General features: G+C 72.3%; 343 protein-coding genes, 7 tRNA genes and 8 pseudogenes. 187 read left to right on the plus strand and 171 right to left on the minus strand.

Annotated elements, in window-relative coordinates:
• Window positions 1-74 precede the first annotated feature (74 nt).
• From ACZ7JZ_RS09745 to ACZ7JZ_RS09785, 9 genes are all read right to left on the minus strand, one after another.
• Window positions 75-2,183 (minus strand): ArnT family glycosyltransferase, encoded by a 2,109-nt coding sequence (locus tag ACZ7JZ_RS09745; RefSeq protein WP_470935447.1) that lies wholly within the window; start codon window positions 2,181-2,183, stop codon window positions 75-77.
• Complete coding sequence (locus ACZ7JZ_RS09750) at window positions 2,180-3,469, minus strand: bifunctional glycosyltransferase family 2/GtrA family protein (protein ID WP_470935450.1); 1,290 nt, start codon at window positions 3,467-3,469, stop codon at window positions 2,180-2,182. Before ACZ7JZ_RS09750 ends, ACZ7JZ_RS09745 begins: the two co-directional genes overlap by 4 nt.
• A 25-nt stretch (window positions 3,470-3,494) precedes the next feature.
• Window positions 3,495-5,066 carry a HAMP domain-containing sensor histidine kinase gene (locus tag ACZ7JZ_RS09755; protein WP_470935453.1) on the minus strand — a complete coding sequence of 524 codons (1,572 nt, stop codon included), beginning with the start codon at window positions 5,064-5,066 and terminating at the stop codon, window positions 3,495-3,497.
• Window positions 5,067-5,834, minus strand: a complete 768-nt coding sequence (locus tag ACZ7JZ_RS09760; protein WP_470935456.1) for a response regulator transcription factor — start codon at window positions 5,832-5,834, stop codon at window positions 5,067-5,069.
• Window positions 5,835-5,929: 95 nt separating this feature from the next.
• Complete coding sequence (locus ACZ7JZ_RS09765) at window positions 5,930-6,823, minus strand: amidohydrolase family protein (protein WP_470936379.1); 894 nt, start codon at window positions 6,821-6,823, stop codon at window positions 5,930-5,932.
• Window positions 6,801-7,139 (minus strand): antibiotic biosynthesis monooxygenase family protein, encoded by a 339-nt coding sequence (locus tag ACZ7JZ_RS09770; protein WP_470935459.1) that lies wholly within the window; start codon window positions 7,137-7,139, stop codon window positions 6,801-6,803. The genes ACZ7JZ_RS09765 and ACZ7JZ_RS09770 overlap by 23 nt, the downstream gene beginning before the upstream one ends.
• A 103-nt stretch (window positions 7,140-7,242) precedes the next feature.
• Complete coding sequence (locus tag ACZ7JZ_RS09775; protein ID WP_470935462.1) at window positions 7,243-8,118, minus strand: DUF2797 domain-containing protein; 876 nt, start codon at window positions 8,116-8,118, stop codon at window positions 7,243-7,245.
• A 60-nt stretch (window positions 8,119-8,178) separates the two neighbouring features.
• A tRNA-Arg gene (locus tag ACZ7JZ_RS09780) sits at window positions 8,179-8,251 on the minus strand.
• A gap of 255 nt (window positions 8,252-8,506) precedes the next feature.
• Window positions 8,507-8,597: transfer RNA gene (locus ACZ7JZ_RS09785), tRNA-Ser, on the minus strand.
• Between the two features lie 212 nt (window positions 8,598-8,809).
• On the opposite strand from ACZ7JZ_RS09785, the gene ACZ7JZ_RS09790 reads away from it, so the two are divergent.
• From ACZ7JZ_RS09790 to ACZ7JZ_RS09800, 3 genes are all read left to right on the plus strand, one after another.
• On the plus strand, window positions 8,810-9,241 hold the full coding sequence (locus ACZ7JZ_RS09790; RefSeq protein ID WP_470935465.1) for an SSI family serine proteinase inhibitor: 432 nt from the start codon (window positions 8,810-8,812) through the stop codon (window positions 9,239-9,241).
• 103 nt (window positions 9,242-9,344) lie between these two features.
• Window positions 9,345-13,184, plus strand: coding sequence for a response regulator (locus ACZ7JZ_RS09795; protein ID WP_470935467.1), 3,840 nt, complete (start codon window positions 9,345-9,347; stop codon window positions 13,182-13,184).
• 13 nt (window positions 13,185-13,197) lie between these two features.
• Window positions 13,198-13,773, plus strand: coding sequence for an antibiotic biosynthesis monooxygenase (locus ACZ7JZ_RS09800; protein ID WP_470935470.1), 576 nt, complete (start codon window positions 13,198-13,200; stop codon window positions 13,771-13,773).
• Here the strand turns inward: ACZ7JZ_RS09800 and ACZ7JZ_RS09805 are convergent.
• From ACZ7JZ_RS09805 to ACZ7JZ_RS09875, 15 genes are all read right to left on the minus strand, one after another.
• Window positions 13,760-15,463: a long-chain fatty acid--CoA ligase gene (locus ACZ7JZ_RS09805; RefSeq protein WP_470935473.1), complete on the minus strand. Its 1,704-nt coding sequence runs from the start codon at window positions 15,461-15,463 to the stop codon at window positions 13,760-13,762. The genes ACZ7JZ_RS09800 and ACZ7JZ_RS09805 overlap by 14 nt on opposite strands.
• Before the next feature lie 102 nt (window positions 15,464-15,565).
• On the minus strand, window positions 15,566-16,108 hold the full coding sequence (locus ACZ7JZ_RS09810; protein ID WP_470935476.1) for a SigE family RNA polymerase sigma factor: 543 nt from the start codon (window positions 16,106-16,108) through the stop codon (window positions 15,566-15,568).
• A 118-nt stretch (window positions 16,109-16,226) separates the two neighbouring features.
• Window positions 16,227-17,396: a lipid-transfer protein gene (locus ACZ7JZ_RS09815; RefSeq protein ID WP_470935479.1), complete on the minus strand. Its 1,170-nt coding sequence runs from the start codon at window positions 17,394-17,396 to the stop codon at window positions 16,227-16,229.
• A complete protein-coding gene (locus ACZ7JZ_RS09820) occupies window positions 17,393-17,830 on the minus strand; it encodes a MaoC family dehydratase (protein WP_470935482.1) in 438 nt (145 codons plus the stop codon). Before ACZ7JZ_RS09820 ends, ACZ7JZ_RS09815 begins: the two co-directional genes overlap by 4 nt.
• Window positions 17,827-19,002: an acyl-CoA dehydrogenase family protein gene (locus ACZ7JZ_RS09825; RefSeq protein WP_470935484.1), complete on the minus strand. Its 1,176-nt coding sequence runs from the start codon at window positions 19,000-19,002 to the stop codon at window positions 17,827-17,829. Before ACZ7JZ_RS09825 ends, ACZ7JZ_RS09820 begins: the two co-directional genes overlap by 4 nt.
• Before the next feature lies 1 nt (window position 19,003).
• The gene (locus ACZ7JZ_RS09830; RefSeq protein ID WP_470936382.1) at window positions 19,004-19,960 is read right to left on the minus strand and encodes a bifunctional MaoC family dehydratase N-terminal/OB-fold nucleic acid binding domain-containing protein; all 957 of its coding nucleotides are present in this window, start codon (window positions 19,958-19,960) and stop codon (window positions 19,004-19,006) included.
• Between the two features lie 35 nt (window positions 19,961-19,995).
• Window positions 19,996-21,219, minus strand: coding sequence for an acyl-CoA dehydrogenase family protein (locus ACZ7JZ_RS09835; RefSeq protein ID WP_470935487.1), 1,224 nt, complete (start codon window positions 21,217-21,219; stop codon window positions 19,996-19,998).
• Between the two features lie 254 nt (window positions 21,220-21,473).
• Window positions 21,474-21,791: a hypothetical protein gene (locus ACZ7JZ_RS09840; RefSeq protein ID WP_470935490.1), complete on the minus strand. Its 318-nt coding sequence runs from the start codon at window positions 21,789-21,791 to the stop codon at window positions 21,474-21,476.
• A gap of 434 nt (window positions 21,792-22,225) precedes the next feature.
• A complete protein-coding gene (locus ACZ7JZ_RS09845) occupies window positions 22,226-22,654 on the minus strand; it encodes a DUF6344 domain-containing protein (RefSeq protein WP_470935493.1) in 429 nt (142 codons plus the stop codon).
• A 348-nt stretch (window positions 22,655-23,002) separates the two neighbouring features.
• Window positions 23,003-23,089, minus strand: a tRNA-Ser gene (locus ACZ7JZ_RS09850).
• 74 nt (window positions 23,090-23,163) lie between these two features.
• On the minus strand, window positions 23,164-24,135 hold the full coding sequence (locus ACZ7JZ_RS09855) for a trypsin-like serine peptidase (RefSeq protein WP_470935496.1): 972 nt from the start codon (window positions 24,133-24,135) through the stop codon (window positions 23,164-23,166).
• A gap of 195 nt (window positions 24,136-24,330) precedes the next feature.
• Window positions 24,331-25,395, minus strand: a complete 1,065-nt coding sequence (locus ACZ7JZ_RS09860) for a YeiH family protein (RefSeq protein WP_470935499.1) — start codon at window positions 25,393-25,395, stop codon at window positions 24,331-24,333.
• Entirely contained in the window at window positions 25,395-26,003 is a 609-nt protein-coding gene (locus ACZ7JZ_RS09865; protein ID WP_470935501.1) for a cysteine dioxygenase family protein, read from the minus strand. The genes ACZ7JZ_RS09860 and ACZ7JZ_RS09865 overlap by 1 nt, the downstream gene beginning before the upstream one ends.
• A gap of 89 nt (window positions 26,004-26,092) precedes the next feature.
• Window positions 26,093-26,998 carry a LysR family transcriptional regulator gene (locus ACZ7JZ_RS09870; protein WP_470935504.1) on the minus strand — a complete coding sequence of 302 codons (906 nt, stop codon included), beginning with the start codon at window positions 26,996-26,998 and terminating at the stop codon, window positions 26,093-26,095.
• Window positions 26,999-27,085: 87 nt separating this feature from the next.
• The gene (locus ACZ7JZ_RS09875) at window positions 27,086-28,762 is read right to left on the minus strand and encodes a S1C family serine protease (protein WP_470935507.1); all 1,677 of its coding nucleotides are present in this window, start codon (window positions 28,760-28,762) and stop codon (window positions 27,086-27,088) included.
• A 220-nt stretch (window positions 28,763-28,982) separates the two neighbouring features.
• Between ACZ7JZ_RS09875 and ACZ7JZ_RS09880 the strand changes: the two genes are divergently transcribed.
• The 3 genes and pseudogenes from ACZ7JZ_RS09880 (at window position 28,983) to ACZ7JZ_RS09890 (ending at window position 31,637) form a co-directional block, all read left to right on the plus strand.
• On the plus strand, window positions 28,983-29,831 hold the full coding sequence (locus ACZ7JZ_RS09880; RefSeq protein ID WP_470935510.1) for a glycerophosphodiester phosphodiesterase: 849 nt from the start codon (window positions 28,983-28,985) through the stop codon (window positions 29,829-29,831).
• A gap of 74 nt (window positions 29,832-29,905) precedes the next feature.
• Window positions 29,906-30,540 (plus strand): annotated as a pseudogene (locus ACZ7JZ_RS09885) (ATP-binding protein).
• 107 nt (window positions 30,541-30,647) lie between these two features.
• Window positions 30,648-31,637 (plus strand): DUF5926 family protein, encoded by a 990-nt coding sequence (locus ACZ7JZ_RS09890; RefSeq protein ID WP_470935513.1) that lies wholly within the window; start codon window positions 30,648-30,650, stop codon window positions 31,635-31,637.
• 251 nt (window positions 31,638-31,888) lie between these two features.
• On the opposite strand, the gene ACZ7JZ_RS09895 is transcribed toward ACZ7JZ_RS09890, so the two are convergent.
• Window positions 31,889-32,617 carry a hypothetical protein gene (locus ACZ7JZ_RS09895; RefSeq protein WP_470935516.1) on the minus strand — a complete coding sequence of 243 codons (729 nt, stop codon included), beginning with the start codon at window positions 32,615-32,617 and terminating at the stop codon, window positions 31,889-31,891.
• A gap of 121 nt (window positions 32,618-32,738) precedes the next feature.
• The gene (locus tag ACZ7JZ_RS09900) at window positions 32,739-33,449 is read right to left on the minus strand and encodes a bifunctional DNA primase/polymerase (protein WP_470935519.1); all 711 of its coding nucleotides are present in this window, start codon (window positions 33,447-33,449) and stop codon (window positions 32,739-32,741) included.
• 545 nt (window positions 33,450-33,994) lie between these two features.
• Between ACZ7JZ_RS09900 and ACZ7JZ_RS09905 the strand changes: the two genes are divergently transcribed.
• Together ACZ7JZ_RS09905 and ACZ7JZ_RS09910 are read left to right on the plus strand one after the other, a co-directional pair.
• Window positions 33,995-35,437 carry a PP2C family protein-serine/threonine phosphatase gene (locus ACZ7JZ_RS09905; protein WP_470935522.1) on the plus strand — a complete coding sequence of 481 codons (1,443 nt, stop codon included), beginning with the start codon at window positions 33,995-33,997 and terminating at the stop codon, window positions 35,435-35,437.
• 129 nt (window positions 35,438-35,566) lie between these two features.
• Window positions 35,567-37,063, plus strand: a complete 1,497-nt coding sequence (locus tag ACZ7JZ_RS09910; protein ID WP_470935525.1) for an aminopeptidase P family protein — start codon at window positions 35,567-35,569, stop codon at window positions 37,061-37,063.
• 74 nt (window positions 37,064-37,137) lie between these two features.
• Here ACZ7JZ_RS09910 and ACZ7JZ_RS09915 read toward each other — a convergent pair whose 3' ends face one another.
• Complete coding sequence (locus ACZ7JZ_RS09915; RefSeq protein WP_470935528.1) at window positions 37,138-37,581, minus strand: ATP-binding protein; 444 nt, start codon at window positions 37,579-37,581, stop codon at window positions 37,138-37,140.
• A 220-nt stretch (window positions 37,582-37,801) separates the two neighbouring features.
• On the opposite strand from ACZ7JZ_RS09915, the gene ACZ7JZ_RS09920 reads away from it, so the two are divergent.
• The 9 genes from ACZ7JZ_RS09920 (at window position 37,802) to ACZ7JZ_RS09960 (ending at window position 47,683) form a co-directional block, all read left to right on the plus strand.
• Window positions 37,802-38,584 carry a hypothetical protein gene (locus ACZ7JZ_RS09920; RefSeq protein ID WP_470935531.1) on the plus strand — a complete coding sequence of 261 codons (783 nt, stop codon included), beginning with the start codon at window positions 37,802-37,804 and terminating at the stop codon, window positions 38,582-38,584.
• Window positions 38,585-38,741: 157 nt separating this feature from the next.
• Window positions 38,742-39,506, plus strand: a complete 765-nt coding sequence (locus ACZ7JZ_RS09925; protein WP_470935534.1) for a YcnI family copper-binding membrane protein — start codon at window positions 38,742-38,744, stop codon at window positions 39,504-39,506.
• Between the two features lie 46 nt (window positions 39,507-39,552).
• Entirely contained in the window at window positions 39,553-40,206 is a 654-nt protein-coding gene (locus ACZ7JZ_RS09930) for an SCO family protein (protein WP_470935537.1), read from the plus strand.
• On the plus strand, window positions 40,203-40,673 hold the full coding sequence (locus ACZ7JZ_RS09935; RefSeq protein ID WP_470935540.1) for a copper chaperone PCu(A)C: 471 nt from the start codon (window positions 40,203-40,205) through the stop codon (window positions 40,671-40,673). The genes ACZ7JZ_RS09930 and ACZ7JZ_RS09935 overlap by 4 nt, the downstream gene beginning before the upstream one ends.
• Window positions 40,674-40,696: 23 nt before the next feature.
• Entirely contained in the window at window positions 40,697-42,787 is a 2,091-nt protein-coding gene (locus ACZ7JZ_RS09940) for a copper resistance CopC/CopD family protein (protein ID WP_470935543.1), read from the plus strand.
• Complete coding sequence (efeB, locus tag ACZ7JZ_RS09945; RefSeq protein ID WP_470935546.1) at window positions 42,712-44,091, plus strand: iron uptake transporter deferrochelatase/peroxidase subunit; 1,380 nt, start codon at window positions 42,712-42,714, stop codon at window positions 44,089-44,091. The genes ACZ7JZ_RS09940 and efeB overlap by 76 nt, the downstream gene beginning before the upstream one ends.
• 42 nt (window positions 44,092-44,133) lie before the next feature.
• Window positions 44,134-45,069 (plus strand): prephenate dehydratase, encoded by a 936-nt coding sequence (gene pheA / locus ACZ7JZ_RS09950; protein WP_470935550.1) that lies wholly within the window; start codon window positions 44,134-44,136, stop codon window positions 45,067-45,069.
• Between the two features lie 536 nt (window positions 45,070-45,605).
• Window positions 45,606-46,883, plus strand: a complete 1,278-nt coding sequence (serS, locus tag ACZ7JZ_RS09955) for a serine--tRNA ligase (protein ID WP_470935553.1) — start codon at window positions 45,606-45,608, stop codon at window positions 46,881-46,883.
• A complete protein-coding gene (locus ACZ7JZ_RS09960) occupies window positions 46,880-47,683 on the plus strand; it encodes an HAD family hydrolase (RefSeq protein WP_470935556.1) in 804 nt (267 codons plus the stop codon). Before serS ends, ACZ7JZ_RS09960 begins: the two co-directional genes overlap by 4 nt.
• Window positions 47,684-47,885: 202 nt before the next feature.
• Here the strand turns inward: ACZ7JZ_RS09960 and ACZ7JZ_RS09965 are convergent, their stop codons facing one another.
• The 5 genes from ACZ7JZ_RS09965 to ACZ7JZ_RS09985 all read right to left on the minus strand — a co-directional run bounded on the left by ACZ7JZ_RS09965 (window position 47,886) and on the right by ACZ7JZ_RS09985 (window position 52,181).
• Window positions 47,886-48,581 carry a rhomboid-like protein gene (locus tag ACZ7JZ_RS09965; RefSeq protein ID WP_470935559.1) on the minus strand — a complete coding sequence of 232 codons (696 nt, stop codon included), beginning with the start codon at window positions 48,579-48,581 and terminating at the stop codon, window positions 47,886-47,888.
• A 97-nt stretch (window positions 48,582-48,678) separates the two neighbouring features.
• Window positions 48,679-49,398: an ABC transporter permease subunit gene (locus tag ACZ7JZ_RS09970; RefSeq protein ID WP_470935562.1), complete on the minus strand. Its 720-nt coding sequence runs from the start codon at window positions 49,396-49,398 to the stop codon at window positions 48,679-48,681.
• 14 nt (window positions 49,399-49,412) lie between these two features.
• Entirely contained in the window at window positions 49,413-50,324 is a 912-nt protein-coding gene (locus ACZ7JZ_RS09975) for an ABC transporter ATP-binding protein (protein WP_470935564.1), read from the minus strand.
• Complete coding sequence (locus ACZ7JZ_RS09980) at window positions 50,321-51,208, minus strand: ABC transporter permease (protein WP_470935567.1); 888 nt, start codon at window positions 51,206-51,208, stop codon at window positions 50,321-50,323. Before ACZ7JZ_RS09980 ends, ACZ7JZ_RS09975 begins: the two co-directional genes overlap by 4 nt.
• Window positions 51,198-52,181, minus strand: a complete 984-nt coding sequence (locus tag ACZ7JZ_RS09985; protein WP_470935570.1) for an ABC transporter ATP-binding protein — start codon at window positions 52,179-52,181, stop codon at window positions 51,198-51,200. The genes ACZ7JZ_RS09980 and ACZ7JZ_RS09985 overlap by 11 nt, the downstream gene beginning before the upstream one ends.
• Window positions 52,182-52,438: 257 nt before the next feature.
• On the opposite strand from ACZ7JZ_RS09985, the gene ACZ7JZ_RS09990 reads away from it, so the two are divergent.
• From ACZ7JZ_RS09990 to ACZ7JZ_RS10000, 3 genes are all read left to right on the plus strand, one after another.
• Window positions 52,439-53,287: a M24 family metallopeptidase gene (locus ACZ7JZ_RS09990; RefSeq protein ID WP_470935573.1), complete on the plus strand. Its 849-nt coding sequence runs from the start codon at window positions 52,439-52,441 to the stop codon at window positions 53,285-53,287.
• 2 nt (window positions 53,288-53,289) lie between these two features.
• Window positions 53,290-55,110 (plus strand): SDR family oxidoreductase, encoded by a 1,821-nt coding sequence (locus ACZ7JZ_RS09995; RefSeq protein ID WP_470936385.1) that lies wholly within the window; start codon window positions 53,290-53,292, stop codon window positions 55,108-55,110.
• A 94-nt stretch (window positions 55,111-55,204) separates the two neighbouring features.
• Window positions 55,205-56,149 carry a MerR family transcriptional regulator gene (locus ACZ7JZ_RS10000; RefSeq protein WP_470935576.1) on the plus strand — a complete coding sequence of 315 codons (945 nt, stop codon included), beginning with the start codon at window positions 55,205-55,207 and terminating at the stop codon, window positions 56,147-56,149.
• A 217-nt stretch (window positions 56,150-56,366) separates the two neighbouring features.
• On the opposite strand, the gene ACZ7JZ_RS10005 is transcribed toward ACZ7JZ_RS10000, so the two are convergent.
• Complete coding sequence (locus tag ACZ7JZ_RS10005; RefSeq protein WP_470935579.1) at window positions 56,367-57,104, minus strand: aquaporin; 738 nt, start codon at window positions 57,102-57,104, stop codon at window positions 56,367-56,369.
• A gap of 213 nt (window positions 57,105-57,317) precedes the next feature.
• Between ACZ7JZ_RS10005 and ACZ7JZ_RS10010 the strand changes: the two genes are divergently transcribed.
• Window positions 57,318-57,857, plus strand: a complete 540-nt coding sequence (locus ACZ7JZ_RS10010; RefSeq protein WP_470935582.1) for an RNA 2'-phosphotransferase — start codon at window positions 57,318-57,320, stop codon at window positions 57,855-57,857.
• 15 nt (window positions 57,858-57,872) lie between these two features.
• On the opposite strand, the gene ACZ7JZ_RS10015 is transcribed toward ACZ7JZ_RS10010, so the two are convergent.
• Window positions 57,873-58,802 carry a class I SAM-dependent methyltransferase gene (locus ACZ7JZ_RS10015; protein ID WP_470935585.1) on the minus strand — a complete coding sequence of 310 codons (930 nt, stop codon included), beginning with the start codon at window positions 58,800-58,802 and terminating at the stop codon, window positions 57,873-57,875.
• A gap of 193 nt (window positions 58,803-58,995) precedes the next feature.
• Between ACZ7JZ_RS10015 and ACZ7JZ_RS10020 the strand changes: the two genes are divergently transcribed.
• Both ACZ7JZ_RS10020 and ACZ7JZ_RS10025 read left to right on the plus strand, forming a co-directional pair.
• Entirely contained in the window at window positions 58,996-59,907 is a 912-nt protein-coding gene (locus tag ACZ7JZ_RS10020; protein ID WP_470935588.1) for an LLM class flavin-dependent oxidoreductase, read from the plus strand.
• Between the two features lie 71 nt (window positions 59,908-59,978).
• Window positions 59,979-60,839 carry a Cof-type HAD-IIB family hydrolase gene (locus ACZ7JZ_RS10025; protein WP_470935592.1) on the plus strand — a complete coding sequence of 287 codons (861 nt, stop codon included), beginning with the start codon at window positions 59,979-59,981 and terminating at the stop codon, window positions 60,837-60,839.
• A 79-nt stretch (window positions 60,840-60,918) separates the two neighbouring features.
• Here ACZ7JZ_RS10025 and ACZ7JZ_RS10030 read toward each other — a convergent pair whose 3' ends face one another.
• The 4 genes from ACZ7JZ_RS10030 to ACZ7JZ_RS10045 form a co-directional block, all read right to left on the minus strand.
• Window positions 60,919-62,706, minus strand: a complete 1,788-nt coding sequence (locus tag ACZ7JZ_RS10030; protein ID WP_470935595.1) for a sensor histidine kinase — start codon at window positions 62,704-62,706, stop codon at window positions 60,919-60,921.
• Window positions 62,707-62,784: 78 nt separating this feature from the next.
• Complete coding sequence (gene cydD / locus ACZ7JZ_RS10035; RefSeq protein ID WP_470935598.1) at window positions 62,785-66,348, minus strand: thiol reductant ABC exporter subunit CydD; 3,564 nt, start codon at window positions 66,346-66,348, stop codon at window positions 62,785-62,787.
• Between the two features lie 57 nt (window positions 66,349-66,405).
• On the minus strand, window positions 66,406-67,407 hold the full coding sequence (gene cydB, locus ACZ7JZ_RS10040; RefSeq protein ID WP_470935602.1) for a cytochrome d ubiquinol oxidase subunit II: 1,002 nt from the start codon (window positions 67,405-67,407) through the stop codon (window positions 66,406-66,408).
• An 18-nt stretch (window positions 67,408-67,425) separates the two neighbouring features.
• Window positions 67,426-68,931: a cytochrome ubiquinol oxidase subunit I gene (locus tag ACZ7JZ_RS10045; RefSeq protein ID WP_470935605.1), complete on the minus strand. Its 1,506-nt coding sequence runs from the start codon at window positions 68,929-68,931 to the stop codon at window positions 67,426-67,428.
• Window positions 68,932-69,165: 234 nt separating this feature from the next.
• Between ACZ7JZ_RS10045 and ACZ7JZ_RS10050 the strand changes: the two genes are divergently transcribed.
• Window positions 69,166-69,534 (plus strand): cyclophilin-like fold protein, encoded by a 369-nt coding sequence (locus tag ACZ7JZ_RS10050; RefSeq protein ID WP_470935608.1) that lies wholly within the window; start codon window positions 69,166-69,168, stop codon window positions 69,532-69,534.
• Window positions 69,535-69,574: 40 nt separating this feature from the next.
• On the opposite strand, the gene hisC is transcribed toward ACZ7JZ_RS10050, so the two are convergent.
• Window positions 69,575-70,654, minus strand: coding sequence for a histidinol-phosphate transaminase (gene hisC, locus ACZ7JZ_RS10055; RefSeq protein WP_470935611.1), 1,080 nt, complete (start codon window positions 70,652-70,654; stop codon window positions 69,575-69,577).
• A 351-nt stretch (window positions 70,655-71,005) separates the two neighbouring features.
• Here hisC and ACZ7JZ_RS10060 point away from each other — a divergent pair, with 351 nt between their 5' ends.
• The 3 genes from ACZ7JZ_RS10060 to ACZ7JZ_RS10070 all read left to right on the plus strand — a co-directional run bounded on the left by ACZ7JZ_RS10060 (window position 71,006) and on the right by ACZ7JZ_RS10070 (window position 74,415).
• Window positions 71,006-72,127, plus strand: coding sequence for a LacI family DNA-binding transcriptional regulator (locus ACZ7JZ_RS10060; protein ID WP_470935614.1), 1,122 nt, complete (start codon window positions 71,006-71,008; stop codon window positions 72,125-72,127).
• Window positions 72,128-72,278: 151 nt separating this feature from the next.
• Window positions 72,279-73,400, plus strand: a complete 1,122-nt coding sequence (locus ACZ7JZ_RS10065; protein WP_470935617.1) for a metallophosphoesterase — start codon at window positions 72,279-72,281, stop codon at window positions 73,398-73,400.
• A gap of 148 nt (window positions 73,401-73,548) precedes the next feature.
• The gene (locus ACZ7JZ_RS10070; RefSeq protein ID WP_470935619.1) at window positions 73,549-74,415 is read left to right on the plus strand and encodes a hypothetical protein; all 867 of its coding nucleotides are present in this window, start codon (window positions 73,549-73,551) and stop codon (window positions 74,413-74,415) included.
• Window positions 74,416-74,519: 104 nt separating this feature from the next.
• On the opposite strand, the gene thiC is transcribed toward ACZ7JZ_RS10070, so the two are convergent.
• The gene (gene thiC, locus ACZ7JZ_RS10075) at window positions 74,520-76,307 is read right to left on the minus strand and encodes a phosphomethylpyrimidine synthase ThiC (RefSeq protein ID WP_470935621.1); all 1,788 of its coding nucleotides are present in this window, start codon (window positions 76,305-76,307) and stop codon (window positions 74,520-74,522) included.
• Window positions 76,308-76,486: 179 nt separating this feature from the next.
• Here thiC and ACZ7JZ_RS10080 point away from each other — a divergent pair, with 179 nt between their 5' ends.
• Window positions 76,487-77,932 carry a YibE/F family protein gene (locus ACZ7JZ_RS10080; protein WP_470935623.1) on the plus strand — a complete coding sequence of 482 codons (1,446 nt, stop codon included), beginning with the start codon at window positions 76,487-76,489 and terminating at the stop codon, window positions 77,930-77,932.
• Window positions 77,933-77,983: 51 nt separating this feature from the next.
• Here the strand turns inward: ACZ7JZ_RS10080 and ACZ7JZ_RS10085 are convergent, their stop codons facing one another.
• The 4 genes from ACZ7JZ_RS10085 to ACZ7JZ_RS10100 form a co-directional block, all read right to left on the minus strand.
• Entirely contained in the window at window positions 77,984-78,433 is a 450-nt protein-coding gene (locus ACZ7JZ_RS10085; RefSeq protein ID WP_470935626.1) for an SsgA family sporulation/cell division regulator, read from the minus strand.
• Window positions 78,434-78,530: 97 nt separating this feature from the next.
• Window positions 78,531-79,277, minus strand: a complete 747-nt coding sequence (locus ACZ7JZ_RS10090) for an IclR family transcriptional regulator (protein ID WP_470935629.1) — start codon at window positions 79,275-79,277, stop codon at window positions 78,531-78,533.
• A gap of 305 nt (window positions 79,278-79,582) precedes the next feature.
• A complete protein-coding gene (locus ACZ7JZ_RS10095; RefSeq protein ID WP_470935632.1) occupies window positions 79,583-79,810 on the minus strand; it encodes a DUF5326 family protein in 228 nt (75 codons plus the stop codon).
• 143 nt (window positions 79,811-79,953) lie between these two features.
• Window positions 79,954-80,274, minus strand: a complete 321-nt coding sequence (locus tag ACZ7JZ_RS10100; protein ID WP_470935635.1) for a cupin domain-containing protein — start codon at window positions 80,272-80,274, stop codon at window positions 79,954-79,956.
• An 89-nt stretch (window positions 80,275-80,363) separates the two neighbouring features.
• Between ACZ7JZ_RS10100 and ACZ7JZ_RS10105 the strand changes: the two genes are divergently transcribed.
• The 5 genes from ACZ7JZ_RS10105 to ACZ7JZ_RS10125 all read left to right on the plus strand — a co-directional run bounded on the left by ACZ7JZ_RS10105 (window position 80,364) and on the right by ACZ7JZ_RS10125 (window position 84,058).
• Window positions 80,364-80,741, plus strand: coding sequence for a phage holin family protein (locus ACZ7JZ_RS10105; protein WP_470935638.1), 378 nt, complete (start codon window positions 80,364-80,366; stop codon window positions 80,739-80,741).
• Between the two features lie 10 nt (window positions 80,742-80,751).
• A complete protein-coding gene (locus ACZ7JZ_RS10110) occupies window positions 80,752-81,237 on the plus strand; it encodes a low molecular weight protein-tyrosine-phosphatase (RefSeq protein ID WP_470935641.1) in 486 nt (161 codons plus the stop codon).
• Window positions 81,234-82,397 carry a cystathionine gamma-lyase gene (locus tag ACZ7JZ_RS10115; protein WP_470935644.1) on the plus strand — a complete coding sequence of 388 codons (1,164 nt, stop codon included), beginning with the start codon at window positions 81,234-81,236 and terminating at the stop codon, window positions 82,395-82,397. The genes ACZ7JZ_RS10110 and ACZ7JZ_RS10115 overlap by 4 nt, the downstream gene beginning before the upstream one ends.
• Window positions 82,398-82,621: 224 nt before the next feature.
• Window positions 82,622-83,524, plus strand: a complete 903-nt coding sequence (locus ACZ7JZ_RS10120; RefSeq protein WP_470935647.1) for a LysR family transcriptional regulator — start codon at window positions 82,622-82,624, stop codon at window positions 83,522-83,524.
• Window positions 83,525-83,578: 54 nt separating this feature from the next.
• Window positions 83,579-84,058: an NUDIX domain-containing protein gene (locus tag ACZ7JZ_RS10125; RefSeq protein ID WP_470935649.1), complete on the plus strand. Its 480-nt coding sequence runs from the start codon at window positions 83,579-83,581 to the stop codon at window positions 84,056-84,058.
• Between the two features lie 28 nt (window positions 84,059-84,086).
• Here the strand turns inward: ACZ7JZ_RS10125 and ACZ7JZ_RS10130 are convergent, their stop codons facing one another.
• Window positions 84,087-85,583 (minus strand): globin domain-containing protein, encoded by a 1,497-nt coding sequence (locus ACZ7JZ_RS10130; protein WP_470935652.1) that lies wholly within the window; start codon window positions 85,581-85,583, stop codon window positions 84,087-84,089.
• A 194-nt stretch (window positions 85,584-85,777) separates the two neighbouring features.
• Complete coding sequence (locus tag ACZ7JZ_RS10135) at window positions 85,778-86,428, minus strand: HAD family hydrolase (RefSeq protein WP_470935655.1); 651 nt, start codon at window positions 86,426-86,428, stop codon at window positions 85,778-85,780.
• Between the two features lie 156 nt (window positions 86,429-86,584).
• Here ACZ7JZ_RS10135 and ACZ7JZ_RS10140 point away from each other — a divergent pair, with 156 nt between their 5' ends.
• Both ACZ7JZ_RS10140 and ACZ7JZ_RS10145 read left to right on the plus strand, forming a co-directional pair.
• Entirely contained in the window at window positions 86,585-87,460 is an 876-nt protein-coding gene (locus ACZ7JZ_RS10140; protein ID WP_470935658.1) for a GNAT family N-acetyltransferase, read from the plus strand.
• Between the two features lie 52 nt (window positions 87,461-87,512).
• Window positions 87,513-87,863: pseudogene (locus ACZ7JZ_RS10145) on the plus strand (DNA glycosylase AlkZ-like family protein); the annotation flags it as partial.
• A 4-nt stretch (window positions 87,864-87,867) separates the two neighbouring features.
• On the opposite strand, the gene ACZ7JZ_RS10150 reads toward ACZ7JZ_RS10145, so the two are convergent.
• Window positions 87,868-89,241, minus strand: a complete 1,374-nt coding sequence (locus ACZ7JZ_RS10150; RefSeq protein WP_470935661.1) for a serine hydrolase domain-containing protein — start codon at window positions 89,239-89,241, stop codon at window positions 87,868-87,870.
• A 30-nt stretch (window positions 89,242-89,271) separates the two neighbouring features.
• A complete protein-coding gene (gene dnaB / locus ACZ7JZ_RS10155) occupies window positions 89,272-90,750 on the minus strand; it encodes a replicative DNA helicase (RefSeq protein WP_470936388.1) in 1,479 nt (492 codons plus the stop codon).
• Window positions 90,751-91,192: 442 nt separating this feature from the next.
• Between dnaB and ACZ7JZ_RS10160 the strand changes: the two genes are divergently transcribed.
• On the plus strand, window positions 91,193-92,530 hold the full coding sequence (locus tag ACZ7JZ_RS10160; protein WP_470935664.1) for an MATE family efflux transporter: 1,338 nt from the start codon (window positions 91,193-91,195) through the stop codon (window positions 92,528-92,530).
• A 157-nt stretch (window positions 92,531-92,687) separates the two neighbouring features.
• Here the strand turns inward: ACZ7JZ_RS10160 and rplI are convergent, their stop codons facing one another.
• From rplI to rpsF, 4 genes are all read right to left on the minus strand, one after another.
• The gene (rplI, locus tag ACZ7JZ_RS10165) at window positions 92,688-93,134 is read right to left on the minus strand and encodes a 50S ribosomal protein L9 (protein WP_470935667.1); all 447 of its coding nucleotides are present in this window, start codon (window positions 93,132-93,134) and stop codon (window positions 92,688-92,690) included.
• Between the two features lie 18 nt (window positions 93,135-93,152).
• Entirely contained in the window at window positions 93,153-93,389 is a 237-nt protein-coding gene (gene rpsR, locus ACZ7JZ_RS10170) for a 30S ribosomal protein S18 (protein ID WP_005315025.1), read from the minus strand.
• Window positions 93,390-93,431: 42 nt separating this feature from the next.
• The gene (locus ACZ7JZ_RS10175; RefSeq protein ID WP_470935670.1) at window positions 93,432-94,025 is read right to left on the minus strand and encodes a single-stranded DNA-binding protein; all 594 of its coding nucleotides are present in this window, start codon (window positions 94,023-94,025) and stop codon (window positions 93,432-93,434) included.
• Between the two features lie 72 nt (window positions 94,026-94,097).
• Entirely contained in the window at window positions 94,098-94,388 is a 291-nt protein-coding gene (rpsF, locus tag ACZ7JZ_RS10180; RefSeq protein ID WP_004950685.1) for a 30S ribosomal protein S6, read from the minus strand.
• A gap of 266 nt (window positions 94,389-94,654) precedes the next feature.
• Between rpsF and ACZ7JZ_RS10185 the strand changes: the two genes are divergently transcribed.
• From ACZ7JZ_RS10185 to ACZ7JZ_RS10195, 3 genes are all read left to right on the plus strand, one after another.
• Entirely contained in the window at window positions 94,655-94,969 is a 315-nt protein-coding gene (locus tag ACZ7JZ_RS10185; RefSeq protein WP_470935673.1) for a hypothetical protein, read from the plus strand.
• 118 nt (window positions 94,970-95,087) lie between these two features.
• On the plus strand, window positions 95,088-96,206 hold the full coding sequence (locus ACZ7JZ_RS10190; RefSeq protein WP_470935676.1) for a lipid II:glycine glycyltransferase FemX: 1,119 nt from the start codon (window positions 95,088-95,090) through the stop codon (window positions 96,204-96,206).
• 61 nt (window positions 96,207-96,267) lie between these two features.
• Complete coding sequence (locus ACZ7JZ_RS10195) at window positions 96,268-97,299, plus strand: alanine racemase (protein ID WP_470935679.1); 1,032 nt, start codon at window positions 96,268-96,270, stop codon at window positions 97,297-97,299.
• 24 nt (window positions 97,300-97,323) lie between these two features.
• Here the strand turns inward: ACZ7JZ_RS10195 and ACZ7JZ_RS10200 are convergent, their stop codons facing one another.
• Window positions 97,324-98,820 (minus strand): glycosyltransferase family 87 protein, encoded by a 1,497-nt coding sequence (locus ACZ7JZ_RS10200; protein WP_470935682.1) that lies wholly within the window; start codon window positions 98,818-98,820, stop codon window positions 97,324-97,326.
• Between the two features lie 112 nt (window positions 98,821-98,932).
• Window positions 98,933-101,632: a transglycosylase domain-containing protein gene (locus ACZ7JZ_RS10205; protein WP_470935685.1), complete on the minus strand. Its 2,700-nt coding sequence runs from the start codon at window positions 101,630-101,632 to the stop codon at window positions 98,933-98,935.
• Window positions 101,633-101,905: 273 nt separating this feature from the next.
• Between ACZ7JZ_RS10205 and ACZ7JZ_RS10210 the strand changes: the two genes are divergently transcribed.
• From ACZ7JZ_RS10210 to ACZ7JZ_RS10220, 3 genes are all read left to right on the plus strand, one after another.
• On the plus strand, window positions 101,906-102,508 hold the full coding sequence (locus ACZ7JZ_RS10210) for a PadR family transcriptional regulator (protein ID WP_470935688.1): 603 nt from the start codon (window positions 101,906-101,908) through the stop codon (window positions 102,506-102,508).
• A gap of 58 nt (window positions 102,509-102,566) precedes the next feature.
• Window positions 102,567-103,649, plus strand: coding sequence for an inositol-3-phosphate synthase (locus ACZ7JZ_RS10215; RefSeq protein WP_470935691.1), 1,083 nt, complete (start codon window positions 102,567-102,569; stop codon window positions 103,647-103,649).
• Window positions 103,650-103,751: 102 nt separating this feature from the next.
• Complete coding sequence (locus ACZ7JZ_RS10220; RefSeq protein ID WP_470935694.1) at window positions 103,752-105,008, plus strand: MFS transporter; 1,257 nt, start codon at window positions 103,752-103,754, stop codon at window positions 105,006-105,008.
• 106 nt (window positions 105,009-105,114) lie between these two features.
• On the opposite strand, the gene ACZ7JZ_RS10225 is transcribed toward ACZ7JZ_RS10220, so the two are convergent.
• The gene (locus ACZ7JZ_RS10225) at window positions 105,115-106,581 is read right to left on the minus strand and encodes a CCA tRNA nucleotidyltransferase (protein WP_470935697.1); all 1,467 of its coding nucleotides are present in this window, start codon (window positions 106,579-106,581) and stop codon (window positions 105,115-105,117) included.
• A 186-nt stretch (window positions 106,582-106,767) separates the two neighbouring features.
• Between ACZ7JZ_RS10225 and ACZ7JZ_RS10230 the strand changes: the two genes are divergently transcribed.
• From ACZ7JZ_RS10230 to trxA, 7 genes are all read left to right on the plus strand, one after another.
• Window positions 106,768-109,053 carry a DUF6049 family protein gene (locus tag ACZ7JZ_RS10230; RefSeq protein ID WP_470935700.1) on the plus strand — a complete coding sequence of 762 codons (2,286 nt, stop codon included), beginning with the start codon at window positions 106,768-106,770 and terminating at the stop codon, window positions 109,051-109,053.
• Window positions 109,054-109,100: 47 nt separating this feature from the next.
• Window positions 109,101-111,398: a murein biosynthesis integral membrane protein MurJ gene (gene murJ, locus ACZ7JZ_RS10235; protein WP_470935703.1), complete on the plus strand. Its 2,298-nt coding sequence runs from the start codon at window positions 109,101-109,103 to the stop codon at window positions 111,396-111,398.
• Between the two features lie 117 nt (window positions 111,399-111,515).
• Window positions 111,516-113,237, plus strand: a complete 1,722-nt coding sequence (locus ACZ7JZ_RS10240; protein WP_470935706.1) for a protein kinase family protein — start codon at window positions 111,516-111,518, stop codon at window positions 113,235-113,237.
• 43 nt (window positions 113,238-113,280) lie between these two features.
• Complete coding sequence (gene sigM, locus ACZ7JZ_RS10245) at window positions 113,281-113,973, plus strand: RNA polymerase sigma factor SigM (protein ID WP_470935709.1); 693 nt, start codon at window positions 113,281-113,283, stop codon at window positions 113,971-113,973.
• Entirely contained in the window at window positions 113,970-114,905 is a 936-nt protein-coding gene (locus tag ACZ7JZ_RS10250; RefSeq protein WP_470935712.1) for a hypothetical protein, read from the plus strand. The genes sigM and ACZ7JZ_RS10250 overlap by 4 nt, the downstream gene beginning before the upstream one ends.
• A 125-nt stretch (window positions 114,906-115,030) precedes the next feature.
• Window positions 115,031-115,990 (plus strand): thioredoxin-disulfide reductase, encoded by a 960-nt coding sequence (gene trxB / locus ACZ7JZ_RS10255; RefSeq protein ID WP_470935715.1) that lies wholly within the window; start codon window positions 115,031-115,033, stop codon window positions 115,988-115,990.
• Window positions 115,991-116,037: 47 nt separating this feature from the next.
• Window positions 116,038-116,376: a thioredoxin gene (trxA, locus tag ACZ7JZ_RS10260; protein ID WP_470935718.1), complete on the plus strand. Its 339-nt coding sequence runs from the start codon at window positions 116,038-116,040 to the stop codon at window positions 116,374-116,376.
• A 64-nt stretch (window positions 116,377-116,440) separates the two neighbouring features.
• Here the strand turns inward: trxA and ACZ7JZ_RS10265 are convergent, their stop codons facing one another.
• The 9 genes from ACZ7JZ_RS10265 to rpmH form a co-directional block, all read right to left on the minus strand.
• Entirely contained in the window at window positions 116,441-117,058 is a 618-nt protein-coding gene (locus ACZ7JZ_RS10265; protein WP_470935721.1) for a GNAT family N-acetyltransferase, read from the minus strand.
• 152 nt (window positions 117,059-117,210) lie between these two features.
• Entirely contained in the window at window positions 117,211-118,287 is a 1,077-nt protein-coding gene (locus ACZ7JZ_RS10270) for a ParB/RepB/Spo0J family partition protein (RefSeq protein ID WP_470935725.1), read from the minus strand.
• Window positions 118,284-119,384 (minus strand): ParA family protein, encoded by a 1,101-nt coding sequence (locus ACZ7JZ_RS10275; RefSeq protein ID WP_470935728.1) that lies wholly within the window; start codon window positions 119,382-119,384, stop codon window positions 118,284-118,286. The genes ACZ7JZ_RS10270 and ACZ7JZ_RS10275 overlap by 4 nt, the downstream gene beginning before the upstream one ends.
• A gap of 245 nt (window positions 119,385-119,629) precedes the next feature.
• Complete coding sequence (rsmG, locus tag ACZ7JZ_RS10280; RefSeq protein ID WP_470935731.1) at window positions 119,630-120,370, minus strand: 16S rRNA (guanine(527)-N(7))-methyltransferase RsmG; 741 nt, start codon at window positions 120,368-120,370, stop codon at window positions 119,630-119,632.
• A gap of 134 nt (window positions 120,371-120,504) precedes the next feature.
• Complete coding sequence (locus tag ACZ7JZ_RS10285) at window positions 120,505-121,020, minus strand: Jag family protein (protein ID WP_470935733.1); 516 nt, start codon at window positions 121,018-121,020, stop codon at window positions 120,505-120,507.
• Between the two features lie 15 nt (window positions 121,021-121,035).
• Window positions 121,036-122,139 (minus strand): membrane protein insertase YidC, encoded by a 1,104-nt coding sequence (gene yidC / locus ACZ7JZ_RS10290; RefSeq protein WP_470935735.1) that lies wholly within the window; start codon window positions 122,137-122,139, stop codon window positions 121,036-121,038.
• A 3-nt stretch (window positions 122,140-122,142) separates the two neighbouring features.
• Window positions 122,143-122,424 (minus strand): membrane protein insertion efficiency factor YidD, encoded by a 282-nt coding sequence (gene yidD, locus ACZ7JZ_RS10295; protein ID WP_150208749.1) that lies wholly within the window; start codon window positions 122,422-122,424, stop codon window positions 122,143-122,145.
• On the minus strand, window positions 122,421-122,795 hold the full coding sequence (gene rnpA / locus ACZ7JZ_RS10300; protein ID WP_470935737.1) for a ribonuclease P protein component: 375 nt from the start codon (window positions 122,793-122,795) through the stop codon (window positions 122,421-122,423). The genes yidD and rnpA overlap by 4 nt, the downstream gene beginning before the upstream one ends.
• Window positions 122,796-122,816: 21 nt before the next feature.
• Complete coding sequence (gene rpmH / locus ACZ7JZ_RS10305) at window positions 122,817-122,954, minus strand: 50S ribosomal protein L34 (protein WP_030457638.1); 138 nt, start codon at window positions 122,952-122,954, stop codon at window positions 122,817-122,819.
• Between the two features lie 356 nt (window positions 122,955-123,310).
• Between rpmH and dnaA the strand changes: the two genes are divergently transcribed.
• From dnaA to ACZ7JZ_RS10360, 11 genes are all read left to right on the plus strand, one after another.
• Entirely contained in the window at window positions 123,311-125,065 is a 1,755-nt protein-coding gene (gene dnaA / locus ACZ7JZ_RS10310) for a chromosomal replication initiator protein DnaA (RefSeq protein WP_470935740.1), read from the plus strand.
• Window positions 125,066-125,915: 850 nt separating this feature from the next.
• Complete coding sequence (gene dnaN, locus ACZ7JZ_RS10315) at window positions 125,916-127,046, plus strand: DNA polymerase III subunit beta (protein ID WP_470935742.1); 1,131 nt, start codon at window positions 125,916-125,918, stop codon at window positions 127,044-127,046.
• A 107-nt stretch (window positions 127,047-127,153) separates the two neighbouring features.
• Window positions 127,154-128,029, plus strand: a complete 876-nt coding sequence (gene gnd, locus ACZ7JZ_RS10320; protein ID WP_470935744.1) for a phosphogluconate dehydrogenase (NAD(+)-dependent, decarboxylating) — start codon at window positions 127,154-127,156, stop codon at window positions 128,027-128,029.
• A gap of 31 nt (window positions 128,030-128,060) precedes the next feature.
• On the plus strand, window positions 128,061-129,218 hold the full coding sequence (gene recF, locus ACZ7JZ_RS10325; RefSeq protein WP_470935745.1) for a DNA replication/repair protein RecF: 1,158 nt from the start codon (window positions 128,061-128,063) through the stop codon (window positions 129,216-129,218).
• Window positions 129,215-129,769 (plus strand): DciA family protein, encoded by a 555-nt coding sequence (locus ACZ7JZ_RS10330; RefSeq protein WP_470935747.1) that lies wholly within the window; start codon window positions 129,215-129,217, stop codon window positions 129,767-129,769. The genes recF and ACZ7JZ_RS10330 overlap by 4 nt, the downstream gene beginning before the upstream one ends.
• A gap of 330 nt (window positions 129,770-130,099) precedes the next feature.
• Entirely contained in the window at window positions 130,100-132,124 is a 2,025-nt protein-coding gene (gene gyrB, locus ACZ7JZ_RS10335) for a DNA topoisomerase (ATP-hydrolyzing) subunit B (RefSeq protein ID WP_470935749.1), read from the plus strand.
• 42 nt (window positions 132,125-132,166) lie between these two features.
• Window positions 132,167-134,761 (plus strand): DNA gyrase subunit A, encoded by a 2,595-nt coding sequence (gene gyrA / locus ACZ7JZ_RS10340; protein ID WP_470935751.1) that lies wholly within the window; start codon window positions 132,167-132,169, stop codon window positions 134,759-134,761.
• Window positions 134,762-134,764: 3 nt separating this feature from the next.
• Window positions 134,765-135,373, plus strand: a complete 609-nt coding sequence (locus ACZ7JZ_RS10345; RefSeq protein WP_470935753.1) for a DUF3566 domain-containing protein — start codon at window positions 134,765-134,767, stop codon at window positions 135,371-135,373.
• Window positions 135,374-135,477: 104 nt separating this feature from the next.
• Window positions 135,478-135,551: transfer RNA gene (locus ACZ7JZ_RS10350), tRNA-Ile, on the plus strand.
• Window positions 135,552-135,739: 188 nt separating this feature from the next.
• Complete coding sequence (locus ACZ7JZ_RS10355; RefSeq protein ID WP_208809277.1) at window positions 135,740-135,874, plus strand: DLW-39 family protein; 135 nt, start codon at window positions 135,740-135,742, stop codon at window positions 135,872-135,874.
• Window positions 135,875-135,976: 102 nt separating this feature from the next.
• Window positions 135,977-137,272, plus strand: a complete 1,296-nt coding sequence (locus ACZ7JZ_RS10360) for a hypothetical protein (RefSeq protein WP_470935755.1) — start codon at window positions 135,977-135,979, stop codon at window positions 137,270-137,272.
• Here ACZ7JZ_RS10360 and ACZ7JZ_RS10365 read toward each other — a convergent pair.
• A complete protein-coding gene (locus ACZ7JZ_RS10365; RefSeq protein WP_470935757.1) occupies window positions 137,259-138,557 on the minus strand; it encodes a serine/threonine-protein kinase in 1,299 nt (432 codons plus the stop codon). The genes ACZ7JZ_RS10360 and ACZ7JZ_RS10365 overlap by 14 nt on opposite strands.
• Before the next feature lie 26 nt (window positions 138,558-138,583).
• Window positions 138,584-139,132: a helix-turn-helix domain-containing protein gene (locus ACZ7JZ_RS10370; protein ID WP_470935759.1), complete on the minus strand. Its 549-nt coding sequence runs from the start codon at window positions 139,130-139,132 to the stop codon at window positions 138,584-138,586.
• A 159-nt stretch (window positions 139,133-139,291) separates the two neighbouring features.
• On the opposite strand from ACZ7JZ_RS10370, the gene ACZ7JZ_RS10375 reads away from it, so the two are divergent.
• Window positions 139,292-139,364: transfer RNA gene (locus ACZ7JZ_RS10375), tRNA-Ala, on the plus strand.
• A gap of 116 nt (window positions 139,365-139,480) precedes the next feature.
• On the opposite strand, the gene ACZ7JZ_RS10380 is transcribed toward ACZ7JZ_RS10375, so the two are convergent.
• Entirely contained in the window at window positions 139,481-141,205 is a 1,725-nt protein-coding gene (locus ACZ7JZ_RS10380) for a proline--tRNA ligase (protein WP_470935761.1), read from the minus strand.
• Window positions 141,206-141,364: 159 nt separating this feature from the next.
• On the opposite strand from ACZ7JZ_RS10380, the gene ACZ7JZ_RS10385 reads away from it, so the two are divergent.
• Window positions 141,365-141,646 carry a hypothetical protein gene (locus ACZ7JZ_RS10385; RefSeq protein ID WP_470935762.1) on the plus strand — a complete coding sequence of 94 codons (282 nt, stop codon included), beginning with the start codon at window positions 141,365-141,367 and terminating at the stop codon, window positions 141,644-141,646.
• Window positions 141,647-141,772: 126 nt separating this feature from the next.
• Here the strand turns inward: ACZ7JZ_RS10385 and ACZ7JZ_RS10390 are convergent, their stop codons facing one another.
• Entirely contained in the window at window positions 141,773-142,507 is a 735-nt protein-coding gene (locus ACZ7JZ_RS10390) for a DUF5324 family protein (protein WP_470935765.1), read from the minus strand.
• Between the two features lie 220 nt (window positions 142,508-142,727).
• Here ACZ7JZ_RS10390 and ACZ7JZ_RS10395 point away from each other — a divergent pair, with 220 nt between their 5' ends.
• Together ACZ7JZ_RS10395 and ACZ7JZ_RS10400 are read left to right on the plus strand one after the other, a co-directional pair.
• On the plus strand, window positions 142,728-143,255 hold the full coding sequence (locus tag ACZ7JZ_RS10395; protein WP_470935768.1) for a peptidylprolyl isomerase: 528 nt from the start codon (window positions 142,728-142,730) through the stop codon (window positions 143,253-143,255).
• A 14-nt stretch (window positions 143,256-143,269) separates the two neighbouring features.
• The gene (locus tag ACZ7JZ_RS10400) at window positions 143,270-144,133 is read left to right on the plus strand and encodes a rhomboid family intramembrane serine protease (protein WP_470935771.1); all 864 of its coding nucleotides are present in this window, start codon (window positions 143,270-143,272) and stop codon (window positions 144,131-144,133) included.
• A 186-nt stretch (window positions 144,134-144,319) separates the two neighbouring features.
• Here the strand turns inward: ACZ7JZ_RS10400 and crgA are convergent, their stop codons facing one another.
• The gene (gene crgA / locus ACZ7JZ_RS10405) at window positions 144,320-144,580 is read right to left on the minus strand and encodes a cell division protein CrgA (RefSeq protein ID WP_470935773.1); all 261 of its coding nucleotides are present in this window, start codon (window positions 144,578-144,580) and stop codon (window positions 144,320-144,322) included.
• Between the two features lie 93 nt (window positions 144,581-144,673).
• On the opposite strand from crgA, the gene ACZ7JZ_RS10410 reads away from it, so the two are divergent.
• The 6 genes from ACZ7JZ_RS10410 to ACZ7JZ_RS10435 all read left to right on the plus strand — a co-directional run bounded on the left by ACZ7JZ_RS10410 (window position 144,674) and on the right by ACZ7JZ_RS10435 (window position 148,552).
• Window positions 144,674-145,429, plus strand: a complete 756-nt coding sequence (locus ACZ7JZ_RS10410; protein WP_470935776.1) for a DUF881 domain-containing protein — start codon at window positions 144,674-144,676, stop codon at window positions 145,427-145,429.
• On the plus strand, window positions 145,401-146,135 hold the full coding sequence (locus tag ACZ7JZ_RS10415) for a class E sortase (RefSeq protein WP_470935779.1): 735 nt from the start codon (window positions 145,401-145,403) through the stop codon (window positions 146,133-146,135). Before ACZ7JZ_RS10410 ends, ACZ7JZ_RS10415 begins: the two co-directional genes overlap by 29 nt.
• Before the next feature lie 64 nt (window positions 146,136-146,199).
• Window positions 146,200-146,376, plus strand: coding sequence for a hypothetical protein (locus ACZ7JZ_RS10420; RefSeq protein ID WP_226731531.1), 177 nt, complete (start codon window positions 146,200-146,202; stop codon window positions 146,374-146,376).
• Window positions 146,373-147,011 carry an aminodeoxychorismate/anthranilate synthase component II gene (locus ACZ7JZ_RS10425; protein WP_470935782.1) on the plus strand — a complete coding sequence of 213 codons (639 nt, stop codon included), beginning with the start codon at window positions 146,373-146,375 and terminating at the stop codon, window positions 147,009-147,011. The genes ACZ7JZ_RS10420 and ACZ7JZ_RS10425 overlap by 4 nt, the downstream gene beginning before the upstream one ends.
• Window positions 147,008-147,790 (plus strand): class E sortase, encoded by a 783-nt coding sequence (locus tag ACZ7JZ_RS10430; RefSeq protein ID WP_470935785.1) that lies wholly within the window; start codon window positions 147,008-147,010, stop codon window positions 147,788-147,790. The genes ACZ7JZ_RS10425 and ACZ7JZ_RS10430 overlap by 4 nt, the downstream gene beginning before the upstream one ends.
• Window positions 147,791-147,811: 21 nt before the next feature.
• Window positions 147,812-148,552 carry a class E sortase gene (locus ACZ7JZ_RS10435; RefSeq protein ID WP_470935788.1) on the plus strand — a complete coding sequence of 247 codons (741 nt, stop codon included), beginning with the start codon at window positions 147,812-147,814 and terminating at the stop codon, window positions 148,550-148,552.
• A 102-nt stretch (window positions 148,553-148,654) separates the two neighbouring features.
• Here ACZ7JZ_RS10435 and pknB read toward each other — a convergent pair whose 3' ends face one another.
• The 6 genes from pknB to ACZ7JZ_RS10465 form a co-directional block, all read right to left on the minus strand.
• Window positions 148,655-150,691 carry a Stk1 family PASTA domain-containing Ser/Thr kinase gene (pknB, locus tag ACZ7JZ_RS10440; protein ID WP_470935791.1) on the minus strand — a complete coding sequence of 679 codons (2,037 nt, stop codon included), beginning with the start codon at window positions 150,689-150,691 and terminating at the stop codon, window positions 148,655-148,657.
• A gap of 176 nt (window positions 150,692-150,867) precedes the next feature.
• Window positions 150,868-152,337: a peptidoglycan D,D-transpeptidase FtsI family protein gene (locus ACZ7JZ_RS10445; RefSeq protein ID WP_470935794.1), complete on the minus strand. Its 1,470-nt coding sequence runs from the start codon at window positions 152,335-152,337 to the stop codon at window positions 150,868-150,870.
• The gene (locus ACZ7JZ_RS10450) at window positions 152,334-153,758 is read right to left on the minus strand and encodes an FtsW/RodA/SpoVE family cell cycle protein (RefSeq protein WP_470935797.1); all 1,425 of its coding nucleotides are present in this window, start codon (window positions 153,756-153,758) and stop codon (window positions 152,334-152,336) included. Before ACZ7JZ_RS10450 ends, ACZ7JZ_RS10445 begins: the two co-directional genes overlap by 4 nt.
• 40 nt (window positions 153,759-153,798) lie before the next feature.
• Window positions 153,799-155,304, minus strand: coding sequence for a PP2C family protein-serine/threonine phosphatase (locus ACZ7JZ_RS10455; RefSeq protein WP_470935800.1), 1,506 nt, complete (start codon window positions 155,302-155,304; stop codon window positions 153,799-153,801).
• 84 nt (window positions 155,305-155,388) lie between these two features.
• Window positions 155,389-155,895: an FHA domain-containing protein FhaB/FipA gene (locus tag ACZ7JZ_RS10460; RefSeq protein ID WP_470935803.1), complete on the minus strand. Its 507-nt coding sequence runs from the start codon at window positions 155,893-155,895 to the stop codon at window positions 155,389-155,391.
• Window positions 155,896-155,905: 10 nt separating this feature from the next.
• Entirely contained in the window at window positions 155,906-156,742 is an 837-nt protein-coding gene (locus tag ACZ7JZ_RS10465) for an FhaA domain-containing protein (RefSeq protein ID WP_470935806.1), read from the minus strand.
• Window positions 156,743-157,070: 328 nt separating this feature from the next.
• Between ACZ7JZ_RS10465 and ACZ7JZ_RS10470 the strand changes: the two genes are divergently transcribed.
• The 7 genes from ACZ7JZ_RS10470 to ACZ7JZ_RS10500 all read left to right on the plus strand — a co-directional run bounded on the left by ACZ7JZ_RS10470 (window position 157,071) and on the right by ACZ7JZ_RS10500 (window position 163,325).
• Window positions 157,071-157,153 (plus strand) — tRNA-Leu (locus tag ACZ7JZ_RS10470).
• Window positions 157,154-157,281: 128 nt separating this feature from the next.
• Window positions 157,282-158,988 carry a histidine kinase gene (locus ACZ7JZ_RS10475; protein ID WP_470935809.1) on the plus strand — a complete coding sequence of 569 codons (1,707 nt, stop codon included), beginning with the start codon at window positions 157,282-157,284 and terminating at the stop codon, window positions 158,986-158,988.
• A gap of 32 nt (window positions 158,989-159,020) precedes the next feature.
• Entirely contained in the window at window positions 159,021-159,665 is a 645-nt protein-coding gene (locus ACZ7JZ_RS10480; RefSeq protein WP_470935812.1) for a response regulator, read from the plus strand.
• A gap of 158 nt (window positions 159,666-159,823) precedes the next feature.
• Entirely contained in the window at window positions 159,824-161,212 is a 1,389-nt protein-coding gene (locus ACZ7JZ_RS10485) for a DUF2252 domain-containing protein (RefSeq protein WP_470935815.1), read from the plus strand.
• A gap of 65 nt (window positions 161,213-161,277) precedes the next feature.
• Complete coding sequence (locus ACZ7JZ_RS10490; RefSeq protein WP_470935818.1) at window positions 161,278-162,096, plus strand: hypothetical protein; 819 nt, start codon at window positions 161,278-161,280, stop codon at window positions 162,094-162,096.
• 136 nt (window positions 162,097-162,232) lie between these two features.
• Window positions 162,233-162,580 (plus strand): rhodanese-like domain-containing protein, encoded by a 348-nt coding sequence (locus ACZ7JZ_RS10495; RefSeq protein ID WP_470935820.1) that lies wholly within the window; start codon window positions 162,233-162,235, stop codon window positions 162,578-162,580.
• Window positions 162,581-162,602: 22 nt separating this feature from the next.
• Window positions 162,603-163,325 (plus strand): helix-turn-helix domain-containing protein, encoded by a 723-nt coding sequence (locus ACZ7JZ_RS10500; protein WP_470935823.1) that lies wholly within the window; start codon window positions 162,603-162,605, stop codon window positions 163,323-163,325.
• Here the strand turns inward: ACZ7JZ_RS10500 and ACZ7JZ_RS10505 are convergent.
• From ACZ7JZ_RS10505 to paaA, 7 genes are all read right to left on the minus strand, one after another.
• Window positions 163,262-163,657, minus strand: a complete 396-nt coding sequence (locus ACZ7JZ_RS10505) for a VOC family protein (protein WP_470935826.1) — start codon at window positions 163,655-163,657, stop codon at window positions 163,262-163,264. The genes ACZ7JZ_RS10500 and ACZ7JZ_RS10505 overlap by 64 nt on opposite strands.
• Window positions 163,658-163,727: 70 nt before the next feature.
• Window positions 163,728-164,915 carry an acyl-CoA dehydrogenase family protein gene (locus ACZ7JZ_RS10510; protein WP_470935829.1) on the minus strand — a complete coding sequence of 396 codons (1,188 nt, stop codon included), beginning with the start codon at window positions 164,913-164,915 and terminating at the stop codon, window positions 163,728-163,730.
• A gap of 152 nt (window positions 164,916-165,067) precedes the next feature.
• Window positions 165,068-166,165, minus strand: coding sequence for a 1,2-phenylacetyl-CoA epoxidase subunit PaaE (gene paaE, locus ACZ7JZ_RS10515; RefSeq protein WP_470935832.1), 1,098 nt, complete (start codon window positions 166,163-166,165; stop codon window positions 165,068-165,070).
• Window positions 166,166-166,660, minus strand: coding sequence for a 1,2-phenylacetyl-CoA epoxidase subunit PaaD (paaD, locus tag ACZ7JZ_RS10520; protein WP_470935835.1), 495 nt, complete (start codon window positions 166,658-166,660; stop codon window positions 166,166-166,168).
• Complete coding sequence (paaC, locus tag ACZ7JZ_RS10525) at window positions 166,654-167,415, minus strand: 1,2-phenylacetyl-CoA epoxidase subunit PaaC (RefSeq protein WP_470935838.1); 762 nt, start codon at window positions 167,413-167,415, stop codon at window positions 166,654-166,656. Before paaC ends, paaD begins: the two co-directional genes overlap by 7 nt.
• A complete protein-coding gene (paaB, locus tag ACZ7JZ_RS10530; protein ID WP_470935841.1) occupies window positions 167,412-167,699 on the minus strand; it encodes a 1,2-phenylacetyl-CoA epoxidase subunit PaaB in 288 nt (95 codons plus the stop codon). The genes paaC and paaB overlap by 4 nt, the downstream gene beginning before the upstream one ends.
• Complete coding sequence (paaA, locus tag ACZ7JZ_RS10535; protein WP_470935844.1) at window positions 167,696-168,685, minus strand: 1,2-phenylacetyl-CoA epoxidase subunit PaaA; 990 nt, start codon at window positions 168,683-168,685, stop codon at window positions 167,696-167,698. Before paaA ends, paaB begins: the two co-directional genes overlap by 4 nt.
• 200 nt (window positions 168,686-168,885) lie before the next feature.
• On the opposite strand from paaA, the gene ACZ7JZ_RS10540 reads away from it, so the two are divergent.
• Both ACZ7JZ_RS10540 and ACZ7JZ_RS10545 read left to right on the plus strand, forming a co-directional pair.
• The gene (locus ACZ7JZ_RS10540; protein ID WP_470935847.1) at window positions 168,886-169,614 is read left to right on the plus strand and encodes a DUF5819 family protein; all 729 of its coding nucleotides are present in this window, start codon (window positions 168,886-168,888) and stop codon (window positions 169,612-169,614) included.
• Complete coding sequence (locus ACZ7JZ_RS10545; protein ID WP_470935850.1) at window positions 169,611-170,873, plus strand: HTTM domain-containing protein; 1,263 nt, start codon at window positions 169,611-169,613, stop codon at window positions 170,871-170,873. The genes ACZ7JZ_RS10540 and ACZ7JZ_RS10545 overlap by 4 nt, the downstream gene beginning before the upstream one ends.
• 60 nt (window positions 170,874-170,933) lie before the next feature.
• Here ACZ7JZ_RS10545 and ACZ7JZ_RS10550 read toward each other — a convergent pair whose 3' ends face one another.
• From ACZ7JZ_RS10550 to dhaK, 3 genes and pseudogenes are all read right to left on the minus strand, one after another.
• Window positions 170,934-171,494, minus strand: a complete 561-nt coding sequence (locus ACZ7JZ_RS10550) for a PTS-dependent dihydroxyacetone kinase phosphotransferase subunit DhaM (protein ID WP_470936391.1) — start codon at window positions 171,492-171,494, stop codon at window positions 170,934-170,936.
• Window positions 171,474-172,142: pseudogene (dhaL, locus tag ACZ7JZ_RS10555) on the minus strand (dihydroxyacetone kinase subunit DhaL); the annotation flags it as partial. The gene ACZ7JZ_RS10550 and the pseudogene dhaL, both read right to left, overlap by 21 nt.
• Before the next feature lie 166 nt (window positions 172,143-172,308).
• Window positions 172,309-173,328: a dihydroxyacetone kinase subunit DhaK gene (gene dhaK / locus ACZ7JZ_RS10560; RefSeq protein WP_470935853.1), complete on the minus strand. Its 1,020-nt coding sequence runs from the start codon at window positions 173,326-173,328 to the stop codon at window positions 172,309-172,311.
• A 321-nt stretch (window positions 173,329-173,649) separates the two neighbouring features.
• Here dhaK and ACZ7JZ_RS10565 point away from each other — a divergent pair, with 321 nt between their 5' ends.
• Both ACZ7JZ_RS10565 and ACZ7JZ_RS10570 read left to right on the plus strand, forming a co-directional pair.
• Window positions 173,650-174,765, plus strand: coding sequence for a glycerol dehydrogenase (locus tag ACZ7JZ_RS10565; protein ID WP_470935856.1), 1,116 nt, complete (start codon window positions 173,650-173,652; stop codon window positions 174,763-174,765).
• Window positions 174,766-174,803: 38 nt separating this feature from the next.
• Complete coding sequence (locus ACZ7JZ_RS10570) at window positions 174,804-175,670, plus strand: TrmH family RNA methyltransferase (protein WP_470935859.1); 867 nt, start codon at window positions 174,804-174,806, stop codon at window positions 175,668-175,670.
• A 13-nt stretch (window positions 175,671-175,683) separates the two neighbouring features.
• Here the strand turns inward: ACZ7JZ_RS10570 and paaN are convergent, their stop codons facing one another.
• Window positions 175,684-177,366: a phenylacetic acid degradation protein PaaN gene (paaN, locus tag ACZ7JZ_RS10575; protein ID WP_470935862.1), complete on the minus strand. Its 1,683-nt coding sequence runs from the start codon at window positions 177,364-177,366 to the stop codon at window positions 175,684-175,686.
• A gap of 236 nt (window positions 177,367-177,602) precedes the next feature.
• On the opposite strand from paaN, the gene ACZ7JZ_RS10580 reads away from it, so the two are divergent.
• A complete protein-coding gene (locus ACZ7JZ_RS10580) occupies window positions 177,603-179,141 on the plus strand; it encodes a 3-hydroxyacyl-CoA dehydrogenase (RefSeq protein WP_470935865.1) in 1,539 nt (512 codons plus the stop codon).
• Window positions 179,138-179,734: a TetR/AcrR family transcriptional regulator gene (locus tag ACZ7JZ_RS10585; protein ID WP_470935868.1), complete on the plus strand. Its 597-nt coding sequence runs from the start codon at window positions 179,138-179,140 to the stop codon at window positions 179,732-179,734. Before ACZ7JZ_RS10580 ends, ACZ7JZ_RS10585 begins: the two co-directional genes overlap by 4 nt.
• 69 nt (window positions 179,735-179,803) lie before the next feature.
• On the opposite strand, the gene ACZ7JZ_RS10590 is transcribed toward ACZ7JZ_RS10585, so the two are convergent.
• A complete protein-coding gene (locus ACZ7JZ_RS10590; RefSeq protein WP_470935871.1) occupies window positions 179,804-180,406 on the minus strand; it encodes an RICIN domain-containing protein in 603 nt (200 codons plus the stop codon).
• Between the two features lie 118 nt (window positions 180,407-180,524).
• Between ACZ7JZ_RS10590 and ACZ7JZ_RS10595 the strand changes: the two genes are divergently transcribed.
• Together ACZ7JZ_RS10595 and ACZ7JZ_RS10600 are read left to right on the plus strand one after the other, a co-directional pair.
• Window positions 180,525-181,760: an ATP-binding protein gene (locus ACZ7JZ_RS10595; protein WP_470935874.1), complete on the plus strand. Its 1,236-nt coding sequence runs from the start codon at window positions 180,525-180,527 to the stop codon at window positions 181,758-181,760.
• Window positions 181,757-182,395 (plus strand): response regulator, encoded by a 639-nt coding sequence (locus tag ACZ7JZ_RS10600; RefSeq protein WP_470935877.1) that lies wholly within the window; start codon window positions 181,757-181,759, stop codon window positions 182,393-182,395. The genes ACZ7JZ_RS10595 and ACZ7JZ_RS10600 overlap by 4 nt, the downstream gene beginning before the upstream one ends.
• Before the next feature lie 69 nt (window positions 182,396-182,464).
• Here ACZ7JZ_RS10600 and ACZ7JZ_RS10605 read toward each other — a convergent pair whose 3' ends face one another.
• Complete coding sequence (locus tag ACZ7JZ_RS10605) at window positions 182,465-183,010, minus strand: Lrp/AsnC family transcriptional regulator (RefSeq protein ID WP_470935880.1); 546 nt, start codon at window positions 183,008-183,010, stop codon at window positions 182,465-182,467.
• Window positions 183,011-183,187: 177 nt separating this feature from the next.
• Between ACZ7JZ_RS10605 and pdhA (ACZ7JZ_RS10610) the strand changes: the two genes are divergently transcribed.
• Genes pdhA (ACZ7JZ_RS10610) through ACZ7JZ_RS10620 form a run of 3 tightly spaced genes read left to right on the plus strand, consistent with a single transcriptional unit; the run spans window position 183,188 to window position 186,647 of the window.
• Window positions 183,188-184,321, plus strand: coding sequence for a pyruvate dehydrogenase (acetyl-transferring) E1 component subunit alpha (pdhA, locus tag ACZ7JZ_RS10610; RefSeq protein WP_470936394.1), 1,134 nt, complete (start codon window positions 183,188-183,190; stop codon window positions 184,319-184,321).
• On the plus strand, window positions 184,321-185,322 hold the full coding sequence (locus ACZ7JZ_RS10615; protein ID WP_470935883.1) for an alpha-ketoacid dehydrogenase subunit beta: 1,002 nt from the start codon (window positions 184,321-184,323) through the stop codon (window positions 185,320-185,322). Before pdhA (ACZ7JZ_RS10610) ends, ACZ7JZ_RS10615 begins: the two co-directional genes overlap by 1 nt.
• A complete protein-coding gene (locus ACZ7JZ_RS10620; RefSeq protein WP_470935886.1) occupies window positions 185,322-186,647 on the plus strand; it encodes a dihydrolipoamide acetyltransferase family protein in 1,326 nt (441 codons plus the stop codon). The genes ACZ7JZ_RS10615 and ACZ7JZ_RS10620 overlap by 1 nt, the downstream gene beginning before the upstream one ends.
• Before the next feature lie 183 nt (window positions 186,648-186,830).
• Here the strand turns inward: ACZ7JZ_RS10620 and ACZ7JZ_RS10625 are convergent, their stop codons facing one another.
• The 10 genes from ACZ7JZ_RS10625 to ACZ7JZ_RS10670 form a co-directional block, all read right to left on the minus strand.
• On the minus strand, window positions 186,831-187,808 hold the full coding sequence (locus tag ACZ7JZ_RS10625; protein ID WP_470935889.1) for an NAD(P)H-quinone oxidoreductase: 978 nt from the start codon (window positions 187,806-187,808) through the stop codon (window positions 186,831-186,833).
• 28 nt (window positions 187,809-187,836) lie between these two features.
• A complete protein-coding gene (locus ACZ7JZ_RS10630) occupies window positions 187,837-188,931 on the minus strand; it encodes a potassium channel family protein (protein WP_470935892.1) in 1,095 nt (364 codons plus the stop codon).
• A complete protein-coding gene (locus tag ACZ7JZ_RS10635; RefSeq protein ID WP_470935895.1) occupies window positions 188,919-190,316 on the minus strand; it encodes a molybdopterin molybdotransferase MoeA in 1,398 nt (465 codons plus the stop codon). Before ACZ7JZ_RS10635 ends, ACZ7JZ_RS10630 begins: the two co-directional genes overlap by 13 nt.
• A complete protein-coding gene (locus ACZ7JZ_RS10640; protein ID WP_470935898.1) occupies window positions 190,313-191,221 on the minus strand; it encodes a DUF6457 domain-containing protein in 909 nt (302 codons plus the stop codon). The genes ACZ7JZ_RS10635 and ACZ7JZ_RS10640 overlap by 4 nt, the downstream gene beginning before the upstream one ends.
• A 219-nt stretch (window positions 191,222-191,440) precedes the next feature.
• Complete coding sequence (locus tag ACZ7JZ_RS10645; protein ID WP_470935901.1) at window positions 191,441-191,977, minus strand: bacterial proteasome activator family protein; 537 nt, start codon at window positions 191,975-191,977, stop codon at window positions 191,441-191,443.
• 129 nt (window positions 191,978-192,106) lie between these two features.
• On the minus strand, window positions 192,107-194,974 hold the full coding sequence (locus tag ACZ7JZ_RS10650; protein ID WP_470936397.1) for an FtsX-like permease family protein: 2,868 nt from the start codon (window positions 194,972-194,974) through the stop codon (window positions 192,107-192,109).
• A 2-nt stretch (window positions 194,975-194,976) separates the two neighbouring features.
• Window positions 194,977-195,714: an ABC transporter ATP-binding protein gene (locus ACZ7JZ_RS10655; protein WP_470935904.1), complete on the minus strand. Its 738-nt coding sequence runs from the start codon at window positions 195,712-195,714 to the stop codon at window positions 194,977-194,979.
• Between the two features lie 22 nt (window positions 195,715-195,736).
• Window positions 195,737-196,393 (minus strand): PadR family transcriptional regulator, encoded by a 657-nt coding sequence (locus tag ACZ7JZ_RS10660; protein WP_470935907.1) that lies wholly within the window; start codon window positions 196,391-196,393, stop codon window positions 195,737-195,739.
• A 109-nt stretch (window positions 196,394-196,502) separates the two neighbouring features.
• The gene (locus ACZ7JZ_RS10665; protein WP_470935910.1) at window positions 196,503-196,952 is read right to left on the minus strand and encodes a hypothetical protein; all 450 of its coding nucleotides are present in this window, start codon (window positions 196,950-196,952) and stop codon (window positions 196,503-196,505) included.
• 365 nt (window positions 196,953-197,317) lie between these two features.
• Window positions 197,318-198,994 (minus strand): Stk1 family PASTA domain-containing Ser/Thr kinase, encoded by a 1,677-nt coding sequence (locus tag ACZ7JZ_RS10670; protein WP_470935913.1) that lies wholly within the window; start codon window positions 198,992-198,994, stop codon window positions 197,318-197,320.
• 298 nt (window positions 198,995-199,292) lie between these two features.
• On the opposite strand from ACZ7JZ_RS10670, the gene ACZ7JZ_RS10675 reads away from it, so the two are divergent.
• Window positions 199,293-200,924 (plus strand): protein kinase domain-containing protein, encoded by a 1,632-nt coding sequence (locus ACZ7JZ_RS10675; protein ID WP_470935916.1) that lies wholly within the window; start codon window positions 199,293-199,295, stop codon window positions 200,922-200,924.
• A 68-nt stretch (window positions 200,925-200,992) separates the two neighbouring features.
• Here ACZ7JZ_RS10675 and ACZ7JZ_RS10680 read toward each other — a convergent pair whose 3' ends face one another.
• Both ACZ7JZ_RS10680 and ACZ7JZ_RS10685 read right to left on the minus strand, forming a co-directional pair.
• Window positions 200,993-201,409, minus strand: coding sequence for a pyridoxamine 5'-phosphate oxidase family protein (locus ACZ7JZ_RS10680; protein ID WP_470935919.1), 417 nt, complete (start codon window positions 201,407-201,409; stop codon window positions 200,993-200,995).
• Between the two features lie 129 nt (window positions 201,410-201,538).
• Entirely contained in the window at window positions 201,539-202,198 is a 660-nt protein-coding gene (locus tag ACZ7JZ_RS10685) for a response regulator (RefSeq protein ID WP_470935922.1), read from the minus strand.
• A gap of 321 nt (window positions 202,199-202,519) precedes the next feature.
• Between ACZ7JZ_RS10685 and pdhA (ACZ7JZ_RS10690) the strand changes: the two genes are divergently transcribed.
• The 4 genes from pdhA (ACZ7JZ_RS10690) to ACZ7JZ_RS10705 all read left to right on the plus strand — a co-directional run bounded on the left by pdhA (ACZ7JZ_RS10690) (window position 202,520) and on the right by ACZ7JZ_RS10705 (window position 206,667).
• On the plus strand, window positions 202,520-203,707 hold the full coding sequence (gene pdhA, locus ACZ7JZ_RS10690; protein ID WP_470935925.1) for a pyruvate dehydrogenase (acetyl-transferring) E1 component subunit alpha: 1,188 nt from the start codon (window positions 202,520-202,522) through the stop codon (window positions 203,705-203,707).
• Between the two features lie 2 nt (window positions 203,708-203,709).
• Window positions 203,710-204,690, plus strand: a complete 981-nt coding sequence (locus tag ACZ7JZ_RS10695; RefSeq protein ID WP_470935928.1) for an alpha-ketoacid dehydrogenase subunit beta — start codon at window positions 203,710-203,712, stop codon at window positions 204,688-204,690.
• Window positions 204,691-204,701: 11 nt separating this feature from the next.
• Window positions 204,702-206,159: a dihydrolipoamide acetyltransferase family protein gene (locus ACZ7JZ_RS10700; protein ID WP_470935931.1), complete on the plus strand. Its 1,458-nt coding sequence runs from the start codon at window positions 204,702-204,704 to the stop codon at window positions 206,157-206,159.
• 166 nt (window positions 206,160-206,325) lie between these two features.
• Entirely contained in the window at window positions 206,326-206,667 is a 342-nt protein-coding gene (locus tag ACZ7JZ_RS10705) for a hypothetical protein (RefSeq protein ID WP_470935934.1), read from the plus strand.
• Window positions 206,668-206,756: 89 nt separating this feature from the next.
• Here ACZ7JZ_RS10705 and ACZ7JZ_RS10710 read toward each other — a convergent pair whose 3' ends face one another.
• Window positions 206,757-207,674: a D-alanyl-D-alanine carboxypeptidase family protein gene (locus ACZ7JZ_RS10710; RefSeq protein ID WP_470935937.1), complete on the minus strand. Its 918-nt coding sequence runs from the start codon at window positions 207,672-207,674 to the stop codon at window positions 206,757-206,759.
• A 170-nt stretch (window positions 207,675-207,844) separates the two neighbouring features.
• Window positions 207,845-209,104, minus strand: a complete 1,260-nt coding sequence (locus ACZ7JZ_RS10715) for a DUF418 domain-containing protein (RefSeq protein WP_470935940.1) — start codon at window positions 209,102-209,104, stop codon at window positions 207,845-207,847.
• Between the two features lie 175 nt (window positions 209,105-209,279).
• On the opposite strand from ACZ7JZ_RS10715, the gene ACZ7JZ_RS10720 reads away from it, so the two are divergent.
• The gene (locus tag ACZ7JZ_RS10720; protein WP_470935943.1) at window positions 209,280-209,945 is read left to right on the plus strand and encodes a GntR family transcriptional regulator; all 666 of its coding nucleotides are present in this window, start codon (window positions 209,280-209,282) and stop codon (window positions 209,943-209,945) included.
• The gene (locus tag ACZ7JZ_RS10725) at window positions 209,942-211,303 is read left to right on the plus strand and encodes an MFS transporter (protein WP_470935945.1); all 1,362 of its coding nucleotides are present in this window, start codon (window positions 209,942-209,944) and stop codon (window positions 211,301-211,303) included. The genes ACZ7JZ_RS10720 and ACZ7JZ_RS10725 overlap by 4 nt, the downstream gene beginning before the upstream one ends.
• Here ACZ7JZ_RS10725 and ACZ7JZ_RS10730 read toward each other — a convergent pair.
• A complete protein-coding gene (locus ACZ7JZ_RS10730; protein WP_470935948.1) occupies window positions 211,293-212,120 on the minus strand; it encodes a maleylpyruvate isomerase family mycothiol-dependent enzyme in 828 nt (275 codons plus the stop codon). The genes ACZ7JZ_RS10725 and ACZ7JZ_RS10730 overlap by 11 nt on opposite strands.
• 156 nt (window positions 212,121-212,276) lie before the next feature.
• Between ACZ7JZ_RS10730 and ACZ7JZ_RS10735 the strand changes: the two genes are divergently transcribed.
• Entirely contained in the window at window positions 212,277-213,092 is an 816-nt protein-coding gene (locus ACZ7JZ_RS10735; RefSeq protein ID WP_470935951.1) for a carbon-nitrogen family hydrolase, read from the plus strand.
• Between the two features lie 33 nt (window positions 213,093-213,125).
• Here the strand turns inward: ACZ7JZ_RS10735 and ACZ7JZ_RS10740 are convergent, their stop codons facing one another.
• The gene (locus ACZ7JZ_RS10740; protein WP_470935954.1) at window positions 213,126-213,617 is read right to left on the minus strand and encodes an LURP-one-related/scramblase family protein; all 492 of its coding nucleotides are present in this window, start codon (window positions 213,615-213,617) and stop codon (window positions 213,126-213,128) included.
• 32 nt (window positions 213,618-213,649) lie between these two features.
• Between ACZ7JZ_RS10740 and ACZ7JZ_RS10745 the strand changes: the two genes are divergently transcribed.
• The 3 genes from ACZ7JZ_RS10745 to ACZ7JZ_RS10755 all read left to right on the plus strand — a co-directional run bounded on the left by ACZ7JZ_RS10745 (window position 213,650) and on the right by ACZ7JZ_RS10755 (window position 218,410).
• Complete coding sequence (locus tag ACZ7JZ_RS10745; RefSeq protein WP_470935957.1) at window positions 213,650-214,465, plus strand: ATP-grasp domain-containing protein; 816 nt, start codon at window positions 213,650-213,652, stop codon at window positions 214,463-214,465.
• Window positions 214,466-214,652: 187 nt separating this feature from the next.
• Window positions 214,653-216,218 carry a recombinase family protein gene (locus tag ACZ7JZ_RS10750; protein WP_470935960.1) on the plus strand — a complete coding sequence of 522 codons (1,566 nt, stop codon included), beginning with the start codon at window positions 214,653-214,655 and terminating at the stop codon, window positions 216,216-216,218.
• A 335-nt stretch (window positions 216,219-216,553) separates the two neighbouring features.
• Window positions 216,554-218,410: an NHL domain-containing thioredoxin family protein gene (locus ACZ7JZ_RS10755; RefSeq protein WP_470935963.1), complete on the plus strand. Its 1,857-nt coding sequence runs from the start codon at window positions 216,554-216,556 to the stop codon at window positions 218,408-218,410.
• A 47-nt stretch (window positions 218,411-218,457) separates the two neighbouring features.
• Here the strand turns inward: ACZ7JZ_RS10755 and ACZ7JZ_RS10760 are convergent, their stop codons facing one another.
• The 3 genes from ACZ7JZ_RS10760 to ACZ7JZ_RS10770 all read right to left on the minus strand — a co-directional run bounded on the left by ACZ7JZ_RS10760 (window position 218,458) and on the right by ACZ7JZ_RS10770 (window position 222,779).
• The gene (locus tag ACZ7JZ_RS10760) at window positions 218,458-219,753 is read right to left on the minus strand and encodes a M18 family aminopeptidase (RefSeq protein WP_470935966.1); all 1,296 of its coding nucleotides are present in this window, start codon (window positions 219,751-219,753) and stop codon (window positions 218,458-218,460) included.
• Window positions 219,754-219,844: 91 nt separating this feature from the next.
• Complete coding sequence (locus tag ACZ7JZ_RS10765; RefSeq protein WP_470935969.1) at window positions 219,845-220,645, minus strand: hypothetical protein; 801 nt, start codon at window positions 220,643-220,645, stop codon at window positions 219,845-219,847.
• Window positions 220,646-220,952: 307 nt separating this feature from the next.
• A complete protein-coding gene (locus tag ACZ7JZ_RS10770; protein WP_470935971.1) occupies window positions 220,953-222,779 on the minus strand; it encodes an acyl-CoA dehydrogenase in 1,827 nt (608 codons plus the stop codon).
• A gap of 172 nt (window positions 222,780-222,951) precedes the next feature.
• Between ACZ7JZ_RS10770 and ACZ7JZ_RS10775 the strand changes: the two genes are divergently transcribed.
• From ACZ7JZ_RS10775 to ACZ7JZ_RS10785, 3 genes are all read left to right on the plus strand, one after another.
• On the plus strand, window positions 222,952-223,416 hold the full coding sequence (locus tag ACZ7JZ_RS10775; protein ID WP_470935974.1) for an SseB family protein: 465 nt from the start codon (window positions 222,952-222,954) through the stop codon (window positions 223,414-223,416).
• 71 nt (window positions 223,417-223,487) lie between these two features.
• Window positions 223,488-224,447 carry an ArsR/SmtB family transcription factor gene (locus ACZ7JZ_RS10780; protein WP_470935977.1) on the plus strand — a complete coding sequence of 320 codons (960 nt, stop codon included), beginning with the start codon at window positions 223,488-223,490 and terminating at the stop codon, window positions 224,445-224,447.
• Window positions 224,448-224,887: 440 nt separating this feature from the next.
• On the plus strand, window positions 224,888-225,889 hold the full coding sequence (locus ACZ7JZ_RS10785) for a pirin family protein (protein WP_470935980.1): 1,002 nt from the start codon (window positions 224,888-224,890) through the stop codon (window positions 225,887-225,889).
• A gap of 111 nt (window positions 225,890-226,000) precedes the next feature.
• Here the strand turns inward: ACZ7JZ_RS10785 and ACZ7JZ_RS10790 are convergent, their stop codons facing one another.
• Together ACZ7JZ_RS10790 and ACZ7JZ_RS10795 are read right to left on the minus strand one after the other, a co-directional pair.
• Window positions 226,001-227,104, minus strand: coding sequence for an AI-2E family transporter (locus ACZ7JZ_RS10790; RefSeq protein ID WP_470935983.1), 1,104 nt, complete (start codon window positions 227,102-227,104; stop codon window positions 226,001-226,003).
• A 56-nt stretch (window positions 227,105-227,160) separates the two neighbouring features.
• On the minus strand, window positions 227,161-229,401 hold the full coding sequence (locus tag ACZ7JZ_RS10795) for a SpoIIE family protein phosphatase (protein WP_470935987.1): 2,241 nt from the start codon (window positions 229,399-229,401) through the stop codon (window positions 227,161-227,163).
• 132 nt (window positions 229,402-229,533) lie between these two features.
• On the opposite strand from ACZ7JZ_RS10795, the gene aspS reads away from it, so the two are divergent.
• Complete coding sequence (aspS, locus tag ACZ7JZ_RS10800) at window positions 229,534-231,354, plus strand: aspartate--tRNA ligase (RefSeq protein WP_470935989.1); 1,821 nt, start codon at window positions 229,534-229,536, stop codon at window positions 231,352-231,354.
• Between the two features lie 513 nt (window positions 231,355-231,867).
• Here aspS and ACZ7JZ_RS10805 read toward each other — a convergent pair.
• The 3 genes from ACZ7JZ_RS10805 to ACZ7JZ_RS10815 all read right to left on the minus strand — a co-directional run bounded on the left by ACZ7JZ_RS10805 (window position 231,868) and on the right by ACZ7JZ_RS10815 (window position 238,315).
• Window positions 231,868-235,011 (minus strand): FG-GAP-like repeat-containing protein, encoded by a 3,144-nt coding sequence (locus tag ACZ7JZ_RS10805; RefSeq protein ID WP_470935992.1) that lies wholly within the window; start codon window positions 235,009-235,011, stop codon window positions 231,868-231,870.
• 147 nt (window positions 235,012-235,158) lie between these two features.
• Window positions 235,159-236,766: a methionine--tRNA ligase gene (gene metG, locus ACZ7JZ_RS10810; protein ID WP_470935996.1), complete on the minus strand. Its 1,608-nt coding sequence runs from the start codon at window positions 236,764-236,766 to the stop codon at window positions 235,159-235,161.
• Window positions 236,767-236,884: 118 nt separating this feature from the next.
• Window positions 236,885-238,315, minus strand: a complete 1,431-nt coding sequence (locus ACZ7JZ_RS10815) for a VWA domain-containing protein (protein ID WP_470935998.1) — start codon at window positions 238,313-238,315, stop codon at window positions 236,885-236,887.
• A 307-nt stretch (window positions 238,316-238,622) separates the two neighbouring features.
• Between ACZ7JZ_RS10815 and ACZ7JZ_RS10820 the strand changes: the two genes are divergently transcribed.
• Window positions 238,623-240,719: a PhoX family protein gene (locus ACZ7JZ_RS10820; protein WP_470936001.1), complete on the plus strand. Its 2,097-nt coding sequence runs from the start codon at window positions 238,623-238,625 to the stop codon at window positions 240,717-240,719.
• Window positions 240,720-240,741: 22 nt separating this feature from the next.
• On the opposite strand, the gene ACZ7JZ_RS10825 is transcribed toward ACZ7JZ_RS10820, so the two are convergent.
• The 4 genes from ACZ7JZ_RS10825 to ACZ7JZ_RS10840 form a co-directional block, all read right to left on the minus strand.
• Complete coding sequence (locus ACZ7JZ_RS10825; RefSeq protein WP_470936003.1) at window positions 240,742-242,037, minus strand: sensor histidine kinase; 1,296 nt, start codon at window positions 242,035-242,037, stop codon at window positions 240,742-240,744.
• 12 nt (window positions 242,038-242,049) lie between these two features.
• Window positions 242,050-242,856 carry a hypothetical protein gene (locus tag ACZ7JZ_RS10830; RefSeq protein ID WP_470936005.1) on the minus strand — a complete coding sequence of 269 codons (807 nt, stop codon included), beginning with the start codon at window positions 242,854-242,856 and terminating at the stop codon, window positions 242,050-242,052.
• Between the two features lie 132 nt (window positions 242,857-242,988).
• Window positions 242,989-245,091, minus strand: coding sequence for an FUSC family protein (locus tag ACZ7JZ_RS10835; protein ID WP_470936007.1), 2,103 nt, complete (start codon window positions 245,089-245,091; stop codon window positions 242,989-242,991).
• 83 nt (window positions 245,092-245,174) lie between these two features.
• The gene (locus ACZ7JZ_RS10840) at window positions 245,175-246,188 is read right to left on the minus strand and encodes a hypothetical protein (protein ID WP_470936010.1); all 1,014 of its coding nucleotides are present in this window, start codon (window positions 246,186-246,188) and stop codon (window positions 245,175-245,177) included.
• 226 nt (window positions 246,189-246,414) lie between these two features.
• Here ACZ7JZ_RS10840 and ACZ7JZ_RS10845 point away from each other — a divergent pair, with 226 nt between their 5' ends.
• The gene (locus tag ACZ7JZ_RS10845; RefSeq protein WP_470936013.1) at window positions 246,415-246,813 is read left to right on the plus strand and encodes a hypothetical protein; all 399 of its coding nucleotides are present in this window, start codon (window positions 246,415-246,417) and stop codon (window positions 246,811-246,813) included.
• Between the two features lie 212 nt (window positions 246,814-247,025).
• Here ACZ7JZ_RS10845 and ACZ7JZ_RS10850 read toward each other — a convergent pair whose 3' ends face one another.
• From ACZ7JZ_RS10850 to ACZ7JZ_RS10870, 5 genes are all read right to left on the minus strand, one after another.
• Window positions 247,026-247,205, minus strand: coding sequence for a hypothetical protein (locus ACZ7JZ_RS10850; RefSeq protein ID WP_470936016.1), 180 nt, complete (start codon window positions 247,203-247,205; stop codon window positions 247,026-247,028).
• A gap of 55 nt (window positions 247,206-247,260) precedes the next feature.
• The gene (locus tag ACZ7JZ_RS10855) at window positions 247,261-247,653 is read right to left on the minus strand and encodes a hypothetical protein (protein WP_470936019.1); all 393 of its coding nucleotides are present in this window, start codon (window positions 247,651-247,653) and stop codon (window positions 247,261-247,263) included.
• Between the two features lie 189 nt (window positions 247,654-247,842).
• A complete protein-coding gene (locus ACZ7JZ_RS10860; protein WP_470936022.1) occupies window positions 247,843-248,136 on the minus strand; it encodes a hypothetical protein in 294 nt (97 codons plus the stop codon).
• An 83-nt stretch (window positions 248,137-248,219) separates the two neighbouring features.
• Window positions 248,220-249,002, minus strand: a complete 783-nt coding sequence (locus tag ACZ7JZ_RS10865; protein WP_470936025.1) for a CbtA family protein — start codon at window positions 249,000-249,002, stop codon at window positions 248,220-248,222.
• Window positions 249,003-249,021: 19 nt separating this feature from the next.
• Window positions 249,022-249,240, minus strand: coding sequence for a CbtB domain-containing protein (locus ACZ7JZ_RS10870; protein ID WP_470936028.1), 219 nt, complete (start codon window positions 249,238-249,240; stop codon window positions 249,022-249,024).
• Window positions 249,241-249,468: 228 nt separating this feature from the next.
• Between ACZ7JZ_RS10870 and ACZ7JZ_RS10875 the strand changes: the two genes are divergently transcribed.
• Window positions 249,469-250,050, plus strand: coding sequence for a histidine phosphatase family protein (locus ACZ7JZ_RS10875; protein ID WP_470936031.1), 582 nt, complete (start codon window positions 249,469-249,471; stop codon window positions 250,048-250,050).
• A 23-nt stretch (window positions 250,051-250,073) separates the two neighbouring features.
• On the opposite strand, the gene pucL is transcribed toward ACZ7JZ_RS10875, so the two are convergent.
• Both pucL and ACZ7JZ_RS10885 read right to left on the minus strand, forming a co-directional pair.
• Window positions 250,074-250,991, minus strand: coding sequence for a factor-independent urate hydroxylase (gene pucL, locus ACZ7JZ_RS10880; protein ID WP_470936033.1), 918 nt, complete (start codon window positions 250,989-250,991; stop codon window positions 250,074-250,076).
• A 292-nt stretch (window positions 250,992-251,283) separates the two neighbouring features.
• Window positions 251,284-251,739, minus strand: coding sequence for a MarR family winged helix-turn-helix transcriptional regulator (locus tag ACZ7JZ_RS10885; protein WP_470936036.1), 456 nt, complete (start codon window positions 251,737-251,739; stop codon window positions 251,284-251,286).
• A 94-nt stretch (window positions 251,740-251,833) separates the two neighbouring features.
• Here ACZ7JZ_RS10885 and ACZ7JZ_RS10890 point away from each other — a divergent pair, with 94 nt between their 5' ends.
• Both ACZ7JZ_RS10890 and ACZ7JZ_RS10895 read left to right on the plus strand, forming a co-directional pair.
• The gene (locus ACZ7JZ_RS10890) at window positions 251,834-253,135 is read left to right on the plus strand and encodes a multidrug effflux MFS transporter (protein WP_470936039.1); all 1,302 of its coding nucleotides are present in this window, start codon (window positions 251,834-251,836) and stop codon (window positions 253,133-253,135) included.
• A gap of 108 nt (window positions 253,136-253,243) precedes the next feature.
• Window positions 253,244-253,543, plus strand: coding sequence for a hypothetical protein (locus tag ACZ7JZ_RS10895; protein WP_470936042.1), 300 nt, complete (start codon window positions 253,244-253,246; stop codon window positions 253,541-253,543).
• Between the two features lie 16 nt (window positions 253,544-253,559).
• Here ACZ7JZ_RS10895 and ACZ7JZ_RS10900 read toward each other — a convergent pair whose 3' ends face one another.
• Window positions 253,560-254,936, minus strand: a complete 1,377-nt coding sequence (locus ACZ7JZ_RS10900; protein ID WP_470936044.1) for a chloride channel protein — start codon at window positions 254,934-254,936, stop codon at window positions 253,560-253,562.
• Between the two features lie 101 nt (window positions 254,937-255,037).
• Window positions 255,038-255,520, minus strand: coding sequence for a GNAT family N-acetyltransferase (locus ACZ7JZ_RS10905; protein WP_470936047.1), 483 nt, complete (start codon window positions 255,518-255,520; stop codon window positions 255,038-255,040).
• A 121-nt stretch (window positions 255,521-255,641) separates the two neighbouring features.
• Here ACZ7JZ_RS10905 and ACZ7JZ_RS10910 point away from each other — a divergent pair, with 121 nt between their 5' ends.
• From ACZ7JZ_RS10910 to ACZ7JZ_RS10935, 6 genes are all read left to right on the plus strand, one after another.
• Complete coding sequence (locus ACZ7JZ_RS10910) at window positions 255,642-255,950, plus strand: hypothetical protein (protein WP_470936050.1); 309 nt, start codon at window positions 255,642-255,644, stop codon at window positions 255,948-255,950.
• 33 nt (window positions 255,951-255,983) lie between these two features.
• The gene (locus tag ACZ7JZ_RS10915; RefSeq protein ID WP_470936052.1) at window positions 255,984-256,697 is read left to right on the plus strand and encodes a hypothetical protein; all 714 of its coding nucleotides are present in this window, start codon (window positions 255,984-255,986) and stop codon (window positions 256,695-256,697) included.
• On the plus strand, window positions 256,697-257,425 hold the full coding sequence (locus ACZ7JZ_RS10920) for a hypothetical protein (RefSeq protein ID WP_470936055.1): 729 nt from the start codon (window positions 256,697-256,699) through the stop codon (window positions 257,423-257,425). Before ACZ7JZ_RS10915 ends, ACZ7JZ_RS10920 begins: the two co-directional genes overlap by 1 nt.
• 5 nt (window positions 257,426-257,430) lie before the next feature.
• Window positions 257,431-259,386, plus strand: a complete 1,956-nt coding sequence (locus tag ACZ7JZ_RS10925) for a carbamoyltransferase C-terminal domain-containing protein (RefSeq protein WP_470936058.1) — start codon at window positions 257,431-257,433, stop codon at window positions 259,384-259,386.
• Window positions 259,383-260,801: an MFS transporter gene (locus ACZ7JZ_RS10930; protein ID WP_470936061.1), complete on the plus strand. Its 1,419-nt coding sequence runs from the start codon at window positions 259,383-259,385 to the stop codon at window positions 260,799-260,801. Before ACZ7JZ_RS10925 ends, ACZ7JZ_RS10930 begins: the two co-directional genes overlap by 4 nt.
• Before the next feature lie 176 nt (window positions 260,802-260,977).
• Window positions 260,978-263,134, plus strand: a complete 2,157-nt coding sequence (locus ACZ7JZ_RS10935; RefSeq protein ID WP_470936064.1) for a tetratricopeptide repeat protein — start codon at window positions 260,978-260,980, stop codon at window positions 263,132-263,134.
• Between the two features lie 30 nt (window positions 263,135-263,164).
• Here the strand turns inward: ACZ7JZ_RS10935 and ACZ7JZ_RS10940 are convergent, their stop codons facing one another.
• Window positions 263,165-264,952, minus strand: coding sequence for a hypothetical protein (locus ACZ7JZ_RS10940; protein WP_470936067.1), 1,788 nt, complete (start codon window positions 264,950-264,952; stop codon window positions 263,165-263,167).
• Window positions 264,953-265,187: 235 nt separating this feature from the next.
• On the opposite strand from ACZ7JZ_RS10940, the gene ACZ7JZ_RS10945 reads away from it, so the two are divergent.
• The 10 genes from ACZ7JZ_RS10945 to ACZ7JZ_RS10990 all read left to right on the plus strand — a co-directional run bounded on the left by ACZ7JZ_RS10945 (window position 265,188) and on the right by ACZ7JZ_RS10990 (window position 275,327).
• Window positions 265,188-265,640 carry an SCO4225 family membrane protein gene (locus tag ACZ7JZ_RS10945; protein WP_470936070.1) on the plus strand — a complete coding sequence of 151 codons (453 nt, stop codon included), beginning with the start codon at window positions 265,188-265,190 and terminating at the stop codon, window positions 265,638-265,640.
• Between the two features lie 299 nt (window positions 265,641-265,939).
• Complete coding sequence (locus ACZ7JZ_RS10950) at window positions 265,940-266,599, plus strand: Crp/Fnr family transcriptional regulator (RefSeq protein ID WP_470936073.1); 660 nt, start codon at window positions 265,940-265,942, stop codon at window positions 266,597-266,599.
• 155 nt (window positions 266,600-266,754) lie between these two features.
• Complete coding sequence (locus tag ACZ7JZ_RS10955; protein ID WP_470936075.1) at window positions 266,755-267,720, plus strand: hypothetical protein; 966 nt, start codon at window positions 266,755-266,757, stop codon at window positions 267,718-267,720.
• Complete coding sequence (locus ACZ7JZ_RS10960; RefSeq protein ID WP_470936078.1) at window positions 267,717-269,843, plus strand: hypothetical protein; 2,127 nt, start codon at window positions 267,717-267,719, stop codon at window positions 269,841-269,843. The genes ACZ7JZ_RS10955 and ACZ7JZ_RS10960 overlap by 4 nt, the downstream gene beginning before the upstream one ends.
• A complete protein-coding gene (locus ACZ7JZ_RS10965) occupies window positions 269,840-270,724 on the plus strand; it encodes a hypothetical protein (protein WP_470936081.1) in 885 nt (294 codons plus the stop codon). The genes ACZ7JZ_RS10960 and ACZ7JZ_RS10965 overlap by 4 nt, the downstream gene beginning before the upstream one ends.
• 229 nt (window positions 270,725-270,953) lie before the next feature.
• A complete protein-coding gene (locus tag ACZ7JZ_RS10970) occupies window positions 270,954-271,193 on the plus strand; it encodes an S-type pyocin domain-containing protein (protein WP_470936084.1) in 240 nt (79 codons plus the stop codon).
• Window positions 271,180-273,204 (plus strand): hypothetical protein, encoded by a 2,025-nt coding sequence (locus ACZ7JZ_RS10975; protein WP_470936087.1) that lies wholly within the window; start codon window positions 271,180-271,182, stop codon window positions 273,202-273,204. The genes ACZ7JZ_RS10970 and ACZ7JZ_RS10975 overlap by 14 nt, the downstream gene beginning before the upstream one ends.
• Before the next feature lie 14 nt (window positions 273,205-273,218).
• Window positions 273,219-273,941 (plus strand): hypothetical protein, encoded by a 723-nt coding sequence (locus ACZ7JZ_RS10980; RefSeq protein WP_470936090.1) that lies wholly within the window; start codon window positions 273,219-273,221, stop codon window positions 273,939-273,941.
• Window positions 273,938-274,210 carry a DNA-binding protein gene (locus tag ACZ7JZ_RS10985; protein ID WP_360113630.1) on the plus strand — a complete coding sequence of 91 codons (273 nt, stop codon included), beginning with the start codon at window positions 273,938-273,940 and terminating at the stop codon, window positions 274,208-274,210. The genes ACZ7JZ_RS10980 and ACZ7JZ_RS10985 overlap by 4 nt, the downstream gene beginning before the upstream one ends.
• 76 nt (window positions 274,211-274,286) lie before the next feature.
• Window positions 274,287-275,327: a hypothetical protein gene (locus ACZ7JZ_RS10990; RefSeq protein WP_470936093.1), complete on the plus strand. Its 1,041-nt coding sequence runs from the start codon at window positions 274,287-274,289 to the stop codon at window positions 275,325-275,327.
• A gap of 281 nt (window positions 275,328-275,608) precedes the next feature.
• Here ACZ7JZ_RS10990 and ACZ7JZ_RS10995 read toward each other — a convergent pair.
• Window positions 275,609-275,987 (minus strand): annotated as a pseudogene (locus tag ACZ7JZ_RS10995) (PP2C family protein-serine/threonine phosphatase); the annotation flags it as partial.
• Between the two features lie 47 nt (window positions 275,988-276,034).
• Between ACZ7JZ_RS10995 and ACZ7JZ_RS11000 the strand changes: the two are divergent.
• On the plus strand, window positions 276,035-276,391 hold the full coding sequence (locus ACZ7JZ_RS11000) for a hypothetical protein (protein ID WP_470936400.1): 357 nt from the start codon (window positions 276,035-276,037) through the stop codon (window positions 276,389-276,391).
• On the opposite strand, the gene ACZ7JZ_RS11005 is transcribed toward ACZ7JZ_RS11000, so the two are convergent.
• From ACZ7JZ_RS11005 to ACZ7JZ_RS11020, 4 genes are all read right to left on the minus strand, one after another.
• The gene (locus tag ACZ7JZ_RS11005; protein WP_470936096.1) at window positions 276,297-276,518 is read right to left on the minus strand and encodes a hypothetical protein; all 222 of its coding nucleotides are present in this window, start codon (window positions 276,516-276,518) and stop codon (window positions 276,297-276,299) included. The two genes, ACZ7JZ_RS11000 and ACZ7JZ_RS11005, sit on opposite strands and share 95 nt — an antisense overlap.
• Before the next feature lie 38 nt (window positions 276,519-276,556).
• Entirely contained in the window at window positions 276,557-278,074 is a 1,518-nt protein-coding gene (locus ACZ7JZ_RS11010) for a DEAD/DEAH box helicase (RefSeq protein ID WP_470936099.1), read from the minus strand.
• A gap of 309 nt (window positions 278,075-278,383) precedes the next feature.
• Window positions 278,384-278,587 (minus strand): cold-shock protein, encoded by a 204-nt coding sequence (locus ACZ7JZ_RS11015; protein ID WP_150208878.1) that lies wholly within the window; start codon window positions 278,585-278,587, stop codon window positions 278,384-278,386.
• Window positions 278,588-278,961: 374 nt separating this feature from the next.
• Complete coding sequence (locus tag ACZ7JZ_RS11020; RefSeq protein WP_470936102.1) at window positions 278,962-279,303, minus strand: MerR family transcriptional regulator; 342 nt, start codon at window positions 279,301-279,303, stop codon at window positions 278,962-278,964.
• A 1,013-nt stretch (window positions 279,304-280,316) separates the two neighbouring features.
• On the opposite strand from ACZ7JZ_RS11020, the gene ACZ7JZ_RS11025 reads away from it, so the two are divergent.
• Complete coding sequence (locus ACZ7JZ_RS11025; RefSeq protein WP_470936105.1) at window positions 280,317-280,658, plus strand: hypothetical protein; 342 nt, start codon at window positions 280,317-280,319, stop codon at window positions 280,656-280,658.
• Window positions 280,659-280,684: 26 nt separating this feature from the next.
• The gene (locus tag ACZ7JZ_RS11030; protein WP_470936403.1) at window positions 280,685-280,993 is read left to right on the plus strand and encodes a type II toxin-antitoxin system PemK/MazF family toxin; all 309 of its coding nucleotides are present in this window, start codon (window positions 280,685-280,687) and stop codon (window positions 280,991-280,993) included.
• Window positions 280,994-281,598: 605 nt separating this feature from the next.
• Here the strand turns inward: ACZ7JZ_RS11030 and ACZ7JZ_RS11035 are convergent.
• The 3 genes and pseudogenes from ACZ7JZ_RS11035 to ACZ7JZ_RS11045 all read right to left on the minus strand — a co-directional run bounded on the left by ACZ7JZ_RS11035 (window position 281,599) and on the right by ACZ7JZ_RS11045 (window position 283,963).
• The gene (locus tag ACZ7JZ_RS11035; RefSeq protein WP_470936108.1) at window positions 281,599-282,159 is read right to left on the minus strand and encodes a DUF5994 family protein; all 561 of its coding nucleotides are present in this window, start codon (window positions 282,157-282,159) and stop codon (window positions 281,599-281,601) included.
• Window positions 282,160-282,347: 188 nt separating this feature from the next.
• A pseudogene (locus ACZ7JZ_RS11040) lies at window positions 282,348-283,556 on the minus strand (PP2C family protein-serine/threonine phosphatase).
• 134 nt (window positions 283,557-283,690) lie between these two features.
• Window positions 283,691-283,963, minus strand: coding sequence for a hypothetical protein (locus ACZ7JZ_RS11045; RefSeq protein WP_470936111.1), 273 nt, complete (start codon window positions 283,961-283,963; stop codon window positions 283,691-283,693).
• A gap of 243 nt (window positions 283,964-284,206) precedes the next feature.
• On the opposite strand from ACZ7JZ_RS11045, the gene ACZ7JZ_RS11050 reads away from it, so the two are divergent.
• Window positions 284,207-284,731 (plus strand): DUF5994 family protein, encoded by a 525-nt coding sequence (locus tag ACZ7JZ_RS11050; RefSeq protein WP_470936114.1) that lies wholly within the window; start codon window positions 284,207-284,209, stop codon window positions 284,729-284,731.
• A 60-nt stretch (window positions 284,732-284,791) separates the two neighbouring features.
• Here the strand turns inward: ACZ7JZ_RS11050 and ACZ7JZ_RS11055 are convergent, their stop codons facing one another.
• The 4 genes from ACZ7JZ_RS11055 to ACZ7JZ_RS11070 all read right to left on the minus strand — a co-directional run bounded on the left by ACZ7JZ_RS11055 (window position 284,792) and on the right by ACZ7JZ_RS11070 (window position 287,312).
• Window positions 284,792-285,991 carry a PP2C family protein-serine/threonine phosphatase gene (locus ACZ7JZ_RS11055; RefSeq protein WP_470936117.1) on the minus strand — a complete coding sequence of 400 codons (1,200 nt, stop codon included), beginning with the start codon at window positions 285,989-285,991 and terminating at the stop codon, window positions 284,792-284,794.
• 190 nt (window positions 285,992-286,181) lie between these two features.
• The gene (locus ACZ7JZ_RS11060; RefSeq protein WP_470936120.1) at window positions 286,182-286,448 is read right to left on the minus strand and encodes a hypothetical protein; all 267 of its coding nucleotides are present in this window, start codon (window positions 286,446-286,448) and stop codon (window positions 286,182-286,184) included.
• 95 nt (window positions 286,449-286,543) lie between these two features.
• Window positions 286,544-286,708: a hypothetical protein gene (locus ACZ7JZ_RS11065; RefSeq protein ID WP_470936123.1), complete on the minus strand. Its 165-nt coding sequence runs from the start codon at window positions 286,706-286,708 to the stop codon at window positions 286,544-286,546.
• A 28-nt stretch (window positions 286,709-286,736) separates the two neighbouring features.
• The gene (locus ACZ7JZ_RS11070) at window positions 286,737-287,312 is read right to left on the minus strand and encodes a DUF5994 family protein (RefSeq protein ID WP_470936126.1); all 576 of its coding nucleotides are present in this window, start codon (window positions 287,310-287,312) and stop codon (window positions 286,737-286,739) included.
• 303 nt (window positions 287,313-287,615) lie between these two features.
• Here ACZ7JZ_RS11070 and ACZ7JZ_RS11075 point away from each other — a divergent pair, with 303 nt between their 5' ends.
• The 3 genes and pseudogenes from ACZ7JZ_RS11075 to ACZ7JZ_RS11085 all read left to right on the plus strand — a co-directional run bounded on the left by ACZ7JZ_RS11075 (window position 287,616) and on the right by ACZ7JZ_RS11085 (window position 289,288).
• Complete coding sequence (locus tag ACZ7JZ_RS11075) at window positions 287,616-288,125, plus strand: DUF5994 family protein (protein ID WP_470936129.1); 510 nt, start codon at window positions 287,616-287,618, stop codon at window positions 288,123-288,125.
• A gap of 226 nt (window positions 288,126-288,351) precedes the next feature.
• Window positions 288,352-288,582 (plus strand): annotated as a pseudogene (locus tag ACZ7JZ_RS11080) (helix-turn-helix domain-containing protein); the annotation flags it as partial.
• Window positions 288,582-289,288, plus strand: a pseudogene (locus ACZ7JZ_RS11085) (cation efflux transmembrane domain-containing protein). The pseudogenes ACZ7JZ_RS11080 and ACZ7JZ_RS11085, both read left to right, overlap by 1 nt.
• 463 nt (window positions 289,289-289,751) lie before the next feature.
• On the opposite strand, the gene ACZ7JZ_RS11090 reads toward ACZ7JZ_RS11085, so the two are convergent.
• The 14 genes from ACZ7JZ_RS11090 to ACZ7JZ_RS11155 all read right to left on the minus strand — a co-directional run bounded on the left by ACZ7JZ_RS11090 (window position 289,752) and on the right by ACZ7JZ_RS11155 (window position 305,138).
• On the minus strand, window positions 289,752-290,072 hold the full coding sequence (locus ACZ7JZ_RS11090; protein WP_470936132.1) for a hypothetical protein: 321 nt from the start codon (window positions 290,070-290,072) through the stop codon (window positions 289,752-289,754).
• Window positions 290,069-290,410, minus strand: a complete 342-nt coding sequence (locus tag ACZ7JZ_RS11095) for a hypothetical protein (RefSeq protein ID WP_037920733.1) — start codon at window positions 290,408-290,410, stop codon at window positions 290,069-290,071. The genes ACZ7JZ_RS11090 and ACZ7JZ_RS11095 overlap by 4 nt, the downstream gene beginning before the upstream one ends.
• Complete coding sequence (locus ACZ7JZ_RS11100) at window positions 290,407-290,676, minus strand: hypothetical protein (RefSeq protein WP_037920736.1); 270 nt, start codon at window positions 290,674-290,676, stop codon at window positions 290,407-290,409. Before ACZ7JZ_RS11100 ends, ACZ7JZ_RS11095 begins: the two co-directional genes overlap by 4 nt.
• Before the next feature lie 1,052 nt (window positions 290,677-291,728).
• Window positions 291,729-292,454, minus strand: coding sequence for a M48 family metallopeptidase (locus ACZ7JZ_RS11105; protein WP_470936137.1), 726 nt, complete (start codon window positions 292,452-292,454; stop codon window positions 291,729-291,731).
• Complete coding sequence (locus tag ACZ7JZ_RS11110; protein WP_470936140.1) at window positions 292,438-295,557, minus strand: type I restriction endonuclease subunit R; 3,120 nt, start codon at window positions 295,555-295,557, stop codon at window positions 292,438-292,440. The genes ACZ7JZ_RS11105 and ACZ7JZ_RS11110 overlap by 17 nt, the downstream gene beginning before the upstream one ends.
• The gene (locus ACZ7JZ_RS11115; protein ID WP_470936406.1) at window positions 295,554-296,546 is read right to left on the minus strand and encodes a restriction endonuclease subunit S; all 993 of its coding nucleotides are present in this window, start codon (window positions 296,544-296,546) and stop codon (window positions 295,554-295,556) included. Before ACZ7JZ_RS11115 ends, ACZ7JZ_RS11110 begins: the two co-directional genes overlap by 4 nt.
• A 221-nt stretch (window positions 296,547-296,767) precedes the next feature.
• Window positions 296,768-299,215 carry a type I restriction-modification system subunit M gene (locus ACZ7JZ_RS11120; protein WP_470936143.1) on the minus strand — a complete coding sequence of 816 codons (2,448 nt, stop codon included), beginning with the start codon at window positions 299,213-299,215 and terminating at the stop codon, window positions 296,768-296,770.
• A gap of 648 nt (window positions 299,216-299,863) precedes the next feature.
• Complete coding sequence (locus ACZ7JZ_RS11125; RefSeq protein ID WP_470936146.1) at window positions 299,864-300,385, minus strand: ATP-binding protein; 522 nt, start codon at window positions 300,383-300,385, stop codon at window positions 299,864-299,866.
• A gap of 113 nt (window positions 300,386-300,498) precedes the next feature.
• A complete protein-coding gene (locus ACZ7JZ_RS11130) occupies window positions 300,499-301,236 on the minus strand; it encodes a class I SAM-dependent methyltransferase (RefSeq protein WP_470936149.1) in 738 nt (245 codons plus the stop codon).
• Between the two features lie 60 nt (window positions 301,237-301,296).
• Window positions 301,297-302,691 carry a hypothetical protein gene (locus ACZ7JZ_RS11135; protein WP_470936409.1) on the minus strand — a complete coding sequence of 465 codons (1,395 nt, stop codon included), beginning with the start codon at window positions 302,689-302,691 and terminating at the stop codon, window positions 301,297-301,299.
• Window positions 302,692-302,693: 2 nt separating this feature from the next.
• Window positions 302,694-303,458, minus strand: coding sequence for a hypothetical protein (locus tag ACZ7JZ_RS11140; protein WP_470936152.1), 765 nt, complete (start codon window positions 303,456-303,458; stop codon window positions 302,694-302,696).
• Between the two features lie 40 nt (window positions 303,459-303,498).
• On the minus strand, window positions 303,499-304,083 hold the full coding sequence (locus ACZ7JZ_RS11145; protein ID WP_470936154.1) for a CYTH domain-containing protein: 585 nt from the start codon (window positions 304,081-304,083) through the stop codon (window positions 303,499-303,501).
• 165 nt (window positions 304,084-304,248) lie between these two features.
• Entirely contained in the window at window positions 304,249-304,548 is a 300-nt protein-coding gene (locus ACZ7JZ_RS11150; protein ID WP_470936157.1) for a hypothetical protein, read from the minus strand.
• A gap of 80 nt (window positions 304,549-304,628) precedes the next feature.
• A complete protein-coding gene (locus ACZ7JZ_RS11155; protein WP_374775016.1) occupies window positions 304,629-305,138 on the minus strand; it encodes a nucleoside-diphosphate kinase in 510 nt (169 codons plus the stop codon).
• A gap of 408 nt (window positions 305,139-305,546) precedes the next feature.
• On the opposite strand from ACZ7JZ_RS11155, the gene ACZ7JZ_RS11160 reads away from it, so the two are divergent.
• The 3 genes from ACZ7JZ_RS11160 to ACZ7JZ_RS11170 all read left to right on the plus strand — a co-directional run bounded on the left by ACZ7JZ_RS11160 (window position 305,547) and on the right by ACZ7JZ_RS11170 (window position 307,130).
• On the plus strand, window positions 305,547-306,206 hold the full coding sequence (locus tag ACZ7JZ_RS11160; RefSeq protein ID WP_399816292.1) for an NUDIX hydrolase: 660 nt from the start codon (window positions 305,547-305,549) through the stop codon (window positions 306,204-306,206).
• Window positions 306,206-306,616, plus strand: a complete 411-nt coding sequence (locus ACZ7JZ_RS11165) for an NUDIX hydrolase (protein ID WP_399816585.1) — start codon at window positions 306,206-306,208, stop codon at window positions 306,614-306,616. Before ACZ7JZ_RS11160 ends, ACZ7JZ_RS11165 begins: the two co-directional genes overlap by 1 nt.
• A 79-nt stretch (window positions 306,617-306,695) precedes the next feature.
• Window positions 306,696-307,130 carry an NUDIX hydrolase gene (locus ACZ7JZ_RS11170; RefSeq protein ID WP_470936161.1) on the plus strand — a complete coding sequence of 145 codons (435 nt, stop codon included), beginning with the start codon at window positions 306,696-306,698 and terminating at the stop codon, window positions 307,128-307,130.
• Between the two features lie 444 nt (window positions 307,131-307,574).
• On the opposite strand, the gene ACZ7JZ_RS11175 is transcribed toward ACZ7JZ_RS11170, so the two are convergent.
• Window positions 307,575-308,390, minus strand: a complete 816-nt coding sequence (locus ACZ7JZ_RS11175; RefSeq protein WP_470936164.1) for a DUF2637 domain-containing protein — start codon at window positions 308,388-308,390, stop codon at window positions 307,575-307,577.
• A gap of 328 nt (window positions 308,391-308,718) precedes the next feature.
• Complete coding sequence (locus tag ACZ7JZ_RS11180) at window positions 308,719-309,981, minus strand: DUF3631 domain-containing protein (protein ID WP_470936167.1); 1,263 nt, start codon at window positions 309,979-309,981, stop codon at window positions 308,719-308,721.
• A 271-nt stretch (window positions 309,982-310,252) separates the two neighbouring features.
• Here ACZ7JZ_RS11180 and ACZ7JZ_RS11185 point away from each other — a divergent pair, with 271 nt between their 5' ends.
• The 3 genes from ACZ7JZ_RS11185 to ACZ7JZ_RS11195 all read left to right on the plus strand — a co-directional run bounded on the left by ACZ7JZ_RS11185 (window position 310,253) and on the right by ACZ7JZ_RS11195 (window position 312,181).
• Window positions 310,253-310,537, plus strand: a complete 285-nt coding sequence (locus ACZ7JZ_RS11185) for a helix-turn-helix domain-containing protein (RefSeq protein WP_470936170.1) — start codon at window positions 310,253-310,255, stop codon at window positions 310,535-310,537.
• Window positions 310,538-310,753: 216 nt separating this feature from the next.
• Window positions 310,754-310,972 carry an excisionase family DNA-binding protein gene (locus tag ACZ7JZ_RS11190; RefSeq protein WP_470936412.1) on the plus strand — a complete coding sequence of 73 codons (219 nt, stop codon included), beginning with the start codon at window positions 310,754-310,756 and terminating at the stop codon, window positions 310,970-310,972.
• A complete protein-coding gene (locus ACZ7JZ_RS11195) occupies window positions 310,973-312,181 on the plus strand; it encodes a tyrosine-type recombinase/integrase (protein ID WP_470936173.1) in 1,209 nt (402 codons plus the stop codon).
• A 126-nt stretch (window positions 312,182-312,307) separates the two neighbouring features.
• On the opposite strand, the gene ACZ7JZ_RS11200 is transcribed toward ACZ7JZ_RS11195, so the two are convergent.
• A tRNA-Gly gene (locus ACZ7JZ_RS11200) sits at window positions 312,308-312,381 on the minus strand.
• 495 nt (window positions 312,382-312,876) lie between these two features.
• On the opposite strand from ACZ7JZ_RS11200, the gene dcd reads away from it, so the two are divergent.
• The 3 genes from dcd to ACZ7JZ_RS11215 all read left to right on the plus strand — a co-directional run bounded on the left by dcd (window position 312,877) and on the right by ACZ7JZ_RS11215 (window position 315,229).
• Window positions 312,877-313,467, plus strand: a complete 591-nt coding sequence (gene dcd / locus ACZ7JZ_RS11205) for a dCTP deaminase (protein ID WP_470936176.1) — start codon at window positions 312,877-312,879, stop codon at window positions 313,465-313,467.
• Between the two features lie 65 nt (window positions 313,468-313,532).
• Complete coding sequence (locus ACZ7JZ_RS11210; RefSeq protein ID WP_470936179.1) at window positions 313,533-314,030, plus strand: phosphoribosyltransferase; 498 nt, start codon at window positions 313,533-313,535, stop codon at window positions 314,028-314,030.
• 362 nt (window positions 314,031-314,392) lie between these two features.
• Window positions 314,393-315,229, plus strand: coding sequence for an SAM-dependent methyltransferase (locus tag ACZ7JZ_RS11215; RefSeq protein ID WP_470936182.1), 837 nt, complete (start codon window positions 314,393-314,395; stop codon window positions 315,227-315,229).
• Between the two features lie 74 nt (window positions 315,230-315,303).
• Here ACZ7JZ_RS11215 and ACZ7JZ_RS11220 read toward each other — a convergent pair whose 3' ends face one another.
• Entirely contained in the window at window positions 315,304-316,308 is a 1,005-nt protein-coding gene (locus ACZ7JZ_RS11220) for a Yip1 family protein (protein WP_470936185.1), read from the minus strand.
• A 272-nt stretch (window positions 316,309-316,580) separates the two neighbouring features.
• On the opposite strand from ACZ7JZ_RS11220, the gene ACZ7JZ_RS11225 reads away from it, so the two are divergent.
• Window positions 316,581-317,552 (plus strand): hypothetical protein, encoded by a 972-nt coding sequence (locus tag ACZ7JZ_RS11225; RefSeq protein ID WP_470936188.1) that lies wholly within the window; start codon window positions 316,581-316,583, stop codon window positions 317,550-317,552.
• 132 nt (window positions 317,553-317,684) lie between these two features.
• Here the strand turns inward: ACZ7JZ_RS11225 and ACZ7JZ_RS11230 are convergent, their stop codons facing one another.
• Together ACZ7JZ_RS11230 and ACZ7JZ_RS11235 are read right to left on the minus strand one after the other, a co-directional pair.
• Window positions 317,685-319,946 carry a heterodisulfide reductase-related iron-sulfur binding cluster gene (locus tag ACZ7JZ_RS11230; RefSeq protein ID WP_470936191.1) on the minus strand — a complete coding sequence of 754 codons (2,262 nt, stop codon included), beginning with the start codon at window positions 319,944-319,946 and terminating at the stop codon, window positions 317,685-317,687.
• Window positions 319,947-320,075: 129 nt separating this feature from the next.
• A complete protein-coding gene (locus ACZ7JZ_RS11235) occupies window positions 320,076-320,825 on the minus strand; it encodes a sugar transferase (RefSeq protein WP_470936194.1) in 750 nt (249 codons plus the stop codon).
• A 499-nt stretch (window positions 320,826-321,324) separates the two neighbouring features.
• Between ACZ7JZ_RS11235 and dnaK the strand changes: the two genes are divergently transcribed.
• The 4 genes from dnaK (at window position 321,325) to ACZ7JZ_RS11255 (ending at window position 325,516) form a co-directional block, all read left to right on the plus strand.
• Entirely contained in the window at window positions 321,325-323,178 is a 1,854-nt protein-coding gene (dnaK, locus tag ACZ7JZ_RS11240; RefSeq protein ID WP_470936197.1) for a molecular chaperone DnaK, read from the plus strand.
• A complete protein-coding gene (gene grpE, locus ACZ7JZ_RS11245; protein ID WP_470936200.1) occupies window positions 323,175-323,804 on the plus strand; it encodes a nucleotide exchange factor GrpE in 630 nt (209 codons plus the stop codon). The genes dnaK and grpE overlap by 4 nt, the downstream gene beginning before the upstream one ends.
• 62 nt (window positions 323,805-323,866) lie before the next feature.
• Complete coding sequence (dnaJ, locus tag ACZ7JZ_RS11250; RefSeq protein ID WP_470936203.1) at window positions 323,867-325,042, plus strand: molecular chaperone DnaJ; 1,176 nt, start codon at window positions 323,867-323,869, stop codon at window positions 325,040-325,042.
• A 27-nt stretch (window positions 325,043-325,069) separates the two neighbouring features.
• The gene (locus tag ACZ7JZ_RS11255) at window positions 325,070-325,516 is read left to right on the plus strand and encodes a heat shock protein transcriptional repressor HspR (protein ID WP_470936415.1); all 447 of its coding nucleotides are present in this window, start codon (window positions 325,070-325,072) and stop codon (window positions 325,514-325,516) included.
• 58 nt (window positions 325,517-325,574) lie between these two features.
• Here ACZ7JZ_RS11255 and ACZ7JZ_RS11260 read toward each other — a convergent pair whose 3' ends face one another.
• A complete protein-coding gene (locus ACZ7JZ_RS11260; RefSeq protein WP_470936206.1) occupies window positions 325,575-326,600 on the minus strand; it encodes a helix-turn-helix transcriptional regulator in 1,026 nt (341 codons plus the stop codon).
• Window positions 326,601-326,957: 357 nt separating this feature from the next.
• Between ACZ7JZ_RS11260 and ACZ7JZ_RS11265 the strand changes: the two genes are divergently transcribed.
• Window positions 326,958-327,272 (plus strand): (2Fe-2S)-binding protein, encoded by a 315-nt coding sequence (locus tag ACZ7JZ_RS11265; RefSeq protein WP_470936209.1) that lies wholly within the window; start codon window positions 326,958-326,960, stop codon window positions 327,270-327,272.
• A gap of 191 nt (window positions 327,273-327,463) precedes the next feature.
• Here ACZ7JZ_RS11265 and ACZ7JZ_RS11270 read toward each other — a convergent pair whose 3' ends face one another.
• Window positions 327,464-327,874 carry a pyridoxamine 5'-phosphate oxidase family protein gene (locus ACZ7JZ_RS11270; protein WP_470936212.1) on the minus strand — a complete coding sequence of 137 codons (411 nt, stop codon included), beginning with the start codon at window positions 327,872-327,874 and terminating at the stop codon, window positions 327,464-327,466.
• A 140-nt stretch (window positions 327,875-328,014) separates the two neighbouring features.
• Here ACZ7JZ_RS11270 and clpB point away from each other — a divergent pair, with 140 nt between their 5' ends.
• Window positions 328,015-330,600 carry an ATP-dependent chaperone ClpB gene (clpB, locus tag ACZ7JZ_RS11275; protein ID WP_470936215.1) on the plus strand — a complete coding sequence of 862 codons (2,586 nt, stop codon included), beginning with the start codon at window positions 328,015-328,017 and terminating at the stop codon, window positions 330,598-330,600.
• A 120-nt stretch (window positions 330,601-330,720) separates the two neighbouring features.
• Window positions 330,721-331,308: a type III secretion system chaperone family protein gene (locus ACZ7JZ_RS11280; RefSeq protein ID WP_470936218.1), complete on the plus strand. Its 588-nt coding sequence runs from the start codon at window positions 330,721-330,723 to the stop codon at window positions 331,306-331,308.
• Between the two features lie 106 nt (window positions 331,309-331,414).
• Here the strand turns inward: ACZ7JZ_RS11280 and ACZ7JZ_RS11285 are convergent, their stop codons facing one another.
• The gene (locus ACZ7JZ_RS11285) at window positions 331,415-332,596 is read right to left on the minus strand and encodes a pyridoxal phosphate-dependent aminotransferase (RefSeq protein WP_470936221.1); all 1,182 of its coding nucleotides are present in this window, start codon (window positions 332,594-332,596) and stop codon (window positions 331,415-331,417) included.
• Between the two features lie 664 nt (window positions 332,597-333,260).
• Between ACZ7JZ_RS11285 and ACZ7JZ_RS11290 the strand changes: the two genes are divergently transcribed.
• The 10 genes from ACZ7JZ_RS11290 (at window position 333,261) to ACZ7JZ_RS11335 (ending at window position 343,589) form a co-directional block, all read left to right on the plus strand.
• Entirely contained in the window at window positions 333,261-333,779 is a 519-nt protein-coding gene (locus tag ACZ7JZ_RS11290; RefSeq protein ID WP_470936224.1) for a DUF2617 family protein, read from the plus strand.
• 124 nt (window positions 333,780-333,903) lie between these two features.
• Window positions 333,904-335,688, plus strand: a complete 1,785-nt coding sequence (locus ACZ7JZ_RS11295) for a polyamine aminopropyltransferase (RefSeq protein WP_470936227.1) — start codon at window positions 333,904-333,906, stop codon at window positions 335,686-335,688.
• Between the two features lie 46 nt (window positions 335,689-335,734).
• Window positions 335,735-336,784, plus strand: a complete 1,050-nt coding sequence (locus ACZ7JZ_RS11300) for an SRPBCC domain-containing protein (RefSeq protein WP_470936230.1) — start codon at window positions 335,735-335,737, stop codon at window positions 336,782-336,784.
• Between the two features lie 30 nt (window positions 336,785-336,814).
• Window positions 336,815-337,615 (plus strand): aldose epimerase family protein, encoded by an 801-nt coding sequence (locus ACZ7JZ_RS11305; protein ID WP_470936233.1) that lies wholly within the window; start codon window positions 336,815-336,817, stop codon window positions 337,613-337,615.
• Window positions 337,616-337,638: 23 nt separating this feature from the next.
• On the plus strand, window positions 337,639-338,178 hold the full coding sequence (pyrE, locus tag ACZ7JZ_RS11310) for an orotate phosphoribosyltransferase (RefSeq protein ID WP_470936236.1): 540 nt from the start codon (window positions 337,639-337,641) through the stop codon (window positions 338,176-338,178).
• 266 nt (window positions 338,179-338,444) lie between these two features.
• The gene (gene fbaA / locus ACZ7JZ_RS11315) at window positions 338,445-339,467 is read left to right on the plus strand and encodes a class II fructose-bisphosphate aldolase (protein WP_470936240.1); all 1,023 of its coding nucleotides are present in this window, start codon (window positions 338,445-338,447) and stop codon (window positions 339,465-339,467) included.
• A gap of 326 nt (window positions 339,468-339,793) precedes the next feature.
• Window positions 339,794-340,207, plus strand: coding sequence for a DUF3151 domain-containing protein (locus tag ACZ7JZ_RS11320; RefSeq protein WP_470936243.1), 414 nt, complete (start codon window positions 339,794-339,796; stop codon window positions 340,205-340,207).
• A 233-nt stretch (window positions 340,208-340,440) separates the two neighbouring features.
• On the plus strand, window positions 340,441-341,286 hold the full coding sequence (locus ACZ7JZ_RS11325) for a tryptophan 2,3-dioxygenase family protein (protein WP_470936246.1): 846 nt from the start codon (window positions 340,441-340,443) through the stop codon (window positions 341,284-341,286).
• 55 nt (window positions 341,287-341,341) lie between these two features.
• A complete protein-coding gene (gene kynU, locus ACZ7JZ_RS11330; protein WP_470936249.1) occupies window positions 341,342-342,544 on the plus strand; it encodes a kynureninase in 1,203 nt (400 codons plus the stop codon).
• A 163-nt stretch (window positions 342,545-342,707) separates the two neighbouring features.
• Entirely contained in the window at window positions 342,708-343,589 is an 882-nt protein-coding gene (locus ACZ7JZ_RS11335; protein ID WP_470936252.1) for an alpha/beta hydrolase family protein, read from the plus strand.
• 100 nt (window positions 343,590-343,689) lie between these two features.
• Here the strand turns inward: ACZ7JZ_RS11335 and ACZ7JZ_RS11340 are convergent, their stop codons facing one another.
• Window positions 343,690-344,973, minus strand: coding sequence for an adenylosuccinate synthase (locus ACZ7JZ_RS11340; RefSeq protein WP_470936255.1), 1,284 nt, complete (start codon window positions 344,971-344,973; stop codon window positions 343,690-343,692).
• Window positions 344,974-345,136: 163 nt separating this feature from the next.
• Here ACZ7JZ_RS11340 and ACZ7JZ_RS11345 point away from each other — a divergent pair, with 163 nt between their 5' ends.
• Together ACZ7JZ_RS11345 and ACZ7JZ_RS11350 are read left to right on the plus strand one after the other, a co-directional pair.
• Complete coding sequence (locus ACZ7JZ_RS11345; protein ID WP_470936258.1) at window positions 345,137-346,018, plus strand: diacylglycerol kinase family protein; 882 nt, start codon at window positions 345,137-345,139, stop codon at window positions 346,016-346,018.
• 33 nt (window positions 346,019-346,051) lie between these two features.
• Entirely contained in the window at window positions 346,052-346,489 is a 438-nt protein-coding gene (locus tag ACZ7JZ_RS11350) for a hypothetical protein (RefSeq protein ID WP_470936261.1), read from the plus strand.
• Window positions 346,490-346,516: 27 nt separating this feature from the next.
• Here the strand turns inward: ACZ7JZ_RS11350 and ACZ7JZ_RS11355 are convergent, their stop codons facing one another.
• The 3 genes from ACZ7JZ_RS11355 to ACZ7JZ_RS11365 form a co-directional block, all read right to left on the minus strand.
• A complete protein-coding gene (locus ACZ7JZ_RS11355) occupies window positions 346,517-347,746 on the minus strand; it encodes a cytochrome P450 (RefSeq protein WP_470936264.1) in 1,230 nt (409 codons plus the stop codon).
• 69 nt (window positions 347,747-347,815) lie between these two features.
• Window positions 347,816-348,475 carry a response regulator gene (locus tag ACZ7JZ_RS11360; RefSeq protein WP_470936267.1) on the minus strand — a complete coding sequence of 220 codons (660 nt, stop codon included), beginning with the start codon at window positions 348,473-348,475 and terminating at the stop codon, window positions 347,816-347,818.
• Window positions 348,472-349,857, minus strand: coding sequence for a sensor histidine kinase (locus ACZ7JZ_RS11365; RefSeq protein WP_470936270.1), 1,386 nt, complete (start codon window positions 349,855-349,857; stop codon window positions 348,472-348,474). The genes ACZ7JZ_RS11360 and ACZ7JZ_RS11365 overlap by 4 nt, the downstream gene beginning before the upstream one ends.
• Before the next feature lie 136 nt (window positions 349,858-349,993).
• Here ACZ7JZ_RS11365 and ACZ7JZ_RS11370 point away from each other — a divergent pair, with 136 nt between their 5' ends.
• On the plus strand, window positions 349,994-350,533 hold the full coding sequence (locus ACZ7JZ_RS11370) for a GNAT family N-acetyltransferase (protein ID WP_470936273.1): 540 nt from the start codon (window positions 349,994-349,996) through the stop codon (window positions 350,531-350,533).
• Here ACZ7JZ_RS11370 and ACZ7JZ_RS11375 read toward each other — a convergent pair.
• The 3 genes from ACZ7JZ_RS11375 to ACZ7JZ_RS11385 all read right to left on the minus strand — a co-directional run bounded on the left by ACZ7JZ_RS11375 (window position 350,518) and on the right by ACZ7JZ_RS11385 (window position 354,155).
• Window positions 350,518-352,425, minus strand: coding sequence for a serine/threonine-protein kinase (locus ACZ7JZ_RS11375; RefSeq protein WP_470936276.1), 1,908 nt, complete (start codon window positions 352,423-352,425; stop codon window positions 350,518-350,520). The two genes, ACZ7JZ_RS11370 and ACZ7JZ_RS11375, sit on opposite strands and share 16 nt — an antisense overlap.
• A gap of 508 nt (window positions 352,426-352,933) precedes the next feature.
• Window positions 352,934-353,464 carry a MarR family winged helix-turn-helix transcriptional regulator gene (locus ACZ7JZ_RS11380; protein ID WP_470936279.1) on the minus strand — a complete coding sequence of 177 codons (531 nt, stop codon included), beginning with the start codon at window positions 353,462-353,464 and terminating at the stop codon, window positions 352,934-352,936.
• 19 nt (window positions 353,465-353,483) lie between these two features.
• Window positions 353,484-354,155, minus strand: coding sequence for a DJ-1/PfpI family protein (locus ACZ7JZ_RS11385; protein WP_470936281.1), 672 nt, complete (start codon window positions 354,153-354,155; stop codon window positions 353,484-353,486).
• Between the two features lie 297 nt (window positions 354,156-354,452).
• Between ACZ7JZ_RS11385 and ACZ7JZ_RS11390 the strand changes: the two genes are divergently transcribed.
• From ACZ7JZ_RS11390 to ACZ7JZ_RS11410, 5 genes are all read left to right on the plus strand, one after another.
• Window positions 354,453-355,343 carry a hypothetical protein gene (locus ACZ7JZ_RS11390; RefSeq protein WP_470936284.1) on the plus strand — a complete coding sequence of 297 codons (891 nt, stop codon included), beginning with the start codon at window positions 354,453-354,455 and terminating at the stop codon, window positions 355,341-355,343.
• Between the two features lie 121 nt (window positions 355,344-355,464).
• Entirely contained in the window at window positions 355,465-356,823 is a 1,359-nt protein-coding gene (locus ACZ7JZ_RS11395) for an aminotransferase class III-fold pyridoxal phosphate-dependent enzyme (RefSeq protein ID WP_470936287.1), read from the plus strand.
• A gap of 135 nt (window positions 356,824-356,958) precedes the next feature.
• Window positions 356,959-357,699, plus strand: coding sequence for a GntR family transcriptional regulator (locus ACZ7JZ_RS11400; RefSeq protein ID WP_470936290.1), 741 nt, complete (start codon window positions 356,959-356,961; stop codon window positions 357,697-357,699).
• Window positions 357,696-360,212: a dolichyl-phosphate beta-glucosyltransferase gene (locus ACZ7JZ_RS11405; RefSeq protein WP_470936293.1), complete on the plus strand. Its 2,517-nt coding sequence runs from the start codon at window positions 357,696-357,698 to the stop codon at window positions 360,210-360,212. Before ACZ7JZ_RS11400 ends, ACZ7JZ_RS11405 begins: the two co-directional genes overlap by 4 nt.
• Window positions 360,213-360,346: 134 nt before the next feature.
• Entirely contained in the window at window positions 360,347-361,000 is a 654-nt protein-coding gene (locus ACZ7JZ_RS11410) for a hypothetical protein (RefSeq protein ID WP_470936296.1), read from the plus strand.
• A gap of 405 nt (window positions 361,001-361,405) precedes the next feature.
• Here the strand turns inward: ACZ7JZ_RS11410 and ACZ7JZ_RS11415 are convergent, their stop codons facing one another.
• Entirely contained in the window at window positions 361,406-362,185 is a 780-nt protein-coding gene (locus tag ACZ7JZ_RS11415) for an SLATT domain-containing protein (protein ID WP_470936299.1), read from the minus strand.
• Window positions 362,186-362,456: 271 nt separating this feature from the next.
• Here ACZ7JZ_RS11415 and ACZ7JZ_RS11420 point away from each other — a divergent pair, with 271 nt between their 5' ends.
• The 3 genes from ACZ7JZ_RS11420 to ACZ7JZ_RS11430 all read left to right on the plus strand — a co-directional run bounded on the left by ACZ7JZ_RS11420 (window position 362,457) and on the right by ACZ7JZ_RS11430 (window position 364,126).
• Window positions 362,457-362,801 carry a YbaB/EbfC family nucleoid-associated protein gene (locus ACZ7JZ_RS11420; protein WP_470936418.1) on the plus strand — a complete coding sequence of 115 codons (345 nt, stop codon included), beginning with the start codon at window positions 362,457-362,459 and terminating at the stop codon, window positions 362,799-362,801.
• 67 nt (window positions 362,802-362,868) lie between these two features.
• On the plus strand, window positions 362,869-363,468 hold the full coding sequence (gene recR, locus ACZ7JZ_RS11425; protein ID WP_470936302.1) for a recombination mediator RecR: 600 nt from the start codon (window positions 362,869-362,871) through the stop codon (window positions 363,466-363,468).
• Complete coding sequence (locus ACZ7JZ_RS11430; protein ID WP_470936305.1) at window positions 363,461-364,126, plus strand: DUF5063 domain-containing protein; 666 nt, start codon at window positions 363,461-363,463, stop codon at window positions 364,124-364,126. The genes recR and ACZ7JZ_RS11430 overlap by 8 nt, the downstream gene beginning before the upstream one ends.
• Here ACZ7JZ_RS11430 and ACZ7JZ_RS11435 read toward each other — a convergent pair.
• Entirely contained in the window at window positions 364,071-364,574 is a 504-nt protein-coding gene (locus ACZ7JZ_RS11435; protein ID WP_470936308.1) for a hypothetical protein, read from the minus strand. The genes ACZ7JZ_RS11430 and ACZ7JZ_RS11435 overlap by 56 nt on opposite strands.
• A gap of 83 nt (window positions 364,575-364,657) precedes the next feature.
• On the opposite strand from ACZ7JZ_RS11435, the gene ACZ7JZ_RS11440 reads away from it, so the two are divergent.
• The 9 genes from ACZ7JZ_RS11440 (at window position 364,658) to ACZ7JZ_RS11480 (ending at window position 373,096) form a co-directional block, all read left to right on the plus strand.
• Complete coding sequence (locus tag ACZ7JZ_RS11440; RefSeq protein ID WP_470936311.1) at window positions 364,658-365,476, plus strand: helix-turn-helix domain-containing protein; 819 nt, start codon at window positions 364,658-364,660, stop codon at window positions 365,474-365,476.
• The gene (locus ACZ7JZ_RS11445; RefSeq protein ID WP_470936314.1) at window positions 365,473-365,694 is read left to right on the plus strand and encodes a DUF397 domain-containing protein; all 222 of its coding nucleotides are present in this window, start codon (window positions 365,473-365,475) and stop codon (window positions 365,692-365,694) included. Before ACZ7JZ_RS11440 ends, ACZ7JZ_RS11445 begins: the two co-directional genes overlap by 4 nt.
• Before the next feature lie 269 nt (window positions 365,695-365,963).
• Window positions 365,964-366,875, plus strand: coding sequence for a hypothetical protein (locus ACZ7JZ_RS11450; RefSeq protein WP_470936317.1), 912 nt, complete (start codon window positions 365,964-365,966; stop codon window positions 366,873-366,875).
• A gap of 50 nt (window positions 366,876-366,925) precedes the next feature.
• Window positions 366,926-367,501: a Uma2 family endonuclease gene (locus ACZ7JZ_RS11455; RefSeq protein ID WP_470936320.1), complete on the plus strand. Its 576-nt coding sequence runs from the start codon at window positions 366,926-366,928 to the stop codon at window positions 367,499-367,501.
• A 177-nt stretch (window positions 367,502-367,678) separates the two neighbouring features.
• Complete coding sequence (locus ACZ7JZ_RS11460; RefSeq protein ID WP_470936323.1) at window positions 367,679-368,953, plus strand: aspartate kinase; 1,275 nt, start codon at window positions 367,679-367,681, stop codon at window positions 368,951-368,953.
• The gene (locus ACZ7JZ_RS11465) at window positions 368,950-370,050 is read left to right on the plus strand and encodes an aspartate-semialdehyde dehydrogenase (protein ID WP_470936326.1); all 1,101 of its coding nucleotides are present in this window, start codon (window positions 368,950-368,952) and stop codon (window positions 370,048-370,050) included. The genes ACZ7JZ_RS11460 and ACZ7JZ_RS11465 overlap by 4 nt, the downstream gene beginning before the upstream one ends.
• A gap of 276 nt (window positions 370,051-370,326) precedes the next feature.
• Entirely contained in the window at window positions 370,327-370,929 is a 603-nt protein-coding gene (locus ACZ7JZ_RS11470; protein WP_470936329.1) for a SigE family RNA polymerase sigma factor, read from the plus strand.
• An 83-nt stretch (window positions 370,930-371,012) separates the two neighbouring features.
• Window positions 371,013-372,146, plus strand: coding sequence for a hypothetical protein (locus ACZ7JZ_RS11475; RefSeq protein WP_470936332.1), 1,134 nt, complete (start codon window positions 371,013-371,015; stop codon window positions 372,144-372,146).
• A gap of 71 nt (window positions 372,147-372,217) precedes the next feature.
• The gene (locus tag ACZ7JZ_RS11480) at window positions 372,218-373,096 is read left to right on the plus strand and encodes an SURF1 family protein (RefSeq protein ID WP_470936335.1); all 879 of its coding nucleotides are present in this window, start codon (window positions 372,218-372,220) and stop codon (window positions 373,094-373,096) included.
• On the opposite strand, the gene ACZ7JZ_RS11485 is transcribed toward ACZ7JZ_RS11480, so the two are convergent.
• Window positions 373,093-374,940 (minus strand): S9 family peptidase, encoded by a 1,848-nt coding sequence (locus tag ACZ7JZ_RS11485; protein WP_470936338.1) that lies wholly within the window; start codon window positions 374,938-374,940, stop codon window positions 373,093-373,095. The genes ACZ7JZ_RS11480 and ACZ7JZ_RS11485 overlap by 4 nt on opposite strands.
• Before the next feature lie 175 nt (window positions 374,941-375,115).
• On the opposite strand from ACZ7JZ_RS11485, the gene codA reads away from it, so the two are divergent.
• The 9 genes and pseudogenes from codA to ACZ7JZ_RS11530 all read left to right on the plus strand — a co-directional run.
• Window positions 375,116-376,456 (plus strand): cytosine deaminase, encoded by a 1,341-nt coding sequence (codA, locus tag ACZ7JZ_RS11490; RefSeq protein WP_470936341.1) that lies wholly within the window; start codon window positions 375,116-375,118, stop codon window positions 376,454-376,456.
• A gap of 99 nt (window positions 376,457-376,555) precedes the next feature.
• Window positions 376,556-377,293 carry a flavodoxin family protein gene (locus ACZ7JZ_RS11495; protein ID WP_470936344.1) on the plus strand — a complete coding sequence of 246 codons (738 nt, stop codon included), beginning with the start codon at window positions 376,556-376,558 and terminating at the stop codon, window positions 377,291-377,293.
• A gap of 76 nt (window positions 377,294-377,369) precedes the next feature.
• Window positions 377,370-378,452, plus strand: coding sequence for a magnesium and cobalt transport protein CorA (locus tag ACZ7JZ_RS11500; protein WP_470936421.1), 1,083 nt, complete (start codon window positions 377,370-377,372; stop codon window positions 378,450-378,452).
• A gap of 232 nt (window positions 378,453-378,684) precedes the next feature.
• On the plus strand, window positions 378,685-378,774 hold the full coding sequence (gene kdpF / locus ACZ7JZ_RS11505) for a K(+)-transporting ATPase subunit F (RefSeq protein WP_470936347.1): 90 nt from the start codon (window positions 378,685-378,687) through the stop codon (window positions 378,772-378,774).
• 6 nt (window positions 378,775-378,780) lie between these two features.
• The gene (gene kdpA, locus ACZ7JZ_RS11510) at window positions 378,781-380,445 is read left to right on the plus strand and encodes a potassium-transporting ATPase subunit KdpA (RefSeq protein ID WP_470936350.1); all 1,665 of its coding nucleotides are present in this window, start codon (window positions 378,781-378,783) and stop codon (window positions 380,443-380,445) included.
• The gene (kdpB, locus tag ACZ7JZ_RS11515; protein ID WP_470936353.1) at window positions 380,442-382,490 is read left to right on the plus strand and encodes a potassium-transporting ATPase subunit KdpB; all 2,049 of its coding nucleotides are present in this window, start codon (window positions 380,442-380,444) and stop codon (window positions 382,488-382,490) included. The genes kdpA and kdpB overlap by 4 nt, the downstream gene beginning before the upstream one ends.
• A gap of 7 nt (window positions 382,491-382,497) precedes the next feature.
• Window positions 382,498-383,190 carry a potassium-transporting ATPase subunit C gene (locus ACZ7JZ_RS11520; RefSeq protein WP_470936356.1) on the plus strand — a complete coding sequence of 231 codons (693 nt, stop codon included), beginning with the start codon at window positions 382,498-382,500 and terminating at the stop codon, window positions 383,188-383,190.
• On the plus strand, window positions 383,187-383,873 hold the full coding sequence (locus ACZ7JZ_RS11525; RefSeq protein WP_470936359.1) for a response regulator: 687 nt from the start codon (window positions 383,187-383,189) through the stop codon (window positions 383,871-383,873). Before ACZ7JZ_RS11520 ends, ACZ7JZ_RS11525 begins: the two co-directional genes overlap by 4 nt.
• A gap of 2 nt (window positions 383,874-383,875) precedes the next feature.
• Window positions 383,876-384,078 (plus strand): annotated as a pseudogene (locus ACZ7JZ_RS11530) (hypothetical protein); the annotation flags it as partial.

Below are 384,078 nucleotides of genomic sequence, written 5' to 3' on the forward strand. Positions count from 1 at the left end.
CGGCGGGCGGGCGGCCCGGAATGCCCGGTCCGCCCTTCTTGATGCTAGAGGGTGCCTCAGATGTTGGGGCGGGTTCAGGACTTCGGGGCCGTCAGGTCGTACAGCGTGGTACCCCCGACGATCCTGGCCGTGAAGTTCTCGGCCACCCAGGCGGCGATGGCGGAGGAACTGCCCTCGCCCCGGCCGCCGGGCATCCCGCCGCCGCCCCCGATGTAGTAGTGGATGCGGCCGTCCGCCACGTACCGGCGGAACTGCTCCAGGGTCGGGGACGGGTCGCTGCCGTTGAACCCGCCGACCGGCATCACCGGACGTCCGGTGGCCAGCTGGTAGCTCGCGGCGTTCTGGGCCCCGGTGGCGGCCGCGGCCCAGGTGTACGCATCGGCGTCCGCCGTGAGCAGCCGCCGGACCTCCGCACCGACCTCGGCGCCGTTGAGCAGCCCGCCGAGCCCGCCGCCGCGGCCCTGCTCCCCGGGCTGACCGGCCCGGCCTCCCGGGCCCTGTGCCTGGCCCTGGCCCGGCTGCTGACCCTGGCGCCCGCCCTGGGGGAAGCCCTGGGGGAATCCGCCCGGGGGAGTCCCGCCCGGAGCGGTACCGCCCTGCGGGGCGCCGCCGCCGCGGCCGGGGAAGCCGGTGCCGTCCGGGGCGCCGCCCGGCAGTTCGCCGCCCGGCAGCATCCTCAGGCCCCGGCCTCCGCCGGGACCGCCGCCGCCCGCCACCGCGGGGCCGGCCGTCACGATGGATCCGGCGTGGCCCTCGCCGACCGTGGTGAGGGTGTAGGCCAGCGGACCCGCCAGGGAGACGGCCAGGCCCAGCCCGGCCGCCCACAGGGCCGCGCGCCGGACCAGCAGTCCGGCGGCCGCCGCCAGGCCGCCCGCCAGGACCGCCCAGCGCAGCCAGGGCAGGTAGCCCTCGGCGCGGCCCAGCAGCACGTACGACCACACGGCGGTCAGGACGAGGGTCCCGGCGAGGGTCAGCGCGGCGGCCCGGGTGCCGCGCTCCTCCCAGAGCACGGCGAGTCCCATGCCCACCAGGGCGGCGGCGTAGGGGGCGAGGGCGACGGTGTAGTACTCGTGGAAGATGCCCTGCATGAAGCTGAACACCACCGCGGTGACCAGCAGGCAGCCGCCCCAGGCGAGGAAGGCGGCGCGGGCAGCGGACTCCAGGGTGCCGGCCGCACGGCCGGCCCGCCGGGTCACCACCAGGCCCGCGAGCAGCAGGACCAGGGCGGCCGGGAGCAGCCAGGCGATCTGGCCGCCGATGTTCCCGGCGAAGAGCCGGTCGATCCCGGTCTCCCCCCAGCCGCCTCCGCCCCGGCCGGCGCCTCCGCCGACGCTGCCGGTCTCGTTGCCGTTGATCCGGCCCAGGCCGTTGTAGCCGAAGGTCAGCTCCAGGAAGGAGTTGGTCTGGGAGCCGCCGATGTACGGGCGGGAGGACGCCGGCCAGAGTTCGACCACGGCCACCCACCAGCCGCCCGCGAGCACCGCTGCCAGTCCCGAGAGCAGCAGCTGGCCGAGCCTGCGGCGCAGCGGGGCCGGGGCGCAGACGGCGTACAGGAGGGCGAGCGGCGGCAGGATCAGGAAGGCCTGGAGGGTCTTGGCGAGGAAGGCGAGGCCGACGGCTGCCCCGGCCCAGACCAGCCACTTCGTCCGGGCCCCCTCCAGTGCCCGCAGGACGCAGTACACCGTCACCGTCAGCAGCAGGGCGAGCAGGGCGTCGGGGTTGTTGAAGCGGAACATCAGCGCGGCCACCGGGGTGAGCGCGAAGGCGGTGCCCGCGAGCAGTCCGGCCGCCGGACCGAACTGCCGCTTGACGGAGGCGAAGAGGACCGCGGCGGTGCCCACCCCCATCAGTGCCTGGGGGGCGAGCAGCTGCCAGGAGCCGAGGCCGAAGAGCCGGACGGACAGGGCCATCGGCCACAGGGCGGCCGGGGGCTTGTCCACGGTGATCGAGTTGCCCGCGTCGGAGGAGCCGAAGAAGAAGGCCTTCCAGCTCTCGGCCCCGGCCTGGGCAGCGGCCGAGTAGAAGGAGTTCGCGTAGCCGGAGGCGCTGAGGTTCCAGAGGTAGAGGAGAGCGGTGCCCAGCAGCAGGGCGGCGAGTGCGGGCCGCTCCCAGCGGGGCCGGGCCTCCGCGGCCCCGGCACGGGTGGCGGGGGCGCGGGTGAGGACGGGGGCGGCCGTGGTCATCGGGGGTCCTCCGGAGCGGTCGGGCGCGGGGTGCGGCGCTCGGGGAAGACCCAGGAGCGCAGGAGCAGGAAGCGGAGCACCGTCGCGGCGAGGTTCGCGGTGATCAGCACGGCGAGTTCGGTGCCGTGTCCGGGGCTGTCGGTGGCGGCGTCCAGGGCGGCCAGGGAGCCGCTGGTCAGGGCGAGTCCGATGGCGAAGACCACGAGGCCCTGGGCCTGGTGTCGCAGGGCCCGGTCCCGGCCGCGGACCCCGAAGGTCAGCCGGCGGTTCGCCGCGGTGTTGGCGAGGGCGGAGAGCAGCAGGGCGGCCGCGTTGGCGGTCTGGGCACCGGCGCCGAGCCGGAAGAGGGTGTAGAGGCCGAGGTAGCCGAGGGTGGAGAGCACCCCGACCGCGCAGAACCCGAGGAGCTGGCGGGCCAGGCCCCCGGGGACCCCGGTCAGGGCGCGGTCGCGGGGATCGTCCCCGAAGGGGCGGGCGAGCCGGTCCAGGGGCAGGGCTCCGACGGCGAGGGCCCGGCCCACCCGCCAGACCCCCTTCAGGTCGGCGGTGGCGGTCTGCACCAGGTGCACGGTGGAGTCGGGGTCGTCCACCCAGTCCACGGGGACCTCGTGGATGCGCAGCCCGGCCCGTTCGGCGAGGACGAGCATCTCGGTGTCGAAGAACCACCCGGTGTCCTCGACCAGCGGCAGCAGCCGTTCGGCCACCTCGCGCCGGATGGCCTTGAACCCGCACTGGGCGTCGCTGAACCCGGCGGCGAGGGAGGAGCGCAGGATCAGGTTGTAGGCGCGGGAGACGAACTCCCGCTTGGGCCCGCGCACCACCCGTGAGGAGCGGGCGAGCCGGGTGCCGATGGCCAGGTCGGAATGGCCCGAGATGAGCGGGGCCACCAGCGGCAGCAGCGCGTTGAGGTCCGTGGACAGGTCCACGTCCATATAGGCGAGGACGGGGGCTTCGGAGCCGGACCAGACGGTGCGCAGGGCGCGACCGCGGCCCTTGAGCTCCAGTCGGTGGACGCGGACCCGGTCCAGCGAACCCTCGAGTTCCGCGGCCACCTCGGCCGTCCGGTCGGTGCTGGCGTTGTCCGCGACGGTGATCCGGAAGGGGTAGGGGAAGGTCCGGCTCAGGTGCTCGTGGAGCCTGCGGACACAGGGGCCGAGGTCCTCCTCCTCGTTGTACACGGGGATGACCACGTCCAGTACGGGGGTGCCGGGCGCGGGGGCGCCGGGCACGGGGGCCGCGAGGGCCGCTCGGGCCGGAAGGGTCCCGGAAGGGGTGTCGAGGGGCATGCACCGACCCTCGGGTCCCGTGCTGTCACGCCTGTGTGGTGTGCCTGTGCCGGGGCTGTGAGGACCCGCCGACCGGGACTCCGCCCTCTTCGTCCGGCTCCGCGGGGAGCCTGACGGAGAACACGGTGCGGCCCGGAGCGCTGCTGACCCCGACGCGGCCGCCGTGGGCGCCCACCACGGCCTGGACGATGGCGAGTCCGAGACCGGTGGAGCCCGCCTGGCGGGAACGGGAGGCGTCACCGCGGGCGAAGCGCTCGAAGATACGGGGCAGCAACTCGGCCGGGATTCCCGGGCCGTTGTCCTCGACCTCGATCAGCAGGGTGGATGTTTCACGTGAAACACGCTGTGTTTCACGTGAAACACGAGCGGTGACCGTGGTGTTGGGCGGGGTGTGGGTGCGGGCGTTGGCCAGGAGGTTGACCAGGACCTGTTGCAGCCGGGCCGGATCCGCACGCACCACGGCAGGGGAGTCGGGGAGTTGGAGCCGCCAGCGGTGCCCCGGCCCGGCGGCGCGGGCGTCGCTGACGGCGTCGACGACCAGGGGCACCAGGTCGGTGCTCTCCGCGGACAGGGGCCGCCCCGCGTCGAGCCGGGCGAGTAGCAGCAGGTCCTCCACCAGCCCGGTCATCCGGGCCGCCTCGGATTCGATGCGGCCCAGGGCGTGCCGGGTGTCGGGGCCGGCCTCCTCGCGGCCCCGCCGGGTCAGCTCGGCGTACCCGCGGATGGAGGCCAGCGGGGTGCGCAGTTCGTGGCTGGCGTCCGCGACGAACTGCCGTACGCGCGTCTCGCTCTCCTGGCGGGCCGCCAGCGCCGAACCCACGTGCCCCAGCATCCGGTTGAGGGCGGCGCCCACCTGGCCCACCTCGGTCCGGGGGTCGGCCTCGGCCTCGGGCACCCGCTCGTGCAGGGCCACCTCCCCGCTGTGCAGCGGGAGTTCGGAGACCCGGGTGGCCGTGGCCGCGACCCGGCGCAACGGGCGCAGGGCCACCCCGACCAGCGCCTGTCCGGCGAGCCCGGCCGCGATCAGCCCGGCCGCGGTGACGCACACCTCGACCAGGACCAGGGTGTTCACCGTGGAGTTCACTCCGGCCAGCGGAAAGCCCAGGGCGTAGCTGCCGTCCGGTCCGGACCGGACGAGGTAGCTGCCCAGTCCCGGCATCTCCACCTCGACGGCACCGTCCGCGGCCCGCGGGACGGCTGCGGCCAGGGCCTGCTGCTGGGCCGCGGTCAGCGGGACCCGGTAGCCGGGGTCCGCGCCGTCGGACCGGGTGCTGCGGGCCCCCTCCGCCGCCTCCCCGCCGGGTCCCATCAGCACTCCGACGGCGCCCAGCGGAGAGCCCGGTGCGGCGACGAAGCGGAGGTCCGTGGGGCCGCTGCCCGGGTCCAGGCGGCTGCCGGGGGCCCGGTCGGCCATCTCCACCGAGGTGCCCAGCTGCTTGTCCACCTGGTTCACCAGGTACGAGCGCAGGGCGAGCGTGGTGACCGCGCCGATGGCCGTCCCCACGACGGCGATCAGCAGCACTGCGGAGAAGACCAGGCGGGTCCGCAGCGACCAGGGCCGCCGCGCGAACCGCCGGGGGCGGGACCCCTTCGGCACCTACTCCCCCGGTTTGATCAGGTAGCCGGCGCCGCGCCGGGTGTGGATCATCGGGCTGCGGCCGGGGCCGCTCTCCAGTTTGCGCCGCAGGTAGGAGATGTAGAGCTCGACCACGTTGGCCTGCCCGCCGAAGTCGTACGACCAGACCCGGTCGAGGATCTGCGCCTTGCTGAGCACACGGCGCGGATTGCGCATGAGGTAGCGCAGCAGCTCGAACTCGGTGGCGGTCAGGTGGATCTCCTGCCCGCCCCGGGTGACCTCGTGGCTGTCCTCGTCCAGGGTGAGGTCGCCGACCACGAGGACGGAGTCACCGCGGGCGGCCGCGGCCGCCCCGGAGCGCCGGATCAGCCCGCGCAGCCGGGCCACGACCTCCTCCAGGCTGAAGGGCTTGGTGACGTAGTCGTCGCCCCCGGCCGTGAGGCCCGCGATCCGGTCCTCCACCGAGTCCTTCGCCGTCAGGAAGAGCACCGGCACCTGGGGGAGCTCCCGGCGGAGCCGGCCCAGCACGGCCAGCCCGTCCATATCGGGCAGCATGATGTCGAGGACCACCGCGTCGGGCCGGAAGGCACGGGCGGCCCGGATCGCGCCCGCCCCGTCCCCGGCGCTGCGCACCTCGCAGCCCTCGTAGCGCAGGGCCATCGACAGCAGTTCGGAGAGCGCGGTCTCGTCGTCCACGACGAGCACCCGGCAGGGCCCGCCGTCGGGCCTCACCAGGGCGGTGGGCGTGCAGGTCGCGGTCGTGTGCGTGGAAGCAGTCGTCGCGGTCATGCTCCCAGCCTGGGGAGGGCCGCTGAGAGGGCTCTTGTCCTTTTCTGTGAATCTCCTGAGAAAAGGGACCGCCGCTGCCGGGCGGTCCGGACGGCTCAGGCGGGTGCGGGCAGTCCGAAGAGCCGCGCCCCGTTGTCGTGGCAGACCGCCCGCAGCCAGTCCCGCCCCAGGCCGAGCCGCTCCAGGGCGTGCAACTGGTGCTCGTACGGGTAGGGGATGTTCGGGAAGTCGCTGCCGAGCAGGATGCGGTCCCCGAGGTCGGCCAGCCGGGGCAGCTCGGCGGGCGGGAAGGGGCTGAGCCGCTCGGCGAAGTCCGTGAAGGCCATCGTGGTGTCCAGCCGGACCTCCGGGTACCGCTCGGCGAGCGCGAGGAACTCCCCGTACTCGGGCATCCCCATGTGGGCGAAGACCAGCGGCAGCCGCGGATGGCGGGCCAGCACCCGGGCCACCGGCTCCGGCCCGGTGTGCTTGCCGGGGGCGGGGCCGGAGCCGCAGTGGATGACGGTGGGGACCCCCGCCTCGGCGAGCAGCCCCCAGACCCCGTCGAGCAGCTCGTCCGCCGGGTCGTACCCGCCGACCTGCACGTGCGCCTTGAAGACCCGGGCCCCGGACTCCAGGGCCTGCCGCACGTACCGTCCGGCCCCCTCCTCCGGGAAGAAGGTGGCCGTGTGCAGGCAGTCCGGGGTCCGGGCCGCGAAGTCGGCGGCCCAGGAGTTCAGCCAGCCGGCCATGGCGGGCTTGTGCGGGTAGAGCATGGCCGTGAAGGCCCGCACCCCGAACCCGCGCAGCAGCGCGACGCGCTCGTCCTCCTCGTGCCGGTAGGTGATCGGCCAGGCAGTGCCGGTCAGCGGCCCGGCGGAGTCGAAGTACCGCCAGACCTTGTCGAGCACCTGCTTCGGCATGAAGTGCGTGTGCACGTCGACCAGGGCGGGCGCCCCGGTCCGCCGGAGGAACCCCCGTACGGCCTCAGCTGTTGCGGACAAAGGAATGGCTCCGCTCGACGGTGCCGACGTGGAGGCTGTAGCTCTCGTACCAGTCGGTGCGCCCGCGCCGCATCGCCGCCTGGTGCTCCATGTCGGTGCGCCAGCCGGCCAGGGACTCCTGGTCGCGGAAGTACGCGACCGTGATCGCGAGGCCCCCGGGGGTGTGGGCGCTCTCGTGTCCGAGGTAGCCGGGGACGGCCGTGCCGAGCTCGGTCATACGCCGGGAGGTCTCCTCGTAGCCCTCTTCCTCGGGGGTGCGCACGGAGGTGAACACGGCCATCAGATAGGGCGGTTCGAATGCCGGGACGGGCTGGATGCTCATGCCCCCACCCTCCGCAGCCGACCCCCGGCGTGTCCACCGCGAACAGCCCCGCGGGAGCAAAGGGATCCAAGATTTGACCTTCACCCGGACGGCTCCCCGGCACTCAGAACAGGCCGGGCTGTTCTCCCTGCGCCGCGCGCACCGGCTGCACGGGCGCCGCGGTGGCCGCCCCGGGGTCCGCCGCCGACAGCACCCAGCCCGCGAGCAGCCGCGCATCGGCCACCAGCCCGTCCGCGAAGTGCAGATCGGGCCCCGCCGCACCCACCGGAACCCCGCTGACCACGGCCCCCGCGACCGGAGCGGCCAGCACGGCCGCAGGCCGCGGCAGCGCGTCCAGGCGGAACGCCGACCCGTGGTCCGCCACTTCGCAGGGCAGCGGCTCCAGGGCCTCCGCCCAGCCCGCCAGGGCGCGCGCCCGCCCGTGCACCGCGGCCACCTCGGCCCGCCGCTCCCCGGCCGGCGGCAGCTGCGCCCGCACCTCCCGCTTGCGCGCGTACGGGATCCGGTCCGGCACCCCCAGGGCGGCCCGCAGCAGCTCCTCCGTGCGCCGGGCGGCCATCAGGGGCCCCCGCCCCAGCCAGCTCCACGCCACGGCCCCCTGCTCCAGCAGCCGCACGGCGCCCCGCTCCTCGGCCGTGATCCCGACCTTGAGCAGCCCCGGGCCGAACCAGGCCAGGTAGACCCGGTACGGGCGGGGGTCGTCCGCGATGGTGTCCGCGGCCACCGAGTACGAACGGTCCAGCCGCGCGCAGTCGGGGCACTGGGGGGAGCGCCCCGCCGCGCCGACGCCGGCGCCCGTCGGACAGGGGTGCCGGCTGCCGCCGCGCCGGACGCCGAGGCAGCGCCGCTCCCCCTCGAACCGGAAGGCCAGCGCCCGGCCCACCGCCAGCAGGCTGGAGCGCTCGCCGCGCTCCTGCGCGTACCAGCCGAGGGCGGGGCCCTCCCCCGTCCAGCGCAGCCCGGTGCACCACCAGTCCACGAAGTCCTCCCGACAACGCGAGAGCCCCTCAGGATTTCTCCTGAGGGGCTCTCGTTTCTGTGCACTCGGCAGGATTCGAACCTGCAACCTTCTGATCCGTAGTCAGATGCTCTATCCGTTAAGCTACGAGTGCTTGTGCTTCCCGGGGTTTTTCGCCCCGTTGGCCTTGCGAGAACAACAATACATGGACCTCGCCGGGACGCGAAATCCATTAGCCAGACCCGCCTTGACCTGCGAAAACGCCCCGATGGCCATGATCATCCAACCGTCCTGGGCGATCTTGCGGCGGATCCCCCGGGGCGGCGCGGGCCGCGCAGGAGCACACACGGGAACGCAGGAACGACCGAAGCCCCGGTCTTTGCGGACCGGGGCTTCGGTGATCACAGCGCGGAGGCGGAGGGATTTGAACCCTCGATGGGCTTTAAGACCCAAACCGCATTAGCAGTGCGGCGCCATAGACCGGACTAGGCGACGCCTCCAGCACACCCCCGCGTACGTGGGGTGCGTGCAGATGATGACACAGCCATGCGGCCCGTCACCAATCCACCCCCACGGTACTAGCCACCCGGCCGCCCGGGCAAAGCCTTAATGGCCGGAAGTGCACCCGGGGGCAGGTGGGGCGCCCGGGGCGCATGGGACGGCGGCCGCGGTCGGGGGTGACCCGGGCCCGGGCCCGCTCGTTGGGCAGGCCATGCTCCGCCGACTCGCCCTCGCCTCCGCCGTCACGGCCGCGATCGCCTCCGGCCCCCTCCCGCCGCTGCCCTTCGGGCTGCTCGGGGAGGCCGAGCAGCGCCCCGACCGGCTCACTGTGACCGTCTCCGAGACCGGGAACCCGCACGCCGACGGCTCGTACGAGCTGACGTGCCGTCCGGCCGGCGGGACCCACCCCCAGGCCAAGCGCGCCTGCGACCGCCTCGACCGCTTCGCCGCGGACGGCACCGACCCCTTCGCGCCCGTGTCCACCCGCAGCATGTGCACCCAGCAGCACGGGGGCGGGGCCAGGGCCAAGGTCACCGGGACCTGGCGCGGGGAGCGGGTCGACGCAGCGTTCGACAGGGAGAACGGGTGCGAGATCAGCCGGTGGAAGGATTTGGAACCCGTGCTTCCGAGTGTGCGCTCCTGACCAGCGAGGATGTGAGAGGACCCGCACATCCGCCGCCGGGCCGCGGGACCGTGCCCTTAGACTCCTCCCGTGACATGCCGGTAGTCAGGGAGGAAGCGTCGTCGTGAGCAGCAGGCCATCCCGAGGCGCTGCTCGCCTCGCAGCAATACTCGACGCACTCCCCGACGCGCTCCTGCTCGTCAACGCCAACGGCACCGTGGTCAACGCGAACTCCATCGCGCTGGAGACCTTCGAGTCCCCCGGTACCGGACTGGTCGGGCGCGGGCTGCTGTCCCTCCTCCCCGACTTCGACTCCAAGCTGATCCCCGGCTCCATGCGCAGGCCCGGCGACGAGCCCGAGGGCCGCACCAGGCCGAAGCGGATGACGGCCCACCGCACCGACGGCAGCGAGTTCCCCGCCGAGGTGACCAGCGCCTCCCTGGAGGACGGCCGCGAGGCCTACGCCGACGCCCACCGCTACACCGGCGACGAACTGCTCATGCTCGTCGTGCGCGACCTCTCCGGCACCGTCGACACCGAGGCCGAGCTCGCCCGCTCGCAGCGGCAGACCGAGATGATCCTGCGCGCCGCCGCCGAGGGCGTGGTCGGCACCGACACCGACGGCCGGATCGTCCTGGTCAACCCGGCCGCCGCCCAGATCCTCGGCTACCGCGCCACCGAGCTCGGCAACCGCGAACTGCACTCCCTGGTCGTGCACTCCCGCGCCGACGGCTCCCCCTTCCCCTTCGACGAGTCCCCGCTCGCCGACACCCTGCGCTCCGGGCGCAAGCACCGGGTGCGCGGCCAGGTGCTGTGGAACAAGGCCGGCAAACCGGTCTCCGTCGACCTCACCACCTCCCCCGTCCGGGACGGGGAGCAGCTCGTCGGCGCGGTGATGACCTTCACCGACCGCCGCCCGTACGACGCCCTGGCCGCCCGGCACGCGCAGCTGACCGCCCTCGCCGACGAGGCCCTGCGCGGCCCGCTGGAGGAGCTGCGCGGGGAGCTCGCCACGCTGGCCGCGGACGACGCCGGACAGCTGTGGCCCGAGGCCAACCAGCTGCTGCACCACCTGGCCGCCGGGTACTCCCGGATGACCGTGCTCCTCGACAACGTGCTCGGCTTCCAGCGGCTCGACGCCGGCCGGGAGAAGCTCGCCAAGGAGAAGGTGCTCCTCGACGGAGTGGTCGCCGCCGGCGTGGAGGGCGCCGTGGAACTGATCGGACCGGGGCGGGCCCAGTTCGCCGTCCACGCGCCGACCATCGAAGCGGAAGTCGATCCGGCACGCCTGGCCACGGCCCTGGCGCACCTGATCGCCGACGTGGCCGGCGTCGACGCCACCGGCAAGGCCCCGGTGGCCTCCGTCGGCGGGTACATGGACTCCACGATCGTGGTGGCCGCGGCCCAGCGCGGCGACGTCGTACGGATCGAGGTCCGCGGCCCGTACTCCGGCGGCAATCCGGTCCACGAGCCGATCGTGCGGGGGATCGTGGCCGCGCACGGGGGCGTGCTCCAGACCCACGAGGTGCCGGGCAGCACCGGCAGCGCGTACGTGCTGGAAGTACCGCTCGGGGCGGGCGCGGGCACCGTGACCCGGCCCGAACCGGAACCCGAAGCGGAGCCCGCCGCCGAGAACGCGGCCGGAGCTGCGCCCGCAGCGGGCGCCGGGCCGGGCGCCCGGCCCGCCCCGGCCGGCCGGCGCGCCCGCCGGGGTGTGGACGCCTTCCTCGACGAGGAGGCCCCCGGCCGTCCCGGCGGCGAGGACGGGGGCGGCGCCCTCGCCCTGCCCTCGGGCCGCCGCCGCGCCCCCGGCTCCGACCTCGCCTCCGCACCGGTGAACCCGGCCGGACTCTCCCCCGTACCGGCCGGACCCGGCGGGCCCGGGCTGCCTGCGCGGCCCGGTGCGCCCGCCGCACTCGGACCGGCCGCCGCCGCACTGCCGGGCGCCCCCGGGCTGTCCGCGCCGCCCGGTGCGCAGGGCGCCGCAGCTCCCGCCGCCACCCCGGCGGGCCCCGCCAACCCCACCGGACCCGCCGGACCCTCTGGACCCGCCAACCCCGCTGGCCCCGCAGCAGCCGTGCCCGCCGACGGGACCGGGCGCCGCCGCGGGCGGCCGCAGGAGGAGAACCCCGCCGGACCGCAGCCCGTACCCCCGCAGGGCCTGCCCGCCCTGCCGCCCGCCGCCTCCGGGGGCGGCCCGGAGCAGGTCGGTCCCGGGCGGCGCCGGGCGCTGGGACCGGCCGGGGCCGAGGGCTCCGCGGGCGGCCCCGCGGGTCCCGTACCGCCGGGGGGTCCCGTACCCGCCGGGGGCCGCGGTCCGAACGGCGGCCCCGTGCCCGCCGCGGGCCCGGTACCGCCCGGTGCGCCCGTGCCGCCCGGCGGTGCCGTGCCCCCGGTGCCCTCCGTACCGCCCGTCGTACCTCCCGCCCCCCAGGCGCCCCCGGTGCCCACGCTTCCGCCCGTGGCGCCCTCCGCGGCCGCTGGGGCCGAGTCCGCGCCCGGCGGCGGACGGCGGCGCGCTCTCGGCACGCCCGCCGTACCCGGTGCGCGGGCCGGGTCCGCGCCCGCCGACCCGTACGTGACCGATGCCCCCGCCCCTGTGCCCGCGGGGCCCGCCGCCCCCGGCGGGGAGCCGGGCCCGGAGGCCCAGGGGCGCCGCGCCCGCCGGGTGCTCGGCAGTCCCGCGGCGCCGCCAGCGGGCGGGGAGCACGGGCCCGCCGCGGAGCGCGAGGACCACACGCCCCCGCAGCCCCACCCGCTGCCCGGGGCCCCCACCGGCCAGGACGCGGCCCCCACCGGGCGCCGCCGCGCCCTCCAGCCCGCCCAGGCCTGGCCCGTACCCGCCGCCCGTACCGCTCCCGAAGACGGCACGGCCGGCAGCGGACCGGCTGCCGGGCCGGTCGCGCTGCCCGGGGCCCGGCAGGCCCAGGACGGTCCCGCCGGACCCATCTCCGTACGCGCCCTCGGCACCCTGGGCCAGGGTGCCGCCCTGGTCCCGCCCGCCCCGGTCCGGCCCCCGGGCAGCGCGACCGGACCGGCGCCCGTCCCGGGTGCGGGGGAGCAGACCGACGGGTCGGGCCGGCGCCGCCGGCTCGCCGATCCCGGCGAGGAGACCGGGCGGGCCTTCGCCATAGGGGCGCCCGCCGCCGGTTCCGCCGAGGGCCCCGAGCCGCTCGACGGGCCGGGGGGAGCCGTGGAGGTCGTCGACCGGCCCGTACCGCCGCCCGTGGACGACGAGCTGCCGCCGGAGCCGCTGGACAACCCGCGCCGGCTGCTGGTCTGGCCCGCGCCCGACGTGCAGACCCAGCAGGCGCTGAGCGAGCGCGGCTACCGGCCCGTGATCGTGCACTCCCGCGAGGAGGTGGACGCGCAGATCGCCGCGTACCCCGCCGCGCTCTTCGTCGACCCGCTGACCGGGCCGATCACCCGCACCGCCCTGCAGTCCCTGCGCCAGGCCGCCGTGGCCGCCGAGGTCCCGGTGCTGGTCACCGCCGGTCTGGGGCAGGCCACCCGGGAGGCGGCGTACGGGGCGGACCCGGCCGTGCTCCTCAAGGCCCTGGCCCCGCGCGACAGCGAGCAGCACCCCTCACGGGTCCTGCTGATCGAGCAGCACGACGAGATCGCGCAGGCCCTCACGGCCGCCCTGGAGCGCCGCGGGATGCAGGTGGCGCGCGCCGACGCGGACACCGGTGCCGTGGAGCTCGCCACCCGGATGCGGCCCAACCTGGTCGTCATGGACCTGATGCAGGTGCGCAGGCGGCGGGCCGGGATCGTGGACTGGCTGCGCGCGAACGGGCAGCTGAACCGCACCCCGCTGGTCGTCTACACGTCCGTGGACATCGACAAGTCCGACCTGACCGGCCTGGGCTCGGGCGAGAGCGTGCTCTTCCTCGCCGAACGGGCCACGACCGGTGAGGTGCAGGGCCGCATCGTGGACCTGCTGGCGAAGATCGGGACGCATTAGCCACCCTGTGCGGATGGCGATCACCGACACCACTGAGAAGAGCGTGCCCGCGGACGACGGGGAGGTGACCCTCCTCATCGCCCGTCAGGTGGAGCCGGGCTACGAGGAGTCCTTCGAGTCCTGGGCCCGCGGCATCCTGGAGACCGCCGCGGGCTTCTCCGGGCACCTCGGCTACGGGCTGTTCCGGCCCGCGGCCGAGGGCGCGCCCTGGTTCCTCGTCCACCGCTTCGAGGACAACACGGCCTTCCGGGCCTGGCAGGACTCGCCGGAGCGGGCCTCGTGGTTCGCGAACTGCGAGGGCCACCACCACACCGAGATAGCCCGGCGGGAACTGACCGGCATGGAGACCTGGTTCGCCAAGCCGGGTACGACCCGGCCCGCACCGCCCCGCTGGAAGATGGCGGTCAGCTCGGGGCTGGCCATCTTCCCGATCTCGCTGCTGGGGAACGCGCTGCTCGGGCCGTACCTGGTGGACCTGCCGCTCGTCCTGCGCACGGCGGCCTTCTCCGCGGTGTTCAGCACCCTGATGACCTACGTGGCGATGCCGGTGGTCAGCAGGGTGCTGCGGGGCTGGCTCAGCCGCTCGTGACCTCCGGCCCGCCCTCGGCGCCGGCTGCGCCCTGGACCCCCGGGTCGAGTCGCGTCACGTCGAGCTCGCCGTCCGCGTACTGCCTGCGGATCACCTTCTTGTCGAACTTGCCCACGCTGGTCTTCGGGACGGCCTCGACCAGGGCCCAGCGCTCCGGCAGCTGCCAGCGGGCGATGGACCGGCCGAGGAACGCGTGCAGCTCCCCGTACCCCGCCGCGGAGCCCTCCTTGAGGACCACGGTGGCCAGCGGGCGCTCGCCCCACTTCTCGTCCGGTACGGCGACCACGGCGGCCTCGGCCACGTCCGGGTGCGCCATCAGCGCGTTCTCCAGCTCCACGCTGGAGATCCACTCGCCGCCGGACTTGATGACGTCCTTGGCCCGGTCGGTCAGGGTCAGGTACCCGTCGGAGCTGATCACGCCCACGTCACCGGTCTTGAGCCAGCCGTCCTCGGCGAACTTGTCATCGGGGCGGAAGGGCTCGCCGGCCGCACCCCCGTAGTAGGCGGCGGCGATCCAGTTGCCGCGCACCTCCAGCTCGCCCGCCGAGGCCCCGTCCCACGGCAGTACGTCGCCGCCGGGGCCGACGAGCCGGGCCTCGACCCCGGCCGGGAAGCGGCCCTGGGTGAGCCGGTAGGGCCAGGCCTCCTCCTCGCCGAGGGCGGCCGGCGGGTGCGCCATCGTGCCCAGCGGGGAGGTCTCGGTCATACCCCAGGCGTGCACGACCCGGACGCCGAGCTTGTCGTACGCCTCCATCAGGGCGGGCGGACAGGCGGAGCCGCCGATCGTCACGTGCTTCATGGCGGAGATGTCGCGCGGGCGCGCGGCCAGCTCGGCGAGCAGGCCCTGCCAGATCGTCGGCACCGCGGCGGCGTACGAGGGCTTCTCGGCCTCGATCATCTCGGCGAGCGGGCCCGGCTGGAGGAAGCGGTCCGGCATGAGCATGCTGATGCCGGTCATGAACACCGCGTGCGGCAGGCCCCAGGCGTTCACGTGGAACTGCGGTACGACGATCAGAGCGGTGTCCGCGTCCGTCAGGCCCATCGACTCGGCCATGTTGACCTGCATGGAGTGCAGGTAGATCGAGCGGTGGGAGTAGACCACGCCCTTGGGGTCGCCGGTGGTCCCGGAGGTGTAGCACATGGCCGCGGCCTGCCGCTCGTCCAGCTCGGGCCAGTCGTACCCGGCCTCGCGGCCCGCGAGGAGCTCCTCGTAGTCGTGGACGCGCACGCCCAGCCCGTCGAGGGCGGAGCGGTCGCCGATGCCCGCGACCACCACGTGCTCCACGGTCGGCATGTGGGGCAGGAGGGGGGCCAGCAGCGGCAGCAGGGTGCCGTTGGCGATCACGACCTTGTCGGCGGCGTGGTTGACGATGAACGCCAGCTGCTCCGGGGGGAGGCGCAGGTTCAGCGTGTGGAGGACCGCGCCCATGCACGGGATCGCGAAGTAGGCCTCGACGTGCTCGGAGTTGTTCCACATGAGCGTGGCCACGCGGTCGTCCGGGCGGACTCCCAGCTCGTCGCGCAGGGCGTGGGCGAGCCGGCCGGCGCGGGCGCCGATCTCGGCGAAGCTGCGGCGGTGCGGCTCGGGCTCCCCGGTCCAGGTGGTGACCGTGGACCGGCCGTGGACCGTCATCCCGTGCTGGAGGATGCGGGTCACGGTCAGCGGTACGTCCTGCATGGTGCTCAGCAAAGCGTCCTCCCGGTGGGCGCTGCGCGGCGGCAAAGGTTGCAGCGATTCTGCGCAGGGCGGGGAGGCCCTGTCACTACCCGGGAGTAGATCTGGGGATAACCCTCAGCGGACCGGCGTCAGCTCCGGGTCCTCGCGGAGCTTGCCCAGGGCCCGGGAGACCGCGCTTTTGACCGTGCCGACGGACACCCCGAGGAGTTCCGCCGTCTGGGCCTCGCTGAGGTCCTCGTAGTACCGCAGGACGACCATGGCGCGCTGGCGGTCGGGCAGCCGGGTGACCGCGCGCCACATGGCGTCGCGCAGGACCTGCGCGTCGGCCGGGTCCGCGTACGGCAGGCCCTCGGGCTCGGGGAGCTCCTCGCAGGCGAACTCGTCGACCTTGCGCTTGCGCCACTGCGAGGTGCGGGTGTTGACCAGCGCCCGGCGCACGTACCCGTCGAGCGCCCGGTGGTCCTCGATCCGGTCCCAGGCCACGTACGTCTTGGCGAGGGCGGTCTGGAGCAGGTCCTCGGCGTCGCAGGGGTTCGCCGTCAGGGACCGCGCGGTGCGCATCAGCGAGGAGCCACGGGTCCGGACGTACGCGGAGAACGACGGGTAGGCCGCCGGGTACTTCGGGCGCGACGGGTACGTGCAGACAGGCGTGGTCATGGCTCCACGCTAGAAGCGGGCACGGCCCCTGGGGATCGGCCCCAGGTGCCGAAGGCGCATCCGTCTCAGGTTGTAGGGGCGGGGCCCGCCGGACCTCCTGAAGAAGGAGGGCGGGCGGTCACGCTCCGTCGGCGGCGAGGATCAGACCCGAGGTGGGGACGCCCGTACCGGCGGTCACCAGGGTGTGCGCGGCGCCCGCGACCTGGTTGACCGAGCTTCCGCGCAGCTGGCGGACCGCCTCGGCGATGCCGTTCATACCGTGGAGGTACGCCTCCCCGAGCTGGCCGCCGTGGGTGTTGAGCGGAAGGGCGTCCGCCGCGGTGAAATCGGCGGCCTCACCCGGCTTGCAGAAACCGAACTCCTCCAACTGCATCAGGACAAAGGGGGTGAAATGGTCGTACAGGATGCCCACGTCGATATCGGAGGGGCGCAGTCCGCTGGTCCGCCACAGCTGCTCGGCGACCACCCCCATCTCCGGGAGCGCGGCGAGCCCGTCCCGGTAGAAGCTGGTCATGGCCTCCTGCCGGCGGCCCGCGCCCTGGGCGGCCGCGGCGATCACGGCGGGCGGCCGGCGCAGGTCGCGGGCGCGCTCGGCGCTGGTGACCACGAGGGCCTGGCCGCCGTCGGTCTCCTGGCAGCAGTCCAGCAGCCGCAGGGGTTCGACGATCCAGCGCGAGGCGGCATGGTCGGCGAGGGTGATGGGCTTGCCGTGGAACCAGGCGGCCGGGTTGTTCGCGGCGTGGCGGCGGCCGGTGACGGCCACGTGCCCGAAGGCCTCGGGGGTCAGCCCGTACGCGTGCAGGTAGCGCTGGGCGGCCATCGCCACCCAGGAGGCCGGGGTCAGCAGCCCCCACGGGAGGGACCAGCCGAGGGCGGCGCCCTCCGCCGAGGCCTCCCGGTGCTGCACCCCGGAGCCGAAGCGGCGGCCCGAGCGCTCGTTGAAGGCGCGGTAGCAGACCACGACCTCGGCCACGCCGGTGGCGACGGCGAGCGCGGCCTGCTGCACGGTGGCGCAGGCCGCCCCGCCGCCGTAGTGGATGCGGGAGAAGAAGGACAGCTCCCCGATCCCGGCGGCCTGGGCCACGGTGATCTCGGGGCTGGTGTCCATCGTGAAGGTGACCATGCCGTCCACGTCGGAGGGGCTGAGCCCGGCGTCGTCCAGGGCCGCCCGGACGGCCTCGACGGCGAGTTTCAGCTCGCTGCGGCCCGAGTCCTTCGAGAACTCGGTGGCCCCGATGCCGACGATGGCGGCGCGGCCGCCCAGGGAGTCGCGGGTGCGCAGGCTCATGCCCCCGCCTCCCCGCGGGCGGTGTCCGGAGCGGCGGCTTCCGGGGGGAGGGTCAGGGTGACCGTACCCGTGACGTGGTTGCCGAGGGAGTTGCGGCCGGTCACGCGGACCACGGCGGTGGGGCCCTCGCGGTCCGTGACGGTGCCGGTGAGCACCATCGTGTCCCCGGGGTAGTTGGGGGCGCCGAGGCGGATGGCGACCTTCCGGAGGACGGCTGCGGGGCCGAAGTGGTCGGTCACGTACCGGCCGACCAGGCCGTTGGTGGTCAGGATGTTCATGAACACGTCGGGGGAGCCCTTCTCGCGGGCGAGTTCCGCGTCGTGGTGGACGTCCTGGTAGTCGCGGGAGGCGATGGCTCCGGCGACGATCAGGGTGCGGGTCACCGGGATCTCCAGGGGCGGGAGCGCGTCGCCGGGGGCCGGGGTGTCGGTCACTGGGGGTCCTCCCCTGCTGCTTCTGCTGCTTCTGCTGTTTCTGCTGTTTCTGCGTGCGGGTCGAGGGCGAGGGCCGCGCCCAGTTCGGCGAGCAGTTCGGCGCCGGAGCCCAGGTGGGCGGCCAGCTGGCGGCCCCACAGGAAGTGCCGGTGGACCGGGTGGTCCACGTCGGCGCCCAGGCCCCCGTGCAGGTGCTGGCCCGCGTGGACCACCCGCGTGCCCGCCTCGGCGGCCCACCAGGCCGCCGTCAGCGCGTGCGTCCCGGCGGGCAGCCCCTGGTCGGCGCGCCAGGCCGCCTCGTACGCGGTGACCCGGATCGCCTCGGTGTCCATGTGGGCGTCCGCGGCGCGGAGCATCACGCCCTGGTTGGTCGAGAGCGGGCGCCCGAACTGCTCCCTGGTGGAGGTGTGCGCCACCGCGCGCGCGAGGGAGCCCGCGCAGACCCCCGCCTGGAGCCCGGCGAAGGCGGTACGGGCGGTGGCGAGCACGCTGTCGTACGCCGCGCCCTGCGCACCGGGGTCCTGCGGTGCGCCCGGGGCGTCCGGCGTGTCCCGCGCGTCCGCCGCCGCGCCCCCGAGGCGTTCCGCGCGGGCCCCGGCCAGGACCAGCCGGCCCGCGGCCCAGGGGGCGGTGGTCTCGACGGGCTCGGCCGCGACCCCCTCCCCGGAGGTCGGTACGAGCCACAGGACCCGGTCGGTGTCGGGCACCAGCACGTGCGTGGCGTCGCGCAGCCAGGGGACCAGCGGGAGGGTGCCGGTGAGGCGGGCCGTGGTCCCGGCCGGGCCGGGGCCGGGGTCCGGGGCGGAGCGGATGCGTCCGCGCTCCGGGAAGGCGCCCGTCGCCACCGCCGTGCCCGCGTGCAGCGCCGGAAGGAGCCGTTCCCGCTGCTCCGCGGTGCCGTGCGCGGCCACGGCGAGGATGCCGTACACGCAGGTGGCGGCGTAGGGGACCTGCGCGGTGGTGCGGCCCTGCTCCTCCAGGAGGAGGACCAGGCCGAGCAGGCCCACCTCCTCGACGGCGGCGGTGAGCCCCGCGGTGGTGAGCGCCTTCCAGAGCTCGGCGTCCGTGCCGGTGCCGGCGGCGGCCAGGCGCTCGTGGGTGGCGAGGTCGGCGAACACCTCGGCGGCGAGCCCGGCCGCAGCGGCCTGCTCCGCGGTGGGTCGGAAGTCCATGTCAGGCCTCCAGGGCCCGGAAGACGGGCAGGACGAGCTCCTCGTCCGCCTGCAGGAACTCCAGCCGTACGGGCATCCCGATGCGCACCTCGCCGTACGGGACCCCGGTGATGTTGCTGATCATCCGGACCCCTTCGGCGAGTTCGACGAGGGCGACTGCGTAGGGCGGGTCGAAGGCGGGGAAGGGCGGGTGGTGCATGACCACGTACGAGTAGACGGTGCCCTCGCCCGAGGCCTCGACGGTGTCCCACTCCTGGCTGCCGCAGTCGTTGCAGCCGGGCAGCCAGGGGAAGCGCAGGGCGGTGCAGCCGGTGCAGCGCTGGACGAGCAGGCGGCGCTCGGCCACCCCGTCCCAGAAGCCGCGGTTGTCGCGGTTGACCACGGGGCGGGGGCGGCGCGGGGCCGGTACCGGGGCCTGGGCCTGGGCCTGGGCCTGCTGGTGCTCGCGGGGCTCGGCGGAACGTTTCGCGGGCGCGTACTTGAGGATCCGGAAGCGGTGCGTCCCGGCGAGCTCGCCGTTCGCGTGCACATCGGTCCGGGTGGTCACGAAGTACCCGGTGCCCAGCCGGGTGGTCTTCCGCGGGGAGACCGACTCGATGACCGCGTCGAAGGTGATGCGGTCGCCGGGGCGCAGCGGTACGAGGTACTCCTGCTCGCAGTCGGTGGCCACGACGGAGGTGCAGCCGGCCCCGTCGAGCAGGGCGAACAGCTCGTCGTAGGCCTCGGAGCGGCCGCTTCCGGCGGGGTGGCCGGACAGGCCGCCCATGGTCCACGCCTGGAGCATGGTGGGCGGGGCCACGGCCTCCGGTCCCGCGTAGGCGGGGTTGGCATCGCCCATCGCCTCGCACCAGTGCCGGATCATGGGCTCGTTGACCGGGTCCCTGCCCGCCGCGGCGGTCGCGGCGGCGCGGCCTTCGAACTCCTTCAGCTGCTGGTAGAGCCGCTCGTCCTCCGGCAGGACGTGCCCGCCCTCACCGCTGCTCCGGGGCTCGCTCACCGCTTCCTCCCCTTCATGCCGAGCCGCATCATGGCGACGATCTCGCGCTGGACCTCGCTGACCCCGCCGCCGAAGGTGTTGATCTGCGCGGCGCGGTTGAGCCGTTCCAGCTCCCCGCTGCCGAAGGTCCCCGGTCCGCCGCCGGCCCGGACGAACGCGCCCTCGCCCGCGACCTCCTGGCAGATCCGGTAGACCTCGACGGCCGATTCGGTGCCGAGGAACTTGACCCCGCTGGCGTCCCCGGGGGCCAGCGTGCCCGCGCCCACGTCCTGGACGAGGCGCCAGTTGAGCAGGCGTACGGCGGCCAGGCGCGCGTGCGCCTCGGCGAGCCGGGAACGGACCCAGGGCAGGTCGGCGGGGCGGCGGCCGGTGCCGGGGTCGGGGGTCCGGGCGTGCGCGAGCGCCTGTGCGTAGAAGTCCTCCGCCTGCATCCCGATGGCGGCGAGGGCGACGCGCTCGTGGTTGAGCTGGTTGGTGATCAGCCCCCAGCCGCCGTGTTCGGGGCCGACCAGGTTCCCGGCGGGGACGCGGACCGCGTCGTAGTACGTGGCGGTGGTCGTGAGCCCGCCGACGGTCTCGATCGGGGTCCAGGAGAAGCCGGGGTCGGCGGTGGGCACCAGGATGATCGAGATGCCCTTGTGCTTGGGGGCTTCGGGGTCGGTGCGGCAGGCCAGCCAGATCCAGTCGGCGTTCTGCGCGTTCGAGGTGAAGACCTTCTGGCCGTCGATCAGCCAGTGGCCTTCGGGGGAGCCGGATGCGGCTGCCGGGCCGGTCCCGGCCGGCGCGCCTCCCGCCGCCGGCCCGGCTTCGCGGACGGCGCGGGTGCGCAGTGAGGCCAGGTCGGTGCCCGCGCCGGGCTCGGAGTAGCCGATGGCGAAGACCAGTTCGCCGCTGAGGATCCGGGGCAGGAAGTAGGTCTTCTGCTCCGGGGTGCCGTACTTCATCAGGGTGGGGCCGACGGTGTTGAGGGTGACCATCGAGACCGGCGCTCCGGCGCGGTACGCCTCGTCGAAGAACACGAACTGCTCGTCGGGGCCGCGGCCCTGGCCCCCGTACTCCTGCGGCCAGCCGAGGCCGAGCAGGCCGTCGGCGCCGATCCGGCGGAGCAGGGCGCGCTGGGCGGCGGGGTCCTCGGGCACCCCGTCGGGCATCAGCTCACGGAAGTACGCGCGCAGTTCGGCGCGCAGCCGCAGCTGCGGCTCGGTCGGGGCGAGGTGCACGGCGGACGGCCTCCCGGGGCGGCAACGGCGCAGCTGCGGCGGTGAACGGGGCGGCTGCGGCACGCGGATACCAAGGTTTCTGACTGTCCGTCAGATCGACTGCGGGTGTCAAGGCCGCGGGCGGCACTGCCGCACGGACGGCACGGGCCCGCGCGGGCCCGCCGGCCGGAAACGGCGGAGCGCCCGCCCGACCGGACCCCAGCCGGTCCGGTCGTGCGGGCGCTCGCGAGTGCCGGGGGGCCGCCCGGGACGGCTCACCACCAGGGGTGGAAGTTCACCGCCACGTTGGAGTTGGACTGGTCGATGGCGGTGAAGGCCGAGCCGTTGACCTGGGCGGTGTTGTTCTGGTTGGACGCGCCGGAGCCGGTCGCGACCTGCTGCGAGGTGGACGAGTTGCCGGAGTTGCTGCCACCCACGCCGCTGCCGATGATGCTGGCGACGCTCGCGTTCGATCCGTTGTCCGCGAAGGATCCCCAGCTGTTGTCCGCCTGAGCGACCCCGCCGAAGAGGGAGGCGGCGAGGGGGAGCGAGGCTACGGCGGCGATGACGCGGGCGGTGCGGACGAATGCCATGTCTTGATCCTCCAGATGTGAACTACGGCGGTTTACAGGGAAGTTGGCCGACCACCCTGCGGTTTTGCTCCTGCTCTCGACGTCGCGAGACCAGAGTTGCCCACCGAATCCCCGGCGAACCACCCCGCAGTCGCCGATTCCCTCGCAAGCATGAGCAACACCGGATAAACCCCGGTCACGCCCCCAAAACGGAATTCCAGCCCCCCGGAAACGCCGAAAAACGGTCCGCCACAAGGGCTGAACCGTTACGCCAAATCCACCCGCACCCGCCATGCCGGGATACCGCTCGGCAGTCCCGGCCGTCCTGCCGTCCCCCTCACCCCCGTGGAGCGCCCACCCGTCGCCCCAAGACCTGCGCCCCCTGCGCGCCCCCGGCGCTCGCCGGGGCGTTCGTACGGAATGCGGACCGGACCGCGCGGGAGACCCCGCGCGCCCTACGCCGCCAGCCCGAGCTCCGCGTCCCCGCGCCCCTCGTCCCCGAGCCCGGAGCCCGAGCGGCTGGCGAGGTCGGCGGCGGTGGTGGCGCGGCGGCGGACGGAGGGGGCGGAGCCGTGGGACTCGGCGCGGATGCGCTGGGCGATGGTGGGCGGCAGGGAACCGCCGCGCATGGACTCGCGCCAGGTCCGCCGGGCCCGCCGGGCCCGGGTAGCGGCTGCCGAAAGCCCCGATGAGAGTGCGGAGGAGGAGCCCGGCGCGGAAGCCGGAACAGCGGCACCGGCCGCACCGGAGGCACCCGCACCGGCGGTACCGGCAGCGGCCGGCGCGACCGCCTTGGCGGCCCGCAGGATGCCGAAGGCGGCGAGCAGGGCGACCAGTGCGGCCATGACCGCGGTCCAGATCGACGTGGTGCGGATGGTGCTCATGACGGCTCCTCGTTCCTCGTTCCAAGATGGTCCGACGGGCGGATCGACATACAGCCGATCTGCATACATTCGTCATGATGCGGACGGGAGCGGGCCATGTCCCGCCGCCGCTCCCGCGCCACCCGGATCTTCCGATAAACACCACCCGTCCGGCCCACCCGCCCTGACGGCACCCCCTCCGACCTGCACGGATCCCCCGCGCCCCGATCGCCACCCCACCGAACCGCCCTACGCCGAAAGGGCATTCACCCTGCTGGGAGCCACCGCCGCGCCCCCGCTCCCGGGAACGCCGAAGGGGCGCCCCTGTCCGGGACGCCCCTTCTGATCAGCATGTCGTCTGACGTACTGCGGTGGGTGTGGGATTTGAACCCACGGTGACATCGCTGCCACGACGGTTTTCAAGACCGTTCCCTTAGGCCGCTCGGGCAACCCACCCCGCTCCGCGGCCTGAGCTGCGGAGCGGGCTACAGCCTAACGGGTCCGGGGGCGGTCGTGGCGGTCGTGGGGTGTCAGGCGATCTGGGCCTTGTCGTAGACCGCCTTGGCCTCGTTGCCGAAGTACGGGCCGAACATCCGGTTCGGCAGGAAGTTGTAGCCGAAGCTGTTCACCGAGACCTGGAGGCCCGTGCCCGTGGTCTCGTTGAAGTCCTGGAACCAGGGACCGCCGCTGGATCCGCCGGTCATGTTGCAGCCGAGGCTGTGGTCCTTCGACAGCAGGAAGTCCTTGCCGCTGTTGCCGCTGCAGTAGATCAGCTTCGAGCCGTCGTACGGCGAGGCGGCCGGGAAGCCGAAGGCGTACATCCGCTTGTTGTAGCCGCCGTTGAAGAGCAGGCCCTGGGCGCCGACCGCCTGGCTGAGCTTCTGGCCGTTCAGCGGGGCCACGACCGCGAGGCCCACGTCGAAGTTGATGTCCTCGCTGGCCGCCCACTGGTCGGTGGCGAAGGTCTTGGTGGCGGTCCACTGGCCGTACGGCGCGCTGCCGTTGTCGTACGCGGGGACGAAGACCCAGTTGGTGTGCCAGGCGCCCTGGTACTTCACGCAGTGCCCGGCGGTGAGGACCGTGCTCCCGTTCTGGCTGGTGACCGAGTCGCCGGAGCAGGAGGCGGTACGGCCCTGGAAGGTGAAGAACACCCGGCCGGAGGTGCGCACCACCGCGCCGCCGCCCGTCCACGGGCCGCCGGCCTGCGGGAACGCCGTGGGGGCCAGGGCGGCCGGGGCCGGGGCCGCGGTGGCGGCCGTGGGCGGCACGGCGGTCGGCGCGGACTCCGACACCGGGGGCCGGAGCTTCACGCCGGGGGCCAGGAGCAGGTCCAGCGGGGTCGCCGCGCGCATCCGCTCCGCGGTCCAGAAGCCCTTGGTCTGCTGGGGCGTGAAGGACGTGGGGGCGGGGGCCGCGGCCGAGGGGGCGGCGGCGGTCAGGGCTCCGGCGAGGAGGCTGCCGGCGGCGAGCAGGACCGCGGCTGCCTTGCGGGGACGATTCACGCATGACTCCTTCTGCCGTCCCGGGGCCGGCGGGGCCGGGCCCGGGCAGGGTGGGGGTGAAGAGCTGCCGGTGCGGATCGACGTGCGGGGGCAGCGTGCCACGGAGCCGCGTGATTGTCAGGTACTCGTCAGAACGTTCGGTCGGTTCCGGCCACGGATTGGCCTGCTTCGGGCAGATGGCGCAGGCGCGGGCGCTCAGACCGTCAGGAGCACACCGGCGTACGAGACCCCGGCCACCACCACCCATGCGCCCAGCCCCAGCGCCGCGGCCCGGCCCCCGGTCTTCGCCAGCGTCGGCAGGTGCACCGCGCTCCCCAGCCCGAACAGCGCGGCGGCGAGCAGCCCTTCCTGGGCGGTACGGGCCCAGTCCAGGACCTCCACGGGCAGCACCCCGGTGGCCCGGACGCCTGCCGCGAGCAGGAAGCCGGCCACGAAGAGCGGCACGGGAGCGGGTCGACCCCCGGAGGCGGTACGCGCCCCGGCCCGCCGGGCCCGCAGGGCGAAGGCCACGGCCGCCACCAGCGGGGCGAGCATGGCCACCCGCATCAGCTTGACGACCACGGCCTCGCCGAGCGCCGCCGGCCCCGCCGTCTGCGCCGTGGCCACGACCTGCCCCACATCGTGCACGCTCGCCCCGACCCAGCGGCCGAAGCCGATATCACCCAGGCCCAGGGGCTGCTGGAGCAGCGGGAGCACCCCGATCGCGAGGGTTCCGCACAGGGTCACCAGGGCCACCGAGGCCGCGACGTCCTCTTCGTCGCTGCCCGAGACCTGGCTGACCGCCCCGATCGCGGAGGCCCCGCAGATCGAGTAGCCGGTGGCGATCAGCAGCGGCTGGTCTCCGGGCAGCCCGAGCTTGCGGCCCAGCCACACGGTGCCGAAGAAGGTGGCTGCGACCACCGCGCACACCATGGCGACGGTCCCCCAGCCCAGCCGCACCACCTGGTCCAGTCCCAGCCCGAGCCCGAGGAGCACGATCCCGATCCGCATCAGCCGCCGGCCGGCGAGGGAGAGCCCCGGCCGGCCGGTACCGCGTACGAAGGTCCGCAGCCGGGGCAGGTGGCCGACCGCGATACCCAGGACCACGGAGGCCGTGAGCATCGGTACGGCGGGCAGGAGGAGATGGACGCACCAGGCCAGCCCGGCCCCCGCGACGGCCGCCAACAGGCCCGGCCAGGTGCGTGTTTCACGTGAAACATTGCGGAGGGGAGGGCGGGACGCGGAACGCGGGCCCAGATGCGGGCGGTTGAGGAGGGCCATCACTCGGCCGGGAGGGTGTAGACCCGGCGGACGCTGGTCCCCAGCCGGGAGATATCGGCCCCGTAGACGTGCACGGAAATCGCCGTCGTACGACAGGAGTTGCGGACGCGGTGGATATCTCCGGGCGGGGCGAACCCGCAGACGTCACCGGTGCCGTTGACCACGTCCTCCGTGGCCACGAGCCGGGCCCGCCCCACCTCGGCGCCCGTACCCGTACTCGTACCGCCTACGGACCCGGCTCCCGCCCCCGGCACCAGCCGGTAGCGCCGCTCGCTCTCCTCCCCCTGGTGCACCCCCGCCACGCACCAGGCCACGTGGTCGTGGATGGAGGTCTGCTGGCCCGGCAGCCAGACCAGCGCGACCACGGAGAACCCGCCGTCGGACTCGGCGTGCACGACGTGCTGCCGGTAGCGCCGCGGATCGCTCTCCTGCTGTGCGGCGGTCAGCAGGTCCTGTGCACCCAGGTGCGGACCGAGCCGCTCGCCCACGAGGTAGGCGGTCAGGTCGGGGGGCAGGCCGCGGTCCACGACCGCGCGTATCTCGTCTATGAGCCGGGTCATCCGCGCCGTCACGGCCGGCGCTGCGAGCGCGTTCGTCGTCGTGGTCATACAGGCAGCGTCGGACCGCCAGACCATCACGTCCAACGACAGTTCTCACCTGAAAACCAAAGCGCAACTTATGGAATACGGAGGCGTGCTCAGCAGCCCACGCGGTTCGCGGCTACCCGCCGCAACTCGTCCAGCACCGCCACCGTCGCCGGGATCCGCAGGTGGTCCCGGTAGAGGTACGCGGAGATGTGGCGGCGGGCCGCGGGGGCGAGGGCCCGCCCGCAGACCTTGCTGAGGGAGAGCGAGGGCAGCAGCAGCGCGGGCACCATGGCCACGCCCAGGCCCTGGGCGACCAGGCTCTGCACCACGAGGTTGTCGTCGGTGGCGAAGACGATGTCCGGCACGAAGCCCAGTTCGGCGCAGTCGTGCAGCAGATTCGCCCGGCAGCGCGGACAACCCGCTATCCAGCGCTCCTCCTTGAGGTCCGCCAGGTGCACCGAGCGGCGCCGGGCCAGCGGATGACCGCTGGGCAGCAGGACCGTCAACTGGTCCTCCAGGAGCCTGACTTCCGTGACCTCGTCCGGTATCTCCTCGTGCAGGCCGGGATAGGTGAAGGCCAGGGTGATATCGCACTCCCCGCGCTGCAGCCGGTGCAGCGAGTCCGGCGGCTCCCCTTCGAGGAGCTCCACCTGCACCCCGGGGTGCTCCTTGGCCAGGGCACTGAGCGCCTCCGGGACCAGGGTGGCGTTGGCGCTGGGGAACCCGCACAGCCTGACCCGGCCGGTGCGCAGCCGCGCGTACGCCTTCATCTGCTGCTGCGCGGCGTCGAGGTCGCCCAGTATCGTCTCGGCGTGCCGGGCCAGGGAGCGGCCGGCCTCGGTGAGCTGCATCCGGCGCCCGACCCGGGTGAACAACGGCGTGCCGACGGCCCGTTCGAGGGCCTTCATCTGCTGCGTGATGGCAGGCTGGGTGTACCCGAGCACCCGGGCCGCCGCCGAGTAGGACCCGGAGTTGACCACCTCGTGGAAGGTCCTGATGTGCCGGGAGTCGAACACGCCTGAAGCATAAGCGGACGTTGGGAGGGGCCGAAGGCGGATTCCCGCCTCCGGCCCCTCCGGTTCACGTCATGCGCAGGCTGCGCCCTAGCGGTCGTCTCCGACGCGCGAGCCCAGCGTGAGGTCCACGGTGGTGGGCTTGCCGCCCCGCAGGTACGTCACCTTGACCGTGTCGCCCGGCTTGTACGTCCAGATCTCGCTGATCAGGGTCGGGCCGCTGTCGATCGGCTTGCCGCCGAACTGGGTGATCACGTCACCGGGCTTGAGACCCGCCTTGCCCGCGGGCCCGGCCGGGTCCACCAGCTTGTCGGCGGCCGCGCCCTGATCGGAGACCTTGGCCCCCTCGCCGCGGGCCTGGAGGTCCACGGAGACCCCGATCACCGGGTAGACGGGCTTGCCGGTCTTGATCAGCTGCTCGGCCACGTTCTTGGCCTGGTTGATCGGGATGGCGAAGCCGAGGCCGATGGAGCCCGCCTGACCGCCGAGCCCGCCGCCACCCGCGGACTGGATGGCCGAGTTGATGCCGATCACGGCGCCGCGGCCGTCGAGCAGCGGACCGCCCGAGTTGCCCGGGTTGATGGAGGCGTCGGTCTGCAGGGCGCTCATGTACGAGTTCTTGGCGGTGCTGCCGTCGCCGGAGGCCACGGGGCGGTTCTTGGCGCTGACGATGCCGGTGGTGACGGTGTTCGACAGGCCGAAGGGGGCGCCGATCGCGATGGTCGAGTCGCCGACCGCGACCTTGTCGGAGTCGCCCAGCGGCAGCGGGGCCAGACCGGCGGGCGGGTTCTTCAGCTTCAGCACGGCCACGTCGTAGCCCTGCGCCCGGCCGATCACCTGGGCCTCGTACCGCTTGCCGTTGGAGAAGGTCGCAGAGACCTTTCCTCCGTCGGCTGCGGAGGCGACCACGTGGTTGTTCGTGAGGATGTGGCCCTGCTGGTCGTAGACGAAGCCGGTGCCCGTACCGCCCTCGCCGTCGCCGGCCTGCGCCTCGATGGTCACCACGCTGGGCAGGGCCTTGGCCGCGAGGCCCGCGACGGAGTCCGGGGCCCGCTTGAGGTCCGCGGGGGTGTTGTTGCCCGCGGAGACGGTGGTGGACCCCGTCGCCCCGTCCGTGCGCTGGGCGGCCCAGTAGCCGACGCCGCCGCCGATGCCGCCCGCGAGCAGCGCCGCCGCGAGCACGGCGGCGACCAGGCCGCCGCGGCCCTTGGGCTTCGGGGCCGGCTCCTGCCCGTAGGGCGTGCCCCAGACCGGTCCGCCGGGACCGGCGGGGTCGGCGTACCCGGGGGCGGCCGGCGGCGGGGGCGGCCAGCCGCCCGCCGCCGCGGGGGCCGGCGGCGGGTACGCGGCGGAGTGGTCCTGGTGGGCGGCCGGGGGAGCGGCCGGCGGGACCGGCGGCGCGGCCGGGGCCGGGTGGGCCGCCGGGACGGCGGGGGGCTGCTCGGCGTGGGCGACCGGGGCGGTCGGCAGCTGCTGGGTGACCGGGGCCTGCGCCTGCGCGGCCGGCAGCTGCTGCGTGGCGCCGGAAGTGGTCGGCAGCTGCTGCGTGGGCGGCTCGGCCGGGGGCAGCGGCTGGGTCCGGGGGTCCTGGGCGGCGCCGTGGCCGGGGGCCGGAGCGGCGTCCGGGCCGGAGGCCGACGGGGCGTCCTCCGCGGTCCGGTCCGCCGGGGCTGCCGAGCCGGTGCTGGGAGCAGTCACCGGCGCCGGCGGTGCGGACGGGGCCGCGGGGGGTGCGGGGACCGCGGTGCCCTCGTTCTCGGTGCTCACAGCTCTCTCTCCTCGTTCACACACGTCTGCGTGGTTGGCGGTCCGGGCCGAACGTCCGACCGACTGCGTACGTTCCCGGGGGAACAGCCTTTCCCAAGAACCGTCAGAGCACTGTAAGCCGGACCTGTGTGTATGCCCTGCCATCCTTTATACCGGGCATTTCCGGCATAGCTCCGTACAGCGTGCCCACACCGGGCGCCCCGGATGACACCATGGCGCGGTGACCCACGCACGGCAGCCCTCCGGCCTCCACGTCCCGCGGCCCATCCAGGTCGTAGCCCACCGCGGCGCCTCGGAGGACGCCCCCGAGCACACCCTCGCCGCGTACCGCAAGGCGATCGAGGACGGGGCCGACGCCCTGGAGTGCGATGTGCGCCTGACGGCCGACGGGCACCTCGTCCTCGTGCACGACCGCCGGGTCAACCGGACCTCCAACGGGCGCGGCGCCGTCTCCGCCCTGGAGCTGGCCGAACTCGCCGCCCTGGACTTCGGCTCCTGGAAGGACCGCGAGGAGTCCCCGGACTGGGACGCCGACGGGACCGGCGAGCCGGATCCGGAGCGGACCTCCGTCCTCACCCTGGAGCGGCTGCTCGAACTCGTCGCGGACGCCGGCCGCCCGGTGGACCTGGCCATCGAGACGAAGCACCCCACCCGCTGGGCCGGACAGGTCGAGGAGCGGCTCCTCTTCCTCCTCAAGCGCTTCGGGCTCGACTCCCCGCCCGCCGCACCCGCCGAGGGGCGCATCCCGGTCCGCATCATGAGCTTCTCCGCCCGCTCGCTGCACCGGGTCCGGGCGGCGGCGCCGACGATCCCGACCGTCTACCTGATGCAGTTCATCTCGCCGCGGATGCGCGACGGCCGGCTGCCGGCCGGGGTGCGGATCGCCGGGCCCGGGATGCGGATCGTGCGCAATCACCCCGGTTTCATCCGGAAGCTCCAGAAAGCCGGCCATTCCGTTCACGTATGGACCGTGAACGAACCCGAAGACGTTCAGCTCTGCGCTGATCTGGGTGTAGAAGCGATCATCACCAATCGGCCACGACAGGTTCTGTCCCAACTCGGGCGCTAATCACACCAGTTGCACCCACCCCCGCCGTTACAGGGTGTGCACCGGCGCATCCGGTCCGCGAGCAACCGTCGCGAATGCGTCATCGGGCTCCGCCACATCGGTTTCCGGTCCAGGCCAGGGGGGCATTCAGACCATGCGTGGGGCTAAGGAGGTTCCGGGGGTGGCGTTGGTGGTGGCACAGGAAGTGCCCGCGTCTTCGAGCATGGCCGTACCCCATGGTCCTGCGGGCGTGGGCCAGGCGAGGCACCGTATGCGCGAGCAGTTGCGCATCAGCGGCGTGTCCGAAACGGTCGTGGACGATGCCGTACTGATCCTTTCCGAACTGCTCAGCAATGCCTGCCGACACGGCAGGCCGCTGGGCTCCCAACAGGTCGGCGACGGGGACATCCGGGCCGCGTGGCGGGTCGACAAGGCCGGCCGCCTGACCGTCGAGGTGACGGACGGGGGCGGGCCCACCCGCCCCGTTCCCGCCACGCCCTCGGTCACGGCGCACGGCGGCCGGGGGCTGAACATCATCAGCGCGCTCGCCCAGGACTGGGGCGTGCGGGACGGCGAAGAGGGTGAGGTCACGGTGTGGGTCATCGTCGCCTCAGGACACCGCCTCGACGATTTCGCTACGCGCGTTGCACCGCCCCTCATCGACTTCATGACCGCCTTCGACGATCTGGAGTCCTGTCCCCTGGGCCCGGACCGCCGGCCCGGCCGCTGAACCGCCCCCCGGTGCCCGCCGTCGGCGCGCGCCGGGGACCCGGTGCCTCCGTACGCAGCGGATAGGCTCGCGCCGTCAGCACGAGCCTCACCCGGGAGACACCCACGATGGCCAAGAAGCGTCCGCAGCCCAAGGGACACCAGACCAAGGCCGCGGAGCCGCAGCTCACCGACGGCGAGATCCCGGTCGTGGGAGCCCGCGAACCCTGCCCGTGCGGATCCGGCCGCCGCTACAAGGCCTGCCACGGGCGCACCGCCGCGCAGGCCGCAAGCACGCTGGTCCAGCGCCCGTTCGAGGGCCTGCCCGGCGAGTGCGACTGGGTCGCCCTGCGCGAGCTGGTCCCCGCCGCCACCGTGGAGCTCACCCTGGCGGGCGGGCTGCCCGAGGGCGTGCCGTCCGTGACCCTGGCCACCGTCCTCCCGATGGCCTGGCCCGCGCTGCGCCGCGAGGACGGCTCGGTCCTGCTCGGCCTGCAGAACGACACCGCCAGCGGCGACCTCGGCCGCGACCTCGCCGACACCCTCCAGCGCGCACTGGTTGCTGAACCGGGCACCCCCGTGCCCCCGCAGAAGGTGGACCCCGAGGGCCCGCGGCTCCAGGAGCTGCTCGCCGCCGACAGCGTTTTCGCGCCTGTTGTGCACAGCGGATTCGAATTCTGGATTCCGGAAGCGGAGAACACCGCGAACGCCTCTCCGGAGATCGCCGCTTCGCTGGAGCGCGCCAACGCCGCCGCCATCCCCACCGTGAAACTCGCCGGTGTGGACGCCGCCTACTGGTGCGAGACCCCCGACAAGAACCACCTGCGCTGGGTCATGCCGCACCCCGAGGAGAAGCTGCTCGACGCCCTGGCCCGGCTGCACGCCGCGGGCGAGTCCTCCCTCGGCGAGAACACCCGCCTCGTGGGCTCGTTCCGCGCCCACGGACTGGTCGTCCCCGTCTGGGACCTGCCCTCGGGGGTCACCGCGGACGAGGTCGAGAAGCCCGCCGCGGCCTTCGCCGAGCGCCTCGCACAGGCCCTGGCCTCGGACGCTCCGCTGACGGCCGACGAGCGCCGGGCCCGCGGCGGTCTCACCAACCGCCAGGTGACGCTGAGCTGATCGGGTCCCCGATCGGCCCCGCACGGCCTCAAACGGTCTCGAAGAACGCCGGAAGTCGACCCGAGAAACCGGAAGGAATCATTCAACTCGCTCGCGAGACAGGGTGACTCGGGTCACAACTCCCGCTAATCGCCAGCAAATCGGTGTCCGAATATCCGAGATCGAATTTGCGAACACGCGATCTCTTGTTACCGTTCTTGTAGCCCGGTCGCTGGTGCATCCCCCGTCGCCAGCGACCGGGCCCTTCCATTTCAACGGTCAACCGGATCCCCGGAGTTGCTCCCCGCACGGAGCAGAAGCGGTCCACCCTCATCCGGTACGGCGTATTCCGCAACGGCAGCCCACGCACCGGGCCCGCTTCCGGACCCCGCGCCCTGCACTCCGGCGGCCGCCCCGGCCGGCTCGACCGCCCCGCCCACAGGCTCCTTGGGCGTCTCGCACACCCCCGGCTCATCCCCCGCGGGCACCACGCAGTGGATCTGTACGGTCCTCCCCTGCGGCCCCATCAGCGACAGCACCGCACCCAGCCGGCGCCCGCTCGTATTGCGGTAGTAGCTCCGCGCCCAGGTGCCGGCCTCGCCCCGCAGCACACAGGTCTGCGCCTCCAGCCCTTCGGGCGAGGACAGTTCGGGCCCGCACCGGGCGGCGCCCGTACCGGCATCGCCGGGCGGGCCCCCCGCGGAGTCCCCCGGGGGTCGGTTTCCGGCCCCGGAACCGCCGCGCGCATCCGGATCCGCCGCGGCGCCCGTACGGGATCCCGTACCCGCGCCCGTACCCGGTGCGGCGGATGCGGAGCGGTCCGGGGCCGAACGGCCGTCCGCCGCGTCGCCGTTGCGCGCCCCGGAGTCCGCGAGCCCCAGGGGGCCCAGCAGTCCGCCGTCCGGGCGGAGCCCGCCCGCCGGTCCGGCGAGGGCACCCGCGAGCGGGAACGAGAGCACGATCAGCACACCGGCGCAGATCCCGGCCATGCGGAGGTTCATCCGCCGAAGATAGCGAGGCGGGGGCGGCGCGCGTCCGGCTGCGCGCCCAAATCCCCGGGATCCCCAGGCCCGTCACACCCGTTCGAGTGAAGAGGGCCTGGAGACGGGTGTGGAGCCGCCGTCAGAACGCCAGCCGGCTGCCGCCGCCGGACGCCCCGGTGCTCGCCTCGACCAGCGCGTCGACGACCGCCTCGACATCGGGCAGCCACGGCCGGGCCGAGCCCGCGAGCGGCGCCCGCTCCCAGCGGACCTGCCCGCCGCCCGTGGGCGACGGCGGCAGGGCGAGGTAGCCGCCCTCGCCGTGGAAGCGCAGCGAGGAGGGCACGCAGTCCTTGGCGTAGAGCAGCTCGCCCAACTGCTCCAGCGAATAGGGAGCCACGAGGATCGCCATCCGCGTCGGCGTGGCGAGCACGGGCCCGAGCCTCATGCCCATCGCGTCGAGCCGCGCCAGGGCCTGGGCCCCCGCCTCGGCGGGCAGGCTCACGGCGCAGGGCGCGCGGCCGCCGGTCGCGAGGATCAGCGGGGCGTCGGGGCGGCGGGTCCACCACCAGCGGACCATCCGCTCGTCGGTCGTGGCGGCGAGCAGGCCGGGTTCCAGGGGGTGCGCGCCGGGCACCACGCACTCGGGGTCGGGGCACGCGCACCGCAGGGCGGCCGCGGGCCCGCCGGGGGCTGCGGGGGCGAGCCCCGCTCCGGGGAGCACGGGCCACTGCCATGCGGAGGCGCAGGTCAGGGCCGCGTCGAGGAGCGCGGGCGGGCCCTCGCTCCGGGAGGACCGCAGGCGCCGGGAGCGCCGAAACAGCTGGAGACGCCTTCCGAGGATCTCGCGCATGAGCGCTCGTTCCTTTCCGTTGAACGCCGAGGGCCACTTCACGCCATGTAGGCGGTGTATCACCACACGTACACGTTTCGCGTCACTGTCCGCTGTACTGGGGTTTCACGCGGTTCGTGCGGTTCGTGCAGTTCTTGCCGGTTCCATGAAACGCCTGGCGGGGTCGGCGCGCGACTGGCGCCGGGGGCACGGCCTTCACCGGCAGGGACGAGCCGTCCCACCGGGCGGTTCCCGCCTGGATCCGGGGGTGGGGGCCAACTGACCCTGGCCAACACCGTTTACGTACCCATCACGCACGATATGACGCTCCGCCGGACTTCCTCAGTCGACCGCAAAAGAGGGCCACTCCCGGCATTTTTCGGCCAAGTTCGAGCCTTGACCGTACAGGGAGTTGCCGCCCCACGGACACCAGGATTCCCACCTGGGCAATGCTGGACATCGATCCACATCTGCGTGTAGATGTGGACCCATTGATGGCAGCGCAGATTGATCTGGGGGTTTGCGATGCTTGATGGCGAATCGCACCAGGTGGAAGGGCGGATGCCATGAGCGCCCCGCATCTCCCGAAAGTGGCTGGAATCGATCCGGCCGTTCCCGCTTCCCCGCACACTGCCGAGCCCGCACGCGCCCGCAAGGCCGCCGCAAGCCCGGCCGCAGCCCCGCACCCCGCGCCCGGCACGGTCATCCAGGACCGCCTCGCGGGCTGGGTCTCCGACCTCACCACCCTGCACGAACTCACCGAGCGCCTCGCCCGCGCCTCCGGCATCGACGACTCCCTGCGGGAGCTCCTGCGCGCCGGGGCCACCCTGGTCGGGGCCCGCCGCGGGCTCGCCGTACTCGAACCGGCCGACGGCCTCGGACCCACCAGCACCGTCGGCCTCGGCCTCGGCCACGCCGACCTCGGCCACATCGAGACCGTCCCCCGCACCGCCACCTCGTACGGCCGCATCCTCGACGGGCTCCCCGGCGCCCACGGCGGCAGCGAGCAGCTCCCCGAACCCGGCACGGTCCCCGGCCCCGGCAGCGCCCGCGGCACCGACGGGTACGCCGCGCCCGCCGACCCCCGCCACCGCGAGGTCGCCGCCCGCCTCGGCTACGCCGCCAGCTACTCCCTCCCCCTCGCCGCCGAGGGCGCCGGCCGCCTCGGCGCCGCCGTCTGGCTCTACGACGAGCACGCCGAGCCCACCGAGCGCCAGCGCCACCTCGCCGGCCTCTACTGCCGGTACGCCTCCGAGCACCTGGCCCGCGCCCTGGAGGTCGACCGGGCCCGCACCCGCCTCGCCACCATCGCCGAGGAGCTGCTGCCCAGCCGGCTGCCCCGGGTCTCCGGCGTGCGCCTCGCCGCCCGCCACCGCTCCGGACCCCTGGGCGGCGGCGACTGGTACGACGCCCTGCCCCTGCCCGAGGGCGCCCTCGGGCTGGCCGTCGGCTCCGTCACCGGCTCCGGCCCGAGCGCCGTCGCCGCCATGGGCCGGCTGCGGGCCTCGCTGCGCGCGTACGCCGTCATGGAGGGCGAGGACCCGGTCGCCGTCCTGTCCGACCTGGAGCTGCTGCTGCGGCTGACCGAGCCGGCCCGCTCGGCCACCGCCCTCTTCGCGTACTGCGAGCCCGCCCTGCGGAAGATCGTCCTGGCCGGGGCCGGGCACACCCCGCCCCTGCTCATCGGCGAGCACCGCACCGAGTACGTCGAGACCTCGCTGTCCGCCCCGCTCGGGATGCTCTCCTGCTGGGAGGCCCCGAGCGTGGAGCTGGAGCCCGCCCCGGGCGAAACGGTGCTGCTGTACACCGACGGCCTGCTCCAGCGCACCGGCGACCCCATGGACCGCGCCTTCGCCCGGCTGCACGCGGCCGCCGCGAGCGTCCCCAAGGCCCTGCGCGAAGACCCGGCCGCGATCTGCGACCACGTCCTGCGCACGGTCCTGCCGGACGGCCGGGACGCGGTGGACTCGGACGAGGACGTGGTCCTGCTGGCGGCGCGCTTCGACTGAGCGCCCCCGGCGAGCTGCGGGAAGACCGCTCGAGGGCGATCTTGGTAATGGGCCTTCCGGCCCTGTGCCCCCTTCCGTACGACCGTACGATGGAGACGGTTCAGCGTCGTACCAAGAGGAGACGGACCCGTGGCCGAAGAGCTCAACCCGGAGACCCCGGACACCCAGGCAGACCCGGACACCCCGGAGACGGCCGAAGGCCAGCCGAAGAAGAAGCACAAGCAGCGCAAGAACGGGCTCTACCCCGCCGTGAGCGAGGAGCTGTCCGCCAGCATGCGCTCCGGCTGGGCCGACACCGAACTGCACGGGCTGGAGCCCATCGAGCAGGCCGCCCACACCGCCGCCCGCCGCGCCGCGCTGTCCGCCCGCTTCCCGGGCGACCGCCTCGTCATCCCCGCCGGCCGCCTGAAGACGCGCTCGAACGACACCGAGTACCCCTTCCGCGCCTCCACCGAGTACGCGTACCTGACCGGCGACCAGACCGAGAACGGCGTCCTGGTCCTGGAGCCCGGCACCGACGGGCACACCGCGACGATCTACCTGCTGCCCCGCTCCAACCGCGAGAACGGCGAGTTCTGGCTGTCCGGCAGCGGCGAGCTGTGGGTCGGCCGCCGCCACTCGCTGGCCGAGGCGCAGCAGCTGCTCGGCCTGCCCGCCCAGGACGTGCGCGAGCTGCCGGAGGCCCTCAAGGGGGAGACCGGCCCGGTCCGCGTCGTCCGCGGCCACGACTCCGTCATCGAGGCGGCCCTGACCGACAAGGTCACCGCCGAGACCGACGAGGAGCTGCGCGTCTACCTGTCCGAGGCCCGCCTCGTGAAGGACGCCTTCGAGGTCGGCGAGCTGCAGAAGGCCGTCGACTCCACCGTCCGCGGCTTCGAGGACGTCGTGAAGGTGCTCGACAAGGCCGAGGCCACCAGCGAGCGCTACATCGAGGGCACGTTCTTCCTGCGCGCCCGGGTCGAGGGCAACGACATCGGCTACGGCTCCATCTGCGCCGCCGGCCCCCACGCCTGCACCCTGCACTGGGTGCGCAACGACGGACCCGTCCGCTCCGGCGAGCTGCTGCTCCTGGACGCCGGAGTGGAGACCCACTCCCTCTACACGGCCGACGTCACGCGCACCCTGCCGATCAGCGGCACCTACACCGACATCCAGCGCAAGATCTACGACGCGGTGTACGAGTCCCAGGAGGCCGGCATCGCGGCCGTCCGCCCCGGGGCGAAGTTCCGCGACTTCCACGACGCCTCGCAGCACGTACTCGCCGAGAAGCTCGTCGAGTGGGGCCTGGTCGAGGGCCCCGTCGAGCGCGTCCTGGAGCTGGGCCTCCAGCGCCGCTGGACCCTGCACGGCACCGGCCACATGCTCGGCATGGACGTGCACGACTGCGCGGTCGCCCGGACCGAGACCTACGTCGAGGGCACCCTGGAGCCGGGCATGTGCCTGACCGTGGAGCCCGGCCTCTACTTCCAGGCCGACGACCTGACCGTGCCCGAGGAGTACCGCGGCATCGGCGTCCGCATCGAGGACGACATCCTCGTCACGGAGGACGGCAACCGGAACCTGTCCGCGGGCCTGCCGCGGAAGTCCGACGAGGTCGAGGCCTGGATGGCCCGCCTCAAGGGCTGACCTCCTCCCCGGTCCGCCGGCGGGCGCTGGGTTCCGTACGGGATTCCGTACGAGACCCCGCGCCCGCCGGCGTGTCAGGAGACCTTCAGCAGCGCTCCCTCGCGCCACTTCAGCACCTTGTCGAAGCTGACGACCGCGCCCCGCCCGGGCCGGTTGCGGAACCGCACGTGGTCGGCGAGCTGCTCGATCAGGCACAGGCCGCGGCCGCTCTCGGCCATCGGCGGCCGGTGCCGGGCGACCGTCTGCGGCGGGAATCCGGGGCCCGAGTCCGCCACCTCGATGCGGCAGCAGTCCCCGTCCAGGTACGCCGTGACGCAGTACTCGCCGTCGGGATCCGGGGCCCCGTCCGGACCGCCGTGCTCCACGGCGTTGGCACAGGCCTCGCTGAGGGCGACGGAGAGGTCGAAGCAGATGTCCGGGTCCACCCCCGCGGTCTCCATCGTCCCGAGCAGCAGCCGCCTGGCGAACGGGACGCTCGCGGCCTCGCGCCGCAACTGGAGAGACCACCAGATGCTCATACCGGTACCTATTGCCGCCCGCGACCGCCCGTAAGCCCCCGCAGCGCACCGGAACCCCCGAATGGCCGATGTACGCCCCTCGGGCCGCGGTGTATGCCGCCCGGGCGCCCTTTCGTCGGGGGAGCCGTGAGCCGGGTGAGGGAAGCGGCCAACGGGACGCATGGGACCTTACGGACCTGCCGCATGGGCGCCGTGAGCGCAGTGCGATGATGACCCGGCCATGCCTGACGCCCGCCTGATGCGCACCGGAGCCGGACCGCGGCTCCTGAGGGCCGCGGTCTTCACCGCGGTCTGCGTCGCGCTGTCCGCGGCGGGCCACGCGCTGGCCTCCTGCGAGGGGATCCCGTTCCGGGCCCTGGCGGCCGGCTTCCTCGCCGTGTTCGCGGTCTCGGCCGCCCTGGCCGGACGGCGGCGCAGCCTGCCCGCCGTCACCGCGACGCTGGCCGGCGGGCAACTGGCCCTGCACTCCCTCTTCGGACTGGGCCAGCACGGGGCATCCGCGGCAGCGGGCGCCAGCGGTCCCGAAGCCACCCTGGCGGCCCTCGCGGCCCGGCTGATCTGCGGCGGGAACACCGTCCCCCTCAGCCCCGCACGGGCCAGGGAGGTCCTCGACGCCGCGGGCATCGACCCCGTGGCCGCAGCCGCCCGGGCCCACGCGGACCATGCGGCTGCGGCCGCGTCGGAGCCGGCCACCGCACTGCTCTCCCCGCCCATGCTCCTGGGCCACCTGCTGGCCGCCCTGGCCGCGGGCTGGCTCCTCCACCGCGGGGACGCCGCGCTCGGCAGGCTGCTCCGGCTCTCCGGCGAGGGCTCCCTCGTCCGTCCGCTGCGTGCGGCCCTGGCGTACGTACACATCCTGCGCGCGGGACTTCCGGGTGCGCCGCCGCGTCTGCCGGGGCGGCAGCGCTACGACCGCTCCCCGCCCGGATCACCCGGCCGGGAGGCGCTCCAGCACGCGGTGATCAGGCGCGGTCCCCCCGCGGACCTCGCCCTCGCAGCCTGACGCGGCACCCCTCGACCGAATCCGCCCGAACCGACCGAGCCCACCGGACACCTCCGGCGGACCGGCGGCTCCGGCACGGAAGCGGCGGTGCCGCGGGCCCGTGCGCACCCGCGCACGGCCTGCCCCCGACCACCGCTTCCCGTGGAGTCCTCCTGCCATGAAGAACCTTCGTGTCCCCCTCGCGGCCGCCGCTGCGGCCGGTACCGTCCTCCTCCTCGCCGGGCCCGCGGCGGCGCACGTCAGCGTGCAGCCGTCCGGCGCGGCCGAGAAGGGCGGCTACGCCACGATCAACTTCAAGGTCCCCAACGAGCGCGACAACGCCTCGACGAGCAAGCTGGAGATCAGCTTCCCGGCCGACCACCCGCTCGCCTCGGTCATGCCCCAGGACGTGCCCGGCTGGAAGGTCGAGGTCACCAAGACCACGCTCGACAAGCCGCTCACCCTGCACGGCCGCCAGATCAAGGAGGCCGTCACCAAGGTCACCTGGACCGGCGGCAAGATCGGCCCCGGCAAGTTCCAGCAGTTCCCGCTCTCCGTCGGCCAGCTCCCCGAGAACGCCGACAAGCTGGTCTTCAAGGCGGTCCAGACGTACGACAACAACGAGGTCGTGCGCTGGATCGAGGAGCCCCAGGCCGGGGCGGAGGAGCCGCAGAACCCGGCTCCGGTCCTCACCCTGACCGAGCCCTCCGGCGACGGCCACCACGGCGCAGCGACCGGCAAGGACGGCGCGGAGCAGCCCGCCAAGGACCACCACGACGAGAAGGACGGCGGCAAGGACGCGGGCAAGGACGGCGAGCGCACCGACGCGGCCGCCTCCTCTTCCTCCTCCGACACGACCGCGCGCGCCCTCGGCATCACCGGCATCGTCGTCGGCATCGCCGGCGTGGCCTTCGGGGCCACCGCGCGCCGCCGCTCCTCCTGACGCCCGTACGCCACCCGTACACCCTTCACCACAGGGACGACTTCCCATGCGCACCACACGTATGACGGCCGCCGCCCTCGCGGCGGCCGCCGCGCTCACCCTGTCCGCCTGCGGCGGCGGCGAGAGCGCGAAGAACGACTCGGTCGCGGAGGTGAGCACTCCGTCCAAGACGAAGGCCGCCACCGTGCTCGACCGGCCCTTCACCAAGCCCGACCTGGTGCTCACCGACACCTCGGGCAAGCCCTTCGACCTGCGCGAGCAGACCAAGGGCAAGCCGACGCTCCTCTACTTCGGCTACACGCACTGCCCCGACGTGTGCCCGCTGACGATGGGCAACCTGGCCGTGGCCAGGAAGGCCCTGCCCAAGGCGGACCAGGACAACCTCCGGATCATCATGGTCACCACCGACCCGGAGCGGGACACCCCCGCGTCGCTCGGCTCCTGGCTCAAGGCCCAGGACCCGTCCTTCATCGGTCTGACCGGCGACTTCAAGACCATCCAGGCCGGCGCCCGCACCCTCGGGATCGGTATCGAGCCCTCGAAGACGGAGAAGAACGGCGACGTCGTCTCCATGCACGGGGCCCAGGTCATCGCGTTCTCCCCGAAGTCCGACGAGGGGTACGTCCTCTACGGCGAGGACACGACCCCCGAGGACTACACCAAGGACCTGCCGAAGATCGTCAAGGGAGAGAACCCGTGAACCGCCGCACCACCACCCTCGTGACCGCCCTCTCCCTGGCCGCCGCGCTGGCCGTATCGGGCTGCTCCTCGGACACCGGCTCCGGCTCGGACTCCAAGCCGGAGATCTCCGTCAGCGGCGCCTTCATGCCCGAGCCCGTGAACGCCGAGATGGCCGGCGGGTTCATGGTCGTCAAGAACGGCTCCGGCACCGCGGACAAGCTGACCTCGGTGACCAGCCCGCTCTCGGACGACGTGCAGATCCACGAGACCAAGAACCAGAAGATGCAGCAGGTCACGTCCCTCGACGTGCCGGCGAACGGCGAGCTGAAGCTGGAGCGCGGCGGCAGCCACGTCATGTTCATGGGGCTGAAGAACAAGCCGAAGATCGGCGAAAAGGTCGTCGTCGAACTGCATTTCGAGAAGGCTGACCCCGTGAAGGTCCAGCTCGACGTGAAGGAACGGACCCACAACCCGAAGACCCACTGACGGAACGAGGGACTGACTACGCCATGACGGCCACCGCCCCCGCCCACGCACCGGCGGCAGCGCTCCTGCGCCTGCTGCTGGTCCTCGCCGCCCTGTTCGGCGCAGTGCTCGCCACGGCCGCACCGGCTTCGGCGCACGCCGCGCTGACCGCGAGCGATCCCAAGGACGGGGCGGTGGTCGCCACGGCCCCCGCCCAGGTCACCCTGACCTTCTCGGAGCAGGTCGCCATGGGAGAGGACTCGATCCGCGTCCTCGACCCGAGCGGGAAGCGCGCCGACACCGGCGAACTGCGCGACCTGTGCGAGGGCTCCATCGTCAAGCACGGGGTGATGCTGCTCCCCGGCCTGCCGAACGGCACGTACACGGTGGCCTGGCAGGCCGTGTCGGCCGACAGCCACCCCATCGCGGGCGCCTTCACCTTCTCCATCGGCGCCCCCTCCAAGACCTCCGTCGCCCTGCCCGACCAGCAGGTCGGCAGCGGGCCCGTGGCCCAGGCCTACGGGATCGCGCGCTTCACCGCCTACGCCGGCTTCACCGTGCTCGTGGGCGGCGCCGCGTTCGTCCTGCTGTGCTGGCGGGGCGGGGCGGGCATCCGGGCGGTGCAGCGCCTGGTGACCTACGGGTGGGCCACCCTGACCGCGGCCACCCTCGCCATGCTGATGCTGCGGACCCCGTACACCGGCTCGGGGGAGTTCGCCGACGCGTTCGACCTCTCCGGGCTGAAGGACGTACTGGAGACCAAGACCGGCGCCGCACTGGTCTCCCGGCTGCTGCTGCTCGGCGCGGCGGCCCTGTTCCTCGCAGTGCTCTTCGGCGTCTACGCCAAGCGGCGGGCCCAGCAGGCCGCTGCGGAGGGCGGCACGGAAGCCGACGCGGAAGACCGCACACGGAGCGACGCGAAGGACAGCGCCAAGGACGATGCCGACCTGGTCTTCGGGCTGGGGATCGGCGGCGGCGTGGTCGCCGCCGGGATCGCCGCGACCTGGGCCCTGTCCGAGCACGCCTCCACCGGTATCCAGACCGGTATCGCCATGCCGGTGGACATCCTCCACCTCCTCGCCGTCGCCACCTGGCTCGGCGGCCTGGTCACCCTGCTGGTGGCGCTCTACCGCGTCCCCGGTCTGGAGCGGGCGGCCGTACGGCGGTTCTCCCGGGTGGCCTTCGCCAGCGTGCTGGTCCTCGTGGCCACCGGGATCTACCAGTCCTGGCGGCAGGTGGGCACCTGGAGCGCGCTGACCGGCACCGACTACGGGCGGATCCTGATCGTCAAGGTCGGGCTGGTGGCGGTGCTCGTGGGTGCCGCCTACATCTCCCGCTCGTGGACGGCGCGACTCGGCGAGGGCTCGGCGGCCACGGTCGAGCTCGCCGCCCAGCGTGTTTCACGTGAAACATCGCCCGAGCCGGCGAGCGTGACGGCCGATGCGGCGGCTACGGGAGGCGGCGGCGCCACCGCCGGATCCGTGTCCGCTGCCGAGGCTGCCGCCGAGGACGCCGAGGGCACAGGGGACCCTGCCGGTCCGGACCCGGACGGGGACGCGGACCCCGAGCGCGCCGCCCAGCTCGCCCGGCAGCAGGCCGCCCAGGCCTCTGCCCGGAAGAAGAAGATCCGCGACGCCGACCCCGACCGGGCCGGCCTGCGGCGCTCGGTGCTCGCCGAGGCCTGTGTCGCCGTCGTGCTGCTCGCCGTCACCACCTCACTGACCAGCACGGAGCCCGGCCGGGCCGCCGAACAGGAGGTCTCCGCGACCGCCCCGGCCCCCGCCGTCCCGAACCGGCCGATCAAGGTCTCCCTGCCCTTCGACACCGGCGGCGAGGACGGCAAGGGCACCGCCCGACTCGAACTCGACCCCGGCCGGACCGGCATGAACACCCTGCACCTGTGGCTGGACCGGCCGAACGGCAAGCCCCTGGACGCACCCGAGGTGAAGGTCTCCTTCACCCTCCCGGCCAAGGACATCGGCCCCCTGCCCCTGGTCCCGGACTACGCCGGGACCGGCCACTGGACCGCGTCCGGGGTGCAGCTCCCGCTGGCCGGGGAATGGCGGATCGACGTGACCGTCCGCACCTCCGACATCGACCAGACCACCGTCAAGAAGAACGTGAAGATCGGCTGAACAGCGTGACCGAGACCGAAACCGACATCGAGATCTCCCGGCGGCGGCTGCTCGGCACCGTCGGCGCCGCGGGAGCCGCCGGGCTGGCGCTCGGCGCCACCGGCGGCGCCCTGGTGCAGTCCGCCGTGTCCGGGGACTCCGCCGGGAAGACCGCAGGCGGCATCCCGTCCTCCGGCGCACTCACCTCGCTCGGTGCCACCGAGGTCCCGTTCCACGGCGAGCACCAGGCGGGCATCACCACCCCCCTCCAGGTCAAGGGCCACGTGCTGGCCTTCGACCTGGCAGCCGGTGCCGGCCGCAAGGAGGCCGCCGCCCTGCTCCGCCGCTGGTCCGAGACGGCCCGCACGCTGATGGCCGGGAAGCCCGCGCAGGGCGGCCCGGGCGGCGCCGATACCGGGGTCGCCCTGGACGCCGGCCCCTGCTCCCTCACCGCGACCTTCGGCTTCGGCCGCAGCTTCTTCGACCGCACCGGCCTGGCGGCCCGCCGCCCGGCCGCCCTCGACCCGCTGCCCCAGTTCTCCTCCGACCGGATCGACCCCCGCCGCAGCGAGGGCGACCTGTGGGTCCAGATCGGGGCGAACGACTCCCTGGTCGCCTTCCACGCCCTGCGGGCGCTCCAGAAGGACGCCGGGGACACCGCCCGGGTGCGCTGGCAGATGAACGGCTTCAACCGCTCGCCGGGCGCCACCGCCCAGCCCATGACGGCGCGCAACCTGATGGGCCAGATCGACGGCACCGGGAACCCCCGGCCCGAGGAGCCCGACTACGACCGGCGGATCTTCGTACCCGTCGGCGGCCCCGGACCCGCGGAGCACGCCTGGATGGCCGGCGGCTCGTACGCCGTGGTCCGCCGGATCCGGATGCTGCTCGACGACTGGGAGGGGCTCGACCTCGCCCAGCAGGAGAAGGTCATCGGGCGGCGGAAGTCCGACGGTGCGCCCCTGACGGGCGGCACCGAGCGGACCGAGCCCGATCTCGACAAGTTCGGGGCGGACGGCAGGCCGGTCATCGCGGCGAACGCGCACGCGCGGATCTCCGCACCGGAGCAGAACGGCGGGGCGGCGATGCTGCGGCGGCCGTTCTCGTACCACGACGGGGTGGGCCCGGACGGCACCCCGGACGCCGGGCTGCTCTTCATCTGCTGGCAGGCCGATCCGCTCAAGGGGTTCGTACCGGTGCAGCGCAAGCTCGACCGGGGCGACGCGCTGTCCCCCTTCATCCGGCACGAGACCAGCGGGCTGTACGCCGTACCGGGCGGGCCCCGGCCCGGCGAGTACGTGGGGCAGCGGCTTCTCGAAGGGTGAGAGCGCGCCCGGCGGCCGTGCGCACCGCACTACGCTGATCGCATGTCCGCCACGCGCTTCACCTATCTCGGCCCCGAGGGCACCTTCACCGAGGCCGCCCTGCGCACGCTGCCCGAGGCCGCCACCCGCGAACTCGTGCCCATGGTGTCGGTGCCCGCCGCTCTCGACGCGGTCCGCAGCGGCGAGGCCGCGGCGGCGCTGGTGCCGATCGAGAACTCGGTGGAGGGCGGGGTCACGGCGACCCTGGACGAGCTGGCCTCCGGCGAACCGCTGATGATCTACCGCGAGGTGCGGCTGCAGATCGCGTTCGCCCTGCTCGTACGGCCCGGGACGAAGCTGTCGGACATCAAGACGGTGACGGGCCACCCGGTGGCGCAGCCCCAGGTGCGCAACTGGCTGCGGGCGCACCTTCCCGATGCGCTGTGGGAGTCGGCGGCGTCCAACGCCGACGGGGCCCGGCTGGTGCAGGAGGGCCGGTTCGACGCGGCGTTCGCCGGGGAGTTCGCGGCGGCGACCTACGGGCTGGAGGCCCTGGTCACCGAGATCCACGACGCGGAGAACGCGGAGACCCGGTTCGTCCTGGTGGGGCGGCCGGCCCGGCCCGCGGCCCCCACGGGTGCCGACAAGACCTCGGTGGTCATCTGGCTGGGGGACGACCACCCCGGTGCCCTGCTGGAGCTGCTCCAGGAGTTCGCGGTGCGCGGGGTCAACCTGATGCTGATCCAGTCCCGGCCGACGGGGGCCGGCATCGGCAACTACTGCTTCGCCATCGACGCTGAGGGCCACATCGCGGACCGGCGGGTGGGCGAGGCCCTGACGGGCCTCAAGCGGACCTGCCCGAACGTCCGCTTCCTGGGCTCGTACCCGCGGGCCGGGGTCACCCCCGCGGAGGTCCGAAGTCCCCGGCCGGGGACTTCGGACGGTGACTTCTCGGCCGCGGCGGACTGGCTGACTCGCTGCCTCGACGGCCGGGGTTGATCGTCCACAGGTTTATCCACAGCCCCTCTTCTCGACCTGGGGACAAGTCGACAAGACCCTGTGGGGCCGCGGACGGGTCGTGGGGGCGTCCCGGTGAACCTCCGGAGGCAGGTGGGCGAACGGCGTCACCCGAACGACAATGATCAACTCTTTGGGGCGAGCCATTCCCACCCGATTGAGTGTCCGACCTGGGTTTGAACGGGCAATCCCGTTCCCCGCTCCAAATAGGACTGATCAATTCCGGTGTCCACAGCGACAGCTCACAGCCTGTGGATAAGTGACCTCCGGAGCGGGATTCCTGTGGACAACACAGGTTCTCCACACCGCTCCACACAAGGGCTCCGCAGGTTCGGACGTCCACCCGGCCTTCCCGTCCTGCCCCTTTTCAGGGAATGAGAGGGGTTTTATTGACTTTCTCCCGAGGGTGTCGTTCCGGCCATGCGCCGCCAGTTTTCCATTCGCGGCAATTGGGACATAGCGACACGCAGCGTGATATCGGTGTGAGCGCCCGAACCCCAGGCCGGTAGCCTGGTGGGGTGATTGACCTCCGGCTGCTCCGTGAAGACCCCGACCGTGTTCGCGCCTCCCAGCGCGCCCGTGGAGAGGACGTCGAGCTCGTCGACGCACTGCTCTCCGCCGACGAGCGCCGCAGGTCTTCCGGCGTGCGCTTCGACGAACTGCGCAACGAGCAGAAGTCGCTCGGCAAGCTGATCCCCAAGGCCTCCCCCGAGGAGCGCGCCGAGCTGCTGAAGCGCGCCGAGCAGCTGAAGCAGGACGTGAAGTCCGCCGAGGCCGAGCAGAACGAGGCCGACGAGGCCGCCCGCAGCCTGCTCCTCCAGCTCGGGAACATCGTCCACGCGGACGTCCCGGTCGGCGGCGAGGAGGACTTCGCGGTCCTGGAGACGCACGGCACGATCCGCGACTTCGCCGCCGAGGGCTTCGAGCCCCGGGACCACCTGGAGCTCGGCGAGGCGCTCGGCGCCATCGACGTGGAGCGCGGTGCGAAGGTCTCCGGCTCCCGCTTCTACTACCTGACCGGCGTCGGCGCCCTGCTGGAGCTGGCCCTGGTCAACGCGGCGATCGCCCAGGCCACCGAGGCCGGCTTCATCCCGATGCTGACCCCCGCGCTGGTCCGCCCGCGCGCCATGGAGGGCACCGGCTTCCTCGGCCAGGCCGCGGAGAACGTGTACCACCTGGAGAAGGACGACTACTACCTGGTCGGCACCTCCGAGGTCCCGCTCGCCGCGTACCACATGGACGAGATCATCGAGGCCGACAAGCTGCCCCTGCGGTACGCCGGCTTCTCCCCCTGCTTCCGCCGCGAGGCGGGCACGTACGGCAAGGACACCCGCGGCATCTTCCGCGTCCACCAGTTCGACAAGGTGGAGATGTTCTCCTACGTGAACCCGGAGGACGCCGAGGCGGAGCACGCCCGGCTGCTCGCCTGGGAGAAGCAGTGGCTGAACTCCCTCGAACTGCCCTTCCAGGTGATCGACGTGGCCACCGGCGACCTCGGCTCCTCGGCCTCCCGCAAGTTCGACTGCGAGGCGTGGATCCCCACCCAGGGCAAGTACCGCGAGCTCACCTCCGCCTCGAACTGCGACGGCTTCCAGGCCCGCCGCCTGTCCGTACGCATGCGCGAGGGCAAGAAGGTGCAGCCGCTGGCCACGCTGAACGGCACCCTGTGCGCCGTTCCCCGCACCATCGTGGCGATCCTGGAGAACCACCAGCAGGCCGACGGTTCGGTCCGGGTGCCCGAGGTGCTGCGCCCGTACCTGGGCGGCCGGGAGCTGCTGGAGCCGATCTCCAAGTGAGCTTCCCGTACCGGCTGGTCGCCACGGATCTCGACGGCACGCTGCTGCGCGGCGACGAGAGCATCTCGGAGCGCACGCGCGAGGCGCTCGTCGCCGCTACGGCGGCGGGGGCCGCGCACATCGTCGTCACCGGCCGGGCCGTGCCCTGGACCCGTCACATCCTCGACGACCTCGGCTACCGGGGGCTCGCGGTGTGCGGGCAGGGCGCCCAGCTGTACGACGCGGGGGCCCACAAGCTCCTGACCTCGGTGACGCTGGACCGGCAGCTCGCCGGTCTGGCGCTCTCCAAGATCGAGGCCGAGATCGGCCCCGTGGGGATCGCCGCCAGCCGCGACGGGGTGGACGGCGAGGTCCTGGTCGGCCCCGGCTACCAGGTGCAGGAGGGCCCGCTGCCGTACGTGTTCCTGAAGGACACGACGGAGGTGTGGACCGCCCCGCTGAACAAGCTCTACATCCAGCACCCCGACCTGGACGACGACGCCCTCGCCGGAGTCGCGCGCGCCGCGGTCGGCAGCCTGGTGGACATCGTGATGGCGGGCCCGGGTGTGGTGGAGATCCTGCCCCTGGGGCTGAGCAAGGCCACCGGCCTCTCGCTGGCCGCCCGGCGGCTGAAGGTGAAGGCGGCCGAGACCATCGCGTTCGGCGATATGCCGAACGACATCCCGATGTTCGCCTGGGCCGGCCACGGCGTCGCCATGGCCAATGCCCACCGGGAGCTGAAGGCCGTCGCCGATGAGACCACCACCTCGAACGAGGAGGACGGGATCGCGGTGGTGCTGGAGCGCCTGCTCGGCGCCTGAGCCCGGAACCCGGGCCGTCGGCTCTGCGAAGGAGCCCGGCCCGTCGAAGGACCCGGAGGGACCGGGGCAGCCCGCGCCTGTGGCGCGCTCGAAGCGGCTGCCCCGGTCCTTTTGCTCTCCCCGTTGGTCTCCACTCTGCCGGGGCCTCCCGCGGCGTTCCAGCGAATTTCCCCGGGCCCGCAGGGCTCCCGGGATCCGGGCGTCAGGGTCCGGTGGCGGTGCCCGGGCCGGATGCCGGTCCTGCCGGGGGGCCGGCTGTTTCACGTGAAACATCGCGGGGGTGGCGGGTCAGCGGCCAGGCGAGCAGTCCGATCGCCAGCGCGATGGCGTGGCCGAGGTCGGTGAAGCTGGCCCCGGTCAGCAGCGGTACGGCGAAGAAGGCCACGGCGCCGCAGAGGTAGAACCAGCGCCAGGGCCGGGGCAGCCGGTAGGTGAGCACCCCGACGGAGGCGGCGAGCCCGTAGCTGACCCCGATGTCGACCACGTGCACCATGCTGCGCGGGGCGCGGCCGTCCTCGATGGCCGCCAGGACCACCCGCTGGCTGATCAGCGTGGCCACCACATGGGCGGTACCCGCGATCCCCATCCAGCGCAGGGTGCCGAGCCAGCGCTCCACGGGGGCGTGGAACACCTCGAAGAGGACCGCGTACAGGGGCAGGGAGGCCGGGTTCTCGATCCAGAAGGCGCTGGCCACCAGAGCCCGTACGGGGTGGTTGACGAGCTCGTGGAGGTTGCTGCTGTTGCGGTGCATCAGCACGTGGTCCAGCCGGTCCGGGGCGAGGGCCACGATGATGCTGGTGAAGGCGATGATCAGCAGCCACACGTGCGTCCCCGGCGAGGACCGCACCCAGGAGCGCAGCGGCCGGGACGGCTCGGGGGCGGTGTGCTGCTGCGTCATTCCACGATCATGACGCGCAAAGCCGTGCCCCGCCCGGTATCGAGCACCGGGCGGGGCACGGGTGGCAGCGCCTGCGGGAGGGGCTGGAGCGTCGCTCCTACTCCTCGCCGGCCAGGGTGAGCCGGCGCAGCTTCTGTCCGGCGAAGGCGGTCGCACCGGCCGTGACGACGGCGAGGAGGACGACCGCGGTGGGCAGGCCGACCGCGGACTCGATGGCCCCCTGGCCGCTGATCTTCTCGGCCAGGGCCAGCGACCACTGCTGGACGCTGAGGGTCTTGGCCCCGGGCACCAGGCTGCCGAAGAGGGACTCCCAGACCAGGGCGTAGACCAGGCCGAAGACCACGGCGTGCCGGCTGACGGTGCCCAGCAGCAGGAAGAGCGCGCTGTAGGCGATGGAGGCCACGAGGGCGGCGATCGTGTAGGCGACCGCGATCTGCTGGCCGTTGCCGTTGAGGATGAAGCCGGCGACGAGAGTCGGGATCGCGGAGAAGGCCATGGTGACGGCGATGGCGACGATCAGCTTGGTCATGATGATCGTCGGCCGCTTCACCGGCTTGGACAGCAGGTAGACGATGGAGCCGTCGTCGATCTCGGGGCCGATGGCACCCGTTCCGGCGATGACCCCGATGAGGGGGACCATCGTGGCGAGGGCGAAGCCGCCGAGCAGCCCGGAGGCCACCCGGTCGTCCACGCCGGTGAGGACCCGTACCGCGAGGGCGATCAGGATGAGGAGGGCCGGCAGCGCGAAGAGGATCAGCGCGCGGCGGCGGCCGAGCAGGGCCCGGTAGGTGAGCCGGGCGACCGTGGGGTTGTACATCGATGCCAGCTCCTTCAGGCCGCTACGAGGTAGGAGAAGACCGATTCGAGGGACTCGTCGGAGGGCGAGACCGTCAGGAGCCGGATGCCGTGGTCGCGGGCGACCCGCGGCAGGAGCTCGGTGAACCGGCCGAAGTCGACGGCCTGGATGCGCAGGGCGCCTTCGGTGTGGTCCACCTCGATGCCGGCCGTGGACGGGTCCGCGATCAGGGCGGCGGCCAGGGCGCGGTCGTCGGAGGAGCGGACCAGGTAGCGGTGCGGGCGGTCCGTCATCAGGCGGCGGATCTTGCGGAAGTCGCCGGAGGCGGCGTGCCGGCCGGCCACGATCACCTCGATGTGGGAGGCCAGCTGCTCGACCTCCTCCAGGATGTGGGAGGAGAAGAGCACCGTGCGGCCCTCGTCGCCCATCCGCCGCAGCAGGTCCATAAGCTGCATGCGCTGGCGGGGGTCCATGCCGTTGAAGGGCTCGTCGAGCAGGAGCACGGAAGGCTCGTGGACCAGGGCGGAGGCCATCTTCACGCGCTGGCGCATGCCCTTGGAGTACGTGGCGATCTTGCGGTCCTGGGCGTACTCCATCTCGACGGTGGCGAGGGCCCGCTGGGCGGCCCGCTCGTCGAGTCCGTGCAGTTCGGCGTTGGCCACGACGAACTCGCGCCCGGTGAGGAAGTCGTACATCGACTCGCGCTCGGGCACGACGCCGATGTGCTTGTAGACCTGCTCGTTGCGCCAGATCGGGGCGCCGTCGAGGGTGACGGTGCCCGTGGAGGGGGCGAGGAAGCCGCCCATCATGTTGATGAGCGTGGACTTCCCGGCGCCGTTGGGGCCGAGGAGCCCGGTCACCCCGGGGCCGATCCGCATGGTGACGTCGTTGACGGCGACGACGTTGCCGAACCAGCGGGAGGCGTGGTCGATGTCGATGAGGGTCACAGCCCCGCCTTCCGGTAACGGGCCATCAGGGCGAAGTAGCAGCCGGTGATGAGGGCGAACACGGCCAGCAGGTAGACGGCGCCGACACCCGCGGAGGGGCCCTCGCCGCCGGGGAAGGCCGAGGTGGCCCCGAGGAACGCGGTCTGCACCCCGTCGATGAGGGTGATCGGCGAGAAGAGGCCCATCCACTCGATGGCGCCGGCGTTGCCGGTCTCGTAGGCGACTCCCTGGACGGCCGAGACGGCGCCGTAGGGGATCACCAGGAGGGCGATGACGGCCGCGACGCCGAATCCGCGCCGGGGGGTCAGTGCGGCCACGACCAGGCCGATTCCGCCGAAGAGGAGGGAGAGCAGGAGCACGGACACCAGTCCCTGCGCGAACCCCTTGGTCTGGTCCGCGAAGTCGAATTTGGCGAGCAGCGCACCGATGTAGAGGACGAGCAGGGGCGCCGCGGTGAGGATGAACAGCGCCGAGGACATGGCCGCGTACTTGGCGACCACGTAGTCGACCCGCTCGATGGGGCGCGAGAAGTACAGCGGGACGGTCTTGAAGCGCAGGTCCCGGGAGACCGACTGCGGGGCCTGCGAGGCGAGGTACAGGCCGATGACCATCTGGAGGTAAAGGGCGTACGACGTGTACTTGACCGGCAGGTCCTTGGAGCCGGGCACCGCGATGGCCACTGCGACCATGATCGCCGCGGGCAGGCACATCACCGCGAAGAGCAGCATGGGCAACACCTTGGACCTGGCCGAGCGGCCCAGTCCGTAGGCCCCGCGCAGGGACTGGGAGTACAGGGAGAGTCGGGCGTAGCCGCGGCCGAGGCGGGGGCCGTCGTAGGAGCGGTAGCCGATGTTGTGGATCTGGGTGGAGGCCTCAGGCGCCATGGGAACCGGCTCCCTTCTGCGCGGGCTGCTGCTGGTCGTGGTCGCGGAAGACCTCCGCGATGTGGTGGCGGCGCTGTTCCATGCGGACCAGTCCGAGGCCGAGGCGGGCGACGGTGTCGCGCACGGTGTCGTACGTCTGCTCGCCCTCGGCCTCCAGGAGGAGGATGTGCCCGGCTCCGGGGAGCCCCTGCTCCTGGCCCGAGTGGAGGGTGACGCCGAGGGCGGTGAGGGCCTCGCGGAGGGCCTTGGTGCCGTCGGGGTGCTCGTCGGAGTCGGTGACCTCGACGGCGAGGGTGGTGGTGGTCTGCGTGAAGTCGCTGGTGGAGCTGGAGCGCAGGAGCTTGCCGCCGTCGACGACCACGACGTGGTCGCAGGTGCGCTCCAGTTCGCCGAGCAGGTGCGAGGTGACCAGGACGGAGATGCCGAACTCGGTGTAGATCCGGCGGATCAGACCGAGCATCTCGTCGCGGCCGACCGGGTCGAGGCCGTTGGTGGGCTCGTCGAGCAGGACCAGCTGGGGGTCGTGCACGAGGGCCTGGGCCAGCTTGACGCGCTGCTTCATGCCGGTGGAGTAGCCGCCGATGGGGCGGTAGCGCTCCTCGTAGAGGCCCACGTGGCGCAGGGTGTCCGCGGTGCGCTCGCGGGCGGCGGTCGGGGGGAGCCCCGACATCCGCGCCATGTGCACGACGAACTCGGTGGCCGAGACGTCGGGCGGCAGGCAGTCGTGTTCGGGCATGTAGCCGACGCGTTCGCGGATGGCGCTGCCATGGGTGGCGACGTCCAGTCCGAGCACGGCGGCACGGCCCTCGGTGGCGGGGGACAGTCCCAGCAGGATCTTGATCAGCGTGGACTTGCCGGCTCCGTTTGCGCCCACCAGGCCGGTCACGCCGGGTCCGATGTCGAGGGAGAGCCGGTCGAGGGCGGTCACCTTGGTGTACCGCTTGCTCAGGCTTTCGGTCGCGATGACAGTCACGGTCCGAAGGTAGTGGCGCGAACCGGCCCCCTGCGTCAGACCTGGAGCTTGATCCCGCCTACGCCTTGAGGCGTACACACCCGTACGGGAGAACTACGCGGAGGCGGCCGGGAGGGTTTTTCCACAGGCCGGTGCACGGGCCTTGACGTGAACTCCAGGCATTGTCACATTCATCAGTGTCAAGTTACGGACGCGTAGGGCTACGCGGCCGGGAGGCAGCTTCCGGCTGCGCGGCGACAGGTCTGGGGGCGGGTGGCATGGCAGCAGTGGCCGGCAGGGAACTCTCCGCGGAGCTCAGGGGCTTCAGGGAGGTGCAGCGCCTCGCCTACGCCTGTGCGGAGGACGTGGCGGCGCGCCTGAAGCCGGGGGTGACCGAGCGCGAGGCGGCGCGGATGCAGCGCGAGTGGCTGTCCGAGCGCGGTGTGCGGGACTGGTTCCACCTCCCCTTCGCCTGGTTCGGCGACCGCACGGCCTTCGTGGACTTCCGGATACCGCTCCAGTTCTTCCCGACGAACCGGCGGCTGGAGCCGGGGATGCCGTTCATCCTCGACATGGCCCCGGTGCACGGGGGGTACGCGGCGGACGTCGGGTACTCCGGCAGCCTCGGCCTCAACCCGGTCCAGGACCGGCTCATGGACGACTTGCGGGCGCACCGCGAGCTGATCCTCGACGGGGTCCGGGAGCGCCGGACGCTCCGGGAGATATACGAGGACGTGGAGCAGCTCATGACCGTGCAGGGGTATGCGAACCGGCACCGGGCCTATCCCTTCGGGGTGATCGCCCACAAGGTGGACCGGGTCCGGGAGCGCCGCTGGTCCCCGCGCCTGTTCGGCTTCGGCACGCAGTCCCTCAAGGGGCTGGCGGGCGATGCCCTGCGGGGGCACCGCGAGGGCTGGTCCCCGCTGTGGAGCCCGTACAGGTTCTCCGACCACCCGCCCCGGCCCGGGCTCTGGGCGGTGGAGCCCCACCTCGGCTTCCGGGGTACGGGCGCGAAGTTCGAGGAGCTCTTGGTGGTCACGGATTCCCGGGACCCCGCGGAGAGCGCATTCTGGCTGGACGACGACCTGCCGCACGTGCGGCGCTGGACAGAGGGAGAGGCCGCGTGAGCATGACGACCCTGAAGGACGCCCGCGAGCGCTGGGTTCGCACGGGGGGCGTCGAGCTGTGCGTCGCGGAGCTCGGCGATCCGCAGCGGCCCACCGTCCTGCTGGTCCACGGCTACCCGGACAGCAAGGAGGTCTGGTCCGGGGTGGCGGCCCGGCTCGCCGACCGGTTCCACGTGGTCCTGTACGACGTCCGCGGGCACGGCAGGTCCACGGCCCCGCGGCCGCTGCGCGGCGGGTTCACCCTCGAGAAGCTGACGGACGACTTCCTGGCCGTCGCGGACGCGGTCAGCCCGGACCGCCCGGTGCACCTGGTGGGGCACGACTGGGGATCAGTCCAGGCCTGGGAGTTCGCCACGGTCAAGCGGACCGAGGGGAGGATCGCCTCCTTCACCTCGATGTCCGGGCCCTCCCTCGACCACTTCGGGCACTGGATCAAGAAGCGGATGTCCCGGCCCACCCCGCGCGCGGCGGCGCAGCTCGCCGGCCAGGGCGCCAAGTCCTGGTACGTGTACATGCTGCACACGCCGGTGCTGCCGGAGCTGGCCTGGAGGGGGCCCCTGGGCAGGCAGTGGCCGAAGATCCTCCAGCGTGCCGAGCGGCTCCCCGCCGACGGGTACCCGACCGCCTCGCTGCCCTCGGACGCGGCGCACGGGGCCTGGCTCTACCGGGACAACGTGCGCAGCCGCCTGCGCCGCCCCCGCGAGGACGCGTACGCGCACATCCCCGTACAGCTGATCACCCCGACCGGGGACGCCTTCCTCTCCGAGCGGCTCTACGACGACCTGGAGCAGTGGGCGCCGAACCTGCTGCGCCGGACCCTGCCCGCCAAGCATTGGGTGCCGCGGACCCGGCCCGAGCGGCTGGCCGACTGGATCGGCGAGTTCGCCGAGGCGCAGGAGGGCGCCACTTCCGGGGTCTCGGGGGCGGCCGTGGCCCTCGCCGGCCCGGCCCGCACCCGGGGGGCCGCGCGGGCCCGCGGCGGGGCGGGGGCCCGGTACGCGGAGCGCTTCGGCGGGCAGTTGGTGCTGGTCACGGGCGCCGCGAGCGGGATCGGGCGGGCCACGGCCTTCGCCTTCGCCGAGGCGGGTGCCCGGGTGGTGGCCGTGGACCGGGACGCCGAGGGCGCGGTGCGCACGGCGGAGATGGCCCGGCTGATCGGGGCCCCGCAGGCCTGGGGGGAGGTCGCCGACGTCAGCGACGAGCAGGACATGGAGAAGCTCGCGGAGAAGGTCTCCGCCGAGTACGGCACCGTCGACGTCCTGGTCAACAACGCGGGCATCGGGCTGTCGGGCTCCTTCCTGGACACCACCCCGGAGGACTGGAAGCGGGTCCTGGACGTCAACTTGTGGGGGGTCATCCACGGCTGCCGGATATTCGGCCGGCAGATGGCCGAGCGGGGCGAGGGCGGGCACATCGTGAACACCGCCTCCGCTGCCGCCTACCTGCCCTCGCGCAGCCTGCCCGCGTACAGCACCTCGAAGGCGGCGGTGCTGATGCTCAGCGAGTGCCTGCGGGCGGAGTTCGCGGACAAGTCGATCGGGGTCTCCGCGATCTGCCCGGGGGTGGTGAACACGAACATCACGGCCACCACGCGGTTCGCCGGGGTGGACGCGGCGGAGGAGAAGCGGCGCCAGGAGCGCTCCTCGCGGCTCTACGGGCTGCGGAACTTCCCGCCGGAGAAGGTGGCGGACGCGGTCCTGGAGGCGGTGGTGCGCAACCAGGCCGTGGTGCCCGTGACTCCCGAGTCCCGCGGTGCGCTCTGGATGTCCCGGTTCGCCCCGGGGGCCCTGCGGGCCGTCGCGCGGTGGGAGCCCCGGCTGTGAGCGGGCGCGGCACGGCCATACCCGGCTCCGCCCGGCAGTCGTACCATCCCACGCAGGAGCGCCTTCTCCGGGCGCCCGGGTAGGGAGTGTGGGCTTGTCCGAGCAGGCAGTGGCCGAGTACCGGATCGAGGATCTGGCGCACCACAGCGGAGCCACCGTGCGCACGATCCGCGCGTACCAGGACCGGGGCCTGCTGCCCAGGCCGGAGCGGCGCGGCCGGTCCAACGTGTACGGGGACACGCACCTGGCCCGGCTGCGCCAGATCGCCGACCTGCTGGACCGGGGCTACACCCTGGCCTCCATCAAGGAGCTCCTGGAGGCCTGGGACGCGGGCCGCGGGCTGGGCGGGGTCCTGGGCCTGGTGGCGGAGGTGCACGGGCCGTGGACGGACGAGGAGGCGGCCCGCATCACCCGGGACGAGCTGGACGCCCGCTTCGGCGGGCTGCCCGACGACCGGGCGGTGCACGAGGCGGTGGAGCTGGGCGTGCTGGAGCGGATCCCGGGCCGGGTGGACGAGTTCCTCGTACCGAGCCCCCAGGAGCTCGCCGTGGCCGCCGAGCTGTACGCGGCGGGGGTGCCCCTGCAGGCCATCACCGGGCACCTGCGGGAGCTGCGCGGCCAGGTGGAGAACATCGCCTCGCGGTTCCTGGAGTTCACGACGGAGCACGTGTTCGCCCGGTACCTGGGGCTGCACGATCCGGAGGTCTGCGCCGGGGAGCCGGGGCTGACGGATGCGGCGGCCACCGAGGCGGCGGCGATGGTGCGCCGGCTGCGGCCCCTGGCCCAGCAGACGGTGGACGCCGAGCTGGCGCGGGCCATGCGGCTGTTCGCGACCCGGCACCTCCAGCGGCACCTGGGGGCTGCTGGGCAGCCTGCGGCCCCGCAGGGCCCGGCCCCGGTGGCCCTGCCGGCCGATACGGTGCGGGCGGTACAGGAGCTGGTCGGGCCGGAGCACGTGGCGGCCTTCGTACGGGCCGCGACCGAGCGGGAACTCCAGGCCCGGACCATGAACGCCCTGGCGAGCCGCCACGGGGGCTGAGGGGCAGACGGCTCGGGGGGGCTCGACGGGCGGCTCGGGCGGCTCGGGCTGCTCGACCGGCTGAGCGACTTACCCACAGGCGTCCCCTCAGGGGGTGACTCAATCGCCTACAATCCCCGGCAAATCGGCTGTGGATGACGGGGTCAGGCTGTGGATGAACCGGGCCTGCGGGCGGGCCGCGGCCGGCCCGAGCCGGACTGGACAGCGGGTCGATCCCTCAACTCACGGCCTTGTAGCCGCCGTTGACCGGGGCCATCTCCACGGTGGGGATCCGCTCGCGGCCGTAGAGGGCCCGGGAGAGCACGAGGCCGAGGACCCCGCCGGCGGACTGGGCGGCGACGAACCCGGGCAGGTTGCCCGGGGCGATCCCCGTGAAGGAGTCGGTGAAGGCCCGCCCGAGGGTGCCGGCCGGGTTGGCGAAGGAGCCGGAGGAGGTGAACCAGATCGCGGCCCCGATGTAGACGGCGACGGCCGCGGGGACCAGGCGCGTGCGCCCGGTCCGGCCCAGACCCTGGATCACGAGGACGAGCCCCGCGGTGGCGACGACCTCGCCGATGAGCAGGTGCCCGCCGTCGCGCGCCTGGGTGGCGAGCACCCCGGGGGTGCGGCCGAACATGGCCTCGGCCAGCAGGGCGCCGCCGACGGCGCCCGCGGCCTGCGCAGCGGAGTAGACGAGCGCCTCGCGACCGGTCGGGCCCGCACCGCCGGTACGCCGGGCCCACCAGGCGGCGAGGGTGACCACGGGGTTGAGGTGCGCGCCGGAGAGCGGGCCGAACAGGATGATGATCAGACCGAGGCCGACGGCGGAGGCGGCGGAGTTGGCGAGCAGCGCGACGGCGTCGTCCCGGGTGAGCGCGGCGGCCTGGATCCCGGATCCGACCACGATCAGGAGCAGGGCGGCCGTACCGGTGAACTCGGCGGCGGCTCGGCGGCGCAAGGAGACGGGAGCGGGCATGGGTTCCCCCTTCGGGCAGGACGGGAGTGCGGGGTGCGCGGGTGCGGCGGGGCGGGCGGCGGCAGCGGTCGTAAGCCGCCGGCCCGAGCGGCCAATGGAAAATATATTTCGCATCTCGGAAGAGCGATAGAGGGGGTCCACCGCCGGCTCCCCCCGCCCGGCGCCCCGGAAAAGGCGTGGTCAAGCACGCGTGCGGACGGGCACGCTGAGCCCATGGACGAACGCCGCACCGTCAAGGTGTCGAAATATGTCTCGAAGCACCTGCGGCACCAGCCGGAACGGATCGGACTGGTGCTCGACCCCGCGGGCTGGGTGGAGGTCGACGACCTGCTCGCGGCCGCCGCGGCCCACGGATTCCCCCTCACCCGCGCCGAGCTGGACCACGTCGTCGCGCACAACGACAAGAAGCGGTTCGCGGTGGAGGGCACCCGCATCCGCGCCAGCCAGGGGCACACCGTCCCCGTGGACCTGGAGCTGCCGGCCGCCGAACCGCCCGCGTACCTCTACCACGGCACGGTGCCCGGCGCCCTGGACTCGATCCGCGCCGAGGGCCTGCGGCCCATGCGGCGCCACCACGTCCACCTCTCGCCCGACCGCGAGACCGCAACCCGCGTCGGGGCCCGGCGCGGCCGCCCCGTGGTCCTCAGCGTGGACTCCGGGGCCATGCACCGCGCCGGCCACGTCTTCCGCGTCAGCGCCAACGGCGTCTGGCTGGTGGACGCCGTACCGCCCGCGTTCCTCCGGCTGCCCTGACCCGCGGGCGCCGGGTCAGCCCGCGCGCAGGAAGGCGCTGGTGGCCACCCGGCCTACCAGCTTCAGCCGGGTGCGGCCCTCCAGATGGGCGTCCGCGGCCTCCTGCACCCCCGGCCAGCGGCCGTCGCCGTAGTCGTCGAGTACGACGATCGCCCCCGTGGCCGCGATCTCCTCGGCCCACTCCAGGTCCCGGGCCACACCCTCGCGCGAGTGGTCTCCGTCGATCACGATCACCCCGTACCGGCGGTCCGAGACCGCCTCGCGCACCGCGGAGTCCTGCGAGAACCCTCGCTGGATCCGCAGCCGCTCCGGCTCTACCCCCGCGTAGTGCAGGTTGGCCCGCACGATCTCCTCCGAGATCGGCGTACCCGAGGGGTCCCTGCTGATCTCCACCCCCGGCTGCAGCTGCACCGGGGCGATCGGATCCACGATCGTCAGCCGGTACGGCAGCCCCCGGCGCAGGATCTGGCGGGCCATCCCGCCCGCGAACAGCCCGTACAGGGTGCCGATCTCCAGGATCTCCCCGTTCGGCGGGCCCAGCAGCGGAGTGGTGGTGAGCTTCCCCAGGATGTTCGCGGTGGACCCGGCGATCCGGCCCACCCCCCGGGATTCCAGCTCCACCAGGGTCCGGTAGGCCTGCGCGGTCTCCGTCCAGGCCCCCGGCCGCCCCGCCACGGCCGCGATCTCGTCCGAGAGCCTCTTGAACGCCTCGCGGCTCGGCATCCGGTCGTTGAGCCGCCCGTCCTTGCCGTACAGCAGGTCGTACGAGAACGGCCGGACGTGCTGCTGCGACAGCTGCTCGCGGGTCCGGCGCAGTTCCTGGCGCAGACTCTCGATCTGCCGGTCCGCCGAGCGCAGCCGGCGGTCGATCCGCCGGTCGATCCGCTCGACCACCGGCTGGAGCAGGCGGCGGGCGGGGTGGGCACGGAGAGGCACATCGGTCATGGAGTACTCCTGGATGCGGACCGTTTCACGTGAAACGAAGCTAGTGAGTCCCCGCAGCCGTCCCAAGGTCCACGCGAGGAAGTTCGTGCACCGGCACCTTCCCCACCCCCGCCCGTCCCCACCGCGTTCACCCGCCCGCCACCCACCCCGGCGGAAGCCCCGCCACCGCGCCCCGGACGTAGGCTCTGGTCACATGAGCACCTCCCTGCGCCTGAGCACCGTGATCCTCCCCGTCAACCGCTGGCACGAGGGCGGCCGCGCCCAGTGGCAGCGGGCGGAGGAGCTCGGCTTCCACGCCGCGTACACGTACGACCACCTGTCCTGGCGGAGCTTCCGGGAGGGCCCGTGGTTCGGCGCCCTGCCCACCCTGACCGCCGCCGCAATAGCCACCTCCCGGCTCCGCCTCGGCACCCTGGTCACCTCGCCGAACTTCCGCCACCCGGTGACCCTGGCCAAGGAGCTGATCACCCTCGACGACGTGTCGGGCGGCCGCATCACCCTGGGCATCGGCGCAGGCGGCAACGGCTTCGACGCCACCGCCCTCGGCCAGGAGGCCTGGACCCCGCGGCAGCGCGCCGACCGGTTCGGCGAGTTCGTCCCGCTGCTGGACCGGCTGCTGACCGAGGGGGCGGTGACCCAGCACGGCGAGTTCTACTCGGCCGAGGAGGCCCGCAACCTGCCCGGCTGCGTCCAGCGCCCCCGCCTGCCCTTCGCCGTGGCGGCCACCGGCCCGCGCGGGCTCAAGCTCGCCGCCCGGCACGGCCAGGCCTGGGTCACCACCGGAGACCCCAAGCTGTACGAGGAGGGCACCCCGGAGCAGTCGGTGGAGGCCGTCCGCGGCCAGATCGAGAAGCTCGGCAAGGCCTGCGCCGAGATCGGCAGGGACGCCGCCGCACTGGACCGGATCATGCTGACCGGGTTCACCCCCGACCGGGGGCGCCCCCTGGAGTCGGTCGGCGCCTTCGTCGACTTCGCCGGCCGCTACGCGGAGCTGGGGATCACGGAACTGGTGGTCCACTGGCCGATCCCGGACTCGGACTTCGCCGCCGACCAGCAGGTGTTCGAGCGGATCGCGACGGAGGGCCTGGCGCAGCTCGGCCACTGAGCAAGCGCTTTGCGCCGGAAGGGGCCGGGTGGGGACCCGATGTGTACGCGCAGGTCCCGCCCGGCTGAACCATGGGTGAAGATGGATCCGTGACAGCAGCTCCCCATGACCGCCCCGCCCCCCGGCTGATCGCCACCGATCTCGACGGAACGCTGCTGCGTGACGACAAGTCGGTCTCCGAACGCACCGTGGCGGCCCTCGCCGCCGCCGAGCGGGCCGGGATCGAGGTCTTCTTCGTGACTGGCCGCCCCGCCCGCTGGATGGACGTGGTCAGCGAGCACGTGCACGGGCACGGACTGGCGATCTGCGCGAACGGCGCCGCTGTCGTCGACCTGCACGCCGGCCGGAAGATCGTGGAAGTACGCGCCCTGGATCGCCCGGCCGCCCTGTCGGTCGTCACCGCCCTCCGGGAGGCGGCCCCCGGCACCTCGTTCGCGGTCGAGCTGACCAGCGGGATCAACTACGAACCCCTGTACCCGCCCTTCTACCTCGACCCCGGGGCCACCGTCGCCACCGCCGAGAAACTGCTGCACGAGGAGGCGCCCGGCACCGGGGCACCCGTGCTGAAGCTCCTCGCGCACCACCCCGAGCTGACCCCCGACGCCTTCCTCGACCTGGCCCGCGCCACGGTCGGCGACCGGGCCGAGATCACCCGCTCCAGCCCCACCGCCCTCCTGGAGATCAGCGGTGCCGGGGTCTCCAAGGCGAGCACCCTCGCGCTGTGCTGCGCGGAGCGCGGGATCTCCCCGGCGGAGGTCGTCGCCTTCGGCGATATGCCGAACGACGTGGAGATGCTGACCTGGGCGGGCACCTCGTACGCCATGGGCAACGCCCACCCGGCCGTCCTCGCGGCCGCCACGGGCCGTACGGTCGCCAACAACGAGGACGGCGTCGCCGTCGTCATCGAGCGCATCCTCGCCGAACGGGCCTGATGCCGGACGCCGGCACCCCGGGCCGGCCCCGGCGCCGCCAGCGCTACCGGCCCGACCAGACCCCCGGGATCCGGATCGCCTAGAGCGGGGCCTCCCACACCAGGGTGGTCCCGCCGCCGTCCTCGCCGAGCCCCGGCCCGTACCAGCTGGACCCGCCCAGCGACTCGGCCCGCCGCCGCAGGTTCCGCAGCCCGCTGCGGCGCCCGCCCTCCGGGATGCCCACCCCGTCGTCCGCGACCTCCAGCCGCACCGCGGGCCGCCCGTCCTCCAGTGCGGCCGTCGCATCGAGGACCACCTCGATCCGCGAGGCCTCGGCATGCCGGAAGGCGTTGGACAGGGCCTCGCGCAGGGCGGCGATCAGGTTCTTCCCGACCAGCTCGCCGACCACCGTGTCCACAGCCCCCAGGAACCGGTGCGCTGGCTTGAAGCCCAGCGGTACGGCCGCCATGTTGATCTCCCGGAGCACCCGGGTCCGCAGCCCCGAAGGGGCCTCCGCCGGCCCCTGCTGCAGGGCGAAGATGGCCGTCCGGATCTCCTGGATGGTCACGTCCAGCTCGTCCACGGCCTTCCCGACCCCGTCCCGGACCTCCGGCACGATGGACCGGCGCTGCGCCCCCTCCAGCATCATCCCGGTGGCGAACAGCCGCTGGATCACCAGATCGTGCAGGTCGCGGGCGATCCGGTCGCGGTCCTCGTACACCGCGAGCCGCTCCCGGTCCCGCTGGGCCTCGGCCATCATTAGCGCCAGCGCCGCCTGCGAGGCGAACTGCGTGGCCAGGGTCCGCTCGGACTCGCTGAAGGGCCGCCGCCCGCGGGCCCGCGGGGTCACCAGGGCCCCCAGCACCCGGCCCCCGCTGTGCAGCGGCAGCATCATGCAGGGCCCGTACTGGCTGGTCAGCCTGCTGATCATGCGCGGGTCCACGGAGGCGTCGTCCACGAACACCGGCTCGCCGCCCATCAGCTTCCCCACCACGGGGCTCTCCGCCGGCACCACCACCCCCAGCGAGGTGGCCGGGTTGTCGGAGGAGACGGCGACGATCTCCATCCCGCCGTCCTCCGTCGGCAGCATCACGATGCCCGCCGCGGAATCCGCCAGCCGCCGGGCCTGCTCGGCCACCACCGCCAGCGCGTCGTCGGCATCGCCCCCGGACAGCAGCGCGGTGGTCACCGCCACCGAGCCGTCGATCCACCGCTCCCTCTGGGTGGCGGCCTCGTACAGGCGCGCATTGCCGATCGCGATCCCGGCCTCGGTGGCCAGGACCCGGACCATGTGCAGGTCGTAGTCGTTGAACTCCTCCCCGCCCCGCTTCTCCGCCAGGTAGAGGTTTCCGAAGATCTCCCCCTGTACCCGGATCGGGACCCCGAGGAAGGTCTTCATCGGCGGGTGGTGCTCGGGGAAGCCCGCCGAGCGCGGATCGGCGGTCAGGTCCGCGAGCCGCACCGGCTCGGGATCGCGGATCAGCGCCCCGAGCAGCCCGCGCTGCCCGTCGGGCCGCTGCCCGATCCGGCGCGCCTGCTCCGCGCCGATCCCGTACGTGACGAAGTCCGAGAGCCCCCGGCCGCCGGAGTCCACCACCCCGATGGCCGCGTACCGGGCGTCCGCCAGCTCGGCGGCGGTCTCGCAGATCCGGTCGAGGGTGGAGTGCAGCTCCAGGCCGGTGCCGACCGAGCGCATCGCCTCCAGCAGCTGCGGCACCCGGGCGGTGAGTTCGGTGGACAGCCCCTGCAGGCTGCGCGTCGCCTGCGCGGCGGCGTCCGGCTGGTCCGGGTGGCCCGGCGGATCCTGCTGGCCCAACGGGTCCTGGTGATCTTGAAGGCCCGGGTGATCCTGAGGGTCCGGGGACTCCTGCGACTCCTGCACTGACATGCCCTTGAGCCTAGTTAGTCCCATTTAACGGGGAAAGTCGGAGCCCGGCCGCCCCGCACCCCTCACCGCCCCTCGACCTCACCGCCCCGCGCCGGCCACTGCCGGGGCCGCGAACTCCTCCACGGCCCGCTCCCGCCCGTGCATCTCCCGCAGCGGCCCCGGTACGGCGAGCAGCTCCGCGAACCCGCCGCGCTGGACCACCTCCCCGCCGTCCAGGACGAGGACCTCGTCCACCGCCTCCAGCCCGGCCAGCCGGTGCGTGATCAGCACGGTGGTCCGGCCCTCCGTGGCCGCCAGCAGATCGGCGGTGAGCGCGTCCGCCGTCTCCAGGTCCAGGTGCTCGGCCGGCTCGTCCAGGACCAGCACGGGGAAGTCCGCCAGCAGCGCCCGCGCCAGGGCCAGCCGCTGCCGCTGGCCCCCGGAGATCCGCTCCCCGTGTTCGCCGACCAGCGTGTCCAGCCCCTCGGGCAGCCCCTCCGCCCAGTCGAGCAGCCGGGCCGCGGCCAGGGCCCCGCGCAGCTGGGCGTCCGTGGCGCCGGGCCGGGCCAGCCGCAGGTTCTCCCGTACCGAGCTGTCGAAGATGTGGGCGTCCTGCGCGCACAGGCCCACGAGGCGGCGTACGTCGTCCCCGCCGGCGGCCCGCGCGTCCACGCCCCCGATCCGGTACTCCCCGGCCGCCGGGTCCAGGAACCTCAGCAGGACCTGGGCCAGGGTGGTCTTGCCGGATCCGGAGGGGCCGACCACGGCGATCCGGCGGCCCGGCTCCAGGGTGAGCCCGAACCCGGCCAGCGCCGGGCGCTCCCGCCCCGGGTACCGGGCCGTGATCCCCCGCAGCTCCAGCGGGAAGGGGCTCGCGGGCGGGGCCGCGGGCAGCTCCGGTTCGGTCACGGGCAGCGGGGCGTCGAGCACCTCGTACACCCGCTCCGCACTGCGCTTGATGCGCTGGCGGTACTGGACGGCGAGCGGCAGCCCGGCCACCGCCTCGAAGGCGGCGAGCGGGATGAGGACCACCACCGCGAGGGCGACCCCGGAGAGCCTGCCCGCCGCCACGGCGGCCACCCCGGCCACGGCCGCCGCCACCACGGTCAGCCCGCACACCAGGGCCGAGAGCCCGCTGCCCAGCCCGGTGGCGGCGGCCCCGCGGGAGGCGATCCGGGTCAGCTCCCGGTCGCTGCCGGCCACCCCCGCGAGCCGCCCGGGCAGGGCCCCGGCGACGGTGAGCTCCGCGGTTCCGGACAGCAGGTCGGCCGTACGGGTGGACAGCTCGCCCCGCGCGGGGGCGAGCCGGCGCTCCGCCCGCCGGGCGACCGCCCCGGTGAGCGCGGGCACCGCGACACCGCCCAGGAGCAGTCCGGCGGCGAGCACCGCGCCCGCCTCCGGCAGCAGCCAGGCCGTGAACCCCACCGAGCCGGCGGCCACGAGCAGGCCCGTGCCCACCGGCAGCAGCCAGCGCAGCCAGTAGTCCTGGAGGGCGTCGACATCGGCGACGAGCCGGGCCAGCAGGTCGCCGCGCCGGGTGTGGCGCAGCCCCGCCGGGGCGATCCGCTCCAGCCGCCGGTACACGGAAACCCGAAGGTCGGCCAGCATCCGCAGGACGGCGTCGTGCGAGACGAGCCGCTCGGCGTACCGGAAGACGGCCCTGCCGATGCCGAAGGCGCGGGTGGCCGTGACGGCGACCATCAGGTGGAGTACGGGCGGCTGCTCGGAGGCCCGGGAGATCAGCCATCCGGACACGGCCATGAGGCCGACGCTGCACCCGACCGCGAGCGTGCCGAGGAGCAGCCCGAGCGCGAACCGGCCCTGCCGGGCCGCGGCGGCCGCCCGGACCCGCGCGAGGGTCCCCCGGCCCGCCGGGCTCCCCGCCGCATAGTCCCGCCCGGCTTCCGCGGGGGCGGGCGCGGAACCGTCGGGCAGCAGCCCTCCGCCCGCGCCCCCCGCCTCGGCCGCCGTCACCGTCACCGCAGCCGCCGTCACCGCCCCCGCCGGTGCCGCCTCCGGCGCCTCGGCCGGTGCCAGCCGCACCACCCGGTCCGCGACCGCGAGCAGCGCCGGCCGGTGCACGACCAGCAGGACCGTGCGGCCGGCGGCGAGCCGCCGGACCGCGGCCACGATCCCCGCCTCCGTCTCCCCGTCCAGCGCGGCGGTGGGCTCGTCGAGCAGCAGCACGGGCCGGTCGGCCAGGAAGGCGCGGGCGAGCGCGAGCCGCTGGCGCTGACCCGCCGACAGCCCGAGCCCGCCCTCCCCGAGCAGGGTCTGCGGGCCCCGGGGGAGCGCCGCGGTGAACTCCTCGGCGCCCGCGTCCCGCAGGGCCGCCGCGAGCTCCGCGTCGGTGGCCTCCGGCCGCGCCAGCCGGACGTTCTCGGCGATGGTCCCCGCGAACAGGTGCGGGCGCTGCGGCACCCAGGCGATCCGCTCCCGCCAGTCGGCGGGGGAGAGCCGGGCCAGGTCGGTGCCGCCCACCAGGATTCGTCCGCCGTCCGCGGGTACGAAGCCCAGCAGGGCGTTCAGCAGGGTGGACTTCCCGGATCCGCTCGGCCCGGTCAGGGCCACGCACTCCCCCGGGCCGACCGTCAGCGACACCGGGGCGAGGGCCTCTCGGTCCTGCCCCGGGTACCGGACCGAGAGGCCCTCGACGGCCAGCGATACGGGCCCGTCCGGCACCGGACGCGAACCCGGCTCGGCGGCCGGTGCGGTCTGGAGCACCTCGAAGATCTCCTCCGCGGCCGCCAGCCCCTCGGCGGCCGCGTGGTACTGCGCACCGACCTGGCGCAGCGGCAGGTAGGCCTCCGGGGCCAGGATCAGGATCACCAGGCCGGTGTAGAGGTCGAGGTCCCCGTGGACCAGGCGCATGCCGATGGTGACGGCGACCAGGGCCACCGAGAGGGTGGCCAGCAGCTCCAGGGCGAAGGAGGACAGGAAGGCGATGCGCAGCGTGCGCACGGTGGCCCGCCGGTACTCGGTGGTGATCGTGCGGATCGACTCCGCCTGGGCCTTGGCCCGGCCGAAGACCTTGAGGGTGGGCAACCCGGCCACCACGTCGAGGAAGTGCCCCGACAGCCGCGAGAGCATCCGCCACTGGCGGTCCATCCGGGACTGGGTGGCCCAGCCGATGAGCACCATGAACAGCGGGATCAGCGGAAGGGTGCCGACGATGATCGCGGCGGACACCCAGTCCTCGGTGACGATCCGGGCGAGGACTGCCACCGGGACCACCACGGCCAGCCCCAACTGGGGCAGGTAGCGCGAGAAGTAGTCGTCCAGGGCGTCCACGCCCCGGGTGGCCAGCGCCACCAGCGAGCCGGTGCGCTGCCCGCCGAGCCAGGCGGGGCCCAGCCCGGCGGCGTGCTCCAGCAGCCGGCCGCGCAGTTCCGATTTCACCGCCGCACTGGCCCTGTGCGCAGCGCGTTCCGTCAGCCAGGCGACCAGGGCCCGGCCCGCGGCCACCGCCACGAGGAGCAGCAGCGGGGTCCGCAGGGCTGCGGCGTCCAGGCCCTGTTGGAAGGAGCCGACCACGATCTCGGCGATGAGCATCGCCTGTCCGACGACCAGCCCCGCCCCGGCGAGGCCGAGGGCCACCACCGCGGCCAGGAAGGGACGGGTGGAGCGGGCGTACCGCAGCAGCCGCGGGTCGATCGGTTTCACGTGAAACATTGCTCCTCGGGTCAGAGCCGGCTCGGTGCGCCTCGGGTCAGAGCGGGTTCAGTGCGCCTCGGCGATGTGCTGGGTGCCGATCCGCTTGCGGAACACCCAGTAGGTCCAGCCCTGGTAGAGCAGGACGACGGGCGTGGCGATGGCCGCGCACCAGGTCATGATCTTCAGCGTGTAGGGGCTGGAGGAGGAGTTGGTGACCGTCAGGTTCCAGGCCTCGTTCAGCGAGGAGGGCATCACGTTCGGGAAGAGCGTGAGGAAGAGCATCGCCACCGCCGCGGCGATGGTGACCCCGGAGAGCCCGAAGGCCCAGCCCTCGCGTCCCCGGACGGTGGACCCGAGGGCCGCCAGCAGGGCGATCACCGCCACGAGCAGCGCACCGAGGCTCTTGCCGTCCCCGTTCGAGACCTGGGTCCAGCCCAGGAAGACCACGGCGAGCACGGCGGTGGCGACCCCCAGCCGGAGGGCCAGGGCCCGGGCGCGGTCCCGGATGTCGCCCACCGTCTTGAGGGCGGTGAACACCGCACCGTGGAAGGTGAACAGGGTCAGGGTGACCAGTCCGCCGAGGATCGAGTACACGTTCAGCAGGTCCCAGACCGTGCCGACGTACTCCATCTGCGCGTCGATCTTCACCCCGCGGACGATGTTGGCGAAGGCCACGCCCCACAGGAAGGCCGGGATCAGCGAGGTCCAGAAGATCGCGTGCTCCCAGTTGGTCTGCCAGCGCTCCTCGGGCCGCTTGGCGCGGTACTCGAAGGCCACGCCCCGGATGATCAGGCAGACCAGGATGAGCAGCAGCGGCAGGTAGAACCCGGAGAAGAGGGTGGCGTACCAGTCCGGGAAGGCGGCGAAGGTCGCGCCGCCCGCGGTGAGCAGCCAGACCTCGTTGCCGTCCCAGACGGGTCCGATGGTGTTGATGAGGACCCGCTTCTCCTTGCGGTCCCGGGCCAGCAGCCTGGTCAGTACGCCGACCCCGAAGTCGAAGCCCTCGAGGAAGAAGTAGCCGGTCCACAGGACGGCGATCAGCACGAACCAGACGTCGTGGAGTTCCATGTCTCGCTCTCCTCAGCCTCAGTACGAGAAGGCCATCGGGCGGTCGGCGTCCTTGTCGTCTCCGCCGATGCGGGTGGGCGGGTTCAGATCGGACTCCGTCAGTTCGGGCGGGCCGGCCTTGATGTACTTGACGAGCAGCCTGACCTCGATCACGGCGAGCACGGCGTACAGCAGGGTGAAGCCGATCATCGAGGTGAGCACCTCGGCCTGGGAGACCCCGGGGGAGACCGCGTCGCGGGTGCGCAGGACCCCGTAGACCACCCAGGGCTGACGCCCCATCTCGGTGAAGATCCAGCCCCAGGAGCTGGCGATCAGCGGGAAGCCGATGGTCCACAGGGAGACGAGCCAGTACCACCGGGTGAGCCTGGGGCTCAGCGCCTTCTTGAAGAGGACCAGGTGCGGCACCTCGTCCTCACCGGTCCGCAGCCCCGGCGGGAGCATGAACTTCCTGCGGGTGAGCCACAGGCCCAGGATGCCGAGGGAGAACGAGGCCATGCCGAAGCCGATCATCCACCGGAAGCCCCAGTAGGCGACGGGAATGTTGGGCCGGTAGTCGCCGGGCCCGAACTTCTCCTGCTCGGACTTGTTGACGTCGTTGATGCCGGGGACGAAGGAGTCGAAGTCGTCGTTGGCCAGGAAGGACAGCAGCCCGGGGATCTCTATGGCGACCTTGTTGTGGCCCTCGTCGACATCCCCGTAGGCGAAGACCGAGAAGGGGGCCGAGGTCTCGCCGTCCCACAGGGCCTCGGCGGCGGCCATCTTCATCGGCTGCTGCTTGAACATGACCTTGCCGAGCACGTCGCCGCTGATGGCCGTCAGCAGGCCGGCGATGACGAGGGTGACCAGGCCGAGCCGCAGCGAGGTCCGCATCACCGGCACGTGCTTGCGGCGGGCCAGGTGGAAGGCCGAGATCCCGACCAGGAAGGCGCCGCCGACCAGGAAGGCCGCGCTGATGGTGTGGAAGAACTGGCTCGTCGCCGTGTTCTGGGTCAGGACCAGCCAGAAGTCGGTGAGTTCGGCGCGGCCGCGCTCCGCGTTGATCCGGTAGCCGACCGGGTGCTGCATCCAGGAGTTGGCGGCCAGGATGAAGTACGCGGAGAGGATGGTGCCGATGGAGACCATCCAGATGCAGGCCAGGTGGATCTTCTTCGGCAGCTTGTCCCAGCCGAAGATCCACAGCCCGATGAACGTGGACTCGAAGAAGAAGGCGATCAGGGCCTCGAAGGCGAGGGGCGCCCCGAAGATGTCGCCGACGAACCGCGAGTAGTCGGACCAGTTCATGCCGAACTGGAACTCCTGCACGATGCCCGTCACCACGCCCATGGCGATGTTGATCAGGAACAGCTTGCCCCAGAACTTCGTGGCCTTGAGGTACTTCTCGTTCTCGGTGCGCACCCAGGCGGTCTGCAGGCCGGCGGTGAGCGCGGCCAGGGAGATCGTGAGGGGCACGAAGAGGAAGTGGTAGACGGTGGTGATGCCGAACTGCCATCGCGCCAGCGTCTCAGGCGCCAAAGCTAGGTCCACGTCGTCTTCTCCTTAACCGTCGCCGTGGTCACATCGGCAGTTTGCCTGCTCAATACCCCCCCATACGGGAGGAAGCAGGACACGCTTGTGAACGCGTTCACATTCACAAGCATTATGTCGTACCGGTCTCCAGAGCTTCGAAGCGGGGGGCCCTTAAGGCCGCGCACCCCCGAATCGCAGGCGGGGGCCGCGGGGGGCCTAGCCAAGAAATTCAACATCTTGTTGAATTCGGCCATGCAGATACGACTCTCCTGGCCCGCGGGCCAGCTCACCGCCACCCTCGACGAGACCCCCACCGCCAAGGAGCTCGCCGCGGCGCTGCCGATCGTCTCCACCGCCCACACGTGGGGCGAGGAGGTCTACTTCGACACCGGGGTCTCCGTGGCCCTGGAGCCCGACGCCCGGCAGGTGGTCGAGCCCGGCACCGTGGCCTTCTGGACTGACGGCGACGCCCTCGCCCTCCCGTACGGCCCGACCCCGATATCGCGGGGAGGCGAGAGCCGCCTGGCGAGCCCGTGCAACCTGCTGGGCTCGGTGGACGGCGACCCCCGCCTCCTGGCCACCGTCCGCGACGGCGACCCGATCCGCGTCGAAGCGCTCTGACCCCGGTCTCCGGGGCCCGGCGCCCGCACCGACTCCTGCCCTACTGCTCCTTCAGGAACGTCTCCGCCGTGTGCAGGAAGAGGTCGTTGGCCTCGGTTTCACCGATCGTGACCCGCAGGCCCTCCCCCGGGAACGGCCGGACCACCACACCGGCCTTCTCGCAGGCCGCCGCGAACGCGGCGGTCCGCTCCCCGAGCCGCATCCACACGAAGTTCGCCTGGGTCTCGGGCACCTCCCAGCCCTGGCGGACCAGCGTCTCGTACACCCGCGCGCGCTCCCCGACCAGCGAGCCCACGCGGCCCAGCAGTTCGTCCTCGGCACGCAGCGAGGCCACGGCCGCGTCCTGCGCGAGCTGGCTCACGCCGAAGGGCACCGCCGTCTTGCGCAGCGCCGCCGCCACCGGCTCGTGCGCCACCGCGAAGCCGACCCGCAGGCCGGCCAGCCCGTACGCCTTGGAGAAGGTGCGCAGCACGGCCACGTTCGGACGGGTGCGGTAGAGCTCGATGCCGTCCGGCACCTCCTCGTCGCGGATGAACTCGCGGTACGCCTCGTCCAGGACCACCAGCACGTCCGAGGGCACGCGGTCGAGGAAGCGCTCCAGCTCCGCCCGGCGCACGACGGTGCCCGTCGGGTTGTTGGGGTTGCAGACGAAGATCAGCCGGGTCCGGTCCGTGATCGCCGCGGCCATCGCGTCCAGGTCGTGCACGTCGCCCGCGGTCAGCGGGACCTGCACCGGGGTGGCCCCCGCGATCTGCGTGATGATCGGGTACGCCTCGAAGGAGCGCCAGGCGTACATGACCTCGTCGCCCGGACCGGCCGTCGACTGGATCAGCGACTGGGCCACGCCCACCGAGCCGGTGCCCGTGGCCACGTGCTCGACCGGGACGCCGAAGCGGTCCGCGAGCTCGTTCACGAGCCCGGTGCAGGCCATGTCGGGGTAGCGGTTGAAGTTCCCGGCCGCGGCCACGGCACTCTCCAGCACGCCCGGCAGCGGCGGGTACGGGTTCTCGTTGGAGGACAGCTTGTACGCCACCGGGCCCCCCGCCGCGGCGGGCTTCCCCGGCTTGTACGTGGGGATGCCGTCCAGCGCAGCACGCAGCTTCGGGGTCTTCTCGCTCACCGCAGGTCCTCCTCGACCGTCCCGTACAACTCAATACTGCTCACCATATGAGGATTCCGCCGTCCCGAGAACGGTGGGAGTGAGGAATCACGGGGGGCGCATGCATATATGCACGCGCCGGTGGCTCGCGCCGTGGCGCGCATCACCCGTGAAGGTGAGTTGAAGCCACTCCGGTAGAGGGCCACCTTGGCATGCCCGTACCGATCGACAAGCGGCATCCAGGGCCATACACCCATATCAACCTTCATTTGCAAGGTCATTGGGGGTGGCGAACCGTGCAGAAACGTGCCTGTCAACGACTGCATATGCATACGGACCACACCGCCTCGCGAGCCCTACTATCGGCTCGCCATGACAGCAGCAGGGAAGCATCAGGTGAGCCGGACGGAGACTCCCCGGCGGGCCGGCCGGCAAGGACGGGCCGGCATCAGAGACGTGGCCGCGGCGGCCGGCGTCTCCATCACGACCGTGTCGGACGCGCTCAATGGCAAGGGCAGGCTGCCCGACGCCACCCGACGGCACGTGCGCGAAGTGGCCGACCGGCTCGGTTACCGCCCCTCCGCCGCAGCCAGGACCCTCCGTACCGGCAAATCGGGCCTCATCGGCCTGACCGTCACGACGTATGGGGATGAACCTTTCACCTTCACCGAGTTCGCGTACTTCGCCGAGATGGCCCGGGCCGCCACCTCCGCCGCGCTGGCCCGCGGCTACGCCCTGGTCATCCTCCCCGCCACCTCCCGCCGCAGCCCGGCCGACGTCTGGTCCAACGTCGCCCTGGACGGCACCGTCGTCATCGACCCCTCCGACCACGACCCCGTCGTCACCGAACTGGTCCGCCAGGGACTCCCGGTCGTCTCCGACGGCCGCCCGGCCGGCTCCCTCCCCGTCACCGCCTGGGTCGACAACGACCACGAGGCAGCCGTACTCGACCTGCTCGACCACCTCGCCGCCGCCGGCGCCCGCCGGATCGGCCTCCTCACGGGCACCACCACCGACACCTACACCCGGCTCTCCACCACCGCGTACCTCAACTGGTGCAAGCGCGTGGGCCAGGACCCCGTCTACGAGTCCTACCCCGCCCACGACCCCTGCGCCGGAGCGGTCGCCGCCGACCGCCTGCTCGCCCGCCCCGACCGCCCCGACGCCGTGTACGGGCTCTTCGACCCCAACGGCACCGACCTCCTCGCCGCCGCCCGCCGCTACGGGCTGCGCGTCCCCGACGACCTGCTGCTGGTCTGCTGCAGCGAGTCCACCGTCTACGCCAGCACCGAACCCCCGATCACCACGCTCTCGCTCAAGCCACGCCGCATCGGAACCGCCGTGGTCCAGCTCCTCATCGACGCCATCGAGGGAGTGGACACCGGGCGCCCGGTCGAGCAGGTGATACCGACCGAACTGATCGTCCGCACCTCCTCCCAGCGCCGCACACCGCGCACCACGGTCAGCCCGCCGCGCTCCCCGTCCCAGGACTGAATCCGATCATTTCGGGAGAAAACCAGGAGAACAGCCCAGCCCGAAACGGTTCCGTCCAGGATTCACCACCCCTGGTGCGTCACAGAGCGCGAGCCGCATTCCTATGATGGGCGCACGACATCACGGACCCTCCGGCCAGGAGGGTCCGCGGATGTGCGGCAGCGCGACGGTGGTGGAGGGGTCGATGACTCAGGGGGCCGGTCAGGGACCCGCGGAGCGGACGGAGACGCTGCGGGACTTCCGCGTTCCCGAGGCCGCGGCGTACACCGAAGCCGCTCCCTACGCCCCACCCGTCACGGGCCGGTTCGGCGAGCCCGACCACCCCGGCCCGTACGGGGACCCCGAGGCGGAGCCCGACGGCTACACCCCCACCCGCCGCGACCTCCCCGTCATAGGGGCACGCGCCGGCGACACCGTCCAGGTGCAGTACGTCCCCGGCGACCGCCCCGGCAGCGGCCCCCTCTACGTGGTCGGCGACGTCCACGGCTACCTCGACGAACTCCTCGCCGAACTGCGCGCCCAGGCCCTCATCGACGCCGACGGCCACTGGTCCGCGGGCAACGCCCGGCTCTGGTTCCTCGGCGACTTCACCGACCGCGGCCCCGACGGCATCGGCGTCATCGACCTCGTCATGCGCCTGTCCGCCGAGGCAGCCGCCTCCGGGGGCTACTGCAAGGCCCTCATGGGCAACCACGAACTGCTCCTCATCGGCGCCAAGCGCTTCGGCGACACCCCCGTCTCCTCCGGCGCCGGCACCGCCACCTTCCAGGCCGCCTGGCTGCTCAACGGCGGCCAGCGCACCGACATGGAGCGCCTGGAGGACGTGCACCTCCAGTGGATGTCCCGACTGGACGCGGCCGCCCTGGAGGACGGGCACCTGCTCCTGCACTCCGACACCACGGCCTACCTGGACTACGGCGACTCCATCGAAGGCGTCAACGACAAGGTCCACGAGCTGCTGAACCAGCACGACGCGAACACCACCTGGGACCTCTTCCGCAAGTTCACCAAGCGCTTCGCCTTCCGCGACGAGGAGTCCGGCCCGGCGGCCGCCCGCGAACTGCTCGACACCTACGGCGGCGGCCGCATCGTCCACGGCCACAGCCCCATCCCGTACCTGCTCGGCGAGGTGGGCGCCGAGGACGGCGACGGCGAGGAGGGCCCGGCCGTCGAGGGCCCGCACGTGTACGCCGACGGACTCGTGGTCGCCATGGACGGCGGCGTGACGATGGCCGGAAAACTCCTGGTCCAACAACTGCCGCTGAGCGACTGAGCGTTCACGGTCCGGGGTATTTCCGGAAAGGCCCTGTCACCGTACGGCCCCGTCGCTCTACCATCGCACTATCCGTAGCAGGCTCTCCTCCGTTTCCGCCGCTTGTCCGGATCTACGCGGGCACAACGGCCCGACGGAGCATCGGGGGATGCACATGACCAGCGCTCCGCACCTGCTGAACGAGGACCGGCCGGAGTTCGGGCGCCTCCTCGACGAGGCATTGCGCACGGCTCACGACCGGCCGGAACTCTCCGCGGTCGGCGAGCGGCTCAATGCCGAACAGCTGCGCACCATGGCACTGAACGCCACCGTGCTGCTGGCCGCCGCCGCGGCCGCCGAGTACGAGCATTATGTGAAGGTACGAGAAGAAGTACGCGACGAGATCGCGTCCACGCCCACCACGCGCGCCCTCGGCGAGGACGAGGACGGCGGCGCGGGCGCCGGGGCGGTCGTGGCCGTCCTCGCGCCCTTCCTGGCCGGTACGGCCATGCTGATCTTCCTGCTGGTCGGCTACTTCCTGAAGATGCTCGACCCGGAACCCGTCATCGCGGACACCATGCTGAAGGTGGGCTGGCTCTTCGGGGCGCTGACCGCCGCCGCGATCCTCTTCGCCGCCGTAGGACTGCTCGTGACGGCCGTGCGCAACGGCTCCACGGAGGTCGCCGCGGACGAGACCGAGGCCGTGCCCGACGAGGTCTCGCGCGCCCGCGAGGCGTGGCGCCACGCCCTGCTGGAGCGGGGCATCCTGCCCTTCCTGCGCGAGGCCCTCGCCGATCCGAGCGCGGACCCGGCGGCGAGCACCCCGCGCCGGCCGGTGGGCCGGATCCCCCAGCTGGGGTACGGACGGCCGGACTTCACCAGCCCGGGCGGGTCCCCGGAGGGCCCGCGGCCCGGATTCAGCAGCCCGGACTTCACCAGCCCCGACTTCGGCGGCCCGGAGGACCGGCCGGACCTCCCGGGCCCCGGCCGGACGGCCGGCGAAGGCGAAGGCACCGACACCGGCGGCCGCGGCTAGGCCGTCTCTTCCGGATCGTGGCGGGTCCGCACCCCCGTCCGCCCGACCCGCGGCTCCCCCCTCAGGGTCGCGGGTCGGGCAGGTCGGTGCCCGCTCGGCCGGGGCTACTCGGCGAGCGGGAGGTACACGCGGTTGCCGGAGGCCGCGAACTCCGCCGACTTCTCCGCCATCCCGGCCTGGATCTCCTCCGCCTTCAGGTCCCCGCCGTGCTCGCGGCGGATGTCCTGGGAGATCTTCATCGAGCAGAACTTGGGACCGCACATGGAGCAGAAGTGCGCGGTCTTGGCGGGCTCGGCCGGCAGGGTCTCGTCGTGGAACTCGCGGGCCGTGTCCGGATCGAGTGCCAGGTTGAACTGGTCCTCCCAGCGGAACTCGAACCGCGCGTCCGACAGCGCGTCGTCCCACTCCTGCGCGCCCGGGTGGCCCTTGGCCAGGTCGGCCGCGTGCGCCGCGATCTTGTACGTGATGACGCCGGTCTTCACGTCGTCGCGGTTGGGCAGGCCCAGGTGCTCCTTGGGCGTGACGTAGCAGAGCATCGCCGTACCCCACCAGGCGATCATCGCGGCGCCGATGCCCGAGGTGATGTGGTCGTACGCCGGGGCGACGTCCGTGGTCAGCGGGCCGAGGGTGTAGAACGGCGCCTCCTCGCAGATCTCCTGCTGGAGGTCGATGTTCTCCTTGATCTTGTGCATCGGGACGTGGCCCGGGCCCTCGATCATGGTCTGCACGTGGTGCCGCTTGGCGATGGTGTTGAGCTCGCCCAGGGTCTTCAGCTCGGCGAACTGCGCGGCGTCGTTGGCGTCCGCGATGGAGCCGGGGCGCAGGCCGTCGCCGAGCGAGTACGTGACGTCGTACGCCGCGAGGATCTCGCAGAGCTCCTCGAAGTTCGTGTAGAGGAAGTTCTCCTTGTGGTGCGCGAGGCACCAGGCGGCCATGATCGAACCGCCGCGGGAGACGATGCCGGTCTTGCGGCGTGCGGTCAGCGGGACGTACGGCAGGAGCACGCCGGCGTGGACGGTCATGTAGTCCACGCCCTGCTCGGCCTGCTCGATGACCGTGTCCTTGTAGATCTCCCAGGTCAGGTCCTCGGCTCGGCCGTCGACCTTCTCCAGGGCCTGGTACAGCGGCACGGTGCCGATCGGGACCGGGGAGTTGCGCAGCACCCACTCGCGGGTGGTGTGGATGTTGCGGCCGGTGGAGAGGTCCATGACCGTGTCGGCGCCCCACTGGGTCGCCCAGGTCATCTTGTCGACCTCCTCCTCGATGGAGGAGGTGACGGCGGAGTTGCCGATGTTGGCGTTGACCTTCACCAGGAACTTCTTGCCGATGATCATCGGCTCGATCTCCGGGTGGTTCACGTTCGCCGGGAGCACCGCGCGGCCGGCGGCGATCTCCTCGCGGACGACCTCCGGGGAGACGTTCTCGCGGATCGCGACGTACTCCATCTCCGGGGTGATCTCGCCGCGCCGGGCGTACGCGAGCTGGGTGACGGCCTGGCCGCCGCGGCCGCGGCGGGGCAGCCGCGGGCGGCCCGGGAAGACCGCGTCCAGGTTCTTGAGGCCGCCGCGCGGGGAGGTGTGCTTGATGCCGTCGTCCTCGGGGCGGACGGGGCGGCCCGCGTACTCCTCGGTGTCCCCGCGGCCGATGATCCAGTTCTCGCGCAGCGGCGGCAGGCCGCGGCGCACGTCGGTCTCGATCTGGGGGTCGGTGTACGGACCGGACGTGTCGTAGAGCGTCACGTCCTTGCCGTTGGTGAGGTGGACCTGGCGGACCGGCACGCGGATGTCGGGGCGGGTGCCCGCGACGTACCCCTTGTGCCAGCCCGGCTTGCGCTCTTCCCCGCCGTCGCTGTTCTGGCTGACGGCAGGCGTGCGTGCGTCCTGAATGGTCATGAGACCTATCTCCCTACGCCGGCATTACCCGGTAACAGGTTCGGCGGTCGGCGCAGCCTCCTCCCGTACCCGTCTCTCGACGCGCGTACGGTGATCAGCGCCCTCTCAGCCCGGTGCTCCGAGCTCCCGCGTTGTGCAAAGGTGCCACCACGCTAGCGGCATGTGTGGCGTGCTGAACAGTGGGGTCCCTCATCTCTTGCGATGATCAGGTGGTGACCACCTCGCCACAGCCTCCCCCAGAGCACTCCGACCACTCCGGTCAGCCCGAAAACTCTGTGCACTCCGCCCACGGCGGTCATGGCAGTCATGGCGGCCACGGGGGTCACGGCAGTCACGGAGGGCACGGCCACTCGCACAGCCACGGCCCGGCCGCCCCGGTCTCCCTGCACCTGCGCAAGGTCATCGCCGCGGTGCTCATCCCCTTCGCCACCGCCGTGCTCGTCGGACTCGTGGTGCTCTGGCCGGACAGCGGTACGGCGCACGAGCGCACCGGCGTCGGCTTCGACCGCCAGACCCAGCAGGGCGCGGTCACCGCGCTGGTGAAGGTGGACTGCAAGGACGTGAACGCGGCCCAGGTGCCCGTCACCGGGGACCCGGCCACGCCGGAGGGGCGCGAGGCGGCCCGGCAGCAGCAGGGGCAGTGCGGGAAGGCCACCATCGAGGTGACCACGGGCCCCGACTCCGGCCGGACCTTCACCGAGATCGTGCAGCCGGGCGCACCGCGGCAGTTGGAGCAGGGGCAGGAGGTGGTCGTGGCGTACGCGCCCGACGCCCCGCGCGATCTGCAGTACTCCGTGATCGACCTGAACCGGAAGCTCCCGCTGGCGCTGCTGGCGGGCATCTTCGCGGTGGCGGTGGTGCTGGTGGGGCGGCTGCGCGGGCTGACGGCGCTGATCGCGCTGGCCGTGAGCTTCGGGGTGCTGACGCTCTTCGTGCTGCCCGCGATCCTGGAGGGCTCGAACCCGCTGGTGGTGGCGGTGGTCGGGGCCAGCGCCATCATGCTGATCGCGCTCTACATGTGCCACGGGCTCTCGGCGCGCACCTCGGTCGCCGTGCTGGGCACCCTGGTGTCGCTGCTGCTGATCGGGGTGCTCGGCTCCCTGTTCATCGACTGGGCGTTCCTGAGCGGGAACACCGACGACAACACGGGCCTGATCCACGGCCTGTACCCCGAGATCGACATGAGCGGCCTGCTGCTCGCAGGTGTGATCATCGGATCCCTGGGCGTACTCGACGACGTGACGGTCACCCAGACCTCGGCGGTCTGGGAACTCCACCAGGCCGACCCCTCGATGGGCCCGCGGGCCCTGTACCGGGCGGGCATCCGGATCGGCCGGGACCATATCGCCTCGGTGGTGAACACCCTGGTGCTGGCCTACGCGGGTGCGGCGCTCCCGCTGCTGCTGCTGTTCTCGATCGCGCAGAGCAGCGTGGGCACGGTCGCCAACAGCGAGCTGGTCGCGGAGGAGATCGTACGGACGCTCGTGGGGTCGATCGGGCTCGTGGCCTCGGTGCCCGTGACCACCGCGCTCGCCGCGCTCGTGGTCTCGGCGGACCGGCCCGCGGCCCCGGGGGCGGCACCGGCGGGGCCGGTCCGCGGCCGGGGCCGCCGCCGCAAGCGCTGAGACACGGGTGCCGGGTCGCGGGCCGTCGGGGCGGGCCCGGAACCGGAAGCCTCATCCGGCGTTCTGCTCGTTGTGCCGGCTGCCCGCCAGGATCTTGTCCAGCGCCTCTTCGAGGTTCTGCTCGAAATCGCCGAGGTTGCGCTCCTGACCGAGCGGGACCAGCCGGTCCGTCCGGTCGAGGAAGGCGACCAGGGGCGCGGCGCTCGCCCGGAACAACGCCCGGTCCCCGCCGACCTGGAGGCGGATGTGGACGTCCGACAGCTCCTCGGGATCGGTGGGGGCGATGTGCACATCGCCGTCACCACACGGCTTGTTGATGCCGTCGAGGAGCAACTCCCGCCCGAACGCCCAGGTCACGGGCGCATCTCCGGGGAGGTGGAAGGTCAGGCGGACCGCATAAGGGTCGCGCGCCTCGTACCGGAGCTCCACCGGGATACGGAACGACAGCTCCTCGGAGACGAGGAAACTCATCATCACTTCTGCCTGTACGGACTCGCGCATGCCTACCCCGCTGTCAGTGGAAGTGGCCAGGAATGAACCCCCAGGGCCCTCTTGACAATCGTGGTGGAAGCGCTAACAGATCACAAGGAGTGAGTTTTCAGATACTGATAGAGAAGGAGAGGGTGCTCAACAGCGCGCCTACTTCACTCCGTAGTCGATCGACTGCATAGAGCAACCGGTCCTGTTGGTGCAGGGGGAGGGAAATGGCCATGGTCGCCGCCGCGTCGCCGGCGGTGATCGGGATGGCCGCGCAGACCGTTCCGAGCGCGTACTCCTGCCGCTCGACGACCGGTTGCATCCGCTCCACCGAGGCGATGCGCTGTTCGAGGGCCCTCAAGTCGCGGACGGTGTACGGGGTGATGCCCCCGACGGGGTGGCGGTCGTAGTGGTCCCGCCGGGCCCTCTCGTCGAGTTGGCTGAGCAGGCACTGCCCGATGGCGTGGGCGTGGCCGGTCGCGCGGAAGTCGGCCCACTCCGCGACCGCGGGGGCCTGGGGGCTGTCCGAGACGCCCACGACCTCGATCTCCCCCTCGCGGTAGACCGCGAAGTAGACGGGCGCGCCGACCACGTCCCGGAAGTGGGACAGGGATTCGATGATCATGCTGCGACGTTTCTGCTGGAGCCCGCCCCCTGCGAGCCGCTCAGCCGCCTCCCCGAGGACGAACACCCCGCTCTCCCGCCGCAGATAGCCCTCGTGGGTGAGGGTCCGCAGCAGGTGGTAGGCGGTGGGGAGGGGCATTCCGGCCTCGCGCGCCAGCTGTTTCGCCGGGGCTCCCCCGCTGTGCGCACCGGCGGCTTCGAGCAGCCGCAGGGCCCGCTGCACCGAACCGATCAGCGTCGGCACGGCGGCGTTGTCAACCGACGGCAAGGCTCACCCCCAGGCGTGGCGGCGGGCCATCGGGGGGACCCGCCCGCGGGGCCGCCCCCGCACCGGACCGCACCGCCCGGGGGCGCGGTGGTTCCCGCACTCCGAGGGTGCGGGCCGTACGCCGGTGACAGCGCCCAGGGGGCGACACAGATTGCCACTGTATCTGCCGATTACCCCGGCAAGGGGGGTTTGGTACGCCCTGGTCCCCCGCCCGGGTTAACCGGCGAAGGGGCGGCCCGGCCGGTGCCGGGGCCGACGGCCCCGGCCGTTGCCCGGGGCTCCTACCAGTCGTTCTGCGAGGCCTTGGCCTTCCCGCCGCCGCACAGCTTCACCAGGTACACCAGACCGCCGACGAGCGCCGCGAACAGCAGGACGTTGAAGGCGAAGCCGATGAGCGAGCTGAGGAGGGAGGTGATCACCCCGCCGAAGACGAAAAGCGCGATCAGCGGGATGCCGACCCACTTCACCCACCAGGGCATACCTGCGATTGTCTCCCGGATGCCGTCCATTTCCGCTACCTCTGCCTCTTCCGGTTCTCTTTCTTCCTGCCTTCGAGGCTAGGAGGGCGAAGGGCGGCGCGGGGCTTCCGAAGCCCCCGGACTCCCCTGAACCGGCCCCTAGGGGAATAGGGCGCACGGACGGCTCCCGACCCTTAGGAGCCCTCCGGCGGAGAGAACACCACGAGGACCTTCAGGTCCTCCGAAATGTGGTGGAACCTGTGCGGCACCCCGGCCGGCACGTAGACCACGCTGCCGCGCGCCACGGTGGTCGTCTCCTCCCCGACCGTGATGGCCGCACGCCCGCTGACCACGAAGTACACCTCGTCCTGCCGGTGCGGCTGCTGGGGATCGCTCTGCCCGGCATCCAGGGCGTACAGCCCCACCGACATGTTCCGCTCCTTCAGGAACTGGAGGTACGCCCCTTCGTTCGCGGCGCGCTCCGCCTCCAGTTCGTCCAGCCGGAATGCCTTCATCGCTGCTGCTGCCCCTTGCGCTCTCTCGTGCCTGACATCCGCTCTGCAGCCGATGCCGCACCTGGATCTTCTCTGCCACGATCAGACACATGACGAATTTCGTAGTCAAGACGCTCGCGAATGCCGTGGCACTCGCCGCCACCCTGCTCCTACCCAAGATCACTCTCGGCGAGGACGGGGGGTTCGGCCGCCAGGCCCTCAGCCTCATTCTCGTGGCCCTGGTCTTCGGCGTGGTGAACTTCCTCGTCAAGCCCGTGGTGAAGCTGCTCTCCCTGCCGCTGTTCATCCTGACCCTGGGCCTCTTCACCCTGGTGGTCAACGCCCTGATGCTGCTGCTGACCTCGTGGATCTCGGACAAGCTCGACCTGACCTTCCACGTGGAGGGCTTCTGGACCGCCGTGGTGGGCGGCCTCATCATCAGCATCGTCTCCTGGGCCCTCAACCTGGTCCTCCCGGACAAGAGCTGAGCGGCGGCCCATGTACCGCGTCTGCTTCGTCTGCACGGGCAACATATGCCGCTCCCCGATGGCCGAGGCCGTCTTCCGCGCCCAGGTCGCGGAGGCGGGCCTCGCCCCGGAGGTGGAGGTCGACAGCGCCGGCACCGGCGGCTGGCACGAAGGGGACGGCGCCGATCCGCGCACCGTCTCCGTACTGGAAGGGGCCGGGTACGCACAGGACCACCGGGCCCGGCAGTTCCGCAGCTCCTGGTTCGGGGACCTGGACCTGGTGATCGCCCTGGACGCCGGGCACCTGGAGGAGCTGCGCGCCCTCGCCCCGACCCCCGGGGACGCGGCGAAGGTCCGGCTGCTGCGCTCGTACGACCCGGCGGCCGACGGGGACGACGTACCCGACCCGTACTACGGAGGGCGGGACGGGTTCGAGGAGTGCCTGGAGATGGTGGAGGCGGCCGGTCCGGGCCTGCTCGCCGCCGTCCGGGCCGCACTGGCGGAGGAGCGCGTATGACCGGCTACCGCGGGACCGAAGAAGAGCGGCTCGGCGAGGGCACCCGGGCGGTGCGCGCCGGACTGCCCGAGCCCGTCAAGAACGAACCGCCCCTGCCCGGCCCCGTCTTCGCCGCCCACTACCACCTGCCCGGGGAGGTGGCGGGCCCGTACACCTACGGGCGCGACACCAACCCGACCTGGACCCGCCTGGAGCAGGCCATCGGCGAGCTGGAGGCCCCCGGGCACCCGGACGCCGAGACCGTGGTCTTCGCCTCCGGCATGGCCGCGGTCTCCGCCGTGCTCCTCTCGCAGGCGCGCTCCGGGGACACCGTCGTCCTCCCCGACGACGGCTACCAGGCCCTGCCGCTGGTCCGCGAGCAGCTGGAGGCCTACGGGATCCGCGTACGCACCGCCCCGACCGCCGGGGACGCCCAGCTGGCCGCCCTCGACGGGGCCCGGCTGCTGTGGCTCGAAACCCCCTCCAATCCGGGGCTCGACGTCTGCGACATCCGGCGGCTGGCCGGTGCCGCCCGCGCCGGCGGCACCCTCGTCGCCGTGGACAACACCCTCGCCACCCCGCTCGGCCAGCGGCCGCTGGAGCTCGGCGCCGATTTCGCCGTGGCCAGCGGCACCAAGGCGCTGACCGGCCACGGCGACGTCCTGCTCGGGTACGTCGTGTGCCGCACCCCCGAACTCGCCGCCGGGGTCCGGCGCTGGCGCAAGATCGTCGGGGCCATCCCCGGCCCCATGGAGGCCTGGCTCGCGCACCGCTCCCTGGCCACCATCGAGCTGCGCACCCGGCGCCAGTGCGCCAACGCCCTCGCCGTCGCCCGGGCCCTGGCCGGCCGGGACGAGGTCTCCGGGCTGCGCTACCCGGGGCTGCCGGAGGACCCCTCCCACGCCGTCGCGGTCCGCCAGATGCGGGCGTTCGGCGGGGTGGTCTCGTTCACGCTGCCCGACCGCGGGCACGCCGAACGGTTCCTGGGGGCGCTGCGGCTCGTCGAGGACGCCACCAGTTTCGGCGGGGTCCGGTCCACTGCGGAGCGGCGCGGCCGGTGGGGCGGGGACGCCGTACCGGAGGGCTTCATCCGCTTCTCGGCGGGCGCGGAGGACACCGGGGACCTGGTCGCCGACCTGCTCCAGGCCCTGGTCAGAGCCTCGGAACCGATGGCGGACTAGGAGTGCGTGGCCCTGTGGCGTAGGGCCGCTACGCGCAACGGACGGTCCGAGCCTCCCCCCTCATGGCTCGGACCGTCCCGGGTTCTGCGCGCGAAGAACCACGCGGTCAAGGCTAGTTGACTCTGCGTCAGAGTCCAATCACAGGAACGACAGCGACCTATCGACATATTTATAGTGGGACCCCGGTCACGACCCGATCACCCACAGTGCAGAGAGGGGCAGCCGTGGACCTGGCCCTGCTGCGCACCTTCGTCGCCGTCCACCGCGCGGGTTCCTTCACCCGCGCCGCCGCCCTGCTCGGGCTCTCCCAGCCCGCCGTCACCTCCCAGATCCGCACGCTCGAACGGCAGCTGGGACGGCCCCTGTTCCTGCGCCGGGCCCGCGGGGTGACCCCCACCCCCGTCGGGGACGAACTGGCCCACCAGGCCGCCCCCCACCTCGACGCCCTCCAGGAGATAGCCGAGCGCGGCCGGGAGAGCGGACCGGGCTTACGCACCCTGCACCTGGCCGGACCCCCCGAGTTCCTCAGCCTGCGCGTGCTGCCCGCCCTCACCCCGCTCATCGGCCAGGGCCACATGCTGCGCACCTCCCTGCCCGCCGACCCCGGCGAGGCCCTGGAGGGCCTCGCGGCCGGCCACCACGACCTGGTGGTCACCACGGCCCGGCCGCGCGGGGAGCTGTTCTCCGCCACCACCCTGTGCGACGAGGAGCACGTGCTCGTCGCCGCCCCGTACTGGGCCGCCCTCGTCGGCTCCCGCAGCCTCGGCGAGCACGGACCGGCCGCCCTGCACGGCGTACCGGTGGTCGAGGCCCACGAATCGCTGCCGCTCGTCTCCCGCTACTGGACCGAGGTCTTCGGCGCCCCGCCCGCGCCCTCGGTGACCGCCTCGGCCGTCCTGCCGGACCTGCGGGCCGTCGCCGAATGCGTCGCGGCGGGCGGCGGGCTGGCCGTCCTGCCCCGGTACCTGTGCGGAGACCTGCTGCGGCAGGGCCGGATCGTGGCCCTGCTCGACCCGCCCGTACCGCCCCTGCGGACGTACGTCCTGGCCGTCCGCACCGGCACCCTCGCCCTGCCCCACCTGGCCCGGGCGCACGACCTGCTGCTCCGGGCCGCCGCCGCGTGGTGAGGACTGTCCCGGCCGGCGCGTTTCAGAAGGCCGGTGCCGGGCCACTCTTCTCCCATGACCGAACGTCCCGTGGTCAAACGCACCGCCCGCGCCATCCTGCTCGACGGTGACGACCTCATCCTCATCAAACGGACCAAGCCCGGCGTCGATCCGTACTGGCTCACCCCCGGCGGGGGAGTGGAGCCGGAGGACGCCACGGTCGTCGACGCCCTGCACCGCGAGGTGCACGAGGAGCTCGGCGCCAAGATCACCGACGTGGTGCCCTGCTTCGTCGACACGGTCGAGCACATCGCCGAGCGCGGGGTGACGGGCGTGAAGGTGCAGCACTTCTTCGTCTGCCGGCTCGCCTCGATGAACCCCGACCTGCGGCACGGCCCCGAGATCGACGAGCCCACCGGCGAGTACGAGATCGTCCGCGTGCCCTTCAGCCGGGTCGGGATCGCCGCCGTCCACCTCGTGCCGCTGTCCCTGCGGCACTACCTGGACGGGAACATCGAGGGCGTGCGCGCCATGCACGCCCACGACCTGGGCTGAGCCCGGAGGCGGCCCTGCACGGCCGGGGTCAGACCGCGATCCCGGCCAGTTCCTCCAGGGCGTCGTGGCGGATCCGCTCGCCGGGGATCCCGATGCGCTTCAGCGCGTCCACACCGCTGCGGATCAGCCCGGGCGGGCCCGAGATGAAGGCGTCGTACGAGTTCCACGGCCCGTGCTCGCCGACGGCCTGCGGGAGCTGCCCGGTCAGCCCCTCGGAGACCACCGGCCGCACCGACAGCCAGGAGTGGGACTTCTCCAGGCCCAGCAGGGTGTCGATGTCGTAGAGGTCCCCGTCGGTGCGCGCCCCGTAGAAGACCTCGACGGGACGGCGCTCGCCGTGCTCCGCGACGTCCTCGACCAGGGCCTTGATCGGGGCGATGCCGGTACCGCCGCCCAGGCAGAGCATCCCGTTCTCGGTGCTGTGGTCCACGACCATCGACCCGGCCGGGGGTCCCAGGCGCAGCACGTCGCCCGGCCGCGCGTGGCGGACCAGCGCGTGCGAGACCCAGCCCGCCGGCACGGCCTTGACGTGGAAGGAGAGCAGTCCGTCGGCCCGCGGGGCGGAGGCGAAGGAGTAGTGCCGCCAGATCCGCGGCCACCAGGGGGTCTCCAGGCTCGTGTACTGGCCCGCGAGGAAGGGGTACGGCTTGTCGGGCCGTACGGTGACCACCGCGATGTCCGGGGTGCGCAGATCGTGGGAGACCACCTCCGCCTGCCACCAGGGCGGCGAGTGCGGCTCCTGCTCGGCTGCCGCGTCGATCATGATCTGCGAGATGGCGGTGTAGGCCCGCACCCACGCGGCCTCCGTCTCGGGGCCCCAGGAGCCGGTCGCGTACCGCGCCAGGGCGCCGACCAGTGCCTCCCCGACGGCGGGGTAGTGCTCGGGGCGGGTGCCGTACTTGCGGTGCCCCGTGCCCAGCCGGCGCAGGTAGGGGGCCAGCACCGCGGGGTCGTCGATGTGCTCGGCGGCGGTGAGCAGGGCCTTGAGCAGCCGGTCCCGCTGGACGTCCATGGCGGCGGGGAACATCTCCCGCAGATCGGGGTGCCCGGTGAAGACCAGCGCGTAGAAGTACGAGGTGACCTTGTCCGCGATGGGCGCGATCTCGGTCAGCGTGCGCCGGATCAGCACGGCGTCGGGCGAGGCCTCGCGGGTCGCGGTCGCGGTCGCGGCGGCGGGCAGGGCCCCGGCTGCCGAAGCGTCACTGCTGGCGGGGGCCGGGCCGTCGGCAGGGGTCTCGGCGACGGCCGGAGCGGAGCCCACGGCCGGAGCGGAGCCCCCGGCCGGGGTGGGGCCCGCAGCCGGGGTAGGGCCCGCGGCCGGCGTGGGGCCGTGCTCGGGGGCGGGCTCGCGGGCCGCGGGCTCCTCGGGGGCCGGGACGGCCTCCGCAGCCGCTTCGAGGGCGGCGTCGAGGGCGGATCCCGGGGCCGCCCCGGGCAGGGGGAGGGGAACGGGTACGGGGACAAGGACCGGTGTCCGGACCGGCAGCGGAGCCGCGGCGACGGGCCTGCCGGCTGCGGAACCCACCGGACGTATCGGCGTCGGCCGTCTGGCCGGTGTGGTGGGCGGAGCGTCCATACGGTGCCTCGCTTCGAGCATCTCGGTAGGTCAGCGCCCGCCACGGCCTTCGAATCCGTGGTTCCGGGTCATCGCAGGATGGCACCCGGGGCCAGGACTTCAGGCAAATAGCGGGAAGTCCGCGTTTCCCACCGGCTCTCCCGTTAGGATCTCCCGCCGCGCTGCCGGGGGGTCCGGCCCAGTGCGTAGGCCTCCCGCAGGTCACGCCCCTCGTAGACGTGGGTCGCCGTTGCAGCCAGGGCGGGCCGCGCATTGACCGCGACCGAGACGGGGAGCGACGCGAAGAGCACGGCGTCGGTAGCCGAGTCCCCGTAGGCCACGCACTCCTGGCGGGTCACCCCGAAGCGGGCGCACAGCCGGTCCGCCACCTCCAGCTTCCCCTCCGGGGTGAGGATGCCCGCCACGTCGAGGGGCAGCCGGAAGGGCACCGGGGGGAAGAGGGACCCGTGCGCCGCGTGGGCTCCCCAGTCCAGGAGCCGTTCCACGAAGAAGGAGGGCGACAGGGAGATCACGGCACAGTAGTCTCCGCGCTCGCGGATCTCCTGCCAGACCTCCCGGATGCCCGCCAGCCACGGCGCCCCCTCGAAGGCCGCGTGGACGTGGTCCTCCGTCAGGCCCTCCCACAGGGAGTGCAGGCGCAGGGCGAACTCGGGAGGGCCGATCCTCCGGGCGCTGAACTCCCCTTCCAGCTCGGCGATCTCTGCTTCCAGCCCCAGCTGACGGGAGATCTCGGCCGGTGCGGCCGTTCCGTGCATCAGGGTGCCGTCGAGATCGAAGAGGTGCAGCGCAGTCATGACAGGGAGGCTAGTGCGTCGACCGGACGTTTCACGTGAAACATCGGCTCGCGTGAACCCTCCACGAACTCGTGTTTCACGTGAAACATCGCCCCGCTACCGGCCGTACGGAGAAATCAGGTGGACTTCCTCCGGTCGGTGAACAAGGCTGGTCCGGTGCCTACCTCACACCTCGCCACGCTGACCATCCGCCGCCTGACGAATGAGGACCTGCCGCTCTGCTCCGACCTTTCCGAGGACCGCGGCTGGCCGCGCGAGGAGCACAAGTGGGAGCTCCTCCTCAATGCGGGCAGGGGATACGGCATCGATGCCCCCGACGGGCAGGGCCTGGCCGCCGCCTGCGTCGTGACCTCGTACGGCACCTCACCGGAGAACCCCGACCTGGCCGCGATCGGCATGGTCCTGGTCGCCGAGCGCTATGCCCGCCAGGGCCTCGGGCGGCGGCTGATGCAGTACGTCTGCGAGTCCCTCGCTCCCACCCCGCTGACCCTGCACGCCACCCCGAACGGGCAGCCCCTCTACGAGGAGCTCGGCTTCGAGGCCATCGGGCGCTCCGAGATGCTCGTCGGGCAGTTCACCCCGCAGCCCGGCGACACCACAGGCTCCGTCCGCCCTGCCGCAGCCGAGGACCTGCCGGAGATCGTCCGCCTGGACCAGGAGGTCTTCGGAGAGGACCGCACCCACGTCCTGACCCGCCTGCCCGCCTTCGCCGACCATCTGCTCGTAAGCCACGACGCCGAGGGCAGGCTGAACGGGTACGCGGCCGCCTGGCCGAATATGCACACCCATGTCGTCGGCCCGCTGATCGCCGCGGACACCGACACCGCCCGGGCCCTGGTCGCCGGCCTCGCCGCCCGGACCGAACGCCCGCTGCGCACGGACATCGAGCTCCGTCACGAGGACCTGCGGTCCTGGCTCAAGGAGCGCGGGCTCGCCTCGGTCTTCTTCAACGCGGTGATGACCCGCGGCATCCCGGACCTGCCCGGGGACCTCGCCCGCCGCTTCGCCCCGCTGACCGTGGCCGCCGGCTGAGACCGGCAGCTCAGCCGCGGACCCTGTCGTCGCCTGCACGCCACCGATGCCGCCAGGGTCTTCCTGTCGGCCCGCGCCCGAGCCCTGGACCGCCCTCCTGCCCGGACTGGACCCCAGAGCCATGGGCTGGGCCGACCGCCCCTTCCACCTGGCCCCCGGGCACCGCGCCGAGCTCTCCGACCGGGCCGGCTACATCGGCCCGACGGTGTGGTGGAACGGCGAGGTGATCGGCGGCTGGGCCCAGCGCGCGGACGGCACGGTCGTCTGGCGGCTGCTCGCCGACCGGGGAGCGGAGGCCGCCGCGGCCGTGGAGGCCGAGGCGGCGCGGCTCGCCGACTGGCTGGGCGGGACGCGCGTGACCCCGCGCTTCCGCACCCCGCTGGAGCGCGGGCTCGTCGCCTGAGGGCTCAGCCGAGCCCGCGCCAGCCCAGCGGGTCCACCCCGCCGGGCACGGCGGCCCGGGCGTCGTACGGCTCCCGGGTGAATACGAAGGACCCCAGGTCAAGATGGTCCGCGGAGCCGTCCGCCCGCCGCACCACCCGCAGGGACTCCCCGGCGTAGTAGCCCGACACCCCGCGCCAGCCGCCGGCCCCGTCCGGCCGGAACAGGGCCGAGCGGCCCGGGGCCCCGACGGGCCCGAGCCGGAACTCCCCGCCCGGCAGCAGCCGCAGGACGAAGGGGGCCGTGCCCCAGTACCAGGGACCGGTGAGCGCGACGGCCTCCGGATCCGCCTCAGCGGCCCGCACCGGGCGCCAGGGCCCGGGGATCCGCGGCTCGGCACCGGCGACCAGGCCCAGCAGTTCGGTGGCCACCGTGGTGGCGGGCAGTCCGGAGGTGCAGTTCGCCAGGACGACCGCCGCGAGGTCCTCCTCCTCGCACAGCCAGAGCCCCGCCACGAACCCCGGCAGCGAGCCGCCGTGCCCAGCGAGCCGGCGCCCGCCCGCCTCCAGCAGCTGGAGCCCCAGCCCGTAGCCGGACTCCGCGAGGCCGGGCTCCGGCGGGGAGACGGCCGTCCGCATCTCCCGTACGCTCGCGGCGCTCAGCACCCGGTCGTCCCCGCGGACCAGGAACTCCGCGAAGCGCGCCAGGTCCCCGGTGGTGGACCAGAGCGCGCCCGCCGGGGCCATCAGCCCCAGGTCCTCCAGGGGTTCGGGCATCACCACGTCCGCCCAGGGGTGCACCGCCCAGCCCTCCGCGGCCGGCTCCTGCGGCAGCCCGCTCGTACGGCGCAGCCCGAGCGGCTCCAGCACCTCGGCCCGCAGCACCTCCTCCCAGGGGCGCCCCCGGACCGCCGCCACCAGTGAACCCAGCAGCGTGTAGCCGGGGTTGGAGTAGTGGTGCCGCCGGCCCGGCGGATGCAGGAAGGGCTCCGCGCCCAAGACCTCCGCCAGCCCGGGGCGCAGTGTGCCGGGGCTCCGCTCCCACCAGGGGCCGGGGGTCTCGGCCGCCAGGCCCGAGCTGTGGCAGAGGAGCTGGGCGATGGTCGCGCCGCCCGCGGCCGTGCCCGGCAGGTGCTTGTCCAGCGGGTCGTCGAGGCCGAGCAGCCCCTCGTCCCGCAACCGCATCACCAGGACGGCCGTGAAGGTCTTCGTGATGGACCCGATCCGGTACTGCACCCCGGTGGCGGCCGCGTCCCCGCGGGCCCCCTCCCACACCGTGCGCCCGCCGCGCACCACCGCCGCGACCACCGAGGGCGCCCGGCCCTCCGCCTGCGCCACGGCGATCCGGTGGTCCAGCGCCCGCCGGGTGGCGGGCAACAGCTCATCAGCCACAGAAGTCATGCCCGCAGCTTCGCATCCGGCGGCTGCGGGTCAGGTGTTGGCCATGTCCACGAAGCGGGAGTAGTGGCCCTGGAAGGCCACCGTGATGGTCGCCGTGGGGCCGTTTCGGTGCTTGGCGACGATCAGGTCGGCCTCGCCCGCGCGGGGGGACTCCTTCTCGTACGCGTCCTCGCGGTGCAGCAGGATCACCATGTCGGCGTCCTGCTCGATGGATCCCGACTCGCGCAGGTCGGAGACCATCGGCTTCTTGTCCGTCCGCTGCTCGGGGCCACGGTTCAGCTGCGACAGCGCGATGACCGGGACCTCCAGCTCCTTGGCGAGGAGCTTGAGGTTACGGGACATGTCCGAGACCTCCTGCTGACGGCTCTCGGGGCGCCGGGAGCCGCCGGACTGCATGAGCTGCAGGTAGTCGATGACCACGAGCTGGAGGTTGCTGCGCTGCTTGAGGCGCCGGCACTTGGCGCGGATCTCCATCATCGACAGGTTGGGCGAGTCGTCGATGTAGAGCGGGGCCGCCGAGACGTCGGGCATCCGGCGGGCGAGCCGGGTCCAGTCGTCGTCGGTCATCGTGCCGGAGCGCATGTGGTGCAGGGCCACCCGGGCCTCCGCCGACAGCAGGCGCATGGCGATCTCGTTGCGCCCCATTTCGAGGGAGAAGATCACGCTCGGCAGATTGCTCTTGATGGAGCAGGCGCGGGCGAAGTCGAGGGCCAGGGTGGACTTGCCCATCGCGGGACGGGCGGCGATGACGATCATCTGGCCGGGGTGCAGGCCGTTGGTCAGCGAGTCCAGGTCCGTGAAGCCCGTCGGCACTCCGGACATCTGGCCGCTGCGCGAGCCGATGGCCTCGATCTCGTCGAGCGCGCCCTCCATGATGTCCCCGAGCGGCAGGTAGTCCTCGGAGGTCCGCTGCTCGGTGACCGCGTAGATCTCGGCCTGGGCGCTGTTGACGATCTCGTCGACGTCTCCGTCGCCCGCGTACCCCATCTGCGTGATCTTGGTGCCCGCGGCCACCAGCCGGCGCAGCACGGCCCGCTCGTGGACGATCTCCGCGTAGTACTCGGCGTTGGCCGCCGTGGGCACCGACTGGACCAGCGTGTGCAGGTACGCGGCGCCGCCGACCTTGGTGATCTCGCCGCGCTTGGTCAGCTCCGCCGCGACCGTGATCGGGTCGGCGGGCTCGCCCTTGGCGTAGAGGTCGAGGACGGCCTGGTAGATGGTCTCGTGGGAGGGCCGGTAGAAGTCATGGCCCTTGAGGACCTCTACCACGTCGGCGATGGCGTCCTTGGAGAGCAGCATGCCGCCGAGGACGGACTGCTCGGCGTCGATGTCCTGCGGGGGGACCCGCTCGAAGCCGCCCCCGTCCCAGGAGCGGCCGCCGTCGGAGCCGTCCCCGTCGCCCTGGTCGCCCCTCCGGCCGTCGCCGCGGCGCCCGCCGCCCTCACCCCGGCGGCCGCGGGACACGGGGAGACGGTCACCGGGACCGCTGTCGGCCCAGGGGTCGTCCATGGGCTCGAGAATGCTCACCGGGCCGCCTCCTCCCGTCCGCTGCGCGGACCTCGCCGTGTCACTCTTTCTACGACACGGCTCTGACATTTGGGGCGCCCGAATCCACACTCGGCGCGTCGGGGCGCCGGTCCACGGTAGGCCTGCGGATGCCTTCAGCCAATCTGGTTATCCACAGGCTGTGTGGACGAAGGCCCGAATGCTGTGGGTAACCCCCAGCTACCTGTGTACGGACCGGGGGACGGCACTGTGGACAAAATCTCATGCCACCCCCTTCCACCGGACCTGAACTGGCCTTTCTCCGTCCACGACCTGTGGGGGAGAAAAACTTTCGCCCTGTTCTCAAGATCGTTGGCAACTGCGCCCGAACGGGCTGGCGAGACCCCTTCAAGTAATGGTCCAAAGATAGTTGCGACCATTACCTGTGGAAGATTAGATTGAAGGCATGCCGCCAACCTCCACCCTCCCGAAGCAAGGCCCGCGACGGCACGACCGCGAGATCGTCGCACTCGCCGTACCGGCCTTCGGCGCGCTCGTCGCCGAGCCGCTGTTCGTGATGGTGGACAGCGCCATCGTGGGTCACCTGGGCACCCCCCAGCTCGCCGGCCTCGGCGTGGCCGCGGCCCTGCTCACCACCGCCGTCAGCGTGTTCGTCTTCCTCGCCTACGCCACCACGGCCGGCGTCGCCCGGCGGGTGGGTGCGGGCGACCTGCCCGCGGCCATCCGCCAGGGCATGGACGGGATCTGGCTCGCCCTGCTCCTCGGCGCCGCCGTGGTCGCGGTGGTCCTGCCCGCCGCACCCTGGCTCGTGTCCCTGTTCGGGACCTCCGAGACCGCGGCCCCCTACGCCGTCACGTACCTGAGGATCTCCGCCCTCGGAATCCCGGCCATGCTGGTGGTCCTTGCGGCCACGGGCGTGCTCCGTGGGCTCCAGGACACCCGTACCCCGCTCTACGTGGCCGCGGGCGGCTTCACCGCCAACGGGGCCCTGAACCTCGCCCTCGTCTACGGAGCCGGCTTCGGCATCGCCGGATCCGCCTGGGGCACGGTCATCGCCCAGTGCGCCATGGCGGCCGTCTACCTGGTGGTGGTGGTCCGAGGGGCCCGCCGCCACGGCGCCTCCCTGCGGCCCGACCCCGCCGGAATCCGGGCCGCGGCCCAGGCGGGCGCCCCGCTGCTGGTGCGCACCCTGTCCCTGCGGGCCGTCCTGATGATCGCCACCGCCGTCGCCGCCGGGCTGGGGGACGCCGAGATCGCGGCCCACCAGATCCTGCTGTCGCTGTGGAGCCTGATGGCCTTCGCCCTCGATGCGATCGCCATCGCCGGGCAGGCCATCATCGGCCGGTACCTGGGCGCGGGCGACGCGGAGGGTGCCAGGGCCGTCTGCCGCCGCATGGTGCAGTGGGGCATCGCCTCGGGGGTGGTCCTCGGACTGCTGCTCGCCCTCGCCCGCCCGCTGCTGATCCCGCTGTTCACCGGCGACCCCGCCGTGCACCACGCGATCCTCCCCGCCCTGCTGGTCGTGGCGCTCACCCAGCCCGTCGCGGGGGTGGTCTTCATCCTGGACGGCGTGCTGACGGGTGCGGGGGACGGTCCGTACCTCGCCAAGGCCATGCTCGTGACCCTGGTGGTGTTCGCCCCCGCAGCGCTGCTCGTCCCCGTGCTGGACGGCGGGCTGACCGCCCTGTGGTGGGCGATGGGCCTGATGATGCTGACCCGGCTCGTCACCCTGCAGCTCAGGGCCGGCTCCGGCCGCTGGGTGGTCACCGGCGCCACCCGCTGACCCGGGGCCGCGGGGATGTTTCACGTGAAACACAGACGCCGGTGTTTCACGTGAAACATCCCCACAAAAACACCCGGCCTCCCCGAGCAGCCCGCGGGCACACCCGGATACGACAAAGGGCCGCACCCCGGAGGGTGCGGCCCTTCATGCGCAGCCCTTAGGCGGCGACGACCTCGACGCCCACGTTCGCAGCGACCTCTTCGTGCAGACGCACGGAGACCTGGTACGAACCGAGGGTCTTGATCGGGCCGGCCAGCTCGACGCGGCGCTTGTCGACCTTCGGGCCACCGGAAGCCTCGATCGCCGAAGCGATGTCGGCCGGGGTGACGGAGCCGAAGAGGCGGCCGGTGTCACCCGAGCGGGTGGCCAGACGCACCTTCACGCCCTCGAGCTTGGCCTTGACCTCGTTGGCCTGCTCGATGGTCGCGATCTCGTGGATCTTGCGGGCGCGGCGGATCTGCGCCACGTCCTTCTCGCCGCCCTTGGTCCAGCGGATGGCGAAGCCACGCGGGACCAGGTAGTTGCGGGCGTATCCGTCCTTGACGTCGACGACATCGCCGGCGCCACCGAGGCCAGAGACCTCCTGGGTCAGGATGATCTTCATTATTCGGTCACCCTTCCCTTATCGCGCGGTGGACGTGTAGGGCAGCAGCGCCATCTCACGGCTGTTCTTGACGGCCGTGGCGACGTCACGCTGGTGCTGCGTGCAGTTGCCGGTCACGCGGCGGGCACGGATCTTGCCGCGGTCGGAAATGAACTTCCGCAGCATGTTCGTGTCCTTGTAGTCCACGTACGCGGTCTTGTCCTTGCAGAACGCGCAGACCTTCTTCTTAGGCTTGCGCACAGGCGGCTTCGCCATGGTGTTTCTCCTGTGTGATCAAGAAGTGGGGAACGGGCTGCCCTAGAAGGGCGGCTCGTCCGAGTAGCCGCCGCCGGAACCGCCGGAGCCGCCGGAGCTTCCGCCCCAGCCGCCCCCGCCGCCCTGCTGCCCGCCGGTAGGCGCGCTGGAGGCCCAGGGGTCGTCGGAGGGTGCTCCGCCGCCCTGGGGACCGCCGCTGGGGGCTCCGCCCCAGTTGCCGCCGCCCTGCTGGCCGCCGCCACCGCCGCCGTAACCACCCTGGCCGCCCCGGCCCGCGGTCTTGGTGACCTTGGCCGTGGCGTTGCGGAGGCTGGGGCCGACTTCCTCGACGTCCAGCTCGAAGACCGTGCGCTTGACCCCTTCGCGGTCCTCGTACGAGCGCTGGCGGAGCCGGCCCTGGACGACGACGCGCATACCGCGCTGAAGCGACTCGGCGACGTTCTCGGCCGCCTGGCGCCACACCGAGCAGGTCAGGAACAGGCTCTCGCCGTCCTTCCACTCATTGGTCTGGCGGTCGAAGGTGCGGGGGGTGGACGCGACACGGAACTTCGCGACCGCCGCACCCGAGGGGGTGAAGCGCAGCTCGGGGTCGTCGACGAGATTGCCGACGACCGTGATGACGGTCTCGCCTGCCATGGATGAACCTCTCGGCGGGGATTGCTGCTGGCTTGTGCTACTCGAACCCGATTACCTCTGAACCGAAGGGGTTCAGTGGGTCTCGGGACGGAGGACCTTGGTCCGGAGGACCGACTCGTTCAGGTTCATCTGGCGGTCGAGCTCCTTGACGACCGCAGGCTCGGCCTGCAGGTCGATGACCGAGTAGATGCCCTCGGGCTTCTTCTTGATCTCGTAAGCGAGACGACGACGGCCCCAGGTGTCGACCTTCTCCACCTTTCCGTTGCCCTCACGGACGACGGAGAGGAAGTTCTCGATCAGCGGGGAGACAGCGCGCTCCTCGAGATCGGGGTCGAGGATGACCATCACCTCGTAGTGACGCATGTGGAACCCACCTCCTTTGGACTCAGCGGCCACGGTCGTTCCGTGGCAGGAGGGTCGTGATGCGTGCCGCGCGGGGTTCCCGGGACCGAATGGCCCCAGAGCAGACACCGCGCAGACCGTACAGCGTACCCCGTCACCTCCTTCCGGTTGAAATCCGGCAGGAGAGGGCCACAATCTGTACACATCGGGTGTGCGCGGTGCTATGCCCGGACCTCCGGGCCCGGCAGCCCCGCGGCACGTCTCTCCACTGCCGGGAGGTGCCCCCCATGGCACAGGCAATGCGGCCCCAGCCGTCGATTTCTCTGCTGTCCACCGATGGAAAGCCGCACCCCCTCCAGGACACCCTGCTCGCGGTGACCCTGGTGCTGGGCGCGGTGTCCTTCATCACTGCCTTCTTCCACCACCTGCACCTGCTCACCTCGTGGACCGGCCTGGTCGGCATCGTGACCGGGCTCTACGGCCAGTTCATCTCCGAGACGACACGCGAGCGCTTCGCGCTGATCATCGGGCTCGGCGCCTCGGCCGTGGGCTTCCTCCTCGGCATGGCGCACGGCGGGCTCTTCGGCGGCTGGCTCGGCTGACGGGCCGCGGCGGGACGGGCTGCGGCGGCGACCGCGGCCCGTCCCCCAGATGGGTGGCGCCCTTGTCGCAGTAGGCTTCGCGCCATACCCAGCGAAGCCGCCGGAGGAGACGCCCCGCATGAGCCTGTCCCTGAGGACCATCAGCCGAGAGCAGCATCTGGCCTATATCCAGAGCCTGCCCTCGGCTAGCCACTGCCAGGTCCCGGCGTGGGCCGACGTGAAGAACGAGTGGCGTTCCGAGAACCTCGGATGGTTCGACAAGTCCGGCGAACTCGTCGGTGCCGCCCTGGTGTTGTACCGCCAACTGCCCAAGGTGAAGCGGTACCTCGCCTACCTTCCCGAGGGCCCCGTCATCAACTGGTACGCCCCCAATCTGGACGAGTGGCTGCAGCCGATGCTCGCCCACCTGAAGCAGCAGGGCGCGTTCACCGTCAAGATGGGTCCGCCGGTGGTCATCCGCCGTTGGAACGCCGCCGCCATCAAGTCCGGTATCCAGGACCCCGAGGTCAAGCGCCTGCGCGACGTCGAGCCCTCGCACATCGAGCCCCGCGCCTTCGAGGTGTCGGACAAGCTGCGCCGGATGGGCTGGCAGCAGGGCGAGGACGGCGGCGCCGGCTTCGGCGACGTCCAGCCCCGCTACGTCTTCCAGGTGCCGCTGGCCAACCGCTCGCTGGACGACGTCCTCAAGGGCTTCAACCAGCTGTGGCGCCGCAACATCAAGAAGGCCGAGAAGGCCGGCGTCGAGGTGGTCCAGGGCGGGTACGACGACCTGCCGACCTGGCAGCACCTGTACGAGATCACCGCCGAGCGCGACAAGTTCCGCCCGCGCCCCCTTGTGTACTTCCAGCGCCAGTGGCAGGCCCTCAACGCCGAGGACCCGAACCGGATGCGCCTGTACATCGCCCACCACGAGGGCGAACCCCTGGCGGCGGCCACCATGCTGACGGTCGGCCAGCACGTCTGGTACTCGTACGGCGCCTCCGCGAACCACAAGCGCGAGGTCCGCCCCTCCAACGCCATGCAGTGGCGGATGCTGCGCGACGCGTACGCGCTCGGTGCCTCGGTCTACGACCTGCGCGGCATCAGTGACACCCTGGACGAGAACGACCACCTGTTCGGCCTGATCCAGTTCAAGGTCGGCACGGGCGGCGAGGCCGTCGAGTACGTCGGCGAGTGGGACTTCCCGCTCAACAAGCTGCTGCACAAGGCGCTCGACATCTACATGTCGCGCCGCTGACGCCGGCCTCCTCCCACCCACACCCTCCCCCGCTGTTCCAGAGAAAGGATCCGTACGGGTCATGGCGCTCACGCTCTACGTCGACACCGCCCGCTGGCGTGCGCACCAGAAGCAGGTGCAGGACCAGTTCCCGGGGCTGATCCCGGTCTGCAAGGGCAACGGCTACGGCTTCGGCCACGACCGGCTGGCCGACGAGGCCACCCTGCTCGGTGCGGACATCCTGGCGGTGGGCACCACGTACGAGGCCGCCCGGATCAAGGACATGTTCAGCGGCGACCTGCTGGTCCTCACCCCGTTCCGGCGGGGCGAGGAGCCGGTGCCGCTGCCGGACCGGGTGATCCGCTCGGTGTCCTCCGTGGACGGGGTCCGCGCCCTGGTCGGCGCCCGGGTCGTCATCGAGTGCATGAGCTCGATGAAGCGGCACGGCGTCTCCGAGCAGGACCTCGGCCTGCTGGCCGGTGCGATCGAGGACGTCCGGCTGGAGGGCTTCGCCCTGCACCTGCCGCTCGACCGCCCGGACGGCTCCGACGCCGTCGAGGAGGTCATCGGCTGGATGGACCGCCTGCGGGCGGCCCGGCTGCCGCTGCACACCATGTTCGTCAGCCACCTGCGGGCCGAGGAGCTGGTCCGGCTCCAGCAGCAGTTCCCGCAGACCCGCTTCCGGGCCCGGATCGGCACCCGGCTGTGGCTGGGGGACCACGAGGCGACCGAGTACCGCGGTGCCGTGCTCGACGTCACGCGCGTCTCCAAGGGGGACCGTTTCGGCTACCGGCAGCAGAAGGCCGCCTCGGACGGCTGGCTGGTCGTCGTGGCAGGCGGCACCTCGCACGGCGTGGGCCTGGAGGCCCCGAAGGCCCTGCACGGCGTGATGCCGCGCGCCAAGGGCGTGGCGCGGGCCGGGCTGGCCACGGTCAACCGCAACCTGTCGCCGTTCGTGTGGGCGGGCAAGCAGCGCTGGTTCGCCGAGCCCCCGCACATGCAGGTGTCGATCCTCTTCGTGCCCTCGGACGCCACCGAGCCGAAGGTCGGCGACGAACTGGTGGCCCACCTGCGGCACACCACCACCCAGTTCGACCGGGCTGTCGACCGCTAGGGCAGTCCCCTCGGACCCGGCGGATCAGGACCCGTCCCGGTAGCGGGGCGGGCCGCCCCAGTCGACGAGCTGTCCCTGCGGGGGCGCCGCATCCCGCGGCGCCCCTGCGGCGTCTCCGACGGTGAACACGTCGGGCGCGCCGTCCAGCACCCCGCCGGAGGGGTCGTCCGAGCCGTCCCGGCGGACCGGGTCGCGGTCGGGCCGCAGGATGTCCCGTACCACCACCGCGCAGAGGTAGAGGGTCGCGAGCAGGTGGGCGGCGATGGCCAGCTGGTAGCCCTCCACGGGCAGGCCCTGGTGCTTGTCCCCGCTGGTCGTGTAGGCGAGGTACATCCAGATCCCGAGGAAGTACGCCACCTCGGCGGCCTGCCAGATCAGGAAGTCGCGCCAGCGGGGCCGGGCCAGGGCGGCCAGCGGGATCAGCCAGAGCACGTACTGCGGGGAGTAGACCTTGTTCGTCAGGACGAACACGGCGACGACGAGGAAGGCCAGCTGCACCAGGCGGGGGCGGCGCGGGGCGCTCAGGGCGAGCAGCCCGATGCCCGCGCACAGCAGCAGCATCAGCACCGTCGCGTAGGTGTTGGCGTCCTCCAGCGGATTGCCCGAACGCTGCGAGATCAGCAGCCAGACGGAGCCGAAGTCGACCGGGCGCTCCTGGCTGAAGGTGTAGAACTTCTTCCAGCCCTCCGGGGCCAGGAGCATGACCGGCACGTTGACGACCAGCCAGGCGGCCGCCGCGCCGGCCCCTGCAAGGGCGAACTCGCGCCACTTCCCGGCCCGCCAGCACAGCACGAGCAGCGGCCCCATGATCAGCACCGGGTACAGCTTCGCGGCCGTGGCCAGGCCGATCAGGATGCCGAAGGCCAGGGCCCGGCCGCGGGACCACATCAGCAGGGCCGCGGCGGTGAGGGCCACGGCCAGCAGGTCCCAGTTGATGGTGGCGGTGAGCGCGAAGGCCGGGGCGAGGGCCACGAGCAGGGCGTCCCAGGGGCGCCGGCGGTGGGTGCGGGCCACGCAGACCGCGATGACCGCGGCGCAGGCCATGAGCATGCCCGCGTTGACCATCCAGTAGATCTGCTGGCGCTCCTGCATGGCCCCGCCGTGCGGGGTCAGCCAGGAGGCGACCTCCATGAACAGCCCGGTCAGCACGGGGTACTCGAGGTACTGCATATCGCCGGGGATCCGGTCGAAGTACGGCACGAGGTCGGCTGCGAAGCCGCGCCCCACGTACAGGTGGGGGATGTCGGAGTAGCAGGCGTGCGTGTACTGCGATCCGGCGCCGCGGAACCAGGCCCAGTCGTAGCAGGGCAGCTTCTGGACCATGCCGAGCGCGAAGAGGCCGAGGGCGACGAGGACGACCACGCGCACGGGCGTCAGCCAGTGGCCGCCCAGCCGTGCGCGCAGGCCCATGGGGCCGCCGAGCAGCTCGCTGCCCGCGGCCGCGACCTCGTCCTGCCGGGTGGGCAGGACGGGGTCTTCCGCGTCGTGCGCGCGGGGCTGGTCGCCGTACACCTTCGTCATGCGCTCATCCTGCCGTACGGGGTCCGGTACGGGGCGAGGGCCGCCGCACCGGGTCGGTGCGGCGGCCCTCGCGGGGCTGTTGCGGGCCGGCATCCGGCCGGTGCCCCGCGGGTCAGCCGCCGGCGCCCTCGCTGTCTCCGCCGCCGAGCAGGCCGCTGTTGGTGTTGCCGCCGCGGCTGCCCGGCCTGCCGGTGGGCGAGGTCGTGGGCGTCGGGGTGGTGCCGCCGGTCACGCCGCCGTCCGTGGTGCCACCGTTGTCGGTGCCGGTGCTGGTACCGCCGTCGGTGGTGCCGCCGTCCTCGTTGCAGTCCCACTGCCAGGGCTTGCAGGAGGGCTTGCCGCCCTTGGAGGGCGTGGGGGTGGGCGTCGGGGTCGGGGTGGTCGGCTCCTCGGTGGGCTCCTCCGTCTTCTCGACGGTGGGGCTCGGCTTCGGGGTCGGCGCGCCGGCCGCGTCGGCCTTCACGCCGATGTCCTCGGCCTCGGGGAAGTCCTTGACCGGGGTCCCCTTGACCGCCTCGCGCATGTAGTCGACCCAGATCTCGGCCGGGATGTCACCACCATGGATGGACGGGACGTCGCCCGTGCCGTTCATGGAGAGGAGCTCCTTGGTCTTCGAGTTCGGGTCGGTGCGGAAGAGGGCCACCGCGGTGGACAGCTGCGGGGTGTACCCGACGAACCAGGCCGACTTGTTCTTGTCGGTGGTGCCGGTCTTGCCGGCGGCCGGGCGGCCCAGCTTCTTCACCTTGGTGCCGGTGCCGTTCTTGACCACGTTCTGGAGCACCTTGGTGATGTTGTCCGCGACGGAGTTGTCCATCGCCTTCTCCGACTTCGGAGCGTCGAAGCCGGGCAGCTCCTTGCCGTCCTTCTCGACCCTGGTCACCGAGTAGGGCTCGTAGTGCGTGCCCGAGGCGGCGAAGGTGGCGTACGAGTCGGCCATGCGGATGGCACTGGGGGTGGACGTGCCCAGGGCGAACGAGGCGTCGTTGTTCTGGTTCATCGAGTCCTCGAGGATGCCCGTGGCCAGGGCCACGTCGCGCACCTTCCGGTGGCCCACGTCGAAGACGAGCTGGGCGAACGGCGTGTTGATGGACTTCTCCATCGCCTCGTTGAGGGTCACGTAGCCGTAGCGCGTGGGGCTCTCGTTCTTCTGCCGGAAGGGCTTGCCGTTGGCGTACCGCAGGGGGTCGCCGTCCCGGTTGCGGATGACGGTGAGGTCGTTGCCGTTGTACTTGCTGTCGACGGAGATGCCGACGCCGTCGGAGTTGTGGGTGCCGTACTGCATCGCGGCGGCCAGGACGTACGGCTTCCAGGTCGAGCCGACCGGGACGCCGGTGGTGTTGGCGTTGTTCGAGAAGTGCTGCTTGTCGAAGCCCGCGCCGCCGTACAGGGCGACGATCTGCCCGTTGGCCGGGTCCACGGAGGCGGCGCCGAACTGGACGAACTTGTCCGTCGCCGGCCGCGCCTTCTCGTCCAGGAACTCCTGGCGGGTCTTGTCCACCGCCTTGGCCAGCGCGTCCACCTTCGGCTTCTGGAAGGTGGTGTAGATCTGGTACCCGCCGCGGTCGAGCTCCTCCGGGGTCAGGTTCAGCTTCTTCATCACGTACTGCTTGGCCGTCTCGACCAGGTAGCCGGTCTGGCCGGCGAGGGAGAGGGCCTGTGCGGAGGGCTGGAGCTTGGGGAAGGTCTTGTACTTGGCCCGCTCTGCCGGGTCCATCCGGCCGACCTCGACCATCCGGTTCAGCACCCAGGCCCAGCGGCGCTCGGCACGCTCGGTATTGGCCTTGGGCGTGGCCGCGGAGCCGACGCCCCCGTCCGGGTTGTAGAGGTTCGGGCCCTTGAGCAGCTGGGCCAGGAAGGCGCTCTCGGAGGGGTCGAGCGTCTCGCAGTCCTTCTTGAAGTACGCCTGGGAGGCCGCCTGGCAGCCGTAGGCGTTGCGGCCGAAGTACGCGGTGTTGAGGTACCCCTGCATGACCTTGGTCTTCTTCTCGGTCGCACCGACCTTTATCGAGATGAAGAGCTCGACGACCTTGCGCTTGAGGGTCTGGTCCGAGTCCAGGTACGTGTTCTTGACGTACTGCTGGGTGATCGTCGAACCGCCCTGGGTCTCCCCGCCGGTCAGCATGTTGAAGGCGGCGCGTCCGATGCCCATCGGGTCGACGCCCTTGTCGGTCTCGAAGGACGCGTTCTCCGCCGCGATCACGGCGTCCTGCAGCGACTTGGGGATCTTCTCGATCGGCACGAGCTGCCGGTTGCGCTCGCCGCCGACCGCGGCCATCTGCCCGTCGTCGCCGGCCCAGTAGTAGACGTTGTTCTGGGCCTTGGCGGCCTTGTTCTCGTCCGGGGTGCCCACCATGGCCAGGGCGATGCCGGTGCCGCCGATCAGCACGGCGAAGAAGCCGAGCGAGGTCCCGCCGACCAGCTTCCAGCTGGGGACGAACCGCTTCCAGCCGTCCTTGTCCGAGCGCGGGTAGTTGATGAACCGCTTGTCCGGCGCGGCGCCGCGCCGGCGGCCTCCCTGGGCGGCGCGGCGGGCCTCGGCGCGCCCGCCCTGGGCGGCGTCCCGGCCGTGCGCCTGCTGCCCGTGGGGCTGGCCGTAGGCATCGCGGCCGTACGGGTCCTGCCCGTAGGACGGGCCCGCGTACTGGCCGCCCTGGGCCTGGCCGTACGACTGCCCGTACGGGGCCTGCGGCGTACCGGGGGGTACGGCGCCTCCGCCGGCGCCCCGGCGACCGGGGCCCTGCTGGGCGGCACGGCGGGCTGCAGCGCGTCCGCCGCCCTGCGACTGCGGCGGTTTACGACGGTGCTCGCTCATCGAACGACTACTCCTCGGGCAGGCGAGTGCGCCTGAAGCGGCAGTTGAATTCCGGTTCCCCCCGGGTCCTGGCGCACAGACTACGCAGGGTCAAAACCCTCGCCGCGCAGAAGTTCACCCCAAATCAGGCAACTTGCATCCTACGAATTGGTGATGTGACGCCGGTCACCATGTCTGGCCTTGTCGCCGGATCAAGGCCGTTCTATCGTCTGGATGTATCGAGTCGATACATCAGCTCGGCATACGGATCCAGGGACGGGGGAGGAGGCGGCAGTGAGCAGACGCTCCGGCATCCTCGAATTCGCCGTCCTCGGCCTCCTCCGCGAATCCCCCATGCACGGCTACGAGCTGCGGAAACGGCTCAACACCTCGCTGGGGGTGTTCCGGGCGTTCAGCTACGGAACCCTCTATCCCTGCCTCAAGACGCTGGTGGCCCACGGCTGGTTGATCGAGGAGCCGGGCAATGCGCCGGAGGACGCCCTGGCGGCTTCACTCGCGGGGCGCCGGGCCAAGATCGTCTACCGGTTGACGGGGGAGGGGAAGGAGCACTTCGAAGAGCTCCTCTCCCACACCGGACCCGATACCTGGGAGGACGAGTCCTTCGCCGCCCGGTTCGCCTTCTTCGGCCAGACCGAGCGCGAAGTGCGCATGCGGGTGCTGGAAGGCCGCCGGAGCCGGCTCGAGGAGCGCCTGGAGAAGATGCGGGCCTCACTGGCCCGCACCCGGGAGCGCCTCGACGATTACACGCTTGAGCTGCAGCGGCACGGAATGGAGTCCGTGGAGCGCGAAGTGCGCTGGCTGAACGAGCTCATCGAGAGCGAGCGGGCGGGACGGGATCGGCGACGACCCGGGCCGTCCGACGACACTGCAAAGTGAGGCCCTGCGGATGCGGGGACTCAACCGGAACACTGAAAACTGACAGGGAGCAACCGGAATGGGTTCGGTTCGCGTAGCCATCGTCGGCGTGGGCAACTGTGCCGCGTCGCTGGTGCAGGGTGTCGAGTACTACAAGGACGCCGACCCGGCCACCAAGGTCCCGGGCCTGATGCACGTCCAGTTCGGCGACTACCACGTCGGTGACGTCGAGTTCGTCGCCGCCTTCGACGTCGACGCGAAGAAGGTCGGCCTCGACCTTTCGGACGCCATCGGTGCCAGCGAGAACAACACCATCAAGATCTGCGACGTCCCGAACTCGGGCGTCACCGTCCAGCGCGGCCACACGCTCGACGGTCTGGGCAAGTACTACCGCCTGACCATCGAGGAGTCCGCCGAGGCGCCGGTCGACGTGGTCCAGGTCCTCAAGGACCGCGAGGTCGACGTCCTCGTCTGCTACCTCCCCGTCGGTTCCGAGGAAGCTGCGAAGTTCTACGCGCAGTGCGCCATCGACGCCAAGGTCGCCTTCGTCAACGCCCTCCCGGTGTTCATCGCCGGCACCAAGGAGTGGGCCGACAAGTTCACCGAGGCCGGTGTCCCGATCGTCGGTGACGACATCAAGTCCCAGGTCGGCGCGACCATCACGCACCGCGTGATGGCCAAGCTGTTCGAGGACCGCGGTGTCCGCCTCGAGCGCACCATGCAGCTGAACGTCGGCGGCAACATGGACTTCAAGAACATGCTCGAGCGCGACCGCCTCGAGTCGAAGAAGATCTCGAAGACCCAGGCCGTCACCTCGCAGATCCCCGACCGCGAGCTCGGCGAGAAGAACGTCCACATCGGCCCGTCCGACTACGTCGCCTGGCTCGACGACCGCAAGTGGGCCTACGTCCGCCTCGAGGGCCGCGCCTTCGGCGACGTCCCGCTGAACCTCGAGTACAAGCTCGAGGTGTGGGACTCCCCGAACTCGGCCGGTGTCATCATCGACGCCCTGCGCGCCGCGAAGATCGCCAAGGACCGGGGCGTCGGCGGCCCGATCCTCTCCGCGTCCTCGTACTTCATGAAGTCCCCGCCGGTCCAGTACTTCGACGACGAGGCCCTCGCCAACGTCGAGAAGTTCATCAAGGGCGAGGTCGAGCGCTAAGAGCGCCCGGCAGGCGGGACCACCGGGTCTTCAGCCGCTCTTCCCCGGAGGGTCCTCGGACAATGTGTCCGAGGACCCTCCGCGTGTGTGACCCTTGCCCACATGCCTGTCGTACGTGATCTGCGCGTACTCCTGCGCCTCGGGGACTTCCGCCGCCTGCTCGCCGTACGACTGCTCTCCCAGTCGGCAGACGGCGTCTACCAGGTGGCCCTGGCCACCTACGTGGTCTTCTCCCCGGAGAAGCAGACCTCGCCCGCGGCGATCGCCTCCGCCATGGCCGTCCTGCTGCTTCCCTACTCCGTGGTCGGCCCCTTCGCCGGGGTGCTCCTGGACCGCTGGCGGCGCCGCCAGGTCTTCCTCTACGGCAACCTGCTGCGTGCCGGCCTGGCCTGCGGCACCGCCGTGCTGATCGTCAGCGGGGTCCCGGACTGGCTCTTCTACGCCTCCGCCCTGTCGGTCACCGCCGTCAACCGCTTCGTCCTGGCCGGCCTCTCCGCCGCCCTGCCCCGGGTCGTGGACACGGAACGCCTGGTCACCGCCAACGCCCTCTCACCCACGGCCGGCACCCTCGCCGCCACGGCGGGCGGGGGGCTCGCCTTCCTGGTCCGGGTCGTGGCGGCCGATTCCGACGCGGCGGTCGTCCTGCTCGGCGCGGTGCTCTACCTCTGCGCCGCCCTCGCCTCCCTCCGGCTGGCCGTCGGTCTGCTCGGCCCCGACCACGGCCCGGAGCACCGGCGCCCGGCCCTGGGCGAGGCCCTCGGCATCACCGCCCGCGGGATGGCCGAAGGCCTGCGGCACCTCGCGCAGCGCCGGGAGGCAGCGCGGGCGCTGACCGCCATGACGCTGATGCGCTTCTGCTACGGCGCGCTGACCGTCATGCTCCTGATGCTCTGCCGCTACGCCTGGTCGGACTCGGAGTCCCAGGGGCTCGCCCTGCTGGGCCTGGCGATCGGGGTGTCCGGGGCCGGGTTCTTCACCGCGGCGGTGGTGACCCCGGGGGCAGTGGGCCGGTTCGGGACCAAGGGCTGGATCACCCTCGGGGCGGGGGCCGCGGCCGTGCTCGTGCCGGCCCTCGGGCTGTCCTTCCACTACGTGCCCATGCTGGTGGCGGCCTTCGTCCTGGGGCTCGTCACCCAGAGCGCCAAGATCTGTACCGACTCCGAGGTGCAGTTCCGGGTGGACGACGAGTTCCGCGGCCGGGTCTTCGCCGTCTACGACGTGCTCTTCAACGTGGCCTTCGTGTCCGCCGCCGGAGTGGCGGCCCTGATGCTGCCCGCCGACGGCAGGTCCGTGCCCCTGCTCCTGAGCGTGGCCGTGCTCTACGGGGCCGTGGCCCTGGGGCTCAAGCGAACGGGGTGATGTTTCACGTGAAACATCACCCCGCTCCGGGCCCGCCGGTGCGTACCGATCCCAGGTACGCGCCCCCTCTGCGCGATGTTTCACGTGAAACATCGCGCAGAGGGGCTCAGCTCTGAGAGGCCCACCATTCCTTGAGGGCCGCGGCAGCAGCCTCCTGGCCGATGGGGCCGTTCTCCAGGCGCAGCTCCAGCAGGAACTTGTACGCCTGCCCGATCACCGGGCCGGGGCCGACCTCCAGGACCTGCATGATCTCGTTGCCGTCCAGGTCGGGGCGGATCGAGTCCAGCTCCTCCTGCTCCTGCAGCTGCGCGATCCGCTCCTCCAGGCCGTCGTAGGCCCGGGAGAGGGCCGAGGCCTTGCGCTTATTGCGCGTGGTGCAGTCGGAGCGGGTCAGCTTGTGGAGCCGGTCGAGCAGCGGGCCTGCGTCGCGGACGTAGCGCCGTACCGCCGAGTCGGTCCAGTCCCCGGTGCCGTAGCCGTGGAAGCGCAGGTGCAGCTCCACGAGCCGGGAGACGTCCTTGACCATGTCGTTCGAGTACTTCAGCGCCGTCATACGCTTCTTGGTCATCTTGGCGCCGACCACCTCGTGGTGGTGGAAGGAGACCCGGCCGTCGTCCTCGAAGCGGCGGGTGCGCGGCTTGCCGATGTCGTGCAGCAGCGCGGCCAGGCGCAGCACCAGGTCCGGACCGTCCTGCTCCAGGTCGATCGCCTGCTCCAGCACGATCAGCGAGTGGTCGTAGACGTCCTTGTGCCGGTGGTGCTCGTCGCTCTCCAGCCGCAGGGCCGGGAGCTCGGGCAGGACGTGCTCGGCGAGGCCGGTGTCCACGAGCAGGCCGAGCCCCTTGCGGGGGTGCGAGGACAGCAGCAGCTTGTTGAGTTCGTCGCGCACCCGCTCCGCGGAGACGATCTCGATGCGGTCGGCCATCTCCGTCATCGCGGTGACGACCTCGGGGGCCACCTCGAAGTCCAGCTGCGCGGCGAAACGGGCCGCGCGCATCATCCGCAGCGGATCGTCGGAGAAGGACTCCTCGGGGGTGCCGGGGGTGCGCAGCACCCGGGCCTCCAGGTCCTCCAGGCCGCCGTAGGGGTCCACGAACTCCTTCTGCGGGAGTGCGACGGCCATGGCGTTCACCGTGAAGTCGCGGCGGACCAGGTCCTGCTCGATGGAGTCGCCGTAGGACACCTCGGGCTTGCGGGAGGTGCGGTCGTAGGCCTCGGAGCGGTACGTGGTGATCTCGATCTGGAAGCGCTGCACCGCGTCCCCGACCTTGGCGTCCTTCTGCGCACCGACGGTGCCGAAGGCGATGCCCACGTCCCAGACCGAGTCGGCCCAGCCCCGGACGAGCTTGAGCACGTCCTCGGGGCGGGCGTCCGTGGTGAAGTCGAGGTCGTTGCCGAGCCGGCCCAGCAGCGCGTCCCGGACTGAGCCGCCGACCAGGGCCAGGCTGAAGCCCGCCTCCTGGAAGCGTCGGGCGAGATCGTCTGCGACCGGGGAGACCCGCAGCAGCTCGCTGACTGCACGGCTCTGCCCCTGGGTGAGGGCGCTGGGGGTGTCTTCATTCGGGTTCGGCACAACAGAAGAGGGTACGTGGCCCGCCCGGCCCGGGCTCCCCCGTTTTGGCTCCGGGGGCAGCTGCGGACCCCCGCCGGGCGTAGCCGATCATGTGGAGCAGTCCGCGGCACTCGCGCACAGCGGCCCTCGTTACCATGCGTGGACGCACAACCGACGACCACTGACACGACGAGGGACGGGGCGCGCGTGGCCGAGGCGGCAGACATCCAGGGGGCAACCCCCGCTCCCGCCCGCCGCCGCTGGCTGCGGCGGGCGGTCGTGCTGCTGGCCGGCACCCCGGTCCTGGCAGGGCTCGTCTACGTCCAGGACGGCACGTCCGCACAGGCCGCGAGCACCGCCCCGCGCTCCGGATCGGCCCCGGTCGAGGTCTCCCTCCAGTCCCTCACCCCGGCCGCCCCCGTCAAGGGCGACACGCTCACGATCTCCGGGACCGTGGTCAACAAGGGCTCCGAGACGATCACGGACGCCCGCGTCGGCCTGCGGGTCGGCCCCGCCCTCAGCGAGCGCAGCACGATCGACGAGGTGGACGAGCGCACCGACTACGTCCCCGGCGTCGACCCCGCCGAGGTCGACGACGCGTACGCCGTGAAGGTGCCGGAGCTGCCGGCGAAGAACTCCCAGCCCTTCACCATCAAGATCCCGGTCAGCAAGCTCGGCCTGGGCGAGGACGGGGTGTACCAGCTGGGCGTCTCGCTGGCCGGCGAGACCAGGAGCAGGCCCTGGGAGCAGGTCTTCGGGATCCAGCGGACCTTCCTGCCCTGGCAGCCCGAGGCCGCCGACAAGCGCGCCCAGATCAGCTACGTCTGGCCGCTGGTCTCCACGACCCACCTCACGGCGGAGACCGGCTCGGACGACACCCAGACCCCGGTCTTCCAGAACGACGACCTGGCCGCCGAGCTGGAGACCGGCGGCCGGCTGGGCCAGCTGGTCTCCCTCGGCGCCGGCCTCCCCGTCAGCTGGGTGATCGACCCGGACCTGCTCGCCAGCGTGGACGCCATGCGCGGCGAGTACCGGGTGCGGACCGCGGACGGCCGTACGGTCCCCGGCCAGCACCAGGACCTCGCCGAGCGCTGGCTGAACGAGCTGGAGAAGGCGGTCCAGGGCAAGAAGGTGGTCGCCCTGCCCTTCGCCGACCCCGACCTGGCCTCCCTGGCCCACCGCGGCAAGAACGTCTCCGGCTCGCTGAGCCACCTGCGGCCCGCCACCGTGAAGGCCAAAGAAGCGATCGAGACGATCCTGCACGTCACCCCGTCCACGGACTTCTCCTGGCCGGTGGACGGCGCCGTGGACCCGTCGATCATCAGCGTCGCCACCTCGGCCGGCGCCCACCACGTGCTCACCCGCAGCGACAGCTTCCGGGAGACGGGCAACCTGGGCTACACCCCCTCCGCGCCCCGGCCCATCGGGGCCGGGCGCACCGCGGTGGTCGCCGACGCCCGGCTCTCCACGGCCTTCTCGGGGGACATGCTGAGGGCGGGCAGCTCCACCCTGGCCGTGCAGCGGTTCCTCGCCCAGAGCCTGGCCCTCAACCTCCAGGACACCGACGCCGCGCGCAGCTTCGTCGTCGCCCCTCAGCGGATGCCCACGCTCAGCCAGACGCAGAGCATGGCCACGGCCCTGCGGACCCTGCAGTCGGGGCGCTGGAGCCAGGCCGCCGACCTGGAGTCCGTCGCGAGGTCCAAGCCGGACCCGGACGCGACCACCCAGGTGCCCGGCGCCGGACGGTACCCGCGGGCCCTGCGCACGCAGGAGCTGCCCCAGACGGCCTTCGAGAAGATCCGCACCACGCAGAACACCCTCGACAACTTCAAGGTGATCCTCTCCATGCCGGAGCGGGTCGAGCACCCCTTCGGGAACACCTTCAACCGGGAGATGTCCACCTCCTGGCGCGGCCGCGCCCAGGAGGGGCGGGTCTACCGCAACGAGGTACAGGACTACCTGATCACCCTCACCGGTCGGGTCGAACTGATCCAGAAGTCGGACGTCACCCTCTCCGGGCACAGCGCGACCATCCCGGTCACCGTGCAGAACAGCCTGGTGCAGGACGTGCAGGGGCTGGTCCTGCGGCTGAAGTCCGGCAACGCCGCCCGCCTGATGTTCGACGGCTCGGGCGAGGCCCAGCAGGACGTGGCAGTCCAGGGCGGACACAGCCAGTCCGTGAAGTTCACGGCGAACGCCACGGCCAGCGGCCCCGTCGAGGTCACGGCCCAGCTCTTCACCAAGGACGGCGTGCCCTACGGCGACAAGCGCGTGTTCACGGTGGACGCCACGGAGATCACCCCGACGGTGATGCTCGTCATCGCGGGCGGCATGCTCCTGCTGGTCCTCGCAGGCATCAAGATGTACGCCAGCCGCAAGCGTGCGGCCGCCCGCACGGCTGCGGAGCAGACCGGGCAGCCGAGTGACCCGACGCCGGACACCGGACCCGAAAGCGATGGCCCGTCCGGCCGGAGTGAGACAGTGGACCGTTGAGCGATGCCGTGGCCGGCCGGGCCCGGGGACGATGAGGTGGGGTTTCGATGAACGCGCCGTACGACGGTGACCGCGCGCAGGGTGCAGGCGGCGCTGTGCCCTCCCCCGATCCGGGCCGGGCCGCGCCGGTACCCGGGCAGGCGGTGCCCCCTGCACCGCCGCAGCCGGACCCCTACGTGCAGGACGCCTACGCCCACGACCCCTACCGCGCCCAGGACCTCTCGGCCCAGGACCCGGTGACCGAGGCGCTGTACGACCGCGCCGCGCACCCGCCGCCCCCGCCCGGCACCTTCCAGGAGCCGGGCCCCCTCTACGAGCGCCCGGCCGCGCCCGTGCACTCCCCCGACCCCCGGGTCTGGGCGCAGACCCCGCCGCCGGAGCCGGACGGCCCCTCCCGCCACCTGCCGTACGGGGACCAGGCCGCGACCACGCAGTTCGTGGGCGTGGACTCGCTGGTGACCCGGGCGGCCGAGGAGCAGCCCGAACCGGACGCGTTCGCGCACCTGTACCGCGACCAGCAGGCCCCCGGGTACGCCCCGGTGCAGGCCCCCGGCCACCCGTACCCCGCGCCCCCGGCCCCCGGCCCCCAGCCCCCCGTGCCGCCGGCCGCCGCAGGCTTCCAGGCCCCCGTACCGCAGGCGCCGGCGCCGCGGACCCCGGTGCCCGACGAGGAAGCGCCCGTGGCCGCCCCGGCCCCGAGCAAGCCCGCCGGCCGGGCAGCGAGCCTGTTGAAGTCCTCCGCACTCATGGCCGCGGGCACGATCGTCTCCCGCATCACCGGCTTCCTGCGGACCCTCGTCATCGCGGCCGCGATCGGCGTCGGTACCCTCAACGACACCTACCAGGTCGCCAACACCCTCCCGACGATGATCTACGTCCTCGTCGGCGGCGGCGCCCTGAACGCCGTGTTCATCCCGCAGCTCGTCCGCGCCATGAAGAACGACGATGACGGCGGAGAGGCCTACGCCAACCGCCTCCTGACCCTCGTCGTGGTCCTCCTGGCCGGTGTCACCACCGTCTGCGTCCTCGCGGCGCCGCTGTTCATCCGCATGATGTCCACGAAGATCGCCTCGGACCCCGAGCAGATGGAAGTGGCCGTCGCCTTCGCCCGCTACTGCCTGCCGACGATGTTCTTCATGGGCATCCACGTGGTGCTCGGGCAGATCCTCAACGCCCGCGGCCGCTTCGGCGCCATGATGTGGACCCCGGTCCTCAACAACATCGTCGTGATCGCCACCTTCGGCGCCTTCATCTGGGCCTTCGGCGGGTTCACCACCTCGCAGGTCGACGCCGGCAACGTCACCGCCGAGGGCGTCCGCCTGCTGGGCCTGGGCACCATGCTCGGCCTGACCGTGCAGGCGCTGGCGATGCTCCCGTACCTGCGCGACGCCGGCTTCAGGCCCCGCCTGCGGTTCGACTGGAAGGGCCACGGCCTCGGCAAGGCCGCCCGCCTCGCCAAGTGGACCTTCCTCTTCGTCCTCGCCAACCAGGTCGGCCTGGTCGTCGTCACCCAGCTCGCCACCTGGGCCGGAGCCGTGGCCGAGAAGCAGGGCTCCCCGGGCACCGGTATCACCGCGTACAACTACGCGCTCCTGCTGTGGCAGATGCCGCAGGCCATCATCACGGTCTCCGTGATGACCGCGGTGCTCCCCCGGATCTCCCGCTCGGCGCACGACGGGGACGCCGCCGCGGTCCGCGACGACATCTCGTACGGCCTGCGGACCTCCGCCGTCGCGATCGTGCCCTGCGCCTTCGCCTTCCTCGCCCTGGGCGTGCCGATGGCCACCCTGCTGTACGCCGGCTCCGGCGGCGGCGCCCGGAACATCGGCTACGTGCTCATGGCCTTCGGCCTCGGCCTCATCCCGTACTCGGTGCAGTACGTGGTCCTGCGCGGCTTCTACGCCTACGAGGACACCCGCACCCCCTTCTACAACACCGTCATCGTCGCCTCGGTCAACGCGCTCGTCTCCGTGGCCGCCTTCCTGGTGCTCCCGGCCCGCTGGGCCGTGGTCGGCATGGCCGTGGCCTACGGCCTCGGCTACACCGTCGGCGTGGGCGTCGCCTGGCGCCGGCTGCGCACCCGCCTCGGCGGCGACCTCGACGGCGCCCACGTCATGCGCACATACGCCCGACTGGCCGGAGCGTGCGTCCCCGCGGCCGCCCTCGCCGGCGCCACCGCCTTCGGCGTCACCCGGATGCTCGGCAGCGGAGTCGGCGGTTCCCTCGTGGCCCTGCTCACCGGCGGCATCGTCCTGATGGGCGTGTTCCTCGCCGCCGCCAAGCGGATGCGGATCGAGGAGCTGAACGCGATGGTCGGCATGGTGCGCGGGCGGCTCGGGCGCTGATGCGCACAACCTTCGCTCCCCGTCGCGTGTCGTGCATAGCGCCGGACTGTGGGCACAATTGGCATGGCTTTGCAGACTGGCCGACAGCGCGCAACGGATGGGGAGGCAGGAACGACGGTGGCGGAACGTAGCACGGCTGCCGTCGACGTGGCTGACAACAGCGGCGACGAGCCGCTGACCGCCAAGGCGGAGGAAGCCACGGCCGACGGGGCGGCGGAAGCCCAGCAGGCCCGGACAGCCCAGCAGCAGACGGACAAGACCACACCCGACACGGACACCGACCGCAAGGGCGCGAACCCCACCCCCGCGCCCGAACTGCACAGCGGGCACAAGCTCGCCAGACGCTACCGCCTCGAAGAGTGCGTCACCCGTCTGGACGGCTTCAGCAGTTGGCGCGCCATGGACGAGAAACTGCGTCGTGCCGTGGGCGTCCACCTGCTCCCCGCGGACCACCCGCGGGCCCGCTCCGTCCTCGCCGCCGCCCGCTCCTCGGCCCTGCTCGGGGACCCCCGGTTCGTCCAGGTCCTCGACGCCGTCGAGGAGAACGACCTCGTCTACGTGGTCCACGAGTGGCTCCCCGACGCCACCGAGCTGACCGCCATCCTCGCCGCGGGTCCCCTGGAGGCCCACGAGGCCTATCAGCTCGTCAGCCAGGTCTCCCAGGCCATGGCCGCCGCCCACCGCGAGGGCCTGGCCCACCTGAGGCTGACCCCGAGCGCCATACTGCGCACCTCCTCGGGCCAGTACCGGATCCGCGGCCTGGCCGTGAACGCCGCCCTGCGCGGCATCACCAGCAAGCACCCCCAGCGCAGCGACACCGAGGCGATCGGCGCCCTGCTCTACGCCGCCCTCACCCAGCGCTGGCCGTACGAGGACGACGCGCACGGCCTCAGCGGGCTGCCCAAGGGCGTCGGCCTGATCCCGCCGGACCAGGTACGCGCCGGGGTCCACCGCGGGCTCGGTGAACTCGCCATGCGCGCGCTCGCCAACGACGGGGCCACCGCCTCCCGGCAGGAGTCCCCCTGCACGACCCCGGAGGGGCTCGCCAAGGCCGTTGCGGCCATGCCGCGCATCCGGCCCCCGGAGCCGACGTTCGCCGCTCCGCCCGAGTACCAGCACACCACTTACCAGCAGGGCAGCTACGGCCGCCCCCAGCCGATCGCGAGCGCCCCCCAGCCGATCGTCCCGCCGCCGCCCCCGCTGCAGAGCCGCACCGGCAAGGCCCTCAAGTGGGGTGTCGCCGCGCTGCTCATCGCCGCGCTCGGACTCGGCAGCTGGCAGCTCGCCGACCGCCTCCTGGACCTCAGGACGCCCGGCGGCACCAGCCAGACCCAGCCGTCCGACGGCGACGACACCCCGCCCAAGAAGAAGGACCCGGGCAAGCCCCTGGCCCTCAGCGGGGTCTCCGTCTTCGCACCCGGCGGCGACGCGATAAACGAGAAGTACAGCGCCAAGTCCTTCGACGGGGACCCCTCTTCGGCCTGGGTCACCCCCCGCTACGAGGGCTATCCGAACTTCGGCAACCTGCCCAACCGCCGGGACGGCAGCGGGCTCGTGGTCGACCTCGGCAGTGTGAAGGACGTGTCCGGCCTGGACATCGACCTGTACTCCGGGCAGAAGGCCGAGGTGCTCGCCGCCGCGCCGGACGCCTCTTCGCCCTCCTCGCTCTCCGACTTCACCCAGCGCCTGACGAAGCTGGAGACCGTCGGCAAGAAGCTCGAAACCACCCTCGAAAAGCCGGTGCGCACCCGGTACGTTCTGATCCACATCACCGAGCTGCCGGCGGACGGCACCGGCGGCTACCGGGGCGGCATCTCCGAGATCCACGTTCTGGGCTGATCCGACCGAAGCACCAGGGCCGAGAAGAGTGCGGGGGAGCCACGTGAGTCCGGGCCCAGCCAGCCAGGGAGTACCCGACGAGGAACTCCTGGCCCGCCATGTCTCCGGCGACCCCGAAGCCTTCGGCGAGCTCGTACGGCGCCACCGCGACCGGCTGTGGGCGGTGGCGCTGCGCACCCTCGGCGACCGCGAGGAGGCCGCGGACGCCGTCCAAGACGCCCTCGTTTCCGCCTACCGCGCCGCCCACACCTTCCGGGGCCAGTCGGCCGTCACGACCTGGCTGCACAGGATCACGGTCAACGCCTGCCTCGACCGGGCCCGCAAGGCCGCCGTCCGCCGGACCTCCCCCCTCGACGACACGGAGCGACTGGAGAAGCTCCTGGAGCCCCACGAGTCGGCCGAGGCGCCCGCCGAGCGCCAGGACCTCCACCGGGAGCTGCTGGCCGCCCTGAGCACCCTTCCCGCCGAGCAGCGGGCCGCCCTGGTCCTCGTGGACATGCAGGGATACCCCGTGGCCGAGGCGGCACGCATCCTCGAAGTCCCCACCGGCACCATCAAGAGCCGGTGCGCCCGCGGCCGGGCCAGACTGCTGCCGATGCTCACTCATCTGCGCACCGGACCAGGGGATAACCCGGGCTCCGACCGGGGAAGGAACCGGACGCAGGGGACACCCGTCCCACCAGCAGCAGAACCCAGAGACCCAGATGCTGTGAAGGGCGGAGGTGGGCGAGCGTGAATTCCACGACCGGAGCGATCCGGCACCCGGACGTCTCGGAGATCTCCGACCTGACCGAAGGGATCCTCTCCCCGGACCGGACCGTCGAGATCCGCGGCCACCTGACCGGCTGCGCCCTGTGCGCCGACGTGCGCACCTCCCTGGAGGAGATCCGCGGGCTGCTCGGCACCCTGCCCGGCCCCCAGCGGATGCCCGCCGACATCGCCGGCCGTATCGACGCCGCCCTGGCGGCCGAGGCCCTCCTCGACGCGACCTCCCCCAAGGAAGCCGATTCCGCGGTGGAGTCCGGGGCCCCGGCCGACCGGACCGCTCCCGATGTTTCACGTGAAACATTGCCGCAGCGCCCCGAGCGCCGTCCCGCGGCCAAGCCGGGCGACGACCGCCCCGCGGGTCGTCCGCGCGCCGGCACCGGCCCGGGCCGCACCCGCTCCCGCCGCCGGGTGGCCCTCGTCGGCACCGCCCTGGCCGGTACGGCCGTGGTCTTCCTCGGCCTGTTCTTCGCCCGCGGGCTGCCGAGCGGCAGCTTCGACGGGGCGGAGAAGGGCGCCACAACCCAGTCCGTGCAGGCCGCGCCCGCCTTCAGCTCCGACAACCTCGAAGAGAAGATCCAGCAGTTGCTCGGCGAACCGCTGATCGTCCCCAAGAGCGGCACGTCCCCGCAGGCCGAGTCCTTCGGCTCCGACACCGCCGACGCCCGCGCCGTGCTTCCCGGCAGTCTTCCGGCCTGCGTCCAGGCGGGCACCGGCCGCGAAGGGGCACCCCTGGCGGTGGAGCGGGGCGTGTACCAGGGCAAGGACGCCTTCCTGCTGCTCTATCCGCACCCCGGGGACGGCACCCGGACCGACGCCTTCGTCGTGGACGCCTCCTGCGAGGGCACAGCGCCCGGCGGACGCGGCAAGGTCCTGCTCGACGGTACGTACGCCCGCCCCTGAGCCGGACTACCGCCGACACGGAGCGTCCCGGGAATGTACGCGCCGTAGGATCCGTTGGGTGGGGTGAGACCCAGCACCGGCCCCCCGGTAGTCAGCAGGCAGTCCGCAGAGACGAGGAAGTACCCGTGAGCGACGTCCGTAACGTGATCATCATCGGTTCCGGGCCGGCCGGTTACACGGCCGCCCTTTACACCGCACGCGCTTCGCTCAAGCCGCTCGTCTTCGAGGGTGCCGTCACCGCCGGCGGTGCGCTGATGAACACCACCGAGGTCGAGAACTTCCCCGGCTTCCGCGACGGCATCATGGGCCCGGACCTGATGGACAACATGCGCGCGCAGGCCGAGCGCTTCGGTGCCGAGCTCGTCCCGGACGACGTGGTCTCCGTGGACCTCACCGGCGAGATCAAGACCGTCACCGACACCGCGGGCACGGTGCACCGCGCGAAGGCCGTGATCGTCACCACCGGTTCGCAGCACCGCAAGCTGGGCCTGCCCAACGAGGACGCCCTGTCCGGCCGCGGCGTCTCCTGGTGCGCCACCTGCGACGGGTTCTTCTTCAAGGACCAGGACATCGCCGTGGTCGGCGGCGGCGACACCGCGATGGAGGAGGCCACGTTCCTCTCCCGCTTCGCCAAGTCCGTCACCATCGTCCACCGCCGGGACAGCCTGCGCGCTTCCAAGGCCATGCAGGACCGCGCCTTCGCCGACCCGAAGATCAAGTTCGCTTGGGACAGCGAGGTCTCCGGGATCCACGGCGAGCAGAAGCTCACCGGTCTGACCCTGCGCAACACCAAGACCGGCGAGACCTCCGAGCTCCCCGTGACGGGCCTGTTCATCGCCGTGGGCCACGACCCCCGCACTGAGCTCTTCAAGGGCCAGCTGGAGCTGGACGACGAGGGCTACCTCAAGGTCGCCGCTCCCTCCACGCGCACCAACCAGACCGGTGTCTTCGGTGCGGGCGACGTCGTCGACCACACCTACCGCCAGGCCATCACCGCTGCCGGCACGGGCTGCTCCGCCGCCCTCGACGCCGAGCGCTTCCTCGCGGCCCTCTCGGACTCCGAGACCGCTGCCGCGACCGTCTGACCCGAGTTCTCCCACACCCCACCGCAGCAAAGAAGAAGGAGGCCGCAGTGGCCGGCACCTTGAAGAACGTGACCGACGCTTCGTTCGAGGCCGACGTACTCAAGAGCGACAAGCCCGTCCTGGTGGACTTCTGGGCCGCCTGGTGCGGACCGTGCCGCCAGATCGCCCCGTCGCTGGAGGCCATCGCCGCCGAGTACGGCGACCAGATCGAGATCGTCAAGCTCAACATCGACGAGAACCCGGCCACGGCTGCCAAGTACGGGGTCATGTCGATCCCGACCCTGAACGTCTACCAGGGCGGCGAGGTCGCCAAGACCATCGTCGGCGCCAAGCCGAAGGCCGCGATCCTGCGCGACCTCGACGGCTTCGTCGAGCTGAAGGCCTGACGCCCCGGCGTTTCACGTGAAACAGGGCCGCTCCCTCCCGGAGCGGCCCTGTTCCGTTTCCTGCTTACAAGGGGCGCAGCGCCGGCTCCTTCTGCACCGCTCCCAGCAAGCGGTCCAGGGCGAGCTCCACGTCCTCTTTCCAGGACAGCGTGGAGCGCAGGTCCAGCCGGAGCCGGGGGTGCACCGGATGCGGCCGGACGGTCTTGAAGCCGACGGACAGCAGGTGGTCAGCCGGAAGCAGGCAGGCCGGGCCCTCCCAGCGGGCGTCCCCGAAGGCCTCGATCGCCTTGAACCCCCGCCGCAGCAGGTCCTTGGCCACCGTCTGGACCATCACCCGGCCCAGCCCCTGCCCCTGGTAGCCCGGCAGGATCCGCGAGGTCATCAGCAGGACGGAGTCCGGGGAGACGGGACTGGTGGGAAAGGCCAGGGCCCGGGGCACATAGGCGGGGGGAGCGTAGAGCACGAAGCCGACGGGGACCTCGTCCACGTAGACCACCCGGCCGCAGGAGCCCCACTCCAGCAGGACACCGGAGATCCAGGCCTCCTTCTCCACGTCCGGAGTGCCCGCCTTGACGGCAGCCTCCCCCGTGACGGGGTCCAGCTCCCAGAAGACGCAGGACCGGCACCGCTGCGGCAAGTCCTTCAGATTGTCCAGCGTGAGCGGTACCAGCCGACGGCCCATGTCCGAGAAACCTCCGACGGCTCCCAGTCTCTTGAGGGAGAATCCCTACCTCAACGCATCGTATCCACCCAGAGATTGGGACGAAACCGGGAAAAAGCAAAGGAGCGGACCGAAGCCCGCCCCTGTGCCGTACTTCCCGCTGCTCCGCGGGCTCAGCCCTCGGAGCCGCCCTGGTCCAGTACCCGGCCCTCGCCCGGCGCGAGCGTGGTCAGAATCCGCTCCAGATCCTCCATCGAGGCGAACTCGACGGTGATCTTGCCCTTCTTCTGGCCCAGGTCGACCTTCACCCGCGTCTCGAACCGGTCCGAGAGCCGCGAGGCAAGGTCCGTGAGCGCCGGGGAGACCCGGGCGCCGGCCCGCGGACCCTTCGGCTTCACGGAACTCTGCGGGCTGGAGCCCATCAGGGTCACGATCTCTTCGACCGCGCGCACCGACAGGCCCTCGGCCACGATCCGGTGGGCCAGCCGGTCCTGCTCGTCCGAGTCCTCCACCGAGAGCAGCGCCCGCGCGTGCCCCGCGGAGATGACCCCGGCCGCCACCCGCCGCTGCACCGGCGGCGAGAGCCGCAGCAGCCGGAGGGTGTTCGACACCTGGGGGCGCGAGCGGCCGATGCGGTCGGCCAGCTGGTCGTGGGTGCAGTTGAAGTCCTGGAGAAGCTGGTCGTAGGCCGCCGCCTCCTCCAGGGGGTTCAGCTGCGCCCGGTGCAGGTTCTCCAGGAGGGCGTCGAGGAGGAGCTTCTCGTCCTCCGTGTCCCGGATGATCGCCGGGATCCGCTCCAGACCCGCCTCACGGCAGGCCCGCCAGCGGCGCTCACCCATGATCAGTTCGAAGCGCTCGGGCCCCAGCTGCCGCACCACCACCGGCTGGAGCAGGCCCACCTCCTGGATGGAGGTGACCAGCTCGGCCAGCGCATCCTCGTCGAAGACCTCGCGCGGCTGCCTCGGGTTCGGGGTGATCGCGTCCAGCGGGAGCTCCGCGAAGGTCGCGCCCGCCACCTTCGCGGTCTCGGGCTCGGCCGGGACCTCTTCCGAAGCCGGTGTTTCACGTGAAACAGCGCTCTGCGGCAGGCTCGCCACCTTCGCCGCGGCCACCCCCCGCTCTGCCGTCAGTACGGGCACCGCCGAGGGGGAGGTGGAACCCGCTCCCACCGCCGGACCGGCCTTCTCCTGAGGTGCAGCGGGAATCAGCGCGCCGAGCCCCCGCCCCAGACCTCTACGTCGCTCACTCACTGGATCCCCTCCGCCATGCTCTGCGTGCTGTTCGGTACTCCGCCCATATGGGCGTGCCGGCCGTCGTACGCCATCCCCACACCCCGCAGCGCGATCTCCCGCGCCGCCTCCAGGTACGACAGTGACCCGCTCGACCCCGGGTCGTAGGTCAGAACGGTCTGGCCGTAGCTCGGGGCCTCCGAGATACGGACGGACCGGGGGATGCTGGTCCGCAGGACCTCGTTCCCGAAGTGGCTGCGCACCTCGTCGGCCACCTGGGAGGCCAGCCGGGTCCGGCCGTCGTACATCGTGAGCAGGATGGTCGAGACGTGCAGCTCCGGGTTCAGGTGGGCCCGGACCAGGTCCACATTCCTCAGCAACTGGCCCAGGCCCTCCAGTGCGTAGTACTCGCACTGGATCGGGATCAGCACCTCGGCACCCGCCACCAGCGCATTCACCGTGAGCAGACCCAGCGAGGGCGGGCAGTCGATCAGGATGTAGTCCAGCGGCTGCTGGTAGGCCTGGATGGCGCGCTGGAGCCGGCTCTCGCGGGCCACCAGGGAGACCAGCTCGATCTCCGCACCCGCCAGGTCGATGGTCGCCGGGGCGCAGAAGAGGCCCTCGACGTCCGGAACCGGCTGGACTACCTCGAGGAGGGGGCGGCTCTCCACCAGTACGTCGTAGATCGAGGGAACGTCCGCGTGGTGGTCGATACCCAGGGCGGTCGAGGCATTGCCCTGCGGGTCGAGGTCGATCACCAGCACCCGCGCCCCGTGCAGGGCGAGGGAGGCGGCCAAGTTCACGGTCGTGGTGGTCTTGCCCACCCCGCCCTTCTGGTTGGCGATCACCATCACCCGGGTCTGCGGAGGGCGGGGAAGCCCTTCACCCGCACGGCCCAGGGCCGCTACCGCCATCTGGGCGGCACGGCCGATGGGGGCGTCGGCATCCACCGGGGACGACGGCGGCAGCGATGTTTCACGTGAAACATCGTCGCCCGACGACTCGGTGCGGGGGGCGGGGACCGGGTCGGCCATCGGCCCCGCGAGGTTGGCGTCGGAGCGCACTGGTTCACTCTCCTCGACTTCAGGCTCAGGCTCGCGATGAACAGAGCCTGCCATGCCTCCGGGGGTGCGAACCAGCGGGCCCCTTACTCCTGTGGATGAATCCACCGATGTGGACAACTCTGTGCCCCCCGCCGCCTTACGGCCACGGGGGGACGCAGCCGCACGGCCGCGGCTGATGATTCCGTGCAGCAGAGAGCGAGGTTTCACGTGAAACACGATGCACGGACGGCCCCACCAGCCTGCTACGACACTCCGAAATCCCTACCTGTAGGGCGCAATAGGACAGTCGGGGCCCCAGCTCAGCGGCGCCGCCTGACCCGTCCGGCCCGCGCGGCCTTCGCCCGCTTCGCCGCGAACCGCACCCCGCCCGGGCTTTCGCCAACCTCGACGCGCACCACCGTGGTGAGGGGGTCCACCACCCCTTCACCCACGTGCAGGACCGAGGTCTTCACCACACCCAGCTTGGTCAGGGCGGACTTCGCGGCCAGCAGCTCCTCGTCCGCGGTGTCCCCCTTCAGGGCCAGCATCTCGCCGTAGGGCCGCAGCAGGGGAACGCCCCAGCCTGCCAGCCGGTCCAGCGGGGCCACCGCACGGGCGGTCACCACGTGCACCGGCTGGAGCTTTCCGAGCATCTCCTCAGCGCGTCCGCGTACCACGGTGACATGGTCCAGGCCCAGCAGCTCCACGACCTCCTGAAGGAAGGTCGTCCGACGCAGCAGCGGCTCCAACAGGGTGATCTTCAGGTCCGGCCGGACCAGCGCCAGCGGGATACCGGGCAGGCCTGCGCCCGAGCCCACATCGCACACGGTGACCCCGGAGGGCACCGCCTCGGAGAGCACGGCGCAGTTCAGCAGGTGGCGCTCCCACAGCCGCGGCACCTCGCGCGGGCCGATGAGGCCGCGCTTGACCCCCGCGTCCGCCAGCAGCTCCGCGTACCGGACAGCTGCCGGGAAATACTCACCGAACACCGCCCGGGCCTCTTCCGGAGCCGGGGGAAGCTCAGCTGCCTCCGTCACGGGGACCGTCCTTCCGTACCGCACTGTGGTGACTGAACACTGTGTTGCCTTGCGTGCCCGGCCCGAGGGCCAGGCGGACTGCCGGCCCGACTGCCAGGCTGACAAAGATCGGCCCCGCCTGCGATACAGACGGGGCCGACCTCTGGAATCTCTCCGGATCAGGCCGGGAGCACAACGACGAAGCGCTGCGGCTCTTCGCCCTCGGACTCGCTGCGCAGACCCGCGGCGGCGACCGCGTCGTGGACGACCTTCCGCTCGAACGGGGTCATCGGGTCCAGCTTCACGGCCTGGCCGCTGCTCTTCGCCTCGTCCGCGGCCTTGGCACCCAGGGCAGCGAGCTCCTCGCGCTTGTTGGCGCGGAACCCGGCGATGTCCAGCATCAGCCGGCTCCGGTCACCGGTCTCGCGGTGCACGGCCAGGCGCGTCAGCTCCTGGAGGGCTTCCAGGACCTCGCCGTCGTGACCGACCAGCTTCTGCAGCTCGCGGCCGCCGGCGTCGCTGATGATCGAGACCGAGGCCCGGTCGGCCTCGACGTCCATGTCGATATCGCCGTCGAGGTCGGCGATGTCGAGCAGGCCCTCGAGGTAGTCGGCCGCGATCTCACCCTCCTGCTCCAGGCGGGTAAGGGTGTCGCCACCCTCGGCGGCGGCGGAGGAGGTGGTGCCTTCCGTCACGGGATGGGCTCCTTCTTACTTCTTGGGCGAGGTCTTGGGGGGGTTCTGGCGCTGCGACTTCGACTGCCGCTTGGGCTGCTGCCGCTTCGCGGCGCCACCGCTCGCGGCGTCCGCGTCCGCCGTGGTTTCGGTGCTCTTGATGACGCTGCCGTCGGTCTGGGCGGCCAGACCCTGCTTGGACAGCGCGGTGACGAAGCGGCGCTCGTTGTCGTTGCGGTCCGGGCCCTTGGCGACGATCGCCGACACGACGCTCTTGCGGCGGCGGCCCTTGACCTCGCCGTGCGAGCTGACGTGCTTCAGCAGGCGCTGCAGGTACTGGTCCTGGGCCTTGCTGCCCGGCGTCGGGTTCTGGTTGATCACGTACATCTGCTGGCCCATGGTCCACACGTTGGTGGTCAGCCAGTAGACGAGGACACCGACGGGGAAGTTGATGCCCATCACGGCGAAGATCACCGGGAAGATGTACATCAGCATCTTCTGCTGCTGCATGAACGGGGTCTTGACCGTGAGGTCCACGTTCTTCTGCATCAGCTGGCGCTGCGTGTAGAACTGCGACAGCGACATCAGGACGATCATGACCGCGGTGACGATGCGGACGTCCAGCAGGGTGGCCCCGAGGGCCTCGACCTTCTCCGGGCTGTCCATGAACTTGGCGGCGATGGGCGCGCCGAAGATCTTGGCCTCACGGGCACTCTCGACCAGCTGCGGGGTCATCGCGCCGATCTTCTTGCCGTCGGCGATGTTCGCGAGCACGTGGTAGAGCGCGAAGAAGAACGGGGACTGCGCCAGGATGGGAAGGCACGAGGAGAGCGGGTTGGTACCCGTCTCCTTGTACAGCTTCATCATCTCTTCGGACTGACGCTGCTTGTCGTTCTTGTAGCGCTCCTGGATCGCCTTCATCTTCGGCTGGAGCGCCTGCATGCCCCGCGTCGCCTTGATCTGCTTCACGAAGAGCGGGATCAGGCAGATACGGATCAGTACCACCAGGGACACGATGGACAGGCCCCAGGCCCACCCACTGTCCGCCCCGAAGATCGCGCCGTACAGCTTGTGGAACTGCACGATGATCCACGAAACGGGCGTGGTGATAAAGCTGAACAGACTGGCAATCGTGTCCACTAATCAGGCTCCTTGAGCATTGCGAGGTCTACGCAACGCACTGCGCAGCTGTTCGTGCCAACGCGGGCGTTTACGAGGTGGGACGTGATCGACTCCGCCCGGGGACCACGGATTGCACCGCAGGATCCGCCAGGCGGTCAGAGCCGTCCCCTTCACCGCACCATGCCGGTCGATGGCCGTGTACCCGTAGTGCGAGCACGAGGGGTAGTAGCGGCACACCGGCCCGAGCAGCGGACTGATCGTCCACTGGTACAGCTTGATCAAAGCGAGCAGCGGGTACTTCATCGAGCCGCGCCTCCCAGCAGCCGCTCGAGGGCGGCATCCAGGTCCTGGGCAAGCTGTTCGTGGCCGGCGTCACCCGATCCGGGCAGCGCACGTACCACCACCAGGCTACCGGGGGGCAGCACGGCGAGCCGATCCCGCACCAGGTGCCGCAGAAGCCGCTTCACCCGGGTGCGGACGACCGCGCCACCCACTGCCTTGCTGACGACGAAACCCGCACGCGTCGGGGAAGCAGAGTCCCCCGGCTCGTGCGGGTCCGTTGCACCGCTGGTACGTAGATGGACGACGAGGAGCGGGCGGCCTGCCCGGCGGCCCCGTCGAACCGCGGTCGCGAAGTCCTCGCGCCGCCTCAGCCGATTTTCGGTAGGCAGCACGACGTCATGACCTGTGCGCGATTACGCGGACAGGGCGCTGCGACCCTTGGCACGACGGTTCGCGAGGATCGCGCGGCCGGCACGGGTACGCATACGCAGACGGAAACCGTGGGTCTTGGCACGACGACGGTTGTTCGGCTGGAAGGTGCGCTTGCTCACTCGGGGGCTCCAGAAATGAATCGTTGGTGGCGGGACATCGCCTGGCTGTCACCGTGCGCCCACGAGGAATTACTCGCGCGTCGCCCGAGTGGCACCGCTATAACGATCACACTTGGTGATCTTCGCCCATCGGTAGGCAGGCGGCAGCAGCCATCGACAACTCGACCTCGCTACGGTACGCGGGGCTACGCCATCCGGTCAAACCAAGGCGCACCCGGCCCCCGCTGTGCACAGCCTGTGGACAACAACTTGAACCGCAGCGGTCGGCCTGACTACCGTGGCTCGACCCCGCATTTTTTTGTCCCGACCGTCCCAAAGAACCACACATTCGTGGGACCTGTGAGAGAGCGTGCCCTGTGGCTGACGTACCTGCCGATCTTGCCGCAGTGTGGCCACGGGTCCTCGAATACCTCCTCGGGGAGGGGAACCAGGCAGTCGAGCCGAAGGACCGGCAGTGGGTCGAGCGCTGCCAGCCGCTCGCCCTGGTCGCGGACACCGCCCTGCTCGCCGTGCCCAACGAGTACGGCAAGCAGGTGCTCGAAGGCCGGCTCGCGCCGCTGATCAGCGAGACGCTCAGCCGCGAGTGCGGCCGGCCCATCCGCATCGCCATCACGGTCGACGACTCCGTCGGCGAGCCGGTCCAGCCGCCGGCCCCCGCCGCGCCCCAGCCGCGCTACGAGGACCAGGACCGCCGCGAGTCCTACGAGCCCTACGGCAAGCGCCCCGGCGACGAGCCCCTGCCGACGGCCCGCCCGGCCTATCCGGACTACCAGCAGCCCGGCGCCTGGCCCCGCCCCCCGCAGCAGGACGACTACGGCTGGCAGCAGCCCCGCCCCGGCGGCTACCCCGAGCGCGACCCGTACGCCGCCCCGCAGCAGCCGCAGCACGGCTACCACCCGCCGGCCGACTCCGGCGGCTACGAGCAGCAGCCCTACGAGCCCTACCCGTACGAGCCCAAGCCGTACGAGCAGCAGCGCCCGGACCGCTCCGAGCAGCAGGCCCCGCCGGGCCGCCCGGTCGGCGGATCGGCCGCCCCGCCCCCGGCCCCGTCCGGCTCCTCGTCCGGCCCGGTCGAGCCGACGGCGCGGCTGAACCCCAAGTACCTCTTCGACACCTTCGTCATCGGGGCGTCGAACCGCTTCGCGCACGCCGCCGCGGTGGCCGTCGCCGAAGCACCGGCCAAGGCCTACAACCCCCTCTTCATCTACGGGGAGTCCGGGCTCGGCAAGACCCACCTGCTGCACGCCATCGGGCACTACGCGCGCAGCCTCTACCCGGGCACCCGGGTGCGGTACGTGAGCTCGGAGGAGTTCACGAACGAGTTCATCAACTCCATCCGCGACGGCAAGGGCGACGCCTTCCGCAAGCGGTACCGCGAGATGGACATCCTGCTCGTCGACGACATCCAGTTCCTCGCGAGCAAGGAGTCGACGCAGGAGGAGTTCTTCCACACCTTCAACACCCTGCACAACGCGAACAAGCAGATCGTCCTGTCGTCGGACCGGCCGCCCAAGCAGCTGGTGACCCTGGAGGACCGGCTGCGCAACCGCTTCGAGTGGGGCCTGATCACGGACGTCCAGCCGCCCGAGCTGGAGACCCGGATCGCGATCCTCCGCAAGAAGGCGGTGCAGGAGCAGCTGAACGCCCCGCCGGAGGTACTGGAGTTCATCGCCTCCCGGATCTCGCGCAACATCCGCGAGCTGGAGGGCGCACTGATCCGCGTGACGGCCTTCGCGAGCCTCAACCGGCAGCCGGTGGACCTCGGGCTCACCGAGGACGTCCTCAAGAACCTCATCCCGGGGGGCGAGGACTCCGCGCCGGAGATCACCGCCGGCGCCATCATGGCGGCCACCGCCGACTACTTCGGGCTGACGGTGGACGACCTGTGCGGCTCCTCGCGCAGCCGGGTGCTGGTCACGGCGCGGCAGATCGCCATGTACCTGTGCCGGGAGCTCACGGACCTCTCGCTGCCGAAGATCGGGGCCCAGTTCGGCGGCCGCGACCATACGACCGTCATGCACGCGGACCGCAAGATCCGCGCCCTGATGGCCGAGCGCCGCTCCATCTACAACCAGGTCACCGAGCTCACGAACCGCATCAAGAACGGCTGAGGGCGAGCGGATCCACGTCCTGAGGGCGCCCCGGAGAGACCTTCCGGGGCGCCCTTCGGCGTCCTCCGGGGACCGCAGGAGTGCTGAACAGATGAACAGTCTGTTCGATTAGTGAGGTGGTTACGCAAGTTGCCCACAGATCATGGGAGTTTCTGCCGTCCACACCCTGGGGACCCCGCCCGCCACCCACAATCCGTCCACAGGCAGCCCTGTTGATTGCCCATCAGGCCAGGTCAGAGGGCTGTGAATTTGTGGGAGAAAGAAGTCCACAGCCTGTGGACAGAAATCTTGTCCACAGGCCCGCCCACAGCGTTGTCCACCGGCCGCCCACAGGATCCGGCATCTTGTGCACAGCAGGAGCCGTCTTACCCACACCGTTGTCCACTGTTCGGCAACGAACCGCCCCCTCTCACGCCCCGGAGTGAAAGGCGTCACACCAAGGTGGACGATTGGCCTGTGGGCAAGCCGGGTAAAGCTGGGGACGGATCTGTGGAGTACCGGCCCCTGTCTGGGGACGGGGTGTGCAGAACTTTCCGTTCTCCACAAGGAACCCGTGTTGTCCACCGGCTCCACCCACAAGGGGTGGGGACAAAAAACTGGTGTTGACCTGGGAAAACGGGGTTATCCACGGTATCCACAACACCTACTACTACCCCCATAGAGAGTTAGCTCGGTTTCCGTTTTCAAGCAGGGCCTGTGCACAACTCGCCTCCCGGCTCTCCCGCCGACTCGGGCCCGACTTGACGGGCGGCAGCACCGACTGTCGGCGCCGTACGTCAAACTGGTCTCCGGCACTCAGCCGACGACGAAGGCCAGCAGGGCGAGCCAGCAACAGCAGGAGGCGGTTCCGGTGAAGATCCGGGTGGAGCGCGACGTACTCGCGGAGGCGGTGGCGTGGGCGGCCCGTAGCCTCCCGGCCCGGCCCCCGGTCCCCGTTCTCGCGGGCCTTCTCCTCAAGGCCGAGGAGGGCTCCCTGAGCCTCTCCGGCTTCGACTACGAGGTCTCGGCCCGGGTCTCCGTCGACGCCGACGTGGAGGAGGACGGCACCGTCCTCGTCTCCGGCCGGCTGCTCGCCGACATCTGCCGCGCCCTCCCCAACCGCCCGGTGGAGATTTCCACAGACGGTGTACGGGCGACCGTGGTCTGCGGATCCTCCCGCTTCACCCTCCACACCCTGCCGGTGGAGGAGTACCCGGCGCTGCCCCAGATGCCCACGGCCACCGGCACCGTCCCGGGCGAGGTCTTCGCCTCCGCCGCCGCCCAGGTCGCCATCGCCGCCGGCCGCGACGACACCCTGCCCGTTCTCACCGGCGTGCGCATCGAGATCGAGGGCGACCGTGTCACCCTGGCGTCCACCGACCGCTACCGCTTCGCGGTCCGCGAGTTCCTGTGGAAGCCGGAGAACCCGGAGGCCTCCGCCGTCGCCCTGGTGCCCGCCAAGACCCTGCTGGACACCGCCAAGTCCCTGACCAGCGGTGACACGGTCACGCTGGCGCTGTCGGGCTCCGGCGCGGGCGAGGGCCTGATCGGTTTCGAGGGCGCCGGCCGCCGTACGACGACCCGCCTCCTCGAGGGCGACCTGCCGAAGTACCGCACGCTGTTCCCGACCGAGTTCAACTCCGTCGCCGTGATCGAGACCGCCCCCTTCGTCGAGGCCGTCAAGCGCGTGGCCCTCGTCGCCGAGCGGAACACCCCGGTCCGGCTGAGCTTCGAGCAGGGCGTGCTGATCCTGGAGGCCGGTTCCTCCGACGATGCACAGGCTGTGGAGCGCGTCGACGCCAAGCTCGAGGGCGACGACATCTCGATCGCCTTCAACCCGACCTTCCTGCTCGACGGCCTGAGCGCCATCGACTCCCCGGTCGCCCAGCTCTCCTTCACCACCTCGACCAAGCCCGCGCTGCTCAGCGGCCGCCCGGCGCTCGACGCCGAGGCGGACGAGGCGTACAAGTACCTGATCATGCCGGTGCGGCTGAGCGGCTGACCCCGGCCTGCCGCGTCCCCCGGCCGCGGCCGGGGGAAGGTGTGCCCCCGCGTCCGGGCGTAGGCTCGGACGCGGGAACGAAACTGCACACACTTAAGGAATCACTGATGGAGCTCGGTCTCGTCGGTCTCGGCAAGATGGGCGGCAACATGCGCGAGCGCATCCGCCGCGCAGGCCACACCGTCATCGGATACGACCGCAATCCCGACCTCGCGGACGTCCACAGCCTCGAGGAGCTTGTGGGCAAGCTCAAGGGCCCGCGCGTCGTGTGGGTGATGGTCCCGGCCGGTGCGGCCACCCAGTCCACGATCGACGAGCTGGCCGCCCTGCTGTCGCCCGGCGACATCGTGGTCGACGGCGGGAACTCCCGCTGGACGGACGACGAGAAGCACGCCGCCGAGCTGGCCGAGAAGGGCATCGGCTTCGTGGACTGCGGAGTCTCCGGCGGCGTCTGGGGCCTGGAGAACGGCTACGCGCTGATGTACGGCGGCGCCGAGGAGCACGTGGCGCGCGTCCAGCCGGTCTTCGACGCCCTGAAGCCCGCGGGCGACTTCGGCTCGGTGCACGCCGGCAAGGTCGGCGCCGGCCACTTCGCCAAGATGGTCCACAACGGCATCGAGTACGCCATGATGCAGGCCTACGCCGAGGGCTGGGAGCTGCTGGAGAAGGTGGACTCGGTCACCGACGTCCGCGAGGTCTTCCGCTCCTGGCAGGAGGGCACGGTCATCCGTTCCTGGCTGCTGGACCTGGCCGTGAACGCGCTGGACGAGGACGAGCACCTGGAGCAGCTCAAGGGCTTCGCGCAGGACTCGGGCGAGGGCCGCTGGACCGTGGAGGCGGCGATCGACAACGCCGTCCCGCTGCCCGCGATCACCGCCTCGCTGTTCGCGCGGTTCGCCTCCCGCCAGGACGACTCCCCGCAGATGAAGATGATCGCCGCGCTGCGCAACCAGTTCGGCGGCCACGCGGTCGAGAAGAAGTAACGACACAGCAGCCGGGGGAGGTCGGCGCACCATGCACGTATCGCATCTGTCGCTGGCCGACTTCCGCTCGTACGCCCGGGCCGAGGTTCCGCTCGACCCGGGCGTCACGGCTTTCGTCGGGCCGAACGGCCAGGGGAAGACCAACCTGGTCGAGGCCGTCGGGTACCTCGCCACCCTGGGCAGCCACCGGGTGGCCTCGGACGCCCCGCTCGTGCGCATGGGCGCCGACCGGGCCGTGGTCCGGGCCGCCGTGGTGCAGGGGGAACGCCAGCAGCTCGTGGAGCTGGAGCTCAACCCCGGCCGGGCGAACCGGGCCCGTATCAACAGGTCCTCGCAGGTGAGGCCCCGCGACGTACTGGGGATCGTACGGACGGTGCTGTTCGCGCCCGAGGACCTGGCCCTGGTCAAGGGCGATCCCGGGGAGCGCCGGCGCTTCCTGGACGAGCTGGTCACCGCCCGCTCCCCGCGGATGGCGGCCGTCCGCTCGGACTACGAGCGGGTGCTCAAGCAGCGCAACACGCTCCTGAAGTCCGCGGCGATGGCCCGCCGGCACGGCGGCCGCTCGATGGACATGTCCACGCTGGACGTCTGGGACCAGCACCTGGCGCGGGCCGGAGCCGAGCTGCTGGCGCAGCGGCTGGACCTGGTCGCCGTCCTGCAGCCGCTGGCCGACAAGGCGTACGAGCAGCTGGCCCCGGGCGGGGGCCCGCTGGCCCTCGCGTACCGCAGTTCGGCCGCGGGCGAGGGCGGGGAGCACGGCCGGGCGGGCGACGGCGCTGTCCACAGCTCCCGGGAGGAGCTGTGCACGGCGCTGCTGGAGGCGCTGGGCGCGGCCCGCAAGCAGGAGATCGAACGGGGAGTGACCCTGGTCGGCCCGCACCGCGACGACCTGCTGCTGCGGCTGGGCGACCTGCCGGCCAAGGGGTACGCGAGCCACGGGGAGTCCTGGTCGTACGCGCTGGCCCTGCGGCTGGCCTCGTACGAGCTGCTCCGCACGGAGGGTGCGGAGCCGGTGCTGGTGCTGGACGACGTGTTCGCGGAGCTGGACGCGCGGCGCCGGGTCCGGCTGGCGGAGCTGGTGGCTCCGGGTGAGCAGGTGCTGGTGACGGCGGCTGTGGACGACGACGTGCCGGACGTCCTGGTGGGTGCCCGGTACGCGGTTTCGGGTGGTGAGGTGACCCGGCTGTGAGCGGAGCGGAACCGAACGCCGAGCAGGACGGGCCGCGCAGGGTCCCCGAGCTCTCGGGGGTGGACCTGGCCCGGCAGGCGTTGGCGGCGGCCAAGGAGGCCGCGCGGGCGCGCGGGGCCGCGGTGGGGGACGCGAAGCGGGCGCGGCAGGGCGGACTGCGGTCGGGGGCCCGGGCCGACGGGCGGGACCCGATGCGGCTGGGCGCTGCGCTGGAGCGGATGCGCACCGAGCACGGCTGGGAGCAGCCGATGGCGGTGGCCGGCGTGATGCAGCGCTGGGACGAGATCGTGGGCCCGGACGTGGCGGCGCACTGCCGTCCGGAGGCCTACGACGCCGATCCGGAGAAGCGGGAGCTGGTGGTCCGCTGCGATTCCTCGGCGTGGATGGTGCAGCTGCGGCATCTGACCCCGGAGCTGGTGGCCCGGCTGAACGCGCAGCTGGGGCAGGGGACGGTGCGGTTCATCAAGGTGCTGCCGCCGGGCGGGGGCGGCCGCCGGTTCGGTCCCCTGCGTGCTCCGGGGAGCACGGGACCCGGTGATACGTACGGGTGAACGGGGGCTGCCGGGGTGTGCGGGCGGTGTGGTGTCGCACACGGTGTCCGGTGGTTGACAGGCGGAAGCGCTGGAGGCCGGTGTGAGCCTCCTGGGGCCCCTTCCCGGATATGGGGAGTCGGACGACCCTGGTTCAGAGCGGCACATGCGGACTCAGGTACCGGCAAACCCCCATTCGTGTCAGTGGTACCGGTAGACTGGGGGAGAATCCCGCTCTTCGAGCGGGATCCGCGCGATACCGCAGAAGAACACCGCTGACAATCCAACGCTGACAACGCAGATCGACGCAGCCGCTCCTGCTTGCATGCCTGCTGGCCCGGAGTCCGGCCTGTGCTGTGCCAGAAAGGGCGCTTCGTGGCCGATTCCGGCAACCCCAACGAGAACAATCAGTACACCGCCAGCAACATCCAGGTCCTGGAGGGCCTGGACGCGGTCCGCAAGCGGCCTGGCATGTACATCGGATCGACGGGCGAGCGCGGCCTGCACCACCTGGTGCAGGAGGTCGTGGACAACTCGGTCGACGAGGCCATGGCCGGTCACGCGGACACGATCGACGTCACGATCCTCGCCGACGGCGGCGTGCGCGTCGTCGACAACGGCCGCGGCATCCCGGTCGACATCGTGCCCTCCGAGGGCAAGCCGGCGCTCGAGGTCGTGCTGACGGTCCTCCACGCGGGCGGCAAGTTCGGCGGCGGCGGCTACGCCGTCTCCGGCGGTCTGCACGGTGTCGGCGTGTCCGTGGTGAACGCCCTGTCGACGAAGGTCTCGGTCGAGGTCAAGCGCGACGGGCACCGGTTCTCCCAGGACTACAAGATGGGCGTCCCGACCGCCCCGCTGTCGAAGAACGAGCCGACCGACGAGCACGGCACGTCGGTGACCTTCTGGGCCGACCCGGAGATCTTCGAGACCACCGAGTACTCCTTCGAGACGCTGTCGCGGCGCTTCCAGGAGATGGCGTTCCTGAACAAGGGCCTGACCATCAGCCTGACCGACGAGCGCGAGTCGGCGAAGGCGACGGTGGGCGCGGACTCCGCGGAGGAGGCCGACGACGACCAGGCGCGGACGGTGAAGTACTACTACGAGGGCGGCATCGTCGACTTCGTGAAGTACCTCAACGCGCGCAAGGGCGAGCTGATCCACCCGACGGTGATCGACATCGAGTCGGAGGACAAGGAGCGCCTCCTCTCCGTCGAGATCGCGATGCAGTGGAACTCGCAGTACTCCGAGGGCGTGTACTCCTTCGCGAACACGATCCACACGCACGAGGGCGGCACCCACGAGGAGGGCTTCCGCGCTGCGCTCACCACGCTGGTGAACAAGTACGCGCGCGACAAGAAGCTGCTCCGCGAGAAGGACGACAACCTCACGGGCGACGACATCCGCGAGGGCCTGACGGCGATCATCTCGGTCAAGCTGGGCGAGCCGCAGTTCGAGGGCCAGACCAAGACCAAGCTGGGCAACACCGAGGCGAAGACCTTCGTCCAGAAGGTGACGCACGAGCACCTCACGGACTGGTTCGACCGGAACCCGAACGAGGCCGCGGACATCATCCGCAAGTCCATCGCCGCGGCGACGGCCCGCGTGGCCGCCCGCAAGGCGCGCGACCTGACCCGCCGCAAGGGCCTGCTGGAGAGCGCCTCGCTGCCGGGCAAGCTCTCGGACTGCCAGTCGAACGACCCGACGAAGTGCGAGATCTTCATCGTCGAGGGCGACTCCGCCGGCGGTTCGGCCAAGTCCGGCCGCAACCCGATGTACCAGGCCATCCTGCCCATCCGCGGCAAGATCCTGAACGTCGAGAAGGCGCGCATCGACAAGATCCTGCAGAACACCGAGATCCAGGCGCTCATCTCCGCCTTCGGCACCGGTGTGCACGAGGACTTCGACATCGAGAAGCTCCGCTATCACAAGATCATCCTGATGGCGGACGCTGACGTCGACGGCCAGCACATCAACACCCTCCTGCTGACCTTCCTGTTCCGCTTCATGCGGCCGCTGGTCGAGTCGGGGCACGTGTACCTGTCCCGTCCGCCGCTGTACAAGATCAAGTGGGGACGCGACGACTTCGAGTACGCGTACTCGGACCGCGAGCGGGACGCCCTGGTCGAGCTCGGCAAGCAGAACGGCAAGCGGATCAAGGACGACTCGATCCAGCGGTTCAAGGGCCTCGGCGAGATGAACGCCGAGGAGCTGCGCGTCACGACGATGGACGTGGACCTCCGGGTGCTCGGCCAGGTCACGCTGGACGACGCGGCGCAGGCCGACGACCTGTTCTCGGTGCTCATGGGCGAGGACGTCGAGGCCCGGCGCTCCTTCATCCAGCGCAACGCCAAGGACGTCCGCTTCCTCGACATCTGAGTCGGTCTCAGCTGACCGCCTGAAAGGACCCGAAGACCAGCAATGGCCGACGAAACCACTCCCACCAGCACCGAGGTCCCCGAAGAGGAGCCGCAGATGCGGATCGAGCCCGTCGGGCTCGAGACGGAGATGCAGCGCTCCTACCTCGACTACGCGATGTCCGTCATCGTCTCCCGCGCACTGCCCGACGTCCGCGACGGCCTCAAGCCCGTCCACCGGCGCGTGCTGTACGCGATGTACGACGGCGGCTACCGGCCCGAGAAGGGCTTCTACAAGTGCGCCCGCGTCGTCGGCGACGTCATGGGCACGTACCACCCGCACGGCGACTCCTCCATCTACGACGCCCTCGTGCGCCTGGCCCAGCCCTGGTCCATGCGGATGCCGCTCGTGGACTCGAACGGCAACTTCGGCTCCCCGGGCAACGACCCGGCGGCCGCCATGCGCTACACCGAGTGCAAGATGGCGCCGCTGTCGATGGAGATGGTCCGCGACATCGACGAGGAGACCGTCGACTTCACGGACAACTACGACGGCCGCAACCAGGAGCCGACGGTCCTGCCGGCGCGCTTCCCGAACCTCCTGGTGAACGGCTCCGCCGGTATCGCCGTCGGCATGGCCACCAACATCCCGCCGCACAACCTCCGCGAGGTCGCGGAGGGCGCGCAGTGGTACCTCGCCCACCCCGAGGCCTCGCACGAGGAGCTGCTGGACGCCCTCGTCGAGCGCATCAAGGGCCCGGACTTCCCGACCGGCGCGCTCGTTGTCGGCCGCAAGGGCATCGAGGAGGCGTACCGCACCGGCCGCGGCTCCATCACGATGCGCGCGGTGGTCGAGGTCGAGGAGATCCAGAACCGCCAGTGCCTGGTGGTCACGGAGCTCCCGTACCAGGTGAACCCGGACAACCTCGCGCAGAAGATCGCCGACCTGGTGAAGGACGCGCGGATCGGCGGCATCGCCGACGTCCGCGACGAGACCTCCTCGCGCACCGGCCAGCGCCTCGTGATCGTGCTCAAGCGCGACGCGGTCGCCAAGGTCGTCCTGAACAACCTGTACAAGCACACCGACCTGCAGACGAACTTCGGCGCGAACATGCTCGCGCTGGTGGACGGCGTCCCGCGGACCCTGTCCCTGGACGCGTTCATCCGCCACTGGGTGCACCACCAGATCGAGGTCATCGTCCGGCGGACGAAGTTCCGCCTGCGCAAGGCCGAGGAGCGGGCCCACATCCTGCGCGGCCTGCTCAAGGCGCTCGACGCGATCGACGAGGTCATCGCGCTCATCCGCCGCAGCCAGACGGTCGAGATCGCCCGCGAGGGCCTGATGGGCCTGCTGCAGATCGACGAGATCCAGGCCAACGCGATCCTGGAGATGCAGCTGCGCCGGCTGGCGGCTCTGGAGCGGCAGAAGATCGTCGCCGAGCACGACGAGCTCCAGGCGAAGATCGACGAGTACAACGCGATCCTGGCCTCCCCGGAGAAGCAGCGCGCCATCGTCAGCGAGGAGCTGACGGCCATCGTCGAGAAGTTCGGCGACGACCGGCGCAGCAAGCTGGTGCCCTTCGACGGCGACATGTCCATGGAGGACCTGATCGCCGAAGAGGACATCGTCGTCACGATCACCAACGGCGGCTACGTCAAGCGCACCAAGACCGAGGACTACCGCTCGCAGAAGCGCGGCGGCAAGGGCGTGCGCGGCACGAAGCTGAAGCAGGACGACATCGTCGACCACTTCTTCGTGTCCACCACGCACCACTGGCTGCTGTTCTTCACGAACAAGGGCCGGGTCTACCGGGCCAAGGCGTACGAGCTGCCGGACGCCGGCCGCGACGCCCGCGGCCAGCACGTGGCCAACCTGCTCGCCTTCCAGCCGGACGAGCAGATCGCGCAGATCCTCGCGATCCGCGACTACGAGGCCGCCCCGTACCTGATCCTGGCCACCAAGGCCGGCCTGGTGAAGAAGACGGCGCTCAAGGACTACGACTCGCCCCGCTCCGGCGGAGTCATCGCCATCAACCTGCGCGAGCAGGAGAACGGCGACGACGACGAGCTGATCGGCGCCGAGCTGGTGTCCGCGGACGACGACCTGCTGCTCATCAGCAAGAAGGCGCAGTCGATCCGCTTCACGGCCACGGACGAGTCGCTGCGGCCCATGGGCCGTGCCACCTCGGGCGTGAAGGGCATGAGCTTCCGCGAGGGCGACGAACTGCTCTCCATGAGCGTGGTGCGTCCGGGTACCTTCGTCTTCACCGCGACCGACGGGGGCTACGCGAAGCGGACCCCGGTGGACGAGTACCGTGTCCAGGGCCGTGGCGGACTGGGCATCAAGGCCGCGAAGATCGTGGAGGACCGGGGCTCCCTCGTGGGCGCGCTGGTGGTCGACGAGGGCGACGAGATCCTGGCCATCACCCTCGGCGGTGGTGTGATTCGTACGCGCGTCAGTGAAGTCAGGGAGACCGGCCGTGACACCATGGGCGTCCAGCTGATCAACCTGGGGAAGCGCGATGCCGTCGTCGGCATCGCTCGTAACGCCGAGGCCGGTCAGGAGGCTGACGAGGTCGACGAGACCGAGGCAGTCGAGGGACAGGCCGCCGAGGCCGCCGAGGGCACGGACGCCCCGGCCGGGGAGCACGAGGAGTAGAGCGTGAGTGGAGCCACGGGCGCCGGATCGGCCACGAGTGGAGCCAACGGTGCCCGTGGCCCCGCCGCGGACTCCAAAGGGGGAACTGTGACCGACCCGCGAGCGCCGCAGCCCCAGCCGCAGGCGCCGGCTGCACAGCCGTACCACCCGCCGCAGGCCTACGCGGCCCCGGGCGCAGGCCCGGGTACCCCGCGCGGCGGCGAGCGGGTGCCGCGCACGGGCACGGCCCGCACCACCCCGCGGACGCGCAAGGCGCGGCTGCGGGTGGCGAAGGCCGACCCGTGGTCCGTGATGAAGGTCAGCTTCCTGCTGTCGATCGCGCTGGGCATCTGCACCATCGTGGCCGCGGTGGTGCTGTGGATGGTCATGGACGCCATGGGCGTCTTCTCGACCGTCGGCGGGACCATCAGCGAGGCCACGGGCTCGAACGAGAGCAACGGGTTCGACCTCCAGTCGTTCCTGTCGCTGCCGCGGGTGCTCATCTTCACCTCGGTCATCGCGGTCATCGACGTGGTGCTGATGACGGCGCTGGCCACCCTCGGCGCCTTCATCTACAACCTGTCCGCAGGCTTCGTGGGCGGCGTCGAGCTGACCCTCGCCGAGGACGAGTAGTCCCCCGCTGGTCGCGGGGTGTGCCGGCCGCACCCCCCGTGACCAGCGATTTGGGAACTCCCGGGTCTGTGCGCTAATCTTCAGGAGTCAGCGCGCAGCGCGGAGGGGCTATAGCTCAGTTGGTTAGAGCGCATCCCTGATAAGGATGAGGCCACAGGTTCAAATCCTGTTAGCCCCACAGTTAGGCAACGGCCCGGCGGAGATTATCCGCCGGGCCGTTGTCGTTGTCGTCCGATTACCGTTGCGGCCCTCGACGCCGTTGCCGGAGTGGGGCCGAGGTCGTTCCCAGATAACCAATCGATATCGGTCGGTGTGTATAGTCGGGCGCCAGAAGTCCCCAACGTCAACGAAAGACGAGGTCGCGCGGTGAAGAAGCTTCTCCTGGTCGCACTGGCCGCCATCGGCGGGCTCCTCGTGTACCGCCAGATCCAGGCGGACCGCGCCGAGCAGGACCTGTGGACGGAGGCGACCGACTCCGTGCCGTCCGGTTCCGGTGTGTGAGACCCAAGGCTGAGTTCATGAAGCCCCGGCTGCCGCTGCGGCCGGGGCTTCGTGCTGCTCGCTGACGGCGCGTTCCGTTTCTCGGCTTCTCAGGGGTGGGGCATGAAGGTTCGGGCCCGGGGCGCGGCGGCCGCGCTCACGGTGGTGTGCGTCCTCGCGGTGTCCCCGGCAGCGGCTGCGGCCGCCGGGGACCCGTACGCGACGGCGCACGGGAGCAGGGGGGTCCGCGGGGGCGACAGCTCCGCGACGGCCCCCACGCTGGAGGCGGGCGGGGTCTACGAGGACACACTCGCCCCCGGTGAGCGCTTCTACCAGCTCTCCCTGGACGACCGGTCGAGCGTGTACGTCTCGGCGGTGGCCCGGCCCCCCGCGGCGGCCGAGGTGGCCTACGGGGACGGCGTGGACGTGGTGCTGATGACCACGGGCGGCGACGAGTGCGGCACCGGTGACCGCGGGATCTTCGGCTCGTACCAGCCGCGCCCCGTCACGGACGTGGCCGTGCGCCGCCTCCAGGAGGACGGGGACTGCCAGGAGCCGGGCACGTACTACGTGAAGCTCGTCCGGACCTCCGGCAAGGACTCCTCCCAGGAGGCCTGGCCCGTGGAGCTCAAGGTGATGCGGGAGCCGGGCCTGAGCACCGGCAGCGCCCCCGGGGAGCCGCCCGCCGTCTGGCCCTCCCAGTCCCCCGTCCCGCCCTCGGACGCGGGCGTCCCCCGCCGGGGCGGCACGGGCTTCAACGACGCCCGGGCCCTGGAGACGGGTGCCTGGCGGGACGCGCTGCATCCCGGGGAGACCCGCTTCTACCGGATCCCCGTGGCCTGGGGGCGGCAGCTCAGCGTCAGCGCCGAGCTGGCCAAGGCCCCCAGGATGACCAAGCCCTTCGGTTCGGCGGGCTCCGGGCTGGCCGTGGCGCTCTACAACCCGGCGCGCAGCCTGATGGCCGGTCACGGGGCCCCCTACGACGGCAAGCAGGCGATGGCGGGCTTCGGGAAGACGGCGCCCATCGCCTACGACAACCGCTACTCCGACGACGCCTGGGTCCGCCAGGCCCGGTTCGCGGGCTGGTACTACCTGGCCGTGACCGTGGACCGGAAGGTCGGCGGGTTCGTGGCGGACGCCGAGCCGATCCCGCTCACCCTGCGGGTCAAGGTGGAGGGCTCGGAGGCGGCGGCGCCCCCGTACCGCGAGGACGCGGTCGCGGCCGGCTTCGGGGTCTCGGGCGAGGACGTGGCGGCGGCCGGGGAGGGGCTCACCGAGGTCGAGGCCAGGTCGGCTGCCGAGCGCCGTTCCACCATGCGGGTGCTCGCCGCGGGCGGCATCGGCACGGGGACGGTGCTGGTGCTGGGCCTGGGGCTGTGGGCCCTGCTGGCGCGGCGGGGCGGTCTCAGGACTGCGTGAGGGCCCAGATGCCCACCGCGAAGCAGACCAGGGCCAGGAGGAGGACGGGTACGGCCACCTTGGCGGGCGGGCCGGAAGGGGCGCGGCGGGGTCGGGTGGTCGGCCCTGGACCTTCTCCTGCCGCTGTCCCCGTTCCTGCCCCGGTGCCGGGGCCGGTGTGCGTGCCGAGGTGCTGGGGGGCGGTGTAGGGGCGGGTGGGCTCGGCCGAGGGCGGGGCCAGGTGGAAGCTGCCGGTCTCCGAGGCCGATGTTTCACGTGAAACATCGCTCCCGGATGCGGTCCCGTACGCGTACGGGATGCTCGGTGGCGTCAGAGCCGGGGCCGGAGGAGCCGGAGTCGGAGGGGCCGGAGCCGCTGTCGGGAGGGGTGCCGGAGTGTGCTCGGGTGCTGCCGGCGCTGCGGGGCCCTCGGGGCCGAATCCCGCGGGGAGGGGGCCCAGTTGGTCGAACACCTCGACCGCATCGGCGGCCTCCTCGTCGGCGGGGGCGGACGGCAGCAGGGCGACGGCCTCGGCAAGGGCCTTGCGGGCCCCTGTGGCGGTGCGGAAGCGGACCCGGGGGTCCGGCTGCAGGAGGTTCGCGATCACCTGCCAGAGCGGCCCCGGGACGCCCTGTGGGGCCGAAGGGGTGCCGTGGGTGAGGAAGTGCTCCACCAGGGCCTGGGAATCGGGTTTCTGACCCTCCAGCAGGTACAGGGCGACCAGTCCCACGGCGAAGAGGTCGGCGGGGAAGTCGGGTTCGGCGCCGAGCAGTTGCTCCGGGGCGAAGTAGCCGGGGGTGCCGACCACGTGGTGGGTCTCGGTGAGCCGGGGCTCGCCCTTGCGCATCGAGATCCCGAAGTCGGACAGCCGCAGATGCGGCCGCCCGGTTCCGGTGGCCTCCAGCAGGATGTTGGCCGGCTTGATGTCGCGGTGGACCACGCCCTCCGCATGGACGGCAGCCAGGCCGGAGAGCAGCTGGTCCAGGAGGGTGCAGACGAACGCGGGCGGCAGGGGGCCGTAGTCGCCGATCAGGTGGGCGAGGGAGCCGCCGGCCACCAGGTCCATGGTGAACAGCACCTGGTCGTCGTCGGCCGCCCAGCTGGCCGGGGCCAGCACATGGGGGTGGTCGATACGCAGCGCCTGCTCGCGCACGAAGCGCAGCAGGGTGTGGGCGTCGCTCTGCTGGAGGACCTTGGCGGCCACGTACCGGCGCCGGCGGTGGTCCCAGGAGCGCCAGACGGCTCCGGCTCCACCCCGGCCGATCGGATCGACCAGTTCGTACCGCCCGGCGAAGACCTCACCCATCGCGCTGCGTCCGCCCCCGTCCGCCGTCAGCCCTGGTGCGCCTCGTAGTGGGACACCGCGTCAGCGGTGCGTCCGGCGCCGTACACCCGGAGGAACTCTGCCAGTTCGGGGTGGGTGGGGGCGAGGGTGTCCGCCGCATCGATGATGTCGCCGGCCGCCGCGACGGAGCGCAGCAGCGACTGGATCTCGCGGACCACGCGCTTGACGGTGGGGGCGCCCGAACTGGTCGTGGTCTGACCGGTGTTGCTGAGCACCGAGCCGCCCTGGGTCTTCTTGATCTCGTCCATCCGGTCGGTGGCCTCCGCCGCGCTCACGCTGCCGTCGGCGACCTGGCCCGCCAGCTCCTGCAGGGCCTGGACCCGCTGGACCACGGCGGGGTTACCGATTTTGGCGCGCTGCCCGCTCATGAGCTGGGACAGCATGGGTGCCGACAGTCCGAGGACGGCAGCGAGGCGCGCCTGGTTCAGGCCGAGATCGTCTATGAGCCGTCGGAAGAGCGCCCCGAGCGGCTCCCCGTACCAGCTCCGCTGCAGTTCTCTGGCTCTCGCCGTGGCCTCTTGCTGCACTGCGTCCACTCTTACTCCCCTTCGCTGGTGCGAACCTCGCGAGCATCTTACGGAGCGTGGTCGCGGGGCGGGAGTCCTATTCATTTTGCGGGATCCAGGGGGTAACCCGGTACTCTGGTCTGCGGACGTGGCCGACCGCCCTTCAGCGGGTGGCCCGCCCGTGTGTACGGGGCCTTAGCTCAGTTGGTAGAGCGCTGTCTTTGCATGGCAGATGTCAGGGGTTCGACTCCCCTAGGCTCCACCCCTACACCCCCTCCGACCTGCGGAAACCAGGTCCGAGGGGGTGTTTTTGTGTCCCCGGCGGTGCTGCGGACCGTGGTGTACGGGGCCGCGGAAGGGCGCGTGGAAGGGGCGGGGTCAGGCGGGCTGGGAGGTCAGGCGGGATACGGCCTCGGTGGCGGGGAGTTCCTCGCGGGCGCCGGTGCGGCGGTCCTTCAGTTCGACGACGCCCTCGGCCGTGCGGCGGCCCGCGACGAGGATCTGCGGGACGCCGATCAGCTCGGCGTCGGTGAACTTGACGCCCGGTGAGACCCCGGCGCGGTCGTCGACCAGGACGCGGACGCCCGCGGCGGCCAGCCGGTCGGCGAGTTCGAGGGCCAGCTCGGTCTGGGCGGCCTTGCCCGCGGCCACGATGTGGACGTCGGCGGGGGCCACCGCGGCCGGCCAGCACAGCCCCTTCCCGTCGGCGGTCTGCTCGGCCAGGGCCGCGACCACGCGGGAGACCCCGATCCCGTACGAGCCCATGGTGACCCGGACGGGCTTGCCCTCGGGTCCGAGTACGTCGAGCTGGAAGGTGTCGGCGTACTTGCGGCCCAGCTGGAAGATGTGGCCGACCTCGATCGCCCGGTCCAGGACCAGCCCCGCCCCGCAGGCCGGGCAGGGGTCGCCGCTCTCCACGACGACCACGTCGAGGTAGCGGTCCGGCTCGAAGTCGCGGCCGCAGACCACGTTCCGGGTGTGCGTGCCGGGCCGGTTGGCGCCGGTGACCCAGGCGGTGCCGGGCGCGATCCGCGGGTCCGCGAGGTAGGGGACCCCCGCGAGGCCCTGCGGGCCCACGTACCCGCGCACCAGGTCGGTGCGGGCCGCGAAGTCCTCCTCGGCGACCAGCTCGACGGCGGCGGGCGCCAGGTGCTCGGCGAGCTTGCCGAGGTCCACCTCGCGGTCCCCGGGCACGCCGACCGCCGTGATCTCCCCGTCCACCTTCACCAGCAGGTTCTTCAGGGTGGCCGAGGCGGGGATCCCCAGGCGGGCCGCGAGGGACTCGATGGTGGGGGTGTCCGGGGTGTCCACGTCCTGCGGCGCGGGGTGGTCGGCGGCCGCGGGGACCAGCGGGAAGGTCACGGCCTCGGTGTTCGCCGCGTACGCGCAGGACGGGCAGTCGGCGAAGGTGTCCTCGCCCGCCGCGGCGGGCGCCAGGAACTCCTCCGAGGCGGAGCCGCCCATGGCGCCGGAGACGGCCGAGCAGATGCGGTGGTCGAGACCGAGCCGGGTGAAGATCCGCCGGTAGGCCTCCCGGTGCAGGGCGTAGGACTCCGCCAGGCCCTCGTCCGTGGTGTCAAAGGAGTACGCGTCCTTCATCTGGAACTCGCGGCCGCGCAGCACCCCGGAGCGGGGGCGGGCCTCGTCCCGGTACTTGGTCTGGATCTGGTAGAGGATGACCGGCAGGTCCTTGTACGAGGTGCACTGGTCCTTCACCAGCAGGGTGAAGACCTCCTCGTGGGTGGGGCCGAGCAGGTAGTCGGCGCCCTTGCGGTCCCGCAGGCGGAAGAGCAGGTCCCCGTACTCCGACCAGCGGCCGCTGGCCTCGTACGGCTCGCGGGGCAGCAGGGCGGGCAGCAGGACCTCCTGGCCGCCGATCGCGTCCATCTCCTCGCGGACCACGCGCGAGACGTTCTCCAGCACCCTGCGGCCCAGCGGCAGCCAGCTCCACACCCCGGCCGAGCTGCGGCGGACGTAGCCGGCGCGGACGAGCAGCCGGTGGCTGAGCGTCTCGGCGTCGGCCGGGTCCTCGCGGAGCGTCTTCGCCATCAGTCGGGACATGCGCTGCACCCGGGCGGCCGGGGCGGAGTGCGTGGCGGACATGGGAACTCCTGCGGGATCGGGCGGACGGCCATGCAATCCTCCGGCCGGTGCCCGGGGCAAACGAATTCGGCGTCGCCCGTACGGCGGATGCGGTGGGCGCTGCGCCGGAGTGTGGACCACAGTGGTGACAGGGGGAACGCACCCGCCGGAGGCACGACCATGGGATTCTTCGACTTCCTGAAGCACGACAAGGGCGAGACCACGGGGAAGCGGGACGGCCCGGGGGCCGGCGCGGCCCCGAAGGCGGCCCCGCCCGTACGCACCCCCCTGGACCCGGGCATGGAGCTCAGCCACACCCCGCCCGAGGCCGCGAAGCGCTCCGCCCCGCCGATCCACTCGGCCGTACCGCGGACCGACGGCAGCGGGGGCGGGCCGGGGACGGCTCCGCACGAGGCGCCGCCGGGGACGGCCAAGCGCTCCGCTCCCCCGCCGCACCGCTAGGAACGCCGCACCGCGGGCAACGACGGACCGTGGGGAACGACGGAGGCGGGCCCGGATCACCAGGATCCGGCCCCGCCTCCGTCCGTACGCCGTACAGCGGCAGCGGCGGCCGCCGCGGCAGCCGGCTCAGCGGCCGTTGTCCTCCGCCTTGGCGTCGGAGCCGTCACCGGCTCCCTCGGCCCCGTCGGCCTCCGCCTCGGAACCCGCCTCGTCGAAGCGGGACGCGCTGCCGTCGACCGAGCTCAGCGGAGCCCGCTCGCCGACCTCCGTGGCCGCCGGCGGCTCGACCAGCCAGTCCGGGTTCGACTGCTGGTCCCACCAGCGCCACAGCAGGAAGGCCCCGCCGGCCACCAGGCCCACGACGGCCGCGCCCTTGAAGAAGTGGCCCGCCCGCTCGCGCCGCCGGTGCTTCCTGGCCAGCTTCCTGATCTCGTCCGGGGTCACCTGGCCGCGCAGCGCCGCGACCGCGGCCACGGACCGGGCGGCCGCCTCCTCGGCCACCGGCTGCGCCGCCGCGACCGCGTCCTCGATGCGCGGCTGCGCGTAGTCGACGGCCTGCCGGGCCGCCTTGCGCGTGCCGTGCACCATCCGCGTGGCCGCGTGGTCGACCTGCGGCGGCAGCGCGTCGCGGGCCTGCACCAGCAGCGGTGCCACGTGGGTGCCGTACTGGGTACGGCATTGGCGCGCGGCCCCGTGGGCCGCGCTCGAAACCTTCGGCGCCAGTACCACTCGCGCCTCGTGCGCGTAGTGCGCCGCTGCGTCCTTGGCGGTTCCTGCGTACGGCGCCACCACTTCCGCTGCGTGCCTGAAGCTGTCCTTCGCCGCTTCCGTCGCGGCGTGCACGCTGTCTCTGCGGGTCACGTGATCCTCCTCCTCGGTGGCGGACAGAGTTCACCTTTCCACCCTTTGCCGGATCTTGCCTGTCAAACCGCCCACAGGCGCAAAGGGCACGGCATCCGGGTGTCCCCCTTTGCGGGGTGCCGTCCGTGCGAGGATCACGAGGAGGTTCACACGACGTCACCAGGACCGGCGTCGTCCGGGACCGACGTCACCGAGGATCCAGGACGAGGAAGGCATTTCCGTGGCCCAGAAGCTGTACGCCACCCTGAAGACCAGCCAGGGGGACATCGAGATCGAGCTCCTGCCCTTCCACGCGCCGAAGACGGTCCGCAACTTCGTCGAGCTCGCCGGCGGCGAGCGGGAGTGGACGAACCCGGAGACCGGCGCGAAGTCGACCGAGCGCCTCTACGACGGCACGGTCTTCCACCGGGTGATCAGCGGGTTCATGATCCAGGGCGGCGACCCGCTCGGGAACGGCACGGGCGGCCCCGGCTACCAGTTCGCCGACGAGTTCCACCCCGAGCTGGCCTTCACCAAGCCGTACCTGCTGGCCATGGCCAACGCGGGGCCGGGCACCAACGGCTCGCAGTTCTTCATCACGGTGGCCCCGACCGCCTGGCTCACCCGCAAGCACACGATCTTCGGCGAGGTCGCGGACGCGGCGAGCCGCGCCGTGGTCGACGCCATCGCGGGGGCGGCGACCAACCCGCGCACCGAGCGTCCCCTGGAGGACGTGGTCATCCACAGCGTCGTCATCGAGAAGCGCTGAGCCGGGAGGGGGCCATGGACGAGACCGCACGCCTTCCGCACTGCTACCGCCACCCGGAGCGCGAGACGGGCATCCGCTGCACCCGCTGCGAGCGCCCGATCTGCCCCGAGTGCATGATCGACGCCTCCGTGGGCTTCCAGTGCCCGGACTGCGTCCGCACCGGCTCGGGGACCGGCCACACGGCCTCCGCCACCACGCCCCGCACGGTGGCGGGCGGCGCCGTGGCCGCCGACACCACCCTCGTCACCAAACTGCTCATCGGCCTGAACCTGGCCGTGTTCCTGGGGGCGCTGGCCGACGAGCGGACGTTCGTCGAGAACTTCGCGCTGGTCGGCCGCTGGTTCGACATCGACGGCACGATGCAAGGGGTCGCCGGCGGCGAGTGGTACCGCCTGGTTACCTCGATGTTCCTGCACATCGAGTTCTGGCACATCGGCTTCAACATGCTCAGCCTGTGGTTCCTCGGGCCCCCGCTGGAGGCCGCCCTCGGGCGGATCCGCTACCTGGCCCTGTACCTCGGCTCGGGGCTGGCCGGCAGCGCCCTCGTCTACCTGCTGGAGCCGCCCTTCAGCGCCACCTTCGGGGCCTCGGGCGCGATCTTCGGGCTCTTCGGGGCCACGGCGGTGCTGATGCGCCGGCTGCGGTACGACATGAGGCCGATCATCGCGCTGCTGGTGATCAACCTCATCCTGACCTTCGGCTGGTCGGGGATCTCCTGGCAGGCGCACATCGGCGGCCTGGTGGGCGGGGCCGTGATCGGCTTCGGGATGGTCCACGCCCCGCGCGAGCGCCGTGCGCTGTGGCAGTGGGGGACCTGTGCACTGATCCTGGCGGCGGTGGTCGCGACCGTCCTCCTGAGGACCGCGGCGCTCACCTGAGCGCAGGTTGTCCACAGTCCGTGGTGGATCTTGTGCACGATGTGGAGTGCCTGCTGGACGACAAGGACCCAGGTGGACGGGGGTGTCAATCACACCGGCGTCAACCTGGGTCCAAGTTATCCACAGATCTTCTGTCTTTTCCTCAGCTGTGGATAGCGCTGTGGATAAGTATGGGGAGAGCTTGACTTACTTCCACTGGGTGGATACGCCGAAGCCCGCCGCGATGAAGCCGAAACCGACCACGATGTTCCAGTTGCCCAGCGCCTCGACGGGCAGCCGGGTGTCGGTCACGTAGAACATCACGATCCACGCCAGGCCGATCAGGAACAGCGCCAGCATCACCGGGGCGACCCAGCTGCGGTTGGTCAGCTTGATGGCCTGGGCCTCGCGGTTGTTCGCGGGCGGCGGCGTGTAGTCGGTCTTCTTGCGGATCCGTGACTTCGGCACGAGGGTCTCTCCTGTCGATGCGCTGGGGACTCTTCCTCCCCCGTGGCGTCCGTTAGCGTAGTGGTTCTTGCGGCGTTGAAGGAGAAGGGTACGTTGAGCAATTCCGAGCACTCCCACCGGAGGCCGGTCCGGCTCCTGACCCTCGCCGTCTTCGCCCTCGCCGGCCTCATCTTCGTGACCAGCTTCAACACCTCCAAGGGTACGAACATCCGGACGGACGACTCGCTCCTGAAGCTGTCCGACCTCATCCACGACCGCAGCCAGGCCAACGCCGGGCTGGAGGACGCCACCGGGGCCGTGCGCCGCGAGGTCGACGCCCTCGCCGAGCGGGACGACGGCAGCACCCGGGCCGAGGACGCCAGGCTCAAGGCCCTCCAGAAGGCCGCCGGCACCGAGCCCCTCACCGGCCGGGCCGTCACCGTCACCCTCAACGACGCCCCGCCCGGCGCCAAGGCCCGCATCCCCAACGTCCCCGAGCCGCAGCCCAACGACCTGGTGATCCACCAGCAGGACCTCCAGGCCGTGGTCAACGCCCTCTGGCAGGGCGGGGCCCGCGGGATCCGCGTCATGGACCAGCGGCTGATCTCGACGAGCGCCGTGCGCTGCGTCGGCAACACCCTGATCCTCCAGGGCCGGGTCTACTCCCCGCCGTACAAGGTGACCGCGGTCGGCGACCCCGGCAGCCTCCAGAAGGCCCTGGCCGACTCCCCGGCGATCCAGAACTACCAGCTGTACGTGAACGCCTACGGGCTCGGCTGGAAAGTGGAGGACCACGGGGCGGTGACTCTGCCGGGGTACTCCGGCACAGTGGACCTCCACTATGCGAAGCCTGTGGAGACTGCCTCCTGAGGAGCGTCCCGGGGCCCTGATCCGCTGGGCCGTGCGGACCTTCAGCGAGCTCTGCCTGACCGCGGGCACGGTCATCGTGCTCTTCGTCGTCTACGTGGTCCTGTGGACCGGCGTGAAGGCCGACCGGGCCATGGCCGGCGAGCTGGCCGGGCTCACGGACCGCTGGTCCGCCCGCCCCGCCGCGGGCGCCCCGGCCGCCCCCGGGGACCCGGCCGCCCCGCCGGCCCCGGCGCCCGCCCCCGCCGCGTACCCGCCCGGCCGGGCCTTCGCCGTGATGTACGTCCCCCGCTTCGGCGCGGACTGGCGCAAGCCCGTACTGGAGGGCACCGGCGCCGGGGTGCTGAAGAAGGGGCTCGGCCACTACCCGGCCACCGCCCCCCTCGGCGGCACCGGGAACTTCGCGGTCGCCGGGCACCGGCGGACCTACGGCGACCCCTTCAAGGACTTCCCGCGGCTGCGGCCGGGGGACGCGGTCATCGTCAAGGACTCCGCGGCGACGTACACGTACACCGTGCGCAGGGGGCCCGTGCGGACGCTGCCCACCGACGTCGCCGTGGTCGACCCGGTGCCGGTGAAGTCCGGGTTCGCCGTACCCGGGCGTTACCTCACGCTCACCACCTGTGATCCGGAATGGGGAAGGAGCCACCGCCTCATCGTGTGGGCGGAACTCACCGAGACCCGGCCCGCGGGGCGGGGCAGCCCGTAGTCTGGTGCGCGATACGGAAAGCGCGCGGGGCGGACAAGAGGAAGAAGACGGGGTCGGAGCGGGCATGTACGGCTGGATCTGGCGGCATCTGCCGGGCAATGCGTGGGTACGCGCGCTGATCTCCCTCGTCCTGGTCCTGGCCGTGGTCTTCGTCCTGTTCCAGTACGTCTTCCCCTGGGCCGAACCGCTGCTTCCGTTCAACGATGTGACCGTCGACGAAGGTTCGGGAGCCACGCGGTGAGCGCGCGCATTCTGGTCGTGGACAACTACGACAGCTTTGTTTTCAACCTGGTCCAGTACCTGTACCAGCTCGGCGCCGAGTGCGAGGTGCTGCGCAACGACGAGGTCGAGCTCGCGCACGCGCAGGACGGGTTCGACGGGGTCCTGCTCTCGCCCGGACCCGGCACCCCGGAGCAGGCCGGCGTCTGCGTGGACATGGTCCGCCACTGCGCCGCCGTCGGCGTGCCCGTCTTCGGCGTCTGCCTCGGGATGCAGTCCATGGCCGTGGCCTACGGGGGCGTGGTCGGCCGGGCCCCCGAGCTGCTGCACGGAAAGACCTCCCCGGTGCTCCACGAGGGGCTCGGGGTCTTCGAGGGCCTGCCCTCGCCGTTCACCGCGACCCGCTACCACTCGCTGGCCGCCGAGCCGCAGACCCTCCCCGACGTGCTCGAGGTGACCGCCCGGACCGAGGACGGGATCATCATGGGCCTGCGGCACCGGGAGCACGACGTGGAGGGCGTGCAGTTCCACCCCGAGTCCGTGCTGACCGAGGGCGGCCACCGGATGCTCGCCAACTGGCTCGTGCGCTGCGGGGACGCGGGCGCCGTGGCCAGGTCAGCGGGCCTCGCGCCGGTGGTGGGCAAGGCCGTCGCATGACGGCGGTCGCGCCGCCCGCCCCCACCGGGGGCCGGGCCGCGCGGCGCAGGGCGGCCCAGGAGGCCGCGAAGCGCGCCCGGCGGCGGGCGCGCGGCGGCCCGGTGGTCGTCGCGAGCCGTGCGGCCGGTGAGCTCTTCATCACCCTCGGCCTGCTCATGCTCCTCTTCGTCACCTACCAGCTCTGGTACACGAACGTGCTGGCGGAGCGCGCGGCCGACGGCGCCCGCGGCAGCCTGGAGCGGGCCTGGGCCGAGGGCCCGGCCGCCGGGGCGCCGGCCCCCGCGGCCTTCGAGCCCGGCCAGGGTTTCGCGATCATGCACATCCCCAAGCTGGACGTGAAGGTGCCGGTCGCGGAGGGCACCAGCAAGGCGAAGGTGCTCGACCGCGGGATGGTCGGGCACTACTCCGAGGGCGTCCTGAAGACCGCGATGCCCCAGGACGCGCAGGGGAACTTCGCCGTGGCGGGCCACCGCAACACGCACGGCGAGCCCTTCCGCTTCATCAACCGGCTCCGCCCCGGCGACCCCATCGTGGTCGAGACCCGCGAGGCCTACTACACGTACGAGATGGCCTCGATCCTGCCGCAGACCCCGCCGACGAACATCTCCGTGCTGGAGCCGGTCCCCCGGGGATCCGGGTTCACCGGCCCGGGCCGCTACCTCACCCTGACCACCTGCACCCCCGAGTTCACCAGCACGTACCGCATGGTCGTGTGGGGCAGGATGGTCGAGGAGCGGCCGCGCAGTGCGGGCGTCCCGGCGGCCCTCTCCGCCGGCTGACGGGGATCGGGAGTCGCAGTCTTGGCAGCCAGGAGTACACGCGCAGCGGGGGCTGCGCGCGCCGCCGGCGGTACGCGCAGCAGGCTCGCGGTGGTCCTCGGCCTCACCGGCGAGCTGCTGATCACCACCGGTCTGGTGCTGGGCCTGTTCGTCGTCTACTCGCTGTGGTGGACGAACGTGCTCGCCGACCGGCAGGCCGCGCGCGGCGGCGACGCCGTGCGCGAGAGCTGGCGGGCGGCCGCCGCGGGCGGCGCCGCCGCCGGGCCGGGCGCCCTCGACACCCGCGGCGGGATCGGCTTCCTCCACGTGCCGGCGATGGGCGGCGGCGAGGTGCTGGTCAAACGGGGCACCTCCCCGGAGGTGCTGGACGACGGCGTGGCCGGCTACTACACCGAGCCGCTGAAGTCGGCGCTGCCCTGGGACCCGTCCGGCAACTTCTCCCTCGCGGCGCACCGGGACGGGCACGGGGCCAGGTTCCACAACATCCACAAGATCCGGACCGGGGACGCGGTCGTCTTCGAGACCCGGGACACCTGGTACGTGTACAAGGTCTTCGCCGAGCTGCGCCAGACCTCCAAGTACAACGTGGACGTCCTCGCCCCGGTCCCGAAGCAGGCGGGCCGGGAGCGTGCGGGCCGGTACATCACGCTGACGACCTGCACCCCGGTCTACACGTCCAAGTACCGGTACGTCGTATGGGGCGAGCTGGTCCGCACGCAGAAGGTGGACGCGGACCGGACGCCCCCGGCGGAGCTGCGCTGAGCCCGGCCGGACCCCGGGTGCACGGAGAAAGGGCCCGGTTCCCCCTGTGAGGGGGGAACCGGGCCCTCGTGGGCTCCGGGGGCTCCGGGGGGCCGGAAGGGGCTAGTTGCCCCCGCGGAGGCCTCCGAGGAAGCCTCCCTCGTCCCCGTTGTTGCCGCCGTTGTTGTTCCCGCCGTCCTGCTGGCCGGGGACCGTCCGCACGTTGACCACGGTGCCGGGGGCGACCGGGGTGTTGGCGCCCGGGTCGGTGGCCAGGATCAGGGCGTTCTCGTCCTGCGGACCCGACAGCACCGAGCCGAAGCTCAGGTTGTTCTGCTGGAGGATCTGCCGGGCCTCGGCGACCGTCTTGTTGAACAGCTGCGGCACCTGGACCTGCTGGGCCGCCTTGGCGATCTCCACGTTGACGGTCGAGTCGGGGGCGACCTGCTGGCCGGGGGCCAGGCTCTGCTTGACGACCGTGCCCGCGGTGGCCGTGGAGTCGACCTCGGTGGTGGTGCCGAGCTGGAGCCCGGCGTCCTCCAGGGCCTTCTTCGCCTCGGCCTCGCTCTTGCCCATCAGGTCCGGGACGGTGGACTTCTCGGCCTCCTTGGCCACGGTCAGGGTGACCGTGGAGCCCTTCTCCACCGAGGAGCTGCCGGGCGGGTTCTGCTTGAGGACCGTGCCGGCGGTGCGGTCGGACTCCTCGTTCTTGCGCTCGACGGTGAAGCCCTTGTCGCGCAGGGTCTTCTCGGCCTCGTCGAAGGACACGTTCAGCACGTCGGGGACCAGCACCTTGGGGGCGCCGGTCGAGACGACGACGTTGATCGTGCTCTCCTTCTCGACCTCGGTGCCCGGCGCGGGGTCCTGGCTGCAGACCTTGCCCTCGGGCTGGTCCTCGCAGGGCTCCTTGCCGGCCTCGACCACCTTCACCCCGGCGTTCTCGCCGTTCTTGACCGCCTGCGCGAAGGTGTCGCCGACGAGGTTGGGCGCGGAGACGGGGTCGCTGCCGTTTCCGCTGGTCAGCGACTGCCCGATGAGGATGGCGCCGATCAGCACCAGGACCGCCGCCGCGGCGAGCAGCACGGTGGAGGCGCGGCTCTTCTTCTGGCGGCGGCCGGACCGGCCCCCGTCGTCGTAGCCGGGCGGCGGGTAGCCCTCGCCGCCGGGCGGCATGGGCGGCATCATCGAGGTCTGGCCGGGGTCGGCGGTGCGCAGGGCCGTGGTGGGCTGGTCGTAGCCGGGGTGGCCGTGCCCGTGGCCCTGGTCGTAGCCGTACCCGCCGTAGCCGGGGGCGCCGAGGGCGGCGGTGGCCGCGACGGGCTGGCCGTCGAGGCAGGCCTCGATGTCGGCGCGCATCTCGTCGGCGGACTGGTAGCGGTAGTTGGGGTCCTTGACCAGGGCCCTGAGGACGATGGCGTCCATCTCGGGCGTGATCTCGGGGTCGAAGTTGCTCGGCGGCTGAGGCTCTTCCCGCACGTGCTGGTAGGCGACGGCCACGGGGGAGTCGCCGACGAACGGGGGCCGGACGGTGAGCAGCTCGTACAGCAGGCAGCCGGTGGAGTACAGGTCGGAGCGGGCGTCGACCTGCTCGCCCTTGGCCTGCTCGGGGGAGAGGTACTGGGCGGTGCCGATCACGGCGGCGGTCTGCGTCATCGTCATGCCGGAGTCGCCCATGGCGCGGGCGATGCCGAAGTCCATGACCTTCACCTGGCCGGTGCGGGTCAGCATGACGTTCGCGGGCTTGATGTCGCGGTGCACGATGCCGGCGCGGTGCGAGTACTCCAGGGCCTGGAGGATGCCGATCGTCATCTCCAGCGTGCGCTCGGGCAGCAGCCGGCGGCCGGAGTGCAGCAGCTCGCGCAGCGTGGACCCGTCGACGTACTCCATCACGATGTACGGGATGGAGATGTTGTCGACGTAGTCCTCGCCGGTGTCGTAGACCGCGACGATCGCCGGGTGGTTGAGCGAGGCGGCGGACTGGGCTTCACGGCGGAACCGGGCCTGGAAGGACGGGTCGCGGGCCAGGTCGGCCCGCAGCGTCTTCACGGCCACGGTGCGGCCGAGCCGGGTGTCGTGCGCGAGATAGACCTCGGCCATGCCACCACGGCCGAGCACCGAGCCCAGCTCGTACCGGCCGCCGAGGCGACGCGGCTCTTCCATAACGTCTCCAGCCCTCTCCGTCAGTCCCGACCGCACCCGTGTGTGGTCCGGCGGTGTGCTGTCCGCGCAAAGGCTACCGGCCGCGGATGTGTCTGCCGTCCGTGACCGCAGGCTGATACAGGACCGGTACCGTACGCCGCCGGGCCCCGGCGGCGTACGGGCGGGTCACCCGGGGGTCACCCCTGGCTCTTGAGCACGGCCTTCATGACGTCCTTGGCCACCGGAGCGGCCAGGCCGCCACCGCTGATGTCCTCGCGGGTGGCGCTGCTGTCCTCGATGACCACGGCCACGGCGACCGCGCCCTTCTCGGTGGTGGCGTACGAGATGAACCAGGCGTAGGGGCGCTCCTTGTTCTTCTCGCCGTGCTGCGCGGTGCCGGTCTTGCCGCCGACGGTGGCGCCGCTGATCCGGGCGTTCGTGCCGGTGCCGTTCTCGACGACGTTGACCATCATCTCCTGGAGCTTCTGCGCGTTCTCCGGGGAGAGCGGGCGGCTCATCTCCTCGGGCTCGGTCTGCTCGATGACGTCCAGGTTGGGTGCGGTCAGCTGGTCGACCATGTACGGCTTCATCAGCTTGCCGTCGTTGGCGACCGCGGCGGCGACCATGGCCATCTGGAGGGGCGTGGCCGCGGTGTTGAACTGGCCGATGGAGGACAGCGCGTTGCTGGGGGCGTTCATGTTCTTGTCGTAGACGCTGGCGAAGGCGCGGACCGGGGTGTCGATCTTCGGGTTGTTGAAGCCGAAGCTCTCCGCCGCCTTCACCATCTCGTCCCGGCCCACCTTGTTGCCCAGGTTGGCGAACACGGTGTTGCAGGAGACCTCCATGGCCCTGTTGAGGCTCGCCTTCTCGCAGCCGCCGTGCTGGTTGATCAGCCTGGTGTCGGGGCTGGGGACGGTGCCGGGCAGGAAGTACGGCTCGGGGGTGTCGGTGGGGGCGTTGATGTCCTTGACGACCCCCTTCTCCAGCGCCGCGGCGGCGGTGACGACCTTGAAGGTGGAGCCCGGCGGGTAGGTCTCGCGCAGGGCGCGGTTCACCAGCTCCTTGTTCTTGCTGTCCTTGAGGGCGACCCAGGCCTTCTCGTCGTTCTTGGAGTTGCCGGCGAAGACGGACGGGTCGTACGAGGGGGCGCTGGCCAGGGCCAGGATGGCGCCCGTGCGCGGGTCGAGGGCGACCACGGCGCCCTTGTTGTTGCCGAGCGCCTTGAAGGCGGCCTTCTGCGCGGCGGGCACCAGGGTGGTGACCACGTTGCCGCCCTGCTTCTTCTCGCCGGTGAACATGCCGATGGTGCGGTCGAAGAACAGCCGGTCGTCGTTGCCGGTCAGGATGCCGTCGTGGAGGTTCTCCAGCTGGGTGGAGCCGAAGGCCTGGGAGGCGAAGCCGGTGACGGGCGCCCACATCGGGCCGTCGAGGTAGGTGCGCTTGTACTTGTAGTCGCTGCCGTCGGTGACGGCGGAGCCGGTGATCGGCTTGCCGTTGACGATGATGTTGCCGCGCTCCTGCGCGTACTGGGCGATGGCGACCCGGCGGTTCTCCTTGCGGGTGCTGAGATCCTGGGCCTGGACGTACTGGAGCCAGTTCGTCCGGACCAGCAGCGCCAGGATCAGCAGCCCGCAGAAGATCGAGATGCGGCGCAGGGGCTTGTTCATGAGGGTCGGACCACCTGGGTCATCTCGGCGTCGGGGGACGGGGCGGGGGCCGGTGCGGGACGGCGCGCGGTGTCGCTGATGCGGATGAGGATGCCGATGAGGGCCCAGTTCGCGAGGACGGAGGAACCGCCCGAGGCGAGGAAGGGCATGGTCATGCCGGTGAGGGGGATGAGGCCCATGACCCCGCCCGCGACCACGAAGACCTGGAGGGCGAAGGCGCCGGAGAGCCCGATGGCGAAGAGCTTGCCGAAGGGGTCGCGGGCGGCCAGGGCGGTGCGGACGCCGCGCTCGATGATCAGGCCGTAGAGCAGCAGGAAGGCCATGACCCCGGCGAGCCCGAGCTCCTCGCCGACGGTGGAGAAGATGAAGTCGGAGTTGGCGGCGAAGCCGATCAGGTCGGAGTTGCCCTGTCCCCAGCCGGCCCCGAGGACCCCGCCGGAGCCGAAGCTCATGATCGACTGGCCGACCTGCTCGCAGGCGCCGGAGGTGGTGTAGCAGGCGAAGGGGTCGAGCCAGGCGTTCACGCGGTAGGCGACGTGGCTGGAGAAGGAGGCCACGACCACCGCGCCGCCGACCGACATCAGCAGGCCGATGACGATCCAGCTGGTCCGCTCTGTGGCCACGTACAGCATGATCACGAACATGCCGAAGAACAGCAGCGAGGTGCCGAGGTCGTTCTCGAAGACCAGGATGAGCAGGCTGACGGCCCAGATCGTCAGGATCGGCCCGAGGTCGCGCCCGCGCGGCAGGTAGAGGCCCATGAAGCGGCGGGAGGCCAGGGCCAGGGCGTCGCGCTTGACCATGAGGTAGCCGGCGAAGAACACCGCCAGGACGATCTTCGCGAACTCGCCGGGCTGGATGGAGAAGCCGCCGACGCTGATCCAGATCTTCGCGCCGAACACGTCGGCGCCCAGGCCCGGGACGATCGGCAGGATCAGCAGCACGAGGGCCGCCGCCATGGAGATGTACGTGAACCGCTGGAGGGTGCGGTGGTCCTTGAGGACCAGCAGCACGCCGGCGAACAGGCCGATGCCCAGCGCCGTGTACAGCATCTGGTTCGGCGCGGACTCGGAGAAGGTGCCGAAGGCCCGCTTGGCCAGGTTCTGGAGGCGCTCGGACTGGTCCAGGCGCCAGATCAGCACCAGGCCGAGGCCGTTGAGCAGGATGCCGAGGGGCAGCAGCAGCGGGTCGGCGTACTTGGCGTAGCGGCGTACGACGAGGTGGGCGATGCCCGCCACGACCGCGAGGGCGAGGCCGTAGAACAGCATGCCCGGGGGCAGCTTGCCGTCGATGGCCAGGCCCACGTTGGCGTAGGCGAAGATCGGGATGACCACGGCGAAGCCGAGCAGCATCAGCTCGGTGTTGCGCCGGCTCGGCAGCTCGATGGCGCCGATGGTGGTCGTGTTGGTGACAACGCTCATGGTGTGGCAGGCCCCCTGTGCCCGCTGGCGGCTCCGGCTGTTACTGGCCGCACTGGTCGACCAGCTTCTTCTCTTCTTCGGTGAGAGCGGGGCCGGGTGTGGGTGTCGGGTTCGTCTGGGTGGCCGTGCCGTCGGGCGCGGGCTTGGCGCTCTCCTCGGCCTTGCGCCGCTGCTCGTCCTTCTTGCAGGCGGTGACCTGGGTGCCCAGTTCGCGGATCTTGGCCAGCGCGCTGTCGCGGTCGCCCTCGCTGATCGTGGCCTCGACCTGCTTGCGCTTGAAGTCCGGCAGGTACTTCAGTTCGATCTCGGGGTGGTCCTGGTCGACCTTGGACAGGCTGATCCAGGCGAGGTTCTGGCTGATGCCGCGGTACAGCGCCACGTGCTGGTCCTTGACCCCGACGTAGTACTGGGTCTGGGTCCAGCGCCAGCCGCCGTAGACGGCGCCGCCGACCACGCCGAGGGCCACCAGCAGCAGGAGGGAGCGCTTGAGCCACGCGCGGCCCTTGCGGGGGGCGTAGTCCTCGTCGTCCTCGTCGAACTCCCCGTGCTCGGGATCGCCGTACGAGCCGTACGCGCCCGGGGCCGCGCCGTAGCCGGGGGTGGAGCCGCTGCCGGGCGGGCCGAAGCCCGGGGCCGGGGCGGCCTGGCGGCCGAGCCCGGCGGCGCGGCCGGCGGGGGTCTGCATGGCCCCGCCGTCGAAGAGCTGGTGCTGGTTCTCGGCCACGGCGCCGACGACCACGGGGGTGTCGGTGTACTGGGCGGCGAGGGTGTCGCCCGTGTCCCCGTCGAGGACGTCCGCGACGATGCAGGTGATGTTGTCCGGGCCGCCGCCGCGCAGGGCGAGCTGGATCAGCGCCTGCACGGTCTCGTACGGACCGTGGTAGCCGGCCAGGGTCTCCTCGAGGGTCTGGTGGGAGACCACGCCGGAGAGGCCGTCGGAGCAGATGAGGTAGCGGTCGCCGGGCCGGACCTCGCGGATGGACAGGTCGGGCTCGACGTGGTCGCCGCTGCCGAGGGCCCGCATCAGCAGGGAGCGCTGCGGGTGGGTGGTGGCCTCTTCCTCGGTGATGCGGCCCTCGTCGACCAGGCGCTGCACCCAGGTGTGGTCCTGGGTGATCTGCGTGAGCAGGCCGTCGCGGAGCAGGTAGGCGCGGGAGTCGCCGACGTGGACGAGGCCGAGGCGCTGGCCGGTCCACAGCAGGGCGGTGAGCGTGGTGCCCATGCCCTCCAGCTGGGGGTCCTCCTCGACCATGACGCGCAGCCGGTCGTTGGCGACCTGGACGGCGCTGCCGAGGGAGGTCAGGACGTCGGAGCCCGGGACGTCGTCGTCGAGCGGCACGAGGAGGGAGATCACCTCGGAGCTGGCGACCTCGCCGGCGGCCTGGCCGCCCATGCCGTCGGCGATGGCGAGGAGGCGGGGGCCGGCGTAGCCGGAGTCCTCGTTCCCCTCGCGGATCATGCCCTTGTGGGATCCGGCGGCGAAACGCAGGGACAGACTCATGCGCACCTCGCCGGTCGGGTCCGGGTACAACCGGTCTCGAGCCACACTGCCCACCCTCCGGTCGGGAGCGCGCTCGGGTCCGCTGTGGGGACCGCCGCGGCTCGCTCGCTCCGCTCGCTCATTCTCGTACTACTTCCGCAGCTCGATGACGGTCTTGCCGATGCGGATCGGGGTGCCCAGCGGAATGGGTGTCGCGACGGTCAGGCGGGCCCGGTCGAGATACGTGCCGTTGGTGGACCCGAGGTCCTCGACGATCCAGTTGCCGTCGCGGTCGGGGTAGATCCTGGCGTGCCTGCTGGAGGCGTAGTCGTCGTCCAGGACGATGGTGGAGTCGTGGGCGCGGCCCAGGGTGATCGTCTGCCCCTGGAGGGCGACCGTGGTGCCCGTCAGGGTGCCCTCGGAGACGACCAGCTTGGTCGGCGCCCCGCGGCGCTGGCGCTGCTGCGGGGGCGCGGCCTGCCGGCCGCCGCCGCCCTGCGGCTGCGTGCGGGTGTCGCTCCCCCCGCGGCGGGACCCGCGCTGGGTCACGCGGGTTCCGAAGAGGTCGCTGCGGATGACCTGGACGGCCACGATGACGAACAGCCACAGGACGGCCAGGAAACCCAACCGCATGACCGTCAGGGTCAGCTCTGACATTGCCCCCGCTTCACCCTTCGGCTTGCCGGTAAATGATGGTCGTGCTGCCCACGACGATCCGCGAGCCGTCGCGGAGCGTAGCGCGGGTGGTGTGCTGCCCGTCCACCACGATGCCGTTGGTGGATCCGAGATCCTGGATCGTCGGGGGCGTTCCGGTCCGGATCTCGCAGTGCCGGCGCGATACGCCGGGGTCGTCGATCCGCACGTCGGCCTCGGTGCTGCGGCCGAGCACCAGCGTCGGGCGGGAGATCTGGTGGCGGGTGCCGTTGATCTCGATCCAGCGCCGCGTGACCGCGCCGCCCCCGGGGACGGGAGCGGGGCCGCCGCCGCTGCGGCTGCGGCCGGGCTGGGGGCCGCCGCCCGCGTACCCGCCGCCGGGAGGCGGGCCGGGTGGCATGGGCGGGGTCCCTGCCGGAGGATAGCCGTAGCCGCCCTGGGCGGGCTGCTGCTGCTCCGGCTGGGACTGGGAGGTGGAGGAGGCCAGGGTGCGGCTGCGCACGCGGTAGAGGCCGGTGTCGAGGTCGTCGGCCTTCTCCAGCTGGACCTTGACCGGGCCCATGAACGTGTAGCGCTGCTGCTTGGCGTAGTCGCGCACGAGCCCGGCGAGCTCGTCGCCGAGCTGGCCGCTGTAGGGGCTCAGGCGCTCGTAGTCGCCGGCGCTGAGCTCCACGATGAAGTCGTTGGGGACGACCGTCCGCTCGCGGTTCCAGATGGTGGCGTTGTTGTCGCATTCGCGCTGGAGCGCGCCCGCGATCTCGACCGGCTGCACCTCGGACTTGAACACTTTGGCGAAGGTGCCGTTCACCAGACCTTCGAGTCGCTGCTCGAACCTCTTCAGGACTCCCATGGGGCACCTCCTCCGTCGTTGTCGCCCTGGTACTGCTTACTGATCGTATCCACGCGCGGGGAAATCGGCTGGTTCCCCTTATCTGTCCGGCAGACGAGTGTTGCCCCTCACAAGGGATCGTAGAGGCGGCCCCGGGACAGTGTCCCGCACCGGGCGGTTCCCGTGGGAGGGGAGGTGCCGCCGGGCCCGCCGGGGGGCCTCCGGCGGGGGGTGCGGGGGCCGCCGGGGGGCGGCCGGGAAAGCGATGTGATTCCACCCCGTCCGACGTGCTAATGTTCCGGTGTCGCCAGGGGAACGGCCCGCAAGGGAAAGACCACTGGAGCTACTCGGGCGAGTGGCGGAACGGCAGACGCGCTGGCTTCAGGTGCCAGTGTCCTTCGGGACGTGGGGGTTCAAATCCCCCCTCGCCCACAGCGGAAGCCCCGCGGACCATCGGTCCGCGGGGCTTCTTCGTATGCGGCCGGGCGCGACTTTGGTCGGTGCGGGACGCGACGAAAGGTGATGGGGGCGGCGGGCCCCCGTTGCCTAGGGTCGGGGGCGTGGACGTGCGCGAGGAGCTGAGGCGGGGCTGGACCTGGCTGAAGGGGCCCGACCCCTGGAGCCGGCGCCGGCTGGCGGGCGAATGCGTGCTGGCCGGGGTGCTGGCGCTGATGGGCGCGGGCATCGCCGACGTGATGGAGGAGCCCGGCTGGCAGGTGCTGGCCACCACGGCCGGTGTGGCATTGCTCTCGCTGCTGCGGCGCCGGCTGCCGGCCGGGGTGCTCGTGGTCTCCTGCGCCCTGTCCGGGGTGCTCGTGGGCATGGCCCCGATGACGATCCTGGCGGGCTGGACCGCCGGCCGCCGGATCGTCGGGGTCGGCAGGGCGCTCGGCGCCTTCACCCTGGCCTTCGTCCTGAGCACGGTCACCTCGATGGCCGCCGACGGGGCCTGGCCGCGCCCGCTGCCGCTGGTGCTGCTGTCCACGCTGTTCTTCCTGGCGACGACCGTGATGCCGGGTCTCGCCAGCCGGTACTGGAACCAGCGCCGGACCCTGCTGCACGCGATGCAGGAGCGCAACGCCCAGCTGCTGCGCGAGCGGGAGATGGTGGCGGGACAGGCCCGGCTGCGGGAGCGGCAGCGCATCGCCCAGGACATGCACGACAGCCTCGGCCACCAGCTGGCGCTGATCGCGGTGCACACGGGCGCCCTGGAGGTGGACCCGGAGCTGACCGGCCGTCAGCGCGAGGCGGTGGGGGTGCTGCGCCAGGCCTCGGTGGCGGCCATGCACGAGCTGCGCGAGGTCGTGGGGATCCTGCGGGACGGGGTCGAGGCCCCGGCGGGCGGCGAGGAGGCGCAGCCTGCGGCCCGCGGGGTGGCCGGTATCGCGGGCGTGGTGGAGGCGGCCCGGGCGGCGGGCACGCGGGTCGACCTGGCGCAGAGCGGGCAGCCGCGGCCGCTGGCGGCGGCCTGCGACCACGCGGCGTACCGGATCGTGCAGGAGGCGCTGACGAACGCGTACAAGCACGCGCCCGGTGCGGCGATCGCGGTGGAGCTGCGGTACGAGGACGACTCGCTGGTCGTGGAGATCGTCAACGGGCCCGGGAGCGGTCCGGGCGCCGGCGAGGTGGTCAGCGGGGGCCAGGGGCTGACCGGGCTGCGCGAGCGGGCCCGGCTGGTCGGCGGGATGGTCTACACGGGGCCCGCCGAGGACGGCGGCTTCCGGGTCGCGGGCGTCCTGCCGTACGGGGCGGAGCCGGCCGGGGCCGCGCCGCCGCGGGTGGACGCGGCCGACGACTTCGGGCAGCAGGCGCAGGCCCTGTCCGGGGACGGGCGGGGCGGCGGGGCCGCGGTGGACTGGAGCGCCGTGGACCGCGAGCTCGCGGGCCGGATCGGCGGCGGCCGGTCCCGGGGGCTGGCCCTGGGCTGCGGGATCGCCGCGGCGGTGGGCCTGGTGCTGGTGCTGGCGGGCGGTGCGGCGCTGTTCATGATGGTGGGCTCGGCGCAGAAGTCGATGGTGGGCCGCGCGGACTACGACGCGGTGCGCGTCGGGCAGTCCGAGGAGCAGGTGCGGGCGGCGCTGCCGGAGGGCGATCCGCTGCTGACGCAGGGGCTGGAGCGCTCGGGGCCGCCGCGGCCCGAGGGCGCCCGGTGCCTGCTGCTGCTGTCGGACGAGACGGTGGACTCGTTCAACGAGGAACCGGTTTTCCGCTTCTGCTTCCGGGACGGCAAGCTGATCGAGAAGTCGTCTTACAACGCGAAGAGGTAGGGACGCCCGTGGCGAGCGGTGTGGTCAGAGTGGTGATCGCCGACGATGAGCCGCTGATCCGTGCCGGGATCCGGATGATCCTGACCTCGGATCCCGGCATCGAGGTGGTCGCGGAGGCGGCGGACGGGCGCGAGGCGGTGGAGCTGGCGCGCTCCCACGCCCCCGACGTGGTGCTGCTGGACATCCAGATGCCCGTGATGGACGGGCTGTCGGCGCTGGGCGAGCTGCGCCGGGCGGTGCCGGGGGCGCGGGCGCTGATCCTGACGACCTTCGGGGAGAAGGAGAACGTGCTGCGGGCCCTGGCGGAGGGCGGCGCCGGCTTCCTGCTGAAGGACTCGGCCCCGGCCGAGCTGATCGGCGCGGTGCGGGCGGCCGCGGCCGGGGACGCGTACCTGTCGCCGGGGGCGACCCGGCACGTGGTCGACCAGCTGGCCGCGGGCGGTGCGGGCCGGGCCGGCGGGCGGGCCGGGGAGGCGCGGCGGCGGGTGGCGGAGCTGAGCGAGCGGGAGCGGGGGGTGCTGGCCCTGCTCGGCGAGGGGCTGTCCAACGCGGACGCGGGGCGGCGGCTGCACATGAGCGAGGCGACCGTGAAGACGTACGTGAGCCGGATCCTGGCCAAGCTGGGCTGCGAGAACCGCGTGCAGGCGGCGCTGCTGGCGCGGGACGCGGGGCTCTGAGGGGCGCCGGCGGGGTGCTGCCGGGGCCTGCCGGTCGCGGGCGGGCCGTCCGGGGGTGTGACGAGGGCGGGGCGTGTGGTCCCTTCCGCGGGCGGTCCCGTGGTGGGTACGGTCGCCGCTGTTGATCGACGGGTACGTGCGACAGGGCGGGGACGGGCATGGGCGAGCGGATTCCTCAGGTGGCGGGGTTCGCTCCGCGCGAGGCGCAGGGCGCTCCGCGGGCGGAGGGCAGGGCGCTGCGGCTGCGCGCGCCCCGGGGGGACCACGGCCGGCTGGATCCGGTGGCGGGGCGGCCCGACGCGGTGCGCGCGGTCGAGGAGTCGAACGCCGGGCGGGTGCCGGAGCTGACGCCGATCCGGGTGGGCCGGATGGCCGCGAACCCGTTCGCCTTCCTGCGGGGTGCGGCGGGGCTGATGGCGCACGACCTGGAGGGCACCCCGGTCACGGGGGTCGGCGCGCAGATCTGCGGGGACGCGCACGCGGCCAACTTCGGGCTGTACGGGGACGTGCGGGGCCGGCTGGCCATCGACCTGAACGACTTCGACGAGACCGTGTTCGGCCCGTGGGAGTGGGACGTGAAGCGGCTGGCGGCCTCGCTGGTGCTGGCCGGGCGGGTGGCGGGGCTGTCCGAGGGCTCCTGCCGGGCGGCGGCGTACGACGCGGTGGGCGCGTACCGGCGGACCATGCGGATCCTGGAGGGGCTGCCGGTCCTCGACGCCTGGAACGCCGTCGCCGACGAGCAGCTGGTCTCGCGGCGGGACGTGCGGGACCTGGTCGGGCTGATGGAGAAGGTGTCGGAGAAGGCCCGCAAGAACACGAGCGCGCGGTTCGCGGCCAAGGCCACCACGGAGCTGCCGGAGGGCGGCCGGGCCTTCGTGGACGCGCTGCCGGTGCTGCGGCGGGTCGGCGACGGGGAGGCGGCGGCCGTCGCGCGGGCGCTGGGCGGGTACCTGGGCACGGTGGGCGCCGACCGGCTGCCGCTGCTGGCCCGGTACGCGATCCACGACGTGGCGTTCCGGGTGGTCGGCACGGGCAGCGTGGGCACCCGCTCGTACGTGGTGCTGCTGCTGGACCACCGGGGCGAGCCGCTGGTGCTCCAGGTGAAGGAGGCGCGGCCCTCGGTGCTGCTGCCGCACCTGAGCGCGGTGGGCTTCGAGAACGCACCGGTGGACCACGAGGGGCGCCGGGTGGTCTCCGGTCAGAAGCGGATGCAGGTGGTCTCGGACGACCTGCTGGGCTGGACGACGGTGGAGGGGCGGCCCTTCCAGGTGCGGCAGTTCCGCAACCGCAAGGGGAGCGTGGACCCGGCGGCCCTGTCGGCGACGCAGATAGACGACTACGGGCGGCTGACGGGCGCGCTGCTGGCGCGGGCGCACGCGCACAGCGTGGATCCGCGGCTGGTCGCCGGGTACCTCGGCAAGAGCGAGGAGTTCGAGGAGGCGGTGGCGCGGTTCGCCGTCGCGTACGCGGACCGGACGGAGGCCGACCACGCGGAGCTGGTGGCGGCCGTGCGGGCCGGGCGCATCGCGGCGGAGGAGGGGGTCTGAGCAGGCCGGGGCGGCGGGGCGGCGGGTTCGTGCCCGTACCCCGGCCGACCCCCTAGGCTGGACGGGTGAGCGAGGAAACTGCCGGGGAGACCCGTGCCCCCGAGGACGCCGAGCGGCCGGAGGCCCGGCTGGCGCGGGCCGTGCGCGCTGCCGAGCAGGCGCTGATCGAGTTCGAGATCGCCGTCGAGACCTTCCGCGTGGAGGTGGAGAACTTCTCCCGCCTGCACCACCAGAAGCTGGGGCCCATGTACACCCGGCTCGACGAGCTGGACGCGCTGATCGCGGAGGCCAGGGCCGCCCGTACCGGCGATCCGGAGGACGTGCGCCGGGCCGCCGAGGCCCGGTCGCTGGTGATGCCGATGCCGGGCGTGGAGGAGCTCTTCGAGGGCTGGATCGGCTCCGACGGGATCGGCGACGACGCGTCGGCCATGCTCGGCGGGCAGCCGGTGCGCCCGCCCGAGCGGGTGCGGCCCTCGGAGGAGGCCCGCCGCCTCTACCGCGAGCTGGTCCGCCGGGCCCACCCGGACCTGGCGCAGGCCGAGCCGGAGCGGGCCCGCCGGGACGGGTTCCTGGTCCGGGTCAACGCGGCGTACGCGCGCGGGGACGAGGCGGAGCTGCGGGCGCTGGCCGAGGAGTGGGAGGCCGGTCCGGGACCGCAGGAGCCGCAGGTCACGGAGGCCGAGGAGCTGTACGCCCGGCTGGAGTGGCTGGCGCGGCGCAAGGAGCTGCTGACGGCGGTCGCGGCCGAGCTGGAGGAGAGCGCGATCGGCGCGATGCTGCGGATGGCGCCGGAGGACCCAGACCGGCTGCTGGACGAGATCGCCGAGCAGCTGCTCGCGCAGGTCGGCGAGCGCGAGGCGGAGCTGGCGCAGCTCGCCGGATAGGTTCGGCTGGTCTGCTTGGTCCGGCTGGTTCCGGCTGGTTCGGTCGGGGCCGGATACGGCAGAACGTCCCGGAAACGTCCTGAAACGTCCGGAAACATCCGGACACGGAAAAGACAACCAAGAAAGAGAAGGCGTTATGAACTTCGGTCCGCTTCCCTCGGTGGGTGCCGCGGCGGTCCCGGCCGACGGCTTCGTCCTGGACGTCCGCGAGGACGACGAATGGCGGGCCGGTCACGTCGAGGGCGCGCTGCACGTCCCGATGAGCGACTTCGTGGCCCGCTTCGGCGAGGTGACGGAGGCCGTCGAGGACGGCCGCCGGGTGTACGTGATGTGCCGGGTCGGCGGCCGTTCCGCCCAGGTCACGCAGTACCTGGTGCGCCAGGGCATCGACGCGGTGAACGTGGACGGCGGGATGCAGGCCTGGGACGGCGCCGGGCGCCCGATGGTGGCGCAGGACGCGGGCAGCCCGGCCTTCGTGCTGTAGTCCGGCGCGGTCCGGTACGGGCGTGTACGCGGAGCGGCCCTCCCTGCGGGTGCCCGGCGCGGTGCTCTGGCGCTCCGGCGGCGGGCCCGCCGGCCCGGTGCTGCCGGACGGCTGCATGGACCTGCTGTGGGTGGACGGCCGGCTGCTGGTCGCCGGGCCGGACACCCGGCCGCACCCGGCCCGGGAGGTGCCGGGCGCGGCCTTCGCCGGGATCCGCTTCGGGCCCGGGGCGGCGCCGGCGCTGCTCGGCGTACCGGCGGACGTGCTGCGGGACCGCCGGGTGGAGCTGGCGGACCTGTGGCCCGCGGCGCGGGTGCGGGCCCTGGCCGGGCGGGTGGCCGCGTACGCCGATCCGCTCGACGGGCTGGAGGCGCTGGCCGCACCGCGGACGGCCGGGACCGGGCCCTTCGCGGCGGAGGTCGTGGCGCGGCTGCGGGCCGGGGAACCGGTGGCAGCGGTCGCGCGGGCCATGGAGCTGAGCCCGCGCACGCTGCACCGCCGCTCCCTGGCCGCCTTCGGGTACGGGGCCAAGACCCTGGACCGGGTGCTGCGCTTCCAGCGGGCGCTGGCCCTGCTGCGGGCCGGGGTGCCGGCCGCGGCGGCCGCCCAGAGCACCGGGTACGCCGACCAGGCGCACCTGGTACGGGAGTTCAGGGCCCTGTCGGGCGGGACGCCCGCGCGCTACGCGCCGAGCCGGGCGAAGAGGGAGACCCCGCAGCCGTCCGGGTCGGCCACGACGGCGTAGCGCTGGCCCCAGGCGGCGTCCCAGGGCGCGATGAGCCCCTTGGCGCCCGCGGCGGTGAGCTCGGCGTAGAGGGAGTCGACCTCGGCGGGCGAGTCGCAGAGGAAGGCGAGGCCGATCCGGTCCCCGCCCTCGGGGCGGGTCCAGTGCGGGTCGAAGGAGCGGATCACCTCCTCGGTGTCCCAGCCGATGCGCAGGCCGCCGGGGAGATCGGCCTCCACGTGCTGCTCCCGGTCCGCCGCGGCCGGGAGGTCCAGGCCGAGGCGGCGGTAGAAGGCGAGCGAGGCGGCCATATCGCTGACGACCAGGCCGATCATGTCGAGTCGAGGGGTCATGGGGGCAGGCTAGGCCGCTTGCGGGCGGCCGGTATTGAAGAAAACGGCCACGGGCGTGCTCCGGCCGGGGTCAGGACAGCGGATGGGCGGCCAGCAGGTCGCCGAGGGCCTCCTCGTGGGCCGCGGCGGGGCCGAGGGAGAGCTCCAGCTGCTTGGCCCAGGCGTGGTAGCGGTGCAGGGGGTAGTCGGTGTCGGCGCCGAAGCCGCCGTGCAGGTGCTGGGCGGTCTGTACCACGCGCCGGACCCCTTCCGAGGCCCAGATCTTCGCCACGGCCACGTCGCCCGCGGCGGGCAGCGGGCCGCCCGCGCCCGCACCGCTGCCCAGGCGCCAGGCGGCCTGCCAGAGGGTGGCCTCCATGGCGCGCAGGTCGATGTAGCGGTCGGCGGCCTGGACGGCGACGGCCTGGAAGGTGGCCACGGGGAAGCCGAACTGCTCGCGTTTTCCGGTGTATTCGCTGGTCATCGCGAGGACGGCGGTGCCCAGGCCGAGGGCGAGGGCGCAGGTGCCGGTGGTGAGGAGGAGCCGCAGCTCCTCCCAGGCGCCGGGCCGGTCGACGAGGTGGTCCGCGGGGACGCGCACGGAGTCGAGGGTGAGCTCGGCCAGGCGCTCCCCGCTGGTGGAGTACTGGTCGGCGAGGGTGAGCCCGGGGGCGTCCCGGGGGACCAGCGCGAGCACGGCCGCGCCGTCGCCGGTGTGGGCGGGTACGGCGATGTAGTCGGCGCCGTGGGCCCAGGGGACGGAGGTCTGGAGCCCGTCGAGGATCCAGGCGGGGGCGGCCGGGGCTTCGGTGGGGCTGCCGGGGCGGGCCGGGTCGCCGGTGTGCTCGGGGCGGGCGGTGACGGCGAGTTCGGCGGGGTCGTGGCCCGTGCGGCCGCTCGCGGCCGCGGTCAGGACGAGTTCGCCGCGGCCGGCCGGGCCGAGGAGGGCGGCGGCCAGCGCGGGGCTGCCGTGGGCCTGTACGGCTGCGGCGGCGGCGCAGTGCTCCAGGAGCGGGACCCGGGCCAGGACCTTGGCGGACTCGCGCAGCAGCAGGCACAGGGCGATGGCGTCCAGGCCGGAGCCGCCGTGCTCGGGGGCCAGGGTGAGGGCCAGCAGGTCGGAGGCGGCCAGCCGGGCCCACAGGGGGCGGTCGAAGTCCTCGGCGACCGCCCCCGGGGTGAGCGCGGGGCTGGGCACGCCGTCGGGGGCGACGTCCGCGAAGACGGCCCGTGCCGCCTCGACGGCCGCCTGCTGTTCCTCGGTGAAGGTGAAGTCCACTGCCTGTCCTCCCGCGCGCGCACCGGATCCGGCGTCCGTCCTGTCCGACGGCCGTCTGCCTGACGGGTCGTCAAGATAGAACAGGTTCCTGTAATTGCACAGGGTGCGGCGGTGCGCTGCGCGGGGGAGGGCCGCCGCGGGGCGGCCGGGGGTCAGCGGTCGAAGTCGATCTCCACCTCGTCGGTCACCGCGTGCGACTGGCAGGCCAGGACGAATCCGGCCTCCGTCTCCTCCTCCTCCAGGGCGAAGTTGCGGTCCATCCGGACCTCCCCCTTGACCACGAAGGCCCGGCAGGTGCCGCAGACCCCGCCCTTGCAGGCGTACGGCGCATCCGCGCGGTTGCGCAGCACCGTGTCCAGCAGGGACTCCCCGTCCTGCACGGGCCAGCTGCCCGAGCGGCCGTCGAGCCTCGCGGTGACCTTGCCGTGCGCCGGGCCCGCGGGGCGGGACGCGGCCGCGCCGCCCGTGCCCTCGCTGTCGGAGACGTGGAAGACCTCCTCGTGGATCCGCGCGCGGTCCACGCCGAGCCCGCGCAGGGCCCGCTCGGCCCCCTGCACCAGCCCGTACGGACCGCACAGGAACCAGCCCGCGACGGAGTCCACCGGCAGCAGCGCGGGCAGCAGCGAGGACAGCCGCTCCTCGTCCAGGCGCCCGGAGGGCAGCCCGGCCTCCTGCTCCTCGCGGGAGAGCACGGTCACCAGCTGGAACCGCTGCGGATAGCGGTCCTTGAGGTCGGCGACCTCCTCCAGGAACATCGTCGAGGCCGCGGTCCGGTCCGTGCGGACCAGGCAGAACCGGGCCTCGGGCTCGGCCGCCAGCAGCGTGGCGGCGATGGACAGCACCGGGGTGATCCCGCTGCCGCCGACCACCGCCGCGAAGTGCCCGGGGCGCGGTTCGAGGACGAACCGGCCGGCCGGGACCATCACGTCGACCAGGTCCCCGGCGCGGACCTCGTCGTGCGCGTACGTGGAGAAGGCGCCGCCGTCCACGAGCCGCACGCCGACCCGCAGCCGCTCCGGGCCCCGGGCGCCGGGCGCGGGCGAGCAGATCGAGTAGGTCCGGCGGACCTGGTCCGCAGCCGCGCCCGCGGCGGCGGTGCGGCGCAGGGTCAGGTGCTGGCCGGGGGCGTGCCGGTACGCCTCGCGCAGCGGCGGGGGCACCTCGAAGGTCAGGGCCACCGCATCCTCGGTGAGCCGGTCGACAGCGGCCACCCTCAGCTGGTGGAACGCGCCGTGGCGGGCCGCAGCCATCTACAACTCCTTGAAGTGGTCGAACGGTTCGCGGCAGGAGACGCAGCGCCGCAGGGCCTTGCAGGCCGTGGAGGAGAACCGGCTGAGCAGCTCGGTGTCGGTGGACCCGCAGTGCGGGCAGCGCACGGACAGGGTCAGCGGGACCGGGCTCCCCGCCGCATGCGGCCGGGGCGGGGCTATGCCGAACTCCTCGAGCTTGCGGCGGCCTTCGGCCGTGATGTCGTCGGTGGTCCAGGCGGGGGTCAGCACCGTCCGCACCGAGACCTCGGGTATGCCGTGCTCCACGAGGGTCCGCCGGATGTCGGCCGACATGGCCTCGACGGCGGGGCAGCCGGTGTACGTCGGCGTGAGGTCCACCTCGGCGTGGCCCGGGGCGAGCATCCGGACCCCGCGCAGCACGCCGAGCTCGGTCAGCGTCAGGACGGGCAGCTCGGGGTCGAGGACCGAGCCGGCGAGCGCGGCCAGCTCCTCTTCGAGGCGGGTGGCGGTCACCACTGGGCTCCCGGGTGGCTGCGGTGCAGGTGCTGCATCTCGGCGAGCATCCGGCCGAAGGACTCCGTGTGCAGCCCCTCCCGTCCCGCCCCCGCGCGCCAGGCCCCCGAGCGGGGGCCCTCGGGCAGGGTCAGCCCGGCCTGCCGTACGGTCTCGGAGACCGCCGTCAGCCAGGCCGTCTCCAGGGCGTCCATGGCCGCCGGGTCCAGGCCCAGGCCCTCGACGTGCCGGAACATCTCGCCGGTGTACCGCCACAGCGCGGTGAGCCCGGCCTGCATGCGGCGCCGGCTCTCCTCCGTGCCGTCGCCCAGGCGCAGGGTCCACTGCTCGGCGTGGTCGCGGTGGTACGCGGTCTCCTTGACGGCCTTGGCCGCCAGCGGGGCGAAGGGGCCTTCGCCCGCGGCCAGTTCCGTGAACAGCAGCTGCTGGTACACGGAGAAGTACAGCTGCCGGGCGATGGTGCGGGCGAAGTCCCCGTTGGGCTGCTCGGCCAGCTGCACGTTGCGGAACTCGCGCTCCTCGCGCAGGAACGCCAGCTCGTCCTCGTCCCCCGCCAGGGAGAGCAGGACGCGGGCCTGGCCCAGCAGGTCCAGCGCGATGTTGGCGAGGGCGACCTCCTCTTCGAGGACGGGGGCGTGCCCGGCCCACTCCCCCAGGCGCTGGGCGAGGACCAGGGCGTCGTCCCCGAGGGCGAGGGCGGCCTCGCGCGCGGGTCCGGTCAGCAGGCCGGCCGCGCCGGTACCGGTCGTGGTGCTCACAGGTGCCGCACCCCCTCGGGGATCTCGTAGAAGGTCGGGTGCCGGTACGGCTTGTCGGCGGCCGGGGCGAAGAAGGGGTCGCGCTCGTCCGGCGAGGAGGCCGTGACCTCCGCGGAGGGGACCACCCAGATCGAGACGCCCTCGCTGCGCCGGGTGTACAGGTCGCGGGCGTTGCGCAGGGCCATCTCCGCGTCCGGTGCGTGCAGGCTGCCGGCGTGCGTGTGCGACAGCCCGCGGCGCGAGCGGACGAACACCTCCCACAGCGGCCATTCCGACGAGCTCATGCCTTCACCCCTCCGTGCTTGCGGGCGTACTCAGCCGCCGCGTCCCTTACCCAGGCGCCCTCTTCGTGCGCCGTGCGGCGCTGCGCGAGGCGCTGGTCGTTGCAGGGGCCGTTGCCCTTCAGGACCTCCCAGAACTCCGCCCAGTCGATCGGGCCGAAGTCGTGGTGCCCCCGCTCCTCGTTCCATGTGAGGTCGGGGTCGGGGAGGGTCAGGCCCAGGGCCTCGGCCTGCGGCACCGCGATGTCCACGAACCGCTGGCGCAGCTCGTCGTTCGAATGCCGCTTGATCTTCCAGGCCATGGCCTGCGCCGAGTGCGTGGACTCGGCGTCCGGCGGGCCGAACATCATCAGCGAGGGCCACCACCAGCGGTCCACCGCGTCCTGGGCCATCGCGTGCTGCGCGTCCGTGCCCTTCGACAGGGCCATCAGCAGCTCGAAGCCCTGGCGCTGGTGGAAGGACTCCTCCTTGCAGATGCGGACCATCGCGCGGGCGTACGGCCCGTAGGAGCAGCGGCAGATCGGGACCTGGTTCGTGATCGCCGCGCCGTCCACCAGCCAGCCGATGGCGCCCACGTCGGCCCAGGTCAGCGTCGGGTAGTTGAAGATCGAGGAGTACTTCTGCTTACCGGCGTGCAGCCGGTCGAGCAGCTCGTCCCGGCTGGTGCCCAGGGTCTCGGCGGCGCTGTACAGGTACAGCCCGTGCCCCGCCTCGTCCTGCACCTTGGCCATCAGGATCGCCTTGCGGCGCAGCGAGGGCGCGCGCGTGATCCAGTTGGCCTCGGGCTGCATGCCGATGATCTCGGAGTGCGCGTGCTGGGCCATCTGGCGGACGAGCGAGGAGCGGTACTCCTCGGGCATCCAGTCCCGGGGCTCCACCCGCTCGTCGGCCGCCACGGCCGCTTCGAACGCGGCGACGAGCGCCGGGTCGGGCACCGCTCCGGCTGCCGCGTCCGGCGCTCCCGCCGTCCTGTGGGTCGTCGCCGTCATTCTGGCCCCCTGCCGCTTCCTGCCGAGTGCGCCCGTCGGGGCGCCTGTCGAGTTGTGCCGAAACCTGACGAGTCCTGCGCGTTCCTGCCGTCAGCCTACCGACCGATCGTTCGGTTCATGCTCTTCAATGGTGAGACGGCGGCCCGTAGGGTGTCAACCTCTGTGGATGGCTCCCTGGGCACGGCCGAGGATCGGTGGGGATGGATTCGAACGAAAACGCGGGTGGGAGTGAGGGCGCACCCGAGGGCGTGAGCGACGGCGGGGACGGTACCGCCGGGGCGCCCGAAGCCCCCCGCGCCCCCGGCATCGCCGGGCTGTCCCGCCCGTACCGCATCGCCGCCGGCCTGGCCCTCGCGGCCGTCGCCACGGCCGCCTGCTGGCACCTGGCGATCGTGTTCCTGCACGTCGCCCCGTCGAACACGCTCAGCAAGCGGTACGCGCAGAGCGTCGACGACTGGATCTACCCCGAGTTCGAGCAGAACTGGAAGCTGTTCGCCCCGAACCCGCTCCAGCAGAACATCGCCGTCGAGGTCCGGGCCCAGATACGCACGGCCGACGGCAGACGGGCCACCACGACCTGGCGCGACCTGTCCGCCGAGGACGGCGAGGCGATCCGCCACCACCCCCTGCCCAGCCACGTCCACCAGAACGAGCTGCGCCGGGCCTGGGACTTCTACACCGGCTCCCACGACGACCAGAACCGCGCCAGCGGCGAGCGCGGCGCCCTCTCCGAGGCCTACCTGCGCCGGATCGCCGTCCGCCGGCTGGCCGTCCCCGCTCCCGGCGCCCCGGCCGGCGAGGTGCTGAAGCTCCAGCTCCGCTCCGCCACCACCTCCGTGGACGCCCCGCCGTGGAGCAGCGAGACGACCGACACCAAGACCTACTACCGGGAACTGCCCTGGTGGGACGTGACGGAGGCCGACCGATGAGCACCGCTGCCCCGCGCACGGCGGTCCGCGACCGGCTCGCCCCGGCCCTCCGGAAGGCCACCGGGCAGGCCCTCGGCCCGTACCAGAGCGCCGTCGTCCGCATCGGGATCTCCGCGACCTGGCTGTTCTTCCTCCTGCGCGAGTTCCCGCACCGCCGGGAGCTGTACGGACCCGAGGGCCCGTGGAGCTTCGGCCTCGCCGAGCGGCTGATCTCCTCGAACAACGCCTTCACGGTGCTGCTGTGGCGGGAGGGCGCGCTCTGGTTCGAGCTGGTCTACGCCCTGGCCGTGCTCAGCTCCGTCCTGCTGATGCTGGGCTGGCACACGCGGGCCACGTCCGTCTTCTTCATGGTCGGCGTGCTGTCCCTGCAGAACCGGTCCGTCTTCATGGGCGACGGCGGGGACAACGTCATCCACCTCATGGCCGTCTACCTGGTCTTCACCCGGTGCGCGCAGGTGTGGTCCCTCGACGCCCGCCGGGCCGCCCGCGCGGCGGCGGGAGCGGGTCCGCAGCAGCGGCTGCGCGGGGCGGTCGGGCCGCTCCTGTGGGCCGTGCTGGGCGCCGTACTGATCGTGACCGCGCAGCGCGGGGCCACGAGCGGGGCGCTGATCGCGCTGTTCTCGGCGCTGTGGACGGCGCACGCCGTGTGGTGGCTCGCGGAGCGCACGGATCCGCGCGGCGAGGCCCGCGCCCTCTTCGACGTGATCGGCAACATCGTCCACAACGCCGCCCTGCTGATCGTCATGGTCGAGGTCTGCCTGATCTACGCGACCGCCGGCTGGTACAAGGTCCAGGGCTCCCGCTGGCAGGACGGCACGGCGCTCTACTACCCGCTCAACCTCGACTACTTCACCCCCTGGCCCTGGCTCTCCGGGATGCTCGCCGCCAACGGCGTGATGGTGATGCTGCTGTCCTACGGAACGGTCGCCGTGCAGGTGGCGTTCCCGTTCACCCTCTTCAACCGGCGGATCAAGAACGTCCTGCTGGCCGTGATGATCGCCGAGCACGCGGCGATCGCCGTGGTGCTCGGGCTGCCGTTCTTCTCGCTGGCGATGATCGTCGCGGACTCCGTCTTCCTGCCGACGGCCTTCCTGCTGTGGCTCGGGGCGCGGGCGGGCCGGGCCCGGGACCGGCTGCTGCCGGCCGGCCGCGGACCCGCGCGCGAGCCGGACCCCGGGCGGGATCCGGCGGCGGAGACGGCGGCGGACGAGGGTCCGGGCGAAGGCGCCCCGGCCGCGCCTCCCGCGACGGTCGGCTGAGGCCGGAGGCCCGGACCGCCCGCACCCGGGGCCGTGCCGGAGGCCCGGACCCCGGCCGGGTCAGTTCTTCCGGTAGGCGCGCGCGTCCTCGCCCGCGGCCAGTACGGCGTCCAGGTCGCCGCCCACCGAGGCGGTGAGCACGATCGCCACCGCACCCTCCAGGAACGGCGCGTCCACGATCCGGGTCCGCGGGGGCAGCCCGGCCGCCGGGGCGTCGCCCAGCAGGGAGCGCACGGTCAGCACGGCCGAGCCCATGTCGCACAGGACCGCGACGCCGCCGCCCTCGTCCACGCGCGCGGCCGCGGCGCGGATCAGCTCGGCGCTGGTGCCGATGCCGCCGTCGGCGGTGCCGCCGGCCACGGCGACGGGGGCCGGCTCCGCGGAACCGAGCAGGGCGGTCGCGAGGGCCGCCGTGGACTCGGCCACCGCCCTGCTGTGCGAGACGAGCACGATGCCGACGCGGCCGGTGGGGGCGGGGGCGCCGCCCGCCCGGCCGCTGTCCGAACCGGCGTCCGGCGCCGTACCCGTACCCGCGTCCGTACCCGTGCCGCTCACGGGAGCCGCAGCCTCAGCCGCAGGGGTCGCCTCCGCAGCCTCGTCGGAGCCCTCCGGCGCGTCCACCGCCGTGCGCAGCGCCTCCACCAGCAGGGCCACGGAGTTCGCCCCCGCGTCCTGGTGGCCGATGCTCCGCTCGCCCAGGTAGCTGGCCCGGCCCTTGCGGGCCTGGAGCTCCGCGGTGCCGTCGGCCCCGCTGCGCGCGGCCTCCCGGGCCCGCTCCAGCCCCTCGCGCAGCGGGAGGCCCGCCCCGGCGGCCTCCCGGAGGGCCGAGACGGCCGGGTCGAGGGCGTCGACCATGGTGGCGTCCCCGACCTCGGCCCCGCCGAGCCGCCGTACGGAGCCCAGCCCGCCGGCCAGTGCCTCGGCCAGTTCGGCGCCGGTGACGGCCGGGGCCGGGCCGAGGGCCTTGCCGGTCCGGCGCAGGGCGGTGCCGAAGAGGGGCCCGGAGGCCCCGCCGACGGTGTTGGTGAGGGTGCTGCCCGCGAGGGAGAGCAGCTCGCCGGGGCCCGCGGGGTCGGCGTCCGCGACGGCTGCGCGGGCCGCGCCGAAGCCCCGTACGAGGTTGGCCCCGTGGTCCCCGTCCCCGATCACGGCGTCGAGCTCGGTCAGCAGTGCGCTGTCGCGCCGCACCAGCCGGGTGGTCTCGGCCAGCCAGCGGCGGAAGAAGACGGCGTCGAGGACGGGCGCGTCCAGGGCCGCGTCGGAGGGGATCGGCTCGGAGGCGGGCGCGGGGGCGGCGGGAGTGGCGGTGGTCATGCGGGGTGTCTCCAGAACGGGGTGGGCCGGGCGGGTTCGGGTACGGGTACGGCTTGGGGCGCGGGGGCGTACGGGTACGGGTGGGGGATCCGTACGGGCGCGGGGCTGGGCGCGCGCGGGTTCAGCGGCCCCAGCGCAGGGCGGGGGTGTCCACGGGGGCGTCCCACAGCCGCAGCAGCTCCTCGTCCGCGCGGCAGAGGGTGAAGGTGCAGCCGGCCATGTCGAGGCTGGAGACGTAGGTGCCGACGAGGCTGCGGGCCACGGTGACCCCGTGCTCCGCCAGCACCTTCCCGGCCTCGGCCCGCATCACGTACAGCTCGATCGGCGGGGTGCCGCCCAGCCCGTTGACCAGCAGGATCACCGGGTCCGCGGCGCTCGCCTCTGCGCGCACGTCGAGGATGTCGAGCTCGGTGAGCAGGGGGGCGAGCATCGCGCGGGCGGTGTCGGCGGCGGACATCAGCGGGCGGCGCTCGCGGCCCGGCTCGCCGTGGATCCCGATGCCGAGCTCGATCTCGTCGGGCCCGAGCGTGAAGTTGGGGCCGCCCTTGGCGGGGGTGGTGCAGGAGGACAGGGCCACGCCGTAGCTGCGCGAGCGGGCGTTGACCTTGCGGGCGACCGCGGCGACCTCCGCGAGGGGGGCGCCCTCCTCGGCCAGGGCGCCGGCGATCTTCTCCACGAACAGGGTGGCGCCGGTGCCGCGGCGGCCCGGCCCGCCCTCCGCGGCCGAGACGGCCACGTCGTCGTCCACGACGACCTGCGCCACCTCGACGCCCTCGTCCTGCGCGTCCTCGGCGGCCATCGTGAAGTTGAGGATGTCGCCGGTGTAGTTCTTGACGATGTGGAGCACCCCGGCGCCGGCGTCGGCCTCCACCGTGGCGCGGGTGACGGCGGCGGGGACCGGGGAGGTGAACACCGGTCCGGCGACGGCGGCCGTGAGCATCCCCGTACCGACGAACCCGGCGTGCAGGGGCTCGTGCCCGCTGCCGCCGCCCGACAGCAGGGCGACCCTGCCGGGGGCGGGTCCGGCGGCGCGCGTGACGATGCCCGCCGCGGCGTCCACGGACAGTTCCGGATGGGCCGCCGCCATCCCGCGCAGCGCATCGGCCACCACGGTCTCCGGGGAATTGATCAGCTTCTTCACGAACGCCTCCGCTCCTTCCGGCCGGGGGCGCGGAAGGGTTTGTCAAGGCCGTCCGTCCGGGCCGGGGCATTTCCTTCCGCGCCGAAAGGGAAAAGGGGCGCCGAAGGGGTTCCGGGGGACGGGCGCCGGACCGGACTGCGCTTCGGTCTGGCTCTTCCAGGCCGTCGTTCCGGTGCTCCGCCTTGAGACTAAGACGCCGGACACGGGCCCACCGGGGGGACTTTCGTCCCTACATTCCTTTCCTTGGGCCCCGCCGGGGGAATTCTCCGGCGTGTTCGGATGGGCGTGTTCCCAGGAATTCGGCCCAGGAGGTAATTCGCCGTGGACACCGTCCGTACCCGCATGATGATCAGCCCCCCGAAGTACGTGCAGGGCGCGGGCGCGATGCACGGGCTGGGCACCCACGCGGCCCGCCTCGGGGAGCACGCCCTCGTCCTCGCGGACCGCGGGGTCTGGGGGTTCGTCGACCAGACCGTCACCGAGTCGCTGGCGGCGGCCGGGGTGAAGCTCACCAGGGAGGTCTTCGGCGGGCTGTGCACGCAGGCCGAGATCGACCGCATCACCGGGGCGGCCCGGGCGGCCGGCGCGGACGTGGTCGTGGGCATCGGCGGCGGCACCGCCATCGACACGGCGAAGGCCGTCGGGCACGCGTGCGGGGACATCGCGGTGGTCAGCGCCCCGACGGTGGCCTCCACGGACGCGCCGACCAGCGCGCTCGCCGTGGTCTACACGGAGGAGGGCGCCTTCGAGCGCTACGCCTTCTTCCAGCGCAATCCGAACCTGGTGCTCGTCGACACCGCGTACGTCGCCCAGGCGCCCAGCCGGTTCATCGTGTCCGGCATGGGCGACGCGCTCGCCACCTGGTACGAGGCGCGGGTGTGCGTGGCCGCGGACCGCGTGGCCATGGCCGGCGGGCTGGCCACCGGCGCCTCGCTGAGCCTGGCCCGGCTGTGCTGGGAGACCCTGATGGAGTACGGCCCGCAGGCCCGCCTGGCCGCGGAGCAGCACGTGGTCACCCCGGCCCTGGAGAAGGTGACCGAGGCCAACACCCTGCTGTCCGGGCTGGGCTTCGAGAGCTGCGGGCTCGCCGCGGCGCACGGCATCCACAACGGGCTCACCGTCTCCCACCGCACGCACGGCATGATGCACGGCGAGAAGGTCAACCTCGGGACCCTGGCCCAGCTGGTGCTGGAGGGGGCGCCCACCGAGGAGCTGGACACCTGGCTGCGCTTCAGCCGCGCGGTGGGGCTGCCGACCACCCTCGCGGAGATCGGGCTGTCCGACCCGGACCGTGAGGAGCTGCTCGCCATCGGCCGGGCGGCCACCGCGGAGGGCGAGACCACGCACAACATGCCGTTCCCCGTGACCCCCGAGACGGTCGCCGACGCCCTCCTCGCGGGGGACGCGTACGCCCGCGCCTCGAAGGCGGCGGCCTGAGCCGTCCCCGGGTCGCCGCGGGATCTTAGGCTGGGGGGATGAGCGAGCGCGGCGGGACGGACGGCGGTACGGGCGGCGGGTACGGCGGCAGGGCGGCCGGGGGCGGCGGCGAGGCCGCGGAGACGGTGCTGCGCTGGCGGCAGGCCGCCCAGGGCGGCGCCGTGCTCCTCGACGGCTTCCACGCGCTCAAGCACGCGCTGCGCTTCGGCGCGCGGGTCGGCATCGGGATCGCCGACGACCGGGCCGCGCTGCGGGCCCTGGCCGGGGAGCTGGCCCCCGATGTGGCGGACGCGGTCGACGCCGTGGTCCGCGAGGTGCCCTCGCAGGTGCTGCACGAGCTGCTGCTGCGGGTGCACCCCACCGGCGTGGCCGCCCTCGCCGTCCGGCCCGGCCGGGAGGAGAACCTCGCGGCGCTGGCCCGGCGGCCGCGGCGCTCCCCCGTGGTCGTCCTGGACAACCCCCGGCACCTGGGGAACGTCGGCGCCGTGGTACGGCTGGCGGCCGGGTTCGGGGCCGCGGGCGTGGTCACCACCGGCGACCTCGACCCCTGGCACCCCAACGTCGTACGGGCCGGGGCGGGGCTGCACTACGCCACGGCCGTGGAGCGGCTGGCCCTCGCGGAGCTGCCGGCCGGGCCGCTGTTCGCCCTCGACCCGGAGGGGGAGGACATCAGGTCCTTCACCCTCCCCGACGACGCCGTGCTCGCCTTCGGCTCGGAGCGGCACGGGATCTCCCCGGAGCTGCGGGGCCGGGCCGACCACCTGGTCTCGCTGCCGATGCGCCCGCAGGTCTCCAGCTACAACCTGGCCACGAGCGTGGCCATGGCGCTGTTCCACTGGGGAGGCCCGCCGGCGGATGCCGCTGACCCGGCGGATCCGGCGGCGGACCTCCACGCCCCCTCCTGAGGAGGGGACGGGCTCAGGCCTGGCGGCGCACCTCGACCACGCGGAAGCGGTTGGCCACGAACGCCGCGTCGCACAGGGCGGCGTTCGCGGCCGGGTTGCCGCCCGAGCCGTGGAAGTCGGAGAACGCGGCGGTCTGGTTCACGTACACCCCGCCGGTCAGATTCAGCGAGAGCTGCGCCGACTCCTCCAGGCAGACCTCTTCGAGGGCCCGCTCGGTCTCCGCGGAGGTGGTGTACGCCCCCACGGTCATGGCGCCCTTCTCGCGCACGGTGCGGCGCAGCAGCTCCAGGGCGTCGGCGGTCGAGTCCACGGCCACGGCGAAGGAGACCGGGCCGAAGCACTCGGACAGGAAGGCGGCGCCGTCCCCGGTCTTGGCGGCGTCGGCCTTGACCATGACGGGGGTGCGCACCACGGCGTCCGGGAACTCCGGGTTCGCCACCTCGCGGGAGGCCAGGGCCAGCTCGCCCAGGCCCGCGGCGGCCTCCAGCCGCTCCTTGACGCCCGGGTTGACCAGGGCGCCCAGCAGCGCGTTCGCCCGGGCGTCGTCGCCGAGCAGGCCGCCGACCGAGGCGGCGAGGTCCGCGACCACCTCGTCGTACGTCTTGCGGCCGGCGTCGGTGTCGATGCCGTCGCGCGGGATGAGCAGGTTCTGCGGGGTGGTGCACATCTGGCCGCTGTACAGGGACAGGGAGAAGGCCAGGTTGGAGAGCATGCCCTTGTAGTCGCCGGTGGAGTCGATGACGACGGTGTTGACGCCGGCCTTCTCCGTGTAGACGAGGGCCTGGCGGGCGTTGGCCTCCAGCCAGTCGCCGAACTCCGTGGAGCCCGTGTAGTCGATGATCTTGATCTCGGGGCGGAGGGCCAGGGTCTTCGCGATCCCCTCGCCCGGGTGCTCGGCGGCGAGCGCGACCAGGTCGGGGGAGAAGCCGGCCTCGGCGAGCACCTCGCGGGCGACCTGCACGGTCAGGGCCAGCGGGAGCACGGCCCGCGGGTGGGCCTTCACCAGGACGGCGTTGCCCGTGGCGAGGGAGGCGAAGAGGCCGGGGTAGCCGTTCCACGTCGGGAAGGTGTTGCAGCCGATGACCAGGGCGATCCCGCGCGGGACGGCGGTGAAGGCCTTGTCGAGGCGCAGCGGGTCGCGCTTGCCCTGCGGCTTGGACCACTCGGCCAGGCCGGGGACGCGGGTCTGCTCCGCGTACGCGTACGCCACCGCTTCGAGGCCGCGGTCCTGCGCGTGGGGGCCGCCGGCCTGGAAGGCCATCATGAAGGCCTGGCCGCTCGTGTGCATCACCGCGTGCGCGAACTCGTGGGTCCGGGCGCCGATGCGGGACAGGATCTCGATGCAGACCAGGGCGCGGGTCTCGGGGCCCGCGTCGCGCCAGGCCGGCATGGCGGCCTTCATGGCCGGGAGCAGCACGTCCGGGTCCACGTGCGGGTACTCGACGCCGAGCTCGGGGCCGAAGGGGGAGACCTCGCCGCCGGCCCAGCCGTCCGTACCGGGCTGGCCCAGGTCCAGGCGGGTGCCGCGGACGGCCTCGTGCGCCGCCAGGCCGTCCGCCGGGGCGGTCTCGCCGTACGCCTTGGGGTGCTCGGGGTGCGGGGACCAGTAGGCGCGGGTGCGGATCGCCTCCAGGGCCTGGTCGAGGGTGGGCCGGTGCTTCTCGGACAGCTGGGGGACGGTGAGCTCGGCGGCCATCAGGGACCAACTCCTCGTTGAGCCGGGCGGATCGGGCGGATCGGCGGATCGGACGGATCGGGGCGACCGGGCTGCTGCGGCGGTCCCGGCGGGCCGGCCTCCGGGGCCGGGGGCCGGGCGGGATCGCGCAAGAGCGGGGTCGGCGGAGCAGACTGGAGTTAGAGTAACCGAACGATCGGTCGGGACAAGAGGGCCTGGCGCTCCTTGTGGACAAGTCATGCGAGAGGATCGGGGTCATGACAGGAATCGAGCGCTCCCGCACCGTGGCGGTCATCGGGGCCGGAACGATGGGCCAGGGCATCGCCCAGGTCGCCCTCCTCGCAGGTCACACCGTGCTGCTGTACGACGCGGACGGGGACCGCACCGCGGCCGGCGTCCGCTCCGTGCAGGACCGCGTCGCCCGGCTCGCGGCCAAGGGCAGGATCGACCGCGCCGAGGCCGATGCCGTGAACGGCCGGATCGCGCCCGCCCCGGACCTGGCGGCCCTGGCCCCGGCCGGGCTGGTCGTCGAGGCCGTCGTGGAGGACGTACGCGTCAAGCAGGAGCTGTTCCGCGCCCTGGAGGACGTGGTCGCCGGGGACTGCCTGCTCGCCACGAACACCTCCTCCCTGTCGGTGACCGAGCTCGCCGCCGGCCTGCGCAGCCCCGGCCGGTTCCTCGGGCTCCACTTCTTCAACCCGGCCCCGCTGCTGCCGCTGGTCGAGGTCGTCAGCGGGTTCGCGACCGACCCCGCGACCGCCGACCGGGCCGTCTCCACGATGCTGAGCTGGGGGAAGACCCCGGTCCGCTGCGCCGACACCCCCGGGTTCATCGTCAACCGCATCGCCCGCCCCTTCTACGCCGAGGCCTTCGCGGTGTACGAGGAGCAGGGCGCGGACCCCGCCACCATCGACGCCGTGCTCCGCGAGAGCGGCGGTTTCAAGATGGGCCCGTTCGAGCTGACCGACCTGATCGGGCAGGACGTCAACGAGGCCGTGACCCGCTCGGTCTGGGACTCCTTCTTCCAGAGCCCCAAGTTCGCCCCCTCGCTGGCCCAGCGCCGCCTGGTGCAGTCCGGGCGGCTCGGCCGCAAGTCGGGCCACGGCTGGTACCCGTACGGGGAGGGCGCGCAGGCCCCGGCCCCGCACACCGCGGCCCCCGAGGAGGCCCCCGGCAAGGTCACCGTCTACGGCGGCGGCCTGGGCCCGGCGCAGGAGCTCGTCCCGCTCATGGAGCGGGCCGGGATCGAGGTGGCGGTCGTCGAGGGCGGCGGCCCGCGGATCGAGCTGCCCGGCGGCGGCGAGCTGGTCCTCGCCGACGGCCAGACCTCGGTGGAGTTCGAGGACGTCGTCTACTTCGACCTCGCCTTCGACTACGGGGCCGCGACCCGCATCGCGCTCTCGGCCTCCGAGGACACCGACCCCGCGACCCTCGCCCACGCCGTCGGCCTCTTCCAGGCCCTGGGCAAGCAGGTCAGCGTCATCGGGGACGTCCCCGGCATGATCGTCGCCCGGACGGTCGCCATGCTGATCGACCTGGCCGCGGACGCCGTGGCCAAGGGCAGCGCGAGCGCCGGGGCGATCGACACGGCCATGCGGCTGGGCGTCAACTACCCCGCCGGGCCCTGGGAGTGGCACCGCAGGCTCGGCCGGGACTTCGCGCCCGCCCTCCTCGACAACCTCCACCGCCGCTGCCCGAGCGGGCGGTACGCGCCCTCGCTGGCCCTCTACAAGCTCTCGTACACCGAGGACGCCGACATCGAGCCGGTCGAGGGCGCCTCGCAGGGGGACGCGTGAGCACGCCGAAGCGGGACACGTACACCCCCGAGACCCTGCTGACCGTGGCCGTGCGCGTCTTCAACGAGCGCGGCTACGACGGCACCTCGATGGAGCACCTGTCCAAGGCCGCCGGGATCTCCAAGTCCTCCATCTACCACCACGTGGCGGGCAAGGAGGAGCTGCTGCGGCGGGCGGTCAGCCGGGCCCTCGACGGGCTGTTCGCGATCCTCGACGAGCCGGGCGCCGGCCGCGGCCGGGCCATCGACCGGGTCGAGTACGTCACGCGGCGCACGGTCGAGGTGCTGGTCGGCGAACTGCCGTACGTGACCCTGCTGCTGCGGGTGCGCGGCAACACCCGCACCGAGCGCTGGGCGCTGGAGCGGCGCCGCGAGTTCGACCACCGGGTCTCCGACCTGCTGAAGGCCGCCGCGGCCGAGGGCGACCTGCGCCCCGACGTGGACCTGCGGCTCGCCACCCGGCTGCTGTTCGGCATGGTCAACTCGCTGGTGGAGTGGTACCGGCCGCACCCCGAGGGCGGGGCGGGCGCCGATGCGGAGACGGTGGCCGAGACGGTCGTACGGATGGCCTTCGACGGGCTGAGGGCGCCTTAGACGCGAGCGGCTGGGCGCACCCTGCCCCCCCTGGGGCGGGCCGGGTGCGCCCAGCGGGAACGGGGCCGGTCAGGCGGCAGCCGGGAAGTCGTGGGTGCCGGTGTAGCGGGGTGCCCAGAACGTGGGGCCGTTCGTGCTCCCGTAGGTGCAGTAGTCCAGGGTGAGGGCCTCGCGCCGGCCCGAGTCCCGCACGCAGAGGCCCCGGGTGCTCACGAGCTCCCAGCGGGTCGCGGACGCACTGTCGCGCTCGATCCAGTTGAAGACGGCGCAGTCGTTGCCGCTGGGACCCTGGACCAGGGTCGTGGGCCCGCCGAAGGGGGCGGGCTCCTCCTTGAGGCACTGGGTCCCGCCCCAGGTCCCGATGGTGAACGACCAGCTGACCATGTTCAGCCGGTGGAAGGTGAACCGCTGGTGGAGCCCGCCCTTGCAGTCGAAGGCCTGGATGCGGGTGCCCGGCTGCTTCGACTCGCCCGCGATGTCCATACAGCGTCCGCTGTCCGAGCTGCGGATCTCGTAGATCGGGGCGTTCTCCAGGCCGGTGCTGTACCGGATCGACGGCCTCGTGTCGGCGTGCGCGGTCTGCGGCAGCAGCATGACGAACGCGGCCGTGAGGGCCGCGGCGAGCGCCGCGCCGAAGCCGTTGCGGCGGAGGCGGATGCGTGTGTGGGCCATGTGTACTCCTGGCTTGAATGAGCTGTCCTGACAGGTTCTTGACGCCGGGAAAGTACAGAGATCCACTGGTCCACCGGTACCCGCCCGTTCAGGGGGGTGTTCACTGAAGAGGCTGGTTGTGGAGGGTGTGGGGGCGGGCGTGCAGCGCGCCCGGCGGTTCATGATCCTGGCGACCGGGCTCAACCGGACCAGCCATCTCGCGGTGGCGGCGGTGGCCGCGGCGCGCCTGCCGGATCCGGCGGCCGGTCCCGTCGTGCCGGTCGTCCCCGCCGCCTCCTGGACGCTGTTCGCCCTCGCCGCCGCCTCCAGTGCACTGCTCTACGGCACCGCGTACGCGCGCGGGCGGTTCCGCCGCCGCTGGGTCTGGGCCGACGTGCTCCTGATCGGCTGCGCGCTGCCCTGGCTGGCCCTCGGGTGGGTGGGCGGTACGGCGGCCTCGGCGCACGGCTGGGTGGTGCTGCTGGGCGGCTCGGCGACCGCGGCCGCGGTCGAGGGCCTGGGGCGCCGCGGGGGCGCGGCCGCCGTGCTGCTCCTGCTGGCGACCTCGGCCGCGGTGCAGTTCGCGGCCCCGGACGGGGGCGCGGCCGTCCTGCCCGGCCACGTCAACGCCGTGGTCACCTCGGCGCTGCTGGCCGGGGTGCTGTCGCGGTACCTCCGGCGCGAGGGCGCCCTCCTGGACTCCGCGCAGCGCCGGGCCGTGACGGCGGAGGCGGAGCGGGCCCGGCAGGCCGAGCGGACGGCCCACCATGCGGCGCTGCACGACACCGTGCTGGCGACGCTGACGGCGATCGCCGCGGGGCGGGTGGACGCGGAGGCGGGGCCGGTGCGGGAACGCTGCGCGCGCGAGGCGGCGTACCTGCGGCGGCTGGTGCAGTCCGATGAAGGGGCCGGTGCCGGTGCCTGGGGGAGTCTTCCCGCGGCTGCGGGCGCGTCCCTGGGGGACGCCCTGGAGGAGGCGGTCCGTTCCGCCGAGTGCCTGGGCCTGGCGGTGACCGCGCGCTACCACGGGCTGCCCGCGGTCCCCGGGGACGCGGCCGCGGCGCTGGGCGCGGCCGTGACGGAGGCCCTGAACAACGTCCGCGTGCACGCGGGCACCGGCCGGGCCTATCTGACCGCCGTGGGGCGCGGAGGGGGCGTGGTGGTGACGGTCGTGGACCGCGGAGCGGGCTTCGACGCGGGCGCGGGCGACGACGCCGTCCCGTCCCCCGGCCCCGACGCGGGCGCGGGCGACCGGGCCCGCGGGACGGGACTGCGCCGGTCCGTGTACGGCCGGATGGCCGCGGCCGGCGGGCGGGCCGGGGTGGAGAGCGTGCCCGGGGAGGGCACCCGGGTCGACCTGTGCTGGCCGGCGTGATCACGGTGGCGGCGGTCGACGACGACCGGATGCTGCTGGACGGGCTGGGGTCGTGGCTGGCGGCGGCGGGCGGGCTGCGGCTGCTGGACGCGGTGGCGACGGTGGACGCGCTGCTGGCCGGGCCCGGCCGCGGGGCGGACGTGGTCCTGCTGGACCTGCTGCTGCGGGACGGCTCCACGGCCGAGGACAACCTGCGCCGGGTACGGGCCGCCGGCAGCCGGGTGCTGGTGCTGAGCACGGTCGCCGACCCGGAGCGGATCCGGGCCGCGGTGACGGCCGGGGCGGACGGCTACCTGACCAAGGACCACGCCCTGGAGGAGCTGGTCGAGGCCGTCGCGACGGTCGCTGCGGGCGCCACCGCCCATTCGGCGGACCTGGCCTTCGCCTGGGTGTGCGACCCCCGCCCGGACCGCCCGCAGCTCGCCCCCCGGGAGCTCCAGGTGCTCCGCGACTACGCGTCCGGCCTGACCCTGAAGGCCACCGCGCGGCGGGCCGCCATCAGCCCCCACACGGCGAAGTACTACCTCGACCGGGTCAAGGAGAAGTACCGGGAGGCGGGGCGCCCGGCGTACACGAAGACCGACCTCGCACAGCGGGTGCGGGAGGACGGGCTCGGGGACCCGGGGGACGGGTGACCTCGGGCGGCCGCCCCCGGTCCCTCAGCCCCCGGTCCTCCAGCCACCGGTCCTCCAGCCCCCGGCCCCTCAGCCCTCGGCGCCCGGCTCCGGCGGCCGTACCGGGGCCGGGTCCCCGGCGGCGTCCGTCGAGAGGTCGGTCTCCTCGAAGACGAGCAGCGTGCGGGTGCTGAGCACCTCAGGGATGGCCTGGAGCTTGGTGAGGACCAGCTCCCGCAGGGTCCGGTTGTCGGGGGTGTGCACGAGCAGCAGTACGTCGAAGTCCCCGCTGACCAGGGCGATGTGGGCGGCCCCCGGCAGCTCGCGGAGCTTCTCGCGGACCGTCCGCCACGAGTTCTGCACGATCTTCAGGGTGATGTAGGCGGAGGCGCCCTGCCCGGCCCGCTCGTGGTTGATGCGCGCCGAGAAGCCCCGGATCACCCCGTCGTCGATCAGCCGGTTGATGCGCGCGTACGCATTGGCGCGCGAGACGTGCACCTGCTCGGCGACGGAGCGTATCGAGGCCCGTCCGTCGGCCTGGAGCAGCTGCACGATCGCGCGGTCGATGGGGTCGAGGGGGCGGGGCGGGGCAGCCTGGGGCACCGGGCCCGTCGCGGCCATTTGTTCATCCGTCATTGCCCCCGGCCTCCCTGCATTGGACGTCCTGCGCCTATCTCAGGCCGTGGCCACCCGTTTGTCCACAGCCTCGGACCGCCTGTAGCCAAATTGCGCCCACGACCGAACAATCGGTAGGTGAGGCGCCTCACACGGCCCTCCGTCCTGCCCGCTTCCCACGAGGAGGTGTACGCCGCCATGACGGTCCAAGAGCTGCCCGGTGCCGGTGCGGACTACCGCCCCACCCCGCCCCCTGCCTGGAGGCCCCGCGTCGACGCCGCCCCGCTGCTCCCGGACGCCGAGCCGTACCGCGTCCTCGGCACCCCGGCCGCGGCCGGGCTGGACGCGGACCTGATGCGCAGGCTGTACGCCGAGCTGGTCCGCGGCCGGCGGTACAACGCCCAGGCGACCGCGCTGACCCGGCAGGGCCGCCTGGCCGTCTACCCCTCCACCGTCGGGCAGGAGGCGTGCGAGATAGCCGCCGCCGCCGTTCTGGAGGAGCAGGACTGGCTCTTCCCGAGCTACCGCGACACCCTGGCGGCCGTGGCCCGCGGGCTGGACCCGGTGCAGGCCCTGACCCTGCTGCGCGGGGACTGGCACACGGGGTACGACCCCCGCGAGTGCCGGATCGCCCCGCTGAGCACCCCGCTCGCCACCCAGCTGCCGCACGCGGTGGGCCTGGCCCACGCCGCCCGCCTCAAGGGGGACGACGTGGTCGCCCTCGCCATGGTCGGCGACGGCGGCACCAGCGAGGGCGACTTCCACGAGGCGCTGAACTTCGCCGCCGTCTGGAAGGCCCCGGTGGTCTTCCTCGTGCAGAACAACGGCTTCGCGATCTCCGTGCCGCTGGCCAAGCAGACCGCCGCCCCCTCCCTGGCCCACAAGGCCGTCGGGTACGGGATGCCCGGCCGCCTGGTCGACGGCAACGACGTCGCCGCGGTGCACGAGGTGCTCGCCGAGGCGGTCCGCAGGGCCCGCGCCGGCGGCGGCCCCACCCTGATCGAGGCCGTCACGTACCGCATGGAGGCGCACACCAACGCCGACGACGCCACGCGCTACCGCACGGACGCCGAGGTCGAGGCCTGGAAGGCGCACGACCCGATCCTGCTGCTGGAGCGCGAGCTGACCTCCCGCGGCCTCCTGGACGAGGCGGGCATCCAGAGCGCCAGGGACGCGGCCGAGACCATGGCCGCCGCCCTGCGCGACCAGATGAACGCCGAGCCGGCGCTCGACCCGATGGACCTGTTCACCCATGTGTACGCGGAGCAGACGGGGCAGCTGCGCGAGCAGGCCGCACTGCTGCGTGCCGAGCTCGAAGCGGAGGCCGAGTGATGGCCACGGCGACCGCGGCCAAGCCCGCGACGATGGCCCAGGCGCTCAACGCCGCGCTGCGCGACGCGATGGCCGACGACCCCGCGGTCCACCTGATGGGCGAGGACGTCGGCGCCCTCGGCGGGGTCTTCCGGATCACCGACGGGCTCGCGAAGGAGTTCGGCGAGGACCGGGTCACGGACACCCCGCTCGCGGAGGCCGGCATCCTCGGCACCGCGGTCGGCATGGCGATGTACGGGCTGCGCCCGGTGGTCGAGATGCAGTTCGACGCCTTCGCCTACCCGGCCTTCGAGCAGCTGTTCAGCCACGTGGCGAAGATGCGCAACCGCACCCGCGGCGCGATGCCCCTGCCGATCACGATCCGGGTGCCGTACGGCGGCGGCATCGGCGGCGTGGAGCACCACTGCGACTCCTCCGAGGCGTACTACATGGCCACCCCCGGACTGCACGTGGTCACCCCGGCCACGGTGGAGGACGCGTACGGCCTGCTGCGGGCCTCCATCGCCTCCGACGACCCCGTGGTCTTCCTGGAGCCCAAGCGCCTGTACTGGTCCAAGGCGGACTGGAACCCGAAGGACCCCGCCGCGGTCGGCCCGATCGGCCGCGCCCTGGTGCGCCGCCCCGGGACGAGTGCCACGCTGATCACGTACGGCCCCTCGGTGCCGGTCTGCCTGGAGGCGGCGGAGGCCGCCAAGGAGGAGGGCTGGGACCTGGAGGTCGTGGACCTCCGCTCGCTGGTGCCCTTCGACGAGGAGACCGTGGCCGCCTCCGTCCGGCGGACCGGGCGCGCGGTCGTGGTCCACGAGTCCACCGGCTTCGGCGGTCCGGGCGGGGAGATAGCGGCCCGGATCACCGAGCGCTGCTTCCACCACCTGGAGGCCCCGGTGCTGCGGGTGGCGGGCTTCGACATCCCGTACCCGCCGCCGATGCTGGAGAAGCACCACCTGCCGGGCGTCGACCGGGTCCTGGACGCCGTGGCCCGTCTGCAGTGGGAGAACTGATGCCGCAGGTGCTGGAGTTCAAGCTGCCGGACCTCGGCGAGGGCCTGACCGAGGCCGAGATCGTCCGCTGGCTGGTGCAGGTCGGCGACGTGGTCGCCGTGGACCAGCCGGTGGTGGAGGTCGAGACGGCCAAGGCCATGGTCGAGGTGCCCTGCCCCTACGGCGGGGTGGTCACGGCCCGGTTCGGCGAGGAGGGCGCGGAGCTGCCCGTGGGCGCCCCGCTGATCACGGTCGCCGTGGGCGCGGCCACGCTGCCGGCGGAGTCCGCGGACGGCGCGGCGGCCCCGGAGGGCGCGGGTACGGGCTCGGGCAACGTGCTCGTCGGCTACGGCACGGACCACTCCCGCCCGGCGCGCCGCCGCCGGATCCGCCCGGAGGCCGCGGCACCTGCCGCGGTTGCGGCGGCGCCCGTGCCCGCCGCCCCGGCACCCGTACCGGTACGGGCGGCTGCCCCGGCCGGACCCGTCGCGGTGGTCTCGCCCCTGGTCCGCAAGCTGGCCAAGGACAACGGCATCGACCTGCGCGCCCTGTCCGGCAGCGGCCCCGAGGGGCTGATCCTGCGCGCCGACGTCGAGGGGGCGCTCGCGGCCCTCGCGGCCCCGGCCCCCGCCCCGGCCGGACCCGCCCGGTCGCTCTCCGGCGAGCGGATCCCGCTCAAGGGCCTGCGGGGAGCGGTGGCGGACAAGCTGTCCCGCAGCCGCCGCGAGATCCCCGACGCCACCTGCTGGGTGGACGCGGACGCGACGGAGCTGATGGCGGCCCGGGCGGCGATGAACGCCGCGGGCGGCCCGAAGGTCTCCGTCCTCGCCCTCCTGGCCCGGATCTGCACGGCTGCGCTGGCCCGCTTCCCGGAGCTCAACTCCACGGTGGACACGGAGGCGAACGAGATCGTCCGCCTCCCCTCGGTCCACCTGGGCTTCGCCGCCCAGACGGAGCGCGGGCTCGTGGTTCCCGTGGTCCGCGAGGCGCACACCCTCAGTGCGGAGGGCCTGTCGGCCGAGTTCGCCCGCCTGACCGAGGTGGCCCGCAGCGGCAGGCTGGCCCCGGCCGACCTGACCGGCGGCACCTTCACGCTGAACAACTACGGCGTGTTCGGGGTGGACGGCTCCACGCCGATCATCAACCACCCCGAGGCGGCCATGCTCGGCGTGGGCCGGATCGTGCCCAAGCCCTGGGTGCACCAGGGCGAGCTGGCGGTCCGCCAGGTGGTCCAGCTGTCGCTGACCTTCGACCACCGGGTCTGCGACGGCGGTACGGCGGGCGGCTTCCTGCGCTACGTGGCCGACTGCGTGGAGTCCCCGGCGGTCCTGCTGCGCGCGCTCTGACCGCGGCGGTCCGCTGCCCGGTGGTACGGGCCGGTTCCCCCCTCCCGGAGGGGGGAACCGGCCCGCCGGGGCCGCCCTCCCGGCAGCACCGGGAGGAGACCGCCGCACCGCCTGCCCGCCGCACCGCCTGCCCGCCGCACCGCCTGCCCGTCGCACCGAACTGCCCGCTACACCGCCTCCCCGCTACGCCGTGAGCAGCACCTTGCCGACGTGCGCGCCGGACTCCACGGTCCGGTGCGCCTCGGCGGCCTCGGCCAGCGGTACGGAGGAGTGCACGACGGGGCGCACCCGCCCGGCCTCGACCAGCGGCCAGACGTGCTCCCGTACGGCGGCGACGATCGACGCCTTCTCCTGCGCGGGCCGGGCCCGCAGGGTGGTGGCGGTGACCGCCGCCCGCTTCGCCATCAGCGCGGCCAGGTCCAGTTCGCCCTTGCGGCCGCCCTGGAGTCCGATCACGGCCAGCCGCCCGTTGAAGGCCAGGGCGCGCACGTTGCGCTCCAGGTACTTGGCCCCGATGACGTCGAGGATGACGTCCGCGCCCGCCCCGCCGGTGGCGGCCCGGACCTCCTCGACGAAGTCCTGCTCGCGGTAGTCGATCAGGATGTCCGCACCCAGTTCGGCGCACCGGGCGAGCTTCTCCCTGCCGCCCGCGGTGACCGCGACCCGGGCGCCGACCGCCTTGCCGAGTTGGACGGCCGTGGTGCCGATGCCCCCGGCCCCGCCGTGCACGAGCAGGGTCTCGCCGGGCCGCAGGTTCCCGATCATGAACACGTTCGACCAGACCGTGCAGACGGTCTCGGGCAGGCCCGCCGCCTCGACCAGGCCGGTCCCGGCCGGTACGGGCAGCAGCTGGCCCGCCGGTACGGCCACCTTCTGCGCGTACCCGCCGCCGACGAGCAGGGCGCACACCTCGTCGCCCACGGACCAGCCGGAGACCCCCGGCCCGAGGGCCGCGATCCGGCCCGAGCACTCCAGCCCCGGGTAGGGGGAGGTGCCCGGCGGCGGGTCGTAGAACCCCTGCCGCTGGAGCAGGTCGGCGCGGTTCACGGCGCTGGCCGCGACCTCGACGAGGACCTCGCCCTCGCCGGGTACCGGATCGGGTACTTCGGCCCACACCAGGGCCTCGGGGCCGCCGGGCTGGGGGATCGTGATCGCATACATGGCCGGAGGGTACGCCAGCCCCCGGCGGCTACTCGTTCAGCGGGCCCAGGGTCGCGGCGGCCGGGGCGGCGCGCACGATCACGATGAGACGGTCCGTCAGCTGGAGCGGGCTCGCGTGCGGATCGTCGTACGGGAGCAGCCGGTGCCCGCGCAGCACGCTGACCACCAGGTCCTCGGTCTCGCGGACGCTGCGGCCGGCCTCCGCCCGGGTCACCGGGCGCTCCAGCATGTCGAGCCCGCTGCCCTGCTGGATCAGGTCCTCCATCACCGTGCCCGCGCTGGGGCTGAGCACGGACAGGCCCAGGAGCCGGCCGGCCGCGCTCGCACTGGTGATGACGGCGTCCGCCCCGGACTGGCGCAGCAGCGGGGCGTTCTCCTCCTCGCGCACCGCGGCCACGATCTTCGCCCCGCGGTTGATCTGGCGGGCGGTCAGGGTGACCAGGACGGCGGTGTCGTCCCGCTGGGTGGCGATGATGATCTGACGGGCCTTCCGGAGCTCGGCGCGCAGCAGCACGTCGGAGCGGGTGGCATCGCCGACGACTCCGGTGAGCCCTTCGGCGTTGGCCGCTTCGATCACCTTCGCGCTGGGGTCGACGATGACCACGGACTCCTTCTTCAGCCCCGTCGCGAGCAGGGTCTGGAGTGCCGAGCGGCCCTTGGTGCCGAAGCCGATGACGACGGTGTGGTCACGCAATTGGTTCCTCCAGCGGTTGAGCCGCCATTCCTCTCGGGTCCGCTCGGTGAGCACTTCGAGGGTGGTGCCGACCAGGATGATCAGGAAGAGCACCCGCAGCGGGGTGATCAGCAGGACGTTCACGAGCCGCGCGGTGTCGCTGTACGGGACGATGTCGCCGTAGCCCGTGGTGGAGAGGGTCACGGTCGCGTAGTAGACGCAGTCGAGGAAGTCGACGCTGTCGTTGGCGTTGTCGTGGTAGCCCTCGCGGTCCACGTAGACGAGCAGGACCGTGGTCACCAGCACCATCAGGGCCATCAGGAGCCGCTTGGTGACCTGCCGGATCGGCTTCTCGACCTCCCTGCGCGGGAGTTTGACCCGGCGTGAGGCCTGTTTCTCGTCGGCCGTTCTGGCCATGGCGTCGTGGCCGGGCAGTTTCACGTGAAACATCCTCCCGGGGCCCACGGCAGATCGAGGATCTCCAGCTCCCGCCCGGCCCGCGCCCCTTCGGGGGGTACGACGGCCAGGGCGTGCGAGGCGGCGATCCCGCGGAGCATCGCGGGCCCGTTGTAGTGCAGCGGCACGGCGTACTCGCCGTGCAGGGCCACCGGGACCAGGCGGGTGTCGTGCGGGTGGCCTTGGACATCCTCGCGCACGGGTGCCGTGAACCGCGGGCGGGGGGTCAGTCCGGCCCGTACGCGCAGCAGGGGTTCGGCGAGGGTGAGCAGACCGGAGACGGCCGCGAGCGGGTTCCCGGGCAGTCCGACGAGGTGCCGTCCGGGCCCGAGCCGGGCGAGCAGCATGGGGTGCCCGGGGCGTACGGCCACCCCGTCCACGAGCAGTTCGGCCCCGGCCCGGTGCAGGACGGGGTGCACGTGGTCCACGGGGCCGGAGGCGGTGCCGCCGGTGGTGAGGACCAGGTCCGCGGTGGAGCCGACGACGGCCCGGTACAGGGCCTCGGCGTCGTCCCCGATCCGCCGGGTGGCGGTCACCTCGGCGCCGAGTGCGGTCAGCCAGGGCCCGAGCATCGGACCGAGGGCGTCCCGGATCAGCCCGTCGTGCGGGAGCCCGGAGGAGAGCAGCTCGTCCCCGAGCACCAGGATCTCGGCCCGCGGCCGGGGCAGGGTCTCCAGTACGTCGTACCCGGCCGCGGCCGCCAGTCCCAGCACGGCGGGGGTCACGGGGGTGCCCGCGGGCAGCAGCAGGTCGCCCGAGCGGCACTCCTGACCGCGCGGCCGGATGTCCTGGCCGGGGATCACCTCGCGGTCGGGGTGAAGCCGCTGCTGCCCGTCGGTGCGGGCGTGCTCGCTGCGGAGTACGGCGGTGGCCCCCTCGGGGATGCGGGCGCCGGTGGCGATGCGCACGGCCTCCCCGTCGGCCAGCGGCGCGGGCCGGTCCCCGCCGGCGAGGGCGCCGCCGCCCTCCCGCACCTCCCAGGGCCCGGGCCCCGCCACGGTCCAGCCGTCCATGGCGGAGGTGTCGAAGGAGGGGAGGTCGGTGAGCGCGGCCAGCGGGGCGGCGAGCACCTCCCCGAGGGCGGAGCCGAGGGGCACCGGCCGGGGGGCGGCGGGTACGGGCCCGGCGCAGCGCGCGGCGGTCCGGCGGGCCTCCGGCCAGGAGGTGGCGCGCGGCCGGCCGCCGCCGGTCGCGGGGCCGCTCTGCGCGGCCGGGGCGCCGGGCCGCAGACCGTGGTTGACCAGGGCGAGCGCCTCCTCCACGGCGGAGTCCACCCCGGAGGCCCGGCCGGACCCGGATCCGGCCGGGCCCCCGGCCGCTGCACCGCCCGGCGCGCCCTTCTCCTCCGCTTCCCCGGCGGTCCGGCCCCCGGGGGTCATCCGGTGCCGGGCCCGGAGGCGGCGGGTCCCGATTCGGCGGCCCAGCGGTTCGCCAGCGCGGCGGCCCGGGCGGTGGCCTCCTCCAGGCTGAGGCCGCCCCGGCCGGCCGCGTACCCGACGAGGAAGGTCGTCAGGGGGGCGGCGGGGCGGGCGACGCCGTGCGCGGCGTCACGGGCGAGGTCGAGCAGGGCGGGGATGTCGACGTCGAGGTCGATGCCGAGCTCGGTCTTGACTGCGGTGATCCATTCGTCCAGCACGTTCCCATGCTCCCTGATGCGTGCCCGGGCGGCCGCGAGATCCTCCCAGGTGTCGCAGTCGAACGCGGACAGGGGCGCGGCGGCGGGGGTCCGTACGAGGTCCAGCTCGGCGGTCAGCAGGCGCAGCGGCAGTCCGCTCAGGGTGCCGTGCTCGGTGGCGATCAGGGCCAGTTCTCGGCGCAGCGGCTCGGCCCGGTAGGCGGCCACCAGCGGCTGGTCGCGGCCCTCGGGGTCGACGAGGAGCACCCCCTCGGGACCGCCGTCGTCCGGTGCGCCCGCCCCGCCGCCGGCCCGTCCGTCCGCCCCGCCGGGCGCACCGGGTCCCAGACCGGCCAGCAGGGTCCGCACGGTGTCCGGGCCGAGGAAGGGCAGGTCGGCGGAGAGGACGAGCACCCGGTCCGCGCCGGAGTACCGCAGTCCGGCGTCCAGGGCGGCCAGCGGGCCGCCGCCGGGCGGCTGTTCCCGGGCCCAGGTGACGGGCCGCGCGGTGGCCCGGCGGCCGCCGACGACGACCGTGGCGGAGGCCTCCCGGCAGGCGTCGAGCACCCGGTCGAGCAGGGCGCGCCCGCCGACGCTCAGCCCGGGTTTGTCGGCCCCGCCGAGGCGCCTGGCCGCGCCGCCGGCCAGGACGATCGCGTCAAAGGTCATGCCCCCGAGTATGCGCGTCGCACCAGCCCTCTCCCAGGCCCCACTTACCCCTTCCTTACCGGCACCTGCCGAAGTCGCGGCTTCTCGTGCACCCCCGGCAGGCCGGGCCCGGCAGTCCGCAGCCGGCCCGTACCGGCCCCGGACACGCCTCGGGGCCCGCACCGGGCGGGCCCCGAAAGCAGCGACTGCGGGCCGGACCGGCGCAGGGCTGTGGCGGTACTACAGGTACGGGCCCGAGCGGACCGGGCCGTGCTGCCCGTCCTCATCCTCGTGCGAGGCCCCGGGCGGCAGGGCCCGGCGCATCTGCTCCAGCTGGGCCCGCGCCGCCATCTGCTGCGCGAACAGGGCCGTCTGGATGCCGTGGAAGAGGCCCTCCAGCCAGCCCACCAACTGGGCCTGCGCGATGCGCAGTTCCGCCTCGGACGGAATGGCCTCGTCCGTGAAGGGGAGCGACAGCCGCTCCAGTTCCTCGACGAGCTCGGGGGCGAGCCCGTCCTCCAGCTCCTTCACCGAGCTGGCGTGGATGTCCTTGAGCCGGACCCGGCTCGCCTCGTCGAGGGGAGCCGCTCGTACTTCTTCCAGAAGCTGCTTGATCATGCTGCCGATGCGCATGACCTTGGCGGGCTGTTCGACCATCTCCGTCACCGGGACCTCGCGCGACTCGTCATCGGCGCCGCCGACCGCCGTCCCGTCCTGGCCCACGATCAGAACCTGCGGGGGGCTGTCCTGCGACCGTTCACTCCTCGGCATCTCCATGCCGACATTGTCTCCCACACCTCCGTCTCCACACGGTGTGCCCCCGCGCGGGCGTGATCCACCCTGCGCGGGGGTACGAAGCCCCGAGGGCGCGGAGCCGATCGCGCTCCCCCGGGGACCCGCCCGGCCTCAGACGGCCGCGCGCCGCGCCAGCGCCCCGTTCGACCTGGTGACCAGGGCCGCCAGCAGCCCGGCGCCCAGCGGTACGAGGACCAGCAGCGCACCGAGGGTCGCCCACGGGACCACCACCGGGACCACCGGCACGCTGAGCCCGGCCTCGGCGCCCTGCGCCACGGCCTCCTCGTACCAGCCCATCTGCTGCCGGCGCTCGTTCAGCCGCAGCCCGATGGCGGGCACCACTCCGGCCGCCGCGCCGAGGACCACGCCCATCGCGGCCACCAGCCCGCACTGGAGCCCGCTGAGGGCCCGGCGGACCCCCGGCGGCGCGCCCACGGCGGCCAGGGTCCGCAGATCGGCCTCCGCGTCGGCCTGCGCCAGACCGGTGGCGATCCCGGCCGCGCCGACCGTCACCACCCCGGCGAAGACCGTCAGGGCGAGCAGGATGAGGCTGCCGGAGCTCTCGTAGCCGTCCTCGACGTACACCTCGGCGTCGGAGCCCATCGTGTCGAGGGCCCCGTCGAGCCGCTGCCGCTGCTCCCCGCTCGGCGGCCCGTCCAGCGTGTAGTACGAGCCCAGGGGCGCGGTCGCCAGCCCGGCGGCCTTCACCGCGGCCGGGGGCAGCACCAGCTTGATGCCGTACGCCGTGCTGCCCGCGGAGAAGTGCACGGGGAAGGCCTTCCGCTCGCCCGGCAGCTCCTTGCGCTGCTCCTGGGCCCGCTCGGCCTTCTCCCGGTCGGTGACCACCACCAGGGTCACCTTCCCGTCCTTCACGTACCGCCGGTCGAAGGAGACCGCCGTGCCCGAGGCCAGGGCCCGGGCCGCGGCGCCGTCCCGGACCGCCAGGGCGGTCATCAGCTTCTCGTCGGCGACGACGGTCTCGTTCTCGGCGAAGAAGTCCACGGACGCGCAGCGCCAGTCCTTGCCGAGCTTGCGGCGCTCCTCGGGGCTGAAGACCTCCGGCCCGTGCTCCGGGTCGTCCCACAGCGGGCACTCCTGGCCCTCGGGGATGACCGGCTGGACCTGCCCGCAGCCCTGCACGACGCCGTACCGGTCGCAGTCGGGGCGGCCCACGACCACCCGGTCCACATCGGCCCGCACCTCCACGGGGAACTCCCGGCTCAGGGCCGCGCGCACGGCCGGCATCTCGCGGAAGCCGCCCGCGTCCGCCGTCAGCACCCGCCCGGTGCCCTCGGGCAGCTGGGCCCGGTACTCGTGCCGGTACTGCGCGTCCTGGCCCGCCTCGTACGTGGCCACCGCGACCGTGCCGGCCACGGCGGCCAGCACGGCCGCCACCGCCGGGGCCGTACGCCCCCTGTTGCGCACCGCGTCGCGCAGCGCGATCCGGGGGGACAGCGGCAGCAGCGAGCCGAGCCGGCCGAACAGCCCGACGAGCGCGGGGGTCAGGGCGACCAGGCCCAGTTCGGCCAGCCCGCTGCCCGCGGCCACCACCGTGAACCCGAGTCCGGTGACCGTGCCGAGCAGGGCGATCGCGGTGCCGCCCGCCACGGCGAGGAGGCCGATCACGGGCAGCACCCGGTTGGCCCGGCGCACCCCGCGCCGACCCGTGAGCGAGGCCAGCACGGTCTGCCGGGAGGCGGTCACGGCCGGGACCATGGCGGCCAGCAGACCGGTGATGACGGCCACCAGCGCGATCCCGAGCAGCTCCAGGGGCCGTACGTCGAAGCTGCCGAACCGGGAACCCAGTTGGGCCTCCAGCACCGGACGCAGCCCCAGGGTCAGGGCGGTGCCCAGCGCGGTCCCGACCAGGGCCGCGGCGGCGCCGATCACCAGGCCGCCCGCGAGGACGATGGCGCGGATGTGCCGCCGGTCGCCGCCGTTGGCCCCGACCAGGCCCAGCTGGCGGCGCGAGCGCCGGGCGCCCACGGCGAAGGCGGGCCCGGCGAGCAGGCAGATCTCCAGGAGGGCCAGGCCGACGACCGTGGCCGCGGAGGCCAGCTCGGCGGCGTGGTCGGCCATGCCCGTGTCGTACCCGCGGGACTCCTGCCGGTACAGCGGTACGTCGGATTCGGGCGGGGGGTCCAGCGTGACGGCCCGTGAGGTCACCACGACCCCCTTGGCGTTGGCCGCCTTGACCATGTTCCACGTGAAACCTTCGCCGCGGCCGGCGCCCGCGCCCCGACCGCCGAGGCCCACCAGCCAGGTGGTGGACGAGTCCACGGCGGAGAGCCCGTTGCGGGCCTGCGCCGCGCCGAGCGGGGCCAGGAAGCTGCCCGGCGGGGCGAGCAGCACATCGCCCTTCAGGTCGTCCGGCAGCTCGTACGCGCCGGTGATCACGTACGGGCGCTCCAGCCCGCGCGGGACCACCTTCGAGCCCACGTACAGCCCGGAGGCCTCCAGGAAGTGGGTGGTGGCCGCGACCTCGCCCGCCTTCTGCGGGAAGCGGCCGCGGTCGAGGGTCATCAGCCCCTCGGCCAGGGGGTCCGCGGGGTCCAGCTCGCGGACGGCGACCTGGAGCAGCCCGTGCCGGGTGCGGACCTTGGCCGTGCCCTGCACGTCCTTCAGCAGCCGGGCCCCGGCGGGGGCCACGGAGGCGACGGCGGCCTCCGACGCGGGCCGGGGGGCCCAGCGCTCCCCGTACCCGCCCACCGGGGCGTAGTCGTCGCCGCCGGGGGACTGGTAGACCGCGGCCCCGGCCAGGCCGGGGTCGGTCAGCCGGGCGTCGGCCGCGCCGAGGGTGCGGTCCAGCTTCTGGCCGGGGGAGAGCTGGGCGCTGCGCAGGGTCAGGTCCGCGGCGCTGACGCCCACGATGGGCAGCGCGATCATGGCGAGGACCAGGGCGCTGCGGCCCTTGGCGCGGAGGGCGTCGCGGCGGGCTATGCGCAGGGCCGCGACCCAGGAGTGGTACCGGGAGTTCACGCTCACGCCCGTCCGGTGAGGAGGGAGTCCGCGCCGGTGCGCAGGGTCTCGTCGACGACGCGGCCGTCGCGCAGGAAGACCACCCGGTCCGCCCAGGCCGCGAAGCGGGGCTCGTGGGTGACGAGGACCCCGGCGGCGCCGGCGTCGCAGCGGGCCCGCAGCAGGGCGAGCACCGACTCCCCGGTCTCGGAGTCGAGCGCTCCGGTGGGCTCGTCGGCCAGGACGAGGCGGCGGTCGCCGACCAGGGCGCGGGCGATGGCCACGCGCTGCTGCTGGCCGCCGGACATCTCGTCGGGGAAGCGGTCGGCGAGCTCGGACAGGCCCATGGCGGCCAGGGCCTTCAGGGCCGAGGTGCGGGCCCGGCGGGCCGGGACCCCGTCGAGCTCGCGCGGCAGGGCCACGTTCTCGGCGGCGGTCAGGGCCGGTATGAGGTTGTAGTCCTGGAAGACGTAGCCGATGGAGCGGCGGCGCAGGGCGGCCAGCTGCTTCGGCGAGGCGCCGGTGATGTCGGTGCCCTCCACGAGGACCTGGCCCCCGGAGGGGGAGTCGAGGCCCCCGGCGAGGGTCAGCAGCGTGGACTTTCCGGAGCCGGACGGGCCCATGACGGCGACGAGTTCGCCGGGGTACACCGCGAGGTCGATGCCGCGCAGGGCGTGCACCTCGGTGGCGCCGCTGCCGTGGACGCGGGTGAGCCCGCGCAGCTCCAGTACGGGCGCGGGCGCGTGCTGCGGATCGTGCATGAGGTCCCCCCTGGGACGGGCGTCAGCCGCGGCGGGTGCGCGCGGGCCGGACCGGTGCGGTCGGTGTGCGGTCGGTGGCGGCGCCGCCGCCGGGTGCGGCCGGTGGCGGCGCGGTCGGGGCTTCCCGTTCGGCCAGGACGGAGAGCCGGACCAGCCGGGATTCGGAGTGGTCCAGCCAGCGGGCCTCGGCCTCGGTCTGGAAGATCAGCTGTTCGAGTACGAGCAGCCAGGCCACGTCGTCGCGCTCGCCGGCCGACCCGCTCTCGACGGCGGTCAGGGCCTGGGCCTTGAGCCGGGTGTAGTCCTGCATGGCACGGATGGTCGCGGAGCGCTGGGCCTGGATGACGGCGCGGATGTCCACGCCGGGGGCGCCGACGGCCATGGCGAGCTTGATGGAGAGCTCGTCGCGCGGCGGGTTGGTGCGGTCCACCGGCCGCTCGTACCACTCGTGCAGCTCGGTGCGGCCGGCGTCGGTGATGGCGTACAGGGTGTGGCCGGCCCCGTCCGTCCCGTCGGGGAGGACGAGCCCGTCGCGTTCCAGCCGGGACAGGGTCGTGTAGACCTGCCCGACGTTCAGGGGCCAGGTGGCGCCGGTGCGGGATTCGAATTCGGTACGCAGCTGGGAGCCGTACCGGGGTCCGCGCTCCAGGAGGGCGAGGAGTCCGTGGCGGATCGACATACTGAGTATGTATACCGAGTATGCTGCCGGATGCAAGCGGTCGGGGTCGGGCGGGGGGTGCGGGGAAGGGCCAGCTCAGGAGGGGTGCGGACCGGTGGGCACGGGGGTGTCACCGGCGCAGCCGCATGCCCAGGAAGCCGAGGCCGAGGCCGACGAGGGCCACGCCGGCGCCGAGCGGGAGGACGTGTTCGGCGAGGTTCGCGGCGCGGGAGTTCGGGCGGCCGTCGAGGGCGGAGACGAGTGGGGGCGGGCTGGGGTCGGCCTGCGGGGGCTCCTCGCGCGGGGGCGTGCGGGGGGCGGGGCGGAGGGCGGGGGCGGCGTCCCGGGCGGGGGCGGGGCCGGCCGGGACGACGTACTCGGCCGCCGGGCGGCCGGGGCGTTCCCGGCCGGCGCCGGCGGGGGTTCCGGCGAGCTCCTCCGCCGCCTCGGTGGCGGGGGAGGTGAGGGCCGCGGGGGCGGGCCCGTGGGCGCGGGCGGGTGTGGGGGCGGCGGGGAGCAGCAGTCCGGCCGCCAGGGCGGCCCCGGCGGTCCATTGGAGCGCGCGGAAGCGTTGGTGCACGGGGGCCCCTCCCGTCCCGGGCGGGTCGGATCGCGGAGATGTCAGGGCCAGGTTCACATGGCGCGGCAAATCCGGCATCTTGGACACCCGGGTGGGTGGCGGGGGTTGCTCCCCCACCCGCCCCTTCGCGAAACCGGGGCGCCGCCCCGGCCCCCGCGCCTCAAGCGCCGGCGGGGCTGGTTGTCGGGGCTCCGCCCCGGACCCGGTTCCGTGCGCTCCGCGCCCGGCGCGCTCAAACGCCGCGCGGGCTGGATTTCGCTCCGGCCCGGTGCGCTCAGTCGCCGTGCGGGCTGGATTTCGCTCCGGGCCCGGTGGGCTCGAACCCCAGAGTTCGTCCGGAGGGAACCCCGCGCGGCCGGAGTGGCCTACTCCGGGTCGCCCGTGGAGACGTGCAGGGTGAACTGGGTGTCCTTCGGGTCGATGTCCTCGCCCGCCTCGGGAAACTGTTCCAGGACCGTGCCCTCGCCCCAGACGGCCTCGTTGCGCGGGGTCTCCTTCACCGTCCAGCCCGCGGCCTGGAGGCAGGCCTTCACCGAGATGATGTCCTTGTAGCGGAAGCCCGGGGCCTTGACCTTGTCCGGGTCGTTGTAGGCCTCCTGCGGGTTCTTGCAGTCGTCCACGTCGATGGTCCGGGTCCGGTCCGGGCCCTTGTGGCCGGGCTTCGCGGACTGGCTCGCGCTCGAGCCGCCGCCCGGGCCCTGCGGGTCCTCGTCGCCGCCGGTCATCTTCAGCGCGTACACCAGCCCGGCGACCGCGGCCACGCCGACCACCGACGCGAGCACCACCGTCCCCGTACCGCGCCGGCGCCCGCCGCCGCCCGCGGCCGGGGCCTGCGGGGAGAGCGAGTACGGCGGCGGGGTCTGGGACTGCTGCGGCACCGGCGCGTGCGGCGCGGCGTACGGGGACGGGGCCGGCTGCGGCGGGTACGCGTACCCGCCCGACGGCGGGGCCTGCGGCACCGGCTGGTGCGGGGCGGGGTGCGGGGTGTGCGGGGCGGCGTACGACTGGTACGGCTGCTGGACGGACTGCGGCGGCGGGGCCTGGAGGGAGGCGTCCACCGGCGGGAAGACCGTGGAGCCGACCCCGGCCCCGCTGTTGCGCGGGCCCCCGCCCGGCACGATCACCGGCGCCCCGGTCTGCCCGGCCGCCAGCACGCGGTCGCAGGCGTCGCGCATGGCCGCGGCCGTGGGGAAGCGCTCGTTGGGGTTCTTCTTCAGCGCCCGCGCCACCAGCGCGTCCATGGCGGCGGTCACCGACCGGTTCACGGAGGAGGGCGCGACCGGCTCCTCCTGTACGTGCGCGTACGCGATGGCCAGCGGGGAGTCCGCCTCGAAGGGCAGCCGCCCGGTCAGCAGCTGGAAGAGCATGATGCCGACCGAGTACAGGTCGGAGCGCGCGTCCACCCCGCGGCCGAGGGCCTGCTCCGGGGAGAGGTACTGCGGGGTGCCGACGACCATGCCCGTCTGGGTCATCGAGGTGACCCCGGACTGCATCGCACGGGCGATGCCGAAGTCCATCACCTTGACCAGCCCGCGCTTGGTGATCATCACGTTGCCCGGCTTGATGTCGCGGTGGACCAGGCCCATCTCGTGGCTGGCCTCCAGCGCCGCCAGCACGTCCGAGGTGACCTTCAGCGCCCGGTCCGCGGGCATGGCGCCGTACTGCGCGATGTCCGCCTGGAGCACCGAGCCGAGCGGCCGGCCCTCGACGTACTCCATGACGATGTACGGCATCGGGGCGCCGCCGTCGGCCTGCGTCCCACCCAGCGAGACGGTGTCCTCGCCGGTGTCGAAGACCGACACGATGTTCGTGTGCGACAGTTTGGCAACAGCTTGGGCCTCGCGCCGGAAGCGCTCGCGGAAGGACTGCTCGCGCCCCAGCTCGGTGTGCATGGTCTTGATGGCGACCTGCCGGTCGAGCGAGGCGTCGTAGGCGAGGTACACCGAGGCCATGCCGCCCTCGCCCAGCAAGTCCCGTAGCTGGTAACGGCCACGGGCCAGGGAACCGCCTGCGTACCGGCCCTGAGTGCCGTCCTGGCTCATGACTGTGCTTCCCCTCGGGCGCTGCTGCGGGACCTGCCGGTCCGTATGACGCGGCCCAGTCTGCCGGAGGGCAAGCACACGTCAAGCCGGGGTTCCCGTTCCGTGACCACCTGCGGACCGGGTGTTAACAGTCGGTCGACGGTGCGTCGACGCGGCGTCGACGGGCCGTCTACAGGGCGTCCGCGGGGCTCTTATCCCTGACCGGTCGGGGGCCGGGAGGCTGTAGCGTTCACCGGAGCACTCTGCACACAAGACCGCATCCGCCACCGGACGCGGCCAGAAACGACGGCGAGGACCGATGGCACCCGAACCCGACGGAAACGGCGCCGGGATGTCTGACGTCCCCGAGCAGTTCGGAGCGGGCGGGCTCGTCGGAGACGGCCGCTACCGGCTCACCCACCGCCTCGGCCGCGGCGGCATGGCCGAGGTCTTCGCGGCGGAGGACGTACGGCTCGGCCGCACGGTCGCCGTGAAGCTGCTGCGCGCGGACCTGGCCGAGGACCCGGTGTCCAAGGCCCGCTTCACGCGCGAGGCGCAGTCGGTCGCGGGGCTCAACCACCATGCGGTCGTGGCCGTGTACGACTCGGGCGAGGACCGGGTCGGCGCGAACGTCGTCCCCTATATCGTCATGGAGCTGGTTGAAGGCCGTACGATCCGGGACCTGTTGATCAGCGCCGAGGCGCCCGGGCCCGACCAGGCCCTGATCATCGTCTCCGGGGTGCTCGAAGCCCTCGCGTACTCGCACCAGCACGGCATCGTGCACCGCGACATCAAGCCCGCGAACGTCATCATCACCAACACGGGTGCCGTGAAGGTGATGGACTTCGGCATCGCCCGCGCCCTGCACGGCGCCCAGTCGACGATGACGCAGACCGGCATGGTCATGGGCACCCCGCAGTACCTCTCCCCGGAGCAGGCCCTCGGCAAGGCCGTGGACCACCGCAGCGACCTGTACGCCACGGGCTGCCTGCTGTACGAACTGCTCGCGCTGCGGCCCCCGTTCACCGGGGAGACCCCGCTCTCGGTGGTCTACCAGCACGTCCAGGACGCGCCGGTGCCGCCCTCCCAGATCGCGCACGGCGTCCCCGCGGAGCTCGACGGCCTGGTGATGCGCTCGCTCGCCAAGGACCCGGACGACCGCTTCCAGAGCGCCGAGGAGATGCGCGGGCTGGTCCAGTACGCGCTCCAGATGCTCCAGGAGCAGGGGCCCCACACCGGTACGTGGAACACCGGCCCGGTCACCATGGCGCTGCCGCACGGCCAGGGCGGCGGGCACGCGCCCACCACCGCCATGAACCCCGTCGGCGGCCCCGGCCCCCAGCAGCACTACCCCTCGCACGGCACCACCAGCCAGTTCGGCCAGCCGATGGTGCCCCCGCTGAACCCCGACGACGGCTCGGCCTTCCCCGGCGGCGGCGGGTACAACGACGGCGGCACCGGCGGGTACGGCTCCGGCGGCGGCCGGGGCGAGGGCGGCGGCCGCTGGAAGATGGTCCTCTTCGCGGTGCTCGCGGTCCTCGCGGTCACGGTGGGCGTGGTCTACGCGGTCACGAAGGCCGGCGGGGGCGGCAGCCCCTCCGAGGGCCCGGCCAAGAGCCCCGGCGTCACCGGTTCGAAGAGCCCGTCGAAGGAGGCCCCGGAGCCGGAGAAGTCCTCGAAGACCCGCGAGGAGACCGATCCGACGCGGGGCGACTGGACCCGGGAGCCCACGACCCGGCCCACCTGGACCAAGCCGGTCACCCCGACGCAGGAGCCCACGCACACCGAGGAGCCGACGCAGGAGCCCACGAAGACCGTGGAGCCCACGCAGGAGCCCACCGAGGAGCCGACGCAGGAGCCCACCCAGGAGCCCCCGACCACCGACCCGGACCCGGGCGGCGAAACGGCGGGCGGCGACGGCGAGGGCCAGAGCCAGCGCGGCAACGGCTAGGACGTCTCTTCCCGATCTCAGCGGGTCCACGGAGCCCGGGCCCGGAGCCCGGGCCCGGAGCCCGGGCCTCACAGCACGTGCTGGAACTGCCGCTCCACGTTGCCGGCCAGGGTGTGGACGGTCACGAACTGGGGGTCGATCCGCATGTAGACGGGCTCGAAGAGCTCGTCGTCCACGTAGTGCGGGCCCGGTCCGAAGAGCTCCAGCTCCGCCGTGGTCGGCTCCACGATCTCGGCCGTACCGGTGAACTGTACGGACCACAGCCGGCGGTCCCCGGTGTTGAAGTTGTCCGCGCCGTACGCGACCACGCTGCCGCTGCACGCCTGGTGGTACCCGAAGCCGGCGTGCATCCGCAGCACCACCCTGCCGCCCACGACCACGTGCCGGGCGGCGGCGATGAAGGGCAGCGCACGCATGCTGGTGGCCACGCGGCCGTAGGGCACCGTGCGCAGCAGCTCGATGGCGTGGAGTTCGTCAGGCGACATGGGTCCACTGTCCGGGTGCCGACACCGTGCCGGAAAGAGGACCCCGCCCTCATGATCGAGGACGTTGGTCCCGAATTAAACCGACATAAGCGTGGAATCAACGCTTCTACGCTTCAGTGCTTCAGTGCTTCAGCGCTTCTCGGCCTGGAGCCGGGCCACGTACGCGGCCGCCTGCGACCGGCGCTCCATTCCGAGCTTCGAGAGCAGGCTGGAGACGTAGTTCTTGATCGTCTTTTCGGCCAGGTGCAGCCGCTCGCCGATCACCCGGTTGGTCAGGCCCTCGCCGATCAGGTCGAGGATCTTCCGCTCCTGGTCGGTCAGGTTCGCGAGCCGGTCGTCACCCTTGCCGTTCTTGCCGTCGCGCAGCCGCTCCAGCACCCGCGCGGTGGCCACCGGGTCCAGGAGGGACTTCCCCGCGGCCACGTCCCGCACCGCGTTGAGCAGCTCGTTTCCGCGGATCGCCTTCAGCACGTACCCCGAGGCGCCGGCCATGATCGCGTCGAACAGCGCCTCGTCGTCCGCGAAGGACGTCAGCATCAGGCACTTGATGTCCTCGTTCTGGGAGCGGACCTCCCGGCAGACCTCCACGCCGCTGCCGTCGGGCAGCCGGACGTCCAGGACCGCCACGTCGGGACGGGTGGCCGGAATCCGCACCAGTGCGTCGGCCGCGGTACCCGCCTCGCCGACCACTTCGATGTCCGATTCGCTGGAGAGGAGCTCATAGACGCCCCGACGCACCACTTCGTGGTCGTCAAGGAGGAATACCGTGATTTTTCCATCTTCGCGCACAAGGTCAGTTTCACATACTCACCCCTTCCCTGCCGCAGTTACCCGGGATAACGTGCCGTTGTTCCGGCCCCCTGCAAGGCTGTGACCAGTGGTTGTTCCAGCTCCGGCGAATTTACTTGGAAATCCAAGCAAAAACGCAGGTCAGGTGGGGTTTCGCAGTTATGCGGAGCACTGGGTAACGTGATTGCGCAGGGCACTCGCCGGGGCGACTGTCACGCCTGGATCCCGCCGAATCGCACCCACCCCGTGCGAGCGCAAGGACCGGGCGAGCCGCACTGGTCCCCGGACGACCCCGGGTGCCGGACCGACGGAGGAGCACACGTGACCGTGGAGAGCACTGCCGCGCGCAAGCCGCGCCGCAGCAGCGGCACCAAGCGGACGGCGGGCGCGGGAGCCCGCAAGACCGCCGCTGCCGCCCAGAGTGCAGAGCCCCAGCTCGTACAGCTGCTGACGCCCGAAGGGGAGCGGGTCGAGGACGCCATGTCCTCGGAGTTCGCCCCCTACGTCGCCGACATCACCGCCGACGACCTGCGCGGGCTGTACCGCGACATGGTCCTGACCCGGCGCTTCGACGCCGAGGCCACCTCCCTGCAGCGCCAGGGCGAGCTGGGCCTGTGGGCCTCGCTGCTCGGCCAGGAGGCCGCGCAGATCGGCTCCGGCCGCGCCCTGCGCGACGACGACTACGTCTTCCCGACCTACCGCGAGCACGGCGTCGCCTGGTGCCGCGGGGTGGACCCGGCCAACCTGCTCGGCATGTTCCGCGGGGTGAACCACGGAGGCTGGGACCCCAACGGCAACAACTTCCACCTGTACACCATCGTCATCGGCTCGCAGACCCTGCACGCGACCGGCTACGCGATGGGCATCACCAAGGACGGCGCCGACTCCGCCGTGATCGCCTACTTCGGCGACGGCGCCTCCAGCCAGGGCGACGTCAACGAGGCCTTCACCTTCTCGGCCGTCTACAACGCCCCCGTGGTGTTCTTCTGCCAGAACAACCAGTGGGCGATCTCCGAGCCCACCGAGCGCCAGACCCGCGTCCCGCTCTACCAGCGCGCCTCCGGCTTCGGCTTCCCGGGCATCCGCGTGGACGGCAACGACGTCCTGGCCTGCCTGGCCGTGACCCGCTGGGCCCTGGAGCGGGCCCGCAACGGCGAGGGCCCGACCCTGGTCGAGGCCTTCACGTACCGCATGGGCGCCCACACCACCTCCGACGACCCGACGAAGTACCGCCGGGACGAGGAGCGCGCCGCCTGGGAGGCCAAGGACCCGATCCTGCGCCTCAGGGCCCACCTGCTGGCCTCCGGCGCGGCCGACGAGGCCTTCTTCGAGGAGCTGGAGGCCGAGAGCGAGACCCTCGGCAAGCGGGTCCGCGAGGCCGTGCGCACCATGCCCGACCCCGACACCATGGCGATCTTCGAGAACGTCTACGCGGACGGGCACGCGCTCGTCGACGAGGAGCGCGCCCAGTTCGCCGCCTACCTCGCGTCCTTCGAGGAGGGCAACTGACCATGGCCATCGAAAAGATGTCGATCGCGAAGGCGCTCAACGAATCGCTGCGCAAGGCCCTCGACTCGGACCCCAAGGTCCTGATCATGGGCGAGGACGTCGGCAAGCTCGGCGGCGTCTTCCGCATCACCGACGGTCTCCAGAAGGACTTCGGCGAGGAGCGGGTCATCGACACCCCGCTCGCCGAGTCCGGCATCGTCGGCACCGCCATCGGCCTGGCCCTGCGCGGCTACCGGCCGGTCGTGGAGATCCAGTTCGACGGGTTCGTCTTCCCCGCGTACGACCAGATCGTCACGCAGCTGGCGAAGATGCACGCCCGCGCGCTGGGCAAGGTCAAGATGCCGGTCGTCGTGCGCATCCCGTACGGCGGTGCCATCGGCGCGGTCGAGCACCACTCCGAGTCCCCCGAGGCGCTGTTCGCGCACGTGGCGGGCCTGAAGGTGGTCTCCCCCTCGAACCCGTCCGACGCGTACTGGATGCTCCAGCAGGCCATCCAGAGCGACGACCCGGTGATCTTCTTCGAGCCGAAGCGCCGCTACTGGGACAAGGGCGAGGTGGACGTCGAGGCGATCCCCGGCGAGCTCCACAAGTCCCGCGTGGTGCGCGAGGGTTCGGACCTCACCCTGGCCGCGTACGGCCCGATGGTGAAGGTCTGCCTGGAGGCCGCCGCGGCCGCCGCCGAGGAGGGCAAGTCGGTCGAGGTCCTGGACCTGCGCTCGATGTCCCCCATCGACTTCGACGCCATCCAGGCCTCCGTGGAGCGGACCCGCCGGCTCGTCGTGGTCCACGAGGCCCCGGTGTTCCTGGGTACGGGCTCGGAGATCGCCGCCCGGATCACGGAGCGCTGCTTCTACCACCTGGAGGCCCCGGTGCTGCGCGTCGGCGGCTTCCACTCCCCGTATCCGCCCGCCCGCCTGGAAGACGAGTACCTGCCCGGCCTGGACCGGGTGCTCGACGCCGTCGACCGCTCGCTGGCGTACTGAGGAGAGGGGCGATGACGACGATGACGACGACTCTGCGCGAGTTCAAGATGCCCGACGTGGGCGAGGGGCTCACCGAGGCCGAGATCCTCAAGTGGTACGTCCAGCCGGGTGACACGGTCACCGACGGGCAGGTCGTGTGCGAGGTCGAGACCGCGAAGGCGGCCGTCGAGCTGCCGATCCCCTTCGACGGGGTCGTGGCCGAGCTGCGCTTCCCGGAGGGCACCACGGTCGACGTGGGCCAGGTGATCATCGCGGTCGAGACCGGTGACGGGGGCGCTGCCGCTCCCGCGGAGGTCCCGGCCGCCGCCGCGGCCCCCGAGGCCGAGGAGCCCGCCCCCGAGGGCCGCCAGCCGGTCCTGGTGGGCTACGGGGTCTCGCAGGGCTCGACCAAGCGCCGGCCCCGCAAGGCCGCCGCAGCCCCGGCCGGGTCCGCCCCGGCGGCCACCGTGCCCGCCCCCGCGGCCCCGGTGTTCGAGCCCGCCCCGGCTGCCGCCGGCGGCCAGAACGGCCTGAACGGGCACGGCGGCGAGCGCCCGCTCGCCAAGCCCCCGGTCCGCAAACTGGCCAAGGACCTCGGGATCGACCTCGCCGCGGTGGTCCCGACCGGCCCCGGCGGGATCATCACCCGCGAGGACGTGCACGCGGCCGCCGCGCCGGCCCAGGCCCCCGCGGCCGCCCCGGCCCCCGCCCAGGTCCCGGCAGGCGCTGCCGTACCGCAGGCGCAGGCCGCCCCGGCGGCGGCCCCGGCCGCCCTCGCGGAGCCCGGTGCCCGCGAGACCCGGATCCCGGTCAAGGGCGTGCGGAAGATGACCGCACAGGCGATGGTCGGCTCGGCCTTCACCGCCCCGCACGTGACGGAGTTCATCACCTTCGACATCACGCGCACGATGAAGATGGTCGCGGACCTCAAGGCGGACCCGGACCTCGGCGGGCTGCGGATCAACCCGCTGCTGCTCATCGCGAAGGCCGTGCTCGTCGCGGTCCGCCGCAACCCGGACGTCAACGCGGCCTGGGACGAGGCGAACCAGGAGATCGTGCTCAAGCACTACGTGAACCTGGGCATCGCGGCGGCCACCCCGCGCGGCCTGATCGTCCCGAACATCAAGGACGCCCAGGCCAAGACCCTGCCGGAGCTCTCGGAGGCCCTGTCCGCGCTGGTCGCCACGGCCCGCGAGGGCAGGACCTCCCCGGCGGACATGTCGGGCGGCACGCTCACGATCACCAACGTCGGCGTGTTCGGCGTGGACACCGGCACCCCGATCCTGAACCCGGGCGAGTCCGCGATCCTCGCGGTCGGCGCCATCCGGGAGCAGCCCTGGGTGCACAAGGGCAAGGTCAAGGTCCGCCAGGTCACCACGCTGGCGCTGTCCTTCGACCACCGCCTGATCGACGGCGAGCTCGGCTCCCGGTTCCTCGCGGACATCGCGGCGGTGCTGGAGCAGCCCAAGCGCCTGATCACCTGGGCGTAGCGGCCGCGCGAGCGCGCGCGAGCAGTCCGAACGGGCCCCTGCCGACCGGCGGGGGCCCGTTCGGGTTCTTCCGGCCGCGGCGCCCCCGGCAACCGCGGCCGGAACTGTTCGCCGCGCCCGCGGCTGACCGTATGTTCGACCCTGACGGCTCGGTGGTGCGGGGACGGTGGTGGCGGCGGTGGCGGTGCGGCGGGTGGACGGCCTGGTACGGGGCCTGGGGGCGGAGCAGCCCCGGATGCGGGAGCGGGCGGCGGACGAGGCCGCGGACCGGCCCGGCCGGCACTCGGGGGAGCAGGGCCGGCGACTGGTCCTCGCCCTGTCCGAGGCGGCGGCGCGGGAGACGGATCCGGATGCGCTGGAGTCCCAGCTGCACGCCCTCCTCCAGCTGGCGGCCTACGTGGACCGGGATTCGGCGGCCCCGCTGCGCTCCCTCGACCCGGCGGCCCTGCCGGGCGCCCTGCCGGAGTACCTGGCGGATCTGCTGGCGGAGGCCGAGGGGACGGCGTAGCGGTCCGGTCGGACATGACAGAGGGGCCGGCGGCGCGGGTGCGCTGCCGGCCCCCCGGGCCGTACGGGCTCGGGCCCGGTCGGGTCAGGTCAGTCGAGAACGTCCGGGACGGAGTTCATCGGGGCCTTGTAGGCCGTACCGAGCGACCAGTTCATGAGCTTTATCGAGTCCGTGTAGCGGTTCTGGTCGTTCAGGAGCACGCCGATCACGGTCTTGCCGTTGCGGGTGGCGGCGAAGACCAGGCACGGGCCCGCGGGGGTGTTGGTGCCGGTCTTGACGCCGATCGCGCCCGGGTAGGCGTATCCGCCGTCGGTCTTCGCGCGGATCAGGTTGTTGGAGTTCTTGAAGGTGTAGTAGCGCGGGCGGCCGTTGGGGGCGGTCGCCGTGGACTTCGAGTACGCGGTCTTCACGATGGCCGCGAAGGTCTTGTTCTTCAGCGTGTACTGGGTGAGCTTGGCCAGGTCGCGCGGGGTGGTCCAGTTCTTCTTCGTCGGCGAGTTCCCGTCGAAGGAGTCGAAGTTGGTGTTCGTCAGCTTGAGCGCCTTGGCCTTGGCGTTCATCTGCGCGACGAAGTTGGCCTTGCGGGCGGTGAAGGTGGTGCCCTTGCCGAACTTGTCGGCGAGCGCGACGGCCGCGTCGCAGCCGGAGGGCGCCAGCAGGGCCTTGAGCATCCCGTCGACGGTCAGGGTGTCCCCGACGATCAGGCCCGCGGTGCTGCCGTACACGGAGCGGACGTAGTCCGGGTAGGCCTGCTTGACCGTGATCTTGCTGTTCAGGTTCACGCCGGGCGTGGTGAGCACCACGAGCGCCGTCATGATCTTCGTCGTGCTGGCCATCGGGCGCCTGGTGTCCGCGGCCTTGCTGAAGAGGGTGGCGCCCGTAGCGTTGTTGAGCATGAACGCGCCGGAGGCGGTCACGGTCGGTGCGGCGGCCTGGGCGGGCGTCGCCAGCACCGTGCCGGCCGCGATGGCACCGGCGGTGATCGTGACGGCAGCGGCTCTGCGCACACGCGTGAGGCTCTGTATCAAAAGTCGTCCCCGAGTAGGTGGGCCCGCGGTCGGACCGGGGCCCACGGCGATCCAGTGGAAGTGTGTGGTGAGGGTCTGTCAGTACCGAAACCGGCAGAGGCCCTTAGACAGGAGACGCTTCCCGGTTCCCCGATGTTTCGCCCGGGTGGTCATTCTTGACCGTTCTGCAACCTTGGGCGTCCGATCAGTCGCTTCTGTACGGATTCCAATGGACCGTTCGTGAACTTCCGGAGCCACAGCACCGAACCCGCCGTCAGCAGGGCGCAGACCGCGGCCCACAGCCCCATCACCCACCACGGCCCGCTGTCCGCGAACCGCTCCGCCAGGCCCAGCCCGATCCCGTAGCAGGCCAGCATGCAGAGCAGGTTCTGGAGCACGTAGCAGGACAGGGCGGTCCGGCCGACCGAGCCCAGCCCCGCGACCACCGGCCCCGGTGTACGCATCCGGTCCAGGGCCCAGCCGATCAGTCCGAGGTAGCCGAGGGCCACCAGCGGGGCCGCGGCGTACCGGCCGAGGAGGAAGTACGCGTCGCCGCCGAGGGCCGCGGCGGCGTTCAGCGGCAGGCCGAGGCCGAGCCCCCAGGCCGCCAGCCGGCCGCGGATCCGCCGGCCGCGCCCGTCGGCGCCGAAGGCCCCGGCCCGGTAGAGCCGTACGCCGAGCAGGAAGAGGAAGAGCAGCAGCCCGAAGGAGAAGACGGGCTCGATGCGCAGGGCGACGGCGTTCTCCAGCCGGAACCGGACCTGGTCCACGTAGGAGCCGTGGGCGTACAGGTCCACGGCGGTCCGGCTCACCGGCTCGGGCCCCCCGCCGCCGGGTGCGGTGGCCAGGGCCAGGGTGGCCAGGGCCATGAGGGCCGCGTGCAGGCCCGCGGCGGTCCACATCACCCGCCGCTGCACCGCCTCCGAGCGGACCAGCAGCCAGGCCGTCAGCAGGGCGGTGACGGCGTAGCCCATCAGCACGTCCCAGGCGAAGACGAGCAGGAAGTGCACGCTGCCCTCGGCGAAGAGGAACAGCCCCCGGCGCCGGTAGGTGCCCGGCCAGGGCAGTCCGCGCCGCCGGGCGGAGTCGTACTGGATGGCGAGGCCGACCCCGAAGAGCACGGTCAGGAGGGAGAGGAACTTCCCGTCCGCGAGGAAGCGGAAGACGATCTCTGCGGGGTGGGCGCCCTCCAGGGAGAGGCCCTGGAGCACGCCCCACTCCGAGCCCGGCCCGGCGAAGATCCAGACGTTCGTCATCAGGGTGCCGAGGATGGCCGCCCCGCGCAGCACGTCGAGCAGCGGGAGCCGCCCGGCGGGTGCGGCTGCGGGTGCGGTCGCTGCCCCGGCTGCGGGGGCGGCTGCGGTCCCTGCCCCGGCTGTGGATGCGGGCTCGGGTCCGGCGGGCGCGGCGGCCCGGTGCGAGTTCGCCATGGATCCAGGCTCCCGGCGGCTGCGGCCCCGTTCCTCCTGCGCCCGGACGATCGGTACGTACCTCCTTCGGAGGAGCTGGTTTCCGGACACGGCCGGAATCCCGTGCTCCGCCGGGGGCCGTCCGGATGCCGATACGGTTCCCCGCGTGCACCCCTGTTGTATCTAAGCTGTGCCCATGCCTCCAGCCGCTCCCGCCCCCGCCAAGCAGCCGCCCGCCGCGGACCGCGTCTACCAGCACGTCAAGCAGGCCGTACTGGACCGCCGCTACGAGGGCGGGTCCCTCCTGACGGAGGGCGAGCTCGCCGAGGCCGTGGGCGTCTCCCGCACCCCCGTCCGCGAGGCGCTCCTCCGCCTGGAGACGGAGGGGCTGATCAAGCTGTACCCGAAGAAGGGCGCGCTCGTCCTGCCGGTCTCCGCCCAGGAGATCGCCGACGTGGTCGAGACCCGCCGGCTCGTGGAGGAGTACACGGTCCGCCGCGCCGTCCCGGCCCCGCCGGCCCTGCTGGAGCGCCTGGCGGAGCTGCTGCACGCCCAGGCCGGCCACGCCCGCAGCGGGGACCTCGCCGCCTTCGCCGTGGCCGACCGCTGCTTCCACGCCGAGATCGTCCGCAGCGCCGGGAACCAGATCCTCTCCCGCCTCTACGACCAGCTGCGCGACCGCCAGCTGCGCATGGGCGTGGCCGTGATGCACGTCCACCCCGACCGCACCGCGCAGAACCTCGCCGAGCACACCGAGATCTACGAGGCCCTGCGCGCCGGGGACGGGGACCGGGCCGCCGCCGCCGTGCTGGGCCACCTGGGCCGCGTCGAACTGCTCGTCCGCGGCGGTGAGCTCCGGTGAGCTCCCCTTCCCCGGCTCCCTCGCCCGCCCCCGCCCCGGCGCGCCCGCCGACGGCCCCCGAGCCCCCCGGCGGCCGCGGGGCCGCCCTCGTCTGGTCCATCGGCGTCGCCGTCTACTTCGTCGCCGTCATCTTCCGCACCAGCCTCGGCGTGGCCGGACTCGACGCCGCCGACCGCTTCCACGTCAACGCCTCCGCCCTCGCGGCCTTCTCCCTGCTCCAGCTCATGGTCTACGCGGGCATGCAGATACCCGTCGGCCTGATGGTCGACCGGCTCGGCACCAAGAAGGTGCTGACCCTCGGCGCGGTCCTCTTCACCGCCGGGCAGCTCGGCTTCGCGCTCTCGCCCTCGTACGGCATGGCCCTGGCCGCCCGCGCCCTGCTCGGCTGCGGCGACGCGATGACCTTCATCTCGGTGCTGCGGCTCGGCACCCGCTGGTTCCCGCCCCGCCGCGCCCCGCTGATGGCCCAGCTCGCCGGCCTCGTCGGCATGGCGGGCAACCTGGTCTCCACCCTGGTCCTGGCCCCCGTCCTGCACGGCATCGGCTGGGTGCCCGCCTTCGCCGGCAGCGCCGCCGCCGGCCTGCTGGTGCTCGTCCCGCTGGTGCTCTTCCTGCGGGACTACCCCGAGGGCCAGGAGCCCGAGCCGCCCCGGCGCGCCGGGGCGGCTTTCGTCCGCTCGCAGATCGCCGAGTCCTGGCGGGAGCCGGGCACCCGGCTCGGCCTGTGGGTGCACTTCACCACGCAGTTCCCCGCCATGGTCTTCCTGCTGCTGTGGGGGATGCCCTTCCTCGTCGAGGCCCAGGGCCTGTCCCGCGGCACCGCAGGCGCGCTGCTGACCCTGGTCGTCGCCTCGAACATGGTGCTCGGCCTCGGGTACGGGCAGCTCGTCGCCCGCCGCGCCGCGGCCCGGATCCCGCTGGCCCTCGGCACCGTCGCCGTGACCGCCCTGCTCTGGGGCGCCGTCCTCGGCTACCCGGGCGACCGGGCGCCGATGTGGCTGCTGGTCGCCCTGTGCACCGTCCTCGGGGGCTGCGGACCCGCCTCGATGATCGGTTTCGACTTCGCCCGGCCCGCGAACCCGGCCGCCCGCCAGGGCACCGCCTCCGGCATCACGAACATGGGGGGCTTCCTGGCCTCCATGACCACCCTGCTGTCCGTCGGGGTGCTGCTGGACGCCACCGGGGACGACTACCGGACCGCCTTCTCCTGCGTGTTCCTGCTCCAGGCCCTGGGCACCGCCCAGATCCTGCGGCTGCGCCCGCAGGCCCTGCGCCGGGAGCGCGAGCGCGCGGCCCCGGCCGCCGTCCCCGCCGTACCGCCCCGGGGAGCCGCCCCGGAGCCGCGCGTCACGGCGTGACCGCGAACTCCCGCAGGATGGCCTCCGCCAGCTCCGGATCGCCCTCGACCTTGATCCGGTCGGCGACCGACTGCCGCCGCACCCGGCCCGCGGCCAGCCGCGAGTACGTCTCCCAGTCCATGGCCAGGGTCACGGCAGGACCCAGCGAAGGGGTCCCGTCGATCGTGCCCCGGCCCTCCGCGTCCACGCGCACCGTCCGCAGGAACTCCAGCGGCCCGTGCACGTCCAGCACCACCGCCGTGCCCGCCGGAGCGCCCGCCTTCTTCGCGACCACCTTCGGCAGCCCGGCCAGCAGCAGGTCGCGGGCGATGTGGGCGCCGGGGGAGTCGAGGTTGCCCGGCACCCCGAGGGCCGCGCGCAGGTCCTGCTCGTGGACCCAGATGTCGAAGGCCCGCAGCCGGTAGGACAGCTCCAGGGTCACCTGCTCCCCGAACGGGCCCCGGACCACCGTCGTCAGCGGATCGCGCTTCTCGTTGCGGATCTGCCGGGTCCGCCGGATCACCGTGTACTCCAGCTCCGAGGTCATCTCCGGCGCCGTGTGGTGCCGGCGGACGTCCACCTGCACCTCCATGTACCGGCTCGGCTCGTCCACCACGTGCCGCAGGTCGCGCGGCAGGGTGTGGATGGGCCGCGGGTCCCCGAGCATCTCGCAGTCCACGCCTATGACGTGCGAGACGAGGTCGCGCACCGACCAGCCGGGACACGGACTGGGCCGGTTCCACTCGGCCTCCGGCAGGTGGCCGACCAGTTCGGATATCGCCTCGATGGAGTGGGTCCACGCGTCGGCATAGGGCTGAAGGCTGGGATGGACGGTCACGGGACCCCTCGTGCTGCTGTTCAGTGGCGACTTGAGCTCGTAGCGGAGTGGGAGGCTTGATTGCCAAAGTTACGCTGCTGGGACGCACCCCGGCAGTGCTTTCGTGTGACGATCGTAGGCCCGAGTTGACGGCCTACCGGCCAGGACGGTGGTACTGTGCGCGCTTCCCTCATCCAAATCGCGGTGAACGAGGGCGAGTCGGTGGAATCCCGGCGTGCCCGGGCCGCCTCGCTCGTCCGCGGACAGACCGCCTCCGACCTCGTCCTGCTGCCCGAGCTGTGGACCGTCGGGGCCTTCGCGTACGAGCAGTTCGAGAGCGGGGCCGAGCCACTCGACGGGCCCACGCACCGCGCGATGTCCGCGGCCGCCCGCGACGCCGCGGTCTGGCTGCACGCCGGCTCGATCGTCGAGCGCGGCGGCGACGGGACCCTGTACAACACCAGCCTCCTCTACTCCCCCGACGGCGGCCTGCACACCACCTACCGCAAGATCCACCGCTTCGGCTTCGACCGGGGCGAGGCCGTGATGATGGGCGCCGGCACCGAGCTGCGCACCGCCCGGCTGGGCCCCGCGGACGGGCCCGGCTCCCTCACCCTCGGCCTCTCCACCTGCTACGACCTGCGCTTCCCCGAGCTGTACCGCGGACTCGTCGACTCCGGTGCCACCGCCCTCGTGGTCTCCGCGGGCTGGCCGGCCCGCCGCCGCTCCCACTGGACCCTGCTCGCGCAGGCCCGCGCCGTCGAGAACCAGGCCTACGTCCTCGCCGTGGCCGGGTCCGGGACGCACGCCGGGGTGGAGATGTCCGGGCACAGCATCGCCGTGGACCCGTGGGGCGAGGTACTGGGCGAGGCGGGGGCGGGGGAGGAGGTCCTGACCGTGGACCTCGACCCGGAGCGGGTCGCCGCCACCCGCGAGCAGTTCCCGGCCCTGAAGGACCGCACCCTGGGCCTGGCCCGCCCCACCGCCCCCTGACCGTCCGCCCGGCCGGGCGGACCCCCTCCGCCCCTACCCCTCCCGCTCCTTCTCCGCCATCCGGATCACGCACACCGCCACCGCGATCAGCAGGGCCGGATCCGCGTCCTCCCGGACCAGGTTGACGGCGTACGTCTCCCGCAGCTGGAACCACCTGCGGGAGACGTGGGCCAGCAGCTCCCCGTCGTACTCGACCGTGAACTCCCGGTCCAGGATCCGCCCGCTGACGTCCAGTTCGGTCCCGTCGACGAGCTGGACGACGTAGTGGTTGCGCAGCAGCGACAGGCGTCTGCGCTTCACCACCGCCAGCCTGCGGTCGTCGCGCTCCAGCGTCATCGCGTCGCGCAGGCTCAGCACCTTCTCGCGCAGCGTGATCAGGATGCGCCCGTCGGGGTCCTTGAGCTCGAAGGTGTCCCGCAGCCGCAGGGCCTTCCCGTCGACGAGGAAGGCGTACCGCCCCTCCTCGTTCTCGATCCAGTAGTCGTCGCCGATGGCCAGCAGTTTGTCCCGTACGAGGTACTTCACGCCCCAGAAGCTTCCCGGGTTAGCGTGGGACCATGTCACGGCACCCCGCTCGGCTCCTCTACGTCACCGACCTCGCCTACCCGGCCCGTGGCCGGCGCTACTGCGACGAGGACATCGCCCTGTCGACCCGGCTGCGCGGGGATTTCGCCCTCTCGCTGTGCCACCCGCTGGACGCCGCGGCCCTGATGGACTCCTACGACGCCGTGCTGGTCCGCAACAGCGGGCCCGTCCTGCACTACCAGCAGGCCTACGAGGACTTCCGCCGCGAGGCCCTCGCCCGCGGCACCCGCGTCTACAACCCGCTCACCGGCCGCGCCGACATGGCAGGCAAGCAGTACCTCCTCGACCTCACCGCCGAGGGCCTGCCGGTCATCCCCACCGTGGACGACCCCGCCGACCTGCACCTCCTGCCGCCGAGCGCCTCGTACGCCGTCAAGCCCAAGCAGGGCGCCGACTCGGTGGGGCTGGCCTTCACCACCACCCCGGAGACCGCCCCCGCCGGCCACCTGATCCAGCCGCGGATCGACTTCGTCCACGAGGTCTCCTTCTACTTCGTGGACGACGCCTTCCAGTACGCCCTGTACGCCCCCGACCCGGCCCGCCGCTGGGCCCTGGAGCCGTACGATCCCACCCCCGCCGACCTGGCCTTCGCCCACCTCTTCGCCGCCTGGAACACCCTCTCCCACGGCATCCAGCGCGTGGACGCCTGCCGCACCCCCGGGGGCGAGCTCCTCCTGGTCGAACTGGAAGACCTGAACCCCTACCTCTCCCTCGACCTCCTCCCCACCGAAACCCGGGAATCCTTCGCCACCGCCCTGACGGCCTCGCTGAGGGACTTCCTGGGCTGACGGCCACGGGAGGGTGCTGTGGGCCGGCGCCCGTCCCTGCACCCCGCCGCCGTAGCCGTGTCCGTGCCCCCGGGGCTCAACACCGGGGGGAAGGAGCTCACCTTCGCCGACCTGCGAGGGCGGATCAGGATCCTCGATTCCTAGATTTCCTGAACCAATGTGAGCACTCCTAGCTAGCGTTGGGTGTGTGCACCAACACACCACGGCCGACCTGTACTTGCGCCTGTCCCTGGACCGGGAGGGCAAGACCGCCATTGACCGTCAGGAAGCTGACTGCCGTGCCTGGGCGGAGCGCAACGGACTGACCGTCCGCAAGGTCCACATCGACCGTGGACGTTCCGGTTACAAGAACGTCAGCCGCAAGGGGTTCGACGCGGCAATCACAGCGGCCACGGCTGGCGTCGTGGGCGTTCTCATCGTCTGGAAGCTCGACCGCCTGTCCCGCAAAGGCATCGGCGAGGTCGGCAAGGCGCTGGACGACATAGGCCGGGCCGGCGGACGGCTGGTCTCCGTCATGGACGGCCTCGATACGAGGAACGACAGTGCCCGCGTCACCATCGCGATGCTGGCGGAATTGGCGCGCAACGAGTCCCGCAACCTCGGGATGCGCGTCGGCAACGCCAAGCGGTACCTACGCCAGCGGGGCCAGTGGATCGGCGGACAGCCGCCTTACGGGCTGCTGGTGGACCCGGAGACGAAGAAGATCGTCCACGACCCCGAGACCGCCGTCTACGCCCGCCTGATCGCCGACGAAGCACTGTCCGGGAAGGCGCTCGTCCACATCGCCCGGCTGCTGAACGAGCACGGGGTGGAGTCCGCCCGTGGAGGCGAGTGGAACTCGTCCAGCGTCATGCAACTCCTTCGCTCACCGGCCTTCGCCGGTCTCATGCCGCAGTCCGAGTACGAGGAGCAGCCGGACGGGACACGCAAGTATATGAACCGGGTCTCTCCCTACCGGGACCCGGAGACGCTGGAAACCGTGAGTATCGGCGAGGGAATCATCACGGTCGGGGAACGTGAACTCATCCTCCGCCAGCTTGAAGCGCGTACCTTCCCTCTGGCGGGGAAGCGGCACGGCCACAAGCAAGGGAAGTCACTGCTCACCGGGATAGCGCGCTGTGGGCTCTGCGGGGCCCGGATGAGCAAGGCCGGTACGTCGTACCAGTGCTCCAGCCACCGGATGGGGCGTGGATGCTCCGGCGTCTCGGCCAGGGTAGAGAGCATTGACGACTACGTGACCCGGGCGTTCCTCTCACGCCTGCCGTCCCTGGAGCCCCAGGACCCGCTGCTCGCCGTGATCGCCGATCGCTGGATGCAGAGGGAAGACCCGGAGGTTTTCGCGAAGAGAGACGCGATCGAGGCGGAGATCGCGGACGAGGGGGCTCGTCTGTCGGACCTGGAGGAGGCCAGGTACGTTCGTGGCGAGTTCACCGGCGCGGACGCCATCGACCGGTACAGCCGGCTCTCAGGACGACTCCGTACCCGGATCGAGGGGCTGCACGCGGACCTACTGCGGATGCCGACCCCTTCCGTGGACATCTCTCCTCTCCTGGACGCGGGCCTGCTACGTGAAGCTTGGGAGGCCGACGATACGGCCGGAAGACGTGAACGCCTTGGCCTCGCCATCGATCGAGTGGAAGTCCGGCGAGGCAGGGTGGGCGTGAGGTTCGACGGCGACGAGCGCTGCCGGCTCGTCTGGGCGACGAGAGACGGTGCTGGGGAGCAGGCAGCGGGTGACGAAGTGACGGAATGACGGTCGAAGTCCATTACCTCCTCGTCATTCCGCTATTCCGTCACTGGGCCGACCGAGGGTCGGTACGAAGTTGCGCTGTGGTCACCGTCCCGGCCCCGACCTCAGCCTGCCAAAGGCCGTAGCCGCCCGGCGGGCGGTGGGAGCGGGGGCTTCCGTCCGTTCGATGACAGTCCAAGCCGCTCGCCTGAAGGCCTTCCTGCGGCCGGACCGGGCATATGGCCTACCCCCGAGAATTCACGGAGGTCGCCGTGGTGGAGTGGATCCCGTAGCTACGCAGGACAACGGTGTCGTACGCCCGTGATCCGGTGTTCATGCGCCAATGGCAAGCTTGAAACATGAACGATGCTGCCTCGGCGCCCACCCCTGCGCCCGCACCCCGCAAGCGTGCCCGTGTCCGTGCCCCCGAGCTGATCGGCAAGGGCGGATGGATTAACACAGGTGGGAAGGATCTGACGCTCGCCGACTTCCGGGGTCGCACATTGATCTTGGATTTTTGGACGTTCTGCTGCATTAACTGCCTGCACGTGCTAGACGAGCTGCGGGAGCTGGAGGAGAAGCACAAGGACACCGTCGTGGTGGTCGGGGTGCACTCGCCCAAGTTCGTGCACGAGGCAGAGCACCAGGCCGTCGTCGATGCCGTGGAGCGGTACGGGGTGCACCACCCGGTGCTCGACGACCCCGAGCTCGCGACCTGGAAGCAGTACGCCGTGCGGGCCTGGCCCACGCTCGTCGTGATCGACCCCGAGGGGTACGTGGTCGCGCAGCACGCAGGGGAGGGGCACGCGCACGCCATCGAGCGGCTCGTCGAGGAGCTGGAGGCCGAGCACGGGGCCAAGGGGACGCTGCGGCGCGGCGACGGGCCGTACGTGGCCCCCGAGCCGGAGGCCACGCACCTGCGGTTCCCGGGGAAGGCGCTGCGGCTGGCGAACGGGAACTTCCTGGTGTCGGACACCACCCGGCACCAGGTCGTGGAGCTGGCCGAGGACGGCGAGGGCGTCGTGCGCCGGATCGGTTCCGGGGAGCGCGGGTTCGGGCCGGACGCGTTCAGCGAGCCGCAGGGACTGGCGCTGCTGCCGGACGGGAGCGTGATCGTCGCGGACTCCGTCAACCACGCGCTGCGCCGCATCGACCTCGGGACGGGGGAGGTCACCACCGTCGCCGGGACCGGCCGGCAGTGGTGGCAGGGCTCGCCGTCCGCCGGGCCCGCGCTGGAGGTGGACCTGTCCTCCCCGTGGGACGTGGCCTGGTGGGAGGGCCGGGTGTGGATCGCCATGGCCGGGGTGCACCAGCTGTGGACGTACGACCCGCAGGCCGGGACCGTGGAGGCCGCCGCGGGCACCACCAACGAGGGGCTGGTGGACGGGCCGGCCGCCGAGGCCTGGTTCGCGCAGCCCTCGGGGCTCGCGGCCGCCGGGGACCGGCTGTGGATCGCGGACTCCGAGACCAGCGCGCTGCGGTGGGTGGAGCGGGCTGCCGAGGGGGAGGGGTACGTCGTCAAGTCGGCCGTCGGGACCGGGCTGTTCGACTTCGGGCACCGGGACGGGGCCGCGGAGCAGGCGCTGTTGCAGCACCCGCTCGGTGTGACCGCCCTGCCCGACGGCTCGGTGGCGGTCTGCGACACGTACAACCACGCCCTGCGCCGCTACGACCCCGCCACCGGCGAGGTGACCACCCTGGCCACCGATCTGCGCGAGCCCAGCGACGCCGTGCTGGCGGGCGGGGACAGCGCCGAGATCCTCGTCGTGGAGTCCGCGCGGCACCGGCTGACCCGGCTGCGGCTGCCCGAGGAGGCCGTGCGGGTCGACTCGGTGGCGCACCGCACGCAGCGGGCCGCGACCGAGGTGGCCCCGGGCCGGCTGCGGCTGGACGTGGTCTTCGAGGCGCCGAACGGGCAGAAGCTCGACACCCGTTACGGCCCCTCGACCCGGCTGCTGGTCTCCTCGACCCCGCCGGAGCTGCTCGCGCAGGGCGAGGGCGCGGGGACGGACCTGTTCCGCGAACTCGTCCTGGCGGACGGGATCGCGGAGGGGGTGCTGCACGTCTCCGCGATGGCCGCGTCCTGTGACGACGACCCGGAGAACGAGTACCCGGCCTGCCATGTGCACCAGCAGGACTGGGGTGTTCCGGTGCGGGTGACCGAGGGCGGGGCGGCCCGGCTGCCGCTGGTCCTCGCCGGGCTGGACGAGGGGTAACGGGCGGGCCGGGGTCCGGGGGCCGGGCCCCCGGACCCTGCCGGCCGTCAGCCCTCCAGGAAGGCGACCAGGGCGTTCGCCAGGAGGTACGGGTCCTCGGCGCCGCACAGTTCGCGGGCGCTGTGCATCGACAGGATCGCGACGCCGATGTCGACGGTGTGGATCCCGTGCCGCGCGGCGGTGATCGGGCCGATCGTGGTGCCGCAGGGCATGGAGTTGTTGGAGACGAAGGTCTGCCACGGCACCCCGGCCCGCTCGCAGGCCGCGGCGAACACGGCGCGGCCGGCGCCGTCGGTGGCGTACCGCTGGTTGACGTTGACCTTCAGGATGGGGCCGCCGTTGGCCCGCGGGTGGTGCGTGGGATCGTGCCGCTCGCCGTAGTTGGGGTGCACGGCGTGGCCGGTGTCGGAGGACAGGCAGATCGTTCCGGCGAAGGCACGGGCGCGGTCCTCGTAGCTGCCGCCGCGGGCGAAGACGGATCGTTCCAGCACATTGCCGAGGAGGGGGCCGTCGGCGCCGGTGTCGGACTGCGAGCCGTTCTCCTCGTGGTCGAAGGCGGCCAGGACGGGGATGTGGTCGAGCTTGCCGCGCCCGGTGGCGACGGCGGCCAGCGCGGCCGTACCCGCGTGCACGGAGAGGAGGTTGTCCATCCGGGGGCCGGCGACGAGCTCCCGGTCGCGGCCGAGGTAGGTGGGCGGCTCGATGGAGTGGACCATCAGGTCCCAGCCGGCCACCTCGCCCTGGGGCAGGCCCTCTTCCTCCTCCAGGAAGGCGATCAGGTCGCCCTCCTGGACCTCGCCGAGGCCCCAGATCGGCTGCATGTGCCGCTGCTTGTCGAGCTTGAGGCCCTCGGTGTTGGCGGAGCGGTCCAGGTGCACGGCGAGCTGCGGGACGCGCAGCAGGGCGCGGTCGATGTTGACCAGGCGGTGGCTGCCGTCGCGCAGGGTGAGCCGGCCGGCGAGGCCGAGGTCGCGGTCGAGCCAGGTGTTGAGCAGCGTGCCGCCGTAGATCTCGACGGCGATCTGGCGCCAGCCCTGGGCCCCCGTGTCGGGGAGCGGCTTGACGCGCAGGTTGGGGGAGTCGGTGTGGGCTCCGACGATGCGGAACGGCGTGTGGGCCTCGGCGCCTTCGGGGACGTACCAGGCGATGAGGGCGCCGCCGCGCAGGACGTACTTGCCGCCCGTGCCCGCGTCCCAGGGGTCCGTCTCCGACAGCTGCCGGAACCCGGCCTTCTCCAGGCGCTCGGCCGCTTGGGCCACCGCGTGGTACGGCGACGGGCTGGCCGCCAGGAAGGTCATCAGGTCGTCGGTGTGGCCGCGGTCGAAGCGGGCGGGAGAGCTCATGTGGTTCACCTTAACGACGGTCGTGTGGGCCTTCGCCGCCCTGCGGTCGGCAGGTCTGGCGGCAGCGCGTGATGTGCGACTCGCGGGCCGGTCAGCCGTCTGCCCCGGTGGTGCCGGGGGTCTGCGGTCGGTCCTGGCCCGTCGGACGGTCGAAGCGGCGGCCCAGCTGCCGGCGCTCGCCGCGCCGGATGCGGGGCAGCATCGCGGGCGTGTCCGGGGAGCGCTGGGCGCGCTTCTTGCGTCCGGCGCAGAAGATACAGGCCTCGCCGGGGGGTGCGTCGGGGTCGATGGGGGCGCCGGGGTGCTCGGCGCAGCCGGAGGCGTTGCGCGGGCGGGAGAGTTCGCGGGCCACGATGAAGGCGCGGTGCAGGTCGTCGGCGATGCCGACGAAGGCCTCGCCGGGGGAGGTGACCCCCAGGTCGAAGCTGTCCTCGCCGACCTTGCGGACGAAGCCGCGCAGCAGGTCGAGGGTGTACGGGCCGTCGGGGACGGGGTATCCGAGGCGGCGGGGGGCGGCGGGGAGGGCGGCGCCCTGGCCCGCGGCGGGTCCGGCGCCGGTGATGCGCACGCCCTGGTCGCGCAGTCCGCGGCGGCGCCGGTCGTTGCAGATCAGGCAGCGGCCCCAGCCCTCGGGGGCCTCGGGGTCGAGGGCGCCGTTGGGGTGCTCGGGGCAGCCGGTGTAGCTCTTGGCGGGGGCGAGGGCGGCGGCGGTCTGGAAGGCGGTGTACAGGGCGTCGGTGACGGGCTCGAACTCCGTCGGGTGCGCGCCGTCGTACAGCTCCTGGACCTGGTCGCCGAGGGAGCCGAGCTTTCCGCGGAGCTCGGCGAGCTGGTACGGCCGCCCGGTCGGGACGGAGTACCCCCTGCCGTGCTGCCGGTCCTGAGGAGTCATGCCTACGAGCCTGCCACGGACCGCCGACAAAGGGGGAAACCTGTGGACAGGGCCTGTGGACGGGCGGGCTGCGGGCAGGCGTACGGGCAGGTCCCGGGCCTGCGTAGGGACGCGGGGCGGGCGCGGGCAGGCGTACGGGAAAGGGGCGGGGAACCGCGGCTGCGGCTCCCCGCCCCTTCCGTGCTCCGGACGGCCGGTCCGCTCGGGCCCGTGTGCAGGCCGTGCGTACGGGGGCCGTGCGCACGGGGCGTCGGACGGGACGCCCCGTACGGGACTGGCGGGCCCTGGCGGGCCGGTCGGCGGCCTCTTAGAAGGCGGCCTCGTCGAGGTCCATCAGCGTGTTGTCGACGGCCTCGGCCAGCTGCCGCTGGACGGACAGGCCCGGCAGGACCTGGGAGGCGAAGAACTTCGCCGCGGCGATCTTGCCCGTGTAGAAGGCCGCGTCCTTGGCGGAGGCGCCCGCCAGCTTCGAGGAAGCCACGGCGGCACCGCGCAGCAGCAGGTAGCCGACGACCACGTCGCCGGAGGCCATCAGCAGGCGGGTGGTGTTCTGGCCGACCTTGTAGATGTTCCTGACGTCCTCGCCGGTGGCGGTGAGGTCGGTGATCATCTGGCCGGTGATGGCCTCCAGGTCGACGGCGGCCTTGGCCAGCGCGTCGCGGGCGCCGGCCAGGTCCTCGCCGCCCTCGCCCGCGGCGAGGAACTTCTTGATCTCCTCGGAGAGCAGGTTCAGGGCGGCGCCCTGGTCGCGGACGATCTTCCGGAAGAAGAAGTCCTGGCCCTGGATGGCCGTGGTGCCCTCGTAGAGGGTGTCGATCTTGGCGTCGCGGATGTACTGCTCGACCGGGTACTCCTGCAGGTAGCCGGAGCCGCCGAAGGTCTGGAGCGACTGCGCGAGCTGCTCGTACGACCGCTCGGAGCCGTAGCCCTTCACGATCGGCAGGAGCAGGTCGTTCAGGCCGACCAGGGCGGAGGCGTCCTCGCCCGCGGCCTGCTTGACGGCGATCTCGTCCTGGACGGTGGCCGTGTACAGGACCAGGGCGCGCATGCCCTCGGCGTACGCCTTCTGCGTCATGAGCGAGCGGCGGACGTCGGGGTGGTGCGTGATGGTGACCTTGGGGGCGGACTTGTCCATGAAGTTCGCCAGGTCGGGGCCCTGCACGCGCTCCTTGGCGTACTCCAGCGCGTTCAGGTAGCCGGTGGAGAGGGTGGCGATGGCCTTCGTGCCGACCATCATGCGGGCGAACTCGATGATCATGAACATCTGGCGGATGCCGTCGTGCTTGTCGCCGATCAGCCAGCCCTTGGCGGGGTGCTGGTCGCCGAAGGTCATCTCGCACGTGTTGGAGGCCTTGAGGCCCATCTTGTGCTCGACGTTCGTCGCGTACACGCCGTTGCGCTCGCCCAGCTCGCCGGTCTCCCAGTCGAAGTGGAACTTCGGGACGAGGAAGAGCGACAGGCCCTTGGTGCCGGGGCCGTGGCCCTCGGGGCGGGCGAGGACGTAGTGGAGGATGTTCTCCTCCATGTCGTGCTCGCCGGAGGTGATGAAGCGCTTCACGCCCTCGATGTGCCAGGAGCCGTCCTCCTGGAGGACCGCCTTGGTGCGGCCGGCGCCGACGTCCGAGCCCGCGTCGGGCTCGGTGAGGACCATGGTGGAGCCCCAGCGCTTCTCGACCGCGATCTGGGCGATCTTCTTCTGGGCCTCGTTGCCCTCCTCGAAGAGCACGCCGGCGAAGGCCGGGCCCGAGGAGTACATCCAGACGGCCGGGTTGGAGCCGAGCAGGAGCTCCGCGTAGGACCACACGAGGGAGCGGGGCGAGGTGGTGCCGCCGATCTCCTCGGGCAGGCCCAGGCGCCAGTACTCGGAGTCCATGAAGGCTTCGTAGCTCTTCTTGAAGGAGGCCGGCACGGGGGCGGTGTTGGTCTCCGGGTCGAAGACCGGGGGGTTGCGGTCGGCGTCGGCGAAGGACTCCGCGAGCTCGTTCTCCGCGAGGCGGGCGATCTCGGACAGGATGTCCTTGGCGGTCTCGGTGTCCATCTCCGCGAACGGGCCGGTGCCGTACACCTTGTCGCGGCCGAGCACCTCGAAGAGGTTGAACTCGATGTCTCGGAGGTTCGACTTGTAGTGCCCCATGGCGACGGCTCCGTTAAGGCTCGGGAGGCGGGTCCTCGTGCGTACCAATCGGTAACGTACTCATGATGCTACCCGTCAGTAATAAGAATCAACCCTCGGCGGCTGTGACCAGCGTCAAGCCTGGCCCGAATCCGTGCTCTCCCGGCAGGGGCCGCTCGGTAGTCTGTCGCCCATGTACGGCTACGACCAGAACGTGAACGCCGGGCAGCAGTACGCCCCGCAGCCGCCGCCGCAGATGGCGGGCGGCTACGGCGAGCAGCCGCTGTACCCGGAGCCCTCGCCGCCGTCGCTGGCCGACGCCGTCCGGGCCTTCACGACCGGGTCGCTGTCCGCCGAGGACTTCCAGCAGATCTTCGCGACCTCCAAGGTCTACTGCCCGCGGGGCGACACCCCGGGGTTCCTGGCGCTGCACAACACCCAGCAGCCGGTGATCCCGATGTTCACCACCCTGAAGGAGCTGCGCCGGTACGCCGGCAAGGAGTCCAAGTACTTCGTGATCACGGGCGCGGAGGTGATCGACCTCCTGCCGACCGGCTACGGCTTCGTCCTGGACATGGAGGGCGACCACCGGATGGTCTTCGACGCGAAGGCCGTGGAGCAGATGGTCGACTTCGCCATGCGGAGGATGTACGGCTGACGGGACGCGCCCCGCCGGACGGACCCCGCCGCGGGCGGGACGCCGGGCGCCGCGAGGGAGGGGGGCCGCACGTGCTGCGGGTGCACTTCGGCGCGGAGGACCTCCTCGACGTGTCCTTCGCCGCCGAGCCGCTGCCCTTCGTCGAACTGGCCATGGTCCTCACCGCCGCCCAGCGCACCGACCGGGCGGCCGTCTTCGCCCGCTGGCGCAGCCGCACCGCGCGCGGGCTCCCCGCCCCCGTCCTCCCCCTCCTCGACCTGATCCGCCCGGACGGGGACAACCCGTCCTTCGTGGAGCCGCTCACCGCCGATTTCGCCGAGGGCCTGGAAGCCGTCCGGGAGGCCGCCGCGCGGCTGGCCCCCGGGGAGCTCGTACGGGCCGCGGCCCGCGCCCCGGGCCCGGCCGGCTGGCTGCGGCAGCTCTGGGACGGGGACCGGGAGGCCCTGCGGACCCTGGACCGGGCCCTGCGCACCGGGTACGGAACCCTCGTCGAACCGGCCCTGCCCCGGCTGCGCAGCTCCCTGCGGGCCGACGTGGCCTGGCGGACCCGGCTGATGGCCGCCCACGGCATCCGGGCGGCCCTGGCCAGCACCCACCCGGCCGCCCGCTGGTCGGGCACCACCTTCGAGGTGGACCTCCCGCCGGACTACGAGGTACGGCTCGACGGCCGCGGGCTGATGCTGCTGCCCAGTGCCTTCTGGACCGGCCGGCCGCTGCTGGCGGCGCTGCCGCAGGGCCGCCCGGTGCTGCTGTACCCGGCGCTGACCCCCTTCCCGCTGACCGACCCGGACCCGGCGCCGGGGGCGCTGGACGCCCTGCTGGGCCGTACGCGGGCGGCCGTGCTCCAGAGCCTGGTGCGGCAGCGGACCACCAGCGAGCTGGCCCGGGACCTCGACATCAGCCTCCCCTCGGCCTCCGAGCACGCCCGCACCCTGCGCGCGGCCGGGCTGGTCACGACGGAGCGCGACGGCAAGGCCGTCCTGCACGCGGCCACCGGACTCGGCGTGGAGCTGCTGCGCGCCCACGGCTGAGGCGGGCGGGGCGGGCGGGGCGGGCGGGAGCCGGTCCCGCGTCCGGGGGACGGTCCTGGCGACGGTTTCGGCGCCCCGCCCGGCCGATGGTTTCGGCGGGGGCCGAAAGCATCGCGGCGCCCCGCCCGGCGGGCGGACCATTGCGGCAGCGGGGGAGCTGCGGGAGTCACGGGGGATCCCACGGGGGAGCTTCCCCGCTCCGCCCCCCCACAGCGCGGCCCCGGCCCCTGGACCCCACCGGGGCCGGGGCCGTACGTCGTGGCGCCCCCTTCGCCTCTGCCTCTGCCTCTGCCTCCGCCCCGCCTCCGCCCGCCTGCTTCGCCCGCCTGCGCCCCCCGCCCGCTCCGCCTGCCGGGAATGCCCCGGAGGGACACACTGTTCTGCGGGTGTAGCAAGAAGTTCGAGTTTCAACTAAACTCGGAGCAGAAGGAGGTCAGACCATGCCTGCTGTGACCGTGGAGAACCCGTTGACCCTGCCGCGGGTGGCCGAGCCCCAGGGCGCCGCCGCGCGCCGGGTGCTGGCCGTGACGACCGCGCCGGGCGGCTTCGAGGGCGAGGGGTTCCCGGTGCGCCGCGCGTTCGCCGGGATCAACTACCAGTACCTCGACCCGTTCATCATGATGGACCAGATGGGGGAGGTGGAGTACGCGCCGGGCGAGCCCAAGGGCACCCCCTGGCACCCGCACCGCGGGTTCGAGACCGTCACCTACCTGATCGACGGGACCTTCGTCCACCAGGACAGCCACGGCGGCGGCGGGACCATCAACGGCGGCGACACCCAGTGGATGACCGCCGGCTCCGGGCTCCTGCACATCGAGGCGCCGCCGGAGGCCCTGGTCGTGAGCGGCGGGCTCTTCCACGGCCTCCAGCTGTGGGTGAACCTCCCCGCCAAGGACAAGATGATGCCCCCGCGCTACCAGGACATCGGCGGCGGCAGGGTCACCCTGCTCTCCACCCCCGACGGCGGCGCGCTGCTGCGCGTCATCGCGGGCGAACTGGACGGGCACCAGGGCCCGGGCATCACCCACACCCCGATCACGATGATCCACGCCACCGTGACCCCGGGTGCGCAGCTGACCCTCCCGTGGCGCGAGGACTTCAACGCCCTCGCGTACGTGATGGCCGGGCGCGGCTCGGTCGGTACGGACCGGCGGCCGGTGCAGACCGGGCAGACGGCCGTGTTCGGCGAGGGCGGTTCGATCACCGTACGGGCGGACGAGTCGCAGGACGGGCACACGCCCGACCTCGAGATCGTCCTGCTCGGCGGGCGGCCGATCCGCGAGCCGATGGCGCACTACGGGCCGTTCGTGATGAACAGCCGCGCCGAACTCCAGCAGGCCTTCGACGACTTCCAGGCCGGCCGCCTCGGCACCATCCCCACCACCGAGCGCACCGGCCTCGGCCACCGCGGCACGGGCACCCCGGAGTCCGAGGAGTCGTAGGAGCCGCAGGCGGGCAGGAGCGCAGCAGGAACGGCGAAGGCCCCCGGGACCCGCACCACGCGGGTCCCGGGGGCCTTCCCGTACAGCTGCGGCTGCCGCTGCGCGGTCTGCTCAGGCGGCGGCCGGTTCCGGGCCCGGGGGTTCCGGGGCCGTCGGGGAGTCGGGGGAGGCGGGGGAGTCCGGGGCGGGGGTGTAGCGGGCGCGGAGTTCCGACAGGACGCCGAAGGCGGCGGCCGTGACCGGGACGGCGAGCAGCATGCCGAGGATGCCGGCGAGGCTGGCGCCCGCCGTGATCGCCACCATGACCAGGGCCGGGTGCATCTGGACCGTGCGGCTCTGGACGACGGGCTGGAGCACGTTGCCCTCGATGACCTGGACGGCCAGGACCACGCCCAGCGCCCACAGGGCGATCACGGGGCCCCGGTCCGCGAAGGCGACCAGGACGGCGACGGCCCCGGAGAGGAAGGCGCCGAGGTACGGGATGTACGCCGTGACGAACACGAGGGCGCCGAGGCCGACCGCGCCGGGCACCTTCAGCACCAGCAGGCCCGCCGTGATCAGGACGGCGTCGATGCCGGCGACGAAGGTCGTCCCGCGCATGAAGCCCTCGACGGCCTCCCAGGCGCGCCGGGCCATCGCCTCGGTCATGTCGCCCGCCCGCTGCGGGGCCAGCGAGCGCAGCCCGCCGGCTGCGCGGTCGGAGTCGCGCAGGAAGAAGAAGATCAGGATCATGGCGAGCAGGGCCGTGCCGAGCATCTGGCCGACCACGCTCAGGCCCGTGATCACCCCGGACGCCGCCGTCCCGCCGAACTTGGACAGCAGGTCCTTCGAGTTCTTGGCGAGGTCCTCCAGGGAGGTCCCGGCCGCGCCGAAGTGCTCGGCGAGGTCCGCCCCGGCCTTGCGCACCGAGGCGATGATCTGGTCGCCCGTCTCGATCAGGGCGCCCACGACCACGTACGTCGCCCCGCCGACCACCGCGACCACCGCGAGGCAGGTCAGCGCGGCCGCCAGGGAGCGGTTGATCTTCATCCGGATCAGCCGGCGGTGCATGGGGCCCAGCAGGGCCGTGCCGAGCACCGCGAGCAGGACCGGGGTCACCACGGCCTTGAACGTGATGCACAGCCAGATGAGCACCGCGGCCACCCCGGTCACGAGGAGGAAGACGGCGCACCACGCGGCCAGCCGCCGTACGGGTTCGGGAAGCAGGGAACTCATCACGGCGTCATCCAACCACGCATGGGCCCCGATCAGATCAGCCTGTGGACAACCCGTTACGCGGCCGGTCCCCGCCCGGCGGGCCCACCGCCGGACCCGCCCCCGCCCGGCTCCCCGCCCGGCCTGCGCTCGTGCAGCTCGAACCAGATCGACTTGCCCTCGCCGCGCGGGTCCACGCCCCACCGGTCCGCCAGCATCTCCGTCAGCAGCACCCCGCGCCCGCTGGACGCCGTCTCGCCCGGGTGCCGCTTGTGCGGCAGCTCGTCGCTGGAGTCCGCCACCTCCACCCGCAGCCGGCGCTCCCCCAGCTCCCCGGCCGCCTCCGCGACCAGCAGGGCGTCCCCGTCGGTGTGCATGAGGACGTTGGTGACCATCTCGGAGACCAGCAGGACCGCCGAGTCCACCTGGTCCGGGTCCGCCCAGTCGTGCAGCAGGTCCCGCACCTGGTGCCGGGCGCCCGCGATCCGCTGCGGCTCCGCCTGCGCGACCGTGATGACCGTACGGCGCACCGGCCGCGCGGAGTGCTCCGCCGTGGACCCGCAGCCGCAGCCCGGCCCCTCCCGGCACAGCAGCACCACCGCTATGTCGTCCTCGCGCCGGTCCGCGAGCGGTCCGGTGCTGTGGTGCGAGGAGGGCCCGTGGACCGCCTGCACCAGCTCGTCCGCGAGCTTCTCCAGGCTGTCCGAGGAGTGCGAGCCGGCCTCCAGCACCGCCCGCAGCCGCGCCCAGCCGGTGTCCAGGTCGTGCCCGCCGGTCTCGATCAGCCCGTCCGTGCACAGCATCATCGTCTCGCCCGGCTCCAGCGTGAACCGGGTCGTCGGATAGTCCGTGTCGGGCACGATCCCCAGCGGCAGCCCGCCCGCCGCGGAGCGCATCAGCACCGTCCCGTCGGCCATCAGCACGGTCGGCTCGGGATGGCCCGCCCGCGCCACCTCCAGCGTCCCCGTCGCCGGATCGCACTCCACGTACAGGCAGGTCGCGAACCGCGGACTGTGGAAGTCGCCGTGCTCCCCCCACTCCTCCCACTCCTCGCGCTGCCCGAAGCCCGCCGCCCCGCCGTCGAACCCGTCCGAGCCCTCCCCGGAGGAGTGCAGCCCGGCCAGGAACCGCGAGGCCCGCGAGAGCACCGCGTCCGGCCGGTGCCCCTCCGACGCGTACGCCCGCACGGCGATCCGCAGCTGGCCCATCAGCCCCGCGGCCCGTACGTCGTGCCCCTGCACGTCCCCGATGACCAGCGCGAACCGGCCCGAGGGCAGCGGGATCATGTCGTACCAGTCCCCGCCGACCTGGAGCCCGCCGCCCGTCGGCACGTACCGGGCCGCGATCCGCATCCCGGGGACCTCCGGGCCCAGCGTCGGCATCATCGAGCGCTGGAGGCCGGTGGTCAGCTCCCGCTCCGACTCGGCGACCCCCGCGCGCTGGAGGGCCTGCGCCAGCATCCGGGCCACCGTGGTCAGCACCGAGCGCTCGTCGGGCGAGAACGACACCGGGTGCTTGAAGGCGGCCATCCACGCGCCCATGGTCCGCCCCGCCACGATCAGCGGCAGGAAGGCCCACGACACCCGCCCGAAGCGCTGGGCGAGCGGCCAGGCCGCCGGGAAGCGCCGCTTGTACTCCCCGGGGTCGGGCAGGTAGATCGCCCGGCCCGTGCGGACCACCTCCGCCGCCGGGTAGTCCGTCTCCACCCGCATGTCCAGGAAGGGGCCCTCGTCCCCCGGCCCGTGCCCGTGGTGCCCGATCACCGACAGCCGCTCCCCGTCCACCCCGAAGACCGCCAGCCCGTCCGGGCTGAACCCGGGCATCGACAGGGAGGCCGCGACCCGCAGCACCTCGGCCGTGGACCGGGCCTCCGCCAGCGCCCGGCCCGCGTCCAGCAGGAAGGCCTCGCGGGAGCGCCGCCAGTCGCCCGTCACCGCCGTCTGCGCCGCCGTGGTGCCCGGCTGCGGCTCGGCGATCTCCTGGATCGTCCCGATCAGCTCGTAGTCCGAACGGTCGACGAGCGGCACCGGCTTCGACCGGCTGCGCACCGTGCGGACCACCCGGCCGTCCTCGTCCATGATCCGCAGCCGGGCCTCGGCGAGGGTGCCCTCGGCCACGGCCAGGTTCACGATGGCGTTGATCTCGTTCCAGTCCACCGGGTGGAACCGGGACCGCACGGCGGACTCCGGCAGGATCACGGGCTCCGGGGGCAGCCCGAGCAGCCGGGCGGCCTCGCTGTCCAGCGTGACCGTCCCGGAGGCGTTGTCCCAGCGCCACAGCCCCGTCGCGATGGCTGCCAGCACGTCCTCGGTACGCACCGACTCATCTTTACAGGTCATCGCACCGCTCTGCCCGTCCGGCCGTCCGGCCTTCCGCATGCCGGGCACGGGCCGGGCGGTAACCTGGCAGGGTTGAATCCCACCCTGCTATCGCAACGAACTGGATGAACGATGCATCGGTACAGGTCCCACACCTGCGGCGAGCTCCGCGCCTCTGACGTCGGCACCGACGTCCGGCTGAGCGGCTGGCTGCACAACCGTCGAGACCTGGGCGGCATCCTCTTCATCGATCTGCGCGACCACTACGGCATCACGCAGCTCGTCGCCCGCCCCGGCACCGCGGCCGCCGAGGCCCTCGACAAGCTGTCGAAGGAGACCACGGTCCGCATCGACGGCAAGGTCGTCTCCCGCGGCGCCGAGAACATCAACCCCGAGCTCGCCACCGGCGAGATCGAGATCGAGGCCGTCGAGGTCGAGGTGCTGGGCGCGGCCGCCCCGCTGCCCTTCACGATCAACACCGACGACGGGGTGAACGAGGAGCGCCGCCTGGAGTACCGCTTCCTCGACCTGCGCCGCGAGCGCATGCACCGCAACATCATGCTGCGCTCCGCCGTCATCGGCGCGATCCGCTCCAAGATGGTGGCCCTCGGCTTCAACGAGATGGCGACCCCGATCCTCACGGCGACCTCCCCCGAGGGCGCCCGCGACTTCGTGGTCCCGTCCCGCCTGAACCCGGGCAAGTTCTACGCCCTGCCGCAGGCCCCGCAGCAGTTCAAGCAGCTGCTGATGATCTCCGGCTTCGACCGGTACTTCCAGATCGCGCCCTGCTTCCGCGACGAGGACGCCCGCGCCGACCGCTCGCCGGGCGAGTTCTACCAGCTCGACGTCGAGATGTCCTTCGTCGAGCAGGAGGACGTCTTCCAGCCGATCGAGAAGCTGATGACCGAGCTCTTCCAGGAGTTCGGCAACGGCCGCCCGGTCAGCTCCCCCTTCCCGCGGATCCCGTTCCGCGAGTCGATGCTCAAGTACGGCAACGACAAGCCGGACCTGCGCACCGACCTCGAACTGGTCGACATCACCGACGTGTTCGAGAACTCCGAGTTCAAGGCCTTCGCCGGCAAGCACGTGCGCGCCCTCGCGGTGCCCGACACCGGCGACCAGCCGCGCAAGTTCTTCGACGGGCTCGGCGACTTCGCCGTCTCCCTCGGCGCGAAGGGCCTGGCCTGGGTCCGCGTCGGCGAGGGGAACGCCCTCACCGGCCCCATCGCCAAGTTCCTCACCGAGGAGAACGTCAAGGTCCTCGCGGAGCGCCTGGGCCTGGAGCCCGGCCACGCGGTGTTCTTCGGCGCCGGCGAGTTCGACGAGGTCTCCAAGATCATGGGCCCGGTCCGGGTCGAGGCCGCCAAGCGCGCCGGCCGCTTCGAGGAGAACGTCTTCCGCTTCGCGTGGATCGTGGACTTCCCGATGTACGAGAAGGACGAGGAGACCGGCAGGATCGACTTCTCGCACAACCCCTTCTCGATGCCGCAGGGCGGCCTGGAGGCCCTGGAGACCCAGGACCCGCTGGACGTCCTCGGCTGGCAGTACGACATCGTCTGCAACGGCATCGAGCTGTCCTCCGGCGCCATCCGCAACCACGAGCCCGCCATCATGTTCAAGGCCTTCGAGATCGCCGGCTACAGCCGCGAGACCGTCGAGACCGAGTTCGCGGGCATGCTGCGCGCCTTCCAGTTCGGCGCCCCGCCGCACGGCGGCATCGCCCCGGGCGTGGACCGCATGGTCATGCTCCTCGCCGACGAGCCGAACATCCGCGAGACCATCGCCTTCCCGCTCAACGGCAACGCCCAGGACCTGATGATGGGCGCGCCGACGGAGCTGGAGGAGGCCCGCCTGCGCGAGCTGAACATCGCCCTGCGCAAGCCGGTCGAGAAGAAGGCCGCCGGCGACCGCCCGGTCTCCGAGGCCGTCCACCCGGACGCGGGCGCGCACTGACCGCTGTGAGCGCATGAGCTGAACCGGAAGGGCCCGGGATCCGTGGGGATCCCGGGCCCTTCCTGGCGTCCGGCCCGCGGCCCGCGGCCGGTCAGTGGACGGCGGCGGTGGTCTGGAGGAAGTCGTGGGAACGGGAGCGGGAGCGGCGGTGTTCCCCACCCCCGTGGAGGAACACCGCCGTTCCCGCTGCCGAGCAGGACGCGCAGGGCGCGGATTCCGGTTGCGGCGGCCGTGTAGAGGTACGGGGGCGCCGGCAGGGCCGGGGCCGGTGTTCCCCACCCCCGTGGAGGAACACCGGCCCCGTCCGTGTGCGCCGTGGGGCGCGGTGGCCGTGTGGCCGGTGGAACCGGTGGTTTGACGGATGGTCCGGCCGGATGGTTGTACGGAATCCGGCCGGATACCGGCGTGATCCGGCCATTCCGGGGAGCGGGTGCATCCGTACGGCGTCCGGGCCCGGGTACGGATCCGTTTCCGGACCCGTACCCGCATCCCGGCCCCCGTCCGTGGGTCCCGTCAGTGGATCCCGTTGTAGACCTGCCAGCCCGTGCCCAGCTGCGTGCGGCCGCCGAAGGTGCCGTTGCCCTTGCCGTTCCAGCGCCAGGTGTTCCCGGAGGTGTCGCGTCCGAAGAGGTCGGCGTGCCCGTCCCCGGTGAGGTCGCCGACGCCGACGAGGACGTTGTACGCGGCGCTGAAGTCCTTCACCAGCAGGGTGCGCGCGCCGAACCTGCCGTTGCCGAGGCCGTTCATCCGCCACAGCTCGTTGCCGCCGTCGTGCAGGAGGAGGTCGCCGTTCCCGTCGCCGTCGAGGTCCCCGGCGCCCACGATCTTCTTGTACTCCTTGAAGGCGCTGCTCAGGCCGATCCGCGGGGCGAGGATCCCGGCGGAGGTGGTGGTGTACAGGTACAGGCCGCCGGTCTTGGGGTCGCGGGCGATCAGGTCGGGGCGGCCGTCCTTCGTGACGTCTCCGACGCCCGTCATGACGTCGTAGACGTTCCAGCCCCTGCCCAGCACCCTGTGCTTGCTGGTGGGCTTCAGCAGTTCCCCGCAGGCGGGGGTGTAGAGCCGCATCTCGCCGCTCGCCAGCCGCACCAGGGTGTCGTTGCAGCGGTCGCCGTTCGTGTCGCCGAAGGGCACGGGGCGGAAGCCGGCGGGCCAGCCGGTGCTGGTGGCGCTGCCGTTGAAGTTCCCGCTCTGCGCGTACCCGTACGCGGTGCGCAGGCTCCCGGAGGCGGTGGTGGAGACGAGGTCGGCGACCCCGTCGGGCCGGGCGCCGCGGCCGCCGAAGTCCCGGTGCACGGCGGCCCCGCCGTCGAGGCTGCCCGTACCCGACGCGAGCTTCACGGCCCCGGCGGATCCGGCCGGGGTGGCGGTCAGGGTCCAGCCGTAGGCGCCGTTCGGCGCGTATCCGCCCGAGGCCGTACGGCCGTCCCAGCGGGCCCACAACCGGGCTGCCTCGTAGCCCCCGGTGCGGGTCTGGAGCACCCGGCCGGCCGGGTCGGTGAAGGTCACCTTCCAGTTCGAGACGGGGCGGCTGAAGGTCCAGAGGGCCTCCCAGCCGAGGACGGGGGAGTCCCGCAGCCAGATGTCGCCGCGCACCTCCGAGCTCAGCAGGGCCAGCGGGGAGGGGGCGACCCCGGCGGACTTCACGCGGACCTTCTCGTCCGGTCCGGTCCAGGCGACCAGGGCGCTGTGCTCGTCCACCGCCCAGCGGCGGCGCCGGTCGTCCCCGCCGGAGCCGCCGGGGAAGCCGGTGGCGAGGGTGCGGGCGGCGCCGGTGGCCGCCTCGGTGAGTTCGAGGGTGCCGGCCGTGCGGTCGTGGCGGACGGTGAACCCGTCGCCGAGCAGCACCTCGCCGCCGGGCACGGTGCGGCCGGTGCGGGTCTTCGTGTCGTACACCCCGGCGGGCCCGGCCGCCCCGCAGCTCCAGTACAGCCAGTGCCCGCCCGAGGCCTGGAGCTCCTCGGGCACGCAGGGGGACGGGATGTCGAGTGTGCCGGTCCGGCCGGTCTCGAACTCGTACGTGGACAGACGCCCGGGGGTGGCGGTCGCGGTCCACAGTACGGGCCCGTTGACGGCGGCCGCGGCCGGGGCGCCCTTCTGCGTGGCCGCGTAGCCGAGCTTGTCGGCGTACTGCACCGGCTTCGCCCCGCCGGAGCGGTAGACCGCGTAGCCGTCGGAGACGTCGATGATCCGGCCGTCGGTGGTGCCGTAGTTCCGGACCTGGGTGCCGACGCCCTCCTTGATCATTTGCAGTTCGTCGGTGTCGTAGGTCCCCGGGTCCTCCGGGTTGAAGACCCCCTTGCCGAGGACGGCGTCCCCGCCCGTGCCGCTGTTGCCCCACAGCGGGCCCACGGGTACGAGCTTGCCCTCGGTCCGCGCCGAGGCGGTGACCTTCCCGTCGGCGGCCCGGTCCAGGCTCCACACGGAGGTCCGGTGGAAGGCCGTGTTCTCGTGGTTCTCGGCGACCCGCAGGGTGCCGCGGCTCATCGCCATGCCGGTCTTGGCGTACGGGTACGGGTCGGTCTTCGTGCGGTTGACGAGGGAGGGGCCCTCGGAGCCGGAGCCCGGGACCACGTGCTTGACCCACCAGTCGTTGCCGTCCCCGCCGCCCGCGACCGTCAGCCCGCCGCCCTTGTTGACGACGAGCCCCAGGTGGGTGCGGTTGAGCAGCACCCGGCGCGTGCCGTCGGCGAGCGAGGTGGCGATCAGCGGGGACACGCCCGCGTCGTACTGCGTGACGACCCAGTCCCCGACGAGCGCCGCCGTGGCGGCGGGGTCGGCCAGCACCGTCCGCGAAGCCTCGGCCGCGAGGTCGCCGCGCGGCTTCAGGACGACGGTCGAGCCGTACGCGTAGCCCACGCGCCGGCCGTCGAGCAGCAGCCGGGGGTTGCGGGACTCGCCGGTCTCCACGTCCTCCCACAGCGGGGTGAAGGAGGCGGTGGTGAAATCGAGGTAGCCGACCCCGCGCGGGCCGCCCGGGGTCTTGTAGACGAACACGGCGCCGGCCGCGTCCCCGGCGCCGCCGCGGTGGACGACCGCCTCCGCGGGCAGGCCCTTGACGTGCCGGGTGCTCTGCGCGCCGTCCGTGCGGGTGTGCAGGACCACCCCGGCGCCCAGGGGGGAGTCGGCGACCACGGTGGTCCCGTACAGGCCGACGTACCGGCCGCCCTTGAGGTCGATGACGGCCGGCTCGCTCCCCGGCAGGACGACGGGGACCGTCTTCGGGTCGTAGCCCTGCGGCAGGGCCGCGGCGTACGCGCCCTGGCCGTACCAGCCCGGCAGGCAGGCGCCGGCGATGTTCTCGCAGGGGCCGCCCGTCACCGTGGCGGGCGTGCCGTCGGGGTGGGTGAGCGGGGTGGTGGCTCCGGTGGCCCAGTCGGTGTGGACCACGGCGTCGCCGCCCGCCGGGCGGTGGGTGTAGCCGGAGTGGTCGGCCGCGAGCAGCTGGTCCCGGCGCACCTCCGGCTTGCCGGGGGTGTCGAGCACCAGATCCGGGGCCGGCACCTCGGCGGCGGCCCGGGTCGTCTGTGCCGTCTGTGCCGTCTGGGTGGCCTGGGCCGGCAGGGTCAGGGCTCCGGTGCCGGCCACGGCGGCGAGGCACGCCAGCAGGGTGGTGCGGCGCGCGGTCGTGCGGCGTGCGGTGCTGCGTCGGGACAAGATCCCCCCAGGTGAACGGGTGCTGTGGCGGCGGCGCGGAGCCGCAGGCGCGGGGTCCCCGGGCACGGATGCGCCGAGGGCCCCACGCATGAGACACGCGTGGGGCCCTCGGGGTTGTACGGGTTCCTGTGGAGGATTCCGGCGGGACTACGCCGGCTTCTCCTCCAGGCGGGGGAAGAGGATCTCGCCCTTGGTGACGGTGGCGCCGACGGGGAGCAGGCCCCAGCTGCCGGCGTCCTGCACCCGCTGGTCGGCCAGCGCGCCCAGGCCCGCGGCCTCGGCGCCCAGGGACTCCCACAGCTTCTGCGAGGTCTCCGGCATGACCGGGTTCAGCAGGACGGCGACGGCACGCAGCGACTCGGCGGCCGTGTAGAGGATGGTCGCGAGGCGGGCCCGGCCCTCCTCCGACTCGTCCTTGGCCACCTTCCACGGCTCCTGCTCCGTGATGTAGCCGTTGACCTGCTTCACGAACTCGAAGATCGCCAGGATGCCGGCCTGGAAGTCCAGCTCCTCGCCGATCTTGAGGTCGGCCGCGGCCACGGCCTTCGCCAGTCCCTCCGCGACGGCCTTCTCGGCCTCGCCGGCGGCCGTGGCCTCCGGCAGGGTGCCGCCGAAGTACTTGCCGACCATGGCGGCCACGCGGGAGGCGAGGTTGCCGTAGTCGTTGGCCAGCTCGGAGGTGTAGCGGGCGGAGAAGTCCTCCCAGGAGAAGGACCCGTCCTGGCCGAAGGCGATGGCGCGCAGGAAATACCAGCGGTACGCGTCCACGCCGAAGTGCGCCGTCAGGTCCTGCGGCTTGATGCCGGTCAGGTTCGACTTCGACATCTTCTCGCCGCCGACCATCAGCCAGCCGTTGGCCGCGATCCGGCCGGGGACCGGCAGGCCCTGGGCCATCAGCATCGCGGGCCAGATGATCGCGTGGAAGCGGAGGATGTCCTTGCCGATGAGGTGGACGTTCGCCGGGAAGGTCCCGTCGAACTTCGCCGGGTTCTCGTTGTAGCCCACCGCGGTCGCGTAGTTCAGGAGGGCGTCGATCCACACGTAGATGACGTGCTTGTCGTCCCACGGGACCGGGACGCCCCAGTCGAAGGTGGAGCGGGAGATCGACAGGTCCTCGAGGCCCTGCTTGACGAAGTTCACGACCTCGTTGCGCGCCGACTCGGGCTGGATGAAGCCCGGGTTCGCCTCGTACAGCTCGATCAGCTTCGGGCCGTACGCGGAGAGCTTGAAGAAGTAGTTCTCCTCCTTGAGGATCTCCACCGGCTTCTTGTGGACGGGGCACAGCTTGGTGCCGGCCTCGTCCTCGATCAGGTCGCCGGGGAGCTTGTACTCCTCGCAGCCCACGCAGTACGGGCCCTCGTACCCGCCCTTGTAGATCTCGCCCTTGTCGAACAGGTCCTGCACGAACTCCTGCACACGGTCCGTGTGCCGCTTCTCCGTGGTGCGGATGAAATCGTCGTTCGCGATGTTGAGGTGCTCCCAGAGGGGCTTCCAGGCCTCCTCGACGAGCTTGTCGCACCACTCCTGCGGGCTCACGCCGTTCGCGTCCGCGGTGCGCATGATCTTCTGACCGTGCTCGTCCGTGCCGGTGAGGTACCACACCTTCTCGCCGCGCTGACGGTGCCAGCGCGTGAGCACGTCGCCTGCGACGGTCGTGTAGGCGTGGCCCAGGTGAGGAGCGTCGTTGACGTAGTAGATCGGGGTCGTGACGTAGTACGCCGCGCCCTCGTGCTTCTCGGTTCCAGTGGCCGCCATGGGCGAAATCCTAATGCTCCGGGAAGCCGGGCTTCACCGCGATATCAGGGGCTGGACGGCCGGAAGGGGTACGCCTCCCCCGCGGGGCGGGGGAGGCGCGGGCGTACGGCGGGGCCGCTCAGCGGCGGAAGTCCCCCAGGATGCCCTTGGCCAGGGCCGAGGCGGAGAGCTCGCGCGGGGCCGGGCCGGCGTGGAAGAACCCGGCGTTCCCGGCGTCGGCCTCCAGCTTGCGCAGGAAGTCGAAGGCCTTGGAGTCGTGGTCCCCGAAGGCGACGAACTGCCAGTGGATGTCGTGCCGGGCCGCGTCCGCCAGGGCCTGGCGGGCGGGCTGGCGGCTGTCCGGGGCGCCGTCCGTCTGGAAGACGACCAGGGCCGGGCCCTCGGCGCCCGCCTTCTCGTAGTGCGCGACGACCTCCTCCACCGCCCGGTGGTAGCTGGTCCGGCCCATCCGGCCGAGGCCCGCGTGCAGCTCCCCGATCCGGCCCTCGACCGAGTCGAGGGTCAGGTCCCCGGTGCCGTCCACGTCCGTGGAGAAGAACACGGTGTGGACCGTCGCCTCCTCGTCCAGGTGCGCGGCGAGGGCCAGCGCGTGCTCCGCGAGGTGCTGGGCGCTGCCGTCCTTGTAGTACGGGCGCATGGACCCGGAGCGGTCCAGCACCAGGTACACCCTGGCCCGGGCCCCGCCCATCCCCCGCCCGCGCAGCGCGCTCCCGGCCGCCTTGTACGCATCCGCGAGCCCCGGAGCCCGCCCGCGCACCTTCGCGAGCGACCACGCGGGCCCGGCGACGACGGCCTCCTCGACGGCGGGCGCGTCTACGACGGCCTGCTCGGCGGCGGCCTGCTCGGCGGCGGGCGCGTCGGCCTCCACGGCCTCGGCCACCGCGGCGACGGGCCCGGCGGGCTCGACGGCCTCCACGACCGCAGCCCCTTCTTCGACTACCTCGCCTACCTCGACTACCTCAGCGGCCTCGACCACCTCGACGGTCTCCGAGACCGTGGCGGCCTCCGCGGTCTCGGCAGCGACGACCGGCGACTCCTCCGGAGCAACCGCCTCCGCGTCCGTCTCCGCAGCAGCAACCGTCTCCGCAGGAACAACCGGGTCCTCGGCGGCAACCGGGTCCGCCGCGACGACCGGGTCTGCGGCCCGCAGGGCGCCCCGCTCGGCGGAGCGGGCCTCGGGGACCACCGCCTCCGGCTGCCCGCCGCCCGCACCGGAGCCGGACGCGGCCGGCGGCGGGGCCAGGTCCACCCCGCCGCGGGACGGCTCCGCGACCGGTGCCGGCACCGGCTCGGGGTCCCGCGGGGCGGACTGCTGCGGCACGGTCGGATTGTCGAAGGACGCGGCCACCAGCTCGGCGGCCACGTCGAGCGGGTTCTTGGGGTCCTTGCCGGCCGGCGGCGCCTGCGCCGGAACCGTCGCCTCGGCACCCCGTTCGGCCTGGGCCGGAAGCGCCGGCTGCGGCTGCTGAGCGGTCCCGGTGGCGGCGGCGGTCTCGGCCTCCGCGCGCTCGCGGCCGAACACCTTGCGCAACAAACTCCGAATACCCATGGGCGAGGCCTTTCGCATGAGCTGGGGGTGCGATGTTTGTCCGTACTGCGGGGTGATGGGGGCAAAGATCCCTGCCCAGAGTGGACACGTAAGGTTATCGGTCCCACGCCCGGTTGCCAGGAACGGCACCCCAAACGTGACCTTCCGTGGCGCGTGGGGCGAACTCCCGTGCCGACGTGCCGGATTCACTTCTCGTTCATCCGCAGGCCGCCGGACTGGCGCAACTCCGCCTTAGCGTCACGGCTGGATTCGTTCCGACACGCTGTCGGCGCAGCAGGCGTCGCCGTGTAGTTTCCGGAGGACAAACGTGCGCAAGCTCCTGCCGCTCTTCAGCACCCCGCATGCGGGCGGTCGTTCCGCGCTCACCTGCCGCTTCCGCTGCGGCGACGCCTGCTTCCAGGAGGTGCCCAACACGAGCGACAACGAGTACGCGGGCGACCTGATAGCCCGTACGCTCTCGCGCCGCTCGATGATGCGCGCCGCCGCCGTGGTCACCGTGGCCTCCACCGCCGGTGCCTCGGCCGTGCTGGGCCAGGGCGGTTCGCCGGCCGTGGCCGCGGGGCGGTCCGGGCAGGGCCACGGGGCCGGCGGTGCGTCCGGCGCCCCGGCCGACGGCGCCCGCGGGCTCCGCTTCAACCCGGTCGCGCCGAACACCGCGGACCAGGTCACCGTCCCCGAGGGCTACGCGCAGAACGTGGTCATCCGCTGGGGCGAGCCCATCGTCAAGGGCGCCCCGGGCTTCAACCCGGACAAGCAGACCGCCGCCGCCCAGGCCGGTCAGTTCGGCTACAACAACGACTTCCTGAGCCTGCTCCCGCTCGGCGACGCCTACGAGCGCCGCCAGCTGCTCGTGGCCAACCACGAGTACACGGACGAGCAGCTCATGTTCAAGGGCTACGACCCGCAGAACCCGACCCGCGAGCAGGTCGAGATCGCCTGGGCCGCCCACGGCCTGTCCGTGGTCGTCGTGCAGGAGGACCACCGCAGCGGCAAGCTGACGGCCGTCAGCCGCCACCAGCTCAACCGCCGCCTGACGGCCACCAGCGTGTTCCGCCTCACCGGCCCGGCCGCGGGCAGCGACCTGGTGAAGACCTCCGCCGACCGGACCGGCACCAGGGTCCTCGGCACCCTCAACAACTGCGCCGGCGGCACCACCCCGTGGGGCACCACCCTCCACGGCGAGGAGAACTTCAACCAGTACTTCGCCAACGGCGGCTCCGTCACCGACCCCGTCCAGCTCGCCCGCCTGAAGCGCTACGGGGTCACCGGCGGCGCCTCCGAGCGCAAGTGGGAGCGGTTCGACAAGCGCTTCGACGTGCTCCAGGAGCCCAACGAGGCCAACCGCTTCGGCTACGTCGTCGAGCTCGACCCGTACGACCCGACCTCGACCCCGCGCAAGCGCACCGCGCTCGGCCGCTTCAAGCACGAGGCCGCCCAGCCGCGCCTGACCGAGGACGGCCGCCCGGTGGTCTACATGGGCGACGACGAGCGCTTCGACTACTTCTACAAGTTCGTGTCGAGCAAGCGCATGAAGAAGGGCAACTCCCGGGCCGCCCGCGAGCACAACCTCACCCTGCTCGACGAGGGCACCCTCTACGTAGCCAAGCTGACCGGCGACTCCCCGGCCGAGCAGATCGACGGCAGCGGCAAGTACCCCTCGGACGGCGAGTTCGACGGCACCGGCGTGTGGATCCCGCTGGCCACCGGCACCACCTCGCACGTCGAGGGCTTCACCGCCGAGGAGGTGTACGTCTTCACGCGCCAGGCCGCCGACAAGGTGGGCGCCACCAAGATGGACCGCCCCGAGGACGTCGAGCCCTCCCCGCGCACCGGCCGCGTCTACGTGGCGCTGACCAACAACAGCAACCGCGGCAAGGCGGGCCAGCCGGGCGCCGACGAGGCCAACCCGCGCAACCTGAACAAGCACGGCCAGATCCTGGAGCTCGCCGAGAGCTTCGACGACCCGGCGGGCGACGCCTTCGCCTGGCGGCTCTTCCTGGTCGCGGGCGACCCGAACGACCCCGCCACCTACTTCGCGGGCTTCCCGAAGGACCGGGTCAGCCCGATCTCCTGCCCGGACAACGTGGCCTTCGACCCGCACGGCAACCTGTGGATCTCCACGGACGGCAGCCAGCTCGGCTCCCACGACGGCCTGTTCGGCGTCGCGACCGCCGGGGAGCGCCGCGGTGAGCTGAAGCAGTTCCTCACCGTGCCGCGCGGGGCCGAGACCTGTGGCCCGATCATCCAGGACAAGCGGGTCCTGGTCGCCGTACAGCACCCGGGCGAGATCGACGGGGCCTCGGTGGAGAAGCCGGAGTCCGCGTGGCCCGACGGTCCGGGCAAGCTGGTCCGCCCGGCCGTGGTGAGCGTCTGGCGCAAGGACGGCCGCAATATCGGCGTCTGACGGACGGCCTTCCGGGGGTGTGTCACGGGCTCCGCGGCTCCCGCGGTGTTTCACGTGAAACATCCCCGGGTTCGTGGTCCGGCAGGGTGAGGGTGGTCACCGCACCCCCGTCCGGGGCATTGGCGAAGTCCAGCCCTATCCCGAGCACGAGGGCCTGGCCGCGCACGATGGTCAGGCCCAGCCCGTGCCCCTTGCCCCGCCCCGGGTCCCCGGTGCGGAACCGCTTGGGGCCCTGCCGCAGCAGCTCCTCCGGATAGCCGGGCCCGTGGTCCCGGACCGTCACCACCGGGCCGTCCACGGTCACCACCACGGGAGCCCGGCCGTGCTTGTGCGCGTTGACGAGCAGATTGGCCAGGATCCGGTCCAGCCGGCGCCGGTCGGTGTGGACCACGGCCGGGGCCAGCACCCGTACCTCCGCCTCCGAGCGGGCGGCCCGGACGATCCGCTCCACGGCCGGGCCCAGTTCGAAGCGCGCGGTATCGGCCCGCTCCACCCCGGCGTCGAGCCGGGAGATCTCCAGCAGGTCCTCGGTCAGCAGGTGCAGGGCCCGCAGCCGGTCGTTGATCATCTCCTTCGGCCGGCCCTCGGGCAGCAGCGAGGCGGCTGCGAGGGAGCCGGTCAGCGGGGTGCGCAGTTCGTGGGCCACGTCGGCCGTGAACCGCTTCTCCGCCTCCAGCCGGTTCTGGAGGGTCTCCGCCATGGTGTCCAGGGCCAGGGCCACGTCCCGCACCTCGTCGTGGTGGCGCCCGGTGCCGCCGCTGCCCCCGCGCGTCCCGGCCGCGACGCCGACCCGGGCGTCCAGGTCCCCTTCGGTGATCCGCCGGGCCACGGCGGCCGTCAGGGTCAGCCGCCGGCTGATCCGCCCGGCGAGGAAGAGCCCGGCGAGGGCCACCGTCCCGGCGGCCAGGGCGGCGGAGGCCAGGATCGCGGTGTCGATGTGCCGCAGCCGGGTGCGGGTGCTCTCGTACGGGATCCAGACGGCCAGTGCCTTGCCGTCGGCGGGGGCGGCGGCCCACATCACGGGTTTTCCGTCGTACGTGCCGACCATGCTGCCGCTGTTGCCCCGGGCCACCAGCCGGCGCAGCGGCTCCGGGAGTCCGGGCGGGTCCAGCGCGCTGTTCACGTCCCCGTGCGCGGTGCCGTACTCGTAGTGGCCGAGGGCGTGGTCCAGGGTGCTCTCCACGTCCTTGCGGACCTCCCCGACCAGCTGCCGGGCCACCACGTTGTGGACGAGGATCCCGAGGACGGCCGCCACGGCGCAGCAGACCGCCGTCGTGGTGGCGGCGATCTGCCAGCGCAGGCTGGCCGTCCCCGGCATCCGGGCGGCCCGTCAGTTCCCGGCCCGCGGGCAGGGCGCGGGGGACTGCCCGGGGGTGGCCCGTTTGAGGGAGGGGCAGTCGTCGAGGGTGAGCTGTTCGAGGACCATGTGCCCCTCGTCGGGGTTCCACACGTAGTCGGAGACGGACACGAACTCCGGGTTCGAGGTGGGTTCGCGGACGGCCAGGTGCCCGGCGGCCACCTCGACCCCCTCCAGGACCCCGCGCCGGGACAGCACGCGGGTGATGCGGCCGTCGCGGACGGTGTAGACGCGCAGTTCGCTGAGGCGGCCGTCCACGTCCACGGCGGTGATCATCTCGTCCTTGCCGTCGCCCGTGAGGTCGTGGAAGACGGGCGGGCGCACCGGGCACCCGTCGTCCGGCGCGCCGCTCTCGGCGCACAGCGCGAGCCGCTGCACGGCCCGCGGGTCGACCAGCCGGCCGGTGCCGCCGTCCTCGCGGGTGGCGGAGGTGATGTCGGCGCGCACGGTCCGCAGCACATCGGTGCCGCGGAGGTCCCCGCCGGGTACGGCGGGCAGTCCGGGTACGGCGGCGGGCTGCCCGCTCCGGCTGTCGGGCTCCGGGGAGGGGTGGACGTCGGGCCACAGGGCCAGCGGGGCCCGGACCTCGCCGAGGTCTCCGTCGTCGCGCAGACCCTCGGCGTCGGCGCAGCCGGTGAGCGCGCCCAGGGCGCCCAGCAGGGCCAGGGCGGCCGCGGGCGCGCCCCGGCGGGTCCGCGCGAGAGGAAGCCGGCCGCGCGGCTCCGGGTGCCGTGTGCTCCCGCGCCGCGTGCTCCGGTGCTGTGTGGTCCCGTGCTGCATAGTCCGGTGCTGTGCCTTCCCGTGCTGTGCCCTCCCTTGGGGGGTGGTCCCGTGCCGCATGGTCCGATGCTCCCCCGTCCGGCCGCATCCGGCCCCGCGGGCGGCCCATTCGGGGAACGGGGCCGCGGCCGGTCAGCCGGAGCCGGGCGGGCCGGACGGTCCGGGGCGGCCGGGAGGGCCCGCCGCCACCGGGGGGCCGGGCGCGGCCAGCGCGCAGGCGGCGGCCACCTCCTGCCGCACCGGGTCCAGCACCCCGCCCGCACCGTCGTCCCCGCCGGTCCCGGCCCCGGCCGGGGAACCGCCCCCGCCCCCGGCCCCGGCCCGCCCCGCGTCCGCGGCCGGGGCGGGCGCGTGCCGGACCCCCGCGGCCAGCTCCTCCAGTCGGGCCACGATGTCCGCGACCTCGCGCGGGGCCGGTTCGGGGGCTCCGTGGTTGACCCGGACGCGGGCCGCGGTGGTGGCGTCCACGATCCGCTCCACGGCCACGACCAGCGGCCACCAGGCGGCCGCGCGGGCCCCGACGGGCGGGGGCTCGGTCAGGGCCCGCTGGAACTCGGTGCGTACGGCCGACAGGTCCCGGTAGATCCGGCGGCGGGCCCGCATCCGGGTGGCGCGGGCCGCGCGTACGGCCTCCTCGGACAGGTCGCGGGGGCCGAAGGCCTGGGCGACGTACCGGGCGGCGTCGTCCACGGTGTCGGCGAGCCGGTCCCCGATCCGGGTGCGCCAGCTCTCCGGCCAGAGCAGGTATCCGGCGATCAGGGTGATGGCGCAGCCGATGAGGCTGTCGAGCAGCCGGGGCCGGACCAGGTCGAAGCCCTGGTGGTTGAGGAGGTCGGACAGCAGCAGGATGACGGGGGTGATGGCGGCCGTCTGGAAGGCGTACCCCTTGGCGGTGAGGGCCGGGATCAGCGCGCCGAGCACGACCATCACCGGTACGTCCCACCAGCCGCGCGGCACCTCCGCCAGGACGGCGGCCGCGACGACCAGCCCGCCGGCGGTGCCGAGGGCCCGCAGGACGGCGCGGGAGAAGACCGAGCCGAAGTCGGGCTTGAGGACGAAGGTGACGGTGAGGGCCACCCAGTAGGAGCGCTCCACGGGCACCAGCGAGACCAGCGCCTGGGCCAGTCCGATGCACAGGGCCAGCCGCAGCCCGTACCGCCAGGACTCGGCGGAGAACATCACGTCGCGGGTGGCCCGCCGCAGCCGGACCCGCAGGGCCGCGGGCCGCCCCAGCCGGTCGTCCACGTTGTAGGCGTCGGTCTCGGAGAGGTAGACGACCCGGGCGGCGTGCCGGACGGCGGCGTCGACGGCCCGCTCGCTGGGGCCGGGCGGATCGGGCGGCAGGTCGAGCACGGGGGTGCCGGTGCGGCCCTCCTCGACGGCGTCGGCGAGCTGCCGTACGGCCGCCGGGATCTCGGGCGGCAGCGGGCGCCCGCGCAGGTGGGCCGCGGGCGCCGCCTCCACGGCCGGGACCACCGTGTTGAGCTGGGCGAGCATCCGCACCAGCGCCGGGCTCCGGCCGTCCCCCCGGGCGCGCCGGGCCAGCAGCAGGTCGTAGGCCTGGTTGAGGTCCTGGGTGAGCCGTCGCCGCCGCTCCTCGTAGCCGGGGCCGCCCGCCGCCTCCAGTACGTCGGCCAGCGAGCGGTACGTGGCGGCGACCGCGGCCCGTTCCGGGCGGCGGCCGCGCAGGGGCCAGCCGAGCAGGGAGAGCAGCAGGACGAACAGGCCGCCGGCGGTGAGCAGCACGGGGGCCGTCCACCAGGGGCTGGGCATGGCGAGCCCGGCCCCGACCACCGCGTTGAGGAGGAGCAGCAGTCCGGAGACGGAGGCCACCGTGCCGATGGAGGAGATCATCCCGGAGACCAGGGCGACCAGGGTCAGGGAGGCGACCGCTGTCCAGCCCTGCCCGTAGACGAGGGTGCCGAGGGTGACGCCGAGGGCCCCGAAGAGCTGCGGCACGGCGATGTTGTAGACCCGCATCCGGTAGGCGTCGGCGGTGTCGGCGAGGACTCCGGACAGGGCGCCCATGGAGACGATGGCCCCGTACTCGGGCTCGTCCAGGGCGAACCCCACGGCGAGCGGCGCGGCGAGGGCGATGCCGGCGCGGACGACGGCCGCCCAGGGGACGGGCGCGGAGCTGGGCCGCAGCCCGGCGAGGAACCAGCCGGGCGGGGCGGGGGTGGGGTGGCGGGGGAATCCGGGCGGTGTCTGATCCGTGCCCTGTTCGGTGCTCATTCCGCTTCCGTGCCGCTCTGTGTGATTTTCTCCGTGATGCCAGCCTATGGGGTCCGGCCGGTCCGCCGGGCCCGACCGCCCCGTCAGGCCCCGCCGGGGCGCCGGGGCCCGTACGGCACCGCGGCGAGCAGGGCCAGCAGCAGCCCCGCGCCGAGCACCGCCCAGGAGGCGGTGCGCAGGAAGCCCGTCAGCGCGTCGTACACCGCCCCGGCGGCCGGGCGGTGCAGGTCCGCGGGCACATCGGCCAGGGTCAGCCCCCGGCCGGCCCGGACCGCGGCCGCGAGCAGCAGCCCGCCGAGCACCAGCCCGGTCCCGGCCCCGCACAGCGCCCAGCGGGGGCGCGGGGCGAAGCCGACCGCGGCCAGGGCGAGCAGCAGGGTGAGCACGGGCAGCCAGACCCCCGCGGACCGCAGGGCGTGGAAGCCGGTGCGCAGCAGGCCCAGGTTCTCGTACTCCATGACCGTGACCGCCGTCCGCGAGACGGGGATGCGGTCCACGAACGGCACCCCGTCCGCCGTCAGGTCGGCCTTCACCTCCGCGATGACGGGGGCGAGGTCCACGCTGACCCGGTCGCCCTCGCCCCGGTCGAGGGCGCTGAGGAAGGCCTGGTGGGCGGCCCGGTTCGCGGAGTTCCAGGCGGTCCGGTAGGCCTCGGTGCCGACGAAGGACCGGACGGCCTCGTGCAGGAGCGCCCGGACTCCCTCCACCCCCGCCACGCCCGCCGCACCGGCCAGGTCCCGGGCCCGGTCGGGGTGCCCCGTGGCCCGCCGCCCGCCGCCCGGCCCGCCGGGGCCGGCGCCCAGCTGCCGGCCGATCGCCGCGGTGGCCTGCGCGGCCACGGCCTCGCGCACCGCCGGATCGTCGGCCAGCGGGGCCATCGCGGCCACGTACCGGCGGTCGTCCCCGGGGACCCGGTCGGCCCAGACGGCCACCGCGCTCAGCGGTGCGAGCACGGCGAGCAGCAGGGCGAGCAGGGCGGTGGGGAGCAGGGCGTGCAGCACGGGGTGCGGAGGGCCGGGCAGGGGGCGCGCCGCGGCCCGCGCCGCCCTCCGCACCGGCGTCCGCGCCGCTGCCGCCGCTGTCTGGGATCTCCGCACGTCACCAGGGAACGCGGCCCCCGCCCGCCCCCGCCACCGCGGTTGCTGCGCACGGGGGTGCGGGGCCCCGCGGCGGGGGAGTTCCCTGCGCCGTACGGGTGATCCACTTGCCGGGGCCGGGGCGCGGGTGTGCCCTTGAGGAGGGGCGGACGGGACCTCCGCCGTCCCGCGCAGGCCTCCACCGCACAGGCCTCCCCCGCGCACCCCCGGACGCAAGGAGCCCGACATGGCACACGCGGCACCGACCGCCACCGCGCGGCACCTCGGCAGTATGCGCAACCTCCGCACCGGCGCCTGGCTCGGCCCCGTGCTCCTCGGCCTCGTGTACGGGGTCTACGCGGCCTTCATGAACCGCCAGACGGGACCGGTCGACGCGGGCAACGTCTTCTACGGGATCCTCTGCGGGGCCCTCTTCGCAGGGATGCTCTTCCTGCTCGCCCGGGTCGGCCCCGGGCTGCCCCAGGAGCTCCGCGCCGCGGTCTACGGGGCCTTCGCCGGGATCGCGGTCGGCTACCTGTACAGCCTCGGCGGCGCGACCGTGCTGCGCTCGGTCGGCATCGGGCTGGCGGTCGGCATCCCCGTGGCCGCGGCCTCCTTCTACCGCTTCCACACGCGGGAGGACTGACGGGCCGGGCGGGGCGAACCGTACTTTCGGCCCCCGGACCGTGGACCAAAGCCCGGGGTCCGCGGCCCGGGGGCCGCGCAGAATGGACAGCGGCGCCGGTTCCCGCGCCCCGGTGGTCGAACCTCACGTGACCACTTCTCCGTTGCCGGGGGTGCGGGAACCGGCGCTTCCCCGTGTCCGGGGCCGGGCCTGCGGCGCCCGGCCGGCCGGGCTCAGGCGCGGTCGAGCGGCTCCTGCGGACGGGCGCCGCGCTCGGCCGGTTCCTGGGCCCGCTCCGGGGCCGGGGCGGGCGCGGGCGCTTGGGCCGCCGTGCGCTCCTGGGGGCGCGGGGCGCAGCGGGAGGCTTCCGCGCGGAGCATGGCGTTGAGCACGGCGAAGGGGTCGATGGGCATGGCGATTCCTTGCGGGGGTGTGGGGTGGGGGTGACGGCGCGGGAGCACGGGCTCCTCAGCAGCGCATCACCGAGCACCGCACCAGGCGCAGCGAGGCGGGCCCGGGCCGGTCCGCGCATCCGGCCGCCGCGGCCCGGGTCCCCGCAGCGGGGCCCGCTGCGGTCCGTACGGTCCGGGAGTCGCGTACCTCCGCGGCCGATCCGCGGCGCGGGTCCCGCCGGAGCGCGGCCGCGCGGGCCGAGGGGCGTACGGGGAGCCGCTGCTCGGCGTCGGAGACGGGTTCGCCGTGCCCCTCGCGGCCCTCGCCCGCCGGTTCGGCGGGGGCGGGGGCCTGGGCGGCGGCCGGCGGGTGTGCGGCCCGTGCGCCGTGCGCGGCCGCCGTGCCGGTGAGGGCGAAGAGCAGCAGGACGCAGGCGGCCGCCAGCCACCTCGTCACTGCGCGCTGCATCCCGCCGCTCATGGGGAGGGATGTGCCCGCGTACGCCGCCCACCTGCCGCAACCCGCCCGAGAACCCCCCGACCGGAGGAGGCAGCCGGGCTATCTGAGGCTGATCGGGTGAGGGGCCGGAGGGGCGGGGGAGGCCAGTGGGGCGAAGGAGGTGAAGGAGGCGAAGGAGGCGAAGGATCTGAGGGGGGTTCAGAAGGGGGACGGGAAGGCGGTCAGCCCCGCCGCCACCGCGGCGCCCCCGGCCAGTACGGCGGCGGAGTGCATCCCCGGGTGCCCGTAGTCCCCGAACACCAGTTGGCGGACCAGCCCGCCGAGGGCGGCGAGGGTGGTCACCACGGCTAACTGGGAGACCAGGGGCACCTGGAGCAGGGGCAGGAGCAGCAGCAGGGCCAGGTTCACCCACAGCGGTCCCGTGCCGGTCCAGCCGTGCCAGTACCAGCCGGGTCCGAGCGTGCGGCCGCGGCCCGCGACGGGCTCGTTCATGTCCATCCCCCCGTAAACGAAACGACGCCGTGGGCACGCATCAGGGCGTGTCCACAGCGCCGTTGTACCGGAAGGAGGGCCTTTCAGGCAGCAGCCGGGACGGAAGCGGAAGCAGGAGGAGCGGACAGCTGACGTTCCGCCAGGTGGCCGAGCGCCAGTCCGGTGCCCGTCCACAGGGTGGCCTGGACGGCCAGCGAGGCCAGCCTGAACTCCCAGACCAGGGCGGCCGGGAAGCCCTCCGGGACCTCGCTGACGGAGGGCAGGAGGGCGTAGGCGAGCGCGACGGCGATGACGAAGGCGGTGCCGCCCGCGACGCTCGCGTTCCAGTTGCCGAGGCGGGGGGCCAGCCGCCGCCCGAGCAGGACCGCGCCGGCCGCGAGGAGCAGGCCGAGGAGGGTCATCAGCAGGTGGAGGGCCGCCCGGTCGCCCGCGGTGGCGGGGTCCCCGACGGCCGGCGGGTTGGCCGGGTACTTGAGGAAGGGCACGAGGTACACCGTCACGAAGGCGCCCCCGGCGACCAGGGCCGCCGTGGCCCGCGGCCCGAACCGGCCGGTCCGGCCCAGGGCGAAGCACAGGACGAGCGCCGCGATGCCGCCGAGGGCGGCCCCGTAGAGCAGGACGCCCGTGCCGAGTCCGGCGGTGGCCTGGAGGGCGCGGCTGACCGGCGGGGCGGACTCGTCCCCGTGGTGCCCGGCCGGGCCGTGGCCGTCCGCGGCGTGTGCGGCCGAGGCGGCTTCTTCGATGGAGATGGCTTCGTCGACGAGGGGTTCGCCCAGGAAGTACGACACGAGGAGGGCGAGCACGCCGGCGGCGAGCCCCGCCAGCATCCCGCGGACCAGCAGGGCTCTGACCGAAGCGGAGTTCACTTTTTCCTGTCCCCCGGGGTCAGTGGCAGGGGAAGCCGAGCAGGTGCCGGCCGTCGTGCATCCACTCGTGCACCGTGTCGCCCTCGAAGAGGGCGGTGGCGCCCTGTTCGGCGCCGACGAGGTAGACCAGGACGAGCATCAGGACCCCGAAGAACACGGCCCAGGGGGCGAGGGTCCGCAGGGGTACGGGGGAGAGGGCCTCCGCGCTGGGCGCGGCGGGCGCGGCTGACTGGGCCATGGCAGAACCTCCGGAGGGAACACGCGTCCCGGTCGAGTGGTGCTCTGGACGACGGCTACGGGTCTGACTCGCCTCCCGCGGGGGAGGTCCACAGTGGCGCGACCGTCCCGGTTTTCCACCGGTGCTTCCGTCGTGCCGTCGTCATGTCGTCCGCGACCGTACCGCCGCGGTGGCCGGAACACCACGGCGCGCGGCACACGTCTTGCGCCCCCCGCCTAGGCTCCCGCCATGGACGCGCCCGCAGCAGACGCCGGATCCGGCGCAGGGACCGCCGGATCCCGTACCGGAGGCCCCGGCTCGCCCGCAGGCCCCGGCTCGCCCGCGGGACCCGCAGGACCCCCCGCGGGAGGCGCCGGGCCGCCCGCGGCCGTCCGGGTCCGGCTGCTGGCGCTCCCCCCGGAGCCCGGTTTCCGCTTCGCCGCCGCGGCGGCTCCCGCCGGGCACCCGCTGCTGGCCGGCCCCGATCCGGGGCGGTGGGGCGGCCGGACCCTGGACGAGGTCGCCGCCGGGGACCCGGCCGGGCTGCGGGCCTGGCTCACCGACCCGGAGTACGCCCCGCCCGGCGGGGAGTCCGTGGCCGCGCTGGTGGCCCGGACCGGCCGGGCGCTGGACGCGCTGGCCCCGGGCGCGGTGCGCGCGGAGGTGGCCCAGGCGGTCGTACGGGCGGCGGTGGTGCACGCGCTGGAGCTGCCGCTGCGGACCTTCTGGCGGCTGGACGCCCGGCCGGGCTCCCTCACCGAGCTCAGCGGCCGCGCGGGCCGCTGGAACCTGCGCCTCGGCCGGCCGGACGGGGCCGGCACCGGGCGCTGAGCCGCGGCGGCCCGGCGCCGCGCCTAGGCCGTGATCCAGTCGCTGGTGGCGATCACCGGCTGCACGCCGTCGCGGTGGATGGTGCCCTCGATCAGGCCGTACATCCGGTCGGCGGCGTAGTAGACCTCGTTGTCGTTCTTGAGGCCGAAGGGCTCCAGGTCCACGAGGAAGTGGTGCTTGTTGGGGAGGTTCAGCCGGACCTCGTTGACCCGCGGGCAGTTGTCGAGCACGCGCTCGGCCATCTGGTTCAGGGTCTGCTGGAGCGAGTACGAGTAGGTCTCCGCGAAGGCCTCCAGGAGGTTCTTGCGGACCTTCCGGTACGCCTGGTCCCAGTCGTATCCGGGCTCGTCGGCGGCCAGGGCGGAGTGCGCCCAGCGCGCGGTGACCTTGGTGGCCAGGATGCGGTCGTACGCCTCCTGGAGGGTGGTGTACCCGTCCTTGATGTAGCCGTGGAACTCCGAGTTGGTGGAGTTCATGACCGTGAGGTCCTTCAGACCGGAGACGATCTGGAGGCCCGTGGTCTCGCTGTACGTGATCTGCGCGGTGCGCACCTCCTGGCCCTTGAGGGCGAAGGAGTGCTGCTCCTTGCGGGTGGGCACGGGGATCCGCTCCCACGCGTACTCCTCGATGCGGATCTGCGCCTCGCGGATGGGCTCCTGGCTGGAGACGAAGTGCTTCGCGAGCAGGATGCCGAAGGCCTCGGGGGAGTCGATGCCGTGTTCCTTGCCGAAGGCGTACACCGTGTTCTTGGTGGTGTCGGTCGGCAGGCAGTTGGCGTTGTCGCCGGTCAGGTGCACGTCCCGGAACTCGCCGCGCAGGGCCACGGACACGTTCAGGTCCCGGATCTCGTGCCAGGAGCCGTCGCTGCCCTTGCGGGTCACCTTGACGATGCGGTTCTCGGCCTTGCCGTACTGGTTCTGCGCGAGGACGTGCTTGCTCATGCTGTCTTCCTTCGGGTCACGGAGTCCGGTCGTCTGGATCCCGTACGCCCGGCGTCCGGCAGCCTGCCCGGGGGCCTCCGTGGCCCCGCCGCGCGCCGCCCCCCGCCGTCCGGCCCTGTGGCCGCCCCGGGACTGACGTGCATCCCGGTTCGTAGGTGCTCATCGGATTGCAGCACGGCGCGGGCCGCCGCGGAGGGGCCCGGATCCTCCGACAATCGGCCCCCCGGAATCGGCGGACCCGACGAAAGCGCAGGTGGAGCGGCGGGTGAAACAGGAGGCGGGGGGACGCGCCTCAGAGCGCCCGGTCGAACCGGGACAGGTCCTCGATGAGGCGCTTCAGCAGGGCGGGCGGCAGGGTCTCGTCCAGCAGCTCGCGGAGCTGGGCCGTATGGGCCTCCAGGGCCGCGCGCAGCTTCTCCTCGCCCAGATCCGTGTGCCTGAGCAGGTATCCGCGCCCGTCGCGGGGGTCCGGCTCGCGGCTGATCAGGCCCTTGGCCACGGCCCGTGCCACCAGGCGCGTCGTACCGCTGGAGGTCAGTCCGATCGCCTCCCCGAGCGGGGCGGCCTGCGCGGTGTGCCCCGGCTGCTGCCACAGCCTCAACAGCAGCTCGAACTCCGGTCCTTCCAGCCCCGAGGCGGACATGAACACCGGTCGCGTCCGGTTCTGCAGCACGTGGACCACCCGGCTCAGGTGGCCCAGCAGCTGTACGCCGTCGGCCGCGGCGAGCCGGTCGATGCTCTCTCCCATGGGCGGAATCCTCGCACGGAGCCGGACGGGAAGGTGACGAAGTAGGCCTGAACTGAGTGTCAAGGTACCTGCTTAGGCAGGTACCCTCACCCGTATGAGTGTTTCCGCCCGCCCCACCCGCAGCTCCGCGCGCCCCACCCCGGAAGCCGGGACGGCCGACGGAGCACTCGGCGCGTCCGCCCCCCGGCCGCCGCTGCGCCTGGTCCTCGTCCTCGGCGCCCTGTCGGCCTTCGGGCCGCTCAGCCTCGACATGTACCTGCCCGGCCTGCCCCAGCTGGCCGAGGACTTCGGGGTCGGCGCCGCCGACGCCCAGCTCACCCTGACCGCCTGCCTGCTCGGCCTCGCCCTCGGCCAGCTGGTGGCCGGCCCCCTCGCCGACCGGCTGGGCCGCCGCCGCCCCCTGCTGTGGGGGCTGGCCGGGTACGCCGCCGCCTCCGTGCTGTGCGCCCTCGCCCCCACCGCCGGCGCACTGACCGGCGCCCGCCTGCTCCAGGGCCTCGCGGGCGGCTTCGGCATCGTCATCGCCCGCGCGGTCGTCTCCGACCTGTACGAGGGCCCCGCCGCGGCCCGGGTCTTCTCCCTGCTGATGGTGGTCAACGGCTCCGCCCCGATCCTCGCCCCGCTCGCCGGCGGCCAGCTGCTGCGGCTGACCGACTGGCGCGGGGTCTTCCTGGCCCTGACCCTGATCGGCACGGCGATCCTCGCCGGATCCGCCCTGGTCCTGCGCGAGACCCTGCCCGCCGCCGCCCGCGCCGAGGCGGCCGCAGCGGGCGGCGGCGGGCTCTCCCGCACCCTGCGGGGCTTCGGCGACCTGCTGCGCGACCGCCGCTTCCTCGTGCCCACGTTCACCTCCGCCTTCGCCTTCGGCGCCCTCATGTCGTACATCGCGGGCTCGCCGTTCGTCCTCCAGGAGGTCTACGGGCTCGACGCCCAGGAGTTCAGCGTGGCCTTCGGGGCCAACGCCCTGGGCATCGTCGTCTTCGGGCAGCTCAACGGCCGGCTGCTGCGCCGCCACCCGATGCGGCGGCTGGTCGGCTGGGGCGTGGCCGTGCTGGGGGCCGGCGCCCTCCTGCTGCTGGTCTCCGCCCTGGCCGGGCTCGGGCTGCCGGGCGTCCTTCCCGCCCTGCTGCTGGTCGTCTCCAGCATCGGTCTGATCAGTCCGAACACCGCGGCCATCGCCCTCGCGGACCGCCCGCACACCAAGGGCACCGCCTCGGCCCTCCTCGGCCTGTTCACCTACGCGACGGGCGGGCTCACCGCCCCCCTGGTCGGACTGACGGGCGCCCGTTCGGCCCTGCCGCTGGCCCTGGTGATCGGGGTCTGCACCCTGCTGTCCGCGCTCGTCTACTTCCGCGGCGGGCTCCACCGGGACGGCCTCGGCTCCCCGCGCGGCTGACCCGCCCCGCCGGCCGCCCCGCCCGCCGCCCGCCGCGGCCGGAGTGCGGGGCGCGGCCGGGCGCCGCAGGCTGGGAGCCCGTACCCAGCGAGGAGAGGACCACCGCCGATGTTTGCGAGGCTGAGCAGCTACCAGGGGTCCCCGGTGCCCGCAGAGGGGGACCTGACGGAGAAGTCCGGGGCGCTCGTCCGCCCGGTGGAGGACCTCCCCGGCTTCCGGGGCGCGTACTACCTCGTCGACCGGGCCACGGGCCGGGCCCACTCGCTGACCCTGTGGGCGGACGAGGAGGCCATGCGCGCCAGCGAGGAGTACGCCGACCGGGTCCGCGAGGACGCGGCCCGGCGCGAGGGCCAGCAGATCCTCTCGGTGGACCGCTACGAGGTCGCGTACGGCCGCGTGCGGCCTTAGGCCGCCCGGCCCTGCTCTAGGCCGCCTCCGCCGTCTGCCGCTCCGGCGGCAGCAGCTCGGTGACGACGAAGGCGACCACCGCCGCCAGGATCACCACCGGCATCATCGCCGTACCGCCCAGCAGCAGCACCACCAGCACCACGCTGCTCACCGGCAGCCGCAGGGTGGCCGCGCTCGCCGCGGCCATCCCGGCCGCCATCGCCGGCACCACCCCGAGCCCCGGCAGCGGCGCCAGCAGCAGACCGGCCGCGGCGCCCAGGAACAGGGCGGGGAAGACCGGGCCGCCGCGCAGACTGCCCAGGCACAGGGCGTACGCCGCCCCCTTCAGGAGGAGTACGGCGACCAGCGCGCCCACCCCCCAGGCGTGCGGGTCGGACGCCATGGCGGCCAGGGCGGCCTGCCCGGAGGAGGCCACCTCGTGCGGCGAGCGGTCGGTGAGCAGGGCGTACAGGGCGGCGCAGGCGGCCGCCGCCAGGGCGCACTGGACGGTCCGTACGAGCGGCCGGGCCGCGGTGTGCGCGGCCACCCGGCGGGCGGCGGCCCGCAGCGGGTGCAGGACCAGCGCCAGCGCCGCGCCGATGGCCAGGGCCCAGGCCACGTCCCCGGCGTCGAGCCGCGGGAAGGGGGTCGCGGAGGGGTTCAGGGAGAGGTCCCCGGTCTCCAGGCCGGTCCAGCGGCCCAGCCCCGTGAACACCAGGGACCCGACCCCGCTGGACAGCAGGGCCGGCAGCATCACGGCGAACAGCTGAGGGCCGCCTACCCCCGCCACCTCGATCAGCAGGACCGCGGCCACGAGGGGGTTGCCGAAGATCGCCGCCACGGCCGCCGCGGCCCCGGCCGCGCCCAGCAGGGCGGTGCTCTGCGCCGTCGCGGGTGCCTGGGCCAGGTCGCGGAAGACCAGGGCCAGGCCGCCGCCGAGGGCGATCAGCGGGGCCTCCGGTCCGAGGACGGCGCCGAAGGGCAGGCAGGCGGCCGCCGCGAACAGCACCCCGGGCAGGGCCCTGGTGGCCCCGCCCCCGCCCGCGTGCAGCCCGGCCACCGGCAGGTGCCCGCCGCCGCCCGGCAGCCGCGCGGCGGCCCACCCGACGGCGAGCCCCGCGAACAGCAGCAGCGGGAACGGCCACCACCAGGGCGGCGGCCCGTCCAGGCCGACGGCCTGCGGCAGGTCGGTCCACAGGGCGTGCTCCAGCTTGTGGAGGCCGACCAGGAACCAGAAGGCGGCGAGGGAGACCGGGATGCCGAGGAGGGCGCAGAAGGCGAGGGCCTTGAGGTAGCCGGGGGAGCGCAGGATCCCGCGCAGGACCTCGGCCTCCTCCGGCTGCGCCGGCCCGGCGGCGGTCCCGGCGGTTCCGGCGGTTCCGCCGGGGCCGGCCGAGCGGTGGGGGTCGCCCATGGGTGACTTCCTTTCGCCACCCCTGATGGTCCCCCGGCCGGCCCCGCCCTGCCCGCTGAGAGCATGTCGGGATCCTGCCGAGATCCGGCCGGGACCCCGCCTCAGCTGCCCGAGTCGCTCCAGCGGACCTCGCCGTCCTCCACCGTGCCGGTCGGGCTCAGTCCGAGGGAGCGGGCCACGCCCGCGGAGGCCTCGTGCTCGGGGTGGATGTAGGCCGCCAGGGAGGTCACCCCGCGGGTCCGCAGCCAGTCCGCCATGGCCCGCGCGGCCTCGCCCGCATAGCCCCTGGCCTGGTGCTCGACCCCTACCACCCAGGCCAGCGACGCTTCAACTCCACCGCTTCCGGTCCGGTACAAGGTCGCTTGAACCGTCCCGGCCAGCCGCTGGTCGTCCGTACGGCGGAGCATCCAGTTCAGCCAGCCCTGGCTGCCGTCCGGGGACTGGCCGCCGGCCTGGAACGCGTACCTGACCTGCAGTTCTTCCAGGGTGTACGGCTTCCCGCCGGTCCAGGTGTGCAGCCGTGCGTCGTCGAGTACGGCGAAGGCCTCAGCGGCGTGCGCGGGGGTGAGGGGTTCGAGGGTCATTCGAGAGGTCGTCAAGGGATCTGCGAGCGGCCACTGTCTCAATGGAGTCATCCGCGAACGATAGTTCGCAACCACCGCAAGGAACCGGCCGGAACAACCGGCCGCAACCGAGGAGGCTCACATGACCGCTCAGACCGCAGACCTGTTCCTCGCCGACCCCGCCCTCGACGCGGAGCTCGACGCGGCGGCTCTGGAGGCTGCGCTCCCCACCCTGACGGAGAAGCTGGCCGCTCTGAAGGCGACGCTGAACCAGGACGAGCAGGCCGTCCTGAGCAGCATCGTCACCTCGTCCAGCCTCCACCTGAAGGAGCTCCAGGACATCAACGCGGAGGCGGACTACATCTTCGCCAAGCCGATCTCCGCGGCGGCGACCCCGTCCATCCGCATGGAGCTGCTGAACCTGCCGAACACCCTCGGCTTCAACGAGTAATTCGGCCTGAACACGGAACGAGAGGATCCCGCAATGTCTCAGCTGACCCTGGTGGACCGGCTGTCGCACCTGTCAACGGAACTCACCGCCGCAGAGCGGGAGAACCTCAAGTTCCTCCTGAGCATGGCTGCTGGGGGACTCCTCAGCGGCCATGCTCAGGCCGTGCCGGAGGGACTGAGGGAACTGGCGCTCGCCACGGCGCAGCGCTCCCTGCCCCGGCTGCACGGCGGAGAACGGCCCAAGTTCGAGACCGGCGTGGTCTACCTGGGCCGGGGCCCCTTCTTCTCCGACGAGGACATCGCCGCGCTCGACGCGGAGTCCCGCGAGCACCGGGCGCGCGCCGAGCGCTTCCACGACCACTACGTGGCCTCCGGCGCCCCGCTCGCCCGCGAACTCGCCCTCTCGACGAAGGTCCACGACTTCCTGGTGTCCCAGGTGGGTCCCGTCCTGCCGACGCACAAGGCGAACTACCTGTACTACGACGAGCCGGGCCTCGGCATCGACCCGCACGTGGACAAGGACGAGTTCTCCCTGAACGTCCTGACCATGCTCCAGCACACCCCGGACGACCGGACCTCGGAGCTGATCCTGTACCCGCCGGAGCAGGACGCGATCCGCGTCCACCTCGCCCCGGGCGAATCCCTTGTCTTCTTCGCCGACAGCGTCACCCACCAGCGCACCCGCACCGTCGCGGGCGAGGCCATCCGCCTGGTGTCCTTCGGCTACCGCACGATCGGAAGTGTGTGATGACGACGAACACCCTGACCATGGGCCAGCGCCTCGCGGAGCTGCACTCGACGCTGACACCGGCGGAGCAGGCCAACCTCAAGCTGATCCTCGGCCTGTCGGCCGGCCAGCTCGTCCCCGCCAAGGAGGCGGACGCGGAGAACGGCCGCCGCGCGGTCTCCGAGGCCCTCCAGATCCTGTGCCCGTACGAGGTGGAGGACCCGCGCGGGATCCAGTACCGCGGCCGCCCCGAGTTCCTCACGGACGAGCTGCTCGCCGCCTTCCAGGCGGAGAAGGACGAGGTCGGCAAGACCGCCGTCGCCTTCGACGAGCACTACCTCGGCTGTGGCGGCACGGTCGCCGACCGCATCGCCACCAGCCCCGAACTGCACGCGCTCGTCGCCTCGGTGGTGCCGAAGGCCGAGGCCACCGGCATCGCGAGCTACCTCTTCTACCGCGACGCGGGGCAGGGGATCATCCCGCACATCGACACGGACATCTTCTCGCTGAACGTGCTGATGATGCTGGAGCACGAGATCCCGGAGGGCACCGAGAACCCCTCGGCCCTGTACATGCACTACCCCGACGGCACCGAGGAGCGGCTCCAGCTGACCCCGGGCGAGGTCGTCATCTTCCTCGCGGGCACGCAGGCCCACAGCCGGACCCCGATCGCCGAGGGCGAGAAGGTCACCATCCTGACCTTCGGCTTCATGCCCGAGGGCGCTCCTCTGGAGAACTACAAGAGGTGACGAAGGTGACCACTGTCCTCGGAATCCACTGCGGGCACGAGTCCTCGTGCTCGGTCGTTCGGGACGGCCGGCTGCTCTCGGCCGTCCAGCAGGAGCGCGTGACCCGCCGCAAGTACGACGGGCAGGAGTTCCTCTCCGACCGGCTGCCGATCCAGGAGGCCCTGCGCCTGGCGGGCACGACGATCGACGAAGTCGACGTCATCGTCAGCTCGTTCCAGGCGGCCGGGCCCTCCGGGGTGGGTCTCCAACGGCCGCTGGTCTCCCCCTCCTTCTCCGCCTTCGACCCCTTCGACCCGCGCCACCACGTGGTCTCGCACCACCTGGCCCACGCCGCTTCGGCCGTGTACCCCTCGGGGTTCCCGGCCGCGGCGGTCCTGGTCTCGGACAGTGCGGGCACGACCTCGTGGGACGGCCGGGACTTCTACGAGCCGTTCGGCGAGTTCTACGGCAGGTATTACGCCGACGACGCAGCCGATGACGCCGACGGCGCAGCCGACCCGGCCGCGGGCGGGCGGCGCGCCTTCACCGAGATGCGCTCGTTCTACGCCTTCCGGGAGGGCCGGTTCACCCTGCTGGACCGGGCGTACAGCCTGCCGCACAACCAGCCGGACGTCTTCGTGCAGAGCGAGGCGAGCCTCTTCGACAACATCTCCCGGTACGTGTTCCGGGTGGAGCACGCCCACGGCCAGCTGATGGCCCTGGCCGGGCTGCCCCCGACCCGCGCGCCGCGGCTGACCGCCGACGACATCGTCACCGGGGAGGCCGCCGGACGGCCGCCGCGGCTGAAGAACGGCTGGCAGCTGCTGGAGGGCAGCGGCAGCGACCCGGTGCAGCAGGCGGACATCGCGGCTGCCGTGCAGGAGGCGTTCACCCGCCTGCTCGTGCACCATGCGCGCCGCGCGGTGGAGCTCGCCGGCATCCCCGAACTGGTCTGTGCGGGCGGGGTGTTCCTCAACCTGACCGCGAACAGCGAGATCGCCGCCCTGCCCGAGGTGCATGACATGTACGTGCCATCATGTCCGCACGATGCGGGGATCTCCGTGGGCGCCGCCTTCCTCGGCTGGGCCCGCGCACAGGAGCCGGCCGCGGCGCTGCCGCCCGCCCGCATCCGCAGCGACTTCCTCGGCAGCCCGGCGGAGCGGGTCGCACCGGCCCAGGCGGCGGAGTACGGGTACACGCCCGTACCCCTCGGCCCGGACCCGGCCGAACTCACCCGCGCCGCCGCCGAGGTGATCGCACGCGGCTCCGTCGTGGCCCGGTTCGCCGGCCGCGCCGAGTTCGGGCCGCGGGCCCTCGGCAACCGCTCCCTGATCTGCCACCCGGTCGCCTGCCCGGACGCCCGCGCGAAGCTGAACCTGCTCAAGGTCCGCCAGGACTGGCGGCCGGTCGCGCCCATCGTGCGCGCCGAGGACCTGGACACCTTCTTCCACGGGCCGTCCGAGTCCCCCTTCATGAACTTCAACTTCCGGGTCCGCGAGGAGTACACCGGACTGCTCGCCGAGGCCCTGCACGCGGACGGCACCGCCCGCGTCCAGACGGTCACCCCGGAGTGCAACCCGGCCATCCACGCCCTCATCACCGCCCTCGCCGAACTCGACCTGCCCCCGGTCCTGATCAACACCTCGCTGAACGGGCCGGGCCAGCCGATCATCGACTCGGCCGAGGAGGTCCTGGAGTTCGTCCGGCACCCCGTCGTGGACTACCTCCTCACCGAGGACCAGCTGGTCGCCACCCCGGAGTCCGGCCCGCTGCGGGTGCGGCGCCCGGAGTCGGTCGTGATGGCCGCCTTCGGCTCCGGGCCCACCGCCCGGTACGTGCTGAGCAGCCAGAACGCCTCCAGCGACGTGGACCGGCAGCTGTTCCTCGACCTGTGCGGCCAAGGCCGGGCCCTCGCCGACGCCGGCTCGCGCCTGGTACTCGACTGCCTCAGCGCGGGCCTCCTGGTGGAGGCCGACCGGTGACCGCCGTAGCCGAGGGCACGGCCCGCGACACCGCGGCGGGACCCGGCACCGCGGATCCGCTCCCCACCGGATCCGCGGGGCCTCCCGGCCCCGGGGGCTCTGCCGCCTCCCCGGGGCCGGGCCCCGCGGCCGCCGCGGCCGCCCTCCGGACCGCCCTCCCCGCCGCCAACTTCCTCTCCTTCTTCGCCATCGCCGCCGTGGAGTTCGCGGTGCCCTTCGTGGCGGTCTCCACGCTGGGGGCGAGCTCGCTCGTCGTGGCCGCGCTGGGCATCTGCCGCTTCGCCCCCCAGGTCCTGCTGGCCAGGACCGCGGCCCACCTGGTCGAGCGGTACGACCAGCGGTCGGTCATGCTCGGCTCGGAGCTGCTGCGCGTCCTCGCCTTCCTGCTGTCCGCGCTCGCGCTGGCGGCCGGCCCGGCCTTCGGCATGGCGGTCTTCTGCCTGGCGAACGTGGCCCTGGCCTGCGGCTCCGTACTGACCTCCGTCTCCACCCAGGTCCTGGTGCCGGCGGTGTTCCCCGACAAGGAACTGCCCCGGATCTACGCCCGCCTGAGCATGGCCGAGTCCAGCGCCGACGGACTCGCGCCCTTCCTCGCTGGTGTGGGCCTCGCCCTGCTCGGGGTCCCCTGGACCTTCGCGGTGGCCGCCGCCCTGGCCCTGGCCGCCTGCGCCCTGCTCGTCCGCATCCCCCGTCTCCGCGTCCCGCCGGACCCGTCGACCGCCGCGGAGCCCGGACCGGCCTCCGAGGACACCGCGGCCGCAGCGGGCGCCTCCCCGGCCGCCGCCCCCGGGCCCGCGGCCGGGAAGCCGACCCTCCGCCAGGGCCTGCGCCTCAACCTGGCCACCCCCACCCTCCGGGTCCTCACCTTCTGGGCCCTGGCCTACAACCTCGGCCAGTGCGTCATCGAGGCCCTGCTGCTGATCGTCCTCCTGGACCAGACCCCGCTCACCGCCGTCGGCTTCGGCGTCATCCGCAGCTGCGTGGTGCTCTTCGCGGTCCTCGGCTCGGGCCTGACCGAACGCCTCCCCGCCCCCCTGCGCACCGGCCTCGGCACGGCGGTGTTCGGCTGCGGCGCCGTCGCCTCGTACGCCCTCGTGGGCTTCGGCGCCTACCTCGGCGGCACGGCCGGCCTGGTCCTCGTCCTCGCCGGCTTCGTCATGGACGAGTTCTGCTCCGGGGTCGTGGTCGTCCGCGTCCAGACCTACCGGGCCCGGGCCATCGCCCAGGAGGACCGCGCCATCGCCACGGCCGCGTACCGCGCCGCCAACCTGACCGCCGTCCCCGTGGGCTTCGCCCTCGGCGGCCTGGCCGGCCTGCTCCTCAGCCCCGTCCACACCCTGGTGACGGCAGGCGCCCTCATGCTCCTGCCGGCCACCGCGGTCCTCCTCTCCCGCCACGTCCGCCGGGACACCTGAGAAGCCCACGGGGAAGGGCGGAGCCACGCAGCGGCCGCTGTACGGTTCCGCCCCTTCCCCGTGCCCGGGAAGAGGGACGCCGAGGGTGCTCCTCCTGTCCGAAACACGGCCACGGCCCGGCGGCACGGCGATACAGTCCGCCCAGGGGCGGCTCGGGGACCCGGGGAGGAACCGACATGCTGGAGATCGTGGCGCTGAGCGCGCTGACGGCCTTTCTCACCGCGGTGGGCAACGGGGCCGCGGGCGAGATGGGCAAGCAGCTCCTGCTGTCGACCGGCGCACTCGCGCGGCGCGCGACGGGACGCGAAGCCCCGCTGCCCGCCGACCCGCAGGGCTGGGCCGCGCTCGCGGGCCGCGTACACGCCCGGCTGGGGGAGGACCCCCGGCAGGCTGCGGAGTGGGCCCTGCTCCTGCGCCAGCAGGGCGGCCCGGAACCGCTGGCGAACGGCGGACTCCCGCCTGCGACACGCCACTTCACGGACCGCAGGGAAGTCCTCCGCGCCCTGAAGCGGGAGGCCACCCGCCCCGCCGGCGGCCGGCCGCGGGTCGCGCTGCTGCACGGCCCGCCGGGCATCGGCACCACCGAGGCGGCCCTGCACCTGGGCGCCTCCTGCCGCGGGCTCTTCCCCGACGGGCAGTTCTACGTCGACCTCCGCGGCCTCCCGGGCACCGGCCCGGCGCCCGCGGCCGTCCTGCAGCGCCTGCTGCTGCGGCTCGGCGTCCCCCCGGAGCGGGTCCCGCCCACCGAGGCGGGCCGGGAGGAGCTGTACCGGACGCTGACCGCGGACCGGCGGGCCCTGGTCGTCATCGACCACGTCACCTCCCTGGCCCAGGTGAGCGCCCTGGTCCCGGCCACCCCGGGGGTCTTCCTGATCGTCGTCGTATCGGGCGCGCCGGTGGCCCTGGAGGCGGAGCTCGTGCCCGTGGCGCCCCTCGGCGACCGGGACGCCTGGGCCATGGTGGGGAAGATCGCCGGCCGGGAGCAGACCGCGCGGGCCGGGCGCCACAAGGCCGACGTACTGGCCCGCTGCGCGGGCAACGCCTTCGCCCTCCGGGCCTCGGCACTGCGCCTGAGGGACGGCGGCGGCCCGCAGTCGCCGGGGTCGCCGGGCGCGCCGACGGCACTGCTGCCCGTACCGCCTTCCGTACCGCTTCCCGCCGCGGGCGGCGACCCGGTGCGCGCCGCCGCGCAGCTGGCCTGCCTCGGGGTCCGCGCGGAGACCGCCCGGCTGTGCCGGCTCACGGCCCTGGGCGGCTGGCCGACGGTCACCGCCCCGCTCGCCGCCGCGGCCGCGGGCCTGTCCGCGCAGGAGGCGGCCCCGCTCCTCGCCGAGGCCGCGGCGGCCCAACTGCTGGAACGGCTGCCCGACGAGCAGTACCGCTTCCGCCCCGAGGTGCTCGGCCACCTCGCCGACACCGCGGCGGCGGAGCACGGCATCCCCGCGTGCTCGGCCGCCGTCGCCCGCACCCTGGACGCCCTGCTGAACCGTGCCCTCCATGCGGCGCACGCGGCGCTCCCGCAGAGCTGGCGCACCCTCCCGGCGCCGCCGCAGGGGGAGCCGTACCCGGACGAGGCGGCGGGGATCGAGGCCCTGGCCGCCGGGGCCGGGCAGTTCGTCCGCGCTGTCCTCCTCGCCCTGGAGTACGGGCACACCGCCACCGCGCTGGACCTGGCCCGGGCCCTGTGGCCCCTCCAGCTCAAGGCCGGCCACTGGGACGAGGTGCTGCCGGCGCTCCGCGCCGCGGCCCGCTGCGCCGACGAGCACCGGCCGGGCACCCGCACCGCCGGCGCCCTGCACTTCCAACTGGCCCACTGCCTCGGCGAGCTGGGCCGCTGGGAGGAGGCGGACCGGGCGGCCGACGCGGCGGCCAGGGCCGAGCGCGAGGCCGGCCACCTCCGCGGCCAGGCCTCCGCCACCGAGCTCCAGGGGCTGCTGTACCTCTACCGCTGGCGGAACGAGGCGGCCCACGAGCGGTTCACCGCCGCCGAGGCCGTCTACGGCCGGATCGCACCCGGCGGCGAGGGCGCGGACGACCTGCCGCGCGCCCTCGCCCTGTCCCGGCGCCACCGCGGCCGGGCGCTGCGCGGCATGGGCAGGTACGAGGAGGCGTGCGCCCTGCTCACCTCGGCGGCGGAGTACTTCGCCGAGCGGGGAGAGGCCTACAACCGGGCCCGCGCCCTCACGGACCTGGCGGAGGCCCGCCACGACACGGGTGCGAACGCCGAGGCCCTGGAGCACATCGCGGAAGCCGAACGGCTCCTCCCGCCGGCCGCCGTGCCGCACCGGGCCTACCTGGCGGCCCTACGGCTGCGCTGCGAGACCACCGGGTAGGGCGGCGCCGGGGGCGGGTCCTACGGGCGGCTACTGCTCGACCCGTACCCGTACCCGGTGCACACCGGCGGCCGTCCGCGTCCGCAGGATGCCGCCGCTCCGGCCGCTCCCGTCGCCCTCTTCCGAGGGCACCCCGGCGCCCGAGCCGAGCCAGGCGAGGAGCGAGGAGCCGTAGGCGGCCGGATCGGCCCCGCGCCCCTCCCCTCCTTCTCCTCCGTCCCCTCCCTCTCCTCGGCCTCCCTCGGCCGACAGCCGGAACAGCCCGTGCCCGCGGACCCGTACCGTGCAGTCGTCCGGCCCCGTGACGTACGCCGCGGCCCGGCAGTGCGGGAAGCGGCGCAGCACCTCGGCGGTCCATGCCCCGGGCCCGCCGAACCGGGGATCGTCCGCCCGGCCCTCCCGCGTGATCAGGTCCGCCGACTCCAGGGCCTCCGGATCCAGGGTGTCCTCGTGGACGGAGAGGTGCACCACCCCGCCGTCCCGCCCGGGCCGCCGCCCCGCCGTACGCTCGATGACGACCTCCGCGCCGCGGATGCGGGTCCACACGTGCAGGGGCGCCGTACGCAGGGCGGGCGCGTACGCCGGCAGCGGCAGGGGCTCCAGCAGCGCGGGGCCTCCGGGCTCCGGCAGGTCCATGAGCGCGTAGAAGTGCCGCCGCAGCAGCCCGGCCGAGGCGCCGGGCGCCGAGGTAGTGAACTCCCTTGGACCTGCGAGGGGTTGGTGCGCCGACAGTGCCTCCTCCAGCTGCCCCCGCAGCGGCCCGTGCGGATCGAGGCGCGGCGCCTCCCGGACGAACGCCGCGAGCGGCGCCTCCGGATCCAGCCGCTCCTGCCCGGCAGCCGCCAGCACCACGGGGGTCCCGAGGGCCGCCGCGTAGTACGAGACCGCCCCGAAGTCCCCCAGGACCAGGTCGGCGGCCATGAGTGCCTGCCGCCAGTCGTGCAGGGGGTCGACCAGGGCCAGCCCGGCGCGGCGGGCCCGGTCCAGCCAGGCCCGCACCTGCCCGGGGCCGTGCCCGTACCAGATGTTGGGGTGCAGGACGGCGGCCGTCCGGTACTCGTCGGCGGGCAGTTCGGCCGCGAGCCGTTCCAGCAGTCCGGGCAGTACGTCGTACCCGCCGCCGCTCCCGAACAGCCCCTCGGGGTTCCAGGTGGAGCTCAGCACCACCAGCCGCTGCCCGCGCCGGACGCCCAGGGCCCGGCGGAACCGCTCACGGTACGGCCGGGCCGCCAGCATCCGGTCGAAGCAGGGGTCCCCGCCGAGCACCGCCGCACCCGCGGCCTGCGGGCACACCCGCCGCAGCCGCTCGACCTGCTCGGGATGCGACAGCACGAGCCCGTCCACGAACGGCTCCCCGCCGACGAGCAGCCACTCCGCCGACAACCCGAACGTCGGCTCCCGGCTCCCGGCTCCCGGCTCCCGGCTCCCGGCTCCCGGCTGCGCTAGTTTCTTAGTGTATCCAACCCCATGTGAAAGAACGCTCAACTTGCCCTGAATCAGGTGCAGTTGACCGCCGAAACTGGCGGACACCGCAAGGTCGACCGGCGTCTCCCGGGCCTGCTCCCAGGGCAGCACGGGCAGCCCCCACTCCCCGAACAGCTCCGCGATCCCCGCCTGAAACGCAGAGGACCCGGTGGCCGTCACCAGCAACTGCACCCGCAGGTCGTCCCGGAAGAGCGGTGCGACGTCCAACAGCCGCCCGGCGGACGTGACGTTGTGCACCACGAACAGGACCCGCCGCTCCACCGCCCGACAGACCCACGCCCCGGCGCCCTCGCCCACCGGCACCCGCAAGCCCGTCCCCTCGACGACCGCCACCTGCGCCTCCTGCCACCCGCGGAGCACCCTCGCCCCCCAAGATCACCCTAGCGCCGCCGACCCCCCGTTCCACGCGATTCGGCGTCGACGAAGACCTGGTCCGAACTCCGCACTCCCCCCGAGTACTCGGGGCGGCCGGGATGAGTAGCGGTACTCAGGTGGCGCCCCCCGGCACCTTCGAGACTGGGCGCAGGCCGAACGGGCCGAACGGCAAGGAACGGAACGGGGAGACGAGATGGTGCGGCGCTGGTCGAAGGCGGAGAGGTGGGTACCCGGCGCGTACCTGGCCCTGGTGGTCGCGATGCTGGTCTACGCCGAGGTCGGCAGCCGGGTCGGGGACGTCGGGATGTTCGGGGTCTGGCCCATCCTGGCCACGGCCCCGGTGAGCATCGTGCTGCTGTCCTCCTTCGGCCCCGCCGCCGCCCTGGCCGCGGCCCCGGCCCCGCCGGTGGAGCCCTACTCCGGCTCGGAGCCGCCCCCCGAGCCGCCCACGGAGTTCATCCCGGAGTCCGCCCCGCGCCCCGCGGACTGGGTCCCGGACACCTCCGTAGCGGCCGACCCCGGCATCTGGGCAGGCCTCGGCTTCCACGCCGCCATCCTGATCAGCGCCCTCCTGAACGCCACGGCCCTCTGGACCCTCCTCCGCCACCTCTCCCACCGCCGCACCCGCAGAACCGCCCAGCCCTGACCAACGACAAAGGCCGGCGGGCCTCGCCTACCTGTCGGCCAGTGCGGTGATTGCGGTGGTGGCCGACCTTACTCCCCAACCTCCTGCCGAGGTGGGCACACTTCGCTTGGCCACGTAGCTCCCGCCTTCGGGCCACTCTTTCGCTACCCAGGACCGCCCCTCCGGCATAGATCGGCTCAAGGGCGGCGGGATGACACCGGGGCGTTAATCGGAAATAATTCGGCCGTTCTATTTGTGATGCGTGCACCTATTTGTGAATTCCATGTCTATCCGAAGGTATTCTCCTCTAGTTTGGCTGCATGAGCGAAGATGATTTCCTTCCGTCGGCTCCTCTGTGTGCTTTGGTGCCGGACGAGGAGTGGGCACGACTGACGCGGTATCCGGAGCAGACCTACCTCGCGGGCCGCGCCTTACTGCGGCAAGGAGACCGGGGGACGCATGTGCTTGCTCTGGTGGAGGGGCTGGTGAAGGTCGTCAGGACCGAGCCTGATGGGCGGCAGCGACTGCTCGGTTTCCGCGGGCCGGGCGAGATCTTGGGGGAGATGGCTCTTCAGTCCGAAAGCGTCCGGATGGCCGATGTGTGGGCTCTGAGGAAAAGCAGGGCATGCATTGTGCCTGCGCACGATTTTCATCGCTTCGTCCAGGAGGCCAAGCTCGCACGCCCCATTGTTGAATTGGCCTGGAACCGTATGCGCGAACAGGCCGAACTGTGTGAGGGGGCTGTTCACGAACGTCTCGCCCTGGCGCTGCTCCGCCTGGTCACGGCTGCCGGTACAGGCAAGCCCTGCTTCTCCCTCACCAGGGAGGAGCTGGCCCAGCACATCGATGTGGGCCGCAAAGCCGTCAGCAAGGCGCTCGAACGGCTCGGCCCCGACTGCGTGAGAGTGGGGCATGGCCGGATCGAGGTGGTCAGCATGGAGGGCCTTCGCAAGGCGGCGGGCGGCCACGCGGACGGCTGAGCCTCCGCCGGGATGTGCTCCACGTCACTCCCGATCGGGTCCTGTGGAACGGAACGGCTCCCCGCCCGCTGTGAAGCTCGACGTGCTCGACACCGCACCCGACAGCGTCCCCGCCCGGCCCGAGAGCGGCCGGGCGGGCTTTATGGAGGAGCGACATGCCCGAGTTCAGCAGCGCCCTGCCCCAGCGGATCGCCACCCCGTACACCCACAGCCGGCCGCTGCCTCCCTACCGGGGCATTCTGGCCGTCGACGCGAAGGACTTCACAGGCCGCCCGGCGATCGAGCACGAGGCCATCAGCCGGGTGGTCCCCGAACTCCTCAAGACCGCGCTGGTCAGGTCCGACCTCGGAGACCTGTGGGAGGACCGTATGTTCCCGGCCACCACTGGGGACGGCTATGTCTTCGGGTTCGATCCGGCACACATGCCCTTCGTCATCCACCCCCTGCTGCTCGCCCTCCAGGAAGTCCTGACCGACTTCAACGTCCTTTCCCACGGGGCGGTGCCGATCAGGCTCCGCGTCAGTCTGCACGTCGGTCCGCTGCCGGAGACCGGCGACGAGTTCGGCGGCAACGGCACAGCGCGCAACGACACCCACCGGCTGCTCGACTCGCGCCCCGTCAAGGCGGTGCTCGCCTCCCACAACGAGAACATCACCCACGTCGCGGCCATCCTCTCCGAGCGGTGCTACGAGGACGCGGTCGCCAGCGGGTACACCGGGCGCCACCCCGACCACTTCGTGGAGGTGGCCGCCACGGTCGAGGGCAAGTCGTTCTCCCGGAGGGCATGGCTCCACGTCCCGCAGCCCTCCGGTCCCCTCTACGAGGGCTCCCCCGGCGACGGCGCCGCTCCGGAACCTGTACGGAAGCCTTCCCCGCAGTCCGCCGACTCGTCCGGCGACGACACGACGGCCCGCCGCACGGATGTCATCGCGGCCCCTCGCGGCAACATCAACACGGGTACTGTCCATGGCGGTCAGAGCGTGAGCAACCACCATGTGGCCGGTGACCACGTGGCGGGTGACCGGATCGCCGGTGATTACGTGGAGGGCCACAAGATCGGCAGGATCCGCCGCTTCCAGGGCGACCAGGTCCGCGGGGACAAGCGCCAGGAGCGCAAATGACGGGGGATGGCAGGGCGGGGGCGGCCGGGCTGCCCGGTCCCCTGCCCGAGGACGGGGCTCCGCGATCCGAAGCGGATTACGAGATCACCGAGTTGATTGACGGGGCCAAAGAGTGGGCGTCCTTCATCTACGCCCCCGGAGGGAACATCAACAACGGTTCCGTGTACGGCGGGCAGGGCGTAAGCAACGGCGCCAGGTCGGAAGGGCAGCTAAGGCAAACCAGAGTGCGTGAGGGTCCGATCCCGGACTTGGAGAGGGAGACCGCCGTGCTCGGATTCGCACGCCCCGACTGGTTCGAAGCGGCCCTCGAAAAGCTGAAGCAGGGGCCCCTGTTCCTTGTCGGCCGACCCCAAACAGGCCGTCGTACCGCGGCGCTCAACCTGCTACGGGAGAGTTGCGGGGCTGATGCGCCGCTACGGGCACTTGACGGCGTCACAGAACTGGACCGCTGGAGGCCCACCGACACCTCGGCGCGTGGCTACCTGATAGACGGACTGTTCCCCTCGCGGCCTCTTTCCCCGGTCATGCTGAGAAACGTGCGGGAGCTGCTCAAGAAGGCCCATGCGTGCATGGTGATCGTCCTGCCCGACGACGCGGCCCTGCTGCACCGCCTCGAACGGGACCTTCACATCAGCCCCACCGTGTGCTCCCCGCCGTCACCCTCTCTGGTGTTCAGCAGTCGCTTCGAGGCGGTGGTGCCGGACCGGCAGGAGCGGGACCGGCTGCTGTCCGCGCTTGCCGGCCGTCATGACCTGGGCGATCTTCTGGTGCCGGAGCTGGTACCCGCCGAAGTAGTGGAGCTGGTGACGGCCCTCGTCGAGGCCGACGGCGATCCGGAGGCTCTCGGCGACCTGGGGCTCCGGCTGAGCTACCTGGCCGAGCGGGAGGTCCCGGAGCTCATAAAGAGCTTGTGCGACGAGCCGGAATCACTGGCCTTCCTGCTGGCCGCTTCGGTCTATGAGGGTTTGGACCAGCAGATCGTCAGAAGTGAGGCCGACCGGTTGACGAAGCTGGCAGGCGACCGGCTGACAGCGGCGCTGCCCGGCACAGACGCCGACGGGGCCGCGAAGCCGGACCGGACCAATCCGAACTTCGTTTTCCGGCACTCTCTGACGGAACTGCTGCACGCCGTGCGCGCGGTGCGCCAGGACCGTGAGATCCGCGCGGAGGGAGCCTACTCGCACAGTGTGGAGGCTGTGGCGTTCATCAGGCATCGCCAGGCCGAGGCCGTTCTCAGACATGTGTGGCGTGAGTACGGGCAGTTGTCAGAGCTGCTCGTCGAGTGGTTGCGGGACGTACCCCGCTCCGGCGGGCTCGCCGGCCCGGCGGGCCGGGCCATGGGCCGGGTGGCGAGCTGGGGCGGCGGGAGCAATGCTCTGGTGCACCTCCGGGAACTTGCCCGGTCGGACCGTGCGACCAGTCGCCTCGTCGTGGCGAATGCATTGGGCGTCGCGGCTGAGGACCCCGTTCTCGTCGCCGAGATTCGATACCGACTGCATCGCTGGAGCACGGCGACCGACTTCCGTCTCAGGACGACGGTGGCGCACGCGTGCGGCGAGGAGTTCGGCCTGGCCCGCCCCGACCTGGCCCTGCGTCTCCTCCAGAGTCTCTTCAGCTCGGCACAGGCCGGGGAGGGAGAGGAGTACCGGGTGAAGGTGGCGGTGGAAGCGGCGATCCTGCGGTTGTTCCAGGCCGGCCACGAGCCGAAGGTATTCGGCTTGCTCCGGAAGTGGCTGGACGACGAGGGGTACGACCAGGAGCAGGTGCTCTCGCTCTTCAGCCGGATGCTCTGGTCTCCCCAGTGGTTCATGGGGAACCTGGCCTTGTGGACGCCGGAGGGGCAGGCGCTGGCCGACCTCACGGGCCGCGCCCTGAACACCGAGAGTTCCTTCGAAACGACGTGTAGGACGTTGCTGCGCTGGGCGGAGTCGGGCCAGTGGGACGACCAACAGTTCCGGGCTGTCGAGAACCTGTTCGCGGCCATGGCCCAGTCCATGCGTTCCGGCGAATTCCGATTGTTCGTGGAAATGGAGCAGGCGGGCGCGAACGGCTGGCCCGGCCTCGTCACCGCCCGCGACGCGCTCCATCGGTGGCGGGCCGGCGCGTATGGGGAGGCAGCATGAACGACGACACCACCGACCGCCTCTTTTACCGGCTGGACAGGCCGCCTTGGTGGGAGATCATCGCCCACCGCTGGTCCGCGTCGAAGGGTTGCGCACTGGTGCTCAGAGACGAGGCGGGGGAGTACTCCTTCCTCGGCCGACGAGGCGCCCCGGATGGCTCCGGCGCCTATCTGCCCCCGGTGGTCGAGGCCCCCGCTCCCCACCTGAACGGGAAGTACAGCGACGTTTTCCGGGTGGACACGACGGAGCATGTGGACGCGAGGGCGGTCGGCCTCCCCACGGTCTACGGTACGGAGTCGGTCGACCTGTGGGTCTCCTGGTGGGTCCACGATCCGGTACGCGTCGTCCGTGCGAGGAGTCTGCACGGCTGGCACCTGGTGCGGACCCATCTCACCTCTGTCCTACGTTGCTTGGCGGAGGCCCAGGCCGCATCCGGCAACGGGCTGGGGGCGCCGGAGATCATGGAGCATCTCGGGCTACCACAGTGTCTGGAGGAGCACGGTCTGAGTTATAGGGTGTTCGACGTGCGACTCCGGGAGAACGGTGAGGAACTGCTTCTCGGTCAGCGGGAAAACGACGGGGTTCGATACTCCTGGACGGCCAGCCGCCGCGGCGAGTACGAGTTCTGTCTCCAGGCTCTCCACGCCGGCCCGGTGTCGCTGGCGGCACTGTGGTTGCTTCGGCACCCCGAAGAGGTGCGGCATGTGCTGGACTGGGCAGTCGGCCACCAGGATTTGCTGAGTCCACCGCGTTCCGACTGGCAGGAGGAGCTCGCCTCCCTCCTGGGCACGTTGACCGAACAGGAGCGCAAGGAGCTCTCCCGCCTGCTGCGTGACCGGATCGGGGCACTCGGGAGGACGGTTCCGGGCGAGTACATCTGATCCTGGGAGCTGTACTCGAATATTGAACTCATGAGCGGGTGTGTCGCTTTCAGCGACACACCCGCTCTTCTTCTCCCTGCCGTTCGATAAACCCTTTTCGTGTGTGACTGGCGTTACGTGATTCTTGGTCCTCCGGAGCGGCTCCGGGGATGAATCCGCGGGAATCTCGACGTGTCCGAAAGGAAGGCGTCCACGCGATTCCCGGGCGTCCACGGAAGGAAAGGGCGACATGCGAGCAAAAGACCCCCAGGCCCCGGACAATGTCCTTGCGTTCCGCCGGCGACGAGAGGTCTCGGCACCCGAGCCCGAGGCGGCCGCGGACGCCGCTCCCCGGGCGGCGACCTCCCCCGCGACGGTGCTGAACGCCGAGCGCGGCATCATCAACACCGGAACCGTCCACGGCGGTCAGCACGTCACCACCGTCGAATTCTTCGGCCACGTCGGCGGAGGAACCGATGGGGACAGCTGATCTCCCCGGTGGGACCGAGTTCGACTTGGCCGAGTTCGCGACGGCTCTGGCGGGTCGAGGACCGGCGATCTGGGCCCCCAACGGCGTCATCAACACCGGATTGCTGGCAGGTGACCAGAACCTGCGGCTCACGCCTTCGGCTGAGGGAGGCGCGGCCCCGGGTCCGATGCGGCAGGGCCCCGTACGGGCGAAGTATGTGCAGGCAGCGCAGCGGTGCTTCGTGCCGCCGCCCGGCTTCGAGGAAGCCCTCGCGGTGCGCGAAGCCGGCATCGTGGTGCTCGTCGGCGAGGCCGGAACGGGGCGGGAGACACACGCGCTCAACCTTCTCGCGCACGGCCACGAGGCCCCCGTCCTCGTCCAGGTCGACGGAACGGCCAACCTCTCCCGGTGGTCGCCGCGCACCCACGGCGTGGAGGGGTACCTGGTAACGGAGCCCGCGGATCCCTTCGCGATCCGGGCATGGGACCTGGCCCGCCTCGAAGGGCTCCTGGCGGAGGCGGGCGCCTGCCTCGTCATCGTCCTACTGGAGGCCCCCGGCCCGGTGGGCGCACTGGAGGACCACCTCGGCGTGCCGGTCCTGCGCCACCGGCCGCCTGACCCGCGGAAGGTCTTCGCCGCCCACCTCGCGGACGGCTGCCCCGATGAGGTGGTACGTGCCCGGTTGCTGCGGGCCCTGGAGCCCGGCGAGCTCGACGAGTTGTTGCCCGAAGGCCTTCCGCCACGCCATGCCGTACGGGCCGCGGACACCCTGCAGCGCTTGGGGGCAGCGGGCGGCCCCGCCCCGGGGAAGGTCATGCACAGCCTGGCCGGGGCCGAGGGTTCCGAGATCATGGCCCGCGCCCAGTGCGACCCCGCCCTCCTGGCCTGCCTGCTCTCCCTCGTCGTTTATGGAGGACTGCACAGCGCCGTCGTGATGGAACGGGCGCGGGAACTGCTCCGGCTGGCGGGCCCGGACAGGATGCGGGGTCCCGGCTCTTACGGTCATCCGGGGGAGGAGCCTCCGACGAGGTCGCCGGGCGAGGTCCTGCGGGTCCTCGGAGCCCATCGCGTGAGCCGCGCCGATGGCGAGGCTGCCGACACGGTGTCCTTCTTCTGGCCCGCCGTGAGCAGGGCCGTGTGGGAGAGCCTGGGCCGGGACCGTGCGGACCTCGTGCCGGTGGTGCACGCCTGGCTCGCCGACCCCGGCCCGGAGGAGGACCAGATCCAGCGGGCCGGCCGGGCCGTCGCTGCTCTGGCGGAGGCCACGAGCGGCCAGTCCCTGGAACTGCTGTCCGCGCTGGCCTCTGCTCCGGTTCTCCCCGCCCCGCGGGTGGCTGCATTGTGCCTGGCGACACGCTTCCGGGACCGGTCGGTGGCACAGACGGCGGCCGAACTGCTCGACCTGTGGAGCGTCAAGCCCGAGGCATCTTTGCAGCACGCTGTGGCGTACGCCTGCCAGGAGCCCGGGGGACTCGGGGACGAGCAGGCGTTGCGACTGCTGGAACAGCTCACGGAAACCCTGGGCGCCGGGCCGGACGACCTCTCCGTCTTCGAGGCTGCCAAGGGGGCACTCGTACGACGCTTCGACAGAGGCGACCACACCACCAGGGTGACCCTCCTGCACCGGATGCGGGACTGGGCTCGGACCGACGACACGGCCGGCCTGCTGACCGCCTGTGCCTTTCCCGCCCTGGCCCGCACCGATTTCCTGTGGTGGAGCGGGCGGGCTCTGGCCCGCGCCGGGTCGGCGACGGTCGCCGTCCACCTCGTCGCACACTCCCTGAACGAGCCGGTCGCCTTCTCCGACATGGGAGACGCCCTGCTCACCTGGTGTGCCGGGGCGGCCGGCGCCAAGGGCAGGTCCCGTGCGGTGGCCCGGCTTCTCGACGGGCTGGTGACCGCCAGGGAGCCCGGCTTCCTCCGCTGGCTCCTGGCCATGGAAAGGGGTCCGGACACGATGCCCGGCAAGGCACCCGCCGCCCACGCGCTGAAGAGCTGGCGAGACAACACCCCGGCCTCACAGGCTGGTTGAGCAGGAGGCAAATCATGACTTTCTTCTCCCACTCCGGCATCTTCTCGACCGTCGAACGCCGGTGCGCCGACAACGATCCCACGCCCCCACTGCGTTTGTTCGACGGCACGGAACCGTGGGGCGTACCCCTTTCCCTGGACCAGGCCCGCGCGTTGCTCTACGACCGCACGGCGTGCTCCCTGGCACGGGCTTCCCTGTGGCACCAGGTCGCGGAGCGGTTCCGGGCCGGAGGGACCGACTGGCGGGAGGCGGTGGTGTGGCTGGGTCTGCAGGGGCTACGCCGCAACGCGTCCCGGATCACGTGGTGCCGCCGTGCCGACCGCGAGGACGTCGAGGCGGAGCTCGTCACCTGCTACCTCGAAGAGCTGGCGAGGCTGGACCCGCGGGACCCGGAACCCGGGAGGACGGTGCTGCGGTCGGCCTGCTCCCGCGCCTGGGAGGTCTGGCGTGACACGCACCGCGAGAACACGGTGGAGGACGTGGAACGCGTCGGCGGTACTTCCCCCGGCGTGGGCCGGGACGACGTCTGGCAGGCGGACTACGACCCGGCCACGAGCCGTTCGGGGCTCTCCGCCAGCCTGCGGATCTCCGTACCCGCGCACCGTGTCGAAGGCGTACGGATCGGAGCTCTGGCCAGTGCCTGGGGTGTGGCCGGTACGGCCACGAGCGTCGGGCACTCCGGACGGGGCCGCCGGGTCGCCACCCTCTCCCTTCGCCTGGCCGGGAGGAAGGGATGAGCGGCCGCCACGACACCCCGCTTACCTTCCGCGAGATCTTCGACCTGCCGGTGAGCGTCGACCTGCGCACGGCGGCCCGGGCGTTCGGTATGTGTATGGGCACCGCCTACCGGTTGGTCGCCCGTGACGAGTTCCCCTGTCCCACGGTGCCCGTCGGCCGCCGCCACCGGGTGCGGACCGTGGAACTGCTGGCCGCGCTGGGCATTGAGGAGCGTCCTGTCTTCGCCGACGAGATCGCCGACGGCGTGGCACTCACGCTCTTCGACTGACCCCTTCCCGCCCTGCCGGCGGCGGAGGCCGCTGGCAGGGCCCCTGCTCCCGGGCCACTACCGAAAGGAATCCACCATGCCTACCTGCCTTGTCATCGACGGGACCGCGACCACCACCTACTCCGCCACTCCCTGCCTCCCGGAGGAGCGGCACCGATCCGCTGTCCTCCACGAGGAGATCGTGCGCCCAGTGTGCGAGCAACTCGGACTCACCCTGCTGAGGGCGGGCAGTCTCGCCGAGGCCGGCCTGCCCCTGGACCAGCTGCTGCACCTGCTCACTGAGGCGGACGTCGTCGTCGCGGACCTCGGCGGTACGGACCCGGAACTGGCCTTCGCCTTCGGCGCGCGCCACGCGCTCGGTCGGCGCACCGTCCACGTCACCCAGGACGTCGAGTGCGGTCCCGCCCCTCGGGCGGTGCTGCACTTGGGTTTCCCGTCCCAGCCGGACGGCACAGCCACTGCCCGGCAACAGTTGCTGGACGTGCTGGCGGCGGACCCGCTGCGGACGGACAGCCCGATCGAGACGGGCTCTGCTATCGGAGCGGAGAGCGGCCCCGACGAGAACCTCCCGGGCATGTTCGATCTGATCGTGGAGGCCGAGACCCAGATGGAGGGACTCGTCGACGACATGGCGGATGTGACCGCGGCCATGTCGGACCTTACGGAGCTCATGATGCTCCTCGGGGAGGAAATGACCCAGGCCGCCCACTCCGGGGCCCCGGCGAACAAGAGGATGGCCGTGGTGAGCCGCCTGGCCAAGGCCATCGAGGGCCCGACTGGAGAACTGGAGGCTGCGGCGGACCGGTTTGCCGAACGCATGCGCACCTCCTGCACCGCCTTCCAGGTGTTCCTGGACTGGTTGGCCAGCACTCCCCCCGCTGAATGGCCGGAGGACGCGGAGGAAGCGTTGGAGCAGATCGCCTTGATGGACTGGGGCGCTGAGATCGAATCCGAGGCCGTTCAGGAAGGCATGGCCATGATCAACATGATCGGTGCCGCCAGCCGCCTCATGCGACGCCCCGTACGCAGGATCATGTCGGCCTTCCAGGGAATGCTCCACAGCGTCGCCATGCTGCAGGAACTCCGCTCCAAGGCAGTTGAGTTGCGTCGCATCTGAATGATGCCCGGCATGTGGGCGTGACGGCTGTTGACGAGGGCGCCCGACCTCAAGAGGTCTAGATAACGACGAAGGCCCAGGTCTCTGACCTGGGCCTTCGTTCGCTAGCGGATGACGGGAACCGAACCCGCGCTATGGGCTGGGAACCACCCGGTGCTTGATCATCCCCATCGCACCTGGACTGCGAAAATGGCTCTGAGGTGCAGGGCTTGAGGCCGCTTTCCGTGTCTGCTGCTGACCGCCGTTCACCGCTCTACTGGCACGTGGTGGCACGGGCCCCGTCAGCCGCGCCACTCGAACAGGACGAGCGTGGCGTCGTCCGAGGTGGTGTCGCCGCGCGCCCGTTTGAGGGTGTGGGAGAGCCCCCGGACCATGGTGCGGATCCCGCGGTCGGCCTCTTTCAGCCGGTTCACCCAGTCGATCAGCTGCTCCTCGCCGAACCGGTTCTGCCCGTCGGCGTGTTCCTCGATGGGGCCGTCGGTGAAGCAGAGACGCGGTCGCCCGGCTCCAGCGTCACAGTGGTGACCTGGGGTGGTCCCCTCCGAAGCGGACGGGGAGGGTCGTGTGGCTCTCCAGGCGGCCGACGACGCGGTGCGCGCGGACCAGCATCGGTGCGGGGTGTGCTGCGTTGACCCACTGGAGGCGGCCGGTGTCCGCATCCCGCGCTGATCGGTGTGCTGAGCGAGCACCTCGGCCCCCTCACCCGGGTGGGTTTGGGCGCCTCGGCCTGGAACGGCCTGCCGACCCACCTGGTTGTCGACGGCCGTGTCGTCCACCTCGAATCAGGCACACGCCGACGGACAGGGACGACCTTCGGCTTGTCCCCGCCCGTCGCGGGCAGCACGGCTTCCTATCTCGATCATCTGGCTTCTGATCTGCGGAAACCTACTTGGCGCGGAGTTTCTCGCCGATCCCGGGACGCCCGTGTCCGGGAACGGGTCTGGTGTGCCGTGACCGGGCACGGCGGTCCTACAGCTTGCTCATCTTGGCGTAGGGGCTCACGATCCGCTCCCGCGTCGAGCCGAAATCCACGAGGGCCGCTATCCCGTCCTCGACGCCGGTGACCCGGCCGAGGCCGTGCACGTCGTGTGTGACCTGGTCGCCTACGGCGAACTGCTTGGGAGGCAGCGCGACCGGGGCTTTGAAGGGACTGGTGGGCAAACAGCGCTTCGGTGCACTTGGCTTTGTCATTGTCTCCAGTATGCGCCCACGGACCTCCGCTGCGCCCTTCACGTCCGCAGCTCGGTACCCGGGAAGGGTTTCGCTGAACGGCAGGCTCCAGGCCCCCTTCTCGGCGAGCCGGTACCGGAGGCCGCCGCGCGCCGGGCGGCCGGGGCGGTGCCGCGGCGGCCGCGGGAGGAGGAGGCGCTGCGCTTGGGGCGCTCGGGCGCCGGCGCCTTGACGGTGACCGGGATGCCGGAGGGGGCCTGGGCACCGGTGATCCGGATCAGCTCTGCCTCACCCGGGCGGACCCGGCTGGTCTCGGGCACGATGCCCGCGTCCTGCAGGAGACGGTTCACGCCGCGGCGCTGCTGGGGCGTGACGAGGGTGACGACGCTGCCGGACTCGCCGGCCCGGGCGGTGCGGCCGCCGCGGTGGAGGTAGTCCTTGTGGTCGGTCGGCGGATCCACGTTGACGACGAGGTCGAGGTGGTCGACGTGGATGCCGCGGGCCGCCACGTTCGTGGCGACCAGCACGGTGACGTGCCCGGTCTTGAACCAGGCCAGGGTGCGTGCCCGCTGCGGTTGCGTCTTCCCGCCGTGCAGGGAGGCGGCCCGCACGCCGCTGCCGAGGAGCTCTTCGGTGAGGCGGTCCACGGCGTGCTTGGTGTCCAGGAACATGATCACCCGGCCGTCGCGCGCCGCGATCTCCGTGGTCAGCCGCTGCTTGTCGGCGCCGTGCACGTGCAGGACGTGGTGCGCCATCGTCGTGACCGCGCCCCGGGAGGGGTCCACGGAGTGGACGACGGGGTCGGTGAGGTAGCGGCGGACCAGGAGGTCGACGTTGCGGTCCAGGGTCGCGGAGAACAGCATCCGCTGGCCCTCGGGCCTGACCTGGTTGAGCAGTGCGGTGACCTGCGGCATGAAGCCCATGTCGGCCATCTGGTCGGCCTCGTCCAGGACGGTGGTCCCGACCCGGTTCAGCCGGCAGTCGCCGCGCTCGATGAGGTCCTTGAGCCGCCCGGGGGTGGCCACGACGACCTCGACGCCGCTGCGCAGCGCGTTCGCCTGCCGGCCGATCGGCATGCCCCCGACGACCGTGGCCAGGCGCAGCTTCACGGCGCGGGCGTACGGGGTGAGGGCATCCGTGACCTGCTGGGCGAGCTCCCGTGTCGGGACCAGGACCAGGGCCAGCGGCTGACGGGGCTCGGCGAACTGCCCGGAGGTGCGGGCGAGCAGCGCCAAGCCGAAGGCGAGGGTCTTTCCGGAGCCGGTCCGGCCGCGGCCGAGGACGTCACGGCCGGCCAGGGAGTTGGGCAGCGTCGCCCCCTGGATGGGGAACGGTACGGTCACGCCCTGCGCGGCGAGCGCGGCCAGCAGGGTCTTCGGCAGGTCGAGATCGGCGAACGCCTCGACGGGGGGCAGCGCCGGAGTGATCGTCTTCGGCGGGGCGAACTCGCCCTGCACCGGTGCGGGCCGTCGGCCCTGGCCTCCCGAGGGGCGGGGAGCACCGGAACGGCTCGGGGCGGACGACGCACCGGTGCGGCGGGTGCGGGAAGAGCGGCTGCTCGTACGTGTGGGGTTCATGAAGAACCTTCCTTGATACGGCGCGCATCGAGGAGTTCCGCACAAGGGGAGCAGGATGCGGAATCACAGGTACGGACCGAATGAAATGAGATAAGCGGCAGCGAACGGGATGCGCGATAAATTCGAGGCGACGCAGCCGGAAAAGAATGCGCGAAAATGCGGATCCGAGGCGTCGAGGGGCACGGCTCCCCGATGGAGGTCGCGTACCTGGAGGCTGTGTCCCGGCAGGAGAAATCGCTGCGGAAATGAATGCAGCTGGGGCCCGCACCCCGAGGGATGCGGGCCCCAGCTGCAAGATGCGCGTCAGCGTCAGACGGTGACGATGTTCTCGGCCGTCGGGCCCTTCTGGCCCTGCGCGATGTCGAAGGTGACCTTCTGGCCCTCCTGCAGCTCGCGGAAGCCCGAGGCGGCGATGTTCGAGAAGTGGGCGAACACGTCAGCGCCGCCACCGTCCTGCTCGATGAAGCCGAAACCCTTTTCCGCGTTGAACCACTTCACGGTGCCAGTAGCCATGTCATATCTCCTTGGGGCAGTACGCCGGCATCCGTACCGTACGGAAGCCGTGTCGCCGCGATGATGCCCTGCCCGGAAACTGACCGGAAATACAGAGCGCTTCCGTGCGGCACGGGCCGACGGGAGCGCTCGAAGTTTTTGGGTACCAAAACTGCAACTGAGATAGACGGTAGCACGTCCCCGCAGTATTTGTGCGCCGAATATTTCCCCCGGAGCGCCGCCGGTAAAAACCCTACCCGCGATAGCAGTCAAAATCTCAGGCCGCGAGTGCAGGTATTCGTGTATTTCGAATGGGGTGTTACGGGAGGGGCGGCCGGTGGTGGGCGGTCGTAGCGCCGACGCCGAACCTGCCGCACCTGCCCACGGGGTGGTCGTCACGTTGCAGCTGGTGGATCGGACGCCTCGGCTGCGCGGCGGTACTCGGCGTTGATGCGCTGGGCCTCTTCGAGCTGGTCTTCGAGGATGATGATGCGGCAGGCGGCCTCGATGGGGGTGCCCTGGTCGACGAGCTCGCGGGCGCGGGCGGCGATGCGCAGTTGGTAGCGGGAGTAGCGCCGGTGTCCGCCCTCGGAGCGGAGCGGGGTGATGAGGCGGGCTTCGCCGATGGCGCGGAGGAAGCCCTGGGTGGTGCCGAGCATGGCTGCGGCCCGGCCCATGGTGTAGGCGGGGTAGTCGTCGTCGCCGAGGCGATCGTCGAACGAGTCGTGTGCTGTCATCTGCACCTCTCTCTGGAACGCGTGGAGGGGCCCTGGTGCCGAACGGCACCAGGGCCCCGAAGGAACTGCTACACCATCCGCCGACCCTAGTACTGCGTCGGCCTTCTGTTTCCGCGGACCCTGCCTGAACTCGGCCGGGGGCGCGGGGATCGCGGTTGCTTGACCGGAGACCACCTCACTGTCGATGTCCTGCGGTACCCGGGTTCCGTCCTTCGCCCCGGGCGATCCTGATGGCGGTCAACTCCTCCGTTCTTCCCTCTGAACCGATCACTTGCCAACGGTCCTGCGAACTGCTCTGCGGCCTGTGACAGCGCCACTGCCGAACTGCTCGGTACGCGCGCCCGCAGCCGGCGCCTTTACCGAGGTACCGCTCACTGACTGCACTGCTGTCACTGCGAACTGCACTTGCTGGACTGCTCCTGCGCTACTGCTGACGGCGGCCCCTGAACTGCGGCCACCCGGTCCGCCCGTCAGCCCCGTCACCGTCCTGCGACAACGCTGGCTCCGGAACTCCACGCGCGGACCGTCCTGCGCACTGCGTGTACTGCTGCCCGGCAGTTCGTCCCTCCGGGCCTTGCTCGATCTCGGCTACAAGAGAAACCATAGCCTTCCTGCCATCGAATGTCTACTTCGGCCGCGATAGATTTTCGCTTGTTCGGTGGGGAGGTAATCGGGTTCGAACACGACCTGGTCGGGGGGCCCGGCGAGGCGGGTGACGAAGGAGAGGACGGCGCCGGCGTCTCAGAGGGCGATGGCCGGGCTGGTGCCGGTGCGGGCGCGCGACCAGCGCAGCGCGTGGCCCGTGGTCCCGGGCGCCGGGAGGGTGGGCTTCCGCGGGTCGGGTAGTGGCCACCCCGGCCGGACGGCTGAAGTGCCGTCCCGCGGATTCCGCTAGCCCCCGAGGCGACTCCGCTGCTGTACGGGGTCAATCCTGGCATCCGATCCGGTTGACTGGTCTGGCCGCTCACCCCCACACTGGATGTATGACATTTGTACGACAGGCTGGAGGGGGCGTGGAGACCACAGCAGGTCACAAGAAGAGGGCAGCCAAGAAGGCTGCGGCGACGGCGGTGAAGCGAAACGCGGCGGCGGCCGTGCTCGGACCCAGTCGGCTGGCGCAGGTCCGGCTCCGTGGCGATGAGATGCAGGCGCTTCAAGAGGTGATGCGGACGCTGAACCTCAACTCGACTTCGGATGCTCTTCGCGAAGGGTTGAGGCTCCTTGTGCGGGAAGCGTCCGAGCTGGGGGCCGCCGAGGAGATCCGAGCCTTCTACAAGCACGGTGCGCCTCTGCCCGAGGGCGTGGTCGAACCGGATGACGACGAGCTTGCGGCAGCGGACGAGATGCAGTGGTGAGTCCAGGCACGGCGTTCCGCGGCGAGGTGTGGGTTTGCGCACTGCCGCAACCAGTGGGACCGCACCCCGTCGTAGTCCTCACAGTCCATCGGATCGCCGAGCCGCTCGCCTCGGTGACGGTCGCGCTGATCACTGGCACATCCGGTCCGCAGGTCACGCATGTTCCGATCGGCCCTGACTCCGGACTGACGAAGTACGAGGAGTCGTACGTGAACTGCGCGGACCTTCACGCCGTGGCCAAGTCCCGGTTGCGAAGGAAGCTGGGGCTGCTTGCACCGGGCGAACTGCACCGGGTGGAGGACTCGGTCCGCCTGATTCTCGGACTGCAGCGCTGACCTGTGCCTGGCCTTACCTGTCTCGGCATGGCGCCGTGGATGCGGGACAGTGTGAAGACCCGCTCGGCTCGGCGTAGGGCGGGGTCGTACCCGGCGACGATCTCCTCGGTGTCCGTCCCGAAGGGGTGGGGCTGGGAGCGGTGAGCGGGACGTTCAGTAGCCGGGCTGCCGAAGTGTGTGCGTCGAGAGTCGCCGATGCCTCTGCTGTCCGGTGCGACGCGCGCCCTGTGCCGGCTCCGCCGAGGTCGCCCGTCGCGTCGGAACAACGGCGGCCCGCCGAGGTGAGACCCTCTCGATGCGTACGGTTCCGTCGGCGGCTTCCGCGACGGGGCGAAGCCCTCGTTGCACAGCGCGGCAGCCTGAGCAACAACGAAGGCCCAGGTCTGTGACCGGGGCCTTCGTTCAAGAGCGGATGACGGGAATCGAACTCGCGCTATACGCTTGGGAATCACCGGCGCCCGTCTCGATCATCTAGCGCCTGAGCTGGGGAAACGCGCCCTTGCGGCGGCTTTCCACCGGCCCGGTGGGCACCCGTTTCGACCGTTGTTCACCGCCACCGAGGGCACGGATAGGGCACGGGATCGGAGGGCGGGCCGCAACAGGTGTCATCTCCGCATGCCGTGGGGCAGGTAGATCATGCGTGCTCCGACGACGGGGCGGGGGCGGAGCCGGGGCCGCCGGGAGGCGCCACCGTCCGTCTCCCAGGCGTTCTCACGGGCCCCTGCCTCCCGCAGGAGACGGCCTGTCTCGTGCTCCTCGGACATCAGGGAGTCGGTGGTGTGGATGTTGCCCGGGGCGGACGCGGCGGCCATCAGGCGCGCGGCGGCGGAGGGTTCGGTTTCCGGGGGGACCACCAGCAGGTCGCAGCGGCCGAGGTCGTACGAGAGCAGGATCATCGTGTCGGGGGCCTGCTCGGTGAACCAGCCGACGTGCACGGCGTAGCCGCCGACGGGGACCTTGCGCAGGGCGACCGGCCAGGGGGCCGGGTTCGCGGTGATGCGCGTGACGCGTCCGTAGCGGTCCCGCAGCGCCTCCACCAGAGGAGGCAGCTCGGTGGCGAGATCGCGGGAACACGGCCACCAGGCACCGTCCAGCAGTCCGGCCATGGAGGTGTTCGGGGTCAGGGCCAGGCGGGCCTGGCGGGTGGGAGCGGTGGTGCTGGTCATGGGGCCGGGACCCGTCCCCGGGGCGCCCGGGGCGCCCCGGCCTAGTGAGCGCCGGGAACGACGTCCGCGTGGGAGCGGGTGTACGAAATGCTCCCGGTACCTCCAACGTACTCCGCGCCGGAGCCGGACGGGGCGGCGGACCGGGCCGCTCATCCGGCGGGCGGGGCCGCCGCAGAGCCGGGCCCCCGTCACCCTCGTCCGCGCCACTCGACGAGGACGAGGGTGGCGTCGTCGGTGGTGGCCCCGCCGCGGGCCCTTCTGAGCGTGTGGGAGAGGTCGCGTGCCACGGCCCGTACGTTCCGGTCGGTCCGGTCCAGCCGGTGGACCCAGTCGACCAGCTGTTCCTCGCCGAACTCCTCCTGTCCGCTCTCGTGTTCCTCGATCAGGCCGTCGGTGAAGCAGAGGATCCGGTCCCCGGGTTCGAGCGCCACCTCGCTGACCTGCGGTTGGTCTCCGCCGAAGCCGACGGGGAGGGTGGTGGGGCTGTCGAGGCGGCGTACGACGCGGTGCTCGCGGATCAGCATGGGGGCGGGGTGTCCGGCGTTGACCCACTGGAGGCGGCCGGTGCCGGTTTCGAGCCGCATCGTCTGGGCGGTGACGAAGTGGTCGGGGGCGAACTGCTCGGCGACGGCCCGGTCCATGAAGAGGTAGATCTCGGAGAGTTCGACGCTGGTGCGGCGGGCGTGCCGGTACGCGCCGATGGCGACCGTCGCCATGGTCGCGGCGTCCAGGCCGTGACCATGGCGTCGATCATGGCGAGGTGGAGGACGTCCCCGTTCAGGGCGTAGTCGAAGCTGTCGCCGGCCACGTCGTAGGCGGGTTCCAGGACCCCGGCGACCGCGACGCGGGGCATCGTCATGGCCAGCGGCGGCAGGAGCGACCACTGGATCTCGGCGGCGACGCTCATCGCTTCGCCGCGGCGGGTGCGGAAGAAGAGATCGGTGTGGACGTGCTTGGCCCGCATCGTGTCGGCGGCCAGGGCCGCGAGCCTGCGCAGGAGGCGGCGGGCGTCGTCGACCGCGTCCAGCGTGACGGCCAGGACACCGGCCTGGTCGACGCCGGCCAGCAGCGGGACGTGGACCCGCACCCCCTCGGCCAGCGCCATCTCGATCGGGCGCGACGTGAGGAAGCACCGGCCGGCCGCCGAACCGTCGATGGGCAGGGGCTCGCCGTCCTCCAGTCCGTCCCCGGCCAGGGGGGACCAGATTCTGCTGCCCGTAGTCCTGGAGCAGGATCCGCACCTCGCGGCCCCCGATCCGTGCGATCGCGTCGGCGAGGGCCGATCCGACCCGGTCGGGCGGCAACGCGTGGGCGTGGTCCAGGAGCCCGCCCAGCAGCATCTCCCCGAAGCTCTCCGAGCGGTCGGGGTCCCCGTCCTCGTGCGGTCCGACGGTCATCCGGGGGCCTCCAGGCGGGCGGCGCAACGCTTTCGTCCGGTGCCGGCGGGCCGATCCCTCGGCATCGCGGTGCGGCTTCCAGGATGCTCCGAGGCGACCAGGGCCGCCCCGCACGCCGTGGGCTCCGCCCCTGGTCAGGGTTCCTGGGAGTGGGGCCCCGTGCCGCTCGGGGGCCTGCTGGTGGCCAGCCAGGACCGGGCCGGTTCGGCGGCGTGGGCGGTGTCGACGGTGAGGTGGAGGCGGGTGCCCCCGCCGGGGGCGGGGTAGCTGCGCTGCTCGTCACCGGCGAAGCAGTGACGGAGGACATCGGCAACCATCCGGGCGGCGTCCGGGGTGGCGGCGACGATGCGGACTTCGGCGTACCCCGGCGGCGGCAGGGCTTCGGCTTCCGGCTCGTTGCGGTCCAAGGCGGCACCGTCCTTTCCCATCGGAGGTCCACCCGCGCACGCCCGGAGCGGGCATGCCTCGGTACGTCCACGATACGTCCGAAGCCGTCGGCGCCGACCGGTCCCCGGCGGAGAGCGGCGCGTCCGCGCGGCCTCCCGGAGTACGGTGAAAGAACGGGGCCGTCGCCCCGCCCGCCGGCCCGGCGTCCGCCGTGGCACCGGTTCGGGCGGCAGCGGCACCACCCGTGGACGGGCGGACCGACCATGACCGACACAGGCATTCCCCACACGCCGTCACGCCTCCTGCCGGACGAGGTCCACCGAGCCGTCGGACCGGGCACCGCGCTGCTCCGGCTGGAGACGACAGGGTCCCGACAGAGCCTCCTCGACGGCGCGTGGTGGCCGCGCTCTCGCGACGTCGAGCGGGAGATCCCCCCGCTGATCACCGCCCTGACCGAATACCTCGGACCCATCACCCGAGTCGGCCTGGACGCCTCCGCCTGGAACGACATCCCCACTCGCCTGACCGTCGACGACCGGGTCGTGCACCTCGACTTCTTCCCCGTCGGCGACGACACCGTCCTGATCACCCGCGGCGACAACGACCACTTCTCCCTCATGGTCGTCCCGCCCGCCACCACGCCCGAGGCCGCTCGCACGGCCATGGCCCGCGCCGTCCACGCCGACAACGTCACCCAGGCCGCGGAGATCCTCCTCGCCGAACTCCCCCACGCCGCAGCCCCGTCGGTCGGCACCGCTTTGGACAACGACGAAGCCCCAGGCCGCTGACGCGTCTGCTGTTGGCCGCCGTTTACCGCCTCTACTGGCACGTTGTGGCACGGGTCCCCGTCAGCCGCGCCATTCGAAGAGGACGAGTGTGGCGTCGTCCGAGGTGGTTTCGCCGCGCGCCCGTTTGAGGGTGTGGGACAGTTCCCGGGCCACGGTGCGGATCCCGTGGTCGGCCTCTTCCAGTCGGTTCACCCAGTCGATCAGCTGCTCCTCGCCGAACTGCTCCTGCCCGTTCGCGTGTTCCTCAATGAGGCCGTCGGTGAAGCAGAGGACGCGGTCGCCCGGCTCCAGTGTCACCGCGCTGACCTGGGGCTGGTCCCCGCCGAAGCCGACGGGGAGGGTTGTGGGGCTCTCCAGGCGGCCGACGACGCGGTGTGCGCGGACCAGCATCGGTGCGGGGTGTCCCGCGTTGACCCACTGGAGGCGGCCGGTGTCCGTGTCCAGGCGCATCATCTGGGCGGTCACGAAGTGGTCCGGGTCGAACTGCTCGGCGACGGCCCGGTCCATGAAGAGGTAGATCTCCGACAGCTCGATGCTGATCCGGCGGGCGTGGCGGTACGCGCCGATGGCCACCGTGGCCATGGTGGCCGCGTCCAGGCCGTGCCCCATGGCGTCGATCATGGCGAGGTGCAGGACGTCGCCGTTCAGGGCGTAGTCGAAGCTGTCCCCGGCCACGTCGTAGGCGGGCTCCAGGACTCCGGCCACCGCGACGTGCGGCATCACCATCGAGAGCGGGGGCAGGAGCGACCACTGGATCTCCGCGGCCACGCTCATCGGTTCGCTGCGCCGGGTCCGGAAGAAGAGGTCGGTGTAGCCGTTCTTGGTCTGCATCATGCCGGCCGTGAGGCCCGCGACCCTGCGCAGTATGCGGCGTTCGTCGGGGCCGGAGCTGTCGAGGGTGACGGAGAGGACCCCCACCTGGTCGCCGCCGTCCAGCAGCGGCAGGTGGACCCGTACGCCGTCGGGCGCCGGGACTTCCACGGGGCGCGATTCCAGGAAGCAGCGGCCGGCGTCGGACCGGTCGATGGGCTGTGGACCCCCGGCGCCCGCTCCCGTGCCGGGCAGGGGGACCAGGCTCTGCTGCCCGTAGTCCTGGAGCAGGATCTGCGGATTGCGGCCGCCCAGCCGGGCCACCGCTTCCGCGACGAGCGGGGCGACCAGGTGCGGCGGCAGTTCGTGCGCCCGGTCCAGGAGCATCCCGAGAAGTCCCTCCCCGAAGCTCTCGGAGCGGTCCGGGGCCGCGCGGCCTCCGACGGCCATCCTGGTGCCTCCAACCGGGCCGGGCGCGGGGTCCGGCCCGCACGGGCGCTACGGGCTCCAGGATCCCCGCAGGCTGCCGGGCACGCCACACGAACGGATTCCGCAGGTGAGGGTGACCATCGCGGGGGTGTTGCCCGGTTCCCAGCCGACGGTGGTTTTCGTCTGCGGGCTCCAGGGCCCGTCGGGGCGCTCAGGTCTCGTCGGGGTGGGCGCCGGTGCCGACGGAGCTGCGGCCGGCGGCCAGCCAGGAGCGGGCGGGGCCGGCGGGTGCGGCCGTGTCCACGGTGAGGTGGAGTCGGGTGTCGCCGTCGAGGCCGGGGGAGCTGCGCTGTTCCGTTGCGGCGAAGCGGCTGCGGAGGGATTCCGCGACCGCCCGGGCGGCTTCGGGGGTGTGCGCGATGATCCGTACCTCGGCGTGTCCGAGCGACGGCAGTGTCTGGGTCTCGATGTACTTCACGTGGGCGTGTCCCTTTTCGGAGTGGGCGGGAAGCCGACGGGTGGGGCGCCGTGGCGCCCCACCCGCTGCCCCGGGTCGGAGGAAAGGTCTGCTGCTCACCGGCGGGCGTGCGTGCGGTGGGCCCGACGGCCGGTGTCGTCCGGCAGGCCGGGAGGGCGCGGCAGGGGGTCGCTGAAGCGGTAGGCCTCGATCCGGGCGTCGTGCTGGGCGTTCAGCAGATGGATCCAGCGCATTCCGACGGCGATCGCAACGATGATCACTGCGGTAGGACGATGGTCTCCACGGAGCTCACCTCCAGCCGTCTCCGGGCAGCGGCAGGGTGCTTCGGTCCTTCAGGTGCCCGAAGGGGGACATGCAGGCTCCGCCTTCGCCGTCCCAGGTGGCTTCCTGGCGCCTGGTGTCGTGGATACCGCGCCCGATGACGGCCTCGTTGGCCATGAGCACGCCTGCCGTCAGGGCGCTGCCCGGGATCGCGGCGGCGGCCATCAGGCGGGCGGCGGCTGCGGGCTCGGTCTCGGGCGGGATGACCAGGAGGTCCCAGCGCCCGACGGTGTAGGAGAGCAGGATGATCTTGTCGGCGTGCTGCTCGGTGAACCAGCCCACGTGGAGGGTGTGCCCGGCGACGGGCACACGGTGCGGGATGACGGGCCAGGAGGTGGGGTTCACGGTGACCCGGGTGATGCGCCCCCAGGCTTCGTCGAGTGCGGCCGCGAGCGGCGGGAGTTCGGCGGTCAGGTCACGGGAGTAGGGCCACCAGGCCCCGTCCAGCTGGCCTGCGAGGGTGGTCTTCGGGGTGAGCGAGAGACGTGCCGGGAAGTCTGTGGCGAGGTCGCGGGGTGCGGTCCGGTCGTTGGTGGTGGTCATGGTGCGGACCTGCCCCCGGGCCACCCGTCGGTGGCCCGGTTTTTCGTTTTCGCCGGAAACGACACCCGCGTGGGAGCCGGTGTGCGAAGTGCTCCCGGTACTTCCACCGTACGCCTGTCCGACGGACTCTGACCCGTCGCTACCAGGCATTTTTCCGTATCTGGGCGGATGCGCCAGCCGCGCGGCGTCCCTGCGCCGGGGGTACCGTGAAAGGGACACGGCATTGCTGTGCTTACCGGCAGGTGCCCGGTGCCCTCCGGCACTGGTTCTGTCGGCCCGACTCCCGTAGACGGGCGGACCACGATGGCTGACGCCGACGCCGACGCCGCCACCCCGCACACGCCCCCACTGGTCCTGCCGGATGCGATCCATTCGGCGGTCCGGCCGGGTACGGCCCTGTTGCGGCTGGAGACCACCGGATCCCGGGAAGGAGTCCTGGACGGTGCGTGGTGGCCACGCTCCCGGGATGTCGAAAGTGAGCTTCCCGCGCTGATCGGCGCGCTGAGCGAGCACCTCGGCCCCATCACCCGGGTGGGTCTGGACGCCTCCGCCTGGAACGGCCTGCCGACCCGCCTGGTCGTCGACGGCCGCGTCATCCACCTCGACTCCGACCCCGTCGGCGACGACACCGTCCTCGTCACCCGCGGCGACAGGGACCACTTCGCCCTCCTGGTGGTACCGCCCGACACCACGCCCGACGCGGCGCGGACCGCGATGGCCCGCGCGGTACGTGCCGACAACACCACCTCGGGCGCCGAGATCCTCGTGGCTCCCGTGAACGCTCCCGAATCCGAGCGGGGGGAGCGGGCATGATTCGGCGGGCGGACATCCGTGAGTGGCGCACCCGGGCCGTGGTGGACCCACAGGGCCACCGGGTCGGCGAACCGGAGTCCGGCTACGTCGGCACGGGCGCCTTCCCTACCAGCCAGGAGCGAACGGCGAGCGGTAGTCGGCCCGCCGCTGAGCATCCCGTCCGCCAGAGGAGGCGGTCCCTTGCCACCGCAGGCCGTCTCGTGTCACCGCATCGCTGAGCGGGCTGTACCCGTCCGACCTCGCCGACCTCCTGGGCGTCTGCCGGAAGCGCCTGCCCAACCACCTGGCCTGCCTGCGGGACTGTGGCCTCGTTGTCGCAGTCCTCGACGGGCGCCGGACCCGCTACGAGCTGGCGGACGTGCGCCTCGGGCGGGCGCTGGACGACCTGCTTTCCGTCGTGCTTGCGGTTGAGGGAGACAGGAACTGCCCCGATGCCGAGGCGAAGGGCTGCTGCTGATGGTTTCCCTGACGGTCGGGCCATCGCCGGCGCGCCGTGACGCGCTCGCCAAGCGAATACGTCTGCTGGTCGCCGCGACGATCACCTGCAACGTCATCGAGGCGGTGGTCGCGATCACCGCCGGGACGCTCGCCTCCTCCACCGCCCTGATCGGCTTCGGCCTCGACTCCGTCATCGAGGTCTCCTCCGCCACCGCGGTCGCCTGGCAGTTCTCCGCTCGCGACCACGCGGCGCGCGAGGCGCGGGAGAAGGTCACGCTGCGGATCATCGCCGTGTCCTTCTTCGCGCTCGCCGCGTACGTCTCCGTTGATGCGGTCCGTGCGCTGGCCGGCTCCGGCGAGGCCGACCGTTCGATCCCCGGCATCGTCATCGCCGCGCTGTCGCTCGTCGTGATGCCGTTCCTCTCGGCAGCCCAGCGTCGCGCCGGTCGGGAACTCGGCTCGGCCAGCCCGGGCGCGGACTCCGAGCAGACCTGCTGTGCACGTGCCTCTCCGCGGTCCTCCTGGCCGGCCTGGTCCTCAACGCCACCCTCGGCTGGTCCTGGGCCGACCCGGTCGCCGCGCTGGTCATCGCCGCCATCGCGATCAAGGAGCGGCGCGACGCGTGGCAGGGCAAGGGCTGCTGTGCCCCTGCTCCCACCCTCGCCGTGCCGAGCGGTGAGGCGGATGGGTGCGGTTGTCGGTTGGGATGCGCCTGCTGCAACTGACCTTGACCAAGGGTGGCGTCGCGAACCGCCTGTTTGGTGAAGCGAATTCGCAGCGACGCCGCCGCTGGGTGGCGCAGGTCACATGGAATGCGTGTCGGCGAGACGGCGGTCGACCTGAGTCGTGCGAGTGGTGCGCCAAAGGGCCTCCGAGCAGGGGATTCCTGCGAGTTGGGGCACGCGAAGGGCACGGCCAGGGCTGAGAGGTCTAGCCGACGCAAAAGCCCCAGGTCGCTGACCTGGGGCTTTGCAGTGGAGCGGATGACGGGAATCGAACCCGCGCTATAAGCTTGGGAATCACCCGGTACTTGGGTAGGCGCACAGTCTCTGACCTGCGGATACGACCGCTGACGATGCCGTTATGGCTGCTTCGGTGCGACCCTTGTTGACCGCTGTTTACCGCCCCTACTGGCACGTTGTGGCACGGCTTCCGCGCCGGCTGGATGCGCGAGGGTGTTGTCGCAGGTCACTGCCAGAACACCTCCTCGACGATGATCTGCGGGTCGGCGGTGCGGCGGGTGAACGTGCAGTGGATCCAGCCCCGGCCGTGATCGAAGTAGCAGACGTACAGTCCGTTCGGCACCGTCGACCGAAGCGGGGCGATACGGCAGCCGGGTGGGAGATCCGGGATGTTGTCGGTACCGCGGAAACAGGGGTCCTCGACGGTGACCAGTTCGGCTCGGATGCCGTCGATCAGGTCGCGTACCGGCTTGGGTAGGGAGTCGCGGGCGGTCCGGGCCGTATCGACCCAGTCCATCTGCCAGGGCGGCCCCATGAAGTCGCTCACTGGCCGGGCTCCGCCTTCCCCGCCTCGCGCCGAAGGTGCGCGGCCTGCGTGAGCAACTGTGTGGCCTCGGCGTTCGTCGACGCGTCGGCTGCCCGGCTTTCCAGGTCGTGGATGTGCCGGTCGAGTGAGGGATCGCGGGCGATGGCAAACTCGGCCCACCACTGGGCGAGGAACGCCGGTACCGGGGCGATGTCGTGCGCGTCGCCGATGGCCCACTTCCAGTGGGCGTCGAAGTCGGCGAGGAGCTGCGGTGTGTGCTCGGCGATCGCGGTGCGCAACGCCTTCGTGTTCCGCTCGGGCATGGGCGGGATGCCGGACGGCCTGGGGGCGGTCGTCATGCCGCCACCTCCTCGGTCTCGCTGCCCTGGGCGGCCTGCTTGGCCTTGTAGGCGGCGGCGAGGGTGGACGCGTACTGGGGTGTCCACTCCATGTGCCGGGCGACGGCCGGCGCTCCGCCGCGGCCGAGGTCTACGGCGATACGCCCCGCGGTCTCACGGAAGTGCGCGACGGCATCGTCGGCGGCCTTCTTCGCCCGATCCAGTTCGAGCTTCTGCGCGTCGGTCAGGGCGGCCTGCGGAGCTCGGGCGCGGGGCTTGTCGGTCATGGGAGCAGTGTGGACCCCACGCCGATAAATCGCAAAGGCTACTTGTCATTAAGAGCCTCGTCCGAAAGGAAAGACCTTGCGTCGAGGGCGACACCAAGTCCAGCGGCTGGTGTGTGGGTGAGTGGGCGACCTGCCGGCCATCCTCTCCGTCGAGGTCGAGCGGCACCTTGAGTGGCTCGCGGAGTAGGGGGGCCGGTGGTACGCGAAGGCGCTGTGGGCAGGATATTCCTGCGAGTTGGGGCGCGCGGAGGGCACGGAGACCCCTGAGAGGTCTAGACAACGATGAAGGCCCAGGTCGCTGACCTGGGCCTTCGTCTCTGAGCGGATGACGGGAATCGAACCCGCGCTATAAGCTTGGGAATCACCCGGCACTTGGGCGTGCACATGGCTGCTGACCTGCGACGACGCGCGACTACGGCCTCTTCTGGCTGCTTCGCTACAGCCCCTTGATGACCGCTGTTTACCGCCCTTACTGGCACGTTGTGGCACGCGCTTCTCGTCGGACGGGCCGTGGGGAAGGGGACCCGATCACGTACGAGCGGCGCACCGGTCCCGCCGATAGCCGCAGTTCGGCCGTGGAAAGGTCAGGCCGCTACCTTGGCCCGTTCGCAGCTTCGGTTCTCCTGTCGCATGACACGCTGGCGTGGGGACGGCTTGCCCACTGCCGGGTTGGTTGCCCTCCAGGCCACGCCTTTGCAGATCAGTTCCTTGTCGAGGGCGGTGAGGGGCCCGGCAGGGCCCTGCCGACTGCTTGGTCGTTGGCGGCCTACCAGGCCTTGGGGACGCCCGAGGCGCAGAGGCTTACAGTCCGGGCCCCTCGCCATCGTCGCATCGTCCCCGGCGTACGCGTCCGGGTGGGAGGCCGAGGGCATTGTGGCGTGGAACACGATCTGGCCGCGGTCGGTGAGCTCCAGGCGGATGGCCTGGGCGATCGGGCGGACGACGAAGCCGGTGGTCGAGGTGGTGACCTCAGTTGGGATGGTTTGGTCGCCGGCAGTCTTCACCCTCCGCCACAGGCCCGAACCCATGCGGACAGAATGACACCCGTCGGCTTATGTCCAGTCCTCGTCCGCCAAAGGCGCCTCGTTCAGTTCGTCACGTCGGGCCCGCCAGTCGGGCAGGAACTGGTCCATCAGGGCGACAAAGCGCTCACCGTGTCCGCGCTCCAGCAGGTGGGTCAACTCGTGCACGACGACGTACTCCAGGCACCTGGGGTTCTTCTTGGCGAGCTCGGGGTTAAGCCAAATGGTGCGCGCATTGGTGATGCACGTGCCCCATTTCGTCTTCATGCGACGTACGACGAAACTCTCGGTCTCAACACCGATTACCGGCTCCCATTTCGCGAGCAGGTCGGGTACTGCCGCCTTGAGCTGACGGCGGTACCAACGATCCAAGGCTGCTCTGCGGGCGTCAGGATCGGATCCTTCTGGCGTGACTACCCAGAGCGTGTTGCCTTTAGGGCCTACGTCGTAGTTGCCGCTCGTGCGCGAGACATCCAAGCGGTACCGACGCCCCCAAACGTAGTGGGTCTCTCCGGAGAGCATTTCGCGCTTGGTCTGCCGAGCCGCGTTCTGGAGTTGCTCCCGTTGACGTTTGATCCAAGGGAGGCGCTGCACGACTGCGAGTCGGATGGTGCCCTCGTCTGTGTGCTCGGGCGCGGCCACTCGCACGCGGCCGACCGGTGGGTAGACCGAGATGTGCAGGTTCTTGATGTTCTTGTAGACGACGTCGACGCCAAGGTCCGCGATTGTCAGGTGGGCGCTAGCGGTACTCATCATGCTCCTTGAGCTGGGCGATGAGCTGCATCATCTTCTGGCCGTCAATGATATCGGGGAGCACCCGATAAAGCGCGCGAGCCAACGCGCGTTCCTTGATAGGGTTGTCGGCCCAGCCGTGTTCCTTTGCGTTCTGGATGACGCCGTGGACGTTCTCAAGATTGATCTCGATTTCGGATGGCCATGCGAAATCGACGAGCGCACGACGAGCGGCCGTGCTCGCCCAGTCCGGATACGTGATGCCAGACTCCGACTCGCCCTTCCCCACCTTCCCCGCATGCTCAAGGAGCTTGGTGAGGTAGTCGGCATACTCGATCGCCTCTTCGCGTCGCTGCTCTATGATGGCGTCGAGGAGATGCGACATGCGATCGTAATACTTCGGGTTCATGGCCCGCTCGTCGACGATCGTCTTGCGCACGTTGTTGATGATCGTCTCAGCGACCGCCTCGGGGTTGTTCTTGATGCCCCCAGGCAGCGCATCGATGGCATCAGCTCCACGATCGACAATCAGCTGGACAAGACCCTTGTCGAACGTGGCAACCTGCTCCACCGGGTCCGCCTGGATGTAGGTGTCCAGGAGCGATCGCATGCCCGCTTCGAACTGCTTGATGTCGATGTTCTCGCCGGCACCGACCTCAACCTCGTTCTTCACAGCGACATAGTGGGCGACGTCGTCCTTGACTTCCTGGGCTTCAGCGGTGCTGTAGCCGGCGCGTGGCATGTCATTGGCGAGCGTCCCGTAGGCCCGGACAAGGGCTGCCACGGACTTGTAGAGCTCGACGCGCTTGGGCTCGTTGTTCTTGATCTGGTCGGCGTCGCCGGGAACGGTCGAAACGAAGTAGTGCTGGTACTCGAGCGTGCCCTTGGGTGGGGCAACGGGCTCACAGAGCGCTCTGATCTTCTCCAAGGCCTCGTCGAGGTCCGCACGTTCCTGCTGGATGCGGTCTTCGAGCAGGCCCTCGATGTCTTCCTTGGCGTACCCGTCAAGAGCTTCGGAGGTGTAGTCGGTAATGGCCCTGTCAAGGGAATTGAAGAGGTCGCGGTAGTCGATGACGTAGCCGTAAGTCTTGTCGTCACCATCGAGCCGGTTGACGCGGCAGATGGCCTGGAACAGGCCGTGATCGCGCATCCTCTTGTCGATGTAGAGATATGAGGCGCTGGGCGCGTCGAAGCCGGTCAGTAGCTTGTCGACCACGATGAGCAACCGCATCTGGCCGGGCTCCTCAATGAAGCGCCGCTTGACGTCCTTCTCGAACTCCTCGACCCGCAGCACTGCCTTGTCGGCCGGCTCGTTGAAGTAGTCGGCCAGCATCTGCCGATAGATGCCGTACTTGCGGAGCTCCTCGTTGTCGCCCTCGCCGGCGTCTTCTTTGGAGATCGCCGTGGCGCTGGGGACGTAGCTGGAGACGATGGCGACCTTGCCCGTGAAGCCTGCCTGGACGAAGAGCTCGTAGAACTTGCACGCTTGGTACACGCTGTCGCCGACCAGCATGGCGTTGCCGCGACCGGAGATCAGGCGCGGCTCCCGCTCGAAGTCCATCAGGATGTCCTGGACGATCATCTCGGCACGGGACTTGGCCGAGACGACCTTCTGCATCGTGCCCCACTTCTTCTTGAGGCGCGCCTTGGATAGATCTGTGAGGCCCTTGGTCTTGAGGTCGAACCACTTGTCGACGTGGGTGGCTCCCTTGAGCTCCTGGTCGACGTTGCGGGCCTCGTAGCGCAGGTCCAGCACGACGCCGTCGCGGACAGCCTCGTCGAACTTGTAGGTGTGGATGAACGAGCCGAAGGTCTCGATGCTTGTCATCTTGTCGGCCTTGAGCAGCGGCGTACCCGTGAAGCCAATGAACATCGCCTCCGGCAGGAGCTGCTTCATGGCATGGTGCATCTTGCCGCTCTGCGTTCGGTGCGCCTCGTCGACGAAGACGAAGAGGTTGCCCTTGGCCCTGAAGTCGGCCGGGATCGTCGCGCTCAATTCCTTGATGAAGTCGTCAGCATCGGAGTCGCGCGATGAGTCGTCGTCCGAACCGCGAAACTTATGAACCAGCGAGCACATGAGCCATGGATGGCTCTGATTGAGGAGCGTGATCATCTCGGCGCCGGAGCGCGAGCGAATGATCTTCTCGTTGACGCCGCCGAACACCTTCTCGATCTGCTCGTCGAGCTCGGTGCGGTCGGTGATGATGAGTACGCGGGGGTCGGTCTGGTTCTCCTGGATCCACTTCGCAAGCCAGACCATGGTCAGGCTCTTGCCCGAGCCCTGGGTGTGCCAGATGATGCCGCCCTCGCGGGAGCGTATGCGCTCCTGCGCTGCCTTGACGCCGAAGAACTGGTTGTGACGAGCAGCCTTCTTGACACCGGAGTCGAAGACGATGAAATCGTGAACGAGCTCCAGGAAGCGTTCCTTGGAGCACATCTGCATCAGTGAGCGGTCGAGCGGGTTCGGCTCCTCCCCTGCCTCTTTCCACTCCAGCCAGTACTTCTCCGGCGTCTCGATGACGCCATAGCGCAGGCCCTCCACGTCGTTGCCAGCGAACAGCATTTGGACCGTTGTGAAGAATGGCCGCACGAAGTGTTGCTTCTGGTTACCGATGTTCTGGCGGATGCCCTCGCTGGCGCTGACGTATGAGCGCTTGAGCTCGATGATGCCGAGGGCGATGCCGTTGACGTAGAGCACGATGTCGGGGCGCTTAGTGTGCTGGCCTCTGATCGTGACCTCTTCCGCCACGAGGAAGTGGTTCGCGTCCGGGGCGGTCCAGTCGATGAGCCAGACGGTCTCGAAGTTCTCGCCGACATCACGCTTCACCTTCACGCCGTAGCGCAACAGGTCGTAGACCTTGCGGTTGACGTCGTACAGGGACTGTCCCCCGCCGAGTGAGACCGCGGTCAGGAGCTGCTGAACGGCGCGTCCAACAGTCTCCTCGCCGTAGATCGGCTGCCCGTTGCTGTCGCGGCGTGCCAATAGGTTCTCTCGAAGCAGCGCCTCGTCGACGTTGGTGTTGTCCTGGTCCTCCAGGTTCCCGCCATATTCGTACTTCAGACGATCCTGGAAGAGCGCAACAATGCGGTTCTGGGTCGCTCGTTCCTTCTGTCCAACAATACTCATGAGGCGGCCTCTAGTGAAATTCGCGTGCGACCGGTAAGAAGTTCTTGCATCATGCCGACCTTGATGCTTCGAGCGGACTCGAGGCGGCGCTCGAGTGCCGTGATTTCCGTGTCGGCATCACGAAGTACCGTCGAAATTGCACGCTGCTCGGCGAGCGGAGGAAGTGTGACCGGGATGCCGCTCAGAATCTTCGTGTTCAGTGACGGCATCGTTTGGCCTACCGCAACTGAGCGAACTCGTTCCCGGAACGTTTCGCTTCGCAGCTGGTAACTCATGAACAGGGAGTCGGCTGCGCTAGCGTCGAAGCGCACCCTCAGAAGTCGTCCTGAGAAAAGCCACCCGGCTTCTCGTTTCCCAATTCGAGCATTGCGGTCAATTGAGCCCACTCGACTGAAAACCACGTCCCCTTCCCTGAGAGTGTACGAGCGAAGTCGCCATCGGTCGTCGGCTGAGACCATTGGCGCTCCTTCGGCGCTGACTCCGAACTCCCCGAGGTGTTCAACTGTAATGATTGGCGTTCCAGAGGATACGTAGTCCTCCTCGTGAAGGGCACTTCCGAACGGACCGGTCTTGACCGCGGCAACATCACCCACCGTGCTCTCCGACCACCGATCAGTGAAGCCCGGTAGGCGGGTGGTGCCCATGAGGAGTTCCTGCATCAAGCCCTGCTTGATGTCTCGCTTCTTGGCGATCAGGCGCTCGAGCGACCCGGTGAGGTTGTCCGCGTCGCGGATCGCCCGGCAAATTCCTTGTTGGACGTCCCGAGACGGCAGCCAAAGTGGAAGCGCCATCAAACGATCAGTAGCAAGTACCCCGGTGCCGCTACCGGCTGAACTGACCAACTTCAGGATCTGGCTTTCCCGAGACCGCAGCGAGTGCACGAGGAACTCGGGTTCAAGACCAGTGGCAGGAACCAACGCCTTAACGTCCTGATTAAAAGCGAGTGGTCTTGTCGCTAGCCCTACGCGAACCTCGCGGTGGAGCGCCATGCCGCGCACGAGCAAAAGCGTCGCCCCCTCGGGTGCGACCCTGCTCCCTGCCGCAACTCCGGCGGACGTGAGGAACTGATCTGAGGTACTGAGCCGCGTCGCCTTCAGCGTGAAGGCGGAGATCCAGGGCACGCTGCCGCCCCAGTAGGCTGGGTTGGACCTTGCCGGGGTCCCACCAGATAGCCAAGTCGTAACAGAGCCCAGAGTCGTCCACTCGTTAGTCACGGCGCGATCCCCATTGCGGCAAGGTGTGCAGCAACTTTGTCCTTCAACTCGATGATTTTCTCTTCGAGTTCCCCGATAGTCGAATCGTACCGGTCGGCCAAGGCCCCGAGGCGTCGCACCAATGTTGCCCCGAGATCAGTGACCTCGCCGCCGATTCGCCCAGTGATCGTGCCGCCCCACTTGTCGCCGATAACCAGCGACTGAATGTCGTCGGTGGTGAGCTTCGTGTACTGCGCAAGCGCGAGCTGCTCGAGCTTGGCAGTCGCCTCCTTGACCACCTTTTTGGCAGCAGCCTCCGCTTCGTACAGCTTGAGTACACGCTGGAGGGCTTGGATCTCGTCATCCTCCGCACCCTCGTGCATGGCGACGCGCAGTCGAGCGGTGGCGAGCTTCTTGGTGATCTTGTCGTCCTCGACGGCTTCCCAGAGGAGACCGTCCTCGACGGCATGCTCTTCGGCGTACTCCTCGAGCGCCTGCGACGCGACTTCATGCTCGGTGATGAGCGCATCGAGCTCGGCCTTTTCGCTCGGGAAGAATCGCGCGATCACGTACTCGGGTGGGATGAGGTCCATGACCCAGCGCTTGGCGTTCGCACGGGTTCCGGTGATGATGTGAGCGTTCTCGTACTTGGGCTTGTTGTTCTTGTCCTTCCAGGTGCGGGCGAGCCGAGGCTTCGCTGCATCGTCCCAGCCCTCGCTGACGATGAGCGCGACGTCGTCGTGCATAGAGGCGTGCCAGTAGCTCATCAGCTGCTCATATACGCCGTACTCGTCGATCAGTGGGCGCGGACGGAAGGCGTCAAGAAGGGCCTCGGAGATGTCATGGATCAAGTCGTTGGCGGGGGTCGCACTGGTAATGCCCGTCAGTACCTCGCGCTTGTTGGCCCACCAGCTGGCCACCGTGTCGGCAGTGCCCTGCGCAAAGGCCTGATACTCGTTCGAGCCAGTGACCTTGCCGTGGATGTCCCCCGTGTCGATGGTCAGTTCCGAGTAGCCGTCGCGGAGCGGCTTGAAGAGCGCTGCGCGGAGGCTTGGGAAGGCATCCCAGTACGGCTGCAGAGCGTCGAGGTCGCGGTTCGGGATGCCTCCCTGGAGGTGGGCATGCAGGTCCTGGATGTCCTCGGGCTCCGAGCTGTTGATGTAGCGCGGGAGGTTGAGGTTGTAGTCGTTCTTGGGGCCGGAGATCTCGCGCAGTGGCACCATGCGTGAGTAGCGGTCGATCTGCTTCTGGTTGACGAAGGCGTCGACGATCTTGTGCATGTCCCGCGGCCGGAGGCGGTTCTTCGGACCGTCCTTCTCGAAGCCCTTCGAGGCATCGATCATGAAGATGCCGGTTCGCGACTGGGCATCCTTCTTGTCGAGGACAAGGAGGCAGGCCGGAATGCCTGTGCCGTAGAAGAGGTTCGCCGGCAGGCCGATGACTGCCTTGATGAGCCCCCGCTTGACCAACTCGGTTCTGATGGTTGCCTCGGTGTTGCCACGGAAGAGGATGCCGTGCGGAAGGACAACCACGCCCTTGCCAGTCGACTTGAGTGACTTCACCATGTGCAGCAAGAAGGCATAGTCGCCGTTTCTGTCCGGCGGCCAGGCGTATCCGTCGAAGCGGCCGTAATCCTTCTCGAACCCGTTCGTCCACGTCTTTACCGAGAACGGCGGGTTAGCGACCAGGTAGTCGAATGTGTCGAGCTTGTCGCCTTGACGGAACTTGGGGTCAGAGAGAGTGTTGCCCTGCGCGATGTCGTGGGTCTCGTTGCCGTGCAGGATCATGTTCATCCGGGCAAGAGCCCAGGTGGCGTTGTCGTTCTCTTGGCCATAGATGGTCAGGCCGTTCGGAGCGGCGTCGGCAACCTTGATCAGCAAGGAGCCTGATCCGCAGGTCGGGTCGTAGACCGTCCTTGCTTTCGGGGTGCCAGCTGGGATCTGCAGGAGCTGGGCCATTACGCGTGAGACCTCGGCCGGCGTGTAAAACTGGCCCTTGCTCTTGCCGGACTGCGTCGCGAAGTGGCGCATCAGGTACTCGTACGCGTCACCGAGGAGATCGTCTCCTTCGGCCTTCGAGCCGGAGAAGTCCATGTCCTGGAAGATGCCGATGAGGTTGGAGACCTTGTCCTGAAGCTCCTTGCCAGAGCCGAGCTTGGTGGGGTCGTCGAAGTCGGCGTTGTTGATGACGCCCTGGAGGTCATTGGCCTCGGCGAGCTTGCGGATCGCGACGTTGACCTTCTCGCCGACGTCGGACTTGCCCTTGAGCGTGATCAGGTAGTCGAAGGACCCGTCCGCAGGGACCTCGATGAGCGCGTACGGGTCGGCCTTGGCCTTGTCCGAGACGTACTTCACGAAGAGCAACGTCAGGACGTAGTCCTTGTACTGGCTCGCGTCCATGGAGCCGCGGAGCTCGTCAGCGCTGCTCCATAGGGAGCTGTACAGGTCGGACTTCTTGAGTGCCACTTAACGCCCTCCGTTGTGCCATCAGCCAGCTACTGACTTTAGCGGTGTGACGTGAGGCCCACGGCCCAGTGATCGTGCGAGCGAGCCACTCCACGCTTCGGAGTGTCGGACGGAGTGCTGGAGTCACGGCCCAGCGACGTCCACCGACGCATCACGGGGTCAGGAGGACCTTGTTCCACGCCGGTCGAGCAAGCTCTGCTCGCACCCGGGGGTCTCGAGGGGCGCCAAGGCGCACGGCGTGACCCTTTGGCCTTGGCGCCCCTCGAAGGCTCCGGGTGCGCCCACCAGGTAGTCAGTCGGCGGGGAACACTCCGCAACCTACCCACCGAGCCCCATGAAAGGAGGGGGCCAGGAAGTCACAGCTGCGCTGCATCGCCTCGTGGCGCCGTCGGCTGTTGCGCGGGACGGAGGCAGGAGCGGTGGGCCGCGCAGGAGCTTGCGTCGTTCGTCGAGCGAAGCAATGCGGCCAGCAGCGGGACACTGCCCCTTGATGAGCTTCTTGTCCCTACAGCACTCTGCCGGACTGGCCCGCGCCGTGCTCGCATCGGTAAGGCGCGGGTCCAGGCGGCTGTTCCGGTCTGGGAACCGCCCAATCTCGGCTCTGGGCCCGCTGGACCTGCCGCGAGATGCCCAGGGCAGGCTGGATTGCTAGAGCTCCCGTAGTGAGGTGAGGACCTGGCCCAGAAGGAGCGGGCTGCTCTGGCTTCGCCCATCGGGTGCTTCGCTGATGGCGGCCGAGGGCTGGGCCGGCACCTCCGCCCAGACGAACTTGCCGGGGTGTGGACGGCGGGGGTGGTAGCCCCAGCGCGTGGCCATGGCGGCGGTGAGTATGAGGCCACGGCCGCCCAGAGCGCTGTCGCTGGGGGACTGGGGCGTCGGCGGGCGGGGGTCGCTGTCGCCGACCTGCAGGACGACGCCCGTCGGGCTCGGCCAGAGCCGCAGCAGGATCATGTCCGGAGCGGGCCGTGCGGCATCTGAAGGCCCCAGTGGGCGTGCGTGCTCGATCGCGTTGGTGGTGAGTTCCGAAACGAGAAGGCGTGCCACTTCGGTGCCTTCGGCGGGGAAGTCCCAGCGGCGGAGTACGTCGACGGTGTGGCAGCGGGCCCAGAAGGCGGCGCTCGGGATGGCTGCGAGCGAGAGGTCGCTGACGAGAGGGACGGGCTGGCTCATGCGGGTGGCTTCCTCGGCGGCGTGGCCAGGTGGCAGGCGGTGTGCCGTGGCTAAGGAGGCGGCCCCCGGGCGGCGGGAGGGGTGCCTCCCAGGGGCTCGCCGGCTCTCGCGGGCTACTTCGTCGCGATCACGTAGACGCTGCCCCAGTGGCGCTTCGGGTTGGCCATGGCGGAGTCGAAGGTCCACGGCTCGACGGTGGAGAAGCCGGCCTCGGTGAAGAGCTGGACGAGCTTCTCGTGGTCGTAGGCCCACAGGTGCTGGGTGTACTTGGGGTCGTCGTCCTGGTCGCGGAAGACGAGGTTGACGAGGTCGAGCTGGGTGTTGATGTCGCCGAGGCAGTTCCGCTTGGCATACCAGCGCTCGACCATCTCGGCGGAGGTGTCGAGGGAGCCGGGGTAGCGGCTGAGGGCGAAGCCGGCGTCGGGGACGCCCGTGATGATCTGGCCGCCGGGGGCGAGGACGCGGTGGGCCTCGATGACGTACTGCTTGGCCGAGCGGGGGTAGTCGATGTGCTCCAGGAAGTGCTCGGAGAACAGCGTCTGGGCGGTGTTGTCGTGCAGGGGGATGCCCTCGCGGACGTCCCAGAGCAGGTCGGCCGGCGGGACGGCGTCGATGTTGAAGAAGCCGTCGATCCGGTGGGCTCCGCCGCCGATCTGGACCTTGGCGGGCTTGTCGTCGATGCGGCCGTTGGGCCAGGCACGCCGACTGGTGTGGTGGTAGCGGTGGAGTTCGATCTCGCGAGCGGCGGCGCGGAGGCCGCGGCCCAGCCCGTGGGTGGTGGCCGGGTCGTCGAGGAGTGAGGCGATCTGCTCGCCGAGGAGGTCGACCGAGGGCATGCCGGAGGTGCTCATGACAGGGCTCCTGATCATGAAGGGGGCTGGGTGAGGTGGTGCTGTGGGTGAGGTGGTGGGTTACGCGGCGCTGGGCGCCGGGGCGGTCCACTGCTTGTTGCGCATCAGGGTGTACTTGATGTCCACCAGGCGTGGGGCGATGGTGAGGGAGAGCTCCTCGGCCGGGTGGAGGTGGCCGGTGTCGTCCTGCTCGGCGCGCCAGATGCGGTAGGCCAGGTTGGGGTAGGCCGGGTTGACGCCGATCTCGCCCTTGGGCATCGTGCCGTTGAACGGGGCGACGATGTCCATGTGGTTCCAGTAGTTCCAGGCTTGCAGCGCTTTGTACTGGTCGAAGTAGAAGTAGAAGTCGGGGTAGCGGCCGAAGGTGCGCAGCTCCCGGTGGATGAGGTGGCCCAGGAGCGGGCCGAGCTGGGTGGCGAGGGCGTCGAACTCCCAGCGGGTGTGGTGCCAGGCTTCGGGGATCTCTCCGGGGGTGAAGAGTCGTGCGGCCACGAGGTGGCTGATGCGCTCGACGAGGTACGTGGCGGCGTGCTCGGGGTCGATGGCGGGATCGACACGGCGGAGGAGCGTGGCCAGCTCGTCGGGGCGGGGGCGGAACTTCGCGAGGTCGAACTTGCCGGACAGGGCGGGGAAGGAGGCGAACAGCAGCTCCTTGTAGAGCCAGTTGTTCAGCTCCCCCAGTTCCGCCAGGCGGCGGGTGTGGCGCGAGGTGGAGTGGAGCATCAGGTACTCCGCCACGGCTTCGAAGTAGAGGTAGCCGAGGATCGGGAGGCGGGGGATGGTCTCGTCGAGCTGCTGAAGGAAGGCTTTCGGGGCGATGGCTGTGCCCTGGTAGGCCACGGTGGCGGCGGTGGCGAGGAAAGCGGTCGAGTTCTTGACGCGGGCCACGACGGTCTCGCGGAGCTGGTGCCGCTCGTTCTTGCTGAGCAGGTACTCGAGGTGGCTGTAGATCTGCAGATGGATGAGTCCCAGCCTGAGGTAGTCGATGCCGGCCAGCCCCCGGTACGACTCCGGCGGCGTGTCGATCTCGATGATCAGTGGGGTGGGCCTGCGGTCGGTGATGCCGAGCTTGGCCAGGAAGGCCGGCGCCTCCCTGGTCAGGACGTACGAGGCCAGGTTGTGCATGCGGAAGCCCTGCTCGGTGGGGGTGAGCGGGGCGCAGTAGATGCTTCCGACGAGGCAGCCGCCGGAGGGGTAGAGCATGCCCTCCTGGTTGATCTCCTCCAGTGCGTGGGTGACGTGGAGGAGGTGCAGCTTGCCCTCGCCGCTCAGGGCGTCGAAGAGGGCGTTGCGGCGCAGCAGCTGGCCGTTCGGGGTGCCCTCCGCGAGGCGTTGGTCCCATGTCGCGGCCTGGGCCGTGAGCGGGTCGACGGGGTCGGCGGGGCTGGGGATGAGGCCGCTGCCGTAGAAGGCGTGGGCATCGGCCCACAGGTGGTAGGCGTCGAGGAAGTCCATGGTCACACCAGCCCTGCCTGGGCCAGCGCGAAGCGGACGGCCTCGGGGCTGCTGGCCCCTGCCAGGTGGGCCTTCTCGGAGGTGAGGACCAGGTCGAAGGCCAGGCCGCGGTACTGGTCGAAGGCCGGCTCGCGGACGTGCCGGGCGTCCGGCCACCAGGTGGCCTTCGGCAGCCGGTACCGGTCGAGGGCGTCGGCCGCCTTCAAGATGTCCGCCAGCGACTCCGCCTTCGCGTGGTCGTGCCAGTCGTCCGCGGTGAAAGCGTCGTACGGGACGTCGTGCAGGCGGACGGCGGTCGCCGCCTGCACGATCCGGCGGGGGGTGGCCGTGAGGCCGAAGTGGCCCCACACGGTGTCGGCATTCGCGGCGAGCCAGATGGCCGCGCGGGCCCCGTGCCCCTGGTCGTTCTTGTCGTGACGGCGCTGGCAGTCGTGAACGGCCGCGGCCACGACCACCGTGGCGGTGTCGGCGTCGTCGAGCCCGTTGCTGTCGGCGAGTACGGCAGCCAGTGCGGCCGTACGCATGCTGTGACGGACGCCGTGGATCGAGGTGTACAGGCGAGGCGTCGCCATCCAGGCGGCTGGAAGCGCGGACTGCTTCAGCAGACTCCGCGCAGCCGAAGCCAAGGCCGGCTGCGCTGTCGTCGTGAAGTCGGGCCGGTTCTCCTCGATCCACTCGACGGTGGCCCGGTCCATGTACTGGTGGAGCGGCAGCTGCCGACGGGCAGCCTGGCCGATCAGGGTTGCGGTTGCTGGGGTCGTGCTCATGTGTGCCCACCCCCTTGGTGGTCTCCGCGGTGACGTGCTCCTACCTGAGGGGCGCGGCCTGCTGCTCGCGCTCCTTCCGCTCCTGCTCGGCGGCCTCGAAGGCGGCGGTGAAATCGGCCAGCTCCTGCTCGGTCATCAGCGTGATGCCCAGCTCCGCCGCCACATCCATGATCTTGGCCGTTGCTTCGTCGCGGGCGGCGTCCGAGGCGTCGTCGCTGAGCAGCAGCTCGAACTCGGCGTGGTAGCCCCACGCCTCGCTCCACTTGACCGCGATCTCGACGCCGTCGAAGCGGTAGTTGTGCCGGAAATTGAACGCCTCGTGCATGGCGGCCTCGAAGCCGAGGCTGTTGAACACCTTCACCGCGGCGGACACGTCGGCGGGGGCGATCGCGAACTCCGTCTCCGCGAATGCGGAGCCCTGTCCGATCTTGCTCCCTTTGAGGGTGATCTTGGCGGTGCCGGCGGCGGTGTTGTCGGTGACCTTCAGCAGCTGGTCGGGCAGCACGTAGAAGTAGATGTGCTTGTCGTCGTTGCCGAGGTCCTCGCCATCCGCCTTCAGGCGGGCGACCAGCTGGTCGTGGGACTCCTTGGGGAAGCGGGCCCGCATCTCGATCTCGATGGCCACGGGGTGGTGTCTCCTCGTTTCAGGCATGGCGAAGCCAGCCGGACCCTGGCGTGGGGGCCCTGTCCGGTTGGCCAGGCGCTATGGAATTGGTGCTCGGAATGGGGGTGGGGCGAGCGGTGCGGCCGGGCCGGGGCCCCGCCGCACCGTTCGTGGAGCTCTGCTGTGTCAGCCCAGGTCGCCGAAGCGGGCCTGGACCACACCGGAGTGCAGGTACGTGGGCAGCTGGACGCCACCCACCGACGGGCGGCTCGTGGCGACCTGCTCCTCCGTCTCGCTGGGGAAGCCCTCCAGGAGACGCAGGCACTGCTGGACCCACTCCCGGGACGCGGGCCAGTTGCCCAGGTCGCGGTGGCGTACTGCCAGGGCGTAGGCGGTCTCGGTCGCCGCCCAGCGGTCGCTCACCAGCTCACGCTGGAAGATCGACTCCAGTTCGTCGGTGGAGGCCAGGCGGGTCTGGTTGGTCATGGTGCCCTCTCAGATCAGACGGTCGTACCCCAGTGGTGTTCAACGCGTCGGCGTCCCACCGGTGACGCCGTGCTCCGCCGTCAGTACGTGTAGATCTCGGCCAGCGTCTTGTAGTCCTGCAGCTCGTCCTTGTCGAACCACAGCTCCACCTCCTGCTTGGCCTCCTCCGCGTTGCCGGAGGCGTGCACGAGGTTGGCGACGGCCTTGCCGGAGGCGATGCTGGCCGCGGCGCTGTAGTGCGAGAGGTCGCCTCGCACGGTGCCGGCGGGCGCCTGGTTCGGGTAGGTGCTTCCCACGATCTTGCGGACCGTGGCGATGGCGTCGTAGCCCTCCAGCACCAGGGCGATTACCGGCCCCTGCTGCATGAAAGTGGAGGTGACGTTGTAGACCTCCGCCCCGAGACGCTCTTCGAGGTCGAAGTAGTGGCGGCGAGTGAATTCCTCGTCCATCCACTTCATCTTCGTTCCGACGATCTTCAGCGCGGCGTCCTCGAATCGCGTGATGATCCTGCCTGCCAGGCCACGCGCCAGCGCATCGGGCTTCAGCAGGACGAGCGTGCGCTCCACGGTGTGTGCCTGATCCTCGGGCATTGTCTCCCTTTCGCCTTGCTAGCAACCGGAGATGACGGGCGATCAGCCGTCACCTGCTGAGGTTACCGGCGTCGGCGAAGCGGGCAGGCTGAGCATCGGTGTCCTGCGGCTGTCGGAGGCAGATACGGCCTCTGTGGGGAATGGATCAAGGAATCGAATTGAGCCAACCTCGCTGTCTCCCCTACCCGAAGCGAGCACGCATCTAAAATCTCCTTGTGGTCGTCCGGTCGCGCTTACGCCTCGCGGGCTGGTCCCGGATCCGGAACGTTGATCAGGCGAATTTCCCTCCCGATGCCTCCGATTCTTCCGGGGTACGCCTTGCGCGACCATGAAACGCCAGTGCAGTCGGAGTGCACCTTCGGCACGCGGGTTCCTGCATCGAGAGCGGCGACGACGAAGGGGCGGCGTGTGGAGGTCATCGAGCTCTGGAGCGGGCGGTACGCCTGCATCCTTCAGTCCGCGCTCAGGCTCACCAACGAGCAGTTCGCTGCCCAGCTCGGCATCGCCGTCCGAACCGTCGCAGCCTGGCACGCCGACCCCGCCGTCGTGCCGCGCAAGGAGATGCAGCAACTCCTGGACTCAGCCCACGAGCAGGCCCCGTCGGCAGCCCGTCAACGGTTCTCCCTGCTGGTCGCGAACGAATACCGACCGGCCACGCCGAGTCCCGCTGGCGCCCAGGCGCTCCGAGTCGCCATCGCTGTGGTCACCCGTGACGATCAGGTCCTGCTGGTGTGCCGACGGCACGACGACGCGTCGGGCATCACCTGGCAGTTCCCCGCCGGCGTGATCAAACCCGGCGGCAGGGCCGAGACCACCACGGTGCGGGAGACGCTGGATGAGACAGGGGTCCACTGCGCGGTACGCCAGGAGCTGGGGAGCCGCCTCCACCCGGTGACCGGGGTGCTCTGCGACTACTTCCTGTGCGAGTACCTGGCGGGCGAGGCGGCCAACGCCGACGCTGCGGAGAACGCGGACGTTATGTGGGTTCCGAAAAACTCACTCACCCGATTCATCCCCGTCGATACGATCTTCCCACCCATCCTGGCCGTCTTGGAGGAGCAGACGTGATGCAGCAGAACGCTGAGGAACGACCGGGCATCGCTGCGGCCATCGTGGTGCACGAAGGGCGCGTGCTCATGGTGCGGCGCAGGGTCAGCGAGGGCCAGCTCTCCTGGCAGTTCCCGGCTGGCGAGGTCGAGCCCGGCGAAGGCCGGGAGGATGCGGCCGTGCGCGAGACCCAGGAGGAGACGGGGCTGACGGTGAAGTCGGTGCAGCTGCTGGGTGAGCGGGTCCACCCGGCGACTGGTCGGCTGATGTCCTACACGGCCTGCGAGGTGATCGGCGGAAACGCGCACGTCGCGGACACCGAGGAGCTGGCCGAGCTCGCGTGGGTTGCTCATGCAGAGATTCCGCAGTACGTCCCCTACGGCCTGTTCGAGCCGGTACAAGAGCACCTCGATGTGGCCTTGAACCGCTGACGAAGGCCTTCGAGGCGAGTGGCGTCGCCTGGACTGGCTGCTGTACCGAGACCGTCAGCAAGCAAGGAGGTAGAGCGACATGATCGAACGAGTCCGCGCCGTCCTCGTCACCGCTGACGACACGATGCTGGTAATCCGCCGTACCAAGCCCGGAATCCCGACGTACTGGGTGCTGCCCGGTGGTGGTGTCGAAGCCGGCGACGAGTCTCGGGAGGCCGCCCTCCATCGGGAGATCCACGAGGAGATCGCGGGGAAGGCCGACATCGTCCGGCTCCTCCACACGATGGAGACCGACGACGAGCGTCAGCTCTTCTACCTCGCCCGCGTCGCGACCTGGTCCTTCGAGGACCGCAGCGGTCCCGAGTTCAGCGCCGAAGGCCGGGGCGAGTACGCGCTGGAGGAGATCCCGCTGACCGTGGAGGGGCTCGACGGCATCGACCTCAAGCCCGAGGAGATCGACCACGTCCTGCGGGGCGCCATCAGCGCCGGGACCCTCGCGCCGTTCAGTCGCTGAACGCCTCGGGCGTTCTTCTGCGGGACCACCTGCTGTGCTCCCGGGCGAACATGGCCACCGCCATTGATGGTGGCGGCGTTCGGGCCACCGTCCGCTTCGGCGAGCGCTTGCGCCGGGGTGCGGACTTCTCCTCAGGCTGCGATCCGCCCTCGGTCGCTGCATGGTGGACCGGTGCCCCCTGGCTCCGGTCCGCTCCCGCCACCCCAGGGGCGGGATCGGCTAAGACACTCTTCCCCGCCGGGGAAGAGTGTCTTAGCCGATAACTTGCTCCAGCCGGAACGATGGTGAGCGGTTCAGGCTGCTGCGGTCGTTGGCGACGAGGGTGTGCTGTTCGTGCCTCGTGCGGGCCTTCGGATGGCGGCGGTGCGACGGGGAGACGACCGGGGACGGGGCGAGTGCGCCGCCCCTTCGCGTGTTCCGTGGGGCGAGCAGCGGCGGTGGAAGTCAGGCGGCGTCCGCCTGGACGGCATCGAGTTCGGCCTGGAGATCCTTCTTGGCCCTTTCGAGGAGGTCCTTGCCGGCGCCCAGACCCTTGGCGCGAACGGCCTCCTCGATGCGGCGGCGCGAGACCCTGCCGCCCCGGCCCCGCGGGGCCGCGCGCCCGATCTCGATCACCTGCTCGAAGGTGGCGACGGTCTGCCCGGAGCGTTCGACGGGCGGATTCCCGCCCTCAGCCACTTGCTCGAGTTGTGGCTGAGTCACCTCTTCAGCGGGTTGCGGGGCGGGCGCGGCGGCCGAGCCACGTCCGGGCCGCGGGCGCACGGGCCTGTTAATAGTGGGGGCCGGGGTTTGTGGCTCCGGGTGTGCCGGGTGGCGCTGGACGATGAGGTAGAGGTGGACGGCTCCGGCCAGGGCGAGCGGGGCGATGGCGGAGATGACGCCGACGGTGAGGTCGTCCAGTAGGAGACCCGTGTGGCCGGTCTGCTGGTTGAGGCGGACGGCGTGGAGCACGTTCGCCCAGATGCTGGTGGCGGTGGCCAGGCTGACCAGGCCGGCCACGTACAGGCGGGCTCGCAAGTGGACGGTCCGCAGCACGAGCAGGGCGCCGATGCCGATGGCGATGAACCCGTCGACGACCAGCGGGAAGGCGTATGTGAGCGCGGGGTGGATGTGGCTGGCAGCGGCCATCTGGCGCAGCGCGTCGTAGGAGAGCGCGAACGCAGCCAGGGCCATCAGGGCCACTCCGGTGCGGATCGCCTCAGCCAGGGATATCCGGAGAGGCTGGGCAGAGGAGGTGGAGGCGGGGTTGTGCGTGGGCAAGCGTGGGGCTCCCAGAGGTGGTGGAGGCGGCTGCCAGCGGTGGCCGCCGTGGCGGGTGAAGACTCGTCCCACTCGTCCCGTGCCTGGTCAGAGGTGGTACGGGTAGCAGAGCGGTACGGGTTGGACTCGTCCCGGCGCGGCGAGCAGTCCCTGTGCTGACCTGCCTGGGGACGGGTGGGACGAGTGCGAAAGAGACGGGTGCGGCAGGTGGGCCGCCAGAGCTGGCCGCCGGCCCTTGGATGTGGCGTGGTACGGGTCCACCCGTCCCGCCCTTGCGACTCGTCCCTGCGCTGACCTGCGCTGATACGAGTGGGACGAGTCGGGACGGTCACGTCCCGGACGGCTCCGACGGGGTCTCGGACGGGCAGTACCGGTCCCATGCGTCCACGAACTGGGCGCGGGTGAAGCCCTTGGCCTGGGTCCCCTCGGGGAAGCGGCGCGTGGACGACCTGATGGCGAAGGGATCCAGCAGGATCTGCAGGCGACGCGGGATCAGGCCCTGGGCGCCGTCGTTGGCCCAGGGCGCCTCCTCGTCACGGTTGAGCATGGTGAGGATCGTCCTGGTGGGTAGGGCAGCTGGGTCGCCACAGGCTGCGAAGGCGCGGCGGATGTCGACCAAGAGGCGGGTGTGCAGCGAGTTGTCCTGGTCGAGGGCGGCCTCATGCGCGGTCATCACCCGGCATGCGGTTCGGGCACGCTCAGGCCAGTCCCCTCCGGCGAGATCCGCGACGATGACCAGCGCCTCCCACGTGTCCGCAGCCCGGTCTTCCACCGGCATGGAGACGGGCATGAGCCTCGTGGCCTCCTTCCCGCGCGGGCGCAGCCACGCGGCGAGGCGGTCGCGTACCGCGTGCAGGGCAGGGGTGTCGCGGAAGGCGCGGAACTCCGAGACGGTCTCGCCGTTCCGGCGGCGACGCATCCGCATCACCACGGACCGGTCCATGATCGTGTCGGGCAGATCGCCGATGCCGGCGAGGGCGGCCATCGCGAAGGTGTGGAAGCGGACCACCTCGTGGTTCGGTCCGGCGACGCGCAGCGTGTAACGGCTCTTCTGGAAGCCTGCGTTGAGCAGGCCCCGAAGCTCCTCGTTCTTCTCCGCGACCTTCGCCGAGCCGAAGATCGTGTCGACCTCGTCCACCAGTAGGGTCGGCGGATCCGACTCGCTGATCGACCGGAAGATCGCCGCAGCCGAGGCGTTCACGGTGATCAGCGGATCGTGGACGGTCTCGGTGATCACGTCCAGGAGGCGCGACTTCCCGCACCGCTTCGCCGGACCCACCACCGCCAGGCGCGGCGCGTGCTGCCAGACCGACTGCAGGTGCGTGGCCGCCACCCACAGCGTCACCGCTGTGAGCGCCTCGGGGCTCGGCAGAACCACGTACCGCTCGATCTGCGCGGCCAGATCGGCCAGCACCCGGTCGCCCTGCGTGCGGGGACCGATCGGAGCGGAGACGGGTTGTGGCAGCGAAGCCTTCGGTTCCACGGCCGAGTCCGCCGGGACGGTCCGGTGGGCATCGGGCTGCCCGGGTACGGCCACCGGCGGCCAGACCGCCTTGGGCGGGGCGGTGATGGGGTCAGGGGTATTGGGCATCAAGGGGGCGGCTCCTTTGCCGGTGCCGCGCTAGCGGTCACCTCTCGGGAATTGGGAAGGGAAATCCGGCGTGGCCGGGGTGCGTGGACAACACAGCCACACACCAGACCCAGAAGTCCAGAGCTGGCTCTAGAACTCCTGAAGGGTTTCCGGCCCAGAACCGTATCCCCCGAATCCCGGTCACCGAAATTGCTGCTGTCATCGAGCGCATCGCTGACGGCAGACAGGAAAGGGGTTCCCATAGGGTCGCAGCGGAAGTTACAACACACCAATGCCACCACGATCTCTTGAAATCGGCCCCGCAGGTCGAGCCGCCGCCCGCGCCATCGAGCGCACCCGTGCCGCCCGCGGCTACTCCCAGCGCCAGCTCGCCGCCCGCATCCGCGCCCTCGGCCGACCCATGACCTTCACCGCGCTCTCCCGCATAGAGCGCACAGTCCGACGCTGCGATGTCGACGACCTCGTCGCCATCGCCGCCGCCCTCGGAACGCCGCCCCAGACCTTGCTCATGAACGCGCCGGAGCGTCCCCAGGCAGCCGGAGCGGGCGAAATATAGCCGACGATCCCCGGTTTCCGAAACCGGGGATTCTCCAGACCATTGGTGCTGTCGGTACGCCCGCTGTCCCGTCCCTTGCCGTACCCCTGCCCATTTCATGAGAGGGAACTCTTGCGTCGATCGCCGATAACCCCTGCCCGCAATAGCCTTGCCGTCGATGGAGCGGGTGGGGCGAGTCGGAAAACAATTGCCGAGGAATCCGCTGTCGTGAAGGAGGTGAATACGAACGATCGCCTGCTCACAGTCGAGGAAGCCGCAGAGCGGCTAGGCACGGGCGTGCGCTTCATCCGCCGCCTCATCGCCGAACGGCGTATCCGCTACGTCAAGCTTGGCAAGCACGTCCGCATCGCCGACAGCGTGCTGGCTGCCTACATCGCCGAGCGGACCGTCGAGCCCGTCCGCGGGCGCCGCGTCGGCTACGGGCTGGTGGTCTGAGTGCCGCGCTCCCGCAGAAGGGCCCCGCGCCGCAGCTTCGGCGCGATCCGCACTCTCCCCTCGGGCCGCTACCAAGCCCGCTACCCCGGCACGGACGGCGTGCTGCGGCCCGCCCCGCAGACGTACGAGAGCAAGCGGGAAGCGGAGCTGTTCCTCGCCCAGGTCCAGGCCGACCAGGCCCGCGGTGACTGGATCGACCCGACCGCCGGCGAGGTGCTGTTCGCCGAGTACGCCCTGCGTTGGATCGAGGAGCGGGGCATAGCGGCCACCACGGACGAGCTGTACCGACGGCTCCTGCGTCTCCACCTGGAGCCGTCCTTCGGAGAGGCGTACGTCAACGCCATCAGCCCCGCCAAGGTCAGGACCTGGCGCGCGGAACGGCTGAAGGCTACTGGCAGGACCACGACGGCCAAGTCCTACCGGCTGCTGAAGGCGATCATGCAGACGGCGGTCGAGGACGAGCTGATCCGGCGCAACCCGTGCTCGATCCGCGGTGCGGGGCGAGAAGACGCCGACGAGCGGCCCGTTGCCACCGTCGAGCAGGTCTTTGCGCTTGCCGAGGCCATCGGGATCCGCTGGCGGCTGATGGTCCTGCTGGGGGCCTTCGCCTCCATGCGGCCGGAGGAGCTGGCCGAGCTGCGACGCGCCGACGTCGATCTCGACGCGGGCTCGGTACGCGTACGCAGGGCCGCCCCGGAGCTGAACACGGGACGCAGGGTGATCGGAAATCCCAAGTCGCGTGCGGGCAAGCGGGAGATCATGCTGCCCAGCTTCGTGCTTCTGGACGTCCGCCGGCACCTGGAGTGGTTCGCAGAGGACGGACCCGACGGCCTCGTCTTCGTGGGCGAGAAGGGTGCGCCCATGCGTGGTACGTCCTTCGGTCGGAAGTGGCGCAAGGCCCGTGAGACGGTCGGCATGCCGAAGGAGTTCCGCTTCTACGACCTGCGACACACGGGGAACACCCTCGCCGCCGACACCGGTGCCAAGCTGAAGGACCTCATGGTCCGAGCGGGCCAGTCCTCGGAGCGGGCCCAGCTGATCTACCAGCACTCCACCAAGGCGCACCAGCGCAGGCTCGCCGACGACATCGACGCCACCGTCCGGCTCCAGCGGGTGCCCGCCCGTGGTCGGCAGCCCAGCCCGACTGGGACCGGGCACATGTTCGTGTCCTCGCCGCCGACGTCCGGTCGGGCCGCTCGGGCGAGGTGATCCTCACAAGAGGCGCGGCGACAAGCTGACGCCCCGTTAGGGCAGTTATGGCACGCGAATGGCACGCGGGCCTCGATAGGTCTAGACAACAAACAAGCCCCAGGTCGTTGACCTGGGGCTTTGTCATGGAGCGGATGACGGGAATCGAACCCGCGCTATAAGCTTGGGAAGCTCATGTTCTACCATTAAACTACATCCGCATTGCGGTACAGCTGGGTGTGCCGCTTGGTTCGACACTTTACCCCATGATCTGCCCCTGGCGCTGACAGGCCGGGGGTTTTGGTGTTTTCGGGGTGGGATACGTGGGTGCGGGGCGGGAGTTGGGGCGTAGCGTGGGGTGGCGGAGCGGCGGGTGGAGTCGGATCCTCTTCATCCCCTAATGTGGCGATTCGTCGCCAGCCGACTCGTTTGGGGAAAGGGACTCGATGGAGCGCACCGTCGTCCGTTGTGCCGAGGGGCACGTATTCAGCACCGCCTCGTTCCCGCTGCAGCATCTCGATGCCGGCCGGATCGGGCCCGGGCGGCTCATCCGGTGTCCGCGCTGTGCGCGGTTGCGGCATGCCGTTCCGCTCGCGGTGGCGGGTGTGAAGGGTTAGGGGTCTCCGCCTCCGTCCCGGTGGGCGGAGGGTCTGGTTCCGGTGTAGCGCGGGCCGCTTCGATTGGGGTGGTCAGCGCGCACTGCGTATCCTCGGGACGTGCTTCTCTCAGACAAGGACATCCGGGCCGAGATCGACAGCGGACGGGTGCGCATCGACCCGTTCGAGGAATCGATGGTGCAGCCCTCCAGCATCGACGTACGTCTCGACCGGTTCTTCCGGGTGTTCGAGAACCACCGCTACGCGCACATCGACCCCGCCGCCGAGCAGCCCGACCTGACCCGGCTGGTCGAGCCGGAGGGGGACGAGGCGTTCATCCTCCACCCGGGCGAGTTCGTGCTCGCCTCGACGTACGAGGTCATCTCGCTGCCCGAGGACATCGCCTCCAGGCTGGAGGGGAAGTCCAGCCTCGGGCGGCTCGGCCTCGTGACGCACTCGACGGCCGGGTTCATCGACCCCGGGTTCTCGGGGCACGTGACCCTGGAGCTGTCGAACCTCGCCACCCTGCCGATCAAGCTGTGGCCCGGGATGAAGATCGGGCAGCTGTGCATGTTCCGGCTCAGCTCGCCCGCCGAGTTCCCGTACGGAAGCGAGCGGTACGGATCGCGCTACCAGGGCCAGCGCGGCCCGACGGCCTCGCGGTCCTTCGTGAACTTCCACCGCACCCAGGTCGGCGGACTGCCGGAATAGCCCGGTGGGCGGCATCTGTACCACTCCAAGTGCGGCTCCCGGAGCCGCGAAGGACACTGAGCACTGTGACTGACGTACGCGAATCCCTCGACTACGAGAACTTCGGCCGCGCGGTGCGCGAACTCGCGCAGACCATCGCCGACGACGGGTACGAGCCCGACATCATCCTGAGCATCGCCCGCGGCGGGGTGTTCGTCGCCGGCGGTCTGGCGTACGCGCTCGACTGCAAGAACATCCACCTGGTGAACGTGGAGTTCTACACGGGAGTGGGCACCACTCTCGAGATGCCCGTCATGCTGGCGCCCGTCCCCGAGGCGATCGACTTCACCGACAAGAAGGTGCTGATCGCGGACGACGTCGCCGACACGGGCAAGACGCTGAAGCTCGTGCACGACTTCTGCCTCGGGCACGTCGCCGAAGTCCGGTCCGCGGTCATCTACGAGAAGTCGCACTCGCTGGTGAAGTGCGAGTACGTGTGGAAGAAGACCGACGACTGGATCGAGTTCCCGTGGAGCACCCAGCCGCCGGTCGTGAAGCGCGAGGGCCAGGTGCTGGACGCCTGACCGCGGTCCCCGTTCGCCTGCCGGGCACGGCGTGACGTGACGTGACGAAGCCGCCCGCCACCCCTTCTCGGGGTGGCGGGCGGCTTCGTCGTGTGCGTCATATGCGTCGTATGCGCCGTGGGCGGGCCCGGAACCGGCTCAGCACGTTCGGAGATGAGAGCACCCCGGTGATGGCACACGCTGGTTTCGGGTTTCCGTTTGCCCGAAAGATGATCGATACGACTGATTCCGACGACTGATTCTGACGGCTGATTCCGACGGGCGACGTGCGGTGTCTTCGCGCAGCTGCGTCCCGGGCCGCGGAGGCGACGGGCCGCCGCGTCGCCGGAGGCGCCGGCCGACGAGACGAAGCGAGGATCCCCATGAGTACAGACCAGGCCGGCGCTCCTACGGTCGAGGACACCAACAACTACTACGAGATAGCCAACGAGCTCGTCGTCGAGCTGTGGGACGAGAACTTCCACATGGGCTACTGGTACTCGCCGGAGGACGACAGCTCCAACCGGGTCGCCGCGGAGCGGATGACGGACCTGCTGATCGAGAGGTCCGGTCTCGGCGGGGGCGGCCGGATGCTGGACATCGGGTGCGGCATCGGTCTGCCGGCCTTCCGGGTGGCCGCGGCCACCCCGGCCGAGATCGTGGGCGTGTCGAACAACGTGTCGCAGATCGACGAGGCCAACCGCCGCTCCGCGGACCTGGGCCTCGCCGACCGGGTCGCGTTCGCGTACGCCGACGCGCTGGCGCTGCCCTACCCCGACGACTCCTTCGACGTCGTCTGGTCCTTCGAGACCCTGCCCCACCTGGACCGCCCCGCCGCCTACGCCGAGATGCTCCGGGTGCTGCGCCCGGGCGGGCGCCTGGTCGTCACCGACCACCTGCTGGCCGCTCCGCTGACCGGGAAGCACAAGGAGATGGTGGACCGGTTCACGGAGGAGATGCAGGCCACTCCGCGGCTGCCGCTCGACGACCACCGCCGGCTCATCCTGGACGCCGGCTTCGAACTGGACGAGCTGGCCGACATCAGCGCCCACACCAGCCGGACGGCGGTACGGGTGACCGAGGCCGTCGACGCGCGGTTCGACGAGATGGTGGGCCGCTACGGCGAGGGCGTCATCCCCATGCTGGAGGTCTTCCGGGCGCCGGTCGGCATGCTGCCGGAGATGGGCTACCTGCTCGCGGTCGCGCACAAGCCCGCCTGATACACAGGGGCCCCCGGCGCGCGTACCGCGTGCCGGGGGCTTCCCGTGTGCCCGGGCTACAGGCTCCGCTCCAGCTACAGGGTGCCCAGCTTGATGATCGAGAGCAGCGCCACCAGCTGGATCGCGGAGGCGCCCAGGGCCTTGGGCCACGGCAGGTCGTGCGTCTTGCTGATCAGCGAGGTGAACAGGGCGCCGGCGGCCAGCCAGGTCACCCAGCCCAGCACCTGCACGAGCGCGTTCTCCCCGCCCAGGAAGACGGCGAACAGCAGCCGCGGCGAGTCCGTGATGGTCATGACCAGCATGGAGAGCCCGACCGTGGGCTGCCAGGACCCGTCGCCGCCCAGCTGGCGCGCCAGCGTGTGCGTGACGGCGCCCAGGATCAGCCCGCAGATCACGAAGGCGACGCCCGTCGACAGGACGATGGGCACGGCCTTGGAGAGGGTCGAGTTGATCGCGTCCTCGCGGGCCCCGTCCATCCCGAAGACGGCCAGCAGCCCGTACAGGAAGGTGACGGCCAGGGCCGTCCCCCAGACGGGGTAGTCGCGCATCTGCATGAAGGTCGGCCCCGGGCGCATCACGATGCCGCTCAGGAGCTGCTTCCAGGGCAGCCGGGGGCCGGCGGGCGGGGCGCCCGCCGTGCCGGACCGGTAGGTCTGGCCGTCCCCGTAGCCGTACTGCTGCTCGTCGCTGATGGAGAAGGCGCGGGTGTGCCCCGCGTCGTTCCCCTGGTCGGAGTAGCCGCCGGGGCCCTGCGGGGCGCCGTACGGGGGTGCGGGGTGCTGCCCGTGCTGCTGTCCGTACTGCTGCTGCCCCGGGTGCTGCCCGTGCTGCCCGTGCTGGCGGCCGCCGCCGTGGGGCGGCTGCTGCTGCGGGTAGGAGGGGTCGGCGAAGTACTCCGGCTCGCCGTGACCGCCCCCGGTGCCGCCCTGCCCGGGCCACTGCTGCTGGGGCGGCGGTCCCTGCGGGGGATAGGGCTGCCCGCCGTACGGGGGCAGCGGCTGCTGCCCGTACGGCTGCTGCCGCGGGGGTTGTTGGGGGGTGCGGTTGTCCCGGCCGCGTCCGATCCTGAATCCAGCCACGTGATCGAACGTACCTGGTCGGGGCCGGGCCGGTGAGCGGGCGGCCGGAAGAAGGGGGCTTTGCGGCTGAGCTGTGACATCCCCTAGGGGATCCCTTTTTTATCGTTTACTGGGTTGAATGACGATCTGATGTGAGCCGTTACATTTCCTACGGCTATCCCACATATGACCCCCGTAGCTTCGTTGGTGTCGCCACCGCAGACCACCAGATCCCCCAGATCCCCTGCGAGTCACGTTCACCGTCGTACCCAGCGAAGCCACGAGGAACAGTCATGCGCGTCACCCGCCGCACCGTCCGTACCGCCGCCGTCGCCGCCGGAGCCCTCGCCGTCCTGGCCGTGCCCGTGGGCTCCGCCCTCGCCGACTCCCCCGCGGACCCCGGGCAGCAGGTGCTCCCGACCAAGGACCGGGTCGAGGACAAGGCCGGGGTCCGCTCCTACGTCACCAGCGTGCGGCTCGCCGACGGGTCCGTGGCCAAGGTGTACTCCTTCGGCAAGGGGCACTTCGAGGCGGAGGTCTTCTCGCACGGCACGAAGCTCGACACCCTCGTCAGCAGGGACGGCAGGCCCGCGTACGGCCAGCACAACGGCCTGCACGTGGTCCTCCAGCCGAACGGCACCGTGACCTCCTGGGTCGAGGGCGCGAAGAAGCAGGACCCGAATAAGGACGAGACGAAGAAGCCGCACCACAGGAAGGACGAGCGCCGCGACCGGCACGCCTCCTCCGCCCGGATCACCATGCCGGACGGGCGCATCGCCAAGCTCTTCAAGGGCGGGGCCGCGGGTCCGCGCGTCGAGATCTCCATGCCGAACGGCAACTTCCTCGGCGGTGTCGACCTCAAGCGCCCGAGCACCGTCAACGACGGCTGGACGTACAAGATCGTCATGGACGGCAAGCACGCCACGTTCGTCGTGATCGACGGCAAGAGGGGCGGCAACAGCTGGGTGTACGACTTCCACGGCCGCCTGATCGAGAAGTACACCGTCCAGAAGGACACCAGGGCGGGGCGCCAGCCCGGCAAGTCCGCTGACAAGGCGGCGAAGACCGCTACGACGGCTGACACCACGGCTGACCAGCGCGTCCTGCCCAAGGGCGGCGTGCGCGCGGGCGCCGAGGGCCTCCAGCGGGACACCTCGGGCGAGGGCCCGGTGCTGCTCGCGGCGGGCGGCGGCATGGCGGCCGCCGGCGCCGCCGGCCTCGGCTTCGCCCTCCTGCGCCGCCGCGGCTCCGGCGACCGGGGCTGAGCCCGCCGCCCCCCGCCCCCGTACCCGAGGGGGCCCATGAAACGGACGGACGGCCGGTCCTTGCCACGGGGGGCAGGACCGGCCGTCCGTCTTCGTGCGCGGTCGGCGGTACGCCGTACCGCGCACGTACCGCTACGCGGCCGGCTCGGGCTCCGGCTCCCCGGCGGGCTCCGGCTCCGGGTCAGCCGGGGTCTTCACGGACTCCAGCAGCAGCTGGGCCACGTCCACGACCTGCACGGACTCCTTCGCCTGGCCGTCGTTCTTCTTGCCGTTGACCGAGTCGGTCAGCATGACGAGGCAGAACGGGCAGGCGGTGGAGACGATGTCCGGATTGAGGGAGAGGGCCTCGTCGACGCGCTCGTTGTTGATGCGCTTGCCGATCCGCTCCTCCATCCACATCCGCGCGCCGCCGGCGCCGCAGCAGAAGCCGCGCTCCTTGTGGCGGTGCATCTCCTGCTGGCGCAGGCCCGGGACGGCCGACATGATCTCGCGCGGGGGCGTGTAGACCTTGTTGTGGCGGCCCAGGTAGCAGGGGTCGTGGTACGTGATGAGCCCGTCGACCGGGGTCACCGGGACCAGCTTGCCCTCGTCGATGAGGTGCTGGAGCAGCTGGGTGTGGTGGATGACCTCGTACTCGCCGCCGAGCTGCGGGTACTCGTTCGCGATGGTGTTGAAGCAGTGCGGGCAGGTCGAGACGATCTTCTTCGCCGACTTCGGCTTCTTCGTCGACTCGTCCTCGTCGTCCTCGCCGAAGGCCATGTTCAGCATGGCCACGTTCTCCTGGCCCAGCTGCTGGAACAGCGGCTCGTTGCCCAGGCGGCGCGGGGAGTCGCCCGTGCACTTCTCCTCGCCGCCCATGATCGCGAACTTGACGCCCGCCATGTGCAGCAGCTCCGCGAAGGCCTTGGTGGTCTTCTTGGCCCGGTCCTCCAGGGCGCCCGCGCAGCCGACCCAGTACAGGTAGTCGACCTCGGAGAGGTCCTCCAGGTCCTTGCCGACGATCGGGACCTCGAAGTCGACCTCCTTGGTCCACTCCACGCGCTGCTTCTTGGCGAGGCCCCAGGGGTTGCCCTTCTTCTCCAGGTTCTTGAGCATCGTGCCCGCCTCGGACGGGAACGCGGACTCGATCATCACCTGGTAGCGGCGCATGTCGACGATGTGGTCGATGTGCTCGATGTCGACCGGGCACTGCTCCACGCACGCACCGCAGGTCGTGCAGGACCACAGCACGTCCGGGTCGATGACGCCGTTCTCCTCGGCCGTGCCGATCAGCGGGCGCTCGGCCTCCGCGAGGGCCGCGGCCGGGACGTCCTTCAGCTGCTCCTCGGAGGCCTTCTCCTCGCCCTCCACGGTCTTGCCGCCGCCGGCCAGCAGGTACGGGGCCTTGGCGTGCGCGTGGTCGCGCAGCGACATGATCAGGAGCTTCGGCGAGAGGGGCTTGCCGGTGTTCCAGGCGGGGCACTGCGACTGGCAGCGGCCGCACTCGGTGCAGGTGGAGAAGTCGAGGATGCCCTTCCAGGAGAACTGCTCGACCTGGGAGACGCCGAAGACGTCGTCCTCGCCCGGGTCCTCGAAGTCGATCTCCTTGCCGCCGCTCGTCATCGGCTGGAGGGCGCCGAGCGCCGTCTCGCCGGTGGCGTTCCGCTTGAACCAGATGTTCGGGAAGCCGAGGAAGCGGTGCCAGGCGACACCCATGTTGGTGTTCAGCGAGACCGTGATCATCCAGATCAGCGAGGTGCCGATCTTGATCATCGCGGTGAAGTAGATGGCGTTCTGGAGGGCGGACAGCGACATGCCCTTGAACAGCAGCACCAGCGGGTACGAGACGAAGTACGCGGGCTCGTACGAGTCGACGTGGTGGATCGCGCCTTCCAGGCCGCGCAGGGCCAGGATCGCCAGGCCGATCGTGAGGATCACGTACTCGACGAAGTACGCCTGCCAGGCCTTGGAGCCGGCGAAGCGGGACTTGCGGCCGGCCCGGGAGGGCAGCGACAGCAGGCGGATCACGATCAGGACGGCGATGCCGAGGACCGTCATCAGGCCGATGAACTCGATGTAGAGCTCGAAGGGCAGGAAGCCGCCGATGACGGGCAGGACCCAGTCCGCCTTGAAGAGCTGGCCGTACGCCTGCGCCAGGGTGGGCGGCAGGGTGAGGAAGCCGATGGCGACGAACCAGTGCGCGAAGCCGACGATGCCCCAGCGGTTCATGCGGCTGTGGCCCAGGAACTCCCGGGCGAGCGTCAGGCTGCGCTCCTTGGGGCGGTCGGTGCGGCTGCCCGCCGGGACCGGCTGGCCGAGCTTCACGAACCGGTAGATCTGCGCCACGGCTCGGGCGAGCAGCGCGACGCCGACCACGGTCAGGACCAGCGACACGATGATCGCGGCGAGTTGCATTGGGGGCTCCTCGGGCGGGCCTGCGAGGCGGATTACTGCGGATTACTAGGCAGTAACTTATTCAGTCAAGCCTGAGGTTACCCACTTATCCCGCCGCACTGTAGCCGCGCACGCGGTGATCTGTGTCGCTCAGGTCACCCTATGCGGGAGGGTGGCGGGCCCCGCCGCCCGGGCGGGCGTACGCGCAGGTGCGCGGAGGGCGGCGCGCGGGGTGCGGGCCAGGATCGCGAGGTCCATGCCCAGCCAGTGGTGCTCGACGTAGTGCAGGTCGAGCAGGGCCCGCTCCTCCCACGGCAGCCCGGACCGCTCCCCGACCTGCCAGAGCCCGGTCATCCCGGGGCGTACGGCCAGCCGCCCGCGGGGCTCCGGCGACGGGTCGGGGCGGGGGCCGACCAGGGACATCTCGCCGCGCAGGACGTTCAGCAGCTGCGGGGCTCCCTGCAGCCGGTGCGCGCGCAGCCAGTCCCCGGCGGGGCCGTCGGTACGGAACAGCCAGCGCCGGTACGGGCGGCCGCCGAGCCCGGTGGCGGGGACGCGGGCCAGGGGGTTGGCGGGGCCGCCGGGCACCGTTGCGGCGACGGCCGCGGCGGCGAGGGCGAGCGGTACCGCGCCGAGGGCGATCAGGATCGCCGCCCCGAGCAGGTCGCAGGCGCGCTTGGCCGCCGCCGGCCGCGGGCGGCCGGCCCGCTCCCGGACGCGGAGGGCTGCGGCCGCGATCGGGGCGGCGGCCTCGGCCCAGGCGGCGCGTACGGCCCGCGCGGTGCGGGTGCGCCATGCGGCCCGGGTGGGCCGGGTGCCCCGTGCGGTCGGGGTGCCGTATGCGGCCCGGGCGGCCCGGGGGGTGCTGGGGCGGCGGCGGGTGGCCGGGTTGGCGGGCATGGCGGAACGATGCGGCCTGGGCGGGGCCGGACCGGGGTGCCGCGCGCACGGCGTCCCCCGCCCGGAGGGCTCTTGTCCCCCACCCCGCCCTCCCCCCGTCCCCCGGGGCTCCGCCCCGGACCCGGCGCCTCGAGCGCCGGCGGGGCTGAGGGGCCGACGGGGCTGGGAGGGGTGGGTGCGGGCCGCGGCCGTGAGGCGCCGCCGGCCGAGCTGCAATCTGACCCGAATCCGGCCCCGCCCGGCGGGCTGACCCGAATCCGGCCCTGCCTGGCGGGCCGAGTCGAATCCAGCCCCACCCGGCGGGTCGAGCCGAATCCAGCCCCGCCGGCGTTTGAGGCGCGGGGGTGCGGGGGCGGAGCCCTTGCTGCGAGGGACCGGACCGGCCGGGGGAGCGTAAGGGCCGCATAAGAGTTGAGCGGCATCGACTCAGGTCTGTTGACGCACGCGCAGCGGTGGGGCATCCTTGAGTCCGTTCCACTCAAGTCATGGAGGAATTGAAATGGCACGTGCGGTCGGCATCGACCTGGGCACGACTAACTCCGTCGTCAGCGTTCTCGAAGGCGGCGAGCCCACCGTCATCACCAACGCAGAGGGCGCCAGGACCACGCCGTCCGTCGTCGCCTTCGCCAAGAACGGCGAGGTCCTCGTCGGTGAGGTCGCCAAGCGGCAGGCCGTCACCAACGTCGACCGGACCATCCGCTCGGTCAAGCGCCACATGGGCACCGACTGGAAGATCGAGATCGACGGCAAGGGCTTCAACCCGCAGCAGATGAGCGCCTTCATCCTGCAGAAGCTCAAGCGCGACGCCGAGGCCTACCTGGGCGAGAAGGTCACCGACGCGGTCATCACCGTCCCGGCGTACTTCAACGACTCCGAGCGCCAGGCCACGAAGGAGGCCGGCGAGATCGCGGGCCTCAACGTCCTGCGTATTGTCAACGAGCCGACCGCGGCCGCCCTGGCCTACGGCCTCGACAAGGACGACCAGACCATTCTCGTCTTCGACCTCGGCGGCGGCACCTTCGACGTGTCGCTCCTCGAGATCGGCGACGGAGTCGTCGAGGTGAAGGCCACCAACGGTGACAACCACCTCGGTGGCGACGACTGGGACCAGCGCGTCGTCGACTACCTGGTGAAGCAGTTCGCCAACGGCCACGGCGTGGACCTGTCCAAGGACAAGATGGCGCTCCAGCGCCTGCGCGAGGCCGCCGAGAAGGCGAAGATCGAGCTGTCCTCCTCCACGGAGACCTCGATCAACCTGCCCTACATCACGGCCTCCGCCGAGGGCCCGCTGCACCTGGACGAGAAGCTCACGCGCGCCCAGTTCCAGCAGCTCACCGAGGACCTGCTGCAGCGCTGCAAGACCCCGTTCAACAACGTCATCAAGGACGCGGGCATCGCCCTCTCCGAGATCGACCACGTGGTCCTGGTCGGCGGCTCCACCCGCATGCCCGCCGTCGCCGAGCTCGTCAAGGAGCTGACCGGCGGCAAGGAGGCCAACAAGGGTGTGAACCCGGACGAGGTCGTCGCCATCGGCGCCACGCTCCAGGCCGGTGTCCTCAAGGGCGAGGTCAAGGACGTCCTGCTCCTCGACGTCACCCCGCTGTCCCTCGGCATCGAGACCAAGGGCGGCATCATGACCAAGCTCATCGAGCGCAACACCACGATCCCGACCAAGCGGTCCGAGATCTTCACGACGGCCGAGGACAACCAGCCGTCCGTGCAGATCCAGGTCTACCAGGGCGAGCGCGAGATCGCGGCGTACAACAAGAAGCTCGGCATGTTCGAGCTCACCGGCCTGCCGCCGGCCCCGCGCGGTGTCCCGCAGATCGAGGTCTCCTTCGACATCGACGCGAACGGCATCATGCACGTCACGGCCAAGGACCTCGGCACGGGCAAGGAGCAGAAGATGACCGTCACGGGCGGCTCTTCCCTCGCCAAGGAAGAGGTCGACCGGATGCGCCAGGAGGCCGAGCAGTACGCGGAGGAGGACCTCCGCCGCAAGGAGGCCGCCGAGACCCGCAACCAGGGCGAGCAGCTCGTCTACCAGACCGACAAGTTCCTCAAGGACAACGAGGACAAGGTCCCGGGCGAGGTCAGGACCGAGGTCGAGGCCGCTCTCGCCGAGCTGAAGGAGAAGCTCAAGGGCGAGGACTCCGCCGAGATCCGTACGGCCACCGAGAAGGTCGCCGCCGTCTCGCAGAAGCTGGGCCAGGCGATCTACGCCGACGCCCAGGGCGCGCAGGCCGCGGGTGCCCCGACGGGCGACGCCGGTGCCAAGGCCGACGACGACGTCGTCGACGCCGAGATCATCGACGACGAGAAGCCGGGCGACGCGAAGGGCGGCCAGGCGTGACGGAGGAGACCCCGGGCTTCGAGGAGAAGTCCGAAGTCCCCGCCGGCGCCACCCCCGAAGACGCCGAGCCGAAGGCCGCCAAGTCCTCCGAGGAGGGCGGGGCGGCCCCGGCCGGGGATGCGAGTGACGTGGCCCTCGTGGCCCAGCTGGACCAGGCCCGTACGGCGCTCAACGAGCGCACCGCGGACCTCCAGAGGCTCCAGGCCGAGTACCAGAACTACCGCCGCCGGGTGGACCGGGACCGGGTCACGGTCAAGGAGGTCGCCGTCGCGAGCCTCCTGACCGAGCTCCTCCCGACCCTCGACGACGTGGGCCGGGCCCGGGAGCACGGCGAGCTGGTCGGCGGGTTCAAGTCGGTGGCGGAGGCGCTGGAGACGGTCGTCGCCAAGATGGGCCTCCAGCAGTTCGGCAAGGAGGGCGAGCCCTTCGACCCGACGATCCACGAGGCCCTGATGCACTCGTACGCGCCGGACGTCACCGAGACGACCTGCGTGGCGATCCTGCAGCCGGGGTACCGGATCGGCGAGCGCACGATCCGCCCCGCGCGGGTCGCGGTGGCCGAGCCCCAGCCGGGCGCGGCCGGCAAGCCGGAGGGCGAGGAGTCCTCCGAGGCCGACAGCGAGTGAACGGCCGCAGCAGCGGCGACAGCAGCACCTAGCCACACCCGGCAGCGGGAGGAGGGACGTCGATGAGCACGAAGGACTTCGTCGAGAAGGACTACTACAAGGTCCTCGGCGTCCCCAAGGACGCCACCGAGGCCGAGATCAAGAAGGCGTACCGGAAGCTCGCCCGCGAGTTCCACCCGGACGCCAACAAGGGCAACGCCGAGGCCGAGGAGCGCTTCAAGGAGATCTCCGAGGCGAACGACGTCCTCGCGGACCCCAAGAAGCGCAAGGAGTACGACGAGGCCCGGGCCCTGTTCGGCAGCGGTGGCTTCCGTGCCGGGCCCGGAGCCGGCGGTTCCTTCAACTTCGACCTGGGCGACCTCTTCGGGGGCGCCCAGGGTGCGGGTGCGGGGGCCGGCGGCTTCGGAGGCGGCCTCGGGGACGTCTTCGGCGGCCTGTTCAACCGCGGCACCGGCCCGGGTGCGCGCACCCAGCCGCGCCGCGGCCAGGACATCGAGTCCGAGGTCACGCTGAGCTTCACGGAGGCCGTGGACGGGGCGACCGTCCCGCTCCGGATGTCCAGCCAGGCCCCCTGCAAGGCCTGTTCGGGCACCGGCGACCAGAACGGCACGCCCCGCGTGTGCCCGACCTGCGTCGGCACCGGCCAGGTCTCGCGCGGCGGCGGGGGCGGCTTCTCGCTCACCGACCCGTGCGTGGACTGCAAGGGCCGCGGGCTGATCGCTGAGACCCCCTGCGAGGTCTGCAAGGGCAGCGGGCGGGCCCGCTCCTCGCGCACCATGCAGGTCCGCATCCCGCCGGGCGTCACCGACGGGCAGCGGATCCGGCTGCGCGGCAAGGGCGCGCCCGGCGAGCGCGGCGGCCCGGCGGGGGACCTGTACGTGGTCGTCCACGTGGACACCCACCCGGTCTTCGGCCGCAAGGGCGACAACCTCACCGTGACGGTGCCGGTCTCCTTCGTGGAGGCGGCGCTCGGCGGCGAGGTCCGCGTACCGACCCTGGGCGGCCCCCCGGTCACCCTGAAGCTGCCCCCCGGCACGCCGAACGGGCGTACGATGCGGGCCCGCGGCAAGGGCGCGGTCCGCAAGGACGGCACCCGCGGCGACCTGCTGGTCACCGTGGAGGTGGCGGTCCCGGTGGAGCTGTCCGACAAGGCACGTGAGGCCCTGGAGAACTTCCGCGACGCCACCGCGGGGGAGGACCCCAGGGAAGAGCTGTTCCAGGCCGCGAAGGGAGCGTGACCCATGAACCCGGGCAACCACGGCAGCATGGACGGCAGGCGCCGCAATCCGTACGAGCTGACCGACGAGACGCCGGTGTACGTCATCTCGATCGCGGCCCAGCTCTCCGGGCTGCACCCGCAGACCCTGCGCCAGTACGACCGCCTCGGCCTGGTCTCCCCCGACCGCACCGCCGGCCGCGGCCGCCGCTACTCCGCCCGGGACATCGAACTGCTGCGCACCGTACAGCAGTTGTCGCAGGACGAGGGCATCAACCTGGCCGGAATCAAGCGGATCATCGAGCTGGAGAACCAGGTCGCCGCGCTCCAGCAGCGCGTGGCCGAACTGTCCGCCGCGGTGGACGGGGCGGCCGTCGCGATGCAGCAGCGCGAGGCCCAGGTCCACGCCTCGTACCGCCGCGACCTGGTCCCGTACCAGGACGTCCACCAGACCAGCGCCCTGGTCGTCTGGCGCCCCAAGCGCCCGGCGGACTGACCCGCTGCGAACGGCTTGAAAGCCCCGCCCGGTCCTCCGGGCGGGGCTTTCGGCGCTCTCAGTCCTCGTGGGCCGGGTGCGGGCCGTCGAGGATGCCCGACTGGGCTATCAGATAGCCGAGTTGGGCGCGGCTGCCGCTGCCGAGGTGGCCGGCGAGCTTGGCGATGTGGGCGCGGCAGGTGCGGACGTTCATGCCCAGGCGGCGGGCGATGGCCTCGTCCACGTGCCCCTCGACGAGGAGTTGGGCGATGGACCGCTGTACGCCGGAGATCCCGGAGGGCGTGCGGTTGTACGGGATCTGGTCGCGCAGCGGGGTGGCACGGCGCCACAGCTGCTCGAAGACCTTGATGAGGTAGGCGACCACGCCCGGGTGCCGGAGTTCGAGGGCGACCTGCCGGTCGTCGCTGGCGGGGATGAAGGCGACGGTCGTGTCGAAGATGATGAGGCGCTCGAACAGCTCTTCCAGGGTGCGCACTTCGACCTTGCCGCCGGAGATCCGCTCCACGTAGGCGAGGGTGCCCCGGCTGTGGCGTGCGGTGTGCTGGTAGAGAGTCCTTATGCTGACTCCGCGGTCGGTCAGCGGCTGGTCGCGCTCCAGTGCCTCGGTGAGGGCGATGACGGGTCGCGCTCCGCCGGGCTGGACCGTGAGCATCTCCGTGTGGCAGTCCGCCGTGGCGAGGTTCAGGGCGGCGTTGATGCGGTCGATGCCCTCCAGGACCGTGATGGCGTGGGTGCTGGCCGGATTCTGGGCGCTGATGGCGAGGAAGGGCTCGAAGGTCTCGGTGAGTTCGAGCGAATCGCGCCTTCGGTCCTGGATGTCTCGCTCGATCGGGTGAAGACGCTGTGCGAGAGCGACGCTGGGCGGAACCGGACGGAGAGAGTTGGCGTCATCCGGGTCGGGCTGCAGAAGGGCGAATTCGAGCAAGCACGGGGCGTTCTTGACGTCCGTGCGGGCGATCCGCCCGGTGCGCAGAGCGCTGGCGTAGAGCCGCGTTCCCTCCCCGCACAGGGCCGTGACCGAGTGGGGATGTGTCGGCTTTGTGTTGTTTATCGGCAAATCGCCACCCCCCAGGGTCCTGAACATGCAAGAACATGATGCATCGTCCCTGTGGCATTGACGTGCCCGAATGAGCCATCGTCTTGTTCCGCGGGGGAGAGGATTTCATCAAGTGAGGACGAAGCCGACCATGAACAAGAGATTGCTTCGCTCGGCGCTTGCCACTGTCATCTTCTCGGCTGTGGCCTGCGGGGGATTCGTCGCGGCAGTCACCCCGGGTGTGGCCGAAACCGCGCAGACCGTGCACGCCGACGGTGGCCCCCCGGACAGCGGGTGGCACGCGGAGCCCGCGGACAGTGGATGGCGCTCGGCCGCTCCCGCGGCGGCCGGTTCCGACTCCTTGGCGGACAAGGCTGCCGGCCCCCTCCTCGGCGAGGTGGCGGCATGACCCCCGACGACCGCTCCTTCCGCAGGGAGATGGCGTCTGCCTACCGCTCCGGCTGGCAGTTCGTCGACCTCGCCACGGCCATCCCCCACGCCGGCGACTCCCTGATGGTGACCCTGTTCGGCCAGCCGATCGTCGTGGTCCGCGAGGAGGACGAGGACGTGCGGGCGTACCGCTGCCTGCGCAAGCCCCGCGGCGCGCCGCAGCCGGTCCGGTGCGAGATCCGGTACGGCATGGTTTTCGTGAATCTGGACCAGCGCGACCACCAGCTCTTCGAGCCCGATATCACCACCGCCACCCCCCGCAGTGCCTGAAGCGATTCCCCCGTCGTTACAGATCGCTCAGGCGCTTCCCCCACACAACGGCGCCATCGTGGACCTGAACACGATGGCGCCGTTGTGATGTCCGCGTCCATGCCAGGACCGGCCATTTCGGACCGTTCTGCGTGCGCCAAGCGCGCGCTTTGTGCGGACCGGCCGGCTGTGCGCGTCCCCGCGCCGTCCGGCTACGCGCGCCCCATCGCGCGGTCCAGCGCGATCTCGATGAGGACCCGGTCCGGGTTCGGCGCCGGCGTGCGCTGGTAGCGCACCGCGTAGCGGGCCACCGCGTCCGCGACCGCCTCCTCGTCCGTACGGATCACCGCGCGCCCCTCCAGGGTCGCCCAGCGGGCCCCGTGGAGCTGGCACACGGCCACCCGGGCGCCGCCCGGCCGGGTGTCCGCCGCCAGGATGTTGCGCACCTTCCGGCTGCCCTTGTTGGTGATCACCCGGGCCAGTCCCGCCTCCGGGTCGTACGTCACTCCCACCGGCACCACGTGCGGGGTGCCGTCGGGCCGCTGGGTCGTCAGGGTGCAGATGTGCCGCTCCTGCCAGAAGGCGAGGTACTCCGGCGTCGGGTTCAGTGGGTCGAGGGCCATGCCCAGAAGGGTAGGGGCCGGGGCTTGAGTCTGTCCTTGAGTGGAATAGACTCAACTTTGCACACGTTGGCATTGTCAGTGTTGATGAGCGTTGAAGAGTGTCGCCCCGGACGGGTTGCCGAGGAGAGGAGAAGCCGCACGTGGACGCAGAACTGACCAACAAGAGCCGTGAGGCCCTGAACGCCGCCACCAGCAGGGCCGTGCAGGACGGGCACGCCGACCTGACCCCCGCCCACCTGCTGCTGGCCCTCCTCACGGCCTCGGAGAACGAGAACGTCACCGACCTCCTGGCCGCCGCCGAGGCCGACCAGGCCGCCGTGCGCGCCGGGGCCGAGCGGCTGCTCGCCGCCCTGCCCAGCGTCACGGGGTCCACGGTGGCCCCGCCCCAGCCGAGCCGCGACCTGCTGGCCGTGCTCGCCGAGGCGGACAAGGAGGCCGGCCGGCTCGGGGACGAGTACCTCTCCACCGAGCACCTGCTCATCGCGCTGGCCGCCCGCGGCGGTCAGGCGGGCGAGCTCCTGCGGCAGCAGGGCGCGACCGCGAAGAAGCTCCTGGACGCATTCGAGTCAGTACGAGGAGGACGGCGGGTGACCACCCCCGACCCGGAGGGCCAGTACAAGGCCCTGGAGAAGTTCGGCACGGACTTCACGGCCGCGGCCCGCGAGGGCAAGCTCGACCCGGTCATCGGCCGGGACCACGAGATCCGGCGCGTGGTGCAGGTCCTGTCCCGCCGCACCAAGAACAACCCCGTCCTCATCGGCGAGCCCGGCGTCGGCAAGACCGCCGTGGTCGAGGGCCTCGCCCAGCGGATCGTCAAGGGCGACGTCCCCGAGTCCCTGAAGAACAAGCGCCTGGTCTCCCTCGACCTCGGCGCGATGGTCGCGGGCGCCAAGTACCGCGGTGAGTTCGAGGAGCGACTCAAGACCGTCCTCGCGGAGATCAAGTCCAGCGACGGGCAGATCATCACCTTCATCGACGAGCTGCACACCGTCGTCGGCGCGGGCGCCGGCGGGGACTCCGCCATGGACGCGGGCAACATGCTCAAGCCCATGCTGGCCCGCGGCGAGCTGCGGATGGTCGGCGCGACCACCCTCGACGAGTACCGCGAGCGCATCGAGAAGGACCCGGCGCTGGAGCGCCGCTTCCAGCAGGTGCTGGTGGCGGAGCCGAGCGTCGAGGACACCATCGCGATCCTGCGCGGCCTCAAGGGCCGGTACGAGGCCCACCACAAGGTCGTCATCAACGACAGCGCCCTCGTCGCCGCCGCCACCCTCTCCGACCGCTACATCACCTCCCGCTTCCTTCCCGACAAGGCCATCGACCTGGTCGACGAGGCCGCCTCCCGGCTCCGCATGGAGATCGACTCCTCCCCGCTGGAGATCGACGAGCTCCAGCGCTCCGTGGACCGCCTCCGCATGGAGGAGCTGGCCCTGAAGAACGAGTCCGACGCGGCCTCCCGCGAGCGCCTGGAGCGGCTGCGCAAGGACCTCGCGGACAAGGAGGAGGAGCTGCGCGGGCTGACCGCCCGCTGGGAGAAGGAGAAGCAGTCCCTCAACCGGGTCGGCGAGCTCAAGGAGCGCCTGGACGCCCTGCGCGGGCAGGCCGAGCGGGCCCAGCGCGACGGGGACTTCGACGCCGCCTCCAAGCTGCTCTACGGGGAGATCCCGACCCTGGAGCGGGAGCTCGCGGAGGCCACCGAGGCCGAGCAGGAGGCCTCGGACGACACCATGGTCAAGGAGGAGGTCGGCCCGGACGACATCGCGGACGTGGTCGGTTCCTGGACGGGCATCCCGGCCGGCCGCCTGCTGGAGGGCGAGACGCAGAAGCTGCTCCGCATGGAGGACGAGCTGGGCCACCGCCTGATCGGCCAGTCGGAGGCGGTGAAGGCCGTCTCGGACGCCGTGCGCCGCACCCGCGCCGGGGTCGCCGACCCCGACCGGCCCACCGGCTCGTTCCTCTTCCTGGGCCCGACGGGCGTGGGCAAGACCGAGCTGGCGAAGGCCCTGGCGGACTTCCTCTTCGACGACGAGCGGGCCATGGTCCGCATCGACATGTCGGAGTACTCGGAGAAGCACAGCGTGGCCCGGCTCGTCGGCGCCCCGCCCGGGTACGTGGGCTACGAGGAGGGCGGGCAGCTCACCGAGGCCGTGCGCAGGCGCCCGTACTCGGTCGTGCTGCTGGACGAGGTGGAGAAGGCCCACCCGGAGGTCTTCGACATCCTGCTCCAGGTCCTGGACGACGGGCGGCTCACCGACGGGCAGGGCCGGACGGTGGACTTCCGCAACACCATCCTGATCCTGACCTCCAACCTGGGCTCGCAGTACCTCGTGGACCCGGCGCTCGGCGAGGAGGAGAAGCGCGGGCAGGTGCTGGAGACGGTCCGCAGGGCCTTCAAGCCGGAGTTCCTCAACCGCCTCGACGACCTGGTGGTCTTCTCGGCGCTGACGAGGGACGAGCTGGCGCACATCGCCGAGCTGCAGATCGCCTCGCTGGCCAGGCGGCTGGCCGAGCGCCGGCTGACCCTGGACGTCACCCCGGAGGCGCTGGCCTGGCTGGCCGCCGAGGGCCACGACCCGGCGTACGGGGCCCGGCCGCTGCGCCGGCTGATCCAGACCGCCGTCGGGGACCGGCTGGCCAAGGAGATCCTGTCCGGCGAGGTCCGGGACGGGGACACGGTCCGGGTGGACGTGGCGGGCGACGGGCTGCTCGTGGGCCGCGCGCTGTAACCGCTCCGTCGCCCGGAGCGGCGGGATCCGGCCCGTACCGGCCCGTTCGGGTCTTCGCAGGCCGGATCCTGTCCGCCCGCAGCGGATAGCGGTGGCGGGGGTTGCCACGGGGTAGGCGCGATGGGAGAGGATGGGAAGCATCCGCACGAAGGGAAAACCACGGTGAGCATCGACCCGGCGTCCATTCCGAATTTCGGAGGGCAGCAGCCCCAGCCGCAGGCCTCCGGCCCGGCGGGTCCCGTCGTGCCCGATCAGGACCTCGTCAAGCAGCTGCTGGAGCAGATGGAGCTGAAGTACGTCGTCGACGACGAGGGTGACCTCGCGGCGCCGTGGGAGGAATTCCGCACGTACTTCATGTTCCGCGGCGAGGACGAGCAGCAGGTCTTCTCGGTCCGGACGTTCTACGACCGTCCGCACCAGATCGAGGAGAAGGCCGCGCTGCTGGAGTCCATCGACGACTGGAACCGCCGCACCCTCTGGCCCAAGGTCTACACCCACACCCACGACGACGGCTCGGTCCGCCTGATCGGCGAGGCGCAGATGCTGATCGGCGCCGGCGTCTCCCTGGAGCACTTCGTGTCCTCCACGGTCAGCTGGGTCCGCGCGTCCATCGAGTTCGACAAGTGGCTCGTGGAGCAGCTCGGCCTGGAGCAGGAGATCGACTCCGCCGAGGGTGACGACAAGGGTGACGAGGCCGGCGGCCAGTAGGTCCGCCCGCCCCGCGACACGCCGGGAGCCCGGCCGCTCGACACCGAGCGGCCGGGCTCCCGCGCGTCCGGGCGGGGCTGGGGGAGGGCGCCGGGCGCCCCGGGGCTCAGAGCCGGGCGAGCCGGGCCGCGGCCTCCCGCAGCACCTCGTCCTTCTTGCAGAAGGCCCACCTGACCTGGGTGCGGCCGGCGTCCTTGTCGTCGTAGAAGACGGCGTTCGGGATGGCGACCACCCCGCAGCGCTCGGGCAGGCTGCGGCAGAAGGCGATGCCGTCGCTTTCGCCGAGCGGGGCGATGTCGGTGGTGATGAAGTAGGTGCCGGCGGGCTCGTAGACCTCGAATCCGGCCGTGCGCAGCCCCTCGGAGAGGATGGCGCGCTTGCGGTCCATATCGGCGCGCAGCCCCTCGTAGAAGGAGTCGGGCAGGGCCAGGGCCTCGGCCACGGCGTACTGGAAGGGCCCGGAGGACACGTACGTCAGGCACTGCTTGGCCGAGCGGACCGCGCTGGTCAGGGCGGGGGAGGCGAGTACCCAGCCGACCTTCCAGCCGGTGAAGGAGAAGGTCTTCCCGGCGGAGGAGATGGTGACGGTGCGCTCGCGCATGCCGGGTAGCGAGGCGAGCGGTACGTGCCCGGCGGCCCCGAAGACCAGGTGCTCGTAGACCTCGTCGGTCACGGCGAGCAGGTCGTGCTCGACGGCGAGGGAGGCGATGAGCTCCAGTTCGGCGCGGGTCAGGACGGTGCCGGTGGGGTTGTGCGGGGTGTTGACCAGGAGCAGGCGGGTGCGCGGGGTGACGGCGGCGCGCAGCTCGTCGGGGTCGAGGCGGAAGGCGCCCTCGTGGGGGCGCAGGGTGACGGGGACGCGCGTGGCGCCCGCCATGGCGATGCAGGCGGCGTACGAGTCGTAGTACGGCTCCAGGGCGACGACCTCGTCGCCGGGCTCCAGGAGGGCGAGGAGGGCGGCGGCGATGGCCTCGGTGGCGCCGGCGGTGACGAGCACCTCGGTGCCGGGGTCGTAGGACAGCCCGTAGAAGCGCTGCTGGTGGGCGGCGACGGCGGTGCGCAGCTCGGGGATCCCGGGGCCGGGCGGGTACTGGTTGCCGCGGCCCTCGAGGACCGCGCGGGAGGCGGCCGCGGCGATCTCGGCGGGGCCGTCGGTGTCGGGGAAGCCCTGGCCGAGGTTGATCGATCCCGTGGCGGCGGCCAGGGCGGACATCTCGGCGAAGACGGTGGTGCCGAAGGCGGCGAGGCGGCGGTTGAGGAGCGGGCGGGGTGCGGTCATGGCCGCCATCCTGGGCCGAACCTCTGGACTTGCTCAAGTGTGCTTTGGGCCGGGGCGGGCCCGGGAATTCACCTGGCACGCGGGACGGGGGGTCCCGCATCCCCCGGGGGACCGGGGCTCAAGGAAAGGGGCGGGGACCATGGTCGTTGCCTTCGTCATCGCGTGTCTGGTGCTGGTGGCCGGAATCGTTCTGGTGATAGCGCGGGCGGGGGGTTCCGGCCGCTCGGGTGCGCGCCGCTCCCGCGGGCGCTCCAGCTGGTGGGGGGACACCGGCTCCTCCTCCGGCATGGGCACCTCGTGCGGCAGCAGCTCCTCCTGCGGGGGCGGCTCGGGCGGCTCCTCCTGCGGTGGCGGCGGGGGGTGCGGGGGCGGAAGCTGAGAGGGGGGGCGGGCCGCGGCGGGGCGGCGGCGCCCGGTCGTGCAACTGCGTCCGGGCACTGTCGGGTTGAACACCTGAACTGGATAGCCCCCGAGGGGATGTAAACCGTTTCAAGTTGGGTAAAAACGCTGTGAGTGCCGTGCCTTTCATGATTCCCTCGGTTGAGTAGACCAGTCCCCGGACCTCTGGACTCCTGGACTTACCTGCTGGATCCGAGCCGGCGAGGCTCCCGCCCGAAGAATCCGGCCGGGCCCTGTCCGGCCCTCTCCCCTCGCGCGCTTGCGGAGCCGACTCATGCTCACGACCCTCACGACCTCGTACACCGACACGCGTGCCGCCGACCTCGCCTGGGCGCTCGGCCGCGGACCGCTGCCCGCCCTGGCGGTACACCGCCTCGAACTGACCGGCGCGAAGGTGCAGTTGCGCCTGCTCGGGGCCTCCCACCAGGTCATCCTGGAGGAGGGTGACGTGCTCTGCTCCGAGACGGTCGCCTGTATGCCCGGCAGCAGTACCCCGCTCCCGCTCGGGGTGGCCAAGCGGATCGGAGACTGGGAGTACGAGTTCGCCGCGCGCGTCGAGACGCTCTCGGAGGGCTCGTTCGCGGGGCGTGCGCAGGAACTGCTCGCGCTGGTCGCCGATCACCCGAACGGGCTTGCGGGTACGTTTCCGGGCAGTCCGCACGCCTTCACGGCGATGCTCGCCCAGCGCTCCGAGGGCCAGGTGCGCTGGCGGACCTGGCACGCGTACCCGCAGGAGGGCCAGCTCGTGGTGACGCGGACCCGGGTGGGGGTGCGGATGCCCGCCGCGGTCTGAGCCGGCCGCCCCGAGGCCGGACGGGCGCCGGGCACAAAGGTTCCGCCAACCGGGCGGCGCAGTGCGCCGGTTGCACCCATGTGGGTGACGGGGTGTGAGGAGGGCGTGACGTACGGTTCGGTCCATGATCGACCGATTCCCCCGCGGCGGTGGGGAGGCCCCGGGCGCCCCCCTCGCCACCGCACGGCCCGCCGCACCCGCCGGCGCGGGGCCGGACGCGCCGCCGCGGCCCCGCGGGCCGGCCCCGGCCCGGCGCGCCGACCGGGGCCTGCCCGTGGGACCGCGCGCCGGCCGCTTCCTGGTCCTGGCCACGGTCTTCGTGTGCGCCGCGTGCGGACTCGTGTACGAGCTCGAACTCGTCGCCCTGGCCTCGTACCTGATCGGCGACTCCGTCACGCAGGCCTCCGTGGTGCTGTCCGTGATGGTCTTCGCCATGGGAGTCGGCTCGCTGCTCGCCAAGCGGCTGCGCGGCCGGGCCGCCGCCGGCTTCGGTGCGATCGAGGCCGTGCTCGCCCTGGTCGGGGGGCTCTCGGCCACCGCCCTGTACGCCACCTTCGCCTGGCTGGGCGAGTCGCGGCCCGCCCTCGTCGCCTTCTCCCTGGCCATCGGGGTGCTGATCGGCGCGGAGATCCCGCTGCTGATGACCCTGATCCAGCGGGTCCGGCGGCAGGACGCGGGCGGGGCCGTCGCCGACCTCTTCGCCGCGGACTACGTGGGCGCGCTCGTCGGCGGACTCGCCTTCCCCTTCCTGCTGCTGCCGCTCCTCGGCCAGCTGACCGGGGTCATGCTCACCGGCGCCGTCAACGCGGCCGTCGGCGGCGCCCTCGTGCTGTGGCTCTTCCGCGGGGACCTGTCCCGCCGGGCCCGCTGGCTGCTGGTCGCCGCGAACATCGCCGTCCTCGCCGTCCTCGGCACCGCGACCGTGCTCGCCGACGACTTCGAGCGCGCCGCCCGCCGGGCCGTGTACGGGGACGAGGTCCGGGTCGCCGTCCAGACCGAGGTGCAGGAGCTGGTGCTGACCGGCCCGGGCCACGGCTCGCCGCGCTCCCTCGACCTGTACCTCGACGGCCGGCTGCGGGTCAGCGGCTACGACGAGCACCGCTACCACGAGGCCCTGGTCCACCCTGCGATGTCCGGACCGAGCGGCCGGGTGCTGGTGCTCGGCGGCGGGGACGGGCTCGCCGCCCGCGAGGTGCTCCGCCACCCCGGCGTCCGCTCCGTCACCGTGGTCGAACTGGACCCGGGCGTGGTCCGGCTGGCCCGCACCGACCCGATGCTCTCCGCCCTCAACGGGCACGCGTACGCCGACCCGCGGGTCCGCACGGTCACCGCGGAGGCCTTCGCCTGGCTGCGCGGGCCCGGATCCCGCGAGCGGTACGACGTCATCGTCTCCGACCTGCCCGACCCCGGGATCACCCCCAGCACCAAGCTGTACTCGCAGGAGTTCTACGGGCTGGCCGCGCGGGCCCTGCGCCCCGGCGGCCGGATCGCCGTGCACGCCGGCCCGCTGACCACCCGGCCGCGCACCTTCTGGACGGTCGAGGCCACCCTGCGGGCCGCCGGGCTGGCCACCGTCCCCTACAGCGCGGGCGGCCGGCTCTCCGGGTTCGCGGCCGGACCCGACCGCTCCGCCACCGGGGCGGCCGCCGCGGCGGCCGGGGCCCCGCAGGACTGGGGCTTCGTGCTCGCCGCCCCGGGGCGGGCCCCGGTCCTGGCCCTGCGCGAGGAGCGCGAGGAGCGCGAGGCGGCTGAGCGGGGCCCGGCGGGACGCGGGGGCGCCGGGGAGGAGGCCCCGGGGACCCCCGGTCCGCTGACCACCGCCGCGCTGCGCGAGGCGGCGCGGGAGGCCGAGCGGCGCCGGATCCCGGGCCTGCCCCCTTCGACGCTGCCCCATCCCCGGTACACCTGAGCATGTCCGGGTGCAGGACGGCCGGGCGTCGGTAGGCTCGGATCCCATGGAGCATCAGGTGTTCGTTCCGGTACCGGCAGAGAACCTCCGCGCCGTCCTGCGGGACCCCGAGCGGGTCTCCCGCTGCGTCCCCGGGCTCCAGCGGGACGCGGACGCCGGGGCCCCGCCCCTGGCCGGCCGGCTCCGGCTCCGGATCGGCGGCAGCACGGTCACCTACCGGGGGGCGCTGGAGCTCACCGAGCGCGATCCGGACACCTTCGAGCTCACCGGCGGGGGCACGGAGGCCCGCGGCACGGCCGGGGTGGCCCTGGAGCTGACCGTGCGGCTGCGCGGGGTGCCCGGGGGCACCCAGCTGGAGCTGACCGCGGGCGGCCGGGCGGAGGGCCGTACGGCGGGCTTCGAGCCGGAGGCCGTGCGCACGGCGGGGCGGCGGGCCCTGGACCGGGCGGCCGGTCAGCTCTCGGCCCTCGCGGCGGCTGACCTGGCGGAGCAGGAGGCGGGACGGGCCGCGGCGGACGGGACGGCCGTGCAGGCGGACGGGGAACGGGACGCCGTTGCGGATGCGGAGGGAGACGCGGATGCGGTGGCCGGGCCGGACCCGGCGGCGGACGGCGCGGGTGACGCAGCGGAGGCAACCGAGGCAGCGGACGCAGCCGACACAGAGGACGCAGCCGACGCAGCCGACGCAGCCGACGCGGACGACGTGGTGGACGCAGGCGCCGAAGAGCCCGCCGGCTCCGACCCGTACGACGAGGTGGACCCCGGCGCCGCCGACGGCCTGCGGGTCTACGAGGCCGAGGTGCCCCCGCCCGCCCTGGACCCGTCCGCGGACCCCTTCGATGCCCTCGACCCCTTCGCGGAGGGCGCGTTCGCCGGGCCGGGCCGCCCTCCCGCCGAGGCCGCGCACGCCCGCCGCACGATGATCGGCCGCAGCGCCGAGGAGGTCGACCACGCCCCGCCCCGCGGCCGGTACGCCCCCGTGCCCGGCCCGGACGCCGGCGGCCGGGCGGTGCCGCTGCGCTGGCTCGCCCCCGCGGCCGCGCTCGCCGTGGCCTCCGCGGTGGTGGCCGCCCGGGTGCTGCGCCGCCGCGGCTGAACGGGCCCCTCCGGCCGTAGGGTCGGGGGCATGAGTACGCAACTGACGGCGGGCGGCGCCGAGGTGGCCGTGGACCACGAGAACGGCTGCCGGATCAGCAGCCTGCGGATCGACGGGACCGAACTGCTGCGGCAGGGCGGGAAGTACGGGGCCTTCCCGATGGTGCCGTGGTGCGGCCGGACCGCGGAGGGCCGCTTCCGCAACGGCGGCCGGGTCCACCAGCTGCCGGTCAACTCCCCGCCGCACGCGATCCACGGCTACGGCCGCGACGCCGCCTGGAAGCCCGTGCGCGCGGACCAGGCGCAGGCGGCGTTCACGTACGACCTCGCCGACCCCTGGCCGTACACCGGCCGGGTGACCCAGGTCGTCGAACTGGCCGAGGACTCCCTGACCCTGACGATGGGCGTCGAGACCTACGGGGACTCCTTCCCGGCCCAGGCCGGCTGGCACCCGTGGTTCCTGCGCCGCCTCGCGGGTGCCGCCGGACCGGAGGACGAGGTGCAGCTCGCCTTCGAGCCCGCCTGGCAGGAGGAGCGCGGCGCGGACCACCTGCCGACCGGCCGGCGCATCGATCCGCAGCCCGGCCCCTGGGACGACTGCTTCGGGATGCCGTACGGCGTGGACGTCACCCTCACCTGGCCCGGGCGGCTGGAGCTGAAGGTCACCAGCCGGGCCGAATGGGTGGTCGTGTACGACGAGCAGGCCGAAGCGGTGTGCGTGGAGCCGCAGTCGGGCCCGCCCAACGGGCTGAACACCGCGCCCCGGCTGGTCACCCCCATCGATCCGCTGGAGGTCGCCACCACCTGGACCTGGCGCCGTCTCCAGCCCTGAGGGGACGGCCTAAGCTCGTGGGCATGAGCGACGTACGTGGCGAGCTGCTTCAGCAGATCAAGGACAAGGCCGTGGTGCACGGCAAGGTGACCCTCTCCTCCGGCAAGGAGGCCGACTGGTACATCGACCTCCGCCGGATCACCCTCGACGGTGCGGCGGCCCCGCTCGTCGGTCAGGTCATGCTCGACCTCACCGCCGGGCTGGACTTCGACTGCGTGGGTGGTCTGACCCTGGGCGCCGACCCGGTCGCCACCGCGATGCTGCACGCCTCCGCGGCGCGCGGCACGCGGCTGGACGCCTTCGTGGTGCGCAAGGCGCAGAAGGCGCACGGGATGCAGCGCCGGATCGAGGGCACCGAGGTCAAGGGCCGCCGCTGCCTGGTGGTCGAGGACACCTCCACCACGGGCGGATCCCCGCTGACCGCCGTCGAGGCGGTCCGCGAGGCCGGCGGCGAGGTCGTCGCGGTGGCCACGATCGTGGACCGCGGGGCCACGGAGGCCATCAAGGGCGCGGGCCTGGAGTACCTGACCGGGTACGAGCTCTCGGACCTGGGCCTGTCCTGACCGCAGCCGACCGCGACCGGCTCCCGGGCGGAACCGCCCGGTCCGGCCGCGGAACTGGGGACGAAGGTCCTCCGGTCCGCTCGGGCAGGCTCTGACCTGCTCTTTTTCCGGTGCCTGCGGCTGGGGTGGAGTGTTTCACGTGAAACGCTCCACCCCGCGCGGGTCGAGGGGGGCGCCGAGTCTGGAAAGATAGGCCCGACGGCAGTGCCGCCGCCACAGGTCAGGGCCACTATTCAGACACTCCCGCACATCCAAGGAGCGGACAGATGCCCATCGCAACCCCCGAGGTCTACAACGAGATGCTCGACCGGGCGAAGGCAGGCAAGTTCGCCTACCCGGCCATCAACGTGACCTCGACCCAGACCCTGCACGCTGCACTGCGCGGCTTCGCGGAGGCCGAGAGCGACGGCATCATCCAGATCTCCACCGGTGGTGCGGAGTTCCTGGGTGGCCAGCACAGCAAGGACATGGTCACCGGCGCGGTCGCCCTGGCCGAGTTCGCGCACATCGTCGCCGCCAAGTACGACGTCACGGTCGCGCTGCACACGGACCACTGCCCGAAGGACAAGCTGGACGGCTACGTCCGCCCGCTGCTCGAGGTCTCCGCCGAGCGCGTGGCCAAGGGTCAGAACCCGCTCTTCCAGTCGCACATGTGGGACGGCTCCGCCGAGACCCTCGCCGACAACCTGGCCATCGGCCAGGAGCTGCTGGCGAAGGCCGCCGCCGCCAAGATCATCCTCGAGGTCGAGATCACCCCGACCGGCGGCGAGGAGGACGGCGTCAGCCACGAGATCAACGACGAGCTGTACACCACCGTCGACGACGCGATCCGCACCGCCGAGGCCCTGGGCCTGGGCGAGAAGGGCCGCTACCTGCTCGCCGCCTCCTTCGGCAACGTGCACGGCGTCTACAAGCCGGGCAACGTGGTCCTGCGCCCCGAGCTCCTGAAGGACCTCCAGCAGGGCGTGGGCGAGAAGTACGGCAAGACCAGCCCGTTCGACTTCGTCTTCCACGGCGGCTCCGGCTCCACGGAGGAGGAGATCGCCACCGCGCTGGAGAACGGCGTCGTGAAGATGAACCTCGACACCGACACCCAGTACGCCTTCACCCGCCCGATCGCGGACCACATCTTCCGCAACTACGACGGCGTCCTGAAGGTCGACGGCGAGGTCGGCAAGAAGTCCACGTACGACCCGCGCACCTGGGGCAAGCTCGCCGAGGCCAGCATGGCCAAGCGCGTCTCCGAGGCCTGCACCAGCCTGCGCTCCGCGGGCACCCGCCTGAAGTAAACGCAGCTCAAGAGGGGTCGCCCCGCCGTCCACCGGACGGCGGGGCGACCCTTCGCGGTCTCCGCCCACCCCTCCCGGGGGCTGCTTTCCGGCCGACTTGACGGAGTCCGCGCGGCCGCTGGCGGTACGCCGCCCTGCGGAGCGAGGGTTTCCGTGTGTTCCGGGAGCCGCCTGTCCAGGGGAGGGCGATGCGTGCTCCCGGGACGCGTCCGGACCCCGGCACGGAAATCCACCCGTACCGGCCCGGAGACCGGGAGGGACCGGTCCGCCGGGCACGAGGGAGCCCGCCGGGCCCGTCCCGGCCCCCGGCGGGGCAGACTGGGGCCATGTCCATTCACGAGAACCTGCTCGGCGGCCCCGCCCCGACCCGCCTCCCCGACGACCCGGAGCCCCGCGACCTGCTCGCCGCGGGCACCGACCCCGCCGAGGTGGCCGCGAAGTACCCGACCTCCTCGCTGGCCTGGGCCCGCCTCGCCGACGACGCCTTCGAGAACGGCCGCGCCGTCGAGTCCTACGCGTACGCCCGCACGGGCTACCACCGGGGCCTCGACGCCCTGCGCCGGGCCGGCTGGAAGGGCCACGGCCCGGTGCCGTGGGAGCACGAGCCGAACCGCGGGTTCCTGCGCGCCCTGCACGCCCTGGCGCGGGCCGCCCAGGCCATCGGGGAGCAGGCCGAGTACGAGCGCTGCTCGACCTTCCTGCGGGACTCCTCCGAGACGGCGGCCGACACCCTCGGCTGATCCACGCCGGCCCGCCCGGCCTGCACCGGGCGGCACCGCGACCCGGAGCCGGGGCGCCCGCACCCGGGTGCCCCGGCTCCGGGGGCGGGTCCCCCCGCCCCGGCGAAAGTGCCCCAGATCACCCTAGAGCCAGCCCCCGGGGGCCGGTTTATGATGCCCGCAGGGGACCGGGGCTCCCACTTCTTCTGGAAGGAGCGGACCGCTACCCGGAAGTTCGTGTCGAGGAGACAGCGATGTCGCACGCCCTTGATGCCTCCGGAGCCGGTTCGGACACCCCGAACCTCGACTTCGCGGGCACCACTCCCTACGAGGACTACGTCCAGGCGGACGTCCTCACCCACCTCCAGAACCCGCTCTCGGACGATCCCGGCGAGATGGTCTTCCTGGTCACGACCCAGGTCATGGAGCTGTGGTTCACGGTCATCGTGCACGAGTGGGAGACCGCGGCCCGCGCCCTGCGCGAGGACCGCATCCCCGTCGCGATGGACGCGCTGAAACGATCCACCTACGAGCTGGAGTCCCTCAACGCCTCCTGGCGCCCGATCGCCCAGCTCACCCCCGCGCAGTTCAACGCCTACCGCAGCGCCCTCGGCGAGGGCTCCGGATTCCAGTCCGCGATGTACCGCCGCATGGAGTTCCTGCTCGGCGAGAAGTCCGCGTCCATGCTCGTCCCGCACCGCGGCGCCCCGCGCGTCCACGCCGAGCTGGAGAAGGCCCTCGGGGAGCCCTCCCTGTACGACGAGGTGCTGCGCCTGCTGGCCCGCCGCGGCCTGCCGGTCCCCGAGTCCGTCCTGGAGCGGGACCTCACGCAGAAGTACGAGCCCTCGGCCGAGGTCGAGACCGTCTGGGCCGAGCTGTACGGCGGCCCCGACCAGCACGGCGAGCTGATCCGCCTCGCGGAGGCGCTGACGGACGTCGGCGAGCTGGTCTGGCGCTGGCGCAACGACCACCTGGTCGCCACCCGCCGCGCGATGGGTTCCAAGGTCGGCACCGGCGGCTCCGCCGGGGTGGCCTGGCTGGAGAAGCGCGCGCAGAAGAACGTCTTCCCCGAGCTGTGGACGGCGCGCAGCCGTGTCTGAGGCCGCTGGGACCTCCCAGAACCCCCAGCCCTCCGGGATATCCGGGACATCCGGCGTGCCGGAGCTCCCCGAGACCGCCCTGTCCGTGCGCGCCGCCGCACTCGACGCCGCCGACGAGCTGGGCAAGCTCCGCGAGCGGTTCACCCTCCCCGCGGGCGTGTCCTACCTCGACGGCAACTCCCTCGGCGCCCTGCCCGCCGCCGTCCCCGGCCGCCTCGCGGACGTGGTCGGCCGCGAATGGGGCGAGCTGCTGATCCGCTCCTGGGACGAGAGCGGCTGGTGGACCGCGCCCGAGCGGATCGGCGACCGGATCGCCCCGCTGGTCGGCGCGGCCCCGGGCCGGATCGTCGCGGGCGACTCGACCAGCGTGAACCTCTTCAAGGCGCTGGTCGGCGGGGCCCGGCTCGCGGCCCCCGGCCGCACCGAGCTCCTCGTCGACGCCACGACCTTCCCCACCGACGGCTACATCGCCTCCTCCGCCGCCCGGATGACCGGGCTGACGGTGGTCCCGGTGGACCCGGCCGAGCTGCCGGCCGCCCTGTCCGGGCGGACGGCGCTGGTCCTGCTCAACCACGTGGACTACCGGTCCGGCCGGCTCCACGACCTGCCCGCGCTGACCGCCGCCGTGCACGCGGCCGGCGCCCTCGCGGTCTGGGACCTGTGCCACAGCGCGGGCGCCCTGCCGGTGGGCCTGGACGAGCACGGCGTGGACCTCGCGGTGGGCTGCACGTACAAGTACCTCAACGGCGGCCCCGGCTCGCCCGCGTACCTGTACATCGCGGGCCGCCACCAGGAGGCCTTCGACTCCCCGCTGCCCGGCTGGAACTCGCACGCCGAGCCCTTCGCGATGACCCCGGACTTCGTCCCGGCCGCCGGGGCGCTGCGCGGCCGGGTCGGCACCCCGGACATCCTGTCCATGCTCGCCCTCGAAGCGGCGCTGGACGTCTGGGACGGGGTCGCGGTCGAGGCCGTGCGCGCCAAGTCCCTGGCCCTGACGGACTTCTTCCTCGAATGCGTCGCGGAGTACGTGCCGCAGGGCGCGGTGGAGTCGATCACCCCGCCGGCGCACGCCGAGCGCGGCAGCCAGGTCTCGCTGCGCGCCGAGGGGGCCCGGGAGAAGATGGCCCGGCTCGTCTCCCTGGGCGTGGTCGGGGACTTCCGCAGTCCCGACGTGCTGCGCTTCGGCTTCACCCCGCTGTACGTGGGCTTCGCCGACGCGGAGCGCGCCGCGCGGCTGCTGGGTCACGTTTCCGGGTGACCGTCCGGGTCCGCCCGGAGGAACGTCACGCCCCAGGGCGCGGGCGGGAGCGCCGCTCCCCCCGCGCCCGGCTCCGCCCGGCCCGCTCCGGGGCGGGCCGCCGCCTCCTGGTACGGTCCCGCTGCCCGGATCTTGCCCCCTGTGTCACGAGAGGCACTGCCGCATGTCGGACCCCGCAGTGGAACGGGATGCGGCCGAGGCCGCATCGGCCTTCGCGCACCCGCCGGTGGACCCCGGTGCCACCGCTGCCTACGGCCCCCATCCCGACCAGCTCGTGGACTTCTACGCCCCGCACGGCGGTGCCGGTGCCGGGTCCGCCCCGCTGGTCGTACTGCTGCACGGCGGGGCCTGGCGGGCCCCGTACGACCGCGGGCACGTCACCCCGCTCGCGGACTTCCTGGCCCGGCGCGGCTTCGCCGTGGCCAACGTGGAGTACCGGTGCGGCAGCCCGGTGCCGCACCAGGGGGCCGGGGGCCCGGTGGCGGGCCGCTGGCCGGAGACCTTCGAGGACGTGGCGGCCGCCCTGGACGCCCTGCCGGACCTGGCCGCCGTCCACCTCCCGCAGGCCGATCTGCGGCGGGTGGTGGTCACCGGGCACTCGGCGGGCGGGCAGCTGGCCCTGTGGGCGGCGGCCCGGCACGTGCTGCCGGCCGGCTCCCCGTGGCGGCTTCCGGAGCCCCCGCCGCTGCGGGGGGTGGTGGCGCTGGCGCCGATCGCCGACTTCCGGGTCGCGGAGGAGCTCGGCGTCTGCGGCGGCGCGTGCGCGCAGCTGCTGGGCGGGGCCGGGGGGCGCTTCGAGGAGCGGCTGCCGTACGCGGACCCGGCGGCGCTGCTGCCCACCGGGATCGCCACGGCCGTGGTGCACGGCCGCGAGGACATCGTCGTACCCGCGCGGGTCGCGGAGGCGTACGTCGACGCGGCGGCGAGGGCGGGGGAGACGGTCGGCCTGACCCTGCTGGACGGCGTGGGCCACTTCCCGCTGATCGACCCCTCGGCCGACGCGTGCGCGGTGGTGGCGGAGGAGATCGCCCAGCTGGCGTGGTGAGCGCCCGGCCGGCCCGGTGGGGGCTCCGGCGGACGTGCGGAAGGGGCGGGACGCGATGCGCGTCCCGCCCCTTCCCGCCGCCCCGCCGGGGCGGCTGCTGCTAGATGAACGAGTTGATCTCGATCGTCTCGGTGCGGCCGGGGCCGACGCCGATGGCGGAGATCGGGGCGCCCGACATCTCCTCCAGGGCCTTCACGTACGCCTGCGCGTTCTTCGGCAGGTCGGCGAAGGTCTTGGCCTTGGTGATGTCCTCGGACCAGCCGGGCAGGGTCTCGTAGATCGGCTTCGCGTGGTGGAAGTCGGTCTGCGAGTAGGGGAGCTCCTCGACGCGCTTGCCGTCGATCTCGTACGCGACGCAGACCGGGATCTCCTCCCAGCCGGTCAGCACGTCGAGCTTGGTGAGGAAGAAGTCCGTCAGGCCGTTCACGCGGGTGGCGTAGCGGGCGATCGGGGCGTCGAACCAGCCGCAGCGGCGGTCGCGGCCGGTGGTCACGCCGCGCTCGCCGCCGATGCGGCGCAGCGCCTCGCCGTCCTCGTCGAACAGCTCGGTCGGGAACGGGCCGGCGCCGACGCGGGTCGTGTACGCCTTCAGGATGCCGATGACCCGGGAGATCTTGGTCGGGCCGACGCCCGTACCGGTGCAGGCGCCGCCCGCGGTCGGGTTCGAGGAGGTCACGAAGGGGTACGTGCCGTGGTCCACGTCGAGCAGGGTGCCCTGGCCGCCCTCGAAGAGGACGACCTTGCCCTCGTCGAGCGCGTTGTTCAGGATCAGCGTGGTGTCGGCGACGAAGGGCTTGATCTGCTCCGCGTACTGGAGCATCTCCTCGACGATCTGCGCCGGCTCGATCGCGCGGCGGTTGTAGAGCTTGGCGAGCAGCTGGTTCTTGCCCTCCAGCGCCGCCTCGACCTTCTGCGTCAGGATCGACTCGTCGTAGAGGTCCTGCACGCGGATGCCGACGCGGTTGATCTTGTCCGCGTAGGTCGGGCCGATGCCGCGGCCCGTGGTGCCGATCTTGCGCTTGCCGAGGAAGCGCTCGCCGACCTTGTCGAGGGTGACGTTGTAAGGCGTGATCAGGTGCGCGTTTCCGCTGATCAGGAGCTTGGAGGTATCGACTCCGCGGTCGTTGAGCCCGCGCAGCTCCGAGAGCAGGACCGCCGGGTCGACGACGACGCCGTTGCCGATGACGGGGGTGCACTCGGGGGTGAGGATGCCGGAAGGCAGCAGGTGCAGTGCATACTTCTGGTCGCCTACGACGACCGTGTGGCCGGCGTTGTTGCCGCCCTGGTAGCGGACCACGTAGTCAACGGAACCACCGAGGAGGTCGGTGGCCTTTCCCTTGCCTTCGTCACCCCACTGGGCTCCGAGCAGCACAAGAGCGGGCACAGGCGTACACCTCTTCCGGATGGGGCATGTCCAAGGTCAGGGGGCGTACGACGATGTACACCGCAGGCTGAGCCGTCGGACCGGTGCCCCGGAATAGACCAAGCCCCTGGCGCAATAGCGCAAGGGGCTCTTGCACAAAGATGCTACCCGAGGAAGGACCGAGGTGTCGGCTCCAGAGCCCACCATGAGCCGTGCGGGCGCGGCGGAGACCGCCCTGCTCGTGCTCGTCGACCCGGTCGCCCGCCGTTTCGACGGCGAGTCCGTGCGGATCGCGAAGGACGTGCTGAGTGCCGGGGCGGCGGCGAAGATCTGCCTCCCGGACGGACCCGAGGAGCTTGCGCGGGCGCTCGCCCGCCGGGGTCATCGGCGGCCCGTGATCGTGGGCGACGACCGGGCGCTGGTGCGGGTCGTGGCCCTGCTGCACCGGGAGCGGGAGCTCGCCGAGGGGGCGCTCTCGCTGGTGCCGGTGGGTGCGCTGGGGGAGCTGTCCCTCGCGCGGGCGCTGGGGGTGCCGGCGGGTCCGGTGGCGGCGGCGCGGGCGGTCCTCGACGGTGCGGTCCGGCGGCACGACCTGCTGGTGGACGAGAGCGACGGGGTGGTCCTGGGCGGGCTGCGGATCCCGCCCGCGGGCGGTCCCGCAGGCGCCGTGGGTGCCCGGACGGTGCCGGGGGCCCGGTCCGGGGCGCCGGCCGGTTCGGTGTGGAGCGCGTGCCGCTCGCTGGTGCGGACCCTGGTCCGGCCGCCGGTGGGCGCGGCCGGGGCCGCGGCGGGTGCGGTGCACCGGCTGCGGGTGGAGGCGGACGGGGAGCTGCTGACCGATGTGGACCGGCCGGTCCGGGAGGTGTCGGTGGTGTCCCGCGGGGGCATGGCCGAGGTGGTCGTCCGCACGGACGGCCCGGCCCCGGCGCTGACGGCCCGGGCCCGGTCGGTCACGGTCTCGGGGGCGGACTTCCGCTACCGCGCCGACGGCCGCCTCACGGGCCCGGTCCGCAGGCGCACGTGGACCCTCAGACCGGGGGCCTGGGGCCTGACGGTGCCGCGGTAGGGGTCCGCGGGCCGCGGGGGAGCGGGGGAGACCGTGCTGCGGAAGCGGTGGAAGGCCCGGTGGCGGCCCCGGTGGCGGCTGCGCTGGAGACCCTGGGCGGGGGTCTTCCGGTGGGTGATGCTCGCGGGGGCGCTGCTCCTGCTCTTCTGCGCCGACGTGGCCGAGAACGACCGGGTGGCGGTGGTCTCCGTGCGGCGGGCCGACGGCGGCGAGGGCCCCGCCGGGGGCGACGGGGACGGCGAGTGCCCGGTGGTGTGGGAGGACCCGTGGTCGGACGGCCGGCGGACGGGCCGGTTCCGCTGCGGGGCGCAGGAGGCCGCGGTCTTCTGGTACGCGCCCCTGCGCGGCACCCCGTTCGCGCCGGAGGCCTCGGACCGCTTCGGTACGGCCGGGTTCCTCGCGGGCTGCGCGGGCTCGCTCGCACTGCTGGTCGGCTTCGGCTTCGGGATGGACAAGCACAGCGGCAGGTGACGGCGGCCCCCCGGGGCCCGGGGGCCCTCAGCACTCCACGAGCAGCTCCCGCAGCCCCCGGATCACGTACCCGTCCTGCCACTGCGGCTCCCGTACGAGCCGCAGCTCCGGCATGTCCGGGGCCAGGAGGGCGCCGAAGGAGGCCGTGAGCTCCAGCCGGGCGAGGGGGGCGCCGAGGCAGTGGTGGATGCCGGCGCCGAAGGTGATGTGCGGGTTCTCGGTGCGGCCGAGGTCCAGCTCCTCGGGGCGGGGGAAGCGGGCGGGGTCGCGGTTGGCGGAGCCGAAGAGGAGGGCGACCTCGCTGCCGCGCGGGATCACCGTGCCGCCGATCTCGATCTCGTCCAGGACCCAGCGCTCGAACATCTGGAGCGGGGTGTCGTACCGCATGAGTTCTTCCACAGCTGTGGACAGCAGTCCGTCCGGGTCCGCGCGCAGCTCCGCGAGCCGCTCCGGGTGCCGGTAGAGGGTCCACCAGCCGTTCGCCGTGGTGTTCACCGTGGCCTCGTGGCCGGCGTTGAGCAGCAGGACGCAGGTGGAGACCATCTCCTGCTCGCTCAGCCGGCCCTCCTCGTCGTGCGCCGCGATCAGCGCCGACACCAGGTCCTCGCCGGGGTCGCGGCGGCGGTGGGCGATCAGCTCCCGCAGGTACGCGTCGAACTCCGTGCACGCCCGGACCGCCCGCGCCGCGGTCTCCTCGTCCGGTTTCAGCTCGAACATCCCGCAGATGTCCTTCGACCAGGGCCGCAGCAGCTCCCGGTCGGACCCGGGGACCCCGAGCAGCTCGGCGATCACCGCCACCGGCAGCGGTTCGGCGAGCCCGGTGAGCAGGTCCCCGCCGCCCTCGGCGGCCAGCCGCCCGGCCAGTGCGGCGGCCATCCGGCGCACGGCCGGGGCCAGCCGCTCCACCGTGCGCGGGGTGAAGGCCTTGGAGACCAGCCTCCGTACGCGCGCGTGGTCGGGGTCCTCCAGGTCGAGCAGCCCGTTGCCGTTCAGGACGGTGAAGGGCTCGTGCGCGGCCGGGGGCGGGTTCCGGCCGAACTCCTCGTGCGAGAAGCGGTGCAGGTACGTGCGCCCCAGCCGGCGGTCCCGCAGCAGGGCGGCGACGTCCGCGTAGTGCGGGACGAGCCACTGCCCGGTCTCCTGCGACCACAGCGCCCGCCCGCGGGAGCGCAGCTCCCGGTAGGCCGGGTAGGGGTCCGCGACGAACGCGGGCGACCAGGGATCGAACCGGACCTCACCACCACCGCGGCTGCTCATGACCCGACGCTAGCCCACCCGTCTCCCGCAGGGGCCCTCCTTGCGCCGCGGGGCCTGGACCGGTGCACTTCAGCCCGGCGTCACCAGCCGCGCCTCGTACGCGAACACCGCCGCCTGTGTCCGGTCCCGCAGCCCCAGCTTCACCAGGATCCGGCTGACGTGCGTCTTGATGGTGGACTCGGCGACCACCAGCCGGTCGGCGATCTCGGAGTTGGACAGCCCCTGGGCGATCAGGACCAGCACCTCCGTCTCCCGGTCGGTCAGCTCCGCGACCGAGGCCCGCTCCGCGGTCCGCGGGGACTCGGCCAGCCGGGAGAACTCCGAGATCAGCCGCTTGGTGACGGAGGGCGCGAGCAGGGCCTCGCCCGCCGCGACCACCCGCACCCCGTCCGCGAGCTGCCGCGCCGACGCGTCCTTGAGGAGGAAGCCGGAGGCCCCGGCGCGCAGCGCCTGGTACACGTACTCGTCCAGGTCGAAGGTGGTCAGGACCAGCACCTTCGCGTCGGCGTCCGCCGCGACGATCTCCCGGGTGGCCTCCAGCCCGTTGAGCACCGGCATCCGGATGTCCATCAGGACCACGTCGGGCCGCAGGGCCGCGACCTGCGCGATGGCCTCGCGCCCGTCGACGGCCTCGCCGACCACCTCGATGCCGGGCATGGCGTTCAGCAGGACGGAGAAGCCCTCGCGGACCATCATCTGGTCGTCCACGATGAGGACCCTGATGCTCATGCCGCGCCCTTGTCGTCGCCCCCGGCGGGCGCGGCCTTCGCCAGCGTGACGGTCTCCGCCTCCTGCGCCGCGGCCGCCCGCACCGGGATGAACACCGCGACCTCGAACCCGCCGTCGGCCGTCGGCCCGCTGGTCATCTCCCCTTCCAGCATGGCCACCCGCTCGCGCATCCCGGTGAGCCCGTGCCCGGCGCCCGGCGAGGGCTGCACGTCGCGGCTCGGCGGCCCGTTGTGGATCCGCAGGCCGAGCCCGCCGAGCACGTACGAGACCTCGACCCCCGCGGTGGCGCCGGGCGCGTGCCGCAGCGTGTTGCTCAGGGCCTCCTGGATGATCCGGTACGCCGACAGCTCCACGCCCTGGGGGAGCTCCCGCACGGCGCCGGTCACGGTCTTGTCCACGGACAGCCCGGCCTCGCGCACGTTGGCGACGAGCCCGTCCAGCTGGGCCAGCGTGGGCTGCGGGGCGTCGGGGGCCTCGTAGTCCGCCGACCGTACGACGCCCAGCACCCGGCGCAGCTCGGTGAGGGCCGCGACCGCGTTCTCGCGGATCGTCGCGAAGGCCGCCTCCAGCTCCGGGGGCGTGTGCTCGACGCGGTAGGGCGCGGCCTCCGCCTGGATGGCGACGACCGACATGTGGTGCGCGACGACGTCGTGCAGCTCCCGCGCGATGGTGGTGCGCTCCTCCAGCAGGGTCCGCTTGTCCCGCTCGACGGCGGTGACCTCCTGCTGCGCGGTGACCTTGAGGTCGGCCTCGCGGCGGACGTGGACCATGGTGACGGCGAGCATGGCGATGCCGGAGACGACTGCCATGGGTGCGACCAGGGCACCGGGGTCCCGCCCGAGGCCCAGTCCCAGCATGATGCCCAGGGCCACGGTGAGCGCCCACATCCAGGCTGCCACCCGCTTGTTGGTCCGCAGACCGACAACCGTCATCACGGTCAGGTGGGCGACGAAGGTCGCGGGGGCCCAGGGCCAGTCCATGCCGGGCCCGAGCACGGCAAGGACGGTGGTCACGCCGACGGAGGTCCACCAGGCGCCGACGGGCCGGGCGAGAGTCATGAGAACGGCAGCCACAGGCAGTAGCCCGCTCACGGCCAGGGCCGCCGCCCCGTTCCCCCAACTGTCGAGCATGTACGCCATGAACAGGACGAACACTGCCGCCCCGACCACCACCGCGTGCGGGGTCCAGGCCGCGTACGGGCGGATGCGCCGGGGCACCAGCCGGGCGAAGGGCCCGTCCACGGAGGCCGGCGGCAGCGGGCGGTACCCGAAGGCGTCCTCGGTCATGTCGGCGCGGAAGCTGCCGAGCAGTGCGGTGGCTATGCGGACTTCCGGGGGTGGCCCGGCCTTGGTCCGGGTCCCCCCGGCGGTCGTGTCGCTCATACCCAGAACCGTAGGCGGCCCCCGCCGTCCCCCGCGTCGCCGCGGAGCCGGATTCCCGGGGGTCCCCCTCAAGTACTACGCGCCCGTGACCGCTCGCCCCTGCGATGGAGGGGGCACGGTGTGCGAGGCTCCCGCCATGCGGACCAGAGGGATACGGACGGGCGGCGCGGGGGACGCGGCGCAGGTGGCGCGGCTGCACGCGGACAGCTGGCGGACGGCGTACGCCGGGATCATGCCGGACTGGTACCTCGCCGGAGACGTGTACGGCGGCCGGCTCGCGGTGTGGCGGCAGCGGCTGGCCGAACCGGTCCCGGGTGCGGTCCTGCTGCTGGCGGAGACCGCCGAGACGGCCGTCCCCGTGGACGGTTTCGCGTACCTCGTGCCGACCCCCGACGGCCGCCTGCTCCTCGACAACCTGCACGCCCGCCCCGGCCGCACCGGTGCCGGAACCGGGAGCCGGCTGCTCGCGCGGGCCCGCGCCTGGGCCGCGGCCGAGCACCCCGGGCGGCCCCTGTACGTCGAGGTGCTGTGCGCGAACGTCCGGGCGGCGGCCTTCTACGAGCGTTCGGGCGCCCGGCTCACCGACGAGCGGACCTGCCGCTTCCCCGAGGGCTTCGAGCTCCCCGAGTACGAGTACACCTGGCCGCACCCCCGGCCGCTTCAGGAACGGGAGTAGACCACCGGGGGCTTGCCCGAGCCGACGAGCTCGCGCTCCAGCGAGCCGTCCGGCCGGACCGTGAGCCGGCTCCACTGGCCGGGGGAGCAGGACTCCGGGGCGCCGTCGGTGACGGTGGACGGGTCCAGCTCGACGGGCGGCCCGGCGCTGCGCAGGGTCGCCGCCCAGGTGCAGCGGAACTGCGCGCCCGTGCCGGTCAGGGACATCACCGTGTCCCCCGGGCCGCCCGCGCTGAGGGTCAGCTCCCAGGAGGTGCCGTCGGCCCCGGTGGCGCCGGTCCAGGTGCCGAGGTACTCGCGGGGGAGGGTGGTCGCCCGGGGTTCGGGGGAATCCGTGGGCGGCTCGGGGTCCGTGGTCTGCGGGGCCGGTTCGCCGTCGTCGGTGGGGCCGGGAGCGGAGGCCGTAGCGGAAGGGGTGCCGCCCGCGCCGGGCTCCCCGGCCGACTTCATGAACGCGTACACGGATCCGCCCGCGAGGAGGGCCACCACCACCGCTATGGCCACCAGGAACACCGTCGACACCGTCCGCCGCGGCGGCTGCTGGTCGCCGTACGGGGGCGGGGGCCCGTAACCGCCGTACGCCCCGGGGGAGCCGCCGACCGCGGACCCGGTGTCCTGGGGCCGTTGGGACCACGCGGTGGGGGCGTGCGGGGTGTGCGCGACGGGAGGCTGCGGGGGCTGCACGAGGGGCGCCCCGTACGGCCCGCCGGGCCCGCCGTGGCCCCCCGGCGCGTGCGGGGGCGCGGGCGGTACGGCCGACTGGGCCCCGCCCCCGAATCCCCCCGCCGCTCCCGCAACCGGACCGGCAACCGGACCCGCAACCGGAACCGGCCCCGGCGCGGCCCGCGGCCCGGGCGCCACCCGGGTCGGCAGGTCCTGGACCGGCTGCGGCCGCGGCCCCTGCCCCTGCCCCTGCCCCTCGGGCCTTCCCGGCCCCTCCGGACCGGCGTCCTCGCGGTCCAGGAGCTCCACCGCGTGCCGCCCCAGCTGGGCGACCAGGGCCGCCGGGAGCCAGGGCTCCAGCGCGCGCCCGTCCGCGACGGTGTCGCCCGCACCCACCCGCGCCAGGACGTCGGCCGGGGTCGGCCGGGCCTCCGGGTTCTTGTGCAGGCAGTCCCGGACCAGCTCCCGCAGGGGCTGCGGTACGCGTGAGAGGTCCGGTTCGGAGTCGGCGATCCGCAGCAGCAGGGCCGCGGCCCCGCCGTCCCCGTCCGCGTCCCCGAAGGGCAGCGCGCCGCCCGCCGCGAAGGCGAGCACCGAACCGAGGCAGAACACGTCGCAGGCCCGCGTCACCGGTTCCCCGCGCAGCTGTTCGGGGGCCAGGAACCCGGGGGAGCCGATGAGTTCGCCGGTGCGGGTGTGCGAGGTGAAGGCGCCGGGTCCACCGGCCGCCGCGCCGGGGTCCTCCAGCGCGCGGGCGATGCCGAAGTCGATGACGCGCGGGCCGTCGAGGGTCACGAGCACGTTGGAGGGCTTGAGGTCGCGGTGGACCAGCCCGGCCGTGTGGATGTCCTGGAGGGCGTACGCGAGTCCGGCGGCCAGGATGTGTACGGAGCGCTCGGGCAGGGGGCCGAAGCTGTTCGCCACCACCGTCTGGAGGCTGGGTCCGGCGACGTAGCCGGTGGCCAGCCAGGGGACTTCGGCCTCCGTGTCGGCGTCGAGCACGGGCGCGGTCCACTCCCCGCCGACCCGCCGTGCGGCGGCGACCTCCTGCCGGAAACGGGCCCGGAACTCGGGCTGCCGGGCCAGTTCCGGCCGCACGAGCTTCACGGCTACGGTCCGGCCCCGGTCGGAGCGCGCCAGGTAGACCTGACCCATGCCGCCTGCGCCGAGGCGGGCCAGGAGGCGGTAGCGGCCGATCTGGCGCGGGTCGCCGGGAGTGAGCTGTTCCATGGCCGCGAGGTCCTCCCCCTGGACTGGCCGGACGGCCCGAGAATAACCGTGCAATCCTGCCCGCCGAGGCCGGATCAACTCCTTCCCCCGACGCCGGGCCGCAATTCCCGCCGGCTCTGAACCCATCCGGGGCTCCGCCCCGCACCCCGCGCCTCAATCGCCGGCGAGGCTGGAAATGCCCGGACCCCGCGCCTCAATCGCCGGCGAGGCTGGAAGTGCCCGGACCCCGCGCCTCAATCGCCGGCGGGGCTGGATTTTGCCGCGCAGCGGCAACCCTCTGCGTGGCCGTACCTGCGACTGGTTGTTGCCGACCTGTCGCTGCAAACCCCGCTTGTGGCCGCGCAATTCGGCTGACGGGTGCAAATTCCAGCCCGCGCGGCGTTTGAGCGCACCGGGCGCGGAGCGCACGGAATGGGGGTGGCCGAGCGATCCAGCCGACAGCGGGAAACTCCAGCCCGCGCGGCGTTTGAGCGCAACCGGGCGCGGAGCGCCCCGGACCAGGTCACGGCTACGGCTTCGGGTCCCGGCCGGTCAGCGATCCGGGCCGGGGTTCCGGGTCGGTGATGTCGTCGAGGGCGCGTCCCAACCGCTCCAGTACCCGCGCGGTCTCCGCGAACCCGTCCGCGCCCAGCGCATCGGCGAGCCGCGTTGCCAGCCCGGCGTGCCCGGGGGCGATCCGGGCGACGGCGGCCCGTCCCTCCTCCGTCGGGTGCAGCAGCTTCGCCCTCCGGTGCGCCGGATTCGGCGCGTACCGCGCGAGCCCCTTGTCCGCGAGCAGGTCCGCGGTCCGCTGCACGCTCTGCCGCGTGATCCCCATGGCCCGCGCGATCCCGGCCACGGGCATCGGTTCGCGCAGGACGGCCCCCAGCACCTGCCACCCGGCCGCCGTGATCCCCGCCGGCCGCGCCAACTCCTCCGACATCGCGAGGAACTGGCCGTTCAGCCGGAACACCCCGAGCGCCGTCCGGGAGAGCAGCACCTGGAGAGCCCGCACGTCGGAGACGTCAGAGACGTCAGAGACGTCAGAGACGTCAGTCACGTCAGCGGCATCGGCACCCTCACGCATCGCCCTGCTCCGCCTCCGCCGCCGCGAGCACCTCGTACGCGCTCGGGTCCGAGTGCGCGAACAGCCGGTACCAGGCGTCCAGTACCTCGCCCTCGTACGCCCCGAGCCGTCCCAGGACCTCGCGCGCGAAGGCCACCGGCTCGGTGGGTCCGGCGGTGATCAGGTCCCCGTCGGTGACGGCGTCGGCGTCCTTGTACCGCTCCCCGCCGCCGTACCCGGTGGCCGCGAGGTAGAACGGCGCGGCGCTGGTGTGCGCCCGGTCGTCGAGCAGTCCTTCGCGGGCGAGTCCGGCCGTGGCCCCGCAGATCGCGGCCACCGGCACCCCCGCCTCGAGGAAGGCGCGGGCGGTACGGGCGAAGGGGGCCAGTTCGTCACCGGTGTCCCAGGCGTCCGCGCCCGTGAGGATCAGCAGCGCCGAGTCCTCGGGGCGCAGGTCGGCGAGGGCCGTGTCGGGCTGGATGCGGATCCCGCCGATGGTGGTGACGGTCGCGCCGGGGTCGAGGGCCACGGTCCGGACCTCGTACCCGCGCCGGGCGAGGTAGGCGGTGGCGTGGCCGGTCTCCCAGTCGGCGTAGGTGTCGTACACGGCCAGGTGTACGGGCTTCCTGGTGCCGGTCGTGGCCTTCGGGCCCGCCGCCCGCTGGTTCGCCGTGTCCGCGCTCATCGTCTTCGCCTCCGTAGTCGGTGGTGCCTTCGCTGCGCCGTTCTCCTTATGACAGAAGGCTGTCATGTCGACAGCGTGCTGTCAATTGATCGGAAGGCGGTCCGATAAGTGGGTTGTCATGTTCCGTTTCGGCTCCGTCACAGTCCCGTGACACGGACTGGACGGTTCACGGAACCAAGATCCATAGATTTCTTCCTGCAGGCAGCCAGAACTCACACGGACAGCACCACCGGACCGGACGAGACCACGGCATGCGGCTCTCCTACACCCACCTCACGAGCTTCATCAGGAGTCGTAATGCGTACCGCCCTCAGCGCCACCGTCACCGCCGCCGCCCTCCTCGGCGCCGTCGCGGCCCCGACCGCGGCCTTCGCGGCCCCGGCGCCGGCCGAGGTGCAGGCACAGGCGCCCTCGTCCGTCGTGGTCGCCGAGACCTGCGTGAAGAGCAAGGTCGTCCCGTCCGTCTTCGGCGGCCTGACCGTCAAGCTGACCAGCAGCGCCCACACCGGCGCCACGGCGCAGATGCGCAACGAGCAGGGCAAGGTCATCTACACGGTCGACCAGACCAAGCCGGTGAACAACGCCGTCGGCATGAAGATCACCGGTGTCCTCTCCGACGCCCCGGTCTTCCACCACCGCACCCAGGGCGGCAACACCCCGTGGGCCCCGGTCGCCTTCCCGAAGCTCCCCGAGGACTGCAACTCCGCCGGCCGCCTGGTCTCCGTGAAGAAGTTCGGCTCGAAGGCCGGCACGCTGACCGTGAAGACCTTCAAGGCCGGTCCGCAGGACTTCAAGGCCCGCGTCTTCCTCGGCAAGAAGCTCGTCGGCTACGTCAACCCGCAGGGCGACTCCTGGCAGGACGTCCGCAAGGTCTCCGACCGCTACCTCGCGCTGAACATCGACGGCGGCCTGCTGACCTGGACGGGGACCACCACCCCGACCGCCAAGCTCGGCGTCTACAAGACCTGGAACGGCGAGAAGATCCGCCTGGTCAAGAAGAACGGCCTCTACGGGATGCGCCTCACCTCGCACGGCTCCTGGGACGGCGCCGTGACCTTCTACGCCAAGGGCAAGCCGGTCATCGTCCAGGACAACAACACCGTGGTCGTCCTCAACGCCAACGGCACCCTCGCCAACTACGTCTACGGCGCCCCGAAGCAGCAGGCCCCGGTCTACACCGGCCGCTGACCTGTACGAACGCACGACTCGGAGGGGCCTCCTTCGGCAGACACGCTGCCGAGGGAGGCCCCTTCGGCCCTTACAAGGTGCCGATGTCCTGTCCACTCCCCGGACTCCTAGCCTTGAGGGCATGACCCCTCACGCCGATCCCGCAGCAGGGGCGGCCGTCAAGGCCGCCGACCGCGCGCACGTGTTCCACTCCTGGTCCGCCCAGGACCTGATCGACCCGCTCGCCGTGGCCGGCGCGGAGGGCTCGTACTTCTGGGACTACGACGGGAACCGCTTCCTCGACTTCTCCTCCCAGCTGGTCAACACCAACATCGGGCACCAGCACCCCAAGGTCGTGGCCGCGATCCAGGAGCAGGCCGCCAGGCTCTGCACCCTCGCGCCGGGCTTCGCCGTCGAGTCGCGCTCCGAGGCCGCACGCCTGATCGCCGAGCGCACCCCCGGCGACCTCGACAAGATCTTCTTCACCAACGGCGGCGCCGAGGCCGTGGAGAACGCGGTCCGCATGGCCCGCCTGCACACCGGCCGCCAGAAGGTGCTGAGCACCTACCGCTCGTACCACGGCGCCACCGCCGCCGCGATCAACCTGACCGGCGACCCGCGCCGCTGGCCCTCCGACACCGCCTCCGCGGGCGTGGTGCACTTCTGGGGCCCGTTCCTCTACCGCTCGCCCTTCCACAGCGAGACCGAGGAGCAGGAGTGCGAGCGCGCCCTCCAGCACCTGGCCGACACCCTCGCCTTCGAGGGCCCGGCGTCCGTCGCCGCGGTCATCCTGGAGACCGTGCCCGGCACCGCGGGGATCATGACCCCGCCGCCCGGCTACCTCAAGGGCGTGCGCGAGCTCTGCGACCGGTACGGGATCGTCTTCATCCTGGACGAGGTCATGGCGGGCTTCGGCCGTACGGGCAAGTGGTTCGCCGCCGAGCACTGGGACGTCACCCCCGACCTCCTCACCTTCGCCAAGGGCGTCAACAGCGGGTACGTCCCGCTGGGCGGGGTCGCGATCTCCGGCGCCATCGCCGACACCTTCGCCACCCGCCCCTACCCGGGCGGCCTGACCTACTCCGGGCACCCGCTGGCCTGCGGCGCGGCCGTCGCCACGATCAACACGATGGCGGAGGAGGGGATCGTGGAGCACGCGGCCCACCTCGGCGAGAACGTGATCGGCCCGGCCCTGCGCGAGATCGCCGAGCGCCACCCGAGCGTGGGCGAGGTCCGCGGCCTCGGCACCTTCTGGGCGCTGGAGCTCGTCAAGGACAAGGCCACCCGCGAGCCGCTGGTCCCGTACAACGCGGGCGGCGCGGACAACGCCCCCATGGCCGAGTTCGCGGCGGCCTGCAAGAAGTCCGGCCTGTGGCCCTTCGTGAACATGAACCGCACCCACGTGGTCCCGGCCTGCAACATCACCGAGGCGGAGGCCAAGGAGGGCCTGGCCCTGCTGGACGAGGCCCTGACGGTCGCGGACCGCCACACCACGGCGTAGTCCCGGGCCCCTCCCCGCGGCGGGCGGACTCCGTCCCGCCCGCCGCGGTTGCCCGTCCGCGGGGTGATCGCGCGCACTGACGGGGTCCGCCCGCTGGCCTAAGGTGTCCGGAGCCCTACAGAGGAGACGGACCCCATGGCCGGCAGCGGCGCTGTCACCCGCAACACACTTCGCCAGCAGATCGCGGACGCGCTGCGGGACGAGGTGCTCGCGGGACGCCTCCCGCCGGGCACCGAGTTCACCGTCAAGCAGATCGCCGAGCAGTACGAGGTCTCCGCGACCCCCGTGCGCGAGGCGCTGGTCGACCTGTCGGCCCAGGGGCTCCTGGAGTCCGTACAGCACCGCGGCTTCCGCGTGCGCGTCTTCACCGTCGCGGACTTCCGCGGGATGGTCGAGGCGCGGACCCTGGTCGTGGACGGGATCTTCCGGCGGCTCGCGGAGCGCGGCTCCGGGCCGGGCGCCGGCGAGGCCCTGGTGTCGGTGCGGCGCCGCGCCGACGAGGCCCGGCGGGCCGCGCAGAGCGGGGCCCTGGAAGTGCTCGTCGGCTACGACCTGCGGTTCTGGCGGGAGCTGAGCGGGCTCGTCGGCAACGAGTACATCTCCGAGTTCCTGCACCGGATCCGCGTGCAGTGCTGGGTCTTCGCCGTCCCCCACCTCCAGCGCGACCCCCGCGCCCTGCACGGGCTGTGGACGGACCACGGGGCCCTGGTCGACGCGGTGACCCGCGGGGACGCGCAGGAGGTGCGCCGGCTCGTCCAGGCGTACAACCAGAACGGACTGGACTGGGCGGACGGCCTCCCGCCCGACCCGGACGCACCGGGCGCCGGCACCCCCGCGGAGCCCGCCCCCGCCCCGGTCCTCGGGACCCGCGCGTGACCGCCCCCGCGGGCCCTCCCGCCACCCCCGCCGGCCCTCCCGCCCCCGCCCCGCAGCCCGCCTCCGCCGCCCGCTGGCTGGGCGCCGTGGACCTGAGCGTGGTCGTCCCCGCCTACGACGAGGAGGAGCGGATAGGCCCCACCCTGGAGGCCGCCCGGGCCTACCTCGACGCGCACGTCGGCACCGGCCGCGGCGCCTGGGAGCTGATCGTCGTGGACGACGGCTCCGCGGACGCCACCGCCGGGCTCGTCGCGGCCGCCGCGGCGGCCGAGCCCCGGATCCGCCTGCTGACCTCCGAGCACAACCGCGGCAAGGGCCACGCCCTGCGCGCCGGGGTGCTCGCCTCCACGGGCCGCCGGGTCCTCCTCATGGACGCCGACCTGGCCACCCCCATGGAGGAGCTCGAAAACCTGGAGAAGTCCTTCACGGACTCCGCCGACGGGGAGGGCATCCAGGCCGCCGTGGGCTCCCGCGCCCACCCCGACGCCCGGATCGAGCGCCACCAGAACCGCGTCCGCGAGTTCACCGGCCGCCTCGGCAACCGCCTCATCCGCGCCGTCGCCGTCCCCGGCATCCGCGACACCCAGTGCGGTTTCAAGCTCTTCGAGGGCGACCGGGCGCGCGCCGCCTTCGCCGCCTCCCGGCTCGACGGCTGGGGCATCGACGTGGAGGTCCTGCGCTACTTCCGCCGCCAGGGCTGGCCGGTCGCGGAGGTCCCGGTGCGCTGGTCGCACCAGGAGGGCTCGAAGGTCCGCCCCACCGACTACCTGCGCGTCCTCGGCGAACTGGCCCGGCTCAACGCCGCCGGCCTCGCCGTCGCCGGCCTCTACCTCCTCGGCGCCCTGCTGCTCTACAAGAACCTGTGGGCCGACCTGGGCCGCGGCTACCTCGCGGACTCCGGGCAGGACCAGAACCAGTGGGAGTGGTTCTTCGCCGTCACCGCCGACAACGTCGTCCACCTGCGCAACCCCCTCTTCACCACCTTCCAGGGCATGCCCGACGGCGTGAACCTGATGGGCAATACGGTCATGCTCGGCCTGTCCGTGCCCCTCACCCCGCTGACCCTGGCCTTCGGACCCACCCTGACCTGGGCGGTCGTCCTCACCTTCGGGCTCGCGGCCACCGCCCTGGCCTGGTACTGGGTGATCCGCCGCTGGCTGGTCCCGGAGCACCGCTGGGCCGCCGCGGCCGGCGGTGCGCTCGCCGCCTTCGCGCCGCCGATGATCTCCCACGCCAACGCGCACCCGAACTTCTGCGTGCTCTTCGTGATCCCCCTGATCGTCGACCGCGCCCTGCGCCTGTGCGCCCCCGGCCACCCGCGCCGGGTCCGGCGGGACGGGGTGGTCCTCGGCCTGCTCTCCGCCTACCAGGTCTTCCTGGGCGAGGAGGCCTTCCTCCTGGCCGCCCTCGGGATGCTCGCCTTCGCGGTCTCGTACGGGCTGATGCGCCCGGACGTCACCCGCGAGGTCTGGCGCCCGCTGCTGGGCGGCCTCGGCGTGGCGGCGGCCGTCAGCATCCCGATCGTCGCCTTCCCCCTCTGGTGGCAGTTCTTCGGCCCGCAGAGCTACACCTCGGTCCTCCACGGGGACGCGGCGGGCAACAGCCCCCTCGCCTTCGTCGAGTACGCCCAGCGCTCCCTGTTCGGAGACGAGGCCACCGCCGACGCGCTGGCCCTCAACCGCACCGAGCAGAACGCCTTCTACGGCTGGCCCCTGCTGGCCCTGTGCGGGGCCGCCGCGTACCTGCTGTGGCGCAGCACCGCCGTACGGGCCCTCACCGTCACCACCCTGCTCATGGCCTGGCTCTCCCTCGGCCAGCGCATCGGCGTCCCGGGCACGGACCTGGTCCTGCCCGGCCCGTGGAAGCTGCTGGCCGACAAGCCGCTCTTCGAATCGGTCATCGAGGGCCGGGTGGCGATGGTCTGCGCGCCCGCGCTGGGCATCCTCGTGGCCCTGGCCCTGGGCCGGGCGCTGTCCTCGCCCGCGCCCAAGCACCGCACGCTCGGCGCCATCGCCGTCGCGGCCGCGCTGCTCCCCATCCTCCCCACGCCCTTCCCCGTGAAGGAGCGGGCGGAGGTGCCGCGTTTCGTGGCCTCCGGGCTGTGGAAGAAGTACCTTCCGGAAGGCCGGGCCCTGGTCCCGGTCCCGGTGCCGGACCCGGCCTCGGCAGACGCCCTCCACTGGCAGATCGACCAGGACTTCGGCTTCCGGCTGCCCGGCGGCTACTTCATGGGCCCCTGGGGCCCCGAGCGCATGGGCATCTACGGGGCCACCCCCCGCCACACCTCCAACATGCTCAACGACATCCGCCACGGCAAACCGGCCCCCGCGATCGGCCCCGAGTGGCGGGCCCAGGCCCGCGCGGACCTGGACTGGTGGCGCGCCGGCACGCTGGTCCTCCCGGCGGGCGAGGAGCACGCCGCGGTCCTGCGCCAGACCGTCACCGACCTCCTGGGCCGCCCCCCGGTCAAGATCCTCGACTGCTGGGTCTGGACCTACACCCCGGCCCCCTGACCGGCTCCGCTGCCGCCGCGGCCAACCTGCCCCGGCCCCCTTCGCGCAGCGTGCCCGCCCCACTACCCTGGCCCGACCGAGCGATGCCGCGCGAGCCGCGCGGCGGCGTGTGATGCGATGCGATGGGAGCCCGTATGGCCTGTGACCTGTGGCTGGTCCCCCTTGTCGACGTGCTGTGCCACAGCCCCGACAACCCCTTCGCGGAGGAGATCTCCGCCTACGACCGGGCGCTCGGCGAGGCCGGGCTGCCCTCCGTGCCGGTCTTCGCGTACATGCCGGGCCTGTCGGGCGATGTCGCCCCGGTGGCGGGCTTCGACTACGACGCCCTGCACTACCTGCGCCGTGCGTACCTGCTGCACCTGTGCGGGCTCCCCGTGACCCCGGTGGACGACCTGACCAGCGACTACGAGCAGCTGCTGGAGATGTTCGAGTCGACGGCCCAGCAGTCGCACCTGGTCTGGCACTACGACCACGCGGGCGCGTACGTCCCGGTCGACTTCGCCCACCCCCTCGCCAACGAGGAGCTCCTCTCCGGCGGCGGCCCCCTCGGCTCCTCCCAGGGCCTCCTGCGCGACCTGACCTTCGTGGCCCCGGTCATCGGCATAGACTCCGCGAACCCTCCCGCGCCCCCGGCCCCTCCCGGCCGCCCCACGGCCCTGGAGGAACCAGCCCTCCCGTCCCCCTCCCCGGACGCCAGCCCCTTCGCCCGCGAACGCCACGTCTGGCTGGGCCTCCACGCCGCCGCCACCCGAAGCCTGGCCCAAGGCTCCATGATCATCTTCAGCTGATCCCGGCCCCACCCGGACCCCGCGCCTCAATCGCCGGCGGGGCTGTTTCGTCCCGCCGGTGCGGAGCGCACGACGGCTCGGCGCGCCCCGTGCGCTCCGCGCCCGGTTTTGCGCTCAATCGCCGCGCGGGCTGGATTTCGCTCCGGTCCGCTGGAACGCAACGCTCAGCACCAAATCCAGCCCCGCCAGCAACATCCAGCCCCGCCGGCGCTTGAGGCGCGGGGTCCGGGGCGGAGCCCCGAAACCACCCGCCCACCCGCACTCGGCCCACCCACCCCCGGCCAAATCCAGCCCCGCCGGCGTTTGAGGCGCGGGGGTGTGGGGGCGGAGCCCCTGCTTTCGGGAAGGGGCGGGGTGGGGGAGAAGGCCCCGCGCAGCGGACCGGGTCCGGGCGGCGGCCCGGGATCAGCGGGGCTGCTCCGGGGGCCGCTGGCGCGGCATGTTGGGCCGGGTCCCGGGCGGCAGCGGAAAGCGGGACGGGTTCACGGAGACGTCCGCCGGCCGCCCCGCCGAGCCCGCCAGACTCTGCATGACCAACGGCGCCGGCCCCGCCCGGAACTCCACCATCCAGTCCGCCGTCTCGGACCGCACCAGCTCCGTCACGTCCTCGGAGAACCGCCGCAGCACGGACAGACACCGGTCGGCAGCCTCACTGGCCGTGCCCTCCGTCGGCCCGAGCACCTCCCGCACGTTCTCCGACGCCCAGTCGAACTGCAGCGTCTGCAACCGCCTCTGCACCGCCTGCGCCGTCGCAACATCCCGCATCCACCCGGACGTCAGCCCGAAGAACCGGTCGCACCCGAGCGCGGCCGCGGCCCCCAGCAGACACAGGTACCCGTACGGCGCAGCCCCGCCCAGCACCCCGGCGAGCTCCAGCAGCGGCAGCCCCGCCCCGGCGACCGCGCCCACCGCCGCGGCCCCCCGCAGCAGCCGCGCGCCGCGCCGCTTCCAGGCCCGGTCGGACAGGTACCAGGCCGCCGTCCGCAGCGCGTCCGCCTCGACCCACCGGTACAGCTCGTCCAGCCGCTCCGCCGGTTCGCCCCAGTCCCCGAGCGGGAACGGCCTGCCGGTCAGGTCGCCGGTCAGGTCCGCGACCAGGTCGCGGTCGCCGGTCTGGTCCTCACCGCCGTCCCCCCGGGTGGGCGGCGTCGGCGGCCCCTCGGGCTGCATTTCCGGCTGGCTCACCCGGCACTCCCTCTGCCTGCGCGTGACGTGTGGTGGTGCGCGTGTCCGCTAATGATGCGGCACACCTTCCTACCCCCGAACGGCGGGTCACGGCCCCCGAATCCCCGGATTTCCGCCCCCGGGGAGGTCACGGCCGGGTCCGCATCGGGTACGGCACCGACCCGAACCTCACTCGAAAGAGTTGGTCCTCTCGGCGTAGGGCGCGCTGCCCGGGGAGCACGTAGGCTCGGTTTCAGCGAGGCGCAAGCGAACGACGAGGAGTGTGTCCGAAGTGATTCCCGGTGGCGGCCAGCCCAATATGCAGCAGCTGCTCCAGCAGGCCCAGAAGATGCAGCAGGACCTCGCCCGCGCCCAGGAGGAGCTGGCGGCGACGGAGGTCGACGGCCAGGCCGGCGGCGGTCTCGTCACGGCGACCGTGACGGGCTCCGGCGAGCTGCGCGCCCTCGTCATCGACCCGAAGGCGGTGGACCCGGAGGACACGGAGACCCTGGCCGACCTGGTCGTCGCGGCCGTGCAGGCGGCGAACGAGAACGCCCAGGCGCTCCAGCAGGAGAAGCTGGGCCCCCTCGCCCAGGGCCTGGGCGGCGGTTCCGGGATCCCGGGTCTCCCCTTCTGACCGACCCCCGGTTACCGTACGTGCGTAGTCAGACGCAGAACGTAGAGAGCAGAGAGAAGGCAGTCCGTTGTACGAAGGCGTGGTCCAGGACCTGATCGACGAACTGGGCAGGCTGCCCGGCGTCGGGCCCAAGAGCGCGCAGCGGATCGCCTTCCACGTGCTCCAGGCCGAGCCGGCCGACGTCCGCCGCCTGGCGCACGCGCTGCTGGAGGTCAAGGACAAGGTCCGCTTCTGCGCGGTGTGCGGAAACGTCGCGCAGGAGGAGCTGTGCGGCATCTGCCGCGACCCGCGCCGCGACCCGACCGTCATCTGCGTGGTCGAGGAGCCGAAGGACGTGGTCGCGATCGAGCGGACCCGTGAGTTCCGCGGGAAGTACCACGTGCTCGGCGGGGCCATCAGCCCCATCGAGGGCGTCGGCCCCGACGACCTGCGGATCCGCGAGCTCCTGGCCCGCCTCGCCGACGGCGCGGTGACCGAGCTGATCCTCGCGACGGACCCCAACCTGGAGGGCGAGGCCACCGCCACCTACCTCGCCCGGATGATCAAGCCCATGGGCCTCAAGGTCACCCGCCTGGCCAGCGGACTCCCCGTCGGGGGAGATCTGGAGTACGCGGACGAGGTCACGCTCGGGCGGGCCTTTGAAGGAAGGCGGCTTCTCGATGTCTGACGCAACCCTGCACGCGCTGGGCCGCGACCCGGACGACTTCGCGGCCTCGGTCGCGGACCAGATCGAGTCCTTCATCGTCGCGGTGACCGAGGTCGCCAAGGGCGAGGACCCGGACAGCGCGGTGCCCTTCCTCCTCCTGGAGGTCTCCCAGCTGCTGCTGGCGGGCGGGCGGCTGGGAGCGTACGAGGACGTCCTCCCGGAGGAGCGGTACGAGCCGGACCTCGGCCCCGAGCCGGACGTGGACGAGCTCCGCGAGCGGTTCGCGCTGATGCTGGACCCGGTGGACGTCTACTCGGAGGTCTTCGACCCGTACGAGCCGCGCAAGGCCCCGGTCGCGCACCGGCTGTCCGACGACATCGCCGACATCGTGGCCGACCTGCGGCACGGCTTCATCCACTTCCAGGCCGGCCGGATCACCGAGGCCCTGTGGTGGTGGCAGTTCTCCTACTTCACCAACTGGGGCCCGACCGCCTCCGCCGCCCTGCGCGCCCTCCAGTCCCTGGTGGCGCACGTCCGGCTGGACCAGCCGCTCGCCGAGCTGGACGGTCTGGACACGGACGAGGACCTGACCGAGGACGACCTCGCGGAGCAGGCGGGCCGGGTCATGGCCGCGGAGATCGCGGCCCCGCTGGGCCTGCGCCGGAAGGCCCGCCAGTAGTCCGGCCCCGGTCGTCGTAGGCCGCGAGCAGCTCCCGGGCCGCGGCCTGCGCCGCCGGTTCCGCGACGAGTACGTCGTACAGCGCCTCGGTGTCCACGAACCGGGCCGTCCGCGTCGGCCGCGACCGCCACGCGAGCGGCCAGGTGGACCCCTCGAAGGCGGGTACGCCGATGTAGGCGACGGTCCGCGGCCGGGCGCCGAAGCGCTGGACCCCGAGGGGCCAGGCGTAGCCGCCCGCGCTGCCGGGGGCCACGAGGAAGTACATCCACCGGAACCCGGTCGCCTCGCAGATGACGGGCCCGGCCTCGCCGCCCGTGACGGCCTCCAGGTGCTCGGCCACGGCCTCCCCGCGCACGCCCTGGATCCGGACGGCGTCGAAGTGCACGCCGGTGGGGTGGAGTTGGTGACCGTGGAGGGGGACCCAAGTGGGCCGCAGTGCGCTGTTCATGAGGCCAGGGTTTCGGCGCCGGTCTACCGTGGGGAGTGACCGGACGGATACGGGGCGTGGTGTAGCAGTTGGAGGTGGCTCCTGTGTCGGATCTGAAGCCCTCTGTCCCTCCCCCTTCTTGGCGCTATGCGGGCGACCAGCTGAAGCGATGGCGATTGAGGGCGGGCGGCACGCGCGAGGATCTGGCTTTGGCCGCGGGCTATGCAGTCGCCACGATCAAGGCGATGGAGCAGGGCGTTCGGATGCCGACGCCTCAACTGCTTGATGCGGCAGATGTGCTGTTTGGGGCGGGTGGCCTGCTGAGTGCGGCCAAGGAGTTTCTGGGTCGGGAGAAGGCGCCAGAGCACAACCAGAGTTTCTTCGAGGTGGAGCGTCACGCGCGGAGTCTCTGGTGGTACGAGGTCTCGTTGATCCCTGGCCTGTTGCAGACCGAGGCCTACATGCGTGCGCTGTTCCAGAGTCACTGGCCACCGGTGGACGACGCCACGGTTGAGGAGCGAACCGTCAAGCGGCTGGAGCGGCAGCTGATCCTGGAGAAGCAGCCGCCTGTGGCTATGAGCTTCGTCGTGCATGAGGCCGCCTTGAGAACCCTGCCGGGGGGTCGTGAAGCGCAGTTGAGCCAGCTGCAACGCCTCTTGGAAGTAGGTGTACTGCGGCACATGACTCTCCAGGTGCTCCCGTTCGAGTCCGCAGCTGCGGTGGGAACGAGCGGCATGATGATTGTTCTGGAGGACGAAGTGGGAGTGCGGCACGCGTACTCCGTTGGCCAGTCGGTCCGTCAACTCACCACGGAAACAGAAGTGGTGCGCACGCACATCGAGCGGCTGGGTCTGGTTCGCACGGCGGCCCTCGACGCGCGGGAGTCTTGCCGGTTCCTCAAGCGGATGGTGGATGAACTGTGAAGTGGTTTAAGTCCAGTTACAGCGACCCGGAGGGTGACAACTGCGTCGAAGTTGCCCTGGAGTGGAAGAAGTCCGCGTACAGCGGGGGCGAAGGCACCAACTGTGTGGAGGTGGCCGCGTGCGCCTCGGCCGTCCACGTTCGGGACTCCAAGGTGACCGAGGGGCCCGAACTCACGTTCCCCGCGTACGCCTGGGACGGGTTCCTGGCCCGGATCTGAGCTCCGAGGTCCGAGGACTGAGCTCCGAGCCCTCCCTTGTGTAGTGGGGTGGGGGATTGGGAAACCAACCCCCACCCCACTCGTATGACTAATCGTGAGCGAGTTGCGACGGAGAGTTGCGGCGCCCTAGCGTTCGCCGCAACAAAACAACAACCCCGGACGGTGCATCGAATCACCGGCCGGGGTTTGACCTCCAAGATCCAGAACGGCGGGATCTCGTGGCTCGTACAGAGTCTAACCTTCGGCCTTCCGCGGGCGCAGGACATCCGATGGCCGGTCCCGGCTTCGGGAAGCGCGACGCCCCCGACCAACTACCCCGCACCGCGCACCAGTTCGCGCACCTCGCCGCAGAGGCGGCCGCACTCGCGTGGGTGATCGACCGGCTGCCCGAAGGTGCGGCGATCGACCACAAGACCCTCTCCGCCGTCACCCCCGGCCTCGGCCAGGCCGGCTGCCGCACGCTCCTGCACCGGCTGATCGACGCCGGGCACGTGTGCCAGTTCAAGGAGCACCTGGTCAAGCCGACGGCGGCCCGCTGGGTGACCCGTACGTACTTCTCCCGGACCGCCCGCGACCACGACTGGTGGCTGGCCTTCTGCCGGGACATCAAGGCGAAACCGCACCGGCTGCCCCCGGCCGAAGCGGCGTACGAGGTGCTGGCGGGACTGCGCGACGCGGAGCCTGAACTCGCCCTGTCCGCCGCCGAATGCGAACGGCTCGCCCCGCTCGCGCAGACCTGGCTGGAGCGGGACCCGGACGCGCCGCGGCTGGTCCGGGCCCTGACCGCCGGGCTGCCGCGGCCCGTGCACAACCCGGCCGCGCTGGTCCGCACCCGACTGGAGAAGAAGATGCCCCCCGAGCCCCAGGCCCCCGCCCCCGCCGAGCCCGACGCCGGGGCCGGAGCCCCGTCCGACGACGAAGACAGCTGGGTTGTCGGCCGCCGCCTCATGGCCTGCATGTTCTGCGACGCCGACGAGCTGACCGCGACCATCGTGAACGGCACCTGCGCCCGCTGTCTGCTGGACGTCGACTGCGAACACTGCACCACCCTGCACGCCGCCGCCTCGGCTGCCCGCACCCCCGACACCTTCCGCCCCGCGGGCCCCACCCCCAGCGAGGTCCGCTCCCTGGCCGACATCGTCCGCGAGGCGGCCGGCCTCCTGCCGAAACAGCGCGCGTGAGCGTGCGGGAGGTGCCCGTGCGGGCACCATGGAGGGGAGGAGGCGAGGCCATGAACCCCACCGGTGCTCCGGCGCAGATGTCCGTCGAGGAGTTCGAGGAGCTGGCGCGCAAGGCGCCCGAGCTCGTACGGCTGGAGTTCATCCAGGGAAAGATGCAGGTCAAGCCGGTGCCCGATGGGAACCACCAGACGATCGTCATGTGGCTGCTGAAGCAGTGCATGCAGCAGCGGCCGGAGCTGGAGCTGTATCCGGAGCAGGGCATCAGGGTGGAGAAGTACCGGAGGGGCAGGGCCCGGGCCGATGCGGTCCTGGTGCCGGAGGAGCACCTCTCGGGGCAGGGCGAGTGGATCGAGCCCGCCGGAGTGCTGATGGCCGTCGAGGTCACCTCCCACGACGGGGACACGAACCAGCGGGACCGGGTCGAGAAGCCCCTCGGCTATGCGGGCGCGGGAATCCCCGTCTACCTGCTGGTCGACCGGGACCGCGGCGTGGTGGTGGTCCACAGCGAGCCGGAGGCCGGCGGCTACCAGCTGGTCGAGACCCGCCGCTTCGGTGCGGTCGTGGAACTGCCCGCGCCCGTGGGGATCACCCTGGACACCGGCAGGCTCGGCGAACTCGCGGACTAGCGCCGTACGACCTCCCGCACACCCCGCCGGTCGTACCGCCGCGGGAACCTCCCCGCCGTGGCGGTCGTCTTTTCAGACGGAAGTCATGTCTCATGATGTGGTACGCGGCGGCCGGAATCCGGGCGCTCGTTAGACTGCTGAGCTGACCGCACGTAACGGACTGAGCGAGGAGCGCACGTGGGCCTTGTCGTGCAGAAGTACGGAGGCTCCTCCGTAGCCGATGCCGAAGGCATCAAGCGCGTCGCCAAGCGGATCGTCGATGCCAAGAAGAACGGCCACCAAGTGGTCGTCGTGGTGTCCGCGATGGGCGACACGACGGACGAGCTGATCGATCTCGCCGAGCAGGTGTCTCCGATGCCTACCGGCCGGGAGTTCGACATGCTGCTGACCGCCGGAGAGCGGATCTCCATGGCCCTGCTGGCCATGGCGATCAAAAACCTGGGCCACGAGGCCCAGTCGTTCACCGGCAGCCAGGCGGGCGTCATCACCGACTCGGTCCACAACAAAGCGCGCATCATCGATGTGACGCCGGGTCGGATCCGCACCGCGCTGGACGAGGGCAACATCGCCATCGTGGCCGGCTTCCAGGGGGTCTCCGCGGACTCCAAGGACATCACCACCCTGGGCCGCGGCGGGTCCGACACCACCGCCGTCGCCCTCGCGGCCGCCCTCGACGCCGAGGTGTGCGAGATCTACACCGACGTCGACGGCGTGTTCACCGCCGACCCGCGCGTGGTGAAGAAGGCCCGGAAGATCGACTGGATCTCCTCCGAGGACATGCTGGAGCTGGCCGCGTCCGGCTCCAAGGTGCTGCTCCACCGCTGTGTGGAGTACGCGCGCCGATACGACATCCCGATCCACGTCCGCTCGTCCTTCTCGGGACTGCGCGGCACCTGGGTCAGCAACGAGCAGCCGCAAGGGGACGAGCAGGTGGAGCACGCCATCATCTCCGGAGTCGCCCACGACGTCTCCGAAGCCAAGATCACCGTCGTCGGGGTCCCGGACAAGCCGGGCGAGGCCGCCGCGATCTTCCGCGCCGTGGCCGATGCCGAGATCAACATCGACATGATCGTGCAGAACGTGTCCGCGGCCGCCACGGGCCTGACGGACATCTCCTTCACCCTCCCCAAGGCCGAGGGCCACAAGGCCATCGACGCCCTGGAGAAGGCGAAGGCGGCCATCGGCTTCGAGTCGCTGCGCTACGACGACCAGATCGGCAAGATCTCCCTGGTCGGCGCGGGCATGAAGACCAACCCGGGCGTCACGGCCTCCTTCTTCCAGGCCCTGTCCGACGCGGGCGTGAACATCGAGCTGATCTCCACCTCCGAGATCCGCATCTCCGTGGTCACCCGCCAGGACGACGTCAACGCCGCCGTCGTGGCCGTCCACACCGCCTTCGGGCTGGACTCCGACAGCGACGAGGCCGTCGTCTACGGAGGCACCGGCCGATGACCCGCACCCGGTCCGCCCCGGCGCTCGCCGTGGTCGGGGCGACCGGTGCGGTCGGCTCGGTCCTGCTGCGGCTGCTGTCCGAGCGCGCGGAGGTCTGGGGCGACGTACGCCCCATCGCCTCCCCGCGCTCGGCCGGCGCAGTGCTTCCCCTGCGCGGGGCGCAGGCGCAGGTGCTCGCCCTGACGGAGGACGCCTTCGAGGGCTTCGGCCCCGGCGACCTGGCCGTCTTCCTCACCCCCGACGAGGTCTCGGCCCGGTGGGTGCCGGTGCTCACCGCGCGCGGCGCCGTGGCCGTGGACCGCTCCGGGGCCTTCCGGATGCACCCCGAGGTCCCGCTCGTGGTCCCCGAGGTGAACGGGCACGCGGCCCGCATCCGCCCGCGCGGCATCGTCGCGGGCCCCGACTCCGTCACCCTGGCCATGATCGCGGCCGTCGGCGCCCTGCACGCCGAGCACGGGCTGACGGAACTCCACGTCTCCACCTACCAGGCCGCCGGCGGCTCCGGGCGGGCCGGCGCCGAGACCCTGCGCCGCCAGCTCTCCCTGGTCGCGGGCACCGGCCTCGGCGAACAGCCCGGCGACGTCCGCCGGGCCGTCGGGGACGACCTCGGCCCCTTCGCCGCCCCCCTGGCCCTGAACGTCGTCCCCTGGTCCGGCTCCCTGCGCGAGGACGGCTGGTCCTCGCAGGAGCTGCGGATCCGCGAGGAGACCCGCAAGATCCTCGGCATGGCCGCCCTGCCCGTCTCCGTCACCTGCGTGCGGGTGCCGGTCCTCACCGGGCACTCCATGACCGTCCGCGCCCGCTTCGAGGGGGAGATGAGCGTGGAGAAGGCCCACGGCACGCTGGCCGCGGCCCCCGGGGTCGTCCTCGTCGACGACCCGGCCGCGGGGGAGTTCCCGACCCCCGCCGACGCGGTCGGCACCGACCCCGCCTGGGTGGGGCGCGTACGCCGCTCCCTGGACGATCCGCAGGCCCTGGAGTTCTTCGTGTGCGCGGACAACCTCCGCAAGGGCGCGGCCCTGAACGCCCTCCAGACCGCGGAACTGATCGTGGCGGAGCACGCGTCCGCTGAGGCCGTCTCCGAAGAGAAGGCCTAGGGGAGCCCCTCGGCCTTCCTTAGCACTCATCGCTTTGTAGGATCTGTGTGATCCCGTGATCAAGGTGATGGCCCGAATGCCGCCTGGATATATGGGGCAAACGGGGAGAGCGGGACGAATGAGGATAGTTGCGGCTGCGGAAGATCGGATGCTCCCTGCGTACAACCATCGCGGGGGGATGCGTGTCCCATTGACGTGGCACAGGTTCTCGACATCGCAGTCATGCCCGGCGGAGCGATCGCTCCGCCCCTCAGGCGACCCCGCGGCACGGGCGGCATGCCCGTGATCGCCCCCCTGGGATCCACCCGGTCCTCCCGCGCCGGCCGCGTCCCCTCTCCCCGCGAGAGCACCGAGGACACCACGGCCGCCGGCACCACCGTCGACCACCTGACCGAGACGTACCGGGCGCACTACCGCTCGCTCCTCGGTCTCGCGGCGCTGCTCCTGGACGACACGGCCTCCTGCGAGGACGTGGTCCAGGAGGCCTTCATCCGGGTCCACTCGGCGCGCAGCCGCGTCCGCGACCCCGAGAAGACCCTGGCGTACCTGCGCCAGACCGTCGTGAACCTCTCGCGCTCCGCCCTGCGGCGCCGCATCCTCAGCCTCAAGCTGCTGTCCAAGCCCATGCCGGACATGGCCAGCGCGGAAGAGGGCGCGTACGACCTGCTGGAACGGGCCGACCTCATCAAGGCCATGAAGGGGATCCAGCGCCGCCAGCGCGAGGTGCTCGTGCTGCGGTACTTCTCCGATATGACCGAGGCACAGGTCGCCGAGACCCTCGGCATATCCATCGGCTCCGTGAAGGCGTACGGTTCCCGCGGGATCGCAGCGCTGCGCAAGGCCATGGGGGCCGGCGCGGGAGCGGGGGCAGGGCGATGAGCGAACACGAAGAACGCGACCTGCGCGGTGGCCGCGCCGGGCGCGATGGCCGCGCAGTACCGGACCCGAGCGGAAGTGGCGCCGTGAACAGCACTCCCGGACCCGAGACCCCCGGATTCGACCCCGACCAGGAGCTCAGGGACCTCTTCCAGGGCACCGTGGCCGACCTCAAGCCCTCCGAGGGGGCCCTCGACCGGCTGCGCGTCGCCGTGCCCCGGCGCCGCGCCCTCAAGCGCAACGCCCTCGTCGGCGCCTGCGCCGCGGCCCTGCTCATCGGCATCTCGGTCCCGGCCTTCCTCCAGGTCGCCAAAGTCCCCGGGGACTCCACCGACCACACCGCCATGGCCGGGCACGGGGAGTACACCCAGGACGGCGGCAGCGCCATCGACGGGGTCAGCGACCCCGACCTGACCTGGCCCGGCCTCCCCGACCCCGACGTGCGCCCCTCCGCGGCCGCCGTCGTGGACCGCGGCAAGGACGGCAAGGGGGACAAGGACGGCAAGGACGGCAAGGGCGGCAAGGACCAGGGCAAGGGCGGCACCGACCCCGGCACCACCGGCGGCCCCGGAGCCGACCCGGCCCCCGCCGACGGCGCCGCGCTGCCCCCCGCCTGCCAGGCCGACCAGCTCGGCGTGGCCCTCCAGGACGCCCGCACCCCCGACGCCGACGGCAAGGTCTACGGCACCTTCCGCATCACCAACGTCTCCCAGGGCGACTGCACCGTCTCCGGCGAGGCGGCCGTCAAGGTATCCGCGGGCGGCACCGCCGACCCCGCCCGCATCACCGTGGCCCGGCACACGGCCGGCGGCCCGGCCACCGGCCTTCCCGAGCCCGCCGCGTCCACCGGCCTGGTCCTCTCCCCGAACTCCGCGTACGAGGTCCAGTTCGCCTGGGTCCCCGAGCAGGCCTGCCCCACCGCCACCCCCACCGGCCCCGCCCCCACCCAGGACGCCACCCCCGGCAGCGGCACGGGCACCGCCGAGCCCACCGCCGCCTCCGGCGAACCCGGCACCGAGGGCGACGGCCTGGACGACAACGACCCGCTGGGCGACGACGAGACCACCGACCCCGACGGGGACGCCTCCGCGGGCCGGGGCAGCATCGAGGTCGTCCACACCGCCGAGGCGGGCGCCCCCGCCGCGAAGGCCGTCATCCCCAACGCCTGCGCGGGCACCGTGTACCACACGGACGTGCTCCCGGCCGGACCCGGCGCGTAGGTTCTCCGGCCCGATGGCCCAGAGGCGGGCCCGCCTCCGGGCGGCGCGGGCCGGACCCGTACCGTGGAGGCGTGCACCGGTTTCTGCTGACCCCGCGGTGGTGGGGGATCAACGTCTTCGTCGTGCTGGCCGTCCCGGTCTGCCTGTTCATGGGGACGTGGCAGCTCGGCCGCTTCGAGGACCGCGTGGACACCCACCGCGAGGCCACCGCCGAGCGGCCCGCGGGCGGGGAGGCGGCCCGCCCGCTGGACTCCCTGCTGCCCGTGGACAAGAAGACCTCCGGCAGCCCCGCGCAGGCCTCCGGCACCTACGCCGACCAGTTCCTCGTACCCGAGCGCACCCTCGACGGGAAGACCGGGCACTACGTCCTGACCCTGCTGCGCACCGACTCCGGCAAGGCCGTCCCGGTGGTCCGCGGCTGGCTGCCCGGCCCGCCCGACCCGGCGAAGGCCCCGGCCCCGCCCACCGGCCGCGTCGAGGTCACCGGAGCCCTCCAGGCCTCCGAGAACTCCTCCACCAAGGGCGTGCACTCCTCCGGCGGACTGCCCGCCGGCCAGCTCGGCGTCATCAGCGCCGCCTCGCTGGTCAACCTGGTCCCGTACCCGCTGTACGACGCCTGGCTGACCCTCCCGCAGGCGCCCGCGGGCGGCGGCGCGGCGGGCGGGACCGCCGCCGGGCTGGTGCCGGTGCCCGCGGAGGCGCCCGCGAACACCGGCCTCGACCTGAAGGCCTTCCAGAACCTCGGCTACACCGGCGAGTGGTTCGTCTTCGCCGCCTTCGTGCTCTTCATGTGGTTCCGGCTCTACCGCCGCGAGGTGGAGGCGATCCGGGACGCGGAGCTGGGGCTGCTCCCGGACGCGGGGCCGGACGCGGCCCCCGGTTCCGGCCCGGCCCCCGGTTCCGGCCCCGCGCCCGGGGCGGAACCGGAACCGCAGAAGGCCGGTGCCTAGGAGCGCGCCGCCGGCAGGTGCCGGAGGGCGAACTCCAGCTCCATCCGCACCTGCTTGATCCGCTCCTCCACCACCAGCGAGCCGTGCCCCGCGTCGTACCGGTACACGTCGTGGACCGCCCCGCGGGCCGCCAGCCGGTCCACGTAGTTGTCGATCTGCCGGATCGGGCAGCGCGGGTCGTTGACCCCGGCCGCGATGTGCACCGGCGCGCGCACCGCGTCCACGTACGTCAGCGGGGACGAGGCCGCGAACCGCTCCGGTACCTCCTCCGGGGTCCCCCCGAACAGGGTCCGGTCCAGCGCCTTCAGCGCCTCCATCTCGTCGTGGTACGCCGTCACGTAGTCCGCGACCGGCACCGCCGCCAGACCCACCGCCCACACCCCGGGCTGCGTGCCCAGGCCCAGCAGGGTCAGGTACCCGCCCCAGGAGCCCCCGGACAGCACCAGCCGCTCCGGGTCCGCGAGGCCCGAGGACACGGCCCAGCCGCGGACCGCGTCGATGTCCTCCAGCTCGATCAGGCCGACCCGGTGCTTGAGCGCGTCCGTCCACTCCCGGCCGTAGCCGGTGGACCCGCGGTAGTTGACCCGCACCACCGCGAACCCGTGGTCCAGCCAGGCCGCGGGGGCCGCTGCGAAGGCGTCGCTGTCGTGCCAGGTCGGACCGCCGTGGACCTCGAACACCGTCGGGAACGGCCCCTCGCCCGCCGGGCGCTGCACCAGCGCGTGGATCCGCCCGCCCGGGCCCTCCACCCACGCGTCCTCCACCGGCACCGAGCCCGGGGCCTTCAGCCCCGGGGCCTCCAGCACCACCCCGCCCGCGCTGGACCGTACGGACGGGGGCTCGGCCGCCGAGGACCACAGGAACTCCACGGTCCCGTCGGGGCGGGCCGTGGCCCCCGAGACGGTGCCGCGCGGGGTGTCCACGCGGACCAGCTCCCCGCTCGCCAGCTCGTAGCGCCACAGCTCGCTGCGGGCCTCGAAGCCGTGCTCCACCAGCAGCGCCGAGCCGTCCGGATACCATTCGGCGGCCACGTCGCCGGGCAGGTCGAAGGACAGCTCGGTCTCGGTGCCTTCGGCCACGTCCCAGATCATCGGCTCCCAGCGGCCCCGCCGCTGATGGCCCACCAGCAGCCGGGTGTCGCCGGGCACGGGGGAGAAGCCCAGCACCTCCAGGCCCAGTTCCTCCGTACCGCCCTTGGTGTCGTCGAGCTCCGCGACCGTGGACCCGTCCAGCGCCAGCACCCGCACCGCGGAGTGCATCGCGTCCCCGTGCTCGGTGTGCTCCAGCGCGATCAGCGAGCCGTCCCGGGAGAGGTCGCCCACCCCCGCGGACTCGCGGTGCCGGTAGACCTCCACCGGCGCGGTCCCCGGCCGGCACACGTGCACGGTCGAGCCCTCCTCGTCGGTGGAGCGGCCCACCACGGCCGTCCCGTCCCGGGAGATCGCCAGCCCGGCCGGGTACGAGGGCTCCAGGCCCGGGGTCGCGGGCTCGTCCTCCCCGCCCCCGAAGGGCTGGCGGACCCAGGTGCCGAACTCGTCCCCGTCGGTGTCGCTGAACCACCAGATCCACTCCCCGTCGGGGGAGAGGGTGCCGTCGGTGGTGCCGTTGGGGCGGTCGGTGGCCTGCCGCCGGCCGCCGGTGGCCCGGTCCCAGGCGTAGAGCTCGTAGGTGCCCGTGGCGTTCGAGACGAACAGGCAGCGGTCGGGGGCGTCCTCGGCCCATTCCGGCAGCCCCACCCGCGGGGCCCGGAACCGCTTCTCCCAGTCGGGCAGCCCGGTCGGGGGCGCGGGCGGCGTGGCGGACGCGGGCACGGGCGTTCCGGACGTGCTGGTGTCATCGGTCATGCGCCCATTCTGTCCGCCTTCCGGATGCCGGTTGGGCCGTCCGGGGGGACAGTGGAGGACGGGTTCTCGACACCGGTCACCCGGCCGGGTGCTGTGCGGGGCCGGTTCGTCACAGACGGCCCGGCGTTGTTTCACGTGAAACACCCGGCCGGGTGCGCGTCCGTAGGCTGCGGTCATGCAGATCACGGTGCGGGGCGCCCGGCTGTACACCGGCGGCGGGCAGACGGCGAGCGGACTCCACGACGTCGAGTGCGAGAACGGGCTGATCTCCCGGGTGGCCCCCTGCGACGACCAGAAGGAGCCCCCGGCCACGGGCCGGGTCATCGAGGCCCACGGGGCCCTGCTCTCGCCCCCCTTCGTCGAGCCGCACATCCACCTCGACACCGCCCTCACCGCGGGCGAGCCCCGCTGGAACGGGTCCGGGACCCTCTGGGAGGGCATCGCCTGCTGGAGCGAGCGCAAGCAGACCCTGACCCGCGAGGACGTGATCGCCCGGGCCACCGAGGTACTGCGCTGGCAGGCCGCCCAGGGCGTCCTGCACGTGCGCACCCACTGCGACACCACCGACCCCGGTCTCGTCGCCCTGGAGGCCCTCGCCGAGGTCCGCGACCGGGTCCGCGAGGTCATCGGCCTCCAGATCGTCGCCTTTCCGCAGGAGGGGATCCGCTCCTACCCCGGCGGGGAGCGGCTGCTCGCCGAGGCCGTGGCCCGGGGCGCGGACGTGGTCGGGGCCATCCCGCACTTCGAGGACACCCGCGAGGACGGGACGGCCTCCCTGCACACCGCCTTCGCGCTGGCCGAGGCGCACGGGCTGCGGGTGGACGCGCACTGCGACGAGATCGACGACGAGCAGTCGCGGTTCGTGGAGGTGCTCGCCGCGCTGGCCCGCAGTTCGGGCCTGGGGGAGCGGGCCACCGCCTCGCACACCACGGCCATGGGCTCGTACAACGGCGCCTACAGCTACAAGCTCCAGCGGCTGCTGTCGCGCGCCGGGATCAACCTGGTCTGCAACCCCTTCGCCAACCTGGGCCTCCAGGGCCGCTTCGACGCCTATCCCAAGCGGCGCGGGCTCACCCAGGTCAAGGAGATGCTGGCCGCCGGGGTGAACGTGGCCTTCGGCCACGACGACGTGATGGACCCCTGGAACTCCCTGGGCACCGGCAACCCCCTCCAGACCGCCCTCACCGGCGTGTACGCCGCCCAGCTCACAGGCCCCGCCGAGGTCGCCACCGCCTACTCCATGGTCACCGACCGGGCCGCCCGGGTCCTGGGCCTGGGCGACGCGTACGGCATCGCCCCGGGCCGGCCCGCCGACTTCGTCCTGCTGCCCGCCGACTCCCCCTTCGACGCGGTCCGCCGCCAGGTCCGCCCCCGGTACGTGGTCGCCCGCGGCCGGGTCCTGGCCGAGCACCCGTACCAGGCCGCGGAACTGCACTGGCCGGGCGCCGCCGAGCCGGTCCGGGTGGACTTCGTCCGCGACCGCGACGCGCAGGCCGCGCACTGGCGCCTGAAGTGACCCCGCCCCCGGGAGCCCGGCACGGCCGGGCGGATGCGGGGCCGGTCCGAACGGGCCACAGCGGTGGCGGGGCCCGGGGGGCGGCCGCAGGCTGGCCCCGTGCCCCCCACCCCCGCCACGCCCCCCGAGTACCGGTACGCGGACCTGCGCCTGCGCGCCGTGTACGTCAACTGCACCCTCAAGCGCTCCCCCGAGCGCAGCAACACCGAGGGCCTGATCGAGCGCAGCCGCGCCGTCATGGAGGCGAACGGCGTCGCCACCGAGCTGGTCCGCGCCGTGGACCACGACCTGGCCACCGGCGTCTGGCCCGATATGACCGAGCACGGCTGGGACACCGACGAGTGGCCCGTCCTCTACTCGCAGATCATGGCCGCCGACATCCTCGTCCTGTGCGGCCCCATCTGGCTCGGCGACAACAGCTCCGTGATGAAGCAGGTCATCGAGCGGCTGTACGCCTGCTCGGGCATCCTCAACGAGGCCGGCCAGTACGCCTACTACGGGAGGGTCGGCGGCGCCCTGATCACCGGCAACGAGGACGGGGTCAAGCACTGCGCGATGAACGTCCTCTACAGCCTCCAGCACCTCGGGTACGTCATCCCGCCGCAGGCCGACGCCGGCTGGATCGGGGAGGCCGGACCCGGCCCCTCGTACCTCGACGAGGGCTCCGGCGGCCCCGAGAACGACTTCACCAACCGCAACACCGCCTTCATGAGCTGGAACCTCATGCACCTCGCCGCCCTGCTCAAGCGCTCCGGCGGCATCCCGGCCCACGGCAACCAGCGCTCCCTGTGGGACGCGGGCTGCCGCTTCGACTACCCGAACCCCGAGCACCGCTGAACCGCGTACGGCAGATGGCAGACTGGGCACGTCCTGCCGAAGGAGCCCGCCCGTGTCCGCCGTGTCCGCCGCCTCGATGTTCAGCCAGCTGCGCCGCGTGGTCCGCCGGAGCTACCGCAGGGCGGTGGACCTCAGCCACCCCGCCCGCTCCCCGCTCGGCTCCGCCGTCGTCAACTGCGTCGTCTACCTGGACGGCGTACGGCAGGACGGCTGCCGGGACGCGGAGGAGGCCCTGCGCCGGGTCCGCCGCGCGGGCAGCGGCTTCGTCTGGATCGGGCTCCACGAGCCGGCCCAGGAGGAGTTCACCGGTCTTGCCAAACTCTTCGACCTGCACCCGCTGGCCGTAGAGGACGCCGTCCACGCCCACCAGCGCCCCAAGGTCGAGCGGTACGGCGACACGCTCTTCTCCGTCTTCAAGACCGTCCGGTACGTGGAGCACGAGGAGCTGACCGCCACCAGCGAGGTGGTCGACACCGGCGAGCTGATGGTCTTCACGGGCGCCGACTTCGTGATCACCATCCGGCACGGGGGCCACGGCTCCCTGGGCCCGCTGCGCGAGGCCCTGGAGACCGTGCCCGAGCAGCTGGCCGCGGGCCCGGCCGTGGTCCTGCACGCCATAGCGGACCACGTGGTCGACGAGTACCTCGCGGTGACCGACGCCGTGCAGAACGACCTGGAGGCCGTGGAGACGGCCGTCTTCAGCGAGCAGGGCAGCCGCGGCGACGCCGGGCGGATCTACCAGCTCAAGCGCGAGGTGCTGGAGCTGCGCCGGGCCGTGGCCCCGCTGGACCGGCCCCTCCAGCTGCTGGCCACCCAGCCCGTGCCGGCGATCGGCCCGGACATCCGGGCGTACTTCCGCGACGTGGCCGACCACCTGACCCGGGTCACCGAGCAGATCGCCTCGTACGACGCCCTCCTCGACTCGATCCTCCAGGCGCACCTGGCGCAGGTGACCGTCGCGCAGAACGAGGACATGCGCAAGATCACGGCCTGGGCGGCCATCGTGGCCGTGCCCACCATGGTCTGCGGGGTGTACGGCATGAACTTCGAGCACATGCCGGAACTGCGCTGGACCTACGGCTACCCGACCGTCCTCGGGGTCATCGCGGTGTCCTGCTTCCTCATCCACCGGGGCTTCCGGCGCAACGGCTGGCTGTGACCCCCGTCACGGGTCCGGCCGCGCCGCGTTAGGGCTGCGTCAAAGACGGGCCCGCGCCCGTATGGGCCCCGTCAAAGCCGTATGCCACGCCTCTGAACAGGCTGTTCTCTCTAAGAGTCCGAAAATCCTCTGATCCTGTTCAGGAGCTCGCGATGGCCGATCTGGCCTTCGTCGCCACCACGATCGCCGTGTTCGCGCTGGTGGCACTCGTCGCCAAGGGGGTGGCGAAGCTGTGACCGCCGAGAACCTCGTCGGCCTCGTCGTGGCCGCCGCCCTGCTGGGCTACCTCGTCCTCGCCCTCGTGTACCCGGAGAGGTTCTGAGCCCCGATGAGTCCCGTACTTGCCGGTGTGCTCCAGCTCCTCGCGCTCGTCGCGGCGCTGGCGCTCGCCTACCGGCCCCTGGGCGACCACATGGCCCGGGTCTACTCCTCCGAGAAGCACTACCGCCCGGAGCGCTGGGTCTACCGGGTCATCGGCGCCGATCCCGACGCCGAGATGCGCTGGCCCGCGTACCTGCGGGCGGTGCTCGCCTTCTCCGCCGCCGGCGTGCTCCTCCTGTACGCCATGATGCGGCTCCAGGGGGTGCTGCCGGGCTCGCTCGGCTTCGCCTCGATCGACCCGGACCAGGCCTTCAACACCGCCGCCTCCTTCGTGGCCAACACCAACTGGCAGTCGTACGCCGGTGAGCAGGCCATGGGGCACGTGGTGCAGACCGGCGGGCTCGCCGTGCAGAACTTCGTGTCGGCGGCCGTGGGCATGGCCGTGGCCGTGGCGCTCGTCCGCGGCTTCACCCGCTCGCGGACCGGCGGGCTCGGCAACTTCTGGGCGGACCTGGTGCGCGGCACCTTCCGCATCCTGCTGCCGCTGGCCGTGGTCGGCGCGCTCGTGCTCGTGGCCTGCGGAGTGGTCCAGAACTTCGCGGGGATCCACGGGGTCGGGCAGTTCGCGGGCGGCACGCAGCAGTGGAACGGCGGGGCGGTGGCCTCGCAGGAGGTCATCAAGGAGCTGGGCACCAACGGCGGCGGCTACTTCAACGCCAACTCCGCCCACCCCTTCGAGAACCCCACCCCCCTCTCCAACCTCTTCCAGATCTTCCTGATCCTCGTCATCCCCTTCTCCCTGACCCGCACCTTCGGCCGCATGGTCGGCAGCGTGAAGCAGGGGTACGCGGTCCTGGCGACGATGGCGGCGATCTGGCTCGGCTTCACCGCCCTGATGATGTGGACGGAGTTCGCGGGCCACGGCCCGGCCTTCCAGGCCGCGGGCGGGGCGATGGAGGGCAAGGAGGCCCGGTTCGGGATCGCGGGTTCCGCGCTCTTCTCCGTGGCCACCACGCTGACGTCCACGGGCGCGGTCAACTCCTTCCACTCCTCGTACACCGGGCTCGGCGGCGGCATCCAGCTGCTGGGGATGCAGCTGGGCGAGATCGCGCCCGGCGGTGTGGGCTCCGGGCTCTACGGGATGCTGGTCATGGCGGTCATCGCGGTGTTCATCGCGGGCCTGATGGTCGGCCGGACCCCCGAGTACCTGGGCAAGAAGATCGGCACCCGCGAGATCAAGTTCGCGGCCCTGTACATCCTCGTCACCCCCGCCCTCGTCCTCGGCTTCACCGCCGCCGCGATGGCCCTGCCCACCCCGCCGCACTCGATGCTCAACTCCGGTGCGCACGGCTTCTCCGAGGTCCTGTACGCCTACACCTCCGGAGCCAACAACAACGGCTCGGCCTTCGGCGGCCTCAACGCCGACACCCAGTGGTACAACTCCACGATCGGCCTGGCCATGCTCCTCGGCCGCTTCCTGCCGATGGTGTTCGTCCTGGCCCTCGCCGGATCGCTGGCCGGCCAGCAGCCCGTACCCGAGACCGCGGGCACCCTGCGGACCGAGAAGCCGCTGTTCAGCGGCCTGCTCCTCGGCACCATCCTGATCGTCGCCGGACTCACCTACTTCCCGGCCCTCGCGCTGGGCCCGCTTGCCGAAGGGCTCGCATCATGAGCACCACCACCCCCGCAGCCCGGGGCCTCTTCGACCCGGAGCTGCTGCTCCGGTCCCTCCCCGACGCGCTGCGCAAGCTCGACCCCCGGGTGATGGTGAAGTCCCCGGTCATGTTCGTGGTCCTGGTCGGCTCGGTGGTCACCACCGTCCTCGCGGCCCTGGACCCGGCGAACCTGTTCGGCTGGGCCATCGCCCTGTGGCTGTGGCTGACCACGGTCTTCGCCAACCTCGCCGAGGCCGTGGCCGAGGGCCGCGGCAAGGCCCAGGCCGACACCCTGCGCAAGGCGAAGACCGACTCGGTGGCCCGCCGGCTGACCGGGGACGGCGGCGAGGAGTCCGTACCCGGTACGGAACTGCGCGTCGGCGACCTGGTGGTCTGCGAGGCGGGCGACACCATCCCCGGCGACGGGGACGTGGTCGAGGGCGTCGCCTCCGTGGACGAGTCCGCGATCACCGGCGAGTCCGCCCCCGTCATCCGCGAGTCCGGCGGCGACCGCTCGGCCGTCACCGGCGGTACGAAGGTCCTCTCCGACCGGATCACCATCAAGATCACGACGAAGCCGGGCGAGACCTTCATCGACCGCATGATCGCCCTGGTCGAGGGCGCGGCCCGGCAGAAGACCCCCAACGAGATCGCCCTCAACATCCTGCTGGCGTCGCTCACGGTCGTCTTCCTGCTGGCCGTGGTCACCCTCCAGCCCTTCGCCGTCTACGCCGGCGCCGAACAGTCCATGATCGTGCTGACCGCCCTGCTGGTCTGCCTCATCCCCACCACCATCGGCGCCCTCCTGTCCGCCATCGGCATCGCGGGCATGGACCGCCTCGTCCAGCGCAACGTGCTCGCCATGTCCGGCCGGGCCGTCGAGGCCGCGGGGGACGTCTCCACGCTGCTGCTCGACAAGACCGGCACCATCACCCTGGGCAACCGCCAGGCCGCCGAGTTCGTCCCCGTCAGGGGCACCACCGCCGCCGAACTCGCCGATGCCGCCCAGCTGTCCTCCCTCGCCGACGAGACCCCCGAGGGCCGCTCCATCGTCGTCCTGGCGAAGGAGAAGTACGGGCTGCGCGAACGCCACCAGGGCGAGCTCGCGCACGCCCACTGGATCGCCTTCACCGCCCAGACCCGCATGTCCGGCGTGGACGTCGACGGACGCAAGGTCCGCAAGGGCGCGGCCGGTTCGGTCCTGGCCTGGGTGGAGGAGCGCGGCGGCACGGCCGCGGCCGACGCCCGGACCCTCACCGACTCCATCGCCCAGGCCGGCGGCACCCCCCTGCTGGTCGCCGCGGACGACGCGGACGGCCCCCGGGTCCTCGGCGTGATCCACCTCAAGGACGTGGTCAAGGAGGGGATGCGCGAGCGCTTCGACGAACTGCGCCGCATGGGCATCAGGACCGTCATGATCACCGGCGACAACCCGCTGACCGCGAAGGCCATCGCGGAGGAGGCCGGCGTGGACGACTTCCTCGCCGAGGCCACCCCCGAGGACAAGATGGCCCTCATCAAGCGCGAGCAGGCCGGCGGCAAGCTCGTCGCCATGACCGGCGACGGCACGAACGACGCCCCGGCCCTCGCCCAGGCCGACGTCGGCGTCGCCATGAACACCGGCACCTCCGCCGCCAAGGAGGCCGGGAACATGGTCGACCTGGACTCCGACCCCACCAAGCTCATCGAGATCGTGGAGATCGGCAAGCAGCTCCTGATCACCCGCGGCGCCCTGACCACCTTCTCCATCGCCAACGACGTCGCCAAGTACTTCGCGATCATCCCGGCCATGTTCGCCGTGGCCTACCCGGGCCTCGACACGCTCAACATCATGCGCCTGCACTCGCCCGAGTCCGCGATCCTCTCCGCCGTCGTCTTCAACGCGCTGGTCATCGTCGCCCTCGTCCCGCTGGCCCTCAGGGGGGTCCGCTACCGGCCCGCCGGCGCCGACGCCATGCTCCGCCGCAACCTCGGCCTGTACGGACTCGGCGGCCTGATCGCCCCCTTCATCGGCATCAAGCTCATCGACCTGCTCATCTCCCTCATCCCCGGAATCGGCTGAGACGACCATGAACACCTCCGTCGCCACCACCGCACGGCTCCTCGGGGCCGGCCTGCGCGCCCTGCTCGCCCTCACCGCGGTCTGCGGGGTCCTCTACCCGCTGGCCGTCACCGGCCTCGCCCAGGGCCTGTTCCACGACCGGGCCAACGGCTCCGAGGTCCGGGACGCGGGCGGCCGCACCGTCGGCTCCTCCCTCATAGGCCAGTCGTACGACCTCCCGAAGCGCGACCCGGCCGCCGCCGACGAGCCCGCCCGCCCCGACCTGCGCTGGTTCCAGCCCCGCCCCTCCGCGGGCCTCGGCACCAACAGCATCAACACGCAGTACTCGCTGCTGCTCTCCGGCGCCACCAACAAGGCGGGGGACAACCCCGATCTCGTCAAGGCCGTCGAGCAGGCGAAGGCCGCCGTCGTCGCCGACAACACCACGGCCTCGTACCGCGTGAAGCCCTCCGACGTGCCCGCCGACGCCGTCACCTCCTCCGGCTCCGGCCTCGACCCGCACATCTCCCCGGCCTACGCCGCCCTCCAGGTCCACCGCGTCGCCGAGCGCAACGGCCTGCCCGCCGCCCGGGTCGAGCGGCTCGTCGCCGAGCACACCGAGGGCCGCACCCTCGGCTTCGTCGGCGAACCCCGCGTCAACGTCCTCGGACTCAACACCGCCCTGCGGGACCTGACCGCGGAAGGGGCGCGGGCCCGGTGACCCGCGTACTGGTGGTCGACGACGAACCGCAGCTCGCCCGCGCCCTCGTGATCAACCTGCGGGCCCGCAACTACGAGGTGGAATCAGCACCTGACGGGGCCTCGGCCCTCGCGGCCGCGGCCGCCCGCCGCCCCGACGTGGTCCTGCTCGACCTCGGCCTGCCCGACATGGACGGGCTGGAGGTCCTCGCCCGGCTGCGCGCCTGGTCCCGGATCCCGGTCCTCGTGGTCTCCGCCCGGCACGACAGCGAGGAGAAGGTCCGCGCCCTCGACGCCGGCGCCGACGACTACGTCACCAAGCCGTTCAGCATGGACGAACTGCTCGCCCGGCTGCGCGCCTGCTCCCGCCGCACCGCCCCGGCCCGGTCCCTCCCCCGGGAGGAGGCGCTCCTGGAGACCGAGGAGTTCACCATCGACCTCCTCGCCAAGAAGGCCAGCCGCCGCGGCCGCGACATCCGCCTCACCCCCACCGAATGGCACCTGCTGGAGGTCCTGATCCGCCACCGCGGCACGCTCGTCGGCCAGCGCCGGCTGCTCCAGGAGGTCTGGGGCGCCTCGTACGGCACCCAGACCAATTACCTGCGCGTCTACATGGCCCAGCTCCGGCGCAAGCTGGAGGCGGACCCCGCCCACCCCCGGTACCTGATCACCGCGCCGGGCATGGGCTACCGGCTGGAGGTGTAGGCGTGCCGTACGGACCGGGCGGCCCCCGCAGCGGCCGCGGCAGGCTGCGGATCTTCCTGGGTGCGGCGCCGGGTGTGGGGAAGACGTACGCGATGCTGTCGGAGGCGCGTCGGCGGGTGGAGCGGGGTACGGACTGTGTGGTGGGGTTCGTGGAGCACCACGGGCGGGCGCGTACGGAGGTGCTGCTGAGCGGGTTGGAGTGTGT

This window comes from Streptomyces sp. NPDC038213 (assembly GCF_055600495.1).

Excerpts from the sequence above, each read along its gene's own strand:
- ACZ7JZ_RS10085 (WP_470935626.1), bottom strand. The coding sequence starts at position 78,433 with ATGCGCGAGTCCGTACAGGCAGAAGTGATGATGAGTTTCCTCGTCTCC.
- ACZ7JZ_RS11010 (WP_470936099.1), bottom strand. The coding sequence starts at position 278,074 with ATGAACCCCACACGTACGAGCAGCCGCTCTTCCCGCACCCGCCGCACC.
- ACZ7JZ_RS11430 (WP_470936305.1), top strand. The coding sequence starts at position 363,461 with ATGTCTGACGCAACCCTGCACGCGCTGGGCCGCGACCCGGACGACTTC.
- ACZ7JZ_RS10630 (WP_470935892.1), bottom strand. The coding sequence starts at position 188,931 with ATGTTTCACGTGAAACTGCCCGGCCACGACGCCATGGCCAGAACGGCC.
- ACZ7JZ_RS10135 (WP_470935655.1), bottom strand. The coding sequence starts at position 86,428 with ATGACTGCGCTGCACCTCTTCGATCTCGACGGCACCCTGATGCACGGA.
- ACZ7JZ_RS10620 (WP_470935886.1), top strand. The coding sequence starts at position 185,322 with ATGCCGCAGGTGCTGGAGTTCAAGCTGCCGGACCTCGGCGAGGGCCTG.
- ACZ7JZ_RS09750 (WP_470935450.1), bottom strand. The coding sequence starts at position 3,469 with ATGCCCCTCGACACCCCTTCCGGGACCCTTCCGGCCCGAGCGGCCCTC.
- kdpA (WP_470936350.1), top strand. The coding sequence starts at position 378,781 with ATGAGTCCCGTACTTGCCGGTGTGCTCCAGCTCCTCGCGCTCGTCGCG.
- dnaK (WP_470936197.1), top strand. The coding sequence starts at position 321,325 with ATGGCACGTGCGGTCGGCATCGACCTGGGCACGACTAACTCCGTCGTC.
- ACZ7JZ_RS11265 (WP_470936209.1), top strand. The coding sequence starts at position 326,958 with ATGACCCCCGACGACCGCTCCTTCCGCAGGGAGATGGCGTCTGCCTAC.
- efeB (WP_470935546.1), top strand. The coding sequence starts at position 42,712 with ATGGCGGATCGACGTGACCGTCCGCACCTCCGACATCGACCAGACCAC.
- ACZ7JZ_RS10760 (WP_470935966.1), bottom strand. The coding sequence starts at position 219,753 with ATGAGCTCTCCCGCCCGCTTCGACCGCGGCCACACCGACGACCTGATG.
- ACZ7JZ_RS10010 (WP_470935582.1), top strand. The coding sequence starts at position 57,318 with ATGGACGAACGCCGCACCGTCAAGGTGTCGAAATATGTCTCGAAGCAC.
- ACZ7JZ_RS10815 (WP_470935998.1), bottom strand. The coding sequence starts at position 238,315 with ATGGGTATTCGGAGTTTGTTGCGCAAGGTGTTCGGCCGCGAGCGCGCG.
- ACZ7JZ_RS10675 (WP_470935916.1), top strand. The coding sequence starts at position 199,293 with ATGGCACCCGAACCCGACGGAAACGGCGCCGGGATGTCTGACGTCCCC.
- ACZ7JZ_RS10060 (WP_470935614.1), top strand. The coding sequence starts at position 71,006 with ATGACAGCAGCAGGGAAGCATCAGGTGAGCCGGACGGAGACTCCCCGG.
- ACZ7JZ_RS10545 (WP_470935850.1), top strand. The coding sequence starts at position 169,611 with ATGAGCACCGCTGCCCCGCGCACGGCGGTCCGCGACCGGCTCGCCCCG.
- pheA (WP_470935550.1), top strand. The coding sequence starts at position 44,134 with ATGTCCGCCACGCGCTTCACCTATCTCGGCCCCGAGGGCACCTTCACC.
- ACZ7JZ_RS09940 (WP_470935543.1), top strand. The coding sequence starts at position 40,697 with ATGACGGCCACCGCCCCCGCCCACGCACCGGCGGCAGCGCTCCTGCGC.
- ACZ7JZ_RS11410 (WP_470936296.1), top strand. The coding sequence starts at position 360,347 with ATGGCCTGTGACCTGTGGCTGGTCCCCCTTGTCGACGTGCTGTGCCAC.
- ACZ7JZ_RS10200 (WP_470935682.1), bottom strand. The coding sequence starts at position 98,820 with ATGACGAAGGTGTACGGCGACCAGCCCCGCGCGCACGACGCGGAAGAC.
- ACZ7JZ_RS09980 (WP_470935567.1), bottom strand. The coding sequence starts at position 51,208 with ATGGCGCCTGAGGCCTCCACCCAGATCCACAACATCGGCTACCGCTCC.
- ACZ7JZ_RS11450 (WP_470936317.1), top strand. The coding sequence starts at position 365,964 with ATGGCCGGTCCCGGCTTCGGGAAGCGCGACGCCCCCGACCAACTACCC.
- ACZ7JZ_RS11305 (WP_470936233.1), top strand. The coding sequence starts at position 336,815 with ATGAGTACGCAACTGACGGCGGGCGGCGCCGAGGTGGCCGTGGACCAC.
- ACZ7JZ_RS10720 (WP_470935943.1), top strand. The coding sequence starts at position 209,280 with ATGCCTCCAGCCGCTCCCGCCCCCGCCAAGCAGCCGCCCGCCGCGGAC.
- ACZ7JZ_RS10420 (WP_226731531.1), top strand. The coding sequence starts at position 146,200 with ATGTACGGCTGGATCTGGCGGCATCTGCCGGGCAATGCGTGGGTACGC.
- ACZ7JZ_RS10905 (WP_470936047.1), bottom strand. The coding sequence starts at position 255,520 with ATGACCCTCGAACCCCTCACCCCCGCGCACGCCGCTGAGGCCTTCGCC.
- ACZ7JZ_RS10100 (WP_470935635.1), bottom strand. The coding sequence starts at position 80,274 with ATGAAGGCATTCCGGCTGGACGAACTGGAGGCGGAGCGCGCCGCGAAC.
- ACZ7JZ_RS11215 (WP_470936182.1), top strand. The coding sequence starts at position 314,393 with ATGAGTACAGACCAGGCCGGCGCTCCTACGGTCGAGGACACCAACAAC.
- ACZ7JZ_RS11075 (WP_470936129.1), top strand. The coding sequence starts at position 287,616 with ATGGCTGACGCCGACGCCGACGCCGCCACCCCGCACACGCCCCCACTG.
- aspS (WP_470935989.1), top strand. The coding sequence starts at position 229,534 with ATGCATCGGTACAGGTCCCACACCTGCGGCGAGCTCCGCGCCTCTGAC.
- ACZ7JZ_RS10915 (WP_470936052.1), top strand. The coding sequence starts at position 255,984 with ATGTCTCAGCTGACCCTGGTGGACCGGCTGTCGCACCTGTCAACGGAA.
- dnaJ (WP_470936203.1), top strand. The coding sequence starts at position 323,867 with ATGAGCACGAAGGACTTCGTCGAGAAGGACTACTACAAGGTCCTCGGC.
- ACZ7JZ_RS11035 (WP_470936108.1), bottom strand. The coding sequence starts at position 282,159 with ATGACCAGCACCACCGCTCCCACCCGCCAGGCCCGCCTGGCCCTGACC.
- pknB (WP_470935791.1), bottom strand. The coding sequence starts at position 150,691 with ATGGAAGAGCCGCGTCGCCTCGGCGGCCGGTACGAGCTGGGCTCGGTG.
- ACZ7JZ_RS10220 (WP_470935694.1), top strand. The coding sequence starts at position 103,752 with ATGCCTGTCGTACGTGATCTGCGCGTACTCCTGCGCCTCGGGGACTTC.
- ACZ7JZ_RS10985 (WP_360113630.1), top strand. The coding sequence starts at position 273,938 with ATGAGCGGCCGCCACGACACCCCGCTTACCTTCCGCGAGATCTTCGAC.
- ACZ7JZ_RS11270 (WP_470936212.1), bottom strand. The coding sequence starts at position 327,874 with ATGGCCCTCGACCCACTGAACCCGACGCCGGAGTACCTCGCCTTCTGG.
- ACZ7JZ_RS09890 (WP_470935513.1), top strand. The coding sequence starts at position 30,648 with ATGGCCAAGAAGCGTCCGCAGCCCAAGGGACACCAGACCAAGGCCGCG.
- ACZ7JZ_RS10095 (WP_470935632.1), bottom strand. The coding sequence starts at position 79,810 with ATGGACGGCATCCGGGAGACAATCGCAGGTATGCCCTGGTGGGTGAAG.
- murJ (WP_470935703.1), top strand. The coding sequence starts at position 109,101 with ATGAACGCGCCGTACGACGGTGACCGCGCGCAGGGTGCAGGCGGCGCT.
- ACZ7JZ_RS11260 (WP_470936206.1), bottom strand. The coding sequence starts at position 326,600 with ATGTTCAGGACCCTGGGGGGTGGCGATTTGCCGATAAACAACACAAAG.
- ACZ7JZ_RS10025 (WP_470935592.1), top strand. The coding sequence starts at position 59,979 with ATGGGTGAAGATGGATCCGTGACAGCAGCTCCCCATGACCGCCCCGCC.
- ACZ7JZ_RS10845 (WP_470936013.1), top strand. The coding sequence starts at position 246,415 with ATGGCACACGCGGCACCGACCGCCACCGCGCGGCACCTCGGCAGTATG.
- ACZ7JZ_RS09970 (WP_470935562.1), bottom strand. The coding sequence starts at position 49,398 with ATGTACAACCCCACGGTCGCCCGGCTCACCTACCGGGCCCTGCTCGGC.
- ACZ7JZ_RS10050 (WP_470935608.1), top strand. The coding sequence starts at position 69,166 with ATGCAGATACGACTCTCCTGGCCCGCGGGCCAGCTCACCGCCACCCTC.
- ACZ7JZ_RS09930 (WP_470935537.1), top strand. The coding sequence starts at position 39,553 with ATGCGCACCACACGTATGACGGCCGCCGCCCTCGCGGCGGCCGCCGCG.
- ACZ7JZ_RS10485 (WP_470935815.1), top strand. The coding sequence starts at position 159,824 with ATGGGCGAGCGGATTCCTCAGGTGGCGGGGTTCGCTCCGCGCGAGGCG.
- ACZ7JZ_RS10900 (WP_470936044.1), bottom strand. The coding sequence starts at position 254,936 with ATGGGCGACCCCCACCGCTCGGCCGGCCCCGGCGGAACCGCCGGAACC.
- thiC (WP_470935621.1), bottom strand. The coding sequence starts at position 76,307 with ATGACCATTCAGGACGCACGCACGCCTGCCGTCAGCCAGAACAGCGAC.
- ACZ7JZ_RS09865 (WP_470935501.1), bottom strand. The coding sequence starts at position 26,003 with ATGACCACGACGACGAACGCGCTCGCAGCGCCGGCCGTGACGGCGCGG.
- ACZ7JZ_RS10860 (WP_470936022.1), bottom strand. The coding sequence starts at position 248,136 with ATGAACGAGCCCGTCGCGGGCCGCGGCCGCACGCTCGGACCCGGCTGG.
- ACZ7JZ_RS11370 (WP_470936273.1), top strand. The coding sequence starts at position 349,994 with ATGCGGACCAGAGGGATACGGACGGGCGGCGCGGGGGACGCGGCGCAG.
- ACZ7JZ_RS10115 (WP_470935644.1), top strand. The coding sequence starts at position 81,234 with ATGACCGGCTACCGCGGGACCGAAGAAGAGCGGCTCGGCGAGGGCACC.
- ACZ7JZ_RS10895 (WP_470936042.1), top strand. The coding sequence starts at position 253,244 with ATGTTTGCGAGGCTGAGCAGCTACCAGGGGTCCCCGGTGCCCGCAGAG.
- ACZ7JZ_RS10615 (WP_470935883.1), top strand. The coding sequence starts at position 184,321 with ATGGCCACGGCGACCGCGGCCAAGCCCGCGACGATGGCCCAGGCGCTC.
- ACZ7JZ_RS10960 (WP_470936078.1), top strand. The coding sequence starts at position 267,717 with ATGACGGGGGATGGCAGGGCGGGGGCGGCCGGGCTGCCCGGTCCCCTG.
- ACZ7JZ_RS10950 (WP_470936073.1), top strand. The coding sequence starts at position 265,940 with ATGAGCGAAGATGATTTCCTTCCGTCGGCTCCTCTGTGTGCTTTGGTG.
- ACZ7JZ_RS11485 (WP_470936338.1), bottom strand. The coding sequence starts at position 374,940 with ATGACCGATGACACCAGCACGTCCGGAACGCCCGTGCCCGCGTCCGCC.
- ACZ7JZ_RS10695 (WP_470935928.1), top strand. The coding sequence starts at position 203,710 with ATGGCCATCGAAAAGATGTCGATCGCGAAGGCGCTCAACGAATCGCTG.
- ACZ7JZ_RS09810 (WP_470935476.1), bottom strand. The coding sequence starts at position 16,108 with ATGACCACGCCTGTCTGCACGTACCCGTCGCGCCCGAAGTACCCGGCG.
- ACZ7JZ_RS10785 (WP_470935980.1), top strand. The coding sequence starts at position 224,888 with ATGCCTGCTGTGACCGTGGAGAACCCGTTGACCCTGCCGCGGGTGGCC.
- ACZ7JZ_RS10005 (WP_470935579.1), bottom strand. The coding sequence starts at position 57,104 with ATGCCCGCTCCCGTCTCCTTGCGCCGCCGAGCCGCCGCCGAGTTCACC.
- ACZ7JZ_RS11005 (WP_470936096.1), bottom strand. The coding sequence starts at position 276,518 with ATGACAAAGCCAAGTGCACCGAAGCGCTGTTTGCCCACCAGTCCCTTC.
- ACZ7JZ_RS11435 (WP_470936308.1), bottom strand. The coding sequence starts at position 364,574 with ATGAACAGCGCACTGCGGCCCACTTGGGTCCCCCTCCACGGTCACCAA.
- ACZ7JZ_RS10265 (WP_470935721.1), bottom strand. The coding sequence starts at position 117,058 with ATGGGCCGTCGGCTGGTACCGCTCACGCTGGACAATCTGAAGGACTTG.
- ACZ7JZ_RS10205 (WP_470935685.1), bottom strand. The coding sequence starts at position 101,632 with ATGAGCGAGCACCGTCGTAAACCGCCGCAGTCGCAGGGCGGCGGACGC.
- ACZ7JZ_RS10745 (WP_470935957.1), top strand. The coding sequence starts at position 213,650 with ATGTCACGGCACCCCGCTCGGCTCCTCTACGTCACCGACCTCGCCTAC.
- fbaA (WP_470936240.1), top strand. The coding sequence starts at position 338,445 with ATGCCCATCGCAACCCCCGAGGTCTACAACGAGATGCTCGACCGGGCG.
- ACZ7JZ_RS10460 (WP_470935803.1), bottom strand. The coding sequence starts at position 155,895 with ATGTCAGAGCTGACCCTGACGGTCATGCGGTTGGGTTTCCTGGCCGTC.
- yidD (WP_150208749.1), bottom strand. The coding sequence starts at position 122,424 with ATGAAGTACCCGCTGCTCGCTTTGATCAAGCTGTACCAGTGGACGATC.
- dnaB (WP_470936388.1), bottom strand. The coding sequence starts at position 90,750 with ATGGACGACCCCTGGGCCGACAGCGGTCCCGGTGACCGTCTCCCCGTG.
- ACZ7JZ_RS09745 (WP_470935447.1), bottom strand. The coding sequence starts at position 2,183 with ATGACCACGGCCGCCCCCGTCCTCACCCGCGCCCCCGCCACCCGTGCC.
- pucL (WP_470936033.1), bottom strand. The coding sequence starts at position 250,991 with ATGAGCAAGCACGTCCTCGCGCAGAACCAGTACGGCAAGGCCGAGAAC.
- ACZ7JZ_RS11300 (WP_470936230.1), top strand. The coding sequence starts at position 335,735 with ATGGAGCATCAGGTGTTCGTTCCGGTACCGGCAGAGAACCTCCGCGCC.
- ACZ7JZ_RS10160 (WP_470935664.1), top strand. The coding sequence starts at position 91,193 with ATGCCGCCAACCTCCACCCTCCCGAAGCAAGGCCCGCGACGGCACGAC.
- ACZ7JZ_RS11400 (WP_470936290.1), top strand. The coding sequence starts at position 356,959 with ATGGCCGGCAGCGGCGCTGTCACCCGCAACACACTTCGCCAGCAGATC.
- rplI (WP_470935667.1), bottom strand. The coding sequence starts at position 93,134 with ATGAAGATCATCCTGACCCAGGAGGTCTCTGGCCTCGGTGGCGCCGGC.
- ACZ7JZ_RS11365 (WP_470936270.1), bottom strand. The coding sequence starts at position 349,857 with ATGAGCGACACGACCGCCGGGGGGACCCGGACCAAGGCCGGGCCACCC.
- codA (WP_470936341.1), top strand. The coding sequence starts at position 375,116 with ATGCAGATCACGGTGCGGGGCGCCCGGCTGTACACCGGCGGCGGGCAG.
- ACZ7JZ_RS11155 (WP_374775016.1), bottom strand. The coding sequence starts at position 305,138 with ATGCCCGAGGATCAGGCACACACCGTGGAGCGCACGCTCGTCCTGCTG.
- metG (WP_470935996.1), bottom strand. The coding sequence starts at position 236,766 with ATGGCGGCCACTGGAACCGAGAAGCACGAGGGCGCGGCGTACTACGTC.
- ACZ7JZ_RS11455 (WP_470936320.1), top strand. The coding sequence starts at position 366,926 with ATGAACCCCACCGGTGCTCCGGCGCAGATGTCCGTCGAGGAGTTCGAG.
- ACZ7JZ_RS11295 (WP_470936227.1), top strand. The coding sequence starts at position 333,904 with ATGATCGACCGATTCCCCCGCGGCGGTGGGGAGGCCCCGGGCGCCCCC.
- ACZ7JZ_RS10030 (WP_470935595.1), bottom strand. The coding sequence starts at position 62,706 with ATGTCAGTGCAGGAGTCGCAGGAGTCCCCGGACCCTCAGGATCACCCG.
- ACZ7JZ_RS10190 (WP_470935676.1), top strand. The coding sequence starts at position 95,088 with ATGAGCCTGTCCCTGAGGACCATCAGCCGAGAGCAGCATCTGGCCTAT.
- ACZ7JZ_RS11115 (WP_470936406.1), bottom strand. The coding sequence starts at position 296,546 with ATGGCGCTCCACCGCGAGGTTCGCGTAGGGCTAGCGACAAGACCACTC.
- ACZ7JZ_RS10450 (WP_470935797.1), bottom strand. The coding sequence starts at position 153,758 with ATGAGCGTTGTCACCAACACGACCACCATCGGCGCCATCGAGCTGCCG.
- ACZ7JZ_RS10385 (WP_470935762.1), top strand. The coding sequence starts at position 141,365 with ATGGGATTCTTCGACTTCCTGAAGCACGACAAGGGCGAGACCACGGGG.
- ACZ7JZ_RS11165 (WP_399816585.1), top strand. The coding sequence starts at position 306,206 with ATGCAGCAGAACGCTGAGGAACGACCGGGCATCGCTGCGGCCATCGTG.
- ACZ7JZ_RS10755 (WP_470935963.1), top strand. The coding sequence starts at position 216,554 with ATGAACGATGCTGCCTCGGCGCCCACCCCTGCGCCCGCACCCCGCAAG.
- ACZ7JZ_RS10105 (WP_470935638.1), top strand. The coding sequence starts at position 80,364 with ATGACGAATTTCGTAGTCAAGACGCTCGCGAATGCCGTGGCACTCGCC.
- ACZ7JZ_RS09790 (WP_470935465.1), top strand. The coding sequence starts at position 8,810 with ATGCTCCGCCGACTCGCCCTCGCCTCCGCCGTCACGGCCGCGATCGCC.
- ACZ7JZ_RS10770 (WP_470935971.1), bottom strand. The coding sequence starts at position 222,779 with ATGGGGCACTACAAGTCGAACCTCCGAGACATCGAGTTCAACCTCTTC.
- ACZ7JZ_RS11070 (WP_470936126.1), bottom strand. The coding sequence starts at position 287,312 with ATGACCACCACCAACGACCGGACCGCACCCCGCGACCTCGCCACAGAC.
- kdpB (WP_470936353.1), top strand. The coding sequence starts at position 380,442 with ATGAGCACCACCACCCCCGCAGCCCGGGGCCTCTTCGACCCGGAGCTG.
- ACZ7JZ_RS09840 (WP_470935490.1), bottom strand. The coding sequence starts at position 21,791 with ATGGCATTCGTCCGCACCGCCCGCGTCATCGCCGCCGTAGCCTCGCTC.
- ACZ7JZ_RS11320 (WP_470936243.1), top strand. The coding sequence starts at position 339,794 with ATGTCCATTCACGAGAACCTGCTCGGCGGCCCCGCCCCGACCCGCCTC.
- ACZ7JZ_RS10920 (WP_470936055.1), top strand. The coding sequence starts at position 256,697 with ATGACGACGAACACCCTGACCATGGGCCAGCGCCTCGCGGAGCTGCAC.
- ACZ7JZ_RS11325 (WP_470936246.1), top strand. The coding sequence starts at position 340,441 with ATGTCGCACGCCCTTGATGCCTCCGGAGCCGGTTCGGACACCCCGAAC.
- ACZ7JZ_RS10150 (WP_470935661.1), bottom strand. The coding sequence starts at position 89,241 with ATGACTTCTGTGGCTGATGAGCTGTTGCCCGCCACCCGGCGGGCGCTG.
- ACZ7JZ_RS11280 (WP_470936218.1), top strand. The coding sequence starts at position 330,721 with ATGGGAGAGGATGGGAAGCATCCGCACGAAGGGAAAACCACGGTGAGC.
- paaN (WP_470935862.1), bottom strand. The coding sequence starts at position 177,366 with ATGGCCGCCGAGCTCACCGTCCCCCAGCTGTCCGAGAAGCACCGGCCC.
- ACZ7JZ_RS10215 (WP_470935691.1), top strand. The coding sequence starts at position 102,567 with ATGGGTTCGGTTCGCGTAGCCATCGTCGGCGTGGGCAACTGTGCCGCG.
- ACZ7JZ_RS11150 (WP_470936157.1), bottom strand. The coding sequence starts at position 304,548 with ATGACCAACCAGACCCGCCTGGCCTCCACCGACGAACTGGAGTCGATC.
- ACZ7JZ_RS10910 (WP_470936050.1), top strand. The coding sequence starts at position 255,642 with ATGACCGCTCAGACCGCAGACCTGTTCCTCGCCGACCCCGCCCTCGAC.
- ACZ7JZ_RS09845 (WP_470935493.1), bottom strand. The coding sequence starts at position 22,654 with ATGAGCACCATCCGCACCACGTCGATCTGGACCGCGGTCATGGCCGCA.
- ACZ7JZ_RS10830 (WP_470936005.1), bottom strand. The coding sequence starts at position 242,856 with ATGCAGCACGGGACCACACAGCACCGGAGCACGCGGCGCGGGAGCACA.
- ACZ7JZ_RS09920 (WP_470935531.1), top strand. The coding sequence starts at position 37,802 with ATGCCTGACGCCCGCCTGATGCGCACCGGAGCCGGACCGCGGCTCCTG.
- gnd (WP_470935744.1), top strand. The coding sequence starts at position 127,154 with ATGGAGCTCGGTCTCGTCGGTCTCGGCAAGATGGGCGGCAACATGCGC.
- ACZ7JZ_RS11185 (WP_470936170.1), top strand. The coding sequence starts at position 310,253 with ATGCCACCACGATCTCTTGAAATCGGCCCCGCAGGTCGAGCCGCCGCC.
- ACZ7JZ_RS10955 (WP_470936075.1), top strand. The coding sequence starts at position 266,755 with ATGCCCGAGTTCAGCAGCGCCCTGCCCCAGCGGATCGCCACCCCGTAC.
- ACZ7JZ_RS11520 (WP_470936356.1), top strand. The coding sequence starts at position 382,498 with ATGAACACCTCCGTCGCCACCACCGCACGGCTCCTCGGGGCCGGCCTG.
- ACZ7JZ_RS11130 (WP_470936149.1), bottom strand. The coding sequence starts at position 301,236 with ATGAGCACCTCCGGCATGCCCTCGGTCGACCTCCTCGGCGAGCAGATC.
- ACZ7JZ_RS09815 (WP_470935479.1), bottom strand. The coding sequence starts at position 17,396 with ATGAGCCTGCGCACCCGCGACTCCCTGGGCGGCCGCGCCGCCATCGTC.
- ACZ7JZ_RS09925 (WP_470935534.1), top strand. The coding sequence starts at position 38,742 with ATGAAGAACCTTCGTGTCCCCCTCGCGGCCGCCGCTGCGGCCGGTACC.
- ACZ7JZ_RS10715 (WP_470935940.1), bottom strand. The coding sequence starts at position 209,104 with ATGGCGAACTCGCACCGGGCCGCCGCGCCCGCCGGACCCGAGCCCGCA.
- ACZ7JZ_RS10065 (WP_470935617.1), top strand. The coding sequence starts at position 72,279 with ATGTGCGGCAGCGCGACGGTGGTGGAGGGGTCGATGACTCAGGGGGCC.
- pdhA (WP_470936394.1), top strand. The coding sequence starts at position 183,188 with ATGACGGTCCAAGAGCTGCCCGGTGCCGGTGCGGACTACCGCCCCACC.
- ACZ7JZ_RS10965 (WP_470936081.1), top strand. The coding sequence starts at position 269,840 with ATGAACGACGACACCACCGACCGCCTCTTTTACCGGCTGGACAGGCCG.
- ACZ7JZ_RS11140 (WP_470936152.1), bottom strand. The coding sequence starts at position 303,458 with ATGAGCACGACCCCAGCAACCGCAACCCTGATCGGCCAGGCTGCCCGT.
- ACZ7JZ_RS10790 (WP_470935983.1), bottom strand. The coding sequence starts at position 227,104 with ATGAGTTCCCTGCTTCCCGAACCCGTACGGCGGCTGGCCGCGTGGTGC.
- ACZ7JZ_RS10700 (WP_470935931.1), top strand. The coding sequence starts at position 204,702 with ATGACGACGATGACGACGACTCTGCGCGAGTTCAAGATGCCCGACGTG.
- ACZ7JZ_RS10400 (WP_470935771.1), top strand. The coding sequence starts at position 143,270 with ATGGACGAGACCGCACGCCTTCCGCACTGCTACCGCCACCCGGAGCGC.
- ACZ7JZ_RS11500 (WP_470936421.1), top strand. The coding sequence starts at position 377,370 with ATGTTCAGCCAGCTGCGCCGCGTGGTCCGCCGGAGCTACCGCAGGGCG.
- ACZ7JZ_RS10275 (WP_470935728.1), bottom strand. The coding sequence starts at position 119,384 with ATGGCAGGCTCTGTTCATCGCGAGCCTGAGCCTGAAGTCGAGGAGAGT.
- ACZ7JZ_RS11105 (WP_470936137.1), bottom strand. The coding sequence starts at position 292,454 with ATGATGAGTACCGCTAGCGCCCACCTGACAATCGCGGACCTTGGCGTC.
- ACZ7JZ_RS10465 (WP_470935806.1), bottom strand. The coding sequence starts at position 156,742 with ATGGGAGTCCTGAAGAGGTTCGAGCAGCGACTCGAAGGTCTGGTGAAC.
- ACZ7JZ_RS11125 (WP_470936146.1), bottom strand. The coding sequence starts at position 300,385 with ATGAGCCAGCCCGTCCCTCTCGTCAGCGACCTCTCGCTCGCAGCCATC.
- ACZ7JZ_RS11110 (WP_470936140.1), bottom strand. The coding sequence starts at position 295,557 with ATGAGTATTGTTGGACAGAAGGAACGAGCGACCCAGAACCGCATTGTT.
- ACZ7JZ_RS11360 (WP_470936267.1), bottom strand. The coding sequence starts at position 348,475 with ATGAGCATCAGGGTCCTCATCGTGGACGACCAGATGATGGTCCGCGAG.
- ACZ7JZ_RS10015 (WP_470935585.1), bottom strand. The coding sequence starts at position 58,802 with ATGACCGATGTGCCTCTCCGTGCCCACCCCGCCCGCCGCCTGCTCCAG.
- ACZ7JZ_RS09860 (WP_470935499.1), bottom strand. The coding sequence starts at position 25,395 with ATGGCCCTCCTCAACCGCCCGCATCTGGGCCCGCGTTCCGCGTCCCGC.
- ACZ7JZ_RS11050 (WP_470936114.1), top strand. The coding sequence starts at position 284,207 with ATGACCGACACAGGCATTCCCCACACGCCGTCACGCCTCCTGCCGGAC.
- ACZ7JZ_RS11235 (WP_470936194.1), bottom strand. The coding sequence starts at position 320,825 with ATGCCCGCCAACCCGGCCACCCGCCGCCGCCCCAGCACCCCCCGGGCC.
- ACZ7JZ_RS10415 (WP_470935779.1), top strand. The coding sequence starts at position 145,401 with ATGCGAAGCCTGTGGAGACTGCCTCCTGAGGAGCGTCCCGGGGCCCTG.
- ACZ7JZ_RS10945 (WP_470936070.1), top strand. The coding sequence starts at position 265,188 with ATGGTGCGGCGCTGGTCGAAGGCGGAGAGGTGGGTACCCGGCGCGTAC.
- ACZ7JZ_RS10850 (WP_470936016.1), bottom strand. The coding sequence starts at position 247,205 with ATGCCCATCGACCCCTTCGCCGTGCTCAACGCCATGCTCCGCGCGGAA.
- ACZ7JZ_RS10590 (WP_470935871.1), bottom strand. The coding sequence starts at position 180,406 with ATGGCCCACACACGCATCCGCCTCCGCCGCAACGGCTTCGGCGCGGCG.
- ACZ7JZ_RS11020 (WP_470936102.1), bottom strand. The coding sequence starts at position 279,303 with ATGACAGCACACGACTCGTTCGACGATCGCCTCGGCGACGACGACTAC.
- ACZ7JZ_RS10175 (WP_470935670.1), bottom strand. The coding sequence starts at position 94,025 with ATGGCAGGCGAGACCGTCATCACGGTCGTCGGCAATCTCGTCGACGAC.
- ACZ7JZ_RS11135 (WP_470936409.1), bottom strand. The coding sequence starts at position 302,691 with ATGGACTTCCTCGACGCCTACCACCTGTGGGCCGATGCCCACGCCTTC.
- pyrE (WP_470936236.1), top strand. The coding sequence starts at position 337,639 with ATGAGCGACGTACGTGGCGAGCTGCTTCAGCAGATCAAGGACAAGGCC.
- ACZ7JZ_RS10495 (WP_470935820.1), top strand. The coding sequence starts at position 162,233 with ATGAACTTCGGTCCGCTTCCCTCGGTGGGTGCCGCGGCGGTCCCGGCC.
- ACZ7JZ_RS11015 (WP_150208878.1), bottom strand. The coding sequence starts at position 278,587 with ATGGCTACTGGCACCGTGAAGTGGTTCAACGCGGAAAAGGGTTTCGGC.
- ACZ7JZ_RS10775 (WP_470935974.1), top strand. The coding sequence starts at position 222,952 with ATGTACGGCTACGACCAGAACGTGAACGCCGGGCAGCAGTACGCCCCG.
- ACZ7JZ_RS09760 (WP_470935456.1), bottom strand. The coding sequence starts at position 5,834 with ATGACCGCGACGACTGCTTCCACGCACACGACCGCGACCTGCACGCCC.
- ACZ7JZ_RS10885 (WP_470936036.1), bottom strand. The coding sequence starts at position 251,739 with ATGGGAGAGAGCATCGACCGGCTCGCCGCGGCCGACGGCGTACAGCTG.
- recF (WP_470935745.1), top strand. The coding sequence starts at position 128,061 with ATGCACGTATCGCATCTGTCGCTGGCCGACTTCCGCTCGTACGCCCGG.
- ACZ7JZ_RS10380 (WP_470935761.1), bottom strand. The coding sequence starts at position 141,205 with ATGTCCGCCACGCACTCCGCCCCGGCCGCCCGGGTGCAGCGCATGTCC.
- ACZ7JZ_RS10855 (WP_470936019.1), bottom strand. The coding sequence starts at position 247,653 with ATGCAGCGCGCAGTGACGAGGTGGCTGGCGGCCGCCTGCGTCCTGCTG.
- ACZ7JZ_RS10980 (WP_470936090.1), top strand. The coding sequence starts at position 273,219 with ATGACTTTCTTCTCCCACTCCGGCATCTTCTCGACCGTCGAACGCCGG.
- ACZ7JZ_RS11095 (WP_037920733.1), bottom strand. The coding sequence starts at position 290,410 with ATGACGACCGCCCCCAGGCCGTCCGGCATCCCGCCCATGCCCGAGCGG.
- ACZ7JZ_RS10020 (WP_470935588.1), top strand. The coding sequence starts at position 58,996 with ATGAGCACCTCCCTGCGCCTGAGCACCGTGATCCTCCCCGTCAACCGC.
- ACZ7JZ_RS11180 (WP_470936167.1), bottom strand. The coding sequence starts at position 309,981 with ATGCCCAATACCCCTGACCCCATCACCGCCCCGCCCAAGGCGGTCTGG.
- ACZ7JZ_RS09825 (WP_470935484.1), bottom strand. The coding sequence starts at position 19,002 with ATGGACTTCCGACCCACCGCGGAGCAGGCCGCTGCGGCCGGGCTCGCC.
- ACZ7JZ_RS11395 (WP_470936287.1), top strand. The coding sequence starts at position 355,465 with ATGACCCCTCACGCCGATCCCGCAGCAGGGGCGGCCGTCAAGGCCGCC.
- ACZ7JZ_RS09915 (WP_470935528.1), bottom strand. The coding sequence starts at position 37,581 with ATGAGCATCTGGTGGTCTCTCCAGTTGCGGCGCGAGGCCGCGAGCGTC.
- ACZ7JZ_RS11255 (WP_470936415.1), top strand. The coding sequence starts at position 325,070 with ATGGACGGCAGGCGCCGCAATCCGTACGAGCTGACCGACGAGACGCCG.
- ACZ7JZ_RS10110 (WP_470935641.1), top strand. The coding sequence starts at position 80,752 with ATGTACCGCGTCTGCTTCGTCTGCACGGGCAACATATGCCGCTCCCCG.
- ACZ7JZ_RS11465 (WP_470936326.1), top strand. The coding sequence starts at position 368,950 with ATGACCCGCACCCGGTCCGCCCCGGCGCTCGCCGTGGTCGGGGCGACC.
- ACZ7JZ_RS09905 (WP_470935522.1), top strand. The coding sequence starts at position 33,995 with ATGAGCGCCCCGCATCTCCCGAAAGTGGCTGGAATCGATCCGGCCGTT.
- ACZ7JZ_RS11285 (WP_470936221.1), bottom strand. The coding sequence starts at position 332,596 with ATGGCGGCCATGACCGCACCCCGCCCGCTCCTCAACCGCCGCCTCGCC.
- ACZ7JZ_RS11375 (WP_470936276.1), bottom strand. The coding sequence starts at position 352,425 with ATGGAACAGCTCACTCCCGGCGACCCGCGCCAGATCGGCCGCTACCGC.
- ACZ7JZ_RS10605 (WP_470935880.1), bottom strand. The coding sequence starts at position 183,010 with ATGACGGATGAACAAATGGCCGCGACGGGCCCGGTGCCCCAGGCTGCC.
- ACZ7JZ_RS10635 (WP_470935895.1), bottom strand. The coding sequence starts at position 190,316 with ATGACCCCCGGGGGCCGGACCGCCGGGGAAGCGGAGGAGAAGGGCGCG.
- ACZ7JZ_RS10670 (WP_470935913.1), bottom strand. The coding sequence starts at position 198,994 with ATGAGCCAGGACGGCACTCAGGGCCGGTACGCAGGCGGTTCCCTGGCC.
- ACZ7JZ_RS10195 (WP_470935679.1), top strand. The coding sequence starts at position 96,268 with ATGGCGCTCACGCTCTACGTCGACACCGCCCGCTGGCGTGCGCACCAG.
- paaB (WP_470935841.1), bottom strand. The coding sequence starts at position 167,699 with ATGAGCTCGTCGGAATGGCCGCTGTGGGAGGTGTTCGTCCGCTCGCGC.
- ACZ7JZ_RS11290 (WP_470936224.1), top strand. The coding sequence starts at position 333,261 with ATGCTCACGACCCTCACGACCTCGTACACCGACACGCGTGCCGCCGAC.
- ACZ7JZ_RS09995 (WP_470936385.1), top strand. The coding sequence starts at position 53,290 with ATGACGACCCTGAAGGACGCCCGCGAGCGCTGGGTTCGCACGGGGGGC.
- ACZ7JZ_RS10660 (WP_470935907.1), bottom strand. The coding sequence starts at position 196,393 with ATGTCGATCCGCCACGGACTCCTCGCCCTCCTGGAGCGCGGACCCCGG.
- ACZ7JZ_RS10570 (WP_470935859.1), top strand. The coding sequence starts at position 174,804 with ATGAGCGAGCGCGGCGGGACGGACGGCGGTACGGGCGGCGGGTACGGC.
- cydB (WP_470935602.1), bottom strand. The coding sequence starts at position 67,407 with ATGGAACTCCACGACGTCTGGTTCGTGCTGATCGCCGTCCTGTGGACC.
- ACZ7JZ_RS10875 (WP_470936031.1), top strand. The coding sequence starts at position 249,469 with ATGGACGCGCCCGCAGCAGACGCCGGATCCGGCGCAGGGACCGCCGGA.
- ACZ7JZ_RS10625 (WP_470935889.1), bottom strand. The coding sequence starts at position 187,808 with ATGTATGCGATCACGATCCCCCAGCCCGGCGGCCCCGAGGCCCTGGTG.
- ACZ7JZ_RS10870 (WP_470936028.1), bottom strand. The coding sequence starts at position 249,240 with ATGGCCCAGTCAGCCGCGCCCGCCGCGCCCAGCGCGGAGGCCCTCTCC.
- ACZ7JZ_RS10835 (WP_470936007.1), bottom strand. The coding sequence starts at position 245,091 with ATGAGCACCGAACAGGGCACGGATCAGACACCGCCCGGATTCCCCCGC.
- ACZ7JZ_RS10445 (WP_470935794.1), bottom strand. The coding sequence starts at position 152,337 with ATGAACAAGCCCCTGCGCCGCATCTCGATCTTCTGCGGGCTGCTGATC.
- ACZ7JZ_RS09900 (WP_470935519.1), bottom strand. The coding sequence starts at position 33,449 with ATGCGCGAGATCCTCGGAAGGCGTCTCCAGCTGTTTCGGCGCTCCCGG.
- ACZ7JZ_RS11385 (WP_470936281.1), bottom strand. The coding sequence starts at position 354,155 with ATGAGCGCGGACACGGCGAACCAGCGGGCGGCGGGCCCGAAGGCCACG.
- ACZ7JZ_RS10125 (WP_470935649.1), top strand. The coding sequence starts at position 83,579 with ATGACCGAACGTCCCGTGGTCAAACGCACCGCCCGCGCCATCCTGCTC.
- gyrA (WP_470935751.1), top strand. The coding sequence starts at position 132,167 with ATGGCCGACGAAACCACTCCCACCAGCACCGAGGTCCCCGAAGAGGAG.
- ACZ7JZ_RS10680 (WP_470935919.1), bottom strand. The coding sequence starts at position 201,409 with ATGTCGCCTGACGAACTCCACGCCATCGAGCTGCTGCGCACGGTGCCC.
- ACZ7JZ_RS11055 (WP_470936117.1), bottom strand. The coding sequence starts at position 285,991 with ATGGCCGTCGGAGGCCGCGCGGCCCCGGACCGCTCCGAGAGCTTCGGG.
- ACZ7JZ_RS10890 (WP_470936039.1), top strand. The coding sequence starts at position 251,834 with ATGAGTGTTTCCGCCCGCCCCACCCGCAGCTCCGCGCGCCCCACCCCG.
- ACZ7JZ_RS09895 (WP_470935516.1), bottom strand. The coding sequence starts at position 32,617 with ATGAACCTCCGCATGGCCGGGATCTGCGCCGGTGTGCTGATCGTGCTC.
- ACZ7JZ_RS11390 (WP_470936284.1), top strand. The coding sequence starts at position 354,453 with ATGCGTACCGCCCTCAGCGCCACCGTCACCGCCGCCGCCCTCCTCGGC.
- ACZ7JZ_RS10185 (WP_470935673.1), top strand. The coding sequence starts at position 94,655 with ATGGCACAGGCAATGCGGCCCCAGCCGTCGATTTCTCTGCTGTCCACC.
- ACZ7JZ_RS10990 (WP_470936093.1), top strand. The coding sequence starts at position 274,287 with ATGCCTACCTGCCTTGTCATCGACGGGACCGCGACCACCACCTACTCC.
- rpsR (WP_005315025.1), bottom strand. The coding sequence starts at position 93,389 with ATGGCGAAGCCGCCTGTGCGCAAGCCTAAGAAGAAGGTCTGCGCGTTC.
- ACZ7JZ_RS10655 (WP_470935904.1), bottom strand. The coding sequence starts at position 195,714 with ATGCACGATCCGCAGCACGCGCCCGCGCCCGTACTGGAGCTGCGCGGG.
- ACZ7JZ_RS10765 (WP_470935969.1), bottom strand. The coding sequence starts at position 220,645 with ATGACTCCTCAGGACCGGCAGCACGGCAGGGGGTACTCCGTCCCGACC.
- ACZ7JZ_RS10430 (WP_470935785.1), top strand. The coding sequence starts at position 147,008 with ATGACGGCGGTCGCGCCGCCCGCCCCCACCGGGGGCCGGGCCGCGCGG.
- ACZ7JZ_RS10825 (WP_470936003.1), bottom strand. The coding sequence starts at position 242,037 with ATGCCGGGGACGGCCAGCCTGCGCTGGCAGATCGCCGCCACCACGACG.
- ACZ7JZ_RS09800 (WP_470935470.1), top strand. The coding sequence starts at position 13,198 with ATGGCGATCACCGACACCACTGAGAAGAGCGTGCCCGCGGACGACGGG.
- ACZ7JZ_RS11100 (WP_037920736.1), bottom strand. The coding sequence starts at position 290,676 with ATGACCGACAAGCCCCGCGCCCGAGCTCCGCAGGCCGCCCTGACCGAC.
- ACZ7JZ_RS10935 (WP_470936064.1), top strand. The coding sequence starts at position 260,978 with ATGCTGGAGATCGTGGCGCTGAGCGCGCTGACGGCCTTTCTCACCGCG.
- ACZ7JZ_RS11335 (WP_470936252.1), top strand. The coding sequence starts at position 342,708 with ATGTCGGACCCCGCAGTGGAACGGGATGCGGCCGAGGCCGCATCGGCC.
- ACZ7JZ_RS11470 (WP_470936329.1), top strand. The coding sequence starts at position 370,327 with ATGCCCGTGATCGCCCCCCTGGGATCCACCCGGTCCTCCCGCGCCGGC.
- ACZ7JZ_RS10540 (WP_470935847.1), top strand. The coding sequence starts at position 168,886 with ATGGATTCGAACGAAAACGCGGGTGGGAGTGAGGGCGCACCCGAGGGC.
- ACZ7JZ_RS10505 (WP_470935826.1), bottom strand. The coding sequence starts at position 163,657 with ATGACCCCTCGACTCGACATGATCGGCCTGGTCGTCAGCGATATGGCC.
- ACZ7JZ_RS09965 (WP_470935559.1), bottom strand. The coding sequence starts at position 48,581 with ATGACGCAGCAGCACACCGCCCCCGAGCCGTCCCGGCCGCTGCGCTCC.
- paaE (WP_470935832.1), bottom strand. The coding sequence starts at position 166,165 with ATGGCTGCGGCCCGCCACGGCGCGTTCCACCAGCTGAGGGTGGCCGCT.
- ACZ7JZ_RS10970 (WP_470936084.1), top strand. The coding sequence starts at position 270,954 with ATGCGAGCAAAAGACCCCCAGGCCCCGGACAATGTCCTTGCGTTCCGC.
- ACZ7JZ_RS10640 (WP_470935898.1), bottom strand. The coding sequence starts at position 191,221 with ATGACCTTTGACGCGATCGTCCTGGCCGGCGGCGCGGCCAGGCGCCTC.
- ACZ7JZ_RS10365 (WP_470935757.1), bottom strand. The coding sequence starts at position 138,557 with ATGGGTGAGGTCTTCGCCGGGCGGTACGAACTGGTCGATCCGATCGGC.
- ACZ7JZ_RS10645 (WP_470935901.1), bottom strand. The coding sequence starts at position 191,977 with ATGGAGATGCCGAGGAGTGAACGGTCGCAGGACAGCCCCCCGCAGGTT.
- ACZ7JZ_RS09770 (WP_470935459.1), bottom strand. The coding sequence starts at position 7,139 with ATGAGCATCCAGCCCGTCCCGGCATTCGAACCGCCCTATCTGATGGCC.
- ACZ7JZ_RS10360 (WP_470935755.1), top strand. The coding sequence starts at position 135,977 with ATGAAGGTTCGGGCCCGGGGCGCGGCGGCCGCGCTCACGGTGGTGTGC.
- ACZ7JZ_RS10975 (WP_470936087.1), top strand. The coding sequence starts at position 271,180 with ATGGGGACAGCTGATCTCCCCGGTGGGACCGAGTTCGACTTGGCCGAG.
- ACZ7JZ_RS11355 (WP_470936264.1), bottom strand. The coding sequence starts at position 347,746 with ATGAGCAGCCGCGGTGGTGGTGAGGTCCGGTTCGATCCCTGGTCGCCC.
- ACZ7JZ_RS09990 (WP_470935573.1), top strand. The coding sequence starts at position 52,439 with ATGGCAGCAGTGGCCGGCAGGGAACTCTCCGCGGAGCTCAGGGGCTTC.
- paaA (WP_470935844.1), bottom strand. The coding sequence starts at position 168,685 with ATGACGGCGACGACCCACAGGACGGCGGGAGCGCCGGACGCGGCAGCC.
- ACZ7JZ_RS11170 (WP_470936161.1), top strand. The coding sequence starts at position 306,696 with ATGATCGAACGAGTCCGCGCCGTCCTCGTCACCGCTGACGACACGATG.
- ACZ7JZ_RS10580 (WP_470935865.1), top strand. The coding sequence starts at position 177,603 with ATGACAGGAATCGAGCGCTCCCGCACCGTGGCGGTCATCGGGGCCGGA.
- ACZ7JZ_RS11230 (WP_470936191.1), bottom strand. The coding sequence starts at position 319,946 with ATGCAACTCGCCGCGATCATCGTGTCGCTGGTCCTGACCGTGGTCGGC.
- ACZ7JZ_RS11225 (WP_470936188.1), top strand. The coding sequence starts at position 316,581 with ATGCGCGTCACCCGCCGCACCGTCCGTACCGCCGCCGTCGCCGCCGGA.
- ACZ7JZ_RS10070 (WP_470935619.1), top strand. The coding sequence starts at position 73,549 with ATGCACATGACCAGCGCTCCGCACCTGCTGAACGAGGACCGGCCGGAG.
- rpsF (WP_004950685.1), bottom strand. The coding sequence starts at position 94,388 with ATGCGTCACTACGAGGTGATGGTCATCCTCGACCCCGATCTCGAGGAG.